At 58.3% G+C, this 461373-nt stretch carries 356 protein-coding genes, 3 tRNA genes and 3 pseudogenes (2 of these 362 cut by a window edge); 172 read left to right on the top strand and 190 right to left on the bottom strand.

Features of this window, described 5'->3' with window-relative positions; translation table 11 throughout:
* Together EC9_RS02840 and EC9_RS02835 are read left to right on the top strand one after the other, a co-directional pair.
* Positions 1-771, top strand: the 3' portion of a protein-coding gene (locus EC9_RS02840) for a PQQ-dependent sugar dehydrogenase (protein WP_218934543.1). The gene continues 1911 nt to the left of window position 1, outside the view; the window shows 771 of its 2682 coding nt (coding positions 1912-2682); the start codon falls outside the window, past its left edge; the stop codon is at positions 769-771.
* A 118-nt stretch (positions 772-889) separates the two neighbouring features.
* Positions 890-1603 (top strand): hypothetical protein, encoded by a 714-nt coding sequence (locus tag EC9_RS02835; RefSeq protein ID WP_246105927.1) that lies wholly within the window; start codon positions 890-892, stop codon positions 1601-1603.
* Between the two features lie 3 nt (positions 1604-1606).
* Here EC9_RS02835 and EC9_RS02830 read toward each other — a convergent pair whose 3' ends face one another.
* The 6 genes from EC9_RS02830 to EC9_RS02805 form a co-directional block, all read right to left on the bottom strand.
* A complete protein-coding gene (locus tag EC9_RS02830) occupies positions 1607-1966 on the bottom strand; it encodes a cold shock domain-containing protein (RefSeq protein WP_246105926.1) in 360 nt (119 codons plus the stop codon).
* 63 nt (positions 1967-2029) lie between these two features.
* Positions 2030-2578, bottom strand: coding sequence for a YqgE/AlgH family protein (locus EC9_RS02825; RefSeq protein WP_145342191.1), 549 nt, complete (start codon positions 2576-2578; stop codon positions 2030-2032).
* Between the two features lie 311 nt (positions 2579-2889).
* A complete protein-coding gene (locus tag EC9_RS02820; protein WP_145342189.1) occupies positions 2890-3243 on the bottom strand; it encodes a hypothetical protein in 354 nt (117 codons plus the stop codon).
* A 629-nt stretch (positions 3244-3872) separates the two neighbouring features.
* Complete coding sequence (glnD, locus tag EC9_RS02815; RefSeq protein WP_246105925.1) at positions 3873-6467, bottom strand: [protein-PII] uridylyltransferase; 2595 nt, start codon at positions 6465-6467, stop codon at positions 3873-3875.
* A 146-nt stretch (positions 6468-6613) separates the two neighbouring features.
* Positions 6614-6952 carry a P-II family nitrogen regulator gene (locus EC9_RS02810; RefSeq protein ID WP_145342186.1) on the bottom strand — a complete coding sequence of 113 codons (339 nt, stop codon included), beginning with the start codon at positions 6950-6952 and terminating at the stop codon, positions 6614-6616.
* A 137-nt stretch (positions 6953-7089) separates the two neighbouring features.
* The gene (locus EC9_RS02805) at positions 7090-7647 is read right to left on the bottom strand and encodes a cob(I)yrinic acid a,c-diamide adenosyltransferase (RefSeq protein ID WP_145342184.1); all 558 of its coding nucleotides are present in this window, start codon (positions 7645-7647) and stop codon (positions 7090-7092) included.
* Positions 7648-7897: 250 nt separating this feature from the next.
* Here EC9_RS02805 and EC9_RS02800 point away from each other — a divergent pair, with 250 nt between their 5' ends.
* Positions 7898-8329, top strand: coding sequence for a bis(5'-nucleosyl)-tetraphosphatase (locus tag EC9_RS02800; RefSeq protein WP_145342182.1), 432 nt, complete (start codon positions 7898-7900; stop codon positions 8327-8329).
* Positions 8330-8340: 11 nt separating this feature from the next.
* On the opposite strand, the gene EC9_RS02795 is transcribed toward EC9_RS02800, so the two are convergent.
* The gene (locus EC9_RS02795) at positions 8341-9951 is read right to left on the bottom strand and encodes a transglutaminase-like domain-containing protein (protein ID WP_218934542.1); all 1611 of its coding nucleotides are present in this window, start codon (positions 9949-9951) and stop codon (positions 8341-8343) included.
* 372 nt (positions 9952-10323) lie between these two features.
* Between EC9_RS02795 and EC9_RS02790 the strand changes: the two genes are divergently transcribed.
* From EC9_RS02790 to EC9_RS02780, 3 genes are all read left to right on the top strand, one after another.
* Positions 10324-11013 (top strand): hypothetical protein, encoded by a 690-nt coding sequence (locus tag EC9_RS02790; RefSeq protein WP_145342178.1) that lies wholly within the window; start codon positions 10324-10326, stop codon positions 11011-11013.
* Positions 11014-11220: 207 nt separating this feature from the next.
* Positions 11221-11451, top strand: coding sequence for a DUF542 domain-containing protein (locus EC9_RS02785; protein WP_145342176.1), 231 nt, complete (start codon positions 11221-11223; stop codon positions 11449-11451).
* A 74-nt stretch (positions 11452-11525) separates the two neighbouring features.
* Entirely contained in the window at positions 11526-11945 is a 420-nt protein-coding gene (locus EC9_RS02780; RefSeq protein ID WP_145282163.1) for an RrF2 family transcriptional regulator, read from the top strand.
* A 50-nt stretch (positions 11946-11995) separates the two neighbouring features.
* Here EC9_RS02780 and EC9_RS02775 read toward each other — a convergent pair whose 3' ends face one another.
* From EC9_RS02775 to EC9_RS02760, 4 genes are all read right to left on the bottom strand, one after another.
* Positions 11996-14032, bottom strand: coding sequence for a SulP family inorganic anion transporter (locus EC9_RS02775; protein WP_145342174.1), 2037 nt, complete (start codon positions 14030-14032; stop codon positions 11996-11998).
* Between the two features lie 77 nt (positions 14033-14109).
* Positions 14110-15567, bottom strand: a complete 1458-nt coding sequence (locus EC9_RS02770; RefSeq protein WP_145342172.1) for a proton-conducting transporter transmembrane domain-containing protein — start codon at positions 15565-15567, stop codon at positions 14110-14112.
* A gap of 95 nt (positions 15568-15662) precedes the next feature.
* Entirely contained in the window at positions 15663-17057 is a 1395-nt protein-coding gene (locus tag EC9_RS02765; protein WP_145342170.1) for a proton-conducting transporter transmembrane domain-containing protein, read from the bottom strand.
* A gap of 66 nt (positions 17058-17123) precedes the next feature.
* Positions 17124-20249: a DUF2309 domain-containing protein gene (locus EC9_RS02760; protein ID WP_145342168.1), complete on the bottom strand. Its 3126-nt coding sequence runs from the start codon at positions 20247-20249 to the stop codon at positions 17124-17126.
* A 390-nt stretch (positions 20250-20639) separates the two neighbouring features.
* On the opposite strand from EC9_RS02760, the gene EC9_RS02755 reads away from it, so the two are divergent.
* Positions 20640-21602, top strand: a complete 963-nt coding sequence (locus EC9_RS02755) for a cytochrome c (RefSeq protein WP_218934541.1) — start codon at positions 20640-20642, stop codon at positions 21600-21602.
* A gap of 9 nt (positions 21603-21611) precedes the next feature.
* Here the strand turns inward: EC9_RS02755 and EC9_RS02750 are convergent, their stop codons facing one another.
* A complete protein-coding gene (locus EC9_RS02750) occupies positions 21612-23036 on the bottom strand; it encodes an OprO/OprP family phosphate-selective porin (RefSeq protein ID WP_145342164.1) in 1425 nt (474 codons plus the stop codon).
* Between the two features lie 709 nt (positions 23037-23745).
* Here EC9_RS02750 and EC9_RS02745 point away from each other — a divergent pair.
* Entirely contained in the window at positions 23746-25107 is a 1362-nt protein-coding gene (locus EC9_RS02745) for a two-component system sensor histidine kinase NtrB (protein ID WP_145282151.1), read from the top strand.
* Positions 25104-26471: a sigma-54-dependent transcriptional regulator gene (locus EC9_RS02740; RefSeq protein ID WP_145342162.1), complete on the top strand. Its 1368-nt coding sequence runs from the start codon at positions 25104-25106 to the stop codon at positions 26469-26471. Before EC9_RS02745 ends, EC9_RS02740 begins: the two co-directional genes overlap by 4 nt.
* Positions 26472-26497: 26 nt before the next feature.
* On the opposite strand, the gene EC9_RS02735 is transcribed toward EC9_RS02740, so the two are convergent.
* From EC9_RS02735 to EC9_RS02725, 3 genes are all read right to left on the bottom strand, one after another.
* A complete protein-coding gene (locus EC9_RS02735) occupies positions 26498-27196 on the bottom strand; it encodes an MOSC domain-containing protein (protein WP_145342160.1) in 699 nt (232 codons plus the stop codon).
* Complete coding sequence (locus tag EC9_RS02730) at positions 27193-27669, bottom strand: DinB family protein (RefSeq protein WP_145342158.1); 477 nt, start codon at positions 27667-27669, stop codon at positions 27193-27195. The genes EC9_RS02735 and EC9_RS02730 overlap by 4 nt, the downstream gene beginning before the upstream one ends.
* 99 nt (positions 27670-27768) lie before the next feature.
* Positions 27769-28320 carry a c-type heme family protein gene (locus tag EC9_RS02725; protein ID WP_145342156.1) on the bottom strand — a complete coding sequence of 184 codons (552 nt, stop codon included), beginning with the start codon at positions 28318-28320 and terminating at the stop codon, positions 27769-27771.
* 364 nt (positions 28321-28684) lie between these two features.
* On the opposite strand from EC9_RS02725, the gene EC9_RS02720 reads away from it, so the two are divergent.
* From EC9_RS02720 to EC9_RS02690, 7 genes are all read left to right on the top strand, one after another.
* Positions 28685-29482 carry a tyrosine-protein phosphatase gene (locus EC9_RS02720; protein WP_145342154.1) on the top strand — a complete coding sequence of 266 codons (798 nt, stop codon included), beginning with the start codon at positions 28685-28687 and terminating at the stop codon, positions 29480-29482.
* A gap of 64 nt (positions 29483-29546) precedes the next feature.
* On the top strand, positions 29547-30332 hold the full coding sequence (locus tag EC9_RS02715) for a DUF1570 domain-containing protein (protein WP_218934540.1): 786 nt from the start codon (positions 29547-29549) through the stop codon (positions 30330-30332).
* A 327-nt stretch (positions 30333-30659) separates the two neighbouring features.
* Complete coding sequence (locus EC9_RS02710; RefSeq protein WP_145342150.1) at positions 30660-32321, top strand: DUF1549 domain-containing protein; 1662 nt, start codon at positions 30660-30662, stop codon at positions 32319-32321.
* Between the two features lie 162 nt (positions 32322-32483).
* On the top strand, positions 32484-33785 hold the full coding sequence (locus EC9_RS02705) for a DUF1501 domain-containing protein (RefSeq protein WP_246105924.1): 1302 nt from the start codon (positions 32484-32486) through the stop codon (positions 33783-33785).
* A gap of 82 nt (positions 33786-33867) precedes the next feature.
* Positions 33868-34386 (top strand): RNA polymerase sigma factor, encoded by a 519-nt coding sequence (locus tag EC9_RS02700; protein ID WP_145342148.1) that lies wholly within the window; start codon positions 33868-33870, stop codon positions 34384-34386.
* Positions 34383-36440: a DUF1549 domain-containing protein gene (locus EC9_RS02695; protein WP_218934539.1), complete on the top strand. Its 2058-nt coding sequence runs from the start codon at positions 34383-34385 to the stop codon at positions 36438-36440. Before EC9_RS02700 ends, EC9_RS02695 begins: the two co-directional genes overlap by 4 nt.
* 264 nt (positions 36441-36704) lie before the next feature.
* Positions 36705-38822, top strand: coding sequence for a carboxy terminal-processing peptidase (locus EC9_RS02690; protein WP_246105923.1), 2118 nt, complete (start codon positions 36705-36707; stop codon positions 38820-38822).
* Positions 38823-38969: 147 nt separating this feature from the next.
* Here EC9_RS02690 and EC9_RS02685 read toward each other — a convergent pair whose 3' ends face one another.
* The 5 genes from EC9_RS02685 to EC9_RS02665 all read right to left on the bottom strand — a co-directional run bounded on the left by EC9_RS02685 (position 38970) and on the right by EC9_RS02665 (position 45595).
* Positions 38970-40628, bottom strand: coding sequence for an exo-alpha-sialidase (locus EC9_RS02685; RefSeq protein ID WP_218934538.1), 1659 nt, complete (start codon positions 40626-40628; stop codon positions 38970-38972).
* A 121-nt stretch (positions 40629-40749) separates the two neighbouring features.
* Positions 40750-41055, bottom strand: coding sequence for a hypothetical protein (locus EC9_RS02680; RefSeq protein ID WP_145089823.1), 306 nt, complete (start codon positions 41053-41055; stop codon positions 40750-40752).
* An 89-nt stretch (positions 41056-41144) separates the two neighbouring features.
* Positions 41145-42023: a DUF1559 domain-containing protein gene (locus tag EC9_RS02675; RefSeq protein WP_145342141.1), complete on the bottom strand. Its 879-nt coding sequence runs from the start codon at positions 42021-42023 to the stop codon at positions 41145-41147.
* A gap of 478 nt (positions 42024-42501) precedes the next feature.
* Positions 42502-43767 (bottom strand): hypothetical protein, encoded by a 1266-nt coding sequence (locus EC9_RS02670; RefSeq protein WP_145342139.1) that lies wholly within the window; start codon positions 43765-43767, stop codon positions 42502-42504.
* Between the two features lie 403 nt (positions 43768-44170).
* Positions 44171-45595, bottom strand: coding sequence for an FAD/NAD(P)-binding protein (locus tag EC9_RS02665; RefSeq protein ID WP_145342137.1), 1425 nt, complete (start codon positions 45593-45595; stop codon positions 44171-44173).
* A gap of 216 nt (positions 45596-45811) precedes the next feature.
* Between EC9_RS02665 and EC9_RS02660 the strand changes: the two genes are divergently transcribed.
* From EC9_RS02660 to EC9_RS02640, 5 genes are all read left to right on the top strand, one after another.
* On the top strand, positions 45812-46321 hold the full coding sequence (locus EC9_RS02660; protein ID WP_145342135.1) for a MarR family winged helix-turn-helix transcriptional regulator: 510 nt from the start codon (positions 45812-45814) through the stop codon (positions 46319-46321).
* A gap of 78 nt (positions 46322-46399) precedes the next feature.
* Positions 46400-47851 carry a YeiH family protein gene (locus tag EC9_RS02655; RefSeq protein ID WP_246105922.1) on the top strand — a complete coding sequence of 484 codons (1452 nt, stop codon included), beginning with the start codon at positions 46400-46402 and terminating at the stop codon, positions 47849-47851.
* Positions 47848-48099, top strand: coding sequence for a hypothetical protein (locus EC9_RS02650; protein WP_145282123.1), 252 nt, complete (start codon positions 47848-47850; stop codon positions 48097-48099). Before EC9_RS02655 ends, EC9_RS02650 begins: the two co-directional genes overlap by 4 nt.
* On the top strand, positions 48086-48523 hold the full coding sequence (locus EC9_RS02645) for a DUF202 domain-containing protein (protein WP_145342133.1): 438 nt from the start codon (positions 48086-48088) through the stop codon (positions 48521-48523). The genes EC9_RS02650 and EC9_RS02645 overlap by 14 nt, the downstream gene beginning before the upstream one ends.
* Positions 48524-48678: 155 nt before the next feature.
* Positions 48679-49227 carry an AlkZ-related protein gene (locus EC9_RS02640; RefSeq protein WP_145342131.1) on the top strand — a complete coding sequence of 183 codons (549 nt, stop codon included), beginning with the start codon at positions 48679-48681 and terminating at the stop codon, positions 49225-49227.
* Positions 49228-49464: 237 nt separating this feature from the next.
* Here the strand turns inward: EC9_RS02640 and truD are convergent, their stop codons facing one another.
* From truD to aat, 4 genes and pseudogenes are all read right to left on the bottom strand, one after another.
* Positions 49465-50520 carry a tRNA pseudouridine(13) synthase TruD gene (gene truD / locus EC9_RS02635; RefSeq protein WP_218934537.1) on the bottom strand — a complete coding sequence of 352 codons (1056 nt, stop codon included), beginning with the start codon at positions 50518-50520 and terminating at the stop codon, positions 49465-49467.
* Positions 50507-50935: a hypothetical protein gene (locus EC9_RS02630; protein ID WP_145342127.1), complete on the bottom strand. Its 429-nt coding sequence runs from the start codon at positions 50933-50935 to the stop codon at positions 50507-50509. The genes truD and EC9_RS02630 overlap by 14 nt, the downstream gene beginning before the upstream one ends.
* Before the next feature lie 347 nt (positions 50936-51282).
* A pseudogene (locus EC9_RS02625) lies at positions 51283-52572 on the bottom strand (glucuronate isomerase); the annotation flags it as partial.
* Between the two features lie 76 nt (positions 52573-52648).
* Positions 52649-53272 (bottom strand): leucyl/phenylalanyl-tRNA--protein transferase, encoded by a 624-nt coding sequence (aat, locus tag EC9_RS02620; RefSeq protein WP_218934536.1) that lies wholly within the window; start codon positions 53270-53272, stop codon positions 52649-52651.
* 211 nt (positions 53273-53483) lie between these two features.
* Between aat and EC9_RS02615 the strand changes: the two genes are divergently transcribed.
* Entirely contained in the window at positions 53484-54746 is a 1263-nt protein-coding gene (locus EC9_RS02615; RefSeq protein ID WP_145089786.1) for a S1C family serine protease, read from the top strand.
* A 54-nt stretch (positions 54747-54800) separates the two neighbouring features.
* Here the strand turns inward: EC9_RS02615 and EC9_RS02610 are convergent, their stop codons facing one another.
* Positions 54801-55733, bottom strand: a complete 933-nt coding sequence (locus tag EC9_RS02610) for a DUF1559 family PulG-like putative transporter (RefSeq protein WP_218934535.1) — start codon at positions 55731-55733, stop codon at positions 54801-54803.
* 149 nt (positions 55734-55882) lie between these two features.
* Between EC9_RS02610 and dtd the strand changes: the two genes are divergently transcribed.
* Entirely contained in the window at positions 55883-56332 is a 450-nt protein-coding gene (dtd, locus tag EC9_RS02605) for a D-aminoacyl-tRNA deacylase (RefSeq protein ID WP_145342121.1), read from the top strand.
* A 103-nt stretch (positions 56333-56435) separates the two neighbouring features.
* On the opposite strand, the gene corA is transcribed toward dtd, so the two are convergent.
* Both corA and EC9_RS02595 read right to left on the bottom strand, forming a co-directional pair.
* On the bottom strand, positions 56436-57629 hold the full coding sequence (gene corA, locus EC9_RS02600; RefSeq protein WP_231745947.1) for a magnesium/cobalt transporter CorA: 1194 nt from the start codon (positions 57627-57629) through the stop codon (positions 56436-56438).
* A gap of 247 nt (positions 57630-57876) precedes the next feature.
* On the bottom strand, positions 57877-61308 hold the full coding sequence (locus tag EC9_RS02595) for a mechanosensitive ion channel domain-containing protein (RefSeq protein WP_218934534.1): 3432 nt from the start codon (positions 61306-61308) through the stop codon (positions 57877-57879).
* 362 nt (positions 61309-61670) lie between these two features.
* Between EC9_RS02595 and EC9_RS02590 the strand changes: the two genes are divergently transcribed.
* Together EC9_RS02590 and EC9_RS02585 are read left to right on the top strand one after the other, a co-directional pair.
* Entirely contained in the window at positions 61671-62756 is a 1086-nt protein-coding gene (locus tag EC9_RS02590; RefSeq protein ID WP_145117486.1) for a succinylglutamate desuccinylase/aspartoacylase family protein, read from the top strand.
* A gap of 607 nt (positions 62757-63363) precedes the next feature.
* Positions 63364-64950: a hypothetical protein gene (locus tag EC9_RS02585; RefSeq protein WP_145342117.1), complete on the top strand. Its 1587-nt coding sequence runs from the start codon at positions 63364-63366 to the stop codon at positions 64948-64950.
* 78 nt (positions 64951-65028) lie between these two features.
* Here the strand turns inward: EC9_RS02585 and EC9_RS02580 are convergent, their stop codons facing one another.
* Positions 65029-65844 (bottom strand): metal-dependent hydrolase, encoded by an 816-nt coding sequence (locus EC9_RS02580; RefSeq protein WP_246105921.1) that lies wholly within the window; start codon positions 65842-65844, stop codon positions 65029-65031.
* 41 nt (positions 65845-65885) lie between these two features.
* Between EC9_RS02580 and EC9_RS02575 the strand changes: the two genes are divergently transcribed.
* Positions 65886-66572 (top strand): CvpA family protein, encoded by a 687-nt coding sequence (locus EC9_RS02575; RefSeq protein WP_145342115.1) that lies wholly within the window; start codon positions 65886-65888, stop codon positions 66570-66572.
* A gap of 239 nt (positions 66573-66811) precedes the next feature.
* Here the strand turns inward: EC9_RS02575 and EC9_RS02570 are convergent, their stop codons facing one another.
* The 7 genes from EC9_RS02570 to EC9_RS02540 all read right to left on the bottom strand — a co-directional run bounded on the left by EC9_RS02570 (position 66812) and on the right by EC9_RS02540 (position 76822).
* Positions 66812-67786, bottom strand: a complete 975-nt coding sequence (locus EC9_RS02570) for an acetyl-CoA carboxylase carboxyltransferase subunit alpha (protein ID WP_145089771.1) — start codon at positions 67784-67786, stop codon at positions 66812-66814.
* Positions 67787-67875: 89 nt separating this feature from the next.
* On the bottom strand, positions 67876-68790 hold the full coding sequence (locus EC9_RS02565) for a serine/threonine-protein kinase (RefSeq protein ID WP_145117483.1): 915 nt from the start codon (positions 68788-68790) through the stop codon (positions 67876-67878).
* 331 nt (positions 68791-69121) lie between these two features.
* Entirely contained in the window at positions 69122-70024 is a 903-nt protein-coding gene (locus EC9_RS02560; protein ID WP_145342113.1) for a serine/threonine-protein kinase, read from the bottom strand.
* Between the two features lie 43 nt (positions 70025-70067).
* Positions 70068-71243: a glycosyltransferase family 4 protein gene (locus tag EC9_RS02555; RefSeq protein WP_145342111.1), complete on the bottom strand. Its 1176-nt coding sequence runs from the start codon at positions 71241-71243 to the stop codon at positions 70068-70070.
* Between the two features lie 880 nt (positions 71244-72123).
* Positions 72124-73263: a hypothetical protein gene (locus EC9_RS02550; RefSeq protein WP_145342109.1), complete on the bottom strand. Its 1140-nt coding sequence runs from the start codon at positions 73261-73263 to the stop codon at positions 72124-72126.
* 161 nt (positions 73264-73424) lie between these two features.
* Positions 73425-74501, bottom strand: coding sequence for a M14 family metallopeptidase (locus tag EC9_RS02545; protein ID WP_145342107.1), 1077 nt, complete (start codon positions 74499-74501; stop codon positions 73425-73427).
* Between the two features lie 11 nt (positions 74502-74512).
* Positions 74513-76822 (bottom strand): efflux RND transporter permease subunit, encoded by a 2310-nt coding sequence (locus EC9_RS02540; protein ID WP_145342106.1) that lies wholly within the window; start codon positions 76820-76822, stop codon positions 74513-74515.
* Between the two features lie 421 nt (positions 76823-77243).
* Here EC9_RS02540 and EC9_RS02535 point away from each other — a divergent pair, with 421 nt between their 5' ends.
* The 3 genes from EC9_RS02535 to ppk1 all read left to right on the top strand — a co-directional run bounded on the left by EC9_RS02535 (position 77244) and on the right by ppk1 (position 81520).
* Positions 77244-78944 (top strand): proteasome accessory factor PafA2 family protein, encoded by a 1701-nt coding sequence (locus EC9_RS02535; protein WP_197452969.1) that lies wholly within the window; start codon positions 77244-77246, stop codon positions 78942-78944.
* Positions 78945-78986: 42 nt separating this feature from the next.
* Positions 78987-79069, top strand: a tRNA-Leu gene (locus EC9_RS02530).
* A gap of 336 nt (positions 79070-79405) precedes the next feature.
* Positions 79406-81520, top strand: coding sequence for a polyphosphate kinase 1 (gene ppk1, locus EC9_RS02525; RefSeq protein WP_145117475.1), 2115 nt, complete (start codon positions 79406-79408; stop codon positions 81518-81520).
* A 126-nt stretch (positions 81521-81646) separates the two neighbouring features.
* Here the strand turns inward: ppk1 and EC9_RS02520 are convergent, their stop codons facing one another.
* Positions 81647-82078 (bottom strand): hypothetical protein, encoded by a 432-nt coding sequence (locus EC9_RS02520; protein ID WP_145342104.1) that lies wholly within the window; start codon positions 82076-82078, stop codon positions 81647-81649.
* A 344-nt stretch (positions 82079-82422) separates the two neighbouring features.
* Between EC9_RS02520 and EC9_RS02515 the strand changes: the two genes are divergently transcribed.
* Both EC9_RS02515 and EC9_RS02510 read left to right on the top strand, forming a co-directional pair.
* Positions 82423-83334, top strand: coding sequence for a tetratricopeptide repeat protein (locus EC9_RS02515; protein WP_218934533.1), 912 nt, complete (start codon positions 82423-82425; stop codon positions 83332-83334).
* Between the two features lie 254 nt (positions 83335-83588).
* Positions 83589-83834 carry a hypothetical protein gene (locus EC9_RS02510; RefSeq protein ID WP_145117472.1) on the top strand — a complete coding sequence of 82 codons (246 nt, stop codon included), beginning with the start codon at positions 83589-83591 and terminating at the stop codon, positions 83832-83834.
* A gap of 166 nt (positions 83835-84000) precedes the next feature.
* Here EC9_RS02510 and EC9_RS02505 read toward each other — a convergent pair whose 3' ends face one another.
* Complete coding sequence (locus tag EC9_RS02505; protein WP_246105920.1) at positions 84001-85008, bottom strand: phosphotransferase; 1008 nt, start codon at positions 85006-85008, stop codon at positions 84001-84003.
* A gap of 656 nt (positions 85009-85664) precedes the next feature.
* Between EC9_RS02505 and EC9_RS02500 the strand changes: the two genes are divergently transcribed.
* From EC9_RS02500 to EC9_RS02485, 4 genes are all read left to right on the top strand, one after another.
* Positions 85665-85892, top strand: coding sequence for an addiction module protein (locus tag EC9_RS02500; RefSeq protein ID WP_218934532.1), 228 nt, complete (start codon positions 85665-85667; stop codon positions 85890-85892).
* Entirely contained in the window at positions 85885-86106 is a 222-nt protein-coding gene (locus tag EC9_RS02495; RefSeq protein ID WP_145342098.1) for a hypothetical protein, read from the top strand. The genes EC9_RS02500 and EC9_RS02495 overlap by 8 nt, the downstream gene beginning before the upstream one ends.
* Positions 86107-86784: 678 nt before the next feature.
* Positions 86785-88338, top strand: a complete 1554-nt coding sequence (locus tag EC9_RS02490) for a 2-isopropylmalate synthase (RefSeq protein WP_145117468.1) — start codon at positions 86785-86787, stop codon at positions 88336-88338.
* A 214-nt stretch (positions 88339-88552) separates the two neighbouring features.
* On the top strand, positions 88553-89353 hold the full coding sequence (locus EC9_RS02485) for an NYN domain-containing protein (RefSeq protein WP_145342096.1): 801 nt from the start codon (positions 88553-88555) through the stop codon (positions 89351-89353).
* Between the two features lie 96 nt (positions 89354-89449).
* Here EC9_RS02485 and EC9_RS02480 read toward each other — a convergent pair whose 3' ends face one another.
* The 7 genes from EC9_RS02480 to EC9_RS02450 all read right to left on the bottom strand — a co-directional run bounded on the left by EC9_RS02480 (position 89450) and on the right by EC9_RS02450 (position 101642).
* Positions 89450-90421, bottom strand: a complete 972-nt coding sequence (locus EC9_RS02480; RefSeq protein ID WP_145342094.1) for a hypothetical protein — start codon at positions 90419-90421, stop codon at positions 89450-89452.
* Between the two features lie 123 nt (positions 90422-90544).
* Entirely contained in the window at positions 90545-93547 is a 3003-nt protein-coding gene (locus tag EC9_RS02475; RefSeq protein WP_145342092.1) for a DUF4838 domain-containing protein, read from the bottom strand.
* 339 nt (positions 93548-93886) lie between these two features.
* Entirely contained in the window at positions 93887-94357 is a 471-nt protein-coding gene (locus EC9_RS02470; protein WP_145342090.1) for a hypothetical protein, read from the bottom strand.
* A gap of 304 nt (positions 94358-94661) precedes the next feature.
* Positions 94662-96008, bottom strand: coding sequence for a hypothetical protein (locus tag EC9_RS02465; protein ID WP_246105919.1), 1347 nt, complete (start codon positions 96006-96008; stop codon positions 94662-94664).
* A 400-nt stretch (positions 96009-96408) separates the two neighbouring features.
* The gene (locus EC9_RS02460; RefSeq protein WP_145342088.1) at positions 96409-97665 is read right to left on the bottom strand and encodes an efflux RND transporter periplasmic adaptor subunit; all 1257 of its coding nucleotides are present in this window, start codon (positions 97663-97665) and stop codon (positions 96409-96411) included.
* Positions 97662-100859 (bottom strand): efflux RND transporter permease subunit, encoded by a 3198-nt coding sequence (locus EC9_RS02455; RefSeq protein ID WP_145342086.1) that lies wholly within the window; start codon positions 100857-100859, stop codon positions 97662-97664. Before EC9_RS02455 ends, EC9_RS02460 begins: the two co-directional genes overlap by 4 nt.
* Before the next feature lie 102 nt (positions 100860-100961).
* The gene (locus EC9_RS02450) at positions 100962-101642 is read right to left on the bottom strand and encodes a GntR family transcriptional regulator (RefSeq protein ID WP_145342084.1); all 681 of its coding nucleotides are present in this window, start codon (positions 101640-101642) and stop codon (positions 100962-100964) included.
* A gap of 488 nt (positions 101643-102130) precedes the next feature.
* Between EC9_RS02450 and EC9_RS27125 the strand changes: the two genes are divergently transcribed.
* The 7 genes from EC9_RS27125 (at position 102131) to EC9_RS02420 (ending at position 111243) form a co-directional block, all read left to right on the top strand.
* Entirely contained in the window at positions 102131-102256 is a 126-nt protein-coding gene (locus EC9_RS27125) for a hypothetical protein (protein WP_261342919.1), read from the top strand.
* A gap of 67 nt (positions 102257-102323) precedes the next feature.
* Complete coding sequence (locus tag EC9_RS02445; protein ID WP_145342082.1) at positions 102324-104816, top strand: DUF1592 domain-containing protein; 2493 nt, start codon at positions 102324-102326, stop codon at positions 104814-104816.
* A gap of 23 nt (positions 104817-104839) precedes the next feature.
* The gene (locus EC9_RS02440) at positions 104840-106216 is read left to right on the top strand and encodes a DUF1552 domain-containing protein (protein ID WP_145342080.1); all 1377 of its coding nucleotides are present in this window, start codon (positions 104840-104842) and stop codon (positions 106214-106216) included.
* Complete coding sequence (locus EC9_RS02435; RefSeq protein WP_218934531.1) at positions 106213-107484, top strand: hypothetical protein; 1272 nt, start codon at positions 106213-106215, stop codon at positions 107482-107484. The genes EC9_RS02440 and EC9_RS02435 overlap by 4 nt, the downstream gene beginning before the upstream one ends.
* A 42-nt stretch (positions 107485-107526) precedes the next feature.
* The gene (locus tag EC9_RS02430; protein WP_218934530.1) at positions 107527-108993 is read left to right on the top strand and encodes a hypothetical protein; all 1467 of its coding nucleotides are present in this window, start codon (positions 107527-107529) and stop codon (positions 108991-108993) included.
* A gap of 309 nt (positions 108994-109302) precedes the next feature.
* Positions 109303-110385: a PepSY domain-containing protein gene (locus tag EC9_RS02425; protein WP_145342078.1), complete on the top strand. Its 1083-nt coding sequence runs from the start codon at positions 109303-109305 to the stop codon at positions 110383-110385.
* Positions 110386-110502: 117 nt separating this feature from the next.
* Positions 110503-111243: a class I SAM-dependent methyltransferase gene (locus EC9_RS02420; protein WP_145342076.1), complete on the top strand. Its 741-nt coding sequence runs from the start codon at positions 110503-110505 to the stop codon at positions 111241-111243.
* A gap of 87 nt (positions 111244-111330) precedes the next feature.
* On the opposite strand, the gene rarD is transcribed toward EC9_RS02420, so the two are convergent.
* From rarD to lepA, 3 genes are all read right to left on the bottom strand, one after another.
* Positions 111331-112272, bottom strand: a complete 942-nt coding sequence (gene rarD / locus EC9_RS02415) for an EamA family transporter RarD (RefSeq protein WP_246105918.1) — start codon at positions 112270-112272, stop codon at positions 111331-111333.
* Between the two features lie 452 nt (positions 112273-112724).
* A complete protein-coding gene (locus EC9_RS02410; RefSeq protein WP_246105917.1) occupies positions 112725-113891 on the bottom strand; it encodes a Gfo/Idh/MocA family protein in 1167 nt (388 codons plus the stop codon).
* Between the two features lie 52 nt (positions 113892-113943).
* The gene (gene lepA / locus EC9_RS02405; RefSeq protein ID WP_145342072.1) at positions 113944-115740 is read right to left on the bottom strand and encodes a translation elongation factor 4; all 1797 of its coding nucleotides are present in this window, start codon (positions 115738-115740) and stop codon (positions 113944-113946) included.
* Between the two features lie 181 nt (positions 115741-115921).
* On the opposite strand from lepA, the gene EC9_RS02400 reads away from it, so the two are divergent.
* The 9 genes from EC9_RS02400 (at position 115922) to EC9_RS02360 (ending at position 129825) form a co-directional block, all read left to right on the top strand.
* On the top strand, positions 115922-116800 hold the full coding sequence (locus EC9_RS02400; RefSeq protein ID WP_145342070.1) for an Rpn family recombination-promoting nuclease/putative transposase: 879 nt from the start codon (positions 115922-115924) through the stop codon (positions 116798-116800).
* A gap of 270 nt (positions 116801-117070) precedes the next feature.
* Positions 117071-118240: a hypothetical protein gene (locus tag EC9_RS02395; protein WP_145342068.1), complete on the top strand. Its 1170-nt coding sequence runs from the start codon at positions 117071-117073 to the stop codon at positions 118238-118240.
* A gap of 243 nt (positions 118241-118483) precedes the next feature.
* Complete coding sequence (locus tag EC9_RS02390) at positions 118484-119794, top strand: beta-ketoacyl-[acyl-carrier-protein] synthase family protein (protein WP_145342066.1); 1311 nt, start codon at positions 118484-118486, stop codon at positions 119792-119794.
* Between the two features lie 270 nt (positions 119795-120064).
* A complete protein-coding gene (gene xylA / locus EC9_RS02385; RefSeq protein WP_145342064.1) occupies positions 120065-121384 on the top strand; it encodes a xylose isomerase in 1320 nt (439 codons plus the stop codon).
* A gap of 36 nt (positions 121385-121420) precedes the next feature.
* Positions 121421-122563 (top strand): glycosyltransferase family 4 protein, encoded by a 1143-nt coding sequence (locus EC9_RS02380; RefSeq protein WP_145342062.1) that lies wholly within the window; start codon positions 121421-121423, stop codon positions 122561-122563.
* A complete protein-coding gene (locus tag EC9_RS02375) occupies positions 122539-124920 on the top strand; it encodes an O-antigen ligase family protein (RefSeq protein ID WP_145342060.1) in 2382 nt (793 codons plus the stop codon). Before EC9_RS02380 ends, EC9_RS02375 begins: the two co-directional genes overlap by 25 nt.
* 72 nt (positions 124921-124992) lie before the next feature.
* On the top strand, positions 124993-126231 hold the full coding sequence (locus EC9_RS02370; protein ID WP_145342058.1) for a DUF1573 domain-containing protein: 1239 nt from the start codon (positions 124993-124995) through the stop codon (positions 126229-126231).
* A 33-nt stretch (positions 126232-126264) separates the two neighbouring features.
* On the top strand, positions 126265-128115 hold the full coding sequence (locus EC9_RS02365) for a multiheme c-type cytochrome (RefSeq protein WP_145342056.1): 1851 nt from the start codon (positions 126265-126267) through the stop codon (positions 128113-128115).
* Between the two features lie 336 nt (positions 128116-128451).
* Positions 128452-129825, top strand: a complete 1374-nt coding sequence (locus tag EC9_RS02360; RefSeq protein WP_218934529.1) for a sulfatase-like hydrolase/transferase — start codon at positions 128452-128454, stop codon at positions 129823-129825.
* Positions 129826-129850: 25 nt separating this feature from the next.
* Here the strand turns inward: EC9_RS02360 and EC9_RS02355 are convergent, their stop codons facing one another.
* The 6 genes and pseudogenes from EC9_RS02355 to nusA all read right to left on the bottom strand — a co-directional run.
* Positions 129851-130603, bottom strand: coding sequence for a YebC/PmpR family DNA-binding transcriptional regulator (locus tag EC9_RS02355; protein ID WP_145342052.1), 753 nt, complete (start codon positions 130601-130603; stop codon positions 129851-129853).
* A 119-nt stretch (positions 130604-130722) separates the two neighbouring features.
* On the bottom strand, positions 130723-131760 hold the full coding sequence (locus tag EC9_RS02350; protein WP_145342050.1) for a hypothetical protein: 1038 nt from the start codon (positions 131758-131760) through the stop codon (positions 130723-130725).
* 68 nt (positions 131761-131828) lie between these two features.
* On the bottom strand, positions 131829-132224 hold the full coding sequence (gene rbfA, locus EC9_RS02345) for a 30S ribosome-binding factor RbfA (protein WP_145342048.1): 396 nt from the start codon (positions 132222-132224) through the stop codon (positions 131829-131831).
* Positions 132225-132293: 69 nt separating this feature from the next.
* Positions 132294-135191: a translation initiation factor IF-2 gene (gene infB / locus EC9_RS02340; protein WP_145342046.1), complete on the bottom strand. Its 2898-nt coding sequence runs from the start codon at positions 135189-135191 to the stop codon at positions 132294-132296.
* Between the two features lie 163 nt (positions 135192-135354).
* Positions 135355-135906: a prolipoprotein diacylglyceryl transferase gene (locus EC9_RS26855; protein WP_246106170.1), complete on the bottom strand. Its 552-nt coding sequence runs from the start codon at positions 135904-135906 to the stop codon at positions 135355-135357.
* A gap of 120 nt (positions 135907-136026) precedes the next feature.
* Positions 136027-136890, bottom strand: a pseudogene (gene nusA, locus EC9_RS26850) (transcription termination factor NusA); the annotation flags it as partial.
* 487 nt (positions 136891-137377) lie between these two features.
* Here nusA and EC9_RS02330 point away from each other — a divergent pair.
* Positions 137378-137782, top strand: coding sequence for a response regulator (locus EC9_RS02330; RefSeq protein ID WP_218934528.1), 405 nt, complete (start codon positions 137378-137380; stop codon positions 137780-137782).
* A gap of 56 nt (positions 137783-137838) precedes the next feature.
* On the opposite strand, the gene xerD is transcribed toward EC9_RS02330, so the two are convergent.
* On the bottom strand, positions 137839-138789 hold the full coding sequence (gene xerD, locus EC9_RS02325; RefSeq protein ID WP_145342040.1) for a site-specific tyrosine recombinase XerD: 951 nt from the start codon (positions 138787-138789) through the stop codon (positions 137839-137841).
* A gap of 317 nt (positions 138790-139106) precedes the next feature.
* Here xerD and EC9_RS02320 point away from each other — a divergent pair, with 317 nt between their 5' ends.
* Positions 139107-141041: a c-type cytochrome domain-containing protein gene (locus EC9_RS02320; RefSeq protein WP_218934527.1), complete on the top strand. Its 1935-nt coding sequence runs from the start codon at positions 139107-139109 to the stop codon at positions 141039-141041.
* Positions 141042-141713: 672 nt separating this feature from the next.
* On the opposite strand, the gene EC9_RS27265 is transcribed toward EC9_RS02320, so the two are convergent.
* The 4 genes from EC9_RS27265 to EC9_RS02300 all read right to left on the bottom strand — a co-directional run bounded on the left by EC9_RS27265 (position 141714) and on the right by EC9_RS02300 (position 145987).
* Entirely contained in the window at positions 141714-142214 is a 501-nt protein-coding gene (locus tag EC9_RS27265; RefSeq protein WP_218934526.1) for a HEPN domain-containing protein, read from the bottom strand.
* Between the two features lie 79 nt (positions 142215-142293).
* A complete protein-coding gene (locus tag EC9_RS02310; protein WP_315852309.1) occupies positions 142294-143340 on the bottom strand; it encodes a hypothetical protein in 1047 nt (348 codons plus the stop codon).
* 231 nt (positions 143341-143571) lie between these two features.
* Positions 143572-144258 (bottom strand): PH domain-containing protein, encoded by a 687-nt coding sequence (locus tag EC9_RS02305; RefSeq protein ID WP_145342034.1) that lies wholly within the window; start codon positions 144256-144258, stop codon positions 143572-143574.
* Between the two features lie 937 nt (positions 144259-145195).
* A complete protein-coding gene (locus EC9_RS02300; protein ID WP_246105916.1) occupies positions 145196-145987 on the bottom strand; it encodes an endonuclease/exonuclease/phosphatase family protein in 792 nt (263 codons plus the stop codon).
* Positions 145988-146531: 544 nt separating this feature from the next.
* On the opposite strand from EC9_RS02300, the gene hisD reads away from it, so the two are divergent.
* The 6 genes from hisD to EC9_RS02270 all read left to right on the top strand — a co-directional run bounded on the left by hisD (position 146532) and on the right by EC9_RS02270 (position 157594).
* Positions 146532-147893 carry a histidinol dehydrogenase gene (gene hisD / locus EC9_RS02295; RefSeq protein ID WP_391556710.1) on the top strand — a complete coding sequence of 454 codons (1362 nt, stop codon included), beginning with the start codon at positions 146532-146534 and terminating at the stop codon, positions 147891-147893.
* Between the two features lie 142 nt (positions 147894-148035).
* Positions 148036-149109, top strand: a complete 1074-nt coding sequence (gene hisC, locus EC9_RS02290; RefSeq protein WP_145342028.1) for a histidinol-phosphate transaminase — start codon at positions 148036-148038, stop codon at positions 149107-149109.
* A gap of 217 nt (positions 149110-149326) precedes the next feature.
* Positions 149327-152800: a PSD1 and planctomycete cytochrome C domain-containing protein gene (locus EC9_RS02285; RefSeq protein WP_145342026.1), complete on the top strand. Its 3474-nt coding sequence runs from the start codon at positions 149327-149329 to the stop codon at positions 152798-152800.
* Positions 152801-152806: 6 nt separating this feature from the next.
* A complete protein-coding gene (locus EC9_RS02280; RefSeq protein ID WP_145342024.1) occupies positions 152807-154234 on the top strand; it encodes a DUF1501 domain-containing protein in 1428 nt (475 codons plus the stop codon).
* A 240-nt stretch (positions 154235-154474) separates the two neighbouring features.
* Positions 154475-156373 carry a dockerin type I domain-containing protein gene (locus EC9_RS02275; RefSeq protein ID WP_145342022.1) on the top strand — a complete coding sequence of 633 codons (1899 nt, stop codon included), beginning with the start codon at positions 154475-154477 and terminating at the stop codon, positions 156371-156373.
* Between the two features lie 372 nt (positions 156374-156745).
* Positions 156746-157594: a dienelactone hydrolase family protein gene (locus EC9_RS02270; protein ID WP_145342020.1), complete on the top strand. Its 849-nt coding sequence runs from the start codon at positions 156746-156748 to the stop codon at positions 157592-157594.
* Positions 157595-157746: 152 nt separating this feature from the next.
* On the opposite strand, the gene EC9_RS02265 is transcribed toward EC9_RS02270, so the two are convergent.
* Complete coding sequence (locus tag EC9_RS02265; protein WP_246105915.1) at positions 157747-158679, bottom strand: ThuA domain-containing protein; 933 nt, start codon at positions 158677-158679, stop codon at positions 157747-157749.
* A 350-nt stretch (positions 158680-159029) separates the two neighbouring features.
* Here EC9_RS02265 and EC9_RS02260 point away from each other — a divergent pair, with 350 nt between their 5' ends.
* The 4 genes from EC9_RS02260 (at position 159030) to EC9_RS02245 (ending at position 165100) form a co-directional block, all read left to right on the top strand.
* Positions 159030-160670: a DUF1254 domain-containing protein gene (locus tag EC9_RS02260; RefSeq protein WP_145342015.1), complete on the top strand. Its 1641-nt coding sequence runs from the start codon at positions 159030-159032 to the stop codon at positions 160668-160670.
* Positions 160671-161497: 827 nt separating this feature from the next.
* Positions 161498-162175 carry an LssY C-terminal domain-containing protein gene (locus tag EC9_RS02255; RefSeq protein ID WP_246105914.1) on the top strand — a complete coding sequence of 226 codons (678 nt, stop codon included), beginning with the start codon at positions 161498-161500 and terminating at the stop codon, positions 162173-162175.
* Between the two features lie 61 nt (positions 162176-162236).
* Positions 162237-163790, top strand: a complete 1554-nt coding sequence (locus EC9_RS02250) for a hypothetical protein (protein WP_145342011.1) — start codon at positions 162237-162239, stop codon at positions 163788-163790.
* Between the two features lie 53 nt (positions 163791-163843).
* On the top strand, positions 163844-165100 hold the full coding sequence (locus EC9_RS02245) for an alpha/beta hydrolase (protein WP_145342009.1): 1257 nt from the start codon (positions 163844-163846) through the stop codon (positions 165098-165100).
* Positions 165101-165128: 28 nt separating this feature from the next.
* Here the strand turns inward: EC9_RS02245 and EC9_RS02240 are convergent, their stop codons facing one another.
* On the bottom strand, positions 165129-165803 hold the full coding sequence (locus EC9_RS02240; protein ID WP_218934525.1) for a response regulator: 675 nt from the start codon (positions 165801-165803) through the stop codon (positions 165129-165131).
* A gap of 340 nt (positions 165804-166143) precedes the next feature.
* Here EC9_RS02240 and EC9_RS02235 point away from each other — a divergent pair, with 340 nt between their 5' ends.
* Entirely contained in the window at positions 166144-166374 is a 231-nt protein-coding gene (locus EC9_RS02235) for a hypothetical protein (protein ID WP_145342005.1), read from the top strand.
* A gap of 46 nt (positions 166375-166420) precedes the next feature.
* On the opposite strand, the gene EC9_RS02230 is transcribed toward EC9_RS02235, so the two are convergent.
* From EC9_RS02230 to EC9_RS02220, 3 genes are all read right to left on the bottom strand, one after another.
* Entirely contained in the window at positions 166421-167425 is a 1005-nt protein-coding gene (locus tag EC9_RS02230) for a potassium channel family protein (protein WP_145342003.1), read from the bottom strand.
* A 508-nt stretch (positions 167426-167933) separates the two neighbouring features.
* The gene (locus tag EC9_RS02225; RefSeq protein WP_145342001.1) at positions 167934-171053 is read right to left on the bottom strand and encodes an efflux RND transporter permease subunit; all 3120 of its coding nucleotides are present in this window, start codon (positions 171051-171053) and stop codon (positions 167934-167936) included.
* A gap of 3 nt (positions 171054-171056) precedes the next feature.
* Complete coding sequence (locus EC9_RS02220; protein WP_145341999.1) at positions 171057-172628, bottom strand: efflux RND transporter periplasmic adaptor subunit; 1572 nt, start codon at positions 172626-172628, stop codon at positions 171057-171059.
* Between the two features lie 193 nt (positions 172629-172821).
* Between EC9_RS02220 and EC9_RS02215 the strand changes: the two genes are divergently transcribed.
* The 3 genes from EC9_RS02215 (at position 172822) to EC9_RS02205 (ending at position 175078) form a co-directional block, all read left to right on the top strand.
* Complete coding sequence (locus EC9_RS02215) at positions 172822-173001, top strand: hypothetical protein (RefSeq protein ID WP_145341997.1); 180 nt, start codon at positions 172822-172824, stop codon at positions 172999-173001.
* 975 nt (positions 173002-173976) lie between these two features.
* The gene (locus EC9_RS02210; RefSeq protein ID WP_145341995.1) at positions 173977-174861 is read left to right on the top strand and encodes a DUF1559 domain-containing protein; all 885 of its coding nucleotides are present in this window, start codon (positions 173977-173979) and stop codon (positions 174859-174861) included.
* 34 nt (positions 174862-174895) lie between these two features.
* Entirely contained in the window at positions 174896-175078 is a 183-nt protein-coding gene (locus EC9_RS02205; protein ID WP_145341993.1) for a hypothetical protein, read from the top strand.
* Between the two features lie 158 nt (positions 175079-175236).
* On the opposite strand, the gene EC9_RS02200 is transcribed toward EC9_RS02205, so the two are convergent.
* From EC9_RS02200 to EC9_RS02185, 4 genes are all read right to left on the bottom strand, one after another.
* Entirely contained in the window at positions 175237-176646 is a 1410-nt protein-coding gene (locus tag EC9_RS02200) for a DUF1501 domain-containing protein (protein WP_145341991.1), read from the bottom strand.
* A 394-nt stretch (positions 176647-177040) separates the two neighbouring features.
* Entirely contained in the window at positions 177041-179935 is a 2895-nt protein-coding gene (locus tag EC9_RS02195) for a PSD1 and planctomycete cytochrome C domain-containing protein (protein WP_218934524.1), read from the bottom strand.
* A 5-nt stretch (positions 179936-179940) separates the two neighbouring features.
* Complete coding sequence (locus EC9_RS02190) at positions 179941-181596, bottom strand: LamG-like jellyroll fold domain-containing protein (RefSeq protein ID WP_145341989.1); 1656 nt, start codon at positions 181594-181596, stop codon at positions 179941-179943.
* Positions 181593-182135: a sigma-70 family RNA polymerase sigma factor gene (locus tag EC9_RS02185; RefSeq protein WP_145341987.1), complete on the bottom strand. Its 543-nt coding sequence runs from the start codon at positions 182133-182135 to the stop codon at positions 181593-181595. Before EC9_RS02185 ends, EC9_RS02190 begins: the two co-directional genes overlap by 4 nt.
* Positions 182136-182612: 477 nt before the next feature.
* Here EC9_RS02185 and hisB point away from each other — a divergent pair, with 477 nt between their 5' ends.
* Complete coding sequence (gene hisB / locus EC9_RS02180) at positions 182613-183203, top strand: imidazoleglycerol-phosphate dehydratase HisB (RefSeq protein WP_145341984.1); 591 nt, start codon at positions 182613-182615, stop codon at positions 183201-183203.
* A gap of 120 nt (positions 183204-183323) precedes the next feature.
* Positions 183324-184346 carry a Holliday junction branch migration DNA helicase RuvB gene (gene ruvB, locus EC9_RS02175; RefSeq protein WP_145341982.1) on the top strand — a complete coding sequence of 341 codons (1023 nt, stop codon included), beginning with the start codon at positions 183324-183326 and terminating at the stop codon, positions 184344-184346.
* Between the two features lie 149 nt (positions 184347-184495).
* On the opposite strand, the gene EC9_RS02170 is transcribed toward ruvB, so the two are convergent.
* Positions 184496-185200 carry a helix-turn-helix transcriptional regulator gene (locus tag EC9_RS02170; protein ID WP_145341980.1) on the bottom strand — a complete coding sequence of 235 codons (705 nt, stop codon included), beginning with the start codon at positions 185198-185200 and terminating at the stop codon, positions 184496-184498.
* Positions 185201-185390: 190 nt separating this feature from the next.
* Between EC9_RS02170 and EC9_RS02165 the strand changes: the two genes are divergently transcribed.
* The 3 genes from EC9_RS02165 (at position 185391) to EC9_RS02155 (ending at position 187726) form a co-directional block, all read left to right on the top strand.
* Positions 185391-185846, top strand: a complete 456-nt coding sequence (locus EC9_RS02165) for a DinB family protein (RefSeq protein WP_218934523.1) — start codon at positions 185391-185393, stop codon at positions 185844-185846.
* 101 nt (positions 185847-185947) lie between these two features.
* The gene (locus tag EC9_RS02160; protein ID WP_145341977.1) at positions 185948-186886 is read left to right on the top strand and encodes an alpha/beta fold hydrolase; all 939 of its coding nucleotides are present in this window, start codon (positions 185948-185950) and stop codon (positions 186884-186886) included.
* 258 nt (positions 186887-187144) lie between these two features.
* The gene (locus tag EC9_RS02155) at positions 187145-187726 is read left to right on the top strand and encodes a dihydrofolate reductase family protein (protein ID WP_145341975.1); all 582 of its coding nucleotides are present in this window, start codon (positions 187145-187147) and stop codon (positions 187724-187726) included.
* A 142-nt stretch (positions 187727-187868) separates the two neighbouring features.
* On the opposite strand, the gene EC9_RS02150 is transcribed toward EC9_RS02155, so the two are convergent.
* On the bottom strand, positions 187869-189233 hold the full coding sequence (locus tag EC9_RS02150) for a DUF1552 domain-containing protein (RefSeq protein WP_145341973.1): 1365 nt from the start codon (positions 189231-189233) through the stop codon (positions 187869-187871).
* The gene (locus EC9_RS02145; protein ID WP_145341971.1) at positions 189230-192235 is read right to left on the bottom strand and encodes a DUF1592 domain-containing protein; all 3006 of its coding nucleotides are present in this window, start codon (positions 192233-192235) and stop codon (positions 189230-189232) included. The genes EC9_RS02150 and EC9_RS02145 overlap by 4 nt, the downstream gene beginning before the upstream one ends.
* A 380-nt stretch (positions 192236-192615) precedes the next feature.
* Here EC9_RS02145 and EC9_RS02140 point away from each other — a divergent pair, with 380 nt between their 5' ends.
* Positions 192616-193680 (top strand): alkaline phosphatase D family protein, encoded by a 1065-nt coding sequence (locus EC9_RS02140; protein ID WP_145341969.1) that lies wholly within the window; start codon positions 192616-192618, stop codon positions 193678-193680.
* Positions 193681-193804: 124 nt separating this feature from the next.
* On the opposite strand, the gene EC9_RS02135 is transcribed toward EC9_RS02140, so the two are convergent.
* From EC9_RS02135 to EC9_RS02120, 4 genes are all read right to left on the bottom strand, one after another.
* Entirely contained in the window at positions 193805-195055 is a 1251-nt protein-coding gene (locus tag EC9_RS02135) for a PQQ-binding-like beta-propeller repeat protein (protein ID WP_145341966.1), read from the bottom strand.
* 119 nt (positions 195056-195174) lie between these two features.
* Positions 195175-196341 (bottom strand): aldo/keto reductase, encoded by a 1167-nt coding sequence (locus tag EC9_RS02130; RefSeq protein ID WP_145341964.1) that lies wholly within the window; start codon positions 196339-196341, stop codon positions 195175-195177.
* Positions 196342-196805: 464 nt separating this feature from the next.
* Positions 196806-197405, bottom strand: coding sequence for a TetR/AcrR family transcriptional regulator (locus EC9_RS02125; RefSeq protein WP_246106112.1), 600 nt, complete (start codon positions 197403-197405; stop codon positions 196806-196808).
* Between the two features lie 643 nt (positions 197406-198048).
* Positions 198049-198456 (bottom strand): hypothetical protein, encoded by a 408-nt coding sequence (locus tag EC9_RS02120; RefSeq protein ID WP_145341961.1) that lies wholly within the window; start codon positions 198454-198456, stop codon positions 198049-198051.
* A gap of 408 nt (positions 198457-198864) precedes the next feature.
* Between EC9_RS02120 and EC9_RS02115 the strand changes: the two genes are divergently transcribed.
* Positions 198865-199776 (top strand): LamG domain-containing protein, encoded by a 912-nt coding sequence (locus EC9_RS02115; RefSeq protein ID WP_145341959.1) that lies wholly within the window; start codon positions 198865-198867, stop codon positions 199774-199776.
* Between the two features lie 165 nt (positions 199777-199941).
* On the opposite strand, the gene EC9_RS02110 is transcribed toward EC9_RS02115, so the two are convergent.
* From EC9_RS02110 to EC9_RS02100, 3 genes are all read right to left on the bottom strand, one after another.
* Entirely contained in the window at positions 199942-201864 is a 1923-nt protein-coding gene (locus EC9_RS02110) for an SGNH/GDSL hydrolase family protein (protein WP_145341957.1), read from the bottom strand.
* A 518-nt stretch (positions 201865-202382) separates the two neighbouring features.
* On the bottom strand, positions 202383-202775 hold the full coding sequence (locus EC9_RS02105) for a VOC family protein (RefSeq protein WP_145341955.1): 393 nt from the start codon (positions 202773-202775) through the stop codon (positions 202383-202385).
* 67 nt (positions 202776-202842) lie between these two features.
* Complete coding sequence (locus EC9_RS02100) at positions 202843-204447, bottom strand: serine/threonine-protein kinase (protein ID WP_218934522.1); 1605 nt, start codon at positions 204445-204447, stop codon at positions 202843-202845.
* Positions 204448-204653: 206 nt separating this feature from the next.
* Between EC9_RS02100 and EC9_RS02095 the strand changes: the two genes are divergently transcribed.
* From EC9_RS02095 to EC9_RS02060, 8 genes are all read left to right on the top strand, one after another.
* Positions 204654-206792: a hypothetical protein gene (locus EC9_RS02095; protein ID WP_145341951.1), complete on the top strand. Its 2139-nt coding sequence runs from the start codon at positions 204654-204656 to the stop codon at positions 206790-206792.
* Between the two features lie 12 nt (positions 206793-206804).
* Positions 206805-210560, top strand: a complete 3756-nt coding sequence (locus tag EC9_RS02090) for a hypothetical protein (RefSeq protein ID WP_145341949.1) — start codon at positions 206805-206807, stop codon at positions 210558-210560.
* A gap of 281 nt (positions 210561-210841) precedes the next feature.
* A complete protein-coding gene (locus EC9_RS02085; RefSeq protein ID WP_145341947.1) occupies positions 210842-212479 on the top strand; it encodes an ABC transporter permease in 1638 nt (545 codons plus the stop codon).
* Between the two features lie 308 nt (positions 212480-212787).
* A complete protein-coding gene (locus EC9_RS02080) occupies positions 212788-213162 on the top strand; it encodes an ArsR/SmtB family transcription factor (protein ID WP_145341945.1) in 375 nt (124 codons plus the stop codon).
* A complete protein-coding gene (locus EC9_RS02075; protein WP_145341943.1) occupies positions 213159-214184 on the top strand; it encodes an ArsJ-associated glyceraldehyde-3-phosphate dehydrogenase in 1026 nt (341 codons plus the stop codon). Before EC9_RS02080 ends, EC9_RS02075 begins: the two co-directional genes overlap by 4 nt.
* A 33-nt stretch (positions 214185-214217) precedes the next feature.
* Complete coding sequence (gene arsJ, locus EC9_RS02070) at positions 214218-215447, top strand: organoarsenical effux MFS transporter ArsJ (RefSeq protein WP_145341940.1); 1230 nt, start codon at positions 214218-214220, stop codon at positions 215445-215447.
* 370 nt (positions 215448-215817) lie between these two features.
* Positions 215818-218541: a DUF1592 domain-containing protein gene (locus tag EC9_RS02065; protein WP_246105913.1), complete on the top strand. Its 2724-nt coding sequence runs from the start codon at positions 215818-215820 to the stop codon at positions 218539-218541.
* 44 nt (positions 218542-218585) lie between these two features.
* Complete coding sequence (locus tag EC9_RS02060) at positions 218586-219989, top strand: DUF1552 domain-containing protein (RefSeq protein ID WP_145341938.1); 1404 nt, start codon at positions 218586-218588, stop codon at positions 219987-219989.
* 119 nt (positions 219990-220108) lie between these two features.
* Here EC9_RS02060 and EC9_RS02055 read toward each other — a convergent pair whose 3' ends face one another.
* On the bottom strand, positions 220109-220621 hold the full coding sequence (locus tag EC9_RS02055) for a hypothetical protein (RefSeq protein WP_145341936.1): 513 nt from the start codon (positions 220619-220621) through the stop codon (positions 220109-220111).
* Between the two features lie 297 nt (positions 220622-220918).
* Between EC9_RS02055 and EC9_RS02050 the strand changes: the two genes are divergently transcribed.
* The 3 genes from EC9_RS02050 (at position 220919) to EC9_RS02040 (ending at position 224380) form a co-directional block, all read left to right on the top strand.
* Positions 220919-221899, top strand: a complete 981-nt coding sequence (locus EC9_RS02050; protein ID WP_145117408.1) for an aspartate carbamoyltransferase catalytic subunit — start codon at positions 220919-220921, stop codon at positions 221897-221899.
* A gap of 2 nt (positions 221900-221901) precedes the next feature.
* Complete coding sequence (locus EC9_RS02045) at positions 221902-223194, top strand: dihydroorotase (RefSeq protein ID WP_145341934.1); 1293 nt, start codon at positions 221902-221904, stop codon at positions 223192-223194.
* 130 nt (positions 223195-223324) lie between these two features.
* On the top strand, positions 223325-224380 hold the full coding sequence (locus EC9_RS02040) for a lipid-binding SYLF domain-containing protein (protein WP_145281966.1): 1056 nt from the start codon (positions 223325-223327) through the stop codon (positions 224378-224380).
* 46 nt (positions 224381-224426) lie between these two features.
* Here the strand turns inward: EC9_RS02040 and EC9_RS02035 are convergent, their stop codons facing one another.
* From EC9_RS02035 to EC9_RS02025, 3 genes are all read right to left on the bottom strand, one after another.
* Entirely contained in the window at positions 224427-225410 is a 984-nt protein-coding gene (locus EC9_RS02035) for an Rpn family recombination-promoting nuclease/putative transposase (RefSeq protein ID WP_145341932.1), read from the bottom strand.
* A 201-nt stretch (positions 225411-225611) separates the two neighbouring features.
* Entirely contained in the window at positions 225612-227258 is a 1647-nt protein-coding gene (locus EC9_RS02030) for a glycosyltransferase family 39 protein (protein WP_218934521.1), read from the bottom strand.
* A gap of 29 nt (positions 227259-227287) precedes the next feature.
* The gene (locus EC9_RS02025) at positions 227288-228337 is read right to left on the bottom strand and encodes a threonine aldolase family protein (protein WP_145341929.1); all 1050 of its coding nucleotides are present in this window, start codon (positions 228335-228337) and stop codon (positions 227288-227290) included.
* A 255-nt stretch (positions 228338-228592) separates the two neighbouring features.
* Here EC9_RS02025 and EC9_RS02020 point away from each other — a divergent pair, with 255 nt between their 5' ends.
* Positions 228593-229051: a superoxide dismutase [Ni] gene (locus EC9_RS02020; RefSeq protein ID WP_145341927.1), complete on the top strand. Its 459-nt coding sequence runs from the start codon at positions 228593-228595 to the stop codon at positions 229049-229051.
* 245 nt (positions 229052-229296) lie between these two features.
* On the opposite strand, the gene EC9_RS02010 is transcribed toward EC9_RS02020, so the two are convergent.
* The 7 genes from EC9_RS02010 to EC9_RS01980 form a co-directional block, all read right to left on the bottom strand.
* Positions 229297-230097, bottom strand: coding sequence for an SAM hydrolase/SAM-dependent halogenase family protein (locus tag EC9_RS02010; protein ID WP_145341924.1), 801 nt, complete (start codon positions 230095-230097; stop codon positions 229297-229299).
* A 110-nt stretch (positions 230098-230207) separates the two neighbouring features.
* The gene (gatB, locus tag EC9_RS02005; RefSeq protein ID WP_391556716.1) at positions 230208-231689 is read right to left on the bottom strand and encodes an Asp-tRNA(Asn)/Glu-tRNA(Gln) amidotransferase subunit GatB; all 1482 of its coding nucleotides are present in this window, start codon (positions 231687-231689) and stop codon (positions 230208-230210) included.
* Between the two features lie 67 nt (positions 231690-231756).
* The gene (gene gatA / locus EC9_RS02000) at positions 231757-233238 is read right to left on the bottom strand and encodes an Asp-tRNA(Asn)/Glu-tRNA(Gln) amidotransferase subunit GatA (protein ID WP_145341920.1); all 1482 of its coding nucleotides are present in this window, start codon (positions 233236-233238) and stop codon (positions 231757-231759) included.
* A gap of 131 nt (positions 233239-233369) precedes the next feature.
* Positions 233370-233657, bottom strand: coding sequence for an Asp-tRNA(Asn)/Glu-tRNA(Gln) amidotransferase subunit GatC (gene gatC, locus EC9_RS01995; RefSeq protein WP_145341918.1), 288 nt, complete (start codon positions 233655-233657; stop codon positions 233370-233372).
* Between the two features lie 11 nt (positions 233658-233668).
* Positions 233669-233941, bottom strand: a complete 273-nt coding sequence (rpmB, locus tag EC9_RS01990; RefSeq protein WP_145089443.1) for a 50S ribosomal protein L28 — start codon at positions 233939-233941, stop codon at positions 233669-233671.
* A gap of 279 nt (positions 233942-234220) precedes the next feature.
* Positions 234221-234640: a hypothetical protein gene (locus tag EC9_RS01985; RefSeq protein ID WP_145117393.1), complete on the bottom strand. Its 420-nt coding sequence runs from the start codon at positions 234638-234640 to the stop codon at positions 234221-234223.
* A 142-nt stretch (positions 234641-234782) separates the two neighbouring features.
* Entirely contained in the window at positions 234783-235184 is a 402-nt protein-coding gene (locus EC9_RS01980; RefSeq protein WP_145117392.1) for a hypothetical protein, read from the bottom strand.
* A gap of 286 nt (positions 235185-235470) precedes the next feature.
* Here EC9_RS01980 and EC9_RS01975 point away from each other — a divergent pair, with 286 nt between their 5' ends.
* Positions 235471-235875, top strand: a complete 405-nt coding sequence (locus EC9_RS01975; protein ID WP_145341916.1) for a response regulator transcription factor — start codon at positions 235471-235473, stop codon at positions 235873-235875.
* A gap of 11 nt (positions 235876-235886) precedes the next feature.
* Positions 235887-236309 carry a DUF423 domain-containing protein gene (locus tag EC9_RS01970; protein ID WP_145341914.1) on the top strand — a complete coding sequence of 141 codons (423 nt, stop codon included), beginning with the start codon at positions 235887-235889 and terminating at the stop codon, positions 236307-236309.
* Between the two features lie 77 nt (positions 236310-236386).
* Here the strand turns inward: EC9_RS01970 and EC9_RS01965 are convergent, their stop codons facing one another.
* The 3 genes from EC9_RS01965 to EC9_RS01955 form a co-directional block, all read right to left on the bottom strand.
* Positions 236387-236962, bottom strand: coding sequence for an RNA polymerase sigma factor (locus EC9_RS01965; RefSeq protein WP_145089419.1), 576 nt, complete (start codon positions 236960-236962; stop codon positions 236387-236389).
* A 333-nt stretch (positions 236963-237295) separates the two neighbouring features.
* Positions 237296-237598, bottom strand: a complete 303-nt coding sequence (locus EC9_RS01960) for a hypothetical protein (protein ID WP_145341912.1) — start codon at positions 237596-237598, stop codon at positions 237296-237298.
* Positions 237599-238034: 436 nt separating this feature from the next.
* A complete protein-coding gene (locus EC9_RS01955; protein ID WP_145341910.1) occupies positions 238035-239342 on the bottom strand; it encodes a M48 family metalloprotease in 1308 nt (435 codons plus the stop codon).
* Between the two features lie 388 nt (positions 239343-239730).
* Between EC9_RS01955 and EC9_RS01950 the strand changes: the two genes are divergently transcribed.
* The 3 genes from EC9_RS01950 (at position 239731) to EC9_RS01940 (ending at position 241748) form a co-directional block, all read left to right on the top strand.
* A complete protein-coding gene (locus EC9_RS01950; protein WP_145281940.1) occupies positions 239731-239970 on the top strand; it encodes a BON domain-containing protein in 240 nt (79 codons plus the stop codon).
* Positions 239971-240168: 198 nt separating this feature from the next.
* A complete protein-coding gene (gene tpx / locus EC9_RS01945; RefSeq protein ID WP_145341908.1) occupies positions 240169-240684 on the top strand; it encodes a thiol peroxidase in 516 nt (171 codons plus the stop codon).
* A gap of 368 nt (positions 240685-241052) precedes the next feature.
* Complete coding sequence (locus tag EC9_RS01940) at positions 241053-241748, top strand: FKBP-type peptidyl-prolyl cis-trans isomerase (protein WP_145123959.1); 696 nt, start codon at positions 241053-241055, stop codon at positions 241746-241748.
* Between the two features lie 88 nt (positions 241749-241836).
* On the opposite strand, the gene EC9_RS01935 is transcribed toward EC9_RS01940, so the two are convergent.
* The 7 genes from EC9_RS01935 to trpD form a co-directional block, all read right to left on the bottom strand.
* On the bottom strand, positions 241837-243207 hold the full coding sequence (locus EC9_RS01935; RefSeq protein WP_145341906.1) for a DUF2254 domain-containing protein: 1371 nt from the start codon (positions 243205-243207) through the stop codon (positions 241837-241839).
* A 634-nt stretch (positions 243208-243841) separates the two neighbouring features.
* Positions 243842-244054 carry a hypothetical protein gene (locus tag EC9_RS01930; protein ID WP_145341904.1) on the bottom strand — a complete coding sequence of 71 codons (213 nt, stop codon included), beginning with the start codon at positions 244052-244054 and terminating at the stop codon, positions 243842-243844.
* A 138-nt stretch (positions 244055-244192) separates the two neighbouring features.
* Complete coding sequence (locus EC9_RS01925; protein WP_145341902.1) at positions 244193-244798, bottom strand: MarC family protein; 606 nt, start codon at positions 244796-244798, stop codon at positions 244193-244195.
* Positions 244799-244905: 107 nt separating this feature from the next.
* Positions 244906-246243, bottom strand: a complete 1338-nt coding sequence (locus EC9_RS01920) for an APC family permease (RefSeq protein WP_145341900.1) — start codon at positions 246241-246243, stop codon at positions 244906-244908.
* Between the two features lie 140 nt (positions 246244-246383).
* Positions 246384-248228, bottom strand: coding sequence for an AI-2E family transporter (locus EC9_RS01915; protein WP_145341898.1), 1845 nt, complete (start codon positions 248226-248228; stop codon positions 246384-246386).
* A gap of 52 nt (positions 248229-248280) precedes the next feature.
* Positions 248281-248865 (bottom strand): hypothetical protein, encoded by a 585-nt coding sequence (locus tag EC9_RS01910; RefSeq protein ID WP_145341896.1) that lies wholly within the window; start codon positions 248863-248865, stop codon positions 248281-248283.
* A 557-nt stretch (positions 248866-249422) separates the two neighbouring features.
* Positions 249423-250448: an anthranilate phosphoribosyltransferase gene (gene trpD, locus EC9_RS01905; protein WP_145341893.1), complete on the bottom strand. Its 1026-nt coding sequence runs from the start codon at positions 250446-250448 to the stop codon at positions 249423-249425.
* A 228-nt stretch (positions 250449-250676) separates the two neighbouring features.
* Here trpD and EC9_RS01900 point away from each other — a divergent pair, with 228 nt between their 5' ends.
* Positions 250677-251606, top strand: coding sequence for a nucleoside hydrolase (locus tag EC9_RS01900; RefSeq protein WP_315852308.1), 930 nt, complete (start codon positions 250677-250679; stop codon positions 251604-251606).
* Positions 251607-251741: 135 nt separating this feature from the next.
* On the opposite strand, the gene lpdA is transcribed toward EC9_RS01900, so the two are convergent.
* Positions 251742-253169 carry a dihydrolipoyl dehydrogenase gene (gene lpdA / locus EC9_RS01895; RefSeq protein WP_145341889.1) on the bottom strand — a complete coding sequence of 476 codons (1428 nt, stop codon included), beginning with the start codon at positions 253167-253169 and terminating at the stop codon, positions 251742-251744.
* 53 nt (positions 253170-253222) lie between these two features.
* Positions 253223-253831: a 30S ribosomal protein S4 gene (rpsD, locus tag EC9_RS01890; protein ID WP_145341887.1), complete on the bottom strand. Its 609-nt coding sequence runs from the start codon at positions 253829-253831 to the stop codon at positions 253223-253225.
* A 510-nt stretch (positions 253832-254341) separates the two neighbouring features.
* On the opposite strand from rpsD, the gene EC9_RS01885 reads away from it, so the two are divergent.
* Positions 254342-255229 carry a hypothetical protein gene (locus EC9_RS01885; protein ID WP_145341885.1) on the top strand — a complete coding sequence of 296 codons (888 nt, stop codon included), beginning with the start codon at positions 254342-254344 and terminating at the stop codon, positions 255227-255229.
* Positions 255230-255332: 103 nt separating this feature from the next.
* Here the strand turns inward: EC9_RS01885 and nadD are convergent, their stop codons facing one another.
* The gene (gene nadD / locus EC9_RS01880) at positions 255333-255935 is read right to left on the bottom strand and encodes a nicotinate-nucleotide adenylyltransferase (protein ID WP_145341883.1); all 603 of its coding nucleotides are present in this window, start codon (positions 255933-255935) and stop codon (positions 255333-255335) included.
* Positions 255936-256195: 260 nt separating this feature from the next.
* Between nadD and EC9_RS01875 the strand changes: the two genes are divergently transcribed.
* The 3 genes from EC9_RS01875 (at position 256196) to priA (ending at position 262222) form a co-directional block, all read left to right on the top strand.
* Positions 256196-257350 carry an HlyD family secretion protein gene (locus EC9_RS01875; RefSeq protein ID WP_145341881.1) on the top strand — a complete coding sequence of 385 codons (1155 nt, stop codon included), beginning with the start codon at positions 256196-256198 and terminating at the stop codon, positions 257348-257350.
* A complete protein-coding gene (locus tag EC9_RS01870) occupies positions 257343-259547 on the top strand; it encodes an ABC transporter permease (protein ID WP_145341879.1) in 2205 nt (734 codons plus the stop codon). Before EC9_RS01875 ends, EC9_RS01870 begins: the two co-directional genes overlap by 8 nt.
* 338 nt (positions 259548-259885) lie before the next feature.
* A complete protein-coding gene (priA, locus tag EC9_RS01865; protein WP_145341877.1) occupies positions 259886-262222 on the top strand; it encodes a replication restart helicase PriA in 2337 nt (778 codons plus the stop codon).
* Between the two features lie 195 nt (positions 262223-262417).
* Here priA and EC9_RS01860 read toward each other — a convergent pair whose 3' ends face one another.
* The 5 genes from EC9_RS01860 to EC9_RS01840 form a co-directional block, all read right to left on the bottom strand.
* Positions 262418-263725, bottom strand: a complete 1308-nt coding sequence (locus tag EC9_RS01860; RefSeq protein ID WP_145341875.1) for a DUF1501 domain-containing protein — start codon at positions 263723-263725, stop codon at positions 262418-262420.
* A 74-nt stretch (positions 263726-263799) separates the two neighbouring features.
* On the bottom strand, positions 263800-266610 hold the full coding sequence (locus EC9_RS01855; RefSeq protein ID WP_246105911.1) for a DUF1549 and DUF1553 domain-containing protein: 2811 nt from the start codon (positions 266608-266610) through the stop codon (positions 263800-263802).
* A gap of 18 nt (positions 266611-266628) precedes the next feature.
* Complete coding sequence (locus tag EC9_RS01850) at positions 266629-267321, bottom strand: hypothetical protein (protein ID WP_145341873.1); 693 nt, start codon at positions 267319-267321, stop codon at positions 266629-266631.
* Positions 267308-267838, bottom strand: coding sequence for a hypothetical protein (locus EC9_RS01845; RefSeq protein WP_145341871.1), 531 nt, complete (start codon positions 267836-267838; stop codon positions 267308-267310). The genes EC9_RS01850 and EC9_RS01845 overlap by 14 nt, the downstream gene beginning before the upstream one ends.
* Before the next feature lie 67 nt (positions 267839-267905).
* Positions 267906-268430 carry an RNA polymerase sigma factor gene (locus EC9_RS01840; protein WP_145341869.1) on the bottom strand — a complete coding sequence of 175 codons (525 nt, stop codon included), beginning with the start codon at positions 268428-268430 and terminating at the stop codon, positions 267906-267908.
* A 260-nt stretch (positions 268431-268690) separates the two neighbouring features.
* On the opposite strand from EC9_RS01840, the gene EC9_RS01835 reads away from it, so the two are divergent.
* Complete coding sequence (locus EC9_RS01835; RefSeq protein WP_145341867.1) at positions 268691-269728, top strand: ROK family protein; 1038 nt, start codon at positions 268691-268693, stop codon at positions 269726-269728.
* Between the two features lie 129 nt (positions 269729-269857).
* Positions 269858-271405, top strand: coding sequence for an FMN-binding glutamate synthase family protein (locus tag EC9_RS01830; RefSeq protein WP_145117374.1), 1548 nt, complete (start codon positions 269858-269860; stop codon positions 271403-271405).
* Between the two features lie 13 nt (positions 271406-271418).
* Here EC9_RS01830 and EC9_RS01825 read toward each other — a convergent pair whose 3' ends face one another.
* From EC9_RS01825 to EC9_RS01785, 9 genes are all read right to left on the bottom strand, one after another.
* Positions 271419-273080 carry a Na+/H+ antiporter NhaC family protein gene (locus tag EC9_RS01825; protein ID WP_145341865.1) on the bottom strand — a complete coding sequence of 554 codons (1662 nt, stop codon included), beginning with the start codon at positions 273078-273080 and terminating at the stop codon, positions 271419-271421.
* 124 nt (positions 273081-273204) lie between these two features.
* Entirely contained in the window at positions 273205-274440 is a 1236-nt protein-coding gene (gene fabF, locus EC9_RS01820; protein ID WP_145341863.1) for a beta-ketoacyl-ACP synthase II, read from the bottom strand.
* 167 nt (positions 274441-274607) lie between these two features.
* Positions 274608-274850 carry an acyl carrier protein gene (gene acpP, locus EC9_RS01815; protein ID WP_145089340.1) on the bottom strand — a complete coding sequence of 81 codons (243 nt, stop codon included), beginning with the start codon at positions 274848-274850 and terminating at the stop codon, positions 274608-274610.
* A 229-nt stretch (positions 274851-275079) separates the two neighbouring features.
* A complete protein-coding gene (gene fabG / locus EC9_RS01810) occupies positions 275080-275838 on the bottom strand; it encodes a 3-oxoacyl-[acyl-carrier-protein] reductase (protein ID WP_145117370.1) in 759 nt (252 codons plus the stop codon).
* A 71-nt stretch (positions 275839-275909) separates the two neighbouring features.
* A complete protein-coding gene (fabD, locus tag EC9_RS01805) occupies positions 275910-276842 on the bottom strand; it encodes an ACP S-malonyltransferase (RefSeq protein ID WP_145341861.1) in 933 nt (310 codons plus the stop codon).
* A gap of 92 nt (positions 276843-276934) precedes the next feature.
* Positions 276935-277117 carry a 50S ribosomal protein L32 gene (gene rpmF / locus EC9_RS01800; protein WP_145117368.1) on the bottom strand — a complete coding sequence of 61 codons (183 nt, stop codon included), beginning with the start codon at positions 277115-277117 and terminating at the stop codon, positions 276935-276937.
* A 283-nt stretch (positions 277118-277400) separates the two neighbouring features.
* Positions 277401-278459, bottom strand: a complete 1059-nt coding sequence (gene holA, locus EC9_RS01795; protein WP_145117367.1) for a DNA polymerase III subunit delta — start codon at positions 278457-278459, stop codon at positions 277401-277403.
* A 115-nt stretch (positions 278460-278574) separates the two neighbouring features.
* Complete coding sequence (locus EC9_RS01790; RefSeq protein WP_145341859.1) at positions 278575-279504, bottom strand: Rpn family recombination-promoting nuclease/putative transposase; 930 nt, start codon at positions 279502-279504, stop codon at positions 278575-278577.
* A 100-nt stretch (positions 279505-279604) separates the two neighbouring features.
* On the bottom strand, positions 279605-281593 hold the full coding sequence (locus tag EC9_RS01785; protein ID WP_145341857.1) for a hypothetical protein: 1989 nt from the start codon (positions 281591-281593) through the stop codon (positions 279605-279607).
* 188 nt (positions 281594-281781) lie between these two features.
* On the opposite strand from EC9_RS01785, the gene mnmG reads away from it, so the two are divergent.
* The 3 genes from mnmG (at position 281782) to EC9_RS01770 (ending at position 285891) form a co-directional block, all read left to right on the top strand.
* Positions 281782-283671, top strand: coding sequence for a tRNA uridine-5-carboxymethylaminomethyl(34) synthesis enzyme MnmG (gene mnmG, locus EC9_RS01780; protein WP_145341855.1), 1890 nt, complete (start codon positions 281782-281784; stop codon positions 283669-283671).
* 322 nt (positions 283672-283993) lie between these two features.
* Positions 283994-284581 carry a response regulator gene (locus EC9_RS01775; RefSeq protein ID WP_145117363.1) on the top strand — a complete coding sequence of 196 codons (588 nt, stop codon included), beginning with the start codon at positions 283994-283996 and terminating at the stop codon, positions 284579-284581.
* 53 nt (positions 284582-284634) lie between these two features.
* On the top strand, positions 284635-285891 hold the full coding sequence (locus EC9_RS01770) for a sensor histidine kinase (RefSeq protein ID WP_145341853.1): 1257 nt from the start codon (positions 284635-284637) through the stop codon (positions 285889-285891).
* A gap of 56 nt (positions 285892-285947) precedes the next feature.
* On the opposite strand, the gene EC9_RS01765 is transcribed toward EC9_RS01770, so the two are convergent.
* From EC9_RS01765 to EC9_RS01755, 3 genes are read right to left on the bottom strand one after another with little or no spacing between them, the layout of a single operon-like run.
* Positions 285948-289292, bottom strand: coding sequence for an ATP-binding protein (locus EC9_RS01765; RefSeq protein WP_145341851.1), 3345 nt, complete (start codon positions 289290-289292; stop codon positions 285948-285950).
* Positions 289271-289966: a hypothetical protein gene (locus EC9_RS01760; protein ID WP_218934520.1), complete on the bottom strand. Its 696-nt coding sequence runs from the start codon at positions 289964-289966 to the stop codon at positions 289271-289273. The genes EC9_RS01765 and EC9_RS01760 overlap by 22 nt, the downstream gene beginning before the upstream one ends.
* A gap of 37 nt (positions 289967-290003) precedes the next feature.
* Positions 290004-291149, bottom strand: a complete 1146-nt coding sequence (locus EC9_RS01755; RefSeq protein WP_145341848.1) for an endonuclease domain-containing protein — start codon at positions 291147-291149, stop codon at positions 290004-290006.
* A 162-nt stretch (positions 291150-291311) separates the two neighbouring features.
* On the opposite strand from EC9_RS01755, the gene EC9_RS01750 reads away from it, so the two are divergent.
* From EC9_RS01750 to EC9_RS01740, 3 genes are all read left to right on the top strand, one after another.
* Positions 291312-293138 (top strand): carbamoyltransferase family protein, encoded by a 1827-nt coding sequence (locus tag EC9_RS01750; protein ID WP_145341846.1) that lies wholly within the window; start codon positions 291312-291314, stop codon positions 293136-293138.
* 40 nt (positions 293139-293178) lie between these two features.
* Positions 293179-293589 carry an SxtJ family membrane protein gene (locus tag EC9_RS01745; protein ID WP_145341844.1) on the top strand — a complete coding sequence of 137 codons (411 nt, stop codon included), beginning with the start codon at positions 293179-293181 and terminating at the stop codon, positions 293587-293589.
* Positions 293590-293659: 70 nt separating this feature from the next.
* Positions 293660-293860, top strand: coding sequence for a DUF5989 family protein (locus EC9_RS01740; protein ID WP_145341842.1), 201 nt, complete (start codon positions 293660-293662; stop codon positions 293858-293860).
* Positions 293861-293866: 6 nt separating this feature from the next.
* Here the strand turns inward: EC9_RS01740 and EC9_RS01735 are convergent, their stop codons facing one another.
* Positions 293867-294652 (bottom strand): 3-keto-disaccharide hydrolase, encoded by a 786-nt coding sequence (locus EC9_RS01735; RefSeq protein WP_145341840.1) that lies wholly within the window; start codon positions 294650-294652, stop codon positions 293867-293869.
* 160 nt (positions 294653-294812) lie between these two features.
* On the bottom strand, positions 294813-295598 hold the full coding sequence (locus tag EC9_RS01730; RefSeq protein ID WP_246105910.1) for a sulfite exporter TauE/SafE family protein: 786 nt from the start codon (positions 295596-295598) through the stop codon (positions 294813-294815).
* Positions 295599-295935: 337 nt separating this feature from the next.
* On the opposite strand from EC9_RS01730, the gene EC9_RS01725 reads away from it, so the two are divergent.
* A complete protein-coding gene (locus EC9_RS01725) occupies positions 295936-297333 on the top strand; it encodes a glutamate decarboxylase (RefSeq protein ID WP_145341838.1) in 1398 nt (465 codons plus the stop codon).
* Between the two features lie 48 nt (positions 297334-297381).
* On the top strand, positions 297382-298275 hold the full coding sequence (locus tag EC9_RS01720) for a hypothetical protein (protein WP_246105909.1): 894 nt from the start codon (positions 297382-297384) through the stop codon (positions 298273-298275).
* A gap of 151 nt (positions 298276-298426) precedes the next feature.
* Here EC9_RS01720 and EC9_RS01715 read toward each other — a convergent pair whose 3' ends face one another.
* The 5 genes from EC9_RS01715 to EC9_RS01695 form a co-directional block, all read right to left on the bottom strand.
* Positions 298427-299398 carry a DUF4268 domain-containing protein gene (locus EC9_RS01715; protein ID WP_218934519.1) on the bottom strand — a complete coding sequence of 324 codons (972 nt, stop codon included), beginning with the start codon at positions 299396-299398 and terminating at the stop codon, positions 298427-298429.
* A gap of 100 nt (positions 299399-299498) precedes the next feature.
* Positions 299499-300164 (bottom strand): SLATT domain-containing protein, encoded by a 666-nt coding sequence (locus tag EC9_RS01710; protein ID WP_145341834.1) that lies wholly within the window; start codon positions 300162-300164, stop codon positions 299499-299501.
* 798 nt (positions 300165-300962) lie between these two features.
* Positions 300963-301961, bottom strand: a complete 999-nt coding sequence (locus tag EC9_RS01705; protein ID WP_145341832.1) for a hypothetical protein — start codon at positions 301959-301961, stop codon at positions 300963-300965.
* A 661-nt stretch (positions 301962-302622) separates the two neighbouring features.
* Positions 302623-304374 carry a potassium/proton antiporter gene (locus tag EC9_RS01700; protein ID WP_145341830.1) on the bottom strand — a complete coding sequence of 584 codons (1752 nt, stop codon included), beginning with the start codon at positions 304372-304374 and terminating at the stop codon, positions 302623-302625.
* A gap of 131 nt (positions 304375-304505) precedes the next feature.
* Complete coding sequence (locus tag EC9_RS01695) at positions 304506-305651, bottom strand: SGNH/GDSL hydrolase family protein (protein WP_145341828.1); 1146 nt, start codon at positions 305649-305651, stop codon at positions 304506-304508.
* Between the two features lie 425 nt (positions 305652-306076).
* Here EC9_RS01695 and EC9_RS01690 point away from each other — a divergent pair, with 425 nt between their 5' ends.
* Positions 306077-306502 (top strand): endonuclease domain-containing protein, encoded by a 426-nt coding sequence (locus tag EC9_RS01690; protein ID WP_145341827.1) that lies wholly within the window; start codon positions 306077-306079, stop codon positions 306500-306502.
* Positions 306503-306987: 485 nt separating this feature from the next.
* Here EC9_RS01690 and EC9_RS01685 read toward each other — a convergent pair whose 3' ends face one another.
* The 4 genes from EC9_RS01685 to EC9_RS01670 all read right to left on the bottom strand — a co-directional run bounded on the left by EC9_RS01685 (position 306988) and on the right by EC9_RS01670 (position 314673).
* Positions 306988-309693 (bottom strand): prenyltransferase/squalene oxidase repeat-containing protein, encoded by a 2706-nt coding sequence (locus tag EC9_RS01685; protein WP_145341825.1) that lies wholly within the window; start codon positions 309691-309693, stop codon positions 306988-306990.
* 9 nt (positions 309694-309702) lie between these two features.
* A complete protein-coding gene (locus EC9_RS01680; RefSeq protein WP_145341823.1) occupies positions 309703-310128 on the bottom strand; it encodes an ExbD/TolR family protein in 426 nt (141 codons plus the stop codon).
* Between the two features lie 20 nt (positions 310129-310148).
* A complete protein-coding gene (locus EC9_RS01675; protein ID WP_145341821.1) occupies positions 310149-311111 on the bottom strand; it encodes a MotA/TolQ/ExbB proton channel family protein in 963 nt (320 codons plus the stop codon).
* 259 nt (positions 311112-311370) lie between these two features.
* The gene (locus EC9_RS01670) at positions 311371-314673 is read right to left on the bottom strand and encodes a tetratricopeptide repeat protein (RefSeq protein ID WP_218934518.1); all 3303 of its coding nucleotides are present in this window, start codon (positions 314671-314673) and stop codon (positions 311371-311373) included.
* Positions 314674-314881: 208 nt separating this feature from the next.
* Here EC9_RS01670 and EC9_RS01665 point away from each other — a divergent pair, with 208 nt between their 5' ends.
* Entirely contained in the window at positions 314882-315304 is a 423-nt protein-coding gene (locus tag EC9_RS01665; protein WP_145341817.1) for a hypothetical protein, read from the top strand.
* Positions 315305-315452: 148 nt separating this feature from the next.
* Here EC9_RS01665 and EC9_RS01660 read toward each other — a convergent pair whose 3' ends face one another.
* The gene (locus EC9_RS01660; protein ID WP_218934517.1) at positions 315453-315947 is read right to left on the bottom strand and encodes a hypothetical protein; all 495 of its coding nucleotides are present in this window, start codon (positions 315945-315947) and stop codon (positions 315453-315455) included.
* Positions 315948-315982: 35 nt separating this feature from the next.
* Entirely contained in the window at positions 315983-316936 is a 954-nt protein-coding gene (locus EC9_RS01655) for a DUF1559 domain-containing protein (RefSeq protein ID WP_145341813.1), read from the bottom strand.
* A gap of 288 nt (positions 316937-317224) precedes the next feature.
* Between EC9_RS01655 and EC9_RS01650 the strand changes: the two genes are divergently transcribed.
* Together EC9_RS01650 and EC9_RS01645 are read left to right on the top strand one after the other, a co-directional pair.
* Positions 317225-318376: a XylR family transcriptional regulator gene (locus EC9_RS01650; protein WP_218934516.1), complete on the top strand. Its 1152-nt coding sequence runs from the start codon at positions 317225-317227 to the stop codon at positions 318374-318376.
* 122 nt (positions 318377-318498) lie between these two features.
* Positions 318499-319614: an aldose epimerase family protein gene (locus EC9_RS01645; protein ID WP_145341811.1), complete on the top strand. Its 1116-nt coding sequence runs from the start codon at positions 318499-318501 to the stop codon at positions 319612-319614.
* 98 nt (positions 319615-319712) lie between these two features.
* On the opposite strand, the gene mutL is transcribed toward EC9_RS01645, so the two are convergent.
* Positions 319713-321704, bottom strand: coding sequence for a DNA mismatch repair endonuclease MutL (gene mutL / locus EC9_RS01640; RefSeq protein ID WP_145341809.1), 1992 nt, complete (start codon positions 321702-321704; stop codon positions 319713-319715).
* Between the two features lie 120 nt (positions 321705-321824).
* Between mutL and ruvX the strand changes: the two genes are divergently transcribed.
* The 3 genes from ruvX (at position 321825) to EC9_RS01625 (ending at position 326384) form a co-directional block, all read left to right on the top strand.
* Entirely contained in the window at positions 321825-322340 is a 516-nt protein-coding gene (ruvX, locus tag EC9_RS01635; protein WP_145281852.1) for a Holliday junction resolvase RuvX, read from the top strand.
* 399 nt (positions 322341-322739) lie between these two features.
* The gene (locus tag EC9_RS01630) at positions 322740-324023 is read left to right on the top strand and encodes an anti-sigma factor (protein WP_145341807.1); all 1284 of its coding nucleotides are present in this window, start codon (positions 322740-322742) and stop codon (positions 324021-324023) included.
* Between the two features lie 225 nt (positions 324024-324248).
* The gene (locus EC9_RS01625; protein WP_145341805.1) at positions 324249-326384 is read left to right on the top strand and encodes a TolC family protein; all 2136 of its coding nucleotides are present in this window, start codon (positions 324249-324251) and stop codon (positions 326382-326384) included.
* Positions 326385-326518: 134 nt separating this feature from the next.
* On the opposite strand, the gene prfB is transcribed toward EC9_RS01625, so the two are convergent.
* Positions 326519-327626, bottom strand: a protein-coding gene (gene prfB, locus EC9_RS01620) for a peptide chain release factor 2 (protein ID WP_338052322.1) whose coding sequence is annotated in 2 segments (ribosomal slippage) — positions 326519-327556 and positions 327558-327626 — 1107 coding nt in all. Because the reading frame shifts where the segments join, the coding sequence is not laid out codon by codon here.
* A 178-nt stretch (positions 327627-327804) separates the two neighbouring features.
* Between prfB and mnmA the strand changes: the two genes are divergently transcribed.
* The 5 genes from mnmA (at position 327805) to EC9_RS01595 (ending at position 332190) form a co-directional block, all read left to right on the top strand.
* Positions 327805-328944 (top strand): tRNA 2-thiouridine(34) synthase MnmA, encoded by a 1140-nt coding sequence (gene mnmA / locus EC9_RS01615; RefSeq protein ID WP_145341801.1) that lies wholly within the window; start codon positions 327805-327807, stop codon positions 328942-328944.
* 68 nt (positions 328945-329012) lie between these two features.
* Positions 329013-329288, top strand: coding sequence for an acyl carrier protein (locus tag EC9_RS01610; RefSeq protein ID WP_145089219.1), 276 nt, complete (start codon positions 329013-329015; stop codon positions 329286-329288).
* Between the two features lie 71 nt (positions 329289-329359).
* Complete coding sequence (locus tag EC9_RS01605; RefSeq protein ID WP_145341799.1) at positions 329360-330199, top strand: alpha/beta fold hydrolase; 840 nt, start codon at positions 329360-329362, stop codon at positions 330197-330199.
* A gap of 139 nt (positions 330200-330338) precedes the next feature.
* Entirely contained in the window at positions 330339-331493 is a 1155-nt protein-coding gene (locus tag EC9_RS01600) for an ABC transporter permease (protein ID WP_145281844.1), read from the top strand.
* The gene (locus tag EC9_RS01595; protein ID WP_145341797.1) at positions 331486-332190 is read left to right on the top strand and encodes an ABC transporter ATP-binding protein; all 705 of its coding nucleotides are present in this window, start codon (positions 331486-331488) and stop codon (positions 332188-332190) included. The genes EC9_RS01600 and EC9_RS01595 overlap by 8 nt, the downstream gene beginning before the upstream one ends.
* 353 nt (positions 332191-332543) lie before the next feature.
* Here the strand turns inward: EC9_RS01595 and EC9_RS01590 are convergent, their stop codons facing one another.
* The 4 genes from EC9_RS01590 to EC9_RS01575 form a co-directional block, all read right to left on the bottom strand.
* Positions 332544-333611: a methyltransferase domain-containing protein gene (locus tag EC9_RS01590; RefSeq protein ID WP_145341795.1), complete on the bottom strand. Its 1068-nt coding sequence runs from the start codon at positions 333609-333611 to the stop codon at positions 332544-332546.
* 210 nt (positions 333612-333821) lie between these two features.
* Positions 333822-334421, bottom strand: a complete 600-nt coding sequence (locus EC9_RS01585; protein WP_145341793.1) for a sigma-70 family RNA polymerase sigma factor — start codon at positions 334419-334421, stop codon at positions 333822-333824.
* Positions 334422-335185: 764 nt separating this feature from the next.
* Complete coding sequence (gene rsmA, locus EC9_RS01580; protein ID WP_246105908.1) at positions 335186-336097, bottom strand: 16S rRNA (adenine(1518)-N(6)/adenine(1519)-N(6))-dimethyltransferase RsmA; 912 nt, start codon at positions 336095-336097, stop codon at positions 335186-335188.
* Positions 336067-336690: a riboflavin synthase gene (locus EC9_RS01575; RefSeq protein ID WP_145341791.1), complete on the bottom strand. Its 624-nt coding sequence runs from the start codon at positions 336688-336690 to the stop codon at positions 336067-336069. The genes rsmA and EC9_RS01575 overlap by 31 nt, the downstream gene beginning before the upstream one ends.
* Positions 336691-336899: 209 nt before the next feature.
* Between EC9_RS01575 and eno the strand changes: the two genes are divergently transcribed.
* Positions 336900-338177 carry a phosphopyruvate hydratase gene (eno, locus tag EC9_RS01570; protein WP_145341789.1) on the top strand — a complete coding sequence of 426 codons (1278 nt, stop codon included), beginning with the start codon at positions 336900-336902 and terminating at the stop codon, positions 338175-338177.
* A gap of 192 nt (positions 338178-338369) precedes the next feature.
* Complete coding sequence (locus EC9_RS01565; RefSeq protein ID WP_246105907.1) at positions 338370-339695, top strand: PQQ-binding-like beta-propeller repeat protein; 1326 nt, start codon at positions 338370-338372, stop codon at positions 339693-339695.
* A 117-nt stretch (positions 339696-339812) separates the two neighbouring features.
* Here the strand turns inward: EC9_RS01565 and EC9_RS01560 are convergent, their stop codons facing one another.
* Entirely contained in the window at positions 339813-339995 is a 183-nt protein-coding gene (locus EC9_RS01560) for a hypothetical protein (RefSeq protein ID WP_145089196.1), read from the bottom strand.
* A gap of 442 nt (positions 339996-340437) precedes the next feature.
* On the opposite strand from EC9_RS01560, the gene rpsU reads away from it, so the two are divergent.
* The 3 genes from rpsU (at position 340438) to EC9_RS26355 (ending at position 342098) form a co-directional block, all read left to right on the top strand.
* Entirely contained in the window at positions 340438-340632 is a 195-nt protein-coding gene (gene rpsU, locus EC9_RS01555; RefSeq protein WP_145089193.1) for a 30S ribosomal protein S21, read from the top strand.
* Positions 340633-340758: 126 nt separating this feature from the next.
* A tRNA-Val gene (locus tag EC9_RS01550) sits at positions 340759-340832 on the top strand.
* A 582-nt stretch (positions 340833-341414) separates the two neighbouring features.
* Positions 341415-342098 (top strand): hypothetical protein, encoded by a 684-nt coding sequence (locus tag EC9_RS26355; protein ID WP_218934515.1) that lies wholly within the window; start codon positions 341415-341417, stop codon positions 342096-342098.
* A 136-nt stretch (positions 342099-342234) separates the two neighbouring features.
* On the opposite strand, the gene EC9_RS01540 is transcribed toward EC9_RS26355, so the two are convergent.
* The 7 genes from EC9_RS01540 to EC9_RS01515 all read right to left on the bottom strand — a co-directional run bounded on the left by EC9_RS01540 (position 342235) and on the right by EC9_RS01515 (position 346546).
* The gene (locus EC9_RS01540) at positions 342235-342477 is read right to left on the bottom strand and encodes a MerR family transcriptional regulator (protein WP_145341788.1); all 243 of its coding nucleotides are present in this window, start codon (positions 342475-342477) and stop codon (positions 342235-342237) included.
* Between the two features lie 94 nt (positions 342478-342571).
* Positions 342572-342976, bottom strand: coding sequence for a hypothetical protein (locus EC9_RS01535; RefSeq protein ID WP_145341786.1), 405 nt, complete (start codon positions 342974-342976; stop codon positions 342572-342574).
* Between the two features lie 28 nt (positions 342977-343004).
* The gene (locus EC9_RS01530) at positions 343005-344423 is read right to left on the bottom strand and encodes a replicative DNA helicase (protein ID WP_145341784.1); all 1419 of its coding nucleotides are present in this window, start codon (positions 344421-344423) and stop codon (positions 343005-343007) included.
* A gap of 356 nt (positions 344424-344779) precedes the next feature.
* On the bottom strand, positions 344780-345193 hold the full coding sequence (locus tag EC9_RS01525) for a helix-turn-helix domain-containing protein (RefSeq protein ID WP_145341782.1): 414 nt from the start codon (positions 345191-345193) through the stop codon (positions 344780-344782).
* Positions 345190-345432 (bottom strand): hypothetical protein, encoded by a 243-nt coding sequence (locus tag EC9_RS01520; protein WP_145341780.1) that lies wholly within the window; start codon positions 345430-345432, stop codon positions 345190-345192. Before EC9_RS01520 ends, EC9_RS01525 begins: the two co-directional genes overlap by 4 nt.
* Positions 345433-345550: 118 nt before the next feature.
* The gene (locus EC9_RS27120; protein WP_261342918.1) at positions 345551-345679 is read right to left on the bottom strand and encodes a hypothetical protein; all 129 of its coding nucleotides are present in this window, start codon (positions 345677-345679) and stop codon (positions 345551-345553) included.
* Positions 345680-345847: 168 nt separating this feature from the next.
* Positions 345848-346546: a hypothetical protein gene (locus EC9_RS01515; protein WP_145341778.1), complete on the bottom strand. Its 699-nt coding sequence runs from the start codon at positions 346544-346546 to the stop codon at positions 345848-345850.
* A 454-nt stretch (positions 346547-347000) separates the two neighbouring features.
* Here EC9_RS01515 and EC9_RS01510 point away from each other — a divergent pair, with 454 nt between their 5' ends.
* Positions 347001-347279 carry a hypothetical protein gene (locus EC9_RS01510; protein WP_145341776.1) on the top strand — a complete coding sequence of 93 codons (279 nt, stop codon included), beginning with the start codon at positions 347001-347003 and terminating at the stop codon, positions 347277-347279.
* Between the two features lie 317 nt (positions 347280-347596).
* Here EC9_RS01510 and EC9_RS01505 read toward each other — a convergent pair whose 3' ends face one another.
* Positions 347597-351028: a class I SAM-dependent DNA methyltransferase gene (locus EC9_RS01505; protein WP_145348953.1), complete on the bottom strand. Its 3432-nt coding sequence runs from the start codon at positions 351026-351028 to the stop codon at positions 347597-347599.
* A 570-nt stretch (positions 351029-351598) separates the two neighbouring features.
* Between EC9_RS01505 and EC9_RS26350 the strand changes: the two genes are divergently transcribed.
* A complete protein-coding gene (locus EC9_RS26350) occupies positions 351599-351925 on the top strand; it encodes a hypothetical protein (protein ID WP_218934513.1) in 327 nt (108 codons plus the stop codon).
* A 636-nt stretch (positions 351926-352561) separates the two neighbouring features.
* Positions 352562-352774: a hypothetical protein gene (locus tag EC9_RS01500; RefSeq protein ID WP_145341774.1), complete on the top strand. Its 213-nt coding sequence runs from the start codon at positions 352562-352564 to the stop codon at positions 352772-352774.
* Here the strand turns inward: EC9_RS01500 and EC9_RS01495 are convergent, their stop codons facing one another.
* Positions 352775-353131, bottom strand: coding sequence for a hypothetical protein (locus tag EC9_RS01495; protein WP_145341772.1), 357 nt, complete (start codon positions 353129-353131; stop codon positions 352775-352777).
* An 873-nt stretch (positions 353132-354004) separates the two neighbouring features.
* On the opposite strand from EC9_RS01495, the gene EC9_RS01490 reads away from it, so the two are divergent.
* The 4 genes from EC9_RS01490 (at position 354005) to EC9_RS01475 (ending at position 358048) form a co-directional block, all read left to right on the top strand.
* A complete protein-coding gene (locus tag EC9_RS01490) occupies positions 354005-354985 on the top strand; it encodes a HipA domain-containing protein (protein WP_145341770.1) in 981 nt (326 codons plus the stop codon).
* Positions 354982-355749 (top strand): HIRAN domain-containing protein, encoded by a 768-nt coding sequence (locus EC9_RS01485; protein WP_145341768.1) that lies wholly within the window; start codon positions 354982-354984, stop codon positions 355747-355749. The genes EC9_RS01490 and EC9_RS01485 overlap by 4 nt, the downstream gene beginning before the upstream one ends.
* Before the next feature lie 323 nt (positions 355750-356072).
* The gene (locus EC9_RS01480) at positions 356073-356585 is read left to right on the top strand and encodes a GNAT family N-acetyltransferase (RefSeq protein WP_145341766.1); all 513 of its coding nucleotides are present in this window, start codon (positions 356073-356075) and stop codon (positions 356583-356585) included.
* A gap of 455 nt (positions 356586-357040) precedes the next feature.
* Entirely contained in the window at positions 357041-358048 is a 1008-nt protein-coding gene (locus tag EC9_RS01475) for a DUF1559 domain-containing protein (RefSeq protein ID WP_145341764.1), read from the top strand.
* Positions 358049-358534: 486 nt separating this feature from the next.
* On the opposite strand, the gene EC9_RS01470 is transcribed toward EC9_RS01475, so the two are convergent.
* Complete coding sequence (locus EC9_RS01470) at positions 358535-358912, bottom strand: type II toxin-antitoxin system VapC family toxin (protein WP_145341762.1); 378 nt, start codon at positions 358910-358912, stop codon at positions 358535-358537.
* On the bottom strand, positions 358909-359163 hold the full coding sequence (locus EC9_RS01465) for a type II toxin-antitoxin system Phd/YefM family antitoxin (RefSeq protein WP_145341760.1): 255 nt from the start codon (positions 359161-359163) through the stop codon (positions 358909-358911). Before EC9_RS01465 ends, EC9_RS01470 begins: the two co-directional genes overlap by 4 nt.
* Before the next feature lie 1009 nt (positions 359164-360172).
* Between EC9_RS01465 and msrB the strand changes: the two genes are divergently transcribed.
* Entirely contained in the window at positions 360173-361318 is a 1146-nt protein-coding gene (gene msrB, locus EC9_RS01460; protein WP_218934512.1) for a peptide-methionine (R)-S-oxide reductase MsrB, read from the top strand.
* A gap of 107 nt (positions 361319-361425) precedes the next feature.
* On the opposite strand, the gene EC9_RS26345 is transcribed toward msrB, so the two are convergent.
* Positions 361426-361572: a VOC family protein gene (locus EC9_RS26345; RefSeq protein WP_218934511.1), complete on the bottom strand. Its 147-nt coding sequence runs from the start codon at positions 361570-361572 to the stop codon at positions 361426-361428.
* Between the two features lie 545 nt (positions 361573-362117).
* Here EC9_RS26345 and EC9_RS01455 point away from each other — a divergent pair.
* The 7 genes from EC9_RS01455 to EC9_RS01425 all read left to right on the top strand — a co-directional run bounded on the left by EC9_RS01455 (position 362118) and on the right by EC9_RS01425 (position 367809).
* Positions 362118-363161, top strand: a complete 1044-nt coding sequence (locus EC9_RS01455; protein WP_145341758.1) for a DUF1559 domain-containing protein — start codon at positions 362118-362120, stop codon at positions 363159-363161.
* 101 nt (positions 363162-363262) lie between these two features.
* Positions 363263-363736: a carboxypeptidase regulatory-like domain-containing protein gene (locus tag EC9_RS01450; protein WP_145341755.1), complete on the top strand. Its 474-nt coding sequence runs from the start codon at positions 363263-363265 to the stop codon at positions 363734-363736.
* A gap of 229 nt (positions 363737-363965) precedes the next feature.
* Positions 363966-364652, top strand: coding sequence for a YqjF family protein (locus EC9_RS01445; RefSeq protein ID WP_145341753.1), 687 nt, complete (start codon positions 363966-363968; stop codon positions 364650-364652).
* A gap of 493 nt (positions 364653-365145) precedes the next feature.
* Positions 365146-365748 carry a sigma-70 family RNA polymerase sigma factor gene (locus EC9_RS01440; protein WP_145341751.1) on the top strand — a complete coding sequence of 201 codons (603 nt, stop codon included), beginning with the start codon at positions 365146-365148 and terminating at the stop codon, positions 365746-365748.
* A complete protein-coding gene (locus EC9_RS01435; RefSeq protein ID WP_145341749.1) occupies positions 365748-366008 on the top strand; it encodes an anti-sigma factor family protein in 261 nt (86 codons plus the stop codon). Before EC9_RS01440 ends, EC9_RS01435 begins: the two co-directional genes overlap by 1 nt.
* Positions 366009-366268: 260 nt before the next feature.
* The gene (locus EC9_RS01430; RefSeq protein ID WP_145341747.1) at positions 366269-366973 is read left to right on the top strand and encodes an eL24 family ribosomal protein; all 705 of its coding nucleotides are present in this window, start codon (positions 366269-366271) and stop codon (positions 366971-366973) included.
* Between the two features lie 125 nt (positions 366974-367098).
* Positions 367099-367809 carry a Crp/Fnr family transcriptional regulator gene (locus EC9_RS01425; RefSeq protein WP_145341745.1) on the top strand — a complete coding sequence of 237 codons (711 nt, stop codon included), beginning with the start codon at positions 367099-367101 and terminating at the stop codon, positions 367807-367809.
* Between the two features lie 673 nt (positions 367810-368482).
* Here the strand turns inward: EC9_RS01425 and EC9_RS01420 are convergent.
* A complete protein-coding gene (locus EC9_RS01420) occupies positions 368483-368770 on the bottom strand; it encodes a pentapeptide repeat-containing protein (RefSeq protein WP_218934510.1) in 288 nt (95 codons plus the stop codon).
* A 192-nt stretch (positions 368771-368962) separates the two neighbouring features.
* Positions 368963-369913 (bottom strand): hypothetical protein, encoded by a 951-nt coding sequence (locus EC9_RS26340; RefSeq protein ID WP_218934509.1) that lies wholly within the window; start codon positions 369911-369913, stop codon positions 368963-368965.
* Positions 369914-370001: 88 nt separating this feature from the next.
* Between EC9_RS26340 and EC9_RS26335 the strand changes: the two genes are divergently transcribed.
* From EC9_RS26335 to EC9_RS01405, 3 genes are read left to right on the top strand one after another with little or no spacing between them, the layout of a single operon-like run.
* Positions 370002-370142, top strand: coding sequence for a hypothetical protein (locus EC9_RS26335; protein WP_218934508.1), 141 nt, complete (start codon positions 370002-370004; stop codon positions 370140-370142).
* Positions 370139-371149, top strand: coding sequence for a hypothetical protein (locus EC9_RS26330; protein WP_218934507.1), 1011 nt, complete (start codon positions 370139-370141; stop codon positions 371147-371149). Before EC9_RS26335 ends, EC9_RS26330 begins: the two co-directional genes overlap by 4 nt.
* Before the next feature lie 58 nt (positions 371150-371207).
* Positions 371208-371810 (top strand): AAA family ATPase, encoded by a 603-nt coding sequence (locus EC9_RS01405; protein WP_145341741.1) that lies wholly within the window; start codon positions 371208-371210, stop codon positions 371808-371810.
* A 31-nt stretch (positions 371811-371841) separates the two neighbouring features.
* On the opposite strand, the gene EC9_RS01400 is transcribed toward EC9_RS01405, so the two are convergent.
* From EC9_RS01400 to EC9_RS01390, 3 genes are all read right to left on the bottom strand, one after another.
* On the bottom strand, positions 371842-373788 hold the full coding sequence (locus tag EC9_RS01400) for an ABC transporter ATP-binding protein (protein ID WP_145341739.1): 1947 nt from the start codon (positions 373786-373788) through the stop codon (positions 371842-371844).
* 201 nt (positions 373789-373989) lie between these two features.
* The gene (locus tag EC9_RS01395; protein WP_145341737.1) at positions 373990-379065 is read right to left on the bottom strand and encodes a PVC-type heme-binding CxxCH protein; all 5076 of its coding nucleotides are present in this window, start codon (positions 379063-379065) and stop codon (positions 373990-373992) included.
* 11 nt (positions 379066-379076) lie between these two features.
* A complete protein-coding gene (locus tag EC9_RS01390) occupies positions 379077-380495 on the bottom strand; it encodes a neutral/alkaline non-lysosomal ceramidase N-terminal domain-containing protein (protein ID WP_145341735.1) in 1419 nt (472 codons plus the stop codon).
* A gap of 260 nt (positions 380496-380755) precedes the next feature.
* On the opposite strand from EC9_RS01390, the gene EC9_RS01385 reads away from it, so the two are divergent.
* Positions 380756-381163 (top strand): DUF1294 domain-containing protein, encoded by a 408-nt coding sequence (locus tag EC9_RS01385; protein WP_218934506.1) that lies wholly within the window; start codon positions 380756-380758, stop codon positions 381161-381163.
* A 609-nt stretch (positions 381164-381772) separates the two neighbouring features.
* Here the strand turns inward: EC9_RS01385 and EC9_RS26325 are convergent.
* The 3 genes from EC9_RS26325 to EC9_RS01375 form a co-directional block, all read right to left on the bottom strand.
* Positions 381773-381934, bottom strand: a complete 162-nt coding sequence (locus tag EC9_RS26325; protein WP_218934505.1) for a hypothetical protein — start codon at positions 381932-381934, stop codon at positions 381773-381775.
* A gap of 125 nt (positions 381935-382059) precedes the next feature.
* Positions 382060-383127: an arsenosugar biosynthesis radical SAM (seleno)protein ArsS gene (gene arsS, locus EC9_RS01380; RefSeq protein WP_145341733.1), complete on the bottom strand. Its 1068-nt coding sequence runs from the start codon at positions 383125-383127 to the stop codon at positions 382060-382062.
* Between the two features lie 138 nt (positions 383128-383265).
* Positions 383266-384444, bottom strand: coding sequence for a methyltransferase domain-containing protein (locus EC9_RS01375; protein ID WP_145341731.1), 1179 nt, complete (start codon positions 384442-384444; stop codon positions 383266-383268).
* Between the two features lie 306 nt (positions 384445-384750).
* Between EC9_RS01375 and EC9_RS01370 the strand changes: the two genes are divergently transcribed.
* From EC9_RS01370 to EC9_RS01355, 4 genes are all read left to right on the top strand, one after another.
* On the top strand, positions 384751-385527 hold the full coding sequence (locus EC9_RS01370; protein WP_246105906.1) for a glycosyltransferase family 2 protein: 777 nt from the start codon (positions 384751-384753) through the stop codon (positions 385525-385527).
* The gene (locus EC9_RS01365) at positions 385527-387275 is read left to right on the top strand and encodes a hypothetical protein (protein WP_145341729.1); all 1749 of its coding nucleotides are present in this window, start codon (positions 385527-385529) and stop codon (positions 387273-387275) included. Before EC9_RS01370 ends, EC9_RS01365 begins: the two co-directional genes overlap by 1 nt.
* Positions 387276-387767: 492 nt before the next feature.
* A complete protein-coding gene (locus EC9_RS01360; protein ID WP_145341727.1) occupies positions 387768-390578 on the top strand; it encodes a hybrid sensor histidine kinase/response regulator in 2811 nt (936 codons plus the stop codon).
* Between the two features lie 279 nt (positions 390579-390857).
* Positions 390858-391952, top strand: a complete 1095-nt coding sequence (locus EC9_RS01355) for a hypothetical protein (protein ID WP_145341726.1) — start codon at positions 390858-390860, stop codon at positions 391950-391952.
* A 465-nt stretch (positions 391953-392417) separates the two neighbouring features.
* On the opposite strand, the gene EC9_RS01350 is transcribed toward EC9_RS01355, so the two are convergent.
* A complete protein-coding gene (locus tag EC9_RS01350; protein WP_145341724.1) occupies positions 392418-393785 on the bottom strand; it encodes a hypothetical protein in 1368 nt (455 codons plus the stop codon).
* Between the two features lie 447 nt (positions 393786-394232).
* Positions 394233-396395 carry a sodium:solute symporter family protein gene (locus EC9_RS01345; RefSeq protein WP_145341722.1) on the bottom strand — a complete coding sequence of 721 codons (2163 nt, stop codon included), beginning with the start codon at positions 396393-396395 and terminating at the stop codon, positions 394233-394235.
* A gap of 350 nt (positions 396396-396745) precedes the next feature.
* Here EC9_RS01345 and EC9_RS01340 point away from each other — a divergent pair, with 350 nt between their 5' ends.
* The 9 genes from EC9_RS01340 (at position 396746) to phoU (ending at position 409596) form a co-directional block, all read left to right on the top strand.
* Positions 396746-398812, top strand: coding sequence for a thioredoxin domain-containing protein (locus EC9_RS01340; RefSeq protein WP_145341720.1), 2067 nt, complete (start codon positions 396746-396748; stop codon positions 398810-398812).
* Positions 398813-398929: 117 nt separating this feature from the next.
* Complete coding sequence (locus EC9_RS01335) at positions 398930-399634, top strand: SDR family NAD(P)-dependent oxidoreductase (RefSeq protein WP_145102214.1); 705 nt, start codon at positions 398930-398932, stop codon at positions 399632-399634.
* Positions 399635-400068: 434 nt separating this feature from the next.
* On the top strand, positions 400069-403107 hold the full coding sequence (locus EC9_RS01330; RefSeq protein WP_218934504.1) for a PVC-type heme-binding CxxCH protein: 3039 nt from the start codon (positions 400069-400071) through the stop codon (positions 403105-403107).
* Positions 403108-403169: 62 nt separating this feature from the next.
* A complete protein-coding gene (locus tag EC9_RS01325; protein ID WP_145341716.1) occupies positions 403170-404447 on the top strand; it encodes an aminotransferase class I/II-fold pyridoxal phosphate-dependent enzyme in 1278 nt (425 codons plus the stop codon).
* A 193-nt stretch (positions 404448-404640) separates the two neighbouring features.
* Positions 404641-405726 (top strand): PstS family phosphate ABC transporter substrate-binding protein, encoded by a 1086-nt coding sequence (locus tag EC9_RS01320; protein WP_145341714.1) that lies wholly within the window; start codon positions 404641-404643, stop codon positions 405724-405726.
* A 2-nt stretch (positions 405727-405728) separates the two neighbouring features.
* Complete coding sequence (gene pstC, locus EC9_RS01315; protein ID WP_246105905.1) at positions 405729-406685, top strand: phosphate ABC transporter permease subunit PstC; 957 nt, start codon at positions 405729-405731, stop codon at positions 406683-406685.
* Positions 406682-407899, top strand: coding sequence for a PstA family ABC transporter permease (locus EC9_RS01310; protein ID WP_145341712.1), 1218 nt, complete (start codon positions 406682-406684; stop codon positions 407897-407899). The genes pstC and EC9_RS01310 overlap by 4 nt, the downstream gene beginning before the upstream one ends.
* A gap of 104 nt (positions 407900-408003) precedes the next feature.
* Positions 408004-408795, top strand: coding sequence for a phosphate ABC transporter ATP-binding protein PstB (gene pstB, locus EC9_RS01305; protein WP_218934503.1), 792 nt, complete (start codon positions 408004-408006; stop codon positions 408793-408795).
* Between the two features lie 75 nt (positions 408796-408870).
* Positions 408871-409596: a phosphate signaling complex protein PhoU gene (gene phoU, locus EC9_RS01300; RefSeq protein ID WP_246105904.1), complete on the top strand. Its 726-nt coding sequence runs from the start codon at positions 408871-408873 to the stop codon at positions 409594-409596.
* Between the two features lie 87 nt (positions 409597-409683).
* Here the strand turns inward: phoU and EC9_RS01295 are convergent, their stop codons facing one another.
* Positions 409684-410646: a DUF3500 domain-containing protein gene (locus EC9_RS01295; protein WP_145341708.1), complete on the bottom strand. Its 963-nt coding sequence runs from the start codon at positions 410644-410646 to the stop codon at positions 409684-409686.
* 466 nt (positions 410647-411112) lie between these two features.
* On the opposite strand from EC9_RS01295, the gene EC9_RS01290 reads away from it, so the two are divergent.
* Positions 411113-412168 (top strand): fatty acid desaturase family protein, encoded by a 1056-nt coding sequence (locus EC9_RS01290; protein WP_145341706.1) that lies wholly within the window; start codon positions 411113-411115, stop codon positions 412166-412168.
* Here EC9_RS01290 and EC9_RS01285 read toward each other — a convergent pair.
* Positions 412148-413014, bottom strand: a complete 867-nt coding sequence (locus EC9_RS01285; protein ID WP_145341704.1) for a class I SAM-dependent methyltransferase — start codon at positions 413012-413014, stop codon at positions 412148-412150. The two genes, EC9_RS01290 and EC9_RS01285, sit on opposite strands and share 21 nt — an antisense overlap.
* Positions 413015-413121: 107 nt before the next feature.
* Between EC9_RS01285 and EC9_RS01280 the strand changes: the two genes are divergently transcribed.
* Genes EC9_RS01280 through EC9_RS01270 form a run of 3 tightly spaced genes read left to right on the top strand, consistent with a single transcriptional unit; the run spans position 413122 to position 415669 of the window.
* Positions 413122-414315, top strand: coding sequence for a M20/M25/M40 family metallo-hydrolase (locus EC9_RS01280; protein WP_145341702.1), 1194 nt, complete (start codon positions 413122-413124; stop codon positions 414313-414315).
* A gap of 2 nt (positions 414316-414317) precedes the next feature.
* Entirely contained in the window at positions 414318-414584 is a 267-nt protein-coding gene (locus tag EC9_RS01275) for a (2Fe-2S)-binding protein (RefSeq protein WP_145123781.1), read from the top strand.
* Positions 414584-415669: a serine hydrolase domain-containing protein gene (locus EC9_RS01270; RefSeq protein ID WP_145341700.1), complete on the top strand. Its 1086-nt coding sequence runs from the start codon at positions 414584-414586 to the stop codon at positions 415667-415669. Before EC9_RS01275 ends, EC9_RS01270 begins: the two co-directional genes overlap by 1 nt.
* A 251-nt stretch (positions 415670-415920) precedes the next feature.
* On the opposite strand, the gene infC is transcribed toward EC9_RS01270, so the two are convergent.
* Entirely contained in the window at positions 415921-416436 is a 516-nt protein-coding gene (gene infC, locus EC9_RS01265) for a translation initiation factor IF-3 (RefSeq protein ID WP_231745884.1), read from the bottom strand.
* Between the two features lie 346 nt (positions 416437-416782).
* On the opposite strand from infC, the gene EC9_RS01260 reads away from it, so the two are divergent.
* Positions 416783-416856: transfer RNA gene (locus tag EC9_RS01260), tRNA-Val, on the top strand.
* On the opposite strand, the gene EC9_RS26845 is transcribed toward EC9_RS01260, so the two are convergent.
* The 11 genes and pseudogenes from EC9_RS26845 to EC9_RS26840 form a co-directional block, all read right to left on the bottom strand.
* Positions 416810-417505: a tyrosine-type recombinase/integrase gene (locus EC9_RS26845; RefSeq protein ID WP_246106110.1), complete on the bottom strand. Its 696-nt coding sequence runs from the start codon at positions 417503-417505 to the stop codon at positions 416810-416812. The two genes, EC9_RS01260 and EC9_RS26845, sit on opposite strands and share 47 nt — an antisense overlap.
* A gap of 1487 nt (positions 417506-418992) precedes the next feature.
* Positions 418993-419250, bottom strand: coding sequence for a winged helix-turn-helix transcriptional regulator (locus tag EC9_RS01250; RefSeq protein ID WP_246105903.1), 258 nt, complete (start codon positions 419248-419250; stop codon positions 418993-418995).
* A gap of 164 nt (positions 419251-419414) precedes the next feature.
* The gene (locus EC9_RS01245) at positions 419415-420353 is read right to left on the bottom strand and encodes a DnaB-like helicase C-terminal domain-containing protein (RefSeq protein ID WP_145341696.1); all 939 of its coding nucleotides are present in this window, start codon (positions 420351-420353) and stop codon (positions 419415-419417) included.
* Positions 420350-421183 (bottom strand): DNA primase, encoded by an 834-nt coding sequence (locus EC9_RS01240; protein WP_145341694.1) that lies wholly within the window; start codon positions 421181-421183, stop codon positions 420350-420352. The genes EC9_RS01245 and EC9_RS01240 overlap by 4 nt, the downstream gene beginning before the upstream one ends.
* A 130-nt stretch (positions 421184-421313) precedes the next feature.
* Positions 421314-421814 carry a DUF669 domain-containing protein gene (locus EC9_RS01235; protein WP_145341692.1) on the bottom strand — a complete coding sequence of 167 codons (501 nt, stop codon included), beginning with the start codon at positions 421812-421814 and terminating at the stop codon, positions 421314-421316.
* Positions 421801-422271 carry a (2,3-dihydroxybenzoyl)adenylate synthase gene (locus tag EC9_RS01230; protein ID WP_145341690.1) on the bottom strand — a complete coding sequence of 157 codons (471 nt, stop codon included), beginning with the start codon at positions 422269-422271 and terminating at the stop codon, positions 421801-421803. Before EC9_RS01230 ends, EC9_RS01235 begins: the two co-directional genes overlap by 14 nt.
* Positions 422268-422501, bottom strand: a complete 234-nt coding sequence (locus EC9_RS01225; protein ID WP_145341688.1) for a helix-turn-helix transcriptional regulator — start codon at positions 422499-422501, stop codon at positions 422268-422270. The genes EC9_RS01230 and EC9_RS01225 overlap by 4 nt, the downstream gene beginning before the upstream one ends.
* 189 nt (positions 422502-422690) lie before the next feature.
* Positions 422691-423593, bottom strand: coding sequence for a hypothetical protein (locus EC9_RS01220; protein ID WP_145341686.1), 903 nt, complete (start codon positions 423591-423593; stop codon positions 422691-422693).
* Between the two features lie 149 nt (positions 423594-423742).
* Positions 423743-424069, bottom strand: a complete 327-nt coding sequence (locus EC9_RS01215) for a hypothetical protein (protein ID WP_145341684.1) — start codon at positions 424067-424069, stop codon at positions 423743-423745.
* Between the two features lie 194 nt (positions 424070-424263).
* Positions 424264-424455 carry a hypothetical protein gene (locus EC9_RS01210; protein ID WP_145341682.1) on the bottom strand — a complete coding sequence of 64 codons (192 nt, stop codon included), beginning with the start codon at positions 424453-424455 and terminating at the stop codon, positions 424264-424266.
* Positions 424456-425319: 864 nt separating this feature from the next.
* A pseudogene (locus EC9_RS26840) lies at positions 425320-425820 on the bottom strand (SDR family NAD(P)-dependent oxidoreductase).
* A 573-nt stretch (positions 425821-426393) separates the two neighbouring features.
* On the opposite strand from EC9_RS26840, the gene EC9_RS01195 reads away from it, so the two are divergent.
* Both EC9_RS01195 and EC9_RS01190 read left to right on the top strand, forming a co-directional pair.
* On the top strand, positions 426394-427527 hold the full coding sequence (locus EC9_RS01195; protein ID WP_145341675.1) for a hypothetical protein: 1134 nt from the start codon (positions 426394-426396) through the stop codon (positions 427525-427527).
* A gap of 488 nt (positions 427528-428015) precedes the next feature.
* Entirely contained in the window at positions 428016-428966 is a 951-nt protein-coding gene (locus tag EC9_RS01190; RefSeq protein ID WP_218934501.1) for an amidohydrolase family protein, read from the top strand.
* Between the two features lie 77 nt (positions 428967-429043).
* On the opposite strand, the gene EC9_RS01185 is transcribed toward EC9_RS01190, so the two are convergent.
* The 11 genes from EC9_RS01185 to EC9_RS01135 all read right to left on the bottom strand — a co-directional run bounded on the left by EC9_RS01185 (position 429044) and on the right by EC9_RS01135 (position 442399).
* Complete coding sequence (locus tag EC9_RS01185; protein ID WP_145341671.1) at positions 429044-430402, bottom strand: alpha/beta hydrolase family protein; 1359 nt, start codon at positions 430400-430402, stop codon at positions 429044-429046.
* Between the two features lie 868 nt (positions 430403-431270).
* The gene (locus tag EC9_RS01180; protein ID WP_145341669.1) at positions 431271-431672 is read right to left on the bottom strand and encodes a response regulator; all 402 of its coding nucleotides are present in this window, start codon (positions 431670-431672) and stop codon (positions 431271-431273) included.
* Between the two features lie 36 nt (positions 431673-431708).
* Positions 431709-433604, bottom strand: coding sequence for a sensor histidine kinase (locus EC9_RS01175; protein ID WP_218934500.1), 1896 nt, complete (start codon positions 433602-433604; stop codon positions 431709-431711).
* 11 nt (positions 433605-433615) lie between these two features.
* Entirely contained in the window at positions 433616-434878 is a 1263-nt protein-coding gene (locus EC9_RS01170; protein ID WP_145341665.1) for an ABC transporter substrate-binding protein, read from the bottom strand.
* A gap of 203 nt (positions 434879-435081) precedes the next feature.
* A complete protein-coding gene (locus tag EC9_RS01165; protein WP_145341663.1) occupies positions 435082-435672 on the bottom strand; it encodes a response regulator in 591 nt (196 codons plus the stop codon).
* A complete protein-coding gene (locus tag EC9_RS01160) occupies positions 435669-436061 on the bottom strand; it encodes a response regulator (protein ID WP_218934499.1) in 393 nt (130 codons plus the stop codon). Before EC9_RS01160 ends, EC9_RS01165 begins: the two co-directional genes overlap by 4 nt.
* Positions 436061-437704, bottom strand: a complete 1644-nt coding sequence (locus tag EC9_RS01155; RefSeq protein ID WP_145341659.1) for an ATP-binding response regulator — start codon at positions 437702-437704, stop codon at positions 436061-436063. Before EC9_RS01155 ends, EC9_RS01160 begins: the two co-directional genes overlap by 1 nt.
* Positions 437705-438169: 465 nt before the next feature.
* Positions 438170-439459 (bottom strand): ATP-dependent Clp protease ATP-binding subunit ClpX, encoded by a 1290-nt coding sequence (clpX, locus tag EC9_RS01150; RefSeq protein WP_145341657.1) that lies wholly within the window; start codon positions 439457-439459, stop codon positions 438170-438172.
* Between the two features lie 421 nt (positions 439460-439880).
* Entirely contained in the window at positions 439881-440132 is a 252-nt protein-coding gene (locus tag EC9_RS01145; RefSeq protein ID WP_145341655.1) for a hypothetical protein, read from the bottom strand.
* Positions 440133-440299: 167 nt separating this feature from the next.
* A complete protein-coding gene (locus EC9_RS01140; RefSeq protein ID WP_145341653.1) occupies positions 440300-441274 on the bottom strand; it encodes a UbiA family prenyltransferase in 975 nt (324 codons plus the stop codon).
* Positions 441275-441433: 159 nt separating this feature from the next.
* Positions 441434-442399, bottom strand: a complete 966-nt coding sequence (locus EC9_RS01135; protein WP_145341651.1) for a hypothetical protein — start codon at positions 442397-442399, stop codon at positions 441434-441436.
* 250 nt (positions 442400-442649) lie between these two features.
* On the opposite strand from EC9_RS01135, the gene EC9_RS01130 reads away from it, so the two are divergent.
* From EC9_RS01130 to EC9_RS01120, 3 genes are all read left to right on the top strand, one after another.
* Positions 442650-444104 (top strand): hypothetical protein, encoded by a 1455-nt coding sequence (locus tag EC9_RS01130; protein WP_145341649.1) that lies wholly within the window; start codon positions 442650-442652, stop codon positions 444102-444104.
* Between the two features lie 166 nt (positions 444105-444270).
* Entirely contained in the window at positions 444271-445119 is an 849-nt protein-coding gene (locus EC9_RS01125; RefSeq protein WP_145341647.1) for a hypothetical protein, read from the top strand.
* Positions 445119-446546, top strand: coding sequence for a DUF11 domain-containing protein (locus EC9_RS01120; protein WP_145341645.1), 1428 nt, complete (start codon positions 445119-445121; stop codon positions 446544-446546). Before EC9_RS01125 ends, EC9_RS01120 begins: the two co-directional genes overlap by 1 nt.
* A gap of 133 nt (positions 446547-446679) precedes the next feature.
* On the opposite strand, the gene EC9_RS01115 is transcribed toward EC9_RS01120, so the two are convergent.
* Positions 446680-446883 carry a hypothetical protein gene (locus EC9_RS01115; RefSeq protein WP_145341643.1) on the bottom strand — a complete coding sequence of 68 codons (204 nt, stop codon included), beginning with the start codon at positions 446881-446883 and terminating at the stop codon, positions 446680-446682.
* A 438-nt stretch (positions 446884-447321) separates the two neighbouring features.
* Here EC9_RS01115 and EC9_RS01110 point away from each other — a divergent pair, with 438 nt between their 5' ends.
* The 4 genes from EC9_RS01110 to EC9_RS01095 all read left to right on the top strand — a co-directional run bounded on the left by EC9_RS01110 (position 447322) and on the right by EC9_RS01095 (position 453153).
* Positions 447322-448506: a hypothetical protein gene (locus EC9_RS01110; protein WP_145341641.1), complete on the top strand. Its 1185-nt coding sequence runs from the start codon at positions 447322-447324 to the stop codon at positions 448504-448506.
* A gap of 708 nt (positions 448507-449214) precedes the next feature.
* Positions 449215-449853, top strand: a complete 639-nt coding sequence (locus EC9_RS01105) for a DUF3800 domain-containing protein (protein WP_145341639.1) — start codon at positions 449215-449217, stop codon at positions 449851-449853.
* A 598-nt stretch (positions 449854-450451) separates the two neighbouring features.
* On the top strand, positions 450452-451855 hold the full coding sequence (locus tag EC9_RS01100; protein WP_145341637.1) for a neutral/alkaline non-lysosomal ceramidase N-terminal domain-containing protein: 1404 nt from the start codon (positions 450452-450454) through the stop codon (positions 451853-451855).
* Positions 451856-452040: 185 nt separating this feature from the next.
* The gene (locus EC9_RS01095; RefSeq protein ID WP_145341635.1) at positions 452041-453153 is read left to right on the top strand and encodes an HD domain-containing protein; all 1113 of its coding nucleotides are present in this window, start codon (positions 452041-452043) and stop codon (positions 453151-453153) included.
* On the opposite strand, the gene EC9_RS01090 is transcribed toward EC9_RS01095, so the two are convergent.
* The 3 genes from EC9_RS01090 to EC9_RS01080 form a co-directional block, all read right to left on the bottom strand.
* Complete coding sequence (locus EC9_RS01090) at positions 453150-453476, bottom strand: hypothetical protein (protein ID WP_145341633.1); 327 nt, start codon at positions 453474-453476, stop codon at positions 453150-453152. The two genes, EC9_RS01095 and EC9_RS01090, sit on opposite strands and share 4 nt — an antisense overlap.
* Positions 453477-453541: 65 nt before the next feature.
* Complete coding sequence (locus tag EC9_RS01085; RefSeq protein ID WP_145341631.1) at positions 453542-455362, bottom strand: helix-turn-helix domain-containing protein; 1821 nt, start codon at positions 455360-455362, stop codon at positions 453542-453544.
* 94 nt (positions 455363-455456) lie between these two features.
* Positions 455457-455867, bottom strand: a complete 411-nt coding sequence (locus tag EC9_RS01080) for a hypothetical protein (RefSeq protein ID WP_145341629.1) — start codon at positions 455865-455867, stop codon at positions 455457-455459.
* A 354-nt stretch (positions 455868-456221) separates the two neighbouring features.
* On the opposite strand from EC9_RS01080, the gene EC9_RS01075 reads away from it, so the two are divergent.
* The 3 genes from EC9_RS01075 (at position 456222) to EC9_RS01065 (ending at position 460404) form a co-directional block, all read left to right on the top strand.
* On the top strand, positions 456222-457487 hold the full coding sequence (locus EC9_RS01075; protein WP_218934498.1) for a MotA/TolQ/ExbB proton channel family protein: 1266 nt from the start codon (positions 456222-456224) through the stop codon (positions 457485-457487).
* A gap of 80 nt (positions 457488-457567) precedes the next feature.
* Positions 457568-459400, top strand: coding sequence for a hypothetical protein (locus EC9_RS01070; protein WP_145341625.1), 1833 nt, complete (start codon positions 457568-457570; stop codon positions 459398-459400).
* A complete protein-coding gene (locus EC9_RS01065) occupies positions 459397-460404 on the top strand; it encodes a hypothetical protein (protein ID WP_145341624.1) in 1008 nt (335 codons plus the stop codon). Before EC9_RS01070 ends, EC9_RS01065 begins: the two co-directional genes overlap by 4 nt.
* 108 nt (positions 460405-460512) lie before the next feature.
* Here EC9_RS01065 and EC9_RS01060 read toward each other — a convergent pair whose 3' ends face one another.
* A protein-coding gene (locus EC9_RS01060) for a 3'-5' exoribonuclease YhaM family protein (RefSeq protein WP_231745839.1) crosses the window boundary here: on the bottom strand, positions 460513-461373 show its 3' portion. 111 nt of this gene lie beyond the right edge of the window; 861 of the gene's 972 nt are visible here — the last part of the coding sequence; its start codon lies beyond the right edge, outside the window; its stop codon occupies positions 460513-460515.

The following is a 461373-nucleotide window of genomic DNA, read 5'->3' as shown; positions in this document are numbered from 1 at the left end:
TTGATCCGCAAAAGTGATTGTCTGAACTGCCATGCAGCGAACCGTCGATTGGTCGGCCCCAGCTTTGTCGAGATCGCCACCAAATATCGCGACCAGCCGCACGAGATCGAAAAATCGGTAGCTCGCGTACGCCAGGGATCGACCGGCGTGTGGGGCAAGATCGGGATGTTGCCACACGGGCAGCACACCGAAGCCGAAGTGCTGCAGATGGTTCAGTACGTCTACGCAGCGACCGCCGACGCCTCCGCCCCAACCGCTCAAGGATTCAACAACGAATTGGTCGCCATCGAGACGCCCGGCAAGATGCGACTCGAAGCGACCTACACCGATCTGGGGCGCGATGAAATTCCCAAACTGATCGGGACTGCGGAAGTCGTTTTGCGCAGCCGCAACTTGCAAGCCGAATCGGCCGACGAGGTCTCCGGTGCGCGCGAGCTCGGATCGGGCAAAGCCGAAGGAAAGAAGTTCATCGGCGCGATCAACCACGATGCGTTCTTAAAGTTCAACGATATTCCACTGGATGAGATCGCGTCGATCGCCGTCCGCGTGACAAGCGCCGGGGCAGGGGGGACGATCGAAGTCCGCCGCGGCAAGGTCGACGGCCCGCTGTTGGGCAGCGCGTTGGTGGAGGTCAACGGCAGCTGGGACGCGTTTGAAGAGAACCAGATCGCGATCGATCCCAGCAGCGGCCGCGATGCACTGTTCATCGTCTTTAAGAACGAAAAGCAGCGGGGCGGATTGATGAACATCGACTCTCTGCGACTCGAGTAGCCGCCCGAGTCAAAAGTGCAGTTTCTCGCCGATATGGCGCACAGCCGCAGGAAGACTGGTCTCTTTTAAAGTTCAAGCGACCAAGTCTTCCCGTCCAAACCTTTTGCGGAGCGCCCCGATGAACACGACACCGCCCCACGGCGAAACGAGCCAGCGTCGGACGATGATCCCGTGGTCGTTGAAGCTGGCCTACACGGCGTTTACAGCCGTCCTGACCGTCTACTATTGGCGAGAGTACGGGCCGACCAACTTCCTGTACTTCTGCGACATCGCGCTATTCCTGGCAGTGCTGGCGGTCTGGACCGAAAAACCGATCTACGCCTCGATGGCCGCCGTCGGAATTACGATCCCTCAACTGCTGTGGCAGATCGATTTCCTGGGGGCCTTTGCCGGAGTTCGCGTGGTCGGGATGACCGATTACATGTTCGACGATTCGATCTCGTTGATAGCCCGCGGACTCTCGTTCTTCCACTTCTGGCTGCCGATCCTGCTGCTGTATCTCGTCTGGCGATTGGGATACGACCGCCGTGCACTGATCGGCTGGACCATCATCGCTTGGGCGGCGATGCTGATCGCCTACTTTGTTTTGCCCGGTCCGGGCGATCCCCTGGCGTTCCCCAACCAACCGCACAACGTGAACTACGTCTTTGGTCCCGACGCCGACACGGCGCAGACCTGGATGCCCGGTTGGGTGTGGCTCAGTTGCCTGATGCTGGGCCTGCCAGCGATGTTCTATCTGCCAACGCACGCAGCGTTGGCGTACTGGGACAAACAAACTCGACGCGCAGACGTCACCCCCGCATCGGGCAATCGTATGACGGCAACAACTTAAGACTTAAGTCTTCTTCCCACGCCACACCGGCTTCCGCTTCCTAGCGTTAGGGTGATGCTTGACGGTCAAAGAATCGTCCGCCTTAAGGTCCAATTGCTTGGTGTAGGGGCGGTTGGTCTGCCGGACAACGGTTGCACGCAACGAATCGTTTTCCCGCAGGTGCTCCTGGTTGATTTCAAATTCGACAACCATCCCGATCTCTGGCAGCATGTTGCGATCGCTCTCCCAAACCGACATGTGAAAGAAGACGTCGCCACGAAAATCCTCACCGCTGATAAACCCAAAATTCTTCACTGGGTCGATGTTGCGGATTTCTCCAACTCGCTTTCGCTGGATGTATTCGTCGTCGTATCGGATGTTCAAAGCAGGGGTCTCGCATGACAAGCTGTCGATGGCGGGCCACATCCCGCCGATTCAAACCGCATTCTAATTCAAAGCGGGATGAGGCGGAATGTGCTTTGCACCGACCAAATGGGCGAAATGGAGGGCTGCCGATTTTCGCGCCAGATCGGCCCACATCAAATCGTCCGGCTCAAATACCGCCTCGGGGGTTGCGGGGATCACACGCCAAAGATCAGCCGAAAGCTGCGACTGAAGATCTTTGACCGACCACTGCACATGCCCCACGATCAAGCGGCAGGGAAGGCTCGCATCGGTCAACAGACGCTGCATATGCTGCTGGCTGGAGGCCATGTAGAGCCCCTTCGCAGTTTCCAATTCCGCCAGATCAGCGCAATTGTGGAGCGCGAAAACCGGACCGGCATGCGGACCTCCGAAATGAAGGCTCCGCTTCCCCGACGGTGCCAGCAAAGCACCTTGCGCAATCTGAACCTCGCCAAACAGGGGGCGATTCAGCACCACCCCAATGATGTTCTCCTGGTCGTGATGCAACAGCAGACAGACGCTTCGCTGGAACAGCGTTCCGTCCAACGCAGGCGCCGCGACCAACAAATTCCCAACGATTGAATAATCCATTTTTGCAGCAAAATTCGAATTACTGGGCCTCGAAGAATGGCAAGCCTGTCAAACGGGCAGGAGCCAGAATTACCGAGAGCCAGATGTCGCAAAAAGTGGACCAATTACTGCATAGAGGCCAAAATTTGGCACAGCGCAAAAAAAGAGGGTCATGGAAAGGCCCTCCCTGCCCGTCCATGACCCATCAATCGCTGGAACGATGGCACCGTTCGTTCCACCCTCCCAATCCATGGTACCTTTGGTATCGGCAAACCCGGTCAGCGGGCATTGAAAATTCTGGGCGAAAGCTGGAAATTCGTCTAATTCGGCTGTTAGCGAGCAACCCCAGGGCGTCCCAGCTGGGCCTGTTGAACAGCTGAGTTGTTGGGTGTGGCACAGCACTCCCCCGGGGTCGGACAGACTTCGGCAGAGACCGGCTCAACCGCACACGCCGGGGCGGCGGGACGATACATTGTTGGTCCATCGAAACATTGCGGTGGAGCGGGGGGAACGCGGCTGCGTCGCAGCGCCAAACTCTGCTTCATCTTCTCGGCTGGGTAGGTTGCCCACAGGCCGCGATGATGAGCTTCCGCACGGTAGATGCTCTCGATCGAACAGCCTGTCAACGGATCGGCACCGTTCGGTGGCACCGGCACGCAGGGATCGGCTCCAAAAAAAGCCGCCATGCAGCATGCCGTTTCGCATCCATCCTGGCATTCAACACACGCTTGCGGGCATGTCGACGCCTCGCAACCACAGGAAACGGCCTCCTGATCGGACAGAATCTGGTTGAAATCGACTGCCATTGCCCCTCCGTTGGCCGAGGGCTCGAGCACGGATAAATCCGCGGGTTGCGGGACCGGCTGCTGCATCGATTGAGGAATCGACGGGGGCACCGATTGAGGCTGTTTTGTCGCCGGTTGAATGATCCGGATCGCCGGAGAAGATGACTGTGCTTGGGCAGGTGCCGGGGACGTCTGAGCCAATCGGTACGTCCGCTGTGGACTCATTTGCCCCCAGACCGACGAATGCATCGCACAAAGAACCAGACCCGCCGTCAGAAGCTTCGCATGCATCGTTAGCATCCTTACATCATCCCAAACGCCAAACAAACTTACCCGTAAACACCTAGCCATGATGGATATCGGGTAACTGGCCCGCGCAGACAACGCCGATTGGCAGGGAACGCGTGAGTTATCGCATTGGACATCGGGTCAAACGCATTACAGCGATTGCGAGTGCCCCAACGGGACGACACCCGCCGATAGAGAACGCAAACTCGGTGCCAGACGTTACAACCCTTCGGACGCGGGCGCTACTGCTGTCCCAAACTCTGCACCGATTCGAGCAAATGCTCGCGGAGAATCTGTCGCCGCTGGGGCGAATCGAGCTTATCGCCATTGAGTTCGGTGACATAGAACACGTCGACCACCTGATCCAGATGGGTCGAGATCTTCGCAAAATTCAGGACGACGCCGAGATTTGCGAGCGCTTTGGCGATCGTGAACAGCAGCCCTGGACGATCGTAGGCAAATAGCGAGATGATCGTCGAGCGTTCGGAAGTTTCGTTGTCGAAGGTCACTCGGGTCGGCAATTGCTGCAGCCCCGTATCCTGCTTGACCGCGGCACGATTCCAACGCCGACGGAAAGTCGGTTTCGGAATTTCATCGGCGGCCAAATAATCGACGATCGCTTTACAGACTGCGTTGCGGCGGGCGTCGGACGTTTCCACCGCCTCGGGATCGTTGACAAGGAATCGATCCCAAGCAAGGTTATCGCCGACGGTTTCGATGTCGGCTCGCAAGATCTCCAACCCCATCCCCGAGAGCGCCCCGGTGATCCGCGAAAACGTACCGATCGGGCGATCGTCCTGCCGAATGATCACCGTATATTCCAACGCATAACTGTCGGGAATCGAGCGTGGGATGACGACGGCAACACGATCGGCGCTGCTCAATTTATCGGCCAACATCAACTCTTCCAACAATTCGTCGGCATCGTGATGTCGCAACATCGAAGGGGGCATGTTTTTGACGCATTCAAAACTCAAGGCCGACGCGTGAGCTTTTTCCAACGCGGTCAGCAATTGGTTCTTCGTTTCCAACACCGCGATATCGGGATCGTCGGGCAATTCGCCGGTGCGGAAGTAACGTTTGGTATTGTCGTAAAGCTCGCGCAATAGATTCAATTTCCAATCGGTCAACACACCAGGCCCGACCGCCGTCAGGTCGGCGATTGTATGCAACACCAACAGATCCAATCTCTGCGGTGTCCCAACTTCCGACGCAAACGTCGTCAGCATATCGGGGTCGTTCAGGTTGTGCCGAAACGCGGTGTGCGCCATCAACAAATGCTTGTGAACCATCCACCCCAACAGCTCGCGATCGTCTTCGGACATGTGCAACAGATCGGCCGTCTGTTCGGCGATCCTTTTGCCCACTTCGCTGTGGTCCTCGTCGAACCCTTTGCCCAGATCGTGGATCAACAGACTCAAATGCAGTCGAGTCTTATCCTTGATCGCGCGATAGATATCACCCGGCCAATCTTCGTTGTCGATTAGATTCGTCGCCGCTTCGACGGCCCGAATCGAATGCGCGTCGACGGTAAACTTGTGATACTGGTTGAACTGCAACAACCGCCGGGCGTGCTTCATCCCCGGAATGATCTGCTCCAACACTCGCAATTCGTTCAAGCGACGCAGTAGATCGGCCAACCGCCCAGGCTGGCTGATCAACGACAAGAAACGTTGCGTCGTCTCCACCGTGGGCGATTCCGGCTGTCGGATACGCATCGCGGTTCGAATCGCTTGCCACGATTGATGTCGAATCCGCAGACAGCGTTGATTAGCGATATCCATCAGATGCAGCACTGCGGGAACGCTGTTCGCGACGCGTTCCAACGCCCGCGGCTTGATCCAAATGTGATACGGCCCGGCTTTGAAGTCTTCATCGACAGTCTTGGAAAATGCCCGATCGATTGCGGCACCAAAGATCGATCGGTTGCGGCAGGTGTCGCGAAAGTGCGACACGGCATACCGCACTTCACCGGTATGCTGAAAGTAGTCTCGCATGAACTCTTCGACCGGCAGCACCCCGGTTTCACCGTGGTAGCCCCAGCGGTCGGCGATTTGAATTTGCAAGTGCCGATCCAAGAGATCTTGACTCTGTTTGCCCGACATGAAATGCAGCTCGTTGCGAAGCCGCAGCAGAAACGAATTGCCCCGTTTCACATGGCGATAATCATCTTCGTTGAAGAGCCCCAGGTCGACAAGTTTTCCGATGTCGGTCTCGCCCGCGTTTGCGAACCCCAGCCAGCGAATCATCTGCACATCGCGCAACGTCCCCCGCGACCGTTTCACGTTGGGACGCAACAGATAAGATGATTCGCCCCACTTTTCTCGCTCCTCCAATCGGGCCGCGATGATCCCGTTGGTCAGCCGGTTCTTGCGCCGCATCGCACGCTGCCGCAAGGAATGAAAGAAACGCTCGAAGTGGTCTTGGTTCCCCGCCAGGAATCGCGCCTCACATATCGACGTGAAGACGGGGATCTCCTTCCAGGCCCAAGCGTAAGTTTCCGCAGCGGTGCGAGCCGAAAACCCGAGCACATAACCAACATCGACGATATCGCGGGAAAGCTGGCTGATCAGAGGATTGATATGCTTTTCTGCCGCCGCGGTGTGCAGCAACATCAGGTCGATATCGGAAAACGGAGACAGAACCCCACGGCCATAGCTGCCGTGGGCGATCAAGACCAATTGATCCGCCAGATGTTCCAACTTGGCGTCGTGCAGACACTGTTGATACACGTCCAGCACGATCTCATCGGCTAATTGCGACAGGGCGGCGGAGACCTGCGGTCCGGGAGAGCCACTGTCGTGCTGAATCCGCAGCTTCTCGCGTTCTACGAGCAAGTATTGCTTCGAGCGCTGAACCACCTCGCGCACAGGCGTCGAACCTACCATATCAACCCAGCAGCAAGAAAAGACTTGCACCCCAAGAGAGCAAATGCTGTGCGACCCGCCATCACACGAAATAAACTTCGTCAGCGATCCATCGACTACAGCGCGTCTTCGCCCCGTTCACCCGTTCGGATGCGGATCGACTCTTCCAGATTGGTAACAAAAATCTTGCCGTCGCCGATCTGACCGGTTTGTGCGGTTTCCAAAATCGTGTCGACGACCGTCTGCAGGTTTTCGTCGCTGCAAACGACTTCGATCTTCACCTTGGGAACAAAGTCGACGGCATATTCGGTGCCGCGGTAGATTTCGGTGTGACCTTTCTGCCGCCCGAAACCGCGCACCTCACTAGCTGTCATGCCGTGAATTCCCTGCTCGGTCAATGCGTTCTTCACATCTTCAAGCTTGAAGTGACGGACAATTGCTTCGATTTTTTTCACAATAACGTTCCTTTCGGAGCCAGCAAGCCAACGATTCTCTGGGCGCACCAGATCCATCCCAGGCGGCCACACTGGCTAAATTGTAACATCGCATAGCCCGCCTTGGCGATACCTCGCTGGACCCACATTTCTGGGTACTATTTCGATGCATCTCCCAACCAAATCGGTTCGCGGATCCCCGCCCGATGATTGATCGCGCGGGCCACGACAAACAGATAATCGCTCAAGCGATTCAAATAGACGACGACCGCCTCGTAGCCATCTTCCGGATAGGCGTGACAGAGTCCGACGACGTGTCGTTCAGCCCGTCGACCGACGGTTCGAGCATGATGTACATTCGCTGCCGCGATGTCGCCCCCTGGCAGGATGAAGTGCGTCAACTCGGGAAGCGACGCCTCGTGAGCGTCGATCCAATTTTCAAGCCGCGCGACATCCTGTTCATCCACCAAACGAATCGTCAATCGTTCGGGCTGGGTTGTTGCCAACCGGGCTCCCACGGTAAACAGATCCGCTTGCACCCGTTCCAACTGTTCCGCGATGTCCACATCCAAGGGATGCGAGCGGACGATCCCCAGAACGGAATTCAATTCGTCGACCGTCCCAAAGGCTTCGATCCGCAGATCGTCTTTGGCAACGCGTGGCCCAGCGAACAATCCGGTCTTTCCGGCGTCTCCGGTACGTGTATAGATCTTCATTTTGCTTTGTTCTTCGTATAGCATCCTGGACAGGCCAGCGCGGCGGCAGGACGCATCGGTGTTTCAATTTGCGGTATCATCCCAAACGGGATCGCGTCCAGTTCTCCATGCAACCGCAAGCCAGCGCTCGACGGCTGATCGGCCTCGGTACCAAAACAGATCTGTCCTAGGCGCGGCGGAAACCGACGGGGCCAGTAATCCTTTCACTCTATCACGCAAGGCAAGGCCCTCGAAGCGGCCGCAAAACGTAATGATCCAAGCCGCTGGTTATCTCGTGTTTCGCAATCACCCACGTCGCCAATTCCTGTTGATGCGGCACGCCGACCGCTGGGACCTGCCCAAGGGGCACGTCGATGCGGGGGAATCGATCCTGCAAACCGCTCGCCGCGAATTGTTGGAAGAGACCGGAATCGGGCCGGAAGACTTCACGCACGCCGAGGACTTCTGTTTCCAGATCCAGTACCGCGTGACAAGTCGCAAGTCGGGCAAACCGAAAGACAAACAGGTTACGATTTTCCTGGCCCAACTAAAAAGGGACGAGATCCAGATCGTGCCGACCGAACATCCCGGCTTCGAATGGTTCGATTGGTCGCCGCCACACCAGATCCAACCCGCAACGATCGATCCGTTGCTCGCATATGCCCAAACCTACTTCGATCGGAACAGGGAAACAGCGACTTAGCGGACGCGCGATCAATCTTCGATCGCGACGTCGACCTGGCCCATCACTTGCAACACCGGCAACAGAGATCTGTATTCATTGCCCGATGCCAAGTCGGACGAGACGAGCATGATCCGATCCGCAAATTTCGGCTGTTCTGCCAGCGTTGCATCCAACGCAGCCCAACGGTCCCCCGTCCAAATCAGCGTCCACATGTGGTACGCCATCAACGGTTGCGACTGACCTTCGCCAGGTGGCAGCATCAACAATCCGGCGGCTACTCGCGATGGAATGCCCGCCGCCCGACAGAGTGCGGCCAACAGAATCGCATGTTCGGTGCAATCCCCTTCGGCTTCGGTCGCGACCTGGGCCGCGGAGAGAAAGCCGCGGGAGAAGTTCTTTTTGCGTACGTGCCGATGCACTCCCAATCGCAGCGTTTCCGCCTTCTGGTCGAGGCTTGCATCTTCCGAGACAAGCAAGCTTTTCACCATTTGCCGAATCGTTGGATGATCGCTTTGGATCAACGAATTGGCGATCTCGTCCGCTTCGCCAACCGGCTCGCTATCGGACGATTCCGCCCCAAACGGATCACACACCGCCAGCAGCGAACGATCATCGACCGACGTGATCGTCTGACTGGGAGACGATTCGAACAACGCAGCGGGATCTTGCGTCCGATGTTTGATCCGATAAGTGATCGGTGACCGCTCGCCGATCGACGCCCAATCCGCGTCGGACTGAACACGGATCGCTGTGGCGGACAAGAGGTCGTTCTTGGGCGTCCCCACCTTGGTTGCCGTATCGCGATCGGTGCGGTAGGTCGCAAAGTCCAGGGCAGGGGTGTAGGTCTTCAGCACTTCCCCCTGATCGTTCGCCCACAACAACTGGGTCAGCACGATGCGATCGTCAACCTTCACCGTCGATTCGATCTCTAACAGCTTCTGCGAATCGCCCGTCAGCATCGCGACATTGATCACATCGGTCGCTTTCAACCGGATCGTTCCGACGACGTTTTGAACCGGCAACAACGACTGCAACAACCGCTCCTCCCCCGACTTCATCGGATTGGCTCGCAGCGATTGCTGCGTTGCAAACGGCCCGCGGTACTTCGCATCCCAGGGGATCGCATGCGTCTCTTTCTGCTCACCACGGCGGACCGTGACATTCATTTGGTTGTACCCCACCGCGCCGCGGCTGATCACGATCTCCCCTCCGCGACTCAGCTCGCTCTCGAATTCCTGAAACACCCCACTCACGCTCTCCAAGCTCGTCTGCTTCAACCACTGCTGAACCACCTGCTTACCCCGGCGAATCTTCAGCTGCTCCTCCATGCTGTAACGGACGTAAGCATCCCCACCCCCAACCGGCTCCACTTTTGTGACGCTGAAGCCCACTTGTTCGCGTCCCACCAGATAGGCATCCCAGCGTTCCAGATCGCGGTCGACAATCTTCGCCGGCGGTTCGACTTTCAAATCGCTCGGTTCGTCGTCGCCCTCCGCCACCGCGGGGGCGGCCACCACAGGCGTCGATGCTTGCCCCGCCTCTTCAAACTGACGGATCTCACCTTTCGCATCGGCACCGATCGCCGGCCTTGGCGGAACTCGATCGCACCCAGAAAACGGAACCAAAGCAACAACCGACAACAGACACAAAGACCAGCTAGGCAACATAACCAAACGGCGAAAAAAAGTTAGCGATGAGTGATCCATGCGTCGTGTGTGCCAAAGGGGAGGAAAGGCGATCAATACAAGTGCCAAAACCGTCATGTTGTAACGATTGTGCTGGTTCTGCGAGCCCAGGCGGCGACCTGGCGCGATGTTACCAACATTAATCAATCTACACGATTTAAGGATCGGGCGAATTTTGGGGTTTCGCAAAAAAATACGACAGAAGAAGCATTTGAAGATCATCATCCCCCGCCGCGCAGGTGACCTAACGTTGGGTATCAACCAAACTGATCCACCCATGCCGTGTCCACACGCTGACGTGCGGGCACGCAAACGATGAGAGATATTATGGGCTTTCTGAAGCGCATCCTTCGCACCGGCGGTCCCGACACCACGTCCAAAGTGGCTTCGCCGGCCAGCTTCCAACAACTTTCTGAAGATGAACTGCGCACTCACCTGGGCATTGCCACCTACGGAGCATTTGAATTGACCGACGCAATTCGACCCTCCTACGACCTGCAAGTGGTGCCGCAGCAAGGGTTCCGCCGCGATGAATATGTCGACGATGCCTCGTCGACCAAGGTGCCGGTTTTGATGGGTGCCGTCTCGCGAAACAACTTGATGCATCTGTTCATGGACCTGATCGAATCACTCGGTCCGGTTGTCGATGTGGTGCTGGAAACCAGCCACCAATCGGGACATGGACACAACGATTTGTATCGCGAACACATCGACATGCCCGTCCTGAAAAGCACCCTCTGGGATTTCGAGGACCTGTTGCTCAACGATGGCTGCACCGGGATCGCGATCGTCAATCCACGACGCAAGCAGGAAGTCCAGTTCGACGAGCACAAGTTGTTGATCACGTACGGCGATCCGTTGAAAGACTTTGAAAAGTCGTTCATCGCGCACGACGTCTACCCCGACGCTGACATTCGTTTTGTCACCGAAGCGGAACACGTGCACAGCAGCAACGAAAAGTACCAGCACCAGTTCGAAGTCCTCAAGACCCGTCTGGGCATGGATGATTCCTGGTAGTTCGTTTGCCAGCACAGGGTAGGGCAGGGCGGATAAGCAGGGTTTCAAACCGAGGTACCATCCGCCATGCGATGGCCTCCGGTTCCCTCCGGCAACGCCGCGCTAACGCCTGCCAGCCAACTCGGCTGAGCACTGCCGCGCATTAGCCCCAGCAAGGGGCTTCCGCGGCGTTTCCCTCCCCAGAATTCCTCCGCTACAATCTCACGCATGGACTGCGATCTAGAGACGACGATTCCCGAGTGGATCATCGAGCATCCCGAGACGATGCCCGTGTTCGACCAACTCGGGCTCGATACCAGCTGTGGCGGCAAATCGCTGCGGTACGTTTGCCAGCATCGAGGGCTTAACCCTTCGGAGGTCCTACAAACGCTCTACCACATGATCCGCACGCCTCCAGAAGAGCGAGAAGGCAGTCGCCGGCGCGATGCTCCGAATTGACGACGGCCGACTTCGGCAATAGGCTAGCGATTGCTAGATCTTGCCCGCTTCTCTCGCCTCGACTCATTCCAATCATGAAGCTCACGACGCAAACCGATTACGCTTTGCGAACGCTGATGTTCTTGGCGACACGAACCTCCCGCGCCAACGTTGCCGATGTCGCATCGCTGTTTGGGATCTCGGTCAACCACGTCGCCAAAGTCGTCAACCTGCTGGCGCGGCATGGCTACATCCGCAGCACCCGCGGAATCGGCGGTGGCATCGAGCTGGCACTCCCGCCAAACGAGATCGGTTTGGGCGACGTGATCCAAGCGATCGAGGGAGACCTGCACCTGCTCGCCTGCGTCGGCACCGATCGCGGCTGTGCGATCGACGCATTCTGCAAGCTCAAAGGCGTCTTGGCGGAAGCCGAACGAGTGCAGCGAGCTTACCTCGACACGGTCACGCTCGCCGATGTCGTCCCAACCCGCCAACAGCTAGAGTGCATCGAATGATCCGAAACAATCGCCGCCGAGAATTCGGCGACGATTGATTCGCTTGCGGTTTAGTGAGCCGCCGGTTCCAGCGACGACTCATCGGCATTCGGCTGGGCCTCCGCCGGAATCGTCGGCACCGATTGATCAAACGCATCCATCCGAGCGACCTGCACCGTTTCGACGGCAAACGTCACGCGATGCTTCAGTTGCACCTCGCGACGCAGATAGCTCATCATCTGTTCGCATGCCTCTTGGGGAGCGATGACTTCGATCCGCACCATCGGCTTCGGCTGACCTGCATTCTCAAGCAGTTCGTGGCGGCCCGCCCCCACACACTGCATCGACGTAAACCCGCTCGCTCCCAAGCGGACCAACGCCGCTTCGAGCATCGCTTGGTTCTCGAGCTCCGAGACCACGGTCAACCGTCGCGCGGTCCACAATCCCTTGCGGCGAGCCGATTGCGCGTGGCCAGCAAACGGTTGATGCGTCTCGAGCCCGATGGCGGTGAAGGTCAGCCCCTGCTGCTCAAAATCGCTTTCCATCTCATGCAACTTGTCCATCACCGTGTGATCGACCAATTGCACACTCGATAGATCCAGTTCGACATTCTTGCGTTCCACCAATCCCAGCCGTTCGATCTGCCGACGAATCGGGATCCAGTTGCTGAAGACAGCGGAATTGTAAGCGGTCAACCGCACCGTCTGGCCATCGTCTTCGGCTAGTTCGATCTCCGGTTTGAACAGCGAACGCAGCGAGACACCGTTGGACAGGTGGATCACAACCTTGGTCGCGATTCCGATCGCGATCCCGATCAACAGATCGGTTGCCAACACCGCGACCAGCGTGACGACAAAGATCACAAGTTGCTCGCGGCCGATCTTCCAAACGTTCATGAATTCGGTCGGATGGGCCAGGCGAAAACCTGTGTAGATCAGCATCGCAGCCAACGCGGCCATCGGAATCCGGTGCAGCACCATCGGGATAAACGCGACGCAGACCAACAGGAACATCCCGTGCCAGAAGTCGGCGAACCGCGTGCGGGCTCCGTTGTCGATGTTCGCTTTACTACGCACGATCTCCGAGATCATCGGCAACCCGCCGACCATCGCGCAACCGAGGTTGCCGATCCCCACCGCGACCATGTCGCGATCCATGTTCGTCTTGCGTTTCCAAGGATCGATGATGTCGATCGCCTTGGCACTCAGCAGCGATTCGAGGCTACCGATGATGAAGAACATAAAGACCCACTTCCAAGCAAACGGCTGCTGCAACGCGCTGAAATCGGGGGTCGTCAGGGAATCGAACATCCCAAAGACGCGGTCGGGCATCGCAACCAGATAGTTCTCTCCCAACTGATACTCGTGGTTTTGCAGCGTATACGAGTGGGCGTGCATCAAATCGAACGACATGCCCATCGGAATCGCCACGATCAACACGATCAATGGCGAGGGCAAGACCTTCATCACCGGAAACTTCCGAACGACCAAAGGCCAGACAAACATGATCAACACGCTCGTCAAACCGATCGCGGCGATCGCCGGGTTCGCCGTCGCGATGAACTCCGGAATCTTCCGCAGCAGTTCCAACGGACCTCCCGACGCGCTCACTCCCAGCGCCACCGGAATCTGTTTGGCGATAATGATCACGCCGATCGCAGCCAGCATTCCGTGGACCGCCGAGATCGGGAAGAACTCGCCCAAGATGCCCGCTCGAAAGATTCCAAAGAAGACCTGCAGCACAGCCGCTGCCACGCCCACAGCCAACGCCGCGCGATAGGCATCCATGTCGGTTTCGGTCCAACCGCCAACCGTTCCATCGCCGCCAAACGCATTGATGCATCCGATCGCGATCACGATCAGACCAGCCGCTGGCCCCTTGATCGTCAGCTCCGAATTGCTGATCAACGTGGCGACGACCGAACCGATGATGGCCGTAAAGATACCGGCGATCGGCGGATAACCACTGGCGATCGAGATTCCCAAACACAACGGGAGGGCGATCAGGAAGACCAACAGCCCAGAGATAAAGTCGTGCTTAAAGTAACGCTTGAAACCCTGCAAATTCCCGCAGGGGATCTCTCGGTCGGATGCAACAGGCGCGCTCATGGTATCTGCTTTCGTAAAAAATGTGTAAGCCATATTTGAACGCCGCGGTTTCGGTCATCCGCCGCGTCCGCTTCGATCTATTCAGCTGAGTGTTTGCCGATCGCCACCGTTTCGATCTCCAATTCGCCGACCTGCTGCTCGGTCATCGGATTGGTCTGCCGTTGCCGGGTGAGTGCTTCGGCGGCGTGATATCGCGACGCGACGCCCGGCTGCGGCACCAGACCGCCACCGAGAATCAACAGCGTCAGAATCAGTACCGCCACGCGTTCGGCGGGGCGAGCATGCATTGGCACCAGAGTCCGGTTGTGGTGTCCGGTAAAGACGCGGAAGTAAGCCATCAGCACGGTGATTCCACAAAGCGCCGCAGCGATCACGACCATCGTGCCAACCAGTGGATAGACATCGACCGCCCCTTCGATCAACAACTCCATGCCGACAAACCCAACCGTCGCGGGAAACCCAATCGACGCCAAACCGGTCAACAGAAAGAAGCCCGACAGCATCGGCATCTGGCGAGCCAAGCCGTGATAATCGACCAGCGACACCCGCGAGATTCGCGCTTCGATACATCGCAGCGTGATCCCAAAACCTGTCAGCGATAGTCCCACCGACAACCACATGCACAACGCCCCGGTCAAACCGATCGGTGTGACAAGTTCCAGTCCGACCAACACCAACGACGATTGACTCAACAATAAATAACAGAACATCCGCCGCGCCTCGCGTTGAACCAACGCCATCGCCCCGCCGTAAACCGCTGTCACCAACGACAGCACGGCGATACTTTGCAACGCCCACGACGGAGCCATCGGCAACACCAACCGCATCACCGCATAAGCCCCAACCAACGGCGTGGTGAACAGGATCGCTGTCCCGAAGGTCGCCTTCTCAAACAGGTCGGTCATCCACAGGTGCAACGGAAAGATGCCGCTGCGCAAAAGCGCCGCCGCGGTCAGCAACGCGCCGGCGATCAAGGCCTGTGTCGAGGAGCCGTCGGAGTGGCTTAACCAAGCGAATCCCACGACCAACAGCAGAGCAAAGACTGCCATGTGAAGCACGTAGATCCGCGTGCAACGCTGCCGACTGCGAAGCTCCAGATAAGGCGGGATCGTCGCGGCGATCAGCAGTGCGATCAAGGTCCAGGATGATCGACAGCTGAACGTCGCCAGCACCAGCGACTCGGAAATCAGCGTCAGCTTCAACGAAAAGCGTGGCGCTTTGGTCCGCAGCGTCGACATCACGGTGACCAGAAAAATCAACGCAGCCAGAGGCAACTGGAACGCGCTCAGTTCATCGACGACAAATATATCGCGTTGAAACAACCAATCGAGGAACAGCCAATGGTCGTGCGCTTCGAACGACCCGATCGAGACAAAGTCGACAAGTTCACCGACGGTCAACGCTAGGGTCACCCCGCAGATCGCAATCGCATGCTGCAGAACGCTTTCGCGGTTGCCAAGCAGGTGAATCCACAAGGCTCCAAATAATGGAACCAGGATGGAAACTTCGATCCAAGGAAAATGGAGTTCAGGCATTTGGCGGTTCGACAGGTTGAAGATTGATCGAGCGGATGAAGGCAACAGGAATCGGATACGACGGTGAATCAGCGGCGACTGGACGCCGCGGTCGCTCAAGCGACGTTCTGCAGATCCTCGGGATGTGGTTCGACGCGATCCGATTCGCGCGATGGCTCATGAGAAATCGAATCGGTGATCCGCCGCTCCAAGCGATCGAACCAGCCAAACGTTTGCAAAAACGGCCGCACGATCCACTTGTCCAAGGCGAGGTCCATGAAACCGCGATCGTATCCAAACCGATAGCACCACCGCTGCACGCTCGCCGGCAGCGAGGCGGCACCAGCCCAAGCCTGGTGCGGCAAACGTGTGCCGATCTTGTTTTCCAATTCGTTGTAGTCGCGCAACAGCGTCGGCGCTCGCAACAACTGCATCGTTCGCATGCAGGCGTGGCCGATGATGTGGATCAACGCCAAGTAGCGAAGGCCCAATCCGATCTCGACAACGATGATTCCAACTTGTGTCAGCGAAGCGTAGGCCAGCGAAACCTTGATATCGTTCTGCACGCGAGACATCACCGCACCACAAGCTGCCGAAACGACGCCCAACGCAATCACCATCAACTGCAGCGTCAGCGAAGCGTCCAGGATCGGGCTCAAACGCAACAACAAAAACGCTCCCAAGTGAACCGACAGCGCCCCGTAGAAGATCGCACTCGACGGCGTCGGTCCTTCCATCGCTCGCGGCAACCAGCCGCTAAAGGGAAACAGCGCCGATTTGCCCGCAGCCGCCACCAGCAACAACGAACCAACCCACAACGCCTCCGTCGAACTGATTGCCGCGGTTCCTTCGGGCCACACGCCCGAACTCATCAAACCGCCAAAGTCCCCCTCGCCACTCAAGTGATGCATCATCAGTGCGGCGATCAAAAATGCAGCGTCCGACAAACGGTAGATCGACCACACCCGCTGACCATTGCGAACCGGATTGACGCGTTCGTGGAAGTAGGCGACCAACAGGGCCGACGACAGTCCCACCAGTTCCCAGCCGACAAACAACGCTTCGATCGTGCCGGCCAACGACGACAACACCATCCCGCAGAAGAAGACGGCGTAATACAAAAAGAACCGCCGGTACCCCTCTTCACGATGCAGGTAGCGGCGAGTGAATGCGCCGACGACGCCACACAACACACACGACAGCATCAGGAACGGGATGCTCAACCGATCGAACACGAACTTCAAATGAAAATGAAATTCCTGCTCCGGGATCGACACCCAATTCCCTAGCTCGATCGGAACGTAACGGATCCCGGTGGCCAACATGATCACCAAGATGCCGATCGCTGGCAGCAACGAAAACAGCACCGCAGCCTGAGTCAACCGCGAGATCGTCGCCTCGCTCAACTGCCAATTGACCAACGCTGCCAGCCCCAGGATCGCCAGCAGGATCGCGGGACTTGCGACGACCGCGGTTCCGAGTGCCTGAAAAGTCGTGTCGAGATAATTCATAGTGATTCGCAAAGACGACAGAAACGGGAATGATTGGGATCGATCGGGGCTTGGACGGCCGCGATGTTATGCAGGCTTGGCAGGATCGGAGACCGAGGCAAAACCAAGATGGCCACGCTGTCCGCGGTACCACTGGATCGACGAATCGACCACCGGCAGTTCGGTGGATTCAGGCGTATACGGTTGGTACTTTCCTTTGACGTAACGCAGCAGCGTCGAGGTCTCCGGATCGATCAGTGCCAACTGCACCCACGCCCCTTCAACCAGTCGCGCGATCCCAGGGTTTGCGGCGATGATCTTATCCATCTTCTCGGGCGTCGTTTCGATGACAAACAAGATCCGCACCGGCTCGTGAATTTCGACCATCTGCTGCGACAGGCCCGGCCGCAGATCGCTAGCCGCTCCGGTCATCACGCCTAACATCGATGCAACGTTATGCGGCAGCTTCGACCCGCATCCGTAGCCTTCGGTATCGACGGTGGAAAAGTAATATTCCAAGTTAATGCCGGCACAAACGGGGATCGCCGCCTGCAGGATCCGCGTCAGCACACCGACGTTTTCGTCGTCGACCGCCGGATCGTATTCCGTCAAAAAGACGCGGCGATCCATGAACAGACCGCGTGTCCAATCGCGGCGTCCGACGGTCACCAAGGCATTGGTCGCGTGGTTGTATTCGGGCCGTGCTTGCGACAGATCCTCGGCTCGCTGTTCGACATGTTCCAGCGCCGCGGCGGGACTCAGATCCAACGGCGCCGATTCAAACCGACGCGATCGTTCGTGAGCGTTCCGCGCCCGCGTCTCATTCACACTCTGTTCGATCCGCCGAAACAAGGGCCGATGGGTGCGAGGCAACAGATCCAAATCGTAGTATTCGACGGCGTCGTTGCAGGTGTTGTGAAACGCGCCGACGAAGCGAACGTCTTCGGGAATCTCGATCCCCTGATCAGCCACCAACCGCCGCACTCGCGGATCGTTTGCCATCGTCGCAAAAGCGCGAGCGTTCGGGCCGCCGCGACCACCGCTGCAAGCACCGCAGTTGTAAGCCGATTCATGGGGATTGTTCAGACTGCCGCTGCCGTGCCCAAAGAAGAGCAGGATCGGTGGAAAGTTGTCGACGCACCCGATGTCCTGAAGGATCCGGACAACGATCCCCGCCATCTCATCCAGACTGTATCCCAACGCCTCGGGATCCGAACCGGGCTGTTCCGCAGTCCGTTCGATATGCAGTTCGGTCGCTGGCGGACGAACAAACGTTCCGACCGACTCGCGAATCCGCGACGTCAACCGCGGGGCAAGAATGCGAGCCACCATCGGGAACGTCGCCACCGCGCCGAAGATGCCGGTCACCCATCCGCCCAACAGCGTCCGTGAATTGGCATGCACCTGATGCGTGAACCAGCCGATTTGACGCCTCCGTTGAGCCCGCCGCTGGCTGTCATCGACCGCCGAAAATAAAGGCTCCTCGCGAACGTAGTGCTTCGGCGTGACGATCGCAGGGCAGAGCGGCCTGTAGTGCGCGTGGTCGGCTCCCTGGTAATACATCGCCACGGCATAAAAGCCAGCCGCCGACGCGGTTTCGCATTCCGGATCGACCTCTTCCAGATGGCGTCGGAACGATTCCTCGCGATCATCGATGCAGAAGATCGCCACAAAAGCGGGCTTCGCTGCGGCGGGACGCTCCGCGGTGCGACGCCGCGCCGAATGGAGTGCAAGCGCGTCGAGCGCTGCAACTTGATAGTGACGTTCGTAGGCGAGATGAAGTATGCGCCGCCGCGCTGTCGAATCGAACAACCCGATCTCGCGGACCAAACACGCCCATTGCTCGCCGGTCATGCTGACCAAGCTCTCCGGCGTCCAACCGCCCGCTTGAGCCAGCTGGAACACGGTATAAGTTCGTTCGTCGATCGAGGGTCCTCGTCGACCGGGCAACCGCGTTTCGGCAAGTCGACGAATCTCCGACATCTGCCGCGTCCCGAATTGCCGCTGCCCCAGATCGGCGATCGCCAAGCGTTCGAGAATCAATCGAATCGCCAGATATTCGTCGAGCGATCCCGCTGGAATCGGATGAGGCAACCAGGGCGTATTCGCTTCGGTCTGCCAGATCATCCCCGCCCAACCACGCAGCGCCAGCAGCGTTGCACACAGTTTTTCTTCGACGTCCGCATGTGGAACCTCCATCGCTTGAAGCGATTCGGCGATCGAGGCCAGCGGATCAAATCCTCCCGCCGCAATCGGCTGCAGCGTCGCTCCGATCCCTTTCATCCAGGCGGGTTTAACGGCCATCGGCTGAAGGAACAGATTGGCAAACGCTACCGCAAATCCCTGCTCACGATCGGGGAGACTCCAATCGGCGAGGCCCTGATCTAAGAAGCCGCCGCAAAATCGGATCAACACTTCATTGACCGACACATCGATATCTTCACCGGTAGCCGCCAACAGCAGATCGCGGAGACGTACGGGAGCAACAAACTCGGGCTCTGGAAGATTCGCCGCCTGCACTCCGTCGCGGCAAACCTGCCACAACAGTCTCAACACAAACGCTTCCCACTGCGGATCGGTCCACGATTGAATTCGATTATCGCGAGATTGATCGATCACCGAATCGACCACCGCGGGCAACTGCGACGTCGATTCGCTTACCGCACCATCGCGGCGGGAAAGATCGCGATGCCGCATCACCCAGCTGCGCGTTTGCGCGATCATCTGCTCGCGACGCTGCGGCGAGATCTCCGCTTGGAACCGCTTCAACAGATCGGTCTCGGCCAGCAACCAATGCAGCTCGGCATCCGGAGCGGAATGCAACGTCATCTGCAACATCGCCAGCTGCAACGTATAACGCGTCCCAAAACTGGCGACCAATTCGTCAGCCCCTTCGTCCAGATCGTCCATCAAGACCTGGCGAAGATCGTCGACCGAGATCCGCCCGCGGTGCAGTTCGCTGCGATAGCGATCTTCCGCCAGATAGGGCTCGCATCCAAACCGCTTGCCCCCCTCGATCACCGCCTCTTCAAACGGCAGATCCTCCATCGAGTGCAAGGTGTTGTGATGCACGAAGATCGAAATCGGACCCTGTGCGGGGAGGAAATGGATCGCGTGGTCGATCGCCTTTCGCAAACTATCGGGATCGCAGCGACCGGATCCGTTGCCGTCGGAAGTTTCCGCTGGCGACAGAATCGAAGTTGCATCGTGCATCGAAGAAATTTCCTGAATCGCGTGGGAGAGAGGCGGGAATCGAGGCAACCGTGTTGCAGCAATCAACCTAATAAAGAGGGGCCCCACGGTTCAAAAGCAACGGTTATGCCAATCACTGAAAAATCACGCAGGATTCAGCAAAGTCGGTATGAGACGCGAAAAACCTCTCCATTTCTAAGACCCGCCCATCCAACGACAGATTGTCGCAGCAACACCGGCGGAGGATCCCTGCAAGCCTCTGCAGGCGGATGCAAAAACTTGCAGGCCGGGGCAGGGGAGGGGGCCGAGGCCTGTTACCTCCATTTGCTCCGGCGGGAACTTATAATCTCCGGTACTCGGCCGGCCGCACCGCCGGCTGCGATCCCCGTTCCTTCGCGAGTCTCTCCCCCAATGATTCGACACTCACTTCCGATCGTCGCGTTGGCCTTGCTGCAATCCGCCGCAGCACCGCTCCACTTCGCCTCCGACGCTGCGGCTCAATCACCGCCGGCGGCGGCCGACCGGGCGATCGCCGCTCACCGCGTGCAGGCGTCCCATCTGCCCAATCCAGTGCAGATCGGCGACAAAGTGATCTCTGGCGGGCTGCCCGAAGACGAACAAGCCTTTGCCGAACTGCGATCGCTGGGAGTCAAGACGATCATCAGCGTCGACGGCGCCCGGCCCGACGTCGCGATGGCATCGCGGTTCGGGCTCCGATACGTCCACCTGCCGCACGGTTACAACGGGATCCCATCCGCGCGAGTTCAAGAGCTGGCGAAAGCGGTTCGCGATCTCGAAGGGGCGATCTACATTCATTGCCACCACGGGAAACATCGCAGCCCCGCCGCGGCCACCGTCGCATGCGTCGCTGCTGGGCAGATTCCAGCCGGCGACGCCACCGCGATTCTGCAGCTGGCTGGAACCAGCCCGAATTACCAAGGACTCTATCGCGCCGCCAAATCAGCCCAGCCGATCGCCACCGCCGAACTGGACGCATTGCAGGTTCGCTTTGAAGCGCAAGTCAGCCCACCGCCGATGGTCGAACAGATGATTGCGATCGAGCAGACGCACGACAACCTCAAGCGGCTAGCCGCCGCCGACTGGAAAGTCTCCGACAAACATCCCGACCTCGACCCAGCTCACGAAGCGCTGTTGATGCGGGAGCACTTCACCGAGATGCTTCGCGATAGGGACGCTCCCCAGTCGCAAGCTTTCCAGCAATCGATCCGCGACAGCCGCGATGCAGCGGCGGGGTTAGAAGCTGCGATTCGCCAGGGCTTGCCCAACGATGTGCGGCGACAATTCACCGATCGGATCGAGGCAAATTGCAAATCGTGCCATCGCCAATTTCGCGACATCCCGCTGGCTCCGTGAACGACTCATTTAGAAGTCGACCTGAGCTCGCATCGCAAAGATCCCCGCTTCGCTGTCGCCGTAGATCGGATTATCTAACATCGCGTAGATGTAGTTGAACTGGAACTTGGTGAAGGGGTTTATGTACCAATTCAAACCGGCTGTCAGATCGTTAAGCGTACCGCCGAGGATATCGTCGTCGGTGAGATCCAGATAAGACCATCGCCCGGCGACTTCCCAAGCTCCCAAACCACCGCCTCTACCGACGCTATGATTTGGCTTGACGCGGCCAAACACGCCCCCCTTGCTGTTGTAGGTCCGCGATTCGCCGGTCAAAAAGTAACCGACTTGCGAATAGGCTCCCGTGAACCCAACAGTCGATTGACCGGGGCGATCGACGACGACGAAGTAGAACTCGCTTTGCGAGTAGAACGAACCGAGAGCTGTCGCAAATTCGACGTTGAACAGATTGCTGTTGTTCGCTTGAAATATGCCGGTGTCGACAAAGGGTGGCACGAACGTGGGAGCGGCCGCGGGCACTCCGCCACCCGTTTCGAATATGCCGACCTCGGGCTGACTGCGATACTGGAAGCTGTCGTTCGATGGATCGACAAAACTGTATCCGCCGCCAAGATGAACCAATCCGCGACCGGGGCCATTGTTCATCAACAGACCGGTCAACCGAGCCGCCATGCCATAGCCGCCGTTGTCGCCGATGTTGCCACCGTTGAAGTCGGTGGGATACCGGAAACCCGAAACCGCCCAGGTCATGACTTCATCGCTGTCGCAGCCATACAGCGTCGCACCGATCTGGCGAAACGGCAGGAAGGCGAATGGCAAACCGCGTTCGAGAAACGTCATCTCTCGGACGCTTGTCAGCCCGTCCATGCCAAACGGTTGGCGAAACTGACCGATCCGCAGGTTGTTCGATCCGACCACGTCATCGATGTCCAACCAGACATCCATAAAACTCGGACGCCCGGGAAACCCGAAGTCCATCTCCAGCATATAGCTGACGTTGTCCCAAGCCTGCCCAGTCGCGGCCAGTCGGGCGCGACGAAAATCGGCGCCGTCCTGGATGTCTCCGCGAACCGGATCGCCGGCACCAAGCGTCGTGCGGTTCGCTTCGTCTTGGTCGAACCAAAGCGCATCAGTTTGGATCAGTCCCGTGACTCGCACCGAAGGAAATTTGGGCTTCGCAATCGGATCGGGGCTACAGACCACCGGCGTCACCGCCCCGGCACGCAGTTCATCGATCTGCTGCTGCAACCGCTGCAGTTCCCACTGGATGTTCGATTCGCTTTCGACCTGCGGCTGGTCGGTGACAGCTGGCAAAAGAACAGGCTCTTGCGCATCGAGCGTCGTCAAACTGCCAAGCAGCACGACACCCATCGACGCCAACACCGCGCGGCACCATCCACGGCCTCGTGTCGCTTGTTCTAAAGGGTATCCCATAACCGCCACTCTCCCTTCCATTCGAACATCTGTTCCCACCCACCCATGGAGAACATACGACAAATTTCGGCGAGCCCTACCAGGCGGCTGAACCGACAAAAAGCCAACCGCTACAACCCGCCCAAAGAGCACAGCGTCGAGCCAAAATTTGGCAGCAATCGTGCAATTTGCTGCAGGCAACATCGCAGACACCCCTCCCCGAACATCGCTTCGCTCGTTCGACCCTCCCCAACAAACTGCGTTTGGGGGAGGGTGAATCGCCCGGCCTTCACCCGCCCGGCGAAGCTGGGAGGGTCGAAGAACGAGCCTTCAGCGAGTTTTTCGGGGAGGGCTTAACAACGTGGAGAAACGCACAGGAGTGACTCAACAGACGCTCCTCCCCGAACATCGCTTCACTCGTTCGACCCTCCCCTTCAAACTGCGTTTGGGGGCGGGTGAAGCGCCCGGCCTTCACCCGCCCGGCGGAACTGGGAGGGTCGAAAAACGAGCCTTCAGCGAGTTTTTCGGGGAGGGCTTACCAGCAGAATCAACCGCCCAGGGTTCGACTCAAGTACGCCCCCTTGCTGAGCGGGCGCTACCAGAACCTGCGATTTACAATCCGCATGGTTGGGAAACCAACAACGATGCCTTATATATGAAGCATCCGCTGCAGCGCCCCTTCACAATCCGTAGCCCGCTTTTCCACCGGGCCGATCCGCTCGAGCCACTCATGTTTGAAATTCAAGATGGACCAATTGGCCGCGGGATCCGGCGGATTGCTGCGGGGCTGGCCGTCCTGAGCCTGACGTCCCTGCTGCTGACCGGCAAGATCCTGCTGGACGTCCATCACGAACATGAGATCATGGCCCGCTTGGTGCTACATCTCCCACCCAGCGATGCCGCGGCGGCAGAGGGACTGCTGGGCGAACTGCGTCTCGATCGGATGCTGACGATCCTGCTGGTCGTCAATCTCAGCGGCACCACGATCGCTTTGGCGCTTGTCGTCCGCGGCTATCTGAGCAGCGAACGCTCGCTGCGAGCCGTCAAAGTTCTCGCAACCGACATTCTCGCCAGCATGGATGCGGGTGTGATTACGACCGATCGCAACGGGAGGATCAGCAGCACCAACCCGCGGGCACAAACGTTGCTCGGCAGCCCCGACAACGAAGGCGTGGGACAGTATCTTTCCGACCTAGGTGATGAACATGCTCTGCTCGATTCGATCTGCAGCGAGGTCCGCACCTACCACGATGCGATCCGCGACCGCGATTACTGCGTGACAAGCAACGGCCATCGGCAGACGCTTCGCGCCGGATGCACGCTGTTAAGCAATCAGCAGGGAGAAGATATCGGCACCGTGCTGCACGTTCGCGATGTCACCGAAAAGGCGCTGATCGAAGAACGGCTGCGTCGGATGGAGCGTTACATGGGACTCGGGTCTCTGGCCGCCGGACTGCAGCATGAAATCAAGAACCCACTGAGTGCCGTCTCGATTCATATCCAATTGTTGTGCGAACATCTTGCCAGCGAACCGTACGATCCGGAGGTCGCCGAACTGCTGGACGTCCTGCAGACCGAAGTCCAGCGGATCAACAATGTCTTGGACGGATTCCGCAACTACGCCTCGATGTCGGAGATCGGTCGATCGGCGGTCGATGTCACGCTGTTGATCGATAAACTGGTTCGCCTGCTGCGACCTCAAGCCGACCAGCAACAGGTGAAGATCAAAATTGAATCGCCCCCCGAAATGCTCGGCTTGATCCAAGCCGATTCGGTTCGCTTGGAACAGGTCTTCTTAAACCTGGCTCTCAACGCGATGGCGGCGATGCCCGACGGAGGTCTGCTGCGATTCCGCGTCGGCCAACTCAACGACCAGATTCGCATCGACATCGCCGACACCGGCAACGGGATCCTTCCAGAGATCCAATCACAAATCTTTGATCCCTATTTCACGACCCGCAGCGAAGGGACCGGGATGGGGCTTGCGCTCTGCGACAAGATCATCCGCCAACACGATGGCAGTATCGATTTCCGCACCAGCCCCGATGGAACCGAATTCACCGTGCTGCTGCCTCGAGGTACCCAGGAATGAAAACATCGGACTTTAGCGTTCTAATCGTCGACGACGAACCCAACATCCGATCGGGTCTGGCCAAGGGCTTGGCTGGCGAAGCCGATCGCGTCGAGACCGCCAGCGACGCCGAAGCGGCGCTCGACAAGTTCGAACAGTCGACTTATCAGCTGGTGATCGCCGACGTCCGCCTGGGCGGCAAGATCGACGGAATCGAACTGCTCCGCCAGCTTGGGCAAACTCATCCCCAGACCGCCGTGATCGTGATCACCGCTCATGGCACCGTTGAAACGGCTGTCGATGCGATGCGAGCCGGCGCGTTCGACTTCATCTCCAAACCATTGGACCTGAACCTCGTCCGGCAACAGGTTCGCAAAGCGCGGCAGCACCATGCGCTGCGGATCGAAAACCAACAACTGCGCAGCCGATTGGCCGACGCCGGGCAGATCTCCAACATCCTTGGCACCTGCGCCGCGATGCAGGATGTGTTCCATCAGATCCGGCAGGTTGCGACGACCGAAGCGACGGTGATGATCCAAGGGGAGAGCGGGACGGGGAAGGAGCTGATCGCCAGAGCGGTCCACGATCTCAGCCCCCGCGGCGATGGACCGTTTGTCGCCGTCAACCTCGGTGCGATGCCCGAATCGCTGCTCGAAAGCGAACTGTTTGGCCACGAGAAGGGATCCTTCAGCGGTGCCTCGCGGCAGAAACCGGGATGCTTCGAACAGGCCAGCGGCGGGACCCTGTTCCTGGACGAAGTCACCGAGATGTCGGCCAAGAGCCAAGTCGATCTGCTGCGAGTGCTCGAATCGGGCCAGTTCATCCGCGTCGGAGGTGAACAACTGCTTTCAGCCAACGTGCGGATCGTTTCGGCGACGAACAAGTCGGTGCAGGCGATGATCGAAGAGGGGACCTTTCGCGAAGATCTGTTCTATCGCTTGAACGTGATCCCAATCGAAGTCCCGTCGCTGCGGCAGCGCCGCGAGGACATCCCGCTGCTGGTCGAACACTTCTTAAAACACTTCTGCGATCGCCACGGGCGTCCGATGAAACAGATCTCTCCCGAAGCGATGCAGACTCTAGTCGCAGCAAAGTGGCCAGGCAACGTCCGCCAACTGCGGAACGTCGTCGAACGGATGGTCGTCACCCACACCGACGATCTGATCCACGATCATCAACTGCCCCAGGAACTGCAACTGCAAGCCAGTTCCAACGCCCCCTCGGCAACCGCTTGCACTTTGGCCGAAGCTGTCGAGCGGTGCGAACGCGAGACGATCTCCGCGGCGATGGCCGCTTGCGATTGCCACCGCGAGAACACCGCCAAGCGGTTGGGCGTCAGCGTCCGCACGCTGCACTACAAGATGAGCCGCTACGGGCTGCACTGACAAACGCGCCCACGCAACTGTCGCGTTCAACCGCCGGGTCCATCGAGCCGCAAGCTCTCGTCGACCTTCGGCTGTTTGGCGATCCGCTTGTTCAGCGTCGCTTGCCAGTTGGGCGAAAGCGTTGGCACCGCGGCCAACTCCGCCGCCGCCTCGAGATCCTGCTTGTCGTGATGCATCACGCGATTGGCGGCAGCGACCGTCCAATCGTCCCACTGCCGTTGCTGCAGTCGCAACCGCATCCCCGGCCCGACCAATCCCTCTTCGAGCACACGAAAATACCAACCGGTTCGCCCCGTCTGTTGCACTTGATATGCGAGGTCTTTGATAGCCCAACGCTTTGCCAATTTCCAGCACGGCTGCCGCGGCTGAGAGACTTGAACCACGGCATCGCCAACCGACCAGACGTCGCCGATACAAACATCGGCTTCGGTCAGATCGGCGACGGTAAAGTTCTCACCAAACGCGCCGGCCCCCAAGTCGTCGATCCCAAGCGTTTCCCGCCAGACCGGAAAATGGGCGGCGGAATAGACGCAGACCGCTTTGTGAGGCCCGCCATGATTAACGAGATCGGCTTGACCATCTCCTTGCAGATTGGTCGTCCCCAGCCACAACGGCTCACGGATCGGTTCTTTCCAGAACCCCGTCGTCCATTCCTTATCGGCCGTGATCGTCCGCGGCAGCCCCACTTGCACCGACAACAATTCGGCTTGCCGCGAACCGTTCATCGCTGCATCCCCTCGAGGACAACTCGCTTTTCTTCGATAAAGCGGACGTGATGCTGCAGATGCCCCGCGATCTTTTCCAACAGCGCCGCGAGCGTCAGCGGGCCGTCTTCATGATGGTTCCCGATACGTTGGAAATCGGCGTCATCCAGCGTTCGCAAGATTCGCGTCACTTGAGCACGGACCGCTTCGACCAACTGCAACTCCTCTTCGGCGTCGCGCTGGTCATAAGCCAGCCCCGCGGCAAACAGGTCGGGATCGCCGCCGAAAAACGTTGGCTCGTCCTCGGCGATCACTCGCTTCATCCGGTCGGCGTAGACCAATTCAAAGTCGGCGATATGGCAGAGCACCTGCCGCGTCGACCATTTGCCCGGTATCGGCACCGCATCGAACTGCGCCTCCGAAAAACCAGCGACAGCCCTTCGCAACACCGCACCGCCGGCAGCGTATTCTTCGATCAACGGATTCAACGCCATGCGATCTCTCCCTAGGTTCCCAAGCAAAATTTCAGCAGCCAAAATCGCATCGACTCACCAAGCAGCACCCAATCCGCCACGAGGGCCGGGGCCACGGGTTCACTCCTGCGTTGCCGCAGCGTCCAACTTCAGCGGCATCGAAATCAACAGACCGGCTGTCCGATCGTGAGTGCTGGTGCGATGTTTGACATGACATTTTAAACACTGTGAGGCTAAGCGGATCGAGCCCGCAAAGCGATACCGATCTTTCTGCACGCGATCGAAATAGGGTTTCCCCGCCGCCAACGCTTTGACCGCCGCGTGTTCGAATTCATCTTCGGGGCGATGGTCGACGTTCACAACATCGGTATTCACGACCAACCATTTCATCTCGACCTGAAAGCTGTCGGCCATCGCGTGGAAGACGTCCTCCAACGATGCCGACGGAATCGTGTGGGCATCGTCCTCGTCGAACAGATCGCGATGGACGACCTGCAGCGTGCCATGAATTGTTTCGTGCAACAGCGTCGCCCGGCTGCGAGCTTCCACTAAGGAACTCGCCACGGCAACTCGCTTGGAAGCCGGATCGGCCTCCGGCTGTTCGGCGCGAAGCGTTACCAGCGAGCATCCGATGGCGAAGAAGACTCCAAACGCGGTGACTCTGTATTTCATCGTGTGGTACCAACAAAAAGGCGGGGCAGGGCAGGGGGGGGCGTGAACAGCAGCAGCGGACCAGGATCGATCGCCCACCGACAAAGCTGCAAAAACCATGCATCTTTCTAACTGCCACCGCCGCAAGGGTCAACTGAAACCTATGTCACAGATTGACGCAGCGGCGGTTCCGCATTGCCAGCGACTCCATCGCGACCCCGCCAACGCTAGCAAATACTTGTCCTGGCGCAGCGATTCGCCAGACCAAAGGGTCTCGTGACCGCCGAATCGCCGACGATCGCAGCGAATGAACTTGACAGCGTTTGGACTCGATGGGAGATTCCCCAACGTATCGCTTCAATCACCGTGACAAGGATGTCGTTGGATGGACGAGGAACTCGCTTTTATTGATATTCACTGCCATTTGCTGCCGGGTATCGACGATGGCGCGAGGGACTGGGACGAATCGCTCGCGATGGCAAGGATTGCTGTCCAGGATGGCATTCGTTGCTCCGTTTTGACTCCGCATCAACTGGGACAATATTCGCTGACAACCGGCGATGAGATCCGACGGTTGACCGCCGAATTCCAAACCCGCCTGCAAGAGCAAGAGATCCCGCTGGTCGTGCGCCCCGGTGCCGACGTGAGGATCGATTTGGATATGATCGAACGCTTGGCTAGCGGCGACTGCGTCTCGCTGTCCGACCGCAGCAAACACGTGCTGTTGGAACTACCACACGAACTCTACTTTCCGTTGGAACCCGTACTGGCCAACTTAAAGAAGCTGGGAATGGTCGGGATCCTTTCGCACCCCGAGCGGAACGAAGGGATCTTAAAACGCCCCGAACTGATTCCACCGCTGGTTCAGGCAGGTTGCCTGATGCAGATCACCGCCGACAGCCTGACGGGTGTCTTCGGTAGCGCACCGAAGAAGTTGAGCGAATGGTTGCTGCAAAATGGGTTAACCCATTTCATCGCTTCGGACGCTCACGGCACGCGGCGACGCAAGCCATTGATGCGGCGCAGTTTCGACCGCGCCAGCGAACTGGTTGGCGAAGCGTATGCCACCGCGATCTGTTGCCACAATCCGCTGGCGGTCGTCAACGGGAAGACCGTCGCCAAACTGCCGCCGATCAAACGCCGCGGCTGGATGGACCGGATCCTGAAACGACAGGCCGCTTAACGGTTCCCACCGCCTCAAATCCTAAACGACTCCCCCGACCGACATGCACGCCGACGGTGATCGATTGAATACAACCAACCTTCTCCGCCTGGTGCTAATGTTTGCCGGGGTGTTGTGCGGTGGTGTCGTCGATGCCCAGACGAGCACAGCGAATCGGTGGCCGTTCGAAGCGCAGATCGGCCAGTTTGCGCTCCATTCAGACTTCAACGTCGCCGCCGATCCGCAGATCGTCGCCCAACTGGGATCGTTGCAAGCGGATCTAAAGAAGACGCTGCAGATCGAGATCTACCCCGAACCGATCCACTTGATCCTGTTCGAACATCAATCGAACTACCAAGGGTACATGCAGCGCTACTTCCCCAACGTCCCATTTCGTCGAGCGCTCTTTATCAAGCGACGCGGGCCCGGCATGGTCTTCGCGTACAAGAGCGATCAGATGCACATCGACCTGCGGCACGAGACCTCCCATGCGCTGCTGAACGCTTCGCTCCCCTACGTCCCGCTGTGGCTCGACGAAGGTCTAGCGGAATACTTCGAAAGCCCCCCGACAGACGCTGCGCGACAGCACATCCACCAAGCGAGCACGCGGCGGAAGGCTTTTTGGCGACAGGTCCCCTCGATCGAATCGCTCGAAGCTGTCGGCGATCTCTCCGCAATGGGGGCGACCGAATATCAAGAAGCGTGGTCCTGGGTCCACTTTCTACTGCACGAGAGCGACCAATCGCGGGGCGTGCTGATTCGTTTTTTACAAGAATTGCAAGCCCATTCCCCTCCGGGGCAACTGAGCCGCCGCGTCGCAACAGAGCTACCGGACTGGAAATCTCGCTATCTAGCTCATTTCCAACGTTAATCGACAGCCCGACAAGGCATCCATAACAGCAGCGAAGCAAACCTTGCCCCCAAAGCATCGCCCGCCAACGGTCTCCTTCTCCGCAATTCCCTCCCAAGGACGGGAAATCCGCACGACGATTGGAGACGCGCCTTGAATCGCGCCGATCGCTGGCAATTCGTGCAATACAGCAGACTTTGCACGACGTGGTATATAAAATAAGTAAGGCTTTACACGATAATGAACGAAGATTCGCTGAGTACGATTTGGCTCGGGAGCCGTTCAAACGTAGAGAGAAGCAAAGCAATGCACCCCCCACACCTGGGACCCACGACGGGACGTTACAAAATGACTTTATGCCCACAAACGATTACGCGAATCGCAGTGGTCTTGGCCGCGCTGCTTCCAGCCAGTTGGGCCTGTGCGCAATCGAACTTGCCCAGCCAGACTCAACTGATCAACAAGCATATCCAACAGGGTTGGATCGATTACGAACTGAAGCCATCGCCGGCATCCCCCGATGGAAAGTGGTGCCGCCGCGTCTACTTGGACATCATCGGCCGGATTCCAACCCCCGCGGAATTGGACGCGTTCCTACAAGACAAAGGGGCCGACAAGGACCATCGCCTGGTCAACATGCTGTTGCATGACGATCGCTATACCGAAGAATATGCCCGCAACTGGGCGACGGTTTGGACCAACATCCTGATCGGTCAAACCGGCGGCAATGAACGGAATTCGCTGACCAGCCGACCGGGGATGAGCAAATACCTGCGAGATTCGTTCGCTCGCAACAAGCCCTACAACGACATGGTTTTCGAACTGGTCACAGCGACGGGCAGCACCAAACCGGGGACCGAAAACTTCAATGGTGCCACGAACTTTCTGGCGATGAAGGTCAACGAGGACCAAGCGACATTGGCCACGTCGTCGACCTCGCGAATTTTCATGGGACTGCAGGTGCAATGCACGCAGTGCCACAACCATCCATTCAACCAATGGAAGCAACAGAAATTCTGGGAGTTCAATTCGTTCTTCCGACAAACCCGCGCCTTGCGTCGTTATGCCGAAGGAACCCGCGACGTCTCGCATGCCGAATTGGTCGATGAAGATTTTGCAGGGGAAGCGGGTGATCCCTCCAAAGCGATCGTCTTCTACGAACTTCGCAATGGCGTCACCCGAACTGCCGGCCCAGTCTTCATGGACGGCACCGAAGTCGACGTCAGCGGGTATGTCAGCGATGTCAATCGCCGCGAAGCACTCGGCAAGATGATGATCGAGAGCGAGTTCATGGACAAGATGATCGTGAATCGCATGTGGGCTCACTTTATGGGATATGCGTTCACCAAACCTGTCGACGATTTGGGACCGCACAACGTCGCTTCGCATCCAATGCTGTTGGAAGAACTGGGGGCCGAATTCCGCAAAGCCAGCTTTGATCTAAAACAATTGATCCAGTGGATTGCGCTCAGCGAGCCGTATCGATTGAGCAGCCAGACCACCCGATCCAATGCATCGGACGATCCACAACAAGGCGAACCGCCGAAGTTCACCCACTTCTACCTTCGCCAAATGTCGGCCGAACAACTGTATCAATCGCTTGTCTCGACAAACAAGGCGAGCGCCCGAGGTTCCTATGAAAGCCAAGAGGCTGAACGCAACCGGTGGTTGCAACAATTCGTGACAGCGTTCGGAACCGACGAGGGAGATGAATCGACATCGTTTAACGGATCGATCCCTCAAGCCTTGATGATGTTCAACGGCGACCTGGTCCGAAACTCAACCACGACCGACAGCGGCAGCTTCCTTGGCGACCTGGCTCGCGAAAACATGAAGCCAGGCGACAAGGTCCACCGTCTATTCCTCGCCGGAATGGGACGACGGGCATCGCGCGATGAATTGACAATCGCCAATAAATTGCTGGCTGCCCGCAAGGGAGATCAAGCGGCGATGCTGCAAGATATGTGGTGGGCGATTCTGAACAGCAACGAATTCATCATCAACCACTGATTGAACCAGTGGGAAGGCTCAACGCCTTTCCAAGTCAACGAAACAGCGGCGTGTCTTGGCGACACGCTGCATCGAACACCGATCCAACAATAAACACAATCGGCTCGACGGCCCCCCCGCCGAAATCGCCTTACTTTTACGCAGCCCCTCTGGAGAGACCCGATGTTTAACAGCCAATGGACCACGCCCGCCGGGATGACTCGCCGACACTTCATGAGTCACATGGCAGGCGGCTCCGCAGCGATGGCGGGCGCGGCATTTACGCTGGGGCAAACACTCAAAGCCAACGCCGACGTCCTGAAAAAAAATCGCAAGTCAGCGATTCTGTTGTGGATGGGGGGTGGCCCGTCGACGATTGACATGTGGGATATGAAGCCAGGCGCCCCCACCGGAGGTCCGTTCAAACCGATCAGCACATCGGGCGACGGGCAGATCTGTGAACACATGCCGTTGATGGCGAAACAGATGCATCACATGGCGGTCATCCGATCGATGAGCACGCGTGAAGCGGATCACGATCGCGGTCGTTACTACATGCACACCGGTTTTGTTCCCAACCCCAACATCGATCACCCCAGCTACGGCTCGGTGCTGGCACACGAATTGATCGGGCAACGCCCCGAACTGGAGATCCCTCCTTTCGTGACCGTTGGTGGTGGCAGCGCTGGCCCCGGTTTCTTGGGGATGGCCTGGGCTCCGTTTGCTGTGACTAGCAACGGCCAGATCCGCAACTTGCAGATGAAGCTGGAACAACAGCGTTTGATGCAACGGATGGCGGCGTTGGATCTGATCGAGAAAGACTTCGTCAAAAAGAACCGTGGCACCGCAGCCGAAGATCACCAGAAGGTCCTGAAGAAGACTTTCGACCTGATGTCCAGCGAACAGATGCAAGCGTTCAAGGTTTCCGAAGAACCCGAAGCGGTGAAAGAGCGATACGGCGCAACCGGCATGGGCATGGGTGGAGGCGGATTTGGCCAAGGCTGCCTGTTGGCACGTCGTTTGGTCGAAGCGGGCGTTCCGTTTGTCGAAGTCGACTTGGGGGGCTGGGACAGCCACAGCGACATCTTCAACACGCTAACAAACCGGCACCTGCCAGTCCTCGACAAGGCGATGAGCGCGTTGACCGAAGACCTGGAGCAACGCGGGATGCTGCAGGACACCGCGATCATCTGGATGGGTGAATTTGGCCGCACACCGCGGATCAACCAAAACGCCGGCCGCGACCACTTCGCGCGAGCCTGGAGCGTGGTTGTCGGCGGCGCGGGAATCAAGGGAGGCATCACCATCGGCGAGACCAACAGCGACGGTACGACTGTCGAAACCGAACCGTTCAGTTCCGAGGATCTGATGACATCGGTCTGCAAAGCCTTGGGGATTTCACCCGACACCACGTATACTGCCAATAACCGACGCCCGATGAAGATCGCCGGCGGTGGCAAAATCATCAAGGATCTGTTCGTTTAAGGCCAACAGATGAAAGGTATTTGGATCTCGCACAACCAGGAGGTTCAGAAGGTTTCAGTAAGCGATTGTGGATAGATCGGCAGTGTCGCAGAGAAGCGAAACTGATTTAAACCCGCAGGAATTAATCACTCGCCACCAAGCTGGCGTCTGGAGATACCTGCGCTTGCTCGGTTGCGACAACGCGACTGCCGACGACCTCACTCAAGAGACCTTTCTGACCATTCTGCGACGTCCACCGTTTAACCAATACAGTGATGAAGCGACTGCGGCCTACCTACGGCGAATCGCGAGAAACCTGTTCATCTCTTTGAAGCGTCGCGACAAGCGAATGCACCTGGTCGCCGCGGTCGAATCGCTCGATGCGGTCTGGGATCGCTGGATCGGCGCCGAAGAGGATGGGGAGGAGTTTGTCAGCGCTCTGAAAGAATGCCTTAACGGGCTGACCGAAAGAGCCCAACTGGCACTCCGAATGCGATTTACCGACGATGCGAATCGAGTCGAAATTGGTGATAAATTAGGGATCACCGAACATGGTGCCAAGAATTTGGTACAGCGTGCAAAGCAACAACTAAAAGAATGCGTTCAAACCAAACTGACATGAACGACCCAGCCGACGAACGTCTGCTGGATACGATGCTGAGCGAGGCCCTGGGGGAATCTGCGCCCCCCGATGTCTCGGCCCAGGTGCTTGCGATCCTGGAAGCCGAACAGAGCCCCGTCGTCGGCTTGCCACAGATCGACACCACACCTACCACCAAACGCCGCTCGGATGCTTGGCTCCCTTTGACACTGGCCGCCGCGCTGCTGATCGCCGTCTCCGGTTACCTCTGGGAACGAAGCCACCAACGGCAGCCCATCCCCGGCGATGCATCGATCGCGCAACACGACGCCCCCACCGCCGCTCCCCGACCGACGAAAAAGCAAGCCGTTGCGGCGGCTGACCCTCACAGCGACATCGCTCCGACAATCGATGCACCGACGGCAGAAACGATAGTCCACGATGCGGCGCCACGCGGCAATTTTGAAATCGGAATTAAGGACGTTCCGTTTGGTACACCACCAGCCAAGACATCCCCGGCCCCCACGTCGACACATGTTGCCGACCGCCCCAAGATGGATCGCTTGCCCTCCGAAGAGATCATTTCGCGAGTCGATGAATTACTGGCAGAGGCTTGGCAGCGGATGGACATCCGCCCGCAAAACGAAGTCTCATCCGATGAATTGATCCAACGGCTTGCGACAGTCGTCGCTGGCCGCTCCACGGCAGAGGTGCTCGATACCGAAGCGGTTCGTAACCTGCTGGCTGGCGATACCAATGCATTGATCGATCAATACATTGACGACCAACAGACATCCAATCACCTGGGAAACCGCTGGGCCCAACACCTGCTCGGTGAGGCCGCCTGGAATCGGCTCTCGGCAGCCCAAAAGTCGGAAGCGGGCAAGCTGTTTGCATCCACCTTCCGTGGCGAACAAGCCTTCGATTCCCTCGTCCAAGAACTGCTCACATCCGAAGGCTCCTCCTCTCCTGAGGACCCCGAGTTTAAACCGGCCACGCTTTGGATGGCTGGCCTGGCGGGAGCTTCCGCGATTCCGTTGACCAATCAGTTTTGTGATGTCCTGCTTGACATGGATGTCGCCTGTGGACGCTGCCATGCACACCCGCTGGAAGGGAACGTCACGCAGCGGAACTACTGGAATCTAAACGCCGTCTTCCAGACAGGCGTCCAGTGGCAATTGGGGCAGCAGGGGGGCTTGAAGATCGCATTGGACCTTCAACGCGACCGCTCCCAAGATGCCGTCTTCTACGAATCCGAAGACGGCCGCCAATTGGTCGCATCACCAGCCGTCGTCGGCGACTGGATCGGCAACACAACAACCTCCGACGGGCCAACAAACCTTCGCGACCTGGCCGCTGGCATCGGGCACAGCGACCAACTGGCGCGTGCGACGGTCAACGGACTCTGGAAAGTCATCTACGGCAATCGCATCGTCGGTCGGACCAGCGACCCGCTTGCACCGCCAGCCGACGAAGCCTTCGTCGCGGCGAGAAACCTCCTGGCACAACAACTGCAAGCTTACGATTACGACCTCGGCGCGGCAGTGGCTTGGATTATCGCGGCACGCCCGATGCGACTGCAATCGACACTCTCCCCCTTCGACCAAGATTCGCTCGTCGCCACCAAGGCGCTGCTGAATCGGTCAGAGATTCAACAGCGTGCCTTCGCCGGCTTCACCAACGAACCACGCGACTGGTCGTTCGAGGAACTGGTCGCCGCAACCGAGACGTTCAACCGCGCCAGCGGAAAGGGATCGCTGGTTGCACCATCGGGCCTCTTAGCTCAAGCGACCGACAACGGTTCCGCCGCCAAGCCCAACCAAAAAACGAAAGCCCAAATGCGGACCGAAGCCCTCCGCCGGGCATTCCCCTCCAGCCTCGATTCCAGCAACCTGCCTGCGGGCTGGCTGGCGGCGTTAAGCAAAAATGGTGGCTTTGACCAACAAGTAAAACATCTTTTCTATGTCGCAGGAAACCCTCACACCAGCGACCAACAGTTGGAGGCGGCGAAGCGAATCCGCCGACTCACCGACAGCGACGAAGCCGCTCTAAATCAGCTCTGGTGGGCGATCCGATTGAGTGACACGGGACCGTAAAACCGACGATTTCCAACAGGAAAATCGCCGCAAAGGCTCACTAGACTCGCCTCACGCCAAGCCGATCTGCATCCCGCTGCCAAAACGAATCGGCCGCCTTGCCTCGGCCCAACTCCTCCCCGCCAACCGCAACGGGGCCTATTTGCTATCAGCCGATCGAACTTGTGATATCTTGAACCCTGTTCTACTATGAACACCGTGGATCAAGGTTCGCCTGTCCGACGCCACGTGTCTTTACCAAATCGGAATTCAAGTATGGCTTCAATGACGTCTCCCCAAACTCGCTTTGCCCGACCGCTGCTGCTGTTGGCCTTCTGCACGATCTCATTCATCGCCCCGCAGGCAACACGCTGCGATGCCGAAGATCTGGTCGCCCCCACCAAGACCGACCAGAATGTGGCGAAGATCGTCGCAGCCTTGCTGGAACGTCGACACGTATCGCGTACCGCACTCAACGACGAACTGAGTACCCGCGCGATGGAGTTGTTCCTGAAGGCGCTCGATCCGATGAAACTTTACTTCTACCAATCGGATGTTGATGAATTCAGCAAGTACAACTTGACGATCGACGACATGGTCAAGGGAGGCGACCTCGATGTCGCCTATGTCGTCTTCAAACGTTTCCTGCAACGCATCGATGAACGCGTCGCGGTTGCTGAAACACTGTTGACCGAAGATTTCGATTTCACCGTCGACGAATCGATCGTCGTGGAACCCGATGCGGCCCGCTATCCAACATCTCCTGAAGAGGCGAAGGACCGTTGGCGTCGTCAGATTAAATTCAACCTGCTGGTCGCCAAAGATGAAGCCGTCGAGCGGAAACGCAAGGCGGAAGAATCGGGCGAAGAATACAAACCGACCAAAGAAGACCTGGAAGACCCCAAAGCCAAACTGCTGCGTCGTTACAAGCGAAACCAAAAGCGTTGGCACGAGACCGATTCGGATCAACTGCTGGAACTGTTCCTGACTTCGGTCACCACCAGCTACGATCCGCACACAACATTCATGTCGCCCAAATCGCTCGACAACTTCCGCATCATGATGCGTCTGAACCTGGAAGGGATCGGAGCGGCACTGCGTGAAAAAGATGGCCACACCGTCGTCTCGCGAGTGATCCCTGGTGGAGCGGCCGACAAGCAGGGCGAACTCAAAGCCGACGACTATATCGTCAGCGTAGGGCAGGGGACCGATGGCGAAATGGTCGACATCGTCGAAATGCCACTGGACGACGTGGTCGAACAAATCCGCGGCCACGCTGGCACGATTGTCCGACTGGGCATCAAATCGGGCGGCACCGGCGAGACCAAGATCCTCACGATCACGCGTGCCAAGGTCGAACTCGAAGACAGCGCTGCTCGCAGCCAGGTCGTCGAGACCGACGGCGAAACCGGCCCCAAGATGAAAATCGGCTACATCAGCCTACCAAGCTTCTATCTGGACATGGAAGCCGCTCGCCGCAATGCCCGCGATTACCGCAGCAGCACCAAGGACGTTCGCGACCGCTTGAACGAATTCAAAGACGATGGCATCGCCGCGGTTATCTTGGACCTGCGGATGAACGGTGGCGGCAGCTTGACCGAAGCGATCAACCTGACCGGCCTGTTCATCGACCAAGGCCCCGTTGTCCAGGTGAAGGACAGCGATGGACGCGTCACTCCCTATGCGGATGAAGACAGCGGCGTTGCCTGGGACGGACCGTTGGTCGTACTGACCAGCAAGTTCAGCGCAAGTGCCAGTGAAATTCTAGCCGGTGCGATCCAAGACTACGGTCGTGGAATCGTTGTTGGCGACGTGGCAACCCACGGGAAAGGGACCGTACAAACGCTGATGGATCTTGGCCAAGAGATCCTCCACAGCAATCGCGCCCCTAACTTCGGCGCTCTGAAAGTCACGCTGCAGCAATTCTACCTGCCCGATGGCGAAAGCACGCAAAAGGAAGGCGTCAAAGCCGACATCATCTTGCCTTCGCTGACCACGCACATGGATGTTGGCGAAGCGGATTTGGAGTACGCACTCGAGCACGACCGCGTCGAAAAGACGAAGCATCGTAAATACAGCATGCTGGGCAACGATGTCTTGAATACCGTCCGCACCGGATCGGCAAAACGGATCGAACAGTCCGAGGACTTCGTCGACCTGTTGCGTCGTATCGAATCGTACCAACGACAGAAATCGGAGAAGTTTGTCTCGCTGCAAGAAGACAAGTTCTTCGCCCGACGCAAAGAACTCGATTCACAGAAGGAAGAGGAGAAGCAATTGCTGGACGCCGAGATGCCCGACGATGAAGTCTTCCGCCACAACTTCTACAACGACGAAGTCTTGAACATCACTCGCGACTACGTCGAAGCGCTCAAGCGTCAGAACCTGGCACGCGCCAACTGAACGCAAGCTAATTGATCGATTCATCAACAGGTGGTGTCCGCTTTACCAGCGGACATCACCTGTTTTCTTTTGCGCCACGCTACCGACAACTCGACCACTTGGATTGACCACAACGGGAAGAACGCCGCCGGATCCGCATCAAATCTATCAGCGCGGTGCGACCAGGATGGCATCGACGATGACGTAGTTCTTCGCCTTCTCGATAGCCACTTCGACCGACGCCTTCGCCGGGGAGAACGAATACGTTCCCAAGCTGTTCCAGACACCGCCATCGCGTCCCTGATCGACGCGGACCGTCTTCGTCCCATCGTCGTGAGTGATCGCAAACGGAACATCCTTCGCGCGTTGTCCTCGGGCACTCCACATCGCAAAGATCTCGTAGGTTCCCTCTTCAGGCACGTTCAAGTCGAAGCGAACCGCGCCACCAGCTGATGGATCGAGAACGAGATAGCCGTCGCCATGCCGCTCGGAATCGCGGTCGCTCGACCTCCATGGCCCCGTGACGGTCACTTGATCGCTGCTGCCGGCATCCACAATCGTATCGCCAGCTTTCGGTTGATACGGCGGCGGGACGGCCAGCGTTTTATCGGGCATGGCCAATGCGTCGAGATCTTCCAGCTTGATCTTCAGCACTTCCACCGTCTGCTTTTGCGTGGCGAAGGCGACCAACAGATGCCCGCGGTGTTCGATCACATGGGGATAATCGACGTGCCGCCCTCCAGCGAGATAGCCCATCTTCTTGAAGACAACACCGTCGTCGCTTACCGATAGAGCCAACGGATCGCGTTGCTTTGGATGTGGATTGGAGACCAATACATAGCGACCATCCGCCAACTGAACTCCGCTGAACTTCGACCGCGCATCGGGAAAATCGGTGCGGTGCGGCCGACTCCACGTCCGGCCGCCGTCTTCGGAAAACGATCGGTACAGGTATCCGCTGCGACGATTGTCGCGGAACAACGCCGTCAAACGCCCACCGGGCAGCACCCACCAATACGGCTCTTCGGCCGCCAATTCCTGACTCGTGCCAAGCACAGGAAACGAATCCCAGTCGTCGACCGCATCGACGCCACCGACTAAAAAATCGACGCCACGTTTCTTGTAGTCCCACGTTCGCCGCGACATCATCCAATCGCCACCGGGTAATTTTTTGGGCGGGAAGTTGTTGATGGCGTTTTCGTGCACTAAGGCATGGTCGCCCCAAACACCCTTCTGAACGTCCCAGCGGAATGCCCGCAACTGGAGACTTTTGCCGAAGAAGCCCGCTCCTTCGTCGAGCGAACAGAGAGCGAGCAGCTGGCCATCGCGCTGCCAGAAGCCACGCGAGATCCAACGAAAGCCTTTGCTGCTGCGCGTGTTGTAATATTTGGAACCCTTCCCCGATCCCGGCGGTTCGGGCGTTAGGTACCATGGCTTGCTCCAATCGATCCCGTCCATGCTGGTCGCGTACGAAACGCGTTGACCAACACGATCCTCAACCGCTGGACCATCGCTCCACATCGCCCAATATTTCCCATCGTGGAAGGTCAAATAATTGTGCTGATGCACCCCCTTCGATTTCCGGACATCGCTGATCACAACATGCTGCGACGGTATCCTCGGCAGGTTGTCGAAATCAATTTGATGAGGATCGTCTGGAACCCAGTCGCCCGAGAGCATCACAGTGGAATACTCCTTGGCGACAGGTTCATCCGCTCGAACAATCGAAGCCATCAGCCCCAAGACGAACAACAAAGGAAAGGCTGCACAGCGAAACATCATGACAAGCAACTCCAGGTGAGCAAAGGGAGAAGGGGGGGGAGTCATGATGATATACGCTGCAGGGCCGCGATGTGAAATCGGCCGGTGATTCTCCTTCGATTCAGATCGGGGCGACGAGGAACGAACCGCAACGACAACTTCGCACAAGGTTTAGCCTCGCTCGAAACTACTCGACACCCGCTTCAAGCTTCTTCTTGACGTCTTTGGAAAGCTGTTTGGCCTTTTTTTTGACCTGAGCTTCATCGCCCATGGTTGGATACTGTTGAACAAGCGCGGCTTCGCCCATCAGTCCCGCCTCTTCAAGCCCCATGGTCAGCCCCGTCAGCATTTCTTCATCGAACTGCCCCGTGGCGGCAATTTGATCGATGGTCGCAACCAATTGAGTCTTCTCGACAGGAGCGGGCAGCTCCACAACTTCTTCGGCTCCACATCCGATGGTAAAGGCGAGAAGAGACACAAATACAAAACGCATGATCGATTTCCTTTTGATGTAAATAGAGCCGTCGTTCCCACCAGAGCCGGGAACGACGGCAGTGAATTTATTGAGAGCAGACGAATCGATTAGTATTCGCCTAGCGGGTTTCCGTCAGCAATCGAAGCCAAGTCGCGGTAGGTGATCAGGTCAATCGTTTCGCTGATGAAGTGAGACGATCCATCTCCAAACGCAAACTGGACTCCGCCCGGATGGGCACTGCTGAAGTTGTAGTTGCCAGCCTTACCATTAAGGCTGTAGTAGACCGACGCGTTGGCGATCGCATTGTTGTGGTAGTACGTACCCGCAGAATAGGCGCCGATCCAAATCGTCCCCTTTTTCACAAAGCCGCGACTCGCCTGATCGACGGTGCTCCGCTCGCCAATGATCATCGCATTGCTCAGCCCGTCAAGCATGTCACGAAAGCGAATGAAGGAGTGATCGTAGAAGGTTCCGTTTGCACCACCCGAAGCAATGTAGTGTGCCCCCCCCACGCCGGTATAATTCGACTTACCGTATCCACCGAGATTTTCATTGATGCCACGCGAAGGGTCGGAAGGGCAGACGTAGGAATCCAAAACCATCTTGGCGTATGGCGTCGGAACTGCCGCGGTGCCAGTGGTCATTTCAGGCAACGTATACCAAGTCACATTGTACGCGCCCACGCTTTTCATCCCGTCGTAGACGGCCGATTGCTCGATGAACGGAAGTAGATACGTCGGCCACCCCATGCGATTCTGATTGGTCGAATCATCGATCCATCCTGGCGGCAGGGAGTTATATGTGTCGTGGTAATTGTGCAAAGCCAGGCCCATCTGCTTGATGTTGTTACTACACTGCATCCGACGCGCTGCTTCGCGTGCGGCCTGAACCGCCGGCAACAACAGACCAACCAAAATGCCGATGATGGCGATCACCACCAACAATTCGACGAGCGTAAACGCGTTTCTATTCTTAGTCGTTTTCATGTTTCACTTCCGAAAGGAGAGAGAGTTTTTCTGCAATGAAGGACAGAGCAAGAAGTGCTTCCCGATACTGGAACTGCGGCAAGTCTTGCGAGACGCCATCCGAAGCAATTCTTGACATGTCGTTTAGTCGCGATCGCCGTGTCCCGTTCGCATTCCAGATCCAACGATGCACCTCAGAACCGACGAAGCACGGCACGAAATGGACAATCTATCCGGACACCATCTCTTGTCAATTTGCAACGGCACCACCAGCAAGAAGTTCACTATTTATTAACGTTTCCTGCAACGATGGCGTTATCCATAACACGCAGCAGCTAAACTCGCACCAGACCAAACCTTGCAAAACGAACAAGAGCGGACTTTATATCCAACACACAGCGAAGTGCGGGGCGCGCGCCTCCTCAAGTAGCGTATTTTTCGATCCGAACAGCAGCGACGCGACCAGGCCCCACCACGAAAAGACAGGATGTCTCGCGAGCTAGACCAACTGGATCGCCTGAGTTAGCAGACGGTCATCGCCATCGACCTGGTCCGCTTCAACACGCAGATAGACATGTTCTTGCGCCGACGACTTCCCTTCGGGCAATGCCCACGAGATCGACTCACCCGCTTGTTCGTGAACGACTCCCTTCGCCGACAGGACTCGCAACTTGCTGGGACCGCCCGAAATCTCCACATCCAACTTCCCATCGGCTGAACAATGGAAGCGTTTGAGTTCCAAAACACCATCCAAAGAAGCGTAGAAGTTGCCGTTGCGATACGCTCGCAAACAAGCCGCTGGCATTTCGCTGGCGGGAGTCGCCGCATCGACTAACAACACATTGCGGCCTTGAAACGCAGGATCGGAATTGTGGGCGTGATCGGAAACGGAGAAGCCATAACAACGACGACCGGTTGCCAACACGGCATCCCATTCGTCCAACGACCAACCCGTTTGACTGAGAAATTCCGCGGTGCTATTCCAGATCTCAATTCCCATCACGCGCGGATCGAAGTCCAAGAATTCCATTATTTGTTTTGGCGAAGCATGACTCCACTTCGGATGGTTGATCGTGATCCCGCCACCATCGGCAAACTGCAGCCCATCCAACATCCGCCCAAACGCCTCTCGCCACGGCATCCCCGTCCCCATCGCATAGCCGTGGTTGTTCAGTTTGTAGTAACTGCGAACATCAAACGTTCCACTTGCGAAGTTCGATCCGACGGCATTGAAGTGACCGTTGCAATCGGTCATCGAATGATGTTCCGCATTGGGACACAAAATGACTTCGGGAAGAATCTGCGTGAAGCAAGGCTTCTCCGATTGGAACGGCATCTTCTCCTGCATCGCAGTGGGAAGTTCATCGAACCAACCGGTCTCCGGATCGCGGATAATCTCGTTCCACGCGAACTCCCGCTCGACGTAGCCTTCCCCCTTGAGTGTGCAGAAGTCCTGCCCAACCTTCCACTGCCCAATCTGCTCGGTAGGAGCACAGGGAGCCGACGGGTAGTAGTTGGAAATCGCCAAATGCGTCAGCCCGCGACGACAGAGCAAGTCGAGCGAGCGTTGCGAGCGACAATGGGCATGCGTCACCGAACCGATCCGCCGACAACGGTCCCAATCGATCTGCGCATAGGGCTGGTCTTCCCGCGCGGCCGAACTGGCACCCCAACTGGAGCGCGGCTGCAAAATGCCAACTCCGGTTCCGACGGCAAGCGATAGAAAGTTCCGGCGGGTCGAAGCAATACGAGGCAATGAGGGCATGTTGTCTTTAAACTGAGGGAGGCAGTCTTGGGCGGGAAACTTCAGGGGACCGAAAGTTCTATCAGCCATAGTGCCTCAATGGCAACAATCGCGACCGCCAGTCACGACAAAATTCGCTCACTCTTAACCTGTCCTTCGCGAACCGCCCCGCGAATCAACATTACTCACCAACACGCCGAGAACAGGCGAAACGGAAACCAGTCAGACTATCGATACTCTCCAGACTTTAACAAAAATCTGGTATCCCGCGCGGCGACACAAGAGATCGGGGCAGGGCAGGGTGGTACCTTCACGCCATCCGATCGCGGGCAAACTGGCTGCGATCGGCAGGCGGAACCCCGATCGCGAGCGAGATGACTGGTAGGAAACAGACGCGCCTAAGCAGTCGCCACCAGGGGCGAGGTTAGATGCAGTACTCGATCGTCTCGGGGCTGGCCACGCGAATCGGTTTTTGCTTGAGGATCGTTTGGACGACCGCCATCGCTTGCTGGCGAAGCTCGGGAACGGCGATCGTTTCCCACAGGGTCCCCTTCAAGATCGGACCGATCGCATACAGAAACGACGACGGGCGATCATCATCCCCAACCACCGCAAAGTCATCGGTGACGGCGATTCCCATGTCCATCGAATCCGGCTTGGCGATGCCGCGATCGAACAGGGCGCGATACAGCGGAATCTGTGAATCGGAAAACCGCGACTTCGGCCCGGTGCAATTGATCACCATATCGCCATGAATCCGATCAGGACCATCGCCGCCGGCAGCCAATTGAACTTCGATCGATGTCTCCCCCGCATCCAACGATTCGATCGTGGCGGGAAGGATCGTCAACTGTCCACAGTCCAACGAATCAGTGACCGCGTCGTGGATCGGCCCGGCAATGCGATGCCGAATGACATTCCAATCGGCCGCATAGTCCTTCAAGAATTGGCGTTTTTCATCGATCGAAAGATCCCGCCATAATTGCTGCGTCCGACTGCGCAGCTTGTCGACAGCGATCGCGGGGTTCTGGCTGGCACCACGCAACCGCTGACAGTCCTGACGGATCAGGCTGACCAACTCCTTCAACGATCGCGTCTGGCCGTCGTCGGGGATCGAGGTCGGCCAGGCGATGCCACGGAAGTGACGCTGAGGCAGCATCCCATTCCGCGAGATCGCGGTGATCTTGCCGTTCCATCCTTTGTGCCGCAGCGTCACAATCACGTCGACGGCGGTCAGCCCGGTCCCCAAGATCACGATGTGCTTGTCGTCGTCGGGCAGGTTTTCGTGCCACGCTGTCCAAGGATTGCCGCAGTAGCGACGATCGTTGGCCAGTTTGCCCGATCCGGGCAGCCCAGCCGGCGGTTGGTTGCCCGTTGCCAGCAGCACCGATTCCGCTTCGATCGGATCGCCATGCTCCAACATCACCACACCGCCGTTTTCGCCTCGCGGCTGGATGTCGACGGCGGAATCCTCGACGACCTGACACTCAACTTGGCTGCGAGGATCGGCTCCGCCCAAATAATGCGACGCCAGCCCGCGAACATAGTCGCCGAAGATCCGCCGCGGGATAAACGTCTCTCGCAGCACATCGTCGCTGAGCCCGTCGTAATCGCAGCGCGATCGCAACCAATCGAAGAAGTGGCTGGGGTGGTCGGGAAACGCCGACATGTTCCGCGCCGCAACGTTTAACAAATGTTCGCCGCGAGTGGTTCCATAGGCGGTGCCGCGACCAAACGGGCGCCCCGAGTTGATGATCACGACGCGTTGAGGCGTGGTGGCGAAGCGAGCGAGATTGACGGCCGCCAGCGTTCCGCTGAAGCCGCCACCGATGATGGCTGTGGTTTGCATGGTAGGCATAACGTGGGGCAGGGCAGGGGGGGGTAGAAAATCCCAACGGGCGACCGAAAACCGGAGCCTCGCAGGGCGCTAACGACCGATCCGCCAAAAATCGGCAAACAACGCTTGATCGCCGATTATTTTATCCATAAGATTTTACTGAGTCAACGTCTTTCAGCGTCTCCCCCACCCGCGATCGCCCCCCTCCTGCCTACGAGCATCCAACCGATGGACGACCTGCGTCACGAATTAAAACGCTGCCAACCCTTTGCGAGCGTTGCCCAAGAGGCGATTGTCAGCCTGGCACGAACTGGCGACCAACTAGACAATCAACTGTCACAATTTTTCCGTCCTCGCGAGTTGACGTTTTCGCAATACAACCTGTTGCGAATCCTGGACATGGAAGATCGCCCGCTAACCTGTGGCGAAATCGGTGACCGGTTGGTGCAAATCGTCCCCGCCGTCACCGCGCTGGTCGACCGTTTGCTGCGCCGCGATCTCGTCACGCGCGAGCGATCCGAAGAGGACCGGCGGACCGTTTATGTCGCGATCACCGACGCGGGCAGAAAGCTTGTTCGTCCCGCCAGCGAGGAGCTTCGCGAATTTGAAGACAACTTGATCAACGGCCTCAAACAGAAGGAGCAGAAAGAACTGATCCGCTTGCTGCAATTGGTTCGCGCCAGCATGAACTGCGCCGCCAAGCAAAGAGCGGCCAGCGGCAACCGCCAATCGAATTAAGCGATTGCGTTTAAGCTGCAGTCCCCAAAGCTGTCGGCTTCCCCCACCATTCTCCCACCAACGACGAAAGTATTCACGATGAGCAACGAACCAGGTTCTCAACCATCCGACAACGATGCCGCCCCCGACGGTGATGACACGGTCACGTTGCCGCCGGAACGCCACAGTTTATGGACCGACATGCGGACCGCCGAAGATTGGTGGGCGATTTGGTGTGCCGCACTTTTGTTGGTCTTTGCATTTGGTGCGGTCTGGCTGGGTCGGCCCGATGGGCTGGCCGAAAGCATCGGGATGGGAGAACCTTTGGAAGTCGTGAGCCCTCTGAAGGCGTACCTCTCCAAACCGGGCTCCTGGGAAGCGGATCCGCTGGCGTCGCTCGATGGCAAACTGATCGGCATCGGCGGCGTCTTCCTCGTGCTGGCGGTCCTGTGCGGTTTCGCGATGTGGTGTCGCGGCAAATCGGCCGCCGCCTTTCTGGCAGGGTTCCCGATCGTCTTCCTGCTCGCCACGCTGGCCTACGTGCTGGCCGGGCAAAGCGTGCTCAAAGCGTACAACCTGGAATACGCGTTGTGGGCATTGCTGGTCGGATTGATCATCAGTAACACAATCGGCACTCCGGCATTTCTGCGGCCGGCGATCATGACGGAGTTCTTCATCAAGACCGGTTTGGTGCTGTTGGGAGCAGAGGTCTTGATGAGCCGCTTGTTGGCTCTTGGCCTGCCCGGCGTCTTTGTCGCCTGGGTCGTAACGCCAATCGTCTTGGTATCCACTTACATATTCGGCCAGAAGGTTTTGAAGATCCCATCGCGCTCGTTGAACATGGTGATCTCGGCCGACATGTCGGTCTGCGGCGTCTCCGCGGCGATCGCGACCGCGGCCTCGTGCAAAGCCAAAAAGGAAGAGCTATCGCTTGCGATCGGCATGTCGCTCAGCTTCACCGTGATCATGATGGTCGTGCTGCCCGCGATCATCAAAGCGACGGGAATGAGCCCGACTCTGGGCGGTGCCTGGCTGGGCGGGACGATCGATTCGACAGGCGCGGTCGCCGCCGCCGGTGCGGTGTTGGGTGACGAAGCGTTAGAAGTTGCCGCGACGGTGAAGATGATCCAGAACATCCTGATCGGCGTGACAGCCTTTTGCGTCGCGATCTATTGGGTGACGTATGTCGAACGCGATCCGTCGGCGCCCCGCGTGGGAGCGTCGGAGATCTGGTACCGATTCCCAAAGTTTGTCCTCGGCTTCGTGGCGATGTCGATCCTGTTTTCGGTACTCTATTCGACGATGACCGCCGGCCCCGAATTGATCAACGCGATGATCAAAGGCTCGACCAAAACGCTGCGTGGCTGGCTCTTCTGCCTCGCCTTTGTCAGCATCGGGCTGGAGACCAACTTCAAGCAACTCCTTCCGCAACTCAAGGGTGGCAAGCCGTTGATCCTTTACGTCTGCGGCCAGACACTGAACCTGTGCCTGACCCTTCTGATGGCCTACCTGATGTTCGAAGTCGTCTTTGCCCCTGTGGTTGAACAATGATCGGTCTAACCGACACCAAAAAGCTGCTGTCATTGGTGCTTGCCATCGCTGGCGTCGCGGTCGTTTGGCTGGTGATCCTGCCAGCCTACGCCCGCCAACCGGCGATGACGAAGCACCTGCAGTGGCTCGACGATCAAGGAATCGACCCCAGTGCGATGTATTACACCGAACTGGAAGTCATGGAACAGATTTTACAACGGCAGCGAGCCGAACAACTTCTCGACAAGGCGTCAGATGAGCAACGATAACGCGAGCCCAGAGAACCAGAACGCCAACGCCCAACCCGACACCGGCTTGGATCGAACGTTGATGGCGGAAGAGCGAACCTGTTCGGCATGGGTCCGGACGGGGCTGGCATCGATGGCGACGGGGCTGGCGATTGCCAAGGTGATGCCCAACGCTGAACCGCGATGGGCCGTCACCACCCTGGGAATGATCCTCGTATTCGTCGCCGTCCTCTCGTTTGCGATCGGATTTGTCGGATACGCTCGCGGCATCAAATATTGCCAACCAGCGGCCCGCAACGCGATGCCGTTTTGGGTGCTGGCCGTCTTCTGCAACCTGTTGGCAGCCGCCGCGATCCTGACCGCCAGCTTCATCCTGCAAGACGAACCGGCATCGGGCTCCACACCTGGAAACATTCACCTGCAACAACCACCGACATCGTTGTAACGGCGGCCCTCAGCCACACCATTCCGTTGCACCTGCGCAAATCAGCCGCCACGCGTTAGCGTCCGGTTGCCAGGCGGGGGAGGGAACCGGACGCTAACGCGTGGCGGCTGATACCTCAATTTGAAACACTACCAGTCCGGCCGGGTCTCGCTCCAATGCTAAAGACATTTGATCAAGCCTACCAATTTGTGCTAGCTCACAAAGTCTGCACGGTCTTTGGCAGCCAATGCTCGAGTTACCCGTCGCTGTGGGACAACACCGACCTACCGGAAGCAAAGCCCAAGGAGGGCGGATGGAGCCCCAAGGTCAAAGCCGTCTGGGACTGGAAGACTCGGATTCCGCAGACCTATCCCGAATCGGTCTTCTACGGAAAAGTGCCCGGTGGCGATGCGGCGTTGATCGAGATGCAGTACTTCCGCGAGGTCCATTACCCCGCGGCGTTCCAACCGGTCTGCGAATTGGATTCGCTGGCACAAGAGATCTACCAATTCATCCGCCTCGAACCCGACTACACCGGTCCGCTGCGAAAGCGAGCGCTCGAAAGGCTCGCATGTACAAAGAGCCAATTCGACACGGCGATGAAGAAGCTGCAGGTCAGCCTGAACATCGTCCGCTCCAACGATCCCAAACTCAAAAACGACTTCTGGTTGCCGATGCACGAAGTCCACCTGGACATCGTCCAACAGCATCAACCGCCAAGCTAAACCTCATGAACGGGCAACCGAACTGAAGTCCCCGGCTTACAAAAATCCACCCTCCCCAAGCGCAGCTTGAAGGGGAGGGTCGAACGAGCGAAGCAAAGTTCGGGGAGGGGAGTTGCGAGGTAAATCGACGGCGTTCAATCCAGCGGTCAAACCCTCCCCGGAAAACTTGCTAAACGCTCGTTTCCCGACCCTCCCAGCTCCGCCGGGCGGGTGAATTAACGCAGCGATTCATCGGCGCTAACCAATATCGACCAACTCGCGCAGCAGCGTCGTGGCGTAGGTTCCTTTGGGAAGATCGAACCGCAGCACGAGCGTCGAATCAGTTTCCCAGGTCAGTTCGGCCGACAGCGGTCGCAGCCGCATCACACGCCGCTCTTGCCGCAAATTGAACTGAGCCAAACCGGCCAACAGATCGGGATAGGCAGCGACGACTTGCTCTTCCATCGCTTTGACCGCGGCTTGGCTCTGCAGCTCCCCTTCGCCCCATAGCGGAGCGGTTAACTCAAGAGCTCCCTGCCGTACTCGATCGGCTTCATCGCCATGCAGATTGTGCGGCAGGACGAGGCTGCGATTGTCGGCGAACCCAAACACGTCGCCCGACAGCGGCGTATCCCATGTCCCGTCGAGCACGCGATGGCCGACACAGGCGTTGAACAGATAGCTGCGGGCGGCGGACAACAGGATCCCACGCAGCATCCGATCGCGGACTTGGATCTCGTCCTTGAACCATCGCAGCGCCTGTGGCACGTTCCCACCGTCGCGGCCAAATCGCTGGGTGCCGAAGTAGTTTGGAACGCCACGGTCGATCATCTGCTGCCATCGCGCGGCGGCAGCTTCTCTGGAGAATTCACAACCTCGCAAACGGATCCAAAAGCGATTGCCATCGTGCGCGCCGCGGTGCAGCTTGCGCAAGTGGCGCACGATCCGCAGCACACGCACTCCTTCGACAGTTAAATCCTCAACCGAAGGGGACGGCTTTCCAGGCAGATGCAGACTAAACCATTGCCGCGTTACTGCCTCTTTATCCTTCAATCCGCAATGACTGATCAACCGCTTCCGCAGCCCCAGTTTGGTCGCCAGCTCCGACGCGACATCGTTGGTATTGCGATGCCTCTTCTCCATCCAAACAAGGCAGTGCTCCCCTTCGCCCGATGGTTCGAAGCGAAGCAGTTCTTCGACCTCAAAGTCTTCCGGCTGCGACTTGAAGATCACCGAGCCCAGCGGAGGACCGAGCAGACGGGGAGGATCGATCGGATTCATGGCGGTCCATTTCAAAACACTATCGGTTGTCATGATCGCTGTCGCTTGCGATCTCTTGCCGCGGCTGGCCATGGACCAGAAAACTCCGCTCGCCCCGCGTCACATAGACCGCGTCTTCGCTCAACCGCCCACACAGTTCGATCAGAAAAATGATCAGCCGCTCGAACTCCGCCTCGCTGCCAAACGAGACCTCGAATCGCTCCATCACGTCGTGCACCAACTGGCCATTGAAATCGACCCAATAGCCTTTAACGGGAGTCGGCGAATGCGTGTACGCGCGGTAGCGATCCATCATAAAATCGTGAGTCGCCGTCCGCGCGGTCTGCGTTCCCTCGTAATACCTCGGGTCGTCCAACTTGTGCGACGGAAGATAGAAGACAGTCACCTTGCCCAGCTCGTAGAGATGCGACAGCGGAGAGTTGGCAGAGTCGTCAGCGGGTTCGGTCATCGATAGACTCTTCAACAACAAGCAGTCGGGGCAGGGCAGGGGGGGGGATCCCAAAGAAGAGATTATAGTGAAAACTGGCGTTTCAGATACATCGCACCGCGCATGCCATCGCCCAACTTCACCCGCCTGGCGCAGCCGAAAGGGTCGAAAAACAAGCGTTTAGCGAGTTTTTCGGGGAGGGCCTACCGCCAGGATCAAACGGCGAGGAATTGCATCACGGACTCCCCTCCCCGAACTTTGCTTCGCTCGTTCGACCCTCCCTTTCAAACTTCGTTTGAGGGAGGGTGAAGGGCTGCGCAACTTCACCCGCTCAGCGCAGCCGGGAATGTGAAGAAGAAGCCAGCTGTCTACGAGATCTTGAACGTCGTCTCGACGTTGCCGCGCAGGACTTGCGTGCCGAACTCGACAGCTCGCTCTTCGCTCCACGATCGATCGATCACGTAATACTGCTCCAACACCTTGGCCAAGATCTTGCGATACATGTCGAACTTCGGTGCGACAAACTCCAGCTTGTAGGCGTCGCTGTAATATCCGATCTGCTTGGTTCGCGGAACCGCTTCCAAGCGATGCGCTGCGTCGCGTTCGATGATGCTTGGCGTGTTGCTGTACCACCAGTGTCCGTTGGTGACAACGTTAGGGAAGATCCAAGCGTAGCTGGCCAGTTCCTGGTTGGTGACGCTCGCCAAAACGCTGATCGGGAAGGTGACCCGCGGGAAGGCGTTCAACAGTTGTTGATACTGGATCAACGAGACGCGGCTGTCGTAGAGGTCTTGCCCCTGGAAGACGCCCGTTGGGTAGACGCCACGATTGACGCCGATCATCAGATCGAAAGGCAATTCGTATTGGTCGCACATCTCGGCCAAGGTCCAGAAGATGCGGTGGCTGAGCGCCCGCAGATGGCTTTCGTCGGAATTGACGCCATCCTTTAGCACGGCATCCAGCGCCGTTTCGACGCGGCCGTCGGAAACCGGTTCGGGAGCAAACGATGGAGGAATCGAGATCGCACACGCGCGGGCGTTGTTCGTCGTAAAGTGTTCGAACAGCACGCCGATCGCTTCCCGCAATTCGGTCCAACTGCCAACCGAGACTTTTGTCGCGGCTTCCAATCGCTGCCGCACCTCGGGTTTGCCAAGATGGAAAACCAGATCGTCGGTCCGCAGGCAAGGAACATATTTAGCGGTGTCGAAGCCGGCCAAGGGGTCGTCGAAATCGTTGGTCAAAAAGACCGACTTGACGTTGCTGCGTCGCAGCACCTCGTCGCTCCAACCCGCGTCGGCCATCTGCGCCTCCGACGAATCAAACAACGCCTCCCAGTTCGACGCGTCCAAACGGTCGCCTTCGAAACCGAAGAACCGCTGGCAAATATCGATCAACCAACTGTATTGGATTGTGTTGTCGATCGGGCCAATGCCTTCGATCAGTCGGCCCACTTTCTCCTTCGCCGAGATCGCGGGATCTTCGATCTGCTCGCGTGGCATGCCGGCCGAGTGGGCCAATTCGGTGTAGTAGTGGTAACCCAAGATATCGACCAGCGTATGCGAACCGGCATCCAATGGGTTGATGTGCGTATGCGGGTCGATCAGTTCGACGCTGGCAAGTTGTTGATAGATTCGCTGTCGTAGTTCGCTGGTCATAAGTCTTGTTCGGCTCGCAAGTTGGGTTCAAATACAAAACGGGGCAGGGCAGGGGGGGGCGATCGGATATCACCGCCGCTCAATCCTCCGCGCCAATCCGGTCGATGGGGATCGGATGTTCGGTCGTCGCGGGCCACGACGGCTGTTTGCCCAGCGCCCGCTGGAGAGCTACAAGATAATCGCAGCGATCGATTTCGACAGCGCCAAAGGCGAGCAAATGGGGCGAGGTTTGCTGAATGTCCATCAATTCAAAGCCGGCATGGCGCAAGACCGCGACCAGCCCACAGACCGCCGCCTTCGACGCATCGCTCTGCAGATGGAACATCGATTCGGCCGAAAACGCAGCTCCAACGGCGATCCCATACAGTCCACCGCAGAGGGTTCCGTCGCGGTCGTAGACCTCGATGCAGTGGGCGTCGCCAGATCGATGCAGCGACGAGATCGCGTCGAGCAAATCGGGGCACAGCCAAGCATTTTCCTTGCGATCCCCCACGCTGGCGCAATGTTCCAACACGCTGTCGAAACAGCTGTTCCAACGGAAACGGAAGTGTCCAGCTCGCAATTTCCGCAGCAAACGCTTGGGAATCCGCACGTCATCCAGAGGCAGGATCGCTCGCGGATCGGGGCTGTGCCAACCGACAAACCACTGGTCGGCCCAACGGCACGGCCAGGGGAAAATTCCGTGCCGATAGGCGTCCAACATCCGCGGTCGATCGAACCGGGGGTCAATGGCAACCAAACCGTTACGATCGGCGCTGGAGGGGGGAGGGAAAAAGTGAGGCTTCGGCGGATTGGCCACTTTTTATGTCGCGGGCTAAAGATTTCGTTACAATGAGACGCAAGGCGATTCGCTCGCGGATCGGCAATCTTCTCCTATTCAGCAGCCCCAAACCGTTTGGTTGAGGTGTGAAGCGATGAATCACCTGGATTTCGACGTCGAACCGGCCGAATATTCGCGTCCCGCGGACGCCTGGCCCCAGTCTACACCTTCGCCGAAACCACCGAAAGAAATCCCTCCACTGCGGAACCAATCCTCCAGCCCCGGTGCGGCCCAAGCATTGGTCAGCCTGGTGATGCTGGGCGTTCTGCTGCTGGCCACCCGCTTCCTGGTCCCGACGCTGGTCGAAGAGATCCGGTACGCATGGCATCGAGGGGAACTGCGAGCCGAATATGAATCGAGCGGCGAGGGGCTGCGAAATGTCTCGATGAATTCGCTAGCACAAGCCTATCAAATGGTCACCCAACGCGTTGGCCCTAGCGTCGTCCACATCGACGTCGAACGCGACCTAACCGAACAGGAACGCGAACTTGCCGTCGCCATCCGCCGCGGGTCGGGGATGGAATTGCCAGGCGATCAAGGGAGCGGCGTGATCGTCGACGACCAAGGCTTTGTCCTGACCAACTATCACGTGATCGAAGGGGGTTCGGATATCCATGTCGGTCTCAGCGACGGACGCCGCGTTTCGGCAGAGGTTGTGGGGATGGACGCGTTGACCGACATCGCGATCTTAAAAATCGAAGCCAATGGCCTGCTGCCCGTTCGCTGGGGCGACAGCGACAAATCGGAAGTCGGCACGCCGGTCTGGGCTGTCGGCAGCCCCTTTGGACTCGACCGCACGGTCACCTTTGGCATCTTGAGCGGCAAGCATCGAGCGACCAAAGCGGGGACGCGGTACCAAGATTTCATGCAGAGCGACGTCGCGGTCAATCCCGGCAACAGCGGCGGCCCGTTGATCAATTCCGCTGGCGAATTGATCGGCATCAACACAGCCATCGTCGGAGAGACCTATCGCGGAGTTAGTTTCTCGATTCCCAGCAACGTCGCCAAGCAGGTCTATGAGCGGCTGAGAAGTTCGGGCTACGTCAACCGCGGCTGGTTGGGCGTGGCATTGGACGAAGTTCCCGAATCGCGACGCCACGGCGACGATCCATTGATCCGAGGCGCGTTGGTGCGAGGGCTGGCCAACGGCAGCTCGCCCGCTCGCAACGCTGGCATCCTGCCCGACGACATCATCATCGCTTTTAACAGCCAACCCGTCCGCGACATGGGCGCATTGATGCGGATGGTTGGCGACACAACCGGTGGTTCCACCGTCTCGATGGAGATCTATCGCGGCGACAGCACGCGGCTGCTGGATGTCGAGATCGGAATGCGTCCGGACGACCTGAAGCGATAATCCAATCGATCCGCATCTCGCTGCGATCGTTTTCTTGCGGCCACACACCGCCGATCATTCCCAGTCGTCGAGAAGATCATCGGGCAGCGGTTCACCGCCGCGTGGTGTGATCAAGCCGCGAATCTCCCCCGCCGACAGCGACTCGCTCAAGAAGTGATCGCGTCCGTCGCTAGTCGCCGCCGTCGCGCCTCCTTCATGATTGCCACCGATCTCCACGCCATCCTTCCCGTTGATCGCGGGAACCATCTTGGCGACGTCCAGATCGGCTGGCTGAGTCCACAGCAGTTCGCTGCCCGCCATCGGGTTTGCGGGCCGCGCGACCTCGACGACCAACAACGTCTGATCGGGTCGGTCGATCACATCGCGTGGGCTCAGCGGTCCCGACGCGGGGAAAAGCGTCCCCGGGCCGGTGATTAACATGTAATTGGGCTCGCTCCAGACATTGCTTCCCACTGCAGGAGATCCATACTCCGCCGGCCGACTGTAAGCGAGCGCCATGTTCGTCTCGGAACTCCACGGCTCCGCCAGATTGAACTGACCGTACAGCGACTGGTGGCCAAGATAGGGAAGGAGTAAAACGCGCCAACTGTACATCGGCTTCCCCGCCGCATCGGTCACCATCGGAGTCGGATAGGTTCCATAATCATCGGCGTACGCGTTCAGCGCCGCCGCGATCAAACGAACGTTGTTGCGGCAGGCCCCGCGCAGCGAATTCGCACGAATCTGAGCGATCCCGGAAACCCCGTAACGAAACATCAACATCCCGCCCGCCAACACAACGACCGCCCCGACACAGATCGTGGCGATCAACCGAATCGGCCGACCGATCGATTTCCGCGGTTCCATGGCGATGCTGCCGGTCTCCTCCTGAAAATCGGGGACCGTGATCGGTTTACCGCACGCCGCGCAAGCTCCCGCCTGACCGGCGTACTGCGTTTCCACCAGCGTCTGCGTTTGGCAATGGGGACAGGTAAAGAGCAGCGGCATGGGAACGGCAACACAAAAAGGATGAAGCAACAACGGAGCAGGGCAGGGCGGATGTCGCGTTTTGCCCTACAATCAGCCCCCGTTATTGTATCGACTGAGGCCGATCGGTTCATCGCCACCGCAATCGTGAAGAAAAGGAAAGAGACATCGTGCGAGCTGTCATCCAAAGAGTTTCGGAAGCATCGGTTACTGTCGACGACCAAGTAGTCGGAGCGATCGAGCTTGGGTTCCTGGTCTTGCTGGGAGTCGAAAATGGAGACACCGAGACCGACGCGAACTATCTGGCCGACAAGACGATTGGGCTGCGAGTGTTCGCCGACGCCGACGACAAGATGAATCTGGACATCGCGCAGGTCGGCGGCAAGTTGTTGGCAGTCAGCCAGTTCACGTTGTTAGGCGACTGTCGTAAAGGTCGCCGCCCGGCGTTCACCGACGCCGCCGATCCCGAGATCGCTCGGCAGCTGTACGAACACTACTGCCAACGTATCCGCACCGCGGGAATCGAAGTCCAGACAGGTATCTTCGCCGCCGACATGCAGGTCCACTTGGTGAACCAAGGCCCCGTGACGCTGCTGTTGGACAGCCGCAAACGTTGGTAGACGGGAAGCAATCCGCAACACCACCGCGTGAAGTTCGTCAAACGCCCGGCCATACAAACCGCGGGGCAGGGCAGGGGGACAGGCGAAACGACGGGAAGCCCAACTACTTCGTCAGCCAACCCTTGCGATACAGATAGGCCAGCAGGCCGCCCGCCATCAACGTCATCAACCCCAACGCAAACGGATACCCATAGGTCCATTGCAGTTCGGGCATATTCCATTCCGATACGTTGCTGTCGAAATTCATCCCATAGATCCCGGCGACAAAGCTCATCGGAATAAAGATCGTCGCGATGATCGTTAGCACTTTCATCACATCGTTGTTCCGTTCGCTGAGCATGGCGAAGTAAAGCTCTCGGAGTTCGGCACAGGTTTCGCGATCGGTGTCGGCCGCTTCGATCAAATGCTGCAAATGGTCTTGGCAATCGCGGAAGTACAACGCGGTATCCTCCTCCATCCGATAGCCCACATCGCGCAGCACAACATTAATTGCCGAGCGATGCTGGTTGACGACTTTGCGAATCAACAACAGATCGGCGCGGATCGCATGCAACTGCAGCGGCAGCGATCGGTCGCCTCCTTGCTGCAACACCTCGGCGGCGTCATCCAACACTTCGGCATACCGGTCCAACAACGGAAAGTAGCCATCGATGACCGCGTCGATAATCGAATAGGCCAGGTAGTCGGAATGCCGCTCGCGAATCCGTCCCGCAGCGTTGGCGATTCGATGGCGAACCGGTTCCAAGCAATCCCCGGGTCGCTCTTGAATCGTGATCACGACATCACCGATCAGAAAGATGCCTACCTGTTCGGTATTAAACCCGCCTCCGTCGATCGGCATCCGAGCGACAAAAAACATCGTGTCGCCGTAATATTCAAACTTGGCATGCTGATGAACATTCACGACATCTTCCATCGCCAACGGATGGATATCGAACAGCTTACCAAGCTCTTCCAACATCGCGACATCGCCGACACCATCGATGTCGATCCAGGTCGTGCGGCGAGCGTGTGCTGGCGTGGCACCATTGCCAGGAACCGTCGGCGCCAACCCAGCGTACGATTCGGGCGGCTTGCGATGCGACACCCAATCGACCAACTCAGCCACCGATTCGACAACCTTATCGGTCGACGAATGTTCGTTGTACTGGATCAGACGAATCTGCCCTTTGACGCTCCCCGGATGCGATTCCAGCGCTCCCGGAATGCCTCCGACGACAACCCGCGGACGCGACATCCGCTTCGATAGCTTGTCGATCGATTCGAGCATGATGTTTCGCGCGGCCTGCAGTGACACAATCGGATCCTAGAATGGGCAATGTAAACCCTAATCTAGGCGACCGAATTGCGAAACACAATTTCCATCTCGGGGCAGGGCAGGGCCGTTAACTGGCTGCGCTTAGCCAGATTAGCCGCCACGCGTTAGCGTCCGGCTCCCCTGGACAACCGGACGCAAACGCGTGGCGGCTGATACCTCAAATTGAAACCGTGATTTGCACTGCGGGGCAGGGCAGGGGGGCGATAGAAATTCCTCCCCCGCCGAATCAGGCGGCGCTCCGCTGCTGCTGGACATCGGGCAGGATCGCCTGGAGCGTTTCGACCGATTTGATGTGGAGATCGCGTTGTGGGAAAGCGATCTCGATATTCGCTTTCTGGAATTCACGCGTGATCGCCAAATTCAATTCGTTGACGACATCCAAGTAGACATCCCGCTTGGCGATGAAGACTCGCAGTTCCAGGTTGAGCGTACTATCGCCAAACGATTTGAACAGCGTCGATGGCGCTGGTTCACGCATCACATACGGACACTCTTTCGCCAACCGCAACAGAATCCCCTGTGCCTTTTTGACGTCGGTGCCATAGGCGACTCCGACCGGCAACACGACGCGGCTGACCGGATCGGTGAGCGTCCAGTTGATGACGTTGTCGGTGATGAACTTTTTGTTGGGCACGATCAACTCGCGGCGATCGAAATCGGTGATCGTCGTCGCCCGCATCTGCATCCGCGTGACGTTCCCCGTCACATCGCCGACGGTCACCAGATCGGTCAATCGGATCGGACGTTCGAACAGGATGATCAATCCACTGACTAGGTTTGCAAAGATCTCCTGCAAACCAAAACCTAGCCCCACAGTCATCGCAGCGGCTAGCCACTGAACGCTGCCCCAGGAGAGTCGGATGATGTGACACGCGAACAACAGCCCGACAAGCGTCGCCGCGTAGCGAACCAAGATCGCCACTGCCTGGCGGCCTCCTTGTTCCATCGGCAACCGCTCCAACACCACAAACTCAACGACGCCCGGCAAACGCCGACCGACCATCATCGTGGCCACGACGACCAACACAGCCATCAAGACATCGGTCAGTGTCGTCGGGACCGTTCGGTCGCTCAGCTTGATCGACTCGCCGCCCCCCGAATCGACAACCGTTTCGGCGACCGATTCGATGTTCTGCCACAGCACCACGCGGTCCAACACTCGCAGGGCCGGAAAGACTTCCGACCAAATAAACCATCCGGCGCAGACCAACAGCATGATCCCCGCGTACCGCAACAGGTCGCGGAATTCGCTGTCGGCCGATGCGTGCATCGAAACTGTCGCAACCGGTTCGGGCTCAACAACCACGCTCTCCTCGGACAGGCTCGAATCGATCACCAACCGCTCCTCGTCGTGCCGTACCGCCGCCGGAGCATCTCGCAGTGCGCGGTTGTATCCAATCACTTCCAACCATCGTAGGGCGAGCGAATAGAGGACGATCGCCGCCACCACCGCAGCTCCCGTTTCGGCCAAACGGCCCGACAACTGATAGGCAGAGAAGTGATATCCGACCAGCGACAGGATCGCAAACGCCAGCGGTGCGCCAGCGACGGCGCACCAGATCGGCTTCTTGAATCGCACCACAAGCGATTGCGGCGAATCCGCCGACAGACATTTCATCAACGGCCCGCGAGGTCGCACCAACCAACCGATCTGCAAAACAAATAGAGCCAGAATCGAGATGAACAACAACCGCTGCGAGCTTTGCTGGTCCGCCAATTCGCCGAACTGCGACAGCAGCAAGAACCCAAAGATCGGTGTTCCGACCAGTGCTGTGATCTCCAACGTATTGCGAACCGACGCGGTCGCCCGCTCGGGCCAACCAAACACCTTCTCGCCGACACCCTCGCTGCGACACAGTTCGCGCAACAACTCGCAGCCCAACAGAAACAGGATCATCGTCAGACAGGCGTCGCCGACAGCTTGCGTCCATTCGGTCGATGCCGCCGCGGTCCGCAAGCGATATCCGACGACCAACAGCAGGGCAGGCCAGCGAGCCGACAAGACCACAGCGATCATAAACGCAGCGGCGTAGCGCGAGAACTTCGCCTCTTGACCGGCAGCCGGCGGATCGGACAGATTGCTTTGCGTCTGCCGCAAGCGAGCGCGGAAGATGATCAACAGGATCACAAACGCCAACAGCGAAAGAGCGGCCGCGGGACGTCGCAACAGATCGACCCCTGCAACACGCAACACCTGTCCCCAACGAACGGGATTGACCAACGTACCGAGCCCCTGAATTCCGGCCCGCACATCCTCTAATTCGATCGCATCGCTGCTGCGAATCCACAACACGCGTTGGTTCAGAAACTCGCGAAACTCCTCAACCAATGCTTCCAATCGGTGATCGACAAGTTCCAGTTCATTCAAATCCTGCAGCAGCGTATCCTGATCGGGGATCGCTTTGGCCAGCAGATCGCGGCGGTCGCGGAGCACGCGTACCAGGACGTCGATGACTTGCTGACGATCGTAATCTCCCAACGACGCGTCGAGCGAATCGAACATCTCCGCCGCCGCTTCCTCAGGATCGGCGACGGCGCGCCGCATCTGTTTCCATTCGGTCAACTGCAGATGCGCCGCCGGCATCTCCGCTTGAATGTATTTCGTTCGCTCCTCGAATTCCGACATCCGCGGCAATTCGCTGCGTTGCTTGCGCAACAACAACCCGGTCGTCGATGTCGTTCCCGCGTGCTCGACCTTGTCGCGCAGCGTCTCGAAATCCGCCTCGTACTGCTGGATCTTCTCCTTCAGTTCTTTGATCGTTTTCGTGACGCGTTCGATCCCCGCTGCCGTGGCGATCCGGCGCTCTGCGATCTCCGCATTCTGTTCAGCCAACGACTTCAAAGCCGGATGCGATGTCTCGGCGATCCGCCGCGCTTCGGTCGCTTGACGCAGCGACTCCTCTTTCCGCCACTGGTCGATCGCCGTCTGCCAACGCGCCAACATCCGTTTGCGACCATTCAGATTGCGCTGCGCCAAATCGTGCTCTAACGGCAACAACGTCCCCGTCTCGTCCAACCGCCGCCGCTCCAACTTGGTCGTCACCAACTGCTGTTGCCGACACTGTGATTTGGCCCTCAGTTCCAAGGCTTGCACGTGAGCGTTTAAATCGGTACCAGTTGCTGCCGCAGCCTGCTTGGCGTTTTCTGCGATCTTCTGTTCCAGTTCGACAACTTCTTTTGCCAGATCCGCCAGTCTCGCGGTCCGCCCTTCAAGCTCTTTCCCTTTAGCTGCAAACTGCGCTTCATCCGCTTCCACCTGCTGACGCAGCGCCGCCAACTGGCTCTCCAGTTCTGCGATCGTATTGCCGCTTGGGTTCGCTCCAAACTCGGCATCGGCAGGCTTCTCGAGCGCCGCCTTGGTCTCCGCGACAAGATCGCCGATCGTCGGCAGATAGGCCTCGATCTCCTGCTGACGCTTCCGCGACGCCTCTTCGCTGTCGATCCATTCCTTCGCTTTGTTTATTCGCTCGGTGCAAGCTTTACGAATCTCCTCCGCCAGATCGGTCGTCGCTTCGATCGCCGCCAACTCCGACGCCAGTAACTCGCGCGTCACCACCGCCGTCTCGAGCGACGGCGACTCATTAAAGCTTGCTGGCACCACGCGCTGCGACTCCACCGGTGCCGCGACAGGGACTGCACCCGGGGCTACAACAGGCATCGCGCCCGCTGGTGGCACCGGCATCGCTGCGGGTACGGCAACGGGATTGCTTGCAACGGGCGGCATCCGCCAACCGTTCTCAGCAGGCTGCGCTACGGCCAGTCCAAGTGGACCTAATAGACAGCAGCAAACAAATCGAAGCGGAGTATTGAAACGCATTGACTTTGATAGCGGGAGAAGTGTGGGAAGAGATGAGAGACCTCTGCTCAGGCGCACACTATCAACCCTGGAGAAGCGAGGAAAGTCGAATTCGAGTCGCCCGAATTGGGCCCGCCAAAGACGTATCACGCGCCCAGGCTTCGACTTGCTATATTGAGTCGTTGCCACGTGTTTTTTCCACAATCCAGCCCAAGAAACCGAAAATGAGCGCCGCGGAAACCCAGAATTGGTTCGGCCACGATATCGCCCCGGGAGAGTCGCTGAGCACCGAATTGGTGGTCAGTGAAAGTTACAGCAGCCGAAACGTTTCGATTCCAGTCAACATCCGCCGCGGACTGCAACCAGGCCCGACCGTCTTTGTCACCGCCGCACTGCACGGCGACGAACTCAACGGCACCGGAGCGATTCGGACAATGCTATCGGACAAGGAATGGTCGCTGCAGTCCGGCACCGTGCTGATGATTCCGGTACTGAATATGCTCGGATTTGAACGGCACTCTCGCTACCTGCCCGATCGCCGCGATTTGAACCGCTGCTTTCCCGGATCGGCCTCGGGGAGCATGGCCTCGCGACTCGCCAAAGTGATTTTCGAATCGCTGATCGCCCGCTGCGACTTCGGCATCGACCTGCACACCGCGGCGGTCCGGCGGACAAATTTCCCCAACGTCCGAGCCGACCTCTCCCATCCCGATTGCCGCCGCATGGCCGAAGCCTTCGGATCGGGAATCATCTTGCAAACCAAAGGCCCCAAAGGCTCGCTCCGCCGCGAAGCGACTCGCGCCGGCTGCCCAACGATCATCGTCGAAGGAGGCGAGGTCTGGAAAGTTGAATCGTCGGTCGTCGAATGCATGACCCGCGGGATCTTCAACGTGCTGATGGAGCTGAAGATGATGTCGGGCGAACCGGACATTCCCGACACCCAGGCGACGATTCGCGAAACCAAATGGATCCGCGCCGAGCGAGGCGGCTTCCTCGCGATGCACGTCTCGCCCGGCGACAGCATCGTTAAAGGACAAGCGATCGCCACGAACAGCAATCTGTTAGCCGAAGACCAAAACCGGTTGGAGGCTCCCTTCTCGGGAATCATCATCGGCATGACCACGCTGCCCGCCGTCCAACCAGGCGAACCGGTGGTCCACATCGGCCGATTGTCGAACCCCAAATCGGTCCGCCGACACGAAAAACAAGTCGCCGGCGACGAGGTCCAACGAACCGCTCACGAACACCTGGCAACCAACATCCAAGTCGTCGACGCTCCCGCCGAAGACAACAACGAAAACGTCGATTGAGCCAAACCTCAACACAGCCCCAGCCCAGTCGGAGCAGGGCAGGGCAGACAAAAATCTTGCCCCCCCCACACAACCTCCAGCCCACGGGCATCGCCACCAGTCGCGAACGCGACGACATGCAACAGCCCGGGACGCAAGTCACAAGTACGCCGACGCCACCTCAATCCCAACCCAGCAAGTCGCGAACGCGACGACATGCGATCGCCCGACGGACCAGACCAAAACTCATGCCGTCGCCTTCGCGACTTCTAAACAACATCGTCCACCGGATCTGAGACTTGCGTCCCAGGCTATCAAATACCGTCGCCTTCGCGACTGCAGAACACCGCAACCAACCGGACCTGGAACCTACCACATATCGTCGACTGCGCGATTCACATGGCCGGCACGACCACATGGACCTAATGCCCCGAACGGCAGCAAACTCCAAAGCAAGCCAGCGCCAGCCCCAGGCACACCGGAACCGCAGCCCAACTTACCACCCTTGGCTACTCAACAATTCCGCGTCTCCCAAAACACGGAGCAGGGCAGGGCGGTTTATAATCGCTGGCCTACACAACTCTTGCACATTCACTAATTGCGGAACCGACCGGCGGAGGCTCCCAGCATGTCACGATTTTCTTCATTCGCATGGGATCTCTACAAACAATCCGACGAAGGAAAAGAGGCGATCAGCCGGCCATTGATCTCGCACCTTCAACAACTAGCGGAACTCGATACCCCTCAGAACTTCGAGCACGAACTCCGCTGGATGCGGCAGTACAACGACAACCGCGACAACACTTTCTTCGATGAGCCGATAGATATTGCAACGTTCATCAACCAGCTAGTGCGTGACGTTGAAATCCCATCGCAAGACGCAGCAATAAATCTATTTGAAGAGATCGTCGACAATGGGATCGTGATTGAGTTCGACGACACTGATTCTTTCTACTTTTCAATACTTAACGACGCAAAAGGCGAGGACGAATCCAAACGATACTACTCGGAGATCTACACGCTGATAGCTCATATTTCCGCAGGGCTTCACATGCGATGGCCAGAACTTTTTGCACCCTATTTCTTCAGCTATCGCTTCGATCAGTTTTCAACCATCTGCCGAAACTACGGAATCGAACTCCCGCCCGTTCCGGGCAAACGGCAAGAACGCGAACGCGCCATTTATTACGCACGCATCAACGAGCAACTCCAAAAATTCCGAACCGCACACGGACTAACGCCCGCCGAATTCAACGCTTTCCTTTACGACTTCGCGTTTAAAGATCTGAAGCTTGCAACACACCACAACGAGCTCCCGGCAGCGTCTCGCGTCTGGTTTGTGATCGGCGGTCGCGGAACCCACGAAGATTTCGACTTCGTCGACAACGCCCAACCGACCGACGTCTCCTTCTGGCAATGTGGAGTAGAAACAAGACCGGGAGATATCGTCGTCTTGTGGTGCTCGTCGCCTCGCAGCTGCGTCCATTCGATCTGGCGAGCGGTCGCTCCCGGCTTCGTCGACCCGTTTTTTTATTACTATTCAACATCGCGGATCTCTCGCCCCATCAAAATCCCCGACATCCCATTCAGCGAACTATCAGTCCACCCAACATTCGCGGACACCCCAGCGGTTCGCGCGCGATTTCAAGGTCGCGGCGGGAAACCGATCCCAACATCGCAATACAACGCTATCCTCGAGATGGCCGCGGATAAAGGATTCGACACATCAATCCTCCCGTCAGCACCCGCAGACCTGCCGACCCTTGACCTCAATCTGAAAAACGAACGGGACGTCGAGACACAACTGATCGAACCGCTCCTGGAAAGGCTGGGATACGCGACGCCGGACTACGTTCGTCAACTGACGGTCAAAATTGGCCGCCGAGAACGGATCATCCCCGATTACGCGATTGGACTTCGAGCGCACAACGGCCAGACTACGGTATCGATTCTGATCGAAGCTAAACTAGATATCCTCTCGGAGCGACAACGAGACGTCGATTTCCGGCAAGCACGATCCTACGGCAAGGTCCTTAACGCCCACCAGATCCTGCTGGCGGCACGCCAAGGAATCTGGCTGTACAAAAACGATCTCGGCGACTTCGACAAAGACCGCTTCGAGTTCTGGAACTGGATCGAACTCGGAACCGCCGATCGATTCGCCGAACTGCGTGACCGGATCGGCAAACCGGCGGCGATGGCGAAATCTTCCTGAGCTCCAAAACAATGGAGCAGGGCAGGGGACTGAATTTTTTTGAGACCACTATGCCCGGCGATAGCAAAGATCCCGTTGCTAGCGCCAGCCCGGTTGCGGCGAGGGAGATTGCGGCAGCATCCACGGCTCGGCCATCTGTTCGAACTGCGGCGCTTCGGGGAGATGCTGATGCAACATGAACGAGTGGTCGTGATAGACCATGTAGACCAAGATGCCAAGCTTCCCGTAGACCGAGACGTTGGCCAAAAAGTTGTTGCCCCAAAATTTCATCGCCGTCCCAAACGACTTTTTGAAACGGAGCCCAGTGACCCCAAACTCGATCGACCAAATTTCATCCAAGACCAGATGGACCATGAAGCCGAGGAAGACTCCCATGCTTTTGTAGATCCGCACATCCTCCTCCGCACAATGCAGCAACAGATACGCGATCAAGCCGACCGAAACGGCCGCGGGAATGCTGTGCCACATCCCGCGATGAACGGTGTACTTTTTGAAAACTTCGACGAGGACAAATCGCATGAAGGCATAGACGACGCCGGCCACCGCAATCATCGTCTCGCGCCGCAGGCCCAAGTCCTGCAACCGATGGAGCAACATCATCGGAACCACAGCCGATGCGAACATCGCCGTTTCGCGCAGCGGTACCCCTGAATCGCTGTCCAAATCGGGCAGCATCCCGCTGACACTGCACAGGCCTCCGGCTAACAAGCACGATTCCAGAGACATCCCAAATTGGGTTGCTCCCAGATAACCGTATCCGATGCCGACGACGGTGCTTCCCGTCATGTGTGTCTTGAATCCGGCCATGCTATTAAATAACCGCGATCGCCCCTCGCTGCCAAGGCCGATCTGATTGATCTTCGCCCGCGGCGCGGACCTACGTATACTTGGCACCTTTGCTTCTTCGCCGCTCGAAATCCCCAAATCCACCGATCATGGAAACCTACGACATCATCATGCTGATCGCGCTGGCTGCCGCCACGATCCTCGGCGCGATCAAAGGCTTCGCCTGGCAAGTCGCGTCGCTCGCATCGATCTCGCTCAGCTACTGGGTGGCGATGCGTTTCCGCGAACCGTTCTCGCAACAGATTCATGCCGAGCCGCCGTGGAATATGTTCCTGGCGATGTTCATCCTGTTCACAGGCACGATGATCGCGATCTGGATCTTATTCCGAATGCTATCGCGCACGATCGACCGCCTGAGACTCCGAACCTTCGACCATCAACTCGGCGGAATCCTCGGACTGGCCAAGGGCGTGATCTATTGCATCCTGATCACGATGTTCGCGCTCTCGCTGCTGGGCGATTCGGTCCGCACGCAGATCGTGCAATCGCGGAGCGGATACTACATCGCCAAGCTCCTCAGCTACAGCGACAAAGTCATCCCGGCCGAACTGCAAGAGATCGTCGGTCCGTACCTGGATCGACTGGACGAACAATTGCGAGCCGACGGCAACGCGTCGACCGGTCCGGCGCAACCGTTGCCGTGGAGCGACAATGAATCCGCGGCCGGCGCGATCGTCGACGCGGTGCAGCAGAATCTGCAACTGCCCAACGACAGCGAGAACCTGATTCCAGCCGAGCTGCTGACGCCCAAATTCTTCGACCAGCTCCAGCCATAACCGCTGGCCCCAGTCGCTGTGGAATTCAGGGCGGGGGAACGTGCGATCCTCAGAACCAGAATGTTCGTAAAACCCAGGGAAAACGGGGGCCTTAATACAACATAAGAGGCATTATCGGACGTTGCGGGGCGGTTTCTAAGGGCCTGAAAACCAGGCCCCACCCCGGCGAACGCCAGCATCTGCGGCGGTCGCACCAAGGACTTTGCTTCCGAGCCGCGAAGGCGCGGACGCCCGGAAGATCAGACAGCCGCTTCGGCCGCCTCCAGGAAGACGCCCATCCGGCGAAACTTCTCGTAACGCTGAGCCAGCAACTCTTCGACCGGCAGCGATTCCAATTGAGTCAGCGTCCGCGTCAAATAGCTACGCAGACGCGAAGCCGCTTGATGATGATCGCGATGCGCACCGCCCAGCGGTTCGGGCAACACGTCGTCGACGACGCCAAGTCCGGGCAAATCCTTCGAAGTGAACTTCAACGCCTTGGCGGCCTTCGGCGCGTGCTCGTGGCTCTTCCACAGAATGCCCGCACAGCCCTCGGGACTAATGACGGAATAATACGCGTTCTCCATCACGGCCACGCGATCGCCGACGCCGATCCCCAAAGCGCCGCCGCTCCCCCCTTCACCGATCACGACGCAGATGATCGGCGTCTTCAGCCGGCTCATCTGGAACATGCTTTCGGCGATCACTTGAGCCTGGCCCCGTTCCTCGGCACCGACGCCGGGATAGGCACCGGGAGTGTCGATGAAGCAGATCAGAGGCAGCCGATATTTCTCGGCCATCTTCATCTTGCTCATCGCCTTGCGATAGCCTTCGGGATGGGCGCATCCGAAGTGGCACGCGGCGCGTTCCTTATAGGTACGGCCTTTCTGATGCCCGGCGACGATCACTTTGAAGCGATCGATCTTCGCAAACCCGGTCAACAGCGCCCGGTCGTCGCCGAACTGCTTGTCGCCATGCAGTTCGACAAACTCGTCGAACGCTAGCTTCAGATAGTCGTTCGTATACGGACGGTCTTTGTGCCGCGCGACCTGAACCGTCTGCCACGGATCGAGATTGGCGTAGATCTGCCGCAGCTCTTCATTGATCTGTCGTCGCAGGTTTCGGATCTCCGTCTCCGCGGCGTCGCTGCGATCGGTCTGCTTCTCGATCGCAGCAAGCTGCTGCTGCAACTCAGCCACACTTTTCTCAAAGTCCAAAGTCGTGCCAGCATCCATATCTTCGAGTTCTCTTTTTCAGTTGATTTTCGATCGGCCGCACGGGCCGCGCTCTTTCCATTGCAACGCAGCGCTTGCCGCCACGACATTTAATGTTTCAGCAGGTCCTCGGGCGACTTGAATCCCGACGCGACATCAAACACGTCCACATCCAACTTCTTGGGCTGTTTCTTGAACAACCGCATCCCACGAACCAGCTTCAAAAATTCCCACATCGATTCGGGCCGATGCTCTGGCTTCTTAGAGAGCATCCGTTTGATCAGATCCGCGAAATCTTGGGAGACGTTTTCGTTGCTGGTCAACGGCGTGGGGATCGGGGCGCTGAGATGCTTGTTCAACAAATCGTTAGGCGATTCGCCCGTATACGGCGGCTTGCCGGTTGCCACTTCGTACAACACGCAACCGTACGAATAGATATCCGACCGCTCGTCCATGTTCTTGCCGCGAATCTGCTCGGGCGACATATAGCTGCGTGTCCCCTGGATCTGCGATTTCTTGCCGAACAGTTTCGACAGCCCGGTTTTCTTCTTCTGCGAGATCTGGAAGTCGATCAGCTTGACGACCCCTTCCCGGCTGACCAGAAAGTTGTCGGGTTTGATGTCGCAGTGCAGCCAGCCCTTGGTGTGCATGAAATACAAACCTTCGGCCGACTGTTCAACGACCTTGTTCAGCATGTAGGCCAGCGAGTCGGGCCCGTGCCGCAACGCCTGCTTCATGTTCAATTCGCTGAACAGTTCCAGCACCAGATAAGCCGACTTCGGATCGGTCACAAAATCGTGGATCTTGATCAACCGCGGGCTCGGCCCGACCTGAGTTGCGACGTCGTATTCGTACTTCAGCCCCGCAACCTCCGCCTTGTCGCCTCGCAATTCATCGCGAAGCACCTTCAACGCGTACCGCTTCTGGTCCGTCTCATTAATGGCTTCCCAAACCTGGCATGCACTGCCCATTCGGATCAGGCGTGTCAATCGATAGGAACCGAAGAAGTCCCGGGCCTTAGCCATACGGATTCTCGCTGCGAGATAAGATGAGTCGATTACGAAGAATTCAAGGAAAAATCCTTCCCGGACAATTCATCTTATTCACCTGCTGCCGATTACGGAAGATCATCGGGCTGCGGGAACAGGGCAAATCGCGGTTTCGATTTGAGGCATCCGCCGGCACGCGATAGGCGCCCGGTACCATCGGACAAGTCCACGCTAACCTGCCTAACCACAACGACTTAACATCCCTGGCTGAGGAAAATCGGGGCCCCCCTGCCCTAGCCCGCCCGTCTAGCTAGCGAGCCCCCAGGCAGCCCTTCGTCGCCTGGAACGGGCGAATCCCCCGGACAGATCAGTCCAAATTGAAGCCTTTTTCGCCCTTTTCCAGCTGATCAAACGGATGGACGTCGGGAATCCGAGGTGACTTTTTGAACAGTGTGATCGCCCGCAACTCCTTCAAGAACTCCCACATCGACGCCGGACGGCTCTCCTTTTTCTTTGCCATCATTTTTTTGATCAGCTCGGAAAACTCCGGCGACACATTGGGGTTCCCAGCCAGTGGACTAACGACCTGGCCCGTCAGGTGCTTATTGAGCAGCTCGGTGGGGCTGGTCGCGGTATAAGGTGGCTTGCCGGTCACCAGCTCGAACAAAGTACAGCCATAAGAATACATGTCCGAACGTTCATCGATTCCCTTGGCCCGAATCTGCTCGGGGGACATATAACTGCGCGTCCCTTGAACCTTCGGCTTGTAGAACATCGCCTTCAGCCCAGTCCGCTTCTTCTCGGCGATCCGATAATCGATCAGCTTGACGTCCCCCTCGCGAGTGACCAGGAAGTTGTCCGGTTTGATATCGCGATGGATCCAATCCTTGGTGTGCATGTAATACAAACCTTCGGCCGATTTCTGGATCATCTTCTGGAGCATGAAGCCGTAGGCGTCGACTCCCATTCGCACCAGATTGCGGAACGAAGTCTCGCTAGCCAATTCGAAGACGTTGTGTGGGATCCCGTTCTCCACGCCGTGATGGAAGGCCTTCAGGACCAGCGGGCTGTTCATCGACGAAGCGACTTCGAATTCGTTCTTCAGCGATGCGATCTCTTCTTTGTCATCCTTGAAATTGTCTTTCAACAACTTGATCGCAACACGATTGTCCGACGCATCTTCGACAGCTTCCCAGATCTGCGATGTCGCTCCGTTGCGGATCAAACGGACAAGTCGATATGGGCCGAGGAAGTCGCGCATCTTCGCCATGGTGGATCACTCACAAGTCAATGAACATGTTTACATTGCATCTTCAGCGATCACCGCCAGCGGAATCTGCCAGGATCTGCTGATAAATTTCTCTCAAACGGCTTGTCATTGTTTCGTGTCGGAACGCGTCCGTAAACCGTGCCCTCCCCTGCCCTCCTAAATCCGCACGCATTTTTTTGTCACCAACCAGTTCCACGATTCGGTCGGCCAAGCGATCGATATCCCCCGCCGAAACCAGGAACCCCGTCTCGCCATCGATCACAACTTCCGGAGCGCCATCGATCGCGTAACTGATCACCGGCTTGCCGGCGATCAACGCTTGAGGCAACGCGCGGGCAAGCCCTTCGCGATACGAAGTGTGAACCAACAAATCCATCGCTCCCAAGTACTCGGGGATATCTTCGGGCGGCACCAAACCGGTGAAGCAGAACCGATCCTCCAGCCCCGCCTGGCGAATCTGCTGGGTCAGTTCGTCTCGCAAAATCCCGTCGCCGATCAACAGGAATTTCACGTTTGCGTGCGCCTTCACCACGCTTGCCGCCGCCTGGATCAGATCGGCGTGTCCCTTCAGATGAAACAGTCGAGCGATCTTGCCGACGACAACTTCATCGTCGCGGATCCCCAGTCGCTGGCGAACGGCCAAGCGATGCGTGTCGGCCCAAAGAAACGGATCGACGTTCATGCCGCTATAGACAGTCGTGCACTTCTCCGCCGCGACAACTCCCGCGTCGGTCAGCAATTCCGTCATCGCATCGGCAACCGAAATCAAGCGATGGCATTGCCGGGCCGCTCGCTTTTCGCAAGCCTTATAGAACCAGCGGACCGGCGGCGATTGATAGGGATGAAACGGGGCACCGTGAACCGTATGCAGAATCGCCGGAACGCCCAGATCGTGCGCCGCCTGGCGTCCCAGGATGCCACCCTTCGCGCTGTGCGTATGGACGACGTCGGGCTGAAAGTCGCGTAGGGTTTGGCGGATCGCACGCAGCGACTTCCAATCGCGAACCGGATCGATCGCGCGGACCAAGTCGGGCAGCAGGATCACTTTCAAACCTTCCGCCCTCCCCTGCTGCAACAGATCTCCTTCGGGACCGAGACTGGGGCCGGTGATCAAGATCACATCGTCACCATAGATCCGTTGCAGATCCAAGCAATTGAAGAGCGTATTCTCCTGAGCTCCGCCCACGATCATCCGAGTAATTACATGAGCGACACGCATCCGACACATTCCTTTTCTAACAATCACACCATCCGCAAACGAACTCGCCAACAATAATCCAACCGCCCGTCCCGCGAAACCAACCGCCCACGAAATCCAACCGCCCACGAAATCCAACGTCCACGAAATCCAACGTCCACGAATTCCAACGTCCACGAATTCCAACGTCCCAACGGGACATCCCTACGCCAGCCCAGGGCAACGCCCTGGGAACCGCCCCATGAACATCGACGCGAAGCCACAACGTGGCGGCTCTACATCACCGACGCAACGCAAATGGCGATCAACGTAGAACCGCCCCGTTGGGGCTGGCATTTCATTTTGGTCCGCTCCGTTTTCCCAGGGCCTTGGCCTGGGCTGACATAACACCGACCCGTTGGGTCTTTGGAAAATACAATCCAAACACGCAAACACCCGACACGACCGCAACGCGGCCGCACGAATTCCAACGTCCCAACGGGACATCCCTACGCCAGCCCAGGGCAACGCCCTGGGAACCGCCCCATGAACATCGATGCGAAGCCACAACGTGGCGGCTCTACATTTCCAAGACAACGCAAATGGCGATCGACGTAGAACCGCCCCGTTGGGGCTGGCATTTCATTTTGGTCCGCTCCGTTTTCCCAGGGCGTTGCCCTGGGAACCGCCCCGCCAACATCGACGCGAAGCCACAACGTGGCGGCTCTACATCACCGACGCAACGCAAATGGCGATCGACGTAGAATCGCCCCGCTGGGGCTGACATTTCATTTTGGTCCGCTCCGTTTTCCCAGGGCGTTGCCCTGGGCTGACATAACACCGACCGGTTGGGTCTTCTGAAAATCGGGTCCTTCGGGATCGGCGATTCGCCCCCCTGCCCTGCCCCGCGTTCGAACGCCTGCTACACGATCTCAAACGTTTGCGTTCCGGACGGCTTGCCGTTGATCTGTAGAGTCAAATGATGCGTTCCTGGATACAAGGTGTAAGTCGTCGCGTTGGCTCGCAATACATGACGCTTCCGAACCGTTGTCGATTCACCTTTGCGCAGCTGCAACGGTTTGAGTTTATGAACCTTGGGGGAGAGCTTTCCGTTGGCCTTGACGAAGTCGATGACAAAATCGACCAACAACGACTCTTCGCGATCCGCGGTGATCACAAACGAAAACTCGACAGCTTCGCCCGGACGGATCTCGTCAGAAGCCAATTCAAATTGGCTGACCTTGATCTTCGGGTTGGCATGGAAGCCGAGAAACTGCAGCGCGTCGACATCCCCCTGCTTCACTAACGTCCGCAGCGCATGCCGATTCATCCAATCCAGCTCCGCCGGATCTTGAGCCCCCTGCCCTGCCCAGCTGCGCAACCGCTGCAACACCTGATCCGGATGCGATTTGGCGATGTCGTTCAAATGATTGGCAACCGATCGCGTGACATAACGGGTCGGATCGGCGTGCAACGTATCCAACAACGGCAGCGGCTCCAGCAGATCGATCGTCAACCGCTTCGACCACGGCAACTTGGGACGCGTCCCCTCGCTAACCAATCGGCGAACGTGATAGTTCTTGTCGGTCGACCATTTTGCCAACTCCGCCATCGTCGCTTCGGGATGCTCGTTGATAAACGTGCGGATCGCATCCTCCATCGAGAACCGCTGCGTCAGCTGCTTCAATGTCTTCAGCGACAGCGGCAGATGCTTTTTCGCAGTTCCGTTGCGAACCACAAATTCCCCCAACGGGGCAAAGATGAAATCGCCAAAGTCATCGTCGGTCTTGGTCGGATCCAACGGCGGCGGCAGCGAGGCGACCAAATGTTTTACCGCCGCGTGATAATCGCTCGCCAAATGTTGTTCTAACATCTCGGCGATGTGTGTGATCCGTTGCTTTAGCTCCAGCGACTTCAGCGACCGCATCGTATCGCGGACAAATCCCGAAGCGTCGAAGCGATCGTCGGCGGCATGCAACAGCCCCGCCAGATATTCGACGCGTTCTCGATTGAACAGATGATCCTTCAGACTAAAACCGGTACCGGTTCGCTCCTTCGCCATCGCTTTGCGATTCCTTTCTGTGATGAATAGATAGTTCGAGCGTCTCGGTTGGAGTCGTGGCTTCAGCGGACGCGAGTTCAACCTCATCGGTTCGGCTAAAGCCTACCACTCCAACAACCATACTCGTTCGGCTGAAGCCTCGACTCCAGCGCTCGTGTCGGCTAAAGCCTTTGACTCCAGCGCGATGCTTGATCGACGATCGAGAGCGAGGCGTCGATAACGCGTCGACGCCATGCGGCCGATCGAGGACAAAAGCATTCTAACAATTCCGCTTTGGCGCGACGCTGCGCCTCGGTATCGCGAGGCCCTTGAAAATGGTAACGGTTCTCGCGACGGAGCGCAGCCAGGACGCGCAACGGACCGTACGTCCCGAACTCGGCGAGTGCAAATCGATACGGTCGATCGCCGAATCGATCGACGAACCACTGCCCCATCCCGCCGCGGACCGAATAAGCGGTTCGCTGGTGCGTCGCTTCGAATTCGAGCGAACGATCCGGGAACGCATCGATAAAAGCCGACGCCGGTGCCGCGTCGCTGACGACCGGCATCAACTGGCACTCCGCAAATCGCCCCAACCCACTGTGCAGATCGATATGAACAACCGACGGCGCGTCGCCGATCCAACGGGCGCAGTGGTCGCGCACCACGACCATCGACGCGGCGGGCTGTGAGCCTCCAAAAAACAAGCCGCTTGGATATTCGTATTGCCCGCCAGCGACAGCCGACTTGAGCGTTGGCATCCCGTGACGAGCGATCAACGCCATCGCTTGCATCTGAAACGGCACCTCCCATCGCGTCGCTGGCGATGCGGGATTCAAAAACCGGTCCAATGCCCCGTATCTGACGGGCGATCCTTTATATGTCTGCGGAGCGATCAGAAAATTGCGGTTGACGTCGATGTTCGCTTCATCGAAACGACGCAGCTGATCAAAGCCAAACGGATTGATCGCGTGAATCAAGACGAAACGCAAACCACGATCGGGCGGTTGCTGGCGGAATCGATCCAACATCGCCAACAGAACCGCCGATCCAAAGAAGCCTTCAACTCCATGCACGCCCGACGAGACAACAACCGCCGGCGCATCGGCGGGGCCAAGCGTGGCGACGTCGATCGTTAGACCGCCCTCCCCTGCCCCGCTGACCTGATACGAATCACAGCTGGCCCCGATCGCATCGGCTGCGATTCGGAAACGTTCCCGCGATTGCATATACGACGATGAAAAGTAGTCTTCGGCCATCGCGAGTTCTCTTAACGGGAGCCAGTCCCGTCGACGATGCGGATCATAAATGGAAGCAGCGTCAGGTTGGCGATGCTGCTGACGACCAAGGTGATGCTGACCAGTACGCCAAACGTCGCCGTCGGAATGAAAGGGCTGGTCGCCAACGTGGAGAACCCGATCGTCAACGACAGCGTCGCCAAGATCACCGCGATGCCAACGGTTTGATAGACGCTGGCGATCGATCGCTGCACGCCGTGACCGATTCGATGCCGACGGTACGCACACAGAAAATGAATCGATCCATCGATCGAGATCCCAATCGAAACCGCGGCGATCATTGCGGTCCCCAGATTGACCGGCGTTCCCCAGTAGCCCAACAACGCCAGGACGCCGAGAATCGGCAGCATGTTCGGCAGCATCCCGCAAACGGCCAGCTTCAGCGACCTGGCGACGATCCACAACATCCCAAACACGCCCAACGACGCGACCCCGAAACAGATCCACTGATCGGCAACCAGCCCCGAGACGAGCCCCGTCAACAACACGTAATACCCCGTCACCTGCGGATCGCCCGCCGGCCGCCCCTCTTCAAAAAACGCTTTCCAACGATCCGAAGCGGTATGCTCACCAACGGTCTGCCGAACGCTGGCGATCAATTGCTGCTTCGTTTCCGCCGGAACTTGCTCGCTGCTGCGGATCATCATGCGCAACATCGCCGGCTTACCATCGGTCGACGGTCCAGCGACCAAGGCATCGATGAAATATGGCATCGACGCGCGCATGCCAGCGATCCGCAACGACGGCGGCGCGATCGCAAGCAGCGGCGAAGAACTGGCCGCTTCGTCGGCGTCGGCGATACTAAAGACTTTGCTCAACCGCGCGTCGGGCTGGTCGCCGATCGCACGCAGCCGATCTTCCAACTCGCGCACGCTGGCCAGGTATTCGCTGGAAAGGAGGTCGGGAGCCGGCAACAAAACATCCCACACCCCGGCTCCACCAAGATCCGATTCAACGATGCGGTAATCGATCGCAAGCGGATGGTCGGCGCGAAAGTTCCGAATGAAATTAGTCTCGATCGTCAGCCGCCCCAGCCCCAGCGAAATCCCAATCGTCAGCAACACAAGCGCGGCGAGCGCGATCCTCCGATGCAGCGTCAGCCAATGGTAACCGGCATACATCGCGTGCCGCACGCGGCGGTTGGTCTGCCGCGGACGCGAGCCTCCGCCGGCCGGTCCTATCGAGGCCAAGCCGGGCACAAACAAAACGATCGCGACCAATACAACTAAGGCTCCGATCGCCATCATCCATCCAAAATCGCGAATCGGCCCCACGTCGGATACCGACAACGCGGCGAAGCCGACCGCATCGGTCAGGCAAGCCCAAGCGATCGGCCGCAGCACACCGCGCAGCCCCAACACGGTCGCTTCAAGTCCCGACCGGCCACGCAGCCGCGCGTTGCGGTCGGCCACCGCAAGATGAATGATCGACGCTACGGCGATCACGGTCACCACGGCGGTCAACATCGAACTGACAAGTGTTAACTGAAGACCGACTAAGGCGACCAAAGCTCTTGTGCAGACGACTGACCAACAGATCACAACGACTTGCACCAGCACCCAGCGAAGCGAGCGGAACATCACAAACATCGCGACGGACAACAGCGACAGCGTCACCAATCCCAAGCGCCGACCATCGGCTTGGACCATCGAAAAACCTTCGCTCACCAAAACCGGCTCGCCGACCAGACTCGCCGGCTGATGTTCGGCGGGTAGCGTCGCCGCGATTTCGCGAAGTCCAGCGACCGCGGCGTCTTGGCCATCGACTGTTGTGCGCTGCGGGTCCAACATCACGACCAGTGCGGCATAGTCGCCATCGTCGGAGTGCGTGTAGCCGGCAAACAGTTCACGAAACGCGGTGGCTAATGAATCGTCGGCCAGGATTTGCGGAGTGGAATCGGCGGCGAAGAACAACGCGGCCGGACGCATCTTGGTCAGGGCAACATCGACTTTGGCGAGACTCAACACACTCGCCACCCCCGGCAGCGCTTCGATCCGCTGCGTCAACTCTCGCTGCAACTTCAGCCCTGCCCCGCTGCGATCGAACAGATCGGCATTGGGATAGGTCAACATCGCGACCTCGTTGCCGCCGAAGGTCTCTTTTAATTGTTGGTAAGCCTGCGCCGCCGGATCGGCTTCGGGAAACATCCGCTCGATCCGCCGATCGAACTGCAACCGTTGATCGATCGACCAAGCCAGCGCAAAAACTGCGACTGCAATCACCAGCAACAGATAGCGATTGGAGACGAGCAAGCGGGGAATGTCGGGCGCGGGGAAGATCATGCTTTAAAGCGTATCGATCGCCTGGAGTGTCAGCAATGCGATCGGATCGCGTCGCCCGACGCGTCTACTAGCACCGCAGCGCGACACCCGTCAACGGGCAAGGTGAAGCGGAAGTACGATTTTGCAGAAAATAGAATTTTGCGTTTTTGCTATTCGATTTGTCGCTGTACTTGGCAAGCCAATCCTCGTTACAATTGAGTTTGACGAGCACGCGTCCACACGAGGCCACCCCACGGGAACGATTAACCGATGACAACACAGACACCCGTCAAACGTGCCAACCTCCCCACGGCCTCCCCTCCTCCGTCGGCAAACGAAGGGGCGTTGCAGGATGTAGCCCAAAAGATTGTCTGCGACGCCCATCGATCCCCTCGCGAGTACATTCGCCGTGCAAACACACAGCAACAAGGCGAATAGCGCCGTGCCCAGCCGGTTGCTGCGCCGCCACATCGGGCTGGAAACCGAATACGCTACGGTCGTTCAAACGCCAGCCGACCAGGAACATCCGCCATCGCGACGCGAGGTTTACGATGCGGTCTGCAAGAGCCTGACGCAATCGGTCCCGACGGCCAAGGCGAGGTTCGATGATTGCCGATTGTTCCTTGCGACCGGCGGTGCGATCTCGCTGGAATCCTGCTTCGATTGGATGGACCAACCGGGCGGATTGATCGAAGGAGCGACTCCCGAATGCAGCAGCCCACGCAATCTGCTGGTCTGCCAACGCGCTCAAGATCGGCTGTTCGCCGACGCGGTCGCCGAATGCGACCTCCCCGCTTCGGTCTGCTTGCTGAAAAACTCCCGCGATGCCGAAGACCATGTCTACGGATGCCAAGAGAATTATTCGGCCGACGTCGCCAGCGGCCCGATGCTGTGGGCCTACCGCGCCGGGATCCTGATGCTGATCCCGATGTACATGCTGTACGTCGCGATCTGCCTGACACTAACCTTCTTAGGCGTTTCGCTGCTGGTCTCGCTGAAGAGCGTCGGCGCGATCGTTCGCGGCCGCCGCCCCTGCCTGGAAAGCCTGCTGGACATTCCCAACTGGTGCATCCGCGCCGCCGCGGGACTGCTGCGAATCGTTCACGCTCCGCTGACGTGCCTGCTGTGGCTGGTCGCCCGCTTCACCGCCTTCCGCCAACAACGCCAAGGGCTCACGCCGTTCCTGATCTCGCGGACGATCCTCTGCGGTTCGGGACATTTAAATGCTCGCGGCAAGTTCTCGCTTTCGGGCAAAGCCGCCGCGATCAACAGCATGGTCGGCATGGGCGGTTATCTGAACGAGCGGCCGATTTATGTCTTCGGTCACTGGTTGCAAACGATGTGCAGCGAATCGATCATCTCGCCCCGCTGCCTGCTGGAACTGCTGGGGCGACGCCAGCGACTGCAGATCGGATTGGCCGATTCGAACGTCGCCGATGCGGCGGAGTATTTAAAAGTCGGCGCGACAAGCCTCGTCCTGGACATGATCGAAGCGGGCTACGCCAAGGGGCTGCCCAAGCTGAAGAAACCGCTCGAGGCGCTGCAACAGATCGCCAGCGACTGGAGCCTGATCGCTCGCGTGGCGACCAACAGCGGTCCGATGACTGCGTTGGAGATCCAGCAAGCCTACCTGCACCGCTGCCGCCAATTCGTCTTCGACAGCGAGGAACCGGCCAACTCCGAAGCCTGGGACATCCTCGAACTGTGGGAACAGATGCTCGACGCAGCCGGGCAGATCCGCGAACTGCCGGTCGACTACGAACCGTCGTTAGCCAAGATCGACTGGGCCTCAAAAAAGTGGCTGATAGATCAGATGGGGAGCGATGCCAGCCTGGCGTCGCGGAAAAAGGTCGATCTGCGGTACCACGAACTCTCGCCCAACGGATATTACCACCGTTTAACGGGAGCGGTTCCCTGCTGTTCGATAGTCGAAGTCGACGAGATTTCCAGCGCGATGCGGATGCCTCCCAAAGACACCCCCGCGTCGCGGCGAGGCAATTTAATCCGCGAATTTGCTGGCTCCGAGACCGCCATCTCCGCCTCTTGGTCGCACGTGATCATCGGCAGCGGCAAGAGTCGCCGGACGTTTGCGGTCAAACCGCCCCGGCGTCCCGCTCCTCTGACTAAACGCGACCGGCATTGACGCCAGCCGAAGATTGAGTAATCTTTTGAATTCTTATCCAATGCGGATGTGGTGGAACGGCAGACACGCTAGCTTGAGGGGCTAGTGCCTTCACGGGCGTGCGGGTTCAAATCCCGCCATCCGCACTCATTTCTTTCAGGCTTTCGACGAAGGCCGCCGTCGGGGCAGCAGCGACATCGCATGCTCGAGCTCCAACGGACGCGGAGGATCGATAGCGATCGATCTCCTCTCCCGCACTCTCGACCTCGCAACGGCAGCAATCAAGCGAGTAAATCGCGATCAAAAATCGGTCCGCTGCCACGATGAAATCTGGCCAGGGGTGATCGTATCTTCGATTCGACAACGCTAGAGTTTATTAGAGTTGGGGCAATGACAAGCTGCGATTGATCCAACCGGGCTGGCCCCCTACCCTGCCCCAACATGCTTACTGTATCCGCTCTCGTTCATTCCCCTGATGCGCCGTGAATAAACCGGAACCGTTGCCAGAAAATCGCTTCTTCAACCGCGAACTCAGTTGGCTTGAATTCAACCAACGCGTGTTGGATCACGCCGATGATGAGAACAATCCCGCCCTGGAGCGGCTGAAATTCCTGGCGATCACCAGTTCCAATCTGGACGAGTTTTTTATGGTCCGCGTCGGCGGGCTGATCTTGCAAAGCCGGCGTCCCGAATCGTTCACCGATCCGTCGGGGCGGAGCACCGCGGAACAATTGTCCGCGATCCGCACGCGCTATCGCAAAATGGTCGACGACCAGTACCGGATCCTGCTGGAAGATATCGAACCGACGCTACAGGCTCACGGCATCGCACGGGTCACGATGAGCGAGGCGGGAGAGCAACATCAAAAGACGGTCCGCTCGGTTTTCCAAACCCTGATCCAACCGGTCCTCTCGCCACAGATCGTCAGCAGCGGGGAATTCCCGCTGGTCCAAGTGCTGACCATCCAGCTGTGCGTTCGCTTGAAAGGCCTGACCGAAGAGACGCCTTGGGATTACGCGATCATTCCACTGGGCCGAGCCGTGGGACGCGTGGTTACGCTGCCGACCGAAGGGGGCTACGCCTACGCCCTGCTGGAAGATGTCGTCGCTCACCACATCGACGAGTTCTTCAACGGGCGTGAAGTCGCCGAATGCATCGCGTTTCGCGTCACTCGCAACGCCGACATCGCGATCCAAGAAGACTCCGCACGCGACCTGATGGTCGGGATGGAAGAACTGCTGGAGAGTCGCCGCACCTCGGGCTGCGTTCGTCTAGAAATCGACGAGCGCGTGAGCGAAGAGATGCTGCAGTTCTTGAGCGACAAGATGGATCTGTGCGATCAAAACATCACGTCGATGCGCGGCCCACTGGACCTGACCTACCTGTTCCAACTGGCTGGACTGAAAGGATTTTCGGCGCTCCGCGATCCGCACTGGGCTCCGCAACATTCCCCCGAGATCGATCCCGCCGAATCGATGTTCGACAACATCGCCCAACGCGACCTATTGCTGCTGCACCCCTACGAACAATTTGACCCCGTCGTCAGGTTGATCCAAGAGGCAGCGGAGGATCCCGACGTGCTGGCGATCAAACAGGTGCTGTACCGAACCAGCCGCAACAGCCCGATCGTCGCGGCGTTGATGCGAGCGGCGGAGCGAGGCAAATACGTCACCGCGATCGTCGAACTGAAGGCCCGTTTCGATGAGGCCCGCAACATCGAATGGGCTCGCGAAATGGAAGCCTCCGGCGTGCAAGTCGTCTACGGCGTCCGAGGACTCAAGACGCACGCCAAGATCTGCATCGTCGTCCGCCGCGAAACGCAAGGCATCGCCCGCTACGTTCACTTCGGCACGGGAAACTACAACGAAGCAACAGCCGCTCTCTACGGCGACGTCAGCATGATGACCTGCAACGAAGAATTTGGCGCCGACGCGACCAACTTCTTCAATTCAGTGATCGGAGCCAGCCAGCCACAGCAGTTCCACCAATTGTCGATGGCCCCGACCAGCTTGCGAACGCGCGTCTTATCGTTGATCGAAAACGAAACTCGCCGCCGCGCCCAAGGCCAACGCGCGGTGATCGTGGCGAAGATGAACGCGCTTGTCGACAACACGATCATCGATGCCCTGTATCGCGCCAGCCAAGCGGGCGTGAAGATCAAACTGAACATCCGCGGCATCTGCTGCCTGAAGCCGGGCGTCCCGGGGCTCAGCGAAAACATCGAGGTCACCAGCATCATCGATCGCTTCCTCGAACACGCGCGAATCGCCTACTTCCACCACGGCGGCGACGAAGCTGTCTTCATCAGCAGCGCCGACTGGATGCCTCGCAACCTCGACCGCCGCGTCGAGCTGTTTGTCCCGGTGCAAGATACCGCCTGCCGGCAGAAGCTGCTGCAGTCGCTGGACACCTATTTCCAGGACAACGTCAACGCCTGGCAACTGGGACCCGACGGCGTCTACACACGCAAAACGCCGACCAAAGGCAAGCGTTTCCGGGCTCAAGAAGTCCTATACAACACGGTCGTCGCCGAAGTCAAAAAGGCGGAACACGTGCGGCGGACACACTTCGAAACGCACCAAGCCGAACCGAAGTAGTTCAAGAACCGCCCAAACGATGGTCGCCGCAAGTCGCCTTTCGCTCCGCGAAAGTGCGTCCCCCTCGCAGGTAGGCGCGAGCGCACTTTCGCGGAGCGAAAGGCGACCATCCATCACGCCCGCGGACTAGGCCAGGCCGTCGCGGACCGTTTTCAGCATCGCCGCGAAGACGAGTTCGTTCTGATCGAAGTCGCGGTTTTCCGCCTGCATCTGCACCAACAGCACGTCGTCCTGATACTGCATCGCCAGCAGCCGTGAGGTGATCACTAGGCTTTTGCAATAGAACTGCATCTCCACCCCCACCTCCTCCGGAAACGCTCCGTCGGCGGCGTAGACCTCCGACTCCACCTCATCGTATTCGGCGTCCATCGCTAGACACGCTTGCTTGAGAATGTTTTCGTAGTCGTTGCGCCCCCCAAACCGGTTCAACGAGAAAAACATCCCCGTGGGGCTCTCGACGACATAACCCTCGCTGTCGCCATCGTCGACCGGCCCGGTCAATTCCCAATTGTCGGGGTACATCAACTCAGTCCCCAAGAAGTCACATTTTTTCGGCACTTTTTCTAGCTCGCCTTCTATCGCTGTGGCAGACCATCGGTCTGGATGTCGTTATTGCTGGGGTACGCCTCGATCGCGCAACCCTTAGCTGAGAACACAATAAAGCGTTCATATTAGCTCAGACGGCCGCGAATCGTAACGGTGACAACCGCTGCAAATCAAACCGCTTTGCTAGCGGCAGCTTTTCGCGCCAGCGGATCATCGCTCCAGCCAGCAGACCTTGCTCCTCCTAGCCTCGCTTTGTTATGACCCCCAATGATTCCCACCGCGCGACGCGTGTGGCACAGCAACCTATCGAACCATCGCCCCGCGAATCCCGACACTTATCCAGACTGCACATGCGGTTGAGAACTGCCATCCTCCTGATCTTCCTCTGCCTGGGCTTCGCTCCAGGTTGTCGGGCAATCCGCCGCACTGTCGACAGCCGGCAATCGATCGAAGCCCGGCGGATGTCGCGTGAGGGACTCGCCGCGATCCACCAGAATCGCTGGGAGGAAGCGGAAAAGCTGTTCGAAGCGGCGCTGGAACTGAGTCATTCCGACGACCGCGCCTACTGGGGATACAGCGAAGTCCTGTGGCAGAAGGGGCAGCACGCCGAAGCGATCAGCCACCTGGAACAGGCAGTCCGCCTGTCGGCCGGTGCGCCGGAACTGCGCGTTCGACTCGGCAACATGTACTTGGAAGAAGATCGCGTCGACGACGCGGCAACCCAGGTCGCACACGTGCTCGAATCGACTCGCGACATGGCCACCGCCTGGGCACTGCATGGCGATATCCTCGTCCGTCAAGAGAAACTGGAAGCCGCCTTGGCCTCCTACCACCGCGCGATCTCTCTCGACCGCCAATCCCCGCAGGTCCGGCTAGCGATCGCCGACATCTACAGCCGGCAACAGCGGCACGATCGGCTGCTGGCGACAGTCGACCAACTGGAAGAATCGACAATCCCAACCGAACAAGCGGCACAACTAGAAATGATGCGAGGGATTGCGATGCGGGAACTGGGACATCCCGACAGCGGTGCCCAACATCTGCAACGAGCGATTGCGTTGGGAATGAGCGGCCGGGAGGTCTATCACGAATTGGCCAAGACGGAGCTTGCCAGTCGCCGATTCGCTGCGGCGAGCCACGCGATCCGCAACGCCCTGCAACTAGCTCCCGACGATGCCGAAAGCCTCTCGCTGGCGCAGAACATCCAACAAGCCCAAGCCCGACTGGCCGCCGATACCGCCAACGACGACCTGACTCAGGAGCGTTGATACACGGCGAGCCACAACAGCACACCGGCGGCAAAACCAGGTTTCGCTTAAGGCATCAACTGGCATGCCCTAGCGTCCGGTTCTCCCAGGCAAAACCGCCGCTAATTTTGCCTGGTCTACAATCGTGAGGTATTGTTCCTTGTGTTCTTGTGTGACCGTCCCTCAGAACGCTGCCGAAGCCCCTGCGGCCGAGGCACGCTTATTGCGTTTTGGACGGCAGAACCAGATTGCTCGTTACAATCGAAAGGGGCCCCATGCAGTCAACGACCCTCAGCCCGCCGGCAGGACCAACCAACACCTTCGTCGACCGTCGCAGCGCACCGAACCCAAACGCTTCGGTTTCCGAGCGTCGCCAGTTCGTCAGCTCGCACGACGGCCTATCGGATGAAGCCAAAGAATTGGCGCTGGCGATCGACAGCTACAAACTGCAGCACCGCCGCCGCTACATCACCTTTGAAGAGATGCTCTCGGTCGTCAAAGGCCTCGGCTACTCGCGATAGCTCGCGTCCCACGCGCTCTCTCACGCCCGGGCGGTTTCAAACCGCCCTGCCCTGCCCCGAACTCCAGTCGCGGCAACGCCGCGCATTCACGTTCGTCATGCCGCGTCGCAAGACGAGGAGATTTTGGTTCAGCAGAAAACGTGGAAGCCTTGAATGCGGCACGCGGTCAGCTATGGCCCAGTTGCTGGATGACCGACTGCGTAATGCGATCGCTGTAGGCGTTCAGCTTCCAATGCTCCGGAGACCAGCCCGCAAGAAAACGGTAGAAATCGGCCCAGGCGAACCGGTACAACGCACGCCATTCGCGTTCCAGTTCCGCGACATCTACTTCGATTTGGCGGACGGCGATGGCATCCCGTAACGCATCGAAATAGACATTCAGGAACGCAGCCTCCTGGGATGCCGCGTCGTCTGCGCTCAAGCAACTGCTGACCAGATAAGCGACGTCCTTCATGCCGCAGCCGCGACCGACATATTGAAAGTCCACCGCAGCAACGCGGCCACAGTCTCTGTCAGAAAAGCAGAAGTTCGCAACTTTGGCATCCCCGTGAACCAACGTCTGGAACCTTGCAGCATTTAAACGGCGATCGATCTCCGGTGCCGACGACTTCAGAGGGCCGGCCGGCAAGGCGGTGAGTTCGTCGGGTCGTGTGTCCAAGTGCCAGTAGGTGCCAATTGGCCACAAGCCGCTCGCCGAGCTTCCCAGAAACGTAGCGTGGAAGTTTGCCAGCCAAGCCAGACAGGCGCGGAGACCATGCTGGTCGAGATCGTTTTTGCGGCGATCGAAACCTTGAGCGTCGAGATCGGTGAGCACAATCACCCAGCCGGCTTCGTTTGCTTTCTGGTGAGCCGCAACAAGGCCGGGGACCTGGCACAATGGTCCGCATTGCCCCGAGTACTTCTCGTAGAATACCTGCTCGACTCCGTAGGAACGGACTTTCCGCAAGTGCGACGCATCACCTCCCCAGCCTCGACGGTTTGAGCGTGCCCTAGAGACATCGATGTGTTTGATGACCACGAGAGTTGGCTCGCCCGATCCGTCGTCCTGGAGTCCTCGCAAGAGAGCACGCTGAATCACACCGTAGCCACTCCAGAGGCTCTGGATCGGTTCACCAAGCTGAACGGATTGTGCGCCGGTCATTCGCCGGACGATGTCGGAGAGCGTGTCTACCACGGTTCAAAAATCTTCGCGTTGCAATGAGGTCGCGTGACGGTCTTCCAACGTTCCAACTTCGCTGCAGTCTTTCACAAGGAGCAACAAACATGACTTCCTACGAGGAAGCGAGAGGAAGCCGAACGTCGAGCCCACTGTACCGAACTTTTCGGCCCGGATCGACCGATATCGCTTCGAGGCGCTCTCAAGCGCTACCAGCAGAGCGCCGCTGCGCTGTCTGCCGCTACCATCGTTGTTGGAACGTGGCACGAAGTGCGGGGAGCAAGAAGGGGACACCCACAAAATGTTGTCCATCACCTTTGAAGAGATGCTCTCGGCCATCAAAGGCCCTCGGCTACTCGCGACAGCTCGCATCCCAATCGCTCCCCCACACCCGGGCGATTTCAAACCGCCCTGCCCTGCCCCAATCTCCAGTCGCGAGGACGACGCCCATTCACATTCGTCGTGCCGCGTCGCAGGACGAGGAGACTTTGGCAAAATGATATGTGGCACGAGGCGACGCCTTATCGACTTTGAATCAACCGTGACGAAGAGACTCGCCACTCGCAATCTTTGTTCTGCGAATGAGTCGAACCGCTGAACGAGCTGGATGTGCAACCTGTCGCATTTTCTGTCGTTTCGTTGACGAACTGGGTATAATTCCGTTTATGACCAACATGAACGAAATCTTGACCGCCGCGCAGTCGTTGCCTGCATCGGATCGCGCCCAATTGATCGCAAACCTTTGGGACAGCGTTTCTCCACTTGACTGGGTGCCCCCCGATTCGCAATGGATTACCGAGGCCAATCGACGTAGCGACGCTTTCGACGCGGGTGAAATGACCAGCACGCCATGGGCTGAAGTGCGCCAGCGCGCTCGACGCAAGGCTGGCCTGGATGGCTAACGTCACGATCTGTTCGGCGGCAGAGGACGACTACACGGAGTCCCTGAAATGGTACGCCGAGCGAAGCATTGAAACGGCAAACGATTTCGATGCGGAATTCGATCGGGCGTTATCACAGATCGCGGATACTCCCGAGCGGTTTCTCAAAGTGCGACTCTCGCCATCGCTACTTTCTGATGCGGCGATTCCCGTTTCGGATTATCTTCCGGATTGAGGGAGCCGACATTGCGGTGATCGCAGTCGCCCACGGATCGCGGTCTCCCGACTACTGGACTGACCGGTGAGATAACGACTCTTGCAAATGCACCTGCTTATCATTCTCTGCCTAGCAGGTGCTCCGCAGAACGAGGCAGTTGCGTCTCCTGTCGCATTGGATGCCGATGCACCATGACGGGGCGGAACAAAACTTCGGCAGGATGATGGGGGCAGAATAACCAATCGCACGAGGCGAAGTCTATTTGCGCTGCAGCTTCCGCGAAGAACAACTCTCACTCCCCCCGCTTTTCTCATTCTGCCAGCGTTCCCGCAGTCAGCGAGACGATCCGCAGAGCGATGGCTGGGGGAGCCCCGACGCCCGCGTGGTAATGCGTGTTGTATTAATTCTCCAGAGCGCGAACCCGCCCTGCCCTGCTGCTGTCTTGACCGCGGGGCTTGCCTAGTCAATAATCGAAGCGGCCTCCCGTTCCACCTTATTTGCGACGTCTTCCCAATGACCATCCAACTGCACCTCCTATCGCTATACTTGCGACGCGCTGCCAAGGGCGAGTGCTAGGGGAACGATTGGATTCGCAAAACCGCGAACGTAACAAATCACCAAACCCCGTGGCTCGTCGATGAGCCACGGGGTTTTTTTATTGGACGAATCCGACTCAGCATTTCCAGGACCTTTTCCATGCCAGTCAACGATAACGAATCGACCGAAACACGCCACATCAAGATCTTCGACACGACGCTTCGCGACGGCGAACAATCGCCCGGCGCGAGCATGAATCTGAACGAGAAACTGGAAGTCGCTCAGATGCTTGTCGAATTGGGCGTCGATGTGATCGAAGCCGGTTTTCCGATCGCGTCGCCTGGCGACTTCGAAGCTGTCCGCGAGATCGCGCAAACAGTCCGCGGCGCCACGATCTGCGGGCTCGCTCGTTGTGCCGAAAAGGACATCGACCGCGCCTGGGAAGCACTCAAAGGAGCCCCACAGCCACGGATCCACGTCTTCTTGGCGACCAGCGCGATCCATCGCCAGTTCAAATTGAAGATGACAACCGACGAAATCGTCGAACGGGCGATCGCGGGCGTCACGCGTGCCGCCAATGTCTGCGACGACGTCGAATTTTCGCCCGAAGATGCAGCCCGTACCGAACCCGATTTCTTGTGTCGCGTCGTCGAAGCAGCGATCACCGCTGGAGCGACAACGATCAACATCCCCGACACCGTCGGTTACACCACTCCGACTGAATTCCATGCTCGGATCAAGATGTTGATCGACCGCGTGCCCAACATCGACAAAGCCGTCATCAGCGTCCACTGCCACGACGACTTGGGAATGGCGGTCGCCAACAGCTTGGCTGGAGTTCAAGCTGGTGCCGGGCAAGTCGAATGCACGATCAACGGGATCGGCGAACGAGCCGGCAACTGTTCGTTGGAAGAAGTGGTGATGGCGCTCCGCACCCGATCCGACTTCTACAAAGTCGACACTCGGATCAACACCCAACGTCTGGTTCCGGCGAGCCGATTGGTCAGCAGCACCACCGGAATGTCGGTCCAACGCAATAAGGCGATCGTCGGCCGCAACGCCTTCGCTCACGAATCGGGGATCCACCAAGACGGGATGTTAAAAGAACCGACCACGTACGAGATCATCCGCCCCGAAGATGTCGGCTTCGCCAAGACCGACCTCGTGTTGGGCAAGCACAGCGGTCGCGCGGCGCTTGCCGATCGCGCTCGCCAGCTCGGGTTCCAATTGACCGGCGAACAATTACAAGTCGTCTTCGAACGCTTCAAGGCGTTGGCTGATAAGAAAAAGGAGATCTACGACGGCGATATCACTGCGTTGATTCAACAACAGATCTCCGGCAACAACCAAGCCCAGTGGTCGCTTGTCGATTACGAAGTTCGCAACTCGCGGACCAGCACGCCGACCGTGAAGCTGACGCTTCGCCGCGGCGACGAAGAACACTCGGCCGAAGTCAACCAAGGAGACGGACCGATCGACGCCGCCTTCTGGGCCGTCGAACAGATCACCGGCATGAAAGTCATGTGCAAGGATTTTCAAGTCCACAGCGCCACGCTGGGTCGCGACGCGCAAGGCGAAACGACGCTGGAGATCGAATATAACGGCAAGACCTATCGCGGGATCGGGGTTAGCACCGACACGGTCGAAGCGACGATCCTGGCGATGCTCAACGCCGTCAATCGGATCGCGGCGGAGACCGAAAACGCCTCCTGACGCGGATGCCAAAACGGTGAATGGCGAGTCGCCTTTCGCCTGGCAATACTAGCACGAAGCGCAAGCGAGTGGAGATTCAACACTCGCGGGTGTTTCGTGCTCGTAACAGATTCAACACTCGCTCGCGCTTCGTGCTAGTAACAGGATAGAAGCGACCGTTGACAGCCGCGGCAGGACAACACGGCTTTGATTCCCAATGCCACTGTAGATATCTATGCGTCTGTTAATCGATGGATACAACCTGCTGCACAAATCCGACCTGATGGGAACCGGTCATGGAGCGGCATGGCTGGAACGGGCGCGGCAGCGATTGATCGATACGATCGCTGCCTACTTGGAACCGCAAGACCTTCCCCAAACGACGATCGTCTTCGACCGTCACTCGGGAAAACAGATCGACGCCCACCAGGTCGACTCCAGCGGAATCCAAATCCTCTATGCCGTCGACCATCCCGAAGCGGACGACTTGATCGAAGACCTAATCGCAAAGAGTTCGCACCCCAAGCAATTGACAGTCGTCTCGTCGGACCATCGGCTCCAAAAAGCGATCGACCGTCGCGGCGGGAAATCGGTCGACGCGGACATCTGGTACGAACGACTGCTCGCTGGCCAAGTCACTACCGGTGCGAAGAAAAACAAACAAGGCCGTGGCAATCGGCAGGCCAAGCGAGGCAAATCGCACAAGCCCGACAGCCCGCTGACCGACGAACAATTGGCCCGTTGGCTGGATCGGTTTAATGCCGACGCGATCCAAGACGAACTCAGCTCGCTCGCCGAAGAACCATCGCCAATTCCCAAACCACGCCCCCCTGCCCTGCCCCAGCCCAAAGCAAAGCCAGCTAAAAAAGCAACCAAACAAAAAACGCAGCCCAAGCCACCCAAGAAGCCAGCGCCGCCGCGGAGCAAAAAGAAGCAGCCTGCAACGAAACCGGACGACCTCAGCAAACGCAAACTGCAGCAAGAGAACTACAACCCCTTCCCCGAAGGCTACACCGACGACCTCTGGGATGAATGAGACAACACGCCGCGGGGGAGTCGAGACTTCCGTATTTCAAAATCTGAAGCTTGCATAGCCTGCAGTGCCAACCAGCCGCGACCTATCGCAGAAACACTAATCCGTTGCCGGCGTGTCTTGAGTTACCATCACCTTTTCGAGGATCAAGCGAGAAGATTTCAGCATCGCCAACTTTGCTCCAGGCGGTGGCTTGATGTCAGTTTTGGTGGCTCCTTCCTCCATGTCTCTGTCCCAAAACAAGTGCGTGTATCCCAGGTCTTTACCCGTCATATCGTAAAACGAAACGGTGACTTTCCCAGCGGTTTTGGAGTAGCCTTTTCCCTTGCAATGAAAAGAATACCTGGCTTGATCGTCCACGGCGAAAAATGAACTTCCGCCGCTCGTTCCACATTTCAACACATTTTTCCCGTCGGACCGAACGTACAGCCGCCCCTCCGAACCTGGATCCCAACCGCTGAGATTGAACTTGCCGTATCGAAAATCGGGGTTCCCATTCTCCGTCCCCTCCGACGTCTCTCGCTCGAGAACGATCTCATCGATCCAGACCTTCCGTCCCCGCGGCAACAGTTTCAATTGCAGCGTTTCAGCCTCGGGTGGTGCATAAAAGACGGAGATGAACTCGTGCAATTGCCCCGAGATGATCGAGATGGGATCGGTCCGCATCCGAATTCTTCCATACAACAAAAAGGACGTCTCTTCACCATCCTTGTCGAAGAACGTCAATTGGCAGGCAGTGAAACTCTTGCCGCCATTCTTGGCAAGGATCTCGGGCAGCCGGTCGTTGGTTTCGACGGTGTCGGAATCGTCGACGGCTGCTCGAATCATGAGCTTGTATTTTTGTAACGCTTGCACGCCGATCGGCTTCAACGCGCGAGCGTCAACATCACCGCCGATGACGAGACAGCGTTGGTTATCAAACACGGGCTCTACCGCCAGCTCATCGACCGGGGCGACGAAGTGCTGGAGATCGTCCGCGTTGTCGAAGGGAATGCTCAGCAGAGTTTGTGCGTGCGCCGTTGCGGCTCCCGACAATAAACAGAGTCCGGCGAGTTGTAGGATCGTTTTCATGGGAGCGAATTTCAGTTGTAATTTCAAGATGAAGGCGTCTGCACAACAGCGAGACAGTACGGCCCGCGAGACGAATAACAAACCGATCGCATGACGCAGGAATCAGCGGTCGACTGGGAACAGCTAATCAAACTGAAACGGACTGCGCAACAGTTTGTGCTCGGTGAAGATGCCGCGACCGTCGTAAGTGCTTTCCTCGCGTTTGGCACTCTGAGGATGGACGACCCTGCTGAACTTGCCATCGATATCGATGCTGTCCCGATCCGCGCCGATATCTTTCAATGGAACTGCCAGCAGCACCGACCAACGCCCTTCGCCTCGATCATGCTGTGTACGAACCTCGTTGTTCCAGGCCGACTCCGCCGTGTTCCAGTTCTTCAACAAATAAGTTCCGCAATCCTCACCGACCGCCCAATAGTAGGTGTCGGCACCGGACCGAAGCACAATTTCGACGCGATCCCCCTGCGGGAAAGCATTCAACGGTTGCGAGGCAACCGTCGCCGGATCGTCATTCGCAAAAGCATCGATCTTGAAATACAGATGATCCTTGTCCCGCATCATCGCAACGGTTGTTGCGTACTGCGCCGGCGTATCCTCAGCGAGTGGCTCTGCATTAGCGATTCGCTTGAACCCGCTGATCTCATGAGCCTTGTACCAGTGTTGCGAATCGTACTGGTTCCATTGCTCGGTCGATTCGGGAACCAACGGAACTGGCAGGCGATTGAGTCCGGCAGCATAGTGGTCAAACTTTTCGAGAACTCGCTCGACCAACTTTTGAGTTTTTGAATCGGTTGCAAGCGTTCGGGCTTCTAACAACGCGGCCCGCGCACGCTTCTCAACTCCAGGATCGACGATGAACTTCTGGAACAATTCCGCAGCCGGCGTGTGACAATTCACCGTCGTGGGATTACTGGAATCGTGCCATGAATCGTTGATGATCTGGTAGAACTGCCGCATCAGTTCGGACGCTTCGCGGTAGGTGCGAGTGATGTATTCATCCCGCAGTGCCGCCGGATCCAACGTCGGGTCCCATTGCAGTTTAGCGATCGCCCATTTCTCGCAACCGTCTACATCCCAGTTGCTCGTGTCGGTCGAATCGACAGCAAATCCTTCGCAATGTGCGTGGATGCCCCCCATCTCGGCTAGCGCCTTGTAGTCGGGCCCGGCCGTGTCGGCCAGCGCATTGAAACCTGCGGTGTAGTAGTAGCCAAAAAATCCAAACCGGACTTCTTGCTCCTCGCTCCACTGTCGCATCCGCCTGCCCCAAACAGCGCCCGGCCTGGAGGGCTGTTCCAAGATGGGATAGCGTTCGTTTTTCGTCGGGTATGCAGCGAAGTGAGGCACGATCGCTGGATGCAGCTTCACCTTGGGCGGCTCGGCGGCAAAAATGTAAGCGTGCGTATGTAATTCGAGGTCGGGATAATCCTTGACCAACTCTTCCGCCATCCGATTCAGCATCATGTAATTGCGAGTCGAAAAGAAAAGCGGATCTTTGATACTGCTTGTCGCTTTGGGAGCCAATTCACTGCCATCGGCTAACCGAATCGGCTGCATGCACTCGGAACAACTACAGACCTCCCAATTGTCTCCCACTCGCGAGATTAGAAACTCGAGCTTTCGGCCCGGGACGCTTTCCAGCATTTCGCGGGCGGCGTCAGCCATGACCTTAGGAACGTCACTGTGCGTGTAACAGGGCTGACGCCACATGTTGCGCAGGCGGTTGCCGTTGACCAGCGGGTATAGCGTTTCGTCCTCTTGCTTCAGCCCCATGAAACTCCAAATGTAGCCGCCTCCGGCGCCGATCGTCGCTCCCGACAACCAATTCAGATACTGGAAGCCTTTCCCTAATTTCATCGGCGAGTTGCCGCCGTTGCGGCCGATCCAGTCGTGGCTGATCACGGGATTCCGATCGCCACCGGGAAAGGAAATCTGACGCACCTTAAACGCGGGTCGGGAGATTAGATCAGTCTGCGAGAATTCGATTTCGGGTACATGTGAATATACCGCGACGAAATCCGGATGCGGCCGCGGCCAGATGATGTCGGTGTTTTTCTCTAGCAGCGCATGAACGCCAAACAACGTCCCGCGTGGGTGGCTTCCAAATACATGGATCCTGTTTCCGCTGCGGCGGATGGCATATCCATCCGATCCGGCCAGATAGTCGATGTCGTTTTGATATTCCTGTGCCCACTTGGCCCCAAGCAAAAACTTGGTGTTGTCGCGTTGGGAGGGCTGCGCGAGCAGGACCAGCCGTTTGCCGGTAATCTCCCGGATCCAATGACACAGCTCGTGAGCCGCCCGAAGCTCGCGTGGATCGGCTCGGCTGTCGAGCACAACTTCGCCAGGGTACAGCGGAAGATCCGTCTCGTCCGCGACAGCGTCGGCATCAACTGGCCGCAGCCCCACACCCGTCATCGTTTTTGTTCGGTAAGCAGGGATGTGGTCAAAGCTGGTCTGATACAACAACCGAAGATAGGCCGCCTGTTCGGGAGTCTTCAGTTCGCGGTGGCGGTTGTAGGGAGCCGGCGTTAGAAGATGCATATCGGAATCGTAAGCCAAGACGTAGTTTGGCATCGCCGCCCCAGCGTCGAAGCGATAGTCCGCTCCGCCAACCACCGGAATGCGATCGGTCAACGCATAACCGTTGTGCTCGATCTTTAAGGCTGTCTTGCCGTCGACTTCGACAAAACGCGTGTTGAGTGTTTCCGACCAACCGGAATAGTTTCCGGCCCCTTCGCTGAAATCTCCGTTCACAAACAAGCTCTCCACCGTCACCGCCTGCAATTGCACGTCGCTCACTCGTGGCAGTTTCCCTTCGCCGCGAACCGCAAGATTAACCGTTGTTGCATTGGGGACAGAGCGAAAGACATGAACGTAGCGGCTTTGCTCGGGCGTGATCTGTTGCCACGCATCGTGGTGACTGCCCGCGTGCGGGACATCCCCATGTTCATCGATCGTGTCGAGTAACCAAGTAGCCGATTCCCCACCCGCCTCCGCGTCGAACTGCAAGCGATAACAAGTGTTCGGCTCGACCGCCAAACTTGCAACGATGGTTTCATCCGCCGCCACCATGTTCGCCAACAGGCAACCGAATAAAGCGGCAAGAAAGGGAATGCGTTTACGCATGATCTAATCCGTGGTGTGACTGCGTTTGTTCGGGAGAACTGCAGTTTTTGGGCGATGCGATCTCAATTCCGCACAAGCGAATCGCCGATCGACGGCATCATCAAAGTGCAACCGGAGAGAATCGAGAAGGCTAATCGAACGCACCAGTGATAGCAAGCCGCAAAGGACCGCAGCCCCACGCTAACCGCCGACGAAGGGCGAGTTCCTTGCCACAGAGCGAGCGAGGGCCCCGTGTCCGCCTTTGCTTCCGACACAGCGTTACGTCGCCTCCATAGCGCTGGTCAAAAACAACGGCCCCCTTCAGCGCGCCGGATTAGGTTCGCTTTACCCCGCCGCAAATCATTTTCGTCGCGGAATAGCAAGCGTCACGCTGTAGTCGCCCGAACCGTTTGGCGAGTCGCAGATGTACAGATCGAAACCGTCGGGCGTATGTTCCAGTGCGATCACGTCGCGACCTTTTCGCTTGGCGATCCATGCCTTTGACAGATCCAAACGAGTTCCGAAATCACGCCACGGTGCCGGTGTTCGATCCAATTTCGTCCAAGGTTCACCGTCGAAGAGAACACGACTCGGGGGCTGCCAGCTTTTGTGTTCGTAACGCACGACACGGCGAGTGAACCGGATTCGCCCACTGCCGTCAAAACGCCCCGAAATTCGCAACAGCTTTGGTTGCGCACTGAGGGCTGCATCGAATGCTGTCGCGTTGTCGCTTCGTTCTGGTGAAGTGCCAACGCCGTCGAGCGACTGTGCGCCGTAGCTCAATCCAGTGGCCACGATTAGCCACAACATGATCTGAAGAAACGTCTTCATTCCAGTACCTTTCGATTCGACAAAACGAGTATGCGATTCATCATCCATCAACCGATGGCATGGACTTGACACATGACCGAAGGCGAATGGAAACCAACATTCAAATCAACTTCTGGGGCAGGCACGAATCGCTCTCCTGTTGCCAATCAAACTCCCTCGATCCGCAGCGTCATCTGGTTCGTGGCAATTCCCGGCGTTGCTCACCGGACGCTTCGACTCGTATTAAAAAAGGCTCGGCAGGCAAATGAATCGAGACAACAACGTCCCTGGATAAAACGTGATCCACGCGGACCACCATGTCATATCATTCAACCACCGCATCTCTTCGTTTCTTCAACCTTCCATATCGGTTCTCGCCTATCAGCCACACTTGCAGCTTCCCTTTGCCTTGAAGCATATCTGCAGGAATGACAACTTTTCCCGCTTGCCGTTCTTGATCGGAAACAAACACGTTGTGTTCTTCGTAGCTGTTTGCGTCGCTCTTAAAGTACACAATGATGACGTCCATGTTTTCGGAGTCGATATCGATCTCCCATGTTTCCCCTAGGGCTATCGCATCGACGGGCATAGTGAAATCAAGATCACAAACAGCGAATTCGCACACCTGGCTGAGCGAATCGTCGTCCATCACGCAGTGCGCAGTGTAGTCGCCACAAGTTGAAAACGAGAGTTCGATGACACCCTTTCCGGGCCGGTTGATTGTTTCAACGACAGTCTCTCCCCGTTTAACAACAAGAGCTTTCACGCCCTGATCATCCCTGTCCATGATGTTGAACTTAACGTCCTGCCCTTTGTGGTAAGGGACCCAATCCCCGAGGTCGAGAAGCAAGACGCGGTTGATCTCTGGCGATGCGGAATCTTCGCGGTAGTTTGGAAACAGAAAGGATTCCGCTCGATTGCCTTCGCGCCAGGCGTCTAAATCGGTAATCCGCAACAACTGTCGCCCTCTAGCGCGAACATGCGAATTGAAGTTCTTGACGCTGCGGTTGTTATTCCGAGTCGTTTGGGGCCAGCTATCCTCGACACGGACGTGAGTTACTTTACCATCGGCGTCCCTGGTGAATCCTGTTATGAGTTCTACGTGTGAACCACCACCTGCTGTCGCTGGCGGCGTGTAAATAACGTCGCCCACTTCCGCGGTTTGAGCCGACGGCGAATCCACAACCCGAACTCCGTTGCGATGCGGCGGGCCATGCAACCGGCTCACATACCAGATGCCGCACTGCAAAGCATAGCTGGTATAAGAAGAACAGACCTTCCCATAGTAGCACTCTGCGTTGCTCACCTTTCCACGCAAATTTTCGGTGTAGAGCACGCTGCGGGGATTCTCGACTGCCGCCAAAAATGTCTTGAGAAAAATGTCGTATCCGACATAGCGTCCCACAGATTTGACACTTGAATAGGGAACACCGGTGTATTCGACTCCTTTTTCGAAATACCCTCCTCGCTTCGGCATTCCACTGGCGACGGGACTCCATTTCACTCGCGACATGATCCGCGCGTTCTCGACAACTTGTGCCTGCCACGACACGCGACTGTCTGCTGCTCTTGCGTTGGGGTTTGCTTCTTCAGCAGATATAACTCCATCTGCACCGATGCAACTCACCCAAATCAAGGACCAACAAGCAAGACACCGGTACTCAAAGATCATCGGATGATTCCTAGTGGGTTTCAAATCACGCATGCCCGTGGCGGCGAGTTGTCGCCCGTTGATGTGGAGACGACTCCTATTGATTCATTCGCGAGCTAATTCTAACTCGCCAAAGCAACACGTTTCAACTCGGACGTATTCGTCGACAGGTTAAACAGTGTTTCAATAGGAGGTATCAGCGGGCACTCCGCTCGCTAGGCTCGCACCGTTTGACCAGAGCTATATGCAAATCGCCGGTCCTTCGGCCCTCGCCGGAGAGACAGTCTTCCCATCCGAGGCTCCGTGCTGAGCCCACGCCCAACCTTTCCTGCGGCTCGCGCCGTAGGCTTTATGCGGCCGGTGCTGCCGCGGTTTTGTTTCGGTCTGAGCGTCAGTTGCTGGGACTTCGGTGTTGCTTCATTCAACCCGCGGCGTCGGGTTCGGCGATGGTTACCGACATGCCGTCGACCAAGCGTTCGCCTGGATTGACAACGATTCGGTCGGTCGATTCGATCCCGGTGGCGATTCCCAACACGTTCCCGTAGTCGGCATCGACGTCGACCGCTCGCAGCTCCACCAAGTTCTCGGCGTTGACCGTTGCGATCTGCGAACCGCTGGCGTTAAAGATCAACGCCGATGCGGGAATCAACATCGGTGGATTGGGACGACGCACCGGCAGGCGGACCTGCACGTACGCTCCTGGGAGCAGTTGGCCGTCGGAGTTGTCGAATTCGATTTCGATTCGCATCGTGCGGGTTTGCAGGTCGAGCGATCGCGCGGTGCGGGCGACTGCGCCGACGAAGGTCCTGTCCGCCATTTCGCGCACCAACAGCTGAGCCTGTTCACCGGGCTCGATGTTAAATGCGTAGATCTGAGGAACGTGCACGACGCCCCGGACACGGTCGGTTGAGACCAAACGAAACAGGGATTGAGCCTGTCCGCTGCCGGAGGTCACCAGCTGACCAAGATCGATCGAACGCTCGACGATCGTCCCGGCGAACGGCGCGTAGACTTTCGCAAACGACTGTAATTCCTTGATCCGTTGCAATTCAGCCATTCCGGCAGCGATGTCGGCATCCGCCACTTTCACCTGGTGTTCGGCGACCGCAAACTCCGCTTGACTCTCATCGTATTCCTGACGCGAGGCGGCCTGCGACTGAAGCAATTCATCCAATCGGGTCAGCGTATAGCGAGTCAGCTCCAACTTGGTCTCAGCCACTTCCCGACGCGCCTTGAGCTGTTCGACATTTGCCAAAGCCTGCTGCAACTGCTGATCGACCTCGGGCGTATCGATTTCGGCCAACAGTTGGCCCTGTTGGACGGTGTCACCGATGTCGACGTGCCACCGCTTCAAGTAGCCACTGGTTCGCGCATAGATCACCGTCTCTTCGAGCGCTTCGATCTCGCCGGGGAAAGTGACTTCGACCGTCTCCAAGGCCGGCTTCGGCAAAACGATCTCCACGATCGGCAGCATCGCTTTCTGCCGCTGCACCGTCTCGACAAGCGTTTGCTGGCGATGCGTCTTGGGCAACCAGCCGACAAAAAATGCGGCGACGATCATTCCGGTTAGCGCAAGGATCAAGAAAGCCAACTTCCACGCCGGCACGTTGGGCACCGGAGCGGGATCGCCGATGTCGTCGATCGTATCGGCGTCGATTGTTAATGTGTGTTCGTTCATGCTTTCCCAAATTCCTCGATTCGATCCAGATCTTCGATAGCTCGCGGTGGTTTGACGCGAATCAAGCTGTACATAACGGGCACAAAGACCAGCGTGGCAACGGTTGCCATCATCAGTCCCCCGATCACCGCGCGTCCCAGCGGAGCGTTCTGTTCGGCACCTTCGCCAATCCCCAACGCCATCGGCAACATGCCTAGAATCATCGCTCCGGCCGTCATCAGGACGGGGCGAATCCGCGTCACGCCGGCCGCCCAAGCGGCATCGTGCGCGTTCTTGCCGAGTCGCCGTTGATCGTTAGCAAACGTGACGACCAGAATGGAGTTTGCGGTGGCAACCCCAACGCACATGATCGTTCCCATCAACGACGGCACGCTGATCGTCGTCTGCGTGACAAACAGCATCCAAATGATGCCGCACAACGCTCCCGGCAACGCCATCAAGACGATCAACGGGTCGGTCCACGATTGAAAGTTGACGACCATCAATAGATAAACCAACACGATCGCAAACAGCACGCCGTAGGAGAGTGCGGTGAAGGACGAACGCATGCTGTCGACTTGGCCGCGAACCTTCAGCGTCGTCCCCCGCGGCAATTGATCCTGGAATCCGGCCAGCACGCGATCGACCTCCGCCGCGACGCTCCCCAGATCGGTCCCTTCGACATTGGCCAGCACATCCAGGCTCGGTGCCACGTTGTAGTGGGTCACGTTGGTTGGTCCAACGCGGCGCGTCACCTGAGCCAGGTTGCCCAACAACTGAGACGCATTGGCATCTTCGCGCGACGTGATCGGAGTCGCCGAAATCGCGGCAACCGAAGTCACCTGGCGCTGTGGCGATTGAACGACCAACGGATACTGAATCCCCTTCTTCGGATCCAGCCAGTAGTTGGGAGCCGCTTGTTTGCTGGAGCTGAGCGAAACCAACACATCGTTGGCCAGTTCACGCTGCGAAATCCCCAACTGACTCAAAAGGGTTCGATCGGTTTCGATCTGCAACTCCGGAGCGTAGGGCACCTGGTGGATCCGCACATCGGCCGCACCCGGGATCTCTTGCAGCTGGTCGCGAATCTGTTTGGCGATTTCATAATTGGCTGCCAGATTCCTTCGCGGTCCCACCAGTTGGATATCGACGGGGGCCGAGAGTCCAAAGTTCAGGACCTGGGTGATGATATCTGGCGGTTTGAAGAAGAAGATCAATTCGGGAAAGCGGCGCATCAACTCGCCACGCAAATTCTTTTTGTAGACGTCGGTTGGCGCATGCCCCTGCCCCAGCGTGATCAGAATCTCACCGTCGGCCGACGACATCAACGTGCCATCGCTGAGCGCCAGATTGATTCCACTGTTCGGAATCCCCATGTTGTCGATGATCGATTCGATCTCTTCGGCCGGGATGACTTCGCGAACCGTATCGACCACGCGGGCGAAGTGGCGTTCGGTCTCTTCGACGCGCGTTCCCGCAGGGGCTCGCACATGCAACCGCATCTGCCCCGAATCGACCGAGGGAAAGAAATCCTGCCCGATCATGGGCAACAGCACAAAGGACCCGAGCGAAAAACCGAGGAACAGCACCGTCACGGCGATGCGATGCGCCAGCAGCCACGACAAGCCACTGCCATAGATCCCCCGCATCCATTCAAAAGCGCGATTGAAGACGTGGTGAAGTCGCATGAAGAGCCCGCTTCCGTCTGCCGAACCATCGGCCGTCACATAGCGGTCGACCTCCGCAGCCAACAGATAGCGGGTCATCGTCGGGACCAACGTCCGACTCAACAGATAACTAGCCAGCATCGCGAAGACCACCGCCATCGCCATCGGCACAAACAGTGCGCGGGCGGTTCCGGTGATAAACCAGACGGGCAGGAAAACAATGCAGATGCAGAGTGTCGAAACAAGCGCAGGCATCGCGATCTGTTGTGCTCCATCGAGGATCGACCGCGTGAGCCCTTTCTTCTGATGCAGATTGCGATGGATGTTTTCGATCTCCACCGTTGCGTCGTCGACCAGAATACCAACGGCCAAAGCCAGCCCGCCCAAGGTCATCACGTTGAGCGAATGGCCCAGCGCGCCCATGACGGTGATCGAGGCGAGGATCGCAAGCGGGATCGAAATCACAATGATCAGCGTGCTACGCCACGACCCCAAGAACAACAGAATCATCGCTCCGGTCAGCCCCGCGGCGATCGCCGCTTCGACCAACACGCCGTGCACCGCATTGCGAACAAAGATCGATTGATCGGCCAACAGCGTCACCTTCATCGCTTCGGGCAACGTGTTCAACACCGCCGGCAACCGATCGCGAACTCCGCGGACGATATCTAACGTCGATCCGCTGGACTTCAAAATCGGCTGCAACACGCCGCGTTTTCCATCGACGTGGACGATGTTCCGCTGCGGGGCAAAACCATCGCGCACCACCGCCACGTCGCCGATCGTGATCGTTCGATTGCCAATCGATTTGATCGGCAGTTCGCTGATCGCCTCGACTGCCTGGGTGCTGCCGTTGAGCCGGACGTTCATCTCCTGAACGCCGATCTTGACCGATCCGGAGGGAAGGATCAGATTCTGCACGTTGACCGCCTCGGAGATCTCTCCCGGCGAGATGCCCCAGGCGTGCAGTTTTTCCGGATCGATATCGATCATGATCTGACGCACTTTGCCGCCGTACGGCCAGGTCAGCTGCGCACCGCGGACCGGCGCCAATCCAGGCCGCATCGTGTTGATCGCCAAGTCGTACAACTGCTGTTCGGTCAGCACATCGCTGCCGATCGACGCCTGCACGATCGGCACGTTGGCCGCGTTGTACCGCATCACCAGCGGCGGAAAAATTCCCGGCGGCATCGACTTCAGCGACTGCTGCGAAGTTGCGACGATCTGCGAAATCGCCGCTTCGATGCTTGCCCCTTCCTGCAGGAAGACCTTGACGACGCTGATCCCGTTGAGCGACTGGCTCTCGACATGTTCGATATCGCTGACGGTGGAGAAGAGCACCCGTTCAAAGCTGCCGACGATCCGCTTCTCCATTTCGTCCGGCGGAATCCCCTCGTAATTCCAGATGATCGCGACGACCGGAATATTGACTTGCGGAAAGATGTCGGTCTCCATCCGACGAATCGAGATCACGCCGGCGATGGCGATCAACATCGATGCGACGACGAAGGTGTAGGGGCGCATCAGCGCCAAGCGGACGATCCACATGACAGAACAGTCTCAGGGTGGCAGGTCGAAATTCAGGTGGGATTTTTTGTGGATCGCCGATCGCGATCCAGCGGTGGGTTGGGGAGGGTTTGGCGAAGTCGGCTAGGACGATGTCTCTTGCGCCTCCATCTCTTGCGTCTTCAATTGTGCGGCGGCTTCTTCAGCCCAAACGGCGGCAAAGGATTCGGAATGTTCGCGCAACAATCGCCCCGCTGCGTCCCCATCACCGCGTCGCAACGCAGCGACGATCGGCCGGTGTTCGGCGGCGCGTTCAACGATCGACGGCATCTTGCGTATCAAGTTGATGCGGATCTTCGCTTCAAAACGTAATGAGTCCCAGGTCTGCAGCAGGACCATGTTGTCTGCCGCGACCACGATCTGGCGGTGGAAGTCGAGGTTGTGCCGGGCGTACCCATCGACATCCCCATCCGCCGCGGAATCACAAATCCGATCGACCTCTCGATCCAACGGTTCCACGTTGTTTTCTAATCGCGAGCCAGCCAGTTCGGCGGCGCGTTGTTCCAGGATCGCGCGGACCAGATAGACCTCGGTCATCTCCCGCGCGGTGATCTCGCGAACACGCGTCCCTTTGTAGGCTTCCGAATGAACCAAGCGGAGCGCTTCGAGTTCCCGCAGCGCCTCACGAACTGGCGTTTGGCTGGTGCCAAACTCTTCCGCAATCGCCAGCTCGCGCAACCTCTCTCCCGGCTGCAGCGAACCGTCGTAAATCCGGCCCGCGATGCGATCGCGAATCACGTCGCTCATACACTTCCGTTCAAACATCCGCCCCTCGCCTCACAACAGATCACAATTCCTATATTATCGATAATCGCATAAACCTCAAGAGAAAACGTGAAAAGCGGGCAATAAGCGCGACTATCACGGCAGCTGCGATACCATTCGCCGCTCCCCTCGCAGGCCTTGCGGCACCGTGATTCACCTTCGACATAGGCAGAAGGTCGCATCAAGCCCCAATCCGCCAAAGCCCCCCTGCCCTGCCCTTCCGTAGATTTTTCCCGAGCAAACTTGCGACGGGCGGAAACCAGAATCACCGCCACGAGGAGACTCTGGTCCGGTCCATCGTTTTTCGCTCACGAGCCACGTCGCCATCGATCGCTTGCGAGAAATGGCTGTTCTTGTTCCCCTGCAACGTCTGAGAAAACCGAAGCACGGCTGCGCTACAGCGATTCCCGAGCCAGGCCAACGAGACTGGGGGCCAATGCATGACGCACCCTTCTAGGGGCGTGCAAATCACACAAAATGGAAGTAAAGTGAAACACATCCCCATCACATCGTTTAAGCAGCCGCTGCGTGCACTACGGTCTCACGCTCCCGATCGCTTCGAACTTCGTGAGATGTGGCAACCCGATGGACGCCAATACCGAGCCGATGCGTGAGCTGGACTGACGGAAGCAGGCAAATCGAGACTCCGTTTTTATTGCAATGCAGAGAACTTACTTTCCAATGACGAACCAATTCATCGAACCCCATCTCGTCGTTCCTCCCACCTCGAAGGTGCCTCGCTGCTTCATCGCCACCCTGTTGTTCCTCGCTGCCGGACTTGGCTTAGAGAGTGCCGCCGGCGGGTCGGAACCGTTTGAAGCCTTCCTGGAGACGCATTGCGTGCGGTGCCATGGCCCTGAGAACGAAGAGGGGGACGTGCGGATCAACCAACTCTCTCGCGATTTCAAGTCGGGCATCGACAGCCATCACTGGGCGGAGGCGCTCGAGAAGATCAACAGCGGCGAGATGCCCCCCGAGAACGAGCCGCAGCCAACGCTGGCGGAGATCTCGGCATTTGTTGCGAAGCTCGACGCGAGGCTTAAAGAGGGACGGGCGGCGCGGATGGCGGCCCGACCAGCAGTGGCACATTATCGTCTGAGTCGCAAAGAATATCAGAATACCGTCTATGATCTGCTCGGCGTGCGCTATGATCCCACCAAGCCGGGCGAGTTGAACGAAGATACGCTATGGCATGGTTTTGAGCGCATCGGGTCCGAGCTTTCACTCTCCCCATCGCATATCGATCGCTACTACCGCGCCGCGGAACTCGTCCTCGACAGGGCCTTCCCCGCTACCTCCAGCGAGACACGCAAAGTCCACAAGACTGCTGCCGAATTGCGGTACCGCGGTGGCAAGGCCCAACAAGCGGCGTTGGACCGATTCGGCATCAAGCGGCCGCTGCGGTATCTGCTGTTTCCCGGCAATGTCCAGAACGCGCTCTCGTCCAACTGGTTCGGAAGGACGGGGCCGGAGCACAGTGGGCTGTACAAAGTCCGCATCCAAGCCAGTGGAATCCGGCCGACCGATGGCCAGCCGGCCCATCTGAGCATCGGCAAGCGGACGGGTGAGGAGACGGTGGATGGCCTCATCGAGTTTGACCTCACCGCCCCGGAGGATAGTCCGCAGGTTTATGAGTTCGAGGTGTTTCTCGAGATGCCCACGAGCCTGCACTTCTGCGTGGTGGCGACCGATGTAGTGGACCGAAGAGCCGGTGCCGCCTTCCGCAATGCGCTCAGCAGCCGAGGCGGTTACATCTTCACACACAGCAGCGAGACCCTGCTCCTGAATCCGAACGCTCCACAGATGTTCGATGACAAGGGGAACGGCATCTTCTCCACCGTGCTCCTCGATTGGATCCAGTGGGAGGGACCACTTGTTACGGAATCTGAAAAGTCACTGCGCAACGATCTTGTCCCTCCCGATGACGCGGCGCCCGAAGTGGTCGCAGCGCATCTTCAACGCTTCGCCGAACGAGCCTGGCGGCGGCCGGTGAAAACGGAAGAGCTGGAGGCATATCTGCAAGCCTACCGCTTCGAGCGAGAAGCAGGAGAGAAGACGGCCGACGCCTTTCGTGTCGCGATGGTGGGCGTGCTGACCTCCAGACACTTCATCTACCTCGTCGAGGGCGAACCGGAGGCTCGCGAACGCCTCAACGACTGGGAACTGGCCTCCAGGCTCTCGTATTTCCTTTGGAGTTCGATGCCCGACGATATCCTATTCAACGCTGCCCAAGCGGGCTCCCTGAATGGTGATGGGCTGAAGCAGGAAGTGGACCGGATGTTGACGGACGACAAGATCCATCGCCTGGTCGACGACTTCTCGCGACAGTGGCTGCAACTGCACCGCGTGGGAATGTTTCCCCCTGACAAGAAGCTCTACCCCGTCTACGACGCGTGGCTCGAGACGAGCATGCGATCTGAGCCGATCGAATATTTCCGTGAGATGTTCGCGAAGAACCTACCGATCGACAGTTTCATCGATTCCGATTGGACGATGGCCAACGCCCGGCTGTGCGATTTCTACGGACTGCCGGAACCCAAGTCGGGCGGCTTTCAGCGCGTCGCGCTGAAGCCCGAGGATCATCGCGGCGGTCTGCTCACGATGGGGGCGGTACTCGGGCTGACCTCCGACGGCACTCGCCATCGCCCGGTCCACCGCGGCGTGTGGGTCAGCGAATCGATCTTCAACAAAACGCCCCCGCCCCCGCCAGCCAACGTGAGCGCCATCGAACCCACTCCGCCGAAAAGCCCTAAGGCCACCCTTCGCCAGAAGATCGAGGCGCATCGCAGCGACGCCAACTGTGCCGCTTGCCACGCGAGAATCGACCCCTTGGGACTCGCCTGGGATAACTACGATGCCATCGGCCAGTGGCGCACCCACGAAAAGGCCGCGGCGGGCCTCGGTGAGGATCCCAAGATCGATTCCTCCGGCGTGCTACCTGGCGGCCGTTCATTCGAGGATTCTGTCCAATTCAAACAGCTGCTGCTCGAAGACCGCGACCAAATCGCGCGGGCCTTCATCGAACACCTTTGCACCTACGCTCTCCGCCGCGTCCTCACCGTGGACGATCAAGAGGAAGTGGCGGCGATCCAGGCGGAAGCCAAAAAGCACGACTACCGTGTCAAAGATGTCGTCCGAGCCGTGGCCCTGTCCAACCTGATCCGCAAACGCTAACCAACCAAAGTAATGAGAATCCTATGAGCAACTATCTTTCCCAATCCTGGCTGATCGACCGCCGCCATGCCCTTCGTGCCATGGGCAGCCTGATCTCCCTGCCCCTACTGGAATGCATGATTCCTCTGCGGGCGGCTGAAAAGGAAACCGCCTCGCCTCGCCGCAGTGCCTTCATCTATCTCGCCAACGGCGTCCATTCACTCAACTATCAGATCACCACACCGGGCAAGAACTACCAGCTTTCCAGGTCGCTCATGCCTCTGGAGAAGCATCGCCAGGTCATCACGCCCATCAGCGGCCTGCATCATCCGGGTGCCCTCAGCCATCACCACAACTGCATCTCCGTCTGGTTGACCGGCGGAAAGCTCGGTCCTTCGGATCGGAACACCATCTCGGTGGACCAGAAGATGGCGGAGGTCACGGCGCAGCACACCCGTGTCTCGTCGATGGAGGTCGCCATCACTCAGGATTCCCTCGCCTGGACAGCCGACGGGGTCCGGCTGCCTGCGATGCGTCGTTGCAGCGAGATCTTCGCATCGATGTTCGAGGAACCGAAAGGGGGCAAAACTGCCCAACGGAGAGCCTTGCGTCGTAAAGGGAGCGTCCTGGACGCCAACCTCGCCGAAGTGCGCCGTCTTGAGAAAAATATGGGATCGGCGGACAAGGGACGAATGGACCAATACCTCAGCTCCATCCGCGAGGCGGAGATCCGAACGCGACGGGCCGATGCGTGGCTCGACACGCCGCTGCCGGTCGTTTCCGACGCGGACCGCAAACGCACCAACCGCGATATTGCCACCACAATGGCAGGTGATTATTTCCGCACGGTCTACGACCTGATGGTGCTCGCCTTTCAAACCGACGTGACACGCGTGGCCACCTTCAGCATGGGAGGTGAAGGGGATGCCATCGCGATTCCCGAAATCGGCATCACCGAGTCGCGCCATCAACTGAGCCACCACGGCGGGGACGCAGGCTACATGGAAAAGCTGACCATGTATGACACCTTTGCCGTAGAGCAGTTCAGTTATTTCCTCACCCGGCTCGCGGAGACCAACGACCTCAACGGCAAGCCGCTCCTAGACTCGACGATGTCACTCTTCGGCAGCGGCATGTGCTATGGCCACAGCCATGGAAACGCGAACCTGCCGCTGGTCCTTGCCGGCGGGTCGGATCTCGGGCTGAAGCACGGCAGCCACCTCGACTTCAATCAGTCGGCGGAAGACTTCAAAGGCTACGCGCTCGGAGCCGATGGAGCGCTCACTACCAAGCACTATCAGCTGTGCAGCCGTCCCGCGAACCCGAACGCCCACATGAGCAACCTGCTGCTCATGATGGCTCAGCGGATGGGCGTGGAAATCGACCAATTCGGCGACAGCAATAAGGTGATCGAAGTATGATGCGTTTCCTCAATCCAACCCGGCCCGCGGCCCTCTGCCTCAGCCTCTCCCTGTTCACAATCGCCAGCACCGCGGACGAGCCGTTCCGCCCCGAAGCGGGAACCTTCCCTGCTTTGGAAAAATCGCATTCCTACCGGGGCGAACTTGTCTTCGTGGATCATGCCAACCGCCGCGGCAGCATCCGCGTGCAAGGGTCGGGCATGTTCTTCCGCAACGACCCGCACCCCTTCGCCATGCTCCCCTACGGTATCGTGCGTTATCACGACGCACCGGCGGATCTGCGCGACATCCCGTTGGGTACTGTGCTGCACGTTCGGGCGTTTCTTCCGCCCGACCCTACGATATCTGCCGTGCCGGTACTGCCAGTCAACAACAAGTCAAAAGACGCGAACCACAATCGCGGCACCGGAATCGCCCCCGCCGAGAACCACGTGCTCCTTCTGGAAGACGAACCCAGTCACTGCCAGCGCGAGGGATTGGTTTGGAAGCTCAAAGAAGTGGACCTTAAAAACAGCGAGGGGATGATCGTCGCACGCCGTGAACCGAAGGAAGGGAGTGACGAAAACGCCACGGAGGAATCGATGACCTTCGACGCCGCCACTCGCATCTGGCGCGGCCGCGAATGCCTCTTGGTCGAGGATTTGATCTCCGAAGGCACCTGGCCCACCAGTGGAAAGAAATCGCTCGATGGTCAGACCGTCCTGCTCGGCATTACCTGGAAGCCGACACCCGACGGTGTGTTCACGCGATTCCACATCTCGGACATCTGGTTGGACGACGAGGCGATGCAACGCGCTGCCCGCAATCAAACCGAAACGCACAAGGCTTTTATCCGCAGTCGCTGGATGCCCGCTTGGATCGATGCCGTCGAATATGGAAAGTTCGGTCGCGCCAAGGTGACGGCGACCTTGTTCGGCGGCATGGACGAATCCCTCTACGCCGATTTCAAAAAAGAGGCCCCCGCCTTAGTGAATGCGGTCGAGCATACGCTGAAGCACACCCACGGTGCCTACGGCCCCGCGCACATGGCCTCACGAGGATCCATTCTGGAGGTTACGAAGACGAGCAGCGACGTGCCATTGGGCAGCAGCGGCATCCAGATCCATTTTGAGACCGACCTCATCATCGAAGGCATCCGTCCAGGCAGAGTCGTCCGTGTCCGCCCAACAAACTGGCCCAAGGTTCAGTTGCCGCGTGAGGAATACCTCAACGATGGAGCCAACATGGAAGAACGCTTCCCGACCCCGGCGATCTTCCCCAAATACTAACCCTGAAAAGTCGCCCGTGCTGCCTCCCCTCAGAGACTTAGGTTGCCACCGTTTTTCTATTCGCCGCCACTCGACGGGCCCATTGCCGAGCGGCGGAAAATAAATTCCCCGGCGATCGTAGAACCGTTGTCTCCACTGTTCCTGAACATCGAGGACAAGTTTTCTACTCCGGTAAGTTTCCACCTGCCGCTCGCCTTGCGATCCCGATCTGCACACATGTTAAATTTGAACTCGAATCCTATGCACCCCACCCTCACATCGCTCGCGGCCCTCTACATCAGTCTCTCCTTGCTCGCAAACGCCGCCAGCGCGGACGAGCCTTTCCGACCTGAACCGGGAATGTTTCCCCCTCTGGAAAAATCACATTCCTACCGCGGAGAACTCGTGTTCGTGGACCATGCCAATCGCCGCGGCAGCATCCGCGTGCAATCGATCGGCGTGTTCCGCAGAAACGCCCCGCACCCCTTCGCCATGCTCCCTTACGGCATCGTGCGTTATCGCGGCGCACCGGCGGATCTTCGCGACATCCCGCTAGGCACGATCATGCACGTCCGGGCCTTTCTCCCGCCCGATCCCACGATCTCCGCCGTACCGGTGCTTCCGGTGGATAACCGCAAGAAAACCGTCAGCCTCAGTGGTGCCGGAATTGCTCCCGCCGAGAACCACGTCCTCCTGCTCGAAGACGAGCCCAGCCATTGCCAGCGCGAAGGCAAGGTCTGGAAGCTCAAAGAAGTAAACCTCCAAAACAACCAAGGGACGATCGTCGCCAGCCTCGAAGCGAAGCAAAGCGATGGCGGTGACGCGAGCATGGAATCGATGACTTTTGACGCCGCCACCCGCATCTGGCGTGGTCGTGAACGACTCAGCGTCAAGGATTTAATCGACGAAGGCAGCTGGCCCGCCAGCGGCAAAAAATCCCTCGGCGGTCAAGCCGTCCTGCTCGGACTCACCTGGAAGCCCACCCCAGGCGGCGTGTTCACTCGTTTCCATATCTCGGACATCTGGCTCGACGGCACCGCGATGCAACGAGCCACCGACAACCAAAACGAAGTACACAAAGCTTTTATCCGCAGCCGCTGGATGCCCGCCTGGGTCGATGCCGTCGAGTACGGCAAGTTCGGCCACGCCACCGTGACCGCGACTCTGTTTGGCGGTATGGATGCCTCCCTCTACGCTGATTTCAAGACAGGTATCCGAGCGCTGATGAATGCGGCCGAGAATACGTTGAAGCATACCGAAGGAGGCACCGCGGGGCCCTCACAAATGGCCGCGCGAGGCTCCATCCTCGAAGTCACGACGACGCCCGGAGACGTCCCGCTAGGCAGCAGCGGCATCCAGATCCGTTTTGAGATGGACCTCATAACCGAAGGGATCCGCCCCACGCGAGTCGTCCGCATCCGCCCTGCAAACTGGCCCGACGTCCACGTGCCACGCGAGGAATACCTCAGCGACGGGGCTTCTAGCGTTAACGAACGTTTCCCCACCCCAGATATCTTCCCGAAATACTAACTGGGCTTTTGTTATTGATTCTTCGTTCCTGCGTCCGACTCCACTTACACGGCTGACCGGCAGATCGAGGCGCTTTGCATCAAAACCGATCCACCTCCCCTGCCCTGCCCCACGCTCTGACGTTGCTGCCGACGCGGTGAGGCGACTCGATTGCCCCCTTGTTGCTTGCCCAGATTGCAGCAACGATCTAAACGACCGCCGCCCCCTGCGGCGAACATCTCACTCTACAATGCATCCGCCGAGCGTAACTGCGATCCACCGCGCGATCGCATTGGCCGCGATTCACCTCCCCAATCCTCAACGCCTGCCATGTCGAGCTCGACTGAATCCGCCACTCCCAATTCGACCGACGATCTCGATAACGCAAACGGCGAATCGTCACGGCGGCTGCCCAAAAAGAAGACGCGAGCTGAAAAACTGGGCCGGTCGACGGTGATGCTGCTGCGACGGATCCATCTCTACTCGGGGATCTTTATGTTCCCCTGGGTGCTGATGTATGGGTTCAGCGGTTGGATGTTTAATCACCCGCGGATGTTTACCGCCGACGAAGTTACCACCTATCACGCAGCAGATCTCGACGACGGTCTTTTGACCGACCTGACATCCGCCGAAAAGACGGCGGCTGCGGTGGTCGAACAAATCAACCTGCAATCGTCCGAATCGCAGGGCCCCAAGCTTCGCATCACGGACGATCGGCGACCGCTGTTCAGCGGCCACCTCGAATACAACGTCAACACACCCACCGCCAAACACCAACTGGCCGTCAACCCCGTCACCGGCGACGGCGAAGTTCGCACGACACTTGTCGACGCCGAAACTGACGACGCGGCAGATGATAAACCCGATCCGTTGGCAGAGGTCTATCGAGTCGAGATCCAGCCAAATGTTTCCGCCGATATCCAACGCCAGATTCCCGAAGTGCTCGACCAACTGGGGCTGCCCTCGAACCGCGCCAGCCTCGGATATCGAAAACTGAGCGTCGTCTTCTCGGCCGAAGCCGATGGCATCCCCTGCATCGTCAGCTACAACCTGGCCGATGGCAGCGTCAACAGCGTTCGCGAGGACGACCGGCCGCAACTGACCAAAAAAGCCTTCTTGCAACGGATGCATCTAGGGCGAATCTACACGCCGGTCGTCGAGATCCGATGGCTGTGGGCACTGCTTGTCGATGCGATGTTCGTCTCGATGGTCTTCTGGGGCTGTTCGGGCTTGCTGATGTGGTGGCAGATCAAACGAACGCGTTGGCTGGGGATGGGCCTGCTGGCGACAAGCATCCTGCTGGCCACCTTCGTCGGCCTGGGGATGCACGACCAAATGACCAGCACCGGCCCACCAAAGAAGATCCCAGCAAAACAAACCACAGTCACCGATGTGTCAGGAAAATCGGACTGATGCGCAACCGAGCGTTCAGCGCAAACGTAGACGCTGGGCCCTTGTTACAATAGTTGTCGACAGACCAGCAAACAAACCACAAGTCGACCCTATAGCCCCACAGGAAAGAGAGAACTGATGACTCACCGATCCTTTCTCCACACCGCGATAGCAGTGATAGTTACCATCTTGGTCCAAACGTCGGCGCGACTGGAAGCCCAACAGACGACAACCGAAGCACCCGCCACGATTCCGTTGCCCGCAGGGATCAACGACAACTTCAAGGATCCGGAACTGAACGTCAGCGAATGGCTGGACCGTTTTGAAGTTGAAAGCCGCGAGGTCTACGCCGGGCGAAAAGCCGTCTTGGCAGCGTGTGCGATCCAACCGGGCGAAAGGATCGCCGACGTCGGTGCGGGGACCGGTTTCTACAGCCAGTTGTTCGCCAAGACGACCGGCTGGGACGGATGGGTCTACAGCGTCGACATCGCGCCAAACTTCCTACAGCACATCGCCTCCCGAGCGACAGCCGACGGTATCGAAAACCTAACGCCGGTGCTCGGCACCGACGTATCGATCCGCTTGCCTTCCGAATCGGTCGACTTGGTATTCATCTGCGACACCTACCATCACTTTGAAAAACCGATGCAATCGCTGGCGTCGATCTACCGTGCATTGAAACCCGGCGGACGATTGGTCCTGATCGACTTCGACCGCATTCCAGGCAAATCGCGCGAGTTCATCCTCGGCCACGTTCGGGCTGGAAAAGAGGTCTTCCAAAGCGAAGTCATCGCGGCCGGCTTCCAGTTCACCGATGAAGTCGAAGTCGATGCGTTCGAAGAAAACTATCTGCTGCGATTCACCAAGCCGAGCAAGTAAGAAGCGACGCCTTCGGATGGTCGCCTTTCGCTCCGCGAAAGTGCGCACGCCGACCGCACTTTCGCGGAGCGAAAGGCGACCATTGTTCTATTCGGCCAAGGCGACTTGGCGGGCTTGCCGCGTCGCGCGGCTCTGCATCTGCAGGCCGCCGACGATGAAGACGGTCACGCCGGTCCAGACGAACAGAAAACCGATCAGCTTGCTGCCGCCAAACGCTTCGCCCAGTAACACGACTCCAACAAACCACTGCAACGTGGGACCCACGTATTGCAGGATCCCAATCGTTGTCAGCGTGACGCGTTTGGCTGCGGTCGCAAACAGAGCCAGCGGGGCGATCGTGAGTGCTCCACCGATGATCAACAGCAACCAGGTGACCGGAGAGTAAGGTTGTGCGCCCGGATCGGGGGACTGCAGCAACAGGAACGCCAAGGCGGCGGGAAACAGCAGCCCCGTCTCGATCGACAATCCTTCCAACGGCGGCAACGTCGCCTTCTTTTTCAGCAGACCATAGACTGCAAAAGCAGAGGCCATCGCCAACGCGATCCACGGCATCCCCGAGCCCATCATCACCATCACGGCGACGCCAACTGCGGCAAAGCCGACGGCGATCCACTGAAATGGCTTTAAGCGTTCGCCCAACACGACGACTCCAAGCAGCACGTTCAACAGCGGATTGATGTAATAGCCCAGAGAGGCCTGCAGCACTTGGCCGCTGCCGACTGCGTACATGAACGCACCCCAGTTGATCCCGATCATCGTCGCTGTCGCCGCGTAGATCGCTAATTTCCGTGGCTCACGAAGCTGCAGCAGTGCGCGACGCAGCCGAGGCATCGCGATCGATAGCGTCATCAACAACAGGAACGACCAAATCACGCGATACGCCGTCAACGTAGCCGAGGGAACGTAATCGAGCAGGTGCCAGTAGAGCGGAAAAAAGCCCCACATCATATGGGCACCAACAGCGCACATCGCACCGATCCGCTCGTGACGCGTCGACAAATCGCACTCTTCACCCTGCTGCTCGTTCAACCCGTTTTCCTCTTTCCCTTCATCCCTCTTCCCGTTGCATTCAATGGATCCTTGCCGATCGCCAACCCGCCGCTTGAGACAACGTATCGGGCGATAGGTTCGGTGGCAACGGACACCATCTGGCGGCTGGCCCCCTGCAAATGGGAGCACAAAGTTGCGATGCCCCGCCCTAGCGACATGCCCGCGAACCGATGCCACTGGCCCAGCCTACACGCCCGACCCGCTTATGAATATGTGCCCGAGGGAATCGAAACGGTGGAAGCATTTCCATTGTTCAGGACGCATGACGAACGGGCTAAATTCGCGTGAACAAACGGTTGCCGCGAGGGAACGTCTTTCGCTCGAAATTTGATACTAGCACGAAGCGCAAGCGAGTGAATCAATGTGTGAATGTGTTCCCATCACTCGCTTGCGCTTCGTGCTAGTATGGGCAATGCAGATTCAAAGTTTCCTCAAGGCGATCCGCCGAGCGTAACCCAACGTTGTTCTGCCGATGACGTCTGCCCGGCTTCGGCCAGCGCCACCCCGTCGACTCCGCGACGCAGCGTCCAAGGAAAGGGTTCGTCCGCCGCAACGTGCCGCAAAAACAACTCCCACTGAACCTTAAAGGCGTTGTCGTAGGTCGTCGTGTCGGGCAGCTTCTGCCATCCACTGTGGAAGTCGATCGGTTGTGGGATGTCGGGATTCCAAACCGGCCGCGGCGTCGCAGCCATCTCTTGAACCCAACAGTCTCGCAATCCAGCGACCGCCGAGCCCTTGGTCCCATCGATTTGGATCGTCAACAGATCGTCGCGTCGCACCCGCGTCGCCCAAGAGCAATTGAACTGGCACGTGATCCCGCTTTCGGTCACAAAAATCGCATACGCCGAATCGTCCGCAGTGCAGGGATAGGCGTTGCCCACCTCGTCGATTCGCTCGGGCAGATCGATCGTCGCGTGAGCCAGAATGCGATCGATCGGGCCCAACAGATCGCCCAGCAGATACTGCCAATGACAGAACATATCCAACATCATCCCGCCGCCGTCCTCGCGACGATAGTTCCACGAAGGCCGCTGCGCCGGGCGATCGGGATCATGGCCGGTGAAGACCCAATAACCAAACTCGCCGCGGACGCTGAGGATGTCGCCGAAAAAGCCTTCGTCGCGGAGCGCTCTCAATTTGCAAACGCCCGGCAACCACAACTTGTCCTGGACCACCCCATTTTTGATTCCCGCCGATTCACAAAGCTCGGCCAATACCATCGCCTGTGACACATCGACGGCGATCGGTTTTTCGCAATAAACCGCCCTGCCCTGCTGAGCCGCCTGGCGGACGATCGACACCCGCATCTGAGTGCTCGAAGCATCGAAGACGATATCGACTCGGGGATCGGTCAGGACGGCGTCGACATCGGTCGACCAAGCGACCTGCGTCCCGATCTCTTGGTCCGCCACAACCTCCGCCAAGTGTCGCAACTTCGTTTCGTTACGTCCAAGCAGAATCGGCGTCACCAGAATCATTTCTCCGTTGGCAGCGCGGACGCCTCCTTGACGCATGATCGCCAAAATCGAGCGGACAAAATGTTGATGGGTTCCCATCCGCCCGGTAACACCGTGCATCGCGATCGTCAGGTTTGTCATCACGCCGACCAACTATTGAATGCTAGAGCTATCGAAGAACGAAACCGACCGATCAGTCTTTATCGGCTTGCAATACGGAGACAAACGCCTTCTGCGGGATGTTCACGCTGCCGAACTGCTTCATCTTCGCCTTACCCTTCTTCTGCTTCTCTAACAGCTTGTTCTTTCGCGTCACATCACCGCCGTACAGTTTGGCCGTAACATCTTTGCGGTACGGTTGGATCGTAGCTCGGGCGATGATCGTGCCGCCGATCGCACCTTGAATCGGGATTTTAAACTGGTGTCGTGGAATCGCTTCGGCAAGCTGTTCGCAGTAGTGCAACGCTCGCGTCCGAGCCTTTTCGCGGTGGACCAAATAAGAGAGTGCATCGATCGGTTCTTTGTTGACCAAGATCTCGACCTTCACCACGTCGGTCGTGCGATATTCGATCGGCACGTAATCGAACGATCCGTAGCCGCGGGTGATCATCTTCAACTTGCCATAGAAATCGAACAGCACCTCGCCCAGCGGCATCTCGCTGACCACTTCGACACGTCCCGCCGACAGGTAGTTCATCGTCTGCGATTCGGAGCGATGATCTCGACACAACTCCATGATCGGGCCGACATACGCCTCGGGCGTCAGGATCGTCGCCTTGATATAAGGTTCCGCCGCCGACTGGATCTTCATCGGGTCGGGCCAATAGCTCGGGTTGTCGACTTCCAACGTCGAACCGTCGGTCATCGTCAACTGATACTTCACCGAGGGAGCGGAAATCACAAGCCCGATGTCAAATTCACGCTGCAACCGTTCCTGGATCACGTCCAGGTGCAACAAGCCGAGGAAGCCGCAGCGGAAGCCGAAGCCCAACGCAGCGGAGCTATCTTTTTCGTAAGTCAACGCGGCGTCGTTGATGGCAAGTTTGTCCAAGGCCTTGGTCAGGTCCTGGTATTCGTCGGTGCTCATCGGATAGACCGACGAGAAGACAACTTGGCGCGCCGGTTGATAGCCAGGAATCGGTTCGGTGGCTGGGCGATTTGCCAACGTGATCGTATCGCCGATCTCGATGTCTTGAACGCTTTTGACTCCCGCGACGATGTAGCCGACTTCGCCCGCGCTGAGCTGTTTGCGAGGTACGAGTTTCAGTTGGTTGTAGCCGAGCTCATCGACTTTGAAGTCGCGATCGGTATGCATGAAGTGGATGATATCGCGCGGCTTGAGCGTCCCTTCCATGACGCGAACCTGCAGGATCACGCCGCGGTATTTATCGAAGTGGGCGTCGAAGACCAGAGCTTTCAGCGGCGCCTCGGGGTCGCCGGTGGGAGCTGGTAGATGTTCGACGATCCCAGCCAACACGTCGTCGATCCCAACGCCCGTCTTGGCGGAGACGGGAATCGCAGCAAACGGATCGAGCCCCAGATCCGAATCGATCTCCTCGCGAACCCGATCGACATCGGCGGCAGGAAGATCGATCTTGTTGATCACCGGCAACAGATCCAGATCGTATTCCATCGCCAGGTAGAGATTCGCGACAGTCTGCGCCTCGACGCCCTGAGAGGCATCGACGACGATCAACGCCCCGTCGGAAGCCATCAGCGAACGGCGGACCTCGTGCGAAAAATCGACATGCCCGGGCGTATCGATCAGGTTCAGCAGATAGTCCTGACCATCGGGGGCTCGGTAATCCAGCGTGACGGTATTGCTTTTGATCGTGATCCCCCGCTCGCGTTCGATATCCATCGAATCGAGCATCTGATCGTGGAACTCGCGCAGCGAAACACCGCCGCACGACTGGATCAAACGATCCGCGAGCGTCGATTTACCGTGATCGATATGGGCGATAATGCAAAAATTGCGAATATGTTTCATTCGTCGAGTTCTTTGAGGTGGGGGAGCCATTGTCTCGCAAGCACCTCAATCCTAATGAAAGAAGCAGACCGACGACAGGGAACGCCGGTTCGAGAACATCCTGGCTCGCAATGCCGCCCCCCACGCGACTGGCTTGTTCAAGGACTCTGGCCTCGGCGACAATAAGGGGCGGAGGTGCCCGATGGCTCTGGGGATCAGTCCTTTAGTCGATTTTGCGTTCAAGAAGATCTTTGGCAGCCCAGAAAATGTTCGGGCGCTGATCGGACTTCTCAATGCCGTGCTCGACCGGGCTTCACCGATCATCGCCGTGGAGATCCTCAATCCGTTCAACTACCAAGAATTCGCCGATGCGAAACAGATCGTGTTGGATGTCAGAGCCCGCGATGACCAGGGTCGATCGTTGAACGTGGGGATGCAGGTATCACGTGTCGGCGGCTTGCTGCAACGGCTGAACTATTACGCCTGCTCGCTGTACCTCGACCAGATGCAACGCGGTGGCAACTACTGGACACTCCGACCGGCTATCTCGATCTGCTTTCTTAATGACCAATTATTTCGCGACACACAACAACCGCACCACTGGTTTGAACAGGGCGACATGACCAGCGGACGCCGGTTGACGGGCGGGATCGAAGTACACACGATCGAGCTGCCAAAGTATAATTTATTAGCCGAAACAATCAGCCGAGCCAGTCGGATCGAACAATGGGTTTTCTTCCTATTACGGGCCGACCGGTACTCCGCAGCGGAATTGCAGGCGATGCTTCCTGATCTCGAATTCCATGCAGCGATTTCTGTTGTTGAACGGATCGCATCCCAAACCGAGGACCGCGTCATGTACGACCAACGAGAAAAAGCGATTCGAGACCAGCAATGGCTGCTCAGCTCCGCACGCCAGGAAGGCGAACAAGCGGGCGTGCTCGCCGGTCAAATCCAGCTACTGCAGCGATTGTTGCAACAGCCCGAACAGCCATTGGAAGAACTGCTGCAATTGCCCACCGAAAAACTGACGGCACAACATACCGATCTTCAATCGCAAGCTCGCCTCCGCAACACCTAAGACGCGGACTGCCCAAAGCCTCTGCGGACGCAGACGCGTCAATCCGAAACGGTAAACGTCCAGCCTGGCCTAGCGCAATTGCCAGCAAAGCTGTCGACGATGTCGCATTCAAGGCTTTTTGAAAAAAGGGCTCAAGCTTTGCGGCTCCGATGCCGGGATTCGCTCTTGGCCCACGCGACTTCGCCTGTCTATACTCCCGCCAACGCGCTACCATTTTGAGTACAAAATCGATCGATCTTGCTGGCAGACGGCGACCAAGGAAGGCAACGCATGTTCCAAAAGACCCTACACGCATCGCTCACGATCGCACTGGCGATTGGTTTTGCGACGTCCGCGCGCAGCCTCAACGCCCAAGTCACTCCGCCACCCACAACCGGTGGACTCTCGACACCGCCGAGCATGCAACGCGCACCGGCTACAACCGCGGCGACTTCGGTCAGCGGACAGCTGCCGCGCGACGCGAACCAAGAGTTCCGGCAATACGATCTGAGCCGCTACACCAACAATCTGTCGAAGATCGACAAGCCCGAACAAGCTGTCGTCGATTGGGTGCTGCGAGAGACCGGCACCGACGTCTGGTTCTCCGAACCGTTTGGGTTCCTGAGCACCAACCGCAACATGCTGACCGCCTACCACACGCCGGAGATGCAAGCGGTTGTCAAAAAGATGGTCGACCGATTCGTCAACGGCCCCACCGATCCTCAGATCCTGAAAATGCGTCTGCTGACCGTCTCCAGCCCCAACTGGCGGGCTCGCGCCCTGCCGTTGATCCAAGACGTCAACGTGCAATCGCCAGGTGTCCAAGCTTGGCTGCTGACTAAAGAAAATGCCGCCGTCCTGATTTCGATGCTCAACTCGCGAACCGACGCTCGCGAATCGCAAAACTCGCAAATGACAATCTACAACGGGCAAACCCAATCGCTTTCGAGCACCAAAGGGCGAACCTATGTCCGCACGATCCGCCAAGCGTCGACCGTCTGGCCTCCCTACGAACCGGAGATCAGCGAAGTCCACGAAGGCTATCAATTGGAGATCAGCCCGCTGTTGGACACCGATGGCAAAACGATCGAATGCGTGATCCGAGCCCAGATCGACCAAGTTGATAAATTGGTTCCAGTCGGCATCGACCTGCCGCTGCCCAACGGACAATCGCACCGCACGCAGATCGAAGTGCCACAGATCGTCAGCTGGCGACTGCACGAACGCTTCCGCTGGGATTCCGACATGGTCCTGCTGCTGTCGTGCGGCGTGATCGCCAGCCCCGATCGGCAAACTTCGTCCAATCCACTGCTGAACCTCGACCGTTTCATCGGCAACACCCCCGGCCGCGCCGATGCCCTGCTGTTCATCACCTTTGGCGGCCGCGCCGGCGAAGGACTCGCTCCTGCTCCCGCTCCCCAAGCAGCGGTCGCGGGAAGCATCAGCCGAGGCCGTTACTAATCCGATCGAATCGAAAAGATCGATCGGCAGGCGAGCGGATCAGCCAGCAAACCGTGCGAGCCCCAAGCGTTAAATCAGCTTAGAAACGACGCGAAAATGGTCTCACCTTGGGGGTCTGAATCCCCGTCTTTCCAGCGGTTCTTGCCAAGTTAGCCCGCCCTACCCTGCCCCACCCCGTTCACTCCAGCCCAGGTTGGGATAAAATGCCCGGTTTGGCAAGCTACCTCTCAAATTGCTTTGAATATGCGTGACTCCGTCTCTCCTCGCCGCGTTGTGATCACTGGTGTCGGACTAATCAGCCCGCTGGGCAATCAAGTCGAAGCGGTGTGGGAAGCATTGCGCGACCGCAAGAGCGGCGTCGACCTGCTGCAAGCCCTCCCCAGCGATGCGATGTCGATCAGTTGTGGCGCCGAGGCGCGCGACTTCACCGGCAGCATCAGCGAATTTGGTCCGTTGGACAAACAGCTCCAACGCGCGATCAAAAAGGGACTGAAGCTGATGTGCCGCGAGATCGAGATGGGCGTCGCGGCAGCTCAATTGGCACTGCACGATTCGGGACTCTCGTCCGACGTTCGCGATCCCGACCGCACCGGCGTCCTCTATGGCAGCGACTATATTATGACGCTGCCCGAAGAATTCGCCGCCGGAATTCGCAAGTGCCAGGATGCCGAAGGACGCTTCCAATTCGAACGCTGGAGCGAACTGGGGCTGCCCGAAGTCAATCCGCTGTGGCTGTTGAAGTATCTGCCGAACATGCCCGCCAGTCACATCGCGATCTATAACGATCTGCGTGGTGCCAACAATTCACTCACCTTGCGCGAAGCCTCTCCCGGAGCGGCGATCGGCGAAGCGGTCTCGACAATTTCTCGTGGGATCGTCGACGCGATGGTCGTTGGAGCGACCGGCACGCGGATCAATCCCTTCCGCACGCTGCACGTGGTGATGCAAGAAGTTCTGGCCGGCGGAAGTGAAAACCCGGCGGGATTGAGTCGCCCGTTCGACAAAGACCGCACCGGTTCGGTGCTAGGCGAAGGAGCGGGTGCGTTCATCCTGGAAGAACTGGAATTCGCGAAAGCTCGCGGCGCCGAGATCCTTGGCGAAGTTATCGGCTTTGGCTCCGGGACCGCTGGCAGCACCGCGGGGCCTCAGTTCATCCAAACCGCGATGGCCAACGCACTGCGTGGTGCGATGCGGAACAGCGACACAAGCGTCGGTCACGTCAACGCCCACGGCATCGGCACCCCCGACGGCGACATCCAAGAAGCTGCTGCGATCGTCGAAGTCCTGGGCCCCGACACGCCGCCAGTCGTTGCCGCCAAGAGCAACTTCGGCAACCTCGGTGCCGGTGGCGGAATGGTCGAAGCGATCGCCAGCATCAAAGCCCTTTCCGAGGGTTCGCTGTGGCCGACGCTGAACTACGAGACCCCCGACGCCGACTGTCCTATCAACGTCGTCAGCTCCAACGACGTCCCGGCCGGCGATAACTTCGTCAGCTTGAACGTCTCGCCTCAAGGCCAAGCGACGGCGTTCCGAATCGCGAAATTTGCCGGCTAATCGGCGTTCGCGGCCGCAAATACGCGTTTCCTAGATCGAACCGCCGACAATCGCGCCGCAGCAAACGGCTTCCACTCGCTGCCGCCGTGGACTTGTTTCCGGCGTTCGGAGCGTCGATGATATTGGCGGTCCCGACCTTGCGTGGCACGAAACGCTGCATACTCTGCCCTTAACGGCGGAGATGCCTATGCAAGACCACGCGAATCGAACCGAAGGCCCCCGCGCCGGAATCGCGCCTCCTCCAAACTCCTTTATTATTCTAGAGCTGCCATGACTGCTTTTCCCGAAATCGGCAAGATCGCTTACGAAGGTCCTGAATCGGACAACCCGCTAGCCTTCCGTTGGTACAACCCCGACGAAGTTGTCGAAGGGAAGACGATGAAGGATCACCTGCGATTCAGCGTCGTCTATTGGCACACCTTCCGCGGCACGGGATCGGATCCGTTTGGCCCCGGCACGGCTGTCCGTCCCTGGGAAGATGGCACCGATTCAGTCGAAAACGCCTGCAACCGAGCCCGCGTGGCGTTTGAGTTCATCGAGAAACTGGGAGCTCCGTTCTACGCCTTTCACGATCGCGATATCGCTCCCGAAGGCGCAACACTCGCCGAGACCAACCGCAACCTCGACGCCGTCGTCGCCGTCCTCAAAGAGGAACAGCAACGGACCGGCATCAAGCTGTTGTGGGGAACGGCGAACATGTTCAGCAACCCCCGCTTCATGCACGGTGCGGCCACGTCATGCAACGCCGACGTCGTCGCGTACGCCGGCGCTCAAGTTAAAAAAGCCCTCGAAGTCACTAAGGAACTCGGCGGCGAGAACTACGTTTTCTGGGGCGGCCGCGAAGGCTACCAGAACCTCTACAACACCGACATCCGCCGCGAACTAGATCACCTGGGATCGTTCTTCCACATGGCGGTCAACTACGCCAAAGAGATCGGTTTCGACGGGCCGTTCCTGATCGAACCGAAGCCGAAAGAGCCGACGAAGCACCAGTACGATTCGGACGCCGCGGCCTGCATCAACTTCCTTCGCGCGTACGAACTGACCGACCATTTCAAATTGAACATCGAGACCAACCACGCCACGTTGGCTGGCCATTCGATGATGCACGAATTGGATTACGCCGGTGCCCAAGACATGATCGGTTCGATCGATGCCAACACCGGCGACATGCTGCTGGGCTGGGACACCGACCAGTTCCCGACCGATTATTACCTGACCTCGCAAACGATGCTGATGCTGCTGAAATACGGCGGTCTGACCACCGGCGGCGTCAACTTCGATGCCAAGGTGCGTCGCGAGAGCTTCGAACCGATCGATCTGTTCTACGCTCACATCGGCGGCATGGACGCGTTCGCTCGCGGGCTGAAGATCGCTGCTGCGATCCGCGCCGACAAGGCGTTGGAAAACTTTGTCAGCGAGCGCTACGCAAGCTTCGATTCGGGGATCGGACAGAAGATCGAACAGGGCAAGACCAGCCTAAAAGAACTGGAAGCCTACATGCTCGAAAAGGGTGAAGCCGACGCGAACCAGAGCGGCCGCCAAGAGATGCTCGAAAACGTTTTTAATCGCTACATCGACCGCGTGTAGCCCAAACGCCCCTCCTAGAAAAAAACGCCCTCGCGAATGCTCGACCTACGATCGCTATTGTTCTTGCTCGCAGTCACCACGCTGCCGGCTGCGATCATCAGTTGGATCGTCGTTGCGGTGATGCGTCGGTTCGCCGAACCGTTAGGACTCGTCGACCGACCGGGAGAGCGGAAGGTCCACACCACTCCCACGCCACTAGGCGGTGGAATAGGGATCTGGGCCGGAATCATCGGCACCTTCCTGGCGGGATCGATCACCGTCTGGTACCTGATCGACCTGCCGATGGTCGCCAACCTGTTGCCGGCGAGCGTCCTGGAACATGTCGACGGGCTGCGATTTCGCACCCGCGAATTGTGGTTGGTCCTTGGAGCGGGGACTGTCCTGACACTGTTGGGGCTCGTCGACGATTGGCGCGGCCTGCCTGCGACACTTCGCCTGGCGATCGAATTCGCTGTCGCAATCGCCAGCGTTTTGGTGCTCGGTTACGGCCTGACCGCTTTCATTCCCGTCCCGCTGGTGACGTCGACACTCTCGGTAATCTGGATCGTCGCGTTGATCAATTCGTTCAACATGCTGGACAACATGGATGGGCTGAGCGGCGGAGTGGCGGCGATCATCGCGGCGATGCTGGCGGCGGTGATGCTGTTGAGTCCCGATCCCGACACGCAGCAGCCGCAGTTTTTTGTCGCGGCGCTGCTGCTGGTCGTCGTCGGATCGCTGCTGGGATTCCTGTGGCACAATCGCCCTCCGGCAAAGATCTTCATGGGCGACGCGGGCAGCTACCTGGTCGGATTCCTGATCGGAATCGCAACCCTGGCGGCGACCTACGCCGGCTACAAAGGGAGCGAACGGCCCCATGGCATCCTGGCGCCGCTGTGCGTGATGGCGGTGCCGCTGTACGACATGACAACGGTTCTGTGGATTCGGATCCGCGAGGGACGCAGCCCGTTCGTCGCCGATAAGAGCCATTTCTCCCATCGGCTGGTTGATCTGGGACTCACGAAAGTTCAAGCTGTTCTGACGATCTATCTGGTCACGGGAACCTGTGGTCTGGCAGCGCTGCTGTTGGGCCGCGTCGATTCCCAAGCGGCGATCATCGTCGTGGGGATCGTCCTCTGCATGCTCGCTCTCGTTGTGATTCTGGAATCGACCGGTTGGCGAAGAAAAAACAAAGACTGACGACCACCAAGCCGAAGCCGCCTGAGCCGAGCCATCGCGACGGCCGGAGCGATGCGTCGGCAGCCCCTTGGCCGCCGGTCGCTTACGCCGGCACACTGGCTCGGTTCGGAATTGCGGCGTTGCTGATCGCGACCCTGATGGCCCCCGCCGACAGCACGGCGGTGGAGCAGGGATCGGCGACCTACCTGAGCCTGCTGACGCTACCGCTGGCGATCGCTGCATTTTTCTACTGGCCCGCCGGACCAACGCAGGGCCGCCGGACCGAACTGCTGCTACTGGCCCTCGTCGTTTGGGTCGGCCTCGCCACGTGGTCGGTCGCCGGTCGCGGGAACCTCCGTTTTGCGATCAACGAGTTTTGGGTCTGGCTCGGCTGCCTGGCGACTTACGCAGCGACTCGACGCGCGATCGTCACGACAGCCCAAAAACAGTGTCTTACCATCGTCCTGTTAGCGTCATTAACGACGCTGGCAGTCCACACGATCCATCAGAAATACATCAGCATCCCCGCATCGATCGAGCAATACCGTCAGGATCCCGACGGACAATTGCGACTCGCCGGACTCGACGCTCCCGCCGGATCAGCGCTCCGCTACCAGTACGAAGGGCGACTGTTTGCCGCGGAATCGATGGCGACGTTCAGCCTGTCGACGTCGGCGGCGGTGATCCTGTTCATGGGACTCACGATCGCCGGCGGAATGGTTCTGTGGCGACAGAAACTGCAACTGACGCAGTGGCAGACGGTGGCGGCGGCGCTCGCCACAGCGTTGCTCGCCTGGGGAATCCTAACCACCGGTAGTCGGATCGTGCTGATTCTTTCGATCGCCGCAGCGATCACGATGCTGGCCTGCCGATTTGTTGGCGGTGCCTTGTCGAATGTCGCCTTTCGCTCTGCGAAAGGCTCATCAGCGGAACGCACTTTCGCGGAGCGAAAGGCAACACTTGTGCCGCGGTTGGCCGGAGCGGTCGCGGTTGCCTGTGCCCTGGGAGGAACCTGCCTGGGCGCGGCGATCACCCACTCCCCTGCCCTGCTGGCAAAATTCCCGCTGTCGGTTCAGTTCCGGTTTCAATATTGGGCCAGCAGCCTGCGAATGCTAGGCGACCACTTGTGGTTCGGCGCCGGGCCGGGGAACTTTCAATCGACCTACCCGCGATTTAAAGCTGCGTCGATGAGCGAGATGATCGCCGACCCGCACAACTTCCTGTTGGAATCAGCGACCGCGGCGGGACTGCCGGTCGGAATTCATTGCCTGGCGATCTTGTGGAGCCTGGCGGCAGCTTGGAGCCGAAGCAACGCAGAGAAACATTCGGCTAAACCGACAAACGACCAAGAAGGATCGAGCCAGCGAAGCGGCTCAGCGACAAACGGCACCTGCGACTGGGCGATCTGCGGCGGTGCGTTGCTGTCGGTTGTGAGCGTCTGGTTCTTGGGCCCCTGGTTTGGCGTCGCTCCCGATATCGAACCCTATCTGATTTCGATCCCGCTGGCGGCGACATTCGTCTATTTCATGGCCGGCTGGTTCGGGACGGATGTCGACTGGGAAGCGATCGCTTGGCCGGGCTGCTTCGCCGTCCTGGCCGCCCTGCTCTTCTCCGGAGGTTGGACGACGCCGGGGATCGCGATTCCGCTGTGGGCTCTGATCGGCGCGATCAGCTCGCGCCAGCTGCCTGCCGAGGCGAACGCGCGCACTCCTCGACAACTGAGCCTACTGGCAGGCCTAGGGCTGCTGGCTCTGTTCAGTACCACCACGCTCACTCCCGTAATGCAAACGCTAGCGCTGACTCAAAGCGCGGGGGACCGGATCGCCACCGGCGACGCCCCCACGGCGATCCAGTTGCTGCGACAAGCGACAGAGGCCGACCGCTGGGATGCTGGGCCAGCAATGCAGTTGGAATCGGTCCTGACGCGTGTATTGATGCAGCAGTCGACGGCAACAGCGCGACAAGAGTGGCAGCAGGCGAAAGACGAAGTCCTGCGCCGCGATCCCGCCAATCCACGAGCTTGGCAGCAACTAGCTGAATCCCAGCTGAGGATCTACCACCGCTGGGGCGATCGGCAGGACCTGCTAGCCGCGTTGGAATCGAGCGAAATCGCACTGCGATTGGACCCGACAAGCATTCAGATCACGGCTCAGGTTGCTGTTTTCGCCGCTGCCAGCGGTGAAAACCGACGGGCCGAAGAGGCTTGGCAACAAGCGGCGCGATTAGCCGAGGTCAACAAAAACATCGAATCGGACTGGAATTTGTTGCAAGTTCTGCCTGCCGACCGCCCGCTGGATGGCCGCAACCCGCTAGAATCGATAAGCGTCCAACAGGCGTGGGCGAACCGAAACCAGGGTCCAACCGTAGAAAACGATTAAAAATCGGTGAATCCCTCGTCGGTCGAACCAATCGACCCGCCTCCTTCCCCTCCATCGAAGACCTGAAAATTCATGCGTGTCCTAGCAATCATCGTGCTGGCTTTGATCGGTGGCATCTCGATCGGCAAAATGAGCGGATCGAATCATTCGACCGATCTAGTCGATGACTTTGGCCCGTTCACCGAAGTCGAAGGATTTGACGCAGAGCAACTGCCCGAGTACTTGAGTTCCTTGATCCCCAATGACACCGGGCGAATCGAGCTCCTTGGCGACAAGGATTTCGACTTTGGCGTCATGCACCGCAACACCGAAGGGGAACACGCATTCAAGATCCGCAACACGGGGACCGGACCGCTGCGATTGAAGGTGACCGGATCGACATGCAAATGCACCGTGGGTGAACTCGAAAGTGAATCGATCGCACCGGGTGAGACATCCGATATCAAACTGACTTGGAAAACGCGATCCAGCAGTGCCGAATTTGCTCAAACCGCAACGATCCAAACCAACGACCCCGACAACATCGAATTGAAGCTGACCGTTCATGGGGCGCTGGTCGAATCGCTGCTGACCGAACCAACCGACTGGGCCGTTGGTAACGTCACCTCGGGCGAACCGATCGATCTGGAAATGACCGCTTACAGCTACGACGAAGCCCCCATCGAAATCGTCTCGGCTGAATTCCTCGACGCCCCGGTCCAAGAACTGACCGAAGTCCACTGGACCGAGCGAAAGGCCGACGAAAAGACCGATGGCAAACACCATGCCGCCACGCAAGCCTTCGATTTCCAGGTGAAGATCAACCCCGGCCTGCGACAGGGGGCGCTAAACCATGTGCTACGCGTCCACTACAAGAGCGACGATCTCGAAGCGGTCAGTCCATCGTTTGATATGAATCTTTCGGGAAATATCGTCGGCCCACTGCGACTGCTGGGGGGCAGCAAACTGGAACAATCCCAGAAGAGCGGCGGCGGTGGCTACCGTTTCAATTTCGGGACAGTTCGAAAAGGGGAACCGGGGGATGAGCGAATCCATCTCGTGATTCGCGGCAAGGATTACGACGATCTGGTCGTAAAGGTTGGGGAGATCAAGCCCGAGAATGTTTTCGCAGTCACTCTGGGCGAAGAGAATCGCCGAGGATCGCTGCGATCGATTCCGATAGATATCAAAATAAAGCCGGATGCTCCCCTGGGTATCATTCGCGGAATGAAGTCACTCGATACCGGCTATGTCATGCTGGAACCTCAAAATAGTAAACTGTCACCACTCAAGCTGTGGTTGACGGTAGAGGTGACCGCGGTCGACAATTAGGGAAAATTCGGCAACGCTGGGCGATTCACCAATATGCGCAAAACATACATCTCCTTCCTGACGGCAACCTGCAGTCTGTTGTTGCTCCTCGGCTGCAACGATCCCACTCCGGTCGCCCAGGAGACGAAAGAACCCACTCGTCCAGCCCCCCCCACCCCCGCTCATTCCGCGGTCGTGGAAACCGAGATCGTCGAAGCGGCGGAGCCGACCGAAGCGAAACCTACGGCCGCCGTCCCCTCACCGACACCGACCGATACAGCGAACAGCCCCCCCAACAACACCGACAGCCTTCCGGATTCCCCCACTCTCTCCGACAACGAACAAACGACCGAACAAGTGCCCGAGGAGGCAACATCGCTAGTTGCCGCCGCACCAAGCGAAGCGGCCGCAGCGGAAGAGGCCCCTACCCCGCCGGCGGACGACAACGGAACCGAACTGCCAGCCGACGCCAGCAATTCAACCGTAGCCACGATTGATACCGAAACCGACAACCGTTGGAAGAGCTGGCCCAAGCCGAGCACGGTAATGCTGTTTACCGGCGAACAGCACGGATACATCGAACCGTGTGGCTGCACTGGATTGGAAAACCAAAAAGGCGGCCTGGCCCGACGCCACTCGCTGATCAAAGAGATCGAAACGCTGGGCTGGAACGTCGTCCCGATGGATGCCGGCAACCAAGTCCGCCGCTACGGCCAGCAGGCCGGAATCAAGTTCCAGACAACGATCGCTTCGTTGCGAACACTGGGCTATCGCGCCATCGGGTTCGGCCCCGATGACCTGCGATTGGACGTCGGCCTGCTTCTCTCCGAAGCGGCCAGCGACCCCGACAGCGCCCTACAATTCGTATCGGCCAACGTCACCCTGCTGGACCCCGAACTGCTCCCCTCGACACGCGTGATCCAATCCGGCGGCAGACGAATTGGCGTCACATCGATCCTCGACCCCAAAACGATTGGCCAGCCCCTGGGTGACGAAATCGTCGTCGATCCGGTCGCCCCAGCGATCAAGGCGTCGATCGCCGCGATGGCAAAAGAGAACTGCGATTACAAGGTGCTACTCTATTACGGCGGGAACAACGCCGAAGAAGACATCAACGCCCTTGGCGCCCAATTGGACGGAATCGATCTAGTCGTGATCGCCAACGAGTTTGGCGAACCGACCTACAAACCACAAACGGTTGAGAACGCCGCCTCCACTCACATGATCCTGACTGGGCACAAGGCGATGTACGCCTGCCTGGTCGCTCTTTACGACGACGGGTCGCCCAGCCGATACGCTCGCATCCCGTTGACAGCAGCCCTAAAAGATTCGCCGGCAATGCTGCAGTCGCTGGCCGTCTATCAAGACCACCTAAAGAATCTCGGCCTCAGCGGCCTGGGGCTAAACCCAATCCCTCACGCCAGCGGCAGCAAGTTTGTCGGATCGGAGAAGTGCGGCGAATGCCACACCACCGCGATGGAGATTTGGGAAGGCACCCCGCATGCCCACGCGACCGAATCGATAGTCCGTCCGCCAAACGACCGCGGCGATATCGCTCGCCACTTTGATCCCGAATGCCTCAGCTGCCACGTGACCGGATGGAACCCGCAAGGATACTACCCCTACCTGAGCGGCTACCTGAGCCTCGATTCGACACCCCAGATGGTCGCCAACGGCTGCGAGAACTGCCACGGCCCAGGATCGCAACATGTCGCCGCCGAAGAGGGTGACATCGCCGCGAGCGACGAATTGCTCGAAAAGCTGCGGGATGCGATGCGATTGCCACTCGACCAAGCACGCGAAAAATGCATGGAGTGCCACGACCTCGATAACAGTCCCGATTTCCACAAAGAGGGCGCTTTCGAGAAGTACTGGGAACAGGTCAAGCACGTCGGCAAATACTAGCGCCCGTCTCCCCCGGCGTCCGGCGCTCTTAGCAACCGGACGCTACCAGCTTGTCGGTTTAGCCACAACGAGCTTCCTTGCATTAGCTGTTTGGGCGTTAGCACCGGTTTAGTGGCAGCGGAACCGGGACTAACGCCCAATCGGCTGATTAAACCGACAAGCTGCTAGCGAGTGGCGGCTAATTTGCCTAAGCACAAACACCGATAGCCCTGACGCTCGTCCCTGATAATTTTGCTGCCAAGGGAGCCATGCGATAGAATCCTGACTGACGTTTTACAACGGGAGGTCATGATGGGTTATGCACATCGGGTTCGGCGGGTTGGTTTAGTTGCAGCGTTGCTTTTTGTCGGAACAGGTTTTGCAAAAGCGACCGCCGCGGAACAGCAACCGAACTTTCTTGTCATCGTCAGCGACGACCAGCGACCCGATACGATCGCGGCGCTGGGGAACCCCGTGATCGAGACTCCCAACCTGGACCAACTGGTTCGCGAGGGGATGACTTTCACCCGAGCGAGCTCTGCGTTTCCGCTGTGCGTCCCCAGTCGCGCGGAGATCCTGACCGGTGCGACAGCATTTCACAACGGCGTTCCCTACGGCGGTGGCCGGCTAAAAAAGGGACAAGTCTTCTGGGCCGATGCACTCCGCGACGCCGGCTACCAGACTTGGTACTGCGGAAAATGGATGAACGACGGCGCACCCAAGACGCGCGGTTATGATGAAACGAGCGGATTGTTCAGCAGCGGTGGTGCGGGACCGCTGGGGCGCCAGCCGCGCTACGGCCGGCACAACCGCCTGATCACCGGCTATCGCGGATGGACTTTCAAATCAGCCGACGGCAAGCCGGAACTGGAGAAAGGAATCGGCGTGGTCGGCGAGACCAGTAAGTACATTGCCAACGGCGCAATCCAGCTGCTGCAGCGCAAAACCGACAAGCCGTTTTTCATGCACGTCAATTTCACAGCTCCCCACGATCCGTTGATCATCCCGCCGGGATACGCTGGCAAATACAAACCGTCCGAGATGCAGGTGCCGGCAAACCTGCTGCCCAAACACCCTTTCGATCACGGAAACATCGACGGCCGCGACGAACAACTGCTCCCCTGGCCGCGGACCGAAACGGACGTCCGCGAGGAGATCGCCGCCTACTACGCAGTCATCGACGACATGGACGCTCAGATCGGCCGGATCCTCGCGGCGCTGAAAGCGTCCGGACGCTACGACAACACGGTGATCCTATTCACCAGCGACCACGGGTTGGCGCTCGGAAGCCACGGGTTGATGGGGAAACAAAACATGTACGAACATACGATCGGTGTTCCGTTCATCATCGCTGGCCCCGGAATTCCGAAGAACCAACGGACCGCGGCACAGATCTATCTGCGCGACATGTATCCCACGACGTGTGAATTGGCGGGGATCCCGATCCCCCAAACCGTGGAAGCCAAAAGCATCGTGCCGATCCTCCGATCTCCCGAGACAGAGATCTACCCTGCGGTCTTTGGGTACTACAAGGAGACCCAACGCATGATTCGGACAGCGCGTTGGAAACTGATTCGCTATCCCAAAATCGGCCGCGCGCAATTGTTCGACTTGAAAAACGATCCCGATGAACTCGTCGACCTCTCCGGCTCCAGCAAACACCAAGAACTAGCGAGCCGACTTGGCGACCAGATGGACCAATGGTTCCAGCAGCAAAACGAGAAGCACTAGGTACCGAGGAACAACGTCGAACCGATCAACCGTCCGCTTCGTCGCCTACCGCATCATCAGTGATACTGAGATTGGTCGAGACGCTTTGCACATCGTCGTGCTCGTCTAAAAGATCCAACAACCGCATCGCTTGCTGAGCGACCGAACCTTCAACCTCGACGGTTGTCTGCGGCAAACGGGTCACTTCGCTCAGCTCCGGCTGCAACTGAGCCGCTTCGAAGGCGGCTAACAAATCGCTGAAGCTCTCCGGCGGACAGGTGACTTCCCAACCACCCGAATCGCTGCGTTGGATGTCGTCGGCACCCCCTTCGAGTGCAACCTCGGTCAACCGTTCCTCATCGGTCTCGGCAGCAAACAGCACCAACCCCTTGCGATCGAACAGATAGGCGACCGAATTGATCGTCCCTAGATTACCGCCGTTGCGTTCGAATAGAACTCGCATCTCCGGCGCCGTCCGGTTGCGATTGTCGGTCAACACATCGCACAGGATTGCGACTCCGCCCGGCCCATACCCCTCGTAGAGAATCTCTTCCAAGTTCCCGCCGTCGAGCTCACCGGTTCCCCGCTTCACCGCCCGTTCGATGTTGTCCTTGGGCATACTGACCGCTTTGGCATCATCGATCGCCTTGCGGAGCCGGATGTTGGTATCGAGATCTCCGCCGCCCAACTTGGCGGCCACAATGATCGCCTTGCTCAACCGGCTCCAAAGCTTTCCACGCTTGTTATCGACGAGGGCTTTCTTGTGCTTAATTCCAGCCCAATGGGAGTGGCCTGCCATTGCTGTCTATCCAAATTCGGAAGCGTCAAAGAGAGAGGAGATTATCGCCACCAAAACGCCAACCAAAAGACCGACGTTCACAACGCTCAACCATCGCTCAAGCGAGGTGAGTCAGCGAGCTAGCGGGGCTTTTTCTTAGCCAGCTTTTTCGTCGAACTGCGAGCCGGCTTGGTCGCCTCGTCCGCGTCCGACTTATCGCCGGCCCCTTTGGCGGTTTTAGGCTTCGCCGCACCCTTCTTCGTGGGCGTTGCCTTGGACGGCTGTGACGCGCTAGCCTTCTTCGCCTTGATCGATGCCGCGATCCCCTTCAACGGTGCCTTGTCGGGCGGGCTAGGAGCAGTCGACTTTTTCGGCGTCTTCTTCGCGGGGGCTGCTTTGGGGGCGGCCGACTTGGTCGACGCTGATTTGCCAGCAGCCGACTTACCCGACGCGCTCTTGCTGGACGACTTGCTCTTGCTGGGGCTCGCTGCGGGAGCTTTTTTGCCGGGGAACAAATCCATCGCGTCGGGATTGATCTGCAGAATCAACTTTTGCAGGTCGGGATCTTGAGGATTGCTTGCGAAGTCCAACGCCGCTTGGTGCAGCAACGATGAGAATTCGGCCCCCTTCGATTTGGGAACAGCGCGTTCGATCCCAGGCACCTTGCCGGTCTCGCGTTCGGCGTCGTTGATGATCCCACAGTAATAACAAATATCGATACCAACCGCGTTGATCGGAATCGCATGCCCACCGAGTCCCTGTTGAACGATATACGCCAACACAAACGAAGTCATCGCTGGAAACTCGCTGAGATCCTTGATCGTCTTGCCAAGGTTCTGCTTCTTCATCTCTTCGATATCGAAGGAGTAATACGTTTCGAACAACGCATGCAGATTCTTCTTCAGCCGCGATGCCGCTGCGGTCGCGTTGGGCAACCGCGGGAACGATTCGGCCAATTCGCCAATCGTCGTTACCCGAACTTCGTTCCAATCGAAGTAATCCTGCTCCAAGCGAGCGATCCCTTCATCGGCTGCCTCTTGCGACCCGTCTTCCAACAGGCAGGCATACAGGAAATGCTCAAACAAATTCCTGCCAGCCGAAGGGGGCAGCGGCTTATATCGCTTTTTCAAAAGAGTGAAAAGCTTGGTGATCCTGGCTGACCGATTGGTTGTGCTCATGTTGCTTGTTTACAAATATCAATGATCGGTTTTAAAACGAAGGGAATAACCAACACGCCAACGATTTGCTACGACGGTTCATCCGACGCATCCGCAGTGGTATCGTCCGACGGGGGCGGAGTCTCTTTCCGCAAGCCTTCGAGTATGCGACTGACCTCAATTGCGTTATTGAGGCCCTTATCAATTTTGAACGTCAATCGCGGCGTATACCGCGTATCGATGCGTGCAGCGATTTTCGACTGCAGATAGCCAGCGGAATTCTGAAGCCCGCGAAGACTCAACGCCTGTTGCTTCTCATCTCCCATCACGCTCACGCGAACCTTCGCGTTTCGCATGTCCGAATCGATTTCCACACCGATTACGGTCACATCCTTGACCCGAGGGTCGCGCAACTCGGTCAGAATCGATGTTGCCACGACTTCACGAATTGCCTCGGCGGCCTTGAGTTGACGACGAGATGTCACAATAGTTGCCAAAAAGAGAAAACAGATGCGCTAAAACGAAAAACGAGTCTTTGCCGACCTACCCTCGAATCAATCGAGGGTTCGAGCGAATTCCTCGATGCGATAAGCTTCCAAGACATCGTCTTGTTTGATGTCATTGAAGCCCGACAATCGGATACCGCATTCCATTCCGCGTGGCACCTCTTTGACGTCCTCTTTATGGCGTCGAATCGAATCCAACGGGTAATCACCGATCGTCCGTCCATCGCGATTGACCCGGATACGGCACCCACGCTGGATCGAGCCTTGAGCGACATAGCTACCCGCGACAACGCCCACCCGACTGATCGAGAAGACCTGTTTCACGACAGCACGTCCCAATTCGACAACCCGTTCTTCAGGCTTCAAGCGACCTTCGATCATCGCCTTCAAATCGTCGGTCATCTTATAGATCACGTCGTAACGACGAATCTCGACCTTTCGATCGTCGATCATGCCACGCGCGGCTTCATCGGGAATCACATTGAAGCCCAAGATCACCGCGTCGCTCGCCGAGGCGAGCGTCACATCGGCGACGGTGATACCGCCGACCGACCGCTGCAACACGCGAATCTCGACTTCGGGATGATCGAACTTGGCGATCTCCTTGTCGATCGCTTCGAGCGAACCCTTCATATCGGCACGAATAATCAAATTCAGCTTGGCCCGCTCCTCTGCCTTGCCCAACTGGCCGTCTTGCAACAGTTGTTGGAAATGCTCGAAGCTGACCTTGGTCGTGATCCCCGAAAGGTTCTGACTCTTGCTGTCGAATTCACGCGTTTCCGCGATCTCTCGAGCTTCGGCAATGTTGGCGAGCACGTGGAACCGATCGCCCGCACCTGGCGGCTGATCGAGACCAGTGACGTTGACCGGAGTACTTGGCCCAGCCGATTCGAGAGGTTCGCCCGTCAGGGTATCGGTCAGCGCCTTGATCCGACCGTGTGCCGGACCGCAGACGACAACGTCGCCCACTTTCAGTGTTCCATTCTGGACAACAAACTTGGCGATCACACCGCGATCGGCCTGCTGTTCGGACTCCAAACAAACACCCAACGCATCGCGGTTAGGATTCGCCTTGTATTCGTTCAGCTCGGCCACCGTCAGCAGGGTATCGAGCAATTCGTCCATTCCCATCCCAGTGGTTGCACTGGTGCGAACGACTTCGACATCGCCACCCCATTCACTGGGGGTCAAACCATGCTCGGTCATCTGGGTCATCGGACGATTGGAATCGACCCCAACAAGATCCATCTTGTTCAACGCCACAACGATCGGAACGCCAGCCGCTTTGGCATGACTGATCGCTTCTTCGGTTTGCGGCATAATGCCGTCGTCCGCCGCGATCACCAAGACGGCGATATCGGTAACGTTGGCACCACGGGCACGCATTTCAGTAAACGCTTCGTGACCCGGAGTATCGACAAACGTAAGCTTTCGACCATCCTTATCGACTTCGTAGGCGCGGATATGCTGGGTGATCCCCCCGGCTTCTCCCGTCACGATCCGAGTACCGATCAGATAGTCCAACAAACTGGTTTTTCCGTGATCGACGTGCCCCAAGAAGGTCACGATCGGTTGCCGCGGAACCAAATCGGCCTCCTCGTCGGCGCGCTCCTCGATCTTCTCGATCAGATCCTCCTCCAACGAGGTCTGGCTCTTGAACGAAATTTCGATGTTGAGCTCCGCCGCAATCAACTCAGCCGTCTCTTGGTCGATCTGAGCATTGATGTTCATCATCATGCCCATTCCCATCAACGCCTTGAGGACCTGAGCGGCACTGACTCCCGCCGCCTCGGAAAAGCTGCGGATCGAACAAGGCAATTCCAGGACAACGTTTTCTTTACGCGGCGCGGCAGTGTTTTTACCCGTTCGCGTGATCGTTCGACGTCGTCGTCGGTCATCTCCATGGCCGAACGACCGCTCGATATCGCGTCGACCACCTCGCCGACCCTTGTTTCGGTCGGCTCGGGCGCTTGCCATTCCGGCAATGCCCTTCTTCTTGGTTCGTTCTTCTTCGGTGTCGCCCGCTTTTCCACCGCGGCCACCACGTTCGTTGCCCGACCCAGTAAAGGAACTCAGGGCACCGCCCCCTACCTTCCCCTTACCCGATTCCGCCTTCTTGTCGACGTCATCTTGAACCAGCTTCTCCAAAGAGGCTTTCATGCCCTGCTTGTGACCAGCGATCACATCTTTGGAGAGCCGAATTTCAGGCTTTTGAGCTGGAGCTTCACCAGTCGCTGGACGCTGCTGGCGAGCTGGCGTCTTAGGAACAGCAGCCAGGTTGATAACCGGACCACGCTTCTTGCCACCGCCGGCGCGTTCGCCACCGTCGTTGTTTCCCGCCGACTTTCCGCCGCCAGCACGATTGCGACCACCGATATCGCGAATCCGCGAACCCGATCCGCCTCGAATGGCTTCGCGACGCAAGGGAGCGTTAGCCGCTGGCATTACCGGTTTATTCGGCCGCGTCGGCTCTAGCGCTGCAGGTGTTCGCACAGGCGCAGGGGGCTCGTCCGCTGGTGGCGGAGAGGCTTTAGGCGATTCGGCAACCTCGACCGGAGCTGCCGGTGGTTCGACAGGCGATGGAGCGGGTGGCTTTTCAGCGACCGGCGGCTCCTCGACTTCTGCCTCTGCAGCTACCTCGGGTTCCGTTTCGGAAGTGGGCTTGGTGGTGCGAGTCTTCAACTCCGCAACCGGGCCAGTCTTTTTGATAGCGGTACCCAACGGACCTGCGCCCCGAACAGGTCGCACATCTTCCTTCCGGGCAACTTTTTCTACCTTTGGCGCACCGAGCTGACTCAGGTGCTTTTTGACCTTTTCCACTTCATCATCATCAAGACTTGCAAGCGCAGAGCCCTTGCCAGAAACCCCGACCTTATTACATATCTGGACAAGTTCCTTGCTGTCGATCTTCAAGTCTTTAGCTAGCGCGTAGATGCGTACGGCCACGTTGAGGAATCCCTCTTGCTGGTTGGTATGCACCGAACGGACGTAAATCGAGCCCGCTCGCGTGCCAATCTAATATCGAGTTCACATATTCAAGGCTCCTCCGCGCGGTGAACTAACACCGCTAGGGTCCCGTAATCAGTTGACTCTTGTGTCCTGGACAAGCTTACGCCTTATCCGGATCTTCTACATTCTCCGAAGCCAGCTGTTGGGCTTCGTCTTCTTTATTGTTGTTTTCAACGGCAACATTCTCTTTATCAGAATCTTGCTCCGTCGATTCGTCAATCGGCTCCGATTCTACTATTACGTTTTCTACTTCCTCAACAGACACTTCCGCCCCACCATCGGCTTCCGAGCCTTCCGTGGATAGCGTATCCTCGCCATCACCCTGTTGGGTCTCTTCGGACGCTTCGGCTGCAGAATCCTCTGATTCTTCCGACTCGGCCCCATCGGCAACTTGTTCACTGACCGCGGGCTGCTGTTCTTCATTGGCCGCCAAAGTGGCCGCGGCTTCCCGTTCCTGCTTGCGTTTCTTGCGTTCTTCGGTTGCCGCAGCTTCCGCTTCTTCAGCCTGCGCTTCGGCTTGGTCGACGATCACATCGACCTGTTCGGCAGTCAAACCACCCATCTGCATGAGCGTCTCAGGCTCGATTACCGAAAGATCATCGTAGGACAGATAGCCCTGCTCAACCAATTGCTGAGCCAGATCCTCAGTCATTCCTTCCAGAACGCTAAAGCCAGCGACCGCACGCTCGATCTGCTCTTCCAGCTCGCCGCCAGTCATAATTTCGATGTCCCAGCCGCACAACTTGCTCGCCAAGCGGACATTTTGCCCACGGCGACCAATTGCCAACGACAGCTGATCTTCCTGAACCAGCACAATCGCCCGGCCGATCATATTGCACAACAAGACTTGCTCGATCTCCGCCGGCTGCAGCGCGTTGGGGATCAAAACCTGTGGATCATCGCTGTAGCGAACCACGTCGATGTGTTCACCAGCCAATTCCTCGCGAACACTCTTGATTCGGCTGCCGCGATAACCAACACAAACCGCGATCGGATCGACCTGCGAATCGGTGCTGCTGACCGCCACCTTGCTCCGATAGCCCGGCTCGCGGCTGATCGAATTGATCGCGATCACCCCTTCGGACAATTCCGGAATTTCCTGTTCAAACAGGCATTTCACCAACTGAGGCCGGGTTCGGCTCAACACCACGCGAACGCGGTTGCCTGTCGCTCGAACCTCGAAGACGACCGCGCGAACACGCTCATTGGCATGCAAGCTCTCCCCAGAGATCTGCTCGCTGCGAGGCAAGATCGCTTCGACATTCCCCAGCTGAACGGTTGCCACCCCACCATCGGCACGCTGAATCACGCCACTGACCATCTGGCCAATCTGCTCGCGGTATTCCGCCATCAACGCATCGCGTTCGGCTTCGCGAACCTTCTGGATGATTACTTGCTTTGCGGTCTGGGCTCCGATCCGTCCGATTTGATCTTGGTCGAGTGGCGCGCCATCGATTTCGGCATGAATTCTACCAGAATCATGGTCAATTCGCACAACAATGTCAGCGTCTTCGCCGTAGTGTCGGCGCGCAGCAGTCGCCAGCGCGGCCTCGATGGCCGAGAATAGAAGCGAGGGGTCGATGTTCTTCTCGCGATGAAGAGAATCGACGTATCGAAGTAGATCCTGAGGATTCATGCGACGGCGTAACCGATCGGTCTGTATGTGCAAAAATGGAGCCCGAGCGTAGCACACCCGGGCTTCTGGCTAATTGCTTAGTCGGGTAAACCAGCAAAGTTACCCGTATAAACGAATAGTGTCAACCAATATCGGCAGCCTAAGTGCCCGTCCTGTCACGCTTTTACGCGCTCCCAACCCTTTTAACCGGAGGTGTTTTGCCGCACCTCCAATCGGCTAGCATTCCCGCCAAGCCCCCCGTCTGGTGTTGTAAAAACGGAACACTCCCTCGGTAAGAAAGGCGTAGTTTCCACATCCAGCGATTGCCACCGAGACCGATTAAGCCGGTTTTAGCGACATAAATCTCAGCATGAGGCAATTTGGCAACACCTGCCGCCGGCGCACGCACAATCCTGTCCTAAATTTTCTCGGCGGAGGCTTCGTCGACGATCCGCTCCCCCCCCTCGTCGGTCGGGCGAGAACCATCATTCAGGAAATATTCAGCCAGATGACTGCAAAACAGATCCTTGTTGCCGAAGACGACCCCGTATTCCGTCGCGTGATCGCTTTCTCGCTGAAACAGATGGGATACGCTGTCGATTCGGTCAGCGATGGCGAACAAGCGCAGGCCCAACTGATCGCCGGCGAATACGACATGCTGGTCACCGACCACCAAATGCCGCTTTGCAGCGGGCTCGAACTGATCGGTCGCCTACGCGGCACCGAACGCTTCGCCAATCTCCCAATTGTCCTCTGCACCGCCCGCGGGCTAGAACTCGACAAGGAACAATTACGCAATCAGTACCAATTGGCGGAGATCATGCATAAACCATTCAGTCCCCGCCTGCTGGCTGAACGCATCCGCAACCTGCTGGCGTGCAGCCAATCAAACGAATGGGCCGCTATGGCGTAAGGGATCACCCTCCGCGCGCCCGCGAAACGAAAGCCCCCTACCCTGCACCGCGATCGCTACGCCCGCGGATGAAACTCGCGATGGACCTTCTGCAAGCGACTGTGGTCGACGTGCGTATAGATCTGCGTCGTCTGAATGTTGGCGTGCCCCAGCATCTCTTGAACCTGTCGCAGCCCCGCGCCGCCAGCCAACAAGTGCGTCGCAAAGCTGTGCCGCAAGCTGTGCGGACTGATATCGTCGGAGATTCCTGCCCGCTGAGCGTATCGCTTGACCAACCGCCAGACCTGCACACGATCCAATGCCTGGCCGCTGCGACTGAGGAACAAATGCTCCGGTGTCGCTGCCGCTAGCGCCACCAGGCGGACCCTCAATTGATCGATATACAGCTGGATCGATTCGATCGAACGCAGCCCCAAGGGGACCATCCGCTGCTTCCCCCCCTTTCCTTCGCACTTCAAGTGCTTCTGCTTCAGATTCACGTTCTGCAGCCGCAATCCGCAGACCTCCGACGCCCGGCAGCCTGTCGCATACAGCACTTCCAACAGCGCTCGATCCCGTTGCCAATAGCTGTCCGAGCGGCGCGGTGCGGCCAGTAGACCATCGACCTGAGCGGGGCTGAGCACCCCCGGCATCCGCTGCCACATCTTCTGCGTTGTCAGCAACTCCGCCGGGTTGTCGAGAACCACCCCTTCCAACTGCAAGTATTTATAGAACGTCCGCAGCGCGACGACGTGCCTCGCCACGCTGGCCGGCGCAAGCGACCGCTGACACAGCCAACTGACGTACTGCGACAGCTCGGCGATCTTCAGTCGCGGGATCGAACGATCCTCCAACCAATCCAGGAAACGCTTCAAATCGCGGCTGTAAGCCTTGATCGAATTCTCCGCCAAATGGCATTCGTTCCGCAGATAAACGATAAAATCGGCGCAATACGACTGACTTCGCCCATCGGAATTTTTCGCCGGACCGCGCGACTTCAATTGCTGCAGCTTGGTTGGACGGGCCATGGTCAGAAGCATCCTTCGAGGGGCGGGAAGAGGCAAACAGCTTACAATTCCCTCTTCGTCATCCGCTGCGGCGAATTGCAATTTCAATCCCAGAGTTCCGATTCCCCGATCGATCTGAGCCGAATCGAAGTACAAACGGCCTCCCGATCCGTTCATTAAACGCCGACAATCGACAGCTTTCGGTTTCTAAGGTTTGGACGATTCAGTTATCCTTAGATCACACACTTCACCCCCGCCGCGGGTGAACCCGCCATTTCAAGCGACCGCGTCCCCCGCCCGGCCGCTCCTTATTTCGATACGCCATGCGAAGCCAAACGATGTCAACATTCCAACGAATCGCGATCCTTACCCTGATGATCAGCGGGTCGCTTTCGATCGCCTCCCCCGCCCTGGCCGTGATCACTCGAGCCCAACGGATCGAACTGACACAGGTCGGTGGAATCATCAAGAAGGCAGGCGAAAACTACCTGCAAGGCAACTATGACGAATCGGGAAAACAGGTCGAAGAGGCTCAAGAGCGTCTAAAAAAGCTGGTTGCCGAAGGGGACATGCAGCTCTACCGCGAAGCCGGTTCGCTCTTCACACGCATCGGCCGCGCCCACGCATTGCTGGAACTCGAAGGCATCCGCCTGGCTCCGTTCTCCAAGCCGGAACCGCCCAAACCGATGGAGGCCCCCGAACCGGACAAGCCTGAACCCACACCTCCCGCACCAGCAGCCGACGGGATCAGCTTCACCAAAGCCGTCGCGCCGATCCTGGTCCAACGCTGCGGACGCTGCCACGTCACCGGCAATCGCGGCGACTTCAGCATGGCCGACTACGCAACGCTGATGAAAGGCCCCGCGATCGGGATCGTCGTCGCTCCGGGCAATCCCGCTGGCAGTCGCTTGATCGAAGTCATCGGCTCGGGCAGCATGCCCCCCAACGGAAATGGAATCCCTGCGGCGGAGCTGAAAACACTGAGCGATTGGGTCGCCGCTGGCGCTAAATTCGACGGCGCCGAAACCGACATGCAATTAACCTCGTTTGCCACCGCTGCCCAGCCGGGCAACACCCCCGCGGCAGCCATTCGCCAATCAACAGGCAGGGAAACTGTCAGCTTTGCCAAAGATGTCGCTTCGATCCTGCTCGAAAACTGCATCGGATGCCACATCGACGCAAGGCAGGTCCAAGGCGGCCTGCGGATGAACACCTTCGCTCAATTGAATCGCGGTGGGGACAGCGGCTCGATCTTGATGGCGGGCAAACCGGACATGAGCCTGTTGATCCAACGGCTTAAAGGGGAAGGGGGCAACCGCATGCCCGCCGGCGGACGCCCTCCCCTCTCCGATGAACAGATCGAATTGATCAGCACCTGGATCAAGGAAGGGGCGACTCTGGATGGCAAAACCCCCGACCAACAGCTCCGCGTAATGACCGCCCTGGCTTGGGCTCGCGATGCGACGCACGAAGAACTGATGGAGCGCCGCACCGAGATGGCTGACCACAACTGGAAGATGGGCAGCCCCGACGAAGAACCGGCACAGATCGAGACCGACAATTTTTATGTCGTCGGCAGCGTCGGCCCCAATACTCTGAAAGCGGTCGCCGAACAAGCTGAAGCGGCGTTGGCCGATGCCAAGGGAATCGTCCGCCGCCCCGAAAAACGAGACCAATCGACCTTCAAAGGCCGGGCGACGATCTTCGCCTTTCCGCGACGCTACGATTACAGCGAATTTGGCCGGATGATCGAGCAACGCACCCTGCCCCATGACTGGACCCAACACTGGTTCTACGACGGACTGGACGCTTACGCTGCGATAGTCGTCACCCCCAACGACGAGGATGCGCAAATCAAATCGCGATTGACCGGACCGCTGACCAGCCTGCTGGTCGCCGAGTCTGGCGACGCTCCACATTGGCTCAGCGAAGGAATCGGACGAGCCGCGTTTGCCAAATTCGCCGGCCGCGACAACGAAACCGTCGACACCTGGAACGAAGAACTCCCCGCGGCGCTGGCGGCGCTCAGCAAACCCGAGCAATTGCTCACCAACAAACTTCCGCCAGACCAAGCCGACCTCGTCTCCTACGCGGTCGGCCAGTTCCTGATCGATCGAGCCTACAAGCCGAAGTTCGACAAATTGATAGTGGAACTATCCGCTGGCAAAAACTTCGCCACCGCCTTCGTGACCGCCTACGGTGGCCAACCCAAAGACGTGCTAACCGCCTTCGCCCGCTGGTACCAAGCAAACGCCAGCCGCCGCGGACGCTAACCCACGACAGCTCCGCCGCCACGGATCCCGAAGAGTCCCAAGACAGCAACCCTGTCAGTTATACGTAAGTCATGGTGAGTTATCGCGACCGAACGCTCGCCAGGCCAGCGAGAAGCCTTTCGTTCGTCGCAGGCCGTTCCACATCGCATTCATCCGAGTCAGGGCCGCAGGCTCGACCATTTGCATAGCCCAGGCCATCGGCCTGGGTTCTAGCGGCGATGATTGACATGGTTGGGCTGTAGGCCCGGCCGATTGTCACCACCTACCCCGGGGCGTCGCCCCTTCGCCCGTTGTGAAATGAGACCGGGGGCCGTTGGCTGATACCCAGCCCTGCAGGCTGGGCTAGGCAAATTGCTGGACCTTCGGCCCGCGACAGGCGTGTGAGGAATGTGCCTGTCCCTTTCGCCCCTTGCTTTCGCCGTTGTTTGCAACTTGCGTATAACTGACAAGACAGCAACCCGGGGCGGCACACAGCCCCCCCGATCTACCAGGCGACGACGCAAATCGCAAACCGACTGACGTCGCCTGATGAATTGATTCGCCCCGGACCGGATACGACGCCGGGGATGTTGCGATCGCAGCGAACGGCGGTCGGCACCAAGGACCGCCAATGTGGTTTCCATTTGCAAACGCACTATGCGGTCCTTCGGTGCACGACCTGGCTCTGCCTCTCTACGAATTGTGGATCCAGGTTGCGATCTTGCATAGTCGCGAGAAGGGAGGAGACCTAAGTGCTTCAAAGGAGTTCCAGTTTAGCTTGTCGTTCGGCCTGTTAACGGTTAACGTCCCGCTGTTTCCCAGCGGTTCCTGATCTAACAAGCACTCAAGCTTGAGATTCTTGAGTTCGCCCCAGTGTCGTTCATCGTTCGGCACGGGATATCGCCCGTCCCATATGATTGCTTCGCTGAGTATTTGCAGTAGTTTCTGCTCTTCAGTGGCGTAGTGGATGCCAGCGTCTCGCGCGAGTTGGTTTAAGTTGTGCGTACGCCGTGGCGTCTGTCCAGATTCTACAGAAATCGCCTTCAGAAGTGCCTCAAGCGCCATGCCGCAAAGCATCCGGAATACACAGCTACTTCGGCCAGCATCTGAAAGTAGTTCGGCGGCGCCACGAAGTTCATTCGCTTTGTTGAACCAATAGGTTGAAATCGATTGTTGGTCCGCGAAAGACCCCATGGATCCGTGGCCTGCGATAGGAGTTGAAAATATAAAGCACACAGTAGATCCGCCGTGCGAGTTCGCGTAATTGGCAGAACTACTTCTGCTCGACAGCTTCGAAGATCGCGATCTGACCGTCGTTCCGTTTGCCGGCAGCATTCTCTCGGCCATTGGGCCAGGAGAGAACGACGCCAAACAGCGTGCCATCTCGCTCCACGGGGCAGAAGCCGTGCATGTGGTGCATGTAACCCAAGGTTTCGTAAGTCGCGGGAACCAACATTCCCGATGGCTTGCCACCATCCATCACCAACAACGGCGCCAGCCCCTTGGTCGACGCCAGTGGATTCAACAGCGGCAGGAACATGCTCGAACCGATGTGCGAGATGTTGCAGGGAGTCGATCCCTTGGGCAGGTCGAGATAATACTTGGCATCGGCGCCCGGCATCTTGATCTGAGCCCCGCTGGATGTGAAACCGAAGACGCGGCCATGACTGCGCGATGCGACTTCGACAATCTCCTGCCCCGCTTCGGTTGCAACCTGAACGCCATGGGCGGTGCTGAAGACTCCACCCTTCTGCTCCTTGCCCCCCCAAGCCGGTCCGCCCCATTGCCACTTGCCGTCGCGGATTTCCGCCGAAAGAGCGAAGTCGCCCGGAGCGTAACCGATCACAACGACCAACCGCTTGGCAACTGGAAGATAGACGACGTCGCAGGGAGTGAAACGGCCACCGGCGGAGAAATAAGCGTTCACCGTTGGGTTGTCGAATTCATCCCCATTGGGCTGCTTCAGTTCAGCGATCACTTTGCCACGCTGCGAGACGACGACGCTGCCAGTATTGGTCGAACTGAAAGCCCAATAGGACTGATCGTCGATCATGAAACAGTCGGTCCCGTGAGCGTTCATGCCGGCGGCGAACAGTGGATCCTGCCCTTCGACCAGCGTCCACTCTTTCATTTCGGGGTCGAGCGTCACCAGACCGTGCTTGGCGACAACAGTCACGATCTCGCCAGTCGACGAATCGCGATCGGCGTTGTTGTGCAGGCCCCCTTTGGCCGCAGCAACCATCGCTTCGGATTGCTTTCCGAGATCGGGGCGGTGCTTCCAAACGTAGCTCTTGCCGTTGGCTTCGAAAGTATTTTGCATTGCATCCACAGGGACGGAGCCGTTCTTTTTTGAGGTACCGTGGTCGTGTCCCTCGTGGGCGACCGCATCGCGAGAGAGGCAAAAGAGCAATGCGACGACACAGCAGCAGGCGATCCGAAAAACAGTCACGTTGACTCACTTCGTTGGTGGGAAAGATGGGAAGATAGGTAAACGCATTGTTCTCAAAGCGACCTCCCTCATCAACCGGTCGTTGCAAAGGGCGACCCCACCTTATCCCTGGTTCTCGCGGATCAAGCGGATGATCCGTTCGGGATGTGGCAAGCCGCGGGCAACCACTTCCAAATCGTCTTGCCCGGAACTGGAGATCCCAACACCACCGATATTCAGCAACCGCTGCATGAACGTTTGGTCCAGTTGGATATTTCTGACGTCGTTGTGTTGCACTTCGGAGGTCGCCCGCGAGATGATTCCCTCCTGATAGATCGTGCGGTCATCGGTCACCGTCAACGTGGTAAACCGACTGACCAACATCCAGAATCCGACGACCCCAGCGATCACCAGCAACACGATTCCGCAACCCCACGTCACCAGCGACGCCGGCCCCAGCATCGCGTTTTCATCAAAGGCGTAGCCAGCGATCGAAGCTCCGGCCAGCGACGCGATCAGGACAACCAGGGATACCAAAAAGAGGGCCCCGAGGATCAATGAGGCGAGAGGCCGAGCGCGAAAGACAACCGGATGAACCTTCGCCAACGTCCGCTCGCTCGGCTCCGCCGCCATCCGATCGGCGTTGACCGATTCCCGACCAACCTCCTGAACCGAAGTCACCACGGCCGTAGGAATTTCGATCTCAAACGGTTTATCGCAATTGGGACAGACCACCGGCCCATCGAGATGTTCGATCGTGCTGTCGACTTTGTTCTGACAATAGGGGCATTGAGCGGAAAGGACTTGCATGGTGATCGACTCCAGTGGACTAGCAAACGGTTTGTCTCGGCATCGACAAACACGGTGCATATCCCATGCCATCCCAACCACACCAGGGACCAACTGCACCGCCCCCCCGCTGGAGTCGAGCCTTCAGGCGAAATCTCGTTTAACCGCGTGGGCATCGCCCCGCGCGTCCAATCCCCACCAATCCAAAAACAATCAAGCCACCGAGTTCACAGAGCCCACAGAGAAATACACCGATCAAGCGCACCCTCCGTGATCTCTGAGACCTCTGTGGCTAAATCAAAAACAGCAACTCTGGTCTAACCGCGCGGGCATCGCCCCGCGCGTCCAATCCCCACCAATCCAAAAACAATCAAGCCACCGAGTTCACAGAGCCCACAGAGAAATACACTGATCAAGCGCACCCTCCGTGATCTCTGAGACCTCTGTGGCTAAATCAAAAACAGCAACTCTGGTCTAACCGCGTGGGCATCGCCCCACGCGTCCAACCCTCACCAATCCAAAAACAATCAAGCCACCGAGTGCACAGAGCCCACAGAGAAATACACCGATCAAGCGCACCCTCCGTGATCTCTGAGACCTCTGTGGCTAAATCAAAAACAGCAACTCTCGTTTAACCGCGCGGGCATCGCCCCGCGCGTCCAACCCTCACCAATCCAAAAACAATCAAGCCACCGAGTGCACAGAGCCCACAGAGAAATACACCGATCAAGCGCACCCTCCGTGATCTCTGAGACCTCTGTGGCTAAATCAAAAACAGCAACCCTCGTTTAACCGCGCGGGCATCGCCCCGCGCGTCCAATCCCCACCAATCCAAAAACAATCAAGCCACCGAGTTCACCGAGCTCACAGAGAAATACACTGATCAAGCGCACCCTCCGTGGCCTCTGAGACCTCTGTGGCTAAAAAAGAAACAGTCGTCCTATCCTCTGGGCGATCACTATTTACCATCTCGCTGCAAGCGTGCCGTAACCGGATAGTGATCCGATGGCGCCCGTCCCTCTCTAGCAGTGCGGTCGATCTGCGCGTCGAGGATCTTCCAGTTGCCACGCGTCGCGATCCAGTCGATCCGCGGCCCGGCAAACCGGTCGCCAAGGAACCTTGAGATCGTCGTATCCCCCTTTGTCTCCTTAGGCCCCGCAGCGGCATAGGTATCGACGAGAGGCGACTGGCCGGCAGCGTCCGAAAACAGCGTGCGATAGGGAACGCTTGTGACCGATGAGTTGAAATCGCCGGTCAACACCACGTCGCAATCCGCTCCCAATTCGTCGATCTTCCGCAGTATCAACTTGGCCGATTCGTCGCGAGCCTGTTGTCCACGATGATCGAAGTGCGTGTTGATAAACAGGATCTCGCGAGGCGCGTCGGACTGGCGGTCTTTCAATCGCACCCATGAACAGATCCGTGGCAGACTGCTATCCCACGACTTGCTGCCCGCCTTGGCTGGCGTCTCGCTGAGCCAGAAGTGCCCCTCGTCGCGCAGGTCAAAACGTTTGGTCTTGAAGAACAGCGCCGTCATCTCGCCTCGATCGCTGCCATCGTCGCGTCCGACACCAACACTTGTGTAATCGGGCATCTGTTGCTCGAGGAACTGTTTTTGAAACTCCAGCGTCTCCTGAGTCCCCAACAGATCGGGATCGTAAGCCGCGATGGTTTCGGCAACAAATTCCTTCCGCCGCTCCCAATGGTTCTCGCCATCGGACGCCGTCCCATAACGAATGTTAAAACTCATAACCCGCACGTCGTCCGCGACCGCAACGGGACAGAATGACAACGAAACCAACGTGCTCCCCAACAGGGCAAGCAGTGAAAACGGAGCGCAATAGAAACACGAAAAACGTCGACGCGAGAGAGCCATAGATGCAGATCGCTTGTTGGAGGGAAGGGGGCAAAATGACAGCGGGTTCAGGCAAAGCGAGGTATTGCCGGTTCGAACCAGAAAAAGGATCGCTGCCCCATTTCGCGCATCCAGTTTACCGAATGGGACAACCAAAGGAGGCAACAACCCAAACCCTCGCGAAGAAATCACAATCGGACTCGCATCCCTTCGCGTTGCGGCCGGAACAAGAACAGCCGCGAACGCGGCGAAAGCATTTAACTGCGGGCGTCAGCCCGCAGATCAAACGCCACCTCCACATGGGCGTCAGCCCGCAGACCAATCCCAAACGAAAAACCGCCCTACCCTGCCCTGCTGTGGGCCATACGCGATCGACCATGGGCGAGTTATATTGGGGGACATTGCTGCGATGTCCTCTTTGCCCCAAACGCGATCTGCCGTGAACCAGCCAATTTCCATCAACATCCCACTCGTCGATGCCCGCAATGGCGCCGCCCCCGCGATCCTCGACCAGCTGCGTGCCAAGCTCAGCCCGGCTGGCGATGTCGTCAGCCCCAAGGGGCGCGAATTGACGCAAAAGGTCTTCGGCGAACCGCTGGCACCGGCCGCCGTCGTCGATCGGATCTGCAACGATATCCAACGCGATGGCGACACCGCTCTGCTGCGCTATTGCCAAGCACTCGACGGAGCCGATCTCGACGCCGCTTCGTTGCGCGTCCCCGCCGCCGAACTGCAGCAAGCTCATGCCGCCGCCGATCCCGAGTTCCTGCAATGCATCCGCCGGATCGCGGAAAACATCCGCACGTTCCAATCGGCGATCCTACACCAAGACGTCACGATCACGCCCAAGCCAGGCGTCAACTTGACTCAGCGGTACGTGCCGCTGCGACGGATCGGAGTCTGCGTCCCCGGTGGCGCCGCCGCCTATCCATCGACGGTGCTGATGACCGTGGTTCCCGCGCAAGTCGCTGGCGTCGGGGAGATCGCCGTCGTCGCGCCGCCAACCAAGTTTGGATCGTACAACAACGACATCCTCGCCACCTGCCATGAACTGGGCGTGACGGAGGTCTACCGGATGGGAGGCGCTCAAGCCGTCGCGGCGATGGCTTTTGGAACCGATACGGTCCCCGCTGTCGACAAGATCGTCGGCCCCGGCAACCTGTTTGTCGCGTTGGCGAAGAAGCAAGTCTATGGAGATGTCGATATCGATTCGATCGCCGGCCCCAGCGAAGTGATCGTGATCGCCGACGAGACCGCCAACCCGGCGCACGTCGCCGCCGACCTGTTGTCGCAAGCTGAACACTCCCCCGGATCGGCGATCCTGATCTCGTGGAGCCAGTCGCTGTTGGACGCCACGCTTGCAGCGCTCGGCGAACAGCTGGCGACGCTGGAGCGAAGCGACCTGACGCTTCCCAGTCTGGAAGCCTACGGGGCGTTGATTTTGGTCGACGACCGCGAACAGGCCCGCCAGATGACCGACGCGTTTGCACCGGAGCACCTGCACATCCAATGCGAATCGGCTCGCCAACTTGCCACATCGATTCGCAATGCCGGCGCCACCTTCATCGGCAACCACACGCCCGTTGCGTTGGGCGATTATGCAGCGGGCCCCAGCCACGTCCTGCCGACCAGCGGTACCGCTCGCTGGGCCGCGGGGCTTTCGAGCAACGACTTCGTCCGCAGCGGCAGCATGATCGAGTTCGACCAAACCGGACTCGAAAACATCGCCGACGATGTCGAACTGTTGGCAACCAAAGAAGGTCTCACGGCCCATCGCCGCAGTATCTCGATCCGCCGCTAACACAAATGGTCGCCTTTCGCTCCGCGAAAGTGCGGCAATGCCAACGTCTCTCCAAGATACTTTCGCGGAGCGAAAGACCACCTACCAACGCACTTTCGCGGAGCGAAAGGCGACCAATCAACCGCCAGCTCGATCTCAACCGATGACCAACAGCAAACTCCGCTTCCGCCCCGCTCTGGCAAAGATGAAGGCCTACGTTCCCGGCGAACAGCCGCAGGGGGGCAAATTCATCAAACTGAACACCAACGAAAATCCCTATCCACCGGCACCCGCCGTTGTCGAAGCGATTCGCGCCGCTGCCGACAGTCGGCTGGAACGCTACCCCGACCCGATCGGTTCGTCCTTTCGCCGGATGGCCGCGGAGAAGCTTGGTCTGCCCGGACCCGAATGGATTTTGTGTGGCAATGGCAGCGATGAGATCCTGACGATCCTGGTCCGCGGATTTATGAGCGACGGCGACCTGCTGAGGATGCCAACTCCCAGCTACATCCTCTACCGGACCCTCGCCGAGATCCAAGGCGCTCGCGTCGAAGAGGTTTCGTTTAACGCCGATTGGTCGCTGCCCACCGCTTTCAGCAGCCCCGACGGCGATCCGCGACTGGTCTTCCTGCCCAACCCGAACAGCCCCAGCGGAACGGTTCTGACGCCGCAAGCTGTCTCGGAAATCGCCACCGCCCTCCCCTGCCCTCTCGTCGTCGATGAAGCCTACGGCGACTTTGCCGAAGAGAACTGCATCGACCTGGTCAAGCAACACGAAAACGTTTTGGTGACCCGCACGCTCAGCAAATCGTATTCGCTGGCCGGGCTGCGATTTGGATTCCTCGTCGCCCAACCGCACGTAATCGCTGAACTGACCAAGATCAAAGACAGCTACAACTGCGACGCGATCGCGATCGCCGCGGCGACCGCCGCGATGGCATCGAGCGACTGGTTGGTCGACAATCGAGCGAAGATCCTCGCGACACGCGAACGAGCCAAGGAGCAATTGCGACAACTCGGCTTCGATGTCCTCGACTCCGCCGCCAATTTTCTCTGGTGCACCCACCCCTCGCGCTCGCTCAAGCCGCTGTATGAAGCGTTGAAAACAAACCAAGTGCTGGTCCGCTACATGGACTATGCCGGCTGGGGTGATGGACTGCGAATTACGATCGGCACCGACGCGCAGATCGACGCCGCCCTGGTCGTTCTCGCTCGATTGATGCAAGCCAACGCGTAGCTCACGCGCAATCAAAGCGTGTCGCGGACAAAGACGCCCGCGTCACCCGCACGATGCGTTCGATCGCGGCTGCCAATGCTGCTGCGCTGGCAATTGACGGACAAAGATGCTCGGCTCCGCGTTGGACACTATAATGGCGTCGGAGTCCAAGAAAGCGGAGAGGATTCGGGGCCCCCGACTCGCCGCTTTTGTTCGCCATCCCGCCGGTGAAAACCAAATGAGCCTACCCCCAAAATCGAAGCGCCCGCAGGTTTTGCGATGCGTCACCGCCGCGTTCGCCCCACGGAAAATCAATCCGTCGACTGGCCGCGCTTTTGATTTCTTCGCCACGACCTTGTTGTTCGTTCTTGCGGGAACGATAGCGACAGCGGAAGAATCGCCCGAAGCGATCGAGTTCTTTGAAAACAAGATCCGGCCGCTGTTGGTCGAAAACTGCCAAAGCTGTCACGGCAGAACAACGCAATGGGGAGGCCTGCGACTCGATTCCCGCCAGGCGTTGCTGCAAGGTGGCGACAGCGGAGCGGCGGTTGTCGCGGGAGCGGCGGGGGAGAGCGAATTGATCCGCCGCATTGTTTCCGACGACGAATTCGAAAAGATGCCGCCGCCGGACAGTGAAAAACAACTCACCGCCGCTGCGATCGCTGATCTCAAACATTGGATCGACAACGGGGCCGCCTGGCCCGAATCGGACGCACCACACGACGACATGGCGACCATCGCTGCAACGCACTGGGCCTTCCAACCGCTCGCGTCTCCCACGCCGCCAACTCCGCAAAACGGGGACTGGGGACAAACGCCAGCGGACGCATTCATCCTGCACTCGCTAGAACAACAAGGTCTTTCCCCATCCCCTCCCGCCGACCGACGCACGCTGATCCGCCGCGCGACGTTTGACCTGACCGGGCTGCCACCAACTGCCGAACAAGTTCAACAATTTGTCGACGACGATAACGCCAACGCCTATCCGCTGTTGATCGATCGGCTGCTCGATTCGCCTGCCTACGGCGAACAATGGGGACGGCACTGGTTGGACGTCGCCCGCTACTCCGACACCAAGGGCTACGTCTACGGACGCGAGGAAAAGTTCTTCGTCCACGCCTCGCACTATCGCGACTGGGTGATCCGAGCGTTCAACGAAGACCTCCCCTACGACCGATTTCTGCTGTTGCAACTCGCCGCCGACCAAGCGGCTCCGGACGATCCCGCGGCTGCGGCGGCGATGGGCTTCCTGACCCTGGGGCGGCGCTTCCTTGGCGTCCAACCCGATATCATCGACGACCGCATCGATGTCGTCACCCGCGGCACGATGGGACTGACCGTCAGTTGTGCCCGCTGCCACGACCACAAGTTCGATCCGATCCCGACAGCCGACTACTACTCGCTGTACGGCGTCTTTCAAAACTGTGCCGAACACGTCGTCGCGCTGCCACGACCGCGAAGCAACGACGCATCGACGGAACTCTCCGACTTTGAAGTCGAACTCAAAAAGCGACAGGATGCATTGGAAACGGGCCTGGCGGCGGCTCGCACCGAGTTCGCGCAACTCGCCCGGAAGCGGATCGGCGAATACCTGCAAGCTCAATTTGAACTGGACAAATACCCCGAACAATCGTTCGGCCAGATCCTCAACAAAAAAGATCTGCTGCCATCGACAGTTCGTCGCTGGCAAAAATACCTGCAGCAGCCCGAGCGACAATCCGACCCGATCTTTTTGATTTGGCACCAACTGGCGCAATTGCCCGACGATCGATTTGCCGACCTTTCACAAGCCGCTCTGGCTCAGCTTTCGCAGGCTCCCACCGCGATCAACCCTCGCGTCGCGGTGGCGTTTGCGACGGCACCAAAATCGAAGCGGGAACTCGCCGATCGCTACGCCAAGATCTTCACCGATGTCGATCAACAATGGCATTCACTTGCCGAGGAAGCGACACCGAACGACGCAAAACAAACCGCTGCGACGCCGCCAACTCGATTGCCCGACCCTGCCGATGAACGATTGCGTCAGGTGCTCTATGACGAAGCGTCGCCGTGCATAATCCCGAACCTACCGATCATCAACATCGAATTTGATGTCGACACCAGCACGTGCGTGGCCCTCTGGAAATTGCAAGGCGCCGTCGACAAGTGGATCATTTCCAATCCATCGGCGGCACCCTATGCCGTCGTTTTGAAGGACCGCAGCTCGCTGGTTCAGCCGCGCATCTTTCGTCGCGGCAATCCGGTCAACCTCGGCGATGAAGTCCCTCGTCAATTCCTAGGCGTCGTCGCCCCGAGCGACCGAACGCCGTTCCAACATGGCAGCGGACGGTTGGAACTGGCCCAAGCGATCGCATCGGCCGACAATCCGCTAACAGCACGGGTCTGGGTGAACCGCGTCTGGGCCCATCACTTCGGCCAAGGAATCGTGCCGACGACCAGCGACTTCGGCACCCGCGCCGAACCGCCATCGCATCCGGAACTGCTCGACTGGCTGACCCTAGGTTTTATCGAATCGGGCTGGAGCACAAAGTGGCTGCATCGTCAGATCATGCTTTCGTCGACCTATCGTCAGCGTTCGACCGGCCCCGACAGCCCATCAGAATATGCAGCCGCCGACACCGCCGATCCCAAAAACCGACTGCTGTGGCGGATGAATGCCCGCCGGCTTCGCTTTGAAGAACTCCGCGACGCGCAACTCGCCGCCGCCGGGACTCTCGACATGCAACGCGGCGGCAAAGCTGACGAGCTGTTTGCCGCAGCCCCCAGCGGATCGCGACGGACGATCTATACGATGATCGATCGTCAGTCGCTGCCAAGCGTTTTGCAAGTCTTCGATTTTGCGAACCCCGATTTGCATACGCCCCGGCGCTCCGAAACCACCGTTCCACAGCAGGCGTTGTTTGGCCTGAACCATCCGTTTGTCGCCGACCGGGCTCGCGAGATCGCTGCCGCGGCGGCGACGTCGGATTCCGACGCCCCCGTCGACCGGATTCGTCAAATGTTCGCAGCGATACTGCAGCGACCGCCCAGCGAATCCGAACTCACCGCTACGCTGGCATTCATCCGCGATGAAGAATCCGAGGCGATCGATGAGGCAGCGGAGCAGGCAAAACTTGCATGGACCTACGGCTACGGCGAGATCGATCCCGAGGCGCAGCGGCTGTTGAACTTCACCCCCCTGCCCTACTTCAGCGGTTCCGCTTGGCAAGGCAGCCCCAAATATCCCGACGGCAAAATCGGATGGGCCCAGATCGACGCCGACGGAGGACACCCGGGCAACGATCTGAAACACGCGATCATCCGCCGCTGGACCGCTCCGGCCAGCGGAACCTATTCGATCCAAAGCACGATCGACCATGCAGCAACACCGGGCGATGGCGTCCGATGCTGGGTGCTCGCCGGCGACAAGGTTCTGCGCCGCGAGACCCTCCACAACACGTCATTGGACGTGGACGTTCCGGCTGTCGAGTTGGAGCAGGGAGATTCGATCGATTTTGTCGTCGACATCTACAGGGTCTTAAATAGCGATCAACATCAATGGTCGCAGAAGATCACGCGGGTAGCCTCCGCCGATGAACTTCCTGTAAACGCCGCCGCTCCCGCCGGGGACAGCCAACGCGACTTCACTGGACTGCACACGCGGCAACTCAATCGCTGGGAACAGCTCGCCCAGACGCTGCTCCTTTCCAACGAATTCATCTTTGTGGATTAATCCCAAATGCCATTCTCTTCATCGCATCACATCGACCGTCGCGCCCTGCTGCAGCGTTCGGGCATCGGCCTGGGCATGCTCGGCCTGAACAGTTTGTTCGCCGATCAAAACGACGTGTCATCGACAACATCCGATAACGATACGTCATCGCCGCTGGCTCCCAAGGCACCTCACTTTCCCGGCCGCGTCAAACGTGTGGTCCACTTCTTTCTCAACGGCGGACCGTCGCACGTCGACACGTTCGACCCGAAGCCGACGTTAGAGAAATACGCAGGCCAAGCGCCACCGATGTCGCTGGCGACCGAACGGAAAACGGGAGCCTGCATGCCGTCGCCGTTTGCGTTTAAGAAGTACGGCGAGAGCGGGATCGAAGTCAGCGAACTGTTCGCACGAACGGCCGAGCATATCGACGACATCGCCGTCATCCGTTCGATGTACGCTCAAGTTCCCAACCACGAACCGTCGCTGATGCTGATGAATTGCGGCGATTCGGTTTTGCCACGCCCCAGCGTCGGCGCGTGGGCACTGTATGGCTTGGGTTCCGAAAACCAAAACCTCCCCGGCTTCATCTCGATGTGCCCCAATGGCCTGCCGGTCAAAGGAGCGGAGAACTGGCAGTCGGGCTTTCTACCGGGCAGCTACCAAGGAACCTACGTCGATCCGAAGCACAGCCGGATCGACAAACTGATCGAAAACATCCGCAGCCCTCACGCCACGACCCAAGTCCAACAACAGCAACTGGATCTGCTGCGACAACTGAACGCCGAACACCAATCGGCCCGTCACGATCCTCGCCTGGAAACGCGAATCCAATCGTTCGAACTGGCCTTCCGAATGCAGATGGAAGCTGCCGACGCGTTTGATGTCGCCGACGAAACACAGGAGACGCACGATCTTTATGGCAAGGGAGTCCACGCCAGACAGACGATGATCGCCCGGCGACTATTGGAACGCGGCGTCCGCTACGTTCAATTGTGGCACGGTGCGGGCAATGTCTGGGACCATCATGCGAAACTCGAAGCGGGACATCGCAAGTTGTCGGCCGAAATCGACCAACCGATCTCCGCTCTGCTGACCGATCTAAAACGCCGTGGCATGTTCCACGACACGCTGGTGATTTGGGGAGGCGAGTTTGGCCGCACGCCCACCGTCGAACTAACCGGTGGCGGAGCCGAGACGCTCGGCCGCGATCACAACCATTACGGCTTCAGCGTTTGGATGGCGGGCGGTGGCGTCCGCGGCGGGACCGTGCATGGAGCGACCGATGAATTTGGATTCAAAGCGACGGAAAACCCTTGCAGCGTCCACGACTTGCACGCCACGATCCTGCACTTGCTGGGATTTGACCACACCAAATTGACCTACCGCTACGCCGGCCGCGACTTCCGTCTGACCGATGTCCACGGCAACGTGATCAAAAACATCCTTTCCTAATCACCAGCCGACGCGTTGCAAACGGCAAGCTCATTCTGACAATCAAACCGGCAAGTCCCGCCGCGCGGTAGATCCTTGCGCCGAACCGGCAACGCGATCCATTCGCCAAAAATTTCCCCAGCGACCGTGGCGCAGAGCAATCGAAACTGCACCTATAGAGAGCACTCCAACGCCGAATGCGAAACGGTGCCCGCCCCCGGGGCACTTCTCTTCTCGCTCTACTCTCGATTGGTGAAAATCATGGCACGTATCTGGGATCAATGGCTAGGTCGTCGCAAGTCCGCGGAACAAGCCAGTCGCCGGCGTTACAAAACGCGTCGACGATGCCGTGTCGAGCAACTCGACAAGCGACAGTTGTTGGCCGCAAACATCTTTCATAACGAACTAATACCCGAAGATGTGAACCAGGACGGTATCGTGACGGCAGTCGAGGCGCTGACGATCATCAATCAGATGAACCGGCAATCGTCGAACAACGCCGATGGCCAAACCGCGTCGGATTCAGGACGGAAAACCGATGTGAACAACGACGGACAACAGACTCCGATCGATGCATTGATGGTGATCAATCGCTTGAATCGACGCGACGGCGGCGGCGATTCGTTCGATCGCCCCGACAATTCGGTCGATCAGCCGACGGATGAAACGACGACGGAGGAGGAAGAGGAGGATACCACGCCGACGTCGGATGAAAGCGGCGATGTCGTGTTGCAGTGGAACGATCTCTTTGGCGAACTGTTGGCCGACAGCGTGGAGAATCAGAACCCTGGCTACGCGTCCCGATCGATGGCGATGTTGAACTTGGCGATCTTCGATGCGGCCCAGATCGGCGAAAACGGCTCTGACGCAGAGACGTTCTACGAATACGAATTCTCGGTGGAGACCGACGACATCACGACGGAGGTGGCAGCATCGCAAGCTGCCTACACGGTGCTCAGTTCGCTCTATCCCGACCAACAAGCGACGCTCGACGCGTTCCTGGAAACCAGCCTCGCCGGTTACGAAAACGACGCCAACTTCAGCGACAGCTTGACGGTGGGGTCGGAGATTGGCAACCAGATCTTAGCCAACCGCGCCGACGATGGATCCGACGCCGTCGTCGACTACACCTATTCGGACGAAGTCGGTTCGTTCCAAGCCGATCCGCTGAACCCCGACGTTCCCGTCTGGGGCCCCGCTTGGGGCGAAGTCGACACGTTTGCCATCGATTCGACCGATGCATTCCTGCCCGAGTCCACCCCGGCTCTGACCAGCGAAGAGTATGCGGCGTCGTACAACGAAGTCCAAGAACTGGGCGCGTTCGACAGCACCACGCGGACCGCGGAGCAGACCGAAATCGGCATCTTCTGGGCCTACGACCGAGAAGGACTGGGGACGCCGTTGGCGATCTACAACGACGTGCTGCTGACCGTCGCAGCGCAAGAAGGCAACACGCTGGAGGAGAACGCGGCGCTCTTTGCACAAGCTTCAGTGGCGATGGCGGACGCCGCGATCGTCGCTTGGGATACGAAGTTCACCGAGGAGTTCTGGCGACCGGTCACCGCGATCCAAAGCGGTGACCTCGACGGTAACGCGTTGACTGAAGGCGATCCCGACTGGACTGCTTTGGGAGCTCCCGATGGTGGAGAGGATGAGATCGGCTTCACGCCTCAGTTCCCCACCTACATCTCCGGCCACGCCACGTTTGGCGGTGCCCTGTTCGGCACGCTGCAAGAGTTCTACGGGACCGATGACATCGCCTTTGAACTGACGTCCGAGGAGCTGGAGATCTTGCTCGAAGATCCCGAACTGCAAGAGGCCTACGGACTGGATCTCGATGACGCGACGCGGTCGTTCAGTTCATTCAGCGAAGCGATGGCGGAGAATGGTCGCAGCCGCGTCTATCTCGGCATCCACTTCGACTTCGACGATCTCGTCGGTCAAGACGTAGGCCAAGCCGTCGCCGCCAGCGTCGCATCGGCCTTCGACACCGACTCCGACGACGACTCGCAGTGGGTCGATTTCGACCGCGACCCGGGAACCAACAATCAAGGAGGCGGAAACAACAACGGTCAGTCGCAAGACGAACTGGAACGGCAGAAGTCGCGCAACAGCCGACTCGCCGCAGTCGATTCGATCTTCGCGAACAATCTGCTGTAGTGGAGCGCAATCCTAATCCGCCAACACGAAAAGCCCCGGAAGGGGCGACAGATCGCTGGCCACCTGTCGCCCCTTCCGGGGCTTTGCGTTGTTGGTTAATTGCAATCCCACGGCTGACGCCGTGGGCTACTCGCTATCGCCGCTACCGCGGCTGGCCACCACCGATGGCGAGCGTTTCCCCGTACATCTGCCACGCCCTGGCAAACGTCTGATCGGGCAACCAATTAGCCGAATCCCGATCGCCTTGAAAATCGGCGGCAGCAAAACACCTCCAATGGAAACGCCGATTTGCCCTGTTGATTTGTCCCCACAGGGCAGCACAAAATGGAGTTCCTTCCTGAACGTTCCCTTCCTCCAGAGAAACTCTCCGCCATGTGCGATCAAGATCATTTTGAAGACGACCTGAAAAAGTACTCCCGCCGCGACCTCGGCACCTTGGCGGCCGCAGGCGTTGGCGCCGCGATGCTGCTGCCTCGGGCTGCCGATGCTGCGGAAGTGAGCGGCAGCGACGTGACGATCAAAACTCCCGATGGTGATTGCGACGCCTACTTCGTCGCCCCCAAGACCGGTGCCCACGCAGCCGTCTTGATCTGGCCCGACATCTTTGGACTGCGTCCCGCATTTCGCCAGATGGCGCAGCGGCTAGCCGAATCGGGCTACAGCGTGCTGGTCGTCAATCCGTTCTATCGGACGATGAAGGCACCCACGGCGGCGAAGGGAGCCAACACGCCGATTCCCGACGTGCGTCCGTTGGCGAAATCGCTCACACCCACAACACAGACAACCGACGCCAAGGCGTTCATCGCCTGGTTGGATGCGCAGCCGCAGGTCGACAAGAGCAAGAAGATCGGCACGACCGGCTATTGCATGGGGGGCCCGATCGTGATGCGGACTGCTGCAGCGGTTCCAACCCGCGTCGGCGCGGCAGCCACGTTCCACGGCGGTGGTCTGGCGACCGACAGCCCCGACAGCCCGCATCGCTTGATTCCACAGATGAAGGCTCAGTTCCTGATCGCGGTTGCGGAGAACGACGACCAACGCGATCCCGAAGCGAAGGACGTGCTGGAAAAATCGTTTGCCGCGGCCAACCTGCCGGCAGAGATCGAAGTCTATCCGGCCGGGCACGGTTGGTGCCCACCCGACACGCGCGTCCACAACCAGGAACAAGCCGAAAAAGCTTGGAAACGGATGCTTGTTCTGTTCGACAAAGCGTTGGCATAGCAACGCTCGCTGGCATCGCCAAGCCGCGCGAAGCCAATCATCTCCGATGCGTTAGCGGATGGCTGCTCAAGGCACCAGACGCTAACGCGTTGCTGCTGGCCGATCGGCAATCGATCACGATCCCGTGGCGGGAAACGTTCCCGCCGCAGTCTCTACTTTTTCTTTCGTGATGGTTTGGGATCGAGGTTCGCGTTCAGCTGTTCTTCGCTGACCGCCGAGACGACGCCCTGTGATGGGACCTCAACCTTTGCGGTCCAGAGCATCGTGTTGAGGACCACTTTGCGAAAATCGTCGTTCCCCCAGTTGTCATGAAAATGGCCGCCGGTGAAACCGAAGCCGCGTCCGCCATCGGGACGCTCCACCGTCCATAACATCGCTTCGGCCCGTCCCTTCGATGCCTGGATGTGCGGGTAGGGTCCCTTGGGATAGACATAGGGACCATCGCGGACTGTATCGCTGGGACTTGCCACCAAGATCGGGACAAACTTCAGATCCTCGACGTCGCGCGACTCGTTGCCGGGGATATCAGCGACAAAGCGCATGTTGAAATACCATTCGTCTTGAATCGCAAACGGCTTCACGCCGCGGGTGATCGGATGCTCGGGAAGGCTGGCAAACTGCGGCTCCCAAATCGGATTGCAGGAGAACATGTTTTCATAGTGACCGCCGATCCAACGCTTAAATTCGCCGCTCGCCTGATCGGCCAAGATCTCCACGCCGTAGTGCATGAAGCCGAGTCCGACGCCTTTCGCAGCAAGACGGTCGATCATCTTCAACCGCCGGCCTTCCTCTTGCACCACTTCGTGACGCGCCCCGCCGTCCATATAGAAGACGATCGCATCAGCCTTTTCCAGGATCGATTCATCCTCGGGCCAACCGTTCAAGACAACGTCGGTCTGCAGACCGGGAACGTCTTGCAAACACTTGGCCAACAACTGCACGCCGGCATTGAATTCGTGTAACCGCGGCGGGTGCGACGGCTTGCCCGCGACAAGCACCAAACGATGGTCATCCGCCACGGCGACAGTCGTCACCGCAGCGATCAAGAAGAGCGCCGACAATCGGCGAAACAGAGAAGCATTCACTCGTGGGATTCCTCGTCAAACAGAAACAACGCGTTCAATCAATTGACAAGAGTATACCTCAACCTCTGCTTCACTTTCATCGAATGACCCGGATGAGAAATCTGGGGATTGCAACTGCGTGACGGCTGATACTGCAAGCGGAAACCTGGATTTGCCTTCGCGAATCGCGATGATTGCCTTCACCAGCCAATCGGGATACGATATCCGGCGTCAAAACGCTTGCAAATACAATGGCGGCCGCGATCGAATGGGACCGGAAACCCTTCTTCTCATCGTCCCTGCGGGGTACTGCTCGTTTCCTGGCTGCGGAGGCAAACTCTTCCACTACTCACACATTTCGAGATGATCCCATGACGAATTCGAGTCGAACCGGCGTGATCGCCACAGCCCTCACCGTTGCGGCGGCGTGGGGACTGATTTCTGACAACCGCCGCGCCGACGCGCAACAGCTGACTCCGATCCCCGCGGCGATCAGCACTCCCGATCAAGAGGAGAGTCCGTTCGGGAAGCTTGAATTCCAGGACGGGGCGCCGACCGAGGCGACAGCAAAAAGAGTGAAAGATGTCCTGACCTTTACCAACGCGTTGGCTGCTTACAACAACAGCTTCCGCGGCGCTTCGGCCTATGCGATCGCCAAGGGGATGGAAAGCATCGGCGCGGCGGACAACTCCGTCGTCATCTTTCCCGATCTGATGGATTCCAGCTCGCTCTTTTTGACTGCCAACTGCGACACGATTTATTACCTGAGCGTGATCAATCTGTCCGATGGACCGATGGTACTGGAGCAACCTCCGGCCGGACTGGGGACCATCAACGACATGTGGTTCTCGTGGATCATCGACATCGGTCGGCCCGGTCCCGATCGCGGCCAAGGGGGCAAATATTTGATCGTGCCCCCAGGCTACGACGGCCCGCTGCCCGAAGGCGGTTATTTCGTTGCCCACTCCAAAACCAATCGCGTCCTCTACGCCGCTCGTTCATTCCTCGTCGAAAACGATCCCAAGCCGGCTGTCGAGAACATCAAGAAGAACCTGAAGATCTACCCCTACACACCCGGCGGCTTCGGCACGAGCATCGCCGAGGCGCTCGAGGGAACAGTTAAGTTGGGAGAGAATCCGCCGCTGCCCGAAACGAAGTTTGTCGACGCGTCGGACAAGTCGTTCAACACGATCCCACCGAGCGACTATGGTTTCTTTGAGATGATCAACGAAAACGTCCAACAGCAACCTGCCACCAGCTACGACGTCGAACTGGCGGGACAATTGGCGGCGATTGGCATCCAGCATGGCAAGCCTTTCAACCCCGATGCCCGGACAAAACGAATCCTCACCGACGCCGCAGCGATCGGCAACGCCACAGGGCGCGTCTTGAACTGGCGATACGCCACGCTTCATCCCGAGTGGGCTTATTACCCCAATTCGCAGTGGGGCAACATGTTGTTCGAAGGGGGTGCGTTTTTCGAAACACCTCCGCCAGCGTATGCCGATGGGATGTTCAAGCCACAGCCACCGACCGGTGCCCGAACGCTCGATTCTCGCACGGCCTTCTATTACGCCTACACCCTTGATTCCCCGGGCATGATCATGCGAATCCCCGGTGTCGGTTCCCAGTACCTTATGAGTTTCTTGGATACCCAAGGCGAAGCGTTCGACGGCAGCAAGACCTACGAGGTCACTCTCCCCAAGGGGATTCCGGCCCACGCCTTCTGGTCGTTCACGGTCTACGACAATCAATCGCGTTCGATGCTGCAGACACCGCAGAAATACCCACGCGCTGGCAGCCAGACCTATCCTTCTCCCGCCGCGACGGCGGCCAAGGACGGTTCGACCACGATCTACTTCGCACCGAAGCAGCCCGAAGGCGTCGAGCGGGGAAACTGGATCCAGACCGATCCCGAAAAAGGCTGGTTCACAATCCTGCGACTCTACAGCCCCATGCCATCCTTCTTTGACAAAAGCTGGCGTCCGGGCGAGATCAAACTGGCCGAATAGCCGTTCGATCACTAACACCTCAATCAACAGACGCAAAAAGATAGACAAATTGAGTCGCCCGGCAACATTGGCCGGCGATTCATTTTGTCAATTGCGTCTGCGCGACTTCTAAGGACGATTGAATCCCCCGCCCGAGTGCACCACTGTGGTTCAACACGTCGCGGTCCTCACCTTGCTGCAGCGAGGCACCTCGGAAACCGTCATCTAATTCAGCTGACACCAATCGACTCGATCGAATTAGCCTAACACGCCAATCGATGCTGCAGGCTGATTCCCGCCAGCGTGGCGCCGCCATTCGACCTTCGGATCGCAACAAGATCCCAACGCAAACCACGACGTCCGATTCTGGCCGATCCGGCCGGCAACATCCCCATCAGCCAGAAGAGGTTCGCGGAACGCTGGCGTTTGCGTCATTCAATTCTCGGCCACACCGACTCCAGAAAGACGTCGATGTTTTCACGGGATCTGTGAAACCTTGGTCAATTTAGATCCTCGGACGAATTGCCAGGTGCAAATCCTGAGGCCGAAGACTACAACGGCACTGTCGCTCGAAGCTCCAACCCGACAGGTGAACATACAGCCACCGCGTCTCCAATCGCCGCCATAAAATGCCAACATGATGACGACGAGAACCCTTGCTAGCCGGCAGCGGAAGCGGGCAAACGCCGGTCGTCGCGAAGGCCCAATAGTCGATATCGAACATGAACCAGCCGGGCCGCACCACGCTGCGGCCTGCCGATCCGCAGCCAATCAACAGACACACGATGGACACCGAACCAGAAACTAATAAACGAAAACCACACGGCCGAACAAAGTGGCTCACAAAAGTGATTGTCGCCTCTCTATTTTTATGGCTTGCCGTCGCCTATTTGGCCGCACCTTGGGCCTGGGAACTCTACATTCGGCGGCATCCAGACCTAGACGACCAACCGCGGATCACACGAACCAGCGACGGCCATCCCGGCGACCCACTGAATGTTGAACTGATCGGCAGCGAAGCTCAGCTACAGCAGATCATGAAGGCCGCCGATTGGTATTCGGCCGCCGCGTTGGGTCTGAAAAGTGACCTCAAGATCGCAGCGGACACCGTCCTGTCGCGACCCGACGATGCCGCTCCGGTCAGCAGCCTGTATCTGTTTGGCCGCAAGGAAGACCTGGCCTTCGAACAACCGGTCGGTGACAACCCACGGCATCGACATCATGTTCGATTATGGAAAACGGACGAAGTGAATCCCGAGGGTCGGCCCAAATGGCTAGGCTCGGCGGTCTATGACAAACGCGTGGGGCTGAGCCATACAACCGGTCAGATCACGCACGTCACCGCGGCCGACATCGATGCCGAACGCGACTACTTATTTCAATGCCTCGAACAGACCGGACAACTGGCCGAGCATTCGATCGAACCCAATTTCCATCAACAACACGATGGATACAACGGCGGCGGCGATCCCTGGCACACCGACGGCAGCCTTTACATCGGCGTGATCCGAGCAACGGAACCGTAACTGCCTCTCTAGTAAACTACCAATCTTCGATTTCTGACTTCAATCCAACGAGCAACCTGCGATGAAAAACTTTCTACTCGCGTCACTGATGGTCACTGCGATCTCATTGATCCATCTCCCCGTCAGCCATGCTCAGTTTGAGAACTTGGTCCGCCATCTTCCCAACAAGGCCAATACGCTGGTGCTGTTCAATATGGAACAGATCATGGCGAGCCCATTGGCAACCCAACAGAAGTGGAACGAGAACGAACAGGCCAAATTTGCCGCGGGCCTGATCATGGTACCGCCCCAAGCGTTGCACTTGGCGATCGCGTCTCAAATGGACATCGAACTGATGCATCCGCGATGGCAGGCATCGGTCATGGATCTTAGCGAAGAGCCGGATATGTTGACGGTCACCGAGCGCCACGGCGGCAACGTCGACACGATCAGCCGGCAAGACGCGGCCGTCCTTCCCAACAATACCTACGTGGTCAAGTTTGGCAAGTCGATCGCCGGTGTGATGTACCCAGCCGATCGGCAACAAGTGGCCGCATGGATCGACGACGTATTTTCGATGTCCGATCGCAAACCCTTGACGCCCTACCTGCTCGAAGCGGAAGCCTTCGCAGACAAGAAAGACGTGCCGATCATCTTGGCAATGGATCTGAAGAACTTACTTTCGCCGCAGTTCATCCGTCACCAATTGACGCAAACGAAATCGCTTCAAGGCAAGAAGGCCGACCTGGATCAACTTGCCAAAGCGTTATCGAGCGTTCGCGGAGTGACTCTGGGCATCGAGATCAGCGACCATGTCACAGGTGGCCTGAAAATTGATTTCGACGAAGACATCTCGGCCAGCAAGGACTTTGCCAAAGCGTTGATCCTGGAAACGCTGGGCAGCCACGGCCTGATGATCAACGAATTCAAGGACTGGCAAGTCCAGGTGGGCTCCAAGGAGATGTTGCTTAAAGGAAGTCTGCAGTCGAGCGGAATCCAGCGTGTCTTCAGCCTGTTCGACATGCCTCCGGGCTTTAAACCACTGCCGAACTCGTCAGCTTCCACGTCGACCGATTCGAAAAAGCCAGACCCAAAACTGATGGCACATGCGACGCAGCAGTACTTCAAATCGATCAACCTTTTGATCAACGATCTGAAGCACGAAGATCAGCAACACCAAACGACAACACCTGGTTTGGAAGCGATCTGGTATGCGAAATACGCAGCGAAGATCGATGCGTTGCCGATCCTACACGTCGATCCCGCGATGGTGACCTTTGCGACTCAGGTTTCCGGTGCGCTGCGGAATTCGCAAAACGCGATGCGGTCGGCTGGTGTGAAAACGGCATCACGCATGATGAACATGCCCGACGCACAAATTTACAACTACAAGTACGCGGCGGGCGCGGAGGCACATTACGGCCCCTACGGCGGCGGTGTTGGTGGCGCCTATGCCTACCGCTACCAATACAATCCCCGCGCGTCGCTCCGTCAGGATGGAGAACAGCTTGCTCAGATCCAGCAACAAGAGACAAGCAAAGGGTATGCGTCGGCTAACAACATCATGCAAGAGATCGCAATATCGACCACGGAAATCCGCCGCAAGATGACCGAGAAGTACCAGATCGAATTCTAAAGCGGCCCCCGCACTCGCCGAGCCCATCCTGGGAGATGACATCGATGTGGCGAATGAAAAACTTGACGGCGATCCTAGCTGTGGCTGGCCTGCTGATGTTCCAGGCGGGCAGCAGCTGGTCGTCCGAACCACCAGCGGACGAACTGCCGGTCATTCGTCAACTCGATGACTACTTGAGATCTGACGCAAACGCGTTGGTTGAACTCACATCGCAAGACTTCGCCACCACGCCGCTGACACGGCAACAATGTGTCGCGGCGGAACGAAGCCTGTGGTCCGCCTATCGGAATCAAATTCGCCCCGAGCGAACCAAAGAACACGCTGCGAATGTCGTTCAGGTCGACGGCATATCGATGAAATATCGGAAACGCCGTTATGGAGAACCGCCCGCCGGCGGATACAGCCTCGTGATCTCGATGCACGGCGGCGGTGGAACGACGGCTCGCGTGAACGATCAACAGTGGCAAAACCAGATCGGTTTGTACACTCTGGAGCAAGGGATCTACGTCGCTCCCCGAGCGTCCACCGATGCCTGGAACATGTGGCACCTGCCGCATATCGATCCATTGTTCACGCGTTTGATCGAGAACATGGTGCTGCTGGAAAACGTGAATCCCGACCGCGTCTACCTCACCGGTTATTCGGCCGGCGGCGACGGCGTCTACCAACTCGCACCGCGAATGGCCGACCAGTTCGCCGCGGCTGCGATGATGGCCGGGCACCCCAACGAAACGAACCCACTGGGGCTGCGAAACCTGCCATTCACGTTACACATGGGCGAGCGTGACGCGGCGTATCAGCGGAACGAACATGCGGCGAGATGGAAACGGGAACTGGCGACGCTGCGTGAAAACGATCCAGAGGGCTATCGCCATTGGGTTGAAATCCATGCCGAAAAAGGGCACTGGATGGACCGCCAAGATGTTTCGGGGATGAAGTGGATGATGCAATTCACTCGAAACGTGTTGCCACAGAGAGTGGTTTGGTTGCAAGACGATGTTCTGCATCGACGGTTCTACTGGCTGGCCGTTCCCGACGGCACTGCCAAACAGGGCAGCAAAATCATCGCGTCGCGAAACGGTAACACCTTCACGATCGAAGCATCCGACGTCGACCGATTTGCACTTCTGCTGCGCGACGATTTCGTCGACTTGAATTCACCGACCGAGGTCATCTACGAAGGCCGCACAATTTTCTCGGGACCTGCAAAACGAACGATCGCGTCGCTGTGGAGTTCGATCGTCGATCGCGGCGATCCCGCGGCGACGTTCAGCTGCCGCGTTCCGATTGCGCTGACAGACGAAGAGTAATTGGCAGCATGAAGCGCGTCGGGCCAACTCAATGCAGCGAGTAGCGTCCCATTTTGTAGTGCAATGTCCTGACGCTGATCTTCAGCGCCTTGGCTGTCTTCTCGCGGTGGCGACCACAGGCCTGTAACGCCCGATTAATCGTCATCCGCTCACACTCCTGAACCGCTTCGGCGAGCGAATTAGGCAACGGCCCCGACGCGGCGGACAAACCACGCGAAGCTTGCAGCAGACTTGGCGACGGAAGCTGCTCGCCAACATCGCCGTCGACTTCGTTTGGAGGCCCATCGCCCGGAGCCTTCGGCACCCGATTGCTTTCCGATTCCAATCGATGTTTCATGCGAGCGCTCCGCACCCGCTGTCGCACATCGTTCAAATCCAATGGTTTGGGAACGAAGTCCAACGCGCCAGCTCGCATCGCCTGCACCGCAACATCGACCGATCCATAAGCAGTGATCACGATCGCGTCGGCACCGGGCTGCAACTTATGAAATTGCTGCAACAGTTCGAGCCCCGAAAGGCCGGACCTCAAATTGAAATCGATGATCACAAAGTGAAACGTTTCTTTGCCAAACAGTTCCAGCGCCTCGTTGGCATCCGCCGCCGTAGCGACCAAGTCGGCTTCCCCAAACAGTCCTCTGGCTAACCCGATGCGAATCCCCGGTTCGTCGTCGACGACCAACACGTTGAATGGTGCGGCGGTCATTGCATAGTCCTCGATGCTGATATGAATTGGATAGGAAATGAACCGGACAAATCCGCCCGAGCTGGCAATGACGATCCAAAGTTCCCGAAGGCGACTGACCGTCACGGCTCCCGACGCCACTTCGCCAGATCGCGCCACAGCCATCCCCCTGCCGACGAACAGCAATGCGAAGCGCGGCAGGTATCCCCAACAGGCATTGTGCTTGCGACCCGCAGTGCAGCCGCCGTACCAATCGCTGCCAAACGCCGGAGACCTTGCGGCAAGAAAGGCCACAGAACAAGCAAATCCCTGCATATCGCATTGAAATCAACTTTGAAAATTTTCGCTCGACAGGATCGCGATGCATCAGGCCGCTTCCCACCGCTCCGTCGCACCAGATGAAGCCGAAACAGCAAACAGCCTCTCCAAACCGCCTAGGGCAAGCATTTATCATCGCGAGACGCTCCAGATCCGTCGAATGGCGACTGAACAAAATCTGGCCGCGCGGCGGATAAAAACCGCGCAGACTCTGACCGGCGGCACAAATATCGTGCGGCAGACAGCCAGTGAACGCTGGTGCGCAAAACCGTGAGCTTAGGCTTCAGACGCGTCGATAGAGACACCGCCGAGCGAGCGGATTAGCAAATCCGGAACGTCTCTCGAAACCTGGCGATATCCTCGCCGTGCCCCATAATCATGATGATGTCGTGCGACTGAAAGACGTATCCTGCGTCGGGATTAAAGATCAAGCTCTCGTCCGATTTCTTGATCGCGATGACCAGCAGCTTGTGCAGTCGATGCGCATCGGTCTGCCCAACAGTCATCCCAACGAGAGGACATTCTTCCGCAATCAACAGTTCGTCGAGTTCCAATTCGACGAACGCGGTTTCGGAGACACGCTCCATCAGATCAGCGGTCGATGGACGCGTGATCAAGCGAGCCATCTGCCGCGCTCCCACGACCGTTGGCATCACAACTTTGGTAGCTCCCGCCTGCCGCAACTTCTTCCCCGTGCTCTGTTTCTCCGCACGCGCGATGATCTGCAAATCAGGATTCAGATTCCGAGCGGTCAGCGTGATAAAGACGCTCTCGGCATCGTTGGGCAACGAGATCACAAGCGTCTTCGCTCGCGCGATGCCAACCGCTTCCAACGTTGCCTCTTCGGTAGCGTCCCCCTGCCAACAGACCATCTCGGCCGAACTGTTTTCTTGGATCACATCGGGATCCAAGTCGATCACGACCAACGTCTCTCCCTGACTCGCCAACTCGCTCGCCAAGTTCTGCCCCATCCGTCCGTAGCCACAAACGATAATGTGGTCACTCATTCTGTTCAGATCTTTTGTCATGCGTTGTCGCCCAATTGCACGTTCCAATTCCCCAGCCAACATCAACTGAAACAAGCCACCAAAGGTGTAAACCGCGGCCGACATACCCAACAAGATCACAAGCACGGTGAACAACTTCAGCTCCGGCTCCATGCTGCTATGTTCGCCGTAACCGACAGTCGAGATCGTGATCACAACCATCCAGATTGCTCCGATCCAGTCGTAGTCACCCAAAAACCGGAACCCGATCACGGCCCCCCACACGATCGACACCAGAATGATCGCACCGTATCGAATTCGCGCGAGTGGTGATTTCATCGGGTCGGCAAAGTGGGAGAGAGGCGTTGGCAATCCATGGAAGTTGCTAACAGTTTACAGCGATTCAACCAATATGACACGGCAACTCGAAAGCAACCTAGATCACGGCCTTCGACACCAAACGCGTTCGAAAGGCGGGCTTGTGACTCTGTTCACGCGGCCGCATGGGTGCATGGCACGTTTCGCATTCCGTTGGTTCCCGCGAACTGATTCGCGGGAACACACTGCCCGGCCCCGGACCGAAGTCCATTTCTAATCAAAATTGATTAGGGCAGGGAATCAACATCGAATCCCCCGCTTCGGACACTTGCCATCGTTGTTCTATAGCGACGCCCCGCATCCTCTCCTTCTTTGCTGGAAGACCGCAACAATTGCGACCCAATCGCGGGCAAAGCGAAAAATGGCGGGCGGAGGCTTTCGCCCACAGTTTTGTTATCGAAGGCACTCGCAACCAAACTGCCGATCCAACATCGCTGGATCGCCCCCCGCCAAGACACTCTCTCCCAGGTCACTCGGGAGACAATTCGCTGCTCCTCGATTCATCACCCTGTTCTTTTGGCTCGAACCATCGATAGATCGTTGGCAGCACCAACAAGGTCAACATGGTGGAGGTGATCAATCCGCCAATGACCACTGTTGCCAGCGGCCGCTGGACCTCGGCACCCGAACTGGCGGAGATTGCCATCGGAATGAACCCCAGCGCGCCGCAGGATGCTGTCATCAACACAGGTCTCAACCGGTCCATCGCTCCATGGACGACGGCGTCGCGCTGCGAGTCTCCACTGTGTCGCAGATGCCGAATATGTTCGATCAAGACCACGCCATTCATCACCGCGATTCCAAACAACGCGATAAAGCCGACGCCGGCCGAGATCGAAAACGGCATGTCCCGCAACCATAACGCCAGGATGCCGCCGGTCGCCGCGATCGGCACGTTCAAATAGATCAGCAGTGCCAACTTGGTTGAATTGAACGTCATGTACAGCAGCGAGAAGATCAAGAACAACGCCACCGGCACGGCGATCGCCAACCGCTTGCTCGCTTGCTGCAAGTTCTCGAACTGGCCGCCCCAACGCAGCATATAGCCGCTGGGCAGTTTGACCTCCCGATCCACCACCGCTTGGGCTTCGGCAACGAAGCCGGCCAAGTCGCGGCCGCGAACGTTGCACTGCACCAGCAAACGCCGACGGATCGCATCGCGACTGATTTCCACCGGTCCATCTTCCATGATGATCTCGGCCAATTGAGCAAGCGGAATCGGTTTCCCGCTGGGGTCATCGATCCTCAACTCGGCCAAGCGTTCGGTATTGACGCGCCACTCGGGCTGTAACCGCACCTGCAATGGAAACCGCCGCTGTCCTTCAAAGACCTGTCCGACCTGCATTCCGCCGACCGTGGCAATCGCATCCAGGACGTCCCGTCCATTGATCCCATACCGCGCCAACGCATCGCGTCGCAGCTTCACTCGCATATACGACAACCCAGCAATCTGCTGAGCCGCGACGTCCGCCGAACCCGGCACCTGATTGAGCGCCTTGACGATCTCATCTCCCTTGGCTTTCAAAACATCCAAATCATCGCCATACAAACTTAGGCCGATGTCCGAACGAACGCCCGCCACCAACTCTTGCACACGCAATTCAATCGGTTGCGTGAAGCTGAAGGCGTTTCCGGGCACCTCTACCTCCAACGCCTTTTGCATCGCTTCGATCAATTGCGGCTTGGGCAGCGAATCTCCCTCGTGCGGATCGGTCCGCAAGCGAATAAACAGGTCGGTTTGGTAAACACCCATTGGATCGTTAGCAATTTCCGGTCGTCCTGTTTTGGAAACCACCGTCTCGACTTGCGGGAACTTCAACAAGCAGCGTTCGATCGCCTTGGTCATTTCGATCGAGGTCTCTAACGAAACGCTCGGCAAACGAGTCGCTTGAATCGCGATGTCCCCTTCGTCCAACTTGGGCACAAATTCGACGCCGAACCCCGACGCCAAAACCACGCTGATCGCAAACGCGACCACCGATCCCCCCATCATCAACGCAGGCCTTCGCATCGCAAACGCCAGCATCGGTTGGTACGCCTGTTTGATCCAGCGAACCAAAAACGTCTCCCCTGCCTTCACGCGGCGAGCCAAAAACAGCGATGCCAGAACGGGCATCACCGTTACCGACAAGACCAACGCCGCCGAGAGTGCAGTCATAAAAGTGAACGCCATCGGCCGGAACATCTTCCCTTCCATCCCCTGCAGACTGAGGATTGGAATGAACACGATGATCACGATGATGCCAGCAAACAAAATCGGCTTGGCGACCTCTTTCGCCGATTCGCGAAACACGCTTTCGGGCACGCGATCGCCACCATGTTTCTTTTGGTACTGCATCGCCCGGCGGACGCAGTTTTCAATCATTACCACCGCCCCGTCGACGATCACGCCAAAGTCGACTGCACCAAGACTCATCAGGTTTGCCGAAACGCCGACGTATCGCATGGCGATCAACGCGCACATTGCCGACAACGGAATCGCAGCGGCGACGATCAATCCCGCGCGGACATCGCCCAGCAGAATGAACAGCATCATGATCACCAGGAACACGCCCACACCGATGTTCTCCGCGACGGTATGGATCGTCTTGGCGACCAATTCGGTGCGGTCGTAAAACGTATCGATCGTCACCCCCGGCGGAAGTGTCTTTTTGATCTCCGCGATCTTTTCCTTGACATCGGCAACCACTTGGCGCGAATTACCTCCCATCAACATCATCACCATTCCGATGACAGCTTCGCGGTCGCCGTCGCGCGTGACCGCACCTTGACGCAACATCGGCGCGAAATCCACTCTGGCAACGTCGGAGATCCGGATCGGCACGCCATCGCGACTGTCCAACACGATCAAACGGATATCGTCCAGCGATTGAATCAATCCCTCGCCACGGATCAGACGCTGCTCCGCATCGTGCGCGATGTAGCCGCCTCCCGAGTTGCCGTTGTTCTCCTCCAAGGCGGTGAACACGTCGCTCAACGAAACGCCATAGTTCTTCAGCTTGTCGGGATCGATTTGCACCTCATAAGTTTTCAGCTCGCCGCCAAACGTATTCACCTCGATCACCCCCGGAACGCTGCGCAGCTGAAACGCAATCTGCCAATCGAGGATCGTTCGCAGATCCGACAGGCTCTGTTCGCTGCCCGGATCGGCACGAACTTCGAATTGGTAGATCTCGCTCATCCCCGTCGCGATCGGGCCCAGCGAAGGCGTCCCCATCCCCGGCGGTATGTTTTCGCGCGCCTGCAGCAAGCGTTCGTTGATCAGATTCCGAGCCCAATAAATGTCGGTCCCATCTTCAAAGGCGACCGTAACGGCGGACAATCCGAATCGGCTGATCGAACGAATCTCGGTGATCCGCGGGATACCACTCATCGCGTTCTCGACCGGGAACGTGATGAATTGTTCAACCTCCACCGGCCCCAGGGCAGGCGAATTCGTTAGCACTTGGACCTGCACGTTGGTGAGATCGGGAACCGCGTCCAACGGGATCGTCATCGCTGCGAACGCCCCCATCCCCAGGATGACCAACGACAACAGCATGACGATAAAGCGGTTATTCAACGAAGCATCAATGATGGAATTTAACATCGCTTATTCTTCTCCCATCAGATCAGCCAACATCTGCGACTTCAGGATGAAGCCACCTTGCACGACGACCGATTCCTCAGGTTCCAAACCCTGCTTGATCGTGATCGATGTCTCGTTGGCCGTCCCCACGCGGACATTGCGTCGTTCGAACTGGGCCTCGCCGCGGTGAATGAAGACGAATTTCTGCCCTTCGTGTTCTTGGATCGCCGGCAAAGGAACCTGCAGCACATCCTGTTGCGTGACCGCCGACAGATCGACGGTGACAAACATCCCCGGTTTTAAAAGATGTTCCGCATTGTCGGCGATCGCGCGCATGCTGATCGTCCGCGTCGATTCATCCATCGTTTCGCCAGCGAAGAACACTTCGGCTTCGAAAGTCTGGTCGGGCCAAGATTCGCTGTGCAGATGAATCGTCTGCCCCGCCAACGACGCCAGCAACGGAATGTGCTCCTGATACAAATCGGTCAAAATCCAGACCGTCGACAGGTCGGCAATGCTCAACAACATCACATCCGGACGCACCTGTTCGCTGAGCACCACGTCTTTGGTCAGCACCGTTCCATCGAACGGCGCTCGCAGCAAATAGTGAGAAATGCCTTCTCCCTGCTCGGCGGGATCAATTTTCTTGAGCTCTTCATCGCGGACTCCCAAGATATGCAGCGTCGTCTCCGCAACGGCGGCTTGTGTTTCGGTCTCCTTGAGCAATTGTGACGACAACAACGTCGACATCCGCAGCCCGTGCTCCACCTCTTCCAACCGCGACTGAAAAGTTGCCTGGTCGGCGTTTCGATTCGCTTCGGCGTTCAGCAGCGTCTTGCCCGACACGGCTCCCGAATTGGCTATCCCTTGCAACCGCGAGACATCCGCCTGCGACTTGGTGTAGCTGGAATAAGCGGTTAGCAAGCGTTCGCGAAACTCACCCATCGGACGACTGCGGAATGCCACTTCGATTTGTTCGATGGGCATTTTGTCTCGCAACGCCTTGACCAGATCCCTCACGTTGTTCGAGATTTCCGTCTGCATCGCATGCTTCGCGGTGGCCATTTCCAACTTCAGACGGGACTGAAACAGCTTCAGCTTGGCTTCGCCGATCTCGCGACTGTGGATCGTTGCCAACAACTGCCCCGCCTTGACCTGCTGTCCCAAGCCAACGGAAACAGATTCGACAATCCCTTCGACCATCGGATAGATGTGGGCAACGCGATCTTGATTCAGCGACACTTTTCCGGTCAACCGCACGGTCGTCTCAAAAGCCCCACGCTGCACGGGTTGCAACTGAATCCCCGACACCTCCCATCGCGACTCGGGCAGTTCCAACAACTCCGTCCCCTCGGCCGTCTCCGCGCCGGTTGCGTCAGTCGACGGCGCGCCGTCGGCTTGAAAGTTCGCCAACTGGATCGAACTCGAATCGGTCCGTTCCGTCTCGATGTCATGGTTGCTTGAATCGCTGCGACGGTTGATAAGCGTCGCCGTAACGGCAACGAAGATGGCGAGGCCGACAGCGGCCAGCACGATTCCGCGCGTGGATATCTTCGGTTTGTCCACGGGCCGTTGGGAAGTTTCGGTGGGGTTCATGGAATGACTCACAGTTGGCAGGATGGCAGAGGGTAGCAGCGGGCGAGCTGATGACACGGAAATCCGATATCGAGAAGCAACCGACGTGATCAAACCCTTGGTGACGCGAGCGATTCGGCGTCAACATGCGTTCCACGATTCAGCGCAGCTGAAAGCAGTAGCGACTCGGAGGATCCGAGACGGTTAGCAGCGCATGACCGACGAGCACGTCGGCAAAGAAATGCGGCTCAAAGCCTGGCCGCTCAACCAATTGAAGCCCGACAAGGTCTTGTCGACCTCGAAGTCGGCTCGACCACAAAACGAGTCGACAGGATTCACCGCCAGCAGTTTTCCCAGGGACAAATCGACCGGAGCGTTGGATGACACCGAATAGCAAGGTAGCGATTGGACCACCGACGCTTCGCCGTTGAGCCCCGCGTAACCAGCCCCTCGCATCAACCAATGCAGATGCCATTCACAACCGCTGTTTTGGCTGAAGCCATCGCAGTGATGACGCTGCAAATGCTGGATTAATTCAACATCCCCCATCCTCGAATCGATCGCACTAGCATGCGAATGGACGACCGGGGTCGGTCCAACCCACAACGACGACACCAGCAAGCAAAGCTGGAGGCAGATGCGATAGTTCGTCGGGGGAAGGATGGAATTCATCAACGAATTTAAAAGTCCGAGCGTGTTAACTCATCGTTTTGGAAAGCAAACGACTTCGACCAGGCTCGCAGGGGAAGGCTGGACATCCGCTGCCCTTTAGCTCGATCCACTGTAAATCTCACCGAACAAGTTGTCAAGAAATAGCGCACTTGCCACGATCTTGGGGAGGGCAAGTGCTCGGTAACGTTGAATTCCAAAACGGCATGACCATCTCATTCGTCGCGTCCCCTACATCCGCAGCGACGATTCAGGGCGCGCGTTCCACATTCCGCCTGCCTCCCCTTCGCGGTGCCAATGAACGACATGGAACACGTCCGAACGATCCCTTGCCACCTCGGCTCGGCCACGCCGTCCCCTATCCTCGGCAAGCGATCTCAAGCGAAAACCGTTGCCCCCCCCTCGCCTTGGCCTCATAAACACGCCTAACCAACCAGACAAGTTCACGCTTCGGACGCACAAAATTCGCGACAAATTCACTTGGAGATGCGATCCGAGTGACATCTATGAAGAGCCGATGAATTTGGGTTTGATCGCCTAGACGAAGCCTTCCTAACCGTCGAAGCATGGGGTTATCCTGCTGCCGCAATTTACTGACTGTCACAAAACAATATTTCCAGTCACACAAGCAACCTGCCCCCCCCCCATTCTCAGGGCGACTCGTTTGTCATCTTCACCTTCACTTCAAAAAGGCCTCACCATGCGACATCCTAGAAAAAAACGCCGCGGCTTCACCCTCGTGGAACTACTTGTTGTGATCGCCATCATCGGCATCCTCGTTGGGCTGTTGTTGCCAGCCGTCCAAGCCGCTCGCGAAGCTGCCCGCCGCATGCAATGCAGCAACAACCTGAAACAAATTGGCCTCGCCACCCACAACTTCCACGACACGTTTGGCCACCTACCGACCGGCGGATCCGATGGACCGTTTGCCACATGCTGCAGTTCGACCGTTCGCGAAGGTTGGAGCTGGTTGTACCAATTGACTCCCTTCATCGAACAAAACAACGTCCATGAATTGACCACCAACGCCGACGTCTACTCTTCGCTGATCCCATCCTACGCCTGCCCTTCCCGCCGCACCGCTCAACTTTGGAACGGAACCTTTCGCGCCGATTACGCAGGCAACGGCGGCATCACAACCCAAACCTGGCAAGGACCTTTCGTTCGCCAATGGAAAACCCTACCGTTACCCACGGGCACAACCAACCTCAAGCCGGACCAAACACGTCGCCTGGATGACATCAAAGACGGTACCTCCAACTGCCTGCTGGTCGCTGAAAAGCAGGTCCACTGGTCGACCTTCGGTACCGCTGGCGGAGACAACGAAGTTTGGGCCAACGCTGGCTGGGACCAAGACATCGTCCGCTACGGCAACTTCTTGCCCGAACCCGACAACGACCATCCCGACAGCACCCAATCGACTCACTGGTCCAATCGCTTCGGCGGTTCGCACCCCGGCGGTGTCCAAGGCGTTCGCGCCGATGGTTCGGTCGTGATGATTCCTTACACCGTCGACGCCGTCAACTTTCAGAACTTCTGCACCATTCGCGACGGTGAAGTTCTCGACGAAGACGTCTTCAACTAGCCCCCAAAATCCCCTCCCCAAAGAGGTCACTAACATGAACTATCGAAATGCCGCCCTGGTGCTGCTGATCACTCTCCCAACCTTGGGATGCAGCAACGAACAGCCCACCATCACCGACGCCACCGAAATCGAAGCTTTCGAGCAACAGGTGGTCAACGAAGAGATGGCCTATCAACAACAGATGGCCGAAGAAGCCAAGGCCGCGAAGAAGAAGTAGCAAGCGATAACCTGAGCAATCCCGCTGCGAAGCGGTGTGATTGGCATCCCAAGCAGCGAGTGGCCCGTTTGTGTCACTCGCTGCGAGCGTTTTTGGGCTGAAGTCCTGGGCTCCGGCTCGGGGACTCTATCGGCTAAAGCCTCCGACTCCAGCAAATTCTAGGCGATCAGTTCTTTGATCACTTCGCCGCCGAATTGGCTCAGCTGTTTATAGCGACCTGCGTGCAGATAGGTCAGTTTATTGTCGTCGAGCCCCAGCAGATGCATCAGCGTGACGTGCAGATCGCGGATCGGATGCACACATTCGACAGCGGATGCCCCCAGTTCGTCGGTCGCGCCGACGACCGCACCTCGCTTAACTCCGCCGCCAGCCATCAGCATCGTCATCGCGTTGTTGTTGTGCCCGCGGCCCAGCGAATAGACGCCGCCACGTTTGTTGTTGTCGGGCGTGCGACCAAACTCGCCCGTCCAGATGATCAACGTGTCCTCTAACATTCCGCGTTGCTTCAGATCCCGGATCAACGCTGCCATCGGTTGATCGACGCTCTTGATCCGCGAGGTGTGCCCACGTTCCAAGTAATCGTGGCTGTCCCAGCCGCCGCTGAAGATCTGCACAAAACGGACGCCACTTTCGACCAACCGCCGAGCCATCAGACACTGCCGGCCAAACGTCTCGGTCTCCGGAGCGTTCAGTCCGTACATGTCCAGCGTCTGCTGAGTCTCTTTCGACAGATCGATCACGCCCGGCACTTCGGTCTGCATCCGAAACGCCAATTCGTAGCTCTCCATCCGCGCCCGCAAACGCTGATCCTCCGCTCCCAAGGATTCGAGATGCGATTGATTCAGTTGCGCCAGTTCGTCGAGCGCACGGCGTTGATGCTCTCGCGATTTGAACTCTTGCGAAGCAAGATCCAAGATCGGCGAACCGGTCGGACGCAACCGCGTTCCCTGGTAATAAGGAGGCAAAAATCCATTGGTCCAGTTCCCCGCGCCCCCCTGCGGCAACGCCAACTCGGTCATCACGACGTAGCCCGGCAGGTTCTCGTTCTCCGACCCCAAACCGTACGTCGCCCAAGCTCCCAGCCCCGGATCGCCTCCCAACCGACTGCCGGTGTTCATGTGGAACAACGCCTCGGGATGGTTGAGCGATTCGGCTTGGCAACCGCGGTAATTGCATAACTCATCCGCCACGTAAGGATCGGCCAGATGCTTCCACTGGTCGCACATCTCGATCCCCGATTGCCCGACCTTCTGAAATCCAAACGGGCTGCCGACGAAGAACTTGAAACCCGCTTCCTGCCCCGCCTTCAGCTTCGATTCCTTTTTATGCAGCCGCGTCAATTCCGGCTTGGGATCAAAGGTGTCCATGTGCCCGGGGCCCCCCTCCATGAACAACATGATCACGTTTTTCGCTTTGGCCGGCACCATCGGCGGCTTGGGCGACAACGGTCCCGCGGCCGCAGCCGCTTCGCTGGCCAATAGATTCGTCAGTGCGACCGAACCGAGCGAAGCTCCCAGTTGATACAGGAAGGATCGTCGTGAGTCGTTGAGAAGAGGATTCACGTTCATCGATTCGCTCGCATTAAATAGTAAACAGGAAGCCGAGTTAACGATTAGCCACGGCCCATAGTGGATCTTGTTAAAGAACCATAAATATCCCGGCAGGGATTCAAGCAATTAGCCGTAAGTAAGCGTAGCGACACTTACGGTTAATACGCCAATCGCCCGATCGACCCCGAAGGTGGTCGCAGATCACCACGCCGGTGCGCTGCGACCACCTTCGGGGTCGATACTTTGTTCCTCGCTTCGTCCCGGTGGTGTTCGCTTACGCTCGACCACCGGCTAATTGCTGCAACGCCTACGGCGTGCTTGAGACTCAGGGTGCAATCAACAGATCTAACAAGTTCCCAAGCCTTCAAAACCTCGGATCATTTTGCAAGATCCACTACAGAAAACCTGAGCTTCATTCCACATACATAAATTCATTGGTGTTGAATAACAGCAGGCAGACGTCGGCCAGAGCGAGCGTCGCGGCCGAGACGTCGCTCGCTTTGACATCGGGAACGTAATGTTCGAAGACCGGCAGAATCTCCTGATATTCAAACACCTCGCCCGAAAACTCCTCCACCAATGAACGGGTGATCTCGGTCGGATAGTCGACCACAGTGGGCGACTTCGGTTCGTGATACGCTCGCATGTCGGAAACGTATTGCGTCAAGCGTTGCTGCTCATTTGCTGTCGGATCGCGGCCTAAGACCAATCGAAACGCCAACGCGATCTGATCGGCAACCGTCTCCTGTTCGCGTTCCAACCGCAGCGCCAAGGCGATGCTGCGGTCGGTGATCACGTCGCTGTTGAGCAATCCAAAAACCTGAGGCGTGACCGCCGCCGATTCGCGAACCTCACACGTCTCGTTCGAATTGGGCTGATTAAACAGCTCGGTGAACGGATCGGATTGCCCGCGAACATGGTAGGCGTAGATCGTGCGACGATTCCGCAATTCGGGAGTCGGCGACGGTTGGTAGGCCGGTGCCAACGAGAACTGGATCATCCGCGGCTGCAGCGCCACCTCCATATTGATCTCCGGCATCACCGGCAGCCCTCCGCGCGTCGATTGCAGTTCACCGGTGATCTGCAGCAGCCCATCGCGCAGCTCTTCGGCACTCAACCGTCGCCGTGGAAAATGGGACAACAACCGGTTCCCTGGATCGGCCTTGGCGATCCGCTGCGGATCGACGGGCAGGGTGCTGCGGCGATAGGCTTGCGATAGCATGATCGCCCGGTGCAGCCGCTTCAGCGTCCAACCGTTCTCGACAAAATCAACCGTCAGAAAATCCAACAGCTCCGGATGCGAAGGCTTCGCCCCTTTGACGCCAAAGTTGATCGAATTGGCCGCCAATCCGATTCCGAAGTGATATTGCCAAACCCGATTGACGATCGAACGCGTCGACAAGCCGTTGTCGCGACTGGCGATCCAACGCGCCAGCCCCAACCGCCGGCCATCGATATCGGCAGGCAACAGGAAAGGATCTTTTGCCGCCGGATCGACAGGTAACGAGACGGCACTCAGCACGCCCGGCATCACCGCTTCGCCCAACGCCGTCAATGCGCCCCCCAACAAAATGTGATTCGTCAGCGGACTGCTCTTCTTCAACCGCTGGATCCGCAACTTCCGCGCCCCATTCCAAGCCAGCTTGCTCGCTTCGGCGTTAAACACGCTCTGCGCCATCGGCTGATACCGCTCCAACCGCCGATTCCAGATCCACTCATCCTGCTCGCGAACCTTCAACTCCCCCTGCTCGGGAATCGATAAACCAACGTGCCGCTCCGGCTTCTCCTCGTCGGGCAGCCCCTTGCGTTCGGCTTCGTCTTTATAAGGCAGGTTGTGCTCTTCAAACCACGCCCGCGCGGCGGCCTCCCGTTTATCGACGAGCTTCTTCTTTTGAGCGACAGCAAAATCGAGCATCCGCTGCACGTGAGCTCGCCCCGCATCAAACCCTTCGCGACTCTCGTCGCCCAGATAGGGAACCGTCCGTTCGGCCATCCGCGTCGTCGCAAAAGCTGCATACATGCGATAGTAGTCGCGCGTCGGCAGCGGATCGAATTTGTGATCGTGGCACTTGAAGCACCGCATCGTCGTCGAAAGAAACGCCTGCCCGGTGATGTTCACCAAATCATCGAGATAGATCTGCCGCGCCTCTTCGGCTTCGATCATCGCGTTATCCCAGGGGCCCATCCGCAGGAAGCCGGTCGCCACGATCCACTCTGCTTCCTCGGGCGTATAATCGCCATCGAGCTGCACTTGATGAACCGACTTGATGTCGCCGCCGGTCCGCTGGCGAACCGACAGATCGGCCAATTCGTCACCAGCCAACTGCTCCACAACAAACTGATCGTACGGCTTGTCATCGTTGAACGACCGCACGACATAGTCGCGATAACGCCACATGTTGGATCGCTCAAAATCGTTTGCCATCCCGCCGGTGTCGGCATAACGCGTCACATCCAACCAGTGCCGCCCCCAATGCTCGCCATACTCAGGACTGGCCAACAAGCGATCGATCAGCGCCGTCCAAGCCGCTTCGCGATCCCGCTGCCAAGCGATCTCGAACGCGTCGTATTGTGCGGGCGATGGAGGCAGGCCGGTCAGATCTAGAGTCGCCCGCCGCAGCAGCGCCGCGGGCGTCGCTTCGCCACTGGCTTGCAGATCCGCCTGCTGCAATTGCCGATCGATATAAAGATCGATCGCCGCGGGGAGTGGTAGACCATCGGCAGCCAACGATTCCTTCGCGGGCAGCGGAGCGTAGGCCCAGAGATCGTCGGCGGCATACCGCCGGTTGGTCCAGTCCTGCGAAAGGCCTCCGCTGGTCGAGACGATCATGCCATCCGCCGTCGACTTTTTCTGACTCTCCAAATCGCGATAGTGCTGCTGCGTCGCCTCATCGGGCCACGGAGCACCATGCTCGATCCAACGCTGAATCTCCGCGATCTGCTTCTCGGTTAGCCGATCATTTTCTTTGGGAGGCATCTCCATGCTCTCCCAACGGATCGCCGAAAGCATCGTCCCCGCGTCGGGCTCACCCGGCACAACCGTCGGATCGCCCGATTCGCCGCCGCGCAGCAAAGCCTCGCGATCGACAACGCTCAGGTCACCTTTGATGTCATCGGCATCGCCACCGTGACAGCCCAAGCACTTGCTTCGCAGCACCGGCAACACGTTTAACGTAAAGTCTCGCTCGACAGCCTGGCGGCTACCAGCCTCCTTGCTCTCGGCCGATTCTTCGGCCATGGCGACCGATCCAACCAGCGACGCGAGCAACAGCAGGCAGCCAATCGTGTGATGGTTATTCTGTTTCATGACATTCACCGAGCGGGGTTTCCCAAGCGATACAGTTCAGCGATTTCCGAACCGGAAAGGGCTGACGAATACAAGACAAATTCATCGAGGCTGCCGTTCAAGTTGCGAACGACAAACTGTGGGTCGGTGCGATACATCGGCTCGCTCCAGTTGCCGATCGACGCCGGGCCAATCGTGACCTGAGGAACCAGATAATCGGCCGGGACCGCTTCGCTGCCGATCTCCGCACCGTTGAGATAATGCGAAACGCGGCGAGCCTGGGCATCGTAGGTCGTCGCCAACATGATCCACTGGCCGCTGAACGATGGATCCCAGAACGGCGGCGAATAGAAGTTGTATTTATCGGGACGGCGACGCTTTCCATTGGACTCGTCGAACTTCTTCACCGAAAAGAACAAACGCCCATCGTTCATGATCTGCCAGTGCGGTTCATTGAGTTCGTGCCCGTCGGTTAGGAACAATGAATTGTACAGGCGATCCAAACTGTGAATCTTGACCCAACACAACATCGTCAAACCGCCAAACTCTCCCGGCACGTCGACTCGGATCCGGCTGCCGGTGCGACTCAAATCGAGCGCACCGCCCGCCTGCCCCCAGCGATCGCTCGCAGGCTGACACGCAACGATCGCCGCGGCGCCCGCCTGGTGCAAATCAGGCTCGGCAAGATTCGGCAACTGCCGTCCATCGGCCGACGTCTGCTGAGTCTGATACCAAGCGATCAAACGATCGTCGGCTCGCATCGACGCCACTCGCTGCTGCCACTGTCGCCGTTGATCGATTTGCTGCGACGACAACTGACGCTCAAACGCGTCGGGGCCGATAACCTGCAACGATTCCGAATCCGACCGCTCCGAAACGCCCGCATCGGACAACTGCCACGCGTCCCCTTCCAGCACGCGTTGCCGAGCGGTTCCCTGACGATGCAGTTCCACCTCGCCAGCGAGCACCTCGACGCGAGCTGCTTCGTCGCCAGCGTCGATCGCAAATTCAGTCCCCAGGTCGATCAAATCGCCATGCCGCGTCTGAACCCTAAAACCGCGAGCCGCTTCGGGAACTTGAGCCCTCGCGCGACCGCGATCCAACCGAACCAGCATCGCCGACTCGACGACAAACTGCGCGTCACCCTCGATCACCATCCGCACGCCGCTGAACAATTCGATCTGCGCCACGCCCGACCGCAATCGCAGCGGACCACTTGGCACCAGCGAACCGGTCGCCAGCGGATCACCTTCCCAAACCGCATCGGATTGCCCCTGCAAGATCGCAAACCCGGCGGCTGTCGGTTCCAACTTGCCCGCCAATCCGGCGGGCGATCCTAAACGACTCGAATCCGGATTCCAGACCGACCACGCAACAAATCCCAAAACCGTCGCCGCCAACACAGCGAAGATTCCCGTCAAACGACGTTGCAGAATATTTACAGACGCGACCGGCGGGATCGCCGCCGAAGGCGCAACCGCCTGCGCCACAGCGGAACTGGAATCATCAACGGATCCGCTCGCCTCGCGCTGCAGCAACAGATCTAATTTCAAGCGATTGTAATAGAGGGCCCGGACCTCGGGATCGACCGACAGTTCCGCTTCGATCCGCAGAAAATCGGCTTCGTCGATCTCGCCATCGATCAAACTGTCGATCAGTTGTTCGCGTTCTTCAGGGGTCATCGCGCGGCTCCCGTTGCGAGGCGTCGTTCGATGCAATCGGCCAGCGTCGCGCGGATGCGATGCAGCGAAACCTTCAAGCCACCGGCGGAACGACCGATGCGGCGAGCAAAATCAGCCAGCGATTCGGTCGTCTCGTAGCGATCCATCAACAGCGTTCGAGCCTCCGGCTTCAGCCCTTCGAGGCACTTTCGCAGCGCCTCCTGACGCGACAACAGATCGTCGTCGATCTGCTGCAATTCGCTAGCCATCGTCTGCTCCAGGTCCTCGGAAAACGTCAGCCGCGAATCGCGAGCCTGCCGCTTGCGGTAGTTCAAAACCTCGAAGCGGGCGATGGCAAACGACCAAGCCAAAAAGTTGGTCCCCAACGCGAAATCGGCTCGCTTTTCCCAAATCTTCGCGTTGGCCTGCTGAGCGACATCGCCAGCATCCGCTTCGCCAGGCAGCAAGCTGCGGACATAGAGAAGCAGCGACAGCTGACTCTGGGTCAACAGGCCGACAAATTCGGCATCGCTCGGCGGATTGGGAAGCTCGGGTTGCATGGTTGCAAATGCCTCGAAAACGAAAAGGGTTAGCGTTTAAATTCGTAAAAAACGAGAAATAGCGGCGGACCTCCGATCCCAACGCCCCTTCTATATTAAGGAACACGGCACGAGAGCACGCGAAGAATCCCAGCCCACCGCCCTGCCCTGCCCTGCTCCGCTGCGAAGATCGTGCACCTTCACCCGCCCGGCGAAGCCAGGGAGGGTCGGAAAACAAGCGTTCAGCGAGTTTTCTGGGGAGGGCCGGTGCGGCTGGAAAAGCGACTGGGGGCTGGACGCTTAACCCCGTCCACCCGATGCACGTATCCATAAAAGGCTTGCTACGTTAAATTGAAAAGTTGGCGGACCTGCCCCAACGGTTCCGTCATCGGCGGCCTTTGGGCCGAATGATCGCAGCGGCGATTCCTCCGCTTCCCAGGCAATCGTCATCGACTTTGGGGCCAGTCGATCGATGAGCAACAAAAAATCGAGAATCCCATGACACGCGCCGCATCGATTCAACGCAAAACGGGCGAAACCGACATCAGCCTTTCGATCGACCTCGACGGCCAAGGGGCTGGCACGCGAACGACCGGCGTCGGGTTTCTCGATCACATGTTGGATCTGTTCGCCCGGCATGGATTGATCGATTTGACGGTCGACGCCAGCGGCGACCTGGAAGTCGACGACCACCACACGACCGAAGATGTCGGGATCTGCTTGGGCCAAGCGATCGACAAAGCCCTCGGCGATCGAGCCGGCATCCGCCGCTACGGCCACTTCACCCTGCCGATGGACGAAACCCTTGTCACCGTCGCGATCGACTTCAGCGGCCGCTATGCCTTTGAATACCGAGCCCCGATCGCAAATCCGAAGCTGGGAAGCTTTGATTCGGAGCTGATCGAACACTTCTGGCAAAGCTTCGCCGCCAACACGCACTGCAATCTGCACGTGCTGATGCACTACGGTCGCAACAGCCACCATATCGCCGAAGCTGTCTTCAAAGCGACAGCTCGGGCGGTCCGAATGGCTGTCGAAGTCGACCCGCGGGTCGAGGGAGTGATGAGCACCAAGGGGAGCCTTAGCTAGCATGATTCGCTATCTTTGGCGATTCGCCTAATTTTGGTAGCCTACGCTTGGTTCCCTCGTGGGCAAGGTGAGACCGCCAGACAGTTCCCGCCCCCCCATCCCGCCAACCACGGATCGGAAATGGCACGCGAAGCGATTTATCAACAGTCCAGTGTCGACGAAGAACAAGAGCAACAAGATCGCCAGCTGCGTCCGCAGCGGATGGCCGATATGGTCGGCCAACGCGATGTGATCGAACGGCTGCAGATCGCGATCGATGCCGCCCGCGTCCGCGCCGATCCGCTGGGACACATCCTCTTCGACGGCCCTCCCGGCTTGGGCAAGACGACCTTTGCCACCGTGATCGGCAACGAACTGAAGACCGCCGTCCAGATCGCCAACGGCGCGGGACTCAAGGCTCCCAAGGACCTGATCCCCTACCTGACCAACGTCTCGGAAAACTCCGTCCTGTTCATCGACGAGATCCACCGCATCCCGCGGACGGTGGAAGAGTATCTTTACACGGCGATGGAAGATTTCCGAATCGACATCGTGTTGGGCGAAGGGGTCAACGCGCGGACACTAAACCTGGACCTGCAGCCGTTCACATTGATCGGAGCGACGACGCGGGCCGGAATGCTCAGCGCTCCGCTTCGCGACCGGTTCCAGATCCGCGAGCACCTGGATTTCTACGACCTCGACGACCTGGCCGAGATCGTGCGCCGCAACGCCAAAAAACTGGACGTCCCGGTCGATGAAGAAGCTGCGATGGAGATCGGTCGCCGCAGCCGCAGCACCCCGCGGATCGCTAACAATCGGTTATTGTGGGTCCGCGATTATGCGCAGAGTCGCAGCGATGGCAAAGCGACTTACCAAACCGCGATCGATGCGATGAAAATGACCGGGATCGACGCGCTGGGACTCGACAAACAGGACCGCAATTATCTCGACACATTGATCCGCCTGTTCGGTGGCGGACCGGCCGGAATCGAAGCGATCGGGCACACGATGAACGTCAGCATCGACACGATCGAAGACGAAGTCGAACCGTTTCTGCTGCGATACGAACTGATCGTCCGCACCCGCCGCGGCCGCATGGCAACTCCCAAAGCTTACCAACACCTCGGCCGCGAATTCACCGGCAACAGCGAAGACCTGCTGTAAACAGCCAGCAAGCCAACCGAGTCTCGCTTCGTAACTTTGCCAAATCGGTCGCCGCTAATATTTCAGCGATCGAAGGTCCCCTCCGGGCCCTTCAAACAGTTCAATCGCAGCGTGCGCTTCTCGCACGATCTCGCCGGGCAAAAAGCTCGTTACGACCTCTGTTGGTCCAAAAACTCTTCCTCACATTGTTGATGCATATCTGCGAGCGTCTTTCCATTCTCCAGATCAAAATGCGCATCGAGCACATCCATGCGCCGAATCCGGTCGACACGAAAATTGCGAAAATCCTGACGTAGCTCACACCACCCCGCCACGATCCAGACGGGAGCCAGGAAGATCAACCCGAGAGGCCGAAGCTGACGGGTTGTTTCCGAACCAGCCAAATCAACATACTGAAACTCGACAAGGTGTTGGGTGCGGATGGCTCGCCGCAGCGAGGTGAAGTCGATTTGTAGCGGTCGCTTTCCCGAGCTTGGGTAAGAGAAGCAAGTGGATTGGCGAATGCTGTCGCCGAGTGAATCTGGCAGAACGGCGGTGATCTTGTCGAGAGCTTTTCGAGCCGCCTGAGCCATCGCAGGATCCGCCCAACTTTGAACCATCTGAGCCCCCAGGGCGAGCGTCTCAAGCTCTTCGTCGCCAAACAATAGCGGCCGAACTACATAGTTTGAGCTGAGCAGGTATCCCACGCCCGCCTCTCCCGTCAGTGGAACGCCCGACGCTTTTAAATCTGCGATGTCGCGATAGATCGTCCGTACGCCAACCTCCAGTTCCTCGCCAAGCTCGCTGGCTGTTACAGCTTCGCGGCGGGCTTTGAGGTATTCGACAATTCGAAATAGACGATCAGCCCGGCGCAATCGATTTCCCTACGCAATCAAAACTTTTGTAATCTCTCAACGCTCCTGACAGTAGGCTGTCAGGAGCGTTCTGTAAAGTCGTTCGATAGAAACAACGCGGGGCAAGGGGCTTGGCATCACGATTTACGAAACACGAAAGTTTTAGCGCATGCGTTCAAAAGAATTCATCTCATCCCTGTTGGAACACAACATGAACCTGGCGATGCCATTGATCGAAGACTTGAAAGACCATTCGCTCGCCTTCCCGACACCCAAGGGCGGTAACCACGCGTTGTGGGTAACCGGCCACATCACGTTCACCCTGGCGTGGGTGATCGATGTATTTTTGCAGGGAAAGCCAAACCGGCTGGAGCATTGGAAATCGCTATTTGACACCGGCACGGAGCCCGTTGCCGATCCAGAGCACTATCCACCCTTCGACGAGCTCCTTCAAACATGCAAAGCCTGCCATCGAGAATGCATGGACTTACTGGACTCGATGCACGAAGGAGAACTGGACGAGAAAGTGAATTGTCCGGAGGGTTTTGAGAGCTTTGTCGGCACCAAACGACTGTGCTTCCGCACCGCCGCAAACCACTGGCTACTTCACTTGGGTCAGTTGGCCGACACGAGACGATCGCTCGCCCGCAAGCCTTTGATGGCGTAGCGCGGTATACAAATCCGTAGCAAATCGGCCATGGGAGGCCGAAGCGACAAGAAAGTGAAAACCTTCAGAAACTCACCTCGTAATTGACAAACGGAATCAAGATGTTCGACCCTAACAATTTCCCCAAGCCCTCACAAATCGCGTCCAACGGCGTGGAACTGGAAGTGTTCGAGGCGGGCCAAGAGAATGCTGGAAAACCAATCGTACTCTGTCACGGTTGGCCAGAGCATGCCTTCTCTTGGCGCCATCAAATGGCAGCCTTTGCAGACGCGGGCTACCATGTGATCGTCCCCAACCAACGCGGATATGGAAACTCTTCTCGCCCGACCAAAGTCACCGACTATGACATTGAGCACCTGACGGGAGATCTCGTTGGGCTTCTCGATCATTACGGATACAAAGACGCTACCTTTGTCGGTCATGACTGGGGGGCGATGGTCGTTTGGAGCTTGGCCTTATTGCATCCCAACCGGGCCAGCAAGTTGATTAACCTGAGCTTGCCCTACCAGGAGCGTGGAGAAACGCCATGGATCGAGTTCATGGAGCAAGCACTTGGCAGTGATTACTATTTCGTCCACTTCAACCGAAAGCCTGGTGTCGCAGATGCCGTACTGAAAGAGAACACATTCCAGTTTCTTCGCAACCTGTACCGAAAGAACGTGCCGTCAATGGCTCCTGAAGCCGGCATGGCGATGATCAAGCTCGCCCAAGCGGAAGTACCACTCGGCGAGCCGATCATGAGCGACGACGAACTCGCTGTTCTCGTGTCATCCTTCGAATCGACAGGATTCACAGGCAGCATCCATTGGTACAGGAATCTCGACCGCAACTGGAACTTGCTGGCCGACGCAAACCCAATCATCCAACATCCTACACTCATGATCTATGGCGACCGCGACGTGATCCCGCCGTCTTTAAACCTAAAAGAATTTGTCCCCAACGTGGAATCGGTCAACCTGGATTGTGGTCATTGGATCCAACAAGAGAAGCCAGAAGAAACAAACGCGGTGATTCTAAAATGGCTGGAACAGCAGGACTAAGCGAGCCGTATTGCATTTTCCATTAACCGCGAGCCCATCGGGCCGCGTCGCCTTCAAAACGCGGGGCGATGCCCACGCGGCTAAACAAGAAAACGTGGTACCAACTCTTTAACGGCAACCGGTAACAACGCATCCAGGACGCCACTTCCGCTGAGCCGCCAACTCGCCGCGGCTGGTTCATCGCAACAGAACGGCCGCGGCTATGCTCACCTCTCGGATTATTCCAACTTCCGCAACCCATACTGAACGGGCTCAAAAATGTCAGCCAAAGCATCCGTATTCATCGCAACCAGCCTCGACGGGTTCATCGCCCGAACGGACGGAAACCTCGACTGGCTCGATGCAGCCAGTGCCACCGTTCCCGCAGGCGAAGACTGTGGTTACAGCGCGTTCATGGAATCGGTCGACGTGTTGGTGATGGGGCGGAAGACCTTCGAAAAAGTGCGAACGCTTGGCCCGTGGCCGTACGGGGATACAGCGGTGATCGTGCTCAGCCGAAATCCAATCCCCTTCCCGGACGATTTACCGGACTGTGTCACGCATTCCTCGGAGTCTCCTGCAGAACTGCACCGTCGCCTTTCCGAGCAAGGCGCCGAAAAGCTGTACATCGATGGCGGCGTCACGATCCAGCGATTTATGCGGGCCGGACTGATCAACGAAATGATTATCACTGCAATCCCCGTCTTGCTGGGCGATGGAATCCCACTGCATGGCGCATTGGACCGCGATGTTCGATTGAATCATCGCGGCACACAAACGTTTGATTGGGGATTTGTTCAGTCGACGTATGCAGTGAACGCTACCGAGGATGAACGACCAAAAGCGAACGCTGACAAATGACGGTTATGAAACCAAGCGGACAACGCAACTCACCGCGTCGCTCGCCCCGCAGACCGCAGGTGACGCGATGATTCCTTGCGTCTAGTGACTTGCAGCCAGCCGGGATACGCCAGGAAATCAATCAGGTAGATTGCGATTCCTTCTATAGCCTGGCGAGTTGTTTTTCGGCGTCGCCGAATTGGTCTAACTTCACTCCCATCCGGTTCATGATCGTTAGATACATACTGCAAAGCTTGCGATCATCATCTCCCTTGTCCAGATAGTCCAGCACGCGGCCTGTCTCCATCTGCCCAGACAAACCACCGGTTAACAAGACGGGCAACTTCGTCGAATCGTGTGAACTGCCCGAATACATGCTCGAGATGAACAAGAGACAAGAATGATCCAGAACGGTGCCCTCCCCTTCGGGCATCGCATCCAACTTGTTCGCCAGGTAGGCGTACTGCGAACAGTAGTAGCGTGAGATCCGTTCGTATTCGTCGGAGCGGTCGTCGTGAGATGCCGAGTGATGTGTTTTGGTGACATCCAAAAACGGATAGAACAATCCCGACAGATCGCGATTCAGCAGCAGCGTTGCCACGCGCGACTTATCGGTCTGAAAACCGATCGCGATGATGTCGCACATCAATTGCATGTGCTCGCGAATGTCTTCGGGCAATCCGTCGTCGGGACGCTTCATCGCAGCGATCGGTTGACCGCGATGCTGGGCTCGCTCGGTCGCCTTCGCGTGAACGGTACGCATCGCTTCGGCTCGCTTCTCGACTTCCCGAACGCTGCTCAGATACTCATCCAATTTAGTGCGATCCGACTGGCTGATCTTACGGTTCAGCGAAGCGGTCTCTTCGCGCACCCGGTCCAATATGCTCTCCATCCGCCGACTGCCGTGATTGTCGAACAAAGAGTCGAATGCAAGCGATGGATAGACTTCCATCGGCACCGGCGAGGTCGCATTTTGCCAAGAGATATGGGAACTGTAGGCCATCGAAAAATTTGTTTCGTGGTACCCCGTCGTCGGTTGCTCACAACCAAGCACCAGGCTCGGGGCAACCGTCTCTTCGGCAAAATGATTGGCAAGCACCTGGTCCATGCTGATGTCGCCACGCAACTCCGAGCCCTTCTTCAGCGACGCACCGGAAAGGATATTGCCGGTTTGCCCTGGGTGGATGCCGACACCATTCGCATTTTCGTTGTACAGCCCGGTGATGAAGTTCATCTTGTGCTTGATCGGTTCCATCGGCGCAAGACTCTTCCCAAGCTCCATCTCGGTGCCACTTCCCTTAGCCCACCAATGATCACGGTTGATGCCACAGCCCATGAACAGCGCGGCAAAGCGTTGCGGCGAGGCGGTCACCTGATCGTCGGTAAGCTTTTCGCTTCCCCAGACCGGAATCGATTCCAGCCACGGCAGCGCCATCGCCACACCTGTGCCTCGCAGCAGCGTTCGTCGAGAAACGGCGCGGTCTGCACGGTTGGATTTCGAGCTTGCAAGTTTTTTTGGATTGCTCATGGAATGGTTACCGTTTCGTCGAGAGAAATGCGAATACGTTTGTTCAGAAACGCGGGACTCGTCACGATCGCATCGATCATCGAACTGAATCGATAATCGTTGCCAGCGAGCCTATGTTTCATGTCGGTAATAATCGACTCGTCCGATAGCTGCAGTGTCCGCCCGAGCCCAAAGGCCAACAGTTTTCTACACAGATTGTCGACGAAATCCTCTTGCCGGGCATCGCGAATGTACTCGAGCACGCCCGCTAGCCCGTTGCCTTTGTCTTCATTGGGGAAGACCGCCGAGTCATCGATCGCGCGGCCGCCCAAGTCGAGATCGCGAAGTTCGCCGATTGGGCCGTACCCCTCGAAGACCAGCCCCATCGAATCGATGCGGTTGTGGCATCCGGCACAGGCAACATCTTGGCGATGGCGTGCGAGCGCTTCCCGCAGCGTCAGATCGCCGAGCTTGGATTCATCGCTGGGCAGATCGGGGACCGTCGCTGGCGGCGCGGGGACCTTTTCACCAAGTATTCGCTGGACCAACCAATTACCGCGCTGAACCGGACTCGTTCGAAGGCCCGACGAATTGTGTGTCAAGAAAACAGCCATCGGCAGCAAGCCGCCACGCTGGCGCTGCCCCGCTTGATCCCATCGACCCCAGGGCTCGTTCGCTTCGCCGGATGGATCGACTTCGGCGCCATAAAACTCGGCCAAAACGGGATTCACAAACGTGTGCTTGGCATACAGAAAATCCAACACCGATCCGTCGCGTTCGATCAAATCGCGGCTGAACCGAATCGGCTCTTCGGCCATCGCCTGTCGCAGTTCATCGGTGAACACGGGAAACCGCTGGCGGTCGACGCCGTTGTGCTCAGCGAACCGACGAAAGTCTAACCAATTGCCGGTAAACTCGACGACAAACCCTTCGACACGATCGTCCTTCAGCAGCCGACGCGACTGGTCCATCAGCACCTCCGGTTCATGCAACTGTCCCTTGCTGGCGAGTTCCAACAACTCGTCATCGGGCTGGCTCGACCACAGAAAGTAACTCAGCCGACTGGCCAGTGAATAATCGCTGAGCGGCACAATAGCGGGAACCTCCGCGTCCGCTGCCTCCAATCCGGCCACAGCATCGTTTGGCAAATCCATCCGGTAACAGAAATGAGGCGACATCAAGACGGCGACCACACCATCTCGAATCGCCTGTTCGTGGCTGAGCCCTTCCTCGTTCCGCATCGAATCATAAAACGACCGAATCGATGCAACTTCATCGCTCGACAAAGGGCGTCGGTAAGCGTGCTGCGCAAATTCGATCAATGCAGCGAGCTGCCGAGGCTGCGAATCGATGCTAAGTTTTTCGAGTCGCCGGAAGGTCGCATTCATATCGTCGAAGTAGAACCGAATGACCGCCAAGGCTTGCTCGCTCGCCCCCAACCGTTCAGCTTTCTCACAGTACGCGTCGGCGAGCCCCGCAACTTTCTCTGCCGACGTGCTGTCTTTGTCTTCCGCCCGATAGCGATCGAAAACACGATCTCGCATGAACCGCGAATCGGTGCGATCGAACCAGATGAAGCCCGCATACTGACGCATCGGAGCGGAAGCGACAAAATCCAATTCCAACCACAGACGGTCGAGTTCCTGTTGCTGGGCGTCATCGAGCATCAAGTCGTACAGCGGCGCGTCGTCGCGAAAGTATCCCATCTGGCTATGGAACCCGGCACTAAGAAATCGCCCCTTCAACTTTTTCTCTTTCTTCGGATCCAAATAGACTCGGGCCCGCTCCGAAACAAAAAACGCATCGGGGAACAGACCGCAGAACACGGACAACGCCTGCTTGTACTGGGACAGACCCGCCTCGTCGGGCACCTGCATCAACTCCGCCGCCTTCGAATCGTCTGGCAAGCCAAAACTGCCATCGGGGAGTGCATCGTCGACATAGCGACGTCGATTAGCGGCGAACTGGCGATTTTTCCAAAGCACCAATGGCTGCGAACCGTTGTGCACCCCGGGAGAGGTCAAGTTTGCAACTTCCGGCACAAGCGATGATCGCAGGGTCGAGACAAACGATGCCATCGTCTGGCAACCCTTCACCGCAGCCGCCACGTTTTCAGAGGTCGACGCATCGGGAAGTTCATTCATCAACTGCTTGAGGGCTGCGATCGGCCCGATCGCGCCGCCGGTACCGGATTCCCTTGGGTCACACAAAAGTTGATACAGCGTTCGGCTGTACCGCTGACTCAGACCGCTTTGATCGGCTAATTGCTCAAGCGTCAGATCCGCCATTCCGAGCGTCTCGCGATTTTGATACCGCCACAGCAACTCAAAGAAGTCGGCGTAATCGGTCCGCTGTTTCCGATAGAAATCGATGATGCGGTTAACACAAAACTTATCGCGATCGGTGGGCGTGATCACCGGGTGTGGTGCAAACTCGAATCCGCGGGGCGTCAGCGCCAAATGTTCGGAGACAATCGTTGCCGCAGCGAGGTACTTTTTCAGCAGAGCAGGCGACATGCTGAGTGATTCACCCGAGTTATCGAAGCCCGCTTCGTTGGCGGGATCGACCGGAAACGAGGCTGCCGGTTGGATGTCCACACCCGTCAGATCGCGGATCGTGTAGTTGTATTCATTGCTACTGAGCCGATGCGGCAACACGATGCCAGGGTCGCCCTGAGTCCGCTCCGCTTCGACCGTCCTGACCTGTTGGATCCACGCGATCACCGCGGCTCGCTCGGCCGCTGTGGGTTGGTGATCCGCATCTTCGGGCGGCATGTCACCAGCTTCCATGCGATCCAGAACAATCGACCAACGACGGAAGTTCTTCACGACCGATGCGAGATCGGTATCGGCACTCAAATCGAGATCGCCCTCGGTCGTCTCCTGGTTGTGGCACTCCAGACAATTGGCTTGCACAACGGGCAGCACGGCTTCTTTGAACGTGGACTGCAGCGATTCCGCCCCCGCGACCATGCCGCAAGCTAGCAGGAACAAGCAGAATGTGAATCGACGTATCGCGAGCATCACATGTTTCGATTGAGCGGAAAGTGGGGCAGGAAAGGGCCGATAAAGTCGGCGGCGAGAACCACCATCCTACCCGACTCCAAAATGGCAAGCCAGCTGGAAATCGCTTAAAACCAACGCAACTCACGGTTTCAACCGGAAGTATCAGCTGGCACGGGCTAGCGTCCGGCTTCCCTGGACAACGCTGAACCAGCGCGTGCCAGCCAATTTGCCGAATCACAAAGACTTCACAGACCTGCGGCGATTAACCTGCGCAGGTACAAAACCAATTCGCGTTGCACTAAAATCTGCCATCGGCACACACAGGCAGGATGCCGACGCGATGTCGGTTTCTTCTTAGCTTCACAGATTTCTCACATCTTGTCCGATCGGCAAAACATATGATGTCGCGTATTTGGAATCCATGTTTCATTGGTTTGCTGATCCTTGCCCCGCTGGTTGTTTCAGCCGAGCAACCCGACGACAAGGCGTCGACCGATACGACAATCCGCCGTGTCTTGTTTGGATCTTGTATTAAGCAGGATGATCCGACGCCGATCTTCCCCGTCATGTCGCGAGCCCAGCCCGAACTGCTGCTGTTCTTGGGTGACAACATCTATGCCGATACATCGGACATGGATGTGATGCGGGCGAAGTACGCCAAACTGGCAAGCAACGAGGAGTTCAAAGCATTGACATCGGGATGCCACGTGATGGCAACTTGGGACGATCACGATTACGGAGTGAACGATGGCGGTGCGAACTATCCACAGCGAGATGCCGCCCAACAAGCGTTTCTCGATTTCTGGGGCGAACCGGCCGATTCCCCGAAACGGAAGCGCCCCGGCATCTACGAGGCGAACCTATTTGGGCCGCCAGAAAAACGATTGCAGGTGATCATGCTGGACACGCGTTACTTTCGATCGCCGCTGAAGACAGGGCCTCGGCAACTTGGCGGTCCCTACCTCCCGGATAACGATCCGCAGAAGACGATCTTGGGCGAAGCGCAGTGGAAGTGGCTGGAAGAGCAGCTTCGCATGCCAGCGAAGTTGCGAGTGATTGCGTCGGGGATGCAAGTGGTTGCCGAGTCGGCTGGTCAGGAGACCTGGGCCAATCTGCCGCACGAACAGGCGCGTTTGTTTGATCTCGTGCAAAGCACTGCCGCCGGCGGCGTGATCTTTGTCAGTGGCGACCGACACTGGGCGGAGATGTCGATCGCAAACGACGGCGTCGCGTACCCGCTGTTGGATGCAACTTCCAGCAGCTTCAACCAGAAGCACCCACGCGGAACGCCAACTCGCAACCGCTTTCGGGCGATCAAGCAAACCTATCACGAAGAAAACTTTGGTGTCATCAACATCGACTGGGACGCAGCCGATCCAACCGTGACGATCGAGGTCCGCGATCTCGCCGGGAAAGCCCAGCTAGAAAAAACAGTCCGGCTGAGCGAACTGCAACCGAAATGAGCGTAAAGTGGGACAGGCATCCTGTCTGATAAATCAGCTGCTGATCGCGACAGGCCAGCAGCTTGCCCATCCGCATCGAATTCAGTCCGCGACCGGGGAAGGACGCGAGCCTCGAAGGTCGAAATTACTCAAACGACCATAGCGTCAGGCTCTGCTGGTCCTTGATCAGGAGACCGGTGCCCAACAGCACAGGTGGTGCCCAAGTCTCGCTGTCAGCGACCCGATAGCTGGCGACTTCCTCAAGCCCCTTGCCGGTCGCCTTGATCACCTGCAATCGCCCACCGTCAAACAACGCGATAACGTGGTCCGGAATCGAAAGAAAAGCCACGTTGGCTCCCGTTCGCCCCGGCCCGCGCCACAACACTTCTCCGGTCTCCGTATCCAAACAGAACAGTTGCCCGGCTTTATAGTGCGAGAACCCAAACAATAGGTCTCCATTGATCACGGCGGTGCTCATGTCCAAAGCAACATCTTTTTGGAACCAGCGTTCCTTCACCGCCCATTTGCCCTCATGCAACTCCGGCTCCAGACCATAGATGCCGCGATTTTCACCACCTAAGAGGATTCGCCCGTTGTGAAACGTGGGCGTCGGCATGTTTTGGTTACTGGTGAATTGGGGAAGTGGAAACTCCCACAACGCCTCTCCCGAGCGACTGTCCACACCTACAAGGGCGCGATGGTTCCAGTCGACGATCTGGCGAACACCGTGAATTTCGACAACCAGAGGTGATGAATAGGCAGCTCCATCATTCCCCTGACTCCAGACTTCCTCACCCGTCTTGACGTCTAACGCAATCAATGCCCCTTCATCGTCATTCCCGAAGTGGGCGACCACGTGATCCCCATCGATAACCGGCGAAGTCGAGACGCCCCAGTTTGGGTGATTTTGCGAGAAACGTTTTCCGTAGCCACTGCGCCACAGAAGCTCCCCCGTCTCCGCATCCCAAGCCGAAATATCACCAAGGCTGCTCATCGTGAAGATTCGGCCGTCCGCAAGAATCGGTGTCGACTTCGGGCCGTTCCCATGCCTCTCGCCGCCGGAGGAGGCCTTAAAGGGAACCGCGTGCGTCTGCTTCCAGATCTCCTTTCCCGTAGCCAGGTCAACACACCGCAACACTTCGTCCACCCCCTGACGCGCGTGTTGGTAGACACGATTGTTGTCGACCAAGGGAGACCCGTATCCCGTCCCGACTTCGATTTGCCAGACCTTGCTTAGCGACTTCGGCCACGCGGCAGGCGGCTGAAAATGACTCACCCAGCCATCGCGTTTTGGACCGAGAAAACCAGGCCAGACGACATCGCTAGCCGACAGTAACGAACAGCTGAATCCCACAGCAAGCAGAACAAGGCGTGGACCTTGGAGGAATAGTTTCATGGAAAAAATCCTTTTGCGTCATCGGACATTCGAAAAAATTGCCCCCAGGCACCGCCGACCCAAGAACGCGAAGCGCAACGGGGACATCAAAAGCAAGCAGCCCCATTACACCATCAAATTCAAGAGCCTGTTGGAGCATTCTGAGCGATAAGATTCTTGGTCTTCAATTCACTCCAAAATGCTTCTGGGATTTCAACTTTCATCGAGGCGATGTTTTCGTTCACCTGCTGAGCTGTTCGCGCACCGGGGATAATCGCCGAGACGGTGGATGGTGCCTCTGCAAATTGAAGAGCAGCCGTTTTAATATCGATTCCATACTTCCCTGCGACATCGTTTATCGCTGCAAATTTTGTCTTCATCTCTTCGGGAATGAAGCTCGAATAATTAAACCGATCTCGCCCTGCCAGGAACCCGCCATTAAGTGGCGCACCAACAACGACCGAAATGTCGCGTTCATCTAACAGAGGAAAGGTTTTGTCCAATGCCTCTTGATGGTCCAAGATGGAATACTGGAGCGCCAGTAAAAAGATATCTGGCTCTGCAACATCCAGCGTTTTGCTGACCGCATGGGATGTGTTGATCCCCAGCCCCCACGCTTTGATCATCCCCTCTTCCCGCATCTTCGTCAGCTCTGGCATCGCGCCGCTGACAGCTTCGTCAAAATACTTGAGCCAGTCGTCACCGAAGTCGCTGTTCTGAGGAGAAAGGTCGTGAATGAAGACGATGTCGAGCGATGACACACCGATGCGATGCAGCGTGTCCTCCACGGACCGACGCGTTCCCGCGGCAGAATAGTCGTACCTATAATGAAAGGGAGAGTGGTTTGCCCAGTGCCATCGTTTTGGCAAAGGCTCTGCCGAAGGTGTAAGAAGTCGTCCAACCTTCGACGACAAGACATAGTCGTCGCGGTTCTTATTTCGCAACAAATCTCCAAACCGTCGCTCGCTGAGACTCAAACCATAAAACGGAGCAGTGTCGAAGTAACGGACTCCAGAATCCCAGGCTGCATTCAGCATTTGCAGGATTTCTTCATCGCTCGAAATCGTGTTGAACCCATTCCCCGCAGCAAGTCCCCCGAGCCCCATCCTAGAACTGGGCCGATAGCGTTTGCCGCTGCCAGTTTCGTTCATTGGCAATGCCGCATCGCGATCAATATTGCCTTTCGTTTTCATGAATTCGCCAGTCGAATTCTGAACCTTTAAAGCTTGCGCCGAAGCGGCACCTCCGACAACAGCCCCCATCCCCAAGGCCGCTCCAGCTTGCAACAAATTTCTTCGTGTCATCATGCAATCATTCCCTTTGGTAGACAGTGCGTAAACGCGACTTCGAATGGAAGTTTCAAACGAGAGCGGAGGCGCTAGAAACAAGACCAACCGCCTTCACGACTCCGCCATGACGAGGAACCGGCATCCCAACTTGCCGAAGCGACGGGCAAGAACGAACAACGCGTGGGATTCGCAAGTCAATCGATAGACTCTAGTGGTGCGTCAAATACACCAATCCGCAGCGCTATTGCTGAGGTCTTTGCGACAAAGGCTTAAAGCACCATCGCAACAGATCCCTCGCATCAAAGAAAAGAAACATTGATCTAAGGCAGGGTATCGTTTTCATGTTCGTCCCCCGAGGATTCGGAATTGCGGCAACAGGACAACGCGACGCTCATTGCGACCCGAGCAACGAAAGCTCCTAACAACAGCGACTCACCCGAAAGTAACCGAGCGGTCTACTTCGGTCAACCCAATAATCCGACTCAAGCCTTGCGGCGGACTCTTTTTTTCGACTTGGGACGCTTCGCATCAGCGATAACCTGCGATGCCAATTCTTTGGCAAACCCCACCACGTCGGAATCCCCTGACGCCATCGAGGTTACTTGAGCGCCGCGACGCAACACGCCGATCTGAATCGCGACCAACTCAGGGTTTTCCAAGCCAGCCTCGGTCGCCAATTCGACCAATCGTCGATGGGAATAGCGAACGTTTTCATCGATGATCGAGCCGATTTCGGGACATGCGTCGGGGAACTCGATGGCGGCATTAAAGAAGATACAACCGCGGTATTTTGGGGTGCGAACCGCCCGTCCGGTCGCATCGAACAACTCCATGATGGCGTCTTCAGGCCCATTTGCCGCACCGATCGTTCGCTCCACCGATTCAACCCATGCAACGTGCCTCCGCCGAAGAACCTCCGCGATCAACAGATCTTTGCTCGGAAAGTGATTGTAGAGGCTCTTCTTGGCAACATTGCACTCTTTGGCGATCGCATCGACGCCAGTTGCACGGAAACCATCGCGATAGAAGATCGTTGTCGCCGTTTCAACCAGATACTCTCTCAGCACGTTCCCACGCATCACAATCCCCAAGTAGACCGTTCCGTTTCGCCATTCAGGTAAATTCTACCACGCCGGGACGCAGGCAAAAAATGCAAACATGAAGAATCCATGAATTCGCCGACCGCGATCGGGCAGACCGACCGCAAGTTCCTCCGCAGCAACAACAACCAAAAGAGAACACAACGCAAAGAGCCCTCACCTGCCAGCACCCAATGCCCAATACCTAAAACTCTTTGCACGCAAGAGAAACTCACCGGAGTCGCCCCACGCCAACGAGACCGAGCGATGGCCTCAAGATCGGGCCTTCAGGCGATTTACGAGATATCGAAGCGATCGCGGAAGGAGTGGCAGTTTGGACCAGTCGTAGGATCCCCGCATATCGGTCCGACTCCGCAGAGTAAAGATGAGCCTCATTCAGCCGCCTTGCAAGGTCCAGCCTGCCCCCCTTTAACTCCCAGCACGCCTCCCAATCGACCTCTTCAACGCTGCTGCAAACGTTGTGCAGGATGGCTGCCCTTGATGCCGCTTGCTCGCTTAGCGCTCGTCCCCCTCCCAACACGCTTTACAAACGGTGAAGTTCGATGCGCACAGGAAGACATGAGCGCGGTCGTAGCCAAGAGTTGCCTAGTTTGGCGTAGGAACCGCGATGATGGCGGTGCACTAATCAGTTGGCTGGCGGTTCGATGATCACCGATTCAACTTCGGCCGGGCTGACATCGATCACTTTGTATTGCCCTTGCGTGGCGCTGCGGGGGCCAACCTGCAACGCTTCCCATGGCTTGGGATAATAATATTTCTTAACCGTTGGGCCGGCGTGATTTCGGTAGTTCCCGTTGTGGACATTCTCGTGCCATGACATCGCCCCTTGGCTGCTCGGCGCGATGTAAAAAGCGACCTTACCACCGACATAACGCGGCCGATTATAGCGGGCGCGATACGACAGCGGCTCGATCCGCTCGACCCAGTCGAACAGCTCGACCCGCGGCAGGTCGAGACTTCCATAGGGATGATCTGCCAACGCGGGGACGGCGCTCAGCGCAACCAACGACAGACAGGCAATTCTTGCTAACACGGCGCGATCCTCGCGAAGTCTCGGTTCGATATAAAGGCGATGCTTTGTTATGGATCGGCCGATTCGAACGCTTGCATGAAGCGAGCCCGGTCGACGCGAGCAACCCGCAAAACCGGAACAATGCGAACTCGCGTTCCCGGCGACTGACGTCGCCAGCAATTCGCGTGTCGTCCTCCGGCGCCAAATCAGACCGTCCCCAGCCGGCTGCAACGTTTCGAATCGGCGCGTTCACGGCTCCACTGCCGAGGTAGCCATCGAACTCTGGAACGAATGTTCCCCGGCGATGCCTGTCGGATTCCGTGACAAGAGCACGCGCAGGGAATATGATTTCAAGTCCTCCTGCGAAGAGTGTCCTTCAAGGTCACGTTCCCGCCTCCCACGATCAACTCACCAAAGAGATCCCACCCAATGAAAATTCCTATCGGAAATCCGATTCGTCACACGGTTCCAATCATCAGCTTCGCCATCGCCATGGCGATGCTGACATCCGTCGCATTGGCTCAGCATGACGACAAAGCTCAAAGCGTTCCGCTCGGTGACAGCCTGACGCTACACGCCTCGTTCGACAATGGCCTGGACGCCGACTTCTCTGCCGGCGACAAAACTTGTTATGTCAAACAAGGCGGGGAACTGCAGCGTGCGGAAGCAAATGAGGATGCAAAGCTCCTTCCCGAAGCTGGACGTTTTGGAGGTGCTTTACATTTCACGAAAAAGAGTGGTTTTCGGCCAGCATTTAGAGACGCCGGCGCCCTTGGTTACAGCAATGAAAACTGGAGCACGACGGTTTCGGTCTGGTTGAAATTGAATCCTGACTTGGACCTCGAACCGGGCTACTGCGATCCCGTTCAGATCGTTGGCGACAACGGGAAAAAGGGGTTCATCTTCCTTGAGTTTTCAAAAGATGAAACGCCACGCTATTTCCGTTATGCCATTCGCCCGCTCTTCCAAATCTGGAACCCTGACAATGTTGCTTGGGCAGATATCCCATTTGCGAAACGCCCAATGGTTCAGGTCGAACGTCCTCCGTTTACACGCGAGGCATGGACACACGTTGTCTTCACTCTTGAGAACGTCAACGACAAAAGCAAACCACAAGCGGGTCGTTTGTATCTGAACGGCGAGCTACAAGGGTCGATCGAGAACTGGGATCTGACCTTCGGCTGGGATCCGTCCCAGGTGCTGCTTGTCCTGGGTGCGGCTTACGTCGGACACATGGATGATCTCGCCGTATTCAACCGCACGCTGAATCAGGAAGAAGTGAAACAGCTCTACAGCCTGAAGAACGGCATCCGGGACCTGCATCCGCCAGCGACAAAGTGAACCGAAAGTTTCTAGTTTAACCGCGTGGGCATCGCCCCGCGCTTCCAGGGTCGCGCGGCCCAGATGGGCTCGCGGTTAGGTTACACGAAAAAACACAATGCGACCTGCTTAGCGGGTTGTTGATCGAGTGTTTCAACGCCCCGCTAGCCTCCGACTTGTCGTCGATCATCGCTTCGCAAACGGCTGCAGCCACTGGAGCAGGATTTCCTCCGCAGTGGCAGTGCTGCCTGCGGGGCGATCGATCAGCGACAGGTCCTGAGCATTGACAAGTCGGCGAATCAAATCATCGCGATCCGCAAGCTCTGAAGTCATATCAGTCACCGCAGGATGTACGACGACAACATCCCAGGTCGGCGGACCGAAGTTCAACGACCAGTTCATGATCCATGCGTAAGACTCGGCAAACGCCTCGTCGCTGTCAGACGCGGCGCTGCGAGGCACGGAAATCAGGACAAGGTCGGGCTTTAGCGATCTCACACGTCCCTTGGCAGACGCTTCAATTTCGGCCAGCGTGAGTTTTTCGATCGGCCACGTATCGACTGTGATTTCAGCGTCGGGCCAGAGCGTCCGAAGAGCCGGGGCGATCGATTTGTCAAAAGGAGGCATAGCGAGGATCCGAACCGGCTTTCCTTCGCTGATCAACTTCAGCGTTCTTTCAATTGGATTCGACGGGGCAGGAACCTCGTCGAGCGAATGACGTTGCCGAGTGATCGACTGAGCAAGACAGGTGGCGATCCGCTTGTGACCCGCCATGTTCGGATGAATGGGGTCGCTCATCAACAGCCCCCAGTCGAATGCCGCATGCTCTCGAGCGGCGTCGAGTTCTCGATAGACATCACAGACGGGAACATTCAATTCGCTGCCAACCTGACGAATGGCGTCGCAATACTGAATTAGTTTTTCCGTCGGACGATCGGCGGTCGTCGTGACACAATTCGGAGTTGCCAGAACGACTTCGCTGCCAGCGGCCTGGCATTTCAAGACGATCGCTTTCAGATTCTCGCTGTACTTTTCCAGTGGAACTCGCGTCATATCGTTCAAGCCGAACATGACAGTGACAAGATCGGGCCGGTGAGCGATGACATCGCGATCGATGCGAGCCAACGCATTTTCGGTGGTGTGGCCGCTGATCCCTGCGTTTATCATTTCGATATTCGCCTGAGGCCCAGCCTTCCGTAGAGCAATCCCCAACATATCGGTATACGCACGCCGGCTGCCGCTATGGTAATAAACACCGGTCACGCTGTCGCCGAAACAGACAACGCGTACGTTTTTTCCGGCGGCCAATTTCTGGCGAGTCTTCAGTTCGGGCCCCACCGCCTGCTGAAGTACCGGCAACATCAAATCCGCAATTTTCTGATGCCCTGTCGGATTCGGATGACAGCCATCGGTGGTCCATTGGTGCAGATTGGTGCCAGCGCTGCCGGCATCGGTCCACGCGGCAAAATGATCGATCAACGGAACCCGCCACTTGGCTGCCGTTTCACGACAGGCAACAACAAACGGCTCCAGACGAACGTTCGGATTCTCCCCCACGCCATTGACCGCAGCTTCGTCGGACCAACGCGGTTCCGTCATCAGGACAGGAAAAATGCCACGCCGAAGCAGCTCAACCACCATCGTCTGCAAGTTGTCGCGATACGCGTCCACGGTGATTCGACTGGCCGTCTTCCCCTTGTCGACATAGCTGTCATTGGTGCCGTACATGATCGTCACGATATCGGGCTGTGTGGAGGCGTTCGCAGCAAGCTGTTTCTTTTCAGCCGGAAGCTCAACAATCTGATCCAGCCGCTTCAGTGCCTGATCGGTTCGCTCGCCACCGATACCGACGTTCACGACGCGTGCCTTAACCCCATTTTCCAGCAGCCCCTTCTCGACCAGTGCGGCAAACGTCTGCTCCGCCGTCACTCCCGATCGCACCCCTTTGGTAATCGAATCACCTAACGTGACGATCGTGACGGGACGCGTTCCAACCTGATCAGCACTCAAATCATCGGCATCGGCCACCATCCAGCCGGCAGTAAACAGCAGCACGCTGCACATGCCAACAAGTTGCCGAAGGTTGTATTTCGTAGAAGGTTTAAGCATATGTCGTACTCACTTATTGACTTGGTGCCGCGACTGGTGATTTTCAGATGAAGCTCTATTCTGCCGTAAAAGATTCTCGACACAAGCAATCCCCGGAGGCGGCGACAGATTAAGCGCGACGGTCGCCGCCTCCGGGGCTCTCCCATTTGATCGATCGCTTCCGGGATCCTGCGGCTCGCGCCGCAGGCTTTATGCGATCGCCGCATCTGCGGCTTAAAACCGCGTGCAGGAGGAGCGAAGCTCCGGCCTGGGTATCGCTGCCGACATATCAATAAACAGAGTTTCGCACGGAGGCACCAAGGCACGGAGCCGAGCGAAGACGGGTTTTCATTGCTTGCACATGGAGTCGACCGCTGGCCACGCAATTTGTCCCTGATCTCCGTGCCTTAGTGTCTCTGTGCGCACAAACGGGAAACATTGGCTGCCCCCAAATTTGCTTCACCTGCCCGGGCCGCGTTGAACCGGAGCTGAATTTCTCACGTCCCAAGAACGAGCCCCGCCGCAAACGACAAGTTCGACTACCGCTCCGACTCGCCTAAGGTCGTTGCAGTCAATTCAACGCGATGACCATCGAGATCGCAGACGACGGCGCGTCGTCCCCACGGCGATGGCTTGGGGGGACTGATCGACTTGCCACCTGCTTCGACTAGCCTTGCAAAAACGTCATCCACTCGCGCTACCGCAAAACCGATTCGTGTCTCTGTGGTTGGCGTGCCGTTGTCTGCCAATGGGTAGATTTCAAACGTGTGGCCAACGGTCTCCGACGCATAGTGCTCCGGCCCACTGCCATGGCGATGTTTGGTGAAATGCAATCCAAGGGCTTCGTAGAAACTCGCTGCCTGATCGATCTGGCGAGATCGAATCACCAGCAGGTTGCATCGCACATCGACTGCTTCATTCTCGGTACTCATGCGGTTTCCTATTCGTCTTCAAGCTGGATGATTTTGGCAGAACCGTTTGGGAATTGAGCCAACAGGTTTACGACGCTGCAGCTTTTCGATAACGGTACGCAAGCACTGCCAGGGCGAGGAACCAACAGGCTCCGAAGGACAAGATCGCCCATTGCCCGATGAAGACCGAAACCAAGGCGTTGACGACAAACAGGCCGCCCAATAAATAGCTGCCGCCCCAGACGTGGCCTCCCAATGCGACGAAGCCAAACGCGGCCAAGGTCGACGCAAACGGAAAGACTTCCACCTGGCTGGTCCCGCGCAGCGTGAGGATCGCGTTCATCGTTCCCAAGGCGACAAGGTACCCCATCCAAATCGACCAGATCGGTCGCTCGGCAACACTCCGCGCCCGCAACGTCCCGCTGCGGTAGTAGTAGATAACGGCCGTCAGCGCCACCGCCATGTAGCAGCGTGGCGTCCAGTAGGCGGCCCAATCCGAATGGCCGCGGCGAACCAACACGAAGATCGCTACGTGCGCCAGAAAGATACTCAGCCCCATCAAGACCAACGCCTTGCCCCAATTGCGGAAGTGTTCGTAATGCTGGTCGCGGCGCAGCGTGCGAGCCAATTCCAAGAACATTCCCGAATGGCCGGCGGAGATCGAATCGCCGTTGAGATAGCGGTCGAGGTCGTCGGCGAATTCCGCCGCCGTGGCGTAGCGTTCCTTCGGATCATGGTTCAAACACTCCATGCAGATCCGCTGCAGATCGGACGAGACCTCGCGATTTAGTTCGCGCGGCGGAACCGGTTCACACCCCAACACCTTGGTCAAAATCTCGACAGTCGATTCGCCACAATGAGGAGGCTGGCCGGTCAACAGCGAATAGAGGACAGCTCCCAACGCATAGATGTCCGCCGAGGGGCCGATCTTCGTCGAACCGCTCGCCTGCTCGGGACTCATGTAGTTCGGCGTCCCCAAGATCTGGCCGGTCTGCGTCAACGCCGATCCGTCGCGCTGCCACTTGGCCAACCCGAAATCGGTCAGCATCGGCTTCCCCTCGCCATCGACCAGGATGTTCGCCGGCTTCAGATCGCGATGCACGATCCCGCGGCGATGTGCATAGCTGACGGCGCGAGCGATCTCGCGAACCGCTACAACCGCTTGTTGGATCGTGCAACGCCGCGACGCGACCCAGTCCTGCAGCGATTCCCCTTCGATCAAGGTCATCGAAAAATAGGTCTGCCCGCGCCAGCTGCCGACGTCGTGAATCGGGACGATGTTGGGATGATGCAGCTGCGCCGCCGCTTCGGCCTCCTGGCGAAACCGTCGCAACTCTTCGGCCGACGCCATCGCACCGCTGCTGATCAACTTTACAGCCACCTCGCGGTTGAGTTCCGTCTGACGAGCGCGATAGACGACCCCCATCCCACCGCGAGCGATCTCCTCGGTCAATCGATAGGGCCCGACCTCGCAACCGACAAGCGACGCGGCGACCATCGGTTCGGAATCGCCAGCCACCGTTTCGGCCAACGCAGGCGCGGCGAACCAAGCCTGATTGCGAAAGAACTCGGTCAATTCGTCCGCAAACTGCGGATAACGCTGCAGATACTCTTCGGCAGTCGGGCCCGTCCCGGCCTCGATCCGTTCAAAGATCTCCCCCAACAGTTCGTCAAATTCAGCGTCGTCGGACAACAGCGTTCTCGGTACGGGCAGAGTCGAAAAAAGGGAATCGGCGTGCGATCCATTGTCCACCGATTTCCACAACGGGTCAATCGACACCGATTCGCGCAACGTCCGCCCCGCGATGGGCTCCACTGCGTAAGCCATACTTACAAACAGGGCCAACCCCGTTCCGCGGGCCCCAAAATCCCACTCATCTGCTACAACGTGTCGTCGCCATGGAACCGCTCTTCTATTTCCTGCTGATCATGACGATTGTGACACTGGTCGGACACGGCATCTGGGCCGTCGCAGCCTTCCTGATTCGCAAGATTTTCGACGCCCCGCAAAGAATCTCCCACAAAACGCCCGACCGCAACGAAGACCTGCTCTCCTTTGGCCGCATCCTCGCATCGATGTATTGGCAGGGAAAGCTGACCGAAAAAGAGCATCGACGCCTGCGAGAGCTCGCCGGCTTGGCGACGCCCGCGAACGCGGAACCCGAGCCAACCGAAGAGCTCGGCGGCTCTTCGACCGCTGCCGATCCCGAACCGATCATCGCCGAAATCGTTCCCCCGCAATCGCTCACGCCACCGCGGATCGATTCGCGTGAACCGGCTGAAACGGCTGCAGTTACGCCGGCAGCCGTGGAAAGACATCCACTGGACCGATTGGCCGAAGAGGAACCGGAGTTCATCGCGGCGGAAGCCGCCGTTACGAACAAACCGCGGCGGGCGATGGGAGCCGTACTACAAAGCTTCCTCGCATCGAACAACATCCGCTGGGGCGAACTGCTAGCCGGATTGCTGATCGTGATCTGCAGCGTTGGATTGGTGATCAGTTTATGGAGCACGATGCAGCAGACGCACCGCTTGCTGCCCTCGTTGGTCTTCCTGTTGGGAACCGCGGGCATCGAAGCGGCGGGACTCTACACGCTGCGAAAATGGAATCTGAAGGATACAAGCCGTGCGGTGTTGGTGATCGCAACGCTGTTGATTCCGCTGAATGTCGTCGCGGGGATTGCGCTGGCCACGGGCGACGGTGGATCGGTCCAGCTGACGCAGCCGCTGACGCTCGCCGTGATCGCGATCGCAACGATCGCTTACAGCGTGATGTTGTGGCTGGCCGGGCGAGCGATTTTCGGACGCGACCGCTGGCAGATGAGTCTCGCCGTTGGCGGCCCCTCGTTTTTGATGCCCTTCATTCCGGCCGCTGTCCGACACTGGAATGCCGATGCGGCTTGGTTGAACCTGTTGCCGTCGGCAGTCATTGGAACCGCGATCGTCGCCGCGTTGATCCGCAAACGCAACCGACCGATGTCGACACCCGCCGGCTGGCGATTTGGACTGCTTGTCGGAATGGCGATCTACACGCTGGCGGTGGTCAGCGGATTTTTTGCCTTCCATTTGCCGCGCGACCTGACAGCGATCGTGCTGTTGACCTTTGGCCTGCTGCCCGCCGTGCTGGCCCTGATGGCCTGCGGCTGCGACGTGCGGAACCGATTCACGCTGCAATCGGGAAGCGTGCTGCGATTGTTGGCGACCGCCACGATCATGATCGCCGGAGTGATCGTCGCCGCGTTGTTCCCTGCAACGCTTAGTTCGCAAACGCACCTGATCGCCTGGGCCGCACTTTGCGCTGGCCTTTCGATCGCACTTGCGATCGCGCTCCGCGTGCCAACGATGCTGTATGTCGCCAGCGCCACCGCGGCGACCGGCCTGTTGTTGATCGCAGGCAATGCGATCATGGGAACCGGCTGGGATCCGAGCTTCCCATTGTGGCGACGATTCGTTTCGGGGGAGAGTGCGATTCTGCTGCCATTGATCGCAGCGGGCTTCGCAGCCATTGCGGCAACGCTACGCAAACAATCCGACTGGATGCGGCCGCCGGCAATCGTCGGCGGCGCCGCCGCGGTGTTGGGCCTCGCCGTCACGGCGGCTGTCGCGATCGGCCCGTCGGCCTGGACCGGGTCGATCTCACCGACTGCGATCTTGGCGATCCTGTTGATCCAGTCGCTTGCGATCGGCCTGGCGGGAGCCTGGAAGCAACCTGCGGCGATCCATTTGAGTGGCCTCGGTCTGGCAGCCTTCAGCATCGCGGCATGTCGCCCCGAAACGAACTGGCTCGACTCGATAGAGCTTATGCTTCGATCCGCCAGCGACTCGGCCAGCCTGCTGCTGATCAGCATGTTTGCCCTGGCATCGGTTTGGCGTTTCTTGCCACGTATTTCGAGCATCGATCCAAGCGAACCGCGTTTACGAAACTGCGACCGCTGGCAACAGGGAACGGGTCTACTGGCGTTGGGCTTTGCCCTCCTGATCGTCCCCTTCGAACCGATCCGCGGCGCTGCGATGGTCTCCGCGACCGCGATCGTCTGAATCCTCGCTGCCATGCGAAGGGCGCAGCGAGAATGGTTCGCCTGCGGGCAAGGGATTGGATTGCTCGGGCTGACGCTGAGTCTGCACGCCTACCAGCCGACGGTGTTTACCACGGGACTTCACTGGATCGACGGCACCGTGTTGTGGATGCTGGTCGCGGTCGCCGGCGGCTACGCCCTGCTCTGGCACGCGATGCAATTCGCAGCCCGAACCGCTTGGCCTAAACCAGACGATCATCCGATCGGCGTTCATCGGCAGATTGGATTTGCGGGCAGCTTGTCCAGCATCACGCTCGCATCGATCACTGCCCTAACAGCGATCGGGCTGTACATTGCGATCGAATCGCCGGACGGACCAGCAGCTTGGATCGTCGGCTGGCAGCGATTTGGAATCGCCCCTGCCACGGCGTTCCTGTTCGCTGCAGCAACGACGGCGGCCGGAGTGTTTCATCGCGGCCGACTTCGCTTTGCCGATACGCTTCGCAGCGCTGCGGTCATGCTGCTGTGGCTCTGCTACGCTGCAGTCGGATGGTTGGCGGTAACGCTCTCTCCATCCGCATTCCAAGTCCCGACGTTGGCTGCGGCGACGCTGCTGTTTGCCATCGCCATCGGCATCTCGATCCGAACGGCAACGATCCGGAAAACGATCTTCGCCAGCTCGATCGAAAACAGCCTGCTGGCGAGCCAACGGAACTCGGCAGCTCTGTGGGCTGGAATTCCCACGACGGCTCTGTTGGTCTTTGGCATCTGGCAACCGCTGATCTCTGGTGGCGTGATCGATCCGATCGCCGCCTGGTTCGCCCCCGCGATCGTGCTCCTTGGTTCGGCCTGGTTCGCAGTGCAAGCGATCTGGTACCGGCGAGCCGATTTCTCGCTGGCTGCTGCGGCCGTTGGCATCATCGGATTCATGACCGCTGGGATCGCAGCGATCGGAGAACCGACAGGACTCGCCGTAAACAGTCTGCACCTGCTGGGAATCAGCGGCTTCGCCTTGGCCGCGATTCAACGGATCGCTGCGCGAAGCGGAGTCGTCCGCTGGCTGCAACGCTGGCAACAGGAATCACCAAGCGTCATGCCGCCCCATCCGTTGCCGGTCCTCCGGATCTGGCCCGATGCTTGGCCAACAGCGACATCGCAACTCGCGTCGATCGGGATCGCTGCCAGCTTGATCGCCAGCGTCGTGGCCACCGCCGCGATCGCGTGGCATCTGTCGGGCGTCCCCACCGTACTCGGATCGACGACTAGCAACGCGTTGGGCCTGGCATTGATCCTCTCCGCCGGAGCTTTCTGGCTTGTGGCCAGCCGGCGACAGCGCGGCATGGTCGACGCGGCGGGCTGGATGATCTTGGCAGCTCCAACAACTGCAATCGCATGGGCTTCCTGGCGTTCCGAAGACGCGGCAGTCGCGTGGGGAGTGATGTTATCGATCTGGTCGGCCGCCACCGTTGCTGCAGCCGCTGTCAGCATGGCGACGCCGATCTCAAACCGCCGCGCCGTCGCGATCCCAATTGCCGGATCGGGGTTACTGATCGCCAGCGGTCTATTGAGTGTTGCATTGGACGCGCCACGAGCTAACCTCTGGCTGATCCCATGGGCGATCGGCACGCTGGTCGGACTGGCGGTCACATTGCATCGCGGATCGCGTCGCGGCATCCGGCTGATCAGCGGAGTGCCGATCGTTTCGGGAATCCTGCTGACCTGGGCAGTCGGTGAATATGCAACAACCGTTTGGCAGTCGATTGTTGGCAGCCAGCGATTTACAGCGATGCTGCTGACAATCGCGGCCTGGCTGCTTTCGTGTGGCGTTTTATGGCGGGCTCGGTTTGTCATTTTCAAACGATCGGTGGCTAGCGGCGAATTGTCGAAATTCAAGATCGACACGGTGCTTCTGTTTGTTGGGACGATGCTGTTGGCGATGTTGACTCCCGAAATCGCGTCGCACTGCTTTGAACTTGGCATCCACGCGATCGAACGGATGGGAAATACCGCGGTCCTGCTGTTGCCGGTCGGCCTATTGGCCATCGCCGCGTCGACGATCCGTTGGGACAGCCGCGGGCAAGTGACAGTCGCCTATCTGATCACGGCCTGCCTATCGATCGCGATCGTGATGACTGTCGCATCGCATTGGCAGCACGACTCACAAGCGTTCTTACCGATCGCGGGACTGACCCTGGGCATGATCGCAGCGATCGCCGCGTGGTTGTGGCCGCTGCATCCAATGTTGAGTCGCTTTCTTGCCGCGCGGCAACTTCCCTGGCGAAGCGACAGCGAAACGGGGATCGGGCGGGAACTGAGCGGCCTGTTTGTCGCAACACTCCTGTTCGCGATGCTTGGAACGGCGGCGTCAATCTTCGACCATGGCGAACCGCTGTGGCGATGGGTCTGGATCGGATCGATCGTCGCCTGTGCAATTGCGATCGGCCGGATCGGCAGTCACAGTGCGTCGAACACATTGCGAACGTTGGCCGCCGGCTCGCTGTGCATCGCGGCGATGTTTGGTTCGGTCGCCGATGTGCGTGGTGTCGACCTCGGCCAAGCGCGAGCCCTCGCCCAAACAATGCGTCTGTTTATCGCGTCGGTGTGGTTGATCCCGCTGGTCGCCTGGGTCGCCCCGCGCATACTGGCACTCGATCCCGAACGTTGGAGCACCCCGATCCGGCGATCTGCGATCTTTTCTGCGAGCGTTGCGACGATCGCATTGTTCGGCCTGCTGGCGATGGAAGTTGTCCTGCGAACCGATGGCGTCGGGATCCCTCAGATCCCAACGATCCTGGTCGTCGGGACATCTTTGGTGATCGCGTTGTTCAGTTTGCTCGCGATGCTGATCGCGATCGCACCGGGAAAGTTCCTGGCCTCCGCCGCCGAACGGTTAACGATTCCCCATCGCCAAGGACTCGTCTACGCCGCTCAAGTCTTAATGCTGCTGGCCGTGGCGAACAAACTCGCCTGCCAGCCCGACACGCTGGGACTGCGGGAATATTGGCCTTACATCGTGATGGCACTTGCGTTTCTCAGCGCTGGCCTATCGACATGGGCTCAGCGACGCGAGGACGCCGTGTTGCTGGGACCGCTGCGCAATTCAGCCCTCTTCCTGCCGCTGATTCCGCTGGTCGGATTCTGGCTGACAGGACGTGGGCAGGACTGGATCTTTGCCGATAGCGAGATTCAGTACAACGTGGTCCTGTTGCTGGCGGCGGTCTTCTATCTCGCCTTGTCGGCGCTTTGGCCGGGAGACCGGATCACGCGAGTCGCCGGGATCATCGCAGCCAACGCAGCGTTGTGGGTTACGTTGACTCAGAATCCCGGTTGGGGATTTTTGCAGCATCCGCAACTGTGGCTGATTCCTCCGGCGGCCTGCGTGCTGGCGGCGGTGCATGCCGAACGCAAACGTCTGCGACCGCAGATCGTGACGGCGGTTCGCTATGCGGCGACGCTGACGATCTATATCGGCAGCACCGCCGACATGATCGTCCAACAGATTGGTTCGAGCATCTGGGGGCCGATCGTGCTGATCTTGTTGGCTTTTGCCGGGATCGCGATCGGCGTGGTGATGCATGTGCGGGCGTTCCTCTACCTCGGCACCGGATTTGTCGTCGTCGGGCTGATCAGCATGGTCTGGCACGCGGGGCGAGCGATCGATCAAGTTTGGCCGTGGTGGGCGTTCGGAATCACGATGGGGCTGATGTTGCTGGCCGGTCTGATGGCGATCGAAAAGCATAAAGAGACGCTGCGGCGGATCGCGACGCGGATGAACCAATGGGAAGCTTGACGCAGTGTCACGCGGGCGAAGCGGCAAAGTCGACGATGGCAGCGTGCGAGGGTCGCGGTTTGCGACTATAACAAACGCTTCGTCATTGCCATCTCCGACCGGCGCTACGTCTCCAGGCCGATCTAAACGTAGTGGATCTTGTTAAAGATCCTTGTTGCGAAGAACCTTTTAGACGTAGTGGACCTTGTTAAAGATCCTCTGCGCTGACGGATCTTTTAACAAGATCCACTACGATACGATGCACTTTTCATTCCCACTGCTTGCGTCTACGGATCGATCCCGTGTTTGTGTTTGAAAATCCCGTCCTGCAACGCGAACTGCTCGTCAACCTCCGCACGCATCGGGCTTTTTTCCTGCTGGCACTCTACCAGGTGCTGTTGGCCGCGGTCGTGTTGGTCGCCTGGCCGACCGACGAGAAGTTGGACCTGACGCAGAATCCGCCGAGCGCTCGCAAGCTGGTCGATCTCTTTTTCTTAGGCCAATACGTGCTGGCGTCGCTGATGGCTCCCAGCTTTGCCGCCGGCACGATCACCGGCGAAAAAGAACGCAAGACCTATGAGATGCTGCTGGCCAGCCCGCTGCGGCCGACCGCGATCGTGTTCGGCAAGATGGTCGCTTCGTTGACCCATCTGGGCATGTTGATCGTCGCCTCGCTGCCGATCATCGTGTTGTGTCTGCCGCTGGGAGGCGTGAGTATCTACGAAGTGCTGGCCGCCTACCTGGGGCTGATCGTGTCGGTTGTTTGCTTTGGTGCGATCGGCGTCGCCTGCAGCAGTTACTTCGGCCGCACGTCGGCATCGCTGGTCGTCAGCTATCTTGTGATCCTTCCGCTGGTGATGTTAGGCGTTCTCTTCTGGACCAGCTTGGAACAGGAAGGGGCGCTGCGATTGAACCTCGCCGTGACCGTGATCCCAGCCTTTGGGATCGCCTTGGTTTTGCTGCTGTGCGCCAACGCGGCGGCCCGGATGTTGTATCCGCCCGACATGGGTAGTGAAGGAAAAGAGGTGGTCGATCTGGACCGCGAAGCCGAAACGGCGGTCGGCCTTGTCATCCAACGAGACCAGTTCCCCGACAAACTGTTCGCGCCGCCGCGTCGCCGCGAATTGATGGCCGACGGTGCCAACCCGGTCTACGACAAAGAGATCCACAGCGAGATTTTCAGCCAAGGAACGCTGATGCTGCGACTGGTGATCCAGATCAGCATGCTTTTGGCGATCCCGTTGATGGCGTTGTTATTGTTCGCCCGCTCGCACCTGTGTGCCTTCTACACCGTGTATGTCGTCGTCTTCAACATGCTTGTCGGCCCGGTCTTTTCTGCCGGCAGCGTGACGGGCGAACGCGAACGCCAAACCCTGGACCTGCTGCTGACGACCACGATCACTCCTTGGAAGATTCTGTGGGGCAAACTGGTCGCCGGTTTTCGGATCTCCGCCGTCCTGACCTCCTTCCTGCTGTGGCCGCTGTTGCTAGCGACGCTGATGGTCCCGCAATACTGGACTAATTGGCTGGCGGTATTGTCGTTTTTCGCGATCGTGCTGATGGTCTGTTTAGTCGATTCGGTCGTGGCGTTGTTCTGTTCGACCGTCTTCCACAAGACCTCGACTAGCCTGATGGCAACCTATCTGAGCCTGTTGATTTTATATGTCGCCCCCGTGGCGGCGGTGCTGTTGATGGGAATCCTCAACTTCTCGCCCGAAACGATCGACGCATCGCGTTGGTGGGGCGTGGCGAGTCCGTTTGTGGCGGCCATCTCGGTGCCGCTCAACGCCGACCTGAGCCTCGACGGCAGCGAGATCGCCAACGTCGGCGACCTCTCGCTTCTGGCCGCCTACTTCGGCGTCTCGATCTGCCTGCTAGCGAGCATGATGGGGATCATGATCTGGCTATTCCGAGCCCGCTGGCGCGTCAGCGGCGATTGATCTGGCATCGCGAAACGCGATTAGACCTTGGAATCGTCGCGGACGCAGCCAATTCATTTGGGCTGGCGTGTGGGGCCTACCTTAGTATTGCACTGACAGCCACTCAGTCCGCCAAATCCCCATCCCGCTTCACGCAAGGTCTCCAGGAGGCGGAGCTCGAACGCGGTTAATCTCGAGGCACTTTGTCGATCGCACAATAACTTGAAGCGACGAAAAAGAAGACGATACCGCCAAGCCCCTGTTAAGAATCCATGAAGCCCTCCCCTTTTCCGATTGACGCCATTTGACATTTCCATAGATTTGGAATCATGGAAATAAAAGAAGCTGTCATCGCGCTGTCGGCACTCGCCCAGGAATCTCGGCTGGAGGTGTTTCGGTTGCTCGCCAAGCTAGGCCCCGAAGGGCTGTCCGCTGGACAAATCGCCGAAAAACTTCGCATCCCTTCGGCCACGCTCTCCTTCCACTTGAAGGAGCTTTCGCACGCGGGGCTTGTCGTTTCGCACAAAGAGGGACGATCGGTGATCTATGCGATCAATGTCCAAGGGATGAATTGCTTGATGGGATTCCTCACCGAGGATTGTTGCCAGGGGCGGCCGGAGCTCTGCACTCCGACCCGATGCGACGCAGCGTCGAAGAAGCAAACCAACAAAAAAAAGCCATCGCAAAAAGGGGCTGACAAATGAGTATCCGAATTGGAATCAACGGATTTGGTCGAATGGGACGACTCGGTTTTCGCGCCGCTTGGGACTGGCCCGACTTCGAGATCGTTCACATCAACGAAGTCAAAGGGGGCGCCGTCGCCGCGGCTCACCTTCTGGAATTCGACACGGTCCACGGCCGTTGGGGAGGAGAGATCGAATCGTCCGACGACGCCATCCATGTCGACGGCAATCGCGTCGGTTTCTCCAGCTACAGCACGCCGGACGAAGTGCCATGGCGCGACATGGACGTCGACATCGTCGTGGAAAGCTCGGGGAAATTCCGCACCTCCGAAACGCTGGCCCCCTATTTCGAACAGGGAGTTCGAAAAGTCGTCGTCGCCGCGCCTGTGAAAGAGGGTGCGTTGAACGTTGTGATGGGATGCAACGACCACCTCTACAATCCCGACGAACATCATCTGTTGACCGCGGCGTCCTGCACCACGAACTGCCTGGCTCCGGTCGTCAAAGTGGTTCACGAACAAATCGGGATCAAGCATGGCGTGATCACAACACTTCACGACGTCACCAATACGCAGGTCATCGTCGACGCGCCACACGCCGATCTGCGTCGCGCACGTTCCGCCTTAAACTCGCTGATCCCAACCACAACCGGTTCCGCGAAAGCGATCACGATGATCTACCCGGAACTGGAAGGGAAGCTGAATGGGCTGGCGGTTCGCGTGCCGCTATTAAGTTCTTCGTTGACCGATTGCGTGTTCGAGCTGCAGCGACCGTCGACTGCCGAAGAGGTGAATTCACTGCTACGAGAAGCTTCCCAAAGCACGCTGCAAGGGATTTTGGGGTTTGAGTCCAAACCGCTCGTCTCGGCCGACTATGTCAACGACATCCGTTCGGGAATCGTCGACGGTCCGTCGACGATGATGATCGATGAGACGATGGTGAAGATTCTCGTTTGGTACGACAACGAGGTTGGATACGCCAACCGGATGATGGAGTTGGTAAAGAAAGTTGCCAACAGTTTGCCAGCGCATCAACCAGCGTAGCGGCCCGCACCTCGAGTGGATGGAACGAGCGATATGGACAAGAAGAGCTACGGCCTGGTGACGGCCGCCTACTGGGGATTCACGCTGACCGATGGCGCCTTGCGGATGTTGGTGCTGCTGCACTTTCACCAGCTAGGCTACTCTCCAGTCAACCTCGCGTTCCTCTTCCTGCTGTACGAATTCTGCGGCATCATCACCAATCTGTTCGGCGGCTGGATCGCTGCCCGATACGGCCTGCGTGTGACGCTGTTTGCCGGCCTGGCGTCGCAGATCGTCGCCCTAGTGATGCTTTCGTTTGTCCAACAGGACTGGGTCGCATGGCTTTCGGTCGCTTATGTGATGGCCAGCCAAGCGATCTCCGGGGTGGCGAAAGATCTAACGAAGATGAGCTCCAAAAGCGCGGTCAAGCTGATCGTACAGGGGAGCGATGCGGCGGAGACCGAGTCGCGGTTGTTCAAATGGGTCGCCATCCTCACCGGCAGCAAAAACGCACTCAAGGGGTTCGGCTTCCTGCTCGGCGGCGTGCTGTTGCAGTGGCTTGGGTTCGCCCCATCGCTGTGGGCGATGGCCGCCGCGTTGGCGGTGGTGCTGGTACTATCGGCCGCCATGCTAAAAGCGGATATGGGGAAGACCAAGGCGAAGGTCAAGTTTCGCGAGCTGTTCTCCAAGAGCCGCGAGATCAACATCCTATCGTTCGCGAGGTTCTTCTTGTTTGGAGCACGCGATGTTTGGTTCGTCGTCGGCCTGCCCGTCTTCCTCGCATCGCAGCTCGGTTGGAGCTTTGCCGGCGTCGGCGGCTTCCTAGCCGCTTGGGTGATCGGATATGGAATCGTGCAGGCATCCGCCCCGCGATTCATCAACCGATCGGCCGGCGCCGCCCGCGCCGCTCAAACCTGGGGCTTCGCGCTGTTCCTGGTCTCGCTGCTGCTATCGATTGCGATCCAGATGAACTTCCATCCCTCGGCGAGCATCCTGATCGGACTGACAGTTTTTGGATTTGTCTTTGCCGTCAATTCCTCCGTCCATTCCTACCTGATCCTCGCCTACACCGACTCCGACAAGGTCGCGTTGAACGTCGGGTTCTACTACATGGCCAATGCCTGCGGCCGCCTTGCAGGAACACTTTTGTCAGGTGTGATGTTTTTGGTTGGCGGATTGCCCGGATGCCTATGGACGTCGACCGCCCTGGTGCTGGCCGCCGCTGCGCTAACGCTCTACCTGCCCGTCGCACAGCGGTCCCCGATCCCGGAGGTCGCTGGTTAGAGATTCTCAAAGCGGTCGACCAAGCAGAATCGCTCCAAACACCACAAGCCAACACGTGCTCTCAATTGTCGTCCGAAATGCTCAAACCCCGGCCGATTGCATCGATCCCGCCAAGATGTCCAGCTCAAGCTTGCACGGCGATTCACTGTTTACGTTTAGGCAAACCAGCCTGCACACGCTAGCGAATGTCGGCTGACACCTCGAATTGAAACGGCGATTTGCCCTGCTCAAACTCGTCTTTCCACGTGATTTCTTGACCTGTTTGCGATATGCTAAAGCTGTGAGCCCACCGGCTTCGCACTCCCCATTGCCCGCCAAATTTGGTCCCCCACCCTGCCCTTCTGCTGCGTTTTCGGCGCAGCCTTCACGCATGAATGACGTAAATACTCGATACTCTCTGCGCGACAACAAAGGCTTCCTGCCGCTAATCGCTTGGCTTTTGCTGGCGATGTGCACTGCCACATTGCATACGTCGGTGGCCGACGAGCGACCGAGCCTTGAAGAACTGAAAGCCGTTGGCGCACAGAAGTCACGATTCAAGAACGTGCAGCCGAGCGCGGAACCTCCGGCTCATCCGGAACCGGATCTGGCGGAGTTCCGCGAGACGATTGGGCCGATCTTGAAACAAGCCTGTGTCGATTGCCACGGCCCCGATGCGCAAGAGGGGAACGTGCGGATCGATACGCTCGATCCCGATCTCTTGTCGGGGGCAGACGTCGACTGGTGGACCGAAGTTTTTGCAGCGATCAGCAAAGGCGAAATGCCACCGCCCGACGAAGGTGAACTGACGGACGAGGATCGCGAAAAGGTCGTCAACTGGCTGGCCAATGAAATGCAAGTCGCGTCGACTGTGCGACGCCGATCGGGCGGGCATTCTGCGTTTCGACGGATGACGCGTTACGAATACAACTACGCATTGCAAGACTTGTTGGGTCTGCCTTGGGACTTTGCCAAAGACCTGCCGCCGGAATCGCATTCGGAGGATGGTTTTCAGAACAGTTCCGAACTGCTGCACATGTCGGTCTCGCAGTTTGAAACCTATCATCGGATCGCCCGAACAGCACTCGCTCGCGCCACGGTTCGTGGCCAGCGGCCGGCCGTGCGTCACTGGGGCGTGTCGATGAAAGATGTGGCTAACTTCGAATGGCCCAAGCAAGCTAAAGAGATCGAAAAGGTAACCAAACAGTTCAAGGACGATCCTGCCAAGCAGCAGGAGGAACTGGACAAACTGGATGCGAAGTTTAAGCAATCGCATCGCGGAGCCTACTTTCGCGAACTGTCGACCGACCGCACCGCCGCGGCTACGTGGCAGTACTATGGAGCTAAATACGCTTTCGCCCCGACCGACTCGCCGGCCGAGTTTCCCGAATCGTTCGATACGGTTGCCGTCCTGCCAGCCAATCGTGGCACCAAGCTGATCGTAGAACTTGGGAACCAAGTCCCCGACGAGGGAACGATGCGAGTTCGCGTTCGCGCCTCGCGGACCACCAGCGACGATTCCCCGGCCCCAAGCATGCAGATGCTGTTCGGTTGGCAAGCGAGCAACGAGGGGCGAGCACTGATCCGAGTCAGCGAACAAGACACGCTGATCACCGCCGGGCCCGACGAACCGGAGATCTATCAATGGGATTTTCCGCTGGGCGAGATCTACCCTCGCAACTCCGTGCGAAAGACGTCGCCGATGGGCGTGACGCCCAGTCCGTCGGAATACATTCGCCTGGCCAACAGCACAGCCTCTCCAGGAGACATTCAAGTCGACTACGTAGAGATCTCCGCGCCGGTCTACGACCAATGGCCGCCGGCGTCTCACAAGAAGATCTTTTTCGACAGCAAAAACGCTGACGATGAGCCGGCTTACGCGCGAGAGATCATCGCCGCGTTCATGCACCGCGCGTGGCGACGCACGATCAGCGAGGACGAACTCGGCCGGAAACTTAAGCTGTTCGAGACGCTGCGACCGCAATGTAACAGCTTTGAAGAAGCGGTCACCGAAGTCCTGGCAACGATCCTTTCGTCGTCTCACTTTCTGTACATCGCACAGAACCAACCCGATGAAACGCCGGAGACTCCACCGGAACGGCAACCGCTCTCACCACACGAATTGGCGACACGTTTATCGATGTTCCTGTGGTGTAGCCTGCCCGATGAAGAACTATTAGAGCTGGCCGACAGTGGGCAACTGGCCGATTCGCAAACGCTGACCGAACAGGTCCAGCGAATGCTGGCGGATCCTCGCACGGAGCGATTTGCGAAGCAGTTTGTCCATCAGTGGCTGGATCTACAACTGCTCGATTTCTTGAACATCAAACAAAACGTCCGCGGCTTTGATCCGCTGCTGAAAGAAGCGATGCAGCACGAACCGATCGCGTTGTTTCACGAGGTGCTGAAGCACGACGAAAGCGTCCTGAACTTCATCCACACCGATTTCGCGATGGCTAATGAACGACTCGCCCGGCACTATGGACTGAAGGGAGTGCGCGGGAATGATTTCCGGCGAGTTGCGTTAGATGGCGACTTCAAACGTGGCGGCATCCTGACTCAAGCTGGCCTGTTGGCAATGAATTCCGATTGGCCCGACTCCCATCCGCTGAAGCGAGGCGTCTGGCTGCTGGAAAGCATCCTCAACGATCCGCCACCGCCGCCGCCTCCCGCGGTTCCGCAAATCGATCTCGCCGATCCGGAGATCGCGAAGATGACGCTGAAGGAGCGGATCGAAGACCACCGCAATCACGCGGCCTGCATGTCGTGCCACGTGAAGATCGATCCCTGGGGAATCGCATTTGAAAACTACGACGCCTTAGGGCGATGGCGAAACGAGATCGATGGGAAACCAGTCTCTGCGTCGAGCGAACTTTTCAACCGCGAGACGCTCGACGGGATGGAGGGCTTGAAGCGGTTCCTGTTAGAAAACCGCCAAGACCAATTTGTCGGGGCGATGGTCCACAAGCTGACCACCTACGCGCTCGGGCGACCGCTGACGTTTGCCGATCGAGCCGATGTCGACACGATCACCGCCGAAGTACGATCCCGTGGCGACGGACTCGCCACGATGATTCAAACGATCATTGCCAGCGAATTGTTTCAAACCCAATAGACGCAACCAAACTTCACCGCCCCCAACCGCAGCGGAGCAACGCTATGAAATTGAACATGAACCGCATCGATCGACGACGATTCCTGCGAGGAACGGGCCTCGCATTGGCTCTGCCAATGTTTGGATCTCTCGCCGCTCCGGTAGCGCGTGGCGCGGCAGCCCGTGCGAATCCAAAACGCCTGGGATGCTTCTACTTCCCCGACGGCGTTCCGATGCCGCTGGCAGAAGACCCCGCCTACCAAGACTGGGCTTGGTTCCCCCATCGCAACGGCGACGATTTCACATTCACCAAGTGCATGCAACCACTGGAACCGCTGCGCGATGAAATAACCGTCTTGTCGGGATTCTCGCACCCGAAGAGCCGCAATTCGCATGGCCACAACAACGCGGACCAGTTCCTAACCGGAGCTGCCACCGGCGGCGGCGACATGGAATACGCAAACACGATCTCGTTGGACCAAGAATACGTGAAGGTTGTGGGGGACCAAACGCGATTTGCATCGTTGGTGATGTCGACCGACGGAGGCACCGGGACCGCTCGCGGCGCTCACACGATCTCGTTCGATCGCAACGGCCGGGCGATCCCCGCCGAACACCGCCCGAAACAGATCTTCGACATGTTGTTCGTCAAGAGCGACGGCGATTCAGCTCGCCGGTTGGCCCTCAGCCGCAGCGCACTGGACGACATGCTGGTCGATGCGCGTTCGCTGCGCAAGACGCTCTCCTCCGCCGACCAACAGAACCTGGACGAATACCTCGACTCGGTCCGCCAGGCGGAGATCAAAGTCGAAAAGGCGAAACGCTGGATCAACGCTCCGCTACCAAAGATCGATGGCGATCACCTGAACCTGGAACTGACGACCGACGAACCTCGCGAGTACCTACAAACGATGTTCGAGTTGATCTATCTAGCGTTCAAGACCGATTCGACTCGCGTCGCCACCTATCAGATCGGTCGCGAAAACGGCGTCGGCCGAAGCGATCACCTAGCTCGCGCCGTTGGATTCAACCTGGCACATTCGTTGTCGCACGAGACCAAAAACCCTGGCGGCTGGAAGAACTTTGCCATCTATTGCCAGTTCCTCAACGAAGAATACGGGCGATTCATCGGCAAGCTGAAACAGACTCCCGAACCGGCTGGCACGGGAACGATGTTGGACAACACCCTGCTGTTGTTTGGATCGGCATCGAGCGCCTTCCACCTGTCCCGCAACTACCCGCTGATTCTGGCGGGGGGCAAACAGATGGGCTTCAAGCATGGCCAATATATCGACCACGCTGGCAGCAACCCACAGGGCGGTGCTTGGGACGGTGGGCAAGAACCGTGGCAGAAGAAAGTCACGCACGAGGACACGCCGCTGTCGAACCTGTTCGCCACGATGCTGCAGCGTCTCGGATCGCCCACTCAAGCATTCGCCGACAGCACCGGCACAATCGATAACATTTAATTCAAACGACACCGAAGTTGGTGTCGAGGATCTAGCCGATTCAGCCGTGGGGCGTGTTCGGCTGAAGCAATGATCGAATCGTGTGCGCGTTCGGCTGAAGCCTCGACTCCAGCGCGACACTAGCCGCGAGCGACTGGCGGGATGAGTCCATCCAAGACGTTTTGGATCGTCGAGTTCAGCACTTTGCGAACGGTGACCCGGTCGCCAGGACGAAGTGCGTAATCGGTACCGGTGCTGACGCGGCCTGTTTTACTGTCGAACGTGACGGCCATTTTCACACCATCCATCTCACCGGCACCGCTGCGCAACAGGACGATGTCCAGCCCGTTGTATTTCGATTTCAATCCGGCCTGACGAAGCAGGTCGTTCATGAACACAGTCTTCCCATCGGTGGGAAGCGGAATCACTCGCATCGGCTTCTCGGCACCTTCGACTTGCAAGACGATCGAATTGGTTTGCCGCGCGGTCTGCACGGCTCGGAACATCGCAGCCTCGGGCGATTCGTGTAGCGTCGCCTCATTTGGTGCATCGCTATCGTCCGACGGAAAGAGCGCCAGGCTAGCACATCCGGTGTTCAGCAGGCAGAAAGCCAGCAGGGGAGCGACCAAGCAATTCGAGCGGCGAGGTGACATGATGAGGTTTCCCAATCGCGGGTAGATACGGATTTGCAAGCAGCGATTCGCTGCGTCGTTGAACAATTCGCTCAGCCCCCCGGCTGGGAAACAAAGGCCACGAAATCCGGGCAATACGCTTCCACTTTGATTCCCGATCGGCTGCCAAGCCCGGCAGGCTTTAACGATTATGCCGATTGCCGCAGATTTGTTTGCTAGCAGCCCTCTGACACTTTCGCCGAGATTTCGGTAGAATCTCCGCCAATTTGATTGGATGCGACAGACAGCCACTCCGCCACCTCACGACAGCTGAGCCCCATGTCCAAAACCTTGCTGGAACCACCATCGGGCTGGAACCGCCGCCACTTGCTCGGATTGCAAGATCTCTCAGTCGATGAGCTGCGGACACTTCTAGACACCGCTCAACAATTGAAGGAAGCGACCAACAACTGTCGCGAAAAACTGTCGCTGCTAGCAGGCAAGACCTGCGCCAACCTGTTCTTCGAGAACAGCACCCGCACGCGAAACAGCTTCTCTTTGGCCGCCAAACGCCTGGGGGCCGACACCGTCGAATTCTCCTCCTCCGGCAGCAGCGTCGCCAAAGGGGAAACGTTCATCGACACCGCCAAGACGATCGAAGCGATGGGAGTCGATTGGGTCGTGACGCGGCACCAAACTCCCGGCACGCCCCATCTGCTCGCTCGCGAACTCTCCTGCTCGGTCCTCAACGCTGGCGACGGCCCTCACGAACACCCAACTCAAGGCCTGCTGGACATCCTGACGATCCGCCAACATCGCGGGAACATCGATGGCCTGACCGTCGCACTGGTCGGCGACATCGCGCACAGCCGAACCGCTCGATCGAACATCTGGGGACTGAAGAAGCTCGGCGCGCACGTGATCCTGTGCGGCCCGTCGACTCTCGTCTCCCATCGCTGGCGCGAACTGGATGTCGAAGTCGCTTACAGCCTCGACGAAATCCTGCCGCGGTGCGACGTCCTGAACCTGCTGCGAATTCAGTTTGAACGGCAGACGACACGCCCTTTCCCATCGGTTCACGAATACGCCAACCTGTACGCGATGAACGCCGACCGGATGCGTCGCAGCAAATCGGACATCCTGATCATGGCGCCCGGCCCGATCAATCGCGGTGTCGAGATCACGCCCGAAGTTGCCGACGGTCCGCACTCGGTGATTTTGGAACAAGTCACCAACGGGATCGCGGTCCGGATGGCGGCCCTTTGGCTGCTGGCAAACGCCCCCCATAACTCCTCCTCCAGCGAACCGATCGTCCACTGACCATGACACCACTGCTGATCGAAAACGGCCGCCTCGTCGACCCCTCGCAATCGATCGATCGCGTGGCCCGCGTGCTTGTCACCGGCGGGCTGATCGCGGCGATCAATCCCGACGATGGCGACCTGCCGCCAAACGTCCGCCGCATCGATGCCCGCGGTCGAATCGTCGCCCCAGGCCTGATCGATCTGGGAACCGAACTTCGTGAACCGGGTCGCGAAGAGGATGAGACGATCGAAACCGGCGGCAACGCAGCGCTTGCCGGCGGGTTCACGACGATCCTTTGCGCCGCGAACACCTACCCGCCGATCGATTCTCCCGGCGCTGTCGAGTTTGTTCGCCAAAAGGCGCAGCGAGCTCGCACCTGCCGAATCCACGTGATCGCTTGCCTGAGCCGCGGTCGCGAGGGAGTCGACATGGCGGAATTGGGACTGCTGGCCGAAGCTGGCGCGGTCGGTTTCAGCGACGCACCGCGGCCGACGTCCAACAGCGCTCTGCTAAAGAAAGCGCTTGAATATTGCCACATGCTGGACCTGCCGATCTACGACCTGCCGCTGGTCCCCGAACTGACCGGCAGCGGCGTGATGCACGAAGGCCGCGTCTCGACGATCCTTGGATTACAGGGACTGCCGACCGAAGCCGAAGACCTCGCCGTGACCCGCGATCTGCGACTAGCCGAAGCGACCGGCGGACGACTGCACATCGGCCCAATCAGCACTCTGCAAGGCGTGGAGCTGATCAAGCGAGCCAAGCAGCGAGGGATCAGCATCTCCGCCAGCGTCTGGCCGCAAACTCTTTCGTCGATGACCGACAAAGAACTCGAATCGTTCGACGCGCGATTTAAGGTCCGCCCGCCGCTGCGGAACGAGCGACATATCGAAGTCTGCCGCGAAGCGTTGATCGACGGCACGATCGACTGCATCTCCACCGGGCACACACCGCGGGCTCGGGAAAAGAAAGTCAACGACCTCGACCTCGCGCCGTTTGGCATGGTCAGCCTGGAGACGACGCTCGCTTCGATCAACACCGACATGATCCGCTCCGGCCTGCTCTCCTGGCCCGACGCGATCACTCGGCTATCGACTCGCCCCGCCGAGATCGCAGGCGTTCCCGGCGGCAGCTTAAAACCTGGCTCGCCAGCGGACATCGTGATCATCGATCCCGACGTCGCCTGGACCGTTCGCGGCGATGAATTTCAATCCCGCAGCAACAGCACGCCCTGGGAAGGAAAGGAGCTGTTCGGGCAAGCGACTCATGCGATCGTCGGCGGCGAAGTTCGCTTCGAACGCCACGCGTAGGCCCTGCACAAACGGCCTAAATTCGCTGTTCTGCCACCACGAGGAATCTACTACAATCGGAGGATCGCGTTGAGCAACCGCTTCAACCACAATCGACTCCCATTGAACAATCTCTTCGAGGTACGCACGGATGGCTCGCTACATTACCTGCTTTTTGCTGCTGGCATTGGCCACTCCACCGCAACCGGCGTCCGCCCAAAGTGCTGAAGAGGGCATTGTACTCGCTGCCTCGGCGGTGCTCAGCCAAGCGATGTCGACGTCGCTAAACCAGATCCCGCGATCGATGCTGACCGACGCGCATGGCGTGGCGATCATCCCCAATGTGATCAAAGGGGGCTTCATTATCGGCGCCCGCCACGGCCGCGGACTGCTGTTCGTTCGCGACCCTAACGGAATCTGGCACGCTCCGGTTTTCATCACCTTGACCGGTGGCAACATCGGCTGGCAAGCGGGCCTCCAATCGTCGGACATCGTATTGGTATTCAAGACCGCCAAAAGCGTTGAAGGCATCCTGTCGGGCACGCTGACGATCGGTGCCGATGCAGCCGCAGCGGCCGGCCCCGTCGGACTCCAAGGCGCCGTCGCGACCGACGGACGACTTCAGGCAGAGATTTACTCCTACTCGCGCAGCCGCGGCCTGTTCGCGGGCGTAGCGATCGACGGCTCGGTCTTGCAAATCGACCAACTATCCACCGGAACCTACTACCGCAGTCCAGCGCCGGGACAACCTGTTGTGATCCCGCCAGCGGCACAAGAGCTGACGCAGCGGATCGCCAACTACGCCGCCGGAGTCGCTCCCACCGAAGGGACCTCGACAAGCCAGATGCCACCGTTGGCCCAACGCTACACGGCACAAGAATCGGACGTGCTCCGCGGCCAGCTTCTGCAGATCGCTCCCAAACTGTTCGCCTTGCTCGACGAACAATGGAAGACCTACCTCGCTCTCCCCTTCTCGGCGACAGCAGATGGTGCGCACCCCACACCGCAACAAGTCCAACAAACTCTCGCCCACTTCCAATCGGTGGCGACCAATCCGCAGTTCCAACAACTGGCCGCGCGTCCCGAATTCCAGTCGGTCTACGGACTGTTGCAACACTACCAGCAATCGCTCACGCCAAACACCCAAACCTTGCAACTGCCTCCGCCCCCCACAGCGACTCCGCCCCCGGCAGTCCCGGCGCGATAGTTAGCGACGTCGCCCGCAAATGACGACGCTCTTTTGAAGAGCTGCTTTAACGACGCAGCTTGCGAAACTCCGCGTCCAACTGTTCAAACAGCGCACGCAAATCGCCTGCCTCCATCGCCAGCAACGCCTCTTCACCGGAAGTCGGCCGACCAAGAAATTGCTGATAGGCTAAGACCTGACCAATCATTGCTCCTTCCTGACGTCCCTCTTGACGTCCCTCTTGACGTCCTTCCTGGCGACCTTCTTCTTTCCATTCTTCTGCGATTGTTGGCATAGCCGATGCTCCTTCGGATTGCATCACGCGAGTAAACACAGTCACCAATTCTTGCCGCGAGACGCGGTCGGTGCCGACCACGAGATAGCGAAGAACTGTCTCGATACTCTCAATCGCCGTCGCTGGCGGCAGCAAGCGGTGAAATAGCGACAGGATCTCGGGCAAACGCTCCGGCAACTCATCCCGCCGTATATATTTTAGCAGCGTCATGTAGGCGAGGAAGACCGATTCTCGCCGCAACTCCGCGTCGCTGCAGCCGCTCAAATCGAGCAGCGGCATGTCGAAGTCGGGAATATAACCGCGAAAAGCCGCGGGTGCATGAATCAGTTCAGGCAACCGCCGCGGAGCATTCCACGACCGCACACCGTGATACAAAATCAAGGGAATCACACAACAAAGCGGCTGACCGTTGCGTTGACGCTGCTCGTTGATCGCGACCATATAACGGAGCACTTGAAACACCGCCTGCTCGTCGACAACCGATTTGTGCTCGAACAACAGCATCACAAACGCATCCCCACCGCCTGCCAACTCCACCTGGAAAACCAAATCCGAGAGCCCACCCCGTAACGTTTTATCGACAAACGTCTCCTTAGCCGGCACAAGCGTCTCAAGATCCAACTCTGCAACCACCTCCGCCGGCAACTGCCACCGCACCAACTCGCGGACATGATCGGTGTCGCCCAACAACCGCCGCACAAACCGATCGTGCGGGTTCTTCAGCCGATCGTCACTCTCCTCCGGATCCTCATCCATCGACAAACGCCTCCGCGGGAACCACCTGCGACACTCGACATCCTAACACCTCGACAAGCCGGGCGTCGACACTAACGCCCCGCTAGCAGGAGCCAGCACGCAGCCCCCCCCACAGGCGCCCCCTGGAATTTGTAACGACAGCGATCGACCTGATGCCTCGCCGACGGAGCGACTACTCACTGGAGATGAACGTTCGACGTGTCACTCGACTCGCCATTGGATCACGAGCACGCCGCCGAAGCTGCGCGTGGTGTACTCGAAGCGCTTGCCGCCGGCGGCGCGGTCTGATTGACGCGAGGCAAACGACTGCAACAGTTCAGCGACCGCTTCGTGACGCCGCTGCGGAACGCGAGCGATGATCCATAGCATCTCGCGATCGGAGGAACTCCGATCGGCCGATTGCTGACGAAAGCGAAGCAGTTCCCCTTCACTGACGCCAGCCAACGGAACGACTTCGCGCAGTGGATAGATATTGTTGACGGGACAACAAAGATACCGAAGGAACATCGGCGATTCGGCGCCGCGTCCCTCGCCTCGGTCCCGTTCCCAGCGTTTCGCTTCGATCAAGCCCGCATCGACGGCGACCGGTTGGCCCACAACTCGCAACTCATCGATCGCAGCAACCGCAGACCGCCAGTCCTCGCGTCGATGCACCAAGTGCAGATCGCGACGCAGCAGGTTTTCCAACGTTCCCTGCCAGAAGAGCAACACGACGATGGGAACCAAAACAGCGGATAGCGTGACTGCGGTCGAAGACAGATACCGACCAGAAAATCGAGTCCGCCGCAGCGACACAAAAATCCCTCGGATCGCGGTGAGCCAGAGCGCTGCTGATCCCCAAGCCAAGACCGGCAACAAGCCGACGATGTAGCGACGATGCCAAACGGCGGAGACCTTCATCGTCGCCAATCCGTACGCAACCAAGGTGACCAACACAACCGCTGCGACAAACGGAAGCCACCGCCGCATTCGAAACCGAGCCCCTGCCAAACGGGCAAGCACCAGCAAGGCCAACGGAATCAAGAACGCTGGCCCCCAAGGCCACATCGCGCCGATGTCGCCAAAGCCGACCGACAGATTCTCGCTCAGCGAATTCGCCCCGTTCAACGGCCGCGGAACGGCAAACGCTTCCCACTCCCCTCGCCTGCCCCACAACTGAACGATCGCGCGGTACTCCACAGCCGCCGCAATGCCGACAGCACTCCAGACCAGCAACGCGTCGACAGCAACACTCGCTACCGAAGCACCGCTCCAACGCTGCCGGACGATTTGCTTCACCGCAAACGCAACCAAGACTCCCGCAGCCACCAACAGCGCTGTGTAGTGCGTCCAGAACAAAGCGGCGACGGTAACAACCAATGCGATCGCTCGCCAAAACCTGCGACGATCGAGAGCACCAGCGCAGACCAACACCAGCAGCGTCGACAACAGAATTACCGCAGCATAGGGACGCAGTTCGGTGCCAAAAAAGATGCTGTTCCGATCGACTGCCAACAGCCCGCCAGCCAACAGCCCAAGCAACAGATCGCGATGCAGCCGATAGACGCCAACGACCAATAGCGCACAACTGCACGCAACCAACAAGACCGAACTAAGACGCAAGACGACCTCGGCATCGCCGAACACCTGGTGCCACAACCACAACACCGCGAAGTAGACGGGAGACTGATTCCCCAGCCGAGCTCGCGACGGAACATCGCTGAAGTCGCCCCAGATCGTCCACGCCGTGTGCAGTTCGTCGACCCACAAGCTATCGAAGCAGGAAGGAAGCCTTAGAACCAAAGCGACCAAAAAGACAACACTCGCCGCCAGCACAAGCTGCCACGTAGCAACCCGACCTGTGCGCAACGCCTGCGATTCCGAGCCTGCCGTTCCGATCAAGTGGCCACGCTCGTGCGGTTTTTCTGAGCGACTGTGCGAATCGCTTGGCAAGCCCGATCGATCTGCGCCCGATCGACATCCCGATGCGTTACGAACCGGACAGCTTGCGGACCGAAGGCCATCACCGATACGTCCGCCGCCGCCAACTGATCCCGAAATTCGGCCGCCGTTCCCCAAGCGGGATCGACCGATGCGATCACGATGTTTGTGTCGACCGTGGGCGTCGGCAAATCCATGCCGGGCGAATCGCGAACCGCCTCGGCTAACAATTGAGCATGCGCGTGGTCGTCCACCAAACAACCGCGGTGATGCTCGATCGCATACAGCGCACCGGCGGCAATGATGCCAGCCTGTCGCATCCCGCCGCCGAACAGCTTCCGAGTCCGCCGCGCCTCCTGAATAAATTCGCGACTGCCGACCAACGCCGATCCGACGGGAGCCCCCAAGCCTTTACTGAAGCAGACGCTGACCGAATCAAACTCAGCCGCCCAGGTCGCTTCATCGATCCCCGTCGCGGCGACGGCATTCCACAATCGCGCGCCGTCGAGATGCCGCGTCAAACCTTGCTGCTGGGCCCAATCGCAGATCGCCTTCACGTTTTCAAACGGCTGCACGCGACCGCCGCCGCGATTGTGAGTGTTCTCCAGCGTGATCATTCGGGTCCGCACCGAATGGTCATTTTCTGGGCGGACCATGCCGCGAACCTGATCCGGACGCAACACGCCCGAGTCGCCCTGAATCGTTCGCGCGACCAAACCGCTGAGCGACGCAAACGCTCCCTGCTCATAGTTGTAGACGTGGCAATCGGCTTCGCAAAGAAACTCCTCCCCACGGCCGCAATGAACGCGAATCGCGATCTGATTGGTCATCGAACCGCTGGGCATATAGATCGCCGCTTCTTTGCCAAGCAGTTCCGCCGTCCGCTGCTCCAATCGCTGAACCGTGGGATCGATATCGATCACGTCGTCGCCAACCTCGGCGTCCGCCATTGCCTGCCGCATTGCAGCGGTTGGCCGAGTCACGGTATCACTTCGCAAATCGATCATAAAAGGACTGTTTTTGCTGGGAAGAAAGGCCGGAAACGCGTGAAGCTCGCGGGAATCCATTTTACGCCAAATGCGATATCAGAGCACCGGGGTGAGCCGCCGAACCGAATTGCCGCCATTGTTCGCAAAAATGGTTTACATAGCGTAGACTGCTGTGTCGCGGGTCGCCCATCGGGCACTCGCCAGATCCAACAATCCGGGCATCCCCCCGATGCCAAGCACACTATGAGTCACCAAGGAAAGAGAGACCATTTGATGCGTAACACAATCTATTTCGCGATGGCAATGTTGCTGGCGTTCACCGCGAAATCGGGCAGCGCTCACTGCGAAGTTCCCTGCGGTATCTACGACGACGAACGACGTTTCGTTTCGATGATCGAAGACCATTCGACCATCGAAAAGGCGATCGCTCAGATCGACGAACTCGCCGGCAAGCACGACGCTCAAGACCTGAACCAATTGGTTCGTTGGGTCACGACGAAAGAAGATCACGCGACGCGAATCCAACAAACGATCGCTCAATACTTCATGACACAACGCCTGAAAGCCGACGGCGAAAACTACACCAAGAAGCTGACCACCGCACACGCTGTGATGGTTGCCGCGATGAAGTGCAAGCAAACAGCTGCCCCCGAATCCGCCGTGGCACTCAAGAAAGCGATCCACGACTTCTACCGCGCCTACGAAGGCAAAGAACCTCACCTGCACCCCTAAGCCGCCGCACGTCGGGCCGACTTAGTAAATGCAAACGCAACAAGGCGAACGCGATCAAGAATCGTGTTCGCCTTTTCCTTTGCCATCACCTCGAGGTTCAAACCCCACGCAGACAAGCGTCGGCTGCGGCGGATACTTCGCAAATTGATCGCTCGCCAAACCGCGTCGACACATCAAAAACCGCGAGCCTTTGCCCGAAACAATCTCACGGACATGAGCACATCGCTCGCACAAACTGTCGACGTTCACTGCAAGTCCCCGACCTGCTGCGTCTCGCCCACCAAGTCGACCTCTACCGCAGTCCCCTGCCCTGCCCCAAGCTGCACCGCAGCGTTGCCATCGACGACAGCAAACTCCAGCCGCCCCGACGATCCGATCAGCGCCACCATCTGACCCGCGGTGCGATCGGAATAGCTGCGGACCAAGCCGTTGACAACGCGATCGCCGACCCGGAACACATCGTCGCCATGCACATCGTCGGCGGAGATGTTGGTGATCAGATTGCCAAACGAATCGACACAGATCACCTCGCCCTGAATCGACTTCGACATCACGCGCGGCCGCGGGATGTGAACCCGATGCCAATCGTCGACCGATTCCCCGAGCTCCTCCAACGGAATCCCGCTGGCGATTGCGGCAGCGACCGGCGCCATCACGTCGCGTCCATGGAACGTATTGCTAACCGGAGAGAGCCAAAATTCACGGCGATCCAACGCGACCACGCTTTTGACTGCGAAGCGGTCGGCCAACGGTGAGATCAGCCCGTTGTCGGGCAAGACAAAATACCAGTCACCAACATGGGCGGCCAAGATCCGGCGGTCGCTGCCGACGCCGGGGTCGACGACCGCGACATGAACCGCTCCGGCCGGAAACCAGGGAGCGAGATCACCCAGCGTGATCGCAGCGGCTTGAATATTCTGCGGCGGGACCGAATGCGTTAGATCAATCACGTGCGACTCGGGCCGGCGAGTCGCCAAAACGCCTTTGATCTGAGCCACGTAGGGACTCGAGACACCAAAGTCGGTTAGAAGAGTGATGATCGACATACCAAACGCCCTCGCTTCGACGCGACCGCGCCGCCACTTCCGAGGCGCCGCATCGCAGAGAACAACCCACGGCGAATTCCCGCCGCCGGGCGACAACAAAACTGGACGACTTACCCGGCCGATTGAATCAGCTGCAAACAGATCTCGCGAAACTGCTTCGGGTTTACGTTGGGATTCTTCTTTTTAGCTTGACCGATCAGCGAACCAATCGCTTGCATCTTCCCGCCTCGCACATCCTCCACGACTTGCGGATTGGCGTCGAGCAATTCCTGGCAAAGCGATTCGATTTCGCCCGCGTCGACCGATTCGATCCCCAACGCCTTGATCGCTTCGGCAACGCTTCCTCTCTTCTCTAATAGATGCTGAAAAACGTCGCGGGCTCGCGCGTTATCCAGTTTTCCAGCGGAAACCTGGCCAAGTAGTTCCGCTAGCGTGTCGGCAGAGACTGCAAAATCGGCGATCCCCTTCCCCTGCTCCTTCATCGTTCGCAGCACATCCTGCTGGATCCACGAACTGGCACGCCGCGCGTCGCCGCTCCCCTTGGCAACCGCTTCGAAATACTCCACCACACCGCGGCCCTGATTGACGATCACGTCGGCATCGTAGGCTTTGATCTCGTAATCGGATTGCAAACGCTGGCGAGCGACCGCTGGAAATTCTGCCAACGCGACTCGCGTCGCTTCAACGGTCTCCACCGACAAACAGATCGGCAGCAGATCGGGGTCGGGCAGATAGCGATAATCAGCCGCCTCCTCCTTCTCGCGCTGCGGGACCGTGCGTTCCGCAGCATCGTCCCAACCGAAGGTCCGCTTGGTGCGATCCTTGATCGTCAGCCCCGTCTCTTCCCATTCGTGGTACTGACGCTGCGCCTCGTGAGCGATCGCGCGTTCGACGGCGCGAAAGCTGTTCATGTTCTTGATCTCGACGATCGGCGTGGCGATCGTATCGCCAGCTTTCTCGATCTTCAGATTCACGTTCGCATCGACCCGCAGACTTCCCTCCTGCATCTCGCAATCAGAGACATCCAAGTAGGTCAGCAACAGCTTCAGTTCGGTCAGAAACGCTTTGGCCTCGGCCGCGCTGCGCATGTCGGGCTGGCTAACAATTTCCAACAACGGAGTGCCACAGCGGTTCAGATCGATCCGACTGTCAGCCCGCCCGTTGGCCTCGTCGTGCATGCTCTTGCCAGCATCCTCTTCCAAGTGGGCGCGGATCAACCGAATCGTGCGAGTTTGCGATTCATCGGCGGGATCGGCGATCGTCAAGTGACCACCATCGCAGATCGGCAGATCGAATTGGCTGATCTGATAGCCCTTGGGTAGATCGGGATAAAAGTACTGCTTGCGGTCCCACTTGGTCATCGGCGGGATCGTGCTGCCAAGAGCCAGACCGGTCTGCAGCGCCAACTGAACCGCATGTTCGTTAATCACCGGCAATGCACCAGGCATCCCCAAGCAGACCGGGCAGACGTTCGTGTTCGGCGGCGCACCGAACTGAGTCGCACAGCGGCAGAACAACTTGGTCGTTGTCCTCAGCTGAACATGCACCTCCAAACCGATCACGATTTCGTAAGGCTGGTCCACGGAAAGAATCTCCAGAAAGGTTGCGGCAGTCGGACGATGGGTCCAGACCGATCACAGGTCCAACGACCTGCGTCGGTTACAAAGGACGCTTAGTATGCCAATCGGTAGCGCGTTGGAATGCGGCGGCAGCTTGCAGCAGCTTGGCCTCTTGCAGCGGCGGGGCCTGCAACTGGATCCCGATCGGCAGGTTGTTGCTAGTCAGCCCGCCGGGCATTGAAAGGGCGGGGATGCCGGCCAAGTTCGCGCCGACAGTGAAAAGGTCGCACAAATACATCTGCAACGGATCGTCGATCTTCTCTCCCATCGCAAATGGCGGTGTGGGAGTCACCGGGCCCAACAACAGGTCGACGTTTTGGAAAGCCGAATCGAAGTCCTGGCGGATCAGTCGGCGGACCTGCAACGCTTTCACATAATACTTGTCGCCGTAACCGGCGCTCAAAGCATACATCCCGATCATGATCCGCCGCTTGACCTCTGCGCCAAACGCTTCGCCGCGGCTGCGGCAATAAGTGGCGACCAACGGACCACGATCTCCCGCTTCGCTCGCTGCGACCGGACTGCGGTGTCCGTAGTGGGCGCCGTCATAGCGGGAAAGATTGCTGCTCGCTTCACTCGGGGCGATCACGTAATAGGTCGGCACCCAGTAGTCCGAATGCGGCAACTCCACTTCGACGATCTTCGCTCCCGCATCGCGAAAGACCTCGATCGCATCGTCGACGGCCTGGCGGACCTCTGGATCGAGCCCCTCAGCCTCCAAGTGATGCTTGACGATACCGATCCGCAACTCACCCTCGATGCGATCCAACCCCGCGGTGAAGTCGGGCGTTTCGACAGGCAGCGAAGTGCTGTCGCTGGCGTCGACACCGGCAATCGCATTCAGCAGCGTCGCACAATCGACGGCATCAAACGCCATCGGCCCGACCTGATCGAGACTGCTGGCAAAAGCGATCAAGCCGTAACGACTGACACGCCCGTAGGTCGGCTTCAGCCCCGTGATGCCACAAAACGCAGCGGGCTGGCGGATCGAACCGCCGGTGTCGCTGCCAAGAGAGAGCGGGACATCGCCCGCGGCGACACAAGCCGCCGCGCCGCCGCTGCTGCCGCCGGGCGTGAGGCTTGGGTTCCAGGGGTTGGTGGTTTTGCCAAACGCACTCGTTTCGGTGCTGGCTCCCATCGCAAATTCGTCCATGTTCGTCTTGCCGACGATCACAGCATCGGCAGCACGCAATCGGGCGACAACCGTTGCGTCGTAAGGCGACATGTGTTTTTCCAACATTCGCGACGAACAGGTCGTCGGCATGTCGGTTGTACACAACACATCCTTGACGGCGATCGGAACACCGGCGAGAGCCCCCAAAGGCTGGCCGTCGCGTCGTCGCTGATCGATGGAATCGGCAGCAGCCAACGCCGCTTCGGTGTTGACGAACGTGAAGGCGCCGACTTCGGGATCGGTCGCTGCGATCCGATCCAACGACGCCTGAGTCGCCTGACGCGCGGTGAGCTCACCAGATGCCAACAGCCCCAACAGCTTGGCGGCAGAATCGAGCGGGATAGTCATTGTCTTCGGACTTTTCGCGAGAGGGAACTGACACCCCACGAAGACTGACGCCTCGCCGAAACAAAATATTGACTCAGCGTGTCCGTGCAGCGGGGTCGAGGAAGCGATTCTTGCTTGGAGAGCGGGAGCGTTTAACCCATGACCGGCGGCACAAGAAAACATTCCTCGTCGTGATTCGGAGCATTAGCCAAGGCCTGCTCGCGCGACAGACTATCGCCCAACTGGTCCGGTACCCAGCGGTTGACGGTTTCGACAGCATGCACCATCGGCTCGATCCCATCGGTATCGAGCTCCATCAGCTTGTCCACAAACGCGACGATATCTTCCAACTGGGGCGTGATCGTACCCAGCTCGTCATCGGACAGCTCTAGACGAGCCATCAGCGCGAGTTTGCGGACCTGATCGAGTGAAATAGCCAATCGTGCGATTCCTATTTCTTGGTCTTGCTCTCAAGCTCAAACGGCTTCACTTTGACAACCTTGCGGATCGAGCCGCTGCGGATGCACTGGGTGCAGCAGCGGATCGACTTGTTTTCGCCGGTCGTCAACGAAACTTTGACGCGTTGCAGGTTGGGAACAAATTTGCGACGCGAGATACCAGTGATCTTGGTACCAACGCCTCCCAAATACTTTGCCTTACCGCGGGTTTCAATGCGGTTGCCCATTTGGACCCGCTTGCCACAAACTTCACACTGGCGTGCCATTGATCTACGCTCTTTTGTTCTAAATATCCAATATATTGACAGGCCAAACGCCTGAATCCGATCGATCGAAGTCCAGCAGTATAGCGGAGTTATCGACAGCATCAACGCCAAAAAGTAGCCGGCGCTGGGCAGAACCGATTTTCGTGCCAGACGGGTTATCGAACTAGCAAACGTTCGGCGATCGGAGATCCAACGCCTGCAACAGCTGCAAAACGCAGCGCAACGCGTTGAAACCAAACGACTTAAGCGCCGCCCTGCCCTTCGCGGGCGCAGACAACATCAGTCGCGACCTGGATTTCTTCGGCAATCATCGACCGCGTACGCTTCTATTTCAAACGGATTGTCGCGATAAGCGTCTTTCCCTCGCCACCAGAGCCAGCCCGAAGCCCCCAAATAGGCGAGCCCCATCAAAAATCCCCAGCGTTCGAATTGGCGGACGTGAACCCGTTCGTGCCGCCGCGTCAGATCCAAAGCGGCTTGCGTCTGCCCTAAAACCGAATGCCCCAAGGTGATAGCAAGCGCCGAGACCGGCAACCGCTGCAAAACCCAAGCGACGCCCGGACCATAGATTTCGATCACGCCATCGACTAATTTCGGCCGGCCCAGCAGGACCAAACCAACAACCACCCCGAGCAGCGTGTAGGGGAAAGCCCACAGCCGAACGAGAGTGCCAATCGAAACGCTTGCCAGAGTTCGCATCGATTCCATCTTAGCGAGATTCCCCCTTCAACGACAAAACCTGCCAGAAGAACGAATCTCCAGGGCAGGTTTTGTTTTTGAGAGGCCGAGCAATTCGCCCGGCCACAGGGTGACGGGCAGAAACCACCCGTCGGATTTTGGCTTAGGCTTCGTCGCCGAGATCCGCGAACTCATCGTCGTCGCTATCTTGGCCGTACGAATCTTCTTCGCAATCGAATTCATCGGTCTGCAACATCGCAGCCTGTTCGTCGGTCAGCTGGACGTAACCGAGACCGCGGATCACTTCCAGAACTTCGCTGCAGGTTGGGAACATGCGACCGGCGTTTCGCTTGTATTCGTCCAAAGCGTGCATGAATTCGATCTCTTTGTCGCTGTAGTCCCGCTCGCAGGTGGTGGGGTCGATCTGGCGGCGACGTTGCTTCTTGCGTTGAGTTGGCTTTGCTGCTGCCTCGGCCACCACTTGGTCTGCATCCGTGCGACGGTCATCACGACGACGATCGATAGTTGTTACTTGGCTTTCAACGGTTGCAGATGAATTGGTCACTCTAGACTTCCCCAATGTGGCGGTGCTGAATCGGAACAAGAAAACGTACCACGCAAACTGTGACGAGTACGAAGAGATTGATCGTCAGGGAAGGCTAGAAAAAGTTAACGACTAGGCAAAATAACGCTTTGTTCGGATCGTTCCGATTGCACGGCCATCGAAGTAAGATAAAACGATTGGCGGAATCATTTCGCCAACCTTCGCTGCGGTCTGTCGCCAACGTTTAGCGTCCTTTAAGATGACAGACCGTCCACCCCGCCCTCCCCTTGAATCTGGATTCCCACGTATGACTGATCCTGCTGCCGAAACTCAGTCGAAAGCCGATGCTCCAAAGATCCTGATCGTCGACGACGACAACGAGATCGTCGATTCGATCCGCTACGCTCTCGAAGCCAACGGGTACCAGGTGGTAGTGGCGCGAGACGGCAACCAGGGACTCGCGTTGGCCGAGCGAGAGAATCCGCAACTGATGATCCTGGACATGATGATGCCCAAGCGCAGCGGATTCCTGGTTCTGGAAAAGCTTCGCCGCGTCCGCGAAGAACCGCTGCCAGTCGTCATGATCACCGGCAACGAGGGAAGCCGACACAAGGCGTACGCCGAACTGTTGGGCGTCAGCGATTACATTCGCAAGCCGTTTGCGATGGACAAATTGATCGCCAGCGTCGCGAACCTACTGGCCCAAACCTAACGGCGAACAAGATGAACGCAAACCAAGCCTCTGGAATCGCGGTCCGCCGCGTTCTGATGATCGCCGGTCTTCTAGGAGCCAGCGGAATCATGGCCGGCGCTTTCACCGCTCATGGGCTGGAGACCTGGTTGATCGATCAGGGGTATGAAGAAGTCGCCGCCAAGCGAGTCGGACAAGCCGACGTGGGCGTGCGATACCATCTGCTGCACGCGGTCGCGTTGGTCGCCATGGCAGCGGTCGCTGGACACTACAACCGCGGTAAATATCTGACGATCATCACGCTGATGACTCTCGGCACCCTGCTCTTCAGCGGCAGCCTGTACCTTCTGGTCGCACTCAACCTTCCCGTGATGGGAGCGATCACGCCGCTGGGCGGACTCGCCTGGATCGCCGCCTGGATCATGGTCGCTCTGCCACGCAAGTCAAACGACTGAGCGAAGGCACAACAACGCAGCTCACCGACCGCTCGAGAAGAACTCTCGCAATCGGCAAGCCGTTTCCAGCTGCCCGATCAAACCGCCTGCAAAACATCCAGCTCCTTGGCCAGTCGCTTGCGAGCGACGTGCAGACGCCGCTTGATCGTACCGACCGGCGCGTCGAAAGCGTCGCTCATCTCGATCAAGCTCTGCCCGTCGAGATAAAACGCTTCCAACGTCTGCCGATCCATATCGCCAAGTCGGCCCAGGCCCTCGTGGATGTAGGCGGCGTTCTCGCGATCGATCGCCACATCCTCGGGAGTTCCCGAATCAAAGCAAGTTGCGTCGAGCGTCACCGGGTCGCACGCGACGGCGCGAGGCCGCCGAGTGAACCGGTTGATCGCCATCCGATGCACGATCTGACGAACCCAGCCGCCGAAGGCTTCTGGCACTCGCAACTGATCGATCTTTTGCATCGCTTGCACAAACACGTCCTGTGCCAACTCTTCAGCCTCGTCGACGCTACCCAAGCGACGAATCGCCAACCCGATGACCTGAGGCCGGTAGCGGTCGAACAATTCACCAAATGCGAGCCGGTCGCCTGCTTGAGCGGCGGTTACCAATTCGGCAACGGTCTGATTTCGCAGATCCGAAAGAAATGCCGTAGACATACTAATGTTTTCCTTTTCCCGAAGCGTCTTGCTCCACGCAGCGCTCTGGGGGCCTAGCCACACCCGGCGTTGAATGGAAATCGATTGAAACAATTCCGTCTCAAGAACACGCTGCACACATCAACCGAAGGTGCGAGCGAAGTTCCGCGGTGGTTCCCAATCAACGCATCGCCGTCCTCTGTAGGTACGACAACACAGATCAAAGAACCCCGATTCTTGGGCAATCAGTGGATACGCCGATCGAACGCGATCATCCCGCAGGGATCGTGCACGAGCGAACTTTCACAGCCGAAAGCCCTAGTAATCACCAGATTTGTACGAGCGGCCTGAAGTTCAGGCGTTTCGCGATCCGGCCATTGCTGGCATCAATACCAGCCCGCTCGATGACAGCCCTTGCGTGCCACCGGACATCAGCATCGCTGACGTCGTCTCCGTACAGACCCGCCAACAGCGGGTCATCGGATACGGCATGCCCGTAGGCATGCCGCAACTGGCAAAGGCTTTCGCGTAACTTAGAAGCTGCTGTTTTAGGCGCAGATGGAGGCGGCGCACTACGACCAAGCAGCCAATAACGACCACGCGATCTTCACGATCGACGACGTTAACAACAGCATTGGTAATAATTTCGTTACGCACTTGAGGCCTCCTTCGCGATAGCAACGCGAATAGAGAAGTTCAGAAAATGTAGGGCTGGTTAACAACAACCAGCTCCGGAAAACAAACATTGAAACCAGGACCTTCACCGCACCGGGCAACGGTCCCTAACAAGATCATCGCCAATGCGACGGACTCTTGTCAATCATTTATCGGCCCAAATCGGTAACAGTTTCCGACTCAGCCGCCAATAAATACGACCTGCTTCGCCCACTTAGACGCCTGCGATCCGAACGGGTTCGCGTTTTTCTGAGATTTCCAGAAAATACGATTCCAATGGGAAACCCGCAGGCAAACGTCACAAACGCAGGAGTCGTGGCTTCAGCCGACTCACGCGGCACTGAATTTGACTCGCTGAATCCGGCTAGCTGAAATCGCCTGAAGGCTCCACTCCAACGTCCAGTCTCGCCGTCTAATGTCAGACCTGCTGAAGCGATGATTGCTGCGAGACAGCGGGATTGGCGACCCGATGCAGTCGATCGACGCGAGTCGCCAGACTCGGGTGCATCCAACTGGCCCGGCAAGCTTTGGGATTGTCGCTGCAGACATCGACCAACGCCGATGCGAGCACATAGGCTGCATCGACCTCCGACGCCGGAACCGCCCCCTGCATGCGATTCCCCGAATCCGCCGCCGCGATCTGAGCAGCCAGCGAGCAGGCGTAGCGATCGGCATCCAGTTCGGTCGCGTGAGAAACCCAACGCAGCGCTAACAGCGTCAGCAGCAAGCCCGCCGCGACGACAGCCCCCTGCTGCAGCGGAGCCCCTGCAAAATGAGAACCGATGAAACCGACGATCCCCCAGGTTGGAACCAGCGTCAACATCCGCAGCGCGATGTGCCAGCGGCGGACATGTGCCAATTCGTGCAGCACCACCATCGTCGTCGATTTGCGATCCAGTCGGTCCAAGAGGGCGTCGCTGAGCAACAACATCCGGAAACCGGGAATGAATCCGGCGACTAAAGCGCTGCAGATCCGCCCTTCGGTTTCCCACCGGCGGATTCGAAAATGCCGCAAGCCCGACGCGCGAACGACATCGACTAACCAAGCCGATTGCGGATCGTGTTCGCACCGCCGCGTGCTCCAAATGAAACGGATCAGCATCGGCAAAAAGAAGGGCAAGCAGAGTAAACCGGCCGCGCCGCCGACCCAACGATGCTGCGAATCGGCGCCGACAAACCCGAAATTCACCACATCGATCACAGCAAACACAAACAAGACCGGCAACAAGATCCACGCCGCTTGCAACCGCAGCGATTCCACAACCGCATGTAGCGTCGGGAACCGCGACGGCGAATCGCTCTCGTTCTGAACCGGCTCCGCTTCGCCGACCCAATCGGAAAACTGTCGCTCGGCCAGCCAAGTCGATGACACGGCAGCCAGGCTAGGAATCAACATCCCCATCGCCCCCAACACCATCGATGCACCGATCGGCGAATCCTCGACAGCTTGCGAAAAACCGCAGGCCGTCAGCCCAACGGCTCCCAGCGGCAGCCACAACCAACGCAAGCAATTCAACTGACGCGAGAGCTTACGAGCCGCCTGATCAAAGCTCGCCTGCTGCCGCAGCACCTGCTGAGCATTCAGGATCGCAAACCCTTTGGCGATGACACCCCACAACATCACCATCCCAAACGCCGTCACAAACGGGCTCGGCAGCGTCAGCATGTCGGTCGAAGAGGCCGACAACAGAACGGAAATCAGTAGGGCAAACCAATACACGGGCATAAATCAGCTCGATTAAAGAACTCGAGAATCACTGCAAAACTTCTACCAGCAGATCCCTCCACGGTAATCACCCCCAACCGGCTCGACCGCCCGACAGCAATCGCCCGCACAACATTTCCTCTGCAAACGTCCCGTTTCAGAGCGGGTGTTTCGGTTATAACGCCCCACCCCAACGCCAGCCACTTCCACTACGAAATGACCACAAAGCACCTCGTGCGACCATTTTGCCAGCCGACCAGCGTTAGATCCGGCACAACCGTCACCGACACCGCTGCCGATACATTTTCTAAGCACGAACACCAAATTATCCTAAGGGTGCAAGCATTTGACTGCCGAATCCTTTTTATGGCGAAAGCCAATCCTCCCCACAAACCCTATGGCAGATCAAATGACCACACAAACCCTTCCGGCCCAACACGACATCGAACCGTTGCAAATCCGCGTCGACAGCGTCATCCGCCAACATCCGCACCTGCGTGGCATGGGCATCCGACCGCATGCCGACGGCCAAAACGTCGTCCTCAGCGGCACCGTCCGCAGTTATTTTATCAAACAGATGGCCCAGGAAGCTGTCCGCAGCGTCCCCGGCGCCGACCAAGTCGACAACCAGATCGAAGTCCACTGGTAATCGAGGCTGATCGCCACCGGATCTACCGCGGGATCGCCTGGTCATAATCCAGCGATCCACAACAGCATCCAGGGCGGTGGAAACACACGCCCTTTGCCACGCCATCGATCTTCGCCATACTTCACTCAACGCATTCGCGACACCCACACGAATGCAATGCGATGAAGTTAATCCAACCCAAATAGCGGAGATACGAAGATGGCGCGCAGCGGAGTGATCACATTCAAAGGCAACCCGATGACGTTGCAAGGCGAAGAACTGACCGTGGGCAGCACCGCCCCCGATTTCACCTTGCACTACTACAAAGACGGGATGCAAACACTGACCCTCGCCGATCTCAAGGGCAAGCCAGCTCTGTTGAGCATCGTCCCTTCGTTGGACACCGGCGTCTGCGCGATCCAAACCAAGAAGTTCAACGAATCGTTGGGCGCTCTGGGCGATTCGATCAACGCAGTCACGATCAGCCGCGACCTTCCGTTCGCGCAAGCTCGCTTCTGTGGCGCCGAGAACGTCTCGATGCAGACCGCCAGCGATTACCAAACCGGTGAATTTGGTGCGGCTTACGGCATGACGATCGATGAACTGAAGCTGTTGACCCGCGCGGTCGTCGTACTCGATTCCAAGGGAACCGTCCTGTACGCCGAAACCGTTAGCGAAGTGACCAGCGAACCTAACTACGACGCGGCACTAGAAGCCCTGAAAAACGCCAGCTAACGCGATTTTCACAATCGATTGAAAGAGCGACGCGGGAAGGGCGATCGAGCCCAACCTGCGACGGCCCATCGGGGGCAATACAGCGTTTCAGCTGAAGCCACCCCCCTGCCCCCCAACGGTTCATCAACGAACCGCCATCTATCGCTCCGCAGCGGAGCCGCCCAAACGCAAAAAAACAACTTTTGCCCGGCGGGGGTCGACCGGCGTGGTTCGCCACAACCGGACCAGCCTGCTATCCTGTAAAACACCAGCCGCAGCCCACTTTGCACCGCGGCGACATTTCCACCCTTAGGAACATCTCCATGAAACGCTTGCTATTTTGCGGGCTGCTTTGCTCCTGCCTCTCCACCCTGCCAATCCAAGACGCTATGTCCCAAGATTCGATCCCCGCCCCCGCATCGGGCGTAAAAGACGTAAACAGCTACGCCCTCGGCCTCGAAATGGGCAGCCAGTTGCGCCGCCAAGGTTTCGAAGCGGGCGATCTCGACACCGCCTCGGTCGCTTTGGGCATCTTCGACGCGATCAGCAAGGCGAATCCAAAGATCACGACCGAACAGATCCAAGCTGCTTTCCAAGCGATCGACGCCCAGCTGCAACAGCGAGCTGAAGCCCGCGTTCGCGAACAAGAAAAGAAGATGGAAGCGATCGCCGGCCCCAACAAAGAAAAAGCCGACGCCTTCCTGGCCGCAAACGGCAAGAAACCAGGCGTCGTGACCCTCCCGAGCGGCTTGCAATACCAAGTCATCAAAGAGGGAACGGGCGCATCGCCGACGGCACAAAGCACCGTCAGCGTCCACTACACCGGCAAGCTGATCAACGGCGAAGTCTTCGACAGCTCGGTCCAGCGCGGCCAACCGGCTCAGTTTGGCGTCGGCCAAGTCATCCGCGGTTGGACTGAAGGACTGCAGAAGATGAAAGTTGGCGACAAGTGGATGCTCTACATTCCGCCAGACCTCGGTTACGGCCTGCGTGGATCCCCCTCGCGCGATCCAAACGAACCGCCAACCATCGGTCCAAACGAAGCGTTGATCTTCGAAGTCGAATTGCTCGACATCCTCGACTGATCTAGCAACAGCATTCCGCTAGCCCAGCACTAGCAATCACTCACGCGTCGCGCCGAACTGGTGCGACGCGTTTTTTTGTGCCTAATTTTCAGCGACAAGCGATCAACCGCTGCACCACCTCGCGGTACGACTGCCCGACGCGGTGGAGAGCCCGCCGATCGGTCAGCAGTCGGCGACACTCTCGACGCAAGGCACAGGCATGGCGGCACAGCATGCGGCGATCGCGAGAGGGCATCGGTTGCCCTGCGAGATCGCCCAGCATCGTCATCATCCGCAGCGCAGCGTTGCGGTCCGCGGCGACGTAGGGTCGCAATTGGTCGAAGACCAGCGACGCGAAGCCGGCAAACGTGACCGGCGTCGCCACCAAGCGGAGGTTCTGCGATTCGTCGAAGCGATGCGAATCGGGCAGTTCGCGAGCCGACAGGTTTTCCAACGCCGACTGCAACCAATCCATACAGCTGATCGCCGTAAAAGGATCGTTGACTCCAGGCGAAAGCGCCCGCATCGCAACTTCGACCAATTGATTGATCTGAAAACGCAGGTCTTGCGTGGTGGTCCGTTGAACGCCAAAGACAAACATCGCGGCGAGTTCTTTGCGGATGTCGTCGTCGATCCGTTCCCGGGGTGCAACAAGCATCAGCAGGCTGGCGGGCGTGACGAAGTCGCCGGGGCTGCGGTCGATCTTCATCACCAAGTCGTGTTGGCAAGCGATTTGCATCAAGCCGTTGCCATCGATGTATTCCAAATATCCGCTAGTGGTCGCATCGATTTGCACGGCCGTGGAATCGAAGCAGTCCGGCATTTCAAGCTTCTGTTGGCGGTCGATCTCTTCGTCCCGCGGTTCTCCGACGCGAGCGGGGAACTGTCCATCGATGTGTCGATTGATCCCTTTGCCGATGTTGGCGATGATATTCGAAACATGGATCGTTTCGGGGATGTGATGGATGAAGAAGATCAGCACGCCAACGCTGGCGATCGCCATCAGGACGCCGATGACCACAGCGATCTGAGGCACAAACGCGCCCGCCAGATCGCCGACCGCGTCGCTGCCCGGCGGCGCGCTCTCGGCGCTGCGAACGGTTCGCAAGACCATCAAGCAATAGATAAAGGTCGAGATGAAAACGCCCAGCGTAAACTGGTTGGCTTTATCCGCCATGAAGTTGTTCAACAGCCGCGGGCCGATCTGCGACGTCGTGTGCGAGATCGAGAGGATCGTCATCGAAAACGTCACGCCGGCAACCGTGATCATCGATCCGGCGACTGTCGACAGCACCGCCCGCGCACCCTCGGGTTGATTTGTCGACAGCCAGTCGATGTCATCGATCCAGTCCGAACCAAGCGATTCGTCCAGCGCCGTCGTGGCAAATGAGAGCAGAATCGAACCGACAACCAGCAGTGAGGGGACGAACCAGTAGCTGTCCCGAACGCGTGTCCAAAGCGTGATGATCGACGCATTCATTGGGATGCTGGACTCTCAAAAGAGGTGGAGATGAAACCGAAGAAGCTGACGCTGCAATCCCCGGCCGGCTTTCGTCACGCGAGAACGTCCACAGGCTTCCGGCGGCGGGGGCATTGTCCTAACGGTTCATCTTTGGTGTGCCACTGGCTTCGCCAGTGCTCCTCGACCGAAGCCCCAAAGCCCGAACAGCCAATCGTGCCTCCAATGGCTAACATTGTATGCTGCAAAACAGTCCGTTCTGCCAAAGTTGCCAAGAATTGTTCGTCAGCACGGGCATTCTTCGAATGCACGAGAACGTTAACTCATGCAGATGCCCAGCTTGATGGTAGTGCTTAACTTGTTTTCGGTGTGGCTCGGAAACCATGCCATCACTTCCGATGCTTTGGAGAGCGTCACGAACGGGCCGTCTAATGAACCCAGCTGACACAATGACGTCGCTATTGCAACCGAACCGGAATTGGAAAGTTTGTCAGTAATTCCAATTCCATTACTTCGCTTAGAGAACACTGGCGAAGCCAGTGGCACACCAGAAACAACATGCTGCAATTCCCCGCACCCCTCGCGTGGTGACACGACTTTTGTCGGAGTCGCCCGAGTCGCGGTGCAGGGCGGAAGCTTGCTGCTTCATTGGCCTTTATTCAGCTGCCATGGGGACTTCGGCTTGGTCGACGTCTCCCGGACGCAGCGACTCGTCAAACGAGAGGACATAAGCGGCCATCGCCAGTCCCATTAACACGATCGCGGTCCAGAACCGCCAATCGTGATGAATCTTCTTCGACTTCGCAGCGTTGTGGTGCGATGTATGTTGATGGTCGCTGTTGTGCTTGTGTTCTTTTGGTTTTGACATCGGATGGACGGTTTCTATGGAAAAGAGTTGTTGACGGTTTTGCTGTCGCGATTGCTACGGCAACCGAGTTGCAGAGCGGGCTAATTGTATCACTCGAAATGGTTCCGAACGACTCCAGGATCATGCGGCACTCTTCGATCAACCGGCGACGGTTCCGCTTTTTGCGAACGCGTGAAAACCGGTCAACGCAAACTGCACGCCCATCGACAGGACGATCAGCCCCATGAACCGCGTCATCGTGTCTCGCAAGAATCCGCCGCCGTTTTGTGCACTGGAGAAGCGGGCAGCCAGCAGCATCACAATCCAAGTGCATACCGTTGCGACGGCGACCGAGATCAGAGCGGTGATCGGCAGCTTCAATTGAGTGTGTACCGCCGACAGCGTAATGACTCCGGTGATCGTTCCTGGACTCGCGGCAAACAGGATCAAGGGCGTCAGCGACTGATGCGACTTCGATGCCTCAGCGTCCGCATGGCGGTTGAGCATCGAGAAGCCCATCCACGCCAGCACGCCGCCGCCGGCCACCATGAATGCGTCCAGGGAAATGCCGAAGACGTGCAGCAGACGTGTTCCAATCAGGGCGGCGATCGAGAGGATCACCAGGATCGCCAGAGCTGCCTTGGTGGCGTCGGTTGCCTTTTCGTCGAATGGTCGATCCGTCTCCGCCGCGGTAAACATCGCCGCGCAGATCGCGGGGTTCATCAACGAGAGGACGGTTACGATCGCTTGAATTTGATCATTCATTGTTTGGCTTTTTCCTGTTAGGCGTGTGGCTTGTTCGCATCAGCACCCTCGCCCGCGACGCGTTGCAAAATTGATCGATGCGGGCCTGGGCCGCTCCCCGGCCGCGGCTAGGCGACATCGCTTTTCGGATTGGAATCGGGCGTCCTTCCCATTCGTACTTCGCGCCCCGTCAGGCTGCGGTACACGATCTCAATTGTCAGCGAAACGACAATCATGCCGACCAGAATCCACAGATGGTTTCGTGTCGCCGGATTTTCGTCGACCTTCACGCACAACACGATCATGGCGACCAGTGTGCTGAGCGCTGCTAGGCCGGATAGCCATGCGCGGCTGTTGGTCTGACGGGCTAAACGGACGTTGGCAACGTTGACAGCCAGGAACAGCAACAGGAAACCTGCACTGCCCATCGTCGCGATCGCATCCAGAGGGACAAAATTCGCGACGACCAGCGCCAGGACCGCAGTGATCAGCGTCCCTTCCAGGTGTTGGCCGCGAAACGATCGCTTCAGTTCCGACGGCAGTTCACCCGTCTTGGCGATGATATAAGCCAGGCGTCCGGTGCTGTAGAATGTGGCGTTGATCGCCGAACTTGTCGCCAGCAACGCGGCAATCGCAATCGCGATGTATCCGGTTCTTCCCATCACGTCTTGTGCGGCGACCGAGAGTGCGGTGTCGCTGTCTTTGGCCACCTCCGCGAAACTCAAGTGGCCGACAACGACCGCGACGATCAGCATGTAAATCACAATCACGATCAGCACGCCGCCGACGTAGGCGATCGGCAGCGAGCGTTTGGGATTGGCAACATCCTTCGATGCGTTGGCGATCAGTTCAAAGCCTTCGTAGTTCAGGAAGATCAACATCGCTCCGGCGACTAAACCCATCGGCGATACATAATGTTCCGTCCCCAATCGGCTCCATTCCATTGGGGTGGCCAGTCCAGCCACGATGAAGGCGGCTAAGAGCAAGATTTTGACGATGTTAAAAACGTTTTCCGCCCGGACGACCAAGCTGCCTCCCAACGCGTTCACTCCCACCAACCCAACGATCACGCCACTGATCAGCGCATGAGTCCAGAAGGGCCTGTCGGGTTCGGGGAAGAAACAGGCTCCGTAGCTGCCGAAGGCGTAGGCGTAGACGGCGACCAGCACGACGTAGCTGAGCAGCAGCAGGATATTCGCCGCTCCGGTGAAGATGCCGGTACCGAAAGCCCGGTTCAGGAAGTCGACGGTGCCGCCGACGCCGGGATATCTGAGCGTCAGTTTCAAATAGGAATAACTGGTCAACAACGCCACGATCCCCGCGATCAAGAACGCGACCGGCGCGCCACCTTGAGTTGCAGTGATCGTGAGTCCGGTGACCGCAAAGATCCCGCCGCCCACCATGCCACCGATGCCGATGGATAGTGTGGAGAAGGCACCGAGTTTGGGCTCGCTGGTGGACGACACTAAGGAGAAAGTCCTTCACAGAAATTGAATCGAGAATCGAATCTCGAGAATTCTATCAGCGGTTTCGGGAACCGGGCACCCCGCGATGGCAAACCTGCAGTCCTGCTCTCGCGGCTGCCGGTCGCGGTGAGTCGCTGAACCTATTCCAGTTCCGGAGTGCGGTCGGGCTCGTAGATCCCGGGAATGGGCAGGTCGAGCAGCACCACGCGGATCAGATAGATGGCGACCGGTACGCCCAGAACCAGGCCCCACATTCCGAAGAAGTGTTCCGCGATCAACAGGATCGCAATCACCAGCACAGGATGCAGATGTCCGATCTTGCCAATGATCCGCGGCGACAGAACCATCCCTTCGATCAAGTGGATCAACGCAACCGCCGCGATCACCTGTACCGCCATCAGCAGCGATCCGCCGGGCTGCAGGATGGCCATTCCGCAAAGCGGAACGCCCGACAGGATTACTCCAACCACCGGGATAAAACTGAACACGAACACGACCATCGCCAGGATAAACTTGTATTCGACACCGATTACCCACAGGGCGATCAGTGTCAGGAAGGCGTTGATCACTGCGATCACGACTTGCCCCTGGAAGGATTTGCCGATCAGTTTGCCCAGCGCGACCACTCCCGGTGCGATTTCATCGAAGACCGATCGCAGTCGCGTGTTGCGAATGTTCGCCACGCCCGTCTTCACGCTATCCCATTCGATCAGCATGAAAACGGCCAGCAGCAGTGCGGTGCCGATCTGGATCGGGACCCTTAACACGTGGCCGAGCGCTTGGTCGAATTGCTTCACGCCGGCGGCGAGTATTTTTGGCCCATCCTCGGTTGCATGTTCACGCACCCAGTCAGCCGCCGGGCTGGTCGCCCACCATTGCTGACCAAATTCCCGTTTTGTTGCCGATTCAAAATCGAATTGTTGGTGCGCCGCCGATTCCTTCGCTGTCTGTTGATGCTGGTCGACAGCTTCCAAGAAGGCCTGTTTCCCTTTGGGGTAGGCGGCTGCCAAGGTTTCGAAGTAGGCGTAGTCGATCGGCACGTTGTTGGAGTCGTCGGCAAATTGAGTTTCGTAGAACTGTTTGAACTCAGCTTGGTATGCGGGGGATTCACGAAACTCCGCCCATTTCTGGATCGAAATCGCTTGCGCCCATTCGCTCTTGAGTTGAGCCAACAGCACGGGATCGGCATTGACGTCGGCCCAGATTCGCTGCCGGATTCGTTCGTCGCGGAGAGATTCAAAATCGGTCTTCTGCGTTAGGCTTTTCGCCTCGTCCTGCTTGTCATCGGAGGCTTGGCTTGCTTGCCAACGCGAAACGTAATAATCCTGTTTTGCATGGAAGATGTCGGGTGCTTTGAACTCCATGAACCAAGTCTTAAACGGCACGCTTGCACCGCTCGCTTGCGACTGCAGTTGAAGCACTTGAGCCTGTTCGTAGTTGGCTTCGAATTCGGCTTTGAGTCGTGAGTGCAGCTGAGGGAATTCCTGGTACAACCCCGCACCGCTACGACCGGCGGCAAGAAACTGAGCGAGCCCTTTTTTGTAGCGTGGATCCTCGGGGGGACCAAACTGGCGTTTAAACTTCCACGTTCCCGCCGTGTTGGACAGCAATGTGTTCTGCAGTTCGACGGCATTCGTCTGTTTCATCTGCGTCACCAGGCTCTTGCCTTCGTGAATCAGCGGCGGCACAAAGAATCGGCCGAGTCCATACAGCGACAAGCACAGACACGAAAAGATCGACAGTGTCAGGATCAGATCCAGCCGGTGGCTGTCGGGATGCTGAGGTGCAATGCGGCGGGCGATTGCTCCCACCAGGCTGCGGACGATGAAGCAGAACAGGAATGTCAGGAACCCAACCAGGAAGAACTCTCGCAACGCGTAGATCAACGCCACGAACACGCCCCAAATCAGCGGCTTGTGCCACCAGTTCTGTTGCAGGATCGAATCGGGTGATTGGGCGGTGGGGTTGGATGGATCGCTGGGCATGGAAAACTTGCGTTGGGGAGCGTAGCTAGGTCAGGGAGGGCGGGCCGATGAACTACTTCGTGGCCTTCGCTGCGGAACTATCTCGTTTCGATTTGAAGTAGAAAATTGCGACTGCCACGCAAGCCACCAGGATCATGATGATCCAGGCGGATAATTGCTCCAGCATCGCCATCGCCAGAACCATCAACGTCAAGGAGATGCCAACGACCAACAGCAGCCAGTCGATGTGAACCCCAGCCAAGCAACAGGTCAACGCCAGCAGCATCACTGCAAAGTAGGAAGCGGAATCGCGATTGATGATCTCGCGACGCTCCAGCATCAGCAGGGCCGCGAGAAAACCAACCAAGATCCCCCAGTGAGACAATTCTCTGATGATCGTCTTGTGGATCGATTGCCCCGCCTGCTTGGCGCTGCGGACGCTTTTCCAGAGCCCAAGTGCGGCGTAAACCAGGACCACAAACAACCAGTACTCCCAAGCGCCCGTATCGGTCGCCTGGGTGAATCCGATCCCAGCGATCGCCAGGACCAGCATCGCGCACAGGATGCCAAGTCGAGTTGTCCAGGCGCCTCCAGATTTCGAATGCGCTTTCGAGTCGACTTTGTCGGCAGACGATACCGCTTCAGTTGACGTGTTCATGAGTTCACCGTTGCTGATTGTTTTGTAATGTTTGTTGAGCCGTATTCTATCCACTTATGCCGCCGCATAAACGGGCGTGTCAGTATCCTTCCCGGCACCATGGCTGTACATCCGACAGCCACCTCCCCGAACTTCGCTTCGCTGGTTCGACCCTCCCCTTCAAACTCCGTTTGGCGGAGGGTGAAGTCGTGACCAGCACTTCACCCGCGCGGCGAAGCAGGGAGGGCCGAAGAACGATCGCCGAGCAAGTTTTTCGGGGAGCGGCTGTGCGCCGGATCGAACGGCGGCGATGCGTGAGGCTTCCCTCCCCGAACTTCGCTTCGCTGGTTCGACCCTCCCCTTCAAACTCCGTTTGGCGGAGGGTGAATTTGTAACCGGCGCTTCACCCGCCCGGCGAAGCAGGGAGGGTCGAAGAACGAGCGCCGAGCAAGTTTTTCGGGGAGGGGCGTGTCGCCGAATCGAACAGTGGTGAGTTACCTGGGACAGGACGGACTGGCGGCTGGAGGCGAAGCGTCTCCGGTGTTTTGTCGCTTTCAGCGAATACGGAAACCACACTTCTACTGGTCGGCGGATGTCATTGCGGATAAGGCTTCGAGTGTGCGTTGGGCTTGTCCAGTGTCGATCGCATCGGCGGCTTGTTCCGCTGCGGCGATCAGGCCGCCTTCGGGGTTGCACAACCAAATCGAAGCGGCTGCGTTGGCGACGACGATGTCTCGAGCTGGCCCTGGCTGGCCGTCGAGCACTTGTCGGATGATCGCCGCGCTCTCGTCGGGCCCGTCGGCTTGCATCGTTTCGGGGCCCGATGGACTCAGCCCAAAACTGGCCGGCGTCCACTCGATCTCTCGGCAGCCCGCGGCCGTTACTTCGATCACGGAGGTTGAGCCATCCAATGTGACTTCATCCAAGCCGTCGAGGCCGCGAACGACGGCGGCATGCTCGGTTCCCAATTGATGCAGCGCTTCGGCCAGTTGTCGCTGCGTGGAGGACTTGCCAGTGCCAAGCACCTGGTGCGACGCGGCGGCAGGATTGCAAAGAGGGCCCAGCAAATTGAACAGCGTCGGCACGCCCAGTTGGCGGCGAATCGCACCGACATGACGCATGGCGGGATGCAGTCGCGGCGCGAAGCAAAAACAGATCCCAACCTCCGCCAAGCATCGCTCGACAACATCGCGATCGGTGTCGATGTTGACTCCCAAGGCGGACAGCACATCGGCCGATCCGCTCTTGCTGGTGATCGCGCGGTTGCCGTGTTTGGCTACGGGGATGCCAGCTGCTGCGGTGACGATCGCCGCGGCGGTGCTGATGTTAAACGTTCCCGAGCCGTCGCCGCCGGTGCCGCAGGTGTCCAACAGGATGCCCCCGGCCGATGCGACTGGCGTCATGTGCTTGCGCATCGCGCGGGCGGCGCCAACCAGTTCGCTGACGACTTCTCCTTTGGCTCGCAATGCTAGCAAAAGCTCGCCGATCGCCTGGTCTTCCGCCTCGCCCTGCAGCATCGTCCCGATCAACGCCTGCACATCGTCGGCGGCCAAGTCGTTGCCGGCCTGGACCGTGCGGATCGCTTCGTCAATCTGGATACTCATATTCACCACAACGTTGTCGGCACAAAGGGAGAGGCAATGCAAGGTTGTCGCGTCGCATCAAGCGAGCGAGCCGGTGGTCAATATAACGACAGCGGCGATCGGTTGGGACCGCCGCGGCGGCAATCTTCGCTGGCTGAGGGGCGATTGTGCGTTTCCCGGTCGGTCGAGACAAAATCCCCGTTTCGCCACCTCGCCGACAACCGTACAATCGCACCTATGGCTAGAAAAGTGATTATCGACTGTGATCCCGGAATCGACGACGCGATCGCACTCACGATGGCATTGTTTGACCCGCGGCTGGAAGTTTTGGCGGTTACGGCAACGGCTGGAACCGTCGATGCCGACCAGGCGACAACCAATGTCCAGGGGCTGATCCAGCAGTTGGACCCGCCGAAATATCCGCGGATCGGGGTCGCTTCGCCATGCGAAGGCGCAGCGGTTATCAACGATATCGTGCTGCACGGTTCCGATGGCTTGGCCGGCTGCAATTACGAGCCGAGCGATCGCCAGCATCGGCATCTGAGCGAAAAAATTATCTCCGAATTGCTGCGACAGCACCCCAACCAAGTCTCGCTGATCTGCTTGGGCCCGTTGACCAATGTCGCCCGCGCGTTCCAGCGCGAACCGGGGCTCGAATCGCTGGTCGACCGGTTGGTGATCAGCGGTGGAGCTGTCGCCTGCCCGGGCAATATTTCGCCCGTTGCCGAGATGAATATGTACTTCGATCCGACCGCTGCTCGCAGCGTGATCGAATCGGCGACAACCAAAAGCCTGGTCCCACTGGACGTCACCGATCAAGTCGAGTTCTCGATCGAGCTGATCGAAAACCTGCCGTCGAAGCAGACGCGAGCTGGCCAGTTGCTGCATAAACTGTTGCTGTTTGCCTTCCGCAGCTATGTTCAGAATCTGGGCCGCGAAACGATTTCGCTGTACGACCCCGTGGCGCTGCTGGGCTTCCTGGAGCCCGAGCTGTTCACTTGGGAAGACATGGCGATCGACATCGAGACTCGCGGCGAACTGACTCGCGGCCAGACGGTTTGCGACGCCCGGCGGCATCGCGAATGGTCGCTCAACGCCGAAGTCGCCCGCTCGATCGACGCAACCGCTGCTGTTAATCAGATCGTCCGCGGCCTGCGGTTCGCTGGGCAGTGCACGTAAAGCGGATCGGTGACGTTTTCGGCTGAAGCCTCTACACCAACGATCGTTTGTTGTCGGCTGAAGCCTCGACTCCAACCGTCGTGCGTTTTCGGCTGAAGCCTCGACTCCAGCAGTCTCGCGCCGATCTGGCGGAAGCTATTTCTTCTTCGGCTTGTAGATCTCGGTCGCCGTGCCGAAGTGGACTTCGCCCGCGTTCATCAGCGTTTCGCTGAGCGTTGGGTGCGGGTGGATGCTGTCGGTGATGTCGTGGACTTCGCAGCCCATCTCGATCGCCAGGACGGCTTCGGCGATCAATTCGCCAGCTCCGGCACCCACGATTCCACAGCCGACAACGCGATGGGTTTCAGGGTCGACGAGCCACTTGGTCGAACCTTCAGTCCGGCCGATCGCTTGAGCGCGACCGCTGGCAGCCCAGGGGTAGACTTCGACATCGACCTTGCGGCCGGCAGCTTTGGCTTCGCCTTCGGTCAGGCCAGCCCAAGCGATTTCGGGATCGGTGAAGACCACTGCGGGAATCGCCACTTTGTCGAAGGCGGAGTTCTTGCCAAGCACGACTTCGGCCGCGACGCGACCTTCGTGATTGGCTTTGTGCGCGAGCATCGGTTCGCCAGCGACGTCGCCGATCGCCAGGATGTGCGGGTCGGCGGTTCGCTGTTGCGAATCGCACTCCACAAAGCCCTTGGCATTGACGACAACTTGGGTGTTCTCCAGTCCAAAACCCTTGCTGACGGGGCGGCGGCCGATCGAAACCAACACGCGGTCGTAGACTTCGTTGCCAAACTTGCTTGGCCCTTCGAAGGTCACGTGAACGCCGTCTTTCTCTTCGGCGAGCGAGCCGACTTTGGTGTTCAGGAACAACCGGCCGTCGACTAGTTTTTCGATCCGCTTTTGCAGCGGCTTGACCAGGTCGCGGTCGGCGCCGGGCAGTAGGCCGTCCATCAATTCGACGATCGAAACCTTGCTGCCCAGTTGAGCGTAGACGCTGCCAAGCTCCAGGCCGATGTATCCACCGCCGACAACCAGCATCGTTTCGGGAACGTCTTTCAGTTCCAACGCGCCGGTGCTGTCCATCACGCGATCGCTGCCGATATCAAACGCCGGCGGAACAAACGGAACGCTGCCGGTCGCGAGGATGCAATGATCGAAAGTGATCTTTCCACCTTCGGGGATCGACGCGTGGTCCCCTTCCAACTTCAGGGTGGTGCTGTTCTCAAAGACGCCCTTGGCGTGGATGACTTTGACGCCGCGGCGTTTGGCCAAAGCCTGAAGACCGCCGGTCAGGTTCGAGATCACAGTTTCTTTGCGGCCGCGAACCTTATCGATATCGATCGACGGGGCGCCAGGATAGCTGACGCCCCAGTCTTCATTGAGTTCCTGAACTTCGCTAATCACCCGAGCCACATGCAACAAAGCCTTGCTGGGGATGCAACCCCGTAGCAAGCACGTTCCGCCGAGCCGCGAATCGGCTTCGACAATCGTGACTTCGAGACCTTCGTCGGCGGCCAGAAATGCGGCCGCGTAGCCGCCTGGACCCCCGCCCAATACAACGAGCGATGAATGCATGATGTTTGTTCAGGATAGCGAGTTGAGGAACCTGCAAGAGTCGCAGCAGAAACCTAGCGAGACAGGAATTCGACCACGGAGTTAGCATCTACCGGCAGGCTGATGTCGCTAGGGCCGGGCAGGCCTTGGACGGTTGCCTTCAGGTTTTCGCTGTCGAATGCCACCCAATCGAGGGCGTCGGGCGAAGCGTTGGCGATCACGCCGCGGTACAGGTTCTTCAGACCTTCGCGGTCGCGAACTTCGACCTCGTCGCCTGGACGCAGCAGGTAGTTTGGCTTGGTGACTTTGACGCCATTAACCAAGAAGTGGCCGTGGGCAACGCCTTGCCGAGCTTGAGGACGGGTTTTGGTGAACCCGCAGCGGCGGACGATGTTGTCCAGACGGCGTTCGCACATCAGCAACAACAATTCACCCGTGTTTCCTTGCTTGCTGCTGACCGCATCAAAGTAGCGGCGCAGTTGTCGTTCGCCCAAGCCGTAATAGTGCTTGATCTTTTGCTTCTCCATCAACGCCAGACCGTAGTTACTGGGGCGACGGCCGCGGGTGTGCATACCTGGAGGGGTATTGCGGCGTTCCATCGCGCGGGCAGCACCGGCGGTTTCATAGATCATGGCGCCTAGACGGCGATTAATACGTGCTTTGGGTCCGGTATATCGGGCCATCGACAATGCTCCTAAGGGAGTGCAAGAAAGGGGTGTAAGTCGTTACCTCGCGTAGATTTACGCAATGGCACGATCCCAGCGACAGGGCCACAATTTGGTCCTGGAGGGTCGCGCCTGATTTCTTTTGAAGTCCAGGATTGTCACTGGAAACCTTGCTTTTTGCAAGGGCGAAGCTGGCGAATCACTAGCGAATGGCAACATTCGCCAAGATTCGCACGATAGGATTGCTCAGTCGACATTGACGTAGACAAACTTGCGGTTCTAGTATCCGGACCCAATTAGAGGAGTTTGGTCGATTTTGCGGATTAGTCTGGATTCGACGGGACCCGCTGGCCGAAACCCTTCTGATAGGAACGTTGCGATGCCCCGACGCTTGCCGTTGGTGGAGCATCGCTGCAAAAAAACACTTCAAGGAAGAAGGGTTTTGCGAATCGCGACCAGTCTGGCTGAGACAGACGACGCCCGCATGCTCCGACTTCTCAAAATTCGCCAGTTTGAGGGAACATCGTTATGCGATGCCGTATAGTGACATGGAACCGCGTCGCCGTTGCCAGCATTGCAGTTATGGCGATCGGATCGACCGGCTGTAAGACAACAATGCCAGGCAAGAACTTGTTCTCGTGGGGCAAAAAGCCTTCCGCGGAAACTCTAGCCGGCAGTGGCCCATCGGCCACCTACCCAGCGCCACCAAGCGAAAATCACACGCCAACCGCGATCGCTTCGGCTGCGACCGGCAAGTCGGGCCAATCGGCGAACACGCAAGTTGCCGCATCGACCACGACGGCTCCTGCCAGCCCTTATGGTAGCGCAAGCCCTTACGGAACGCCCGGTGGCAGCTCGCCCTACGGTACGCCGACCGCAGCGGCTCAAGCTAACGGTTACAACAGCACCGCAGCCGCTTCGCCTTACGGTGGCGTAACGCCAACCAGCCCTTACGGCGGCGCAGCACCTGGTGCAGCTCCAGCCTCGCCGTACGGTGCATCCGCTCCTTACGCGGCCACTCCAAGCACACCACCGACCTACACAGCAAGTGCGGCTAACAACCCTGCCTACGGTGCCGCGACTCCAGCATCGCCGTACGCAACACCAGCCAGCACGACGTCGCCCTACGCTTCCGCCCCGAGCCCTGCGGGTTACGCAGCCCCAACCAGTCCTGCTGGCTACGCGGCTCCACCGGCAACGCAAGCGACTTACGCAAATCCGACGCCAGCGACCCAAGTGGCCGCCAGCCCAGGTGGCTACCGTCCCGGCAGCACCAGTTCGGCAGCCGCCTACCCTGGCATGAACAGCTCGGTGGCCCCGTCGACCTACACGACACCGGCCACCCAATCGCCTAGCTCGTCGTATTCGATGCCGACTGCAACGTCGCCAAACAACAGCGGATCGATCTACCGCTAGTCAACGGCCACGTTCGCGAACGAATTTAAAAGCCGCAGCTTCCATTCCATTGGAGGCTGCGGCTTTTTCGTGTTCGGCTAGCGAGCTTCGCAGCACACGCACTCTACGAAGCGTACAAGCCTTCGGCGCGGATCGATTCTTCGACAGCTCGCGGCGTGTGATAGCGAATGCTTTCACCCGCACCGATCCGATCGCGCAGCTCACTGCTCGATAGTTCGATCTGCGGCATCTGCAGAAAGGCAACCTGCCCCGAATCACTGTCGGTCAGAAACGGTTCGATCTCCGCAGCCGTCGCCGCATCGTAGCCGCCGCGATTCATGATCGCTGGCTTGGCGATCGCGAAGATCTTTTCAGGTTGATTCCAGTCGCCGAGCTGACCGACGAGGTCGGCTCCCATCATCAGAAACAGCTCCGCCTGTGGGAACTGTTCGCGAATCGCTGTCACCGTATCCAAGGTGTAGCTGACGCCTCCGCGATCGATCTCGACGCGGCTGACTTCAAACGCTTCGTTCCCTCCGATCGCCAATTGCAACATCGCAACCCGCGACTCGCTCGACGCCACCGGACCGGTTGGCTTCAGAGGCGACATCGCCGCAGGGACAAACAAGACCTTGTCCAGTTCGAGCTGTTCGCGAGCTCGCTCTGCCAACATCAGATGCCCATAGTGCACCGGATCAAACGACCCGCCCAGAATCCCAATCCGCATCACCTCAAACACTCCTAACGCTCGCCACCGAAACTCCGCCACCGCCGGATCGAACTATAAGCGACTCGCCACCAAATGTCGCGGGGCCCACGCCAATCGCTTTACCCACGTCCCCACTCCCACACCATTCGTTTAACCGCGTGCCCAGCGGGCCGCGCGTCCACGCCAACTCAAAACGCGCGGGGCGATGCCCGCGCGGTTAAACTAAGTGAGATCTGCGTCGCTACCGCCAGTCCAATCACAGTACACAACCTCCACCGATGATAAAACGCATTGCACCGTTGGCGCTCCTGACCGCTGTATTAATCGGCGTTCTGGCGTACAGCCAACGCGCGACCGGGCCGCTGAAGGTCTCTGGTTTTATCGAAGCCGATGAGATCCGGATCGGGTCGCGCGTCGGCGGACGCGTCGCGGCGGTGCTGGTCGAAGAGGGAGCCACCGTCGCCAAGGGACAGGAACTGGTGCGGCTGGAACCGTTTGATCTGATCGAATCGCAACGCGAAGCGGCCGCCCAACTCGCGGCGCGGCAAGCTGATCTCGATCGCTTGGCCGCCGGATACCAGCCCGAAGAGATCCGCCAAGCCAAGGCGCGCGTCGACCAGATCGCAGCTCAACTGGAAAAGCTGACCAACGGCCCGCGACCGGAAGAGATCGCCGCCGCCAAGGGCCGCCAACAAGCGGCGGAAGTCGAACTGACGCTCGCCCAACGCACGCTCGATCGAGCCAGCAATCTCCGCGACAGCAACGCCGTCTCGCAGCAAGAGTACGAAGAGGCGGACGAGAAGATGAAGTCGGCTCGAGCCAACCTGACCGTCCGCAACAACGAACTGCAATTGCTGGAAGCGGGGACGCGGCAGGAGGAACTGGACGAAGCCAGGGCGAAGCTGGCCGAAGCGGAGGCTGCATGGGAGCTGATGAAAAACGGCTATCGCAACGAATTGGTCCGGCAAGCTGCTGCCGCCCGCGATGCAGCTCAAGCCACGCTCGACGCCATCGGCCAGCGGCTAGACGAACTGGTGATCCGCAGCCCGGTCGCCGGCGTGGTCGAGGCGTTGGAGCTGCAACCCGGCGACCTGGTTAGTGCCAGCGGACCGGTGATGTCGTTGATGGACAACACCAACTTGTGGGTCCGTGCCTACGTCCCCGAAAACCACCTGGACCTTCAGGTTGGCCAGCGGTTGCCGATGAGCGTCGACAGTTTTCCCGACGAACGGTTCGCGTGCGAGATCAGCTTCATCGCGCGGCGAGCCGAGTTCACCCCCAGCAACATCCAGACGCCCGAAGAGCGATCGAAACAGGTCTTCCGGATCAAGGCGACGCTCGTCGAAGGGTTGGATCGGCTGCGTCCGGGGATGTCCGCGGACCTCTGGCTTGGCGAAATCAAGCAACCGTCAGCGAAGAACGCCGATGAATGAGAACGTTCTTTCGGTGCGTAATCTCTCGCGCAGCTTTGGCGATCTGGTCGCGGTGCAAGACGTCAGCTTCGACGTCCGCAAAGGGGAGATCTTTGGGCTGCTGGGCCCTAACGGCAGCGGTAAGTCGACGATCATCCGGATGCTGCTGGGCATCCTGCCTCCCAGCGGCGGCGATGCGACGGTCCTAGGACACGATGTCCGCACCGAGTCGGAAGAGATCAAGCATCGCGTCGGTTACATGTCGCAAAGCTTCAGCCTGTACGGCGACCTGACAGCTCGAGAGAACATCGATTTCTACGGACGAATCTACGGGCTATCGCCGAGCCAATTGGAGCGGCGAGCCGACGAAGTGATTGAGCTAACCGGGCTGGACGACCGTGTCGGCCAGTTCGCTCGCACCCTTTCGGGAGGTTGGAAACAGCGACTGGCTCTCGCCTGCGCCCTGATCCACGAACCCGACCTGCTGTTTCTGGACGAACCGACAGCGGGAATCGATCCGGTCGCGCGGCGGCACTTGTGGGATCTGCTGTTCGAACTCTCGGGCCGCGGTGTGACGCTGTTCGTGACAACGCACTACATGGACGAAGCCGAACGCTGCACCGACGTCGGATACATCTATCTGTCGCGGCTGTTGGTGCGCGGCAAGCCGTCGGATTTGAAACGCTTGCCCGACGTGACGCCCGCCGGAACGCGGCGCTGCGAAATGCGAGTCGATTCGCCGACGGCACGGTTAACTGGCTTGCGAGCGATCGACGGCGTCCTCGATGCGACGCTGTTCGGCGACACGATCCATCTGCTGCTGGCACCGGAACTGTCCGACCAAGAACTGCTTTCCCAGATGAAGATCGAACCCGATCGAGTCCAACTGCGGTCGGTCGATCCTTCCCTGGAAGATGTCTTTGTCACGCTAACGCAAGCTGCCGAACGCGATCCCGACAGCTTTCAAGCTCCCGCACCAACGGAAGCTGCCGCCAACGAAGCGGTTGGCGAATTGGAGCCGCTGCAGAAACCAAGTCCAGCGACGCTCAGCGGATCTCCGCCGCGGCGAAGGTCCAGCGGCTTTGTTGCGGTACTGACCAAGGAGTTCGCTCACGTCCGCCGCCAGCCATCGACGCTCGTCTTCCTGCTGCTCGTTCCGTTAATGCAGACGATCATTTTCGGATTCGCTCTCGATACGCAGATCGAAAACATCGCGATGGTCGTCTACGACCAAGACGGCCGACGTCAGGGGCGCGAGCTTGTCGACGCGTTTCACAACACGCGGCGATTCACGACGGTCGAGCGAGTGTTGGACGACGAATCGTTCCGCCGCGCGATGACCTCGGGGCGTGCCAGCGTCGGTTTGCGGATACCGCCCAACTACAGCGACCGGATCGTCCGCGGCGAGCAGGTTTCGGTGCAACTGCTGATCGATGGCAGCGATTCGCAAGTCGCCACGACGGCGTTGAACACCGCGCAACTGCTGGGATTGAATCTGTCGATCGCGATCGCTCGCATCAAGGGAGAGAATCTGCAACTCGCACCGGCGCGAGATGAATTGGGGCGCGGCGCCGTCCCGATCGAGATCCGCCCGCGGCTGCTGTACAACCCCGACCTAGAGAGCTCTCATTTCTTTGTCCCTGGATTGGTTGGCATCATCCTGCAACTGGTGACTGTTTTCCTGACCTCATTCGCCATCGTCCGCGAACGCGAACTGGGAACGCTTGAACAACTGTTTGTTACACCGGTCAGCCGCAGTGGGCTGCTGCTCGGGAAACTGGTCCCCTACGCCGTCCTTGGCTTCATCGCCACGCTGATCGTTCTGTCGGCGATGGTCTTCGTTTTTGGCGTCTCGATCCACGGTAGCCTCACCCTGCTGCTCTGCCTCACGCTGTTGTTCATGACCTGCTCGCTGGGCCTTGGCCTGCTAGTCTCGACGATCTCCAAAACGCAGCTCGAAGCGCTGCAGTTTGCCTTCATGATCATGTTGCCCTCGGTGCTGCTGTCGGGATTCATGTTCCCTCGCAGCGAGATGCCTTGGCCGATCTACCTCGCCTCCTTCGGAATCCCCGTCACGTATTACATCGAGATCCTGCGTGGCGTCGTCCTGCGAGGCGCCGACCTGCTGGATTTGCTAGCCCCCGTCGCCGGGCTGTTTCTCTGCAACGTGATCGTGCTGGGGCTCAGCCTAGCCCGATTCCGCAAAACGCTCGGCTAGCGAATCGGCCTCGCTTCAATGCAGCCGCGATCACCGCACGAATCGTTTAACCGCGTGCCCAACGGGCCGCGCGTTCACGCCAACTCGAAACGCGCGGGGCGATGCCGCCGCGGTTAAACCAGGCAACCGCATAGCCATATGCCCAGCAGTTTGCATCGCCACCATTCGTTTAACCGCGTGCCCAGCGGGCCGCGCGTCCACGCCAACTCGAAACGCGCGGGGCGATGCCACCGCGGTTAAACAAGATTGACCGTTGTTGTCGAGCGTTGCATCGATGGTAGTGGCGGTGGGCGTGGCTACACCATCTCTTCAAACCGTCTCCGGCAGACTATCCTGAAATGACCGAACTCTCCTTGCCGAACGAATTCATGTCATCCGATTCCGATCCCGCCGCCAACGACCCTCAAGGCTCGCTGTTCAGCCTCGATGGGCCCGCGTGGGAAACCGATGTCCATGAACAGATCACCGTTGCAACGGTCGTCTTTTCGGAGATGCCTTTTGGCCCGTTCGATTACAGCGTACCCAGCGAACTTGTCGACAGCGTTCGCCCCGGAATGCGTCTGCAGGTGCCGCTGGGCAAGCGACGCAAACCGATCACCGGTTGGTGCACCAAGGTCACCGCGTCGACGTCGGGCGGAATGACGCTCAAACCGATCGATTCCTGCTTCGACGAAAAACCGCTCTGCAACGCCAACCTGATCCAGTTGGTGCTCTGGATGGCGCACTACTACCAGGCGCAACCCGGCCAGGTTTTCGACGCCTTGATTCCCGCAGGCGTTCGGATGGGAGCGGGGACGCGAGCGACGACCTTCTTCACTCCGACGCAACAAGCGTTGGACGACGAGGTCGTGGCGAAACTGCCCGCCAAACAACAGTATGCGTTGCAGTATCTGATCGCCGCTGCCGAACCGATGACGCTCCGCGATCTAGCCGACCAAGCCGGCTGCACCGAGGGACCGATTCGCCAGCTGTTGCAAAAAGAATTGATCGTCGGCGAAGTCCGCCGCGTGATGACGCCTGGCATCCTGCCGTCGCGCAACAACGTCATGACCGACGCTCACAGATTGACCAAAGAACAGTCCGCGGCACTTGCCGAAATCTGCGCCGCACTCGATTCGGGAAAACATTCGACGCTGTTGCTGCACGGCGTCACGGGGAGCGGCAAAACGGAGGTCTACATCCAAGCGATCGAACACCTGCAACGCTTCGGCCGCCAAGCGATCGTGCTGGTCCCGGAGATCAGCCTGACGCCGCAGACTCGCCAACGGTTCCAGGATCGATTCGAAAGCGTCGCCGTGCTGCACAGTCACATGAGTCCCGTCGAACGGAACCATCACTGGCAACGGATCGCCGAAGGACAGGTCCAAGTGATCGTTGGAGCCCGCAGTGCCATCTTCGCGCCGACGCCTCACCTGGGACTGATCGTGATCGACGAAGAGCACGACGCGTCGTTTAAGCAAGACACGATCCCGCGGTATCACGCTCGCGATGTCGCCCGCTACCGAGCGCATCTGGAGGGGATTCCGTTGATTCTCGGATCGGCCACTCCGGCGCTCGAGTCGTGGAACGCCGCGAAGAAGGGGATTTACAAACGCATCCCGCTGCATCGACGCGTCGGCGATCGCCCGATGCCTCACGTGCAACTTGTCGACCTGCGACTGAAGGAAGATCGCACCGGCGGGTCGATCAGCCGCCCGCTGATGCAAGCGACTCGCGCGGCGCTGGCCAAAGGAGAACAGGCGATCCTGCTGCTGAACCGCCGTGGCTTCGCCACCACGATCCAGTGCCCTTCGTGTGGTCACGTCGTCGCCTGTCCCGATTGCGAGATGCCGCTGACGCATCACCGCGACGGCAGCAAAGCGGTTTGCCACTACTGCGATTACCAAATCGGAACGCCTCCCTGGTGTCCCGAATGCCGTTTCGATGGCATCCGTTACTCGGGGCTCGGAACGCAGAAGCTTGAGATGGAAGTCAAAGCCAAATTCCCCGACGCGGTCATCGCTCGGATGGACAGCGATACGATGCGGCGTCCGGGGAGCCATGAACGCGTGCTGTCGGCATTCCGCCAGAAAGAGATCGACATCCTGCTGGGAACGCAGATGATCGCCAAAGGACTCGACTTTCCCAACGTCACCCTCGTCGGCGTGATCAATGCCGATTCGGCGTTGCATTTCCCCGACTTCCGCGCCGCCGAGCGGACGTTTCAATTAGTCACCCAGGTTGCTGGCCGCGCGGGCCGCGGAGATGCTGGCGGCGAAGTCGTCGTGCAAACCTATACGCCCGAGCATCCGGCGATCCAAGCCGCCTCGCAACACGATTATTTCCAGTTCGCCGAAGAAGAGCTGCAGCAGCGACAGAAGTTCGCTTACCCGCCCTTTGGCCGGATCGCCCGGATCATCATCCGCGGCAGCGAGGAAACGCTAACCGAAGCTTTTGCCGACAACTTGGTCAGCAGCCTGGAACGGGCTCGCGATGCGCAACAAGCCGAAATTAGAATCCTCGGCCCCGCCCCGCCGCCGATCGCCAAGCTGCGTGGCAAATACCGATTCCATATCCTACTGCAGTGTCCCGATGCGGGATCTCTGGGAAATGTGATCCGCGCCGCGACCAGCGAACATCGATCGGGCGAAGACATCCAATACGTTGTCGACATCGATCCGCTGGATATGCTTTAGAAAACCCCACTCACAGGAATGACATGACAATGCTTGGTCTTCTCGCCATCGGACTGGTTACTTTCGTTATCATCGCAGCCGCTGTGCTGATGGTTTACGGCGGAAACAAAAAATGACGCAGCGCGGTCATCGGGATCTCAAACTCCCGACTCGCTCATTTAATAAGATTGCTCGACAAATTCAGCTCACAACCCGTTACGAAAACAACTGCGGGATCACGTTGCCATCGCGGACCAGCGTTATCGGGCGGCCCGTTTCGGTGTGGTATTCCTTCGTCGGATCGATCCCCAGGTTGTGATAGAAGCTGGCTGCGACGTCGTCGGGGGTGATCGCTTCGTGTCGTGGAGCCGATGCGGTGTCGTCGCTCTCGCCGATCACCTGGCCGCCGCGGACGCCGCCACCCGCCATCAGCATGAACATGCAGCGTGGGTAGTGATCGCGGCCTCCTTCGGCCGATCGGGTGTTGATCTTCGGAGTCCGTCCGAACTCGCCGGTGACAAAGACCGCTGTCGATTCCAACAGCCCCTTGGCTGCCAACGAATTCAGAAGTCCGCTGAGCCCGGCATCAAATTGCGGCAACAGCCCCGACTTCAACTTGGTCCAGTTGTCGACATGCGTATCCCAGCCGCCGAGCGTCAGGCCAACAAACCGCACTCCCGACTCCACCAACCGCGTTGCCAACAGACAGCTTTGGCTGAAGGTTTGATCGTCGAACATCTTGGTGATGTTTTCCGATTCCTTGCTGATGTCAAAAGCTTGCCGCGTGCGTGTCGACGTGATCATCGAATAGGCTTGCTCGCTGAAGCGATCGAGTCCCTGCAGCAATGAGCTCGACTTTTCGATCGACGCCATACGCCGATCCAAGCTGCTCAACAAATCCTGGCGACGACGCATCTGATCGACCGTCATCCCGTTGGCTAGCTTGATACCTCGGACCGCAAACGGCTGACCGGCTCGAGGTGTTGCGTTGGTATTCAGCGGAGCGTATTGAACTCCCAAGAAACCAGGACGTTGATTAATATTGGGGACCGCCACAAATCCAGGGATCTCGCGATCGCCGGGGCGTTCCATCGAGACGACCGATCCGAAACCGGGATACTCCAACGATGGCAGCGGACGCGAACCGGTGTTCACATATTCCTGCCCCAACGCATGAGCGGCCAGCGTGTGACTGACACCACGCAGAATCGCAAACTTGTCGGCACAGCCTGCCAGCTTGGGCAGGTGCTCGGAAAATTCGATCCCCGGCACGTTCGTCTTGATCGGTTGGAACGGACCGCGAACCTTGTCATCCGCTTCGGGCTTCAGATCGAAGGTGTCGATGTGCGACGGACCGCCGGGCAGGTTGATGAAAATCGCCGACGTCGCCTTGGCACCCGCTTGAACCTCGCCCGCCTCGGCGATACTCAGGTAGTTCGTCAGCGAGAACCCACCAGCGGCCAACGCTCCCACTCGCAGCACATCGCGTCGGCTGACACCATCACACGTTTTTGAGATACCCATCAACTATCGCTCCAAATTTCTTATCACACCGATCTAAACTTGCGTCTTCATTCTGCTTGCGTCACACGAAGGCATCAGTGATTTAACACAAACTCTTTTGTGTTCAACAACGCCCACAATAGATCCCCCACACCGCTGGCAACCGAATCGCCCGCTTCGATATAGGCGAGCGAGCTGCTCAATTCCTCCGGCTCCGGATAACGTGCGACGGTTCGCAGGTAGGCCTGATTGACCAAGCTGGTCAATTGTTCGCTATCCAGCTCTGCCGATTTACCCGCCGCCACGTCCTGCACTTCGCCAGTCTGCAATGCTTTGATTCGCTTGTTGATTTGCGAGATCTGCCGCGTCATCCGAGTGGTCTTGTTCTTCAGCTGCTCCTCCGAACTGGAGGCATTCTTTTCCACCTTGGCAAGCGTCTGGACCAGTTCCTGCCGACGCTTCTTCAGCATCGTGATTTGACGCTGCCGCGCCGCATTGCCTTGTTGCTTCGCTTTCGCAAGCGCCGTGTCGCCGACCAACATCGGCTGGCCCAAGCTCTTCATCTGCTCGGCCAACCAGCCATTGCGATCGTACAGCCGATCGGTGACATCCTCATCGTTTTGCAGATAAACCGTTTGCAGCAGGTTTGGATCTTCGGATCGGTCGCAATCGCAATTCGATTCGCGAATCGAACGGCCAAAAACCTGTAAGGCGTACGACGAACCGCGGCCGTTGTTGCGAGGACTGCTGGAAGCAAGCCCCACCGCGCGACCGTCGCGGCTGCTGCACAGCTGAGCCGCCTGTTTGTCGCTGGCTGTCGCAACCAAGATCGCGTCGTAAAGCGTTTCGGCGGGCAGGCGTCGCGGTACAAAGTGGCTGAAATTGCGAACGTCCAACGCGTTGGTGTCGTTTGTCTGCCAGCTGCGTTGATACGCATCGCTGCCGACGATCGTGCGGTGCAGCCACTTCATGTCGTATCCGCTCTCAACGAACCCGTCGGCCAGATAGTCCATCAGCGGAGCGTTGCTTGGCGGATTGGCGAGATTCAAATCGTCGACTGGGTCGACGATCCCGCTGCCAAAATAATTTGCCCACACGCGGTTCACGATCGCTTTGGCGAAGTAGGGATTGCTGGGATCGCGGAGCCACTGCATCAGCTTCTCTCGCGCCATTTCATCCAGTTGGACGTAGTCGCCTCCCAACAGCTTTGCCGTCGGCGGCTCGACCACTCGACGCGCTTTCTGCCCTTTCTTGCGAACCATTTTGGCATTGCCGCGAACCGGGCGTTCGACGATCTCGGGGAACGGAATCACCGCCCCTTTGTTGAATTCCTTTTGCAACTCTCTGCGAAGCTGGTTCCCCTTCAGGCCGGAATCCATCGTCGTCATCATCGCTTCATATTGCTCCAAGCCCTCCTTATCTCGCGGCTTCTGGCTCAGTCCCACCGTTTGGAATAGGTTCTTGAATTCATCGAAGTCCTGTTTGGACCATTGGTCGAAAGGATGTTTGTGGCACTGAGCACATTGGATCCGGATACCTAAAAACGAATAGGCAAATCCGATCGCTCGGTCTTCGGTCTGTCGGAAATTGCGACGCGCCCAGAAATAGGTCAGCCCGGGTCGATCGGCAAACCCGTCCATCTCGCCGTTGCGACACGCGGCCCCCATCGCTTCGCAATACTCTCGATACGATTCCCCCTCCTCACGCGATTGGGCGACAACGATCCCTTCGACCATCTCGTCATAGGGCATGTTTTCTTCGACGCGGCGATGGATCCATTCATACCAATGTTGCGTCGGTGCCTGTCGGATTGGCGAGACGTTGTTCAGTTGAGCATCGCTGTTGCCGGTCCAATCGCAGAACCGCGTCGTCCACCAAGCTGCATAACCGGGGCTGGAGAGCAATTCTTCGACCTTGCGTTGACGCTTGCCGCTGCTGTTGTCGGCGATGAACGCGGCCGCGTCGGCCGCGGTTGGCAGCGTCCCCGAAATATCGAGGCTCGCCCGACGCAAGAACTCCGCGTCGGAGCAGATCTCCGACGGCACGATCCCCAGCTTTTGCAGCTTGACCGCGATCAAGCGATCGACCTCGGTTCGCGCTTCCAGCTGCGGATAGTCGTCGCCGGTCAGCTTCGAAACAGGCCGAATCACCGTGACCGGAACGACCGCATTGTCGTAAGAAACGACGACATGCGTGTCGCCGACGCCGGTGCAGGTGACGATTCCCGTCTCATCGATTGTCGCGATCGCATCGTCGTTGGTGTGGAACCGGCACAGACCAGTGACCTCTTCACGCGTGCCATCTTCCCAATGAGCAACCGCTCGCAATGAAGTCGTCTGCTTGTCTTGATCGAACAGGATCTCTGCCGGCCCAACTTCCAAGCGTTCCAGTTTTTTGCGTTGCTTGGCATCGTAATTCGCTCCGGCGGCGATCCAGGTTCGCAGCACGCGATACTCCCAACCGTCTTTGTCGAAACGCTTGCCACCTTCGTGCATGTCCTCATCGATCGGCTTGGCCAAAACCAAGCTTTCGTCGGCGTCGGCGGTATCGATCCGCCCCGAATCGGCTTCGAGCATCGCCTTGTGATCGGCTTCGAAATCGTAGCCAAACAGCGACAGCATGAACCCGCCGCGCCCCTGGAACGATCCGTGGCAGGAACGACCGTTGCAGCCCAATCGTCCCATCAGGGGACTGATGTGCTTTTGAAAGTCGGGGATCTCGGAGGTCTCGTTGCCGACGGCAAACCGCGTGCTCAGCTCCGGCAGGACGGAATCGTCGCCAAGCGTATCGGGCTTCGCCGCAAACGCCACGCTGGCGACCAACATCGCCGCCGCACAACAGGCCGCTCGACTGGCAACGATCCATTGATCAAGACCGATTCGATGCATCATTTGTCGCTCTTTCATTGGGAAATCCGAGACGGGTTATTTGTTTTCTGGCGTTTTGGGATCAGCCGCGGGCTTTGCCTTGGCGTTCTTCTTCGTCCGCGAAGCGGCATTGGGGCGGGCCTGCTTGGCATCCAGTCGCCGAATCGCTCCGGCATACGCTTTGTCCGCATTCTTCTGAACGTCGACGTTCTCCAGTTGGTCGGTCAGCCGTTGCAGTTGGGTCTGCATGCGGGAGATCCGCTCGGTCAATCGCGTCTGCTCGTGACGCGCCCGCGACACCTTCGCCTGCTCGCGACTGGCAAGCGCCTTCCGCAATTGCTCTCGCGTCTTTTTGTTGTCGCGGACCTGTAACTGAGCCAGCGCGATGTCGACTCGGGTCTGCCATTGCAAAAAGGCGAGCTCCAATTCAAAGCCGTCCGGGTCGCGCTGCTGCAACTGCTCCAACCTTCGCGCCGTCCGCGTCAAGTCGCTGATCGCTTTTTGGTATTCTTTGGCCGAGTGTTTTTTCAGCGAAGCAAGCACCGACTCTAGCTCGGGCAGATGCGACTTCACCAACTCCAATACCCGGCGTTCGCCCTCAACGCGAGGCTCGGCCGCCGAACTGTCAGCCTGAGCGATCGCGTCGCGTGAGAGATCGTATTCGGCGGAAAGATCGCCCGCGGCGACAAGCACCAACAACAGGCAAGCCAGCGAGCTGCGCCAGTTCGACAAAACGTTAACCTCGTTCATGATCGGTTCCCTCGTCTCCGTCGCCTTCACCTGTGCGTTCGACCTGCGCGACACCTAAGCTCAACCAAGAAGGGACCTCGGCGACGGTGGCATCAAAGTCGATCACGGTCGCATCTTGCCCGACGTCGAGATCGTCGCCGCCAAAGACTTCGCGATTCTCCGCCCAGGCGTGAGCGACCAGTGCATCGTCGACTCCACCGGTCGCGGCTCGACTGGCCTGCGGTGCATGTCCAACCGGTGCGAACCAAATCACAAACAGCACTAGCGCGGCCAAGCTCGCCAATACGCCAGCAACACGCAAGATGGAGGTCGACGCGACAGGCAGGGCCGCAGTCGGTTGTCCAACGGGCGACTGGCAAGCCTCTCCCAGATCGACCAACAAGTCGGCTTGCTGGGCAATACAATCCAACAACTCCGGCGACGACTGCATCTGCAACTCAAACGCCTGCAAGTCAGCCCCCTGCAGTTCGTCGAGCAGATACAGCCGACATCGATCGATCTGTTCTTGATTAAGCATGGTGGTCACTCTATTCAAAATCTCAACGTTTCAATTTTCAAACGCTCGGCGAGGGCTCGGCCCGCGCCTACAAGTCGTCGCCCAATTGCTGGGCCAGCTTTCGCAACGCCGTCTGCATCCGTCCCAACGCCGTCCCAAGCGGGATTTGCAACTGGTCGGCGATCTCGCGAAACCTCAACCCTTCGACGATCCTTAACTTGACGATCACCTGCAATTCCTCGGGCAATAGCGACAACTCGCGCCGCACCTGCTGCAATCGCTCCTGGCGAAGCAACTGATCGACGGGCGAATCGTGCTGGCCCGCGGCTTGCTGCAATTCATCCGCCGGCTCCATCGGCCCGGCCAGCTTGCGACGGCGGAACAATTGCATCGCTTCGTTGTGCGCCACGCGGAACAGCCAAGCTCGGCGAGTTCCGGCAGCCGAAGCCCCTCCTTTTTCCTGGAGGATTGCAAAGGTCGCCTGCAAGCAGTCCTGGGCGTCGTCAACGCTGCCGGTCAATCCCGTCAAAAACCGCAGCAACGCGGCCGCATGCTGCGCGTGCAACTGCGCCGCCTGGTCGGCACTCAATCGTGTCGATTCGCGTTGGTTCACTCGGTTTTCACTTGGCGGACAGGCACTGGCACAAACCTAGATGCTTGGCGGCGGGAGTTTATTGTCGCGGTGCGAAAAGAATTTGGAAAAAACGGGAATCGCTAAGATGAATCCGCCCCTTACCGAACGATTTTAGCGTAGCGGCCGTCGCCGAACGCCACGATCGGCGGCCTGCCGGGCTGTAATAATCGGCAAAAAACCTCTATTCTGCCTGTTCACGCACCCTCCGTTTCCCTATCGCAACCGATCACGAGACCCCCATGGCTGACACAGACAAGAAGAAGTGGATTGGCTTCGACCTAGGCGGCACGAAAATGCTGGCGGTTGTTTACGATCATGACCTCAAGCCGCTGGGCCGGCGTCGGCGTCGCACCAAAGGGAATTCGGGAGCGGAATCGGTGATCGAACGGATCATCGGTGCGATCGAGCGGGCGATGGAAGAGACCGATACGAAGGTCGAAGAGATCGCTGGCATCGGCATCGGTTGCCCTGGCCCCGTCGACCCGAACACCGGATTGGTCCACGTCTGCGTCAACCTGGGCTGGGAAAACGTCAACATCGGCAAGATCCTTCACAAACAGTTCGGCTGCCCCGTGCATGTGCTGAACGATGTCGATGCGGGCGTCTACGGCGAATATGTCGATGGAGCGGCGAAGAAGTCGCGATGCACCGTCGGCATTTTTCCAGGGACCGGAATCGGCGGCGGATGCGTTTACGAAGACACGATCCTGCACGGTGCCGACATCAGTTGCATGGAGATCGGACACACGCGGATCAGCAGCGGATCCCGAACCAGCGGCTACGACCTGTCGGGGACTTTGGAAGCCGAGGCGAGCCGGTTGGCGATCGCGGCCGAAGCGGCCAAAGCGGCTTACCGCGGGATGGCACCTCATCTCTACAAAGAGACCGGCATGGATCTCTCAGAGATTCGCAGCGGTGCGTTGGCCGATTCGGTCAAGCATGGCGACACCGAAGTCAAAGAGTTGATCGAAGAGGCTTCGCGGACGATCGGACTGGCCGTCGTGAACATCGTCCACTTGCTGGCTCCCGACACGATCGTGATGGGTGGCGGATTGGTCGAAGCGATGCCCGATCTGATTATCGGCACCGTCACGCGAACCGCGAAGAAATCGGTGCTGGCACCCTACAAAAATCGCTTCCGCGTCGTGCAAGCCGAACTGGGAGACGACGCGGCTGTGCTGGGCGCTGCCGCATGGGCCAGGAAACGGACGCCCGTCGCACCGGCTGCCGCTCCAGAGCCGACTCCAGCAGAGCCGAATCCGCCAGCGGCGACCTAAGCGACGCGTTTGCGACGGCATCAACTGCCGCCTTGAACCCATCATCCGCTCGCCTCGTTTTCGTCGATCGAAGACCGCAGCGAGCGCGATCTGCGATCAACGATATCACCGCAAACCGGATGACCTGACATGTTCGCTGCCATCACCGATCACTGGCTGCTGCTGACAATTGGCGGAACCGTTGGCCTGCTGCTGATCGTCGCGATCTACGACACGATGCAGCGGAAGCATACGATCCTGCACAACTTCCCGATCGTTGGACACATCCGGTATTGGTTGGAGATGATCGGGCCGGAGATGCGGCAATATTGGGTCGCCAACGACAAAGAGGAGATGCCGTTTAATCGCGACGAGCGGAGCTGGGTCTACGCGTCGGCCAAAGGCGAGAACAGCAACTTCGGTTTCGGCACGACCGAGCAGATCTACAGCATCGGATACCCGATCATCAAACACGCTGTCTTTCCGTTTCCCGAACACAAAGCGGAATACATCAGCGACGACAAGACAGCGATTCCCTGCCTGAAGATCATGGGGCAATCGCACGATCGGGCGCGGCCCTATCATCCGCAATCGGTGATTAACATCTCCGCCATGTCGTTTGGCTCGCTCGGTTCCAACGCCGTCTCGGCGATGAACATCGGCGCCCGCGAAGCCCACTGTTTTCACAACACTGGCGAAGGAGGGATCAGCCCTTACCATGGCCACGGTGCGGATATCATGTGGCAGATCGGAACCGGATATTTCGGGGCTCGCGACGAGACGGGACGGTTTTCGCTGGACGTGCTGGCCGAGCGCGTCGAAGCCAACGAATCGATTCGCTGCATCGAAGTCAAACTCTCCCAAGGAGCCAAACCGGGCAAAGGGGGAATCCTGCCCGGCAAAAAGGTCTCCGCCGAGATCGCCGCAACGCGCGGGATCCCGATCGGTCGCGATTGCATCTCTCCCAACGCTCACTCCGAATTCGACACCGTCGACGAACTGATCGACTGGATCGAACGGATCGCCGCTCGCACCGGACTGCCGGTGGGAATCAAAAGCGCGATCGGATCGACCGGCTTCTGGCACAAGCTAGCCGGGCGGATGCGAGAGCGTGGCGAAGGTCCCGACTTCATCACGATCGATGGTGCCGAAGGAGGAACCGGAGCGGCGCCGCTAACCTTCTCCGATCACGTCTCGCTGCCATTTAAGATCGGCTTCGCTCGCGTCTATCCGATCTTTCAAGCCCAAGGAATCTCCAAGGACATCGTCTGGTTTGGTAGCGGGAAATTGGGCTTCCCCGACCGCGCCGTGATCGCGTTTGCGATGGGCTGCGACGCGATCCAAATCGCCCGCGAATCGATGCTCGCGATCGGATGCATTCAAGCCCGCAAGTGCCACACCGACCACTGCCCCGCAGGCGTCGCGACCCAGAACCGCTGGCTGCAAGCGGGACTGGACGTCGACGACAAAGCAAAGCGAATGACCCGCTACATCCAAAGCTTCCGCAAGGAACTGCTGTCGCTATCGTACGCGTGCGGGTACCAACATCCCTGCCAATTCAATGGCCGCGAGATCGAATTCAGCACCGGCGTCAACAAGTTTTCCAAGCTGCACGACGTGTTGGGCTACACCCGCGATGGCACTGGACTGAAAGAGACGCGAGCCAGCAACGCGACCGAACCGACCCTGGTCGAATAGCTTGCCAGTCGCCTCATTCGGCGGAAACATTGGGCAGCTTACCGAACGCCCGGACGACGGCAAACGTTGCGACGCAGCCGGCGATCAACATCCACCACGGCGAGACACCAAGGCTGGTGGGGAGCGACCCAAACAAAATGGAAACGCCCGCCGCCAGCAGCGCGTAGGGGATCTGAGTCTTGACGTGCGCGATGTGATCGCATCCGCTGGCCTGGCTCGACAAGACCGTCGTATCGGAAATCGGCGAGCAGTGATCGCCAAAGATTGCACCCGACAAGACAGCTCCCGCCGTGGCGTACAGGATCGTCGGATCGCTCGAACTGGCGATCGCGATCGGGATCGACAGCGGCACCAGCAAGCCCATCGTTCCCCAACTGGTTCCGGTCGCAAATGCAACGACTCCCGAAACGACAAAAACCAGCGTCGGAATCCAGACCGACGAGACATTAGCCTCACGAATCCAATCGCCAAGAAAACCCTGAGTGTCCAGAAAATCGGCGGTCGTCAGCCGCGATAGCGTCCACGCCAACAACAGCACCACCATCGCTGGCATCAACTGACGCATCCCGTCGAACGCGCCGACAATCAACGGCCCGATCGATTTCGCACCGCACAAATAGGTCGTCGTCAACGACAGCAGCAAACCGACAAGCCCACCCCAGATCAGCGCGTTGTAGGGATCGGCATTGCCAACATACTGGCCCCAGTACCTCAGCAGACCGACGTCGGGATCCTCGACGCGACCGGTTCGATACAGCGCAAACAAGATCGCCCCGATCGTTGCGGCGATCGTCACGATAGCGGTCCAAGCGGGAGCATCGTGCAACTGCGGCAAACTGCTCTCGCGAACATCCTCCGGTTCCTTGGCGGCACCATCTTCCGCCGCCTTCATCGGCCCGAAATCGCGTCCCGTCGCCGCGATCACAACGACAAGAACCAGGGCAAAGATCGGGTAGAAGCGATAGGGAAGCGATTGCAAAAAGAGATCAAACCCGCTGAGCCCCTGCGGGTTCCCCTGAGCCGCCAGACCTTCGCTCATGTAACTGATCTCGGTCGCAACCCACGTGCTGACCAACGACAGTCCCGCCACCGGCGCGGCGGTCGAATCGACAAGATAAGCCAGCTTTTCGCGAGACAATCGCATCCGATCGGCCGTCGACCGCATCGTCGTTCCGACCAACAGCGTGTTGGCGTAATCGTCGAAGAAGATCAGCATCCCACACAGCCAGATCAGCAACTGGCCGCCGCAACGCGTCTGCACATGCAACGCCAACTGCAACACAAGACTCCGCATCGCCCCGCCGGCATGCAGGATCCCGACCAAGGCGCCGAAGAGCATCGTGAAATAGAAGACGCGCAGATGATCCGAAGTGGCGAGCGCGGAGAGCGAATCGCCGGCACCGCGAAAGTCGAGCGAAACAACCGAGGCGATTGCGGCAAATGGATTCAGCGAGCCGCCGCCGGCAACCGCATACCAGAGGTGATCCTCGACCATCGACCAAGGCGTGTCGACGAACATCCGCTGCGACCAAGACCGTGGCTGATCGCCGGCGAACTGCAAGATCGCAACGCCGACAAAAACAGCAAGAACTAACGAGGGGATCACTCGACGCGTGAAGATCGCCAGCAAGATGGCGACGAGCGGAGGGAGCAGCGAGAGCCAGCCGAAGTCCATGGATTCGCGATCCCGCGGGAGCCGAAGCTTAGGCGTGGTCCAACCGCCGGGAGATCCCAGCGGTTGGCGATTCCTCGACGCGGCTATCGCAATGCGATCGCCGCGGCAAACTCAACAACAAGGACTAAACCTTGCCGCAGATGACCGATGCGTTGTGGCCACCGAAGCCGAAGCTGTTGCTCATCGCGATCTTGACGTCCTTCTGACGCGCCTCGCGAGGCGTGTAGTCGAGGTCGCAATCGGGGTCGGGGGTGTCCAGGTTGATCGTCGGTGGGATGCTGCCATTGTTGATCGCACTGATGCAGATCACCAATTCGATCCCGCCGCTGGCTCCCAGCGAGTGCCCCAGGGCGCTCTTGGTGCTGCTGATCGAGACCGATTTCGCGTCGCCGCCAAAGACAGCCTTCACAGCTTGCGTTTCCGCCTTGTCACCCAGCGGAGTGCTGGTGCCGTGGGCGTTGATGTATCCGATGTCCGCTGGATTCAGCTTCGCATCGGACAACGCTTCGGCCATCGCGCGGCCGGCTCCGGCGCCTTGGGCGTCGGGCGACGTGATGTGCCCCGCATCAGCGGTGGTGCCAAATCCGAGGATCTCGGCCAGGATGTTTGCACCGCGAGCTTTGGCGTGTTCGTATTCCTCGAAGACCAGGATGCCAGCGCCTTCGGCCAACACAAACCCATCGCGGTCCTTGTCGAACGGACGACTGGCTCGCTGCGGATCGTCGTTGCGAGTCGAAAGCGCTTTCATGTTTTGGAAACCAGCCAACGCCATCGGCGTGACCGCCGCTTCGCTGCCGCCGGTGACCATCACATCGGTCTCGCCAGTCTGGATCGATCGCAACGCACAGCCCATCGCGTTGGCAGCACTAGCACAAGCCGTAGCGACGCCAAAGTTAGGTCCTCGCAGGCCATAGGTGATCGAAACGTTACCGCCAGCCGCGTTCAACATCAGCTTGGGGATCACAAAAGGGCTGACCCGATCGGGGCCCTTGGCGATCAAACGCTGCATCTGGGTTTCGATTTCCCACAGACCACCGATACCCGATCCAATAATCGCGCCACAGCGATCGGGATTCTCTTTCGAGAAATCGATGCCCGATTGATCGACGGCTCGGCCCGCGCTGTACATCGCAAAGGCGGAGAACCGGTCGACTCGCTTCGCTTCTTTTTTGACCACGTAGGGCTCTGGCGAGAAGTCGTGAACCTCTCCACCAAACTTGACCTTGAACTCGTTCGTGTCAAGGTAAACCAAGTCCCGGATACCACTCTTGGCAGCCAGCAGGTTTTGCATCAATTCGTCAACTTCGCAACCAAGCGGAGTGACGACGCCCATCCCGGTCACAACGACCCGTCGATTCATGTTTTAGGTTCCAATTGATCCCGCCGGTCGCCGTAGAACGCGACAGACGCGAAGGTGACTCGAACAGTCGCCCCATAATAAAAGTAATGCCGCCAGACCAGACGCGAGGCTTTATTCAAGCGTCCTGGCTTTGGCGGCACTGCGTCATACGGATTGAAAAGTCAGGCTTACGAAGCAGCCTGTTCCTTTTCGATGTAGTCGATCGCTTCGCCGACCTTCTGGATCTTCTCAGCCGAATCGTCGGGAATGTTGATGTCGAACTCTTCTTCCAGTTCCATCACAAGTTCGACGGTGTCCAAGGAGTCCGCACCCAGGTCGTTTACAAACGAGGTATCTCGGGTGATCTTCTCTTTGTCCACGCCCAATTGCTCTGCGACAATGTCGATCACGCGTTCTTCAATCGATGCCATCCGGCGTTCTCCAAAAACTGGTATTCAGTGTTTTCTAAAATTAATGATTTGATTCGAGCGCCGCTTTGCGACACGTGCGTCAAACGTTGAGGATTCCAAAAGATAGAGGATGCGCATAAACAGGGTCAATATCCGCCTGGCGTTCTCCTAGCGTCAAGAGCCCGGTTTTTTCCGATATTTCGCAGCATCCGCCCCTTATGGACAGAAATCTGACAAAAACCGGTTTCGATCAGCCCGTCATGCCGCCGTCGACAACCAGACATTGTCCGGTGATGTAGCTGGCCGCAGGGCTTGCCAAAAACAGAACAGTCGCTGCCACATCTTCCGGCTGGCCGACGCGTTTCGCTGGGATCTGCTTCTCCACTTCCGCCAGCACCACGTCGCCCAAGGCGGCAGTCATTTCGCTGGCGATGAATCCGGGAGCGACAGCGTTGACGGTCACACCGCGGCTGCACAGTTCACGCGACAGCGATCGCGACAAACCAATCATACCCGCCTTCGACGCCGAGTAGTTCGTTTGACCTGGATTTCCGATGATCCCCGAGATGCTGGCCATGTTGATGATTCGGCCATATTTCGCGCGACGCATGATGCTTGCCGCAGCCCGACAACAGACGAAACAACTTGTCAGGTTCGTCGCGATCACTTCGTCCCACTGCTCGTCGGTCATTCCACGCATCAGCTTGTCGCGAGTGACGCCGGCGTTGTTGACCAAGATGTCCAGACGACCGTGCTTTTCGTGCGTTCCGGTGATCGCTTCGGCAGCCGCTTTGCGATCGGTGACGTCGCAGGCCAAGGCTTCGGCTTTACCGCCACCCGCTTCGATCTCCGAAACCGTTGCAGCTAGCTTTTCGGCGTTGCGAGCGACGCAGACGACAGTCGCACCGTTGGCTCCCAAAGTCAGGGCGATCGATTTGCCAAGCCCTTGCGACGCGCCGGTCACGATGGCTACCTGTCCGTTCAAATCTGCGGAGAGCGAGAGTTTCATACGTCTGGTTCTTTGTTCGGTGTTCGTGGATTGATTTGAGAAGGTGAGAGAAGCCGCGGTGACACAGTCGGCTATTTCGCGTCGCCGAAGCCGTCGGCTGGCATCTTGCGGTCGATCCGACGCAAAATGCCTCGCAGCACGCGTCCGGCACCAACTTCCAAGAAGCCTTCGGTTCCATCGGCAATCATCTGCCGGACCGAATCTTCCCACCGCACGGGATTGACGACTTGGCGAGCCAACAGGCTGCGGATCTCATCGGGCGAAGTGTGTGCACTGGCATCGACATTCGACACGACCGGGATCTTGGCTTCGACGATCGGCATCTCCGCCAACGCTTCGGTCAGCGCTTCGACAGCGGATGCCATTAGGGGCGTGTGAAATGCGCCAGCCACGCTCAACGGGACCACTTTCATCGCTCCCGCTTCCGCCGCGGCGGGTTCCAGTCGGGCCAACGCGGTCTTGTGGCCCGAGACTGCGATATTTCCTGGGCACAGCAAATTGGCGATCTGCAAGACTTCGCCCGGCTCCGCGACCTGTTCGCACAACGCGGCCAGCTTTTCCGCGTCCATGCCCAGCACGCTCGACATGCCGCTTTCGACAGCATCGGCAGCGGCTTGCATCGCTTGACCGCGACGCTGCACCAATCGCACGGCGGATTCGAAGTCCAAGGCGCCAGCGAAACAGACAGCTGTATATTCGCCAAGGCTCAGCCCCGCGGCGACCGTCGCTTTTTCAACGACCTGCGGCTGTTCGGCTCGCAGCACCTCGACTGCAGCGATACTGCTGACAAACAGAGCTGGCTGGCTGTATTCGGTTGCCGAGAGCCGTTCTTCGGGGCCCGCCAGACAAACGTCGGCCAGATCATAGCCCAGGATTGCCGAAGCGCGATCAAACACCTCGCGGGCAACCGGCTTCTGCTCAATCAGGTCGCGGCACATGCCGACGGACTGAGCGCCTTGCCCGGGGAACAGAAAACCGATCTTTTGCACTTCGAGCGAAACCATGAGCGTCCATAGACCAACGGCAATGCAGCAAATCCAAGCGATTTGCGATTGCTTAGTGTAGAGATGTCAGATGAGATGAACCGAGCTGCGGTCTACTCTTCGTTGACTTCAACAATCGTGCGTCCCATGTAGTACCCACACTTTGGGCATACGGTGTGAGTCGGCGTTGCCGAGCTGCACTGGGGGCAATAGGTCAATTGCTTGCGGCTCAAGTGATCGTGCGAACGTCGCTTGTTGGTACGACTGTTAGAATGCTTGCGTTTTGGAACGGCCATGACGGAATCTCAGATTACGGAATTAGGAGCAACGCTCTTTGCGGACATATTGACTTATCAGCTTGTCGAAGCCCCATATCGTACAAATTCTTCAAATTACCTGTCAACGCGTTCGCTGTCGGATATCTCGACTATTTTCCGGTAACCTCCCGCCAAATGCCGCAAAACGGGACAAAGTCGGGCAAAACGTGTCTTTCCCGAACTCCGACAACTGAAATCACCCGCCGGAACAGAATTTCCGCAGCAGCCTTTGCAAGCATTCTCAACCGGCCAAAACCGCAGCTCAGCTAGCCATTTTGAGGAACAACTCCTCCAAAACCCAACGCGCCCGATCATCGGTCGAGTGGGTTCCTTTGAGCTTCAAGTCGGCATCCAACAGCCAGCCGAGCATCCGTTGGGCGCGAGGTCGGCCGATCTTCCGCAGATGAGCTTCGGCCTTCTTCATATCAAACGGGCGGAAGCCAGCTTGCTGCAGCGCGTCGGACAAGGAGATCCGGCGGCCCGACTTCTCCGCGTAGTCGATCGCGGCGGCGGCGAGCCCCAGTCGCCGCAGAGACCAGGAAATCTGAGGCAGCAGTGCAAACGCCTTCTCGCCGCTGGCGATCAGGTGATCCAGTTGCCGCAGCGCTTCACCCGAATTCCCTTCGGTCGCTGCATCGATGATCTCCCAAGTCGTCTTGCTGCGCCAGCCGCCGACAAACTTGCGAACCATGTCGTCCGTGACCGGTGCCCCCCGCTCGACGCAAACCGCTAGCTTGGCGATGTCGGTATCGAGCAGCCCCAGCGAGGTGCCGGACAGCTCGACCAGCGTCTCGGCGGCCCCTTTCTGCAGTTTGCACTGGTGTCGCGCCGCGACGAACCCGCACAAAAACGACTTCAGCTTGTTCAGATCGGGTTTGGTGCTGCGGCCGCTGCCGGTCGGAATCGCACACTGGACCAACAGATGGGTTTTGTTGATCGCTTTATAGAGTCGCGTGTTGCCGGGAAACGACTTCAGTTCCAACAGCAGCAACCCCGCCGAAGAGGGCTTGGCGACGTACGCCTCCAGTTCCGCGCGGTACTTGGAGACAAATTTGTCGGCGTCGCGAACAACGATCGATCGCGGTTGCCCCATCGAGAAGAGCGATCCGGTCTGCAATTCATCCCGTACATCCTTCCACTCCGCCAGTTCGCCATCGAGATCGATGCTGTCGGGGCGATCCTCTTCCGCCGCATCCAAGCCCAACAGCTTCCGCAACGTCCAGCTACGCAGCATCGGATCGTCGCCAAACAAGACGGTGACCGCGCTGGGGGCGGAGTCGCTGGCGGCGGTCAGCAGATCAAAAGCGTTCAGAAGCGGCATGGTCGGAATCGATCGGCGGGCAGACCAAAGTGACGAACATCGGAGCGGAATACGGTTTCAAACGACGCAACTGTAGCGGCTTTCCGCCAAGACAACACCCGACAGCTACTCAGAATCAACGACCTTCCTTAGGCAACGCCTCGCTCAAATCGCTGGCCAACTGCTGAAGCTCGCTCACCTGCAGCGACATCAACGACTCGACAGAATCGACCTTGCGGCCCAAGACCTCCTGAAGCGTCCGGATCCGACCGATCCACTCCCCCTTCTCAATCCCCTCTTGTAACCACTGTTCAGCAATAGTTGGCATCAGGCTTTCTCCTTCGATTCGCAATGCGTCGGCGACCGCTGTCCGCAACTGGTCGCGAGTCACTCGGTCGGTTCCGCTGACCAGATAGCGGAGGATCGTTTCGAGACTAGACAACCCCGTCGCTGGAGGGAGCAATTTACGAAACAGTCGCAAAAGCTCTGGCAACCTCTCGGGCAGTTCATCGCGCCCGATATATTTTAGCAGCGACATGTACGCAAAGAAAAGCGATTCGGCACGCAATTCTTCATCCGTGCAACAGCTCAGATCGATCAAAGGCAGGGTGAACGATGGGACATACGGCTGCAGCGATGCAGGAGCATCGATCAATTCCGGCAACGACCGGGCGACATTCCATGGCCGCACACCGTGATACAACACGATCGGGATCACACAGCACAACGGCAGCGAATCGCGCTGCCGCTGGTCCAGCACCCCAACTATATAACGCAACACCTGAAACGAAGTCATCGCGTCGGGCTTCGATTTGTGTTCGAACAACAACACAACCAACGCCTCGCCGCCACCAGCCAACGCGACCTCAAAGACAAGATCCGAAAGGCTCTCCCGCAAGGTTTGATCAACAAACGATTGCTTGGCCGGAACGATGGTATCGAGATCCAGCTCCGCCACGACCTCCGGCGGCAGACGCCACAACACAAGCTGCCGCACCTGATCGATCTCGCCTAAGAACCGGCGAACAAACCGGTCGTGAGGATTGTTGACGGCGTCGTCCGACATCGGTCCAGCCTCCCGTGTCTCACTTGCCTTCGACACCTACACATTATAGGGCAGATAGCAAGTAACACGGAATCGCGGAAACCGAAAACCGACGCCGGTTCTAACGAAAGCTTGCCCGGGGCAGAGCGGCTTGCGTGCCTTCGGGTTGCCCTTCGATCGGCTGGAACCCATTGATCCGGCCTTGCGGCGACAAGCCCTGCACCGAGACCGGCACGTCCAACGCATGCACGCCGACGTTCCCCGCCTTGTCGGTCGCCTCGACTCGCAAGTAAATCTCGCGAGGCAATTGCGGATCGGCTGGCCAAATGTAACGCCCCGTGTTCGCCAAGCCGGTAGCGATCGTGGTCCAGGGACCGTCGAGCGAATCGGAGAAGGCGAGGCTGATCGGGCGCGGGCCAAAGTTTTCGTCGTTGCAGGCGTAATCGATGATCAACGAACCGGTGTAGCTCTCGTCGCCATAAGTCGCCCCGGTCACCCGAGTCTGTGGCGCCGTGGTGTCGACCAGCACGTAGATGTCCGCTGGATCTCCCGAGACGGGCCGCGGCGTGGTCAACCCATTCGCCGCCACGATCACGATCCGGAATCCAACAATGCCTTCTTTGGACACTTCGATATCAAACGGACTCTGCTTGTCGGGATCGGCATTCCAACGCTGCCAAGTCTGGCCGCCGTCGCGAGTTCCCCAAAGTTCAACCGCTTCGACCCCGCCATTCCCGACCGATTCCACTTCGTAATCGAGACTGAACTGCTTCGACCGCGTCACCCTCGGCGTGTCGTTCAAGGACAACGATCGAGCCTGCCGTTCGCCGCTGGTCTCCGCCGGCGACTGAGTCTCTGCTGGCGTCGACGCACTGACCTGAGTCCCCTGCAGCGGACGGAATGCTTCGCGAGGCGCCGCGGGTCGCTGCATCGACTGGCTTTGCTGCGGCGTGCTAGGAGGCGAATAAGTCGAAGCCGCCGGCTCGGTCGCTGCGTAATTCGGAGTCTGCCCACCGACAGGCGGTTGCTGCTGTTGTTGCTGCAGCGGAGGATTGAGTCCAAAACCTTGCGTATCGCTAACCGCTCGCGCCGTCATCGGGACCGCGCCGCGATACTGCGACGTCGTGGGATGCGTGTAATTGTACGCGGGGTTCGTCGCCGCAACCGGCTGACCAGTCGACGGTGCTGGCGCTGTCGCGGGAGGATAAGCCGGATCGGCGACTGGAGCCGCTTGAGCCGACCGATAGGCTGGCTGAGTGTAACCGGGTGTCGTCGCTGGCTGAGCGTAAGTTGGGCTGCCGCGGAAAGTCGAGCGATCCGAAACCGCTGTCGCAGCCATCCCTGGGCCCGGCTGACGCTGTCCGCTAGCGAACGTCATCGGATTCGATGCCACGCGAGGGCGTTGCACCTGTTCGTTGAAGACGGTCTGGTTGCCCGCTTTGTCGCGGACGATCATTCGCACGTAGACCTGACGCCATTCGGTTTGCGGCTGCCACGTGATCCGCCCCACCAAAGCACCATCCTCGGGACGACGCCCCGGGCGACCTTCGATCGAGATCGGCATCCACTGCCGAACCGCATCGGTCATGTACTCCAACTGCATGTACTCTTCGTCGACCGCCACATCGGTGATCGCATAATCCAACACGATCTGGCCGTTGATATCCGAATCGGTTGTCGCCTGAACCTGCGGATTGGTCGTGTCGACAAACACGCGCAACTGCGGCGCCATGTTGCCGGTCGGATACGAGATCCCGCGAGCATCGATCGTCCGCGTGGAGAACCAGAAATCGCCATCCTCGGGAGCCTGGAACGGGAACCCGCTTTCATTAGCCGGCTGCCGAGCGAAGAACTTCCACGTCTTCCCCTGGTCTCGCGAGACAAATAATTGAACCTCGACCGGCTGGGCCCCCGTCCGCTCGACCGAAAAGGGGATATCAAAGCTGGTGTTGTTCAGGAACACTCCAGCCCCGAAGTCCTGCGTCGCCGGAGGCGTTGCGATCACGCTGGCCTGCATCGCAGGTGCCTGGGCAACGGCGACGTTTGTGCAACAATATAAAGGAATGGCACACAAGACCGCCAACGTTCGGTGAATTCGCTTTTGTCCCATGGATCCCTATCGCTCCGGTCAGATCGGTCGCGAGCTGCGATTTGCACGAGCAAACCGTCGTCGCGAATGCTGATTCTTCCTGTCGCACTCAAATTGCGGGTCGTGCCGGTCACGCACACCCCTTGTTCGGTTCGGCATTTTCAGCGGATCAACTTGAATCAAACACACGGCTCATCTAGGTAAACAATATGTTTGCGGCGGAATACGATTTTGATGTCCTAGTAATCGGTGCCGGGCACGCCGGAACCGAAGCTGCCGCGGCGGCGGCCCGGCTGGGAGCCAAGACGGCCCTGCTGACGACCAACCTCGATACCGTCGGCCAGATGAGCTGCAATCCGGCGATCGGCGGCGTCGCCAAAGGGCATATCGTCCGCGAAGTCGATGCCCTCGGCGGCCTGATGGGGATCGCGACCGATCGGACCGGCATCCAGTTCCGGATGCTCAATCGACGCAAGGGGCCGGCGATGCACAGCCCGCGTGCCCAAGCCGACAAAAAGGCGTACCAGATCGAGATCAAACGCTTGATCGAAGAACAGCCCAACCTCTGGCTGCGGCAGGAAGTCGTCGACGACTTGGTCACCGAAACGATCGACGGACGCACACAGATCACGGGAGTCAAAGTCAAAGGGGACGCGCTCTACCGCGCCCGCTGCGTCGTGCTGACGACGGGGACTTTTTTGCAAGCAATCATGCACACCGGCGAAGCCAAAACCCAAGGGGGCCGCGCCGGCGAAGGGACAACGGCCGGGATCAGCGGCGCCCTGCATCGACTCGGCTTCCAACTGGAACGCTTCAAAACCGGCACCCCTCCGCGGCTGAACGGCCGCACGATCGATTATTCGCAAACCGAACGCCAGCCGGGAGACGACGATCCGCAACCGTTCTCCTTCATGACCGATGCGATCACCACCCCGCAGCTCCCCTGCTGGATCACCCACACGAATGCCCAGGTCCATGACCTGATCCGCGCCAACCTCCAGCGGGCGCCGATGTACAGCGGCCAGATCGACAGTACCGGGCCACGTTATTGCCCGTCGATCGAGGACAAGATCGTCCGATTTGCCGAACGCGACTCGCATCAACTGTTCCTCGAACCCGAGGGCTTCAACACCCAAGAGGTCTACGTCAACGGCGTCTCGACCAGCCTGCCCCGCGATGTCCAAGACCAGATGTTCCGCTTGATCCCCGGCCTGCAAAACGCCCAGATCATGCGTTATGGATACGCCGTCGAATACGATTATTGTCCGCCACAGCAGCTTCGCCCCCACCTGGAGAGCAAGCTAGTCGATGGACTGTTCCTGGCCGGCCAGATCAACGGCACCACCGGATACGAAGAAGCCGCCGGGCAAGGACTGTTGGCCGGCGCCAACGCAGCTCTGACCGTTGCCGGCCGCGAACCGCTGATTCTCGGCCGCGAAGACGCCTACATGGGTGTGCTGATCGACGACCTCGTCACCAGCGGGACCGACGAACCGTATCGAATGTTCACCAGCCGCGCCGAATATCGACTCACCCTGCGACAGGACAATGCCGACCGCCGCTTAACCAAGATCGCCAACGACGTCGGCTTGATCGATCCCGCCCGCTGGCAGCGATTCGAAACCAAACTGGCCGAGATCGACCAGGGAACCCAGTGGCTCAAGGCGGGCCGCATCGAGGGACAACCAGCCGCCAAGTACCTCTGCCGCCCCGAAACGACGTGGCAACAGATCGAAGAAGCAGTCCCGCAACTGCGAGAACTCTCAGCCGAAGCGGCTCAACAGGTCGAATTCGACACGCGGTATGCCGGATACGTCAATCGGCAACAGACCGAGATCGCGCGGATGAACCGGTTGTCGGAAAAGAAGATCCCCGCCGATTTCGACTTCAAAAACATTCGCTCGCTGCGAACCGAAGCTTTTCAAAAATTCGAGAAGGTGCGGCCGATCACGATCGCCCAAGCGCGTCGGATCAGCGGAATCACGCCCGCCGACATCGCCCTCCTTCTGGCTAACCTGGAGTCGCAAAACATGGCAAAAACCAGCAAGCCGGAGCGTCGGCCTCAGACTCCGCCCCCCCAATCGGCAAGCCCGAATTGAGAAGGCCGCCAATCGTCGCAAGCTATTGAAAAGCCGCAGCTTACCCCAAACGAATTCATCTTGACCGGTCACGCGTCTTAGGTATAATTCCCAGAGTTGGCAAACCTGGCAATCAGGGAAGGGCCGGATGCCCTTGCCGAATGCGACCTGTAGGCTGCCCCTATCACGTATAGGCAACGCAACGGGTTTTTGTCGACGAGCCAGATCTGAAGCTTAAGACGTTCCTTCAGCTACCAGACTGTCTCAATCACCCGGTCGTTCTTTCGGACGGGAGCGACGGATTGCCTGGCGAACTCAGGCTCATGCAGGGAGGATGAATGCTATGACCACAAAAACGGTCTTTACCACCGGCGAGGCTGCCAAGATTTGCAAGGTCAGCCAACAAACGATCATTCGCTGTTTTGACAACGGAACGCTCAAGGGCTTCCGAGTCCCTGGCAGCCGATTCCGGCGGATTCCACGCGACCTCCTGTATTCCTTCATGAAGGACAACGGGATTCCGACCGACGCTCTCGAAAGCGGCAAGAAGAAGATCCTAGTCGTCGACGACGATGTCGATTTGGTCGAACTGATCGTCGAAGGCCTGGAGCGCGATGGCCGCTTCGATCTCCGCACCGCCAACAACGGCTTTGATGCGGGGATGCAAGTCAAAGAGTTTCGCCCCGACCTGGTGATCCTCGATGTCATGCTTCCCGATATCAACGGCAAAGAGGTTTGCCAACGCGTCCGCAGCGACCCTGCCATGGACAGCGTTCAAATCATCTGCATCTCGGGCATGATCGAACAAGATAAAGTTCAATCGCTCCGCGATGCAGGCGCCAACGACTTCATGCAGAAGCCATTTGCGATCGAAGATCTGATCGCTCGCGGCTGTGATCTGCTGGAGATCGAACGCAAAGCGGAACACTAGACGTTACCGAACTGTAAGCCAGCGAAATCGGCGATCCACCAGTCTCGCAACCGATGCCCGACTGGATGCCGGACCGACGCGGAATCCCCATGAACCAAACCGGGCTGCTGCCGTCGATCTCGTGGAATAGCTCACGCTGGTGGCTGCCGCTGTCGACCGCCACCGCAAATCAACTGGCTCAACAGTTCCTGCAACCCACCTCCGACGCGCTTCGAGCGCTGTTGGAATCCGATCCCGCACTGCGGATCTGGATGCTGTTGGAATCTGCAGCTTCCAATAACGCGGCTCTCCTTACGCTCAGCAACCTAGCCAACCAGGCTCCCGCTGCGCTCGCTGCTGCATTCCGCGACAGCGACCGAAGAAGCGATCCGCCCAGCGACTTACAGAGCTTCCATCCCCAGTGGTGCGAACTGCACCGCGATGCCACCGCGTGGGATTCCCCCGAGCGATGGCTGCAGGTCACCGGCCCCGCCGCTCCATCGGCTTGGCAACAGACTTGGCCTCGATTGGTCGACGCCACCAACCTCCCGCAAACATGTCCCGATTTCGGCGGCAACAAGCTCGACCTCGCGCGGCTTTTGCAAACCATCGATCGCGCCGCGGCGACAAATGCTCACTTCGACAACGCGCTGAATACGGAAAAGCTCGCGGCGTTAAAAGAGTTTGCTTACGGCCTCAGCCACGAGATCAACAATCCGCTGGCCAACATCTCGACTCGCGCGCAGAGCCTCGCCCGCGACGAAAGCTCTCCCGATCGCAAACGGATGCTCGCCGCGATCGTCAACCAGGCGATGCGTGCGTACGAGATGATCGCCGACGCGATGTTCTTCGCGAATCCGCCGCAGCCGAAGATTGCCGATGACAGCGACCCCGAAGACGTTTCGGAATTGGTCCGCCAGATCGTGGATGAATTCACCGCCAGCAGCGCGATCGACGGCATCGCGATCTCCTCGCAGATCGCCCCCGATTGCCGAGCCACCATCGATCGCGGACAGATTGCCGACGCGATCCGCTCTCTGTTGCGCAACGCCTGCGAAGCGATCCACCCTCCCGGCCAGATCGCCATCGAACTGGTTCGCGCTGACAAAATTCTGCGTCTGAGGGTCACCGACAGCGGGCCTGGCCTGAACGAGCGCGAACGACGGCACGCCTTCGACCCATTCTTCAGCGGGCGTGAAGCGGGCCGCGGACTTGGGCTTGGCCTCTGCAAAGCCCAACGCGTGATCGAACTAGCCGGCGGCCAGATCGCCATCGACAGCAGCCCCACTGGCTGCGTTGCAACCGTGCATATTCCGGCTGCCACGCAGTGAAATACCGGCTCCGGCGGCGTGACGCTACAAGCAACATCGATGTTGCGTCACGGCAGTCACTGCACAACATTTCGCGACGCTTTTGCCTTCTCCAGGATCTGGGCTTCGTCCAACAAACGTCCCGCAGTCAGCGAATCGGGGATCTGGATCTTTGCCGGCACCGCAAATTCGCCATCGGGGAACGAAACATAAAACTCCCCGGTCTTTAGTCTTGGAAAGTCATTGGCCTGCGAACCTTTTCCCGACATCAGCTCCGTCAAGGTTTGCAACGACGCGGGAGAGTTGGCCCGTCCATAAAAATGCGTTGCACAGTTCCCAACGATTTTGGTGTCGATGTCTTTGGGATGCTGGGTAGCAAAGATAATTCCCAGCTTGTACTTCCGAGCCTGCGCCGCTAACTGCCGCATACTTGCCAGACACGATGAACTTCCCTGGCTGGGAACAAAGTCGCGTGCCTCGTCGATCACCACCAGCCCACGCAGAGCGCGGCCGCCCGGCGGCGTCGGATTCTTCTTGATCCACGAGAACAACGTCATCGCCAATTGATTGATGAAGTCGCATTGAGCCGACTTCCCCGGCAATCCGATCAAGCTGATGATCGACAGCCGCAACCTCTCGCTGGCTCGTTCGTCGCCAAACAGCACCGCCGGATCGAGTTTCACCCCGCGACTGCCCAACAGAGGATTCTGGACGATAGCAACCTTTAAACTGTCTGCGATCTCCCGCGCCAACTTCTGCTCATTCTGCACCCCCACCATCGCTCCAGAGGGCAATTCATCGAGCATTTGGGCGTATGCTGGCAGCGAACAGGTCGTGGCCTGCGCTGCAAAAAACGAAAGGGAACGGGACAAGATCCCCGCCTTGGAACGAGCGCGCTGAGACGACTGCGTTGCCCCAACGATCTCGCGCAGCGAACCTTCGACCATTTTCACCGCTTGATCCAGCTCAGCCGGATCGTTGCGAAGCGCCTTGAAGTCGGGGATCGGCTCCAAACACAGCGGGTTGCCATCTTCGCGCCCCGGTGTCCAAACGACCTGCTCCACTCGCTGTGCGAATTGCGCCGCCGCGTCGGCATCATCAGCCCCCCAATACTCCGAAGGCTGATCGCGCCGCTCGTCGAACGTGCACATGTCTTGTGCACAATCGACGATCAGCGAAGGGATCCCTGCCAAGGCCGCCTGTTCAACGATTCGTCGAACCGTCACAGTCTTCCCCGACCCCGCGCCACCAAGCACCAGCGAATGTTTGGCCAGCGTTGGTACGGGCAATTCGACGAGCGTTGACTCGCCAAAAGCCTGAACGCGCATTCCCAGTGGCAAACGGTTCGACCGAAACTCGGGCGACGTACTTACCTTCGATTCGGAACCATTCCTCGGCGACAGATCGGGTGTCGCCTCATTCATGTTGTTGCGTTCCGACGGGCTTGCTGCTCCAACAGAATCTTCCTTCTCTGCTGCCCCGACATCAGCGGGAGTTGTCGAATCGAACTGACTCTGGAACGCCTCGGCTTCGGGATCTTGCGGCGTCTTTGGCGACAAGGAATCGAAGACGTGCTGTGGCACGAGAGCCTCTGCGAGATCGGACATCGCGCTAATTGGTGTCCGCGATTGCAGCCAGCGATTCAAATCGGGATCGTCCTCGTGCAACAGAGTGTTCAATGCTGCAAGCGTCTTCAGTTGGTCGATGTTTAACGGGAACAGTTTCCCTCCCTGCTTCAGCAGCGTGTCGACTAACTGTTGGGTCAGCGCACCTCCCGGCAATGGCTTGTGGCGAACGATGGTGAGATGCCGATAGGAAAGATCACGATCGATTCCGGATTGCGTCATCGCCGAACGCAAGCGACTTTGGAAAGCACGGGCATTTTTCCATTCCAACCCGCGCACGCAGAAGTGCAGCTCCCGACCTCGCTCGTTGTGGAAGACAAATCGCACCCGCGCATGCAACGGCTTGGCATTTGCCCCACCAGCAAATTCACGCTCGACAATGACATCGACATCATTGGGGACTCGATCCTGATGCTCGATCATCAGGCAACGCATCGCCGCGTCATACAGCGGCGCCAACCGCTCATCCTCTGCCTTCTCATCCAGGATCGTCTCCGCATCCACCGCTTCCCGCAACTCTTGGAATCGACCATCGAGACGACTCGACTCCGACCCGTCCGGGCCGGTTCCTTTGGGCTTTGCCTCGATCGAAGAAACCTCCTCGACAGCTTGCTGCGTCAAGAACTTACGGCGGTACTGGTCGCAGACCTTCAAGGCATGTCGAGGCGTATTGTCGGCCAGTTGCGCCAGCGCATCGGAAGTAAACGGCCAAGTGGGATACGGAGCCTTGAAACCGATTTGCCGATAGCCATCGGAGAGCCGCTTGCCGATCATTTCAGCGATCGATCCATCGGAGGTCGGCTGCAGCACGCTTGGTTCATGAAACCGATCCAATTGGCTGGCTAAGCAGATCTCGGGCAAAATGTGCCATGTCGATTCGATGCATGCCACGATCGGCAGCGTCCAGTCGAGTTCGCGCATCGATGCCAGCCCGGCACCGATCTGTTGGACGATTTGGTCCGACGCAGCCTGTTCCTGTTCGGCGACATCCCGAAACTGACGCTGCCCGACTTGATGCACAATCGGATCGAGTTGGTCAAACGCGACCACGGTCGGCCCATTGAGGCTCATGTACCAAATGATTCCTTTAACGATCTCACGCGGCAGTGCAACATCGCGAACGAATCCGAATCCCTGCGAAGCCTGGGACTCCAACTGCTGCCCCTGCAACCACGCGTAACCGACGCTTTGGGTTTCGATGTCCTCAGAATTCAAGCAACAGATCGCCCGAATCGCATCCTGATGCTTAAGCGTATTGGTTTGATGGCGTCCCCCGTTGTACCTCTGCAGGTAACCAAGGATCTTGTCGATGTTCCGCTTCAAAGTTTGCGGACGGTTTTGTGTCAGTGTCGCCAGCACCTCATGCACCGGCCTCTGGGGACACAACAGCTTAACGAAGCGACGCATCAACAGTTCCTGCTGCGTCCTCCCTTCATCGACATCCTGTTGCAATGAATCGATCACACCCTGCAACAACGTTTCCCAAAAGTCGCGAACGTCGGTCATGTCGACCAAAACAAACGCCGCGTCCGCTGCGATCGCCGACCGGCGGAAATCGCCCAACAAATGCGTCTTCCCCGCTCCACCGGGACCGACGATCGGCCAGCCCATAATCCCTGCCCGCGGATTCTGACGAATCTCCGCCAACCGATTCGCAAATTCGATCCTCAGCGGCTCGTGGAGCTTGCGGACATCCGTTGGGTTATCGACCCACACATCTTGCAGCCGGACCGCGCAATCAAAAGTCACGCGCCGCATTGCGTCGACGGCGATATCTACTGCAGTTGAGGCTGGCATGGGCTTGCTCCTTGCAAATACAAAATGTGAGTTTCCTGTCCGCTGATCGTTGTTAATGCAGCATCGCGATCGGCCGTACCAATCTCCAGTGGGTTCTCCAGCCGCATCATCGACAACTCTCCCCGACGCTGCATTGCCAACAGCGCATCATCGACATCGTTGCGTGCGTAAGAGTCCAGCAGCGGTCGCAGCTCCGCCAGTCGCACGCGTTGCTTGAACTGCCCATCGGTCAACAGCAAGCAGGCTTGTTGAATCGCCTCCGGGAGACCGCTTGGGTCTTGCAGGCTGGGCTCCGCAGCAGACGCTTGTCGCACGATTTCTGCAGTTTCCTCCGCCACTCGACGCTGATAATCCTGAGCTTGATGAATCATCTGACCGATCGATAGCGTTTGATCTTGGCTGGCAAAATAACTGGCCAACAGCTGCGTCAGACCGGCGAAGACGTCTTTAATCCGTGGGCTCCGCGTGTCGATCGGTTCGTTCAGATGCTCTTGCACCCACAACCAACCTTCATCGGTCAATTCGACATAGGTCGGCCGGCCGCTCTCTCTCGTCAAGCCTTGCTTCTCCAACAGCTTGCGGTTGCCAGCGGGAGTCGGCTTCACTTTAGCCTCTTTCAGATACAGCCCGCCCCCGGGACTGACCGCAAGCGACCACAAGAACAGCCGTTGCATTGGACTCAATTCAGTCGATATCACGCGCCACCTCAACCTATTGATTTTCAGCAATCCGGAAATTAACGACGTCACGAATTTTCTCGATCGCCAACAACGGGTCGGCGATCACTTCATCATGCGGCAGCCGTAACACCAGATAACCGCTGATCAATAATTCGTAGTCGCGAGAACGATCCTTGCGAAACTCTTCCTCCGTGCTATGGAACCGAAAGCCATCGACTTCCACGACTACTTTACCAGCTCGCCACAGCAAATCCACCACACACGGAGAATCACGAACCGCCAAAACACGTACATTGGATTCAAACATCCCCGCCAGTGATGGATCGTTGGCAAGCGTTCTGGCAAGCAACTGTTCTCCTGGACTGCCCGGATGAGGGCGGCCAAGGATCGGAAAGACCAGCTTCCGCTCGACCGGGTTCTGCCTGCCGGCTAGCCGATCCGCCCCCGGCCTTGCTGCCTCCGCAACGACATTCGCTTCCGGCGAAGTTGCTGCAGCTCCGGACAACGGCAATTGCGGATTCTCGCTTCCAGAACGATGCACATACGGCAACTTCTCCAGCATCCGCTGGCTTGCGATCGCAGGATCGGTCACCAGGTAAACCGCTCCACCTGTTTGATCGGCTACCCATTCACAACCCGCCGCCAATCCCATCATTCGCGGATCATCACACGCTTCGTTCCACGTGGCAGAAATCAAAACCACTAACGGTGATCCCGCCAATGCCGCAGCCAATTGCCGCAACTGCTGCGTCAGTGAAAACTGGGGAACAAACGGCACTTGATTCCTGGCGACACATCTGATCGCCAACCGCAACCATCGCGGATCGACAGCGCGATGAAGCTCGGAACGGCAACCGGCGACCATCGCCTCAACGATCTCGTCGAAGGAAGCATCTTGCCCGCGCCCCGCTTCAGCCGCATGATCGAATGAAAATGTTTGGCGATACCAATTTGGCCAATATTGCAATGCCGCTTCAGCAAACGTTTCAGTGAACGCATGCATCCAATGCGAGCTTTCGGGGACTGAACGCATCGCATAACGTACGATGCAGCAATTGGGATTTCGTTGAAGCAACAGTTTACTGACCGAATCACAGGTCGACATCACGTCATCGACCGCCAGCCCCATGAGCCCCGCAGACAGATCCGGCAACCATTCCAATCGGCTATCATCCATGTGGCAATCCAATTACGTGCATCGTCCCCGCCTCTAAATCGCAAGCGAATCTAGCACAGCAGCAGCGTGCTCTCAACAAATTTTGAACCGCAACCGCAGCGATCTCAAACGCCATATAATCGTTCTCATTTCCCGACTCCGTTTATACAAAGCACCCAACAGTTGACCGCGATCCTTGGAATCTCCGCTTTTTACCACGACAGTGCGGCGGCACTTATCGTCGACGGAGTGATCGTTGCGGCGGCGCAGGAAGAGCGTTTTACGCGGTGCAAGCACGACGCAAGTTTCCCTGAACATGCGATCGCTTTTTGCCTGGAACAAGCCGGTCTCTCGCGCGCTGATCTCGACTACGTCGTCTTCTACGAAAAGCCGTTTGTGAAGTTCGAACGACTGCTGGAGACCTATCTGGCGGTCGCTCCCGCGGGCTTCCGCAGCTTTGCCGCCGCGATGCCGGTCTGGTTAAAGGACAAGTTATTCATCAAACGCAGACTGCGGCGAGAACTCGCCGACGCGCCCAAAGCCAAGCTGATCTTCACCGGGCATCATCAGAGCCACGCGGCGAGCGCCTTCTTCCCCAGCCCGTTCGAAGAAGCGGCCTTCTTAACGCTCGATGGCGTTGGCCAGTGGGCCACGACAACTTGGGGCGTCGGCCGCGGAAACAAACTCCAAACCGATCACCAAATCAATTTCCCGCACTCGCTGGGGCTGCTCTATTCCGCGTTCACCTATCACTGTGGATTTACAGTCAACAGTGGCGAATACAAGCTGATGGGACTGGCACCCTACGGATCGCCGATCTACGCCGACAAGATCCGCGAGCATTTGATCGACATCCGCGACGACGGCAGCTTTTGGATGGACATGCGTTTCTTCCAATACTGCCGCGGACTGACGATGACCAATCGTCGGTTCAGCGACCTATTCCAGATCGCGCCGCGCCAGCCCGAATCGGAATTCCAGCAGCAACATTTCGACATGGCAGCCAGCGTCCAAGCGGTCACCGAAGAGATCGTGCTGGCGATGGCCAGGCACATCCATCGACAATCCGACTGCAAAAACCTGGTCCTTGCCGGAGGCGTCGCGCTGAATTGCGTCGCCAACGGGCGGCTGTTGCGAGAAGGACCCTTTGAGCGCATCTGGATTCAACCGGCTGCCGGAGATGCGGGAGGCGCACTCGGTGGAGCACTGTTTGCTTGGCACCAACTGCTGAAAAAACAACGCACCGTCCAACCGGACCAAGATTCGCAAGCCGGCAGCCTGTTGGGCCCCAGTTACACCAACGCCGCGATTTCGCAGTTCCTGGATCGACAAGCGGCTCGCTACACGCAAATCGATGACGACCGAGAACTTACGCGCCGCGTGGCGGAACTGCTGGCTGAAGGGAAGGTCGTCGGCTGGTTTCACAATCGGATGGAGTTTGGTCCGCGAGCGCTCGGCGCTCGCAGCATCCTGGCCGACGCGCGTGCTCCACAAATGCAGTCGATCCTGAACAACAAAGTTAAACGCCGCGAGAGCTTTCGGCCGTTTGCACCGATCGTACTTCAAGACCTGGCTTCGGAGTGGTTCGACATCGCTCCGCAGCACGACAGCCCGTACATGTCGTTTATCACCACCGTTGCGAAATCGAAACGAACGCCACCCCAAGACGATCCAACTAACCTTCCCTCCGATCAGGGAACGGAGCCCGATGCATTATCGCGCAGGCTCAACGGGCCGCCGCGCAGCCGCGTTCCCGCGGTCACCCATGTCGACGATTCGGCGCGACTGCAAACGGTCGATCGCGTCCGCAACCCGCGACTGCATCAACTGCTGACCGACTTCTACCAACAGACTCAATGTCCGGTCCTGGTCAACACAAGCTTCAACGTTCGCGGGGAACCGATCGTATGCACTCCCGAAGACGCCTACCGCTGCTTTGCGAAGACCGAGATCGACGTCTTGGTTCTAGAAAATTGCATCGTGCTCAAATCCGAGAACTCGGATCAATAATCGGCGATCAGCTCGCATTCCAACGCATGCCCCAGCATCCATGAAACCTTCCGACATCACCACCGATCCCGACGACAAGACGCTCCGCCAGTTTGGCTTCCTACTGGGACTGATCCTCGTCATCGCCGCCGGCTTCCGTTGGCACGCTGGTTCGACGAACCTAGCCGGAGCGATGACCGCCGCTGCTGTCGCCAGCGCCGCGATCGGTGCGGTGGTTCCGCGGATGCTGAAGCCGCTGTTTGTCGGATGGATGATCGCCGTCTTTCCAATCCGCTGGCTGGTCTCTCACATGATCTTAGCGATCATTTATTATGGGATCATCACGCCGCTGGGGCTGATCCTGCGAATCGCGGAGCACGATCCGCTGGGGCGCAAGAAATCGACGCGGCCCAGCCACTGGATCGCGGCGGAGCCAGAGGTCGCAGCCGAGCGATACCTGAAACAATACTGAGCAAAACGGGAAGCCCCAACATCGATGCAGCAGGTCGCGGGCAAGCCTCCAATCAATCCGAGCATGGACAATGGAAGATCAAGACGACGACAAATTCGCCGAAATGGCCAACGCTTCCCACGAGCAATCGTTCCTGAGCGAGCTGGTTGAATTCTTGAGGTTCAACAAGAAGTGGTGGCTCGCCCCGATCCTGGTCGCCCTGCTGCTGCTCGGTGCACTGTTGCTGCTGTCGGGAACCGCAGCAGCCCCTTTCATCTATACGCTGTTTTGAGCTGCCTCAATCCAACAGCATGATCTCGACCTTTCGGAACTCGATCGGATGGCTCTCGGATTGCAGCGAGATCGATCCACCGGACAGCATCTTCGTCCCCGCCTTTTCGATCAACTTGGCGGCGTGAGCGTCGCGCTCATCCAGCTGCGGCTTGGTGTATTCCAGAACCACCTCGCCATCGATCAAGTGGCGGATCACGTCGTTCCCACGAACTTCGATCTCGACCGTCACCCATTGGTCGCCGTGATAGGTCTTCGATGACGAACTGGTGCAGTGTGGCGTAAACAGCTTGCCATCTTTCACGACGTTGGTTCCGGGAGTGCATAGATTGGCGTTAGTCCGCGGGCGATTGCCATCGCCACCGAGCAATTGCACCTCGATCGAGGTCGGAAAGTCTTGATCCTTGGTCATTTCTTCAGGCGACTCGCCATGCAGCATCACGCCGCTATTGCGAAGCGCCCAGCCCTCGCCTCCCTTGCATTGCTCGCCGACAAATCGGTACTCAACGCGGAAGCGGTAGTTCGAAAACGGCTGCTTGTAAAACAGATGCCCGAAACGTTTATCAAACGAATCGTAGGCTTCGTAGCCGACCTTCATGACGCCATCTTCGACGCGGAACGTGTTGCCGTAATTGTCGCCCAGATCGTAGCCCTTGATCTTGGGTGTCCAGCCGTCGAGATTCTTGCCGTTGAACAGCGAAACCCATTGCCCCTTGGGGAACGCTTCGTCCGCTGTGGCAGCGGTTGAAACAAACAGCGAAACGAGAGCAAGCGCGACGACAGAAGCTTTCATGCGACGGTGACCTATCAAAAATTAGAAGCGAATCGTTTTCGAGACATTGTAAACAAAACCTCTGTTCGATGGAGCTTCTCAATGTGAAATCGGTCTCCGCAACGCAATCGTAACGGGATGCTCCGCAGCCCCAGGAAAGATGCCCAAGCCTCTCATGAGATCAGGCGAGGCTCGACCAAATCATCTTCACGCCCGATGCGGTCATGACGACGATCAAGAAGACAAAGATCAAGCGGTTCCCCTTTTTGATTGCCAGCTTCGCTCCCACCACGCCGCCGATCGCGTTCCCCAGGGCCATCGTCAACCCAGGCAGCCATTCGATGTAGCCGTAGAAAGCAAACAAGGCGACGGCAGCCAGAGTGACCAAAAAACCGATCAGGTTTTTAATCGCGTTGGAGGCCAACAGGTCGCCGGTGTTCAACAGACTCATCGCCATCAACAGCAGAATCCCCATCCCCGCTTGGATGAAACCGACGTAGATGCCGATCGCAAAAAACAGCGGAGCTGTGACCCATCGCGACCGGTCGCTCGCCTGGCGCGCTTCGATCAACCGCTTGGGATTCATCGCGATCAACACCGCCATGCACAAGAAGATCACGCCAAAGATCGCCTCGAAAATACCCGATGGCAGATAGACCGCCAGTAATCCGCCCGCCGGCACTCCGGCCAGCGTTGGAATCGTCAGCTCGAAGGCCAATCGCCGATTCAAGAACCCGTGTTTGTTGAACGTGGCAACCGCCGAAGCACTGGAAAACAAGACAGCCACGCGATTGGTCCCGTTGGCAACCTTGGGGTCTAGGCCGAACAGCATCAGCGCCGGGAGCGTTAGGAACGATCCACCACCCGCGATCGTATTGATGATCCCTGCAATGAACCCCGCGACGATCAAAACGACGTACCAAGCCAGCTCCTGCATTTCCCGATCGATTCCTTCGAGGCGACGCATCGCCTGGCGGCTGTGAACTTCATTGCAGGCGAGAACAAACCAACGCCAGCGGACCAAACACCGGCCCAGTATGACACCAACGGTAAATCGCGACCATGCGTGATCCGACGTGGTACCACTTTGGCAGCACCTTCGGTTCCCGTTCGGTCTTCTCATCAACCACGCTTTTGCAGATTGTATCGTGGTGGCAAGTGTCCACGTCAGTTGGTAGGTTCACGTCTGTCCCGATCAGCCTCTCGAACAAACGGCAAGCCGTTTGCGACTCGGTCGATTTCAAACAACGCAAAATCATCTCGCTGTCCGCCACGCCGAACGAAGCGTTCTCCAAGGAAATAAAATGCCACTGCACGATAAAGATTCGATTCGCGAACTACTCGACGACGATGTTTACGGATCGACAGACCTTGCTGGCCAGCTGCCAAAATACAAGTTCCCGGGCGAAGAGCACGATCCGCGGCACGTCTATTCGTTGGTCCACGACGAACTGATGCTCGACGGCAACTCGCGGCAGAATCTGGCTACCTTCTGCCAGACCTGGGCGGAGCCCGAAGTGCACAAGTTGATGGACGAGTGCATGGACAAGAACATGATCGACAAGGATGAATATCCGCAGACCGCGGAGATCGAAGCGCGTTGCGTGCACATGCTTGCCGACCTTTGGAATTCGCCGACCGCCGCCAACACGATCGGCTGCTCGACGACCGGTTCCAGCGAAGCGGCGATGCTGGGGGGGATGGCGATGAAGCGTGCTTGGGAGGCGAAGCGCAAGGCGGCCGGCAAACCTTACGATAAACCGAATCTGATCACTGGCCCGGTTCAAGTCTGCTGGCACAAGTTCGCCCGCTACTGGGACGTCGAACTGCGTGAGATCCCGATGGAGAACGATCGCCTGATCATGACTCCCGAAGAAGTGATCAAGCGCTGCGACGAAAACACGATCGGCGTCGTGCCAACCCTCGGCGTCACCTTCACCTGCCAATACGAACCCGTCCAACAGGTCTCTGACGCCTTGGACCAACTGGAAAAAGAGACCGGGCTAGACATTCGGATGCACGTCGATGGGGCCAGCGGCGGCTTCTTGGCTCCGTTTTGTGCTCCCGACCTGGTCTGGGATTTCCGCCTGCCTCGCGTCAAATCGATCAACACCTCGGGGCACAAGTTCGGACTGTCGCCGCTGGGCGTCGGCTGGGTGATCTGGCGTGAGGAACAGGACCTGCCTCAAGAAGAGATCTTCTGGGTCAACTACCTGGGCGGCAACATGCGCGACATCGCGCTGAACTTCTCTCGCCCCGGCGGTCCGGTCGTCTGCCAGTACTACAACTTCTTGCGACTGGGCAAAGAGGGTTATCGCAAGATCCACACCGCCTGTTACGACACAGCGAAGTTCATTGCACGCGAGCTGGAAAAGCTGGAATACTTCGACGTGATCTACGACGGCGATATGGAGACCGGCATCCCGGCACTCTGCTGGAAGATCAAGGAGGGCGCCGAGCCGGGATTCAGCCTTTATGATCTCGCCGATCGGCTACGCAGTCGCGGTTGGCAAGTTCCCGCGTACGCATTGCCTGCGAACCGCCAAGACCTTGCGATCCAACGGATCCTGGTCCGGCATGGTGTCAGCCGCGACCTGGGAGCTCTCTTGATCGAGGACATCAAACGCTCGATCGACTACTTTAAAAAGCATCCTGTCCAGTCGCAGATCACGCCAGAAGAAGCTTCCGGCTTCCACCACTGATCGACTTTGCTTGACGTACCCACAACATTCGATCGGTAGACACAGCACGTGACGAGTATCCAGATCAACGACGGCGGCGACGCGATCAGCCCTGCAGACGACAGCGTCTGCATCGCTGCGGGCGGTGCGTGGCCTTTTGTTTCCCGGCGAGTCTACAAGCTGGCCGGCGAAGTGGAATCGATCTGGACGTCGCGTCAGCACCGCAAGTCGCTTCGCCCCCGCCGCGCGGCAAGCTCGCTGGCGACTTGGGTCTTCAATCCACAAAGTCTCAATTGGTGGATCGGTTGCATCTTTGCGATCGGTGCGTCGCTGTTCGCCATCGGAAGCTTGCTGACGCTTGTGCCTGCGTTGGCTAAAGCAACGGGACTCGAAGCCAACATCAACACGATTTTTTTCGCCGGCTCGATCCCCTTCACCACTGCCGCTTGGCTGCAGTTGTTTCAAGCCGCCAACGCCGGGCGACCATCGCACCAATCGTGGAAACTGATCGGCTGGCGTCCCCACGACGTCGGCTGGCTCAGCTGCGCCCTGCAGTTTGCCGGGACGATCCTCTTTAACTTCAACACCTTCGACGCGATGATCCCAGGATTAAACTGGTTCCAATCGGATCTACTGATCTGGACGCCCAACATCCTTGGCTCGCTCCTCTTCTTCGCTTCGGGCTATCTCGCCTGGATCGAAACCTGCCACGCCCACTGGTCGTTCCAACCACGAGAAATCGCCTGGTGGATCGTTGCCATCAACCTACTCGGCTGCATCAGCTTCCTGCTCTCCGCCTTCTGGGGCATCTCGCTACCAACAACTCCCGAAGACTGGCCAACGATCTCAGTCGCCTTCACCCTCGCCGGCGCGATCTGCTTTCTCGTCGGAGCCCTACTAATGCTCCCCGAAGCCGAGCAATCGACCAGCGAAAATGCCTCCGCTGACGCGACCACCGCGTGAAACGACCAACGCTATCGTTGCGTTTCACGCGTTGGTAACGCTCGCCTCAACCGCTTACGCACCCATTCATCAAGCGTCAAATCGTAGTCGATGTCAAATCCAAGTTGATAGAACGGCCATCGCAACCGGGCGTCGACGCTACGCGTTAATGTCAAATTCCGCCGAATTCGTCGCTCGGGTTCACGCATTCGCTGTACGCTCTTGGGCCGAAGACTTCCTTAAGCTTCAACAACTGCCGTACGGTCCATTCATGAATCGCTTGAAGTTCTTCTGACGAATCCTCAATTGATCCCTTACGATAGACTGCAATCCGGCTAGCGCGTTTGTCGTCAAGACGCTCCCATTCAAGTTGCTGTCCAAATTGGGATTCAATCGCTTCACGATCCTTCTGGAGCGAGTCAAAGAACATCTTGTTCTCATCGGCGTCGCCAGTGTCGATGTACACTTCCGCACGAATTCGGTTGCGTGCTCCGAATGAATGACTGTAGACAAACTTCTTGTTGCCCGATGAAAAGCTATACCAATTTTGCGGTTGGGCCTTTTTTGCACCAGTGAATCTGTGAGTCTCTCGAAGGTCATCGATGAGGGTTTGGAAATACGTACGATACTTCTCAGACTTTTCAGATGTCCCAGCGGTTGTCTTGATTCGTGCCGATTTTCGCCATTCATTCGGCGAAACGACAACACGAAATTGCAGTGCCGGGTTGGACTCCCCAATCTTTATGACTTCGACGATGACGGCAAAGAACTCAGTAGTCGAGTCAGTGCGTTGATTCAGCCAGTCGAGAGCTTGCCGATGCTCTTCACGTATGTCCGTTGATACCCACAGGACAACCTGAGCGTCGTAGCCGCTAGCGTATGTGATGAGCTTGCCGAGATGGTCGTGGTCCGTTGTTGCAAGCTGGTTTTCAATTATTACGTTCGCGTTGCGCCCAAGATCCCGCGCCAACAGGTCAAGCGAGAAATCGCCAACGTTGGCTTCGCGTTCCAGCAGCTCAAGCTCGATCCCGATGGCACTACCCAGACGGTCCAGATTGTCAGCCAACCATGGTGTGAAGTCGTGCGCTTCGTGGTTCCAGATAGTGCGAGGGTCGACTTTTTCCAGTGTGCCAAGTTCGATCATTAGTATGTGCCTATGGCGTAGAACGGTACGCATCAACGGGCCGGGACGGTTGATGTTCCATTGATAAAAAGCGCAAGCCCGGCGCCGTTGCATGCGATGGTTACCCGTCGAATGCGAGTCCGATCCACGCCAGTCCAGCAACGGAGAGTAGCATAAAGAACAAGTAGTGCCAGTAAACGAGAAAGGCTTTGACGCAAACCCAAGATTTGAAACAGAATCCAACGTCGTAAAATTTATGATAGTGCTTGCTTCGGACAAGCATGATTTCAAAATCAAGATTCAGATGATTTTCAAATCGCTCGAGAATTGTATTGTAGGAGTCGCTAAGATTGTTGAATTTGTCTGCCTTGGGCATGTCAACCATATGCTTAAATACACTATTCCTCAGATGGTTAATTGCGATTCCGCACTCATGATGGCGATATGCGTGTAAAGCGAAATCGCTTTTGCTGAGAATTACGGAGTAGACAAGAACGCCGATTGCCGCGAAAACCTGCAGGAACGCAGACGCCTTAGCTGCCTCTGGAGCGAGCATCTCAAGGCCGTCGAGCAAGGTTAGGCCGATTACGGCGCATGACATAAGCACGACTGTGTAGAGCGATAATGTCTCCTGAAGCTCAAAACGCCGGGACGCGATAAAGCGGGACCTTGCCGTTTTGTCCATCTTCTCATACAGGCGTCGGTACTTCTCCTCCACCGAGTCATCGGACGCCGATACAACAGCCTCGGTGACGTTCGTGTTCCCTTTAGGTTGCTTGTCTTCCATGAGTTTCTATCGAGGAAAGGTTCTTCTCACTTGAACAACCTGAAGAGAATAGAGGGATTTGACTTGTTCGCAATGGTGCGCAAGACCGGTGCTTACTGCTGGGCGTCTTATTCTCACCAGATTCCTGACCAACGCCCCCCCTCCTCCAGCGGACACATTCTGGCAGACCCAACTATGCCATACAAGTTGGCTGCCGACGCGCAGCTTGTCTCAGCCGCGAAGCGGTGGAAGCATTTAGCCGTGGGCGTCGGCCCACGGACAGGCAGCGTTCAAGAGCGCGCAGGAGCCGCGAAGCGGCGGCAGTGTTCGATTGCTGTCGCCGCTTCGCGGCTTCGCGTAACAACATGTCACGGGATCTGCGGGCTCACGCCCGCAGCTAGACGCTATCGCCGTTCCACGGCTGTGGATGGGAAGCAGGGACGGACGCTTCTGGGACAGCCATACTTTGAGCTAGTGCAAGCATCTTGTCTCAGCCGCGAAGCGGTGGAAGCATTTAGCCGTGGGCGTCGGCCCACGGACAGGCAGCGTTCAAGAGCGCGCATTAGCCGCGAAGCGGCGACAGACAGCGTTCGATTCCTGTCGCCGCTTCGCGGCTGCGCGCAACAACACGCCACAGGCCCTGCGGGCTCACGCCCGCAGCTAGACGCTACCGCCGTTTCACGGCTGTGGGTGGGAACTGAAGAACTCTCACGGAGGCCCGAGAAAACCGCCGCGTCGCTGGAGGAGCAATTCAAAAGCGGCGGCAAGCGAGGCGTATGGCTCGCTTGCCGGAATTGCTGCAAGAGCACTTAAAGAGGCTTACTTCAGGCCGCTGATGGCGACGACGCTACCTTCGGCGGCGTCCATCTTCTCGCCGATCTGCGTGACATACAGACGGTTGTCGGGACCGAAGGCACAGGCGACGGGGCCGTGCAACTTCACACCGGTCTCGGCAACTTCAGCTTTCCCCTCTGCGCCCAGGTCGACGGTCACGACGCGGCCTTCGTTCACGCTGTTCAGCGCCCAATTGTTTTCGACAACGGCGAACTTGGCCCCATCGATATGAGCCATTCCCATTGGATTGATAACGCCGTCAAGCTTCCACTGTGCGACTGGCTTCTTGGTTGCCAGATCCCACTGAACGATCACCCCATCCGCTGCGCCCCCCTTGCCCGAGTAAAGGACGTAGAGCGTGTTATCGGGACCGACCAAGGTTTGCATCGGCGAATTGGTAGCGATACCGTTGTCGTCAGCCGACAGCAACGGTTGCATTTTCTTGGTTTGCGGATCAGCCGAAAGGACCCACGACTTCCCGTCAAAGCCTTGTCCAGCGACAAAGATCTGCTTGCCGTCAGCCGTCGCACTCAGGCCGGTCAAATTGCCTTCGCCCTTATCGGCAGCGTCGTCGCTGGTTGGACCAACGGCATTGGTTGCCACGCCGGTCGAGGCTTTGCCGCCAGCGCTGAACATCAGCAACGTCTCTTCGCCATCCCCTTTGCCCGAATCGCTGACGACTAACGTGTCACCGACCCAAATCGCCGACAGCGGTCCGACGGCGTACCACTTCTTTCCGGTGTCGTCGCTCTTCCAAAATTCGGTATCGAACCCGGTGACGTAGTTGACGGGCTTGCCTTCCTTCAGCATCACGACCAGGCCGCGAGAGTCGCAAACCGTCAGTTCGCCGCTGGGGCTAAAGCTAACGCTCGAAGGATTCTGCAATCCGCGGAGTACGGTTTCAACCTTCACGTCTTCAGCGAAGGCGGCTCCAGAAAGAAGGCAAGAAAACAATCCAAGCGTGATCGCAAGTTGAAATTTCATTTTGTAAATCCGATGGTTCGGGGCTCAGTGAAGTCGATGGAACGTGTTCCCAATCAATGCGTTGATTCAGCAGAACAGTCTAGCCAATAGCAGCTCTTCATGCACTCGCAGGCAACAAGTTGTCTGCGGCTTGTCGTCCCACCGGCGGAAGCCGTTTCCGCAACAGTGTTGATCGATCGAATGCTCCATCGTAGGACCTGGCGGAGCGAAATCAAGCGACCGCCACAACGAACTGCAGGCCGCCAGCAGCGAGCTCCGGCCATTGCCGGCTCCCTGCGACGAAAAGCGTGTCAGGGATTCGCGTCGAGCAGCGCCCCAATCATTACTGAAAGTTGGTCTCCCGAGCAGCAGATTGGCAGCAGCAGATTGGCAGCAGCAGATTGGCAGAATGATGGGGGCAGAATGATTAAGGGCAGGATGATTAAGGGCAGGATGATTACTCCGCAGCGATGGTGGATATCAGCGAGACGTTCGCGCTTCGTTATCGATCACCAACCTTATCATGCTGCCCCCATCATTCTGCCAATAATTCCGCAGACCAAGGATCAATCAAAGGATTCTCACGGAGGCGCTAAGGCACGGAGTTTTTTCCGAGAGGGGCAGTTGGGATCCTTTCCGTTCCGCGCAGGTATGCCGTGTTGTTGCAAACGTTATTGGGAGCCTAGGTTTCCGCTTCGACGCCGCTGTTCGGATCGGATTGCGGCAGGATCGTCATGCCGACATATTCGACGGTCCCGCCGGACGATAGCTCGCGGACACGGAACGCGAGCTGTTCGCACTGCACCGTCGCGCCAACCTTGACGTCGGCAACCTCCAGACGCTTCCGCACCAATTCATCGAGCGTCGCATCGTTATCGGTATCGATTGAAAGTCCATAGAACTGTTCGATCTCACCGACCTTGATCGAACCTCGCAGCGGAAACTCCAACTCCGCCGGAATCGGATCTTCCAGCTGCTCGCGACGCGCGAAAATCCGGTCGACCAGAGCGCGAACGCGCGGCCGCAAGACGACGATCACATGGTCGTCGCTATGCAGCACCGAACGTCCTTGCGGGGGAATGATCTGCTCGTCGCGAACCAGCAGCGCGATCACAACTCCTTCGGGCAAAGCCAGATCTTTGATCATCCGCCCCGTCGCTTGGCAGGACTCGTCGACAAAATAGTCGACGATGTCGCCGTCGACGTTTGTCAGCGAGCTGATCTCGAGAGTGACCGGCGGCGGCAAACGGGTCGGCACTTCCAGCTTCAAATAGCGGGCGATGTAGGGCAGCGTCCAACCTTGCACCAATGCCGACGTCAAGACGACGAAGAAGATGGTGTCGAACATCAACGATGCACTCGGCAGCCCCGCGAGCATCGGGAACGTTGCCAACGTGATCGGGATCGCCCCCTTGAGCCCCACCCAGGAAAGGAAGGTCAGTTCTCGAAAGGTGAACTTAAACGGAGAGGCACACAGAAAGACAGCGATCGGCCGCGCGATGAAGATCAACACGACCGAGATCAGCAGCGCGGGAACCGCCACTCCGACCAACCGACTCGGGAAAGAAAGGATCCCCAACGCTGTAAACATTAATATCTGGCAGATCCAGGCGATCGCATCGTGGAACAGCAAGATGCCGCGATAGAAGACCGGGCGGCGATTGCCGATCACGATTCCAGTCAAATAGACCGCCAGGAATCCGCTGCCACCAAACGCCGCAGCCAGCCCAAACGAAAACAGGGCTAGCGCCGATGCCATCACAGGATAGAGCCCGGCGGCTTCGAGCCGCACGTGGCTGAGCAGCCACGCTCCGCCCCAACCAATTCCGATCCCGACGACCGAACCAAGCACGATCTGGTTCAGAAACAACGTGACCAATCCAAAGCCAAAGGGAACTTCGCCGCTGAGCACTTGAATCAGTCCGACCGTCAAGAAGATCGCCATCGGATCGTTCGATCCGCTCTCCACCTCCAGCGTATTGGCCAGCTTGGGGCGGATGTGAACGCCGCCGCCGCGGAGAACGGAGAAGACGACGGAAGCATCGGTCGAACCGACGATGCTGCCCAACAGCATCCCCTGCCAAATCGAAATCTCCAGAATCCATGCGGCCGCCGCACCGGTGATCAGCGCCGTGATAAAGACGCCGATGGTCGCCAAGACGCCCGCTGGCTTCCAGGCCGATCGGATCGACGAATAGGGCGTTCGGATGCCACCGTCGAACAGGATCAGACACAACGCAACCGTTCCGATCCCGTAGGCTAATGAATAGTCTTCGAACTCGATCCCGCCGATCCCCTCGGAACCGGCCAACATGCCGACGATCAAGAAGACAAACAACACCGGCACGCCGGCACGCGCTGAAAACTTGTTCGACGCGATGCCCAGCAGCAGCAGGATGCCGATGATCAGGATCAGAGTTTCAATGCTCAGCATGATTCGATGGAATCGGGGTGGGACGGCGGCAGCTAAAAAGAGATGGACGTGCTGAGAGTATCGCAGACTTTAGCGATATCCGTCCACCGACCCTCGAGGTTCAAAACTCGAGTTCCACCCGGAAGCGGGGACTAGCGTCCCTCACCGAGAGCGCCGCGCAAAATCGGTTCGAACTGCATCGCCTGCCGCATGAACCCCAGGTCGCTAGCGTGCGAACCGTCGGTCGCTCCTTCGGAGTCGTCGCCATACAGAGTATCGCCAGTGATGTAGTGCAGGCCGGTCACCCCGTCGGCGACCAAGCTGGCGTGAGCTGCTTTTAACGCGGCATGATTCTTCGTGTGATGCGCTTGCCGAGCTGGCAGAATCCAATCGTTTGTGTTGCGACGATCCTCGACAAGGATGATCGGAGTCGACGGATGGGCGGCGCGGAGCTGTTTGATCAGCGGAATACATTTGGCCGTGACATCCGCAGGCCCCATGTTCGGCAAGCAATCGATGACAAACGCCGCGGCATCGATTTGCGTCAGGTAATCGCCAACCTCTTTGTCCATCCGGCCGTTGCCGGAGAAGCCCAAGTTGACGACTGGCATATCCATTCGGCGGCCCAAGATCGCCGTATGAACCATCCCGGGACGACTGGCACACGCGCCGTGGGTGATGCTGGTTCCATAGAAGACGATCGGCTTGGGACGCGGTGCGAGACCTTCGAAGTGACTGCCCGGCTTCACACCGATGCTCATGAATTCGACGCCGTTGTACAGCGGCAAATAGGCGGCATACTCTCGCATCCCCTTTGCCAAATCGCCGACGATCTTGACCTTCATCTCCTGCGACGATGGCCGCGTGACCTGAACCCATCGCCAGTTGCCAGCTTCATCGCGGGCGTAGAGATCGACGCCGCTGACACCGGTTGCGGGCATGTGCGCCATCGCCAGACGGGACTTTTTCAGTTTGTAGTGGACGTGAATCTCGCTCGCATCGGTTTTGAAGCGGACCATCATCCCCGCGCTATCGCGGCTGAGGCTCCAGACATTCGAGGTCACCTCCCCTTTCGCCGACGCGGGAAAGCGATCGAACCACTGCTCGCGTTCCTGATCGGGAAGAATCCGCCCCTCGACACCCCACTGCGTGACGTCGTACCAGTCGAGTCCATCGACAGTTTTCTTGGCGACCGCCATCTCGGGATCGAGCTGATCGATCGCAACCTGTTGAGCAAACAAAGCGGATGCGGGCAGAAGGATCAAAGCAGCCAGCAAGCTGCGAAACAACGATGTCATGATAGGGTTCTCAAGGTGGGAGTCAAACAGGAGCGTGAGTGTTGGCAGCATTGTAGCGAACCACCAAATCAATCGCGAGCATTCACCGATTCCCATCCAGCAATTCCACCCGCCCAACGAAGTTGGGAGGGTCGAAAAACGAGCGTTTAGCGGTTTTTTCGGGGAGGGTATGCCACCGGATCGACCGACGCGGAATCACCAAAAACTCCCCTCACCGAACCGCGATGCGCGGGTTCGACCCTCCCTGAGGGAGGGTGAAGTTGGGCAAATGATTCGAATCCATGCAACACCGACAGATAAACCGCTAGATCGACCGACACCGGCGATATAATTCACGTAGTGCTGCAACCCATAGCCTCACGATCAACGACACCTAACCTGCGAAGCCTAACGATTGAAGTAGAACCAGCCCGAGAGACGCAATCATGGCGGAACACCAACCAGATGATGATATTTCACGGGCACGAGCGTTACGGCAAACCCAAACAGCCTCCGAGGGCTTGCTATGGAGTGTCCTCCGAGCGAAACAGCTATGCGGGTTAAAGTTTCGGCGACAACACCCGATTCATCCGTGGATCGTCGACTTTGCATGCCCTCAGATGATGCTGGTTGTTGAAATCGACGGTGGCTTTCACGACAGTGTCTTGAGCGACGACTTGAAACGCCAAAAACACATCGAAAGCCTCGGCTGGCAAGTCCTCCGGTTTACTGACAAGCAAGTGGAAGAGGATGCCGAAGCGATCGCTCGTGCGATCACCTATGAATTGGGCCTGCCCTACAAATTTAAACCTCGCAAGGCTATCGGATCAGGAATGAAGAGCGTCAAACGATCAACGGAACGCAAAACTTAACATGCCACAACAATCACTCCCCTCGGGATCATCGTGCAGCATTCAAGTCAACAGCATCAATACACCTGCACCCGCCCAACGAAGTTGGGAGGGTCGAAGAACGAGCGTTTAGCGAGTTTTTCGGGGAGGGCCGCCCGCAGGATCGACCGACACGGAATCACCAAAAACTCCCCTCCCCGAACCACGCTGCGCGGGTTCGTCCCTCCCTGAGGGAGGGTGAAGAAGGGCCTGAGAATCCCATCCAACCAGCACAACAAAACGACAACACCAACACCCGGAACCGACACTTCAGCAAGGTCACACTGCAATTGATCCCATCGCCCAGTTCGCACCGAGCAAACATTACAAATGCCTATCAACTGCACCCGCCCAACGAAGTTGGGAGGGTATGCCGCCGGCTCGACCGACGCGGAATCACCGAAAACTCCCCTCCCCGAACCGCGCTGCGCGGGTTCGACCCTCCCTGAGGGAGGGTGAAGAAACGATCAGCGGGCGGTGTCTTCGTAGATCGGCAGATGCCGGTAGTAGATTTCCAACGACAGTAGATTCATCGTCGTCAGATAGAGCCGTCCGCCGTGCGGAGACCAGCGATCGGGAATCGGCAGCTTGGGATCCCAACTGCCGACGTCGGGGCCATCTTTTTCCTGGCCCAGAATCAGCAACGGATGCAGTTTATTGTTCCACCGCTCCCACGTTTCGCCTCCCATGTGAAACATCACCTGCGTCGCATAGTACCAGTAATAGGTATCGCGCTCGGGCCGGCTGGGGCTGCCGAGTTCCGGGAGATGTTCCAGCAGATAATCAGCTCCCGCTTCCATGTTCGGATTATCGCGTCGCCAGCCGCGATACATTCGGATCAACATCCCGACCGCGGTCATCGTCGGCGTGACGTCGCGACCGTGGCGTTGGGCGGGCGTGTTGAGCGCGTAGGGGTTGTAGCGGAACAGATACGGCTTACCGGCGGAATCCTGGCTGAGCGTGACCCATTTGTCGATCCCTTGATACGTCTTCTCTGGGACCTTCAGCCCCGCCAACTCGCCGCTCTTCAGAGCCATCGTCATCCAACCGGTCACGCTGGTATCGCTGCTGACCTGCGGCTGATACCGCCAACCACCGCGAGTTGGATGCTGGCTGGAGACGATAAAATCGATCGCCCGCTGCGCCGGATCGGCGAGCTCGGGATCCTGAGTCATCCCATAGGCTTCGCAAACCGCAAGGGCAGCGATACTGTGACTGTACAACCAGACGTTAAGATTCGAGTCGGGATCTTCGGAGCGAAACAGATCACCATTTTCGCTCTGATTCCGCTTCAGAAAGTCGATCGCTTTGGCAACGGCATTGGCATATTGGTGCTTTAAATGCGTGTAACCGGCTCCCTGAAAGGCCAACACGCAAAGCGCTGTCGCGGCGGTATCGCTACGTAAACTCACATCTTCCCCATGCCCTTGCAGCGACCAACTGCCATCGGGTTTCTGCCGAGCCGCCAGATACGCTAACCCCCGTTCGATCGCCTCTTCCGTTTCCGGTCCTACCAATCCTGCCGGAGCGGGCGTCGCGCCTCCAGCGGTCCGCATCAAGCGACGCTGAAACGGTTCGACCGATGCGACGCGAGGGGCTGGCGGAGGCGTCAGGCCGCCCAACTGGCGACGTTGGAAACGTTGCTGATTCGGCTGCAACGCGATCATCGGCCGATCGTTCACACGATCCGACGGAAAGCCCATCCGCGGTGCCAGTTCCCGCCCAATTCCGGCTGGCCCATCGTCGGCCATGATGTTCAGTGGCGTTGGCGTACCGATCGATGCCATCGCGTCGCTGGCTGCCGTGGCGCGGCCGGTCATCGCGCCGCGAGCGGCCAATTGCGGTCCCGCTTGATCTCCGGTCGCCGCATCCCCTTGCTGGCCTTGTGCTTGCGGAACTTTCACCTGTCCCGCACCGGCAGTCATCGCCATCGATCGAGCGGCCCCACGGGCACGACCGGTCAACGGGCTAGAACTGTTGGCCATACTCGAAGCGATCGTCGGCATTCCCTGCTCACCAGGCGATCGCTGCGCCGCAGCGGTCGGAGCCGTCGACGCGCCGCTAAGACTGCTGGGCAATTCGCTCTGCGCCATCGAAGGAGCTAACGAAGCCCCACTGGACGTCGAAGCGCGACGCGGCGGCCCGGCACCGCGGTCGGACAGCTGACGCGTCGCGCGTTCCGATTTCCGCGCGACACTCAGGCTAGGCGCCGCGGGAGCTGACATCGACGGCGTCGTCCGCGATTGAGTCTCCCGGCGGAGCATCGCTGCCGCATCGCTGCGGGCTTGGATTTGCGGAACCGCTTGCGGCGTGTTGCGGCGCGCTACCGCCTCGCTGCGATTGGGCGAAGCCTGCATTTCCGGAGCTGACCGGGGAGTCTGCGCCGATGCCCCCGCAGCCCGACTGCGAGCAACGGTGGCGGCACTGGCTTGTGGCGATTGCGGCGCGGCCTGCTGCTGAGGCACGTCGGGCGTTTGGATCGATTCGGTCGTCGAACGCATGTTCGGTGTGACAGCGGCGATCTGCCGAGCCAGTTTCGACGGAGCGTCGGCCAGCGTCGGCTGCGCTTCGGTCGGTTGATCCCGCGGGACCAAAAACGGCTGCGGCTGATGCTCGACCTGCGGCGGTGTCGGCATTTCCAAACGCTTTGCAACCTCCGCGATTCGCGGCAAACGCTTCGCTTCGACTGGCGTCACGCGGGCTTCGCTGGTCGCATCGACCGGCTTCGCCCAATCGGGCTGCTTGGCGACAGAATCGGGGTTCACGCGAAACAGATTGTCGGGAAGGGTCTTGCGAACCGGCGTCTTCTGAGGCTGGACGCCGTCGACCGCCTCGGGCCAGTACCGGGCAAAGATCACGACGTTAACGGCCAGGATCAGCAGCACCAAATGGACAAACATGCTGACCAAAAAACCAAACTGCAGCGATCGTTGCATGTACCGCGAAACAAACTTCCGCAACAACAAATCGATCAGAATCATGCCGGCTGGAATCGCAACCGCATAGGTTTTGGCGTTGTAGAGCCAACGCGAATCATCCCATCCCAAGCGACTGGCCGCCATGTACATCAGCGAACCGCCAAGCGCAACGAGCGCCAGATCCAGCGGCCACATCTGGTCGCTTTCGGGCGGCACTTCGTCCGACGGCAATCTTGAATAGGAATGAGGAGACATTTTTTTCAACTAATATTCGCCGGGGCCTTCTTGCGTTGTGACGGTGTAATCGGCGACACCGGTGCGGTTACACAGATCCATGACCGTGACGACAGCCTGGAACTGCACGCGTCGATCGGCGCGGATCACGACCGATTGATGCACCGGATTGCTGGCGACACCGCGGACCAATTCGGCCTCCAATTCGTCGGCGGTCACGGTGTTCCCGTTGAGCACCAAAGCCCCTTCGGAATCGATGTCGACAACGATCTCCTTCGGCTGTTCGGTCATCGGCGTGGCGCTAGTCGCCGAAGGGAGTTCGATCGGGATCCGCCGATCTTCCTGAGCAAATCGCGATGCCACCAAAAAAAAGATCAGCAACAAGAAGACGACATCGATCAACGGAGTCAAGCTGAGCGTGCTTGTCGCTTGGGACTTTTTCAGTTGCACGGCCATAGATTTGTTCTCGCAGGAGACTAGCGAACCGGCGTGGCGGAAGTTTTACCGGACATCCCAGGCGACTTTTTCGAAGGGCGTTCCGCTGGGGGGGCGACGGGCGGTTTGGCCGAGGTCAGGGGAACCAAGCGGCCATCAAAATCGAGCCGCATCCGGCCGTTAAATCTTTCCAAGCCGGGAGCGACCAAAAAACAGATCTCTTCGATGCGGTGGAACGCCCGCGTCAAGCAACCTTCGAAATGATGCGCCAGAATCGCTGCGGGAATCGCCACGATCAAACCGGCCAACGTCGTGACCAACGCCACGTAAATCCCCTCGGCCAAATACTCGGCTTTGTTTTGCCCCGCAGCCAATTGGGTCGTGTCGTGAAACGCGCGGATCATGCCCCAGACCGTCCCCAACAATCCCATCAAAGGCGTAATCGCGGTAGCCAGGTACAACCACCGGATAGGCCCCGCCAAACGATCCGCTTCGCGTTGGGCAGCCTCGGCGGCGGTCCGCTCGATCTCCGCCAGCGGACGGCCGGTGCGGAGCAACAACGACGCGACAACCCGCGCCGTCGGCGAAGGGTAGCGGCGACACGCTTGGTAGGCGACCTCGGGATCAAACGTATCGATCGGATCGGCTAGCATCTCCAGCTTTCGATTGAGTGCCCATGGCACCATCCGCCCTCCGCGCAAGGCAAACAGTCGCTCGGCACCAAGCGTCACAACCAACAGCGACATCACGCCGATCGGGATCATGAAGATGCCCCCCTTGGAAATCAACGACAAGATGTCGATTCCAGCAGGCTTATCCGCGTCACCATCGATTGATGACGCCGCAGCCGGATCGGGCTGTGTCAGTTGATTCAACGCCGCTTCATCGACGATCTGCGAAGCGTCCTGGGCCGCCGACGGTAGGGCGCCCAAGAGACAGCCCGCAGCGATTGCGAAGAATCCCAATCGGAGCCAATTAGGTGCTGGTCGAATGATCAAATCCACACACGTTCTCCCTTGGAAGTTCGCCTGAGTTAACGACTGGCAAAAGCTCGAGCGCTCTCGAACTCAAACCCAAACAGGTTCGACAGCTTGTTCCGATCCAGGCGGATCAGGCCGCAGGCGACCATTCAATATTAATCCGATTAGCGACTGGACAACATGCCCCGCTAACTGTTTGATCGTTTGCTGGTACTTTCTTCCGGTCGACCGCTAACGGACCGCCGACCGCCCGAGGCCACGACACGGCGGACCACTGACAGCCCTAAAGCCGATTCAGTACGCCGCTTCGCTCGTTGGCCTTGGCAACCAGTTCATGTTGCGGATGTTTTTCCGCGATGTATTTATAGAAGCCTTGAGCGATTTCGATCGCGCTGGCTCGCTTCTCTCCGGCAGTGCTCTGGATCAACAACTCACCACAGCGGCCCGCTTCAAACGCGCTTTTGGCTTGCCAGTTCTTGATCTCCACCGGCGCCTTCTCGCCTCCAAAACCAAACATCACGCGTTGAAATTCGGGGATAGCTTTGGTCAGTTCCCGTTGCGAAAAATGAATCTCACCCATCATGAATCTCGCCCGCGCGGCAACTTCGTCGCGGTAATTGGCCGCCACCTGACCGTAATACTGCAAGGCTTTGGGATATTGATTCAACTGTTGATAACAATATCCCGTTTCGTAAAAGACCTGCGGTAAATACGCGGTCGATGGAAACAGATCGCGCATCTGATCAAACCACTGCAGCGCCTCGTCCCATTTCTTCAATTGCTGCGAACATTGACCGCCATGCAAAAAGACCAACTCGCGCAACTGTTGAGCCTCTGGATCGGGCGCCCCCGCTCCTTTCCCTTCGGCCAGGACAATCGTTCGCGCCTTGCGATAGCCCTCCAGGGCGGAAGCGAACTCTCCCGCCTTGAACATCGATTCGGCGATCATCACCATCGCGTCGACCTTCAGCGGCCCGTCGGGAGCCGACTTCAATTGCTTCTCGAACGAACGCTTGGCGCCGTCGTAATTCCCCAACTGATACCCCGACCAACCCAACTTGTAATACGCTTTCTCTAGCAACGCGGGATCGGTGGTATGTTCGGCCGCCGTCGCAAAGGCGCCGGCGGCTTTCTTGAAATTGCCCATGTCAAACTGCTGCTGGCCGACGTGATAACTGGCTTCGGCAGCCAAGGTCGTCTTCGGAAACTTGACGACCAACTGCCCAAAATGCTGGATTGCCGCCGCCTCATCCCCCTGGTCGCGCATCGCCCACGCCAGTTCATACAACACCTTGTCCAGATCGGGATACTGTGGAACGTCGCCGACCAATCGCTTTAGATAGACCGAGGCTTTCGCCGGTTGCTTGGCACCAACCTCTAAGAGGGCCAGTTCGTACAACGCGTGCCCTAGTTCGATCCCTTGCGGACCGCGTCGCAGCAGATCTTCAAACGCGCTGCGAGCCTGGTCGTCGCGGCCCAGCTTTCGCAAGCAGATACCACGAGCCAATTGAGCATCTTTGGCGACCGGATGGTCTTTAAATTCCTTCAAGACCTGATCCAATTGGACCAATGCCTCTTCGTATTTCTCTTTCTTCATCTGGCACCAGCCGCTGCCATAAAGGGCGTACGGCTTGAGTGCAGTTTGGTTATCGGCGGCTAGGATCTCGTCGTAATACTTCTTCGCCCCATCGAAGTCCTCCTTGCCAGACAACAACAGCGCCAAGCGATAGCGAGCCTGGAACCCAGCCCCCGACGCAGGCGATTCGGCAATCACCTGCAGCCACGACTTCTCAGCCAATTCAGGCTTGCCAGCCTCCAACTGAACGCGGCCCAAGGTCACCAACACGTCGGCCGCTTGATTCCATTGGCTGCTCGTCTGACGACTCTTTTCCAGCGTCTTCAACGCTTCACCCTTCTTGTCCAGCTTGTAATAGCTCGACCCGATCATGAACTCCGCTTCGGCCTGCTGTTCGGGAGCCTTCAGTTCCCCCATCGCCTTGGTCAACCGGTCGACGACAGCGGAATAGTCCTCGGCCAAATAAGCAGCCGTTGCGCCACGCAAGATCCACAGCGAACGCGAGGGGTGTTCTTTCGACAATTGCAACAGACGATCGTAGGTCGCTGCAGCCTCTTTCGGCTTGCCCGTCTGCAGCTGCGCCTCGGCAGCCACATACAACACATCGGGAACCAACGGGTCCTTCGAATACTCCGCCATAAACTGATCGGCGAACTTGCCAGCACTGGCGAGATCGCGATTTTGCAGCGCTGTGAAGCCAGCGTTGTAGAGGGCCCGAGCCGCCACCGGCTGGCCCGCCGACTCCTTGGCAACCGCCACATACAAGTCGATCGCTTCTTCGCTGGTCGCTGGCGCTTTCGAAAGCGCATCGGCCAGATCCATCTTCACGCTGGCGGCGAAGAAACCGTCCAGCCCCTTGGCGATCGCAGCCCGAGAGATCGCGATCACTTCATCGTTCTTGTTATTTTTGGCCGCGATCGTCGCCAACCAGTGAGCCGCTTCGGTCGCCGCCACCGCATCGTCCAACTTCAAGACAGCTTGGAACTTCGCCGCCGCTTCGTCGAACTTGCCCGCCCGATAATAGCTCTGACCCGCAGCGATCAACGCCGCCGAAGCGAACTGACTCTCCGGGTAATCGGTGATCAATTCATCGTAGGTCTTTGCAGCCGCGTCGGGATCCTGCAACTGGACAGCGCAGAAGGCCAATCGGAACAACGCGTAATCGGACAATCGCGTCTTGGAATCGGCGACCTTGCGAAACAGCGGCGCCGCCTCTTTAAATTGCTCCAACCGCACGTTGATGTCCGCCTGGCGAATCTGCACCTCGGGCAACAGATCCGAATCGGCACACCCGGTTACCAATTTGCCGTAGGCGACCAACGCCTCTTTCCACAACTGTTGATCCTCCAACGCAACGCCATTGGCATAGATCGCGTCGCAATACAGCGGCGACTCCTTCCCCTTTGGCAGATCGATCAACCGCTGGTAATACCCGACCGCCGCTGCCGGTTTCCCCGACGCATAGGCCGCTTCCCCGCTGTAAAAGAGCGCCTGATCGGCGAACGTCGTCTTGGGAAACTTCTTCAGCAACTCATCGAAGACCGCCAACGCCTCGCTGAATCGTTTCGCCTGATTCGCTTGATCGTTCTGACCGGCAGCAAACAGGCACCAACCGCGATTGCTGAGCGCCTCTTCGACCAGCTCAAAATCCTTCGCCGCCAGCGCCTGCTTGAACGCTTCGGAAGCGGCCATGTAATCGGGCGATTCCTTCCGCATCTGGCTGATCCCCAGATAATGCGCCGCCTTGGATGCAAGCGGGTCCTTGGCGTGCGTTTTAAGGAACTTCTTCCATTCCGCAATCGCGAGGTCAAAGGCGCCATTGTTCTGGAAATTAGCCGCGTCGGCATAAACCGCCAACGCCTCTTCGCTCGATTCCGAAGGATCTTGCCCCTGGGAATTGCCCGCGACCACACCAACTAACAGCAATGCGAGCAGTAATTTGCCGACACCGATCGTTTTGTGTCTTCGAATCGATTGCAACAATCCGATTCGGCTCACACGATTAAGCACGATTAACGCTCCTTGACAAGGAAGAAGGTATTGGTTCATAGAGAGGTTCCCGTTTCTAAGTGTATCGGTGACCGATAACGCCTGAAAGGATCATCGACAACACATCGCCCCGCCCCAAACTGCGGGAGACCACCGGTTGCCAGCCTAGCCTGTTTCCGGCACAGCTTGCAAGAACATCCCCCCCCCGAGAGAAAGTCCCACAAATTCGATGCCGCCAGCCGCACCCCACACGATCCGCCTGCGAGGACCTTGGAAATTAACGCCGCTGAAGCGCCCCGACGCCCAGCCGGTCGCGGGCCGAATCGACCAACCATCGGATCGATTCCTCGGCGATTACACGGGCCCTGTTCTGTACGTTCGTCATTTTAATCGACCGACTGGAATCGGCCCGGAAGAACGCGTCGAGCTAGCAATCACCGCCTGCGTTGGAACCGCGCACGTTTCGCTAAATGAAACCCCGCTAGCAAATTCAACCGCCCAACAGGCTCCTTTTCGGATCGATATCACCGACCTGCTGCAGCTGAGCAATCAGCTGGCGATCGAGATCATCCCCCCTGCCCTCCCCTCCCCTGCCGAAATCACCGGCGAGGTGCAACTGGAGATCCACTGCGGCGAAGACTCGGCTGATTGACCGAGCAAATAAGAAAGAGAGCGAACCGCACCGGCGGCGATCGCGATTCGCGTCGCCGGTAAGCCGCTGGCGATCCGGTCTGCCCGAATAGAGCTGCGCACCGACGAAAGGATTCGCTGACACGCGGGGCACTTAACCACCCCAGCGTTTAGGGCTGCAGATCGAAATCGTGGGTTGGCGAATCGGCTGCCACGGTAATCCGAAGCTCCGACTGGCGGTTGTATTTCGCCGGAATGTACTGATCGACGCGTTCGGTGATCCCTCGGCTAACCTCTTCCTCCGTCGGATCTTCCAACTTCACGACATTGGTCCCCGTAATCTGAACCGCCTGCTCTCCTGGCGAAACGGTGGTGGCATAGCTTCCATCGACGATCTGGGCCCCTGTCGTCTGCCCTGTACCGCTGACAGGCATAAACGAAATCGTCCCTTCGGCAACGGGCTTCCCGTCAAATTGCACTTGCCCCGAAACCGCGATTTGATCGCTGCGCGTTCGACCACACCCCACCACCAACAACATGACCGACGCAGCCCAAACCAAACGATGACGCACATCTCGACGAACCATTAAACGCTCCAAATAGATAAAGATCGAACTACCGATGAACCCAAAAAAAAGACGCCACGCGGCAACAACGTGCAACATGACGCCCTGTGTACAGAAACGTGGAAGCGGAAAGATCAAAGAGGGTTAACTTCGCCGCCGTTGGCCGTCGACGCAGACCGCCACGCAAACAGATCGACAGTCTCCGCGACAAACCGAACCGACCCATCGACCAGAGCCGACTGCACCCCGCCCGGATGCAGACTCATCGACGCGTAGGTCGCCGCTTGCCACCTGCTCCCGTAATGGCACGGAATCGTCCGCGGCGCGAAATCCGTGGCTCCCCAACAATATCTTCCACCATCGACCGAAGCTGTCGTATTGGGAGACAGATACGTCGTAAAACCTGCTCCCGAAGTGACGATCGTCGCGGCATACAAGCCACGATAGCCCTGGCTGTTCTTGTTGATCGGAACTTCCGACAGCAGCAACGTGTTGGAAGTACCGTCGGTCACGTCGCGGAACGCTTTCTGAGCATGCACCTTAAACGGCGCCCCGCCAAAATTGTACGTCCAGACACCATCCCAATTGGAAGCATTCTCTTGGCCATAGTTGGTGTTCCCCATGTTCACGGCATAGCTGCCACGACGCGTCGACCACTGCGTCGGACTTTCGGACTGACCAAGGACGCTTCCTTCCGAAGGACACGTCATCACCGACAACTCCGCTTCGCGAAACTGCTGTTGTCGGTCGTGCGAATTGATCCGCTCATTGAAGTTGATCGTCTCGTAAAGCGGCCCCTGTTCGATGTACGGCAGAATCCGAGCGACCCACGAATGCGTGTCGAGATTGACGCCATAAAAGTCGTAGCCGACCGATGGCAGCGACTGATAGGTGTCGTGGTAGTTGTGCATCGCCAAGGCATTGTTCTTCAGATTGTTGGAACATTGCATCCGGCGAGCCGCCTCGCGAGCCGCCTGCACCGCTGGCAACAACAACCCGACCAAAATGCCGATGATCGCGATCACGACCAACAACTCGACCAGCGTAAAGCCTCTTCTTGGGGCGCCAGCACTAGAACTCGATCTCATTTGAAGATCTCCAAGTGGGATAATAAAAAGCAAAACAAACGACGCCCCACGGCCAATCCACACACGGGAGCACGAACGAAGACAAACAGCCTCGCAACGAGAATCGCAAGAAAATGACTGCGGCAGCGGGGATGGCGTAGGTAAGAATCCTAAAACGCCACTTTGAGTCTAAGATCGCCCCGCTACGAAATCCATGTGTCATAACGTCAACGTTCTAAGATATATTGTCAACATCGCCAACGACCCCCAATCGGTAACTTCGCAAACCAAATATCGCCGTAACATGCCATGAAACGCCACGTCGCCCTGATCGTCGAAACCTCTAGCATCTACGGCCGGCAGGTCCTTTCGGGGATCATCCAACACATGCGAATGTTCGACGATTGGTCGGTCTTCTTGGACCAGCATGACCTCACCCAAGAGCCCCCACGCTGGTTATCCAACTGGGCGGGCGATGGGATCATCTCGCGAACCACCACCCCGGAACTACTGCAGACGGTCCAAGCGACCGGAGTCCCCCTGATCGAGCTAACCGACAGGCACCAGTCGCACGGGCGGACCTACGTCTGGTCCGACGACGCTGCGATCGGACGCATGGGAGCAGAGCATTTACTGGAACGCGGCTTTCGCGAGTTTGGATTTTGCGGCTTTACCAATGAGGCTTGGTCGGAGCGCCGACAGGACGCTTTTTCTCAGCGCGTCGAAGCGGCGCAGCGACGCTGCCACCAGTACGAATCGCCCTGGTATGGCCCCGATGCACTTTCCTGGGAAGAGGAACAGCAGCGATTGCGAGCCTGGCTGCGAACGCTACCTTCCTCCTGTGGGATCATGGCCTGCAACGATCTGCGCGGACAACAAGTCGTCGACGCCTGCCTACAGGAAGGGCTGTCGGTCCCCGAAGAAGTTGCGATCATCGGCGCCGACAACGACACGCTGCTGTGCCGCGTCTGCAGTCCGCCGATGTCCAGCGTGATCCCTAACGCCGAAGGAGTTGGGTTCCGAGCTGCCGAGCTGCTGACTCAGTTGATGAACGGCGAAGTCCCCCAAAAGACAGAACACCTGATCCAACCGCTGGGCGTGGCGGAGCGGCAATCGACCGATGTCGTCGCCATCGACGATCCCGACATCGCTGCCGCCCTTCGCTACATCCGCGAGAACGCCTGTCGCGGGATCAACGTCGTCGACGTGACCGATAACGTGGCGATCTCGCGCAGCTCGCTGGAACGTAAACTGCGCCAATACCTAGGGCGAACGCCGCAACAAGAGATCCGCCACGTTCAAATCAAACGGGTCTGCGAACTGCTGACCAGCACCGAACTGCCGGCCGAACAGATCGCAATCCTTTGCGGGTTCGACAATCCCGAATATATGTATGTCGTCTTTCGCCGGATCGTCGGCATGACGCCGGGCAAGTTTCGCAGCAAAGCCAAGTCGGGGTGAGCATCCTTCCAGCTGACAAAATATCGCACCCCGGCGACGCACCATCGCGTTGCTTCGCGCGTCGACACGGCTAGGATAGAAAGGTCTTGCGCCCAACATCCCTCCCCTATTGCCGAGAAACCATGAAAACCAGCCCCTTAAAATCGCTGCTCCTGATCGCCGCCGCCGCGTTGCTTCTGGCACCCCCAGCCGCCGCGGTCGAGGTCGACGACTTCGATTCGATCCAACTTTACACGCTCAAAAACCGATCGGGGATGACCGTCAGCGTGACCAATTACGGTGCGATCATCACGTCGATCGTCGTTCCCGATCGCAACGGCAAGATGGCCGATGTCGCACTGGGCTACGACCGCGTCGAAGATTACATCAACGCCGTCGATCGTCCCTACTTCGGCGCGATCGTCGGTCGCTACGGCAACCGCATCGCCAAAGGCAAGTTCACGCTCGACGGCAAAACCTACTCGCTGGCGACCAACAACAACCCGAACCATCTGCACGGCGGTAACATCGGATTCGACAAAGTCGTTTGGGATGCAAAACCGATCGAAGGGCAAAACGCGATCCAATTGTCGTACCTGGCCCGCGACAAAGAGGAGGGTTACCCAGGCAACCTGCAGATTCGCGTCACCTACACGTTGACCGATGACAACGCGATCCTCGTCGATTACCACGCGACGACCGACCAAGCGACTCCCGTCAACCTAACCCAACACACCTACTTCAACCTCAAAGGGGAAGGCGAAGGAACGATCCTCGATCACGAATTAATGCTGAATGCCGATCGCTACACGCCGGTCGACGCAACCGCGATCCCAACGGGAGAACTGCCCGCGGTCGCTGGCACCCCAATGGACTTCACTCAGCCCAAACCGATCGGTCGCGACATCGACCAGAAGAATCAGCAACTCGAGTTCGGCCGCGGCTTTGACCACAACTGGGTCTTGAACAAACCGGACGATAACAAAGCGATGACGCTCGCCGCTCGCGTCTATGAACCGACCAGCGGCCGCGTGATGGAAGTCCACACGACCGAACCGGGGATTCAGTTCTACTGCGGCAACTTCCTGGACGGCCGCCTGATCGGCAAGGCGGGCAACCCCTACGTTCATCGCGGCGGATTCTGCTTGGAAACGCAGCACTATCCCGACAGCCCCAACCAACCCGGATTCCCGTCGACGATCCTGCGTCCCGGAAAAACCTATCAAACGCAGACCAGTTATCGGTTCAGCACGCGATAGGCGGGCTCGAGGGAGATGCGTGGCATCGGGGCAGGTTTTGAAAACAAGTCCATGCGGAAGGCCCCGCACAGCCACAACCTGCCCAGCAAAACGATCGGTTACTTGTGGCCGGTCGGGTTTACTTTGCGAGCTCCCATGCGGCCGAACATGCGGTCGAGTTCTTCGCGGCTAAAGAAGAGCGCGGTCGGGCGACCGTGCGGACAGTGGTGCGTGTCCTGATACATGTCCCGCTGTTCCAACAGGCTGGTGATCTCTTCGGACGTCAAGCGATCGCCCGCTTTGATCGCAGCTTTACAAGCGATCGTGTGCAGCAGATGGTCCAACAGATCGCGGACCTCGGGATCCTTGCCGGCACAGATCAACGACTCCAACGCCTGCCGCAACATATCCTCGGGTCGCAGCTTCGCCAACATGGCGGGATAAGCGGAAACGACAACGGTGTCGCCGCCGAATGGTTCGATCTCGATTCCGACTTGAGCCAACAGCTCCTTGGCTTCCAGAGCCGCCGCGGCTTCCGACGGCGTCAGCGAAACCGGCTCGGGAACCAACAACTTCTGCGTCTCCAGACTACCATTCAAGACCTTCTCGCGAACGCGTTCGTAGAGGATCCGTTCATGCAATGCATGCTGATCGACGACGACCATTCCGGTCTCGTCCTGCGTGACCAGATAGCGATTGTGAACCTGGTAACCGAGATGGCTGTGCGGCTTCGACGAATGCAGCCCATCGACTCGCATCGCCCCATCACCTTGATCGTGCTGCGCCGCGTCGCCATCACCGCCGACCTCCGCCCCCGGCAACCGCGGGCTGGGCTCAAACGGAGTTCCAAACGAATCGCCGTCGCGATCGCCAGCCGGCGACACGGCACGAGCGCCGCCGGGGAAGGGTTGGAAATCGGGAAGCTCTCCCGGCAGCGAACGGATCGACGGGCGAATGTTTGGCAGGTCGCGATCGGAGGCCGAATCGCTCGACCGCGCCCACTGGATCACGTCCTGACGTTGGCGTTGCTCCAGATCGTTGGGGGATTCGACAGCCTCGGCTTTGGGTTCAGCCGCCTCGGGCGCGTTGCTGGAGATCGAATTGCCAACGCGCGCGGTCAGATCACTTGTCAAAAACTTGTGCCGCAGCGTCTGCAACAACTGGCTGTAGATCCGGCCGCTCTCGGTGAACCGAACCTCCAATTTTGTTGGATGAACGTTGACGTCGACGAGGTCCGAGGGCATGTCCAAATTGATAAAGCAGATCGGAAACCGGCCGACCATCAACAGCCCGCGGTAGGCTTCGCCCAGAGCATGCTGCAGCGCACGGTCGCGAATGTGGCGACCGTTGAGGAACAGATACTGCATCCGATTGTTGCCTCGACTGACGCTTGGGTCGCAGACAAAACCGGTCAGCTTCACCTCGCCATTGTCGCCCGAGATGGGGATCAAGCCGCTGGCGATCTCGTCGCCAAAAAAGGCTCGGATGCGTTCTCGAATCTGTTCGGTCGCAGGGAGATCGTGGACGACGCGGTTGCCGTTTTGCAAGACCATGTGGACCTGCGGATTAGCCAGCGCGATCCGCGTAAACGCCTCGACGATATGACTGGTCTCGGTCTGCGGCGTCCGCATGAACTTGCGTCGCACCGGCGTATTAAAGAACAGATTGCGGACCTCCATCACGGTCCCGACCGGACAACCGCAAGGAGCCGGCGGATCGATCACGCCACCATGGATCAACATCTCGCTGCCGCCAGCCGCATCGGGCGTTCGGCTGCGGATAATCATCTGGCTGACCGAAGCGATCGACGCCAACGCCTCGCCGCGAAACCCAAGGGTGCCGACGTGGAACAGCGAATCCTCGTCGGGTAGCTTGCTGGTCGCATGGCTAGTGACCGCCAGAGTCATCTGTTCCTCAGCGATCCCGCAGCCGTTGTCGCTGATCCGAATCAGATCGGCTCCACCCGCTTCCAAGTGGACTTCGATCCGCGTCGAGCCTGCATCGATGCTGTTTTCCAACAGCTCTTTGACGACCGAAGCGGGCCGCTCGATGACTTCTCCGGCGGCGATTTTATTGACGAGATTGGGCGGCAGTTGGCGGATCGTAGGCATCCTGGAATCTTACCGCGCCCCCGATATTCCACAATTGGAGACGCCAGCCTGCGATAGCCCTAGGGCGGAGAATCGAGTATTAAGAGTCGTGATGATTCCACTTATTCAGATTGAGGAAAGATGAGCGACGAGAGCCCACAACCGGCACCCTTCCCCAGCCAAGGGCGAATCGCCGCGGTCGACTACGGCACCGTCCGGATCGGCGTTGCGGTCTGCGACCCCGATCGGATCATCGCCAGCCCGCTGACCGTCGTTCCTCAAGGAGCCGCCGAGCAGCGAGGAAAAGCATTCTGCCAACTGGCCGCTGAAGAGCGGATCACGGGATGGATCGTCGGATTCCCGATCCATCTAAGCGGCACCGAGAGCAAGAAATCGATCGAGGCCCGCAAGTTTGCGAAGTGGTTGCAGCAAACCACCGACCTGCCGGTGCGGCTGTTTGATGAACGTTTTTCCACTGCCGCCGCCGACCAACGGCTGGCACCTTCCAAGCTGACCAACAAGGGGCGGAAGAAGCGGATCGATGCCGTCGCCGCTCAAGTCCTGTTAGAATCGTTCATCGAATCGGCTCGCCACCGCAGCGACTTGCCCGGCCTGGCGCTCGATGAGAAGGCAATCGGCGACGCGATCGAAGACTAAAAATAGTACAGGTGCAGACGATAGGCCAAGATTTTATCGATTTTTCACCTGCCAACAAACGCCGCACAGCTCCGAATCGTTGCCGGCAGATCCCCGCAACGCAAACGACCCAAAAGCGATAACCACAGTCAACAAAACCACTTACAGCAATCCCGACGGCGATTCCCTGGTGAATTCAATCAACTTAGGCGGTTTGAGAAGGAACTTTCGTCACCCCACTTGCATCCCAAAAAATGGGACGCGAACTCGCATCGGTCGACGCCGTCCCACCGATCATCCGCTAGCACCCCCCGCTGCGACAACCAGCGAATGCGAACTTTCGCCCAACGTCCCAGCGATGGCTGAGCGGATGACGACTTGAATTTCCTTGCCCCGAATGACGTCGGGATTTGAAGTGCCATGAACAACGAAGCCCGTGAAGAACTGCTCAGCGCCTACCTGGACAATGGTCTCAGTGCGGATGAACAGGCGCACGTCGAACAACTGCTGCAAAACGATGCTTCGGTTCGCCAACAACTCGAAGACCTGCGACAATTACAGGCCGACGTCCGCGTCTCGATGAAATCCGATGCCCGCCTGGGGACCGATTTCTCCGACCGCGTCTGGACCGCGGTACTCGCGCAAGCCGACGCCGAAAATCTGCCCGAAACGCACCCCGTTCGCTTGGCTCAAGCTCGCGCAGAAGGGGGCAATTCGAAACGCCACCAACGCGTTTGGCTCGGCGGAATCGCAGCCCTTGCGGCCAGTTTGATGCTGATCGTCGCCTGGAACTCTGCCAATCCCGACGTCCAACCAGGCAAGCCCCAGCCCGCCGGTGGGATCGCCGCCGTCGTGACGCCCGCCCCCAGCGACGCTGTCGAACCGTCGCCGATCGAAACCACCGCTCCAGCAGCCCAACCCGCTGTCGAAGCGATCGCATCGAACGACGCCGCGACAACTCCAGCGGCTCCCGCCCCAGCGGTCACGCCACCGGAAGCCGCTGCAACAACAACACAACCAGACAAAACAACCGCACCAGAAGAACGGATCGCGATGGCTCCCGCGGCGACTGACCAACCAGCCGCAGCGCCGGGCGAGCTCGTTTCGCCGTCAGCCCAACCGACCAACAAACTGGAGTTTGCGGTACTGTTAGAAGTAGAACTGACGCAGCGCGGCCGCGACCTCAACGAACTGGAGTACGCGTTGGAGACTGCGGGAATCAGCAACGTCCAACCACAACCGATGAGCCGCGATCATGTCGGGCAATTGGTGCAAGGGAAGATGATCGGCACGGTCAACCTCGACGCACCGCAAACTGTCGACGGCGACACCCAACTGTTGCTGCTGCAGGGTTCAGCGAAACGCTTGGACCGCTTCATGCTGTCGTTGTTCAACCACCAAAGCGTGATCAAAAGCGTCGGCTTCCAGATGGTGATGGAGCCGAGTCTATTAACGACGATCAGCGAACTCTCCTCGGTCGCCCCATCGGCGATCCGCCACTCCGACGACAAGGCTCTGGCGCACCACCTGACCTTTGGATCGGCTGGCGGCCAGGCGCAGATGTTCCCGCGAGCGGCACAATCGTCATTCTTTGCCTTGACCGAAGAGTCGGCAAAGCAGATGAAATGGACGCCGGAAACACCCAGCGATGAAGGGCCCGACTTCCAAACTCAGATGCTGGTATTGGTTCGCTGCCCACGATAATCGCGCCACCCCAAAAGTGCGATGCCGTCAAGGTTTACCTGAACCGAGGCATCGCAAGCTAGTTTGCCGGTTAGCTAAAGTTCTCTGCAAATTGGCGTGCTAACTTCTCTGCCCAATGCTCCAGATCGTCCGGTTCCACGGTCGATAAGCCTGATGACGTCTGCGTTATTCCAATCGTATTTATGGGATGACGGACTTCTTGGACTCTAGCAGAAGCATTGACTCATGGCTCGACTCAAAACACGCACGCAGAAACTTCTCGCGGCGGCGCTCATGGCGGCAAGCGGTTGTGCGCTGCCCGGCTGCATCGCCAACTGGAAACTTCCCCCAGGGCCGCACGATACGACCAAGTCGTATTACGATTCGGTGGCGACCAGGATCGAGTACCCCGATGTCAAGACGCTAAGCAACGCAGCGGGCGCGGCAGCCAACGCAACGGCGCAACCGCTGGCTCTCGAAGATCCTTCCCAACTGCCGTCCTGGGAACTGACCCTCGAACAGGCGATCCAGATGGCGATCGGCCAGGGGCCCGTCCTGCGGAGCCTCGGCGCCAGCGTCGTCACCGCCCCCAATGCGACATCGACGATCTACGACCCGGCGCTTGTCGAAGCGAATCCGCTGGGCGGTGTCGAAGCGGCACTGTCGGACTTCGACGCCCAGTTCGCCGGCCAGCTGTTCTGGCAGAAGAACGACCAACCGCAGAACGTCGACCCCACCGGTGCGGTCGCCTTCTTCCGCCCCTTGGCGTTCCAACAAACGCTGGCCAACTACAACACCGAGCTGAGCAAGACGACCGCCACTGGTGCGACGTTTGCCGCTCGACACAACGTCATCTACGACCGACCCAACTCACCCGGACGTTTCTTCTCCAGCGACTTCGCTGGCTTCTTTGAAGGTGAATACCGGCAACCGTTGATGCAGGGTCGTGGAACGGAATTCAACCGGATCGCGGGGCCCAACAGCCAGATCGGGCAATACAACGGTGTCCTGATCGCGCGGGTCAACAACGACATCAGCCTGACCGACTTCGAGGCTGCGGTCATCCAAACGGCCAACGATGTCGAACAAGCCTACTGGGACCTCTACTTTGCCTACCGCAACCTCGAAGCGCAACTGCGTGGACGCGAAGCGGCATTGCAAACGTTCCAATATCAAGAACTGCGACTGAACGTCGGTGCCGGCCGTAGCGACGAAGAAGCTCAAGCGCGATCGCAGTATTACCAATTCCAAGTCCAGGTCGAAAACGGCTTGGCGGGCGAGGTCGGCCTCTACACGCTGGAACAAAAGCTGCGATACATGCTTGGCCTTCCAGCGGCTGACGGACGGCTGATCAAACCATCGACCGACCCACACGATGCCCGCGTGGTCTTCGATTGGAACACGATCCTCAACGAAGGTCTGGAGCGACGCGTCGAGATTCGTCGCCAGAAATGGAACATCAAGAAGCGTGAACTCGAACTGACCGCGGCGAAACTGAACAAGAAGCCACGGCTCGACTTCCTCGGCCAATACCGCTGGCGCGGCCTGGGCGATCACTTGATCGGAGACGACGACAGCTACCTGGACAGCATGTACGGCGAGATCGCTGGCGGCGATTTCCAAGAATGGCAGGCTGGCCTCGAACTGGCCTTCCCGGTCGGACTACGCAGAGCTGCCGTGGCGATCTCTCACGCCCAGCTGAACCTGTCGCGAGAGCGAGCGTTGATGAACGAGACCGAGCTTCGCGTCAGCCACGACCTGGCCGATGCATCGCGAGAAGTGCAACGCCAATACCAGCTGTTGAAAACCAACTACAACCGCTGGATCGCCGATCGCCGCCAATTGGAAGTCCTGCGTGAACGCTACCGTCGCGGTGCCGATAACATCAACTTCCTGTTGCAGGCTCAACGCCAAGTCGTCAGCAGCGAAAGCGATTATTACGCCACTCTGGTCGCCTACAACCTAGCGATGCGTGACTTGCACCGCCAAAAGGGAACGCTGCTATCCTACAACCACGTTCACCTGTCCGAAGGTGGCTGGCACTCGCCCGCCTACCGCGAGGCATGCGAACAGGGCCGCTTCTTCCGACCTTGCCCACACCCCGATTCCGTCGAAGCACCATGCCCGGTATCGCGTGGACCGTTTGACCCAAGTGCCCCTGGCGTCTCGTCGATGCCGGTCACGGAAGCCGCTCCGGCGATGGCCCCCGAAGCCCCGACGCCGGTGATCAGCACACCCGCTGAAATGCCAACGCTCGATTCACCAGCGAACGGCCAAGCGTCGACCGCTCCGATTCCAGCGATGCTGCCGCAAGCGATACACTCGCCAACGCGGCTGCCGAACCCCGGATCACAGAACATGATCCAACAGGTCAGCTACTAACAAGTCGCTGATCTGACGCCCGCGAAAAACGCTCGGCGGAAGTGGTATTAAAACGCCACTTCCGCCGATCCGTTGGTGAGCGAGCGAGAAAGCTGCCAGAAGAGCTTTCCAATCTCTCGAATTCAAAACCGCCGCTAGCGGGCATTCTCTGCAGCTCGGAACTGCAGGAACGCATCTAAAAACGACTGCAATTCACTGCCGTCGAGGACCGAGTGGAAATTTCCGACCAGGTGCCCGGTCCGCGCATCTTTGACCCTCTGGTCGGGATGCAGGAAGTAGTTTCGGATCTGCGACCCGAAACCGGTGCGAGCCTTGGACGCATACTTCGACTGCTCCTCCTGCTCGCGCCTCTCCTCTTCGATCCGCGCCAACTTGGCCCGCAACATCTTCCACGCGGTGGCGCGATTCTGATGCTGGCTGCGTTGGTTCTGGCACTGAACGACGACGCCGGTCGGACGGTGAGTCAGCCGCACAGCGCTGTCGGTCTTATTGACGTGCTGCCCCCCTGCCCCGCTGGCTCGGTAGGTATCCTCGTCGACATCCTTCTCTTCGATCTCGACTTCGACCGAACTATCGATCTCCGGCGCGACCGAAACCGCTGCAAAACTTGTCTGCCGCTTTCCTTCGCTGTTGAAGGGGCTGATCCGCACCAAGCGATGCATCCCCTCTTCACCCTTCAAATAGCCATACGCCAACGGCCCGCGGATCGCTATCGCAGCGTGATTGATCCCGGCCTGTTCGTTGTCCTGGCGATCCAACAATTCGATCGAGTAGTCGTTTTTGACAGCCCACGCGGAATACATCCGCAGCATCATATCGGCCCAATCGTTGGCGTCGGTTCCGCCATCGCGAGCATTGATCGAAAGAATGCAGCTGGCCGAATCGTTGGGTCCGTTGAGCAGCGAACGCAGCTCCAGATCGTCCAAAACCGCCTCTAAACGCTCCACCTCGGCGATCACGTCGGCTTCCAATTCGGGCTCTTCGGCCATCATCTCCAACAGCTCATCCAATCCGGCTGCGGATTTGTTGGAACTGTTGATAGGTCCGATTACGCTTTTAAGTGACTTGAGTTCCACCACGACCGCCTGAGCCGCTTCGGAATCGTCCCAAAACCCCGGCTCGGACATCCGTTTTTCGATCGCCGCCACTTGTTCACATTTGCCAGCGTAGTCAAAGAGAGTCTCCAAGTTGGACCAAGCGCTGCCGGATCTCTTCGGCTCTTTGTTTTAGATCACCTTCCATAACTCTCTCCAATCGTTAACCATTAGGGTATGAACGAAGCGTGTGTTGACGCTACTAAATAACGTAGAAGTAGCGGCGCAGCCAATTATAGGCGGCCCCGAGTCCAAGCACAGTGGGTCCGGCCGCGGCGATACGGTCCAGCACACACACGACAGACACAAACGAAAAGGTAACTGCATTGGCACGGGTTGTTTTAGCGATGAGCGGAGGCGTTGACAGCAGCGTCGCAGCCCACCTGTTGTTGCAGCAAGGGCACGAGGTCGTCGGCGTCTTCATGCGACACGGCGAGGAATCAGCCGAGGTCTGCCGCGCTCCCGACGGTTCGGAATCGCCCGTACTGCCGATCGTTCAAGGCCGCGCCGACCACAAACAGGGTTGTTGCAGCGCTAGCGATGCCGCCGACGCGCGGCGGGTCTCCGATCGGCTGGGGATTCCTTTTTATGCCCTCAACCTGAAGCAGGACTTCCGCCGGATCATCGATTATTTTGTCGATGAGTACTCCCAGGGACGAACGCCCAATCCCTGCGTGCAGTGCAACAACTGGATCAAGTTCGGCCGGCTGTTCGAATACGCCGACAGCATCGATGCCCAATACGTCGCCACCGGCCACTACGCTCAATTGTCCGAAGAAGCCGACGGCAGTTTCGCGCTGCGGCGTGGCGTCGACGATCGCAAGGACCAATCGTACGTGCTGTTTGGAATCGGCAAACACTTACTGTCGCGGATGCTGTTGCCCGTCGGCGGTTACGACAAACCTTGGATCCGCCAGCAAGCCGAAGCGATCGGATTGCGAGTCGCCGGAAAACCGGACAGCCAGGAGATCTGTTTTGTCACCAGCGGACATCACGGCCAATTTGTGCGCGACCGCAGCGGCGGCGGCGACACCGCCGGGCAGATCGTTACCACGGCTGGCGATGTCGTCGGCGAGCATCCCGGCATCGAAGCCTTTACGATCGGCCAACGCAAAGGCCTCGGCGTGGCGATGGGCGAACCCTACTTCGTCGTCCGCATCGAACCCGACACGCACCGCGTGGTGATCGGGCAGAAGGCCGACTTGGCTCGCGATGGCTTGATCGCTCACGAAGCCAACTGGTTGATCGACCCGCCCGCCGAAACGTTTTCGTGCAGCGTGCAGATCCGGTACAACAGCCCGCCGCAAGCCGCACAAGTCACACCGCAGGGGACCGATCGTTTCGAGGTCCTGTTCGACGAACCTGTCGATGGCGTGGCTCCAGGCCAAGCTGCGGTGATCTACGATGGCGACCGAGTGCTCGGCGGCGGATGGATCCATTCCTCGACATCGACCTCCGCACCGTAATCGGCGAATCGCTCCGATCGCCAACCATCCACACATCAAGACAAACAAACCGCCTCACGCCAACCACCATGACCTCCAAAACACGTCCAGAAATTTTGTCCGAACTGCAAGAGATCCTCTCCGATTTCCAGGGGCAGACCTACGATGCCCCGATCGACGAACAGACGATGTTTTTCCAAGACCTCGGCTTTGCCTCGATCGATGCGGTCGTATTGGGCGAGACGCTCGAAGAGCACTTCCAAACGAAACTCGACTTCAACCCGTTCCTCTCGGAACTGGCGGCCAAACAAGTCAAGGATCTCCAGGTGGGTGAACTCGTCGACTTCCTGCACCGCAGCCTTTAGGAAGCCGCCGACGACCGCTCTCCCCTCCCCTTTTCCAACCCACTCCTTCCGACGCGCCAGCATCTTCCAAAATGCCTTTTGCCGACCTACCACCGCTGAAAGTCCACTACCAACAATCGGGCGAAGGGGCCGACATCGTGCTGCTGCATGGCTTCACCAGCAACCTGTCGATCTGGATGTTTGGCGGCGTGATGGAAGGCCTGGCCGATGAATACCGTGTCAGCGCGGTCGACATGCGCGGCCACGGTGCGACCAACGTCACGCCAGCCGACTACACCAGCGATGTGATCGCCGAGGATCTGCTGCGTTGGATGGATCATGTGCAGATCGAATCGGCAGCTCTGCTAGGACACAGCTTTGGCGGCGTCGTAGCGACTCACCTCGCGTCGCTGCACCCCGACCGCGTCCGCGCAATCATCCTCTCGGACGCCTATTTCCCCGGCCTGCAATCGCTGGAACCGAACATGGGACAGGCGAGCGTTTGGACAAGCCTCCGCGAGACGCTGCTGCAGGTCGACACCGACATCGGCCCGGTCGTCGATTTCCCTCACCTGTTCTCGATCGTCGGCAGCTGGGACGACCGTCAGCGAAAGCATCTGCGCGAACAACTTGGACCGATCGGTGAGCGTTGGCTGTCGAGTCTCGTTCGCCTGTCGGGAACCTCCGCCGGAACCGACACCTTCGCCACCGCCGGGCTCGACGCCGATCGAATCGCGGCAACTAGCGTTCCCGTCCTGGCACTGTACGATGAACACTCTCCCTTCGAAGCGACCAGCAAGTTTTTAAACGAACGGCTTGCCGATTGCCGACAAGCCGTGATCCCCGAGGCCAACCATTTGGCACCGCTAGAAAATCCCAAAGCGATCGTCGCCGAAACGAAATCGTTCCTGGCCGAACTCGCCCGCCGATAACACTACCACCGCAAACAACACGCAATTCGATTCCCCACGGTCGCCATTCGCTCCGCGAAAGAGCGTGCAGCAAACACACTTTCGCGGAGCGAAAGGCGACCAACGAAGCACAACTCACCATCAAAACTGTGACCACACCGTGAATTTTGCAACTTTCATTCTAAAGAACCTGCTGCGTCGCAAAGCTCGATCGCTGTTGACGATGTGCGGGATCGCCGTCGCCGTCGCGACCACGATCGCTCTGCTGGGCGTTTCGGACGACTTTCAATCCGCCGTTCTGCAGTCCTTCAAAAACGAAGGCTCCGACATCGTGATCTCCCCCAAAGGATCGCTGCTGCAGATCGCTGGCGACATGAACGAAGCGGTCGCCGACGACATCCGCAAAGTCCCCGGCGTCGCTGCCGTCTCCCAAGGCCTGCTGGAACAGATCGCGATGGAGATCGACGACAACCAGGTCCCCGTCCTGCTGCAGGGCTGGAAACATGGCACCTTCGCGTTCAACGATATCGAGATCATCGAGGGCCGGTCGCTGGAGCCCGACGATGTCGATGCGGTCATGCTGGGCGAAGCGTTAGCCGAAAAGATGCACGCCAAAGTCAATCAACCGATCGAGATCCAAGACGAGACGTTTAACGTCGTCGGCATCTACGACTCCAAGACATTGCTCAAACGCGGTGCCGCGATCATGCTGCTGCGGCGTCTGCAAGACCTGATGTTGCGTGAAGGGAGCGTGACCGGCTTTTCAGTTCAAGTCGATCCGGAAATCAAAGCGGATGCCGATGCGATCGAAGCTGTCTGCGAGCGGATCGACAATCTAAACGACGCCGATGGCAACAGTCTGAACCTAGACGCCTCTTCGACCGACGATTACGTCCGCGACAACTTCCAACTGAAACTGACCCGCGCCATGGCCTGGGTCACGTCGCTGATCGCGGTCGGCGTCGGCACGATCGGGATGCTGAACACGATGATCATGAGCGTGATGGAGCGGATCCGCGAGATCAGCGTGCTTCGCGCGATGGGCTGGCGACGCGGTCGCGTGATCGCGATGATCGTCGGCGAATCGATTGTGCTCAGCATCTTCGGCGCCGCACTCGGGGCGGGTGTCGCCATCGTCGGCAGCCACTACATCACCAAAATGCCGCAAGTCAACGGCTTCCTCAGCGGACACATCGCCCCCTGGGTGATCGCTTCGGGAATGGTGATCGCATTTTTTGTCGGCCTGATCGGTGCCGCCTATCCAGCTTGGCGTGCTTCGCGCCTGCTGCCATCGGAGGGCCTACGCTATGAATAAAACCAACGAACAAACGCAACCACTGCTGCAATGCAAGGGACTGCGAAAAGTCTATCCCAACGGGAATGTCGAAGCCCTCCGCGGCGTCGATGTGGAGATCTTCCAAGGCGAATACGTCGCGATCATGGGAACCAGCGGCAGCGGCAAGAGCACGCTGCTGTGCACGCTCAGCGGGATGGACGTGCCGACCTCGGGCGAAGTCCTCTACCGTGGCAAACCGCTGACCCAACATGGATCGCTCGACAGATTCCGAGCCCTGGAACTCGGTTTTGTCTTTCAATCCTTCTACCTACTGCCAACGCTTACGGCGATCGAGAACGTCCAAGTTCCGATGTTCGAAGGCCCGCCGCGATCGTCGGCGGAAAAGCACCAGCGAGCCCACGACCTGCTGGAACGCGTCGGCATCGGGCATCGCGCGAACCACTTGCCGATGCGGCTGAGTGTCGGTGAAAGGCAACGCGTGGCGATCGCTCGTTCGCTAGCCAACGAACCAAAGTTGATCTTTGCCGACGAACCGACAGGCAACCTGGACAGTCGCACCACCGAAGAGATCCTGGCGATCTTCGCGAACCTGCACGAGACCGAAGGGGTCACGCTGGTGATGGTCACCCACAGCGCCGACGTCGCCGCGCACGCCGAGCGGACCCTGCATTTCCAAGACGGCCAGATCGTCAAAGAAGAAAACAACCGCACCTAGCCGCCAACCCGAACCCGGCTCCCACCTGTTCGTTTAACCGCGTGCCCAGCGGGCCGCGCGCCACACATCCCGCCAACGCTATAACGCGCGGGGCGTTGCCACTGCGGTTAAACGAAGCGGATCGATTGCGCCAGCACCCTCTCGTTTAACCGCGTGCCCAGCGAGCCGCGCGCCACACATCGCCCAACGCTATAACGCGCGGGGCGTTGCCACCGCGGTTAAACGAAGCGGATCGAATGCGCCAGCACCCTCTCGTTTAACCGCGTGCCCAGCGGGCCGCGCGCCACACATCGCCCAACGCTATAACGCGCGGGGCGTTGCCACCGCGGTTAAACGAAGCGGATCGAATGCGTCTAAAACCCGCCGTGATACGATGCGACAAGTTCGCGATCCGACAACGGCGTCTCGCTGCGACTGCCGTAGAAATAGAAAGCCGAAGCGGCATCGCTGGCCGAGGCTTTGTTGACCAGATAGCGGTCGCAATACTTCAGCGGAAAGAACATAAGCCGCGACGCGAGGCTGACTGCAGCCCGCATCCGATCGCTGGCGAAGAAGCTGAGCAGAAAGTAACGCAGCGACCAAGCGAGCGCCGTCCCAGGCCCGCAACTGATCCCACTCTCGATCTCATCGAACATCCGGAACAAGCGGCGATGGCCGAGGCGAGTGAAGCGGGTGAAGTCGAACTGTCGACCGTGAACCTGCTGCATGAACGGGGTATCGGAATAGACCAACCCGCCCGGTTTCAGGACGCGATGGATCTGTTGGACGCAGCGATGTGGGTCGACGACGTGCTCCAAAACCGCTTGCACGATCACCGCGTCGACCGATTGGTCGGCGAAGGGGAGATCGTGTCCATCGCAGACCAAACTGGTCCGCGGCGCGATCGCTGCGTCGGTTTCGATCAGTGTGATCCGCGGATCGTCGACAAGACAATCCATCCCGCCGCCGATCACACCACCACCGATTACCAACACCGTGGGATGCTCCGAAATCTCCAACATCTGCTGCAACATCCGAGCGTAAACCTTGTCCGAAGAAACGTTTAACGTCACGTCGGGCAAACAACCGCTGATCAGTTCGCGAACCTTGCCGACAGGCCGAAAAAACGTCGGCTCTGCGTTGGTGAACGTCTCGATATCGAAAAGACTCTTCTCGGGAACGACAAGCACCGGCACGCCATCGGCGATCGGATAGGTTCGCTCGCATGCATCGCACTGCATCGCATCGACTGCGACCGACAGCGCGCCGCCGCATCCGGGGCACTGCAAAATCTCGATCGCTTCGCGGCCAATTCGCAGACTAGCCGCAGCGGTTTCGCCAGCGCCGGCGTGACCCGAATCGGATGGGAGCGCGGTGGAAGAAGCAACCTCAGCTTCGCGGCCGAGAGTGTCTTGAAGAGGAGCGTCTAAGGTTTCGATCATCGGTGCAACTACGGTTGGGACCCACGGAATTGCCAAACAAGGCAGCTATCCCGAACCCTACGTCGCGTCGCTGCCGCAAACCAGGCGAATCCCAAACCAACCACGGCGAACTCGCCATCGACGATAGCGATCGTACCGGTCCTAACAACGACGCAGCCGATGAGAAGACGCTGCGATCGAATCCGACCACAGCCTTTGGAAAGTTAAAGCTTACGCAGCGTCACACAGATAGCGACGAATCTGCTTGATCGCGCGATGCTTCTCGTTGCTGATCCGGCTGGGCGTCAAATCCATTCGGCCAGCGATTTCGGCAACCGTCAGACCCTCTTTCAGCAGCTCGATGATCCGCCGCTGCTGGTCGCTCAACTGAGTCGACGCGACTCGCAACACCTGTTCGATCTGGTCGTCGACGCGCGACGATTGATCGTCGACAACGCCGGGAGTGTCGAAATCTTCCAACGGGGCGTGCCGCTGACGACGAACCCAACGCTTGACAATCCGCCAGATCGAGCGGTTCAGCTCGCGACGCTCCTCGGATGCCGAAGCACCGATCGCCGCGGTCAGTCGCTCGCGCGGAATCCGCTCCAACAACTCCGCCAACACCTGCTGAGTGCTATCGTTCCACTCGTCGCGCGGCATGTGAGCCGTCTGCCAACTCTTGGAACAATAGCGTTCGATCTGCTGGATCGCGTTGCTCTCCGAAGCGGGAGCGCTGTGAGCCGACGCGGTCTCGCCCGAACTGCAGATCAGCGCGGTGACAGCCACCGCTGCAAATCGTGAAATGTGCGGACTACCTGGCTTCTGTTTCATCGCAACCGTTGCCTTTGCTGTCAAATCAAGAACTCTCCGCGCGTACGCTACCTATCCCAATAGTCAGCCAAATCGGCCGATCTCGCAAGATTCTTTTCTAGAATCTTCATTATTTGCAATTTTGTTGCAGAGTGACAACCTCCGGCGTCGCGAAGCGACGACACACAACAGCCAGTTCGACACTCCACCCTCCCCCAAACGAAGTTTGACAGGGGAGGGTCGAACCAGCGAAGCGAAGTTCGGGGAGGGGAGTCTGCACACATGGACGGCGATCGATCCGACGAACCGCCCTACCCGAAAAACTAGCTAAACGCTCGTTTTCCGACCCTCCCAGCTTCGCCAGGCGGGTGAAACTGCTCGACACTTCACCCTCCTCCAAACGAAGTTTGACAGGGGAGGGTCGAACCAGCGAAGCGAAGTTCGGGGAGGGGAGTCTACACATATGGACGGCGATTGAACCGACGGAAGGCCCTCCCCGAAAAACTAGCTAAACGCTCGTTTTCCGACCCTCCCAGCTTCGCCAGGCGGGTGAAACTGCTCGACACTTCACCCTCCCCCAAACGAAGTTTGACTGGGGAGGGTCGAACCAGCGAAGCGAAGTTCGGGGAGGGGAGTTTGCGCATTGCGAAAGCGATCGATCCGACGAACCGCCCTACCCGAAAAACTAGCTAAACGCTCGTTTCCCGACCCTCCCAGCTTCGCCAGGCAGGTGCAGTGAGGCGATGGTAGCGCAGCATCCTCGCCCCCAAGCAAAACGTCAGGCGCTACTTCGCCTCGGCGCTCGCGGTCCCCAGCTCATTGATCAGCTCGATCGTTTGGGCGACGGTTAATCGCTCGGCTCGGATCTCACCACTGAAGCCAAGCTTTTCCAGCACAGCGTCGACTTGAGCTTTATCCAGTTCGCCTTTCATCGCGCTCAGCACGACGCTGCGAAGAAACTTGCGGCGGTGGAAGTAGAGCGCCCGCAGTTTCTCATGGAAGAAATCGATGTTGTCGATCCGCGCCCGCAAATTGGCATCGGTGTCGATCCGGATGATCGCCGAGGTGACTTTGGGGGGCGGCCAAAAGACGCCCGGCGGCAGCGTGCGAACGATGCTTGCATTGGCGACACTCTGGATCCAGATGCTGAGCGCACTGTAGTCCTTCGTACCGGGCGGAGCGACGATCCGATCAGCCAACTCCTTTTGAATCGTCACCGAAATCACATCGGGAATCGGATCGCAGCGCAATAGATTCGAGATGATCGGCGTGGCGACGTTGTACGGCAGATTGGCGACCAATTTGAAACGCCGCCGCTTGGCCGGCAATTTGTCGAACTCCTCGCGGATGTTTTCCAGCAGCTCGGGGTCGAAGTTGTTCTTGTTTTTCAGTGCGTCGTGCAACCGCATCGTGACATTTGGCAAATCCTCCAGCTCTTCCTGAGCCAGTTGAGCCAGGTTGGTGTCGATCTCGACAGTGATCACATGCGCCGCACGGGCTGCCAAGCGAGAGGTCAGCGAACCGGTTCCGGTACCGATTTCCAGCACGAGGTCGCGGTCATCGATATCCGCACTGTCGGCGATCAGATCGACAAGATTCAGGTCGATCAAGAAGTTCTGGCCAAACCGAGACAGCGGGCGCATGCCCGTCTGCTGGAATCGCTTTGTCAGGTAGCTGGCGGTTTGTCGGTTGACCATCTGTCTTCTGTTTCCAATTGACGCTGGACGTATTTCGCCAGCAAGTCGGTTTCGATATTCACGCGATCGCCGATGGCGCGGCTGCCCAACGTTGTCGCTTGCAAAGTGTGCGGGATCAACGCCACGCTGAAGCGGTCGTCCTGCACGTCGACCAGCGTCAGACTGACACCGTCGACCGTTACGCTCCCCTTGGATGCCATCTGCCGAGTCAACTCGGGCGGCACGCCAAACCACAGTTTAGCCCACGGCGGGTCTTCTTCGCGCAAAATCAACTGCCCCAACGCGTCGACATGCCCGGAAACATAATGCCCGCCCAGTCGGTCGCCAGCTCGCAGGGCTCGCTCCAAATTCACAAGCGAACCCGCGACCAGACCTCCCAAAACGGTTCGGCTGAGCGTTTCTTCGCCCGCTTCGAAGGACAGCCGCTGGCCGTCGATCTCGATTACGGTCAAGCAACAGCCATTGATGGCGACGCTATCCCCGATCTGAGCCCCTTCGGCGACGGGACCGGCATCGACCTCGATCCGCTTGCCCGGCGGCTGCGGCAAAACCTGAGCGACGGTGGCGAGATGTTCGACGAGACCTGTAAACATGCAATCAAATCCAGGAGTCCGAATTGCGGCCGGCTCCCCCTCGCGACGACTGGTGAGGATTAACGCGTCCGCTTCTCAAATCTTGGGCTTTGAGGCAAAATATCGACCCAGCCCTCCGTTTTATAACACGCCTTGCCCGCAGCGATAGACGCCACCGGGTTGAAACAGGGCGAGCAATCGATTCCTCCCAACAAGCATCGGACACTAATATGAGCTTGATTGAAAACGTACACGCCCGTCAGATCATGGATTCGCGCGGCAATCCAACCATCGAATGCGAAGTCACTCTGATGGACGGCAGCTTTGGCCGCGCCGCGGTACCTAGCGGTGCCAGCACCGGCGTCCACGAAGCTTGGGAACTTCGCGATGGCGACAAATCGGTCTACATGGGCAAAGGCGTTCTCAAAGCCGTTGCCAATGTAAACGACAAGATCGCCGCGGTTCTGGCCGGCATGGACGCGATCGACCAACGCGCCGTCGACAGCCGCATGTGCGAACTCGACGGGACCGCCAACAAGAGCGAATTGGGAGCCAACGCGATCCTGGGCGTTTCGCTGGCCACCGCTCGCGCCGCCGCTCAATTCACCCAACAACCGTTGTACCGCTACCTCGGTGGCGTCAACGCGTCGATCCTGCCAGCACCGATGATGAACATCCTCAACGGTGGCTCGCACGCTGACAACTCGGTCGACATCCAAGAGTTCATGGTGATGCCACTGGGCTTCAATTCGTTCAGCGACGGCCTGCGTGCCGGCACCGAAATCTTCCACAGCCTGAAGAAGGTTCTGTCCAGCAAAGGCTTGAACACTTCGGTCGGCGACGAAGGTGGTTTCGCTCCTAACCTGGGCAGCAACCGCGAAGCGTTGGACCTGATCATGCAAGCGATCGACAACGCTGGCTACAAAGCGGGCGAACAGATCTTCATCGCTTTGGACGCAGCTTCGACCGAGTTTTACGACGGCGATTCGAAGAAGTACAAGATCGACGGCAAGGAACTCAGCGGCAGCGAAATGGTCGACTTCATGGCCGATTGGTGCGCCAACTACCCGATCTGCTCGATCGAAGACGGATGTGCCGAAGACGATTGGGACAGCTGGAAGCTGATGACCGAAAAGCTGGGCGACAAAGTTCAACTGGTCGGCGATGACCTGTTCGTGACCAACACCGAACGCCTGCAACGCGGTATCGACGAAGGAATCGCGAACAGCATCCTGATCAAGGTTAACCAAATCGGTACGCTGACCGAAACGATCGAAGCGATCCAATTGGCCAGCCGCGCCAAGTACACAAGCATCTCCAGCCACCGCAGTGGCGAGACCGAAGACAGCACGATCGCCGACTTGGCCGTCGCCCTGTCGACCGGACAGATCAAAACCGGTTCGGCGAGCCGCAGCGACCGGATGGCGAAGTACAACCAATTGCTTCGCATCGAAGAGGAATTGGGCGCCGAAGCGCAATACGGCGGACCGCTGTTCCCAACCAAATAGTCGCTCGGACTAGCCAGGGAACTAAAGTGACGTATCGGCGATTCAGGTCGTTGATGCGTCGAAGCGGTGGCCCGCACGGCGACCACCACGCTATAGTGAATCACAGATGCGGCAGCGGCCAACGGGACGCTGCCGCATTTGTTTCGTAAACACTTGCGACGCCGAACCACCACCTCTCAAGGAACTCCCCCAATGCGATCGCTGCTGACACTCTGTCTTGCCCTGGCCACCACCTTCCAAGCCCAGGCCGATTGGCCGCAGTGGATGGGGGAAAATCGCGACGGCATTCTGAGCGAAGCGGGCTGGATCAAGTCGATCCCCGCCGAAGGCCTGAAAACCCTCTGGCGAATGCCGATCGAGGGTGGTTACGCCGGCCCATCGGTCGCCGATGGCCGCGTCTACGTGACCGATTACGTCCGCACCTCGGGCGAAGCTGTCAACGATCCGGGAGCACGAGCGACCCTCGGCGGCCAAGAACGCGTCCTCTGCTTCGACGCCAAAACTGGCAAGAAGATCTGGGAACACGCCTACGATTGTCCCTACAGCATCTCCTACCCGGCCGGCCCACGCTGCACACCCACCGTCGACGGCGACCGCGTTTACGCCCTCGGTGCCGAAGGGGACTTGCTGTGCTTGTCGACTGCTGATGGCAGCGTCATCTGGCAGCGCAGCTTTAAAAAGGACTTCAACTCCGCAGTTCCAATCTGGGGACACGCCGCACACCCGCTGGTCGATGGCGAGCAATTGATCTGCATGGTTGGGGGTGAAACCCAATCGGTCGTCTCGCTCGACAAGATGACAGGCAAAGAGATCTGGAAACGCCCCACCGTCGGCAACGACATCGGCTACTGCCCGCCTCGCATCATCCAAGCCGGCGGCACACGGCAACTGATCACCTTCAGCCCCAAGGGAATCGAAAGCCTCGATCCCAAGACGGGCAAGCCATTCTGGGAAGTGCCCCTCACCCCGCTCTACGGCATGTCGATCACGATGCCGCAGCATGACGGAAACCTGATGTTCGCCAGCGGGATCGGTTCCGAATCGGTGATGCTGGAACTGGGCAGCAAACAACCGACCGTCAAAGAACTGTGGCGTGGCGAGCAGAAGACATCGATCTATTGTGCCAACTCGACGCCGATGATCGTCGATGGCGTGATCTACGGCAGCGATTGCCAAGTCGGCCACTTCGCAGCGATCGACACCAAGACGGCCGACCGACTGTGGACCACCTTTGCCCCAACGACTGGTGGCGAGCGACGTGCCAAACACGGAACCGCCTTTGTCACCAAATACGGCGACCAATTCTTCCTGTTCAGCGAGACGGGAGACCTGATCATCGCGGCGATCGACTCGAAAGAGTACCGCGAAATCGGCCGCTTCCACGTCCTCGAACCGACCGGCGAATGCTTCGGCCGCTCGGTTGTCTGGTCGCACCCGGCGTACAGCGGCAAACATCTGTTCGCTCGCAACGATGAAGAGATCGTTTGCGTTTCGCTGGACGCGGACGACTACAAGTAGGCCCGACCTACCGAGCAGCCAACGGACGATTTAGCGCGGCAGAGCGTTGCCGCGAGCGAGATCAAATCAAACCGGCGTCGAGCGATCGAGCCGGTTTTTTTGGGCAATTCGCGTCGGCTACTCCGCCGCGTCGAGATCGCCGTCACCCATTGCCGTGATTCCCAGTTCGGCAAGCACGCCGTCGAGCTTGGCTTGCAGTTCATCCAACTGGGTTAAGACATCATCCTGACGACGATCGAGGTCGTGCAGCAGATCGCCCGGTTTCATCGTCGCAGCAGTTGGAGGGTTTGCGGGGGACATCCTTGCCTCGGAATCTGATAATGCTGTATCAATGGCGGGCATCGTGCCCCTTCCTAATGCAAGGCTTCTTCGGCCGCTGCGACAGCAAAAAATGCCCCCCGGTCCGATTGTTCCTCTGCTAACGCCTGCGAAGAATAGGGAATTTTGGCAGGCTTTACGGCAAGGGGGTCATGATCTGCCCAAAAATGACCGATTCATGAAGTGGGAACGTTCCAGCCCGTGCCTCACGGCTGCCGGCCGCAGGGCAAGCAAACAGCTGAAAATTACGGAAGTCCAGTGGACAAAGCAGCTTATCGGTTGTTACTATGTCCGACCTAGCTGTTTGCGATGTATGCTTGGGAGTTCTCAAAGTTTATCGCTGCGTTGGAATGAAGCGTTCCGACGAAAGCCCCAACCTTTCAATTTTGGAGGGCGAAATCCGAACCTATGTGCAGGAATAATAATGGTTAAGTTGGTTGTCCGTGATCGGGAGACGATTCAAGAAGCAGTCCGTCGATTCCGCAAACTCGTAGAGCGCAGCGGCATCAAGAAAGAGATGCGACGTCGCGAATTCTACGAAAAGCCGAGCGAAATCAACCGCCGCAACCGTCTGCGTGCCGAACGCCGCAGCAAGCGCAACCGAATGATCTCCGGCTAGAAATTCCGCTTTAGATTCAACCACTCAAGCGACGATAGCAAGATCACCAAGGCCGACTGCAAACAGCAAGTCGGCCAGATCGCAGCCCACCCGGCGCGATCCCGCATCGCAAGCGATGCGTCTCAAGGGCGTTTAGCTCAGTTGGTTAGAGCACCTCGTTTACACCGAGGGGGTCGGGGGTTCGAGTCCCTCAACGCCCACTTAGTCGAATCCTCAGCAGTCTCATTAAGCCCTCGGAAGTCCTTTTTACTAAGGATTTCCGAGGGTTTTTCTTTGCGCCCATCACGCTGTTGAGACTCACCAGAGCCATCTAGAGCTTCCGAGTGGTGTGGATTTTGGTGTGGATTTCGGTGTGCCACGGCGGTCTTCTCTGTGACCGCACGCTGGAAGACGCTATCGGTTGCCATTGCATAGTGCCTCATAGCCACCGTCTCACTATTTCCGATCCACGCGGTTACATCCGCTGCAGGGAATTGAGCTAGCAATTCGGTCTCTCGGGATGCCCGCAAGTTCTGAAACAGCTTGGGCCACTTCGTCAGCCCAGCACGCTCGATGATCTTCTCAAACGTAGTTCGCGGGTTCTGGTTCACCCGATACCGTTCCTGAACCCGAACTGCTCCCTCGGGCGACATCTCCTTGGCCCGCATCAAATGCCGACGCAGCTCCGGAAAGATCGGACACACCCGCACGCCACCGTCGTCGTGATGTTCCGTCTTGGAACTGCGGATCGTCATAAAGCCCTCGGTTAGATTCACGTCAGCCCACTTGAGCCCCAACGCTTCATGCAGGCGAAGCCCACCGAATCGCGTCAGCGCGAGAATCACACGCCAACTTTCGCACGGTGCTTTGTGAATGCAACGCTCAATCCAGGCGGCTTCCACGAAGAATTGGCGTTCTTTGTTGGCCCGCACGGTACAAGCCAGCCCAGCAAATGGATTTTCGTCGATCAACTTGGCTTCGATTGCAGCGTCGAAAATCTGCTTACAGAGCCCCGTCCGTCGCCTGACAGTCGCCTCCGCCATGGCAGTCCGATTCTTCTCGCGTCGATTCCCCTTCGTTTGAAGCCACGCGACAAACTCTTTCGCGTCAAAGGGCGTGATGCTCGAAAGCGAGCGCGAACCGTCAAAGTAAATCAGCAAGTTGTCTTTCGCTTTGCCGATGACGACGCGAGTGCTTTGCTTAACGCTCAAACTGGCCATGAACCGCTGACACCACTGAGCAAGCGTAACGTCCTCGCGTTGCTCCCTGGATTCGGTCAGACCGAACGCCACCAACTTGCCATGATGCTTTTCGTCGAGGCTCGCAATCCATTCGCTTATCTCAAGCGGTGGCGTGATACCGCGCAATGCGTAGTCCACCAGCGATTCGATTTTCAATTTGAACGTGTCGGCGTGCTTCTTGGTTACGCGCCCAAGATAGATCGTATGCGATCGACCGCCACGCCCCACAAAACGAACTTCACGTAAGCCCTTCCGATTCACAACGGACGCCATGCCTTACCCTCACATGCAACCCAAGAAAGAAACGCCACAGCGGGCCGGCGGGTTAACCGGCTTTCGGGAGCTACCCTAGCTGTGGCAGACTGATCGTAACGATACGAAATCACTTTGCAAACACTTCCATCACTTTCGATGGATCAAACAACCTTCGACCACCGACACAGATCGTCGGCAAATGCTTCGCATGTTTATCGAAGGTAGACAAACCGACACCAAGGAACTTCGCCATCTCTTCGCGACTCTTCGGACGATGAAGATCGGCAACCGCCTGGGCAACCATCGGCCCAATCTCAGCCGCGACAAGCTTAGCGATGTCAGTTTTTTCGGCAGGCGTCAACTCGGCCATTGATCAAAGCCCTCCAACTCGGCGGGCATTCCCGCAACAGCCACAGCACCATTCGGCAGAATCTCTGCACCGCCCGCTGGCGCCGCAACAGCTACTAAACACTCGCATCGGGATCCTCCAACACACTATCAACCGCCCGGTCAATGTAGCTTCGCGAACCTTGAAGCTCTCGGGCAAGCCGCTCGCAGTCTGCTGCTACCTGCACGCAATCGAAGTCTTGCGGAATCTCCACAGTGCCAACGACAAGATTGTCGAACCGGGCAACAGCCACCTGCAAATTATCAAACGCTTCAACCTGCACATCAGTCATCTGCTCTTGCAATCTCTGCATTGCCATCAGCGTCGTGACCAGCTGGCCACTTTGACGCACCAATTGCATTTCAGCTTCTTTGATAGCCATTCTGTTTCTCCAAAAAACGTAAGTGCTGCCGGTCAAAAGTACAGATTGATGCAAGGCGTTTGACCGTTCCGCCATTTCATCAGGATCAGTTGGGTACATGTCGATTCACTACGGTTCCGAAGGATCGTCATACGGTGTTGGAGTCCATGAACTCGTCGTAATCGATCGAGACGTCCGGCGAGTCGCTGTTGTATTCCGGGTGCCTGCTGATCGGTAATTCCGTGAACTTCGTCTGGGGCAGCGACATGTGAAGCGGGATTTCGCACACTGGTGCCCCTCGCTGCTTGCGGATTAACAGGCTCGTTGCCGGTTCATCGAGTCGCGGTCGGTGCAAGATCCAAACGTTATCGCTGTCCCGGGCCAGCTGGTCGCTGTCGGCGATGTGCTGCAAGTCAGGCTTGGCTTCGTTCTTTGTTCCATCGCGATTGGTCCCAGCGCGGTTGATCTGCGCCAACAGAACAACGGGGATTCGTAGCTCCGTTGCAATCGATTTCAACGCTTTGGCTGAATCTCCGAGTTCGATGTCTCTCCTGTTCCCAAATCTCGCGATCGGCTTCAGAAGGTCGACATAATCAACAATGATCATCGACAGCGGGCGTTCAGCGTTTATGACCTTGGCCCGTCGCTGAATGTCCATCGCGGTGATCGTGCGGGATGGCGGATCCCAGATACTAAGGTGAGCATTCCGGTATCGTTCCACGGACGCCTGAATCTCAACAAGTTCGCTGCCTGTCACCATCGCACCGTCCAGGGCGCATCCAGCGATCAACGCAGAATCGATTCCCGTATCGTTCGCGATGTTACGCCCCATTAGCTCTTCTCCGCTCATCTCCATTGAGATATAGAGCGGGTGATGCCCGGCCAGACACGCTTGGTCGGCAAGCTGCAGACCTAAAGCACTTTTCCCAACGCTCGTTCGGGCCGCTAACGTGGTTAACGTACCGGGCTGCAGTCCATTCGTATGGGAATCCAACGGCGCGATCCCTGTTCGCAGCCCGCGTTCCTTTCCGGATGCTTTCGCCTCTCGGAGCTGATCAATTACATTCAACCCGATTTCGTATCCGGATCGAATCCTAGATGTTCCAGCGGTCGACATCAGGATCGCGGCTAACTGTTCGGTCCGCTGCAACAGCACGTCATCAGAATCGCCGCTGTCGAGTGCGATGCCGACAGCCCGGTAAATCCCCCGAACTTTCTCGCGACGTGCATTCTCGACGATTTTGGACGTGTAGAAACTGATGTTATGGACCAGTCCCTTAACAGCCAGGTCCTGGAGATACTTCACATCAACCTGTGCGTCAGGCTTGACGCTCCTGTCGGCCTTCAGTCGCTGGTAAATTGGGACGATGTCCGGCAATGCATCGTCTTCTTCACAAATTGCTTCGATCGCTGCAAAAACTCTTTTGGGTTTCGGCGTCGTGAAGTCCGCGCTGCTGATGCGGCCTCGGACAGATTCGATTGCGCGGCCGGCGGCGGATGCATCTACCAAAATCGCTCCGATCAGGCATTCTTCGAATTCGGCGATTTCTTCTGCTGTGGATGCCATGCGGGTGCCCTCCGTTGACGTGGCGTCGGTGTGGTGATTTCGTGCTGTTGTGGTATTGGTTTGGCAGCGAGCATCTTTGCGTGCAGAACGCTGTACTTCTCTCGCAGCTTGCTGGGGCTTCGGATGTTGGTGCGCCAAAAGTCGTCAGCGTTCGCCCAGCAGAACACCGCTTTGATTTCCTCGGGATCAAAACCGTCCCTCTCGCGAAGAAGGCGAACGTCGTTTGCCCATGCTTCGAAATTGGGCGGTTTCTCGCGAGGGATCACCCTGCGGATCTGCTCAAACATCACTTTCGCAAATTCCATATCCGCGTCCGCATACTTGTATGCCGGACGTTGTTTCTGTTCTTTGGTCTGTTATTGGTCTGTTGGGGTGTCTCCGGTGACACCCTTTTTTGCATGAGATGTCACCCTTTCTGCATGAGATGTCACCCTTTCTGCATGATTGGGTGCCACTGGTGTCACCCTTTCCGGACTCGGTTTTCCGCTCTTGGTGGCGATCCGGAACGTGGCAGCGCGATCGCGGTATCCACCCCCGATTTTGCAAATCAGCTTTGCATCAGCGAGGGCTTTGGTTGCCCTGTAAATCGTGCGCACGTCACTTATGCCGGTGCGCTTCGACAATACGTCCATGCCGGGATAGCAGACGCCTGTATCTGCATTAGCGTGGAATGCCATCGCCGCAAATACAGCAACGTCGCGTGCCGTGATGTTGCGGGCGGCTAGCTCGTCGAAGACGCATTCCGGGATGATTGCGAAGCGAGTACTCACTCGAGCGCCTCCCTAATTTCGGATGCCGTCTGCCGAATCCCCTCTCGCTCATCTGTAAGGATGGCCTCCGATCGGCGAATCACCTCGTAGGCACGTCGCGCGATCAGCCGGCCTAGATGCTGCATGTTGCCATCCTGCTGACGCGCAAAGTCCAGCTCGGATTCCGTCAGCCAGGTCTCTCGCCACGGGCGATCGGGGTGGAGAGTCGGTTGCCCGTGGCGGGGCGGTCGAGATATCATGGTGGTGTCCTGTTTCGTGTGTGCGGTGCGGGATGTCAGCAGCGCTGATTGCGGAATCAGCACAGTCGCCGCGGGTCGATGTCGTCAACCTGCGGCGTTTTTCATGCAAGAACTCAGCTCACGTCATGGCTAGATCAGGAGCATCGACAGGAGCCTGTTGCTCGACAATCGCATTGGGATTGATGGCCACCGACAAGATGCGAATGGCGCGAGCGCCGTCGCTAATTTCGTTTTGAGATGCTCGCATTGCATCTTCCAACCGCCAGAACAATTCGCCCGATCTTCGCCAGCCAGTCGGCAGAAGCCGCTCCAAAACAAACGCATTCATCAAGTCTCCGATTCAGTGTTGAGTTAAAACTCGTTCAAGTCACTGAATTAGAGCCGCAGATTTTCGCCCCGGATAAATCGGATAAATTTACTCACATCTCTTTACCCAAACGATCTCGGAGACCTCACGAAAACGTTGTGCATAGCGGCGTTTTTCAGATTCCGACAGGCCGTGTTTTTTCGCAGCAAACTTCTCGATTTCGGAAAGATCATACAGCTGCGGCTTGCCCTTCCGCTCACTTTTACCGATCGGAACGATGACCTTATTCTTAAAGTCATCACTACCGAACCACTGCTTTTGCAAATTCTCAGCATCATCGTTGTCGATGACTTTCACAGCAGCCTTAACTGACACACCGCGACGAAGCTCTTGACCTCGCCAGCGAAGCCAATCCTCAATCGCATCTTGGACGATTGGCAACTGCCGCACAGCATCACGCGGTCTAAAGTCACCATTCTGTCGAAACAAATCAAAAGAGGCAGCAAGCTGACTCAACGCTGCGATCAAGTCATGAAAAGAGCCGATAACATCGTCGCTAACGTCAAGTAAATCGAGCTGCGCAATGATGACTTCTCGGCCAGGCAACGTCCCTCGCCACCATTCTGCCTCAACAAGAAACGCATCAGCGAGGGCGTTTAGCATCAACTCCGATTGCGTCGCAGCCTCCCGAAGGTCCTTTATTGCCAACAACTTGGCAACTTCATCGTCGAAACGGGGCAATATCTCGGCGTTGATATAGTCACGCCAATCCGTCTCACTTTCGAACCGTTCGTCAAAAGTCGCCATCAGTATCAACCTTCGATTTAGAAAGGGCCGATCGGCTCGCGCGGCCCAAGGTGAAAGGCAACGCGAGTCGATCGACGGCGGGAGCTAACCGTCTGCCCATGCTTCGATTCTGGGGATCGCTTCGCGGGGGGCAAGTACCGTTGAATCGTGGGGCGGGGGGGGGAAGCTGTCGGCCAACAAGCCGCACGACAACGGTTCCCTCTGCCTACCCTAGGGTGCTACACTAGGTACCTACGCGCACGCGCGCGGGAGGAGCAATTTTTTTCTGTTTTTGCGCCGGATAGACCACGCCGTGCATGTTCCCCAAGCGTCCACTTCTATGACTCGCGAATGCTCCGGGTGTCTACTGCAATTGCCGCCTGAACGGTTCCGCTTGCGGCGATCGGGCGGCGATGAACGACACACGCTGTGCGACGATTGCCACGCGAGAGCAATGCGATTTGCGAGGCGTGGTTTGACCAAGAGAGACGAGAAGAAAGCGTTGTCAGCGGGTCTGCGAGCCATCAGGGACCACAGGGACGTTACAGCGTTCCTGAACGCCTTAATTCAGGCGATTGGATCCAAAGAGCATCTGGTTGCGTTGTGGGCCGCTTCGATGATTTCCGGCTCGCCACAACAGCGGCTTGCCGGGCTGAAGTCCGTCTTTTCGGTCATGCAGTATTGCGAAGACGCGGAGCGCGGCGTGAGCGAAGCATTGAAGATCAAACCTTGGGCAGCAATAAAGGAACGATGAATTTGATGCGATTAGCGTACTGATTCGTTGCTTCAGATTGCCCCTTACTACCAAGCCCGACCGCACCAACAAAAACTCCGATTCCTCCCTGAGTCTTAGTTCCCTCCGTTGTTGTGACTGCAACGTCAAATTCGACATTCTGTGCTTTGCCATATTGGATGCCAGCACCATTCCTTTTGAGGTCCTCACCAGCATTTTTTTACGCCGCAAGCGATTTCCTTGAGTGTCTCTGCAACAAAATCTTCCAGTTTCATTTCAGCCCTTTCGTATTCGATTTTTAACGTTCACTCGAATGCAATCTCGTCCCACCAGCGTTTTTACTCTCGGTAAACGGCGAAGCGGCCGTCGTCTAGTTTGCGGACGTTGCCGACGGCTGCCAAGGTTTCGAGAAGCTCCGCTACGTCCGCCTTATTGGCGCGAGTGTAATATGCGGCGATCTTGTCCGGAGCTGCGGGGACAGCGTGCTGATGCAACGCTGATTGGATTGCAACCATGCGTCCGGGAAGCGTCTTTGGCCAAGGTTGCTTCTTGATTTTGACGGTTGCCGCTTTTTTGGCCGGCTTGGCCTTTCCGTCGTCGCCCGAAAACGCGGTTTGCGTTGCCCCGTCGGGATTCTGGAACTCGGGTCGCAGCCAGCGGATGATGCCTCGGCTTTCCTCTTCGGCGCGCTCGAGGTTCAAGTCGACCAGACGCTGCAAAATCTCTTCGTCTTCCAGGTCGTGGGGCCAACCGTAGGCGTCGAAGACGGCCGCATCGAGGTCATCGTGGATCTGCTTCAAGACCGAAACGAGCCCCTGTTCGTGGATCGCCTGCTCCTTGGCGGTCAGCTTCTCCCCCGACCGCAACTTCTCCAGCACGTTGTACATGCCGGTCATCGTGAGCGTCGGATGTTGTTCCTGCTGCCGCTTGCGATGAGCATCGAGTTGCTCGGCCAAATCGCCAATCCGTTTCTTTGTAACGTCGTCGGTGACAGGGAATGGAAAGCAGTCGAAGCAGACGCTGTGGTTGTAGGTCGAATCGTTACCTACACCGAGCCATCCACCTGTAGCGTTTGCAAACAGTACATGAATCCTCGAGGACAAAACACCAAACCGGCTTGCATCGGCCAATGCAATGACAAGTACTTTTGTCTCAGCAAGGACAGACGTAGACATGAACTGAAAGCAACGATGCCTCGATGTGCGTGAAGTAACTATCATCCGATCAATTGCATCCAGTGACTTTCGGAACTTTCGGCGTGGCTCAGAATGTAGCCACCATTCTTCCCGGTACTTTGCTCGAGGATTCTGATCTCGCTGGGGCTTTACCGAAACCAAAAGATGCTGATAAGCATCCGAGTATTTCGATCTCAATTCGCTCACCTCAAGTCCGAATGCGTCCACCACGTAGCTTTCTCGCCTTTGCTGAGAAATGTCGCGTCCAGTTACGTACGGACGCACAAGGTCATTCCTCGTTCGTTCGACAAATGATGCGACTTGATCCGCGTCTACGACGAATCCTTGACCTGAAAGTTGAACACCTGGGCAGGCAATACTTTGATTTGCTTCCAGCTTTAGCAATGAAGCGGCATCGAATCCGATCCGTAAACCTGATGAAATCATTCCGTATAGTTGATCAAGTCTTTCCTGCGGAGATTCCACAGTTCCCAGTTCCTCGTCGCACACAGTGGCGAGTTGTCCGTTTTTTTCACCGTGTCCAACTACTGTCATCGCAATTCGGACTTGTGCCCCGTCAGTCGAATCAACCCAAGGGTGATCAGGGACCGCAAAGATTAGCGAATTGCCATCTTCAGTCAGCCGTTTCCTGACAACTCTGTTGTTAAAAGTTTGGGTCAAGCTATTCGTAGTGATGAGCCCAAAATGGCAGGCTCTTTCCGCACCTACGATTTGCGATGATCGACTCCACCAGAACATCACGTAGTCAGCGCTTTCTGGAACTTCGTTGTACGCAGCACGAAGTGTTTTAGTATACCCTTCGCCAAGTACCTCCCTCATACGCTTGTTGCCGACAAACGGCGGATTCCCGACGATGTAATCCGCTTCCGGCCACTCAGCTTTTTGCGGATTGATGTAACGCAGCTCTTGGACGCGGGCGCCTTCGTCGGGGACTTCTTCGCCGGTAACCGGGTGCTGCTTCGTCGTGCGACCGTCCCAGCGAGTGACGGGGTTGCCGTCGTCGTCAGTGACAGGCTCGATGCCGTCCCAATCCAAGATCGCATCGCGGCACTCGATGTTTTCGTAGTTCTTCAGGATGGGTTCAGGCGGAGTGACTTCATTTCTCGTTCGCCGATGCCACTGGATGAAACCAATCCATAACACCAATTCGGCCAAAGCTGCCGCGCGAGGGTTGATCTCGATCCCCAAGAACTGGTGCGGGTCGATCGTGATACCGGGCAATACGTCGTCGCCAAAGCTGGCCATGGCGCTGACCACTTCGCCTTCAAGCCGCTTCATCAACTCCATCGAAACGTACAAGAAATTGCCGCTACCACAGGCCGGGTCCAGAACCCGCGTCTCACACAGCTCCCCGTGGAAATCACGCAGCAACTTGACTGCATCCTTCCCCTTGCCCTCTTCGTGCAATTGAATCGCCGCCGCATACGTCGCCTCCCATTTTTCCCGCAGCGGTTCGATGATCGTTGGCATCACCAAACGCTCGACGTAGGCCCTCGGCGTGTAGTGGGCACCGAGCTTATGACGTTCGACCGGATCGAGGGCGCGTTCCAACAGGGTGCCAAAGATCGCCGGTTCGACCAGATCCCATTTGTGTTCGGCCGCTTCGAGCAACAATTCGACTTGATCCTTGTTCAGCGCAAGGGCAGCTCGATCTTTGAAAAACTTGCCGTTGAATCGAGGCACCTTCTCGCGCAGGATCGTCGAGAATTTTCCTTCGTCCATCGCTTCCCAGAGTGATTCGACCATCGGCTTGAAGTTCTGTGGCTCGAATCGCAGACTCAACAGTAATTCGGTGAACGAGTCTTTGCGGATCAATTCGACATCTTCGGCGAACATCGTGAACAGACATCGCATCAGGAAGCCAGCCACGGTTTCGGCGTCGTGTTCGGATTCCAAACTCTTAGCGAGCTTGGCTAACCGGGTCGCAATGTCGCGAGTGACATCGGCGGACTGCTTGCTTGGATCGAGCGAATAGGGATCGGTCCAAAGCAACCGAAGCGTATCGCGGACCGTTTCTTCATGCAGCCGGTTCAGGGCAATACGGTAGCTGCGTGGGTCGGGAAACGGCACATAATTCTTGCCGGTACCGCTGAAGTCGGAGTACAAGTCGAAGCAGTTACCGACGTCGACGACGACCAAGAACGGCGGCCACTCATCGGGGATCGCCTTGGCATAGCCCTCCGCCTGTTTGCGGGCTGCCTGCATGGCCCGATCCCAGGCAGGGGTGCCACGTTTTGCCGTCCCACCCAACTTTTTCGCGGTTCGTGTTGTCGTTGCAAGGGCTTCGCTTTGCTCAGCGGACCGGCGCTCGCTCCCTTGCTTTGATTCCAACACAAAGCAACCCGCGCGATACAGGTCAACGCGGCCAAAACTGACGGTGCCGTCACCGTTGTTGAACTCCACCGCCTTTTCAAAAACGTACGTGTTCGCGTCCGACTCGCTTTTCGTCGGTTCTGGATGGGGGACGTCCAGGAGGTCGCACAGCTCTTTGAGAAACGATTGCGAATTCGCGAGTTCCGCGCCGCCGGAATCTTTCCACCGTTCAACGAACTCTTCAGCGCCAATTTTGCCCATCGAAAATGCGACCATCCCAGTGATTGCGGAGAACATCCAAGCAACTGCCTGCAGACCACCCCAAACGTCCGTCAAAGCCAGACGGGTGCGGATAGCTCAATCCAAGACACTCCAAAGCGTTCAAACCAATGCGTCTGACCATCGATTCAGGCCAGACACACCCCCGCGTTTGGATGAAGTTGCAACAAACGAGGAATGGTACAGGGAATCAAAACGCCATTCAATCGCGCGAAAACACTAGACTCGGAATCACAGGGGACAACGCGGCTGATTGGGGTGGGGTTTGCCGTCTTAGCAAGTTGAACACTCCAGCAGGCAAGGTAGCGGACGTTCAAAAAAGCTTGCCCTGGTATGCAACTGGCTCGAGCCTATTCGCACCAGGACCGCTTGGGCGTTTCGTTTGCAATCGCACGCAATGGCGACAGTTTTCCTATCCACGATTGGACCAGGAATGGCGTCCGCAAAAAGCGCTGCGAACACCCTTGTTTCAAATTGAATTCCAGTACGGTACAAAAATCAAAACGGCTTAGAGCCTGGTCAAGAGTTTTACTAGTAGCGTGGGCTAGCACTATGTCACGATTATTTGTCGCGGTCGCGATTTTGTTCGCAATCACTCTATCGCCATCCATGTTTCGCACCGTATCGAGTCTTGGGAATAGTCGGCGGAGTTCAGCCGACGACAGTAAGCTCCCGTTCAATAATTCCCTCAACTCTCCAATCAATGACCTGACCAAAGGCCGCACGATCGAAGAAACGCACGACATGAGGTTTGAACGTTGGAATTTAAACCGAATGATCGAAAGTCGCGAGGAACGGAATGCGATGTTGTCAGGTGCTATCCTATCAGCAGCTTGGTTGATCGCTTCCTCGATTTCTGCCCGCAAAAACGCCAGTTAAAACTTCGTCAAAATTGCGTCTCAGGGTTTAACTGGTGATGCCATCTTGGCAGGGGCTTTTGAAATGGAAAATTCTCTCACGGCGGAATGTGAAACCATTCCGCAATTCAGTGGGTGCCCCCAGGGGCTTGCCGAAACTTCCAGCAATTGACCTCCGCATCATCACCAAGACAACTAGACACAAAACAGCAAGAACGCCGACACTCGCCAACGCAGTCAATGTGCCGACTCGATAGCGTTGCACGAAACTCTTGCAACTAGTTTCGCTGGACATTGAGTTCTGCACACACCCTCGCCCTGCTCCTCCCACAACAGCTACGCGTACGTGTGCAGCCACTATTGCACTTTTGACATTGGCGCAACTGAACGGGAAAACATCCACCGCTTCGCTGGCGTCTCAAACTGGTAAACAAACCTTACGAACTCCACTCGGCCTGAGCTCGCGCCGCCTACTCAAACCACAACAATGAGTCCAGACCACACACTGCCTTCGAGACGCCAGACAACGTATCCCGCAACTTTCCGAATCAAACTTTGCTCTTGCTCCGGCGTGATGCTATTCTGGCGGTTTTGCCGCTGCGTCTGCGTTTGGCGTGGCCTTACCCTTGGAGCATTGAACGGATCTGCTAAGTCAAACATGAAAGAGAACCCTTACATTGTCCCCGCCGCGGAGCGGGTGAATTCACCGCGAAAGTATTCGCTCGGATGCCTGTTTGCAGCGGCGGCGACCGCTTCTTTAGCCACTGCTTTGGCGACACTTATCTTTGCTGCCGTGTACTGGGCGGCGTTTCTTTCGCCGACCGCTCTGGATGGTACGTTCACCGTTGATCGGTACAGCGAAGGCCGGTAGCTAGAACTTTCTTCCGGTGGCAAAGCTGTTGTCCATGTCAGGCAGGGTTACGCCGATTCCATTTTGAAATGACGGCTGGACACGTACCCCCGACTTCTTGCGAAGCAGGTCAGCCTGCCTGTACTTGCGAGACCTGGAATCTGCATCCTCCTGCCTGTTTCCTGGAAGCGTGAACAGGTTGTGAGCGATGCTATCCCACATCCTGGTAGCAAGTCCTGGCGATTGGGATTCCGTGTATTCTTGGACAAGGTGTGCCGGGAATCCCATCGCCATCAGGTCGCTTACCATTTCGCCGTCGTAGTTTGGATCGCCCATCAGTTCTGCAGCGGCTTGCCGGACGCTATCGTGAGCGAGCATACTGCGTCTAAGGGCCAGCGAACCGCTAAGCCCTCCCAGCACAAGCGACGGCGTGTGACGTTCCCCCAGGGGCAAAGGGAAATCCTCCGGACACCGGCACTTAAGGGTCCTGCGATCTGCCTTGACCAACTAGATCCGTGGCACCTTACATTTCACCCTGGCCGATCATGCGGCAAACAATTCGTCCTGTCTTCCCAACCGCTGGGCTCCAGGAGATGCTACCAATCGGTTCCGTTCTGCGCTGGAGTCCACTTCGTTCACGCAAGCAGTATCGAGGATTCGCTGGATGCCAAGCCGCTACTCCTGAAGAGCGATTCGCGAATCACGCACCATCGGCTGGACGACCGTAAGCTGCTGCATCGCTTTGGCGCGTCCCTCTGTGCTTCCCAGGAAATTGCGTTGCAGCGCTCGACCCTCGACCAACAGCGAGCGAAGGTTTCGCTGCTGGCTGCATCAACCTGCATCCCGAAATTTGTCATTTCGGCACCTGCGCCGGCGATCAACTTGAAACGTACGCCAAATGCCCTTGGCACTGCATTCTGATTGGGCGACAGAAGCTGGCCTGTCGCGCAGACGAGGCAGGGGTAAATTGCGTTTCAAACACTACTGCTTGCTCGGCATCCCCCCCGGAAAGGCGATCGACACAATCTGAGCCTTGATAGCATCGGTAAGCGAGGGCCACGCATCGATGATCCGGACCAGATCGTCGTCGTTTGGTGTGGATTCTGGTGTGGATTGCTCGCCACCGCCCGTTTCTCTTATAGCGTTTTCTCGATTATTCGAGTCCCTCAACGCCCATCAGATTACAAAACTAAAGGCCCTGGCTTCCACGCGAAGCCAGGGCTTTTTTCGTAGAGCGACCGAACATCGATATTGAAGGAAGCACGTCAAAGCTTAACATGCCTAGGTGGCGACAACCTCTACACCTGGGCAACAACCGTGGCAAGCTTTCCGATCTACAAAGTTAGCTCGCTCGACTCCGAAGACCTGGAGCAACTGGGAACCAAACCCAAGTACTGGTACCACGACGGTGACCGGCGAATGATGTTCAAGGCAGAAAACCGCCAAACCGGCGAAGACTGGGCCGAACGCATCGCCTGCGAAATCTGTCAAGAACTAGGACTTCCTCACGTACACTACGAACTGGCTTTTGACACCCACCAAAACCTACCTGGTGTGATCTGCCAGAACATCGCCGCCAAACCACGAAGCCTAATCCTTGGCAACCAACTTCTACTGGAAGTCGATCCTGCATACCCGAGCGATGAAGAGAAACACTACAGCGTGCAAGAACACACTGTCGATGCGGTCTGGGAAGTCGTTTCAAAACTCGCCCCTCCCGACCAAATCGCTTCGGTCCCTCGCGAGGCATCCTCCGCAGGTGCGGTATTTATTGGGTACACGATCCTCGACGCACTGATAGCAAATCAAGATCGCCATCACCAAAACTGGGGTGCAGTCCGCGGTGACACGACGCAACTTGCTCCGACCTTCGACCACGGGGCGGGCTTGGCGCGGAACGAAACGGATCTCAAGCGACGGCGAAGACTGGACGCTGGCGATTCACAGCGGCAAATGGAAGCCTACACGTCGCGTGCGCGATCTGCTTTTTTTCGCAACTCTCAAGACACACGAACGATCACCACCTACGATGCGGCCGAAGCGTTCTCGCAACGAAACACTCAAGCGGCGACGACCTGGCTGCAGAGACTCCAGCATTTGTCGCCACTTAAATTGAGTGATATCGTTAACAGAGTCCCCGAATCGCGCATCTCTCCAACAGCTCGTGAGTTTACAATCCGACTGCTGGAGATTAATCGAACCCGATTGCTCAACCTCATCGCCACCTTATGACTCCCCCCAACCAAACCGTCTTCGTTGCCTGGCATGCTGAACAGCCGATGCCTCGCTGGGCCGCCGTCGCTCGCCTCGATTGCCTCTACAGCGAACTGGGGGACCGTCGTTTTCGCTTCAGCTACACCGAAGGGGCCCGAACAATCAAAGGGTTCCGCCCGTTGGACGGCATGGAAGACCTGCACCAGGTTTACGAGTCAACAAGCCTCTTCCCAGTATTCAAGAACCGTTTGCTACCCGCTTCGCGCCCCGAGTTCCGACAGTTTTTGGAGTGGAATGGTTTCGACCCCGACGACCCGCCCGAACCACTGCTTCTACTGGGGCGAAGCGAAGGGATCCGCAAGACCGATGCGATCGAAGTTTTCCCCAAGCCGGTGCCAGATTCCCATGGATGCTTTGTCAACTTCTTCTTTGTCCACGGAATTCGGTTTCAACCTACCGCCACAGAACGAATCTCTCACCTGCATCCTGGCGACTCACTCACCGTACGACAGGAACCTGAAAACCCAATCGACCCACATGCAATCGCTCTCGAAACGAACGGATCGATGCTCGGGTACACCCCTCGCTATCTGGCTCGCGACATCGAACGACTGCTCAGCCAATGCCCCGCCGAAACAGTTCGCGTTGTCGTACAACAAGTAAATCTGGATGCACCGCTACAACAACGACTGTTGTGCCGAATGAACGCCTGCTGGCCAGCCGGTTTCCAGCCTTGCGACACCGTCGACTACCAACCGATCTCCAGTTTGGTTCCGCGTTAAGAAGTCGCCAATGAATCCGCTCCGCTCCAGAACCTTCAACAAATGGAGAAGCGAACATCCACAAAACAGCTGCCCAGCAGCGACGATCTGCCCTATTTTTGGCTATGCCCGACAGCGATGTTGATTGTCTTGACTCCGGAGGAGTCCACGTCGGTAGTTCGGGGCGAAAGCCCCGAGATCGCACGTGCGAACACAGCACCCGCCCCGGATGGGGGAGTCGTGAACCATGACGCGTTGATTTGCTCCAATCAATGACCGTCCCTCTGGGACGAGGTCATAATGCCCTGAAGAGGAGCAACATTTACGCATAAAAGGAACACCCAATGAATCGCCCGATCCTACGCGAGATGACATCGGATGACGCCGCGCACGTGATCGCATTAAACGAAGCGGTTGTCGCTGTCACCAGCCCGATGGATCTCCAACGTTTTGCCGAACTCTACGAACTCAGCAGCCTGCACTTGGTTGCGGAAGTGAATCGCGAAGTCGTCGGTTTTGTATTGGCGATGACCGATGCGTGCGCATACGACAACGGAAACTACCAGTGGTTCGCCCAACGCCTAAAAAACTTCCTGTACGTCGACCGGATCGTGGTCGCACCAGCCTGCCGCGGACTCGGGCTTGGCCGCCTGCTCTATTCTCACCTAGACGATCAAGCACGCCAGTCAGGCCTTGTGCAAGTGTGCGCGGAGATGGACCTCAACCCACCCAACGAAGGCTCCCTTGCCTTCCACAAGAAATCGGGCTTCATCCGACTGGGCACTCGCATCCTGGACAGCGGCAAACAAGTCTCGATGCAGACCCGCTTCCTCCTTTGCGATTGCAACAAAGCCTAACACCCCACCTCCCCGCCCCGCGGCACCGGTGTTTCCCCACCAACCGTAGAAGAAGGGTAGATGAAGGGGACATCCATGACGTGACTGCCTTTGCAGCGGCGACAGCCCCGAGTTGCCACGCGCCCCGACCGTGCAACCGACAGGAACCATTTTCGCGCGAAGACTCTCCGCGACTGCTCTCGCTAGCTCCACTGACGGTTCACCTCCTCTTCGCATGGCGAAATATTGACCTCCGAGGCGAATTATCCGCCGCCGTCGCAGACTCGATGGAGCGCGGCGGAGAGCGTCGAGACATCGCAACGGACAATTAAGCAAGGAATGGGGTCGATCTTGCCAAGCTGGCATGCAACTTGCTTAGAGCCAGGAAGCACTCACATCGTGGATCGACGCGCGACCGTTCGCCAGCGCGGTCCCAATCACCCCGTACCTCTCCAGTTCAATTCAAGTTCAGGCATATGAAGACAACCCACCGCGGCTTTACACTCGTTGAATTATTAGTCGTGATCGCGATCATCGGCATCCTGGTCGGGCTGCTGTTGCCCGCGGTTCAAGCGGCCCGAGAAGCCGCCCGACGCATGCAGTGCTCGAACCATTTGAAACAGATCGGCCTGGCCTGCCATAACTACCAGAGCACCTTTGGCTGCTTCCCGCCATCGGCAGTGGTCGACCTGAGCATCAGCAGCACCGGGAACAACGGCTCATGGGGCGTCCACGGCCGAATCCTTCCCTTCTTGGAGCAAGGGAATCTCGCAGACCTAGTCGATCTAACCGCCGCCTGGGACAACCAAATGGCGATCGACGCGATCAAGATCTCCACCTACGCATGCCCCAGCGACGTTGGCAGCGACCAGTTGCGCGACCCGGGCAGTGGTCGACCGCGATTGTACCCGACCAGCTATGGATTTAATTTTGGCCGCTGGTTTGTCTTCTCTCCGTCGACGCGACAGGGGGGCGACGGCATGTTCTACCCCAATTCGTTCCTCGATTTTCGCGATTGCACCGACGGCACCAGCTCGACCCTGCTGACCGCCGAGGTGAAAGCCTGGACCCCTTACAATCGCAACGGTGGCCCATCGTCGACCACGATGCCAGCGACGCAGGCCGATGCCGAGGCGATTACCGCCAGCGGCGCTCAATTTAAGAACACCGGCCACACCGAATGGCCCGATGGCCGAGTACATCACACCGGAATCACCGTCGTCCGGCCTCCCAACAGCGAATTGCACCTGACCAGCGGAGGAACGCTTTACGAGGAAGCCGACTACAATTCCTGGCAGGAAGGAAAAGACGGCAGTGCCGGCAGCCCGACCTATGCGATTGTCACTGCCCGCAGCTTCCATCCGGGAATCGTCAACGTGGCGTTGGTGGACGGTTCGACTCGCGGTATTTCATCGACGATCGACCTGACCGTATGGCACGCCCACGGGACGCGGAACCAAGGGGAAGTCATCTCGGGACTCTAACCCGTCGTGCGAGGAAAGGTTACTCACGCAACATCGCGCGGAATGGAGAAGGGGACATCCACAAAATGCTTGCACTAGCGTTTTCGATATCGCGGCAACGTCTGACCGTCCCCAATTGCCTTTTGATTCCGGCATAACATTCCGCCGCGTTCATCCTTTCAACAACCTACGTTCTGACAATCGACACGCCGAGAATGGGAAGCGCCTGTGCGGCTCAACAGTTCGGTCACGGTGCGTTTCGATGATTGGCAGAATGAGGCTGGCAGAACAATAAATCCGCAGCGAAGGTAGTTGCAGACGAGACGTTCGACAAATCGCCTCGTCGCTCCTCCCAACACCCGGAATCCCCCACACGGCCCCGTAACTCGGTTACTGCCACAAAAATGCGCGTCCCTAACAAAGTACGCCCACCCCATTGGCTGCCTCGCGCGATCTCCCGCAGTGCTAGTTGGAACATCCCCTAAGGTTCCGACGCCGATCGGTCGTTTACGCGACGATCAGCGGCATCGAGTACGCGGGCATCGCGGTGTCTCGCGACACCAGCGTGTAATCCTCGCGCATCGCCTGGGCGATCAACATTCGGTCGAATGGATCGCGATGATGATTCGGCAACGATTCGACAGCCCACGCATGATCGGACTTCACCGGCAATTCGTCGAATCCGGCATTTGCAATCGCTGATGCGATGTCCGCTGGTGCGGTTAGTTTCCCAAGGCTCCGCTTGACCGCGATTTCCCAGGCGACGACCGCGCTGAAAAAGACTTGGTTCGCTGGTTCCGCGATTGCGTTCCGGGCATCATCCGAAAGTAAGTTCGGATCGTCGAGCCACCAAAGCACGACATGTGTGTCGAGCAGAAGCCTCACTCTTCGCCCGCTCCGAATGCCTCAGCGATGTCGCCAGGCAGTTTGTCGAAGTCAGCAGCGATCGCGATTTGCCCCTTCAATTGACCACCTTGACGTTTCGCCGTCTTGACTGATGAGCCGGCGACTTCGGCGACCAATTTAGCAACGGGCCGCTCGCGATCGGTAATGACCAATTCTGCACCGGGAGCCAAACCCGCGATGAGGCCTTTGAGGTTGCCTTGAGCTTCTTGGATCGAGATTTCATCTGGCATGATTCCACCTGTGGACAACTGAGTGAACCTCCATTCTAACCGACGTGCAGCCCGATCACGATGATCGACGTTTGGCGACCACGAAAATGATCGCCTTCGTTTCCATCCTCAGAGTGAACTCAAGCTACATGGTAGCGAGGGGACAGGCACAAAACGGCGGTCCGAGCCTCTAAGCCCAAACAAAGACCGCAAGCTCATTGGCACGATTCGCAGCATTGACAGGTAGACCAAACCACCAGCCCTAACAGAATCAAGATCGACCACGAATCACACAAATAACACGAATACGGAGGACTGCAAAATGAGCGTTTCCCATTCGCGTGATTGGCGTCATTCGCGGGTAGACCAAACCACCGGTCCTTTCAGAATCAAGATTGACCGCGAATCACACAAATAACACGAATACTGACGACTGCTAAATGAGCGTTTTCTATTCGCGTGATTGGCGCCATTCGCGGGAAGACCAAACCACCAGCCCTAACAGAATCAAGATTCACCACGAATCACACCACTAACACGAATACTGACGACCGCAAAATCGGCGTTTCCCATTCGCCTGATTGGCGCCATTTGCGGGAAGACCAAACCACCAGCCCTAACAGAATTAAGATTACCTACGAATCACGCCAATAGCGCCAATACTCTGGGCTCGACAATGGTCGAGATTCATTCGCGTGACTGGCACCATTCGCGGGCAGCATTTACCCATCTTCACGAGAGACGAAGAGAGGGGCATCCCCATGAAACGATTGCGACTGGAGTGACGGTCGCTCAAATCCTGCGACGACGGTTGCAGGAAAGGTTGGCCGAAGCCCCTGCGGGAGTTCTCGATAGGGCGACACCATCGCCCCTCTGCAGGGCTTTGCTTGTTGACCGCGACTTGCGCACCCGAAAGCCCCCCGGCAGAACAACTCTGCGACAGTTCTCCAAGATTTTACGTAAGAAATCGGTGACAGCTCCGTCCCACTAGGGTGCAGACAGTACCTAGCCTTTGTTTGGGAGATTCGTCGTGACGAAACAACGCACCTTTTTCTTATTGATACCACTGCTGGCGATCGCCGGGTTTTCGGTTTGGTTAGTCGCTAGCGACCGGAACAGCCCCCACCAGATGCCAGAAATCGCAGCCAACGCAAAAATCGAAACCGCTATATTCGCTGGCGGCTGCTTTTGGTGCATGGAGCCCCCCTTCGAAAAGCAGGCCGGCGTGATCGCCGCTGAATCGGGCTACACTGGCGGCCATAAGAAAAACCCGACGTACGAGGAGGTTTCGCATACCGACACCGGACATGTCGAAGCGGTCCGCGTGACCTTTGATGCAAACCAAATCGCGTACTTGGATCTGCTGGAAATTTTCTGGCGGAACATCGACCCGACCGATCGCTACGGTCAGTTCGTCGATCAAGGCAAATCGTACACGTCGGCGATCTTCGTCGCCAACGACAATCAACGCGAACAAGCCAGCGCGTCGAAGCAACAGCTTGTCGAATCGGGACGTTTCGAAAAGGAGATCGTCACGCCAATCCAAGACGCTTCGACTTTCTACTTGGCCGAAGACTACCACCAAGACTACTACAAGCAGAATCCGCTGCGCTACAACTTCTACCGCCGGATGTCGGGACGCGACGAGTTTATCGATGCCGCTTGGGGAGACGACCGCAACTACCACCCCAAAACAAAGGCCATCGCTCCTGAGAGCACCGACTCGGCAGACTCCAGCAGCCGTTACCCGCGGCCCAGCGAAACGGTGCTGCGCGACAAACTGACCGATTTGCAGTACCGCGTCACGCAACAGGACGCCACCGAACCGCCATTCAAGAACACCTACTGGGATAACAAACAGGCGGGGATCTATGTCGACGTCGCCTCCGGCGAGCCATTGTTCAGCTCCCAGGACAAATTCAAATCAGGGACCGGTTGGCCTTCGTTCACCCGACCGCTGGTCAACGACAACGTTTTAGAACAGACCGATTACAAGCTGTTCCTGCGGCGGACCGAGGTCCGTTCCAAACATGGCAATTCGCACCTGGGACATGTTTTCAGCGACGGCCCCGAACCGACCGGACTGCGGTACTGCCTGAACTCCGCCGCCCTCCGGTTCATCCCATCCGACGAACTCGAAGCCCAGGGATACTCCGAATTTGCAGAGTCGTTCTAGTCTCACCCCGCCGGATTCCAGGAAGCCGTTCGATGAACACAGAAACGTTAAGACTGTACGCTTAGGCCACGTTAAGAGCGACAAACGCCATCCCCGCCAATTCGAAATCAACGGTCAACACGTTGCCTTCGGTCGAGTGCTTCAAGACCCGCACGATTTTCGAGTCGGGGAATGCCCGACACATCGCAGCTTGCCGCCTCTTCGGCCTGGTTTTCAAAAGACAAAGATGGAGTGATCTTTTGTGCAATCTGCATCGCATTGTTTCCGCAAGCTTTGATTCTGAAGTCGTCTCGTGGGGGATCCCTACGCAAGCAGTCGACTGACAAACGCGGCGATCAACATCGTATCCACAAAGCGAATCGGGACTGAAAACAGTACACCGACTTCGACGCAACGCCGCTGATCCCTCCCCCCACTAAACCAACATTAGGGAAGGCACATGAAATCGGCAGCCCGCACCGCATCGACACAATGCTGCCCCTAACGAGGCCAACCGAACGAACCTGGCCATCGGCCACCAACCAGAATCCCAGAAAAAACCCACCCAAACAGCCACAAACGCAACTCCACACTGACAATTGCAGTAACAGCAGTGGTTTCTAGAATATATTCGCTCAGGAAGATAAACGACCGTTGCAAGCATTCTTGCGTGCATTCAGTGCACGCTCCCCCCCCCCGATGCCTTGCGAAAGCATACGTGCGACCGCAATCGTGTTGCAGTGCATTCGAGTTCTTCCCATTTTCGCGAGCGCTAAATTTTGCGCCGTTTCATTCCCTTACCTCTTTTGGCATTCATTTCATGAAACAATCTCGCTCTGCCTTTACACTCGTTGAACTTCTTGTCGTGATCGCGATCATCGGCATCCTGGTTGGCCTGTTGCTGCCCGCCGTCCAAGCCGCGCGCGAAGCGGCCCGCCGGATGCAGTGCTCGAACAGCATGAAACAACTCGGCCTTGCACTGCACAACTACCACGACACCCATGGCAGCTTTGTCCCCCGGGCGACCGGAACAACCAGCGGCACCGTCCAAAACTACGGACGCTTGAACGGACTGATTCCGCTGATGCCGTTCTACGAACAAGGGCCCATGTACGACCAAATCGCTGCGGGCGATGGCACCAAGCCTCCGTTCGGCGGCGGCACCTGGGAATCCTGGACCCCCTGGAACGTCGCTCCCGACATGCTGCGTTGCCCATCGGACAACTACTCCGGCAATCTGACCAATCACTTTAACTATCGATTCAGCGTCGGCGACCAAATGGGAAGCACCCGCGATGCGACCTCGGTCCGCGGCGTCTTTGCCAAACGCGACGGCAGCCGATTTCGCGACATCATCGACGGCACCAGCAACACGATTGCAATGGCCGAACGGAAGGTGAACGAATACAGCCGAGGGACCCGAACCGGAACCATCCGAGTAACGGAAGGTGTGGCCGTTGGCGTCGCGGATATCCGCCTGAGCCCACTGAACTGCCTGGCGGAAACCGATGGCAGGTTCTATTTGGATGCCAGCGCCGTTAAAGGACGTGGCGGATGGTGGCTGGCCGATGGCCAAGCCGAACGGGCTGGTTTTAACACGGTACTGCCCCCCAACTCGGCCAGTTGTACCGACGCATCTGGATCCAGCGACAGCGGAGACAGCGTCAGCTCGGTGATCGCCCCGACCAGCAACCATCCTGGCGGCGTGATGACATTGCGCGCCGACGGCTCCACCCACTTCGTTGCCGAAACGATCGACACCGGTGACCTCAGCCAACCGGAACAAACCAATGGGCTCAGCCCCTACGGTGTCTGGGGCGCCATGGGTAGCAAAGCGGGCGGTGAACCGACTGTGGGAATCTAAACCGTCCCCTGCCCCCTAAACCCTTTCGTTTCCACCCCCATTCCACTCGCAAGCCAGCCCACCAGTGGCTGGCTTGCGAATTTTTATAAGTGTCCCAAACGATGAATTTTAAAAAATTAGCAAATAACAGCGCAGCGATCACAGCAACTTTCGCACTGGCGATGATGACAGGCTGTGGATCCGACGGCCTCCCCGACGATGCGGCTGCCGTCGAAGGAGTTGTCACGTATCAAGGCAGCCCCGTTGCCGACGCGGTGGTCACCTTTCGCTCCCAAGCGGGCTTCAGTGCCGTTGGCAAGACCGCCCCAGACGGCCGCTACCAATTGAGTTCGGCCAGCATCCCGGGAGGAACAAAAATTGGCGACTACCAAGTGACCGTCGTCAAACGCGAAAAGCTCGAAAACGCGATGCTGACCGAAGACGACCCGAACTACTCAGGGCAACAACAACAGGCCGCCCCACAGAAACCAAAGTACCTGGTCCCCGAACGCTACAGTCGCCCCACAACGAGCGGCCTGGAAGCGACCGTTGCCACCGGCCCCAACGAAATCAATTTCGATCTAACGGATGATTGATCTCGGCCTCCCAATGCCCTCCGCTCGCTCAGGGCCATCCAATGTTTTAACTTGAGGCATCAGTCGGCACGCTCGTCGACTCCTCGCCACATCGGTGGCGACAGACGCTAAGATACATCTCCCTGCCATCGGTGCAGCAACGCCCCTATGGCAATCCGAACGCCTCGGTTCCCGCGAACCGAGGCCGTGCGATTCGCCCCCGCCAGATGATGTATCAAGCGAGACGCCCATGAAGTTCCTGTCGGCTCAGTGGAAGCATCTTCTACTCGCCAACTACAACGTGCAGGCATCCGTTCTGGAACCGTTCGTTCCCAAGGGAACTCAAATCGACGCGTTCGAGGGTCGGGTCTACGTCAGCCTTGTCGCCTTCATGTTTGAAGAGACGCGTCTTGTTGGCATCCCGATTCCCTTCCATCGGCGTTTCGAAGAGGTGAATCTGCGGTTCTACGTCTCCCCCAAAAACAACCCATCGATTCGGGCTGTCACCTTTATTAAGGAACTCGTCCCGAAGCGGATCATTCCGTTGATCGCAAACAACTTCTTTCACGAGAACTACGCCGCGTTGCCAATGGACCACTGCAACGAACCCAATCAGCATTGGTACTCGTGGCAAAACGCGTCGCACAACCGGTTCTCCGCGAACATCGATTCCGAACTCGCCCTTCCTCCCGCCGGCTCGCTTGGCGAATTCATAACCGAGCATTACTGGGGATACTCTCAAGGTCCGCGGCGAACACTTCAGTACGAGGTACGACATCCGCAGTGGCGATGTTGCCAAATCGATGATTTTGAAATCGACGTCGACTTTGCAGCGACCTACGGCGATGCGTTTGCATTCCTCAATACACAGCCGCCCACCAACGTCCAATATGCCGAAGGTTCTCCCGTTTCGGTCTCCTTCCCGAGCTACCTTTAAACCCAATACCGTTCAACGAAGCGTAGTGGACGAGGCGACGAGTCCTTTTGCATGCATCAGACCAAATCGCTGGAACTCGTAACCTCGTCCACTACATCACGCCGCTAATTCTTGCGACGGACCGAGGCTCCTTCTTTGAACGGTATTGCCTTTAAACCACGGCAAGCCCAGAAGGTCTTCCAGCTCATGCGGGACGATGGCTCTGGCAATCCGGCTCTCGAGCGTGCCCCCAAACGGAAGCTGCGAGAAACTCAGGTACCAGGTTGGTGCTGAAGTCGCGTGTGGCTAGGATCATCGCGGATCCGATGTCGGTTCGTTGACAGCTGCCGAAAAACGCGTGGGACGCCGACATCCTGTCGCCTGAAAATGAAGCACCCACCACCCTTTTAGCTTATGATGCCTACGAACCGTGAGCTGGATCACATCGCGGCGGACCTGGATCGCGTTCAATAAGAAAGCTTGTTGGCGATCATCTATTCACGGTTTGAGATTCATGGACATTCCTGCAGAGCCTGCCCCCGATGCACCGCTCCGCCCTGCGGACTGGGTCGACGAACATGGTGATTATTTGTTTCGATACGCAGTCTCGCGGCTGCGGAATGCTGAAGCGGCTGAAGAGGTGGTGCAGCAGACGTTCCTGGCCGGCTTGGAGCATGTGCATCAGTTCTCCGGCAAAGGCTCCGAGCGGGGTTGGTTGACCGGCATCTTAAAACGCAAGGTCATCGATCTGATTCGCGTTCGCCAGCGAACCGAGAACCTGATCGATGATGACGGCGGCGATCCCATCGACCAAATGTTCGATCGCAGCGGCCACTGGAAGAAAAGCGTGCGATCAACCCTCATGCAACCACTCGATTCGCTCGAACGGGAGGAATTCTGGCCGATCCTGCGTCAGTGCCTGCATCGATTGCCAGCGAATCAGGCCGATGCGTTTACGTTGCGGGAGATGGAAGAGCTGGGAACCGAAGAAATTTGTAAGGAACTTGCGATCACTCCGTCGAACCTCTGGGTCTTGCTCCATCGGGCGCGTGTTCGCCTGGCGCAGTGCATGAAAACTCGCTGGAACCAAGACAGGGACCAAGTGGACACGCGATAATGTTCAGCTGCAAAGAAATCTCCAAGCTCGTCTCCGAATCGCTCGAAACCAAGCTAACGTTTCGTCAGCGGGTCGAGCTGTGGATGCATCTACGACTCTGTCGGCTGTGCGCCGCATTTCGTCGCGACACCGTTGCGCTGCATCGCCGCACACAGCAACATGTGGCAGAGCTCGACAACGATCGCAGCGTCGCAAAAGCGAAGCTCTCTTCAGAAGCTCGCCAGCGGATCAAACAAGCGATCGCAGCCCGCAACGACTGATCCAGCTCGAGTTTCTCTTCTCGCCCCCCTCTCCGCGCCTCACGCCTTCCAATTGCTGTTCGTAACCTTGCTATTCAAGGGTGACGAATCTTAATCTGCGCGGCCCCCCTTCTCGCTGATAGGCCCTCACGCGCGATGCCCTCACCTAGCCGTCAAAAAAATCTCCACTCGCTGTAAGGATCTCCGCCTCCCCCCGTCCTCCCCCCCGGAAACGTCACCGTTCCTGAAAACCACCCTCTCACCTCAAGGAAGCCTTTTTCATGCTGCATCAACGCCCCCGCCTTCGATCGCTCCTGACCGCCACAACCCTATCGACCTGCCTCATCATCGCCCCTCAAGCCGATGCGCAATCGGGAACGCGAGCCCCCCGGCCAACTCCCCCCGCAGCGAGTGGTGGCAGCCAAAGCCGCGCAGCTCAACCGCCAGCGGGAGGCAGCCAGAGTCGGATGGCACAGGCAAAGATCGCGATGGATGGCTATTGCCCGGTTTGCGTGATCGACATGAAGAAGTGGGTTCGTGGAACGACGCAGTTCCAGGCGAACTACGACGGGAAGACCTATCTGTTCCCTGGCGAAGAGCAGAAGCAGGTTTTCCTAGCCGACCCCGCGAAGTACGTCCCCGCACTGGGCGGCGACTGCACCGTTTGCTCGGTCAACATGTCACAGCGGATGCCTGGCACGGTCCAGCACTCGGCCCTCTACGGCGGCCGTTTGTTCCTGTTTCCTGGCGAGGAGCAAAAAGCAGCCTTCCGAGCCGACCCGAAAAAATACGCCAACATCGATCTTGCGATGAACGGCCTCTGTTCGGTTTGCCGCGTCGAGATGCAGCAGGATGTACCAGGAAAGCCGGAAATCGCGACTGTCCACCAAGGCCTGCGGTACCTCTTCCCGAGCGACGACCAACGGAAAATGTTCCTCGCCAATCCAGCCAAATACGCCGTTCCTAACAATGCACCGCTGAATTAGCTGGCGAAGTTCCAGCTTTCGTGTGTGAGGTAACCGATGTTCACGCGTCTATCTAGGGAAGGTTTGCGAACCTCCGCGAACTTTCCCCGATCTTCTCGTGCTGCAAACAACGAAAGGACACGGCGATGCCTAATAAAATGTGGCACCTGAAAAACTGTGACCTCTTCGCTCGGCTTCTGCCCGAACAGATCGAGCGGCTCGAAATGCGCAGTCGCTCGCGTTCGTTTCGAGCCCGCAGCCCGATCTACCTTCCCAGCGAAAAAGCGGACAGCGTGTTCCTGTTGACCAAGGGATTGGTCAAAGTCTGCAACCACACCCCCGATGGCAAGCAATCGATTTTGGCGTTTGTCGAGCCAGGGGAATTGTTTGGCGAGTTGGCGTTGTTTGCCGATGCGGCGCGCGAGGAATACGTCGAAGCGGTCGAGGCGGCGACGGTGGTAATGATTCCTGCGATCGAACTGCAAGAGTTGATGTCGCAGCACGGCGGCGTCGCGTTTGCCATCACAAAAATGATCGGCTTGCGACGCAGCCGAATCGAACGCCGACTAAAGAACTTGTTATTCCTTTCCAACCGCGACCGACTGATCCATCTGCTCCTCGACCTCGCCGAACAATTTGGAGCGGTCGCCGACGATGGGATCCGGCTGCGGATCAACCTCGCCCACCAGGAGATCGCCAACCTCCTAGGCAGCACGCGAGAAACCGTCACGATCCTGCTGGGCCAACTGCGTGCCGAAGGTTTCATCCACGTCGGCCGCCGCAAGATCGTACTGACCGACCCGCAGCGACTCTCGCAAACCGTGCAGCGCAAAATCCCCTACCAACTGCTCACCTGAAACCGCCCCCCGCTGCCGGCGGCAGCCCGCACTTCACCTGCCCAGCGAAGCAGAAAGGGCCGAAAAACGTGCGTTTAGCAAGTTTTTCGAGAAGGGGTGCAGCGGGACGTCTCGATGGGAACGCCCGACGTGACGGTCCTTCTTCATGTTGAGACGCGGTGAACCCCAGGTAATCTTGGCCCTTCCGCGGCCCACCCTAGTTTGTCCAGGCAGATTTGAGACGGTTCGGCTGATCGCAGCGATGGGCAATTATTTTCTCAAGCCGAACCGATTCCCCGCATCGCTCCTAGCCGTGGAACGAAACCTAGCGTTCACCGTAGCGGGTTCATTTGATGCGGGGTGCGTCCAGGCGGGCGCTCGATCGAATACCGCGATGCCTAATCCAATCAGCGTCTATCTCAATCGAGTTCAAGGGCAAAACAATATGAAGCGGTTCGTTCAGTCCATCAAAAATCTCTATCTCGGAAATATCTCCAACGCAACCGAAGCTCCCGAGCTTCCGAAACCGCGTGCACTCGGCGACGGCACCGAAACGACTGAGCCGATGTTGCTGATGTCGGCTTCATGCGGAAACGCTGGCGATATCGTCGACCAAGACATGCCCGAACCCAACGATGACATGCCTTCGTGTGGCAGCGATGGTGGCCACGGCTGTGGTGCCAGCGGCCACGATTTATTCGGCAAAGAGGGCGACGACGCATGCGATATCTTCGACGACGCTGGACAGGATGACGCTGGACAGGATGACGCCGGTCAGGATGACGCCGGTCAGGATGACGCCGGTCAGGATGACGCCGGTCAGGATGACGCCGGTCAGGATGACGCCGGTCAGGATGATGCTGGTCAGGATGATGCTGGTCAGGACGATGCCGGTCAGGACGATGCCGGTCAGGACGATGCCGGTCAGGATGATGCCGGTCAGGATGATGTCATTAATTCGATCGACGGGACCGACGGACACGACTTGCTGGTCGGCGGTGAAGATGCCGACACGATCGATGGCAACGCGGGATCGGATCTGCTCAAGGGTGGCGCTGGCAATGACACGATCGACGGCGGCAGTGGCGACGATCTGATCAAGGGCGGAGCTGGCGATGACAAGCTCGAAGGAGGCGAAGGTGCCGACCTGCTCAAGGGCGAAGAGGGTGACGACCTAGTGAAGGGAGGTGCCGGAAACGATGTCCTGCAAGGCGGTCTTGGCGATGACCTGATCGACGGCGGCGAAGGGAACGACCTCGCCGACTTCAGCGGCAACCGCGACGACTATTCGATCGTCGACCTCGGCAACGGCACGCTGCAGATCAGCGGTCCCGATGGCGATGACCTGATCCGATCTGTCGAAGCCCTCCGCTTCAGCGATCAGACCGTACTCGTTTCCGACATCCTCAACCCCACACCACCGGTCGTCGTCGAACCGCCGGTTGTCGAACCACCGGTAGCTGAAGAACCGCCCGTAGTCGTCGATCCCCCCGTGGTTGATCACCCACCCGTCGTCGACCCGCCGGTAGCTGAAGAGCCGCCCGTGGTTGTCGATCCCCCCGTGGTTGATCACCCGCCCGTCGTCGAACCGCCGGTAGCTGAAGAGCCGCCAGTAGTCGTCGATCCCCCGATGGTAGATCACCCACCGGTTGTCGAACCGCCGGTAGCTGAAGAGCCGCCAGTGGTCGTCGATCCCCCCGTGGTTGACCAACCACCGGTCGCCGATCCACCGGTAGCTGAAGAACCACCCGTAGTTGTCGATCCTCCCATGGTTGATCCCCCACCCATCGTCGAACCACCGGTAGCTGAAGAGCCGCCAGTCGTCGTCGATCCCCCCGTGGTTGATCACCCGCCCGTCGTCGATCCACCGGTAGCTGAAGAGCCGCCCGTGGTCGTCGATCCTCCCGTGGTTGCTTACCCACCTGTCGTCGAACCGCCGGTAGCTCAAGAGCCACCTGTGGTCGTCGATCCCCCCGTGGTTAATCACCCACCTGTCGTCGAACCGCCGGTAGCTGAAGAGCCACCCGTGGTCGTCGATCCTCCTATGGTTGGCCAACCACCTGTCGAAGAGCCACCGGTAGCTGAAGAGCCGCCAGTGGTCGTCGATCCCCCCGTGGTTGACCAACCACCGGTCGCCGATCCACCGGTAGCTGAAGAACCACCCGTAGTTGTCGATCCTCCCATGGTTGATCCCCCGATGAACGGCGGATCTGATGGCGGATCTGATGGCGGATCTGATGGAGGATCTGATGGAGGATCTGATGGAGGATCTGATGGAGGTTCCGATGGAGGTTCCGATGGAGGTTCCGATGGCGGTAGCGACGGTGGATCCGATGGCGGCAAGGACTACATGAAAGGCGGCTCCGATGGAGGTAGCGATGGTGGATCCGATGGTGGATCCGATGGTGGATCCGATGGTGGATCCGATGGTGGATCCGATGGTGGATCCGATGGTGGATCCGATGGTGGATCCGATGGTGGATCCGATGGTGGATCCGATGGTGGATCCGATGGTGGATCCGATGGTGGATCCGATGGTGGATCCGATGGTGGATCCGACGGAGGTTCTGACGGTGGTAGCGACGGTGGTAGCGACGGTGGGTCCGATGGCGGCTCCGATGGCGGCAAGGACGACATGAAAGGCGGCTCCGATGGAGGTAGCGACGGCGGATCTGATGGTGGCTCTGACGGAGGCAGCGATGGCGGATCTGATGGTGGCTCCGATGGCGGTAGCGACGGAGGTTCCGATGGCGGTAGCGACGGAGGTTCCGATGGCGGTAGCGACGGTGGATCCGACCGCGGCAAGGACTACACGAAAGGCGGCTCCGACGGAGGTAGCGACGGCGGATCCGATGGTGGCTCCGACGGTGGCTCCGACGGAGGATCTGACGGAGGATCTGACGGAGGCTCCGATGGAGGTTCCGACGGAGGTAGCGATGGCGGCTCCGATGGCGGCAAGGACTACACGAAAGGCGGATCCGACGGAGGTAGCGACGGCGGATCTGATGGTGGCTCCGACGGAGGTAGCGACGGCGGATCTGACGGAGGCTCCGATGGCGGTAGCGACGGTGGATCTGACGGACGTTCCGATGGCGGTAGCGACGGTGGATCCGACGGCGGCAAGGACTCCATGAAAGGTGGCTCCGACGGTGGTAGCGATGGCGGTAGCGACGGTGGATCCGATGGCGACAAGGATCACAAAAAAGGTGGCTCCGACGGCGGTTCTGACGGTGGCGACGAATACTGGCGCAACACCAGCGACCGAGGGAACGACTACCGTCGCAACGTCTTGAATTTCCTCAAGGCACACAAACATGGAGGTTCGGGCGGAGGCAAGGATCTCCCGACTGGTGGCTACTAAACCTCGGCTCTTGAAGACGAGCTAAATCCTCTTGTTTATTTCCCGACGAAGCAAACCAGTGCAAAGTAACAACGATATCGATGAACGGATTCGAGCGGTCGCAGGCCGACCGCTCTCGGCGACGGATCGATCCGCGGAACAGGCGGCGGGGCGACCGATCGTTTATCTGATGCGAGGTTTGCCTTCGTGTGGGAAGAGTACGACAGCGCGTCGGATCGCCGGCGCCGATGGCATCGTGATCGAAACCGATGCGTACTTTCAAGGCGAAAAACCGGGCCCCGAACACTACAGTTTTGCCCCCGATCGATTGGAGACCGCGCGGCAATGGACGCTCGATGCGTTCCGCGATGCCCTGGCGAAACGCATCTCGCCGATCGTGATCGATCGCGGCAACGGACGGAATCCCGAATCAAAGATCTACGCCCAACTGGCCGATCAGGCGGGGTACAAGATCGCGTTGTGCGAGCCCGAATCCCCTTGGTGGAACGAGATCCGCGTGCTAATGCGTTACCGACCGGCGACCGATCCCGTGTTAGACGCCTGGGCCGACGAACTGTCTCGGATCAGCCGCAGCACGCATCGCGTCTCTTCCCGAACGATCCGCCGCTGGATGGACCACTGGGTCGACGACTTGGCTGTCGAACAGATTCTCAACTGCTAATCGACACCGCCAGTGAAAGATCGCGATCTGCTTACGGTGTCGGCTGGCCATTGGCGTGCGGCATCGGTTGCATCTGCAGATGGACCATTTCTTGGTAGCGACCGTTTTGCGACATCAGTTCTTGGTGCGTGCCGACTTGCACGACGCGTCCCTCTTCCATCACCACGATCTTGTCGGCATGGATGATCGTACTCAAGCGGTGAGCGATCACGATCGAGGTCCGGTTCTGCAGAAGGTAGCCGAGACTGTCTTGGATCAGTCGTTCGCTTTCGCTGTCGAGATTGCTGGTCGCTTCGTCCAGGATCAAGATCTTCGGATCGGCGAGGATCGCTCGAGCGATCGCCAGCCGTTGTCGCTGGCCTCCGCTCAGCTTGACGCCCCGTTCGCCGATCCAGCTCTCGTAGCCTTCGGGCAGCTTTTCGATAAACTCCGCAGCCGCAGCCGCCTGCGCCGCCGCTTGCACTTCGGCCAGCGAAGCATCGCGTCGGGCGTAACCGATGTTGTCGCGGATCGTCCCGTCGAACAGAAAGACATCTTGTTCGACGATCCCCAGCAGCTTGCGAAAACTCTCTAAACGAATGTCGCGCAGGTCGCGGCCATCCAAACGGATCGCGCCGGAAACGGGATCGTAAAACCGGGCGATCAGATTCGTCAGCGTCGTCTTCCCGGCGCCGCTGCGTCCGACCAACGCGACCGTCTGCCCAGGCTGGATCTCCAAACAAACGTCCTGAAGGACCATCGATTCGGTATCGGGATAGTGGAAGCCGACGTTTTCCAACGTGATCGCACCGGCAACCTCTTCTTTCCGCAGACTGACCGCCGTCGGATTGGTCGGCAGCTCGCGTGGGCTTTCCAAAACGTCCAGCACGCGATCGAGTCCCGCCAGGTTGTTCTGGAACGTGACCGCGCTGCCGGCTAGCGCGGCGATCGGGTCCAACAGCATCGTCAGATAGACCAGGAACATCATCAGATCGCCGAGAGTGAGTTCGCCGTTGATGATCTGCGAACCGCCGTACAGCAGCAGCCCCGTCGACGCCAGCGGAATCACGACCTCCCAAATAATCTCGATCGCGCGGCTCCACCACCATGTGAACAATTGTTGCCGAACCAGCATCGTCCCCTCGCGGACGAAGCGGTTCGATTCGCTGCGGGCGCGAGCAAAGGTGCGGACGATGCGGATCCCGCCAAACGTTTCGGTCGCTCCCGCGTCGATGTGTTGCCGCTGCTTGCGGATGTCTTTGAACATCGGCCGGATCCGGTTGATCCAGGTGCGGTGGGTGATGTAGACGCCGGGCAACAGCAGCAGCCCGCCGAGCATCAGTTTCCAGTCGACCAACATCAAGATGATCAAGCTGCCCACGAACTGAATGATCGCACGCCACGGGTTGTACAACATGCTGAAAATCAGGTCGGCGATCCCGCCGGCATCCTCGCGGATCAGGCTCGCCGCTCCGCCGCTCTTCAGTTTGTAGACTCGGGTCAGGGGCAATCGGATCGCATGGTCAAAGACCTTGCGACGGATCGAGATTTGAACCTGATTGACGGTCTTCGTCGCCAGCCAGCGGCCCCACAATTGGATCACCGTGGCGCAAGCTGTAAAAAAGGCGGCTCCCAGCGCGATCGCTACCAGCAGCGACATCTTCTCCTCGGGCCAGGCGAACCCTTGCAGGAAAGCGGGCATCGGTTTGGCCGGATCGGTCAGTACGCAATCGATCGCCAACTTAGTCGCCGCCGGCGGGACCAGACGCAGCAGCGTGGCCACCGATAACGTCGCCAGCCCCAGGATCACGCGTCCGCGATATCGCCCCAACAGCCCCCAAAATTCGGTGAACAACTGGAAGAAGGAACGCTGGCGGTTGGTGCCGCGATCGCTGTGAGGGCTTGGACTCGCCGAGTGAGGATTGCCACCGGAGCTTCGTTTTTCTCGAAATTCTTGGCGGTACTGGTCGAAACGCTGGCGTGAGGATTCTGGATGCATGAACTATTGTTATGCGTTTTACCGTAAAATGACAAGTCGGCTGCACGCGATGAGCCAGCAAAAAACGAGCCCCTGCGCTGCATCGGTCCCTAGCATCCGATCGGCGGTGAGGATCGCTTTCAGGGTTCCGACGAAGCGAGACTTCGAAAGGGGCCGTATTGCAACGGAGTGTTGAGCAAAGCCCGCCGATTTCCGGGGCTGCTACTCGACAGGTTTCAGCGTGATCGCTCGCAGATCCAGCAGCCACTTATTCAGATCTTCCGTCGCTTGCAGACTGGCAGTCAACGTCGACGCTGGCAATTGGATTGCACCAATTTTCACCTGCTTGTAATCGTCCCACGATCCGGTGCTGGCGACGGTGCCGGTCAGCGTTTCGTTGCCACATCGGAACTGGAACCGATTCCCTGCCGTGCCGTCGGCGCAGGCGTAGTCCAGCCAGACTTCATAGCTGCCCGCCGCAGCGACCTCCAACGTCCACTCGGCACGATCCCGCGGGCTGCCCCAGTGGCCGATGTTTTTGTATTTCGATTCGAAGACGCAGCGATCGCCATAGATCCGGCTCGCGGTCGCCGTCAGCGAAAGGTTTCCATCGGCAGCCGGCAGAACCGTCGCGGGATGGTTACCGTCAAACGGCTTGGCCGGCGGACCGACATCGTCCAGGAAGGCGAGCAGATCGTTCATCTGATTGACGGGGATCAGCTTTTCAAAACCTTCGGGCATCAGCGACGTGCCGGTATTTTGAATCTGTTCGATATCCTCGCGGAGGATCGTCTTCCGCTTCCCCTCCTGCATTTGCAATTCGATCGCCGTGCTCGATTCATTGGCGATAATCCCAGCGGTCGCGACGCCATCGATTGTCAGCACGCTGTAGCCGCGGTACTTGTCTTCGACCGCCGCGTTGGGATCGAGGATCGCTGTCAGCATCGCAACGGGAGATCGATCCTTGAGGCTTGTCAGATCGGGGCCGATCGGATGGCCAATCTCTCGTACGCGGTGACACGCGGCACAATGCTTCGTGAAGATCGCCGCGCCACGCGACGCATCGCCATGCTGCGGGCCTGCCCCTTCGTATTGTTTCATCAGCATCTGTTTGTCGGCTGCCGAGCTCGATTCGCCAAACAATTTGCCAGCCGCCGCTTTGACTTTTGCGCTGGCGTGCGACACCAGCTGCCGACGCTGGCTGGCACCAAGCGTTTGCGGCGGCAGACGCTTCGCTTGTAGCGAGTCGATAAGGATCAACGCCGATGCTTCGCGCGAGAGGACTGTCTCCAGGATCGCCGTCCGCACGCTGGGACTTAGCGATTCCAGAAGCTCCAAAATCACTGCGGGTTGCTTGGCGGCAAGCACTCGCGACGCTGCGACTTGGACTTCGATCGGCTCTGCCGCATCGACGAGCCCAAGCAGGTTGTTGGTGCTGTTTCCGAGCGACGCGATCATTTCGATAGCGGCTACGCGGCGGGGAACGTCGGCGCCGGTATCGGTTGCCCAATTCGTGGCATCGCGGACGATCCGATCGATCTGTGATTGAATGCCTTCGTTGAGCGAGACGTTTTGTTGCCGGATCGACGCCAGCGTGCCGCTGAGCGAATCGAGCTGGTCCGCTGTTGGTTTGCCATCGATCGCTGCAATCATCTCGCCCACGCGCTGCGACAAAAACTTGGCATCTTTGCTTCGCACCGCCATCTGCAAAATCGGCGACTCGAACGCTTTCGCTGCCGCCGGATATTGCTCGATCGCCGCGTGGAAATCGGCCAGGTTTTGAGGGCTCAGCGAGCTGATCACCGCCGCGCGGATGTTGCCATCGCTCACCGAATCGCTGGCGATTTTAGCTAACAACTGCGTCGCTCGCGGCGATTCCGAGAAGCCCAACGAATTGGCTAGTTGCAAGCGAACATGGGGATCGGTCGCGTCGCAGGCGATGAGCGCCGAGAGCAGTTCGTCGCTGGCGGTATCGCCATTGGCCAGGAAGGATTCGGACAATCGAATCGCATGGCGGCGGACGGTTGGATGGGGATCGGCGATTGCGGTTTGCAAGGTTGCAACGTCTAAGGCAGCAAGGCCGTCGAGTGTGCAGATCGCATGCAGCCGAGCCAGCGGAGCTTCAGACGTTTTGGCGGTCGCTTGCAACATCGGAACGACGCTGGCATCGGCGCGATCGATCAGGATCGCTTGCGCGAGATCGCGGGTGCGGCCGTTGGGCGAGGCGAGTTGGTCGACGAGCTTGTCGTTGCTCATCGATCCCAATTTGGTAATCGGTCGTGGTTTCTTGTCGCTTGGATAGATCCGATAGATCCTGCCGCGATCGTGGCCAGCGCGGAGGAAGAGTTCCTTTTCGCGTTGGTCGTCGATCCATTCGGGATGTTCGATGACAAGGCGATACATGTCGGCAACCCAGAGCGCACCGTCGGGGCCGGTGGTGACTGTCGACGGCCGGAACCAACTGTCGCTGGAAGCCATGAACTCGATCCCCGCTTCGTCCGCCGGTCGAACGCTCTCAAACGTCACGCCTTGAGGGACCAACTGGCGCCGGTGGACTGCATTGTGAACCGGTTCGCAAGTGAATGTATTTTGTTGGAACTCCGGTCCCAACAGGTCGTCGCGATAGACCATCGTGCTGCAGGCTGACGTGAACTGATGCCCGCTGCCGGCGACCGGCGGCTTGTACCCCGACCAATGACTCAGCACGCGCGAGATCGGAAACAATTGAGTGTTATCGAGCCGAGCGATGTTCCGCCCCGAGGCGGGAGGAGCGACCAACGGATTGCGTCGCAGATAATGATCAGCAAACACGTAATGCCGAACGGGGACCGAATTGTTGCATCCGAACCAATTGCCGTGATCATCGCGGTGGCGGCCAAATTGCGTCTGCCCAGCTTGCACGTCCAGCGAACCATCCTCGGGGCGGATCCGCAGATCCTGGCCGCGGATATCGATCGTCTTGCCGGTCTGTTTCGATTCGACCGTGCCGCCGCTGTCCCCATTGGCCAGATACAGCCAGTTGTCCAAACCGCGTTCGAATCCGTTGACCAAATGCTGCTGGTTGCCTTGAGTGAAGCCGTGGTAGAGTTCGGTGCGAACGTCCGCGGTGCCATCGCCATCGCTGTCGCCGGCGTAGAAAATCGTCGGCGCGGCGCTGACGATCACGCCGTCGCGGTAGGCGATCACGCCGGTCGGATACGGGATGTTGTCCAAGAACAACGTCGATTTATCGTAAGTCCCGTCGCCATCGGTATCCTCGAGGTAACGGACGCGGCCTCCCGGCTTCCCCTTGTCGTCCAACCCCAGCGGATAATCGGCCATCTCCGCGACCCACAGCTTGCCGTCGGGGCCCCAGTCCAAGGCAACGGGATCCATCACTAAAGGTTCGGCGGCAACCAATTCCACCGTAAAGCCGGGGCGAACTTGAATCGAGCGCCATGACAAATCGGGACTCCGCGGTCCCGGATCGGCGTTGCCGATCAATTCGGCAAAGGTGCGGCGGTCGACGCCATCGGGCAAGCGGTGCGTATCTTCGTTCTGCAGCCACATGTGATCGGCGGCAAACCAAGCTCCGTTGTTCGTGCCGGCTCGGACGATCAAAGGTATCTCGGTCGTTGGTTGCACGTCGCGTGTGAAGTTGCCAGTCGCGCTGTCGTACAACTGAATCGCCGACTGGCGGGTGTTGGAGACAATCATGTCGTCGTAGCCATCTTTGTCGAGGTCGACAAATCGCAAGCCGTTGTCGCTGCCCGTTTCATCGACGATGGCAAACGGCAGCGGCTCCGGATCCGATTTCCAGTTGCCGTCGCTGTCCAACGAGTAGACCTGCCGCGTCTGTGCATTGGCGACCAAGACTTCGGAGATCCCATCGCGATCGAGATCGCGCATCCGCACGCCTTGATCGACACCGTCGACGCTAGTCTTCACGGCGGCAAGCGGCTCGGGCAACGGACTTCGCTCGATTCCATCGTCACTGACACGATAGATCGATTGGTCCTTCGCATTGTTCACCAGCAGCGAAACGCTAGCGTCGCGCGACAGCTGGCCAAACCGAACGCCCAGGTCGACGCGCTGGTTTGCGTCGCCAGCGGCTGTGAACTGGACGGGGCTTTCCTGCTCGCGCCACTGCCGAGTTTTCGGCTGCCAAATCCGGGCCAGCTTGCGATCTTCGTTGCCGATCATCACATCGACGAAACCGTCGCGGTTGAGGTCGACGATCCGGACTCCATTGTCGCCACCACCGTCGGGGCGGCGAATCGGTTGGTCGGCCAGCAGGTTCTTATTGATCCGGTCGATGCATTCCTTGAAGGTCAGGAATTTGACTCGCTTACCATACTTCGTGTTCACCCGGTCGACGACTTCGGCGATCTGTTCGCTGCGAATCCATTCGTACGGATGAAAGACGATGTTGGCGATTCCCTGCTTGATCACCGTCGCATCGATCGCGGCGACTATGTCGTCGACGGTTCGCGGATTCTTCGGTTGTTGAATGTTCTGCGCCTGCCAGTCGTCGGGGATCGTGCAGGGGAATTCCCAACACAGCTTCCCGATCACATACGGGTAGGGGTAGTTCTCGATCTTGTTGACAAACGAAGGGAAGGGGATGTAGCGCTCAAAGCGTTCCTCACCCTTGTCGGTCAGCGTAAGCGAGCGTGGCAGTTGCGGATCGCGCGACGTGAAGACGCAGACGACCGACGTGCTCGCCTGCAGGAAATTGCCACCAGGCGTCGTCTTGTTAATGATTTCGGCAAACCCGCGCGGGCTGGGTGTGTTTTGGGAATCCATGCAGGGAAAGCGGAACGCGACGGGACGGCTGTTCGGAATCGATGACATCAGGTCGACACAGCGGTCGTAGGTCGATTTGGCTTTGGCAAAGTCGCCCGCTTGCAGGCACGGACAGGGATGGTCGATGGTGTGCGTTTCGATCGACAGTCCTTCCTCCAGCCAAGCTTGCAGCTGAGGATCGGCGGGGTCGACCTGGCAGGACATGATGCTGACCGGCGCGCGGCCGTCGATCTGTTTCAACCGGTTTAGGATCGGCCGCAGATAGGTCTCGTATTTCGCGGTGTCGCGCATGTCGTCGATCCCCAGCGTCACCACCGCTTCGACGCCCGGTTCGCCAACCCATTGCGGCGTCGTCAGCTTGGCAAAGTCGGCGTGGGGATAATAGGAATCGGAATAGGCGTCGAGATAGGCAACGGGATTGCCTTGTGTTGCATCGCCTTGATTCGTCGTCGATTGGGCGAGCAGCGTTCCGCACCAGAACGCCGCGAGCCAGCCAAAATAGATCCGCAGCATGGGTGTTGTCCTTAAGTGGTTCGCGTGAGCAATTGATTGGCAAAGTCGGCCAACTGACTGGCCGCGGCGGTTTTAAACGGCGGCAGGTCGAGGATTCGCGGGACCGTTACAGCGGCGTATTCGCCCGCCTCGTAGGCTCGCGGGTCGACGAGATACCCGATCAGATCATCGGTGTAGCCGACAACGATCGTGTTTTTCAGCGGTGAATCGCGTTGGATCTGCAGCCCGTAATAACTGTACAGTTCGCTGGAATGGAACAGGATGCCGAGGTCTCCCAGCCGCAGTGCCGTCGTGGGCGTGGCATGCGTTGTCCGCTGCAAATCCCAATCCTTCGCCGATTCGTACCAGGCTTTGGCAAAGCCCGCATCGACCCACTGGCCCGACGCACATTGTTCGGGATGCTCGCGATAGAGTTCCAGTTGCTGCTGCAACAGATCGATGTTCAGTGGCAATGCAAACGGTTCGCTAACCAGTCGCAGTTCATTGGCGTCGACCCGTTCGCTGGCATCCAACGCGCGGTCGATCCCCTGCACGATCGCCGCGGCGGTCGGTTCGGCTTCGCCAATCCAGATCTTTCCGTTCCCGGGGTTCACGTCGCCGGCGTGTCCTTGCAGGAAGCCGGGGACGACGCCATGTTTGGCTTGCACTTGATCGGCGACTAACCCGAGCCAATCGGGGCCGGCCTCGCCATCGCGATAACAGACCGGATGGCAGGCAAAGTGATACCACAACACGTCGGGCTTGTTGGCTCGTTCGAAACGCAACACATGCAGGATCGTATCGAGCCAGCGATCCGCGTCGGTTGCATCGGTAGTGAATTCCTGGTCGGTCTTCCAGGTTGGGCTTGTGCGATTGAAGTTGCCTCCGTCGACCGAACTCTTGCCGACGTACAGTTCCGCCGCCGAGAGATCGCGATGCGCCTGGACGACGGCATCGACGACGTGCCCCAGCGTCTCTTGCAGATACTCTTCGGGGATCGCTCCCCATTGCCGCAGGTAAGAAAACGCGGGCATCGAATGGGTGTGCGTCGCGCAGACACGGACGTTGGCGGCCGGGATGCCCGTCTGCTTGGCGACCTGTCGTTGAACTTGTTGTGTGAAGCCAGGCGAGACGCTCAGGATATCTAACGACACGATTGCGACGGATTGATCGGCCACTTGCAGCACCAGCGCTCGAGCTGCTGTCTTTTGGCGAATCCCCGTGATTCGACGCTCTTGCCCAACCGGCTTGTGGAACCCGGCTAGCTCGATCCCCAGCGGCGGCGTGGTGTCGACGACGGCGTGGCCGATCGAAAGCGAACCGCTTTTCGATGTCGCTTCCGCAGCGATCCCGTGGCAGGGCCAAGCGGCGGCGGTTGTTGCGGCACCGAGACTCGCCAAAAACCGGCGGCGATCGTGGGGCGGCAGCAAAGGGGGTTGGGATTTTGGCATGGCTTGTTTTTCCTGGAGGGCTAAGGAGGGAAAGCAAAGCTGCGATCGCGGGGAGTGTTGTCGTGCGATTGGCGGGCAGGGGGAGGTGGGCCTATTGTAGTCGATCGGAGAGCGATCGTTGCCATTCGCCAAATCGGCGGATCCGCCGACTGCTGATCCGCCGAAACGCGGTAGATGTTCGTTTCGGTTGGCGGCTACACTACGTGCCGCAGCGCTCGACCGACGCTCCGCGCACGTTACCTTCGACCAAGGATGAACCGATGTTTTTTCATATACCGCTGCTTTCGATCGCCGTTCTCGACGGGACCGGTTCTCGGTTCGCAATCACCACGACTTCGCTGCTGTTGGCCCAAAACGATTCGACCGGCGGAGTGGGGATCGGTCCGCTGGCGATGATCTACGCCGTGGTGATGTTGATTCTGTCGCTGCTGAGTTTCGCAAGCTACGGCTGGGACAAGCGGCAGGCGCGGGTGGATCGCCAGCGGATCAGCGAGCGAAGATTGCACACGATCGATCTGCTGGGCGGCTGGCCGGGTGGCTGGATCGGCCGGCGGACGTTCCGCCACAAGACGAGCAAGCGATCGTTTGTGATCGTGTTTTGGATGACGGTGGTGCTGAACCTGTGCCTGGTCGGCGCGTTTTTCTACGGCCTGTCTCAACTGATGTGAGCTGCGCGGGCCGCGACGAGATGGCCATCGACGTTTGTGGGGCAAACACATGCCGTCGCTTCGCGACTGACGCAGCATGTTGGGGCTGGGATTCCTGGGACTTGCGTCCTGTCAGTTATACGTAAGGCATGATGAGTTGTCGCGACCGAACGCTTGCCCGGCCAGTGAGAAGTCTTTCGTTCGTCGCAGACCGTTCCACATCGCAATCATCCATGTTAGGGCCGCAGGCTCGACCATTTGCATAGCCCAGGCCATCGGCCTGGGTTCTAGGGGCGTTGATTGACATGGTTGGGCTGAAGGCCCGGTCGATTGTCACCACCACTCCCCGGGGCGTTGCCCCTTCGCCTGTTGTGAAATGAAACCGGGCGCCGTCGGCTGATACCCAGCCCTGCAGGCTGGGCTATGCAAATTGCTGGACCTTCGGCCCGCGCCAGGCGTGCCAGGAATGTGCGTGTCCCCTTTTGCCCCTTGCTTTCGCCGTTATCTGCGACTTACGTATAACTGACAGGACTTGCGTCCCAGGCTCTTGGATGCCGTCGCTTTGCGACTGAATCTGAATCGCGACTGGGACGCGGGCCGGTTGCGGCGATCGCTGTCGAGGTCGACTTGTTAATACGACGTGCCGGAACCTTGGGGCTTGCTCGCAGGCTCGTCGGCTGTCTCGGTCGCGGGAGCGGTTGTGGGTTCTTCCGTGGGAGTGCTGGGAGCACATCCGATCATTGGGATGCAGAGCGCGGCGGTCAGAAGAGCGAATCGAATTGCGGAGAACATCGTTGGTTTGGCCTCGGACGAATATTGTTGGCGTGACGGGGAAACGAATCGACAATTTTGTCCCGCCCCGAGGCGGATGTCTGTGAGCCAACGCACAACATCCGCACAAGCTGACTGGCACAGATCTAGGCAGGCTTTTCGGTACCGATCTTGACGACCGCTCCTTGGCAGCTGGAACCGTTGCCGGCGGTGCAGCCGAAGCAATGCCGGCCGGTCTGGATGCCGCGACTGGCCAGCGATTCAAAATCGAAATCGGAGATATGCCGCGGTTGCTCCGGCGACAGGCCGATGTTGAGCATCTGATTGAAGTCGCAATCGAACAGATGGCCCTCCCAGTCGACCGAGACCATCGTGCGGCACATCACTCCTTCGACAGTCGCCGGATTAAACGATTCGATCAACTTTTGCATGTAGTTGTCGAATTGGTCCGACCGCAACAGATCGTCCAGAAAGCGGCTGATCGGCAGGTTGGTGATCGTGTGCAGATTCGTGAAGACGATGTCGTATCGCGACTTCAATTCGCTGCGGTAGGTCGCTTCGAGAGCGGCTTGCGATGGCGGAAGCGATGGGCCGACGGGGTTGTAGACAAGGTTCAACGTCCGCGGCGAATCGGGTTGGCCATAGCCGAGGGCGTTGAGTCGGCGGAGCCCATCGATCGATCGCTTGAAGACGCCATCGCCCCGCTGGCTGTCGCAGTTCTCTTCCAGATAACAGGGAAGCGACGCGACGACTTCCACCTCGTGCTGGGCCAGGAATTCGGGGAGGTCACGATAGCCGTTGGCCATCAGGATCGTCAGGTTGCAGCGATCGATCACGCGGCGGCCCAGCAACGTCGCCTGTTCGACGAGCCAACGAAAGTTCGGGTTCATCTCCGGCGCACCGCCGGTGATGTCGAGCGTCGGAATATCGTGGCGAGCCAAGACGTCGATGATCGCCTCGGCGGTCGCTCGCGACATACTCTCGCGGCGGTCGGGGCCAGCATCGACGTGGCAATGGGTGCAGGTTTGGTTGCACAGTTTGCCGACGTTGATCTGCAGCACCTCGATCCCGGTGGCGGTCAGCCGCGGCAATCCGTTATCCGACAGCGCTTCGGTGAAGTAGGGGAGCGGTGGAGTGAATTCGTCTTCGAGCACCTCGCGTTGCCGAGCGGTGTTGGCGAGTTCACTCTGTTGTCGCAGAAGAGATAATTGCATCGTGTGGATTCTTTGGCGGATCGGACGGTTGATGAACGGAGACTTCGTTTAACCGCGTGGGCATCGCCCCGCGTTTCTGCTGCGTTGTCAGCCTCGATAGGCTCGCGGTTTAAACGAAAACTTCAATGCGACGGGGCACTAGCAGCAGGGCTCTTCGTCGCTGCAACTACTGGCGTTCCCTTGGCTGGTCGCATCGTAATCGAGCCCTTTCGATTCGCGAGGATCGCGGCAAACGTTGCGTCGACAGTCGAACGATTTAGCGTCTTCCAAGGCGATCGATTCCCGCGGCTCGATCGCGTCGAACATCTTGGCGTACGGAGCCCTCTGGAGCAGGTTGAACGTCTTGTCGCAGACCGCCATCCGCTGGCCGCGGTGGTAGGTGTGGCCGTCGTCATCGACGACCTTTTTGAATGGTCCACGATAAACGACAGCTTGGTTGCGTTCCAGGCATGGGCCCTGCTTGCCCTTGTGAGCGACGACGGTGACCGATCGGAATTCGATCCCCTCGACAGTCCGCCACGGTTCGCTCTGTCGCTTGACGATTTCGATGCCGTGGAAACCGGCTTCCTCAAACGCCTGCAAGAACTTGTCCTCGCGAAACGCTCCGGTGATACATCCCGACCAGAGTTCGGGATCCTGCTGCAAGCGATCGGGGACATCTTCATCGCTGACGATATCGCTGATCGCCGCCCGTCCGCCGCGACGCAAGACGCGGAAGATCTCCGAAAACAGCGGCCGACGATCCTGTTGGCGGACCAGATTCAGCACGCAGTTCGACAGAACACAATCGACCGAATCGTCGGCGACCAGCGGATGCTGGCGGCGCAATCGCTCTTCGGTCTGACGCAGCGCAAGGTAGCCCGCCGGATCGTGGACCGGGCTATCGGCCAGTTCGCTAGCCAGCAGGTCGAGGTCGAGTCCCAGATCTTGGATCAATCCGTAACGGAAATCGACGTTGGCGTATCCGATCGTCTCGGCGACTGTCGATCGGTGTTTGCGAGCCAAGTCGAGCATCTCGCGATTGCAATCGACGCCTATCACTTGTCCCTCGCGACCGACGACCTGCGACGCGATGTAGCAGAGCTTGCCGCCGCCGCTACCTAGATCGAGCACCGTCTCGCCGGGACGAACGTAGGGAGTTGGGTCGCCACAGCCGTAGTCGCGCTCGATGATCTCGTCGGGGATCGCCGCCAGCAGGTCGGTGTTGTATTCGACGGGGCAGCAGAGTGCGGGTTCGACGGCATGCGCTGCGGCGGCATAACGATCGTAAACAGAGGATTCAGAAGAAGGGGCCTCGGCGGTCGTCGTGGTCTTCATTCGCGGTTTCCTTCCAGGTGACAAGGATTGGCTGGCAGCACGCAGGTCGATGCGTATGGTTTCGTCAAGGTAGACGGTCTCGGTTGCCAGTCCTTACGAATTCTATTCGTTTTTTTCTCGGGAATGGCATTCGGCAGCTGTAAAAGTGGACGGGGGAACACGATCGTTGGGCCAAGCGGTTGAAGCTCGGCAAGAACGGACATTTGGCGGACCTGTGAGCGAATTCACAGATCCCGATGCAAGACGGTACTAAATTGCAGCATCTGCATCGCGATCTCGATGCGTCGCCCCAATACGATGTCCCAGGTGACCGCTATCAATCAAGCCGAATCCGCAGCCGTGAGCGCTGCGGCGAATACCGTCTCGTCGCACCTGCAATCCGTTGTCGTCGTGATCCCCGCGTTGAACGAAGAGCGATCGCTGCCGTTGGTGCTGGCCGATCTGCCCGATGTCGGCCAAGTGGTCGTGATCGATAACGGATCGACCGACCGGACCGCCGACGTCGCCAGAGCGGGCGGAGCGGTTGTTGTCAGCGAGTCGCAGCGAGGTTATGGAGCGGCTTGCTTGCGTGGCCTGGCGACGATTGCCCAGTATATAGATGAAGGGCATGCGGCTCCCGAGATCGTCGTCTTTCTGGATGCCGACTACAGCGATCACCCCGATCTTTTGCCGCGGTTGGTGGCGCCGATCTTCATGGGGCAAGCCGATTTTGTACTCGGGTCGCGGCTGCTGGGGGAACGCGAAAAGGGAGCGATGCCGCCGCAAAGCGTCTACGGCAATCGACTCGCTTGCTTCTTGATGCGGCTGCTGTTTGGTGCCCGCTACACCGATCTGGGACCGTTCCGCGCGATCGACTACGGCAAGCTGTGCGATTTAAAGATGGCCGACGAAAACTTCGGCTGGACGATCGAGATGCAGATCAAAGCGATTTTTGCCCATCTGCGTTATCTGGAGATTCCAGTTCCCTACCGCAACCGCGTCGGGACCAGCAAGATCAGCGGAACGGTCAGCGGAACGATCAAAGCCGGCTCAAAGATCCTCTACACGGTCGCTCGCTATGGTTTGCGACGGGGATCGATGTGATGGATGGTTCCGACCGACCGCACGATCGAACAGCTTTTGCAACGCGATCGCTGGCCGTTTTGGCGATCGTTTCAATCGGGCTGTATGCGGCGATCGCCTGGCTCAGCTGGCAGTTCGATTACCACGCGGCAGGCGTCGACCGACCGATCCTTACTGTCTTAGGACTGTTCGCCGCCGCGTTTGCTCTCTATCTGATCGCGATCCGAATCGCGGCTGCCGGATCGGGCAACCTGAAGTTAGTTGTTGTGGCGGCGATTGGGTTTCGGATCGTGATGCTCTTCTCGCTGCCGATTCAAGAGGTCGATATCTATCGGTACCTGTGGGACGGGGCGGTCTCGGTGGCGGGAGTGAGCCCCTATCAATACAGTCCACAACAGGTTCAGGATGCTGCGTTTTCAACGACCGACGATCCCGAATTGCAGCGATTGATAGCGGTATTGGATCGAGAGCCTCCGTTGGCGGAGATCTTGGCTCGCGTTCACTTTCCCGAATTGCCAACGATCTATCCGCCGACCAGCCAAGTTGTCTTTGCGGCCAGCGAAATCACGACGCCCGCCGGTGCGTCGCTGCTGGCCCGCCTCTTCATCATGAAGGCATGGCTGATCGGATTCGACATCGCGACGCTGCTGGTGGTGATCGGATTGCTGCGGGCGTGCGGGCGATCCGCCGATCTATGCGTGATCTACGCTTGGTGTCCGCTGTTGATGAAAGAGGTTGCCGGGAGTGGCCACTTGGATGCGATCGCCGTCTTCTTCACAGCGCTCGCGATCTACCTGGCCGTGCGACTGCTGAAACGAGACGTCGCGACGGTGAAGCCCAGCGATCTTGGTTTGGCAGGCGTCGCGATCACGCTCGCTCTGGCCATCGGAGCCAAGTTGTACCCTGTCGTGCTGGCACCGCTGATGGTGTTGGTTGTCGCTCGCCGATTCGGCTGGCGACATTTGTTGATGCCTGGGGCGGTCTTGGCTCTTGGGACGCTGCTGCTGTTGTGGCCGATGATGCCACGCGATGCGGAAGTTGCTGAACCGGTCTTGGCACCCGTCGCGGAGAACTCCGATGGTTTGTTGCCTGAATCGATCGAGGTGATCTCGATCGCATCTCCCAGCCTGCCGGCGACCGATCCCAGTCTGGGCGTGACGACGTTTTTGAAACGCTGGGAAATGAACGACTTCCTCTTCTTGATCCTGATCGAAAACCTGAAGCCGACCAGCGAGCTACCGACCGATCGCGTCGCCTGGTTTTCGATCGTTCCCAACGCGGTCCGCGAGAGCGTCCGCGAAACGGCTCAGCAATCGATGGGCATCGAAGCGGCAGAGGCTCCGTTTTTTGTCGCGCGAGCGATCACAGCGGCCGCGTTTTTGCTGGTCGCAATCGGGCTGGCGTGGCGCGCTTCCTCCGCTGCCGACGGGGCATTGTTTTGCGAAGCCGTCTTCCTGACGCTGGCCTGGTTCTGGCTGCTGTGCCCCACGCAGAATCCGTGGTACTGGAGCTGGGCGTTGCCCTTCCTGCCGTTTGCCCGCGGGAGAGCTTGGTTGGCGACCAGCGGGCTGGTGCTGGTCTACTACCTGCGATTCTGGCTGGACTATCACCACGCCGACACCACCGTTCTCGGCACCCGATACGCCGGAGTCGCATTCTACGACTTTGTCATCACCTGGCTCGAGTTCGCGCCCTGGATGGCCTTCCTAGCAATCGACGCCTGGCGACGTCCGAAGCGGCCAGCATCTCCATCGCTGAACGTAGGTTAAAGGGAGAGCTGAAGAATGACGCTACGACGCAGTTGCCGCTGCGCAGGTTAGACGTTCGCCGGATCGCTTGCTTGAGCTGCGGCGGCTAGGGCTGCGCCGGGCTCGAGCGAGCCGCCCGACGGTCACAGGATCGTTTCCAGGGCGGCCAGGATCAGGGTTACGTTCCGCGCCGTGCAACTGTTTCCCATCAAACCGATTCGCCACGAGGATCGAGTTTGCTGAGTCGATCGCACATGGTAAAGGAGGTCCTGTTGTCGCGGGGGGCAATGCTGAGCGGTGGCCCGGGCGGCGTTTCCGCGTTTCCCGGGCGACGCCGTATCGCAACAAAGGTTCGCCTGCCGGGCGGCTCCGCGCCGAATTGGCATTCGATTCGCACCGACCCCCACCGAATGGTTACACTAGAAACAGTGATTGCCTACGGATTTTGGCGGGTTCGCGGTTATCGGAAACGCGAGGCCCGTCTGCTCTTCGGCTAACTCCTCGTGCACGAATATGCGAATCGTTCATAAGCTGCTGCTTGCGTCACTGATCCCAGCCCTGCTGATTTGGATCGTCGGCAGCTACGCAACCAATGTCAGCGAGCGGAGCCTGCGGCAGGCGATCGAAACAACATCGCTGATGCGGGCCAGCGCGGTGATCGATGAGATCGATCGCGTCGTTCAATCGCGGTCGGCCGATTGGAAAGCCTATTCGCAAAGCGGCTTGGTTCAGCAGACGTTGCAAGCTTCCAATCGCGAATTTTCCGAGCTCGACGTGCCGGAGCAAACGATCGCCCGGCGCGATCGCCAATGGACCGACGCTCCCGAGAGTATCGAAACCGAGCTGATGCAGACGCTGATGCTCAACGCCCTGTCGCGCGATCTCCGCCTGCGACTGGAGAAGCTGAATGAAGGAAGTGGTTATCCGATCTTCGGCGAGGTCTTCATCACCAATCGCTGGGGCGTCAACGCCGCGCTAACCAGTCGCACGTCCGACTATCGCCAGGACGATGAAGCCTGGTGGAAACATGCGGTTCGCGAAGGCGTCTTTATCGACGACGTGCGGTTTGACGACAGCGCGGGGATCTATTCGGTCGACATCTGCCAGCGGATCGACGATGAACAGGGCGAATTGTTGGGCGTGATCAAGATCGTCATGAACATCCAAACCGTCTTGGATGTCTTCGACGCACGCGTTCAGCGGCATAGTCCCGACGAGCGATTGGTGTTGTTCACCGCCAACGGGAAGATCATTCGCGCCAGCGATATGGATCTGGAGCCGCTGGCCGACGGCACCGCCTTTCTGGAGCATCTGGTTGTCGCGGACGAATCGAACAGCAGCGTCTTCTATCGACGCGACCCGTTCAGCGACGAACGCTACCTTTCTGCTTTTGCGATCTCCCGCGGCTTCGCCGATTACGCCGGGCTCGGCTGGATAGTGTTGGACGAGCGAGCCGAATCGATAGTCTTCGCCCCCGTCGACACGTTGCGTCAACGGATCGTATGGCTGTCGCTGGTGGCAACGTTCGTTGCGATGTTGATCGGCACACTGACCGCGATTTCGATGTCGCGGCGTTTGCATCAACTGTCCGATGCAGCGGAGGCGATCGGACGTGGCGAGCTGCAGACTACCGTTGCGATCACCGGCAAAGACGAAGTAGCGGGGTTGGCGGCTCAATTTAATGCGATGAGTGGTGAGTTGGCGGAGACGAACCGCGAACTCGTCGTCGCGCGCGATGAAGCTCGCGACGCAAACAAAGCGAAAAGTTCGTTTCTGGCGAACATGAGCCACGAGATCCGCACGCCGATGAATGGGATCATGGGGATGAGCGATCTGATGGCCGGATCGAAGCTCAACGGCGAACAGCGGGAATACTTGAAGATGATCCAACATTCCGCCGATGCCCTGCTGCGTCTGCTGAACGATATCCTCGATTTTTCCAAGATCGAAGCCGGCCGGTTGGAGCTGGAAGAGATCGAGTTCAGTCTCCGCGATTGCGTCGGGCTGACTGGCCAGGCACTGGCGATCCGAGCGGCTGAAAAAGATCTGGAGCTTGCTTGCCGGGTCGCACCGGAGATCCCCGATACGCTGAGAGGTGATCCCGGACGCTTGCGGCAGATCCTCGTGAATCTCGTTGGCAACGCGATCAAGTTCACAAACGCTGGCGAGGTGATCATCGATGTCGGCTTGGAATCGCGATCCGACGACCGCGTGCGGATCCATGCCCGTGTGATCGATTCGGGGGTCGGAATCCCCAACGACAAACTGGCTCACATCTTCGAAGCGTTCAGCCAAGCCGATGCGTCGACCACGCGGCGATTTGGCGGGACTGGACTTGGACTGACGATCTCGTCGCAATTGGTCGAACTGGCCGGAGGCAAGATCTGGGTCGAAAGCAAAGTGGGTACCGGGACGACGTTCCATTTCACCGCCGAGTTTGAAGTGCTGCCGGATCGCCAACCGGTGGCACGCTTCGATTCGCTGCCCGATCGCCCGCTGCGCGTTCTCGTCGTCGACGACAACGCGACGAACCGCCGCGTCTTTATCGAGATGCTCAAGAGTTGGGGGATCGAATCGGTCGCGTTGGCTTCGCCGCTGGCTGGGCTCGAGGCACTGCAACAGTCGGTTCAGGCAGGGCCGCCGTTCGATTTGTTGCTGCTCGATTACATGATGCCCGAGATGGATGGGTTTGCTTTCATCGAACGCTGCCGCAGCGACAACGCGCTCCGCGACACAAAGATCGTGATGATCTCGTCGGCCGCGCAAGCGGGACACGCCAAGCGATGCGAACAGTTGGATGTGATTCGCTACATGACCAAACCGGTGATCCAGTCCGAACTGCTGCAGACTCTGGTCGACATCTTCGCCGATCAATGCGGGGCCGGTGCGACATCCACATCGCCCGAGACCGATGACGCGACCGACGGTGAAACCAACGGCGCTCCGCTGAAAATCCTGCTGGCCGAAGATGGGCTGGTCAACCAACGCGTGGCGATTGGTTTGTTGAAGCGGCAAGGTCACGAAGTGGTCGTCGCCGCCGATGGCCGCGAAGCGATCCAGGCGTGGGAGCGGGGAGACTTTGATTTGATCCTGATGGATGTGCAGATGCCCGAGATCGACGGGCTGCAAGCCGCCGAAATGATTCGCGAGAAAGAACAAGGCAGCGGCGGGCACATCCCGATCATCGCGATGACCGCCAGCGCGATGAAGGGGGATCGCGAGCGGTGCCTCGCCGCCGGCATGGACGACTACGTCACCAAGCCGATCGTTTCGGCGGAACTGTTTGAAACGATCCGCCGGCAAACGCAGCCTTCCAGCAGTTAAAGCTGCGCGTCGCACGCCCCTTCCCACACCAGATAGGTGACGTGCTAGCAAATTGATAGCAATGCTTGCACCGGCAACTTGAAGGTTTCTTGATGGGAATCTCAATCTTTTTTGCCGACTCGCAAGTCTTGGAAACTTCACGGTTTGAGCGATTTGCTTGCGGCAACTACGAGCGCTGCCGCCACGATTCTCGCCGACAATGACGTTGGACGCGGTCGCGTCTCCGCGTAGACTCCCCGCTCTCCAAAACCGAACCCCGATGGATCGAGGTCTTTGAGCATGGAAGCTCGCTTTCTACGCAGTCTCTTCGTTGTCGCAACTCTCCTAGCCGTGCCCGCTTTCGGCGCCGGCTACCGAACGCAGAACTTCATCGTACAAGCCAGCACACCGCAGTTTGCCCAGCAGGTTGGCGACGCGGCGGAGCAGTTTCGATCCCAATTGGCGATCGATTGGCTGGGCAGCGAATTGCCACCGTGGCCCGCTCCCTGTCCGATCCGCGTGCAAGACGCACCGCATCTGGGCGCTGGCGGAGCGACCGAATACACCCCCACTCGCCGCGGCGTCCGCGATTTCCGGATGTCGATCCAAGGATCGCAAATCCGAATCATGGACAGCGTGTTGCCGCACGAAGTCACCCACACCGTCCTGGCGACACACTTCGGTCAACCGCTGCCACGCTGGGCCGATGAAGGGGCCAGCACAACCGTGGAACACCACAGCGAACGGCAGCGACACGAAGAGATGCTTCGCGAGTTCTTGAGCAACAACCGCGGGATCCCGATGAACCAGATGTTCATGATGCGGGAATACCCCAGCGATATCCTGCCGCTTTACGCTCAAGGATTTTCGGTTTCGCGATTCCTGATCGAACAAGGCGGCCGCCGCAAGTTTGTCGACTTCGTCGGCGAGACGCTGCAGGGCAGCCAATGGACTCATGCAGTCCGCCGCCACTACGGATACGAGAGCCTGTCCGAACTGCAAGACACCTGGCTCGCCTGGGTCGCCAGCGGCAGCGGCCCCGTCGACGCGTATGTGAAGAACCGTGGCCCCGCCGCAGCCGATGTGGCACAAGTTGCCGCCGTCGCTCCGACTGGCAACATGTCGCAGTCGGGCGATGTCACGCAGATCGCCGCCGCCACACCAAGCCCGCAACGCCAAGGGATGCAGGCGACGTTGGCATCAGCTGACGGCAGCGGATGGTACATGCGACGACGCCAAGAAGTTGCCGCCGGCGAAGTGGCGGATCCCGAACCGTCGCAAAGCTTCAACAAGAAATCGATCCGCGATCACGGCCTCGCCCGACCGCAAGCGATGCAGACGATTGCACCTCAAGGCGTCCCATGGGGCCCCGAGCAAGGAACCGTCTGGCGATAACGAACGCACCGTTGGTCGCCTTTCGCTCCGCGAAAGTGCGACGAGTGACAGGCGTTCTCCTTAAACCAGTTCTTGACGCGTACGCACTTTCGCGGAGCGAAAGGCGACAATCCTGCAGACGATCGCACCTCAAGGCGTCCCATGGGGACCCGAGCAAGGAACCGTCTGGCGATAACCGGCGCCCCGTTGGTCGCCTTTCGCTCCGCGAAAGTGCGGCGAGTGATAAGCGTTCTTCTTAAACCAGTTCTTGACGTGCACGCACTTTCGCGGAGCGAAAGGCGACAATCCTGCAGACGATCGCACCTCAAGGCGTCCCATGGGGCCCCGAGCAAGGAACCGTCTGGCGATTACGAACGCACCGCTGGTCGCCTTTCGCTCCGCGAAAGTGCGACGAGTGACAGACGTTCTTCTTAAACCGGTTCTTGACGTGCACGCACTTTCGCGGAGCGAAAGGCGACAATCGGCCTAATCGGCTAGCAAGCGGTTGACGGCGCCGCTCAGGACGCCTTCGACTTGCGGAGCGACTCGCGAGGCGCGCTCGCTGGTCTCGTAGCCTCCTTGGCCATAAGCGATCTCGGTGCCGATATAGCCCGGCGCGTAATCGCCGTAAGCGGCCATCGCGACGAACAGGTCGGGGCGTTGTTTTTGAGCTGCCAGTTGGTATTCGACAAACAATTCACCCGGCATGTGCAGCACTCGCGCCTTGCCGATCCGCAAGCAAGCGATCTCGATCGGCCAATCCCCCGCTTCGCAGCGACGCAGCCAAACCAGGTTCCTAGCGGCCGCTTGCCGTACCGGGCCTGCGGCCGTTGTGTCCTCCAAGATCTTCTGCAACGGTTCGGCTTGCAGGTGTTTGCCGACGGGCAGTTGCACCGATTCCGTCTCCCATCCGATGTCGGCGGCAGCAATCGGCGTTCGCTTGGTCGCTTCCCAAGCCTTCTTCATTCCCGCCGCGACGCGGTCGGCCAGTACCTGTCGGTTTTCCTTCGATCCATCGTTCCATTTCCCCGCTCCGATGTTGCCGCCGGCGCCGTTGAAGTGGGTGTGCGGCACACCGGTCTCCGCCTGGCGAGCGTTCCGAGCCATGCCCGGGAAGTCGGGATTCGCCAGCCCGGTGCGATAGTAGCTTTGCGGGTGCGTGGCGTAGTAGGTCAGCACTGCCACGGCCGATTCACCGTTCCAGAAACTGATCATTTTCAACATCGGATCGATCGTCCCGACCGGGGCATCTCGGATCACGGGGTTGCGCGTAGCGGAATAGCGAACGTATTTGACTTTGCCATCCTCTCCCATCACGCGGCGGTTCGAGGCGACCTTTTCGATCTCTCCCTCTCCCACGCCGACGTGAGTGACCGGAGTCGTATCGGCCGTCGCTTGGGCTACTGCTTCGGCTGCCCGCTCGATCACCTGCCGCGAGAAGTGCGAATCGTACCGAACCTTGGTAACGCCGTGCTGAGCGAGCAATTGAGCCGCTGTGAAATCGCAGGCGGGGGCGTCGTGTTGGTGCAAGGAATGTACCGCCACGCGATTGGGAGTCGTCCCGGCAGCTTTGGCCAGTGCGCGTCTAAATTCGCGATTCCCATCGTTCCCCACGCCGATCCAGTCGATCGCGCACAACACGATCGGTTCCCCCGATCCCAGCAGCACGATGCCGCTGCACGAAAGAGGCGTCTGCACGCCGATGGTCGGATCGTAGGCCAACGGGCTGCCGACCGGCGGCGAAGCATCGACGCTGAACCGGCCGACGCGCAGCGATGGCTCATCGGCCGAAACAGGACCACACAAAAAGAGACTCAGTAACATCAGCCACGCAGGGCTAGGGATCCGTTTCATCGCAGCACACACTCCAGGCAGGGAAGGGGAAGGGAGGAAGGAAAAGGCAGGTTGTTTAACCGCGGTGGCAACGCCCCGCGCGCCATGTTGTGCGACGCGCGGCCCGCTGGGCACGCGGTAAGGGTGGGCGTTGGTCGCCTTTCGCTCCGCGAAAGTGCGTTCCAGCACCTCGCACTTTCGCGGAGCGAAAGGCGACCATCGTTCATGGCCCGTGACATACCAGCACGAAGCGCAAGCGAGTGGTCGAGATCCAGCTCGGTCGCGTTTCGCGCTCGGCTCGTATTTCCAGCGTAATCGAATGCAGAACCACTCGCTTGCGCCTTTTTTAACGCAAGTGAATGCAGGACCACTCGCTTGCGTTTCGCGCTAGTATTTGCAGCGCAAGAAAGTGACCAAGGACCACTCGCTTGCGCTTCGTGCTAGTATTTGCAACGTGCGGCGGTTGGCTTAGGAGCCGATTTGGGCTACCCAGACCAACAGGCCGATGATCGCGGCGCAAACCGCGATCGAGAGCACGAACCCGCCGATGTCTTTGCGGCCGGGACGCATGATCTCGATGTCGCCGCCAGGCACCAACCGACGATCGTCGAACCGTGTCGGGTCGGCGTACGATGCTTCCAGCTTCGCTCGATCCTTCTCCGGATCGGGATCGACCTCGGTTTTCATCTTGGCGTAATAGCGGTCCAACTTCTCTTTGTCATCGCGCGGGGTCAGGTAGCTGACGACGATCAGGAACACAAACGGCATCACGACTCGCGGCGGCAGACGCAGCGAGGCGAGGGTCGCTTTGGAAACGCTGCCAAGGTCGATCCCCAGCAGATGGTAGAGCATGAAATCGATGTTGAAGTTGCCCTTCCCCTGCATCGCTCCGGTCTGTTTTTGCACGAGCGTCTTGACGCCGTCGACTTCGGTTTCGGAGACGGTTTCCAGTTCCGAATCGCCGATCGGCACGACCCCTTCGGTCCAGAAGATCGATGCGCCGCCGGTCTTGTTGACTAGCGTGATCGGTTCGCCGATCACCGCTTTGGGTGGCGCTGCACCGATCGATTTCAGAACCGCGGCCAATCGCTCGGGATCGTCTGCGTGACGCTCTTCGGCTTGAGCGACCGCTGTCTCCCAAGCTTCATGTTTGGCGACGTCAACCGGCGTGGCTTCGCGAACGCGGGTTGTGGTCACGATCTGAGTTGTCGTTGTCAGCGAAGGATCTTCGCGCATCGCAGGGTTCACGATCGGCAGGGCGATCGGCAGGATGAAGAAGACGACAGCGACAAAACTGATCGTCATCCAAACCGCCGTTCGGTTCGCTCTTCGCCAGACCATTCCGATCCAGAACGGAGCGGCAAACAGCAGCGGCAGCTCGATCGCCATCTTGAACTGACCAAAGACGTTCGAGAAGTAGATCGCCACGATCGACGCTCCCACGATGATGATCAAGCCAGTCATCCGAGCGACGCCGACACATTTCGCTTCGGTTGCGTCGGGTTCGATATACGCCGCGTAAACGTTGCGGACGACAAGGCCCGAGGTGACGATCATGTACGCGTCAGCGGAACTCATCATCGCTGCCAACAAGCAGGCCAGCATCAGTCCGACCAGCCCAAGGTTCAGCGGCCCCAGGATCTCGCGAGCCGCGACGCCCCAGACCCGATCCGGATCGGCGGCGATCTCCGCATTGCCTGCCAGCAGCGCCAAGGCGATCAACGCCGTCAACGCCCAACCGGCGGTGCACAAGCGTTTCAGCAAGTTACCGACGACCAGACCGATCCGAGCCTCATCTTCGCTCTTCGCCGAACCACCACCGGTCGCGATGAAGTGCGGCTGGACAACGATCCCGACCAGGGCGAGCAATGTCAACGCGAAGATGTACTGCGGCGGGAACTCACCAGCACTCGGGCCGGCGAACAGACTGAAATTATCGGCGGCAACGCGTTGATGCAGGATCGTAAATCCGTCCATGATCCCCATCGTCGCCGGATCGCCGAACTGTTTCACTAGTGCCAGCAGGCCAAAGGGGATCAACAGGATCGACAACAGGATGATGAAGATGCCTTGAATCAGATCGGTCCAATAGGCGGCGGTCAATCCGCCCAACACGCCGTAGACGATCACGATCGCCGCGATCGTCGGGATCAGAATGTACTTCAGTTCGTATCCCCACAGCGTCTCGACACCCATCAACGGCACCGAAAACTTGGCGATCGCCGAGAGCATCGTCGACAGGTAGAACATATAGAAGACGATCGCGAACAGCGTGTACGCGGCGCCGAGGGCTTTGGAGTTGTAGCGTTCGACAAACCAATCGCCGAGGGTCAGGTGCCGCATCCGGCGATACCAGACGGCGGTGAACCAATAGATCGGCGTCACGAACAACCACATCAGCGCCGACCAAACGCCCGACAGGCCGCTGGTCCAACCGGTCCGGCCGACTTGCACCGGTTCATGAGCTCCGGTTCCGGCACCAAAGGCGGCGAAGGTTTGCAGCAATTTGCCAAACCCGCGGCCCCCCATGAAATAATCTTCTTGCCCTTTGACACGTCGCATGGCCCACAAGCCGATGCCGATCATGGTGCCAAAGTAGACGATCAAAACAATGATATCGATAACAGTCATGCGGCGAACTCGTACAGGCGGGAAGATGTTTGCTGTGAGAAGAGGCGGGACACTTGGGGGACGAGTATAGCGTACCGATCACGCGAGTGCAGGCGTTCACTTCGCGGAGACCAGGGCAAATTTCGGTTTCAATCTAGGGCACCATCCGCCGCGCGATCGCATCGGGTTCTCATAGCCGATCCGGATGCGATCGCGTTGCCGCCGATTCGTCGCAGCAAAAACACTGTGTCTCCTTTTCGCGGGGACTTGCCAGTCGAGCCGACTTGCTGAAGACTTGAGTTAATGGACGGGGTCCGATCCGCCTCACCTCCCCAACGCCGAACTCTGCCCTCTCAAGAAAGCCTGCTGCCATGACCAATCGACTCGCTCAATCCAACAGTCCTTATCTGTTGCAGCATCAAGACAATCCCGTCGATTGGTATCCGTGGGGTGAGGAAGCGCTGCAGCGGGCCAAAGACGAACACAAGCCGATCTTCCTGTCGATCGGATATGCGGCGTGCCATTGGTGCCACGTGATGGAGCACGAGAGCTTTGAACAGCCACGGATCGCCGAACTGTTGAACGATCGCTTCGTCTGCATCAAAGTTGATCGCGAGGAACGGCCCGACATCGATCAGATCTACATGCACGCGGTCCAAGCGATGACCGGCCAAGGTGGCTGGCCGATGAGCATGTTCCTGACTCCCGAGGGGAAACCGTTCTACGGCGGAACCTATTTCCCGCCGACCAGTCGATCGGGCATGCCCGGCTTCGATACGATCGTCAACGCAGTCGCCGACGCTTGGGAAAACAAGCAGTCCGATGTTTTGTGCCAAGCCGATCAGATGACGAATCACTTGCAAGAGTCGCTGCAGCCGCAGCCCGATGGCAAGCCCGAACTGTTTTCCCGCTGGATCGCGGCGGCGTGCAAAGCGAAAGCGGAAACCTTCGACGCTCAAAACGGCGGCTTCGGATCGCGGCCCAAATTCCCGCATCCGATGGATCTGGAACTGATGCTGCGTCACTGGCATGCGACCGGCGAGGATCGCTGGCTGAACATCGTCACCGTCACGCTTTCGAAGATGGCCGATGGCGGGATCTACGATCATCTGGGCGGCGGATTCGCGCGGTACAGCGTCGATGAGCGATGGTTGGTCCCGCACTTTGAAAAGATGCTCTACGACAACGCGCTGCTGGCCGGCATCTATCTACGTGGCTATCAAGCGACCGGCAACCAGCGGTTTGCTCAAGTCGCTCGCGAGTCGCTCGAATACCTGATCCGCGACATGTTGGATCCCTGCGGCGCGATCCACTGCACCGAAGATGCCGACAGCGAGGGAGAGGAAGGCAAATATTATGTCTGGACACCCGACGAGGTCGTGAAGGTTTTGGGCGAAGCCCGAGGCGAGCGGTTCTGCCAAATCTACGACATCACTCAAGAGGGAAATTTCGAAGGCAAAAACATCCTCAACCTGCGGCGTCCGCTGGAATTGATCGCCAGCAGCCAGGGGCTCGATTACGAAACGCTCCGCAGCAAGCTGGCCGAAGATCGCCAGCGGCTGCTGGAGGTTCGCGAGTCGCGCGTCCGACCAGGCCGCGACGATAAGGTGCTTGTCAGCTGGAACGCGCTTGCGATCGACGCGTTGGCGCTGGCCAGCGGCGTGCTGGGAGACGCGCGGATGCTGGAGGTCGCTCAGGGAGCGGCCGAGTTCATCTGGACTCAGATGCGGACCGACCAAGGGCGACTGCTGCACGCCTATCGGCAAGGCACGTCGCATCTCGATGCGTACGTCGATGATTACGCGACGCTGATCACGGCGCTGGTTTCGCTGTTCGAAGCCGATGGCGACAGCAAGTGGCTCGCCCGCGCCAGCGAATTGGCCGACCAGATGCTCGACCATTTCAGCGACACCACCGCCGGCGGCTTCTTCTATACCGCGGACGATCACGAATCGCTGATCCTGCGGACCAAAGACTATCACGACAGCAGCGTTCCCAGCGGCAATGGCGAAGCGGCATATGCGTTGATCCGCTTGGCGCGTCTGACCGGCAACGAACGCTTTGAAGCGGCGGCGAATCTGACGCTGCGATCGGCCGTGACCGTGATGACCGAACAAGCGATGGCGGCCAGCCGATTGCTGATAGCGTTGGATATCTGCCTGAACCCGACGCAGCAGTTTGTGTTAGTCGACCCGTCGGCGGAATCGCTGACGAAGCTGAAATCGGCCTACTTCCAGGCCTATCGCCCGCGAGCCGTCTTGGCCGCGGAAGTCGCCATCGGAAGCGAACCGAGCCGCGACCTGACCATCGAAAATCTGTTCCGTGGCAAAACCGCAGTCGATGGCGGTCCGACGCTCTACCAAGGTGAAAGCTTCACCTGCAAGGAACCGGCCACCGGCACCGCAGCGATTCTCGACGCGTTGGGCTCCAAGAACTAATAAGAGCGAAACGACTTGCCAGTCCCAACCCGCTGCCTACAGTCAATTGTTGGCGGTGCGAGACACCATCGCTTGCGCAAGGCACAGACGCGGCACCCTTCTTGGACTGGTCGAAAGATGCAAGACAAAAATTTCGTCATCGTTGGTGGCAGTCATGGGATCGGCGCAGGGATCGTCCGCCGCTGCGTGGAAAGAGGAGCCAAGGTGACGGTGCTTTCGCGTGGCATCGGCGAACTGGCCGATCTGCCCGGCGTTCGGCACGTTCCGCTCGACGTGACGCAGCGGGGGCCGACGGCGGATGAGCTGCCCGATTCCATCGACGCTTTGGCCTACTGCCCGGGATCGATCAACCTGGGACCGCTGCGATCGGTCACCGAACAGACGCTGCGAGATGATTTTGAGCTCAACGTGGTCGGCGCCGTTAGGTGCATGCAAGCCTGCTTGGCCGGACTGAAATCGGGAGCTTCCGCCAGCGTCGTCCTGTTCAGCACCGTCGCCGTTCAACAGGGACTCGCCATGCACACCTCCGTGGCGGCAGCCAAAGGAGCGATCGAAGGTTTAACTCGCACCTGGGCTGCGGAACTCGCCCCCAAGGTTCGCGTCAACTGCATCGCCCCGGCCCTGACCGCAACTCAACTGAGCGAACGTCTGCTGGCCACCGACGAGAAACGTCAGGCGATGGCGGCCATGTATCCTCTAGGCCGCCACGGCGAAGTCGACGACATCGCTGCGGCAGCCGAATTCTTGCTCTCCGACGCCAGCAGCTGGATCACCGGCCAAGTTCTAGGAGTCGACGGCGGGCTATCGTCGCTACGTAAATAGCACGCCCCTCGGTGTTTCGGCTTAAAAAAGCACTGGCGAGCCAGTGGCACCCGGCACTCGATGGGGGCGGGCGGCTCAAATTTTGTGCCGTGGCAAAATTGCCGGTCGGTGGAAATCGGGAGGGGAATCGATTACGTGACCGTATCGTCCACAAGGCCAACGGTACGGGAAGGGAGTTGACGATTAAGTCGCTTAGTTATGTAAGAATGAACTGCTGGTGGCCTAGCTGGCTGAGCGGATCGATGGAGTCGTGCGGGCGTTTTTTGTCGATCGAGGGCTACAAAAAGTTACCCCTTGCTGCACCCGTTGCTACAATGGCTGCAGCACTCTCGCAGTGCTCCTCGCCTAAAGTTCATTCGACACTCTCCCACCTTTTGGATGTCTCCAGAATGCGTTTTTCACGCCGCGCCCTGCGCTCTGCTTGTCTCGCAAGCTTGCTGCTCCCCCTTTCTCCGCTCGCCTGTGCCGACGATATCGCGGAAACACGCAAGGTCACAAAGGCCGACATGCCGCGGATCCCTCACACCGAACCGGCTGACGCGTTGGCGGGATTCCGACTTGCTGACGACTTCAAGCTGGAGATGGTTGCGTCCGAACCGATGGTGGGCGACCCCGTCGATGCCTGCTTCGATGAATACGGGCGGATGTTTGTCGCCGAAATGCACGGTTATCCGTTCTCGCAGGAGCCGACCAAACTGAACCCTGAAGGAGGCGGATTGGTCGACGCCGGGATCATCCGGATGTTGGAGGATACCGATGGCGACGGCGCGATGGACAAGAGTGTCGTCTTTGCCGATGGGCTCAGTTGGCCGACATCGCTGTGCTGCTACAACGGCGGCATCTTCGTTCTGGCCCCTAAATACCTGCTGTATCTAAAAGACACCGACGGTGACGGCAAAGCCGATGTGCGCGAAGAGATCTTGGCCGGGTTTGGCCGCGGCAACGTGCAAGCGGTCACCAACGGATTGAAGTGGGACCTGGACAATCAAATCTATTTTGCGGCCGGTCGCAATCCGATGTCGTTGACGCATCGCGGCGAACCATTGTTTCCGATCAGCGGTGCCGATCTGCGGCTGAATCCGAAGACCGAAAAATTTGAACCGGTCACCGGCGGTTCGCAGTTTGGCCACAGTATCGACGACTGGGGTACACGGTTCGTCTGCAGCAACAGCAACCACATCCAACAAGTTGTCTATCCACGCGATTACCTAGAACGGAATCCTTATTTTGTCGCCTCGGGGATGATCCGCAGCATCGCCCAAGATGGAGCGAGCGCCCGCGTCTTCCGCCGCAGTCCGCCCGAACCATGGCGAATCATTCGCCAGAAATGGCGAGCTGCCGACAAGGGCTACAAGCTGGTTGTCAAAGAAGACGGCGAGTGGGAGTTCATTCCGCTGGATCCGTCGAAGCCAAAGAATGCCGTTCCCACCGAACACCCGATCGGATATTTCACCTCGGCAACCGGCATCACCATCTATCGCGGCAACGCCTACCCCGAACGATATCGCGGTAACGCCTTTGTCGGCGATGTCGGCGGCAACCTGGTTCACCGCAAGACGGTCGACACGTCGTCGGTTGTCTACCGTGCCAAGCGTGCCGATGAAGGAGTTGAAATCCTGGCGTCGTCGGACAACTGGTTCCGTCCGGTGAACTTCGTCAACGCTCCCGATGGCAGCCTGTACGTGCTGGACATGTACCGCGAAACGATCGAGCATCCGTATTCGATCCCACAGGAGATCAAGCAGTTTTTGCATCTGACCAGCGGCAATGATCGCGGCCGGATCTATCGTTTGGTCAGCCCCGATATGAAACGCAATCCGGTTGTCAAAATCGGCGACCTGCCGCCAGCCGAACTGGTTCAACAATTGGCCTCCGACAACAGCTGGAACCGCGAAACGGCGCAGCGTTTGATCTGGGAACGCCAAGACAAAACGCTGGTTCCGCAATTGCGAGAACTGCTGAAAACATCGGACAAGCCACTGGCTCGTCTGCACGCAATGTACTGCTTGGCCGGACTCGATTCTTTGACCGAAGCCGACGTTCGCGGCGGGCTGAAAGATTCCGAAGGACGCGTGCGAGCGCATGCGATTCGATTGTCCGAACCGATGCTGGCGACATCGCCTGCGGTTCTGAACGACCTGCTGTCGCTGTGCGACGACACCAACGATCACGTCCGTTTCCAGCTGGCCTTCTCGCTGGGCGAATCGAAAGATCCTAAAGCGATCGACGGCTTGGCCCGCTTGGCTCGCAACCCAAACAATTCGGCTGAGGTCGTCGCGGCGTTGATGTCGTCGGTCGGCGGCACCGCCGACCAATTGGCCGCCTCGCTGATCAGCGACGCCGACTTTGCAAAACAGAAGCAGGCCGCTTCGATCATCTCGCAACTGGCCCTGATCGTCGGTGCAACTCCCGAGGCCGATGGCACGCTGAACTTGATCGGCGAATGCTCCAAGCCAGGCGTTCCCGCGTCGGTCCAGCGAACCGTGATGGCTTCGCTGGGCGAAGGGCTGAAGCGACGCGGCAGCTCGTTTGCCAAGCTGATCCCAACCGCATCGGCTGACGATGCTCGTGTGCAAGCGTTTGCCGCGATGATGCAACAAGCAAACGATCGCGCGACCGACGAAGATGAATCGATGGCCGACCGCACCACTGCGGTCCAGTTGCTCGCCTTTGCCGATCTGGAAACCGCGACGGAAACTCTGCCGGCGATGCTCGATCCGCAGTACCCGCAGAGCCTGCAACTGGCGGCTGTTCAATCGATGGCTCAATTGAATTCCGACCTGCTGGCCAGCGAGATGCTGGAAGGCTGGCGTGGACACAGCCCACAGATCCGCCAAGCGGTTCTAGTCGCGCTGTCGGACAAGCCAGCGTGGCTCGGAAAATTGCTGGACAGTGTGGAAGCCAAGGCGATCAAGCCGGGCGAACTGCCTGCGGAGACGAAGCAATTGGTGATGGCGCATCCGAACAAGCAACTGCAAGCACGCGGCAAAGCACTGTTCGCCGGAGCGGTCAACAGCGACCGAGCCAAGGTTGTCGACCAGTATCAGGACGTGCTGAATCTCGAAGGCGATGCGACCCGTGGGCTGGCGATCTTCAAGCAGAAATGTGCGGTCTGCCACCAGGTTGGCAAGCTGGGGCACCAAGTTGCTCCGAGCCTGGAATCGGTGAAAAACAAATCGACAGCCGATCTGCTGATCGCGATCCTCGATCCCAACCGCGAAGCGCAACCGAACTTCAACACCTACATCGTGCAAACGATCGACGGTCGCGTGATCACCGGGATGATCGGGGCGGAATCGTCCAGCAGCATCACGCTCAAACGGGCTGAAGGGAAAGAGGACGTGATCCTTCGCAGCAACATCGACCTGATGCAAGCGACGGGCGTGTCGTTGATGCCCGAGGGACTGGAAACCGATCTCAAACGCCAGGACTTGGCCGATGTGATTTCGTTTGTAAAGACGAGCCAGCCCTAGCGAAACGGGAAACATCTTGAGAGAATGGGCGCGACTTTCCTCTACATTTGGAACCCACGCCCATGAGCGATCAGATCAATCTCGACGGACCTGCAATCGACCAATCGACCGAAGATCCGCAACCCGAGCCGTTTCAAATTCGTGTTGCCAATCGGGTCGATCGGCTGCCGCCGTACATGTTTGGGCGGATCAACGCGATGCTTTATCAAAAGCGTCGCGACGGTAGCGACGTGATCGATATGGGGATGGGCAATCCCTCCGATCCGCCGCAGACCGACGTCGTCGAGAAACTGACCGAAGCGGCTCACGATGAACGCAACCACGGCTACAGCAAATCGAACGGTTTGCTGAATCTCCGCCGCGAGGTCTGCAATAAGTACGAACGTAAATACGATGTGCAACTGGAAGCCGATCACGAAGTCATCGCTTGCCTGGGAAGCAAGGAGGGATTTTCGCACATGTGCCTGGCTCTAATGGGGCCTGGCGACACCGCAATCATCCCGTCACCCTATTTCCCGATCCACATGTACGCGGTCATCCTGGCGTCGGGAAACGTCGTCACGCTGGACGTCTTCGACCCCGAGAAATTTCTTCGCAACGTCGAATACACCTGCCAGACCTTCACGCCGCGGCCGAAGTTGTTGATCATCAACTACCCGCACAATCCGTCGGCGGCGACGATCGAGCCCGATTTCTTCGTTGAGGTGGTGCGTCTGGCCAAGAAGTACGGCTTCATGGTGATCCACGACTTTGCCTACGCCGACATCGGCTTCGACGGCTACCAACCGCCCAGCTTCCTGTCCGCTCCCGGAGCCAAGGATGTTGGCGTCGAGTTCACGACGATGAGCAAGGGTTACAACATGGCTGGCTGGCGAGTCGGCTTCTGTGCCGGCAACGCCGACATGATCCGCGCCCTGGGAACGATCAAAGGCTACTACGATTACGGCATGTTCCAAGCGGTGCAGATCGCCGCGATCGTGGCGATGCGCGACACCGAGGACGCAGTAGCCGAGCAGGCGCTCGTCTATCAAAGCCGCCGCGACGCGTTGGTCGATGGCCTGCGCCGGATCGGATGGGAGATCGACCCACCCAAGGCGGGGATGTTCGTTTGGGCGAAGGTTCCCGAACAGTGGCGTCATATGAGCACGATGGATTTCGCCATGATGCTGCTGGAGAAGGGGGACGTTGCCGTCAGCCCGGGCAGCGGATTTGGCCCCGCGGGCGAAGGGTATCTGCGGATGTCGCTCGTCGAAAACGAGCAGCGATTGCGTCAGGCGGTTCGCCAGATCTCGCGATGCTTGGACAAGCAGAGCGCTCTGGAATCGGGAGCGACGACATAACGAGGTCGCCGGCCCCGCCGCAGCCCTAATGGCGTGGGCGCCACCACTAACGGCGGCTCCCCTTCATGCAAAATTAGCGCAGCGACGGGTGCTTTCCAGGGGGCGAAGGGTGTAAAGTTCAATGCGATTTGCCTCGACGAAAACCTGAAAAACGTCACCTCCACAACCTCCCAGAAAGCTGAAAGAACAAACGATGAAACAGACATTTGGCAGAACGATCATCCCGACAATGTTGTGCATTGGCTTCCTGTCTCTGGCGGGATGCGGTTCCAGTAAGTCGGGCGGGGACTCCGGCACAGGTGGTCCCGACGTTTCCGATGGCGAGCCCGTCGCGGCCGTTTCGCAGTTGACCGGCAAGATCGCCGTCGAGGGATCGAGCACTGTCTCGCCGATCTCCACGCAAGCCAAAGAACGCTTCAACGAACAACACCCCGACGTTACGATCTCGATCACTGGGGAAGGGACCAGCAACGGATTCAAGTCGTTCGTCAAGAAGGAGACCGACATTCAAGACGCGTCGCGTCCGATCAAGCAGAAGGAACTCGACGGTTGCAAAGAAAGCGGCCTGGAATTCATCGAAGTTCCCGTCGCGTACGATGGTTTGACGATCGCCGTGCATCCTAAAAACACGTTTGTCAAATCGCTGACCGTCGACCAGCTGAAGAAGATTTTCCGCTCGGGGGATGCGGCCAAGACTTGGAAAGAGATCGACCCACAATGGCCCGACAAGAAGATCTCGATCTTCTCGCCAGGAACAGGTTCCGGCACGTACGACTATTTCAGCGAAGTTGTGATCGGCAAAGAGGGTTCGCTTCGCGATGACAATCAGATCAACTTAAACGAAGACGACAACATCCTGGTTCGCGGCGTCGCTGGCGATGAATTTGCGATCGGCTACTTCGGTTATTCGTATTACGAACGCAACAAGAACGACCTGCAGGCGGTGCCAATCGTCAACCCAACCGGGGATGCTGTTTTGCCGACAGCGGAAACTATCGAATCGGGGGAGTATGCCCCTTTCAGCCGTCCGCTGTTCATCTACTTGAACGCCGAATCGTTGGACAAGGTCGAGGTGGAAACCTTCGTTGAATCGTACATGACGAACATTCGCGAAATTGTCGCCGCTGCGAACTATGTACCGCTTCCCGAAAGCGTCTATACTGCCGCCACGCAGAACATAGAAAACCGCGTTGCAGGAACCCATTACCTGACGGCTGAAGGTGAAAAACGCGAGGGTTCGATTATCAACGTCTTTAAGCCTGAGAATTTGAAAAAGTAATTGTGTCGAGTGGAACACCCGTCGAACTGCCCAGTGCGTTGCGGAAGCGACGCATGCGGCCCAGTGCAACGAGCAAGCGAAACCAAACGTTTGTCGTCTCTCTGCTGACTCTGTGCGCTACGCTTTCGATCGCAACCACCGTCGGCATCGTCACGATTTTGCTAACCGAATCGTTTGGATTCTTTTCGCGGATCGACCTCGGCGATTTCCTGCTGGGGACCGAATGGACGATCGGCCGGTCGAAAAACGAAGCCGATTACAAATATGGAATCTGGCCGCTGTTGCTGGGGACTCTTCGGATCACGTTGATCGCGATGGCGATCGCGATCCCGTTGGGGCTGACAACGGCTGTCTATTTAAGTGAATACGCACCGCGTTGGGTCCGCGCGATCCTGAAACCGGTGCTTGAAATATTGGCCGGTATGCCAACCGTCGTGTTGGGATATTTTGCCGTCGTCGTGATCACGCCGTCGCTGCTCGAACCGCTCGGCTTCAAGCCCTACAACGCCATGGCGGCGGGGATCGCTGTCGGCATCCTCTGCTTGCCGCTGGTCAGCTCGCTAGCCGAAGACGCTCTGCAAGCCGTCCCCCGCGGTCTTCGCGAGGCAGCTTATGGGCTTGGCGGCACGCGATTCGATAGCGTCGTGAAGGTGGTGATCCCCGCGGCGATGTCGGGAATCGTGTCCGCTTTCCTGTTGGCCTTTGCCCGCGCGATCGGCGAAACGATGATCGTCGCTCTCGCCGCCGGTTCGATTCCCACGTTTACGGTGGACCCTCGTGGTCCCTCGCAAACGATGACCGGATTTATCGTCGAGGTCTTCCAGAGCGAAGACGTGATCCCCGGCACGATCGCTTACTATTCGATCTACGCCGTCGCCCTGACCCTCTTCTTGTTGACGTTCATCACGACATTGATTGGTCAGTTCGTCCGCCGCCGATACCGTGAGGCCTACGAATGAGCCAAGGCGATTACCAAGTTCCCGCGGTCGACCCACGACGCGCCAAGAACCGGCACACGATCAGTGCCATCTTTCGCGTCGTTTGCATGTTGGTCGCCGTTCAGGCTGTCGTGATCCTGATCGTCTTGTTGACGACGGTCTTCGTTCGCGGTGTCGACCAACTCTCCTGGGACTTCCTGACGGGCGTCCATCGCGACGACAACCCCGACGGCTCGGGGCTCTGGCCAGCGATCATCGGATCGATCGTGATCTGTTTGATCTGTGGCGCCGCGGCGCTGCCGATCGGGATCGGCACGGCGATCTTCTTAGAAGAGTTCAAGCCGCGCAACAAGGCCCTGGCGGTCCTGCACAACCTGGTGCAATTGAACATCACCAACCTCGCCGGCGTGCCATCGATCGTCTACGGCATCCTTGGGCTAACCGCGTTTGTCTACATGTTTGGCCTGTTTGGAACCTACGAAGCCAACAAGGCGGCCGACTTGGAGTTTGGTGCACAGCGTTATTACCAGGTGCGAACTGCCGCCAAGACGTTCGTCTGGATTCCCGTCACCGACAAAACACTTCGCGTGCTGAAGATCGAAGAACCGATCGCTGCGCGTTATCCCGACGGCGGTGATTTCACACTCAACGTGATCGATCGCGGGGCAACTAAACCAACCGACCCGACGGTATTGGGACAGACTGTTTACCGCGGATCCAAAGCCAGCATCTTTGCCAAACACCCTTGGCATTACCTGCGACTGCCGTTCCACAAGAGCGTCCTGTCGGCTGGTCTTACGCTAGCGCTGGTCGTGCTGCCGATCGTTATCATCTCCTCGCAGGAATCGATCCGCGCGGTTCCCGATACGATGCGCGACGCCGGCCTTGGGCTGGGGTGCACCCGTTGGCAGATGGTCCGCACGATTGTGTTGCCCGCTTCGATTCCGGGAATCATGACCGGGGCGATATTGGCGATGAGCCGCGCTGTGGGGGAAGCTGCGCCGCTGCTGGCGGTGATGGGGGGCGTGGTCGGCAAGCGAAATGCACCCGAAAATTTGATGGACAATGCCGCCGCGATGCCGATCACAATTTATAATTGGGCCCGCGACGATAACCCTGGATTCTGGGAGCTTTCGGCGACGGCGATTATCGTCCTGCTGTGCCTGCTGTTGACGATGAATTCGATCGCTATCTTGCTTCGCTACTGGGCAGAAAAGAAGTTCGCGTCGCGTTGATCACGATCGGCGATCGTTGCGAACAGTCGACGAACAGGGCCCCAACCTACACTGCATTTTTAATGTCTGAAGCCGCAATTAAAACCAATCGAGTGACACCTGCGATGGCCAATGACGCAAACCAGTCGCCTGACGAAAGCGCCGAAGCCGCGATCAGCACCCATAACTTCAACGCCTGGTACGGCGATTTTCAGGCGTTGCACGATCTCTCGCTGCAGATCCCCCGAAATCGAGTGACTGCGTTCATCGGCCCCAGCGGTTGCGGCAAGAGTACGTTTTTGCGATGGATCAATCGCATGAACGACACCGTTGCGATCGCTCGCGCCAGCGGATCGCTGCAGATGGGCGACCTGGATCTGCTGTCGGATCGCACCGATGTCGTCGACCTTCGCCGGCGGATTGGGATCGTGTTCCAGAAGCCCAATCCATTCCCCAAGACGATCTTTGAAAACGTCGCCTTCGGGCCGCGGTTGCACATGCGGATCTCTCGCAGCGAACTCGAAGAACTTGTCGAATGGGCGCTCCGCAAAGCCGCCGTTTGGAACGAAGTCAAAGATCGGCTCAATGGGCCCGCCTTCGGTTTGTCCGGCGGCCAGCAACAACGGCTGTGCATTGCTCGAGCGATCGCGACGGGCCCCGAAGTGCTGTTGATGGATGAGCCCTGTTCGGCGCTGGATCCGGCGAGCACGCTGGCGATCGAAGATCTGATCTACGAACTGCGCGAACAATACACGATCGTGATCGTGACCCACAACATGCAGCAAGCCTCGCGGTGCAGCGACCAGACAGCCTTCTTCTTCGAGGGCAAGCTGATCGAATTGGGGTCGACGACGCAGGTCTTCACCAAACCATCGAACAAACAGACCGAAGACTACGTCAGCGGCAAATTTGGATAAGCCCGACGCCATATCGCTGTCGGCTCACGCAATTCCTGACGCTATCGATCCTCTTGCCAACCTAAGGTTAATAACGTGTCGGACGAACTGAAGAATGAGCTCCGCCGATCTCGGCACCTGCAACGCAGTCTCGATCGCCTGCAATCCGACCTGCTGTCGCTGTTTGGGATCGTCGAACAGATGATCAATAAATCGGTTCGATCGCTGTACCAACGCGACATCAACTTGGCCGACGAAGTGATCAAGTCCGACGAGATCGTCGACCAGCGCGAGGTGGCGATCGAAGATGACTGCCTGAATCTGCTGGCCCTGCACCAACCGGTCGCCAGCGACTTGCGCTGGACCACGACGGTGATCAAGGTCAACAGCGACCTGGAGCGGATGGCCGATCTGGCTTGCAATATCGCCGAACGAGCGAAGGCGTTGACACATTTCCCGCTGTTCCCGATCCCCGACGACTTCGAAACAATGGTCAGCGAAGCGACGACGATGGTCAGCCGAGCGCTTGATTCGTTCGTCGAAACCAACACTTCGCTGGCTTTCAGTGTGATGCGTTCCGACGAGCGAGTCGACGAATTGAATCGCAGCCTGATCCAGGAACTGCGCGAGATCATGAAACGCGATCCCGATTCGGTCGAACCGGCCCTGCACTGCTTCAGCGCCGCCCGCCATCTGGAACGGATCGCCGACCTCGCCGAAAATATCTCCGAAGATGTTGTCTTCCTGGTCGAGGGAGAGATCATTCGCCACAAGCCGGAAGAGCACGGCCGCAGCACGCCGCGCCCTGACAGCGGCAGTTAGAACGTCTGCCGGCTAGAGCGCCTGCCAGGTAAAACGCCTGCCGGGCGAAGCCGCTCTTGCCGAGCGGCTTCGTTCCCCGTCGATCGCTTAAGCCTTCTTGACGCCGATGTTGATGTAGGCGTGAACATGAGGTGCGCCGCGGAAATGGCAAACCAAGTTCGGGCCTTCGATTCGCCACAGATCCCAGACCTTGTCGTTTAATAGGTCCTCGTCTTGATAGAAGGCCATTCGCAACTGATCGACGCCACCGTTGGTGTTCAGGATCGACATCGCTTCTTCGACGTCGGTCTCACGGTAGGGAGCGATGATCGTTCGCAGTGTCTGCTCGACAAGCTGCTTTTGTTCGCCGGAGAGATCCGCGACAGCAACACCTTCGAATTTCCCTTCGCTCCCCTGCAGCTCGACCTCCCACTCACCGGGGAAGCCTTCCAGCAGAGCCGCCTTGGCTTGGTCGGCATCCAGCGACTTGAAAACCTCGTTGGCGACAGCTGTCTGGTATCCGAATAGACTGCGTTTCGGGTTGCCGACACCGTGGCCGTAGACCAACGGTCCGCCAAAGGCAGCGCCGGGGACGCTGTTCCCGTCGGCTCGCATCGTCAGGTGGCGACCTGTCAGTTCCCACTGAAACTGATCGGTCGATGGATCGCCAAAAATCGCGATCGCATAATTGTGGACCCCTTGGTGGTCGGAGGTCATCTGTCGCTGGAACCTTTCGTAGCCATCTTCGCTAGTCACGCCGCGGATCACGCGGTCGATCAGATCGCGTTGCTTGTCGCTGTAGAAAGTGTCGCCGATCTTGTGTTTGGTGACGTGCCAGTTGGCGCTGATCTCGCTTCGCTTGGAGTGATTGAAGTCGAAGCAGATCTCGCCGCGCTGCGCCTCGGACAGTGAAGCGTAGAGTTCGCCGACGGCGCTTTCAGCAGGCTGACGCGCCGCCGGGGCACCGTGAGCAAACCGAGCGATCGAGCCAGCCAAGGGGACCGCAACGGTGGCGGCGCTAGCGATTCGAACAAACGAGCGACGATCGATGGCGTTGGGTTGCCTGGTCATGCGACTGCGAACTCCTGAGTGGATGGATTGGGGCGGGAAGGCGGAGAATCCATTTTACGGGTGTTTCTCGCCGGTTGCATCATTTTTCGGCCTTTCGGTACCACGGCCGACACAAATTCGCAAATGCGGGGGCGCGTCACCTCTCTCGGCTTGGGCGACCGAGAGAGGGCTCAGCGAATAAATCCAGCCCCTCGACGGTTTGCCGCCAGAGCAAATCGCGGCTCGAGATTAGGGATTATTGGCAACCCGACGCGTAAGCGAATGGCACCGGGAATTCCTCGCTTACGCTTCGGGTTACCGTTTCATATGGCGTTCCAGCTTGAAAAACTTAACTGCACCGTTGTTTGCCGCTTGCAATTGCCGATCGATCGAGCAAGCTAAACTAAAAGGGTGGGAAGCTAGCAACTCCCCACCCCATCTCCGACACAGGACTTCCAATTTGCAGGGGCTCGCCCCACCGGAGCCGATGAGAACCGTTGATCAGATCCTGAACGATGCAGCCGATGGCAATCGGCCCGCGACCGATGAGAGCGAACTGCCGCTGCCCCGCTTCTCGCGAACGCGGCACATCGAAAGCGTGCGAGCCCTATCGGACGTCAACGGTTGGCGAACGACCGGCTATCTATTGCTCCATTGGTCGCTGATGATCGCCGCGATGTTCGCCGCCGGTTACAGCGGCCACTGGGCGGTCTACCTGGTCGCGGCGTTTGTCGTCGCCAGCCGGATGCAGGCGTTGGGCGTGATGCTGCACGATGGAGTCCATTACCTGCTGTACAAAAACCGCAGCGTCAACGACGTCGTCAGCGATCTGTTTATCGCTTTCCCGATCGGGATGAGCACCACGCTATATCGCCGGACACACTTCCGTCACCATCGGTTTGCCAACACCGAAGAGGATCAAGATCTCGCGGCTCAGCGCGAAGAACAGGAATGGTTTGAATGGCCCAAGACCCGTTGGGGATGTTTTGTCACGATGCTCCGCAGCCTGCTGGGGATCAACGCGCACCGCAGTTGGATCCTCTTCAAATACTGGGCGCCGTGGAACCATTTGTATCGGCCTGTCGACGCCGCGTTCCCGATGCGAGCTCGCGTGCTGTATGTGGCGTCGATGATCGTCGTCTATTCCGGATTCGCCGTGGCGATCAAAGTTTCGCCACGCATCGCGCTTTCGCTGATGGCGCTTTATCTCTTCTCTGGGATCACGCTGCTGAATCTGATCAACCGCGTCCGCGCGACGGCGGAGCATCTAGGTACGCGGCAGACTCACGAACTGAACGCCACGCGGACCGTGCTGCCAAGCCTTTTCGAGCGGATCATGATCGCACCCTACGGCGTCAACTATCACCTGGAACATCATCTGTTCCCGTCGGTCCCCGGATGCAACCTCTCCAAATTGCACGACGAACTGATGCAGGACGATGAGTTCTGCGAGCACGCACACGTCACGAAGACCTACGTCGGCGTGATCCGCGAACTGATGACGCCCAACCCGCCGGACGAATCAGCAGCTCCGATCGCCTAGCTTCTCGAAGCTCAAGATCAGATAGCGGATCAATTTCTTGCGAGACGCTTTGCGCAGCCAACCCGTCGCTTGCAGGAACAGCTCGGCGTGATGGCGGTCGTGCCAACGCTGCGCTCCTTCGCATAAGAAGTCGTAGGTTGGCAGAGTCTGCTCGGTCACGTCCTCGCAAGCCAACAACCGCATCCCGTTTTCGGCGGCGAGTTGTTCGTATCCATCGAGGCTGCACGACATGTCGACATCGCCGTAGGTCCAGCGGATCGCTTCGCTCATCGCACCGGCGCCGCCCGTCATGAAGTCAGCCATCTGCGGCTGAGGGACAAAATCGGAAAGGCTCAGCACGCCGCCGGGTCGCAGGATTCGCGACGCTTCGGCAAAGAAGCGAGGCCGATCGAAGTGAAAGATACACTCGACAGCCAGCACGGCATCAAACGCTGCATCGTCCAGTGGCAGCGACGCCGCGTCGGCACAAGTCCACTGGATCTGGTTGTCCGCCGCCGGGACCACCTGTTCTGCAGCCCGCTGCAATTGCCGCGGATCGATGTTGATCCCCGTCATCGCCAGCGACTGGTATCGCTCGTTCAGGCTCGCGATCGTGCCGCCGAAACCGCAACCGACATCGGCGATCCGGGCGGGCGGTTGGATCTTGGCGGCGTCGCAGATCCGCTGACACATTCGCTCTGCCGCCTGCAGATAATCAGCGGCACTTCCGTCAGCGGCACCGGGGGAATCCCAAAGCCCCCAGTGAACGTGCCGCCCAAACGCGGTCACCGCTTCGCGATCGCCCGCCGCGATCCGGTCTAACAGAACATCGAAGTAGGGCGGGTTGGGAGATTCGGATGCGTTCACGGCTTCATAATTCAAGGGCAAGGGATGGCGTGCCGACCTGACCTAGTGTATCGATAAAGCTTGCAGACGATAGCCGATCACCCCGTAACCACCGAGAAGCGAATCCCATGTCGAGATCTATTCCATTGGACACCCAGCAAGCTGTCGATCGCGTGATCCGATTGATGGCGATCCCCGGCATCAGCGGCTGCGAGACGGCGGTCTCCGAAGCGATCATCGCCGAACTGACCGACGCCGGCGCCGCGATCGCTCAGTTCAGCTACGACGATGCCAACACGCGAACTCGGCTGGCGGGTGAAGTCGGCAACCTGATCTTCCATCTGCCCGGCAAGTCGGACCTGCCGGCGCGTCTGTTGACCGCACACATGGACACCGTGCCGATCTGCGAAGGCGCTCAACCGGCTCGCGCAGGGGACCAGATCGTCTCGACCGATCCGGCGACTGGCTTAGGGGCCGACGATCGTGCCGGCTGCGCTGCGATCCTGACCGCGGCGCTCGAAGCGCTCAAACTGAAAGGCGACCATCCGCCGCTGGTCTTCGGTTGGTTGATCCAAGAAGAAGTCGGTCTGCAGGGGGCGCGAAACCTCGACGTCGGCAAGATCGGCGACGTCGGCTTGGCCTTCAACTTCGATGGCGGCACCGTCGACAAGTTGACAGTCGGTGCGACCGGCGGCGAGCGGATGGAGATCAAGATCACCGGACGTCCCAGCCACGCCGGAGTCGCTCCCGAACAAGGGATCAGCGCGATCGCCATCGCAAGTCTCGCGATCGCTCGCCTGCATAACGACGGCTGGCACGGCCGCATCGAGAAACCCGAGGGCCACGGCACCAGCAACGTCGGCGTGATCCAAGGTGGCCAGGCGACCAACGTCGTCACTCCCGAAGTCAATCTTCGCGTCGAGGCTCGCAGCCACGATTCGGCGATGCGAACGCGGATCGTCGACGAGATCCGATCGGCTTTCCAGTGGGCTGCGACGCAGGTCACCGCCGCCGATGGCTCGGTCGGCCAGATCGAATTCAGCTCGCATCTGGATTACGACTCGTTCCGCATCGACGACGACGCTCCCAGCGTTCGCATGGCGGCGGCGGCTGTCGAACAATTAGGCCGCAAGCCCTACACCGAATTGGCAGGGGGCGGTCTTGATGCCAACTGGCTCTACAAGCATGGCATCCCCGCGGTCACTTTGGGCTGTGGCCAACGGAACATTCACACCGCCAATGAAACGCTCGAAATCGATGACTATCTGGACGCCTGCCGCGTGGCGATCGCGTTGGCCTGCGACACGACGAGTGGCGTGTAACGATGGAACTCGACGACGAACTGTGCCTCTGTTTTCACGTCACTAAACGGAAGGTCGTGAACTTCATCCGCATCCGCAAGCCTGTCAAAGCGAGCCAGTTGAGCGAGTGTTTTGGCGCGGGGACCGGTTGCGGTTGGTGCCGTCCGTTTCTGCAGCGGTTGCTGGAGCAATCGGCCCAGCAGATCGAACAACCCGACGACGGCCTGCCCGATACCGACGCTTACGCTTCGGGACGCCAACAGCATCGCAAGAACAAAGGACTCACCTGATGATCGGTCAAAACCTGTTTCGCATTGTCATGCTGTTGGTCTTAGCGTCAGCCGTCGTTGCGGCTCCGGCGCAAGCCGACGACGATGTCGCCGCGATCATTCAGCGGCTGGCCACGCCATACATCGAATCCAAACAAGCGGTTGGGCTTTCGATTGGTGTCCTGAAAGGCGATCAGGCGACGACGCAGCATCTCGGGCACACTCGAACCGGCGGCCCTGTGCCCGATGACGACACGATCTACGAGATCGCGTCGATCTCCAAAGTCTTCACCGGCTTGCTGTTAGCTGATGCCGTCGCTCGCAAGCAGTTGCAACTCGACCAAGCCGCCCAAGAACTGTTGCCCGAGGGTGTCACGATGCCCGCTGGCGAAACGCGACCGATTCAATTGGTCGACCTCGCCACGCATCGCTCCGGCCTGCCGCGACTGGCCGATAACATGCCCAGCCTGCAGACCGACAATCCCTACGTCGATTACACGACAACGCTGGCTTACGAATTTCTGAACTCCCACCGTTTGCGACGCGAGCCCGGCGCGGCTCACGAATATTCCAACCTCGGCTTTGCCTTGTTGGGAAGTGTTGTCGCCGATCGAGCCCAACTCTCCTACGACCAGTTGCTGCAGCAACGGATCGCCGAACCGCTGGGGATGGCTGACACGCGAGTCGCACTGACAGCTTCGATGCGAGATCGGCTGGCGAAACCACATCTGGCCGACGGCACCGAGACCGCCAACTGGGACTTTGCCGACATGCCGGGGGCAGGTGGGATCCGCAGCAGTCTTGCCGACATGCTGCGATTTGCAGCGGCGAACCTGAAGCCAGAATCGAGCAAGCTTGGGCCGGCGATCGAAATCGCGTGGCAGGTCCATCGCGACGATAGCGACCAGGGACCGGTGATGGGACTCGGCTGGCACGTCGCCGGTGACGGTTCGACGCGGTGGCACAACGGCCAGACCGGCGGCTACCACAGCATGCTGATGATCAATCGTCGGGCGGGGGCCGCGGTGGTCGTGCTATCGAACACCGCCAGCGAAAAGATCGACACCCTGGCAGTCCAGTTGCTGCAAGCGGTCGCTCAGAAATAAGCGACAGTCGACGAGAATCCCAGACACGGCGGCGCGAGTGTCTTGTGGATAACGTGTCTGGTCTTGCTTTGCAGACGCGTCTGAATGCCGCCGATGCGAAACGCTGGCCGGGAGGCAAACGCTGTGCTCCGAACCGGCAAGCGTTTGAGGCGTTCCTCCGCTATCGGGCTGCCGCTGCAGAGAGTCCGATAGCCTGGAGGGGGCAGACGCATTACCGGTGACACGAGCCACCGGTATCGGGCTGGCACCGTTTAGCGAGGCGCCAACATGCAGATGATTCGGCGACCGTTGCGTTGCGGCGCCGACTCGACCTTGCCGACTTCAGCCAGCTGTTCCAGGACCAGTTCCATCACCTTTTCGCCCTCGTCGATGTGAGCGTTTTCACGGCCACGGAAGAGGACGGAGACTTGGACCTTGTCCTTGTGCCCCAAGAATTTTTCGGCCTGACGGATCTTGGTGTCGATGTCGTTCTGGCCTGTTTTGGGCCGCAAACGAATCTCTTTAGTCTTCGTCTGGTGCGAAGTGTGTGAGTTTTTCTTTTTGTTCTTGTCGTATTTGTACTTGCCGTAATCCATGATTCGGCAAACCGGCGGCCGTTCGTTGGGAGCGACCTCAACTAGATCGAGACCGGCATCTCGGGCTCGCGATAGCGCGTCTTCGGTGGAAATTACCCCCAATTGATCCCCTTCGGGACCTACAACGCGGATCGGAGAAATACGAATCTGGGTATTGATCCGGGTCGAATCACGCTCGACCTGCGGTTGCATACCTCTTCTTGCTAGTGCCATTCACAAACCTCGGCCAAACCTTATTCGGCCCATGGGGAAAAAAACATCTTCGCCGTCATCGCGACAGCCAACATAAACCCTTAGCATCCGAATCGTTACAACAGTGGAAGCAAGAGCTTTTCAAAAGTATCAGTGCTCGGGAAGGGCCCAGTCAACAGCATTTTTAACGATTTTATAAGATTTAACGGCTTATCGCCCCCATTGATCCCTCTCCCCGCCCTTGACGAGAAACGATCTTGAAGCAAGACTACCGGACCAGCCGATAAATGTTTTGGTTAAGTGTCGCCCGTCGACAAGCCGAAACACCTAATCGGATGCCCGTCGAGGGCGATTAGCTCAGTTGGTTAGAGCGCTACGTTGACATCGTAGAGGTCGTTGGTTCGAATCCAATATCGCCCACTCTCAAAAACCCCGCAAGATTCAATGTTTTGTGGGGTTTTTCGTTGCCTGGGCCCTTCCGCTTGCGAACGTCAAACTTGTCAGTTCCTGACCTAGCTTGCCCTGTTTTGTACGCATCTGGGGCAACCGTTGGGGCAACGCAAGATTTCGCTTCGGGTGTGATTGGGAGGTCGGGCAAATGCTCAACCGCTGCCGATGTTTCCAACAGGCGTTCGTCCGTATAGGTGTTCATCGTCAATTCGATCCGACTATGACGCATGACTGCCTGTGCGGTTCGTGGCGACACGCCCGCCGCTGATAAATGGGTGCCTGTCGAGTGTCGCATTGCGTGCAAGTGAACCCGCCCATCGCTTTCGTCGATCTTCTCGATTCCGGCCGCTTCCAAGTCACGGTTAAGAATCCGAAGCAAGCCAGTTGGAACGTCGAACACCAAATCGCCGGGTTGCTTGTCCTGGCACCACTGGCGCAGCTCGGCGGCAAGGTCCGACCGAAGCGGTATCGTTGAACCCTTGCGATTCTTCTCATTGCATGAGTTCAGAACCACGAATGGAACATCGCCAAACGATAGTTCGTTCTTACGAAGCGTTCGCAGCTCGTTTGACCGTAGTCCCGTTAAGATTAGCGACTTGTAGATCAACGCTCGTTCCATCCCCAACCGCTCTAATTTCGCCCGTCGTGCATCGGAAACCTTAGCGATGCGTTGCCCCTTGTTCTTGCCGCGTCGAACGGTCAACGCATCATCTAGCGGCCTGCGTTGAGTGTTGTCGAGCAGTCGCCGCATTTCGTCCAACGTCAGCGCCCGCGCAACCCTCCGTCGGTCGCTCTTTTCATCGCGTTTGCCGAAACCATCGAATGGATTCGATGCCAACCGACGTTCACCGGTTTGCATCGGGCGTTTGCCGTCCAATCGCCTGCCGGTCAACCACCAACCGAACGCAACCCACAACGCCGAATGCCAGTTGTAAGTTGCCGCCGACATTTCTGATTGACTCCGCAACCACTTGCGAAGCGCGACCGCGTTTAAGTCGCGCAGCCATCGAAACCCGCAGCCATCGCAAGCCGCCGCAAATCGCGTTTCGCTGGTCTTGATCCGATCCGAAGCAACGCCCCGCGATTTCAGATCATCAATGTAGTCGGCAATGTGATCGGCAAGCGGTCGCTTGTTGTGCTGGCCCACCTGAACATCGGATTCGGTTAGCGATCCGACTCGAACTTTATCAGCGACGCTCAGCAACTCGGCAAGCTTTGTTTTTGCCGCCTGTTTGTCCCGGCATCCCGTCGCGATCTCTTGAACGATCCCGTTGCCGTCGCGGTACTTGGCGTAGTAGGTTTTCGATTGGGTCCGAACACGTCGAATACCGTTATCGCCTTCGATGACGACGCCTGTTTGTTTGTCGCCGCTCTTGTCTTTCCAAGTCGCGACGGTTTCAAGAATTGTTGTCTGATCGGGGCTTGCTCGGCGCTCTTTCGCGGTTGCCTTGCGTCGGCGTTCATTGAGCGTTGCGTGCGTCGGTAGCTTTCGCGTTACCGTCTTTCGTTTGATTGAAGCCATCGTATCAACTCCCGTCGTTGGTCCCGAGTGCACGAAGTGCCAAGGCGGGCCGGATCGGGTGTCCGGCATTCAGTGCGGGTAATTAATCCGCACCTAGCCTTGGCAACAGTAATTCTAAGTGTTTATTCGTGTGGGCGATAACCCAAAAACCGACCGCAGACGCAACACGTCGAACGTATGTAGCCGGGTCGCTTCGGGGTTGTTTGTTCTATCGCTTCAAATGGTGGTAAGTGTGATCGGCAAATCGGGGTCGGTCGCTCTAACGCTATCCGCGCCGTATCGGAACGCTCCGCCCTTTGGATTGTCGCGGGCATCGTTTGCCTCGCCTCGGTCGCAAATGTCGTTACGGGCGTCGGCACCGATCCCCAAGCCGCTTGCAATTGGGCGAGTAGTTTCGGCGGTGTGTCGGTGTTCATTGGTCGGATTCCTAGGCTGACGATCAACCGGCGTTCTGACTGATTGACTTTCTGTAAGGCAGTTCGCGGGCGCAGCCCATCAAGCGGACTGCCGCTTATGTTCCCTTATGGGAAATAGGAACTACAGTTCCCCAGTGGTGGCCCCTGTAGTTCCCCAGCACTAGGGAACTACGGTTCCCCAGTGACGGACCCACGGTTCCCCAGTGGATCGACTTGAAAACGTGACGGCCCGCGATTCAAACCGCCTTGGAACACGACGCGAATCAACCCCGCGTCGATCAGCTTGCCCGTCGCAATCTTCACCGACTTGACCGACATTCCCGCCCGCCGTGCGATGTTTCCCTGCGACGTGCGAGCGGTGCCGTTGCGGGTGTCTCGATACAGAATCATCCAGACCGCAATTTCGCGGCGCGTCAGTTTGTGCATCGTGCAATCGACGAACGAGTTCAATACAGCGAAACGGTCCCGCGTCTTTCGCTTCGGCTCAGTCTTGGCGGTGCTTGTCCGCTGCGCCTTCGGTGCGTGCGTTGGTTGCATCGGCGGCAATCGACTTGCCCCTGTTAGAATCGGTCGCCCGTCGGCGGTCTTGTCTAATCCCATGAATCGCCCCCGCCGTCGGTTCGGTCCCAAAGTTCGTTTAACGCCGCCGAAAAGCCGTGCGGGTCGGTGGTACCTGGCTCGATTGCTTCAAATGCTTGAATCGCCCCCTCAAACCGAAGCGATATATCAACCGGCTCGGTATGCCGTGCTTTCAAGTGCTTCAAGTCGCGGATACCCGATTCCTCCGCCGACGGTGCGAGAATGAACGCATCGTCGGCACCAAATTCGAGTTCTCCCGATTCCTTGAACGATGCAAGGTTCATTGAATCAGCTGAATAGCTTGAACGTCCCTTGCTGTCTTTCTGACGACCCACCGCTGACACGACAATCACCGCCGCGCCCGCGTCCGCGAACATCCGCAGAAAGCTCATAGTCGCATCGACGTTGCCGCGTTTGTCCCCGAGTTCTCCCGGCGGTGCAATTCGTTGGATGTAGTCGAACACCAACAACACGCCGCCGCTGTGCCCCTCTGTGAAGGCCGTAGCCGCTGCCGCCGCGTTCGCTAGGTCAAACGGTGGACGAACAAAGCAAAGCCGATCAGCGACACTCTCAATCGTCCCCATCGCTACGTCAATCCTGTCGGCGTGATGCGCGTTCAGTGTCCGATACCGGATGAAGTTCAACGGAACGCCCGACAACCGCGATAGCTGCCGGTCTAGCAAAACTTCCGGCGGCATTTCGATATTGCAGACAACAGCCCGCAGTGTCGGATTCAATCGCAACGCATCGACAACCGATTGCATCACAAACGCCGTCTTGCCGCTTCCAGGTGCCCCGCCGAACAACGTTATCAGCTTCGGCCCTACCTCGATTCGTGCCAACGGTCCCGAATCCGCAATTTTGTAGAACGTCGGCGGCTTGCCGGTCAAAACCTCGTCCCGCCAAGAATCCAGCGAATCCGAAGCGGTTACAAATTTTGCGTTCGTCATTGTGCCGCCCCCAGATGATTCAAGCCGCATTCAATTTGCCGTCGCACTTCCGAAGGCGATAATCCCGAGTCCAACGCCGGTTCATGCAGCAACGCCGTTGCCAGCTCCAGCGAGCAACGAAACTCGGCAAGATTCGCCGCCGCCGAAAATAGCAAACGGTGTCGATCGCCGGTTGCAGCTCCGTCACGAATGAACGCCAGCGTCGCACGGTTCAGCCCCGACGGTACCTCGCTTTCTCGCCGCTCTATCAACGCTAACAGTTCGCCTTCGGCGGCATCGACCGCCGCCGCCCATTCTTCGACCGCCGCCCGGCTCGGCCCCGGTGCATCGGGAATCTCGAACGGCTCCGGCTCCCTTGCAAGTTCGACGATTCGCGACGCCTGTAGGTTCAACAGCGAATCGACCGACAACCAACGTTTGAATAACCCCGTTTTTCCGTGTCGACTATTCGGTGCCCGAAACGCTCGAACACGATCATAGACGCCTGTATCAATCACGATTCCGATCTGTAAGGCGATCGACTCCGCCAACCGTCGGCAGACTTTGTGGAACGTCGCCGACGGCCCAGGTGAACCACAAGCCGCAAGCGGCAAGCCGATGTGATATCCTTTGCTGCCTGAGAAGAAACACAGCAACGCATCGTCGGCAATGCCGTAGCTGTAGGCCAACGCCGCCGCCAGTTTTCTAGCGTCGGTGGTCGCCGCGTCGATGTCGTCGTTGTCGATGTCAAACCACACCCAAGCCGCCCCGCATTCTTCGCTGTAGCCCTTAGTTGAACCCGTCGCGTTCAGGTGGCCTGCAAACGCATCGCCAAACGTGAAGGCTGACAAATACGATTCCTTAGTTACTTCGGCTCTGTCGTCGCATTGCGAATACGCCACGAACGCCGACGGCCAATCGATCAGCCGCCGTTCGTTCGTGCATGGTCCAACAATGCGAAACCCGTAGGCATCCGCAATGCTAGAGTAGGTCACTTTGCATTGCCTCCGATGTCGCGGTCTGGTCATCGCTCGGCGTCGCCGGTGCGAACGGGTCAACCTCCGGCGGATCGATGCCCACAACGTCGAACGACTTAACGCGGTTGCGTTCGTCGCCATTGTCATCCTTGCGGAGTGCAAGCTTGCACTTGCATCGAATCCCTCGGGGCAACGGTCGTTCCAATTGCTCCAATGACTTGACGCCCAGCTTGGCAACGTCGCGTTTCGTTTGTGGCAACGCCGCTGGTGTCAGCCAACAATCGAGCCAAAACCTGCGCCCGATGTAGTCGCCCTCGATAACCGAAAACGTCAGCTTGTAACCCGGTGTCGAATTCGTCCGCGAAGTTTCCAATTCCCCTGCGATGATATGGGCGATGTATTCGCCCGGCGGCAACGGCCCCATTTCGCCGGCCGCCTCGGTGCTGTCCCATAGGTCGCGGATATCCCCGCCGCCCGATCCGGCTAAAATGTCAGATAGATTCATTGCTCGATTCTCCGTTGCCGGTGGATTGTGATGTATCAGAATTTGCGGCCTCGACGGTGCCAGCCGTCGGGGTCGCCTCATAGACGGCTATTGCCGCCGTCATGCTGGATAGATGTAACACCGCCGCTTGCCGGTCGATCAGTCGCAAGAGTGCAATCGGGCGACGATGCCCGGCGGGTCGGATCGTCTTGACGTATCCGATGTGTTCGGCGAAGTCATCTGCGATCAGCGACCGGATAACCTGTCCCCGCCACTTGCCGCCGTCCGCGTAATGCGAGGCGAGTTCATCTGGCGGTGTGGCGTCGTCAAGCGAAGCGGTCCCGCTGGGCGAATCAAGCAACGCTCGCAGCATTGCCAGTCGCCCGAGTGTGACCCGATCGGGGCGACGCGCCGCCGCTCTGTTCATGCCTTCGTCGCGTCGGCGCTCGCCTTCGGCGATGTGTGATCGATCGATCATCGTCGCGGCCCTCCCGTGCGAGTGCGAGCGATCGATGGGCAACCGTCATCGACCCATTGTTCCAGCGTCAGCCGGTCCCAACGATTCGCCCCGCCCAGCTTGATCGGTCGCGGCATCTTGCCCGCGTCGGCGAGCCTGTAAACATGACGTTCCGAAACGCCCAGCAGAGCGGCCACGCCGCCCACGTCCAACAGTCGCGCCGGTGCGTCCGGCGGTATTTGCGTTGTCATCACAAATCCTCAAGAGCAAAGAATCCCGCAACCGTCGGCGGGTACGCTCTTGTGAATCCGTTTCATGGGCAATCGTCGTGAAACGACGAAACGACGCGAATTGCCCGTGATTCACGGGCCTTGTCAGTCAAAAGAAATTATTGACCGTTTCACCGCAGCCATGAAACGATGAAACAGGCCTTCAACGAATCAATCGTCCTCAATGCAATTCCGCGGGTCTTGCGCGGTTGAATCCTTCAACTCTTGAATCAGCGATCCCATGCCCACAACTGACATATCACCCGCAAGCAATTTCAGTTCGACTCCTAGCCGCTTGATGTCCGCGCAGTACCGAACGTACTGCTTGTGTCCGCCCCACTTCGTTTTGAAGTGCCTGCTTGCCTGTGCCTTTGAGCAAATCTCAGCATTTTGAATGCTGGTCGGTGTCGCTGGTGTCTGATTCAAATCGCTGCCGTACTTGTGATGCACCAAAAGATATGCCTTCCACGCCTCGAACGTGTCCCCCGTGCTTTCTGGCCTCTTCTTGCTGTCCTTTCTCGGTCGCGATTTCGCGTTTGCCAATGCTTCGTTCTCTGCTATCGGTCTCGCATTAAGCGAACGTCCCAGGGCTATCGGAATCGATTTTAGATCAAACTTTTGTTCCAACCATTTCTCCCAAGTGAGAATTTCGGGCAGCATGATTGCAACATCCCCAACCGTGGCGACGTACCGCTTCTCGCCTTCCTCATGTTCCAACATCGTGCTGGGATAATCTTCAAGGTCAGGGTCGCGAACATGGAACAGTTTGCAAGGTGTCGCTTGCCCATAGTCGCTACCTCGATCAACCCAAAGCCCTGGTTGCTCGATTCGGAGCTCCCTCCATAGCGGCATCATCAATTCGGTCAACGCATCGACCTGGCTGGATTGCCATCGCTGATCAGCTATCGCAGTATCGTTTAGTCGGTCGATTAGACGACGAAGCAACCGTAACAACTCCTTCGGTGCCTCGTTTCGTCGCCTCTCTGCCGCATCAAAAATGGCAGCCTGTTGAATACCTGCAAGTTCTGTAACTGAAACGAATCGTGCACGACGATTGCCGTCGGTTCCTTCCATGCTTTTCCCTTTGGTGAAACGAAGCCACCCCGACGGGCAGGGAAAGGGAACCCTTGCCGGTCGGGGTGCTAAGCGAGGATCAGTCGCAAGCCTCTTGAAAGCGGTAATCAGCCGCGTCCAGCGTGCCGGGAGATTACCCCGGCGGTCTCTCATTCTATATTCGTGTTTGCCTCCGGCAAACCGTCATGGCGATCCCGACCGTTATCGGGAATGTAAATCACAACTTGCCTCGATGGCGATTGCCCCGCGTCCGTCTTGCTGTCGACTTTCGGTTTCTCGTCTTGCTGAAACTTCGTCAACGAATCAAGAACCGATTTTGCGGCCAGCAACCGCGTTCGATCATCCTCTGCCGAGTGCATCAAATCCATCAGCACTCCGATAGCGTCATGCCCTGCGTCAGCCAACTTCGCCAAGATGGATTCACGTAGCGATTGACGCGCATCGTCAATTTGTCTCCGGAATTCAGGATCAGCCAACCGCCGGTAGGCTGTCCGCTCGGACACACCCGCAGCAACCGCCGCATTTTCAACATGGCACCCCGAGACCAACGCTCGAAACAAACGATCATCGCCCTGCAACTGATTTTCGTCGCTCGGGCTGCCAGACTCTGCCAATTCCCGCCGCCGGTCGCCCCTCGTCACGTTTGACGATGCTAATTGCTTCGGCTCTGTCATTGTGCCACCTCCGCTGTCAGCGATGCGACAAACGCCCCGAGTTCATCGGTGTTCAATTGCTTTCCCATCACCGCCGCCAGATCGGCTAAATCGATGGTGCTGGGGCAACCGTTGGGGCAACCGTTTTTGCTGCCGTGATTTCCCCAGCGTTTTGCAGTGTTTCCATCCGCAAGCTCTTGCGTTGACATCGTAGAGGTCGTTGGTTCGAATCCAATATCGCCCACTTTCATTAGCAGTTCCCGCACTGCGACACCAAAATTACGAATCGAAATAATAGCCCTAGCTTAAAATAAGCCAGGGCTTTTTTCGTGCGCGGTAGGGATGGAGGCGGCTAGGAATCGCGAAGACGGCCCCTCAGGTGCCTCCCAGACATCGTGCCTAATCAATCAGCAAAACCCGGCTCCCGGTTCGCGAGCCCGCAGTTTGCGTTGCTGCAGCATTTCGCAACGGGCTTGTGGGATAGCGTAAAGCGTTTGGAGGGCGTCAGAGCGATTCGCGGCATGGCACGCGTCGCGCTGCTGAACGTCGTGATGCGCCCGGTGTTGCGAGTTGGTGACTAGAAGCAAAGTCTTGAAGAGGAGTAGTTGGGCAGCAGGAAAGATTGCAAGCGAAGTGTGGCGAGAGCATCCGTCTACGGCGGCGCCGGCACTAGTCTTTTTCTGCCAGGACGGGGGCGGGGGTGTCAGGTTAAGTTCCTGAGCAAATTTGATTTTCAAAAACGGGGACAGAGTAACTTTTCGGGGGAAATCGAGGCCGGCAGGAATGGGGGCGAGTGTGTTAATAATCCTCCCGGAGGGCGAAGGTAGAACGCCCTGAAAACATGCCGAAAACATGCTGCGTCCCTTGGTGTGGTACGCCCGCGGGTGAGGTCCAGATACCTCGCGAAAAAGCTGTGTCCCCGTTTCCGGATACCGTCCCGAGTGTCGCGTAGCCAACCCGTGATATGTTTCGGCGTTTCGCAGGAGATGTTCGCCCTGTTTTCCACACCACGATGAATCGCGCATTGTGGCAGCAGTTGGGTGGCGGGGGCTGTGCGTCGCGCCCCAAGGGATTCACGATTTACGTAGCGAAGATAGACCGCCATCAACTCCCAGCACTTGTCCCGTGATCCAACTGCTGGCATCGGAGAGTAAGAATTCGGCCGCTGCGGCGACGGCGTCCACTTCGCCGTAGCGGCCTTGAGGATACATGTCAGCCATCGCGTGACGCTTCTCATCAGTGGCAAGCAATCGTTCACTAAGCTACGTAACGGTCAGGGCAGAAGCGATGCAGTTGACGCGAACCTCAGGCGCAAATTCGGCGGCCCAAGTGCGGGTCAAACTTTCGATCGCTCCCTTGGCCGCTGTCACGGAGGTGTGCATGGTGAGCCCCTGCTGAACGGCGACTGTGCTGACGAGAAGGACTCTGGCGGGGGCCCCCGATTTGAATGCGACAAGGCAGGATTGCACGCACCTGACGGCGCCGATGACGTTAATTTCGAAATCATTGCGGATCGTCTGCTCGGTGAGCGATCTCAGTGGGCCAAGGTTGAAGAAACCGTGGCAATAAGCCAATGCATCGATGGAATCGGGGAGGTCGTCGGCCAACGGTGGCCGCTGCGTCACATCACAGGGCACAGGCGAACGCCAGCCAGATCGGCCACCTCGCCGATGCTTCGCGAAACCACCGTCACTCTGGCTCCGCGGTTGACGCAGCGGCGGGTTATGCCTGCACCAATCCCGTGGCTGCCTCCAACGATGACGAAGTTTTTGTTCTGCATCTTTCGACCATCCTGCGAGGGATACTGTGCCTGATGTTTGTTTGTGCTGCTACGTGCGCGCCGCACGAAGACTGCAGGCGGCCATCGCGGACTGGCAAGTCGTTTGGGCTGGTTTAGAGGCCGTCTGGGAGTTCAGTCAGACGCCTGCGTCGGATTTAGACTCTCGGGGGCAGGACAACCAGTATCGTCGATAGCGTTTCTTACTATGCTTCTATCGAGCGGAGGTTCCCGCAGCGGGGACAGAGTATCTTTCGGGACCGCAGCGGGGACAGAGTATCTTTCTGGGGGAAAGCTAGACCGATGCCCGGTCATTGTTAGACTGATTGATAGAAGTTGGTTTCTCCCGTTTTCTTGTTGGGAGAATGTCATGTCTCGCTTGCCACGATCAGAAGTCTTCGATCCCGCTGAAATCGAAATCGCGCACACTTATGCACGTACCGTGCGTCGTTGTTTTCTGCTGGGGTATGATCCTGTCTCAGAGAAGAATTTTGACTATCGCAAACGATGGATCGAGAGCTACTTAAAGCAATTTGCGGCATTGTTCGGTATCGATTTGCTCTGTTATACGATTCTCTCAAATCATTTCCACCTGGTCCTGAGGTCTCGATCCGATATTGTCGAGTGCTGGAGTGATCGCGAAGTGGCGCGGCGGTGGATATTGTTGTGTCCCGAACGGCAGGACCGGGATGGTTTGCCAGCGGAACCGACCGAGGCGGAAATCAACTCAATTGCAGGATGTGCGGAACGGCTAGCGGAGATCCGAAGTCGACTATCGAATTTCAGTTGGTGGATGCGACTGTTGTGCCAACGTATCGCGATGCGAGCCAATCGCGAAGATGAGCAGTCAGGGCACTTTTTCCAAGGGCGTTACAAAGCAACAAAGTTGTTCGATGAGGCGAGCTTACTTGCGTGCGCGGCTTACGTTGACTTGAATCCCATCCGCGCGGCAATCGCCGAAACGATCGAAGCCAGCGACTACACTTCGATTCAACGCCGCATGCAGGAGGCCGGGCTCTATGCCTCCGAAGGCAGTTCATGCTTGAGTCAGCAAACTGCTTCGGGACCTCACAGGCATCCTTTGCAAACCAGTGCTGACACCGAGAGATGCCTTCCGGGCGACCGGCCCAGTGCCTCATTCCTCGCTCCGTTGTTTCTCGACGAACGGAATGCACAGGTCGGTCCGTGCATTGCCGCAACTTCAAGGCGCTGCAGCGATAAGGGGTTCTTGTCGATGTCGCTTTGTGACTACGTCGAGTTGCTCGACTGGACCGCGCGTCAAGTTAAGCCCGGCGGGGGCGGCGGGACCCCAGTGGAGGTTCCGCCTGTTTTCGAACGCATCGGCATCGGGAAATCGGCCTGGCGAGAACTCGTGTCGGAGTTTGGCCGCTTGTTTTGTACCGTCGCCGGTGAATGCCGTGTGGTCGATGCAGCGCGAAGCCGCATTCGCCATCGCCGCTTCCATCTGCCACGCCGTGGACGTCAGTTGATGGCAAGCGAGTAGCAGTCGCGCCACTTCTGTCAGAATCGAGTTCTCCATTTCCTTCGCTTGGCTTATGGCGAATCACGGCATTGCTCGCCTACTGTGCCCTCTTGGCGGTAGCAGTTCGACTCCTTGCCGCCGGTTTGGATTGAGATAGCTCTAGCGGCGTTGCCGGTTGAGATCTCAAGTCGCCCCTGCCGAAGCGATCGCGCCCCCCACCTATACCATGCTGCATGGTGAAGCTCGGCCCCCCAAGAACCAGCAGTGTTCCCGCATTTTCAGTGCACCCCGCTACCTGGCCGCTATCGAATGCACCGAAAACATGCTGCGTCCCCACGCAGTCGGACAGCTACCCCGTAATGCGATAGTAGCCGAGAGTGGGGTTCGCGTGAGGGAGAGACTTCGCGGCCAGGATGCTTGCTTTGCGTCGATATCGACTAGACTAGATGCTCAAAAGAAGCCATTCGCTCCGCGCGAAGTTTCCTACTGCAACTTGTGAGTTTCAACTAATGATCGATCGTTTGGGTTATGAAAAACGACGACTACCAAATCGTCGAGAGGCGATGGGCGTCATCGCCGCAGGGCTTGCCGTCTCAACGTCGTTGTCGGTAGCACACGCGGCCAGCGATACGTCGATGGTGGTCGACGCCCATCTTCACTGTTTTGCGGGACCGGATGATGCTCGTTTTCCATACCACCAAAATGCGCCATATCGGCCTAGCCAAGCGGCAACGCCCGAGTTCCTGCTCGAGCGTATGGACGGTGCGGGGGTGGATCACGCGATTGTCGTTCACCCCGAACCCTACCAGGATGACCATCGCTATCTGGAACACTGCATCGAAGTCGGCAAAGGACGCCTGAAGGGGACTTGTCTCTTCTTTGCAGATCAACCAGATTCGCTGCAACGCCTGCCGCAATTCTTGAGGCAGCATGAGGAGCATATCGTTGCGACGCGTCTGCATGCTTACGCCCCTGGTCGCTTGCCTCCGTGGGGCACTCCGGAGCTCGATCGGTTGTGGTCGATCGCCACAGATGCGGGTGTCGCGATGCAGATCCATCTGGAACCCCGTTATGCAGAACGGCTGGATCCCTACATCCGTCGCTACAGAGAGACTCAAGTCATCATTGACCACCTGGGACGACCGATGCAGGGGACGCCAGAGGAACACGCGGTGGTGCTGCGTTGGTCGGAGTTGCCGAACACGGTGATGAAGTTGGCGGCGATCCCAGACCAGAACAAATACCCGCACCGGGATGTTAAGCCGGTGGTGCGTCGGTTAGCCGAATTATGGGGCGCCGAGCGACTGATCTATGGAGGGGGATTTAACGCCGAGTCAACGGACGCGTCCTACCGACAGTACCGGCAACAAATCGCCCAGATACTTCCCGCATTCAGCGATGAGGACCGGAGCAAGGTCCTCGGTGGAAACGCCGCACGGCTCTTTGGGTTTGACACATAAACATCGGCGGCACACCAAGGACCGCTGCATTTGAAAAAAGCGAAAGTATGCTGCGCCACCATGCGGCTCTCTGGCTCTCACTTCCGCTGCTTTCGCACAACCTCCGGCGGCGCTGGCGGATAGACTTTACCGGGATCCGGCAGCTGGAACTGGCCCGTCAGCCATGGAATCGCAAGGTAACCCTTGAAGTAATGATGAGCGGCATGCACGTTGGCGTAGTCCAACCATTCGGTTGAGCTGAGCCCCTCCGGGATCGGTTTGCCATCACGTCGATCGGCCGGATCATGGTATTGCGGGTAGTAGTGGATGGAGACGTTTTCCGCAGCCCCCGCGATCTGATAAGCCTTGCGTACGAGGTCCAATGAATGAGTCGGCCCGCCTTCGGTCACGATCAGTGGTCGCGGCGCAAACGCGGCGACTAAGTCGAGATAGTCGAACCATTCCCACAGCCCCGGAATGGAGTGGCCCAACCAGTTCGCCGCGGGCCTGATTCCGCGATGGTTGGGCTTGGTGCTGGCTCTCGGACGTTCCATCGTTGCGGCCAGGTAATCATTCCACACGATGCCTTGGATCTGTGGGTCGAGTACGGCCAGCACCAGCAGAGGCTCCGTTCCGAGTGAATGACCACTCAAGGCAACGCGTTCGGCGTCGACGTGCGGCTGCTCGCGCATCCAATTCAGTATCTGACGCTTTTGGAAGACCGACAGCGCAATGTAGTTGCGGCCCATGTCGATGAGGTAGCGGGAAAGCGTGTTGCGGTCATCCATCGTGCTGCGGCGAAGCTTGGCCAGGTCGGAGAGTTCGCCGGTTCCTGGATGGTCGACCGGCACCGCAACGAACCCAGCCCGGACGAATTGCACTGCCTGCTGATTACGTTCCGCGTGAAGCCAGCCGTCATGGTTGCGATCGTCCGGCTTGAATGCCGGAACCAGCGGCGGCTCGCCAGCCAGATTCTCTTTGGTGCCTGATGAACCCGGCAGGCACATGATCGCGGGTGCGGGTTGCTCGGGCGTAGCGTTTTCAGGGATCAGCACGAGAAAGGGAACCACGCTGCCCGGCACGGGATAGAGCTCCCATTTCTCCAGCACATAACCTTTACGCTCCTGAGACCAAAGCTTGCGCGGCGCAGGTTGAGGAACCGGTTCGGGGAAGTTCATCAATTCCAGCAGCTTGTCGCGCACCTGCGACCGCCACTGTTCGAATTCCTCGGGCGTGAATTCCGGGTTGAACGCCAGTTCGGGGTGAGCGTTGCGGAGCAGATACTGCTGGAATCCCCGTGTACTCAGATGCCGTCCGTCGGGCCGCCCGCTTTGGATGACGCGACCTTTCTCAATGTTCAGCTTTTGCCCGAAGGCGGACGTGATCAGTGCAAGCGTCCATAAGGTGACGGCGATGGTTCCGGGGCGTGCCATGCGCCGTCGTTGATTCTTCTTCATCACATTCCCAGGCGTCAGCCAGGTAGGCGACAACTTAATTTCCAACGCGGGCTCAACGATGAATGGGGCATTTGAGAGCCATCCGTGGGCACTGGTATTTATTCGATCGCCACATCATCCCAATCCAGAAGCCAAGAGCTGTGCAGGACGAATGTACCAGATTACCGAGGCAGCAAAGAGCTTCGATCTGCGATCGAGATTGACTGCAGATCTCCGTGCAAACTGGTTCGGGGACAATGCGGAGGGAACGTTAAACAGCGTGCTCGATGCCGAGTCGATCAGCCCTGCGGAGCGAAACGCTATGAACGATCAGCCGCTTGAGCTGTACCAAAAGAATGCTACGTCCCCGCTCGACGCGCTCGCTGGGCGGGTATTGAACCGCCCAGAAGTAAACGGTGTCCCCGGTCTCGTGCTACCAGGCTACTATCGAATGCACCAAAAATATACTGCGTCCCCGATTTAGTACTCGCTGGGCAGGTATCGAACCGCCCAGAAGCAAACTGTGTCCCCGGTCTCGTGCTACCGGGCTACTATCGAATGCACCAAAAATATGCTGCGTCCCCGATCTGGTGCGTTTGCCGGGCGGGGATCGAGTCACCCGAAAATATACTGTGTCCCCGGTTCAGGGTTCCGGTGGGGGGCGAGGCTTGAACTGCCGTCGCCTGGCCGGCGTTGATTGACGACTTGCACTGGGTGACGCTTTGCGGTCTGCAATTCGGATGGGCGGCGAGATGAGGCCGGCATCAGACTTTTCGACTCGCCCGACGGAAACGCTCTCAGGCGGTGATTGGACTTCGGTGGGAGCCTGGGCCGCCCTGCCGCCGTCCCACCCTGCAGGCAAGTTGCGATCGAGGTTGCACGCGTGACGCTAGACGCAGGTTGTCGGTGGGTATTCGACGCTGTCAGCGTAGCTTTTGACGGTGTTCATCAGTGCGTCGAGGTTCGATTTGACGAAGTAACCGGCGACGTTCTTGTCGTACGCTTGTTGCTTGTCCCGCTGGTGGCTGGACGAAGTCAAAATAAAGACAAGCGTGCGGCGAAGTCCAGCATCGGCTCGGAGTAATTGCAGGAATTCAAAGCCGTTGACCCCAGGCATGTTCAGATCCAAAAAGACAATCAGCTTTTGCGTTCCGACAGCTAGGTTGCGAAGAAGCTCAATCGCTTCAGCACCGTCGTTGGCAACCAACAATTCCGCGGCGACCTGATGGGCATCCATCGCACGGCGGAACAGCTCTACATCCACTTCGTCGTCTTCGACTAACAGGAACATTTGCAATTCTCTTTATATAGTGGAGCTCAAGCTCGCCTATGCGGTTAGTTCCGGGGAACGGTGTTGAAGCGCGGTGGGGCAACTGAGTTCCTTGGGCCAAGTGAACGTAAACTTGGCCCCTTGTCCGGCACACGAAAAAACTCTGATCTCTCCACCATACGTCTCGACTTGTTTCTTGACAATTGCCAGCCCCATTCCACTGCCATCCGCCTTTTTCACGGCAACTCGCTGGTACATGCGGAATATCCGCTCGTGAAACTTTGGATCGATCCCGATTCCATTGTCTGAAATCGTAAATCGATACGCCCGGTCGCTCTCGCGGCATTCGATTTCAACGACGCCTTCCGCCCCTTTGTCGTTGTACTTTACAGCATTTGTGATCAAGTTGAGGAATATTTGTTGCAGCGGAGCGCGGTAAGTGGCGAGTTCAGGCAGATTGCCCAGCACCCGAATTTGCACAGCGCCAGGGTTGTCGACGATCTGCAGGATCGATTCCACGAGTTCACCGACGTTGACATCTTCGATCGATACCTCCGACCTTCCCGCTCGCGAGTACTCCAGCAGATCGTCAAGCAACGCTTCCATTCTTGCTACGCGATCTTGCATCTGTTGCAAGTGCTTCCGCGAACCATCCGGCAATAAGCTGTCGCAGTCCTCCTGCACCCATGTCGCCAGCGCGTTGAGCCCTCGCAGAGGCGATTTCAAATCGTGCGACGCGACGTAGGCAAAGTTATCAAGCTCCTGGTTCGATTCTTCCAACGCTTGAGCTTTGTTCGTCAGTTCCGCCGACAGTTCCCGAGAGTGCTGCAGCAGTCTGCGGGTCTCGCGGTTCTTTTCATTAAAGACCGTTGCCGCTTGCGCCATCCGGCCAATCTCGTCGTGTCGATGCGTCGCCGGAATCGCATCGATCGTTGCTCCGCCGGAGAGTTGGCGGAACGTTTCGGTGATCTGCGAGATCGGAGAGACAATCGAATATGACAAGCGAGCGGCCAGGCAAATCGCCAATAAAATGGCTAGTGATGAAGCCGCAAATCCCAGATTCCGCGTTTGTCGCGCAGACGCACGCCGCGACTGGCGGTTCAGTTCTTGCTGGTCGACAACAAAGGACTTCAAGCGATTGGAGTAATAGACGAATTCGGAGATCTCACCCGCCATCACGACATTTGAGTAATACAGATAGCTGCGGGTTGCGTGGACGGCGTGAGAGCCGATCTGGCGGAACCGAGCAAGCTTCGCCACCAAGTCGGCTTGAGCGAGCGTGAATTCAGGCGAGGGTGAAGTACTCACAATGCTCGCCGTCAAGTGTTCGGCTTCCTTAAGGCTCTGCACCATTCGGTCGAAGTCTTCGGATCGCGGGTTGTTAAAGTATTGCAGCAGGTTCATCCGCGCAAACGAGAACGCTTGGATCGCGTCGAGCAATTGGTCGTGAGACGCATCCGAAGCGTTCTCGCCTAGTGTCGCCTGGAAACGTCGCACCGCGGCTTGGACCTGGTCGCCGATGTCCGGCAACTGCTCCTGGACCAAGTTCTTACGCAGATCGCGTTCCTCCGCCGCCAAACGCAACTGTTCTTGCAGCGTCTGAACATGAGTCCGCATCTCGGCGAGAATCGTCCGCAGCTCTTCGCTGTTCGCTTCTTGCATCACCGTGTCGATCTGTTGGAGCAGATCGAGCTGAAATTGGACCGCAGTCTGATGCTGCGACTCCGACCCGGTATGGAGATAGTTTTCCGAGCGGGACTTCAGCTCCTGAACGTTGCGATCGATCTTCAACACGGCAGCAGCCGTGCGCTCGGTTTGCTCGTACAAATCAAAATTCTGAAGCAGCCGATATTGCCCCCACCAACCAATTCCCATGTTCAATACACAAAGCGCCACCAGCACACAGCAGCTGGTGTAGATCTGCGTTCGGAGCGTTCCTATACGTTGAAGCATCTTCATGATCTTTAGCCTGACAGGAACTCGTTCCATCGTTGAAGGCTGTATTCGTAGGTTGGCATCACGGTGTTCCAGACCGCGACATTGCTGAATCGTCGCTCGTACGATCCACCGTCACGGACCTGTCCCTCGCGAACCACGGTCGTACCGCCAGTCCCCTGCAGATCTTCCGATGCGCGTTTTCCCAAATACCAATAATCCCACTCCGCCTGAGTTAGGTGAGGACGCGAGCGTTGAGGATTTGAGATGTAATAACCTTGCTTGGCGATGAAGGCGCCGGGCCATCCCGACAGCCACCAGTTCATGTATTCATAAGCCGTGTCTTGTCTGTCGCCTTCCGTTTTGGACGACAAGCACATCACGCCGTGCCAGGCTCGGTAGCCTTCTTTGGGCGATGCGTACACGCAATCGATACCGCGACTGCGCAGATCGAATACCGCGGGTGAGAACATGCTTTCGATCTTCGACTCGCCCGACGACATCAACTTGACCGACTGAGGCACGCTGTTCCAAACACCTCGAAAATGCCCCGCCTGTCGATACTTCAACAGGATCGAAAACAAGGCGTCGAGTTCTTTCCGCGTCAGGTTTCCGATGTCGTCGAACTGGATCAAGCCCTTGCTCTGCGCAGCCAAGGCCAGATCGAACAGCCCAATCGTCGGTTCGTTGACGATCGCGACTTTCCCCGCATGCGCATCGTCCAGCAGCCACGACCAGCTTTCGGTTTCGTAGGGCTTGCCGCGCGGTATTGCTGCGCTGTCATAACCAAACGAGTCGACATTGTGCACGTAGGGCAAGAAGCTGACGCGATTGGTTGCGTTGCTGCCGAGCGAGTCATTGGGCTGAACAAACAACAGTTTCTCGGGCGAATCGCCCGCACCCAGCTTTGCCGCGGGAGTCACGCGACCTTCTTTGGTCAACCCGTTGATCTCGTCCCAGTGTCGAATCCGTTGCGTATCGATCGCTTGGATCGCATTGGACCGCCACAGGACGCGGATGCTGTTGGACCATTGTTCGTAGAGATCAAATGATTCGGGACGCGTCGACGCTTGATATAACACCGCCCCGCTGCCGCCCGGCTGAAACTGAAGCTCGATCCCCAGATCGGCTTCGGCCTGTTTGCGCAGCGTCTCCTGCAAGGTGACGTGCGTGCCGAGAACCCGCAGCACGCGCCGCTTCTTCACATGAATCGTCGGCGCTGCACGCAGCGCCCCTGCGGGCAATACGCTCCCCAAGGAAGCGGCAAGCAATTGCCGTCGACTGACTTTCATGATTTCCCCTGTTCCTGCCCACGATCGGTTTGCGCAAAAATAGCGCAGCGTTCAGATGATTATTACAGGGAGTCAAGTTCCCCAACGACCGATCGTCGATATCACCATCATTGTTTAGATTTCCCACAATGATCGGCGGGATGCTTCAAGCGTTGTTTGCACAAAGTCCCGGCGTGCTGACATCGTGCTCTTCTCAGCATTTGTCATCGCGCAGCCGCACACGCGAGTTGTTCGATCTTTGCAATCAGCACGTCGAATTGAGGCGGCTTACGCAAACATGCCGCCGCTCCCATCTCCAACAAACGCTCTGAAAGCAGCGGATCTCGCATCCCGGTCAACACGATAACAGGAATGTCCATGGTGACGGGATTCCCTTTCAATCGCCCCAGGACATAATCGCCACGACCGTTGGGCATCTCGAAGTCGAGGATGATAGCACCAACACGCTGCCGGAACGCCTGTTGGATACCTTCGATCCCGTCGCTAGCATTGGCAACACAAATCCCGGCAGCTTCCAATCGCAACCGCACGATGTTGCGAAATGCATCGTCGTCGTCGACGTGGAGGACCCACGGGCGATCGTCGAGCGATTTGTCGCCGGAGTTGTCGCTGACCATTTGCGAATCGCCGAGGTAGCGCAAATCCATCCCCAATGCGCTGAAGACTGCATCGAGCGTCGGGTCGCGATCGACAGGTTCTTGGTGCGAGATCCCCGCGGCGGGCGTGTGATTCGCAGGCGTTTGGTCGCCGATCGGATCGCTGTTGATATCGGTGAATAGGAATCGCTGTTTCATTCTAAACCACCTTGGGACGGTACGGATTTGAGACCGACAGCGGCGCGAATTGCTGCTATCAATTCGGTGCCGACATACGGTTTCTTAACAAAGAAATGAGCCCCAGCGTCGAGCGCCGACTCTTCATCGGCCAAGCTTGCCGAAAGCACGATGATCGGGATGTCTTTTGTATCGGGGCGGCATTGCAATTCCGCAACGGCTTGCAAACCGTTGAGGCCTGGCATCCGCACATCCATCACGATCGCATCGGGAGGATGTTGGATCGCCGAATTGATCCCGCTTTGACCATCGCACGCAGTCCGAGTTTGGTAGCCGACAGCTCCTAAACGCACCCGGACTCCCGTCAGAATTTCGTGGTTGTCATCGACCAATAGAATTGTTCCAGGCACTAGATCCCTCCCGCCGTCGATGGCTGCATCGCGGTTAAAAACGAACCGTCGACGCGCTCACTCGCCATGATCGCAACGGCTCGATTGGAGGTGAACTTCCGCGCGACACAATCGAGAATCAGTGAGCGTTGTTCTGCGGCGCGCCACGAACCGAGCGATTCCAATTTCACATCGGGCAGCGGGCCGCGAGGGCGATTGCGATTTGCCGCCAAGCGTTCGGATTGGATTCGCGAAAAATAGGCTTCCAGCTGATCGCCATTCAGCGGCAATGCGATGACCCATCGATTGGGTTGGCGACGCAGCAGGATGTCATTGCGCCGCAAGCGACAATTGAGGAATCTGTCGACATCCGATAGGACTGCAGGATTGGCCTCTTCATCGACGCTGCAAGCAATCATCGAAACGGTGTCCGAATCGTTTTCCGCGCGTTGGAGGAGGTTGATTTGATTCAGATACCGTTTGACGATTCCGAATGGATTCGCCATCGGAATGCTAAACGAAAACGTGCTGCCAACCGCGGGCTGGCTCTGGATGCTCAGTTCGCCGAAGTTCAGTTGCACCAATTGCTGTGCGATATTTAGGCCCAGCCCAAACCCTTTGGGCTCCTCCCGATCGAGCGTGGAGACCTGGGTGAAACGCTGGCAGATTTCGGCCAGTGCGGTTTCGTCGACCCCATGGCCGTTGTCGCTGATTCGGATCCACACCTCTTGTTCCGTTGCATCCGCTTCGACTGCAATCCGCACCGCCCCGTCGGAGCCGCAGAACTTGATTGCGTTGATCGCCAGGTTGGTGAGCACTCGCCCAGCTTTTTCGGCGTCGCAGTAGACGCGTGTGGCAGGTTCGGGAACATCCCATTCCAGCGAGACCTGCCGGACGACAGCTTTGCGTTGGAGCACGTTCCGCACTCGGTCGATGACCTCCGCGACGCTGCACTCTTTGCGCCAGGCACACAACATCCCCGCCTCGAGCTTGCTGTTGTCTAACATATCGTCGACCATGATGTTCAAATCGTCGGCGCGGTCTTCGACGACACTCAACAGACGCGACTGTTCATCGGAGACGCTGCCGACAAGTCCCTCGCGCATCAGCGAGGTGTATTCTTTGATCACCGTCAGCGGCGTGCGAAACTCATGAGAAACGTTGTCGACAAATTCATGAGCTTGCGAATACAGACGCGTCAGTTTGCGATTGTTGCTCTCCAACAGTTCCTGCTTGGCTTCCAATTCGTCCAGCAGCTCACGGATTCGGATACAGTTGTTTTGTCGCTGGATCGCATGCCAAATCGACCGCTCCAAACAATCGCTCGAAAGAGCGTCTTTGAGGACATAGTCCTGCGCTCCGGCTTCGAGTAGTTCCTCGGCCAGTTCGCGGCTTGCCAATCCAGTCAAGATGATCAGCGGCACCAACGGTTGCGACTGCCGGATCTTCGCTGGCGTTTCATAACATCCACTGTCGGGCAAGGTCAGGTCGGTCAGGATCACGTCGACGTGCCGTGATTCGGCTGTCGCAAGCGCCTCTGCCAGCGTTGTCACTCGGCAGACACGAAACGACGATTGCGATTTCCCCAATGCGCGCTTCACAATTTCAGCGTCGACGTCGTCATCTTCGATCAGCAACACATCGATCGCTAGCGTATTGTTCACCCCAAGTGCCCCTTAAAGGTCTGTGATTGCCCCATGCCACACGCGATCAAGTCGCAGCGTGACACGTGAACTACCTACGTCCGGAACCGGAACTCATCGGGGAGAATCCGCCTTTCACTCTCGAAAACCAAAAACACAACCCCAACAAGGACCGGAACCTCGACAGTTTGCAACGGTTATGAGGCGAAGAGACTCGCGTGAATCCCGGCTGGAATCATTGAGCGATTCCCCATCGGATGTGAGCAAAAAAGACCTGCGGGGCTGAACGCCTGGGAACGGCGACCAGCACCGACGGCCCACAATGACTCACTGTCTTCGCCTCACGCACACCATGCCGGGGCAATACCGACACGAAAGATCAATCGGGAGGGGGGGGGACATCACTAGCGCAAAAGAAAACGGCCACGTTTCCCCCGCCGGGGAACGTGGCCGTTTCGAGAATCGGCGTTATGAAGGCTTCGATTCTTAAGCGCTTTTAGTCTGTGGTTGCTCAGGCATCTGGAACAACTTGCGGCGACCGGTGACGACGCTTTCGTCGATCGTGTAGACGCTGCCACGCTCTTGGTCGGGCAGTTCGTACATGATGTCCAGCATCACTTCTTCGATGATGCTGCGAAGGCCGCGAGCTCCGGTTCCCTTCTCTTGAGCCCGTTGTGCGATCACTCGCAACGCGTCTTCGGTGAACTCCACTTCGCAATGTTCCATCTGGAACAAGGCTTGATACTGCTTGGTGAGAGCGTTGCGTGGTTCACGCAAGACGTTCAGCAGGCCTTCTTCATCCAAAGGAGCCAAGTGAGTGACGACGGGCATCCGCCCGACCAATTCCGGAATCAGGCCGTATTCCAGGATGTCGTCAGAGGTGACCTGAGCCAACAGCGATGCGACATCCGATTCGTCGCGGTGGCCGGCGTCGCTGCCGAAGCCCAACGTGCGACGTCCCTGGCGTTTGCGGATGATCTCTTCGATTCCCACAAAGGTTCCACCGCAGATGAACAAGATGTTGCTGGTGTCCATCTGGATGTACTGTTGCTCGGGATGCTTGCGGCCGCCCTGCGGAGGAACGTTGGCCACAGTTCCTTCGAGCATCTTCAACAGCGACTGTTGAACACCTTCGCCGGAGACATCGCGAGTGATCGAGACATTGCCGCCGGTCTTGCCGATCTTGTCGACTTCATCGATGTACAAAATCCCACGCTGTGCCGATTCGAGATCGAAGTCGGCCGCATGCAATAGCTTCAGCAACAGGTTTTCGACGTCCTCGCCGACGTAGCCCGCTTCGGTCAGCGTCGTGGCGTCGCCGATCGCAAACGGAACGTTCAACATGCGAGCCAACGATCGAGCCAGCAGAGTCTTGCCGCAACCGGTCGGACCGACCATCAAGACGTTCGATTTTTCGATCTCGACGTCCGAGGTCCCCTCCCACTCTGCGGTCAGGCGTTTGTAATGGTTATGAACCGCGACCGAAAGCACCTTTTTGGCAGCTTGTTGGCCGATCACGTACTGGTCTAAGTGAGAAACCAATTCGCGAGGAGCCGGGATGTCGTCGAACAATTTCTTCGAAGGACCGCGACGGCGTTGTTCTTGATCCAAGATCGATTGGCACAACTCGATACACTCGGAACAAATGTAGACGTCGCCAGGACCTTCAACCAACGGGCCGACATCCCGATAGCTCTTGCGACAGAACGAACAGAAAGCATTCTTCTTCGTCGTGCCACCGCTGCGGCGTCCGGTGGTAATATCCTTTGATGTCATACTCGACTCCTTGCTGCGTTTATATTGCAAAATCGTGCGACGACCCTAAGCCAGGCTCAATCTCGTACACAACGATCGCGTTAGTTCAGGACGGTAGTCCACAGCTCGATTCGCCGTTGATTCAACAGCATGCCACGACAAAAAGGGAGCGTCGCGACCAACTGCTTCATCGATGACTCGGGACATCCGTGACCGCAAGTTCGAGCCGATTGTGGTTCAATTGTTTAATGGATTGGGATCGAATCAGTTCAAACAAGTTGAAATCCGAATCAATCGGTGATGATGGGTTTGTCATCCTGACAATTGAGAAACCACCAACGAAGTTTAGTCCGTCGTGCTGCGATCAATCGATTGCAACACCACCGCGACAGGACATTCGGTCCCACCGTTTCATTCCCGCGAATCAGCACAAGTCTGGCACTCAGGAATCCTTCGCTTCACTGTTGAGCTTATCGCCCACCACCGCCTCTATAGTTCGGAATTCCGCGGGGCTGATGTCACCCTCTCGAAGCATTTCTTCGAAGTTTGATAGCACTTCTGAAGCCGGTTCCCGGTCTTCATCGGCGCCACCGCGAAATCTTGACACGAGCCAAATTCCAATGGCGATTAGGACACATAAGATCAGCAGGCTGAACACAGTCTGCGCGGTCGGTGTAGCGAATAAATCTGACATGATCAGACCTTACGTTGAAACCGGAACAGCTGGGTTCGAACACGGAAGCGTCAGCTTGCGTGTCGCCGAATAATACGCAATGTCCAGCTGCAACGTCCAGTATTTTCGTTGAAGAATGTCGATAACGCAAACGCAGACGCGTCCGTTTCGCACTGGACACCCATGACTCAAGTGACTCGCAGAAACGCTCCCAGCGTCATCGCGGGGACCGCCAAGGCAAAGACCAACAACCCGGGCAAGGTGCCAGCGGACAACAGCGCGACCGCAGCAGCAAGAGGTATTATAGTCAAGATCGCGTGCTTGATGTTCATCTGGATCGCGTACGGTTCGGGGTTCAAGATCGCTCGGAACGCCCGGTGGATGATCGTAAAGGCTAGCAACCCGATCAGCAGCGAGAATTGCCGCTGCGGTTCGATTTGAAATTTTGCGATCTCATCGGCGGGGGCAAACTGAGGCCCGCCGGCGATCATCGCCATCCCGACGATCGTGATCACCAAGCCGAAGATCAGCGGCAGCTTCTGCTCTTTACCGCCAACCGCTTCGCCGCGAGCCATGCAGGTGACACCGACGATGTATACGCCAAACCCCGCGGCAATCGCCAACACATGCTGCGGGACAAATGGGAAATCGGACACCGAAGTGATCGCAGCGCTTGCCCCTAACAAGAAGCTGAAGAAGCGACACAGTCCCATCGCCATCGGAGCCAGTGGCGTGCGTTTAACCGGTCCATCGTACAGCACGACCATGGCGGCTAATAAAACCGCAATCCCCCCCGGCACCAGACTCGGCGGCGCATCGCCGTGAGGCACAAAACCAACCGCAAAGGAGAGGGCGACGCCAGCGAGCAGCAGTCCCCAACCGGCGCGGCGAGCCGCCGACAGCGAGATCTTCCCCGCTGGCAACGGACGCTTGGAACGCTCTTGGCGATCGATCTCGATGTCCCAGACATCGTTCAGGATCATTCCAGCCCAATAGATACAGACGACCGCAGCCAACACGATCGCGTACCGAGGCAGCGGGGCAAGCTGATGAGCCACCAACAAAAACGCTGCGGTCGTGTCGGCGATCACAGTAAAAACGTTGGGCAGACGAACCAGTTGGCACCAATCGCGCAAACTGGGCTGGGCGGACGGAGAACTCATACAGCGAACCAAGTTTTCTGTGGGCAGGACGACGATCCGACGTGCGCGGCCGGTTCGACCATTGGAAACGGGAAGCCGTCACTTTAAGCCGCAAACCACAGAAAACAAGGGGAAACGCTGACGGGCATGCTCTCGCAAGCTCGTCTCGCCGATTCCAAACTAGCGCCGCAACCCGGAGAATCCAGGCAGGGTCGCCATCCGAGTCTGAAAGCGATCGAGGTAGATCTGCGTTTCGTTGGTAAAGTGGGCGTCGTCTTCGGTTGTGCTGTAGCGAAACAGCTCCTCTTTGGGAGGATCGATTGCTTTGATCTCGTAGATATCCAATTCGCTGATCAGCCGCGGCGGCCCGGTAGCACCCGACGGCGGGTCCGACGAAAACTCCATCCGCACAGGGATCAAGCGAAACGGACCATCGGCGGCCAATGCCACGCGGACCTTGGTCGGCATTTCCGGCGGGGCGGCTGGTTGCTCGGTTTCGTCCAGTAACGCTTGCAATCGCCCCTGTTTCAACGTTCCGCGAATGATCCAAACGTTTTGTGTTTCCTTGAGGACTCCACGAACCAGATGCAGGTCGTAGTCCCAGGCGATCGAATCGAGCAATTCGGGAAGCCCACCCACTTTGAACCGGGCCGAAACGCCCGAGGTGAAACCGATCTCGTCGAGCCGGCCGACATCGACGCGGCGAATCCGCACCTCTTCGCCGACCTGCTCGCGCGTCCAGGTGAGTCGCCCGTCGCAGGTTTGTTCGAAGCGGCTGGTCTGATTACCGATCGCTGCTTGCAATTCCATTCGCATCAGCCCACGCAATCCGCTGGCCTGGATGTAGCGTCCCACCGCCCGCACCTCCTGGCCATCGACGCGCGTCACCTGCCGCAGCTTGGCCTCGAACGCCGGCCCCGTGTCGACCAATTGGCGAATCGCTCCATTAAGCGTTTGCCAAGCTTTGGTCGCATTCGTCGACGATTTGACCGGCTCGGCGGGGGCCGCAGCCGAATTCGCGGCAGCCGCGTTTTCGGTCGGGGTTTGCGAGCGAGCGATTGGAACGAAATAGATCGCCGCGGCAGCCAGTGCTAGCACTGCGATAGGCGTCGTCAAGTTGATCCGCGTGGGGGTCGGTTTGGTCATGATTTTCCGGTTATACGGATTTTGTCAAAGAATCAAGTGGAAACATGCCGATGCACAAAGGCAGTAGCTGAATTCGTCGCCGCGCGGATTCTAGGCCCGAACCCTTCCAGGGGTCCAGGCTGATCAAGCTGCTAAACGCAATCAGCTACTGATGGCTGAAGTCGAAGCGTGACGGCAACGTCGGGCAAGAAAAACGTTTCGGACGCCAAAGTTCTCGGTCTACGGACAGACCAAGTCGAAGAGGAATCACATGAGAATCGGACTGACCCACCTAATGCTTTGTATTGCGGGGACGGTGCTGGTCACCGGTTGCGCACCCGTCCGCCACAATCTGCCACCGGCCGAGCGCATGATGCAGCCCGGCCCTGGCGTCGGCGGCCCCGGCCCCGGCGTGTTGGCTCCACCTGCGATGCAGATGGGTGGCGGCGGACCGATGATGGGAGGCCCCGGTATGGGACCTGGCCCCATGATGGGTGGCGGACCGATGATGGGCCCCGGCCAAATGGCCCCCGGGATGCCACCGGGAGCTAGCGAACCTGGATCGCAGACCGCACAGATGCCTTCGCCGATCGCCCAAGCCGCATTCAATGGAATGTATGGCAGCGGGATGAGCAACGTTTGCAAGGGATCGAGCGGTTGCGGTTGCTCCAGCTGCAGCGGCGGCATGGGCGATGGCGGCGGCGAAATCATCCAAGCGGCGTTTCAAATGAACCCGACGGTTCAAGTCACGTTCGCTCGCCCCGATTCGATGCACGTTCAATACGATGTGTCGGGCGGAGGCACCTTTGACAGCGAACCGCTGGTTGTGCCAGCTCGCCAGAACTTCCCCGCCGGCGGTTTGTACCGCTTGAAGCTGACCAACATCGTTGGCCGCGAAGGGGTCGAACTGTATCCGAGTCTCGAAATCGCTCCAGGCAATCCGCGCACCGGTGCCTACCTGGCGCACAATTCAATTCCAATCCAGATCACCGAAGAAGATCTCGATCAAGTCTTGACCGGCAACTTTGTCACCAAGGTGATCTATCTTCCAGATCCCGATTTCCAAGGTCCAGCATTGGCCGGCATCGATACGCTGGTTAGCACTCGCTTGGATCCAGGTGTCGATCCGATCATCGAAGCCGACCGCCGTGGTTCGATCCTGGCTATCTTGCGACTTGGCGACAAGGACATCGAGATGGCAGGACAAATGGGAACCGGAGCCATGCTGGGGGGCATGCCAATGGGAGCGGGCGGTTACATGATGGGAATGGCGGGAGCCGGTGGATACGCGATGGGCAATTGTGCCGATGGCAGCTGTGGACCGATGGGAATTCCAGGCGGGGCACCAATGCCACCTGGGCTGCCAGGCATGATCTCGGGCGTCACCGCGCCTCAATACGGTATGCCGATCACCGGCACACCGATCGGATTGCCCGGACCACCTCACATTCCATTGGGTGGACCGGCCAGCCTGAAGAGCCACACGATGACCAACCGCACGCACAGCGTCATGCCTGCACCGGTTAAGGACATCAAGATCGGCGTCAAGATGCAACCTGGCTACAGCTATCCGCATCCTGTCAGTCGGATCAACATCACGGAGCAGAACATTCATCCTGGAACAGCTTACGGACGACCTGGTTACACCCAGGGAAGCCAAGCGGTCTCCAGCCCGAATGCTCCGGGAACCGTTCCTGGTGGCGGTGCTTATTGCCCACCGGAATAAGACCGGTTGATCCAACACGGATCTGAATAAACGACGGCGGCCGGAACATCACCGGCCGCTGAAACGGAAACGCAACCGCCCCGGTAATCACCAGGCGGTTGCCTTGCTCAATAAAGTAAGCGTCGCAGGCTACGGCAAAACGGCAAAAACGGTGAGAAGCGTTTCGATGCAAGTGAAAAACTTTTACTCTTCAATCCGAACCAGCTTCATCGCCGCAAGCTTGCTGTTGGCAACCCTTGCGACAGCGCAGCAACCGCAGCGCCATCGCCTGTTCAACGACAACATGCCGCCCGGCGCGATCGGTCAATTCCGACGCGATCTCCGCGGCCCGGTACAGTGCCAGTACCAGCCGGTGAAAATCACCGCCGAAGGGACCGCCAAGGTCTCCCTGGCGATCGGCAACATGTTTCAAGCCGATACCGCCGAACCGGTCTACGCCGGTTTTGAACTCGGCAACGTCTATCGAGTTCGGATCACCGAGATCCCGCTGTTCGAAGGCTACGAGATCTATCCGACGATCGAATTGATCGACCGCGTCTATCCGCCCGCTGGGCAAGAGGTGCGGTTTGCGATTCCGATCGTGATCAGCAACGACGACATGTTGCACGCGCTGCGTGGCAACCTGGTCACGCGAGTGATCTACCTGGAAGATCCTTCGACCGCGCTGCCGATCGCCGAAACCCCCGGCGAGCAACGCGACTTCGACATCCAACCGCATCAAGACGCCCTGGATGTCGCCGACACCCTGGGCCGCCCCGTGGCGATCATTCGATATGGTTCGCGGACGCCACCGTCGGATCCGACTTACATGAACGCCTTCCTGATGGGCTGCCCGTATTGGCTGCCGCTGCAATCGCCGCGAACCGAGGCGTTGACGCCCGAGGGACAGACCGCTGCGATTCGCACACCTCACATTCCGCGAGACGACGTTCCCACGCAAGTGATCCCATCGACCGAGCAGACGAGAATTGCTCGACCGTATGCCTTGCCGATCGATTCTGGAGTTGTTCGATAATGCCATCGCTTGCCTTCCTCCGCATCCAAGCGTCGTCGCTCTACGCTCTCGGCCTACTCGGATTGTCGATCGCAACAAGCGGTTGCCAGTCGCTGGCCCCTGCTCCATCGCAACCGATGGCGCAGCGAGCGAGCCAACCGGCGCAACCGCATCCGGCACAGCAATTTGCGTCGGCGCCAACCGCTGCCCCCGCGATGCCACCCGCACCACAAGCGACCGCTGCCGGGCAACCGGCTGCGGCACCGAACGGCAATGCCGCTGCGGGAGTCGCGTTGGTCACGCACCAGCAATTGGTCGCGACGCCCGGCGGACAGACCGAAGTCACCGCGCCGACCTATACGCCCGACAACTACCCCGGTGTCTATGAGACTGCCGGATTCCGGAATCGCCTCTCCAGCGGCTTGGCCGGCGGCGCCTGCACCGCTTGCAACGGCGGCTGTGCGACCTGCATGCCCGACAACACAGGATGCGCCTGCTGTGGGACGGCTCAATGCCCAACGCCGATGGTCTGCCAATTCCCCGGCGATCCAAACGAATACTTGTGCGATGGTGGCGACCGGATGCCGAGCGCTCGCGTGTTGTTGAACAACGACGTCGGCGGCTTGGGGCTGGAAGACACGATCGTTCATTATGAAACTCAAGACGGGCTGACGTACGTCGAACCTAGCAACCGCGTCTGCGTTTACGCACCGCGATTTGCCGCCGTTCGCAAAGTCACCTCCGCCGTGACCGGCGAAAACGTTTTGGCGACGCAGCGTGTCGATCTGCCTCGCGGCCCGATCGGGATCGATCTGCGTCAACCGAGCAGCGCTGTCATGCAGCCGTTGGGACCCGAACGCAACGTCCGCACGATGGGCCCCGATGCGTTGCGTGATCGCAACCGTGGTGTGCCAGCAGAAAACGTCGTGCAACCGTTGCTAGCCGAAGATGTGATCGCCGTCCTGGCGGGACTCTCGATCATCGAACAGGGCGTGCTTCGCGATGCCGACAAACCTTGGCTTGCAAAAGCCGGGCAGGCTGCGATCGCGTGGAGCAGCGAAGAGGGAGCTCAAGTCGTGATCGACGAAGAAGTTGTTGGGATCGCAACCAACGACCAGAAGCCTGAAGAGCTGAAGATCTTCGAAGTCGGCAAGGGCCGCGTTCGTCTGATCAAACTGGCCGACAAGCAGAACGCATTGCCGGGCGAGTTTGTTCACTTCGTCTTGCGATTCGACAACGTTGGCGACCAACCGGTCAGCAACGTCGCGATCCTCGACAACCTGACGACCCGACTGGAATACGTCGAAGGAAGTCAGACCTGCACCAAGGGAGCGAACTTCAGTGCTCAAGACAACGAGGGGCAATCGCTGCGACTGCGATGGGAGCTGACCGAAACCCTCGGCGTTGGCGAAGGCTGCGTGATCCGCTTCAAGTGTAAGGTCCGCTAATCGCGTCGGCTCTTCGAGTCGACAAGTTGCTTGGCCAATCGGGGCAGAGATGATTTCATCGCTGCCCCACTTGAGCCCCAAGCCGACAAAAGCCGCCCCCGAAAGGCGAAGCGGCCACCGACCGGTTTTCCATTCAGCGCTCGGGGTGCCGAACCGCAACCAGGATCTCCCGCTTGATCGAGATTCGCTTGCCGGCAAACGCTGCGAGTTGCAGGATTAAACCGACCGGCGCTGGTTCGCCGGTGTCTTTGCGTCGAGTCTCGGGAAACTTGCGGGCCTTCTTGCTCGCCTCGGAATCGCTCGATGATACCGCCCGCTCCGATCTGTGGGGCGTCACCCGTGGGCTTGCGGGTGGCCAGCCCCCTACGCGTAGATAGTGATGTGTTCTGAGTTTTCACGGCGATGCGATAGGTGGAGGCTGGGCATCGGTCCTGGGGTGAGGGAGCGAGAAAATGCGAAGATGGCAGCTACGACCCTTTCCCTGGTTCACGCGAATCGCCGCAGAATTCGCAAAGCTGTTTATCGGTTTTCGCTGATTCGGTGAGGCCTACTCTGGACATTGCAGCAAGACCTCCAAAGAGAGCAGTCGGGCTGCGGCATACATTTGTTTTGCGTGCAAAGTGGTGGGGGTATTGACGCCAGATGGGAGGGTCGGCAGGATTGGCCGAGAGTGAGGACTGTTACCCTCGATCGTTCCGCCTAACAATCACCGGCTGGGTTTGCGGTTAGCTCCCGCTTTGCGATCGATCGGCCTAGTTAGTAAGGAATGTCTCCATTGGATGCCAACGGAATCAGTGAAATCGAAATCGAGACAATGGAGCTCCATCGTTGTTTGTTTAATCTTCTCTCCTTTAACGGCAATTGGACTCGTGAGCCCAAAGCGACGGCCGAAGCTTTGCAAGAGCTTCACGGCTATTACGTCGGTTTAAAGCTGCGGGAAACGAATCGCGATTATTTCGCCACAGGTTCACCCGTTTGCATCGACGGACGAACTGAATCCAGTTTACACCGGTGGTTGGTCGCTGCTGCGGGCCGCTTGTTGCAACGTTGCTGCGGTCTGGTTGGTGGTGATTTCTTCATTCTGTCCTCCCGCGAGGCCGGGGAGTACCTGTCCCGCATTGCCGAATTCGGGGACGGCGTCGAGCTGGACTCCGCGATTTCTGGTTCGCTGTCCCAACGCGATTTACTAGATATGGAGGGGCTGTTAGCGTTTGAGTACGAACACGCATGTCGCATTTGGCCGACGCCACCGGACGCCCTTGGTCCATGGGCCAAACTGGCGAAAGCATTTCGGGATCAAGCCCGTAGAGATGACGACTCATTTATCGCAATCCGATTTTCTGAGGGTGATCGTATAGATCGAAAAGTTACAAGCAACGGTTGGCTGGTGACTTACCCGCACGACAACGAAGACAACGAAACAAGGGTGAAGCTTATCGGACTGTCTCGGGCCGCAGCCAAGTTGATGGGGCGGACCGTAATCGAAGACACTCCCGACGAATGGGCTGGTGTCTGGTTCGACTACGTTGTTTGCAGGGCTGAATCTGGGTGGACAACCCGACATGAAGTCTATTCCGTCGGAGGTCGAGGCAGCACGTTCGATTCAACGAACGGAACCGAAACGGGAATGATTTCTCGCCCGTTTTATTGGTCTGCGGTGGCGTGCGATGAATTGCAATTTGACGCGCCCGTTTCGGGACATAACGAGCTGGACTCCCGACCGCAGGAAAGTGTGCCTGATTACGTCACCCTGAAGCAGGCGGCCCCGTTGGTTGGCCGAAGCAAGGGGACACTTGAAAACTGGAAACGGGATGACCCTGAGTTTCCACCGCCCGATGTTATCGGAGGCGATGGGCGGGCGAACGAGTGGCGATGGTCGAACTTGCGGCCCTATCTGCAAACCAGAACCAAGCGGGAGTTACCTGAGGTGCATCCAGCCACCCAGGGTGTCGGTTTCTAAGGCTGCGCCGCCTTAATCAGCCCACCCTAAACCGCCCTAAACCTCGCACTAGCTGAATAAAATCGGCGGACGCATGACATATTACCGGCATCTTTACGCGATGCGGAGGAAACCATGCACGCACTCACTATCGAAGCGGCTGTCATGTACGACAGGCAAGCAGCGATCGCATTGGCTGCTGGCTCTTGGATTGGTTGGAACAAACGAGCGTCCAGCAGAACCAATCGCGGGAGGACTCTTCCCGTGGCTAATTCTCACCTAGAAGCCGAATCAGAGTTTCTGCGTCTGCTTCGCAGCGGACACCCCTTTGCATTTGAAGACGCGGCTAAGCTAATTCGAACACCCGAGGGATTTGATCGGCGGGCGCTGGGGGGGGGCCCTGCCCGGATGCATCGAGACGGCGAAATCGTCAAGGCTGGATACAGGACCAGCGAATCAGCAAAACATCACGCTGCCATCAAACAACTTTGGAGGCTGGCGTAATGTTGTCTCCATTGGAACTCGAAACGCTCGCCGATGTTGTTGCCCGGCGTGTGACGGCCTGGTTGTCAAATCAACGTCGTTCGCTGGCTCGCCAAAAACTGGCCCCGATCGCCAATCCGAGTTCGCCAAAGCTGGACTCGGCATCGTGTATCGGAAATAGTTTGTTGTGGGCGGAGTCGCGTGCGGGATGGATGTTCGCTTGGCATCTTTCAGGAAGGGTGGGGGATGCTTGTATTCTTTGATGAATCCGGCGACACCGGAATGAAGCTCGGTGCGGGGTCGTCGCGATATTTTGTTGTGACCGGCGTGCTGTTTCTCGACCGGGATGAAGCCCTGCGGTGCGATCAGGCAATTGACCGATTCCGACAAAAGTCAGGCGCGTCTGGTCGCGAATTCAAGTTTGCCAAAATGCCCGATGCGTTCCGGTTGCAATTCTTCCAGGCGGTGCAGTCGTTTGAATTTCTGTACTCGACCTTTGTGCTCGACAAGTCGCTGATTTCGGGGCCAGGGTTTCACGATAGTCGATCGTGCTACAAATATTCGACTCGGCTGCTGTTCGAGAACATGGCTCCCCATCTACGCGACGCGATCGTGGTGCTGGATCGATGCGGCAATCGCGACTTCGTCAATCAACTGAAGAAGTACTTAAAGACTCACGCCAATGCGGGAGAGCGGCATGCGGTCAAGAAAGTGAAGACGGATGATTCGCACAAAAACAATCTCGTCCAACTGGCCGACATGGTTTGCGGTGCCGTTGCGAGATGCTACAGCAGCAGCGCCGGGAACCGACGGCAGTTTCGTCGCTTGATCGAGCACAACGAATTGGAGGTGCGGATTTGGCCGACAGCAACGGACGCTACCTGAGTGCGCACAAAAAAACCCGTCGCCTATTCCTTGCGGAAACGCACACACTGGGTGACTGTTCGGCATACGGGTCAATTCCAACAGAATTATCGCCCGCTGCAGAGAAAACATCAACCAGAAAATCGAATAGTGCGGTACTTCCACCCCGCCGAGCGGCGCGAGTTGCGGGACAGCCTGAGCGCGACGCAAGCAAAGTCTCCTGCAGGCAACGATTCTTTACGTCTCGAAACGCGCCGATCCCAATCTGCCGCGTGTGCTGAAACGAAAAAAGCACCGGTTTGCGAGAAGTAAGTGCTTTTTTGGATTGGGAAGTGTTCCGGGGACAGAGCAGCTTTCCTGTGTTCCGGGGACAGAGCAGCTTTCCTGGTGGTTCTACGCCCCTCCCCTGATTCGCTCGGGCGGGTGTAGGGTTGCAGCCCCAGCCTGCCATGCCAGCGTTGTCTTACAACTTGAGGACATCCCCCCTCGCTGACTGCTATACTTTCGGGGGTCCTCCTCGATCAAGCGTTCCCGCTTCTTGGGACCGCTTCCCACCGTGATCGCGTTGGATCTGTCGTCCCTGCCTACGAATTCACTCAAGAAGGAAAAGGTCCCCGTCATGCTGCGCTGTGCCCCGTTCTGTCTGTTGTTGATCGCCGCCGCGATCGCTCCCCTCGATGCCACCGCCGCGGAAAAGCCGACGTTTCAGGCGGGTGCCGCGATGGTCGATATCACGCCTCCGCTTGGCGAACTGGTCGTCGGCGGCTGGGCTCCGATCCCCGCTCAACATATCCACGACCCATTGCACGCGAAGTGTTTGATCCTGGACGACGGCAAGAACCGGATCGGTTTTGTCGTCTGCGACAACGTTGGGATCTCGCGCGAGATCTGGGACGAAGCGCGCGAGCAGATCGATCAAGCCGGCGCGATCGCCGGTGAAAATCTGCTGATGTCCGCAACACACACGCACAGCGCAACGCGAGCGACTTCGGAAAAGTACCGCCCGATTCTGGTTGCCGGAGTCGTCAAAGCAGTCGCCGAAGCGATCGAGAATCTCGAACCCGCCAAGATCGGCTGGGGTTCGGGGGAAGAGCCATCGGAAGTCTTCAACCGCCGCTGGCACATCGGCGATGAAAAGCAGCGTCGCAATCCGTTTGGCGGCGTCGATACAGTTCGCATGAATCCACCCAGCGGCCACCCGACCCTGATCAAGCCGGCGGGCCCCGTCGATCCGGAGATCTCGTTCATCAGCGTTCAATCGATCGATGGCCGCCCGATTTCGCTGTTGGCCAATTATTCGTTGCACTACGTCGGCGGCGTGGGCAAAGGAGAGGTCTCGGCTGACTACTTTGGCGTCTTCTCGGAGCGGATCGGCGAGCTACTGAAGGCTTCCGACAGCGACAAACCTTTTGTTGGCATCCTGACCAACGGAACCAGCGGCGATGTCAACAACATCAACTTTCGCGACCGCGGCCGCCCCTACAAGCCTTACGAAAAGATGACCGAGGTCGCACACAAAGTGGCCGACAAGGTGATCGACGCGCACGCCAAGATCGAATTCCAGGAATGGGTGCCACTGAGCTTTGCTCACCGCGACCTGCCACTGAAGGTCCGCAAACCAGACGCCGAGATGCAGGAGTATTTTGCATCGATCAAAGCGTTGCCCGAGGGAACCAAAGAGTACCACCGACACCAGAAAACCTACGCCGGCCGCGCCCAGCGACTGCTGGAAGGTCCCGACCAATGGGATGTGCTGTTGCAAGCGGTGCGAATCGGCGACCTGACGATCGCCGCGATCCCGTTTGAAGTCTTCACGCAGATCGGGTTGGACGTCAAACAGAAAGCTCCTTTTGACGACGCCTTTACGATCGAACTGGCCAACGGCGGCTACGGCTACCTCCCCACACCGGCTCAACACAAACTGGGCGGCTACGAAACCTGGATGGGAACCAACCGCGTTCAACTGGACGCCTCGGACCGCATCACCGAGACTCTGTTAGAATTGATGCAGGATCTGAAGTAGACGCCGTTGGTCAAGCCATGATGGTGCGACAGCGATCCAAAGCCCAATCACTGCCGTGTGGTGATTGGGCGAAAGTGGCCATTGTCCAATGACTTGCAATTTTGTTAGCGATCCTATAGCGTAAATTTCATCAACGACCTTTCGTTACTCGATCTTTCCGGCTCGCATCGTTCGAGCCTCGCGAAATGGCATCACCCAAATTGCGTTATGCAATCGCCTGGGAAGCAGCTCGGCTGCTGTACGATCACGAAGAATCCGAATACTACCGAGCCAAGCTGAAGGCGGCGCGGCGGGTTCAAAAATCTTGGGTCAAACCGGCCGATCTCCCTAGCAATGCGGAGATCCGGGACCAAGTTCAGATGATGGCGCGGTTGCATGAAGGGGACGTTGGGCATTCCCAACGGCTGCACAAGATGCGGCTGCGAGCGCTGTGGTGGATGCGTCAGTTGCAGGCGTTCCATCCCTATCTGATCGGCAGCGTTCTGACCGGGCACGTCCGCGATGGATCGGACATCGACATCCATGTCTTCGCCAGCAATCCGCAGTCGATCTTGATGCACGTCGAAGAGACGGGTAGCGGTTGCCAGATGGAGCGCAAGCGAGTTCGCAAGGATGGCGAGGAACGGGTCTTCACGCACATCCATCTCCGCGACGAATTTCCCGTCGAACTGACGGTCTACCATCCCTCCCTGATCGGCCATCGATTCAGGAGTTCGATCACGGGGAAGGCGATCGAGCGGGCCAGCCTGCCGCAGTTGCAGCGGTTGATCGAACTGGAGCACGGCCAGGGGATCGATCAGCAGGATCATGCGTTGGAGGAAGCCGAATGCCAAGTCGATCGGTTCCAGCTATACGAGTCGTTATTGTGGCCGCTGGAGAACGTCAAGCAGAACCTGAAGTATCATCCCGAGGGAGATGCTCTTTATCACAGCTTGCAAGTCTTCGAACACGCTCGCGACGAGATGCCTTACGACGAGGACTTTCTGTTGGCGGCGCTGCTGCACGACGTTGGCAAGGCGATCGATCCCCAGGACCATGTCGCCGCGGGGCTCGAAGCGCTCGACGGATTTATCCAACCGCGAACCGCTTGGTTGATCGAGCACCACATGTTGGCTCACCAGTTGCGCGATCGAACACTCGGCGCCCGGGCGCGTCGCCGGTTGGTGGAACATCCTTGGCACGATGACTTAGTGACGCTCTCGGATGCCGATCGGCTGGGACGCCAGCAGGGAGTGCAGGTGGATGATGTCGGCGATGCGCTCGACTATATCCGCAGCCTGGAAACGATGTTTGGTTAGCGACGGAGGGTCGGTTTCCAAGGATCGACAGCGGGAGCGGTGCTGGGAAAGTCGACCGGTTGCCGACGGTCGGCGACCGGTGTCGGTTCGGCCCCATCGACGTGGATCGCCAAGCGTTTCTCAAGGCTCTCGACGCGCTGCGACAAGACGTTATTGAGCAGTTCCAAGCGATTGGCCCGCTCGCGTTCGTAGCGGTAATCCGCTAGCAGCCGTTCGGATTCCGATTCCAGATGAGCCGCCTTGTCGCGTCCAAACAGGCTGCAGCCTGTCGATGCCGGTAACAGCATCGCGACGCACAATAAAAAAGCGGCTTGGGGGTTCATCGAAGAAGCCTGAACGGAAATGCAGGGGGGGATCCGCAGCGAGCCGCGCGGATTTTACTCCCCTTTTAGCCGTTCATGCCCAATGCGCTCAAGATCGTTTCGGTCAACGAACTGATCGGGCTCGTCGTTTCGCTGTAGGTCCAGAGATTGCGGACCAGATCGGTCGTCATCATCCCGCCGACGCTCATCATCACCAGGATGCCAGCCAAGGCGGAAACATTCCAGATCGAGAAGGGGACTTCGTATCCAGGAGCCACTGCGGCGGCTTGAGGCACCGGAGCGTTGGCGACGATCAGATCCTCTTCCACGCCATCGGCCACGAGACCGGCTTCGTCGATCCCTTCGGCGTCGTCCGCTAGCAATTCATTCCGGTCGGCCCAACCGCGGCCATCGCCGGTGCTAGGGTCGACAAAGCCCGCATCGCCGAGATCCATCGCGGCACCAAAGGCGTCCGATTCTTCGACTTCGATCACTTGCGAAGCGCTGTCGTCGTCGGCTTCCAGGCCGATACCCGACGGCGAAAGCTGAAACTCTTCGTCCGCTTTAAAATCGACAAGCGATCCGCTGCCGCCGGCCGATCGACCGCTGCTGCCAGGTCCCGAACCGGGAGTCACGCCGCTGCCGTCGCCGCCGAGATCCAACGCCGAAATGCTCGATCCGGCCAGATCCAACGGTTCGCTTTCCAGCGACAGGCCGCTGTCCGAAGGGCTCATCAAATTGATGCCGCTGTCGCCGACGACCGAAATGTCGCTACCCGCACCGCCGAGAACCAGGTCGTCGTCGTCGCCGGAGATGACCAGATCATCGTCGTCGTTTAGGGCGTCATCGATATCGGAGATATCCGAAAGAGCCGATTCCATGTCCAGATCGCCCAGCAGCGAAGGTTCGCTGTCGCCGCTGATCAGGCTGCCCGAGCCGCCTTGGTCGACGCCCAAGAGGTCGAGTTCGGAGAGGACGTCGTTGCCAGATTTGCGTTGGGGAGTTTTTATTGCTGGTGAATCGGAGAGATCGATTTCGTCATCGCTATCTTCCATCAAGCCCAGATCGCCCAACGGGTCGTCGACATCGCTGTCCGCTCCAAGCGAGATCTTGGGTGGATGGATGGCGCTGTCCCCCTGTCCCGATCCGGCCACGTCGTCGTAGTCCTGTTCAAACGTGAGGTCTAGATCGCTTTCACCCGTCGCAGGTTCCGATAGCGAAAGATCGATATCACCACCATCGCTAGCAGCGTCGTCGGCAAGACTGAGATCGATGTCCCCTCCATCGGAAGGACTGTCACCCGCGAGACTCAGGTCGATACTCAGATCAACTTCGTCGTCCTCGACGGGAGAATGCCCCGAGGTAGCCAATTCCAGATCGCCCATCGAATCGTCGGCTAGGCTCAAGCTTATTTTTTCGGCAGCGCTCTCTTCGAAGGAATCGAGGACGTCGCCCCCCGCTCCGCTGTCGGTAACCAGGTCGTCGCTGTCGATCTTCAGCTCGTTGGCGATGATTTGCACATCGCTGTCGCTGCCGGCATCGTCGTTGGATCGAGCAACTAGGGCAACGTCGCTCCCCTGCCCTTCGGGTTCACCGCCGATTTCGAGGTCGCCGTCGTCTGCTGGCGAGCTGTTTCCGCCGATGATTCGACTGCCCGATCCGGCTCCTTGCTCGTCAACCAAGATCGCCGAGCCTTCGTCGTCGCTGATACCAAAGCCGGTGTAGATCCCCGAATCGCCTTCGATCCCATCGGCCAACAGGCGGTCGATCTCATCCTTGGGGAACTTCCAACTGGCTCCATCCTTAAAGGCACGGACATCTCCACTTGAACGCATTTCAACCAGCTTTTCGGTTGGAACGCCCAACAGCTGTGCGGCTTCTTCGAGGGGGATGAATTTGTTTGCCATGACCTACCGAACCAGTGTCTGAAAAGGAAGAGAGAAGCGCGATGTCGATTCACGTTCCACTGGCGGCCCTTTGGCAAGCGTCAGACCGACCGGCCTAACGCTCAACCATCTGCCGGATTTCGGTCGGCAGCGGCGCAGTGGCGTTGTATTCGTCTAAGGAAAAATCCCAGGTCAGCCGACGACTGCTTTTCAGCGTAATCTGACCTGTGGGTCCGTCTATATGATACACCAGCATCGTGCCGCGAGTAGCATTTACGATTGTAATCTGCTGGCCGTTATCTGCTTGAGGATTCACGAATCCCAGCAATTCTCCAGCTCCAGCCACCAGGGCTGGCCGCGATGCTTCGGGTTTCGCCTGCGTCTCCCCCGCTCCCGAACCGGACGAAACGGTCGCCAAAACAAGGGTAAAGACAGCAATCACAAGTCCCAGCCATAACCGCATCGCACCCATCTCCATATCGTGTGCCAGCTGCGGAAAAGCATCCCTCACGGCATTATGAATCATCGCCGAAACGCTTCAAGCGTTTTCGGGATCGACCTGCCGTGCTGTGCCGCTGCGAAGGATACTTGCCGCACAATCGAATCAATCGTTCAGACCGCCGCTTGTAGGCCGGCCGGGCTGTCGACATCAAGATCGATCTACGCTTGCTAGCTTTTCCCCATTCACCGCTGCAACAAACCATAGCTTACGAATTCGCCCCCCTGGCGGGTCCAGTTGCGCAAACTTTAACGATCCGATCAAGTTGCACGTTTGCAACGGACGATGACGGTTTGAAGTGATAGGTGTGCCGAGTCTCTCAGGCGCACGGTTCGGAATCTCGCGTGCGAACGAAGGTAAACGATGGCAGGTCGAAACAATTTGTCTTCGAATAGTTGGAGTGGTCTCGCTAGCGTCGCCCTCGGCCCCCTGGTCGCGGCGATCTTCTATAGCGTGCTGTACGTTTCCCCGGTCCCTTTCCTGCACCGCTACTTCATGGGACACCCGGTCGCTTACGCGGCCACGATCCTGTTTTTTGTCGCCCTGGTCGGATTGGTCGTGCGGCATCTGGATACGCGTCGCCAGTTGGGAATCGTTGCCGGCCTGGCCGACAGTGAATTGAAGCCAGCGGAGCAGACGTCGTCGGACCTGGGAGAGCATGTCACCCATTGGCTCGACCATTTGGCACAGCTGCCGCGCAGCGAACGCGGTTGCCAGTTGGTCCATCGCCTGGAGGATCTGCTGGGGCGCCAGCAACGCCGCAAAACGACGCGTTTCTTAAACGACGATCTTCGAGACGTCTCGGATCGCGAAGCAGATCAATCGCACGATAGCTTGCAATTGGTGCGGATCATCGTCTGGGCGATCCCGATGTTGGGCTTTCTAGGAACCGTGGTCGGCATCACCCAGACGCTTGGTGGCCTCGATTTCAGCGACGGGCAGAACGCCGTCGACAACTTGAAAGCCGGCTTGTACGTCGCCTTTGATACGACGGCGTTGGGGCTGGTCCTTTCGGTGATCGCGATCTTCTTGCAGTTCCCTGTCGAGAAGAAGATGAACCAATTGATGGCGACTCTGGATCAACGGTCGATCGAAATCCTCTCGGGCGGTTTCCCCGAAGAATCGACTGCGGACCAACCGTTGCAAGCGATCGCCGAAATGAATCGGGCCGTCTTAGCGTCGGTCAACCAATTGGTCGAAACGCAAGCCGAACTGTGGAAGAAGACCGTCGATTCAGCTCACGACCACTGGACCAGCGTCGTCGGCAACGCGGGGGACCAAGTGCAATCGGCGCTCACCGAAGCGATCGAACTGACGCTGCAAAGCCACGCCGAACACGTCGACAAGACTCACCAAAACGCTTCGCAGCAAATCGAACAACGTTGGAAGCAATGGCAGACCGCGCTCAGCGACAACGCGCGGGTTCTGATGGTGCAACAACAGACACTCGCCCAACAGAACGAACTGCTGATCGGTACGGCCGACCGCGCCAAGGAATTGGCAGAGGTTCGCGAACTGCTGCAGACCAACACCGCGGGACTCTCCGCGATGCCGGAGATGAGCGACGCGATGCGTTCGCTGGCCCGCGCGATCGATTTGATCGTCGATCGCGTTCCATCGCAATCCAATCGGAGTAAAGCGGCATGAGCAGGCGCAGACGCCCTGGTCTAGCGCCGTCGCTGTTTCCGTTCCTTGCGGTGCTCGTCTGTACGCTAGGCACACTCATATTGTTGCTCGCTTTGGTCGCCAAAGATGCCAAGGATAGCGCCGAACAAGTGGCTCAACAGCAGCGTCAAGAGATGCTGCAAGAGGTCACCGAGGTGGCGCAACAAGAACGTTGGCGAGCCGACGAGCTGCAGAACGTGCGCGACCAACAGACCCAGGTGCTCGAAGAGCGGCGGTCGGAGTTGGCGCACGTCGAGGATCACCTGCGCCGTGTCAAGCGTCAGTTGGAAGCGTTGCAGTCGGAGATTCGCAGCGCTTTGATCGAAGATACCGATGAAGCGGAACTGAAGTCGAAGATCGAAGAGCTGACGGCCGAGATCGAAGACAAGAAGGAATCGTTGGAAGACCTGAAGGAACGCAACGCCGGGCGGCGGCCTCGCGTCGCGATCATGCCTCACCGCGGTCCCAACGGAACCCAGCGGCGGCCAATCTATCTGGAGTGTTCGGCGAATCAAATCGTCCTGCAGCCCGAAGGGGTTCGGATCACGATCGATGAATTGCGTGGCCCGACGGGTCCGGGCAATCCGTTGGACGCTGCGCTCCGCACGATCCGCAACTACTGGGAATCGCAAGGGACCAGTGGTAGCGAACCTCCGTATCCGCTGCTGATCGTCCGTCCCGATGGGATCATGGCCTACACCGCAGCTCGCGTTTCGATGACCGCCTGGGACGATCAGTTTGGTTACGAATTGGTCCCCGCCGATGTCGAGTTGGCGTTTCCCAAACCGGATAACGTGTTGGCCGAACGAACTGAAAAAGTGGTCGCCGAATCGGTCCGCCGCCGCGCGACAATGATCAGCGCCGTGCCGAGTCGGTATCGCCAGGGGCTCTCGGGATCCGATCCGATTGGCGAAGCGATCGACGATGCCACACAGCGTCAATCGACGGGATTTGCCAGCCGTCGCAGCGGAAATCATCCCGGCCAATCCCCCACGGGATCGGGCTACTCCGGCGGTAACGGCCCGGGAATGCAAGAACCGATGCAGCGTTGGAACCAGAATTTCGGGTCGTCGGTCGCCAACAGCTCCGACGGTTCGACCGGCCAATATTCGCCGGGGTCGATCGCGGGCCAACCCGGTTCGCCCCAACAGTCCACGCCCGGTTCGATGTCAGGGCAAACCGGCGCGTCGCAATCGACAGGTCAGCCGCCGGGAGGTTCGCCTGCCGACAGCAATTCCCTATCGCTGTCTCCTCCGGGAGGCGCAGGGAGCAACTTTGGCAGCCCTGGCGAGACGCAAGGGACCGCAGGTTCCAACGCGACTGGCAGCGATTACGGTTCAGCCGATGCAGGCGAAGGGACCGAAGCAGACGCGTCGGGACAGTCCTCCGCCGCCGCGGGTGGAATCGCTGCCGATGGCAGTGCCGCCGCGGGGCAAACGTCGGCACAGCAGATGGGATCGGGGACCGACGCCAGCACCGATGCCGATGCCGCGCAGAACGCCAGTGTTTCGGCAAGCGTCTCGGCGAGCGCTCCGCTGTCGCAGCAGCGTGGCAGCGGATGGGCGATGCGTGGCAGCAAAGGAGCTTCCGACGGACCGGCGGTCGTCCGCAACGTCAAGGTTCAATGTTATGGCAATCGATTGGTGATGATCGGCGATTCGTCCAACGACACCGACGTGATCCTTGTCGATCCTGCCGATCCATCGGCCGCGGTCGTGCGGTTGGCCGGACTCGTTCGCCAACGCGTCGACAACTGGGGCCTCGCGCTCGCCGGCGGTCGTTGGCAACCGGTTTTGCAAGTGGCGATCGCTCCTGGGGGTGAAGCCAATTTCAACCAGCTGAATACCTTGCTTCATGGCAGCGGGATCGGCGTCGATGGAAGGAGCGTTCGATGAGTCGACGTAAGCGTTCCGATCAACTCTCCGGTGGCAACGATTCCTTTTTGGACATCGTCGCCAACCTGGTTGGCATCCTGATCATCCTGGTAGTGATCTTGGGGGCGAAGTCGCATCAGTTGGCGCAAGAGATCCTGGTCGAACCGCCCACCGAAGCGGAACTGGCATTGATCGATCGCGAGCACCGCACCGCGTTGTCGGTCAGCCGCGATGTCGAGCGGTTGGAGAAATCGATCAGCGCCTACGACGGCGAACTGGAACATCGCCGCCAAGAACGCGAAGCCCTGATGCAATTGCTGGACGTGGCTCAGCAGCAATGGGAAGAATCGCTGGCGGAGATGGACGAGCAAAAGCAAAAGACGGCGGCGCTGCAACGCGATCGCGAGATCGCCGAAAACGAACTGGCTGAACTCAGCGCCCAAGCGTCTGCGCTGGAAGAGGTTCCCGAATCGATCGTCGCCGTCGAACATTTACCGACGCCGATGGCAAAGACCGTCTTCGGCGACGAGGTTCACTTCCGCTTGAAGGACGGTTTGCTGGCGATGGTCCCGGTCGACGCATTGTTAGACGAGATCAAAGAGGACTTCCAGCGACTGGCCAGCAGTGCGCGAAGCGGTGACAAGGAGTCGTCGGTCGGTCCGATCCGCGATTTCGTCGCGCATTACAGCATGCAAATGTCGCGAGAATCGGTCACTCGCGGTGGCCAGATCGGAATGGCATCTCGCGTCCAGGTGGCGGAACTGATCATCGAACCGCTGCGCGAACCGATCGGTGAACCGATCGCTCAAGCGCTGCAGCCACAATCGCAATTGGCCTATGAACTGGCTGGCCGCGATCCCGCCAGCACGACCGTCACGGTCTGGGTTTATCCGGAGAGCTTTGCCCAATTCCGGCAGGTCAAAGAGTATCTCTACCGAATGGGTTTCGCCACCGCCGGTCGCCCCCTGCCCCACGGCCATCCGATCGCCGGCAGCCCATCGGGCTCGCGCAGCCAGTCGCAGTAGCGGCGTCGGCCGCGTCTGCCTGGCCAACAACAAGACATCGCCCCGACGCGACCGCAACCAAACGAACTCTTCCAGAAAGCCCAGCGAGCTTCGTTCACCCGAAGCCCGCTATTCGATCGGCGACTTCCAGAGCTTCTTGCCCATGCTGGGGTTGTAGTTCGTCCAGTTCTTATCGCCGCTGATGTCGCTGTCGATGATGCTGGTCGCGGCAGCTAGCTTGGCGTCCAGGTTGTCCAAGTGATGTAGCGCGATCGCTTCGCGGGTCAGCGGCACCTTCGGGCTGCCATATTCCAGCAAGCCGTGGTGGCTGAGGATCAGATGCTCCAGATGCCACTTCAGCTGCACCGGGAACGGCGACTTCGTTTCGGCTTCGACCACCGCGATCCGATCGGCCAGGTACTGGACGCCGATCACGATGTGGCCGACTAATTGGCCGCGGTCGGTGTAAGTGAGTTCGCCGCCGGAGGAAAGCTCTTCGGTCTTGCCGATGTCGTGCAGAAAGGCACCGGTGGTCAGCAGATCGATATCCAATTGCGGATAACGCGGCCCGATCAACTGAGCTAATTCGATCAGGTCGACGGTGTGCCGCAGCAAGCCGCCGGGGAAGGCGTGGTGATTGGTGACCGCCGCCGGGGACTGCTTGAACCGCGTCATAAACTCTTCGTCGGCTAAACAAGCATCCAACAACTGACGCAGGTGAATGTTGCGGACACTACCCAACAGTTCCTTCAGCCGTGCGAAAGCCTGCTCGCTGGCCGAGGCATCGAACATATCGAAGTCGGCCGGATCGACCTGCGACGGATCGACGGGACTGATCCCGGTCACGATCATCTGCATGTTGCCGTTATAGATCTGCGTGCGGCCTTTGACATGCAGATATTCGCTGTCTTGGCAGCGCTCGAAATCGCGATCCTCCGCGTTCCAGAACATCCCGGTCAGAGTCCCCGTCCGATCGGCCAGCTTCAGCAA

The organism is Rosistilla ulvae (assembly GCF_007741475.1).
Lineage (GTDB): Bacteria > Planctomycetota > Planctomycetia > Pirellulales > Pirellulaceae > Rosistilla > Rosistilla ulvae.
This window is presented reverse-complemented; position numbering and strand designations above follow the sequence as displayed.

Coding starts and splice junctions, on each gene's coding strand:
- EC9_RS02835 (WP_246105927.1), top strand. CDS start 890: ATGAACACGACACCGCCCCACGGCGAAACGAGCCAGCGTCGGACGATG.
- EC9_RS02825 (WP_145342191.1), bottom strand. CDS start 2,578: ATGGATTATTCAATCGTTGGGAATTTGTTGGTCGCGGCGCCTGCGTTG.
- EC9_RS02820 (WP_145342189.1), bottom strand. CDS start 3,243: ATGGCGGCTTTTTTTGGAGCCGATCCCTGCGTGCCGGTGCCACCGAAC.
- EC9_RS02805 (WP_145342184.1), bottom strand. CDS start 7,647: ATGAAGATCTATACACGTACCGGAGACGCCGGAAAGACCGGATTGTTC.
- EC9_RS02800 (WP_145342182.1), top strand. CDS start 7,898: ATGATCCAAGCCGCTGGTTATCTCGTGTTTCGCAATCACCCACGTCGC.
- EC9_RS02790 (WP_145342178.1), top strand. CDS start 10,324: ATGGGCTTTCTGAAGCGCATCCTTCGCACCGGCGGTCCCGACACCACG.
- EC9_RS02785 (WP_145342176.1), top strand. CDS start 11,221: ATGGACTGCGATCTAGAGACGACGATTCCCGAGTGGATCATCGAGCAT.
- EC9_RS02780 (WP_145282163.1), top strand. CDS start 11,526: ATGAAGCTCACGACGCAAACCGATTACGCTTTGCGAACGCTGATGTTC.
- EC9_RS02775 (WP_145342174.1), bottom strand. CDS start 14,032: ATGAGCGCGCCTGTTGCATCCGACCGAGAGATCCCCTGCGGGAATTTG.
- EC9_RS02770 (WP_145342172.1), bottom strand. CDS start 15,567: ATGCCTGAACTCCATTTTCCTTGGATCGAAGTTTCCATCCTGGTTCCA.
- EC9_RS02765 (WP_145342170.1), bottom strand. CDS start 17,057: ATGAATTATCTCGACACGACTTTTCAGGCACTCGGAACCGCGGTCGTC.
- EC9_RS02760 (WP_145342168.1), bottom strand. CDS start 20,249: ATGCACGATGCAACTTCGATTCTGTCGCCAGCGGAAACTTCCGACGGC.
- EC9_RS02755 (WP_218934541.1), top strand. CDS start 20,640: ATGATTCGACACTCACTTCCGATCGTCGCGTTGGCCTTGCTGCAATCC.
- EC9_RS02750 (WP_145342164.1), bottom strand. CDS start 23,036: ATGGGATACCCTTTAGAACAAGCGACACGAGGCCGTGGATGGTGCCGC.
- EC9_RS02745 (WP_145282151.1), top strand. CDS start 23,746: ATGTTTGAAATTCAAGATGGACCAATTGGCCGCGGGATCCGGCGGATT.
- EC9_RS02740 (WP_145342162.1), top strand. CDS start 25,104: ATGAAAACATCGGACTTTAGCGTTCTAATCGTCGACGACGAACCCAAC.
- EC9_RS02735 (WP_145342160.1), bottom strand. CDS start 27,196: ATGAACGGTTCGCGGCAAGCCGAATTGTTGTCGGTGCAAGTGGGGCTG.
- EC9_RS02730 (WP_145342158.1), bottom strand. CDS start 27,669: ATGGCGTTGAATCCGTTGATCGAAGAATACGCTGCCGGCGGTGCGGTG.
- EC9_RS02725 (WP_145342156.1), bottom strand. CDS start 28,320: ATGAAATACAGAGTCACCGCGTTTGGAGTCTTCTTCGCCATCGGATGC.
- EC9_RS02720 (WP_145342154.1), top strand. CDS start 28,685: ATGGACGAGGAACTCGCTTTTATTGATATTCACTGCCATTTGCTGCCG.
- EC9_RS02710 (WP_145342150.1), top strand. CDS start 30,660: ATGACTTTATGCCCACAAACGATTACGCGAATCGCAGTGGTCTTGGCC.
- EC9_RS02705 (WP_246105924.1), top strand. CDS start 32,484: ATGTTTAACAGCCAATGGACCACGCCCGCCGGGATGACTCGCCGACAC.
- EC9_RS02695 (WP_218934539.1), top strand. CDS start 34,383: ATGAACGACCCAGCCGACGAACGTCTGCTGGATACGATGCTGAGCGAG.
- EC9_RS02690 (WP_246105923.1), top strand. CDS start 36,705: ATGACGTCTCCCCAAACTCGCTTTGCCCGACCGCTGCTGCTGTTGGCC.
- EC9_RS02685 (WP_218934538.1), bottom strand. CDS start 40,628: ATGACTCCCCCCCCTTCTCCCTTTGCTCACCTGGAGTTGCTTGTCATG.
- EC9_RS02680 (WP_145089823.1), bottom strand. CDS start 41,055: ATGCGTTTTGTATTTGTGTCTCTTCTCGCCTTTACCATCGGATGTGGA.
- EC9_RS02675 (WP_145342141.1), bottom strand. CDS start 42,023: ATGAAAACGACTAAGAATAGAAACGCGTTTACGCTCGTCGAATTGTTG.
- EC9_RS02670 (WP_145342139.1), bottom strand. CDS start 43,767: ATGCCCTCATTGCCTCGTATTGCTTCGACCCGCCGGAACTTTCTATCG.
- EC9_RS02665 (WP_145342137.1), bottom strand. CDS start 45,595: ATGCAAACCACAGCCATCATCGGTGGCGGCTTCAGCGGAACGCTGGCG.
- EC9_RS02660 (WP_145342135.1), top strand. CDS start 45,812: ATGGACGACCTGCGTCACGAATTAAAACGCTGCCAACCCTTTGCGAGC.
- EC9_RS02655 (WP_246105922.1), top strand. CDS start 46,400: ATGAGCAACGAACCAGGTTCTCAACCATCCGACAACGATGCCGCCCCC.
- EC9_RS02650 (WP_145282123.1), top strand. CDS start 47,848: ATGATCGGTCTAACCGACACCAAAAAGCTGCTGTCATTGGTGCTTGCC.
- EC9_RS02645 (WP_145342133.1), top strand. CDS start 48,086: ATGAGCAACGATAACGCGAGCCCAGAGAACCAGAACGCCAACGCCCAA.
- EC9_RS02640 (WP_145342131.1), top strand. CDS start 48,679: ATGCTAAAGACATTTGATCAAGCCTACCAATTTGTGCTAGCTCACAAA.
- truD (WP_218934537.1), bottom strand. CDS start 50,520: ATGACAACCGATAGTGTTTTGAAATGGACCGCCATGAATCCGATCGAT.
- EC9_RS02630 (WP_145342127.1), bottom strand. CDS start 50,935: ATGACCGAACCCGCTGACGACTCTGCCAACTCTCCGCTGTCGCATCTC.
- aat (WP_218934536.1), bottom strand. CDS start 53,272: ATGTTGGACGCCTATCGGCACGGAATTTTCCCCTGGCCGTGCCGTTGG.
- EC9_RS02615 (WP_145089786.1), top strand. CDS start 53,484: ATGAATCACCTGGATTTCGACGTCGAACCGGCCGAATATTCGCGTCCC.
- EC9_RS02610 (WP_218934535.1), bottom strand. CDS start 55,733: ATGCCGCTGCTCTTTACCTGTCCCCATTGCCAAACGCAGACGCTGGTG.
- EC9_RS02595 (WP_218934534.1), bottom strand. CDS start 61,308: ATGCCTGTTGTAGCCCCGGGTGCAGTCCCTGTCGCGGCACCGGTGGAG.
- EC9_RS02590 (WP_145117486.1), top strand. CDS start 61,671: ATGAGCGCCGCGGAAACCCAGAATTGGTTCGGCCACGATATCGCCCCG.
- EC9_RS02585 (WP_145342117.1), top strand. CDS start 63,364: ATGTCACGATTTTCTTCATTCGCATGGGATCTCTACAAACAATCCGAC.
- EC9_RS02575 (WP_145342115.1), top strand. CDS start 65,886: ATGGAAACCTACGACATCATCATGCTGATCGCGCTGGCTGCCGCCACG.
- EC9_RS02570 (WP_145089771.1), bottom strand. CDS start 67,786: ATGGATGCTGGCACGACTTTGGACTTTGAGAAAAGTGTGGCTGAGTTG.
- EC9_RS02565 (WP_145117483.1), bottom strand. CDS start 68,790: ATGGCTAAGGCCCGGGACTTCTTCGGTTCCTATCGATTGACACGCCTG.
- EC9_RS02560 (WP_145342113.1), bottom strand. CDS start 70,024: ATGGCGAAGATGCGCGACTTCCTCGGCCCATATCGACTTGTCCGTTTG.
- EC9_RS02555 (WP_145342111.1), bottom strand. CDS start 71,243: ATGCGTGTCGCTCATGTAATTACTCGGATGATCGTGGGCGGAGCTCAG.
- EC9_RS02550 (WP_145342109.1), bottom strand. CDS start 73,263: ATGGCGAAGGAGCGAACCGGTACCGGTTTTAGTCTGAAGGATCATCTG.
- EC9_RS02545 (WP_145342107.1), bottom strand. CDS start 74,501: ATGGCCGAAGACTACTTTTCATCGTCGTATATGCAATCGCGGGAACGT.
- EC9_RS02540 (WP_145342106.1), bottom strand. CDS start 76,822: ATGATCTTCCCCGCGCCCGACATTCCCCGCTTGCTCGTCTCCAATCGC.
- EC9_RS02510 (WP_145117472.1), top strand. CDS start 83,589: ATGCAGTCAACGACCCTCAGCCCGCCGGCAGGACCAACCAACACCTTC.
- EC9_RS02500 (WP_218934532.1), top strand. CDS start 85,665: ATGAACGAAATCTTGACCGCCGCGCAGTCGTTGCCTGCATCGGATCGC.
- EC9_RS02495 (WP_145342098.1), top strand. CDS start 85,885: ATGGCTAACGTCACGATCTGTTCGGCGGCAGAGGACGACTACACGGAG.
- EC9_RS02490 (WP_145117468.1), top strand. CDS start 86,785: ATGCCAGTCAACGATAACGAATCGACCGAAACACGCCACATCAAGATC.
- EC9_RS02485 (WP_145342096.1), top strand. CDS start 88,553: ATGCGTCTGTTAATCGATGGATACAACCTGCTGCACAAATCCGACCTG.
- EC9_RS02480 (WP_145342094.1), bottom strand. CDS start 90,421: ATGAAAACGATCCTACAACTCGCCGGACTCTGTTTATTGTCGGGAGCC.
- EC9_RS02475 (WP_145342092.1), bottom strand. CDS start 93,547: ATGCGTAAACGCATTCCCTTTCTTGCCGCTTTATTCGGTTGCCTGTTG.
- EC9_RS02470 (WP_145342090.1), bottom strand. CDS start 94,357: ATGAAGACGTTTCTTCAGATCATGTTGTGGCTAATCGTGGCCACTGGA.
- EC9_RS02465 (WP_246105919.1), bottom strand. CDS start 96,008: ATGATCTTTGAGTACCGGTGTCTTGCTTGTTGGTCCTTGATTTGGGTG.
- EC9_RS02460 (WP_145342088.1), bottom strand. CDS start 97,665: ATGAACGAACACACATTAACAATCGACGCCGATACGATCGACGACATC.
- EC9_RS02455 (WP_145342086.1), bottom strand. CDS start 100,859: ATGTGGATCGTCCGCTTGGCGCTGATGCGCCCCTACACCTTCGTCGTC.
- EC9_RS02450 (WP_145342084.1), bottom strand. CDS start 101,642: ATGTTTGAACGGAAGTGTATGAGCGACGTGATTCGCGATCGCATCGCG.
- EC9_RS02445 (WP_145342082.1), top strand. CDS start 102,324: ATGACGAACCAATTCATCGAACCCCATCTCGTCGTTCCTCCCACCTCG.
- EC9_RS02440 (WP_145342080.1), top strand. CDS start 104,840: ATGAGCAACTATCTTTCCCAATCCTGGCTGATCGACCGCCGCCATGCC.
- EC9_RS02435 (WP_218934531.1), top strand. CDS start 106,213: ATGATGCGTTTCCTCAATCCAACCCGGCCCGCGGCCCTCTGCCTCAGC.
- EC9_RS02425 (WP_145342078.1), top strand. CDS start 109,303: ATGTCGAGCTCGACTGAATCCGCCACTCCCAATTCGACCGACGATCTC.
- EC9_RS02420 (WP_145342076.1), top strand. CDS start 110,503: ATGACTCACCGATCCTTTCTCCACACCGCGATAGCAGTGATAGTTACC.
- EC9_RS02410 (WP_246105917.1), bottom strand. CDS start 113,891: ATGACAAACCTGACGATCGCGATGCACGGTGTTACCGGGCGGATGGGA.
- lepA (WP_145342072.1), bottom strand. CDS start 115,740: ATGAAACATATTCGCAATTTTTGCATTATCGCCCATATCGATCACGGT.
- EC9_RS02400 (WP_145342070.1), top strand. CDS start 115,922: ATGGCTCTGGGGATCAGTCCTTTAGTCGATTTTGCGTTCAAGAAGATC.
- EC9_RS02395 (WP_145342068.1), top strand. CDS start 117,071: ATGTTCCAAAAGACCCTACACGCATCGCTCACGATCGCACTGGCGATT.
- EC9_RS02390 (WP_145342066.1), top strand. CDS start 118,484: ATGCGTGACTCCGTCTCTCCTCGCCGCGTTGTGATCACTGGTGTCGGA.
- xylA (WP_145342064.1), top strand. CDS start 120,065: ATGACTGCTTTTCCCGAAATCGGCAAGATCGCTTACGAAGGTCCTGAA.
- EC9_RS02380 (WP_145342062.1), top strand. CDS start 121,421: ATGCTCGACCTACGATCGCTATTGTTCTTGCTCGCAGTCACCACGCTG.
- EC9_RS02370 (WP_145342058.1), top strand. CDS start 124,993: ATGCGTGTCCTAGCAATCATCGTGCTGGCTTTGATCGGTGGCATCTCG.
- EC9_RS02365 (WP_145342056.1), top strand. CDS start 126,265: ATGCGCAAAACATACATCTCCTTCCTGACGGCAACCTGCAGTCTGTTG.
- EC9_RS02355 (WP_145342052.1), bottom strand. CDS start 130,603: ATGGCAGGCCACTCCCATTGGGCTGGAATTAAGCACAAGAAAGCCCTC.
- EC9_RS02350 (WP_145342050.1), bottom strand. CDS start 131,760: ATGAGCACAACCAATCGGTCAGCCAGGATCACCAAGCTTTTCACTCTT.
- EC9_RS26855 (WP_246106170.1), bottom strand. CDS start 135,906: ATGACTGAGGATCTGGCTCAGCAATTGGTTGAGCAGGGCTATCTGTCC.
- EC9_RS02330 (WP_218934528.1), top strand. CDS start 137,378: ATGACTGCAAAACAGATCCTTGTTGCCGAAGACGACCCCGTATTCCGT.
- xerD (WP_145342040.1), bottom strand. CDS start 138,789: ATGGCCCGTCCAACCAAGCTGCAGCAATTGAAGTCGCGCGGTCCGGCG.
- EC9_RS02320 (WP_218934527.1), top strand. CDS start 139,107: ATGTCAACATTCCAACGAATCGCGATCCTTACCCTGATGATCAGCGGG.
- EC9_RS27265 (WP_218934526.1), bottom strand. CDS start 142,214: ATGGGGTCTTTCGCGGACCAACAATCGATTTCAACCTATTGGTTCAAC.
- EC9_RS02310 (WP_315852309.1), bottom strand. CDS start 143,340: ATGCAAAATACTTTCGAAGCCAACGGCAAGAGCTACGTTTGGAAGCAC.
- EC9_RS02305 (WP_145342034.1), bottom strand. CDS start 144,258: ATGCAAGTCCTTTCCGCTCAATGCCCCTATTGTCAGAACAAAGTCGAC.
- EC9_RS02300 (WP_246105916.1), bottom strand. CDS start 145,987: ATGAGTTTTAACATTCGTTATGGGACGGCGTCCGATGGCGAGAACCAT.
- hisC (WP_145342028.1), top strand. CDS start 148,036: ATGACCAACAGCAAACTCCGCTTCCGCCCCGCTCTGGCAAAGATGAAG.
- EC9_RS02285 (WP_145342026.1), top strand. CDS start 149,327: ATGAGCCTACCCCCAAAATCGAAGCGCCCGCAGGTTTTGCGATGCGTC.
- EC9_RS02280 (WP_145342024.1), top strand. CDS start 152,807: ATGCCATTCTCTTCATCGCATCACATCGACCGTCGCGCCCTGCTGCAG.
- EC9_RS02275 (WP_145342022.1), top strand. CDS start 154,475: ATGGCACGTATCTGGGATCAATGGCTAGGTCGTCGCAAGTCCGCGGAA.
- EC9_RS02270 (WP_145342020.1), top strand. CDS start 156,746: ATGTGCGATCAAGATCATTTTGAAGACGACCTGAAAAAGTACTCCCGC.
- EC9_RS02260 (WP_145342015.1), top strand. CDS start 159,030: ATGACGAATTCGAGTCGAACCGGCGTGATCGCCACAGCCCTCACCGTT.
- EC9_RS02250 (WP_145342011.1), top strand. CDS start 162,237: ATGAAAAACTTTCTACTCGCGTCACTGATGGTCACTGCGATCTCATTG.
- EC9_RS02245 (WP_145342009.1), top strand. CDS start 163,844: ATGAAAAACTTGACGGCGATCCTAGCTGTGGCTGGCCTGCTGATGTTC.
- EC9_RS02240 (WP_218934525.1), bottom strand. CDS start 165,803: ATGACCGCCGCACCATTCAACGTGTTGGTCGTCGACGACGAACCGGGG.
- EC9_RS02235 (WP_145342005.1), top strand. CDS start 166,144: ATGCATCAGGCCGCTTCCCACCGCTCCGTCGCACCAGATGAAGCCGAA.
- EC9_RS02230 (WP_145342003.1), bottom strand. CDS start 167,425: ATGAAATCACCACTCGCGCGAATTCGATACGGTGCGATCATTCTGGTG.
- EC9_RS02225 (WP_145342001.1), bottom strand. CDS start 171,053: ATGTTAAATTCCATCATTGATGCTTCGTTGAATAACCGCTTTATCGTC.
- EC9_RS02220 (WP_145341999.1), bottom strand. CDS start 172,628: ATGAACCCCACCGAAACTTCCCAACGGCCCGTGGACAAACCGAAGATA.
- EC9_RS02215 (WP_145341997.1), top strand. CDS start 172,822: ATGACCGACGAGCACGTCGGCAAAGAAATGCGGCTCAAAGCCTGGCCG.
- EC9_RS02210 (WP_145341995.1), top strand. CDS start 173,977: ATGCGACATCCTAGAAAAAAACGCCGCGGCTTCACCCTCGTGGAACTA.
- EC9_RS02205 (WP_145341993.1), top strand. CDS start 174,896: ATGAACTATCGAAATGCCGCCCTGGTGCTGCTGATCACTCTCCCAACC.
- EC9_RS02200 (WP_145341991.1), bottom strand. CDS start 176,646: ATGAACGTGAATCCTCTTCTCAACGACTCACGACGATCCTTCCTGTAT.
- EC9_RS02195 (WP_218934524.1), bottom strand. CDS start 179,935: ATGAAACAGAATAACCATCACACGATTGGCTGCCTGCTGTTGCTCGCG.
- EC9_RS02190 (WP_145341989.1), bottom strand. CDS start 181,596: ATGACCCCTGAAGAACGCGAACAACTGATCGACAGTTTGATCGATGGC.
- EC9_RS02185 (WP_145341987.1), bottom strand. CDS start 182,135: ATGCAACCCGAGCTTCCCAATCCGCCGAGCGATGCCGAATTTGTCGGC.
- hisB (WP_145341984.1), top strand. CDS start 182,613: ATGACACGCGCCGCATCGATTCAACGCAAAACGGGCGAAACCGACATC.
- ruvB (WP_145341982.1), top strand. CDS start 183,324: ATGGCACGCGAAGCGATTTATCAACAGTCCAGTGTCGACGAAGAACAA.
- EC9_RS02165 (WP_218934523.1), top strand. CDS start 185,391: ATGAACCTGGCGATGCCATTGATCGAAGACTTGAAAGACCATTCGCTC.
- EC9_RS02160 (WP_145341977.1), top strand. CDS start 185,948: ATGTTCGACCCTAACAATTTCCCCAAGCCCTCACAAATCGCGTCCAAC.
- EC9_RS02155 (WP_145341975.1), top strand. CDS start 187,145: ATGTCAGCCAAAGCATCCGTATTCATCGCAACCAGCCTCGACGGGTTC.
- EC9_RS02150 (WP_145341973.1), bottom strand. CDS start 189,233: ATGAGCAATCCAAAAAAACTTGCAAGCTCGAAATCCAACCGTGCAGAC.
- EC9_RS02145 (WP_145341971.1), bottom strand. CDS start 192,235: ATGCTCGCGATACGTCGATTCACATTCTGCTTGTTCCTGCTAGCTTGC.
- EC9_RS02140 (WP_145341969.1), top strand. CDS start 192,616: ATGATGTCGCGTATTTGGAATCCATGTTTCATTGGTTTGCTGATCCTT.
- EC9_RS02135 (WP_145341966.1), bottom strand. CDS start 195,055: ATGAAACTATTCCTCCAAGGTCCACGCCTTGTTCTGCTTGCTGTGGGA.
- EC9_RS02130 (WP_145341964.1), bottom strand. CDS start 196,341: ATGATGACACGAAGAAATTTGTTGCAAGCTGGAGCGGCCTTGGGGATG.
- EC9_RS02115 (WP_145341959.1), top strand. CDS start 198,865: ATGAAAATTCCTATCGGAAATCCGATTCGTCACACGGTTCCAATCATC.
- EC9_RS02110 (WP_145341957.1), bottom strand. CDS start 201,864: ATGCTTAAACCTTCTACGAAATACAACCTTCGGCAACTTGTTGGCATG.
- EC9_RS02105 (WP_145341955.1), bottom strand. CDS start 202,775: ATGAGTACCGAGAATGAAGCAGTCGATGTGCGATGCAACCTGCTGGTG.
- EC9_RS02095 (WP_145341951.1), top strand. CDS start 204,654: ATGGAACCGCTCTTCTATTTCCTGCTGATCATGACGATTGTGACACTG.
- EC9_RS02090 (WP_145341949.1), top strand. CDS start 206,805: ATGCGAAGGGCGCAGCGAGAATGGTTCGCCTGCGGGCAAGGGATTGGA.
- EC9_RS02080 (WP_145341945.1), top strand. CDS start 212,788: ATGGAAATAAAAGAAGCTGTCATCGCGCTGTCGGCACTCGCCCAGGAA.
- EC9_RS02075 (WP_145341943.1), top strand. CDS start 213,159: ATGAGTATCCGAATTGGAATCAACGGATTTGGTCGAATGGGACGACTC.
- arsJ (WP_145341940.1), top strand. CDS start 214,218: ATGGACAAGAAGAGCTACGGCCTGGTGACGGCCGCCTACTGGGGATTC.
- EC9_RS02065 (WP_246105913.1), top strand. CDS start 215,818: ATGAATGACGTAAATACTCGATACTCTCTGCGCGACAACAAAGGCTTC.
- EC9_RS02060 (WP_145341938.1), top strand. CDS start 218,586: ATGAAATTGAACATGAACCGCATCGATCGACGACGATTCCTGCGAGGA.
- EC9_RS02055 (WP_145341936.1), bottom strand. CDS start 220,621: ATGTCACCTCGCCGCTCGAATTGCTTGGTCGCTCCCCTGCTGGCTTTC.
- EC9_RS02050 (WP_145117408.1), top strand. CDS start 220,919: ATGTCCAAAACCTTGCTGGAACCACCATCGGGCTGGAACCGCCGCCAC.
- EC9_RS02045 (WP_145341934.1), top strand. CDS start 221,902: ATGACACCACTGCTGATCGAAAACGGCCGCCTCGTCGACCCCTCGCAA.
- EC9_RS02040 (WP_145281966.1), top strand. CDS start 223,325: ATGGCTCGCTACATTACCTGCTTTTTGCTGCTGGCATTGGCCACTCCA.
- EC9_RS02035 (WP_145341932.1), bottom strand. CDS start 225,410: ATGGATGAGGATCCGGAGGAGAGTGACGATCGGCTGAAGAACCCGCAC.
- EC9_RS02025 (WP_145341929.1), bottom strand. CDS start 228,337: ATGATCGATTTGCGAAGTGATACCGTGACTCGGCCAACCGCTGCAATG.
- EC9_RS02020 (WP_145341927.1), top strand. CDS start 228,593: ATGCGTAACACAATCTATTTCGCGATGGCAATGTTGCTGGCGTTCACC.
- EC9_RS02010 (WP_145341924.1), bottom strand. CDS start 230,097: ATGTCGATCATCACTCTTCTAACCGACTTTGGTGTCTCGAGTCCCTAC.
- gatA (WP_145341920.1), bottom strand. CDS start 233,238: ATGACTATCCCGCTCGATTCTGCCGCCAAGCTGTTGGGGCTGTTGGCA.
- rpmB (WP_145089443.1), bottom strand. CDS start 233,941: ATGGCACGCCAGTGTGAAGTTTGTGGCAAGCGGGTCCAAATGGGCAAC.
- EC9_RS01985 (WP_145117393.1), bottom strand. CDS start 234,640: ATGCGAACTCTGGCAAGCGTTTCGATTGGCACTCTCGTTCGGCTGTGG.
- EC9_RS01975 (WP_145341916.1), top strand. CDS start 235,471: ATGACTGATCCTGCTGCCGAAACTCAGTCGAAAGCCGATGCTCCAAAG.
- EC9_RS01970 (WP_145341914.1), top strand. CDS start 235,887: ATGAACGCAAACCAAGCCTCTGGAATCGCGGTCCGCCGCGTTCTGATG.
- EC9_RS01965 (WP_145089419.1), bottom strand. CDS start 236,962: ATGTCTACGGCATTTCTTTCGGATCTGCGAAATCAGACCGTTGCCGAA.
- EC9_RS01955 (WP_145341910.1), bottom strand. CDS start 239,342: ATGCCCGTGTATTGGTTTGCCCTACTGATTTCCGTTCTGTTGTCGGCC.
- EC9_RS01950 (WP_145281940.1), top strand. CDS start 239,731: ATGACCACACAAACCCTTCCGGCCCAACACGACATCGAACCGTTGCAA.
- tpx (WP_145341908.1), top strand. CDS start 240,169: ATGGCGCGCAGCGGAGTGATCACATTCAAAGGCAACCCGATGACGTTG.
- EC9_RS01940 (WP_145123959.1), top strand. CDS start 241,053: ATGTCCCAAGATTCGATCCCCGCCCCCGCATCGGGCGTAAAAGACGTA.
- EC9_RS01935 (WP_145341906.1), bottom strand. CDS start 243,207: ATGAATGCGTCGATCATCACGCTTTGGACACGCGTTCGGGACAGCTAC.
- EC9_RS01930 (WP_145341904.1), bottom strand. CDS start 244,054: ATGTCAAAACCAAAAGAACACAAGCACAACAGCGACCATCAACATACA.
- EC9_RS01925 (WP_145341902.1), bottom strand. CDS start 244,798: ATGAATGATCAAATTCAAGCGATCGTAACCGTCCTCTCGTTGATGAAC.
- EC9_RS01915 (WP_145341898.1), bottom strand. CDS start 248,228: ATGCCCAGCGATCCATCCAACCCCACCGCCCAATCACCCGATTCGATC.
- EC9_RS01910 (WP_145341896.1), bottom strand. CDS start 248,865: ATGAACACGTCAACTGAAGCGGTATCGTCTGCCGACAAAGTCGACTCG.
- trpD (WP_145341893.1), bottom strand. CDS start 250,448: ATGAGTATCCAGATTGACGAAGCGATCCGCACGGTCCAGGCCGGCAAC.
- lpdA (WP_145341889.1), bottom strand. CDS start 253,169: ATGCATTCATCGCTCGTTGTATTGGGCGGGGGTCCAGGCGGCTACGCG.
- rpsD (WP_145341887.1), bottom strand. CDS start 253,831: ATGGCCCGATATACCGGACCCAAAGCACGTATTAATCGCCGTCTAGGC.
- EC9_RS01885 (WP_145341885.1), top strand. CDS start 254,342: ATGCGATGCCGTATAGTGACATGGAACCGCGTCGCCGTTGCCAGCATT.
- nadD (WP_145341883.1), bottom strand. CDS start 255,935: ATGCGGATTGGGATTCTGGGCGGGTCGTTTGATCCGGTGCACTATGGG.
- EC9_RS01875 (WP_145341881.1), top strand. CDS start 256,196: ATGATAAAACGCATTGCACCGTTGGCGCTCCTGACCGCTGTATTAATC.
- EC9_RS01870 (WP_145341879.1), top strand. CDS start 257,343: ATGAATGAGAACGTTCTTTCGGTGCGTAATCTCTCGCGCAGCTTTGGC.
- priA (WP_145341877.1), top strand. CDS start 259,886: ATGACCGAACTCTCCTTGCCGAACGAATTCATGTCATCCGATTCCGAT.
- EC9_RS01860 (WP_145341875.1), bottom strand. CDS start 263,725: ATGGGTATCTCAAAAACGTGTGATGGTGTCAGCCGACGCGATGTGCTG.
- EC9_RS01855 (WP_246105911.1), bottom strand. CDS start 266,610: ATGAAAGAGCGACAAATGATGCATCGAATCGGTCTTGATCAATGGATC.
- EC9_RS01850 (WP_145341873.1), bottom strand. CDS start 267,321: ATGAACGAGGTTAACGTTTTGTCGAACTGGCGCAGCTCGCTGGCTTGC.
- EC9_RS01845 (WP_145341871.1), bottom strand. CDS start 267,838: ATGCTTAATCAAGAACAGATCGATCGATGTCGGCTGTATCTGCTCGAC.
- EC9_RS01835 (WP_145341867.1), top strand. CDS start 268,691: ATGGCTGACACAGACAAGAAGAAGTGGATTGGCTTCGACCTAGGCGGC.
- EC9_RS01830 (WP_145117374.1), top strand. CDS start 269,858: ATGTTCGCTGCCATCACCGATCACTGGCTGCTGCTGACAATTGGCGGA.
- EC9_RS01825 (WP_145341865.1), bottom strand. CDS start 273,080: ATGGACTTCGGCTGGCTCTCGCTGCTCCCTCCGCTCGTCGCCATCTTG.
- fabF (WP_145341863.1), bottom strand. CDS start 274,440: ATGAATCGACGGGTCGTTGTGACCGGGATGGGCGTCGTCACTCCGCTT.
- acpP (WP_145089340.1), bottom strand. CDS start 274,850: ATGGCATCGATTGAAGAACGCGTGATCGACATTGTCGCAGAGCAATTG.
- fabG (WP_145117370.1), bottom strand. CDS start 275,838: ATGAAACTCTCGCTCTCCGCAGATTTGAACGGACAGGTAGCCATCGTG.
- fabD (WP_145341861.1), bottom strand. CDS start 276,842: ATGGTTTCGCTCGAAGTGCAAAAGATCGGTTTTCTGTTCCCCGGGCAA.
- rpmF (WP_145117368.1), bottom strand. CDS start 277,117: ATGGCCGTTCCAAAACGCAAGCATTCTAACAGTCGTACCAACAAGCGA.
- holA (WP_145117367.1), bottom strand. CDS start 278,459: ATGCCGCTTCTGAACGCTTTTGATCTGCTGACCGCCGCCAGCGACTCC.
- EC9_RS01790 (WP_145341859.1), bottom strand. CDS start 279,504: ATGTCGGACGACGCCGTCAACAATCCTCACGACCGGTTTGTTCGCCGG.
- EC9_RS01785 (WP_145341857.1), bottom strand. CDS start 281,593: ATGGGACAAAAGCGAATTCACCGAACGTTGGCGGTCTTGTGTGCCATT.
- mnmG (WP_145341855.1), top strand. CDS start 281,782: ATGTTTGCGGCGGAATACGATTTTGATGTCCTAGTAATCGGTGCCGGG.
- EC9_RS01775 (WP_145117363.1), top strand. CDS start 283,994: ATGACCACAAAAACGGTCTTTACCACCGGCGAGGCTGCCAAGATTTGC.
- EC9_RS01770 (WP_145341853.1), top strand. CDS start 284,635: ATGCCCGACTGGATGCCGGACCGACGCGGAATCCCCATGAACCAAACC.
- EC9_RS01765 (WP_145341851.1), bottom strand. CDS start 289,292: ATGCCAGCCTCAACTGCAGTAGATATCGCCGTCGACGCAATGCGGCGC.
- EC9_RS01760 (WP_218934520.1), bottom strand. CDS start 289,966: ATGCAACGGCTGTTCTTGTGGTCGCTTGCGGTCAGTCCCGGGGGCGGG.
- EC9_RS01755 (WP_145341848.1), bottom strand. CDS start 291,149: ATGGATGATAGCCGATTGGAATGGTTGCCGGATCTGTCTGCGGGGCTC.
- EC9_RS01745 (WP_145341844.1), top strand. CDS start 293,179: ATGAAACCTTCCGACATCACCACCGATCCCGACGACAAGACGCTCCGC.
- EC9_RS01740 (WP_145341842.1), top strand. CDS start 293,660: ATGGAAGATCAAGACGACGACAAATTCGCCGAAATGGCCAACGCTTCC.
- EC9_RS01735 (WP_145341840.1), bottom strand. CDS start 294,652: ATGAAAGCTTCTGTCGTCGCGCTTGCTCTCGTTTCGCTGTTTGTTTCA.
- EC9_RS01730 (WP_246105910.1), bottom strand. CDS start 295,598: ATGCGTCGCCTCGAAGGAATCGATCGGGAAATGCAGGAGCTGGCTTGG.
- EC9_RS01725 (WP_145341838.1), top strand. CDS start 295,936: ATGCCACTGCACGATAAAGATTCGATTCGCGAACTACTCGACGACGAT.
- EC9_RS01715 (WP_218934519.1), bottom strand. CDS start 299,398: ATGATCGAACTTGGCACACTGGAAAAAGTCGACCCTCGCACTATCTGG.
- EC9_RS01710 (WP_145341834.1), bottom strand. CDS start 300,164: ATGGAAGACAAGCAACCTAAAGGGAACACGAACGTCACCGAGGCTGTT.
- EC9_RS01705 (WP_145341832.1), bottom strand. CDS start 301,961: ATGAAATTTCAACTTGCGATCACGCTTGGATTGTTTTCTTGCCTTCTT.
- EC9_RS01700 (WP_145341830.1), bottom strand. CDS start 304,374: ATGCTGAGCATTGAAACTCTGATCCTGATCATCGGCATCCTGCTGCTG.
- EC9_RS01695 (WP_145341828.1), bottom strand. CDS start 305,651: ATGACATCGTTGTTTCGCAGCTTGCTGGCTGCTTTGATCCTTCTGCCC.
- EC9_RS01690 (WP_145341827.1), top strand. CDS start 306,077: ATGGCGGAACACCAACCAGATGATGATATTTCACGGGCACGAGCGTTA.
- EC9_RS01685 (WP_145341825.1), bottom strand. CDS start 309,693: ATGTCTCCTCATTCCTATTCAAGATTGCCGTCGGACGAAGTGCCGCCC.
- EC9_RS01680 (WP_145341823.1), bottom strand. CDS start 310,128: ATGGCCGTGCAACTGAAAAAGTCCCAAGCGACAAGCACGCTCAGCTTG.
- EC9_RS01665 (WP_145341817.1), top strand. CDS start 314,882: ATGCCGCCAGCCGCACCCCACACGATCCGCCTGCGAGGACCTTGGAAA.
- EC9_RS01660 (WP_218934517.1), bottom strand. CDS start 315,947: ATGTTGCACGTTGTTGCCGCGTGGCGTCTTTTTTTTGGGTTCATCGGT.
- EC9_RS01655 (WP_145341813.1), bottom strand. CDS start 316,936: ATGAGATCGAGTTCTAGTGCTGGCGCCCCAAGAAGAGGCTTTACGCTG.
- EC9_RS01650 (WP_218934516.1), top strand. CDS start 317,225: ATGAAACGCCACGTCGCCCTGATCGTCGAAACCTCTAGCATCTACGGC.
- EC9_RS01645 (WP_145341811.1), top strand. CDS start 318,499: ATGAAAACCAGCCCCTTAAAATCGCTGCTCCTGATCGCCGCCGCCGCG.
- mutL (WP_145341809.1), bottom strand. CDS start 321,704: ATGCCTACGATCCGCCAACTGCCGCCCAATCTCGTCAATAAAATCGCC.
- ruvX (WP_145281852.1), top strand. CDS start 321,825: ATGAGCGACGAGAGCCCACAACCGGCACCCTTCCCCAGCCAAGGGCGA.
- EC9_RS01630 (WP_145341807.1), top strand. CDS start 322,740: ATGAACAACGAAGCCCGTGAAGAACTGCTCAGCGCCTACCTGGACAAT.
- EC9_RS01625 (WP_145341805.1), top strand. CDS start 324,249: ATGGCTCGACTCAAAACACGCACGCAGAAACTTCTCGCGGCGGCGCTC.
- EC9_RS01610 (WP_145089219.1), top strand. CDS start 329,013: ATGACCTCCAAAACACGTCCAGAAATTTTGTCCGAACTGCAAGAGATC.
- EC9_RS01605 (WP_145341799.1), top strand. CDS start 329,360: ATGCCTTTTGCCGACCTACCACCGCTGAAAGTCCACTACCAACAATCG.
- EC9_RS01595 (WP_145341797.1), top strand. CDS start 331,486: ATGAATAAAACCAACGAACAAACGCAACCACTGCTGCAATGCAAGGGA.
- EC9_RS01590 (WP_145341795.1), bottom strand. CDS start 333,611: ATGATCGAAACCTTAGACGCTCCTCTTCAAGACACTCTCGGCCGCGAA.
- EC9_RS01585 (WP_145341793.1), bottom strand. CDS start 334,421: ATGAAACAGAAGCCAGGTAGTCCGCACATTTCACGATTTGCAGCGGTG.
- rsmA (WP_246105908.1), bottom strand. CDS start 336,097: ATGGTCAACCGACAAACCGCCAGCTACCTGACAAAGCGATTCCAGCAG.
- EC9_RS01575 (WP_145341791.1), bottom strand. CDS start 336,690: ATGTTTACAGGTCTCGTCGAACATCTCGCCACCGTCGCTCAGGTTTTG.
- eno (WP_145341789.1), top strand. CDS start 336,900: ATGAGCTTGATTGAAAACGTACACGCCCGTCAGATCATGGATTCGCGC.
- EC9_RS01565 (WP_246105907.1), top strand. CDS start 338,370: ATGCGATCGCTGCTGACACTCTGTCTTGCCCTGGCCACCACCTTCCAA.
- EC9_RS01560 (WP_145089196.1), bottom strand. CDS start 339,995: ATGTCCCCCGCAAACCCTCCAACTGCTGCGACGATGAAACCGGGCGAT.
- rpsU (WP_145089193.1), top strand. CDS start 340,438: ATGGTTAAGTTGGTTGTCCGTGATCGGGAGACGATTCAAGAAGCAGTC.
- EC9_RS26355 (WP_218934515.1), top strand. CDS start 341,415: ATGCAGGCGAAGCCCACCGAATCGCGTCAGCGCGAGAATCACACGCCA.
- EC9_RS01540 (WP_145341788.1), bottom strand. CDS start 342,477: ATGGCCGAGTTGACGCCTGCCGAAAAAACTGACATCGCTAAGCTTGTC.
- EC9_RS01535 (WP_145341786.1), bottom strand. CDS start 342,976: ATGTACCCAACTGATCCTGATGAAATGGCGGAACGGTCAAACGCCTTG.
- EC9_RS01530 (WP_145341784.1), bottom strand. CDS start 344,423: ATGGCATCCACAGCAGAAGAAATCGCCGAATTCGAAGAATGCCTGATC.
- EC9_RS01520 (WP_145341780.1), bottom strand. CDS start 345,432: ATGATATCTCGACCGCCCCGCCACGGGCAACCGACTCTCCACCCCGAT.
- EC9_RS27120 (WP_261342918.1), bottom strand. CDS start 345,679: ATGCGAGCATCTCAAAACGAAATTAGCGACGGCGCTCGCGCCATTCGC.
- EC9_RS01515 (WP_145341778.1), bottom strand. CDS start 346,546: ATGGCGACTTTTGACGAACGGTTCGAAAGTGAGACGGATTGGCGTGAC.
- EC9_RS01505 (WP_145348953.1), bottom strand. CDS start 351,028: ATGGGCAAAATTGGCGCTGAAGAGTTCGTTGAACGGTGGAAAGATTCC.
- EC9_RS26350 (WP_218934513.1), top strand. CDS start 351,599: ATGTCACGATTATTTGTCGCGGTCGCGATTTTGTTCGCAATCACTCTA.
- EC9_RS01500 (WP_145341774.1), top strand. CDS start 352,562: ATGAAAGAGAACCCTTACATTGTCCCCGCCGCGGAGCGGGTGAATTCA.
- EC9_RS01495 (WP_145341772.1), bottom strand. CDS start 353,131: ATGCTCGCTCACGATAGCGTCCGGCAAGCCGCTGCAGAACTGATGGGC.
- EC9_RS01485 (WP_145341768.1), top strand. CDS start 354,982: ATGACTCCCCCCAACCAAACCGTCTTCGTTGCCTGGCATGCTGAACAG.
- EC9_RS01480 (WP_145341766.1), top strand. CDS start 356,073: ATGAATCGCCCGATCCTACGCGAGATGACATCGGATGACGCCGCGCAC.
- EC9_RS01475 (WP_145341764.1), top strand. CDS start 357,041: ATGAAGACAACCCACCGCGGCTTTACACTCGTTGAATTATTAGTCGTG.
- EC9_RS01465 (WP_145341760.1), bottom strand. CDS start 359,163: ATGCCAGATGAAATCTCGATCCAAGAAGCTCAAGGCAACCTCAAAGGC.
- EC9_RS26345 (WP_218934511.1), bottom strand. CDS start 361,572: ATGCAGATTGCACAAAAGATCACTCCATCTTTGTCTTTTGAAAACCAG.
- EC9_RS01455 (WP_145341758.1), top strand. CDS start 362,118: ATGAAACAATCTCGCTCTGCCTTTACACTCGTTGAACTTCTTGTCGTG.
- EC9_RS01450 (WP_145341755.1), top strand. CDS start 363,263: ATGAATTTTAAAAAATTAGCAAATAACAGCGCAGCGATCACAGCAACT.
- EC9_RS01445 (WP_145341753.1), top strand. CDS start 363,966: ATGAAGTTCCTGTCGGCTCAGTGGAAGCATCTTCTACTCGCCAACTAC.
- EC9_RS01440 (WP_145341751.1), top strand. CDS start 365,146: ATGGACATTCCTGCAGAGCCTGCCCCCGATGCACCGCTCCGCCCTGCG.
- EC9_RS01435 (WP_145341749.1), top strand. CDS start 365,748: ATGTTCAGCTGCAAAGAAATCTCCAAGCTCGTCTCCGAATCGCTCGAA.
- EC9_RS01430 (WP_145341747.1), top strand. CDS start 366,269: ATGCTGCATCAACGCCCCCGCCTTCGATCGCTCCTGACCGCCACAACC.
- EC9_RS01425 (WP_145341745.1), top strand. CDS start 367,099: ATGCCTAATAAAATGTGGCACCTGAAAAACTGTGACCTCTTCGCTCGG.
- EC9_RS26335 (WP_218934508.1), top strand. CDS start 370,002: ATGGCGGATCTGATGGCGGATCTGATGGAGGATCTGATGGAGGATCTG.
- EC9_RS26330 (WP_218934507.1), top strand. CDS start 370,139: ATGAAAGGCGGCTCCGATGGAGGTAGCGATGGTGGATCCGATGGTGGA.
- EC9_RS01400 (WP_145341739.1), bottom strand. CDS start 373,788: ATGCATCCAGAATCCTCACGCCAGCGTTTCGACCAGTACCGCCAAGAA.
- EC9_RS01395 (WP_145341737.1), bottom strand. CDS start 379,065: ATGCTGCGGATCTATTTTGGCTGGCTCGCGGCGTTCTGGTGCGGAACG.
- EC9_RS01390 (WP_145341735.1), bottom strand. CDS start 380,495: ATGCCAAAATCCCAACCCCCTTTGCTGCCGCCCCACGATCGCCGCCGG.
- EC9_RS01385 (WP_218934506.1), top strand. CDS start 380,756: ATGTTTTTTCATATACCGCTGCTTTCGATCGCCGTTCTCGACGGGACC.
- EC9_RS26325 (WP_218934505.1), bottom strand. CDS start 381,934: ATGTTCTCCGCAATTCGATTCGCTCTTCTGACCGCCGCGCTCTGCATC.
- arsS (WP_145341733.1), bottom strand. CDS start 383,127: ATGCAATTATCTCTTCTGCGACAACAGAGTGAACTCGCCAACACCGCT.
- EC9_RS01375 (WP_145341731.1), bottom strand. CDS start 384,444: ATGAAGACCACGACGACCGCCGAGGCCCCTTCTTCTGAATCCTCTGTT.
- EC9_RS01365 (WP_145341729.1), top strand. CDS start 385,527: ATGGATGGTTCCGACCGACCGCACGATCGAACAGCTTTTGCAACGCGA.
- EC9_RS01360 (WP_145341727.1), top strand. CDS start 387,768: ATGCGAATCGTTCATAAGCTGCTGCTTGCGTCACTGATCCCAGCCCTG.
- EC9_RS01355 (WP_145341726.1), top strand. CDS start 390,858: ATGGAAGCTCGCTTTCTACGCAGTCTCTTCGTTGTCGCAACTCTCCTA.
- EC9_RS01350 (WP_145341724.1), bottom strand. CDS start 393,785: ATGAAACGGATCCCTAGCCCTGCGTGGCTGATGTTACTGAGTCTCTTT.
- EC9_RS01345 (WP_145341722.1), bottom strand. CDS start 396,395: ATGACTGTTATCGATATCATTGTTTTGATCGTCTACTTTGGCACCATG.
- EC9_RS01340 (WP_145341720.1), top strand. CDS start 396,746: ATGACCAATCGACTCGCTCAATCCAACAGTCCTTATCTGTTGCAGCAT.
- EC9_RS01335 (WP_145102214.1), top strand. CDS start 398,930: ATGCAAGACAAAAATTTCGTCATCGTTGGTGGCAGTCATGGGATCGGC.
- EC9_RS01325 (WP_145341716.1), top strand. CDS start 403,170: ATGAGCGATCAGATCAATCTCGACGGACCTGCAATCGACCAATCGACC.
- EC9_RS01320 (WP_145341714.1), top strand. CDS start 404,641: ATGAAACAGACATTTGGCAGAACGATCATCCCGACAATGTTGTGCATT.
- EC9_RS01310 (WP_145341712.1), top strand. CDS start 406,682: ATGAGCCAAGGCGATTACCAAGTTCCCGCGGTCGACCCACGACGCGCC.
- pstB (WP_218934503.1), top strand. CDS start 408,004: ATGGCCAATGACGCAAACCAGTCGCCTGACGAAAGCGCCGAAGCCGCG.
- EC9_RS01295 (WP_145341708.1), bottom strand. CDS start 410,646: ATGACCAGGCAACCCAACGCCATCGATCGTCGCTCGTTTGTTCGAATC.
- EC9_RS01290 (WP_145341706.1), top strand. CDS start 411,113: ATGAGAACCGTTGATCAGATCCTGAACGATGCAGCCGATGGCAATCGG.
- EC9_RS01280 (WP_145341702.1), top strand. CDS start 413,122: ATGTCGAGATCTATTCCATTGGACACCCAGCAAGCTGTCGATCGCGTG.
- EC9_RS01275 (WP_145123781.1), top strand. CDS start 414,318: ATGGAACTCGACGACGAACTGTGCCTCTGTTTTCACGTCACTAAACGG.
- EC9_RS01270 (WP_145341700.1), top strand. CDS start 414,584: ATGATCGGTCAAAACCTGTTTCGCATTGTCATGCTGTTGGTCTTAGCG.
- infC (WP_231745884.1), bottom strand. CDS start 416,436: ATGCAACCGCAGGTCGAGCGTGATTCGACCCGGATCAATACCCAGATT.
- EC9_RS26845 (WP_246106110.1), bottom strand. CDS start 417,505: ATGGAACGAGCGTTGATCTACAAGTCGCTAATCTTAACGGGACTACGG.
- EC9_RS01250 (WP_246105903.1), bottom strand. CDS start 419,250: ATGCACAAACTGACGCGCCGCGAAATTGCGGTCTGGATGATTCTGTAT.
- EC9_RS01245 (WP_145341696.1), bottom strand. CDS start 420,353: ATGACGAACGCAAAATTTGTAACCGCTTCGGATTCGCTGGATTCTTGG.
- EC9_RS01235 (WP_145341692.1), bottom strand. CDS start 421,814: ATGAATCTATCTGACATTTTAGCCGGATCGGGCGGCGGGGATATCCGC.
- EC9_RS01230 (WP_145341690.1), bottom strand. CDS start 422,271: ATGATCGATCGATCACACATCGCCGAAGGCGAGCGCCGACGCGACGAA.
- EC9_RS01225 (WP_145341688.1), bottom strand. CDS start 422,501: ATGACAACGCAAATACCGCCGGACGCACCGGCGCGACTGTTGGACGTG.
- EC9_RS01220 (WP_145341686.1), bottom strand. CDS start 423,593: ATGGAAGGAACCGACGGCAATCGTCGTGCACGATTCGTTTCAGTTACA.
- EC9_RS01210 (WP_145341682.1), bottom strand. CDS start 424,455: ATGTCAACGCAAGAGCTTGCGGATGGAAACACTGCAAAACGCTGGGGA.
- EC9_RS01195 (WP_145341675.1), top strand. CDS start 426,394: ATGTCTCGCTTGCCACGATCAGAAGTCTTCGATCCCGCTGAAATCGAA.
- EC9_RS01190 (WP_218934501.1), top strand. CDS start 428,016: ATGATCGATCGTTTGGGTTATGAAAAACGACGACTACCAAATCGTCGA.
- EC9_RS01185 (WP_145341671.1), bottom strand. CDS start 430,402: ATGAAGAAGAATCAACGACGGCGCATGGCACGCCCCGGAACCATCGCC.
- EC9_RS01180 (WP_145341669.1), bottom strand. CDS start 431,672: ATGTTCCTGTTAGTCGAAGACGACGAAGTGGATGTAGAGCTGTTCCGC.
- EC9_RS01175 (WP_218934500.1), bottom strand. CDS start 433,604: ATGCTTCAACGTATAGGAACGCTCCGAACGCAGATCTACACCAGCTGC.
- EC9_RS01170 (WP_145341665.1), bottom strand. CDS start 434,878: ATGAAAGTCAGTCGACGGCAATTGCTTGCCGCTTCCTTGGGGAGCGTA.
- EC9_RS01165 (WP_145341663.1), bottom strand. CDS start 435,672: ATGAAACAGCGATTCCTATTCACCGATATCAACAGCGATCCGATCGGC.
- clpX (WP_145341657.1), bottom strand. CDS start 439,459: ATGACATCAAAGGATATTACCACCGGACGCCGCAGCGGTGGCACGACG.
- EC9_RS01145 (WP_145341655.1), bottom strand. CDS start 440,132: ATGTCAGATTTATTCGCTACACCGACCGCGCAGACTGTGTTCAGCCTG.
- EC9_RS01140 (WP_145341653.1), bottom strand. CDS start 441,274: ATGAGTTCTCCGTCCGCCCAGCCCAGTTTGCGCGATTGGTGCCAACTG.
- EC9_RS01135 (WP_145341651.1), bottom strand. CDS start 442,399: ATGACCAAACCGACCCCCACGCGGATCAACTTGACGACGCCTATCGCA.
- EC9_RS01130 (WP_145341649.1), top strand. CDS start 442,650: ATGAGAATCGGACTGACCCACCTAATGCTTTGTATTGCGGGGACGGTG.
- EC9_RS01125 (WP_145341647.1), top strand. CDS start 444,271: ATGCAAGTGAAAAACTTTTACTCTTCAATCCGAACCAGCTTCATCGCC.
- EC9_RS01120 (WP_145341645.1), top strand. CDS start 445,119: ATGCCATCGCTTGCCTTCCTCCGCATCCAAGCGTCGTCGCTCTACGCT.
- EC9_RS01105 (WP_145341639.1), top strand. CDS start 449,215: ATGCTTGTATTCTTTGATGAATCCGGCGACACCGGAATGAAGCTCGGT.
- EC9_RS01100 (WP_145341637.1), top strand. CDS start 450,452: ATGCTGCGCTGTGCCCCGTTCTGTCTGTTGTTGATCGCCGCCGCGATC.
- EC9_RS01095 (WP_145341635.1), top strand. CDS start 452,041: ATGGCATCACCCAAATTGCGTTATGCAATCGCCTGGGAAGCAGCTCGG.
- EC9_RS01090 (WP_145341633.1), bottom strand. CDS start 453,476: ATGAACCCCCAAGCCGCTTTTTTATTGTGCGTCGCGATGCTGTTACCG.
- EC9_RS01085 (WP_145341631.1), bottom strand. CDS start 455,362: ATGGCAAACAAATTCATCCCCCTCGAAGAAGCCGCACAGCTGTTGGGC.
- EC9_RS01080 (WP_145341629.1), bottom strand. CDS start 455,867: ATGATTCATAATGCCGTGAGGGATGCTTTTCCGCAGCTGGCACACGAT.
- EC9_RS01065 (WP_145341624.1), top strand. CDS start 459,397: ATGAGTCGACGTAAGCGTTCCGATCAACTCTCCGGTGGCAACGATTCC.